The following is a 461,373-nucleotide window of genomic DNA, read 5'->3' as shown; positions in this document are numbered from 1 at the left end:
TCTTCCGGCACTACGCGGACAAGCGCGAGGTGCTGTTCGCCGGCTCCGGTGAGCTGGAGGAACGGTTCGTGCGGGCGGTCGCCGAAGCCCCGGAGCCAGCGGCGCCGATCGACGCGCTGGGGGTGGGTCTGGACGCGGTCTCCGAGCTGTTCGAAGACCGCCGCGAGTTCGCGCGCAAGCGCCAGGCAGTGATCACGGCGAACGCGGAACTCCTGGAGCGCGAGCTGATCAAACTCGCCTCGCTGTCGGCCGCGCTCGCCGACACCCTGCGCCGACGCGGCGTCGCCGAGCCGGCCGCGAGCCTGGCCGCGGAGGCGGGGCTCGCCGTCTTCAAGGTCGGCTTCGAGCGCTGGGTCCTGGGGTCCGAGGAACGCGGGATGTCACAGGTGATGCGCGAATCGCTGGACGAGCTCAAGGCCGTGACCGCGGGCGCCTGAACGGCGCACCGGCGGCCCCGGCGGATTGGAGAGCGAGCGATGAGGTGGTCGGCGAGGGGGCGGGGTCAGACCGTGGACAGGTCGATGGCCCGGTCGATGTCGTCGGGCCGCAGCACCCGCAGGATGCCTTCGAGCAGGTAGTAGTCGGCGTACGGGAGCGAGATCTCGATGCCGTCCTCGCTCGGCCGATTGCGGGTGCAGCGCGCCACGACCGCATCCGCGCGGGTCGACTTCCTGGTCAGACAGGTCTCCGACAGCGCGGTGAGCAGCTTCAGCGCCTCCTCGCGGTAGCGCGGTTCGCCGGTTGCCCGCGACAGGTCGAGCAGGCCGCAGGCCATGACCGCCCCCGCGGAGGCGTCCTTGATGTCGTGGGGCGCTTGCGGCGCGAGATAGTCCCACACCGGCACGTGGTCCGGGCTCAGCGCGCCCAGGGCGAAGTCGGCGAGTTTCCGTGCGGTGGTGAGGAATTCCCGCTGGCCGGTCCGGCGGTAGATCGTGGTGAATCCGTAGATCCCCCATGCCTGCCCGCGTGACCAGCAGGAGGACGGGCTGTAGCCCTGTACGGTGCCCGGGCCGAGGGGAGCGCCGGAGGCCGGGTCGAAGTCGTAGACATGCAGGGTCGACCCGTCCGGGCGGGGGAAGTTCCGCTGGGTGGTTCTCGCGTGCTCGACGGCGATGTCGAGGTACTTGCCGTCCCCGGTCTGGCTGCTCGCGAAGGCCAGCAGATCGAGGTTCATCATCGTGTCCATGATGACCCGGCCCGCGTTCGCCGGATCGTTCAGCGCTCCCCAGGCCCGGATGAAACGGCCCTGCGGGTTGTACCGCCGGATCAGCGAGGAGGCCGCCCGGATCGCGCCCGCCCGCCACGTGTCGTCGCCGGTGAGCCGCCACGCGGTGACCCACGAGGGGGAGAAGAGGAATCCGAGGTCGTGGGTGCCGGTGTCGTTCTGGCGCGGGGCGAGCTTCTCCGCGGAGGCGAGGGCCAGGGTGCGGAACCGCTCCTCGCCGCTGTGGAGCCAGGCCATCCACAGGGTGCCGGGCCAGAACCCGCCGACCCAGTCGCCGTTTTGGGAGTACGTCCACTTCTCGAACTTCGTGCCGACCGGAAAGCCACTCACCCCCGGTGCGACCGCGCGCAGTTTGGCCACCGCGTAGTCCGCCGCCGCGTCGAGCGTGGCGGCATGGCCGGGAGCCTTCCGCGCGGCCTGCGCCGGGGGAGCGATCGAGGTGGCCGCCACCGCCGTACCGGCCGCGGTGGTCAGCAGGGCTCGCCGGGAAACGCTCATCAGTGCCCTTTCACGAAGGGGAATCCGACAACGACATGCGGTCCGTGCGTGTGCTCAGCCGCCTGCGGGGCGCGGGCGAGGTACCCGCGCCCCACAGCCGAACTGGTGGAACTGGTGGAGCTGGTCGAGTGCGTCAGGGAAGCCGGGGGATCAGGGGTACTCGGTCACGTTCGCGACGTTGCTGCCCGCATCCGAGGGGCCTCCCGTGCCATTGATGACATGGTTGATCGTGCCGGTGCCGCCGAGCGAGACGGTGACCATGTCGTGGAACCTCACATCCGGGGTCTGGGGGACCTCGAAGGCGTGCTCGGCGGTGACGGACTTGTTGGTGCTGAAGAAGCAGTAACTGCCCAGGCCCCACGCCTCATGGCGCTTGACCGAGTCGGCCACCTTGTAGGCGGCGTATCCCTTGGTGGAGCCGTTCATCCAGGCGTCCTGGTTCGGCGGGTCGTAGGGCATCTCGTTCTGGTAGAAGTACGTGCGGCCGCCCTCGCCGTTCCAGGTGGTCTGGTGCTTCTGGTAGTGCTCCACGAACAGGCCGTACATGGTCACGTCGTCGCCGTTGACGACGAGCCCCTGGTCGGCCGTGTTGGAGTCCCAGCCGACGCCGTCACCGTGGTCGGCGCGCCAGATCCACGTGTGGTCGCCGATCACGTTCGAGCTGTTGACCACCAGGCTCGTGGACGCCTTGCCCACGCCCGCGCCGCCGACCCGGAAGAACACATCGTGCAGCGAGGTGGGGTTGTCGGCGTGGCTCGCGGACGAGTCCTTGGGGCCGACCTCCATCAGCGTCTCGGAGTTCTCGGTGCCCGCGTCGATGAGCAGGCCCGCGAGCTTGACGCCGTCGACGTCGGCCACCGTCATCGCCGAGACCCCGTTGTCCGGAATCAGCGTGGCCAGCCCCAGGCCCAGCACGACGGTGTCGGGACGGGTCACCTTCAGCGGCGCGTCCAGGTGGTAGACCCCCGGGGTGACGAGCAGGTGCTTGCCCGCATCCAGCGCCGCGTTCATCTCCTCGGCCGTGTCACCCGGCTTGACGATGAAGAAGTCGTCCAGCGGGATCGAGGTGCCCTTCGGCGCGCCGGAGGACCAGGACGTGCCCGTCGAGTCCTTGCGCACGTCCGGCGCGAACACCTTGTACGCGCCGTCGTCGTCGACGTACAGGAACGGCTTCTCACGGGACACGGGTGTCTTGTCGACCCGCGTGTACGGCGGGTTGGGGAAGTCCCCGGCCGGGGCGTTCTGCGCGCCGACGAACACCATGTTCCAGTTGGAGCCGGTCCAGCCGCCCCATTCGGTGTTGCGGGAGAGCCACTGCTGCTGCGAGCCGGACTTCACCTGCCCGTCGACCTTGGTGTCGGCCAGCAGACCGCCGCTGGACCAGCCGCCGTCGTCGAGCTGCAGATCGCCCTTCAGATGCATGCGGCGGTACGGGGCGGCCTGCGATACGGCCCAACGGTCCGCGCCACCGTCCGGGTTGACGGCGAGGTTCTCCGCGTCGCGCCAGAAGTTCTGCGTGGCGTTGCCGTCGAACCAGTCGGCCTCGGCGTGCACCTGGCCGTTGATGGTGGTGTCGTCGGGCGACAGGCCCAGGCCCGCCACCTGGGTGTAGAAGCCGACGTTGGCCTTGACGTCGTAGGAGCCGGGCTTGAACAGCAGGGCGTGCCGGGCCTGGCCGAACTGGTTCTTCTCCTGCTCGCCGAAGACCGAGTCGAGCTTGCCCTGGATGTCCTGGGCGGACATGGACGGGTCGAAGATCTGCACGTTGGGACCGAGGTCCGGTTCGGCGTCCGCGCCGTGCGCCGCCGGTACGGTCAGCGCCGCCGCTGCGGCGCCGGCCAGCGCGGCGAACGCGGCGGTCCAGCCGGCGATGCGGCGGCGTCCGCGACGCCCGCGCCCCGTGGTGTCGTTCGTCATGGTGGTGTGTCTCCCTCAGCCCTGGTACCGGGCGAATATTCCGGTGAACTGCCGGGGCTCCTGGGCGACTCCGGAGCAGGTGTCGTCGTTCGGGTAGGCGCCGGGGCAGGGGCGGTCCCGGTTGACGGACCAGAAGGAGAGCCGCGACAGGTGGTGCTGGGAGGCGTAGTCCAGGATCGTCTCGAAGTCGTCGGTGGAGACGGTCTCGTTGACGTCGGTGATGCCGTTCATCGAGGACAGGCCGCTGTGCCGGTAGGCGTCGTCGTCGCTGTAGCCGTAGGCGCCCTTGACGGCGTTCTTCAGACCGTCGGTGGCCTGCTTGGTCAGCTCGCCCATGTTCTGGCCCGCGCCGCCGAAGTCGAACGGCATGATGGTCCAGCTATCGGCCGCGAAATCGGATTCGGCGGCCCGGCGGATCATGCTGTCGTCGGGGCCGTTCTGATCGCTGGGGAAGGTGACGTAGGTGAGCAGCCCCGGGTTGTCGGCCTTCACCTGCTTCAGGGCGTCGATGGTCTTCTGCTGGACGGCCGGGTCGTTGTAGGCGTCGCCTTCGATGTCGATGTCGATGGCCTTGAGACCGTAGGCGTCGATGACCTTCTGGTAGGCCCCGGCGAGTGCCTTCGCGTCGCCACAGGACTGCTCCAGCTTGGCGCCGCTCGCGCCGCCGAAGGACGGCACGACATCGCCGCCCTTGGCCCGTATGGCCTTCACGGTCTGCTCGTCGGCCCCGCCGGTCAGCGGGCGGCTGCCGTCCCACTGCGGGGAGCAGTTGCCCGAGTCGAGGACGAAGGCGAGGGTGAACCAACTGACGCCGGTGGCGTCCATCACTTCGCCCGGGTCCGGCGGGTTGCCCCATCCGTTGTACAGGTAGGGGGCCACGGCGGCGGGTGCGGCGGATGCCGCGCTGGGAGCTTGACCGGGGCTTTCGGCCCAGGCGGCCGCGGTCGTGCTCGCGACGGCGGCCACGGCGGCCACGGCCAGGGCGGTCCGCCGCCGGCGGCGGTGCGCGCGGTCCTGGGCGGTGAATTCTTCGCGGTGGTTCATGTGGGGGGATGCCTTCCTCAGACGCGGACGGGCCCCGGCAGTGGGCATGTCCGTCGGACAGGCGCCGCCGCAGCCCGCGACATGCGGTTTTCGGCCGGAAGGTCACGGCCGGACTCTCGGCCCATATATTTCGGGAGTTGAACGCGTCCCGTCAATAGGTCCGCACCAATGAAGTGACGTGCCTTCAAGGAGCGAACTCACACGTCGCGTTGCGTCGGCGAATCCCTCAGCTCTCGGCCGAACGCGGGGTGTCCACGGGTGCGGCAATCCGGCTGTGAATGTCGGGAGCCACGGCGGAGTCGCCGTACGCGGAGCACTCGACGCGAGTCTGACGCCGCCGGACCGCACCCCGCTGTGCCCCGTCCACCCTGTGGGAGGGGGCACAGGCGTTCACGGGCAGCGCGGCGCCGCGCACTGACCGGGGAGAACTGACCAGGAGACCAGGGAGAACCGGCCGGGGAGAACTCCCGCCCCCGGTCGGGAGGATGGCGTCTCAGATGGCCGCGCGGATGGCCCGTTCGAAACCCTCGACGTGGTTGCCGGCGAGCTGCGCCGCCTTGTCGGGGTCACCGGCGACGATCGCGTCGATCAGCGGTCCGTGCTCTTCGACATGGCCGGCCACGTCGGACAGGCGGTCGATGAACAGGCACCAGATGCGCGTGGCCAGATTGTCGTGGCGGACGAGGGTGTCCTCCAAGTACGGGTTGTGCGTGGCGGCGTAGATGGCGCGGTGGACCTGAAGGTCCAGGTGCATGAGGTCGGCGGCGGCGTGCCCGCGCGGATCCACGCTCTCCAGCTCCCGCCGTAGGGCCGTCAGCGTGGCACGGTCGGTGGCGGTGGCGCGCCGCGCGGCCCGGGCGGCGGCCAGGGGCTCCAGCTCCTGGCGCACCTCCGAGATATAGGCCAGGTCGGTGATGTTGACCTCGGTGGCGAAGGTGCCGCGCCGGGGGTAGGTGGTGATGAGGCGCTCGTACTGGAGCCGCTTGAGCGCCTCGCGCACCGGCGTCCGCCCGACGCCGAGGGACTGTGCCAACTGGTCCTCGTTGATCGGCGCGCCCGGTCGGATCTCGAGCATGACCAGACGGTCCCGGATGGCGCGGTAGGCGCGCTCGGCGAGGGACAGCTCCTCGCCGTCCCCGGGCTCGGTCGCCACGTTCCGCATGAGGCCCCCTTGACCTGTCCGGCGAGCTCCCATACCTTACCGCACAGGCTGATATATCAGTTGCCGATCAGTGGTCCAGTAGTTCGCCTCCCAGGATGGTGCGCACATGGCAGCGAACCCGCCCACCGAGGTCACCACCCCTCTCTCCCTCCCGCTCAGCGAGCTCGACCCGGAGGTCGCCGCCGCGGTCGACGCCGAGCTGCACCGGCAGCGGTCGACCCTCGAGATGATCGCCTCGGAGAACTTCGCCCCGGCCGCCGTCATGGAGGCCCAGGGCTCGGTCCTGACCAACAAGTACGCCGAGGGCTACCCGGGCCGCCGCTACTACGGCGGCTGTGAACACGTCGACGTCATCGAGCGGTTGGCCATCGCCCGGGTGAAGGAACTCTTCGGCGCCGAGGCCGCGAACGTGCAGCCGCATTCGGGCGCCCAGGCCAACGCCGCCGCGATGTTCGCGCTGCTGCAGCCCGGCGACACGATCCTCGGCCTCGACCTCGCGCACGGCGGGCATCTGACCCACGGCATGCGCATCAACTACTCCGGCAAGCTGTACAACGTCGTGCCGTACCACGTGCGCGAATCCGGTCTGCGCATCGACATGGACGAGGTCGAGCGGCTCGCGCTCGCCCACCGGCCCAAGATGATCGTCGCCGGCTGGTCGGCCTACCCCCGCCGGCTGGACTTCGCCGCGTTCCGGCGGATCGCCGACGAGGTGGGCGCGTATCTGATGGTGGACATGGCGCACTTCGCCGGGCTGGTGGCCGCGGGCCTCCACCCGAGCCCGGTGCCGTACGCCGATGTCGTGACGACCACCACGCACAAGACCCTCGGCGGCCCGCGCGGCGGGGTGATCCTCAGCCGTGCCGACCTGGCCAAGAAGATCAACTCCGCGGTCTTCCCGGGGCAGCAGGGCGGCCCGTTGGAGCATGTCATCGCGGCCAAGGCGGTGGCCTTCAAGGTGGCGGCGGGCGAGGAGTTCGCCGAGCGCCAGCGGCGCACCCTGGACGGCGCCCGCATCCTCGCCGGACGGCTGCTGGCCGACGATGTGGCCGAGGCCGGGATCACGGTGCTGACCGGCGGCACCGAGGTCCATCTGGTCCTGGTCGACCTGCGCGCCTCGGCCCTCGACGGGCAGCAGGCCGAGGACCGGCTGCACCGCGTCGGTATCACCGTCAACCGCAACGCGGTGCCGTTCGACCCCCGTCCGCCGATGGTCTCCTCCGGGCTGCGGATCGGCACCCCGGCCCTGGCCACCCGGGGTTTCGGCACGGCGGAGTTCCGGGAGGTCGCCGACATCATCGCGCAGGCCTTGATGGACGAGCGGCTGGGCGACGAGCGCACCGGTCTGCTGCGTGACCGGGTGGAAAAGCTCGCCACCGCCTTCCCCCTCTATCCCCGGCTGTCTCACCCGACTCACCCGACTCACCAGCCCCGCCCGAACGGAGACGCGGCATGACCGCCACGCCGCTGCCGGAGCACCCGGACTTCCTCTGGCGCACCCCCGAGCCGCGCTCCTCGTACGACGTGGTCATCGTCGGCGCGGGAGGCCACGGCCTGGCCACCGCCTACTACCTCGCCCGGAACCACGGCATCACCAATGTCGCCGTCCTGGAGAAGGGCTGGCTGGCCGGTGGCAACATGGCACGCAACACCACGATCATCCGCTCGAACTACCTGTGGGATGAGAGCGCGGCGATGTACGAGCACGCGCTGGGGCTGTGGGAGCGGCTCCCGGAGGAGCTGGACTACGACTTCCTGTTCAGCCAGCGTGGCGTCCTCAACCTCGCACACACCCTCCAGGACGTCCGCGAGGGCGTGCGCCGCGTCAACGCCAATCGCCTCAACGGAGTCGACGCCCAGTGGCTGGAGCCGGACGAGGTCGCCAAGGTCTGCCCCATCCTCAATGTCTCGCCCCGTACCCGCTATCCGGTCCTCGGCGCCACCTTCCAGCCGCGGGCCGGTATCGCCAAGCACGACCATGTCGCCTGGGCGCTGGCCCGCCGGGCGGACGAGATGGGCGTGGATCTGATCCAGGGGTGCGAGGTCACCGGCTTCCTCAAGGACGGCGACCGGGTGGTGGGCGTCGAGACCAGCCGCGGCCGCATCCTCGCCGGCCGGGTCGGTCTCGCGGCCGCCGGGCACAGCAGCGTGCTGGCCGAGCGGGCAGGCGTGCGGCTGCCGGTGCAGTCCCATCCGCTCCAGGCGCTCGTCTCCGAACTGCACGAACCGGTGCACCCCACCGTGGTGATGTCCAACCATGTGCACGTGTACGTCTCCCAGGCGCACAAGGGCGAGCTGGTGATGGGCGCGGGCGTCGACGCCTACAACGGCTACGGACAGCGCGGCTCCTTCCATGTGATCGAGCGGCAGATGGCCGCCGCCGTCGAGCTGTTCCCCGTCTTCGCCCGTGCGCATGTGCTGCGGACCTGGGGTGGCATCGTCGATGTCACACCGGACGCCTCCCCGATCATCGGCACCACCCCCGTCGAGAACCTCTACGTCAACTGCGGCTGGGGCACCGGCGGGTTCAAGGCCACCCCGGCCGCCGGGTGGACCTTCGCCCACACCATCGCCACCGGCGAGCCGCATCCGCTGAACGCCCCCTTCGCCCTCGAACGCTTTACGACGGGCGCGTTGATCGACGAACACGGCGCCGCGGCCGTGGCCCACTGAGGAGGACATCGTGCTGCTGATCAGTTGCCCATGGTGCGGTCCTCGCGACGAGACCGAGTACCACTACGGGGGACAGGCCCACGTCCCCTACCCCGGAAACCCCGCGGACCTCACCGACGAGGAGTGGGCCGCGTACGTCTTCTACCGCGACAACCCCAAGGGGCCCTTCGCCGAGCGGTGGATGCACGGCACCGGCTGCCGCCGCTGGTTCAACGTCCTGCGCGACACCGTGAGTTACGAGGTGCTGGCCGCCTACCGGCTCGACGAGCCCCGCCCCGAACTGCCCGGCCGGGCGGATGTCCACCAGCCCGCCGAACCGGCCGGAGGCAACCGATGACCGACCAACGATTCCGGCTCCCGCACGGGGGCCGCGTCGACCGCGGCACCGTGCTGCGGTTCACCGTCGACGGCCGGGAGATGACCGGGCACCCCGGAGACACCGTCGCCTCGGCGATGCTGGCGAACGGGCGCGTCGAGGCCGCCCCGTCGATCTACCGCGGCCGACCGCGCGGCATCGTCGCCGCGGGTGTCGAGGAGCCCAGCGCCCTGTTGCAGATCGACGGCCCGTGCTCCGAGGGCATGCTGCCGGCCACGACGGCGGAGCTGTACGACGGGCTGTCCGCCACGACGCTGTCCGGGATGGGGCGGCTCGACCCGAGTCCCGACCCCGCCGGCTATGACAAGAAGTACGTCCACACCGATGTCCTGGTGGTCGGCGCCGGACCGGCCGGGCTCGCGGCCGCCGCCGCTGCCGCGGACTCAGGGGCCCGGGTGATCCTCCTCGACGACCAGCCCGAGCCCGGCGGTTCGCTGCTCTCGGGGCGCACCGAGCGGGTCGGCGGGCAGACCGCCCTGGAGTGGGTCGCCGAAGTGCGCGCGGCCCTCGACACCGCCCCCGAGGTCGTCGTCCTGCGGCGCACCACGGCGTTCGGCAGTTACGACGACAACTACGTACTGGCCCTGGAGCGGCGCACCGACCACCTCGGCGCCGACGCTCCCGAGCCGTCCACAGGCGTCTCGCGGCAGCGGCTGTGGCACATCCGGGCCCGCCAGGTGGTCCTGGCGACCGGCGCCCACGAGCGGCCGCTGGTCTTCGCGGGCAACGACCGGCCCGGGGTGATGCTCGCCGGGGCCGTGCGCTCGTACCTGAACCGGTATGCGGTGGCGCCGGGTTCGCGGGCGGTGGTGAGCACGACGAATGACAGCGCCTATGACACGGTGGCCGATCTCCACGCCGCCGGAATCGACATCGCCGCCGTCGTGGACGCGCGGCCCGAGCTGTCCCGCCGGGCCGCCGAGGTCGCCGTGGCGAGTGGGGTGCGGGTGCTGACGGGCAGTGCGGTGGTCGACACCGCGGGCGGGAACCGGCTCACCGGTGTCACCGTCCAGCCCCTCGACGCCGAGGGTCAACTCACCGGTGAGACAGAGTGGTTCGACTGCGACCTGCTCGCCGTCTCGGGCGGCTGGAGCCCGGTGGTGCACCTGCACAGCCAGCGCCAGGGCACGCTGCGCTGGGACGAGGACCTGGTCGCCTTCGTCTCCGACGGCACCGTACGGGACCAGCGCATCGTCGGCGCGGCCCGGGGGACGTACGACCTCGACGGCTGCCTCGCCGAAGGGGCGCGGGCCGGTGCGGGGGCCGCGACGGACGCCGGGTTCCCGGTGGCCTCGCCCGAACCGCCGTCCGGCGACGCGCGGCCCCGCGCCGCGGCGGGCCCGGTGCGCGCACTGTGGCTGGTGCCCGCACCCGGCACCGGCACCGGCCCCGAGGGAGAACCCGCCATCTGGGACACCCACTTCGTCGACCTGCAGCGCGATGTCACCGTCGCCGACGTGTGGCGGTCCACCGGTGCCGGTATGCGCAGTGTCGAGCACATCAAGCGCTACACCTCGCTCGGCACGGCGGGCGACCAGGGCAAGACCTCCAACGTCAACGCGATCGGCGTGATCGCCGAGGCGCTCGGCGCGGGCGCGTCACCCGGGCAGATCGGCACCACGGGCTACCGGGCGCCGTACACGCCGGTGGCCTTCGCGGCCATCGCCGGGCGTGAGCGCGGCGAGCTGTTCGATCCGGAGCGCACGACCTCCATCCACCCCTGGCACGTCGCCCACGGGGCGGTGTTCGAGGACGTCGGGCAGTGGAAGCGGCCCCGGTACTACCCCCGGCCCGGTGAGGACATGGACACGGCCGTGGCCCGCGAGTGCCGGGCGGCCCGTGAGGGGGTGGCGTTCATGGACGCCTCCACCCTCGGCAAGATCGAGATCTGGGGCGCGGACGCCGGTGAGTTCCTCAACCGCGTCTACACCAACGCCTTCAAGAAGCTGAAGCCCGGTATGGCCCGCTACGGCGTGATGTGCAAGCCCGACGGGATGATCTTCGACGACGGTGTGACGCTGCGTCTCGAGGAGACCCGCTACTTCACGACCACCACGACCGGTGGCGCCGCCGCCGTCCTGGACTGGCTGGAGGAGTGGCTGCAGACCGAATGGCCCGGCCTCGACGTCCACTGCACCTCGGTGACCGAGCAGTGGGCGACGATCGCGGTCGTCGGCCCGCAGTCGCGCGAGGTCGTGGCCCATCTCGCGCCCGAGATCGACCTGTCGAACGAGACCTTCCCGTTCATGGCCTTCCGCGAGACCACCCTGGCCTCCGGCATCCCCGCCCGCATCTGCCGCATCTCCTTCTCCGGCGAACTCGCCTACGAGATCAACGTATCCGCGTGGTACGGCCCGGCGGTCTGGGAGGAGGTGTACGCGATCGGCCGGCCGTACGACATCACCCCGTACGGCACCGAGACCATGCACGTCCTGCGGGCCGAGAAGGGGTACATCATCGTCGGCCAGGACACCGACGGCACCGTCACCCCGCAGGACGCGGGCATGTCCTGGGTGGTCTCCAAGCGCAAGGACTTCATCGGCAACCGCTCGTACTCCCGCGCCGGCACCTCCCGCACCGACCGCAAGCAGTTGGTCGGCCTGCTGCCGAGCGATCAGCGGACCCGGCTGCCCGAGGGCACCCAGCTCATCGCGCCGAACGTGCCCCTCACCCCTGAGGCCGGGCCGGTGCCGATGCTCGGCCACGTCACCTCCAGCTACCACAGCCCGGCCCTCGGCCGCCCCTTCGCCCTCGCGCTCGTCGCCGACGGGCGAGCACGGATCGGCGAGACCCTCCTCGCCCCGGTGGGCGAGGACCTGGTGCCCGTCCTGGTGGCCGACACCGTCCTCTACGACCCCGAAGGGACCAGGCGAGATGGCTGAGCCGACGAATGCCGCAGGCGCAGGCGCAGGCGCAGGCGCAGACGCTGGCGCGGGCCCGGTGGCGCTGCGCACCAGCCCCCTGGCACATCTGACGGAGCGGATGCACACCGCCACCGTCACCGGCCCGCGCGGAGTCACGCTGACCGAGTGGCCGTTCAGCACGATGGTGAACCTGCGCGTCGACCCCGCCTCCGAAGCGGCCGACCGCATCGAGAAGTCCCTGGGGGCGCCACTTCCACGGCAGTGCGGCCACACCACCGCCTCGGCTTCCCACACGGTTCTCTGGCTCGGACCCGACGAGTGGCTCGTGCTCTCTCAGGCTGACGGGACCGCCGTGGTCGCCGAGTTGCGGGCGGCACTCGGAGCGGATCCGGGCTCGGTCGTGGACGTTTCGGCGAACCGCACCACGCTGGAGCTGAGCGGCCCCGCCGCTCGGCAGGTGCTGGAGAAGGGCTGCCCGCTGGACCTGCACCCCCGGGCCTTCGGCCCCGGCCACGCGGTGTCGACCACGGTGGGGCCCGTCGCGGCGCTGCTCTGGCAGGTCGACGGTGCCCCGACGTACCGGCTGTTCCCCCGGTCCTCGTTCGCCGACTATCTGGCGCGCTGGCTCATCGACGCGATGAGCGAGTACCGCGGCCCGGAGCTGCCCTGATGGGGCGCCCGGATGGGGTGGGCCGCGCTCGATGTACGTCCCGTGGTCACCGCGCATCCGGGTGTACGGGCGAGAGCCGGTAGGTGTTCTCGTGGGTGATCACACGGCCGGCGGTGGGCGGCGGGAAGTGGGTGCCGAGCAGGAGCGTGTCCGTACCGGCGAGGGAGCCGAGGAGTTCGCGGCGGGTGGCCTCGGACTGCTCGGGGGCGATGTCGACGCATGAGCCGATGGTGGGATGGGCGAGCTGGACGGGGTGGTGGATGCAGTCGCCGGTGATCAGCGCCGTCTGGTCGCGGCTGGTGAGCTGGAGGGCGATATGGCCGGGGGTGTGGCCGGGCGTGGGGATCAGCCGCAGCCCGGGGGCGACCTCGGTGCCCTCGGCCAGGACGTCGACCAGATCGAGCAGTCCTGCCTCCTCGATCGGGGTCACGGAGTCACGGAACATCTGCGCGCGCGGTTCGTCCATGTCGTAGCCCGCCCAGAAGTCCCGTTCGGCGCGGGAGGTGAGGTAGCGCGCATGGGGGAAGGTGGGCACCCATGCGCCGTCCACCTCGTGGGTGTTCCAGCCGACGTGGTCGGTGTGCAGATGGGTGAGGATCACCAAGTCGATGGATTCCGGGGGGAATCCGGCGGCGGCCAGCCGCTCCGGGTAGTCGGTGTGCAGGTCGTGCCAGGCGGGGTTGGCCCGCGTCTTGCCGTTGCCGATGCCGGTGTCGACGAGCACCTTCAGCCCGCTCACCTCGAAGGCGAAGCTGTGGCTGTCGATGCGCAGGATGCCCTCCTGGTCGGCGAAGTCCGGGCGCAGCCAGTCCTCTCGCGTGACCACGTCCGTGGTGGCGTCGGGCAGCAGCCACGGCCCGGTCTGCGGCGGCAGGAGCACCTCGTCGATGCGGTGGACGGCGATGTCGCCCACGGTCCAGAAGGGGATGTCGATGCTGTGTGCTGTGCGCATGGTCCGTCGTTTCCTTGATCTCTGGCGGGCGGGCTTGATCTCTAGCGGTGGAGGGCGCTGGTGGTCCGGGGCGCGGCGTGGCGCCGTGACGCGGTGAGTGCCGCCACCGCCGCGGCGGCGAGGACGGCGGCGCCGATGGCGTAGGCGTAGGCGGCGGTGCGGAGCCCGTAGTGCTGGGTGGCGGCGCCCGCGGCGATGGCGGGCAGGCTCATCGCCAGATAGCTCAGGACGTAGTAGGCGGCCACGGTGGTGGCCCGGTCCCGCTCGTCGAGCGAGCCGAGCATCATCCGCAGCGCCCCCTGGGAGACGGCGCCGAAGGCGATGCCCGCCAGGGCCGCGCCGCCGAACAGGGCGAGCGGCCCGGCGCCGTGCAGAGCGACCAGGCTCAGGGCGGCGGAGGGGATGACGGCCAGGGATCCGCCGGTGGCGGCGGTGGTCGGCGCCGTACGCCGCAGTGTCCATACGGTGAGCGCGGCGGCGGCGCTGACGGTGAAGAACACCATGCCGCCCGCCGGACGGGGAGTGCCGGGGGCCACGAGGCGTACGAGCGCGGGCCCCAGGGAGGAGTAGAGACCGCCGAGCGCCCAGACGGCGACGACACCCGTGCCGACGGTCAGCAGCGCGCGGCGGGCCGAGGGCGGGACGCCGAGCCGCGGGAGCAGCGACCGCAGCGCGCCGGGGCGCCGCCGCCCGGTCTCCGCGGTGAAGGTGACCGCGGCCGCCTGCGCCACGAACAGCGCGGCCAGCAGCAGGTAGACGGTGACCGTGGGGGCGGGGGAGAGGGGGATGAGGAGGGTCGAGACGAGCACGCCGCCGGCCATGCCGGCCACCGGGGTGATGCTGTTGGTCAGGGCCGATCTGCCGGGGCGCAGCGGGTCGTCGAGGTCGAGGAGCGCCGCGCCCGAGGCGCTGGTGGCCGCGCCGGTGGCCGCACCTTGCAGGACCCGGGCGGCGATCAGCGGTCCGGCGCCGTCCGCCGTGGCCAGCAGCACCATGGACGCGGCCGCCAGGACCAGCGCGCCCACCAGGACGGGGCGCCGTCCCAGGTGGTCGGAGAGGGCTCCGACGGTGAGCAGGGCCAGCAGCAGGGTCAGGGAGTAGGCGCTGAAGACCACCGTGATGGTGAGCGCCGACAGGCCCCACTGGTCCTGGTAGAGCGGGTACAGCGGGGTGGGGGCGCTGGACGCGGCCAGGAGGGTGGTGAGGACCGACGCGTAGAGGACGAGGGGCGCGGTGCGGTTGGCCGTGGTCTCGCGGAGGGGGACGGTGCGGTTGGCCGTGGTCTCGCGGACGAGGGCGACTGTGTAGGGGCACTGCGCGGGGGCGCCGGAGGTGGCGCTGGACATGGGACTCCTTCCCGTTAAAAGCGACGCATTTGCTTTAAGGGACTGTAGGTCCTACAGTCTGCTAACGCAAGCCGTTAGCTTTTGTTCGGGGTTGCCGAGGATCGCCGGGGTCACGCCTCCCGGGGTCGCTCCGCCTCTCCGGCCCATGAGGGAGACACCATGTCCGCTGCTGAACTCACCCCTCCGGAAGCGGCCCGCTGGGCCGCCCGGGCCGGGCTCCCACTGCCGCCCGAGCGCCACGCCGCGGCGGCGGCCACCGCCAATCACATCCACTCGGTCGTCGCCGTCCTGCGCGAACTCGACTTCGGCGACACCCCGCCCGCCCCCGCCTACCGGGCGCGAGAGGAGCAGCACGATGCAGCCGTATGAACTGTCCCTCACCGCGGCCGCCGCCGCGATCCGGGCCGGAGAGCTGTCCCCGGTCGAGCTGGTGGACTCCGTCCTGGAACGCGTCGAGCGGCTGGAACCCCACCTGAACGCCTACGCCACGGTGACCGCCGAGCAGGCGCGCCACGCGGCACGCAAGGCCGCGGACGACCTCGCCGCCGGCCGCTCGCGCGGCCCGCTGCACGGCATCCCCATGGGGCTGAAGGACCTGATCGACGTCGCCGGCGTGGCCACCACCGCCAGCTCCCGGGTCCGCGCCGACCACCGCGCTCAGGCGGACAGCACGGTCGCCGCGCGCCTCGGCGCGGCCGGCGCGGTCCTGGTCGGCAAGACCCACACCCATGAGTTCGCCTACGGGCTGACCACCCCGCAGACCCGCAACGCCTGGGACGCCGGCCGGGTCGCAGGCGGCTCCAGCGGCGGATCCGCCGTGGCCGTCGCCGCGGGCGCCGCGACCTTCGCGCTGGGCACCGACACCGGCGGATCCATCCGCGTCCCCGCCGCGCTCAACGGGGTCGTCGGCCTCAAGCCGACCTATGGCCTCGTCCCCCGCCACGGCGTCACCTCCCTGTCCTGGTCGCTGGACCACGTCGGCCCCCTGACCCGCACCGTCGAGGACCAGGCCCTGGTCCTGGCGGCCCTGGCCGGACACGACCCCCGCGACCCCGCCTCCCTGGCCGCCCCCGCGCAGGACTACCGGCCCGGCGCGGGCGAGGACCTGACCGGACTGCGCGTCGGCGTGCCGCGCAACCACTACTTCGAGCACGTCGATACGGAGGTGGAAGCGGCGGTCCGGCAGGCCGTCGACCGGCTTCAGGCCCTCGGCGCAACGCTGGTCGAGGTCGAGATCCCCATGACCCGCTATATCCAGGCCACTCAGTGGGGCCTGATGGTGCCGGAGGCCACCGCCTACCACGAGCGCACCCTGCGCGCGGTGCCCGAGCTGTACCAGGTGGACGTGCGCACCCTGCTCGAAGCCGGGGAACTGATGCCCGCCGGGGACTATCTGCGCGCCCAGCGCTCCCGGACACTGATGCGCCAGGAGTGGGCGCGCGTGCTGGCCGACGTCGACGTCATCGCCGCCCCGACGGTCCCGGCGACCGCGGCGAAGGCCGACCAGGAGACGATCACCTGGGCGGACGGCACCGTCGAAGCCGTCTCCGACGCCTACGTACGCCTCTCGGCCCCCGCCAACCTCACCGGAGTGCCGTCACTGTCCGTCCCGGTCGGCCACGACGCGGCGGGCCTGCCGATCGGCATGCAGCTGCTGGGGCGGCCCCTCGGGGAGAACATGCTCCTGCGGGTCGGCCACGCCTACGAGCAGTCCCAGCCGGCCCGCGTGCTCGCACCCGCGGCCTGACGACGGCCTGGGGCGCGCGGCCCGGGGCGCACCGCTGTCTAGAAGCAAGGAATTTGCTTTAAGGTGGAGGGATGAGCAGGCAGATGGTGCGCCCCGGCGGGCGCAGCGCCCGGGTCCAGGCATCGGTGCACACCGCCGTACGCGAACTCGAAGCGGAGGTGGGCCGCGACGCCCTGACCGTGCCGCTGGTCGCCCAGCGCGCCGGGGTCACCCCCTCCACGATCTACCGCCGCTGGGGAGACCTCACGGAACTGCTCTCGGACGTGGCGGTCGAGCGGCTGCGGCCCGACACCGCACCCAAGGACCACGGCGCCCTGGCGTCCGACCTGGCGGCCTGGGCCGAGCAGTTCCTCGACGAGATGGCCTCCCCCGCCGGCCGTGCCTACATCCGCGACGCCCTGCTCGGCGACCCCGACGGCACCAACGCCGGCCAGTGCTCGGCCTACGCCGCCGACCAGGTCGACCTCATCCTGGCCCGCGCGACCGAACGCGGGGACGACATCCCCGAGGTCGAGACGGTCATCGACCGTGTCGTCGCCCCGCTGATGTACCGCATTCTCTTCCGCCCCGCCGGACTCGACGCCGCCTACGCCCGCGAACTCGTGGCGGGGCTCCTCGGCCCGGTGGGCCAGGACGACCGTTGACCGGGCGACCGCGCGGGCGGGCGCCCGTCGTGCTGGTCGCAGCCCGCAACACGTAGTGTGACCGGCACGCTCCCAAGAGGCTCTAGTCGGCCGTGCCTTCGGGCGGGAGCTGTGCGGGGTAGGGCTCGCCGAAGTCGGCCGAGCGGCTGACCTGCTCCCAGGCGGTCGCCTCGGCGAGTTGGTGCTGGGAGTAGTCCCGCGCCATGGTCGTCGCGTTCACGCCCAGCGGGAGATGGCTCGGGACCTGGTCGCGGTGGACGGTGCGCACGATGATCTCGGCGGCGCGCCGAGGGTCCCCGGCCGCTCCTGTTGTGCTCTGCCGCACCAGCCGGTTCATCGCCCCGACGGTCTCGTCGTAGGCGTCGGGGATGGGGTGGACCGTCATGGAGGAACCGGCCCAGTCGGTGGCGAAGCCGCTCGGTTCGACGACCATGACGCGCACGCCGAACGGTGCGGTCTCCACGGCGAGGGTCCGGCTGAAGCCGTCGACCGCGAACTTGGCCGCCTGGTAGGAGGCGATGCCCGGCGATCCGCCGACCCGCCCGCCGATCGAGGAGATCTGCACGACGGTGCCGGCTCCCTGTCGGCGCAGAGTGGGGAGCGCGGCCTTGGTGACGTTGTAGACGCCCCAGAAGTTCGTCTCGAACTGGGCGCGGAAGTCGTCGTCGTCCGATGTCTCGATGGGTGACACATTCGCGTATCCCGCGTTGTTCACGAGTACGTCGATGCGGCCGAAGCGGGCGAGCGCCGCCTCGACGGCCTCCTGCGCCGCTTCCGGACGCGTGACGTCCAGCGCGACGGGATGGACGCGGTCGCCGTACTCGCTGAATGCCTCCGCGAGGGCCTTGGGGTCGCGGGCGGTGGCCACGACGTGATCGCCGGCCTCGAGGGCGGCGGTGACCAGGGCGCGGCCGAGGCCGCGGGATGAACCGGTGATGAACCAGACCTGTTGCTTCATGCCGTTAGTACAACACCGTTCTCTTAATAATGCAACGCCGTTGCCTTACGGGTTCCTATGATGTGAGGCATGACGACGCCTGCCTTCCAACGTGCCCGCAGTACCCAGGCCAAGCAGGCGCGGGAAGAGGCGATCCTGGACGCGGCCCGTACGCTCGGCCGCCGGCGCGGGGTCCGGGACGTCACCCTCACCGACATCGCCGCGGCCGTCGGGATGCACAAGTCGGCCCTGCTCCGCTACTTCGAGACGAGGGAGCAGATCTTCCTGCTGCTCACCGCGGAAGGCTGGCGGCAGTGGTCCGCCGACCTGCGCGGCGATCTCGAACGGAGGGCACACGCCACGCCCACGGAGGTCGCCGAGGTGGTCGCCGCCACGCTGGCGGCTCGCCCGATGTTCTGCGACCTGCTGGCACAGGCGCCATTGAACCTTGAGCGCAATGTCTCGATCGACTCGGTGCGCGCCTTCAAGCTGGGGACGTTCAAGGAGATCGAGCTGATCGACGGTGAACTGCGACGACTGCTCGGGCTGACCGAGTCGCAGACCGTCGACCTGATCGCCGCGGCGACCAGCATGGCCGGGGCCCTGTGGCAGATGGCCACCCCCGGCCCGCGCCTGCGGGAGCTCTACGAGACCGACCCCCGGCTCGGCCACGCCGTCGTCGAGGTGGAACCCCGCCTGCGCCGCGTCCTCGCCGCCTTCCTCACCGGACTCGACGCGGGCCCCTCCACGACGGCCTCGGTCGACACCCCGTAGCCAACCTGCGGCTCTCTGCGAGGCGCTCAGGCTCCGGGTCCGAGGGGCCCGTCGCCCCCGCCCCGGCCCCATGCCACCGTCGTGGTGATCCGGGTGACGCTGGGCCTCCGGGGCACCGAACCGAACCCGAAGCGCACCGGGGGTTCGACGGGCGCCGGCGCGCCGAGGTCGGCGCCCTCGAAGACCGCCGACACCGCGTCGATCGGCCTCAGATCCCGCGCGCCGTACCACTCACGGCGACCGCCCCCGGCGCTGCCGCGAGTCCGCACACCGGACAGCAGCAGGCGGGCGGGGAAGTCCAGCAGCGCGCTCCAGGCCGGACGGCGGGCGAGTGCGCCGGGCACGGCACGCAGCAGAAGTCCCAGGGGCCCTCGTCGGCCCATGGTGAAGCGCATGTCCAGTGGCCCGGCCGTGACGGTCCAGGTGTCCGCCTCGACGCGCACGCGGACCGGCACGATGCGCACCGCGTCGAAGGTGTAGGTGAGGGCGATGAAGTCCGCGGTCTCCGGTGTGGGAGCGAGCAGCAGCCGTTCGCCGTCGGCTCGATCGAGCATCACATCGCTGAACGGCCCGAACGGCGACCGCTCCCAGTGACCCAGCACGATGCGCGTCCCGGAGGAGGTGCCGGTGCCCGCGATCCATCCGTCGAAGCGCAGCCGCGTGGGGCTGGTGGCCTTGCCGCGTTCTCGGCTCACACCGGGTGGGTCCCCGCCCATGGCCTGCGGAAACACGCGTCTCACGGACATGCCCCGCAACCGGTGTGGGGCGCGGGGCCGATCCCGGCGGCCCCATGCCCCACACCGTGAAGTGTCGGATACGGCTTCAGCCGCCGTAGTAGGCGTCGAAGTTCTTCGCGAACTCGCCGCCGTTGAAGCTGTCCCAGTTGATCGACCAGGCCATCAGCCCGCGCAGGGCGGGCCAGCTCCCATGGGGCTGGTAGCCGCCGCAGTCGGTCTTCTTCGTCAGGCAGTTCAGGGTCTTGGTCACTTCGCTGGGCTGGGTGTGGCCGTTGCCCGCGTTCGGGCTCGCGGGCAGGCCGATCGCCACTTGGGACGGGTCCAGCGGCGGGAACACGTTGTTGGTGTCGCCCGCGACGGGGAAGCCGGTGAGCAGCATGTCGGTCATCGCGATGTGGAAGTCGGCGCTGCCCATGGTGTGGAACTGGTTGTCGAGCCCCATGATCGGTCCGGAGTTGTAGTCCTGGACGTGCAGCAGGGTGAGGTCGTCCCGCAGTGCGTGAATGACCGGGAGATACGCCCCGGCGCGCGGGTCCTGGCCGCCGAAGGGGCCCGACCCGTAGAACTGGTAGCCGAGCTGCACGAAGAACGTTTCCGGGGCCATGGTGAGGGTGAAGTCGGATCCGTACTTCGCCTTGAGCGACTTCACGGCCGAGATCAGATTGACGATCGCGGGGGTCTTCGGGTTCTTGAAGTCGGTGTCGCCGTCGTCCAGCGACAGCGAGTGGCCCTCGAAGTCGATGTCCAGGCCGTCCAGTCCGTACTTGTCGATGATCGCGCCGACCGACTCGACGAACTTGTCACGGGCGGCGGTGGTGGTGAGCTGCACCTGGCCGTTCTGCCCGCCGATGGATATCAGCACCTTCTTGCCTGCGGCCTGCTTGGCCTTGATGGCGGCCTTGAACTCGTCCTCCGACTCGACGTTCGAGCACTCGGTCTGCGGGCAGAGGCTGAAGCGGATGTCGCCGGAGGTGGTGGAGGTGGGTTCGCCGAAGGCCAGGTCGATGATGTCCCAGCTGTCGGGGACATCGGCCATTCGGGTGTATCCGGAGCCGTTGGCGAAGCTCGAGTGCAGATAGCCCACGAGCGCGTGCTCGGGGAGTGCCGCCTTCGCGGTGGCGGAGGTGGTACCCGCGTCGGCGGTCGTCGCCGTGACCGTGGCGAGCAGTCCGGCCGTGGCGACAGAGACGCACATGCCGGTCAGAACCCTCTTGCTCAAGGGGAAACGGAGGCTCATGGGGACCGCTCCTTGGTGTGGGGGGAAGGCGGAGCCGAACCGAGGTGGGACGGGATGATCGGACGGCGTGGGGGGAGGCTGCGCGCCCACGAGAAAACAGGACTAGACCAGTGAGTGTCAATGGTACGGTCCAATTTCGAGGTCCCGCACCAGGTCGCCGCGGTCGGTTCCCGCCCGCGTGAGGCGCCTGGTTGCTTTTGACTGCCGGGGATCTCACCGATAATTTCGCATCCATGTCTGATACTCCGCGCCTTCCTGGGCTGAAGCTGGCCGATGCGGATGGGTTGGTACAAGCCGCGTTGGCGGTCGGTGCGGAGCGAGGTTTCCCTCCGCTGGCCGTGGCCGTTGTCGACGTTGCCGGAGAGGTGATCGCCCTGCGGCGAGCCGATGGCGGTATGCCGATGACCAGCCGCATTGCCGTGTCCAAGGCGCGTACCGCGTTGCTCGCGCTGAAGTCCTCCGGCCGGATCGACCTCCCCGGGAGCATCGTCGACAGCATCCAGCACCTCTACGGCGGCGACTTCGTCCCGTGGGCCGGCGGTGTTCTGGTCACCGACGGTGAGTTGATTCTCGGTGCCGCGGGCGCGTCCGGTGCCCATGCCGTCGAAGACGAAGAGGCCGTGCACACGGCGGTGCAGCGGTGGCAGGAGAGCCGTTTGGTGGACGGCCAGGACTGATGCCGGGCGCGGTGATGCCAAGCCGCCTTCGCGAGGCACGAGTTGGGCGGCCCGCGGCACACAGGGCCACTCCGGACCGGGGCTACTCCAGACGCCACAGGTGGATCGTCTTGTCCTGGAAGCCGAGGGTGGCCAGCGTGCGGCCGTCGGGGCTGAAGGCGAGTTGGGCGATGGACGTGGCTCCGGGGACGGAGATGGTGGCTCGGCGTTTGCGGGTGGCGGCGTCCCACACGTGCAGGCCCGAGTAGTCGGCGGTGAGGACGCTCTTGCCGTCCGTGGCATAGGCCAGACCGGTGACGGAGCCGACGTGGCTGTCGAGGGGCCCGCCGCGCTCCTTGCCGGTGAGCGGGTCGAAGAAGCGGACGTCGTTGGAGCTGCCTGCGACGGCCAGGGTGGTGCTGTCCGGGCTGAAGGCCATGTGGTTGGAGCCGCCGAAGAAGTCGTTCGGCGGTTTCGGGCGTTGCGTGCGGGTGGCCACATCCCATAGCCGCACGCCGTCCATGCCGGACTCGTCCACGCCGGCGAGGGTCTTCCCGTCCGGGCTGAACACCAGCTTGTCGGCGCCTTTCGACTCCAGGGGCGTGGCCTTCTGCCGATGGGTGGCCGCGTCGTAGAACCGGATCTCCTGGTCGATGAAGCCGCTGGTGGCAAAGATCGTGCCGTCCGGACTGAAGGCGATCGTCTCGAAGGACAGGAAGGGGTCCTCGTGTTTCGCGATCTCCTTGCCGCGCGGGCGCAGGGTGGTGGCGTCCCAGAACTGGGCCCTGCTCTCGTGGCCGGTCGCCACCGTCCGGCCGTCCGGGCTGAAGGCCACGCCCTTGAAGACGACGAGCGAGGAGAGTAGGGCTTTCGCCCGCTGCTTGCGGGTGGCCACGTCCCACAGCCGCAGCACACCGTCGTGGGCTTCGCTGGAGGCGAGGGTCTTCCCATCCGGGCTGAAGCGCAGCGTGCCGATGTCGCCCCGGTGTCCCTTGAGCGTCGCCAGCGGGCGCAGCCCGGGATCGGCGGGGATGGCGACGGGCGGGGGTGTCCGCGCGGGCGTGGGGGACGGGTCGCCGGAGGTGTGCGTGCCGGGCTTGGCGCGGGCGGTGTCCTTCGCGTCGTCCGTGTCGTCGTCGAGGAGCGCGATGGCGGTGGGTACGGCCACGGCGGCCATCACGACGGCCGCGCCCGCGCCGACGAGCAGACGGCGCCGTGAGGGTGGCGGGGCGTCCGCCTCCTGGAGCGGCGCGTCGGGAGTGGCGGGGAAGTGGGGCGGGGGCTCCGGCGGGATCCTCGGTGGGTGCGAGGGCGGTCCGTTCAGCTCGTGGCGGAGGCGTTCGCGTTCGGCCAGCAAATGGTCGCGTTCGGCGCGGAGTTGGCTGAGTTCCTCGGCGTCGGCGTTCGCTTCCGTCGTCCCGTCCGGCCCGGTTCGCCCCGTACTGGATGCGGCGCCGCGTCCGTCCTCCGGCGAGGGTTCTCGCTCGTCCATGCCCGCTACCGCCATTCCCTGTTCCACTCCCTGTGATGTGCTTGCCGCGAGACCGCGAGACCGCGAGACCGCGAGACCGCGAGACCGCGAGACCGGGCGACCGGCGTCTACTCGATCCGCCAGAGCCGGATGCCATGGTCCTCATAGCTGCCGGTGGCCAGGGTCAGACCATCCGCCGTGAAGGCCGTGGGCTGGGACAGGCGGGCGAGCTCCAGGGGCTTCGCGCGTTCCTTGTGCGTGGCCGCGTCCCAGAAACGCAAGGTGAGCCCGCTGTAGAAGCCGAGCGTGACGATGGTTTTGCCGTCCCCGCTGTAGGCCAGCGCGCTGACACCGACGGTGCGGGCGCGCAGCGGCTCGCCGCGCGGGGTGCCGGTGGCCGTGTCCCACAGCCGTACGAGGCCATCGGCGCCCACACTCGCGCTCACCACCAGCGTCGTGCTGTCCGGGCTGAACACCATGGCGCCGACACCACCCTGGTGTCCGGTCAGTGTCTCGCCGCGTCGTCTGTGGGACGCCACGTCCCACAACCGCACGACCCCGTCGCCGACATGGCTGCTCACGGCCAGGGTCGCGCCGTCCGGACTGAACAACAGGCCATCGACACCGCCCTCGTGTCCGGTCAGCACCTTGCCCCGCTGTCTGCGCGACGCCACGTCCCACAGCCACAGGTCCTCGCCGTCCGTGCCACCCGTGGCCAGCGTCCTGCCGTCCGGGCTGAGGGCGACCACCTCGAACGGCCGTAGCGTGTGGTCCGACAGCTCCAGTGACCTGCCGCTTTGGCGGAGGGACGGTAGCTGCCAGAACTGCGCCCTGTCCGCACCGCCGGTGACGAGCGTCCCGCCGTCCGGGCTGATCGCCGCGGACTGGAAGGCGGCGAGGGCCGAGGTCAGCGGCGCGTGGATCCGCCGGTGAGTACGGACGTCCCACAACTGGAGGTTCCCCACGTCGGCCTCGCTGGAGGCCAGAGTCTGCCCGTCCGGGCTGAACCACAACCCGCCGACGGTGCCGGTGTGGCCCCTGAGGGTGGCGATGCGGCGGATCGTGGGGTGGGCGGGAATGCTCGTCACGGGCCGGGGGCGGGCGCGGGGGGAGGAGGAAGAGCCGTCGTCAAGAGCCAGGAGCGCGGCGGTGGTTGTGCCCGCGGCGACCACGGCGGCCCCACCGGCGATGAGCAGGCCGCGGCGGGAAATCCCCGTACCGCGCGGCTGCGCGGAGGGAGGGGCCGAACCCGGAGGGGCGGACGGGGCGTACGGAGCGGCCAGGGTTGGCGGCTGCTGGGGTACGCGGGCGGCGAGTACGCCATCCGCTGCTTTCCCCGCACCCCCGGCCACCGCCTCCTCAGGGGCGGGGCCGGGCAAGTCGGCTCCGGCGGCGGCCCGTTGCTCCTCCACTTGGAGCCTGAGCTGGGCGACCTCCTCCCGGAGGCGATCGCGCTCGGCCCGTAGCCACTCGCCCTCATGCTCCCCGGAGCCGGAGCCGGAGCCGGAGCCGGAGCCGTCGCCGGAGCCCGAACCGGCGCCGGAGGGGACGTTCTCGCCCGGAGGGTGGGCCGTCCGCTCGTCCATGTCGCCACTCTTCCCGTCAAGGCCGTCGGTCGTGCCGACGACCGGTACCGCCGCGGTCGCTGCACGCGCCACCGCTGATCAGCCGAGCCGCTCCTCGATCTTCGAGAGCTGCAGCGTGGGCCACTTCTTCACCATCGCGTCCTCGTCCTCCTTGCTCACCTGGTCGCTCCCGTCCCAGACGATGGCCTCCACGACGACCGTCTCGATCCGGATCGCCAGGACCGTAACGCCCGGGGCCTCGAAGGACCGGCCCGCATCCCCCAGATCGGACGAGTGCTCCTTGGCGGCTGGGATCTTGTCGATCGCGTCGCGGTTGGCAGCCACCAGTCCGTTCCAGGCTGCCTTCGCCGCGTCCTCGTCGTCGTAGGCGAGGACATCGGACTTGACCCGGAAGAACACGTTCTCCGACCGCTCGAGCACGACCATGCCCGCCCCGTGGAGGTGTCGGCACGCCCAGCCGCCCCCTTCCTTGCGCCACTTCCGGCACTGCTTCTCCAGGTCGGCGCCGGCCAGCACGGATCTGCCGTCCTTGTTGCCGGTCGGCACCGACAGGGACCCGGTGAGCCCGTCGTGCGGGATGAACCCGGGCAGGTCACGCTTGGTCGGCAGCACCGCGTCAACGTCGCCGGCGTCAAGAGTGGGGGCGGGCCACAACAGATACGCGCCGAAACCGGCCAGCGCCAGCACCAAGGCCGCCACACCGACCAGCACGCCGCGGCGCGTCATTCGAACCATGCCGCCACCGTAAGGACCCGCGTCGGGACCGGTCCCGACCCCAGCGGTAGGGGACCTCGCCCCCGCCGGACGAGCGGGCGGTACTGCGCTCACGCTCCCGCTTGACCTTCACACTGATGTGAGGGCCTGAGACTCGCAGGGCGCGGCTGGAACGCAGCCGCAGTTCACGTGTTCTGAGGAGGATCAGTCATGGTCTCGATCGATGTCCCCGCCTTCTACCAGGAGTGGGCGATCCGCAGCGGTGGCATCTTCGACGCGGCAGCCGGGAAGGGGCCCGCGGTGGTGGCAGAGTGACCGGACGGCCGGAACCTGTTCTCCTTCCCGGGAAGGCTGGGTGGACCGTCACCGTCCTGGCTCGCTGACGCCGCCTCACGACAGATAGTGGTCCCAAGGTCTGACTCCCGCCTTCGCCCGTGCGCCCCGAGACGTACGCCGTCGCGTTCTCCGGATGGATGTGGCCGTGGGACGGTGCGTGGCAATCTCCGGGGTGTCGGACCAAGCGCGCACACGGGAGCCGCCGTCATGTCCATCAGCCTGTCGCCACCCGCCCCCTCGCACCTCATGACCGCCGCGCCTGTCCCCTCGTGGGCCAGGCGCGTGGCGGCCGCGGCCTTATGGGCATCCGCGCCGTCCGCGCTCTGGCGGCTCGCCGTGGTGCTCGGCGTTCCGCTGGGGCTCGCCGAGTCCGAGTACGACTCGATGCTCATCCCCGGCTGGGGGTATCTCGTCGTGCCGTTGCTGTCCGCCTTCCAGGAAGCCCTGGCCTTTCTGACGCTGGGGCTGGTGCGGCCATGGGGCGAGGTGTGGCCGGGCTGGATCCCGGGTCTGCGAGGCCGCCGTATCCCCGTATACGCCGCAGTCGTGCCCGCGGCGCTGGGGGCACTCGCCTGCACGATCTACGGTGTGCTGTTCATGTGGACCACGCTGCACGCCGACATGGAGATCACGCGGTGGGGGGAGTGGCTGATGAACGTCTGCTACGTGCCGTTGGTGGCGTGGGGGCCGCTGCTGGCCGTCGTCACCGTGCACTACTACCGGCGGCGCACACACGGCTGAGCCGCGTGTGCTCGACCACTTCAGCTCACCCGATCCAGCACCTTGACGATTGCTCCGCAGGGAGTGTCGCCACGCCATAGCCGTCAGCCGTCAGCCGTCAGCCGTCAGCCGTCAGCCGTCAGCCGTCGGGGCGCGGGAGGGATGTTCAGGTGGTTGAGGGCTCTGCGGATGGTGGATGTTCATAGTGACGCGCGCGCCCGACTACTGGCGGCCGAGACCGCCGATTGGGAGTGACCATGGAAGACGCCACACCACCGCCGCATCAGCCCCGCACGGAAGGTATGCCCGTCGCCGCCTGGGTGCCCCGTGAGGAGTGGGTCAAGACTCAGCCCCAGGCACTCATCGCCTCCTGCGTCGTACTTCTCGACCGCCAGGGCGGGGTTCTCCTGTTGCGCTACGGCCCCGGCCAGCCGAATGCCGGAGACTGGTGGCTGCCGGGCGGAATGCTTGAGCACGGCGAAGACCCGTGGACGGCGGCATGGCGGGAGACGCATGAGGAGACCGGCGTCGAACTGAGCCCCATCCCGAGGCTGATCGGCATCGACCACCGAGCGGACGTCGGAGGCACCGGACCGGTCCTCGACTGCTTCTTCTACGGTGGAACCCTCTCAGACGGAACCTCGATCAGCCTGAGTCCTGAGCACGATCGGTACGCCGTCTTCAGCCTGAACGAGCTGGCGGACACGCCACTCGCCGGGCATGCGGGCAGCCTTGAAGCGCTCCACACCGCCGCCGCATCGGGGACAGTCGTCTGCTTCCGCGAAGGACAACCGGTGTAGTGGGTCGGCCGGATCCAAGGGCTCCACCTCACAGTGATCCGCTCTTCTGGGCCTGATCTGCGCGAGTGTGAGTGCGCCATGTGAACCGCGAGTCCCGTACGACGGAAACCGGCAGGCCACGGCAGCCGGCTGGCTGGGAACTCTCAGAAAACTCACAGAAAGCGGCCACCGGCACCCTGCGGAGTCGCTTGCCCTCAACCGCGGTTGAGCCAGCACGCTGATCGCGTCGTCACCGCATTCACTCGGAGCGAGAGATGCGATCGCGCCCCGCACGGGCCACACCGGAATGCCCAGCCGAATCCGTACCCGAATTTCCATCTGCGGCACCCACCGGCGCCCGTCCCCGCGCGGTCCTGGCCATGGCCTGCTCCGGATCGTTTGGCCCCTGGCGGTACGGATCGGAGCCCGCCGCGCCGCCATGCTGTGCTGTGCGCTGGGCGCCGTGGCTTCGCCGGGGTGGCCGCGGGCACGGGTCTGCACGCCTCGTACACGGTCTCGGTTCTGATCCCGGGCGCTGTCTTCGGGTTCGGGACGGCCGCGGCGTTCACACCGATCACGGTGGCGGCCACCGGCGGCCTGCCGCCCGACCGCAGCGGCCTGGCCGCCGGGCTCCTGAACACCGTACGGCAGACCAGCGGGGCACTCGGGCCGGCCGTGCTGAGCACGCTGGCACTGGCCGCCGGTTACACCGCCGCGTTCGCCGTGTCGGCCGGTTGCCTGGCGGCCGCGGCGGCCGCCGCGCCGCTCCTGATCCCGCGCGGGTTCTGACCCTCCACGCGGTCGCCGACCGCACCACCGCTGGAGGCGGCATCGCCCGGCGGGGAGTCCTCGCCGGGCAGGCTGACGAGGGCGCGGAATCCCGGGCAGCGCTCGGGGCCACCCTCTACCGGCAGGCGTGCAGACGGTTCAGATAGTCGAGCGCCTCGTCCAGCTCCGCCCGCCGCCGCTCGCACTCGGCGATCAGCTCGGGCACGGCCTCCCGCCGACCCGGCCCGTCGCCGAGCATCTCGGCGATGTGCTCCACGCCGATCAGCCCGGTCGTACGCCACTGCTTGATCAGCGCCACCCGGTAGAGCTGCTCGGTGTCGTACCACCGCTGCCCCGCCCGCCGGGTCGGCGCGACCAACTCCCGCCGCTCCCAGTAGTGGAGCGTCGAGAGCGGCAGGCCGAAGTGGTCGGCCACGTCACGGATCGGCGTCAGCCCGTCGTTCCCGCTGCCCATGAGACCTCCATCGAACCCGACACGCATCGAAGTCAGGTAACCCTAACCATGTATCCGTGTCCGCTTTCGGGATCGGTCCGCCGAGGGCTCAGTCGCCTGCTGCGGGGCGGCTCTTGGCGCTCCCGTGAGCGTGGCCATGGTCATGGCCGTGTGCATGCGAGTGCCCGTGAGAGTGGCCGTGCCCGGCCCCCTCGGAGGGAGCGGATGGTGTGTCGCCCGCGCGCAGCGGGGCTCCCTCGTATCTGCCTTCGTGAGCGACGATCGGCCGCCGGTCGCCGGCGAGTTCGGGGTACTTGTCCTCCAGCTTCTGCCGGGATTCGGCCGTGCGCCGCAGGTCGGTGACGTAGTCACGGTCGCCGCGATACGTTCCCTTCCAGGTCTGCGGCATCCGCTCCGGCGGCGGTGGCACGGTGGCGGCGCCACCCAGGGCGAAGCTGCTGGGTATCTTGCGGGTGGCGCCGCCGCACTCCGGGCAGCTCGGCAGCGGTGCGGTGTACGACTGGATCACCTCGAAGCGGTGTCCGGTCTCGCAGGCGAGTTCATAGATGGCCATGGGGTCCCTCACATCACCAGAGCGTCAGAGAGCGGTCGAGGATGCCGGCCACGTCGTCCTCGGTGACCGTGCGCGGGGCGGTGGACAGCAGTCGCTGCTGCTTCATGGCGCCTTCCACCAGCGCCGGGATGTCTCCCTCGCCGTAGCCGACACCGCCGATGCCGTTGGGCATGCCGATGTCGCGCATCAACTGCTCGATCGCGGTGGGCAGATACTCGGCGGGGTCGGCGGGGCGTTCCATCCCCGGGGCGAGGAGTTCCGCGGCCCGCAGATGCCGCTCGGGCCGGGCGGAGAAGGTGAAGCGGAACGCCTCCGGCGCGGTGAGCGAGACCGCCATGCCGTGGGGCACCATCGGCTCGTGTGCGGGGTAGCCGGCGGGGTGGAAGTCCTTCACCCGTCCGGCGATCGGGTAGGCGTTGGCGTGGGGGATGTGGACGCCCGCGTTGCCGAATCCGAGGCCGGCGAAGGTTGCCGCCAGCGCCATGTCGGAACGCGCCTGGGGATTGTCGCCGTCGCGGACCGCGGTGCGGAAGGACTGCGCGAGCAGGTGCAGCGCCCGTTCCGACCACGCGTCGGAGATGGGATTGGCGCCGCAGTACGGCACGCGCTGCTCGGGGCGCTTGTGCGGGTAGGTGTCGTACGGGCGGGCCGTGTAGCTCTCCAGCGCGTGGCACAGGATGTCCATGCCGCTGGCGGCGGTCACCCCGGCGGGCTGGGTGAAGGTCAGGTCCGGGTCGATGACCGCGAGCGTGGGCCGCAGGCGGGCGTGGCTGATGCCGGTCTTGACCTTCAGTTCCAGGACGTCGAGCACACAGATGGTGGTGCTCTCCGCGCCGGTTCCGGTGGTGGTGGGAACCGCGACCAGCGGCCCCAGCGGGTTCGCGGGCGCCAGCGCCCTGCCCACCGGCGCGTTGATGTAGTCCATCAGCTCGCCGGGGTTGGTGCTCAGCAGGTTGACGGCCTTGGCGGTGTCGATGCTGGAGCCGCCGCCCACCGCGACGAAGGCGTCCCACGGGCCCGACGCCAGCGCGTGGTCCACGGCCTGCCGCAGGCTGACGTCGGTGGGCTCCACGTGGACGCCGTCGAAGACGTGGGCTTCGATGCCGAACGCGGTCATCCGCTCGGCGATGCGGTGCGGCGCGCCGGTGGCGGCCACCCCCGCGTCGGTGATCACGAGGACCCGGCGGGCCCCGTGCTGGGCGAGGTCGTAGCCGATCTCGTCGGATGCTCCCGGCCCGAACTTCAGCGCCGGGGCGCCGTAGGTGAAAACGGACTCGGGTCCGGCCGGAGCGGTGGTGCTCATACGCGTCCCTCCTGGGGATCGGTTGGGTCCCAGCGGCGCGGCGAACGGTACCGGAGCGCCGGCCGGGACCCGGACGATCAGGCGTAGAAGCCGCTGGGGGCGAGCCGCATCGAGCGCAACTGCTCGGCGTCGTGGCCGAAGACGACGGTGGCGTCCGACTGCTCGGCGATGCCGCGGAGCTTCTCCACCGAGCCGTACCAGGCGGACAGATCGTTGACGATGGCGGCGGGGGTGGCCGGCGGCCCGTAGGAGTCACCCATATAGACGGCGTCCGAGGTGAAGAGCATGGTCCCGGTCTCCGGCAGTTCGACCTTCATCGCCATGGTGCCGGGGGTGTGCCCGGGGGCCTCGATGAGGGTGACGCCGGGCAGGATCTCGGTGTCGCCGCTGACGGTGTCGAAATCACACGCCGCGTAGTCCGCCTTGAGATGGGCACCGTTGAAGGCGCCGTCGAAGCCGAAGGCGAACTCCTTCTCCCTCTCGTGGCACACCAGCTTCGCGCCGGTGCCGGTGAACATGCCGATGTTCCCGGCGTGGTCGAAGTGCAGATGGGACAGGACCAGGTAGTCGATGTCCTGCGGTTGGACGCCGAGCTGGCCGAGCCGCGCGTCGAGATACTCCTCGTCGCTCACCCGGTCGTAGGGGAAGTACTCCTGCAGACCGGTCGGGGCCCAGCGGGTCTCCCAGTCGCGGGGACAGCTTGTGTCCCACAGCAGGGTGCCCCCGGGGGTTTCCACGAGGACGCAGTGGGTGGTGCAGGAGTACCACTCGGGCGGCCGCTGGTGCTCGGTGCGCGTCCGCATCGTACGGCCGGCCTTGAGCAGCAGCCACGTCAGATCGCAGCTCATCGCTCCGCAGCTCAGTACGTGGACTTTGTTGGCGGTCATGGAGCTTCACCTCCGGTCGGGGGACATACGGGTCGGTCGGTGTGAGTTGGGCAGGGCAGTGGGCGGGCGGGGGAGGGGATTCCCCGGCTCAGGTGTCGTGGTGGGGGTGCAGATCGCGGCCCCGGGATTCCCGGACGATCAGCGCGCAGACCAGCCCGATCAGTGCCGCTCCCGCCCAGATGGCGGCGATCGGCCACGAGGCGCCGTCGGCCGCGTTGACGAGTGCGCCCGCCACGAGCGGCACGAACCCGGCCACGACACCGCCGAGTTGATAGCCGATCGACGTACCGGTGTACCGGACGTTCGCGGGGAACAGTTCCGCGTACAGCGCCGCGGTGGGCGCGTACATCCCCGCGTGCGCCACGGCGAGCGCGAGCAGCATGGCCAGCCAGGCGAGCCCCGTCTGCCCGGTCGCCAGCAGCCAGAAGAACGGGAAGGCGAGAACGGCCGTGAACGCGGCGGCGCTCAGGAACACGGGCCGCCGGCCCCATCGGTCCGACAGCGCGCCGAAGCAGGGCACCGTCAGCGCCTCGGCCACCGCCGCGATGAGCATCCCGGTCAGCAGCACACTCCGCGAGAGACCAAGGTGGGATGAGCCGTAGGACAGCACGAAAACCGAGACGATGTAGAAGGGGACACCGGCCGAGACATACATGCCGACGGTGAGGGCGATCGCCTTCCCGTGGTGGCGGAACGCCTCCATGGCCGGCATCTTGCGCGCCCGCCCCGACGCCTTCACCTGGACGAACGTCTGTGTCTCGGTGATGCGCGAACGGAGGAACAGTCCGACCGCGATCAGCACGATGCTGAGCAGGAAGGGGATGCGCCAGCCCCAGGCGAGGAGGTCGTCATCGGGCAGCGTGGAGACCGCCGCGAACACGGTCGACGAGAGCACCAGCCCCAGCGGCACACCCATCTGCGGCAGGCTCCCGTAGAAGCCGCGCCGGTCCCGTGGCGAGGACTCCACGACCATGGTCACCGCGCCGCCCCACTCACCGCCGACCGCGAAGCCCTGGAGGAAGCGCAGCGTGACCAGCAGGATGGGCGCCCAGATGCCGATGGTCTGGAAGCCCGGCAGCAGGCCGACGATGACGGTCGCCGCGCCCATCAGGAACAGCGTGAGCATGAGCGCGTTCTTGCGCCCCACGCGGTCCCCGAAGTGACCGAAGATCACTCCGCCGAGCGGGCGGGCGATGAAGCCGACCGCGAAGGTGGCGAACGCGGCCAGCGTGCCGGCCGCCGGTGAGAAGTCGGGAAAGAACTCCGTGCCGAAGACCAGTGCCGCGGCGAGGCCGTAGATGTAGAAGTCGTACCACTCGATCGTGGTGCCGATCATGCCCGCCAGGGCCGTTCGGCGGATGGCGGAGGCGGCCCGGGGAGCCACGGGGGACTGGCCGGCTCTGGCGTCGGTTGCTGTGTCGGTGACGGGAATATGGCTCATGCGGCTGCGCTGCTCTCGTCTGGGGGAGTCGGGTGAACTTGTCGACCGCGTCAGAGAGTTGGCACCATGCCGCCGTCACACCGCAGGGCACTGCCCGTGACGTACGCGGCCTGGGTGCTGCACAGAAACGCGGCGACGGCGCCGAACTCAGCGGGGTCGCCGTAGCGCCCGGCCGGGATCGTGGCCTTGGACGCGGCCTCGACCTCGTCCAGTGACTGGCCGGTGCGCTGGGCGGCGGCCTCGTCGATCTGCCGGGCGCGCGGGGTGGCGATGCGCCCGGGAAGCAGGGAGTTGACCGTCACGCCGTGGGCGGCGACTTCGGCGGCGAGGGTTTTGAGGTATCCGGCGAGCGCGGCCCGCCCGAGGTTGGACAGCGAAAGGTTCGGCAGGGGCGCCTGCACGCTCGTCGAGCTGATGCTCAGGATGCGGCCCCACCCCTTCTCGACCATGGCGGGCAGGGTGCCCCGCACCAGGATCTGCTGGGGTGTCACCAGCGTGGCGATGGCCTGCTCGACCCCGGCGGTGTCGATGGCGCGGGCGGGTCCGGGCGTTGGCCCCGGCCCGTTCAGTACGAGGATGTCGAGGTCGCCGACGGCCTCGCGGGCCGCCGTGAGGAGCCGCTCCGCGCCGCCGTCCGCGACCAGGTCGCAGCCCACGCCGACCGCGTTGGGCAGCTCGCCCGCCACCTCCTTGGCCCGTTCGCCCGAGCGGCCCGTGACCACGACGGTGACGCCTTCCTCCGCCAGGGCCCGGGCGGTCGCCCGGCCGAGACCGGAGGTGGACGCACAGATGAGGGCGGTTTTGCCTGCCAGACCGAGTTGCATGGCACCTTCCTATGTCTGAAATATAAGACGCTGTCTCATATACAAACCAGATGGTGCCCACGTGTGCGGCGCACGTCAAGGCTTGACGCCCGCCGAAACGACGAGCGAGACTCCGATTTCTCAGACAGCGTCTGATATCTCGTCGTTCGTCGAACGGCCTTCGACACCCGCACACCGAGAGGCATGACAGTGACCGGCACCCAGCCCCAAGCGGCATCCGCAGCCCCCAAGCGGCCTCGTGTGGCGCGGCAGCGACCCCGGTGGACCGAGCTCCGGGAGGTTCTGCAACTGCGCCGGCCGACCCTCAATCCGGTCGAGCGGCGGCTCGGGGCCGCGCTGACCATCGGCGATCTGCGCGCGGTGGCGGTGCGCACGACCCCGCGTGCGGTGTTCGACTACGTCGACGGCGCGGCCGACGCGGAGCTGACCGCGCGGCGCAGCAGGGCGGCGTTCGCGGCGGTCGAACTCGTGCCGGAGTACCTGTCGCCGGTCGACCATCCGGACCTGTCCACGCGGCTGTTCGGCCGCGAGATCGCGATGCCGCTGATCTTCGCGCCGACCGGTTACACCCGGATGATGCACCACGAGGGTGAGGCGGCGGTCGCGCGCGTGGCCGCCCGCCACGGCCTGCCCTACGCCCTGTCCACCGTGGGCACCTCGACCGTCGAGGACGTCGCCGCGGCGGCTCCCGGCGGCGAACACTGGTTCCAGCTCTACCTGACCCGGAACGAGCGCCTCAACGCGGAGCTTCTCGACCGCGCGCTCGCGGCCGGGTTCACCACCGTGGTCCTCACCGTCGACACACCGGTGGCGGGCCGGCACCCGAAGGACATGCGCAACGGCCTCACGATCCCGCCCTCGCTCACCCTGCGGACGCTGTTCGGGATGGCCCGCTACCCCTCCTGGGCGCTGAACAAGCTGACCACAGCCCCGATCACGTTCGCGTCGCTGAGTGGCATGGGTGGCGGTGTGAGTGGCGTGAGCGGCGACACGATCGACGCCGTGCGGGTCGCCGACGTCGTCTTCGAACCGACGCTGAGCTACGAGCACCTGGCATGGCTGCGCGCCCACTGGCCGTACCGGTTGCTGGTCAAGGGGGTCCTCAGCCCGCGCGACGCGCGCCGCGTCGTCGAGGGGGGCGCGGACGGCGTGATCGTGTCCAACCACGGCGGGCGGCAGCTCGACCGCACACCGGCCACCCTCACGGTGCTGCCCGGGATACGCGAGGAGCTCGGCCCTGACGCCACGGTCATCCTCGACAGCGGTGTCACACACGGTCAGGACATCCTCGCCGCGCGGGCACTCGGGGCGGACGCGGTCATGATCGGCCGGGCCTATCTGTACGGCCTGATGGCCGGTGGCGAGCGGGGCGTGGAGCGTGCCGTCACGATCCTGCGCGAGGAGTACGCACGCAGCCTGCAACTGCTCGGCCTGAAGGCGAGCGATGCCATCGCGCGGCATCACCTCCGCATGCCTTGAGCGGTCGTATGCCGTGAACGGTTCGGGTACGGAAGGGGCCCGCCGGGGGAAGCGGGCCCTTTCCCGTGCGCACGGCCCCTTGGCCGCGTGCGCTGCGGCCCGGCCTCAGGAGGCCCGTTGGGGGATCCCGAGCGGGTTGGCGTCGCGCAGGGCGGGCGGCAGCAGGTGCTGCGGCACGCCCTGATAGGCGACCGGCCGCAGGAACCGGGAGATGGCCTCGGTCCCTACCGAAGTCGTACCCGGCGCGGTGGTGGCCGGGTAGGGGCCGCCGTGCTGCTGGGCATAGGTGACCGACACGCCCGTGGGCCACTGGTTCCAGAGCACACGTCCGGCCTTGGCGGCCAGGAGCCTGATCAACTCCGCTGCGATGGTGTCGTCGTCCTCGCCCTGGATGGACGCGGTCAGTTGTCCGTCGATGACCTTCGCCACGTCGAGCAGTTCGCTCTCCTCCGCGTACTCGACGACCAGCGCGGCCGGTCCGAACACCTCGCGTATGAGCGCCTCGGGGTCACCGAGGAGTTCGGCCGAGGTCGTGCACAGCACCGTCGGCGACGGATCGGCGGCGGCGTGGTCGCCACTCACCACGACCCGCACCCCGGCCGTATCGCGCAACTCCCGCACCGCACTCGCATAGGAGGTCCGGATGCGATCGTTGAGCAACGCCAACGCCTCGCCCGGAACCGCGCCGGGAAGCCGGTCCACCAGCTTGGCCGCGGCCGGGACCAGCAGGATGCCGGGCTTGGTGCAGAACTGTCCGGCGCCGAGCGTGAACGAGCCGGCGAACTCCGAGACGATCTCGGGCCCGCGCCGCTCGGCGGCGGCCTCCGTCACGAACACCGGGTTGACGCTGCCGAGTTCGCCGAAGAACGGTATGGGCTCCGGACGGCCCGTGGCGAGGTCGAAAAGCGTCCGGCCCGCCTCGATCGATCCGGTGAACGCGCCCGCCTTCACCCGCGAGTCCACGATGGCGGCCCGGCCCGCCTCCGTACCGAAGACCACGTCGAAGAGCCCATCGGGTGCGCCCGCGGACCGCAGTGCGTGGTGCACCACCTCCGCCGTGGCGGCCGAGAGCCTGGGGTGGCCGGAGTGGGCCTTGACCACGACCGGGCAGCCCGCCGCGAGCGCCGAGGCGGTGTCCCCGCCCGCCACGCTGAACGCGAACGGGAAGTTGCTCGCGGCGAAGACGACCACGGGACCGAGTGGTTCGAGCACCCGGCGCAGATCGGGCCGCGGGCCCATCGGCCACGCGGGGTCGGCGCGGTCGATCGCGGCCCCGAGGTATTCCCCCCGCGTCACCACCTCGGCGAAGAGCCGTAGCTGGAACACCGTACGGACCATTTCGTTCCGCAGCCGGGGCTGCCCGAGGGACGTCTCCTCGTCCGCGATCGTCACGAGCTTCGGCGCGGCCTCTTCGAGTGCGGAGGCGATGGCCTCGAGAAACGGGGCCCGGTCGGCCGACTGGAGGCGGCTCCACTGCTCGAACGCGTCTGCTGCGGCGTCGAGTTTATGCGCCAGGACCTGTGCATTGGTCGCATCGGTCATCAAGCACGCTCCCTCAATTCGTCTTAAATATGAGACGCAGTCTCAATCTCAAGACACAGTTGCATGCGTCGGCGCACTCGTCAACGCGCTTGACGGCGGCTGAGACGGGCTCACATACTCAACCCGCAAGACAACCCGTAAGACGGCGTCTGAAGTTTCGTACACGGTGATCCGTACACAGTGAGGCGTGGCTCAATGAAGGCAGCAGTACTGCACCGGCCCGGTGCGCCGTTGACCGTCGAGGACGTCGATCTCGACGACCCCGGACCGGGCGAGGTCACCCTCCGCGTGCTCGCCGCCGGCGTGTGCCACAGCGATCTGCACTACATGAACGGCGACCTCAACGTCCGCCTGCCCGCGGTGCTCGGGCATGAAGGGACCGGCATCGTCGAGCGGGTGGGGGAGGGGGTGACCCGGGTCCGCCCCGGCGACACCGTCATCACCTTGTGGCGCCCGCGGTGCGGCGACTGCGAGTTCTGTACGACCGGCCGCCCCGCCCTGTGCGCGCTCGGCCGGGTGCAGGCGGCCTCGGGCGGCCTGCTCGACGGGACCCAGCGGCTGAACCTGAACGGCGAGAAGGTCCACCACCTCATGGGGGTCTCCTGCTTCGCCGAGCAATGCGTCGTCTCGGAACGGTCGGTCCTCACGATCGACCCGGACATCCCTCCGGAGATCGCGGCGATCGCCGGATGCGCCGTGGTGACCGGGGCCGGTGCGGCGCTGAACGTCATGAAGGACGCCACCGGAGAGGGCGTCGTGGTCATCGGCGCCGGTGGCGTCGGGCTCAGTGCGGTGATGGGGCTGCGCCTCGTCGGCGCCGATCCGATCGTCGCGGTCGACACGGTGGACGCCAAGCTGGAGAAGGCACTTGAGCTGGGCGCCAGCCATGCGGTCAACGCCCGTACGCACCGCCTCGCAGAGGAACTCACCAGGATCTCGCCGAAACCGATGGCCTGGTCGCTGGACGCGGTCGGCACGCCTCAGACGCTCGCCCAGGCGGTCGAGGTCGTGGGCACCGGCGGCACCGCCGTCGCCGTCGGCCTCGGCAAGGCGGGCGCCACCGCGGCTGTACCGATCAACCCCCTGGTACAGCAGGAGAAGCGGCTGATCGGCAGCCTCTACGGCTCGGCCAACACACCGGTCGACATCCCCAAGCTCGTCGAACTGTTCAAGACCGGCCGCCTGCCCCTCGACAAGCTGCTCGGGGAACAATACGAACTGTCGGCGATCAACGAGGCTTACGCCGCGCTGTCGCAGGGCGCCACCGGCCGTGCTGTGATCATCCCTGGTCACCAGCGCTCGTAGGGAGAGACCGATGAGGAAGAACCTGACCGCGGACCTGGGCCGACGGCTGTGGCAAGCCGGTAACGAGGCCACCGCGGACGACTCCACCGCGGTCGACGCCGCCGCGGCCGATCAGCTCGATGACCTCGAAATGGCCTACGCCGTCGAGAGCGCGACCCGCGAGCTGGCGATCGCGGCCGGTGGTCGGGTGATCGGCTACAAGGTCGGCCTCACGGCACAGCCCGTGCGGGACACCTTCGGCGCCGACGAGCCCGCCGCGGGCCACCTGCTCGCCGACCGGCTGCTGGGGGACGGCGAACCCCTCGCCACGGCCGGGCTGTTCGCTCCCATGGCGGAGGTGGAGATCGCGTTCATCCTGGGCGAGGCGCTGCCCGGCCCGCAGGTCACCGCGGAGGACGTCCGCAACGCCACCGCCGCGGTCGCACCGGCCTTCGAGATCGTCGACAGCAGGTGGCGCGGCGGCGCGCGAACGCTCCCCATGCTCGTGGCCGACAACACCAACGCCGCTCGCGCGCTGCTGGGGTCCCCGGTCGCCCCACCGGCGTCTGCGGACCTGGTGAAAATCACCGCCACGCTGTCGATCGGCTCCCGGACGGTGCCGGGGAGCGCGACCGCCGTCATGGGCGACCCCGCCGAGGCGGTCGCGTGGCTGGCCCAACACCTGCTGCGCGGCGGACGGCGACTGGAAGCCGGGGACATCGTCCTGAGCGGCACTCTGTGCGCCCCGACGGCGATCAGCGCGGGTGACCGCCTGGTCGCCGACCTCGGCGAGCTGGGCCGGATCGCCCTCGACGTCATCTGACCAACACTGCTTGGGCGGATGGCCGGTACGTCCGGGCCGTCATCCGGCCGTCTCCAGGAGGTGTCCGGCGGACCGTGCCGCCTGCGGCGGGCTGTTCTCCTCCCCGCCCCTTCCCGAACCGGGGCTCTGCCCCGGACCCCGGAGCCCCCGGTATCCGGCAGAGGCGTGCGGGCTGCCCGCTTCGCCGCCCCGTCCGGCGGCATTGATATGCGGCTCCGCCGCCGCCCCAGGCTCCGGGGTCGAGGGGCGAGGCCCCTGGCAACGGGTGCGTGCGGGCTGCCCGCTTCCCCGTCGCGTCCGGCGGCACCGATATGCGGCTCCGCCGCGTGGTGGGGCTCTGTCCCAGGCCCCGACGGGGGGCGAAGCCCCTGCTAATGGGTGCGGGCAGGCGGGCTGTTCCCCCCCCGCCCCTCCTCGCCCCTTCCCGCAACTGGGGTTCTGCCCCAGGCCCCGGGTCCGGGGGCGAAGCCTCTGGCTCGTCTCCCCGCGCCTTCTCGCAGCATCGGTGTGCGGCTCCGCTGCGTGGCGAGGCTCTGCCCCAGACCGGGGGCCCAGGGGGAGGCTCCTGGTATCGGGCAGAGGCGGGCAGGTTGCTCTCCTCCCCGCCCTTTCCCGCGGCATCGATTCGCTGCTCCGCCCCTGGACCCCGGGGTCCAGGGGCGGAGCCCCTGGTATCGGGAAGGGGCGGGGTGGGGAAAGATCCGCCGGACACCCCGTAGCACCCTGGAGCCGACCGGTCTGTGCGCTTGCGCGCCGTCGGCGCCCACAGCCGGGGCCAGGGTCAGCGCATCGCGCGGTCGGCAGGGAGGACGCGGGGCGTCTCGGCCAGCAGGGCGCGCAGTTGGTGCGCGGACAGCGGGGTGCCCGGGTCCTTGGGGGGCAGGGTCTGCATCGGGCGGCCCGCCCTGATCTCCTCGCTCATCGTGGCCACGAATTCCTTCAACGCGTCGGTGTCGGCGTAATAAGGCGCCACGTAAGCCGCGGTCTCCGGCTCGAAGCGCCAGCTCTCGGCCAGGGGGCCCGCGTCGACGGTGTCGAAGCCCAGCCGGTCGATGAGGGCGGCGGCGCTCGCCTTCGCCTCCGGGTCGTCGCCGGCGATCGGCAGCGCGGAGCGGTCGGCGGCTCCCGCGGGGCGGGCGAGCGCCGGGATGTGCCCGTCGGCGATGTTGTTGAACGCCTTGACGAGCTTCGCGCCGGTCAGGTGCTTCTGGATGAGTTCGCTCGTGGTGGTCTCGCCCGAGTCGAGCACCTCGAAGTCCCCGTCGCGGAACGGGTAGTAGTTGATCGTGTCGAGCACGACCTTGCCCGCCAGCGCGGCCGCCGGAAGCTGCTGGTAGGGGGTCAGCGGGATGCTCACCACGACCCAGTCGCCCGCTCGGGCCGCCTCCTCGGGCGTCGCGGCCCGGGCGCGCTCCCCGAGCTCCGCGACCGTCTCGGTCAGGGTCTGGGGCCCGCGGGAATTGGACAGGACGACGTCGATCCCCGCCGCGATCGCGAGCCGGGCGATCTTCGTGCCGATGCGACCGCTGCCGATGAAGCCAAGTGTTGCCATGGAAGGAGGTCTCCTCATCTGACGGACCGGTGGTCCGCCGGCGGTTCTGTCTGGGAGCCGGGCTCGGGCGGGAGCAGGCGTGCGGAGGTCTGGGCCTCTCGCGCCACCAAACCGGAGCGAGTGCTCCCCTTGAAGGTAACACAACCGGAGCGAGCGCTCCGCAAAGGCCGCTTGTACGCTGAATGCCGTGACCAGCGCCGACCAGTCCACGCCCACGCAACCCCCGGCAACGCAGCCCCCGGCCAAGCGCGCCCGCCGGGCGGACGCCGAGCGCAACCGCGCCGCGATCATCGAGGCGGCCGGGGTGGTCTTCGCCGAACGGGGCGGCACGGTCGACGTCCGCGAGATCGCCCGGCGCAGCGGCGTCGGCATGGGCACGCTCTACCGCCACTTCCCGACCAAGGACGACCTGCTCGCCACCGTCCTGGAGCGGGAGTTCACCTGCTGGCTCACCGCCGCCCACGAGGCGGCGGAGGCGACCGAAGACCCCTGGGAGGCCCTGACCGGCTTCTTCGAGCAGACCCTCACGCATCAGGCCCGCAACCGCGCCATGGTCGAGAGCTACGCCGCCACCGGCGCCCCCTCGCGCGCGTGTGCCCAGTACCGCGACGCCTTCATCGACGAACTGCGCACCCGCTGCCTGAACGCCGGCCTCCTGCGCGCCGGTGTCACCACCGCCGACCTGGTCCTGCTCAGCGCATCCCTGAGTCAGATCGTCCAGGCGACCGGAGACAGCCACCCCGGCCAGTGGCGCCGCCTGCTCCGTATCTCCCTCGACGGCCTCCGTGCCCGCAACGCCGAGCCACTGCCCGAGCCCGAGTCCGATCCGGCACCCCACGGGGACGCACCCGCGAACGACTGACCGGCCACCTTGTCTCGCACACCTCGGCGTCTGATATTTTGGACGTCGTCTGTTGGTAGGTGTGCTGGGAGGACATCGTGGCGCGACTCACCGCTCCGGCCCTGCGCCGGGGCCTGGACATCCTGGAGCTGCTCGTCGACCAGGACGAGGGGCTGCGGGTTCCGGAAATCACCCAGCACCTCGGCCTGCCCCGTGCCACCACGCACGAGCTCGTCAACACGCTGGCCGACCGGGGCTATGTGACCGTCTCCAAGGAGACCGGACGCGTCGCGATAGGGCTCAACGCCCTGCGGCTCGGCGCCGGTTACGAGCGCGGGCTCGACCTCGCCACGGTGGGCCGGGAGTGTGCCGGCGAGGTGGCGCGGGCATGCGGCGAAACGGTCCAGGTGGTCGTACGGGACGGCAAATATGCGGTGTTCATCGTGCGCATCGACAGCAAGTACTCGGTCCGGTTGGTGTCGCAGGTGGGCAGCCGGCTGCTCGCGTCCTGCACCGCGGGCGGAAAGGCGCTGCTGAGCGCCCTGCCGGCCCGGGAGCTCGATGAGCTGTTCCCGAACGGCAAGGCGCTGCAGCAGATGACGTCGAACAGCATCTCCACGCGGAAGCGGCTGCTGGCCGAGGTCGAAGAGGCCCGCGAGCGCGGCTGGACCGAGGAGTACTGCGAGTCCAATGACCACGCGGCCTGTGTCGCCGCGCCGGTGTACGACCGGCTCGGCAACTGCGTGGCGGCCATGAGCATCTCGGTACCGACCCCGCGGTGGGGCGACGCGGAGAAGGAGCACTACGTCGAGTTGGTCCTCGATGGGGCACGGGCGATGGCCCAACGCCTCGGAGCGAGCGTGCCGTCGTAAATCCCCCCGAGGTGGCGCGGTACCGACTCGTCACCCGGGGCGGTCGCCCGGGTGAGGTCTCAGCGTTCCAGCATCCGCATACCGGCCTCGGTGTGGGTGTCTCCGACGGCCGGGGGCAGGCTGGAGAGCCTGGCCAGGACCTCCGGGGTCAGCCGGAGGCGATCGGCGGCGGTGTTCTCCGCCACGCGGGACACGCGCTTGGTGCCGGGGATGGGCGCGATGTCGTCGCCCTGGGCGAGCAGCCAGGCGAGGGCGACCTGGGCCGGTGTGGCGCCCGCCTCGGCGGCGATGGCCTGGACCTCGTCGGCGAGACGCAGATTGCGCTGGAAGTTCTCGCCGGTGAAGCGGGGGTTGCCGCGCCGGAAGTCGCCTTCCTCGAAGTCGGCCTCGTCGCGGACGGTGCCGGTGAGGAAGCCGTGCCCCAGCGGTGAGAACGGGACCAGGCCGATGCCCAGCTCACGCAGCACCGGCAGGACGCGCTCTTCCAGTCCCCGGGTCCACAGCGAGTACTCGGACTGCACCGCGGTGATGGGGTGGACGGCGTGGGCGCGACGGATCGTGTCCGGCCCCGCCTCGGACAGGCCAATATGCCGCACCTTGCCCTCGGCGACCAGCTCGGCCACGGCCCCGACGGTCTCCTCGATGGGGGTGTCGGGGTCGACCCGGTGCTGGTAGTACAGGTCGATGTGGTCGGTGCCCAGCCGTTTCAGCGACCCTTCGACGGCGGTGCGGATGTTGGCCGGGCTGGAGTCGAGATTCCACGGACCCGCCCCGGAGTGGGCGATCATGCCGAACTTGGTGGCCAGCACCACCTGATCGCGTCGGCCCTTCAGGGCCTGGCCGAGGAGCTCCTCGTTGATGTAGGGGCCGTAGATCTCCGCGGTGTCGATGAGGGTGACGCCCAGCTCCAGCGCCCGGTGGACGGTGCGGATGGACTCCGCGTCGTCCGTTCCGGCGCCGGTGAGGCCGTGGGACATGCCCATCGCTCCCAGACCGATACGGGAAACCTCCAGGTCACCCAGGTTGATGTACTTCATCGGTGGTCACTTCTCCTGATACGTGTCGTCGGATCGGCCGGACGCCCGCGGCCGAGCGTTGTGTCGCGTGGCACCCGCCGGGCGTGGCCGCGCGTCGTGTGGCGCCCGCCGGGCGTGGCCGCGCGTCGTGTGGCGCCCGCCGGGCGTGGCTGCCGCCCTCGGCAGGCGGGCGCCCGCGAGGAGCGCCGGGAGGGTCACGGGCGGATGAGGACCTTCAGGGCCTCGCGGTCGTTCATCGCCCGGTAGCCGTCGGCGACGTCCTCCAGGCTCAGCGTGCGGTCGAAGACCCGGCCGGGCCGGATCGAGCCGTCGAGGATGTGCGGCATCAGCTCCTCGATGTAGGCGCGGGCCGGGGCGACGCCACCGGTGAGGGTGATGTTGCGCATGAAGTCGCCGAACCCGAACGCGACATCGCTGTACTGCGGTGCTCCGACACGGCTGATCGTGCCGCCGTCGCGGACCACGCCGAAGCTCTGCACCAGCGCGTCCCTCAGGCCCACGCATTCCAGGACCTTACGGGTGCCCTCGCCGCCGGTCAGGTCACGCACCCGGGCGATGCCCTCCTCGCCGCGCTCGGCCACCACATCGGTGGCTCCGAAGTCACGGCCCAGATCGGTGCGCCGGGTGTGCCGGCCCATCAGGATGATCTGCTCGGCGCCCCGCAGCCTGGCGGCGATCACGGCCGCCAGGCCCACGGCGCCGTCGCCGACGACGGTGACGCTGTCGCCGCGCTCGACACCGGCGGTACGGGTCGCGTGGTAGCCGGTGCACAGGATGTCGGACAGGGTCAGCAGATCCGGCAGCAGCTCGGAGTCCTCACCGACCGGCAGCTTCACCAGGGTGCCGTCGGCGTACGGGACCCGCGCGATCTCCCCCTGGCCGCCGTCGACACCGTTCACGCCCCACTGCCCGCCGTGCACACAGGAGGTCTGCAAACCGTCGCGGCAGTACCCGCAGGTGTTGTCGGCCCACATGAACGGGGCCACCACCAGGTCACCGGGGACGAGGCCGCGCACCTCGGAGCCGGTCTCCTCGACGACGCCCAGGAACTCATGGCCCATGTGGCGGGGGGTGTCGGTGTGCGGCAGCGACTTGAAGGGCCACAGGTCGCTGCCGCAGATGCAGGACAGCACGATCCGCACGACCGCGTCGGTGGGGTTCTGGATCTTCGGGTCGGCGACGTCCTCGACGCGTACGTCGTCGGCCGCGTACAGCAGGGTGGCGCGCATGGGCGCAGCTCCTCGATATGTGGGCGGGATGGTGGAAGGGAGCCGCCAGTGGCGGCGCCGGACCGCTCGACCGTCTTCCGGGCCCAGGAGGCCGGTCGGCGCGACACCATCGAGCCTGCCGCCTCGCGCCCGCTTCAGGCAGGCCGAGGTATGCGGGGGAGCGGCCAGCGGGGGTGTGACAGGACCCCCCTCACCGGGCGTGTTCCGGTGGAGGCGGGGAGACACTGGCCCTATGGCACCCGAGCAGCACAGCGGCGGCGAGGAACTGGGGCGCTTCCTGCGCGCCCGCCGCACCCAGACCAGCCCCCAGGCCGCCGGCCTCACCCCGGGGCCCGGTATCCGCCGCACCCCCGGCCTGCGCCGCGAGGAGCTGGCCACCCTCGCCGGGGTCAGCATCGACTACTACACCCGTCTGGAACGCGGCAAGGAAACCCGCCCCAGCCCCGCCGTGGTCGATGCCCTCGGGCGCGCCCTGCAGCTCGACGACGCCGAGCACCAGCACCTGCGCGAGCTGGCCGTCCGCGCCGCCCGCTACGCACCCAAGCCCGCCCCGGCCCCCAGCCGCACCGTGCGCCCCCACCTGAAGCTGCTGCTGGAAACGGTGCGCCCGAACCCCGCGTACATCCTCAGCCGCAGTATGGACATCCTCGCCCACAACCCCGGCGGCCTCGCCCTCTACGCCGGCATCGCCGACTGGCCCGTCAAGCAGCGCAACCTCGCCCGCTACCTCTTCCTCCACCCCGCGGCCCATGAGGTCTTCCCCGACTGGGAGAACCAGATCCGCGGCTGCGTCGCCCGCCTGCGCGCCCTGGCCGGCACCGACCCCGACGCCCCTGACCTCACCACGCTCGTCGGCGAACTGCTCCTCAAGAGCCCCGACTTCGCGGGCCTGTGGGAGCGTTACGAGGTCACCGGCCGCAAGCACACCGCCAAGACCTTCCAGCACCCCCACGTCGGCAAGATCACCCTCGTCTTTCAGGGCATGGCACTCGAAGGCACTCCCGGCCACCGCATGGGCGTCTACACGGCCGAACCCGGTACCCCGGACCACGACGCCATGCTCCTGCTCGACATGACCGCCACGCCCGCCGAGCCACGGCCCTCCGCCTCCGAACAGAAGCGCTGACCGGCCGATGCGGATGGCGGCACTGAGGGTGACGCGGTGAGATTCGCCGGCGTTCGCCGGACTTTCCGGCCAGTTCGCTGGCGCATCTGGACGCCTGTACGTTGCTCGACGGCAAGGCGCTGGAGAAGGTGGCCGGGATCGACGCCCGGGAGCCGGACGTCGGATTCGGCCGCTGGGACTGCCAGTGGAAGAGCATCACCAACGAGTTCGAAGTGGACTTGCGCTTCGACCAGGGCGACCTGCCGCGCGACAAGAACGCCCGGTCGACCAAGCTCGGCGACAATCACCAGGCCATCGTTCTGCCGGAGGACGAGGGCCCCGGGAGCTGCCGCGTCGAGGTGGTCCATCGTGACTACACCGGCCTGGACCGGGTGAAGGGGACCGAGCGGGTGGCCCTGGTCATCAAGGGTGCGGGCCCCAAGGGCCGGCCCTGCGAACTGGCCACCGACCTCGCCGGCTCGGCCGCCGCCGCGCTACCGCCCGCCTGAATCGCGACCGTCGACGGCCTGAAGCGTGATCGTCGACAACCGGATCGGTCGCCGTGGACAGCAGGAACGGCCGCTGTGCGTCCGCGACGGGGGTCAGCAGCAGGTGGAGGCCGCCTTGGGGAGACGGGCGCGCCAGGTGAGCGATGTCTTCTCCACCCTCCCGGCCAGCCTCTTCGCGGCCGGATCGGCGCCGGCCGAGCGCTGCGAGTGGGCGATTTTCGCCGCCTGGTCGAGGTGTTCGCGCATGGCCGCGTGGAAGAGCGTGTCGAAGGCGGCGCCCTTGGTGCCCTTGATGGTGCGCAGTTCGTCCTCGGTCACCGTGCCGGGCATGTCGTGCCCCTGGTGCGGATTGGTGTCGGGGACCCCCGCTCGGGCGAGCAGTTTCCGTAGCTGGACGAGTTCGTCGCGGTAGGCGGTGGCCACCGGTTTCGCCCACTTCTGCACCCTGGCGTCGGAAGCGTGGTCCGGGACCAGGTCCAGCAGGAGGGTCGCCTGGTCGTCCATCGCGATCATTAGCTGGATCCAGCCGATATCGGTGGAGTTGAAGGTCCCCGACGTCGCCTGCCCGCTCGGGGACCGCGTGGCGGGGTGCCGCGCGGCCGACGTCGACCGCGGCTCGCGCGGCGGTGTCCCGCTGCCGTCGCCGCATCCAGCGGTGAGCAGCGTGGCGGCGGCGAGCAGGACCGCTACGGACGCCGCGCGCCGTGTGACGGTTGCCGTTGTCATGTCGACTCCCCTCGTCCGACATGGGCGGAGCCCCGGGTGACGGGACTCCGCCCACAGGCACGGCGGTGTCGCCCTGCCGGGCCACGTGGCCTGCCTTCCGCTGCTCCGTCAGGGACGGCCGTCGGCACCGCACTTGACGATCACGTTGATGCAGTCACGCACCCGCCGGGCCATCTCGTCCTCGGGCCAGGCGTTGAAGAAGTCACCGTGCATGGTGTATCCGGCACCCGACGCCAGCGTGAAGCGTGAGGGGTCGCCGCTGACCGGGTAGCGGAGCACCTGGCGCAGCTTCGGCACGGCGACCGGGTGGGTGGCCGGGCACTGGCCGCCGACCGGGTAGGCCATGTGGCTCTTGTGGTCGGGGGAGTCCAAGTCCTTGCCGTTCCAGCACTGGGGGAAGTCGAGGTAGGACTCCAGCATCGAGCCGGCTGGGCAGTTCACGAAGTCCTTGGAGGGATTGACCTCTCCGTGGTGCAGGCAGGACCAGCGTGCGATGGACGTGGGGTCGCCGACCCCGGTTGCCTTTGCGTTGCCCGCCACGATCCGCAGCCCGAGGGGGAGCGGCTTGATGGTGGCGATCACATCGTCGCGCACACCTTCACCGAGGTAATAGAAGGTGGTGCCGGTGGGTTCGACCTCTTTGCCGTTGTCGTAGAGGGTCGGGGTCCAGTACGACGACAGGTCGACGGTCGGACTGCAACTGGTCCTGCCCCTCTGCAGGGCGGCCAGATCGGTGCGCGCGTTGGTCGAGTCGTTCCCGAAGAAGCTATGCATATGGGACGCGCCGGGGAGCCCCGGGAACACGATCGGGTCGTCCGGCAGCCGGTGGGTGAACGGGCACTCGGCGACGAACTCCGCTACGCGCACCGGTGCGTTGGCGCTCCGCGGGCTCGACACCGCGCCCGCCTTGTCGGTGGCGCGCAGATCGGCACGCGCACTGGCCGGGCCGATGGAGAGCAGGGACAGGACGAGACCGAGGGCGGCGAGGACGACGCCCGGACCTCGCCAGCGGCCGAGGACACGCCGTAAGGGCGGGAAGCGCCGGGGGGTAGGGGACATGACTCTCCTTTCCGTGCACGCACGGAAGAGCGAAAAGAGCGGGAGAGAGCCCAGCGGTGTGGTCACACGGGGCTGCCGAGAGAGCGCTCTCTCGGAGCGATGCTGCGGACGCTAGAGGTGGCCCACGTCACTGTCAAGCGTCCGCGGCAAGGAGGGTCAAGAGCCCGCTATTAAGGAGGGTCGTCAAGAGCCTGCGGCAGCGTGGAGACTGCCGCCGTCTTCGGCGTCCGCTCGGTCAGTCCTCGGAGCCCGGATCGGTGCGCTCGGCAGAGGCCGAGGGCAGCAGATGAATGAGCAGCAGAACGATCCCGGAGATCATGAACACGCGCGTGGCGGCCTCCAGGCCATTCCACTTCTCCGACTGCCACATGGCGAACCATTCGCCGCCGATGCCGATGAACCCGGCGCCGAACAGCAGCATCAGCATCAACAGCCCCACGGTGCCGGCCTGACGGGCGCGGCGGACACGGTCTCCGGGCGGACCCGCGAACCACATGGCCGTCGCGGCGAGGAGGACAAGAGCGGCGAGGGTCTCCCAGGCGATGATGGCGACATAGGCGGTGTCCTGGAGCGCGGTGGAGTCGATGGCCCGCCACATCAGGTCTTCGTCCTTGAACGTGGTGTCCATCGCCAGGACATGCCGCACGAACTGCTGGTTGCTGTCGAAGTCGGTGATGTTCCCGAAGGCGACGAGCGTGACGTACAACGCGATCGTCCCGGTGAGCACCCCCGAGGTCATCGAGTAGATACGGGGTGAACGTATTCTGCCGGTTCGCTCTGCCACGATGACCTCTGTCTCCCGTTGGATCCCGCTGACCATGAAGCGTGCGGGAGCCGTAGCGTACAACTGACTGGATCAGGGCGAGTGGTGGACGCCGTACGGCTGCCGAGCCGAGCCGACGGCGGGGAGACGCGGGTCACATGCGTCCATGTCACAGGGGGTCGGGCTACCACGTCTCGGGGGTGTAGCCACTGAACGACCACAGAGGAGCACACCATGGACGCGCGACTGAACTACTCCGCCAGCCAGACCGCCGGGAAGGTCCTGAGGCCCGTCATGGCGGCGGGCAGGGCGGTCAAGGAATCGCCGCTGCCCGCGGCGACGCAGGAGCTGGTGGCGATTCGTGTGAGTCAGATCAACGGCTGCGCCGTCTGCATCGACATGCACACCAAGGAAGCGGCCGCGGCCGGTGAGACCCCGGTGCGGCTGAACCTGGTAGCGGTATGGCGGGAGGCCACCGTCTTCACCGATGCCGAGCGGGCCGCGCTGGCGCTGGCGGAGGAGGGGACCCGGGCCGCGGACGCGGCCCGTGGGGTCGGCGACGAGGTGTGGGCGAATGCCGCCGAACACTATGACGAGGAGCAGCTCACCGCCCTGGTGATCCTGGTCTCCTTCATGAATATGGTGAACCGGCTGAACGTCATCACCCAGCAGCCCGCGGCCGGTGACTACGAGGCCGGGCAGTTCCACTGACCGGCAACGGCAACGGCAACGGCAACGGCAACGGGCCCAGGGGAAAGGGGGAATCGGCGTGAGCAAGGTTGAGGAGTTCGAGGAGCTGCGGCCGCTGCTGTTCTCGATCGCCTATCGGATCCTGGGCAGTGTGAGTGAGGCCGAGGACGCGGTGCAGGAGACCTGGCTGCGCTTCGACGGCTCGGCGACCCGGCCCACGTCGACCAAGGCATATCTGTCGGCCACGGTGACGCGCATCTCGATCGATGTGCTGCGCTCCGCGCGCGTGCGACGTGAGGAGTACGTGGGCCCGTGGTTCCCCGAGCCGCTGCTCAGCGATCCGTATCAGGATCCGGCCCGGGCGGTGGAGCTGGCCGACTCGGTGTCCATGGCCGCGCTGTTGCTGCTGGAGCGGCTCAGCCCGTTGGAGCGGGCGGTGTTCGTGCTGCGGGAGGTGTTCGCCTTCGGGTTCGACGAGGTCGCCACGGCGGTGGGGCGGTCGGAGGCTGCGTGCAGGCAGTTGCTGGTGCGGGCGCGGCGGCACATGCAGGCCGGGCGGCCGCGGTTCGAGGCGGACCGGCAGGAACGGCAGGAGCTGGCCACGCGGTTCTTCGACGCGCTGAAGGACGGCGATGTGGGCGCGTTGCGGAATCTGCTCGCCGCCGATGTGCAACTGGTCGGGGACGGCGGCGGCAAGGCCCCGCGGCTGGCCAAGGCCGTCATGGGCGCGGAGAACGTGGCCCGGCTGCTGGGCACGGTCTTCCCCTGGCTGCTGCGGATCGACGTGACGTTCGAGCTTCATGCGGTCAACGGCCAGCCCGGCGCGGTCTTCCGGGAGCGGGACGGCAAGGTGCTCCAGACCCTGGTCCTCGATGTGCTCGACGGGCAGATTCAGGCCATCCGCGCGGTGATCAATCCCGACAAGCTCGGCCACCTCGGGCCGGTCGGCGACGCCTGGGCCGTCGACCGCGAGGTGCGGCAGGCCCGTCGGCGCTCGAACTGACCTCGATGCGTGGTTTCCCACCCCGTGACCGGTCCGACACCCTGATCGTTCGACCATCTTGATAGTCTCGGGGAGCCAGTCGTGCCACATCCGAGGCCAGGGAATCCGGTGTGAATCCGGAGCTGACGCGCAGCGGTGAGGGGGACGGGCGGGGCATGTGACACCACTGGGAGGAGTCCGCGACGGCCGCGAAGCCGCCGCGGACGAGCACCGGGAAGGGGCCCCGTCCGGACGAGCCCGAGTCCGAAGACCTGCTGGTATCTCCGCGCCCCGTGCGGGGAGTACGTCCGTAGGCCAGGCTCCGCGTTCGAGCCCCGACAACCGAGGCATGCCCGTGCTCTGCTCTGCCCGCCGTACCGCGGCCCTTCTGCTCGCCCCCGCCCTCCTGCTCACCGCGTGCGGTGGCTCGGGCCAGGACGGCGCGGACGCCACAAAGCCTGCCGGTGCGGGCTATCCGCGCACCATCGACAACTGCGGCCACAAGGTCACGGTGAAGTCCGCCCCGAAGCGGGCCCTCTCGCTCAACCAGGGCACCACGGAGATCCTGCTCTCCCTCGGCCTCGCCGACCGCATGGCGGGCACCGCCACCTGGACCGACCCGGTGATGAAGGGCCTGGAGAAGGCGAATGCGACGGTGCCGCGCCTGGCGGACAACGCGCCGTCCTTCGAGAAGGCCCTGGACGCCGAACCCGACCTCGTCACCGCCTCGTTCGTCTCCACCCTCGGCAAGGGCGGCGTGGCCACCCGCGAGCAGTTCGAGAAGCTGGGCGTGCCCACCTACGTCTCGCCGTCCGACTGCTCGGCGGGCCGGGACCCCGACAGCGGTGGCGATGGCTCCCGCAGCAAACCACTCACCCTGGACACCGTCTACGGCGAGATACGCGACCTGGCCCACGCGTTCGGCGTCGACGAGCGCGGCGAGAAGCTCGTCGCGCGGTTGAAGCAGCGCGTGCGTACGGCCACCGAGGGCGTGGACGCCTCCGGCGTCTCCCTCATGTACTGGTTCGCCAACTCCCAGTCGCCCTACCTCGCCGGCTGCTGCGGCGCCCCGGGCGCCATCACCCGGGCCGTCGGAGCGAAGAACGCCTTCTCCGACACCCACGACGAGTGGCCGCAGATCAACTGGGAGACCGTGGCCGACCGCGACCCGGACGTCATCGTCCTCGGCGATCTCACCCGCAAGCAGCAGACCGCGGAGACCGCCAAGGCCAAGATGCGTTTCCTGGAGACCAACGCCGCCACCCGCAATCTCACCGCCGTGAAGAAGAAGCGGTACGTCCTGCTCAGCGGGCAGGCCATGAACCCGTCCATCCGTACGGTCGAAGGGGTCGAGCAGGTCGCCGCCGGGCTGCGCGACTTCGGACTCGCCAAGTGACCACCCGCCTCCTGCTGCTGATCGCGGGAGGGCTGGCCGCGCTGGTCGCGTCGATCGCCGTCGCCGTGACCATCGGCCCCGCCGACATCTCCACGTCCGACGTCTGGGCAGCGGTCACCGCCCATCTCGGCCTGGGCGAGAGCACGTTGCCACCGCTGCGCGACGGCATCGTGTGGAACCTGCGCATGCCCCGCACCCTGCTCGCCGCGGTGTGCGGGGCGGGGCTGGCCCTCTGCGGGGCCGTGATGCAGTCCCTGCTGCGCAATCCGCTGGCCGACCCCTTCGTCCTCGGAGTGTCCTCCGGCGCCTCCACAGGCGCCGTCGCCGTGGTCGTCCTCGGCGTGGGCGGCGGGGCCGTGTCGCTGTCGGCGGGCGCGTTCATCGGCGCGCTGCTCTCCTTCGGCCTGGTCCTGATGCTCAGCCACAGCCTCGGCGGCAGCACCGACCGTGTGGTGCTCTCCGGGGTGGCCGCCATGCAACTGTTCTCCGCGCTGACCTCGTTCACCGTCCTCACCTCCGCGGACGCCGACACCACCCGCGCCGTGCTGTTCTGGCTCCTCGGCTCGCTCACCGGCGCGGGCTGGACCGATGTGCTGCTGTGCGCCGTCGTCCTGGCCGCCGTCCTCCTGGTCTGTCTCGGACACGCCCGCACCCTCGACGCGTTCGCCTTCGGCGAGGAGGCCGCGGCAGCGCTCGGCGTCCGCGTGGCCCGCACTCGCCTCGTCCTGCTGTGCGCGACCGCGCTGCTCACCGCGACCCTGGTCAGCTCCGCCGGGGCCATCGGCTTCGTCGGTCTGGTCCTCCCGCACGCCACCCGCGCCCTCACCGGGTCCGGCCACGCCCGCCTCCTGCCGGTCACCGCACTGGCCGGAGCCATCTTCCTGGTGTGGGCGGACACCGCCGCCCGCACCGTGATCGACCCCCAGGAGGTCCCGGTGGGCGTGGTGACGTCCCTCATCGGCGTGCCGGCCTTCGTCGCCGTGCTCCACCGCGGCCGGAGGAAGACATGAACGACTCCCTTCCACCCGCCACCTCGGATGCGGCACCCGGACTCCGCGCGGACCGCGTCAGCCGCCGCGCCGACGGCCGGCTCATCGTCGACGGCATCACCCTCACCCTGCTCCCCGGCGAGACGCTGGGCCTCCTCGGCCCCAACGGCTCCGGGAAATCCACCCTGCTGCGGCTGCTCGCCGGGATCCTCGCCCCCTCCGCCGGAGTCGTCACCCTGGACGGCCGCGCACTGCCGCGGGTCGGCCGCCGCGCCACGGCCCGCCGTATCGCCACCGTCGAACAGCACGCCCACACCCAGACCGAACTGACCGTCCGCGAGGTCGTGGCCCTTGGCCGCATCCCGCACCGGCGCGCCTGGTCGTCGTCCACCGCCGCGGACACCCGGGCCGTCGACGCGGCCCTGGAGCGCACCGCACTGACCGACCGGGCGGGTCAGTCGTGGCACACCCTCTCCGGTGGCGAGCGCCAGCGCGCCCAGATCGCCCGGGCCCTCGCCCAGGAACCGTACGAGCTGCTGCTCGACGAGCCGACCAACCACCTCGACATCCAGCACCAGCTCGACCTGCTCGACCTCGTCGTCGGTCTGCCGATCGCCACCGTGATCGCCCTCCACGACCTCAACCTCGCGGCGATGTACTGCGACCGCCTGCTCGTCCTCCGCGAGGGACACGTCGTGGCCGAGGGCACCCCCAGCCAGGTGCTGACCCCGTCCTTGATCAAGCAGGTCTACGACGTCCAGGCCGATGTCACCCACGATCCGGGCCACCCGGTCATCCGCTTTCTGCGCCGCACACCGAAGCCGTGAGCCGGTGGACGGTATCCTGCCGAGCGGTTGCATGAACGACGGCGGCTGGACGGTTCTGGCGCGCTTTACCACTAGGCGGCTCTGGAAGGATCCACCACGTGAGCGATGCCGCGGACACACCGCCCCCCGAAGACGCCCCAATCCGGGTGCTGATCGCGGATGACCAGGCGATGGTGCGCACCGGGTTCCGGCTGATTCTCGACTCCCAGCCCGGAATCGAGGTGGTGGGCGAGGCCGCCGATGGCTCCGAATGCGTGGAGCTGGCCCGGCGGCACCGCCCCGATGTGTGCCTGGTCGACATCCGGATGCCGAAACTGGACGGTCTGGAGGCGACCCGGCTGCTGGCCGGGCCCGGAGTGGCGGATCCGCTGCGGGTCGTCGTGGTCACCACCTTCGACCAGGACGATTACGTGCACACCGCGATACGCAACGGCGCCTGTGGCTTCCTGCTCAAGGACGCCGGTCCCGAACTCCTGGTGGAGGCGGTGCGGTCGGCCGCGCGCGGTGGCGCGCTGGTGTCTCCCGCGATCACCGTGCGTCTGCTGCGGCAGTGGGCGAGCCGGCCCGGCGCCGCCACCGGGGCGAACCCCCTGACCGGCAGGGAGCTGGACGTCGCCCGGCTGGTGGCGGTGGGCCGGACCAATCAGGAGATCTGCGCCGAACTGCACCTGTCCCTGTCCACGGTGAAAACCCACCTCAGCAACATCCAGACCAAGCTCGCCGTCCGCAACCGCGTGGAGATCGCGGCCTGGGCCTGGGACACCGGAGCGGTACGCAACCGCTAGTCCCGGCGAACGGCGCGGCCCGAGTCCGGCAGGATGTGTGCCCGACGGGGCGTGTGCCGTTCAGAGTGTGTGCCGTCAGCAGGTCCGCCCGTCATGACGTGTGCCAGTCGGGGTGGCCGGGCATGGCCGGGAGCTTCGTGGAGTACAGCCAGGAGCGCAGGAAGGGCCCCAGATCGCGGCCGGCGACGCGGCTCGCCAGGCGGATGAAGTCCGCGGTCCCCGCCGTGCTGTCGCGGTGCTCCGCCACCCAGGCGCGCTCGATGCGCCGGAACGTGGCCTCGTCGACCTTCTGCCGCAGCGCGTACAACACCAGAGCACCACCCTGGTAGGCGCCCCAGCCGTAGGGAGCCCTGTCCTTGGGTGTGAAGGCGCCGAGGCGGGGATCGGCGACCGGCCCCTGCTTGCGCAGTTGGGCGGTGGCGTCCCGGTACGCGCTCTTCATGGCGTCGGCCGGATCGGTGCCGCGCGCCTCCTGGTTCCACAGGCCCTCGTAGTAGACGGCGTGGCCCTCGTTGAGCCACAGATCGCTCCACCGGCGGGGAGAGACGCTGTTGCCGAAGTACTCGTGAGAGATCTCGTGCGCGACGATCGCGTCCGAGCCGTTGGTCTCCATACCGTCCTTGGTGAGCTCCTCCGTGGCGAGCAGGGTCAGGGACTGCGTCTCGAGTTCACCGCCCATCGGGGTGGCGTAGATGCCGTACGTCCGCAGCGGGAACGGGCCCAGCCGTCGGGTCAGGAAGCGCAGTGCCTTGGGCACGACCGTGTCGAGCTGCGGCATGAGGTCATTGACGTGGCCGGTGGGCAGGGCGTGGCGCAGCTTGATCCCGTCCGGTCCCCGCCGCTCGACCACAGTGAAGTGGCCGACGCCGATCTGGATGAGTTCGGGCGCGAGCTTTTGGCGGCTCTCGAAGCGGCGGACGGTATACGCCCCTTCGCGCCGGGTGGCGGTGAGTTCGCCGTTCGCGATGGCGTTCACCCGCGAGGGTGCGGCGATGGTGATGGTGGTCGGCGCCTTCTGGTCCGGGTGGTCGGCGAACGCCGCGATCCGATGCGCGCCCGAGGGCTGGTTGATGGTCTGGACGACCCCCTTCGCCCGCACCATCCCGATCGCCGTGGTGCCGAGCTTCTGGGCCTCCTCAGGGCCCGCCACGGGCGCGTGCACCGTGACCGCCACCGAGAACCCCCGGCCGCTGGGCACCGGGCCCGCGGGAGTCACGCGCAGCTCCTGGCCGGAGCGGGTCCAGGTCGTCTTGTGGCCGTCGACCGTCACCGAACGGACCGTGGTCCCGGTCAGGTCGAGGTCGAAACGGGACAGGGCGTGGGTGGCCCGGCCGCGCAGTGTGGTGGTCGCGGTGTACGTCTTGAGGTCCTCGGCGAAGCGCAGCGCCAGGTCGGTATGGCGCACCGTGTAGCCCCCGTTGCCGAGCCCGGGGTGCAGCGTGTCCCCGATTCCGGCGGCTCCGGGCGCGGGTGTGGTACGGGTGCCGCTCTGCGCGGACGTCGCGTCGGGGGTACAGCCGGCCGCGCCCGTCAGAGCGGTGGCCAGCGCCGTGACGAGCCACGGCGTGAGGGTCGAGTGTCGTGTGTGACGAGCCATGAGCCGAGGGTCGCCCGCGAGGCAACTGCTCCGGATCCACCGGATAGCGGGTTCATGGCCATCGGCATCGGCCGAAAGAACGACCGGCGCGGAAGACGCTGACACGGCATCGAGAGCTTCGACGAGTACGTCGCCACGTTCCCGTTGGCCTGATCCACGGTGGCGCCGCGGGCGCGCGGAGGGCACCGTACCGCGAGGTAGATTTAGGGTGTGGACATGCTGCACCTGCGCTATTTCGTGGCCGTCGCGGAAGAACTCAACTTCTCGCGGGCGGCGCGCAGGCTCCATATGGCGCCCCCACCGGATTCCCGCTGTCGATGACCAGGGGGACACCGCGCGGTGCCCACCCGGGACGGACTCGCCTGTGTGATGCCGTACAACCCGCGCAACTTCCGGGACTTCTTCGCCGCCGCGGGCCGCCCCGATCTCGCCGAGGACCCGCGGGTGAACGGCGACACCATCCACGACGCCGACATCGACCCGCTGGTGGAACTCATCGAGGAGTGCGCGCCGAGCCTGACCACCGCCGAGTGGGAGCGGGTCTGCGCCAAGCACAGCATCCCCATGGCGGCGGTGCTGGAACTGGACCGGGCCGCCGAGGACCCGTACGTCCGCGAGGGGCATCTGCTCGATGTGGTGGACCACCCCAGCGAGGGTGCGACCCGCTCGATCGGCATCCCGGTGCGCTTCGCCGCCACTCCCGCCTCCGTACGGAGGCTCGCCCCGCTGCCCGGCGAGCACACGGACGAGGTCCTGCGCGAGCTCGCCGACCGGGCCTGAACGCGCCGCGTCGCCCGCCATCGGACACCACGCGCGCACACCCCATCGCGCCCGCGCACCCCATCGCACACCGCACAAGGACATCCACCATGGACAACACCCGTCCCCAGGTGCGGACCGAGAGAATCGGTTCGACCCTGCTCATCACCATCGACCGGCCCACGGCACGCAACGCCGTCAACGCCGCCGTCGCCGCCGGACTCGCCGCCGCCCTCGACACGCTGGAGGACGGGAGCGATCTGCGCGCCGGGGTGCTGACCGGCGCCGAAGGCACCTTCAGCGTCGGAATGGACCTCAAGGCCGGACTGGCCGGTGAGTCGCCCGAGGTGCCGGGGCGTGGCTTCGGCGGGCTGACCCAGGCCGCGACCAGCAAGCCCCTGATCGCCGCCGTGGAGGGCTGGGCGCTGGGCGGTGGCTTCGAGCTCGCGCTCGGCTGCGACCTCATCGTGGCGGCCGAGGACGCCGCCTTCGGCCTGCCGGAGGTCACCCGGGGCCTGGTCGCGGCCGGTGGCGGTGTGATCCGACTGTGCAAGCGGATCCCGTACCACCTGGCCATGGAGCTGCTGCTGACCGGGGAGACCATCTCCGGTGAGCGGGCCGGGGCACTCGGCATCGCCAACCGGGTGGTGCCCGCGGGCACGGCAGTCCACACCGCCGTACAGCTCGCCGAGCGGCTCGCCGCGAACGCCCCGCTCGCGCTCGCCGCCGTCAAGCGCATCACCCGCGCCGCCGACGGTGTCCCCGAGCCGGACGCCTTCCGTGCGCAGGAGTGGGAGATGGCGGCCCTGAAGTCGTCCGCCGATGTGCGGGAGGGCATGACGGCCTTCGCCGAGCGCCGCGCCCCGCGCTGGCAGGGCAAGTAGTAGAGCCCGGAGAGAGGTCATGAACTGGCGCTGGCGTACGCCACCGAGCGCCGCCAGTTCGGGCGGCCGGTCGCCGGCTTCCAACTGGTCCAGGCTCTCCTGGTGAAGAGCCTCAGCAACATCACCGCCTGCTGGGGCACGCTGGTACAGCTCGCCCGCCAGCAGGACGCCGAGATCTTCCGCGATGAACACTCCGCGCTCGCGAAGGCGTTCGTCACCTCACGGATGCGCGAGGTCGTGGCCTGGTGCCGGGAGATCTTCGGTGGCAACGGCATCGTGCTGGACTACGACATCGCGCGGTTCTTCGCCGATGCCGAGGCGATCTACTCCTTCGAGGGAACCCGCGAGTTGACTTCCTCCTCCGCTTAAAGGCGGGGGATTCCAGCGGTCGCCCGCTGGGGTTCCTGCTTCATCGACGACCGCCCCGTCCGGGAGGACTCCCGTTGAGGTCTTACACCGTCTCCACAGGCAGACACCGCCAGCCCGGCGGCCAGGATATTGCGCGCCGCGTTCACATCGCGGTCATGCACAGTGCCGCAGACACACGTCCACTCACGGACGTTCAGCGGCAGCTTCCCGCGGACCGTGCCGCAGGCTCCGCACAGCTTCGAGCTGGGGAACCAGCGGTCGACCGTGACAAGTTCACGCCCGTACCAGGCGCACTTGTACTCCAGCATCATGCGCAGATCCGTCCACGCCGCATCCGAGATGGCGCGCGCCAGGCGGCCGTTCTTCAGCAGGTTACGGACGGTGAGGTCCTCGATCACGACCGTTTGGTTCTCACGGACGAGACGAGTCGACAGCTTGTGCAGGAAGTCGCGGCGCCGGTCGGCGATCCGCGCGTGCACGCGGGCGACCTTCCGGCGGGCCTTTTCCCGGTTCGCGGACCCCTTGGCCTTGCGGGACAGCTCCCGTTGCGCCTTCGCCAGGCGGGCCCGGTCGCGCCGTTCGTGCCGGGGGTTGGCGATCTTCTCCCCGGTGGAGAGGGTCACCAGGGAGGTGACCCCGGCGTCGATACCGACCGCCGTACTCGTGGCGGGGGCCGGGGTGATGGTGTCCTCGACGAGCAGGGAGACGAACCAGCGTCCGGCGGCGTCGCGGGACGCCGTCACCGTCGTGGGCTCGGCAGCCTCCGGGAGGGGACGGGACCAGCGGATGTCCAGCGGCCCGGCCGTCTTCGCCAGGGTCAGGCGCCCGTCACGCCACGTGAAGGCGCTGCGGGTGTACTCGGCCGAGGCCCGGGACGTCTTCCGCGACGTGTAGCGCGGGTACTTGGCCCGCTGGGCGAAGAAGTTCCCGAACGCCGTCTGAAGATGGCGCAGCGCCTGCTGGAGGGGGACCGAGGACACCTCCGCCAGGAAGGCGAGTTCCTCGTTCTTCTTCCACTGCGTCAGCGCGGCGGAGGACTGCACGTAGGAGATGCGGCGCTGCTCGCCGTACCAGGCCCGCGTGCGCTCCTCCAACGCCTTGTTGTACACGAGGCGGACACAGCCGAACGTGCGCGACAGCTCAGCCGCCTGCTCGTCCGAGGGGTAAAAGCGGTACTTGAACGCCCGCTTGACCTGCTGCGCCATACCTCACACTCTATCAGCTCCCGTGTGAGGGATGGGTGTCGGCCGGTGACCGCAGACACCGAATCACCCTGGCGGCGATTCGCCTTTCCTGCCCTGCTCCGCAGGAGCTTGGTTTCCTCCCCGGACTGAAGGCCGGGGTATCCACGAAGGAGTCCCGATGAACACGCTCATCGTCGGCAAGGCCATCACCGGGCAGAGCGCCTTCGTGTGATCCGGGGCCGAGCCCGCGACGAGCCACCGCACGCGCCGGACCTCTCGGCAGGGGCCCGGCGCGGCGCGCTCCCCGCACCAGGCTCCGCCGTCGGCCCGGTCTCGTGTGCTCCGCATCACGGAAACACCCCCTGTGCTGCGGACAGTTCACGGTATGACGCACACTCCCACGGCCGCCCGCCCCCAGCGGGACACGGCGCCGGGCCACCGGGTCACGGGGCTGGCGCAGCGCCTGTGCGGCCACCACGTATCCCGCTCCGGCGGCCGTACGCCGAAGGCCGCCCTCCGGCGCGACATCCAGGGGCTGCGCGGGCTGGCCGTCACCCTGGTCGTGCTCGCGCACGCGGGAGTCCCGTACGCCCCCGGGGGATACGCCGGGGTCGATGTCTTCTTCGTGATCTCCGGATTCCTGATCACAGCGGGCCTGCTCAAGGAGGCCGAGCACACCGGATCGCTCTCCCTGCGGCGCTTCTACGCCCGGCGCGCGGTGCGCATCCTCCCGCTCGCGACCCTGGTCGCGCTGGTCACCATGGCGGGCTGCCGGCTCTTCGCCTCGAAGATCCGCTACACCGAGTTCATGCACGACGCGCTGGCCGGCGCCCTGTACGTCATGAACATCGACCTGGCGGTCTCGGGCGCCGACTATCTGAACGAGGACACCGCGCCGTCGCCCTTCCAGCACTTCTGGTCGCTGTCCGTGGAGGAGCAGTTCTACCTCCTGTGGCCCGTCCTCCTGCTCGCAAGCTGGAAACTCATCCGGCGACCGGCGCTGCGGGCGCTGCCGCTGGGTGCCCTGTGCCTGGTGTCGTACGTCCAGGGTGTCCAGGTGGCCGAGACCTCGCCCTCATGGGCGTACTTCGGCCCGCACACACGGCTGTGGGAACTGGGCGCCGGAAGCCTGCTGGCCTTCGGCGCCGGGGCGCCGGCACGGCTTCCCCGCGGCGTGTCCGCCGCTGGCACCTGGCTGGGGCTGTCCGGCATCGCCGCGTCGGCGGTGCTGTACGACGACGACACCCCGTTCCCCGGACACTTCGCGCTGCTGCCCGTGCTGGGCGCGGCCCTGGTGATCGCGGGCGGGTGCCGCACGTCTCCGTCCGCCGCCTCCCGGCTGCTCGCCGTGCGCCCCGCGGCATGGGTGGGCGACCTGTCGTACGGCTGGTATCTGTGGCACTGGCCGCTGCTGATGATCGGCCCCACGGCGCTGGGACGGCCCGCCGGGACCTGGCTGAACCTCGCGCTGTGCGCCGTTGCCCTGCTGCTGGCACGGGTGAGCCTGCACCTGGTGGAGAACCCGGTCCGGTTCCGTGGCCCGCTGCGCCGAAAGCCCACGGCCGCGGTGGCCTTCGGCCTCTGCCTGTCCGCCACCGTCGTGTCCGCCGCCCTCGTCGCGGCGTCCTTCCCGCCGCCGATCAGCTCCGCCGTCCGCGCTCCCGGGCTGAACGAGGCCCTCACCACCGCACAGGACCCGCGGTACCGGCTCACCGGCCTCATCGCCACGGCCGCCACCGGGCTGCCACGCAACCTGACACCGCCGCTCACCGACATCAAGAAGAAGCGGTCGGCCGTCTACCGCGACGGCTGCCACGTGAACTACACCGCCACCCGGTCGCCCGACTGCGTGTACGGGGACCGGACCTCCGACAAGGTCGTCGTCCTCTATGGGGACTCCCACGCCGCGCAGTGGTTCCCGGCGCTGGAGAAGCTGAGCCGCCGGTACGGCTGGAAGCTGGTGTCGCTGACCAAGTCGTCCTGCAAAACCGCCGACATCACCATCGTCAACGGCCACCGGCCGTACGAGGCGTGCGACACCTGGCGCAAGGAGGCGCTGAAGCGGATCGAGCGGCTGCACCCGATGCTGGTCGTGGCCTCCTCCTCCGAAGCGGGCACATCGGTGCGGCCCCTGCGGGACCCGCTGCGGGAGTGGGCCGCGGGATACGAACGCGTCTACCGGCAACTGGCCCGCGCCGCGGACCATGTGGCCGTACTGCTCGACAACCCATGGCCGAAGGACGATCCCGTCGAGTGCGCGGCGAGCCGACCCCTGCGGCTGCGGGGCTGCGAGCCGGACCAGCGCGACGCCGTCAAGGATCCCACCCGCCGGGAGGCCAACCGGCAGGGCGCCCGCCGCGCCGGTGCCGCCGTGGTCGATCCGAAGCCGTGGCTGTGCCCCCGGTCGGGCGGGTGCCCCGTGGCCGTGGGCGACACCTTCGTCTACCGCGACGAGAGCCACCTGGCCGAGACCTACGTCGAGGCGCTGGCTCCGGTGCTGCGGCAGGAGTTGCGGAAACCGGGGTTGACCGGCGACTAGGTGCCCAGCGTGTCGGCGGAGAGGCGTGGCGCGGCTTGTAGGGTACGTGCCATGCCGGATGCCGCGCCCCGCCCCGAGCCGTTCACCCCGCAGACCGCACCCGCGGCGCTCGAGGACCTCCGGGCGCGGCTGCGCGCGACCCGCTGGCCGGACGCGCCCGAGGACGCCGGGTGGTCGCTGGGGACCGACCTCGACTACCTCCGCGAACTCGTCGCCTACTGGGCGGAGGAGTTCGACTGGCCGGCGCAGGAGGCGGCGCTCGCCCGGCTGCCCCGCTTCCGCGTCCGGCTCGGCGGCCTCGGGATCCACTTCGCCCACGTCCGGGCCGCCGCCCCGGCCGGGCCCGCCCTGCCGCTGGTCCTCAGCCACGGCTGGCCGGACTCGTTCTGGCGCTATGCGAAGGTCATCCCGCTCCTCACCGACCCCGGCGCGCACGGCGCCGACCCCGCCGACGCGTTCGACGTGGTCGTGCCCGACGTGCCGGGCTACGGCTACTCCGACCGGCCCACCGGCCCGCCGCTGAACTCCATCGCCGTCGCCGGGCTGTGGGCGGAGCTGATGGACGTCCTCGGCTATGAGCGGTTCGGCGCGGCGGGCGGGGACATCGGCAGCCATGTGAGCCGCTACCTCGGGCTCGACCACCCCGACCGGGTCGTGGCCGTGCACCGCATGGACGGCGGCCTGCCCGTCTTCACCGGCGACCCGGCGGACCTCACGCCCGAGGAGCGTGCCTGGTTCGAAGAGGTCACCGCCTGGGGCGCGGCCGAGGGCGCCTACGCCGCCATGCACCGCACCAAGCCGCAGACCGCCGCCTTCGGGCTGACCGACTCACCGGTCGGGCTCGCCGCGTGGATCGTCGAGAAGCTCCGTTCGTGGAGCGACTGCGACGGTGACATCGAGCGGTGCTTCACCAAGGACGAGATCCTCACGAACGTCACGCTGTACTGGCTCACGGGCACGATCGGCTCGTCGATGCGCATGTACCACGCCAACGCCGCGATCCCGCCCGAGCAGCACGCCCGCCGGGTCGAGGTGCCGTCCGGTTTCTCGCTCTTCCGCGGCGACATCGTGCGCCCGCCGCGGAAGTGGCTGGAGCGCGTGGCGAACGTCGTGCGGGTGACCGAGCCCGCGCGCGGCGGACACTTCGCGCCGTTCGAGGAGCCCGAGCTCTACGCGGAGGAGCTGCGCGCCTTCTTCCGCCCCTACCGGGCGGTGGCGACGGACTGAGCCCGGATTCCGCCGCCGCGCCCGGCCACACCGCACGTCAGGAAACGGGCGCGGGTGCCGGGGCCGGGGCCGGGGTCCAGCGCAGATGAACGGCCTGGTCGGCGGGGTCGGACCGGAGCAGGGACAGCCGGGGCCGTACGGCGTCGGTGCGCGCGGCCGGGGGCTTGCGGCGGCCCGCGCCGAACGGCACCGGCCACTCGGCGCCCGGGCCCCGGTACTCCTGTTCGGCCGCCGCGTGCAGCGTCCAGTGCGGGTCGTACAGATGGGTGCGCCCCACGGCGCACAGATCGGCGCGGCCCGCCAGCAGCAGGGAGTTGACGTCGTCGTACGAGGCGATCGCGCCGACCGCGATGACGGCGGTGCCGGTCGCGGCGGCGACCTCATGGCGGATGCGGTCGGCGAACGGGGTCTGGTAGGAGCGGCCGAAGGCGGGGCGCTCGTCCTTGGTGACCTGCCCGGAGGACACGTCGATGGCGTCCGCCCCGTGTGCGATGAAAGCGCGGGCGATCTCGACGGCGTCATGCTCGGTGTTGCCGTCCGGCACCCAGTCGGTGGCGGAGATGCGCACGATCACCGGCCGCTCCGCGGGCCACGCCTCCCGCACGGCGTCGAAGACCTCCAGGGGGAAACGCAGCCGGTTCTCCAGCGGGCCGCCGTACGCGTCGGTGCGGTGGTTGGCGACCGGTGAGAGGAAGGAGGACAGCAAGTAGCCGTGGGCGCAGTGCAGTTCGAGCAGGTCGAACCCGGCCTCGGCACCCCGGCGGGCGGCGGCGACGAAGTCCGCGGCGATCCGGTCCATATCCGCGCGGGTGACCTCGCGCGGAACCGCGCAGCCGGGGCCGTACGGCAGCGCGGACGGGCCGACGGTGTCCCAGTTGCCCTCCGGCAGCGGTTCGTCCATGCCCTCCCACATCAGCCGGGTCGAGCCCTTGCGGCCCGAGTGGCCGAGCTGGAGGCCGATGCGGGCGGTGCTCCGCTCATGGACGTAGGACACGATCCGCCGCCAGGAATCGCGCTGCTCGCCGTTCCACAGGCCCGTGCAGCCGGGTGTGATGCGGCCCTCGGGCGAGACGCACACCATCTCGGTCATCACCAGTCCGGCGCCGCCCATGGCCTTGGAGCCGAGGTGGACGAGGTGGAAGTCGCCGGGTACGCCGTCGACCGCGGAGTACATGTCCATCGGCGAGACGATCACCCGGTTCTTCAGCTCCAGCCGCCCCAGCCGGTACGGCTGGAACATCGCCGGTGCCACCGTGTCGAGGCCCTGCGCGGCGGCGAAGGCGGTGTCGACCTGGTCGGCGAAGTCGGGGTCGCGGGTGCGCAGGTTGTCGTAGGTGATGCGGCGGGAGCGGGTCAGCAGGTTGAAGCAGAACTGGGTCGGCTCCTGGCGGGCGTACATCCCGATGTTCTCGAACCACTCCAGCGAGCCCTGCGCCGCCCGCTGGGTGGACTCCACGACCGGGCGCCGCTCGGCCTCATAAGCGGTCAACGCCCGCTCGGCGACCGGGTGTTCGTGCAGACAGGCCGCGAGGGCGAGCGCGTCCTCCATCGCCAGCTTGGTGCCCGAGCCGATGGAGAAGTGCGCGCTGTGGGCGGCGTCCCCGATGAGCACGAGGTTGCCGTGGTGCCAGCGCTCGTTGCGTACGGTCGTGAAGTTCAGCCACTTGGAGTTGTTGGCGAACAGCCGGTGGCCGTCGAGCGCGTCGGCGAAAAGCTCGCGGACGCGCGCGACGGCCCGCTCGTCGGAGGCGCCCGGTGCGCCGTCGGCCCGGTCGGTGGCGTCGAAACCGGCCCGCCGCCAGACGTCCTCGTGCATCTCGACGATGAAGGTGGAGCCGGTGTCGGAGTAGGGGTAGCCGTGCACCTGCACGACCCCCCATTCGGTCTGCTCGACGAAGAACTGGAACGCCTCGAAGACCCGGTCCGTGCCGAGCCACATGTACTTGCTGTGCCGGCGGTCCAGGGTGGGGCGGAAGACGTCCGCGTGGGCCGCCCGCACCGAGGAGTTGACCCCGTCGGCCCCCACCACCAGGTCGTACGACGCGCGCAGCCACTCGGTGTCCGGCGCGACGGTCGAGAAGCGCAGGGTGACGCCGAGGTCACGGCAGCGCTCCTGGAGCAGGCGGAGCAGCTCCTTGCGGCTCATGGCGGCGAAGCCCTGGCCGCCGACGGTGTGGCTCTCGCCCCGGTAGTGGATGTCGATGTCGGTCCAGCGGGCGAAGCGCCGGGCCATGGCCTCGGCGATGGTGGTGTCGGCGTTCTCGATGCCGCCGAGCGTCTCGTCGGAGAACACGACGCCGAAGCCGAACGTGTCGTCGGGGGCGTTGCGTTCCCAGACGGTGATCTCGTGGGCGGGGTCGAGCTGTTTCATCAGGGCCGCGAAGTACAGCCCGCCGGGACCGCCGCCGATGATCGCGATGTTCACGGGGTTCCTCTCAACTCTCGGCGACGGCCTCGGTGGCCCGCTCGTCGTCATGGGCCTGGCGCACCTCGCGCAGCAGCTTGAAACGCTGCAGTTTGCCACTGGTGTTGCGCGGCAGGGCGTCCTGGAACCGCACATCGCTCGGGTACTTGTAGGGCGCCAGGAGCTGCTTGACGTGGTCCTGTATCTCCTTCACCTTGGCCGCGTCGCCGGGCACGCCGTCCCGCAGCACCACGAAGGCGCATACGACCGAGCCGCGCTCCGGGTCGGGGCGGGCCACGACGGCGGATTCCACGACGTCCGGGTGGGTGTCGATGGCGGATTCGACCTCGGGGCCGCCGATGTTGTACCCGGAGGAGACGATCATGCTGTCGCTGCGGGCGTGGTAGTGGAAGTAGCCGTCCTCGTCCCGGTGGAAGATGTCACCGGTGATGTTCCAGCCCTCCAGGACGTAGTCCCGCTGTCGTTCGCCACCCAGGTAGCGGCAGCCGACCGGGCCGATGACACCGAGTCTGCCCGGCTCTCCGGGGCCGAGTTCCGTGCCGTCGGTGCCGAGGATCGCGGCGCGGAAGCCGGGGACCGCCTGTCCCGTGGCGCCGGGCCGGATGGCGTCCCCGGCGGCGGAGATGAAGATGTGCAGCAGCTCGGTGGCGCCGATGCCGTCGACCACCTTCAGGCCGATGCGATCCCGCAGCTCCTCCCAGGTGGTGCGGGGTATGTGCTCGCCCGCCGAAACCCCGATCCGCACCCCGGCGAGCTGCTGTTCCCGCCCCTCGCGCAGGATCGCCCGGTAGGCGGTGGGCGCGGTCGCCAGGACGGTGACGCCGTGCCGCCGCACGATCTCCGCGAGCTGCGGAGGGGTGGCGGACTCCGTCAGCAGGGCGCAGGCACCGGCCCGCAGCGGGAAGACGACCAGCATGCCGAGGCCGAAGGTGAAGGCCAGGGGAGCGGTGCAGGCCACCAGATCGTCCGATACCAGGCCCAGGGTATGGCGGCCGAAGGTGTTGTCGCTGGACAGGATGTCGCGGTGGAAGTGCATGGTGATCTTGGGGGTGCCGGTGGATCCCGAGGTGGGGCCGAGGAGCGCGACATCGTCGGCGGCGGTGTCCACGTTGGTGAACTCGCCGGACTTGCCCGTGGCCCTGGCCACCAGATCCTCCGGGCCGCCACCGCCGTACCCGACCACCGTCAGCCCGGGCAGCACGGTGTCCCGGACCGTGCGGACCTCCTCGGTGAACCGGTGGTCCACCAGGGCGATCGACGGCCGGGTGCGTTCGGCGATCGGGGTGAGCTCCCGGGCGCGCAGGGCGGCCATCGTGGTCACCACGACGCCACCGGCCTTGAGGACGCCGAGCCAGGCCGCGACGGTCCACGGGTTGTTGGGCGAGCGCAGCAGGACGCGCTGCCCCGGCACCAGGCCGAGGTCCTCGGTGAGCACCTGGGCGACCTGATTGGCGCGGGTGCGCAGTTCGCCGTATGTGCACACTCCGCCGGCCGGGGTGCGCAGGGCGGGACGGCCGGGGCCGAACAGCGCGGTGGGGGTGTCGATGAGCTCGGTCGCCGCGTTGAGCCGGTCCGGATAGCGCAGTTCCGGCGTCGTGAACTCGATCGTCGGCCACAGGTGCGCGGGCGGCAGCCGGTCGCGCGTGAAGGTGTCGATGTGTGCGGAGGGTGAGAGGGGGAGCGGAAGAGTCACGGAAGAGTCCTTCCGGGAGCCCGCCGGGAAGCGCGGCGGGTCAGGCGGGGCGGATCAGGCCCTCCTGGACGACGGTTGCCAGGTGGCGGTGATCGCGGGTGAAGAAGCGGCCCGTGCCCAGGCCGCGGCCCGCGTCGGCGGCGACGGCTTCCTGGACGTAGAGCAGCCAGTCGCCCAGCGGCCCCGGACGGTGGAACCACATCGCGTGGTCGAGGCTGGCGGTGACCAGCCCGGGCCTGGCCCAGGGCAGGTCGAGCACGCGCAGCACGGGTTCGAGGATCGTGTAGTCGCAGACGTACGCCAGGGCGGCCAGGTCCCGTTGGGCGTCGGTCAGCCCGTCGACCGGGCGGAGCGGGTCGAAGGGCCTCAGCCAGACCGCCTGGTGCGGCAGGCGTTCTCCCTCGACGGTGAGATAGACCGGGCCGGGGACATGCCGCATGTCGAAGCCGCGACCGCCGGACCAGTACGCCTTGGACTCCTTGGTCATGGACCCGCCGTCGCGCTCCGCGAGGTACTCCGCCGAGCCGGGCAGGGTCTCCGGATCGGGCACATCGTCGGCGAACGCGGTGTGGAAGGCCGCGCCGGCCTCGCCCGCCGCGAAGCCGGCCAGGCACACATACAGCGTTCTACCGTTCTGATAGCCGCGCACCTGCCGGGTGCTGTAGCCGCGCCCGTCGCGCACCACCTCCACCTCGTAGCGCACCTCGGCCCCGATGTCGGCGGGCCGCAGGAAGTAACTGTGCATCGAGTGCAGCGACTTGCCGTCGGTCACCGACCGCATGGCCGCGGCCGCGGCCTGGGCGACCAGATCGCCGCCGTATGCCTTGGGCCAGGGGCAGGGCTGGGTCGTGGCGGTGAAGGCGAGGTCGAAATGCTCGGGCTGGGCGGGCTTCAGGGTGACGGCGGCGGTGAAGACGGCCGAGGTGGGGGGCGTCCCGGACATCAGCGGTCCAGCCAGTCGCGCAGCTCGGCGTCGGCGACGTCGGGCAGATTGACCACGATGTTCTCCGGCGTCCGGGTGGTCATCCAGGTCAGCGGCTTGGTGCGGGAGAGGTTGCACTCCACGTGCGGCAGATACGGCGGCACGAAGACCCAGTCGCCCTCCTCCATGTCGGCATAGTCCTCGAACCGCTCGCCGAAGTAGATGCGGGCCCGGCCGGAGAGGACATAGCCGCCGGTCTCGGCCTCGCCGTGGTGGTGGGTCACCGAGCGGTAGCCGGGTTCATTGCTGACCTTGCCGAACCAGAGGCGGGTGGCCGGGGTGTGCTGGATGCTCACGCCCGAGACGCGGACGGCACCGCCCGAGTCTGCGGTGCTTCCGCTCTCCAGGCCGCCGCGCGTCACCACGGGGGCGACGATGCCACTGGGCAGCCGGTACATCGAATTGTCGCCTTCGAGGCGGTACTTGCTCAGGTCGGGCTCCATGGGGTCGGCTCCGTTCAGTCGGGGACCAGGATCCGATGTCTCGTGTTTCTCACGGTCGTCAATTAAAGTCAATACACCTGGATGGACCTGCCCGACCGTGGGACAGGACGCAACGCAACCGAGCCGGAGGCCCCATGACCCCCGTCCCCATGACCCCCGTCCCCGTGAACCCGACCACCCTGCCGACACCCAGCGGCTACTCGCACGGAACACTCGCCGGAAACACGCTCCACCTGGGGGGACAGACCGCCCTCGACGCCCACATGAAGATCGTTCCGGGCGGCATCGTCGAACAGTTCCGGCAGGCGTTCGGCAACCTGCTCACCACGCTGCGCGAGGTCGGCGGACAGCCCGAAGACCTGGTGAGCGTGACCATCCACCTCACCGACATCCCCGACTACCAGGCGCACGGCAAGGAGATCGGCAAGGTCTGGCGCGAGCTCGCCGGGCCGGTCTACCCGGCCATGGCGGGCATCGGCTGCACGGCGCTGTGGCAGCCCGAGGCCATGATCGAGATCCTTGGTGTGGCCGTGATCCCGGAGGAGCGACTCGTGGCGCCGCACACCGGGGGGTGAGGCGGACCCGTCGCACCAGGGGGTGAGGCGGTCGCGACTGGTACGGCCCCGGCGGGCCGGTCGCGCGGTGCGGCGGCGCACCGGGCCTGGTCCGGGAGCAGGTGATCACTCCGCCGCGCCAGGCGTTAGGGTGCCGGTACATGACCGCGCAGACGACAACGGCCACCACCGCGGCGGGCGAGCGGGAGTCCCGCCACGCCCCGCTCATCCTCACGGTCTTCGGCCTCTACGCCCGGGGCGAGCACAACTGGCTCTCGGTCGCCTCGGTGATCAGCCTCATGGCGGACCTCGGCGTGGAGAGCCGGGCCGTGCGGTCCTCGGTCTCCCGGATGAAACGCCGCGATGTGCTGCGCGGCGAGCGCCACGAGGGTCTCGCCGGCTACTCCCTCGCCGACTCCACCCTGCAGACCCTCGCCGAGGGGGACGTACGCATCTTCCGGCAGGCCAGGGCGTCCCGCGAGGACGGCTGGGTCCTCGTCGTGTTCTCCGTGCCCGAGTCCGAGCGCGAGAAGCGGCACGCACTGCGGACGACCCTGACCCGGCTGGGCTTCGGCACCGCCGCGGCGGGCGTCTGGATCGCCCCCGGGCACCTGGCGGCCGAGACCCGGCGCACCCTGGAACGCCGGGAACTGTCCGCGTACGTCGACATCTTCACCGGTGACCACTTCGCCTTCGGGGGCCTGCGGGAGAAGGTCCGCTCCTGGTGGGACCTGGACGAACTCACCGCCCTGTACGCGGACTTCCTGGATCGGTACCGCCCCGTCCTGGACGCGGTGACACGGCGCGAACCACCGCCGCTGGAGGCGTTCCGCACTTATGCGCCGATGCTGACCCAGTGGCGCCGCATGCCCTACCGCGACCCGGGACTTCCCCTGGAACTCCTTCCGGAGGAGTGGAACGGCGTGGCCGCGGGCGAACTCTTCCACCGGCTCCACGACCTGCTGAGCGCCCGGGCGGCGGCGCACGCCGCGGAGGTCTTCCACGCGGGGTCCTGAGGCGGTGCGCCTCGGGAATTGGACATCGGACCTTTTACCCGCACTTGATGTGGACGCGTCATCCCTTGAGCGGTAGCTTCTGACGAAAGTCCAGACCTGAGTCAAGGCTCCCGAGAGGATTGATCGGATGTCAAGGAGACGGGTCTGCAAGCGGATCCACCTGTTATGCGTCACCGGGGCGCTGGTCGCCGGCCTCGCCCTGAGCGGCGGCTCCGCGGAAGCCGGAACCCGCCGCGACGCGGGCGTCCAGGCCCTGCCCGCCGGGGTCCACTTCCAGGACGAGGGCACCGTCCAAGGGTGGTCCAACTACCCGCAGAAGCCGCAGAAACAAGGCGTCATACGCAACGTCACCACCCCCGCCTACAAGGGCGGCAATGCCATCGAGGCCAAGCAGACCTATATCAACGAGGGCGGCGGCTACCACTCCGAGACCGTGCAGGCGTCCACCCAGGCCGTGGGCCAGGACCGCTATTACGGCCAGGCCGTCCACATCGCCCCCAACTGGCAGTTCCACAACCAGAACGTCACCTTCCAGCAGTGGTCGCCCGAAGATCCCGAGGGCCCCTGGGAGCTGATGTTCATCCAGAACGACGACCTGAGCATCGGCGGATCCGGCGGCTTCAGCGCGAACGTCGCCAAGGTGACCGATCTGCGCGGCACCTGGATCCGGATCGTCACGCGCCTGAAGTTCCACGCGACCAACGGCGCCATCGAGATCTGGGTCAACGGAGTGAAGAAGTACAGCAGGACCGGGATCACCGTGCTGCCCAAGACGTCGAACACGGTGCGCTGGTCGTCCGGGATCTACTGCACCGGCTGGCGCGAGAACCTGCCCGCCGGTCCTCGGGAGCTCTCCGTCTTCCATGACCACGCACGCATCGCGGACTCCTACAGCCTCGCCGAGCCCGCGAACTGGTGACACGAGGCGATCCCGCCGCGTGGGACGGGGCTTCCCGCCGGGCAGGCGGGAAGCCCCATCGGGGTCAGCGGGCGTGGCCGGTGAGGTGGTACGTCCGCCCCGGCGCCGTCCGGAACGAGACGACCCCGTCCCGCGTGGTGGTGGCCACGCGTCGGCCACGGTCGTCGACCACGGTGACCCGGTCGCCGCCCCAGGGGCTGGCCAGTGCGAAGCGGTTGCCCTTCTCGCTGGTCACGTCCAGGGACCGGACGCTGCCGTCCTTTCGCTCGGCGGACAGGGTGAAGGCGCTCTTGGCGCGCAGCCGTACGAACTTCGCATCGCGGTCCTCGGGCCACGCGGGGAACACCCGGGTCACTCCCCGGTAGGTCTGCAGCATCATCGAGTCGACCGTCTCGATGGCACCGGACGTCTCCTGCCCGCCACCGGACTGCCCGACCGTGAGGTTCGGCCGCCACAGCCGCTCGACCACCGTGGTGAACTTGCCGATCAGGTCTTGCGGGTCCCAGCCCGCGCGGGTCGCGATGGTGAAACGTCTCGGGAAACCCGTTGATGGACGAGCCGCGCGAGCCCGGCAGGAACGGGTCCACCCACTGGAGGCGGTTGCGCACCAGCCGCAGCAGCCGCGGGTCGCCGCCGATCGCCAGGTTGTGGCTGGGATGGACGACCCCCTCCAGATTGATGGGCTGGTCGTTCTTGTTGAGCAGCGCGTTGCCCTTGATCGGATTGTTGATCTCGTCGGCGAGCAGGATGACGTCGTCCCCGCCTTCGTTGGCCGGCCAAGCGCTATCGGTCCCCGGCCTCATCCAGCAGAGCGTCGACGGCATCGGTGTCCTGAGCCTGCGCGAGGCGGACGCGGGTGGCCACAGGGCCGGGCCAGCCCGCTCGCAGCCGGTCGGCGGACAACCGCACGGACCGCGGGCCCTTCTTCGCTGCACGCTTGGCCACGGACAACCCCCTGACGTCGGTGAGACCGGTAAGCCTCTGCGGACCGAGCGTGGCGGGAGCCGATATAGCCACACAAGAACCGGGTTTCAGCCGACAGCGGCCGCCCCGGCCACGGCGGCCGCGAAGCTCAGCACCGCCAGGAAAGCCAGTACCCAGCAGCCGGTGCCGATGCGGTCCAGGCGCGAAGAGGCAGATCAGCGGGGCCGCGCGCGACCGGCTGGCCGCATGCCTGAAGCGTCGTTACGACGCTGGCGCCTCCATCCGGGGCTTGCCGAGCTGACCGGGCGCTCCTACGGCTTCGTGCACCGCATGTTGAGCGAGGTCGGCGCCGACATTCGAGGCCGAGGCGGTGCCGCCCAGGGGAACCGGACAACTGATTCGCGGTCCGGCTGATCGGTGGTGCAGGTTATGCGGCCAGGGTGGTGGCGACGCGTTCGCGGAAGTCCCGTACTGCTGGGACGTCTGTTCGTTCGCGCATGCTGGTGGCCAGGTTGCGCAGGGGGCCAGCGGCGCGGTGGGAGCTGATTTCCTCGGTGAGGTCGAGGGCCTGGCGGACACCGGCTCCGTCCTGGAACTGCGCTCGGGGTTCGGCCAGGGCGCGCTGACCGCCCTGGTGCGGATCGAGGGCCGCCCGATGGGCCTGCTGGCCAACAATCCGCCGTCACCTGGGCGGGGCGATCGACCGCGACGCGGCGGACAAGGCGGCCCGTTTCCTCCAGCTCTGCGACGCCTTCGCACTGCCGGTCGTGTCCCTGTGTGACACCCCCGGCTTCATGGTCGGCCCGGACGCGGAACGCACCGCGACCGTCCGGCACTTCTCCCGGCTCTTCGTGACCGGTGCGAACCTGTCCGTGCCCGTGGTCGCCCTGATCCTGCGCAAGGCGCACGGCCTGGGCGCCATGGCCATGCTCGGCGGCAGCACCCACGCTCCGGCCACCGCGGCGTGGCCCAGCGGGGAGCTCGGCGCGATGGGCCTGGAGGGCGCGGTACGGCTGGGCTACCGCAAAGAGCTGGCGGCCATCGCCGACCCGGGCGAGCGTGACCGGGAGTACGAGCGGCTCCTGGCCGAGCTCTATGACCGCGGCAAGGCCGTCAACGCCGCGGCCGCGCCGGAGGTCGACGACGTGATCGACCCGGCCGACTCGCGCCGCTGGATCACCGCGGCCCTCGATGACCGGCATACGGAGCCGATCCCGGCCGGCCCCAAGCGCCGCCCGTTCATCGACACCTGGTAATCGCCATCCGGGGGCCCGCTTCTGCCCACCTCGCCGTCCCGGGACCTCAGTGGAGGCGCGGGAGAGGGAAAGCGACCACGCCTCCACCATGTCGGACGAGGTACGGCGCCGTCTGCCGCGTACGGACGCGGCCCTTGCCGATCCCCGTCCGGCCGCGGCCGCGGACCGGCTGGGCGCGGGCTCGTGAAGGCGGTAGTGGCCGGGGCGGCTGAGCGGGCGCGGGCCGGTGAGATCCCTCCCCATGAGGTGACCGAGCAGGCGGTGGCCGCGCTGCCCGCAACGGCGTCCTCGCTGCGGCCGGTGATCAACGCGACCGGAGGGTAGCTCCACACCAAGGCCTGCGGTCCCGGCGGGGCCGGCCGGGAAGTCCTCGCTGGGGGCCGTGCCGCGCGTGGCCGTGAGCCCGGTGACCGGTGCCGGACTGGACGACCCGCGCACCGCTTTGACCCGGCCGGCCCTCGCGCTGCCCGCATCCACCTGCTCCTTCGTGCGGTGGCGCCTTGCTTCGGTCGGTACGCCGTGGCCATCGGTCCGCACGTTCAGTGGACCGTCAGAAGCCGGCACCCACCGCAGGCGAAGGTGAATCGGACGGCGGATAAGGGGGACTCACGGACTGATCGAGGACGGGAGAAGCCCGATGAGACGTGTCCGAACGGCTGTGATCGGAGCCGCGACGGCGGCCCTGGGGACGGGGATCTGGTGGTGTTGTCGCAGGTCATCGCGGGGGGCCGGGTCCCGTGGCGGCCGATGGCTGACGGTGACCATCTACCGTGCGCCCGGCGAGGTGCAGGTGCCGACGTTGCCGGAACCGCTGGAGCGCTGTGGAGACCGGCTGGAGATCCGGGTTCGTCCCGCGCCGGGCAATCGTGGAACGGAAGTGGCGGCGCGGCCCAAGGAACCGGTTCCGAAGCTCGCCTCCTCGCTGCCGGGCAGGCTGGCCGGTCAGGATCCGCGCCAGGAGGCGCGGACGGCCCTGCGCGAGGCCAAGTCCTTGCTCGAGGCGGGAGAGGTCCTGCTTCCCGACGCTCCGCCGACGACACATGAGTCCCCGGGCGGCAAGGTCATCGGCCTGCTGACCCGGCGGTCCGGTGGGGAGGGAGTGCTGTGAAGGCTCTGTGCTGGGAAGGTGTGAACAAGCTCGCGGTCGAGCGGGTCCCCGACCCCGAGCTGCGGAACGAGCAGGACATCATCGTGCGGCTCATCGCCGGTACCACCTGTGGGTCGGATCTCCATCTGATCGGGGGCTACATCCCCGCGATGCGAGCCGGTGACGTCATCGGCCATGAGTTCCTCGGCGAGGTCGTCGAAAGGGGCCCCAGGGTGCGCCGCCACGCCGTTGGCGATCGTGTGGTGGTCTGCTCGTTCGTCGGCTGCGGCCGCTGCTGGTACTGCGCCAACGACCTGTGGTCCCTGTGCGACAACAGCAACACCAACCCAGGTCTCGGCCAGGCCCTCTTCGGCCACGACACGGGCGGTATCTTCGGCTACTCGCACATCATGGGCGGGCTGCGCGGAAGCCATGCCGAGTACGTACGGGTGCCCTTCGCCGACTACGGGGCCTTTCCGGTCCCCGAGGGGATCGACGACACCAGTGCCCTGTTCGCCTCCGACTCGGCACCGACCGGATGGATGGGAGCTCATCTCGGGGGCGTCGGTCCAGGAGATGTGGTGGCGGTGTGGGGGTCCGGAGCCGTGGGACAGATGGCGGCGCGTGCCGCGATGTTGCTCGGCGCCGAGCGGGTGATCTGCATCGACCGCATCCCCGAGCGGCTCGCCATGACCGAGCGGCACATCGGCTGCGAAACCCTCGACTACACCGCGACGGACATCGGGCCGGAGCTGCGGGAGCGGACCGGCGGACGCGGTCCTGACGTATGCATCGAGGCGGTCGGGATGGAGGCGGACAGCGTCGGCCTTTCCCGGCTGTACGACCGGGCCAAGCAGCAGTTGCGGCTGCAGACGGACCGGCCGACCGCGGTACGGCAGGCCATTCATGCCTGCCGTAAGGGCGGCACGGTGTTCGTGCTCGGCGTATTCGGCGGCCTGGTCGACAAGTTCCCCCTGGGAGCCGCGATGAACAAGGGCCTGACCGTGCGCGGCGCCCAGCAGCACGGACAGCGCTACATCCCGATGCTGCTGAGCCGCATAGCGGCCGGAGAGCTCAAGACCTCCCACCTGGCCACCCACACGGTGACCCTGGACCAGGGGCCGAAGGGTTACGCCATGTTCAAGCACAAGACGGAGGGCTGTGTGCGCGTGGTGATCCGGCCCGGTGAGTGAGCCAACGAGGAGCCTCGTCATATCCTCTGCTGGTGGCCCGGGCTCAGGGGCTGTTCAACCTGGTCGGAACGGGCCACCGGGTGCCGTGTCCTCGGCCCTCTGCTCGCTTATGTATGACGCGGACCACGGTACTGATGTGACCGGTTCGCTGGAAACCTTCCTGAAGCGACGTCGGTCATGGCAGCGGACAGCTGCCGTACTGAACGTCCACAAGCAGACAGTGATGTACCGGAGGCCCGCCCGGACACCGGATCGGTCAGTCCACCGACATCAGGCCACCGGGGCCGGGTAGGTCGGGTACTCCACCCCGGAGACGTACCTACTGGACGACGCGGGTGACCTGGCACTGCCGGTTCGCGCTCGACCGCCTGGGTCTGTGGCCGGTCGGCGCCGCCTACGCCGGCCTCGTGGCTTCGTTCACTTCAAGCGGTTCTGGCTCAACTTCTGTGGTGTGGGCACGCTGAGCGATGACTGCCTACTCGAGATCGCCCCGAGAAGTTACTCGACGAGGCCGTTACGGCACCGACGCGATGCCTCCGTCGACGCGCAGGTTGATGCCGTTGATGTAGCCGGCCAGCGGGCTGACGAGAAACGCGATCGCTGCCGCGATATCTTCCGCAGTGCCGAGCCTGCCCGTCGGGTTCGGGGCGTACTCAGCCACCACCAGCGGTTCCAACTCCGTCCATTGTCCTGGCCAGCCTCGTGCAGCCGCTCCGTCTTCGAACATCTGCCGCATGCCGTCCGTAACGATGACACCGGGGCTCACCGTGTTCGCGGTGATACCGGATCCGGCCAGATGCTGGGCCAGGCTGGTCGTCATGTTGACCACCGCCGCCTTCGCCGCCGAATACTCGACCATGTTCGGCAACGGAGTCGTCGCGGCCCGGCTTCCCACATTGACCACCCGCCCCCACCCGCGCTCACGCATCCGAGGCACCAGGGCCTGGATTATCCGCACGGCGGACACGACGTTCCCGTTGATCGCGTCCAACCATGCCGCCGGCTCCGCCGTTTCCCAGTCATGCTCGGCGAATGGGCCGGCATTGTTGACCAATATCTCCACGCCCCACGCGAGGGCCTGCTCAGCCACCGTGCCGGCGGCATCATCATCAGCAAGGTCCCCCAGCACGACGTCCACTACACCGTCAGCAGCATGAAGCCGTGCTGCGACCCTGCCGACACGCTCAGGGTCGCGACCGTGCACCAAAACGGCGCACCCTTCATCGACCAGCCGCTGGGCCACTGCAGCGCCGATGCCTCCGCTGCTCCCCGTCACCATCGCCCGTCGTCCCACCAGGTCTAGGTTCATACTTCGGGAGGCTAGACCAGGCCTGTGACAGCTGGTGCCGACCAGCGATCCTTTGATGGCCAAGAGGGCGGAAAGCAGTTCCTGCTGGGCGCATGCCGCACTGAGACGAAAGCAGTAACGCAGCGTGCGGCTCGGGTACCGACCATGTCCGCAGTTCCCGGAGTACGGGCTCGACCCCCAGGTGTGGGTGCTCGTCGATGAGCGCTCTTACCTGGGCCGGGTCGGGTCGAGCTGCGCGGCGGGAAAGCCGAGGCTGTCCGCAGGACCTCGTTCGCCCGCTTGAGCTGGGCGTTCTCCTTGCGCAAGGCCACCAGCTCCTCGCGCTCGGCGGTGGTGAGCAGGTCCTCCCGCTCGCCGGCGTCGGCCTCGGCCTGACGGATCCAGTTGCGCAGGGCCTCGTGATGCACGCCGAGTTCCTCGGCGAGGCGGCGGATGACGGGCTTCGGTTCCGACGCGCGGTACATCCGCACCGCACGTTCACGCAACTCCAGCGGGTATTTCCTGGGGGCAGGCATCGTCAGATCTCCTCTCACGCGATCCATCTGACCTGCTGTCACCCCTCCTCGCATCTCGGGGGAACCTCATGCAGGTGACAGGTAGCGCGCCGACCTGGTGACAAGCAGTGTGCTTTGCGCGATCGAAACAGCAGGGGGCTGGTCGGTTGCTATGCCTGGTTCGCTGCCTGCTTGACGGTCCTGATCACTGGCGCCGTTTCGAGGTGTGTGATGGCTGGGAGTGCGGCGACCCGGGTGGTCAGGTACCGGTACAGCTCCCGTTGGTTCGTGCACACCACGCTCGCGTACAGGTTGGTCGGGCCGGTTGTGGCGGCGGCGAACGCGATCTCCGGATGCCCGGCCAGCGCCTGACCGGCCTCCTCCAGGTGTGCGGGGGCGACCGAGAGCCAGAGCAGGGTTCGGGCGTTCACGCCGAACATGCGCCAGTCGACGTCGATGTCGAGATAGAGCAGTCCGTGTTCGCGCAGCTCCGTCATCCTGCGCCGGACTGTCGTCGGCGACCAGCCGGTCGCCGCGGCCAACTGCTCGAACCCGGCCCGGCCGTCGGTGGCGAGCAGGGCGAGGAGCTTGCGGTCACCGTCGTCGAGCCGCACGGGTCCCCGTCGATGCGGCATCGGAGGCGGGCGCAGTCGCTCGATCGCCTCCGCGTCCAGCGACCCGAGTTTTCCGACCAGGTTGTCCGGGCCGCCGTAGAAGGCGTGTAGCACGGAGTGCGCGGTCACGCCCTCCACGCGAGGGGTGCGGGGGAGTTTGGCCAGCAGCAGTGCCTCGCTGTCCGCCTCGCTCTCGGTACGGACCACGCAGGTGATCTCGGTGCCGCCGGAGCTGAGGCTCACCCAGGACGTGTCGGGGCGTCTGGCCAGCGCCTCGGCGACCGGGAACGACGCGGCGGGTGCACATCGCACCCGCAGGAACCACAGGATGGCGCCCAGCACGGTTGGGTCGACCCCGCCCAGCACCCGTACCGCCCCGGCCGATCGCAACCGGGCGTACCGGCGGGCGATGGTGCGATCCGACACGCCGAGAACCTCGGCGATGGTGCTGAACGGGGCACGGCCGTCGATCTGCAGGGCGTGCACAAGCCGACGATCCAGCTCGTCGTAGTCGGATTCCACCGAGTCGAGGTTAGGCGGTGTCAGATACCGACGCAATCGAGCCGGTTTCTGGATCGGGCAGCTCGGCCGGCGGAGCGTTGCTTCTGTCCTGATCGACACAGCCTGAGGAGAGTCCATGGACACCGATGTGCTCATCGTCGGCGCCGGCCCGACCGGAATGACGCTGGCCAACGAGTTGCTGATGGCGGGGGTGTCGACCGTGCTGGTCGACAAGCTGTCGCAGCGCAGCGACCTGTCCAAGGCAGGCGGCGTGCAGTCCCGCACACTGGAGGCGCTCGACCAACGAGGGCTGCTGGAGCCCTTGCTGGCCACCGGAGACCACCCCGTCACCATTGGCCACTTCGCCGGTATCCCACTCCCACTCCACTCCAACCGGGACCGTCTGCCATGGCGGTCCGTGCCCCAGGTGGTGATCGAGGGATTCTTCGAGCAGCACCTCGCCGCACACGGCCTCCACGCCCGGAGGGACCAAGAACTGGTCGGCCTCGCCCAGGACGACAACGGGGTCACCGCGACCTTCGCCCACGGCGCCACCCTCCGCTCCCGTTACCTCGTCGCCGCCGACGGAGCCCACAGCACCGTACGGTCGCTACTGCGGGCCGGGTTCCCCGGTCAGCCCGGCACGTTGACGACCACCGCCGCCGACGTGCGGCTGAGCGGCGTCGATCCGTCCACGTCGCACACCTGGAACGAGGACGGGCACTGGGCGGCACTGTTCCCGCTCGGCACCGATGCGCAGGGCAGGCAGCTGCGCCGACTGGTCCTCGGCGGGCCGGGCCAGTCACTGCCGAGGGAGATCCCGGTCACCGAGGACGAAATCCGTCACGGCCTGAGCACCGTGTTCGGAACGCGTGTGCACCTGCTCGAACTGCGCTACGCCCGCCGCATCACCAACGCGTCACGGCAGGTCGGGCAATACCGGCACGGGCGGGTGTTCCTGGCGGGCGATGCCGCCCATGTCCACCTTCCGCTCGGCGCGCAGGGCATGAACACCGGGATGCAGGACGCGCACAACCTCGGTTGGAAGCTCGGCGCCGCCGTGCACGGCTGGGCACCAAAGAACCTGCTCGACACGTATCACGCGGAACGGCATCCGGCCGGGGCCGCCGTATTGAGCAACGTCCGGGCACAGAGCCTGCTGATGGACTGTGCCGGCACCCGCGATCCGGACGTGCTGGCCGCCCGGGAGATCTTCACGGCCATGGCCCAACTGCCGGACGTCCAGCACTATCTCGCCGACCTGATGTCCGGGATGGCCATCCGCTACCCGATGCCGGGCACCGAAGCCCATGCGCTTGTCGGCCGGCCTGCACCGGACCTGGACCTCGGCTCGGCCCGGGTGCACGAACTGCTGCGGTCCGGGCACGGCATCCTGCTGGACCCGGCCGACACGTTCGCCAAGGTCGCCGACCCCTGGTCGGGCCGGGTGGACCGGGTGGGCCAGGGCGCCGACACCGAGCCGATGCTCATCCGGCCGGACGGCTACGTGTGCTGGGCCGGCGCGGATGACCTGGAACCGGCGCTCGACCGCTGGTTCGGCGAGCCCCGCTGAGCCGACGTTCAGGAAGCCGGCCGTCGTGGAGAGGCTGGTGGTCATCAGTGGGCGCCGAGTGCAGGAGACAACCGGAAAACGGGGTGATCTCGATGACGACGTCCCCCCGCCGTTCGCGCACATACGCCTCGGCCTGGGCCTGCCAGGCCCGGTAGTCGGCGCGGATCCGTGCGGAGGCCGTACGCGGCTCCTCGCGCAGCAGCTGCAGGTAGTCCGGGTGGGCAACTTTGAAGTCGTCGCCCGTGATGTGAGCCGGGCCATCGCGCAGAGTGCGGCGGACCATCCGGGCGGCCCGGGGCTTGCCCGCGCCGGGCTGGCCCACCACATACACAGCGACCGGTTTCTCCTGCGGCGTGATACGCCCCAGGGACGGCACGATCAACTCATCGAAGACGAAGCGGTGTTCCTCCGCCGAGAGCCGGTGATAGTCCACCCCGGGCGGCTCCCGGCGCGGCTGGGCGGTGCGCCGGACCGGCTCGGCCAAGGCGGCGGCGCGCTCGGCGTCGCGGCGCACCGCCAGCGCCCAGTCCTCCGGCAGCCCCGGATCGTTGAGACGCCGGTCGGCCTCGGCGAGCTGACGGCGGAACCGGCCCGTCTCCCTCGCGTCCCACGGGCGCCCCCGCTCGGCGAGCACCGCACCTGCCGCACCAGCCGGGCGGCGCCAGTCCCCATTCCCGGCGGAGTCGAGCTCGTTGTCGTACACGGCCTCCAGCGCCGACCCGGCGGGGCGCCGCACGACAAAGACCCGGTCCGCAGGTGCGCGGCCTCCACCATGGCGAGGGTGTCGAGCAGCGCGGCCGCGCACGTGTCGTGGTTGTCCCAGGAGACGCACCGGGCGCGGCCCTCCTCGGCGAGGCGCAGGTACCGGTCCAGAATGCCGAGCTGGCTCGGGTTTCTGCGCGGACCGCAGTCGGCCGGCACCGCGCTCCACCGGGAGCGGGGCTTCCGCGAGATGCTCGGCGAACTGGGGCACCCGCTGGCGCCGGAGCTGGTACGGCCGGGGGACTTCTCCCACGACACGGCGCGCGCAGCGATGCGCGAACTGCTCGACCGCCCGCATCCCTCCTCCGCCGTCTTCTGCGCCAACGACCTCACCGCCCTCGGCGCCGTCGACGGCGCGATCTCCCTGGGCGTGCGGGTCCCCGAGGACGTCTGGGTGGTCGGGTACGACGACATCGCGATGGCCGCGTGGGAGGCGTACGGCCTGACCACCGTGCGGCAGCCGATCACCGACATGGCGCGGATGGCCGTGCGCATGCTGATCGAGCCGATCGAGGACCGCACACTGCCCGCCCGGCGCCGGGAGTTCCCGGCCGAGCTGGTGGTCCGGCGGTCCACCGCCCATACGCCCGCGTCCTGACGCCGGTTGTTGCCCCCGCTTGGACGCGGTATGCGGACCCCGCTCTCGGACCCCGCTCGCGTACGCCGCTCTCGGACCCCGCTCGCGTACGCCGCTCTCGGACCCCGCTCGCGTACGCCGCTCTCGGACTCCGCTCGCGTACGCCGCCGCCCGGGTGCGTGGTGCTCCCGGGCGGGCGGTCTCCGAGGCGTTCGGCTCGGCGGGCCGTCAGGCGTTTCCACGTGGCGGCCCGTCAGGAGCCGCAGCCCTCCAGGGTGTTCTGCAGGGCGGCGAGGCCGTCCGCGTAGATGCCGTGGAAGAGCGCGACCGCTTCGTCCTCGCTGACGCCGGTGGGGGTGAACGTCCCGGACCACTCGACATGCGAGGCGCCGGACCGGCCGGGGACCTCGCGCACGGTCAGGGTGGACAGGTAGTCGGTCACCGGGAACGGCGCGTCGAGGATGGCGTAGCTGTACGAGCGCGCCGCGTCGTCGAAGGCCACGAGCCGCTCGACGATCACACCGCCGTCCTCGTTGCGCAGATGGCGGACGCGGCCGCCCTCGGCGGGGACGCTCTCGGAGATGTACGGCAGCCAGTCGGGCAGTGAGTCGAAGCCGCCGATGAGCTGCCACACCTGCTCGGGCGGCACGGGCAGGTCGAGGGAGGCGGTGGTGGAGGCCATGGAAATGCTCCTGTCGGGGTGGGAGACGGGAGGGTGGATCAGTCGGTGGGCAGAGGGGCCAGCGGGGAGACCAGTCCGGCGTCGCGCAGCTCGGTCCAGAACGCCGCGGGGACGGTCTCGTCGAGGGCCGCGACGTCCTCGGCGATGCGGCTGGGCCGGGTCGCACCCGGGATCACGGCGGCGGTCGCCGGATGGGCGAGGGCGAACTGCAGGGCAGCCGCCTTGACGCTGATGCCGTGCCGCTCGGCGAGCTCCTTGATGCGCGTGACCTTCTCGACGATGTGCGCGGGCGCGTCCTGGTATTCGAAGTGGGTGCCGCCCGCGAGGATGCCCGAGCTGTACGGGCCGCCGACGACGAGGTCGACGCCCTGGTCGACCGCCGTGGGGAGCAGCCGCTGCAGGGCGCGGTCGTGGTCCAGCAGGGTGTAGCGCCCGGCGAGCAGGAAGGCGTCCGGCTTCGGCTCGTCCAGGTCGAGGGTGAGCTCAATGGGCTCGACGCGGTTGACACCGAGCCCCCATGCCTTGATCACGCCCTCGTCGCGCAGCCGCTGCAGGACGCGGAAGGCGCCGGTGCGGGCGGTCTCGTAGACGGCGAGCCAGTCGTCCCCGTGGAAGTCCTGGGCGATGTCGTGGACCCAGACGATGTCGAGCCGGTCGGTGCGCAGACGCCGCAGGCTGTCCTCGATCGACCGCAGGGTGGCGTCGGCCGTCCACTCGTGCACGATCTTGTTGGGACGGCCGTGTTCGAACAGGCCGCCCTTCTCGCCGAAGTCACGGGCGGCGGGGTCCTCCACCTCGTCGAGGATGACGCGACCCACCTTCGTGCTGAGCACGTACTGGTCGCGGGGGCGCCCGGCGAGCGCGTCGCCGAGACGTATCTCCGCCAGGCCGGCGCCGTAGAAGGGGGCGGTGTCGTAGTAACGGATGCCGTGCTCCCAGGCGGCGTCGACGGTGGCGGCGGCCTCCTCGGTGGAGACGTCGCGGAACATGCTGCCCAGCGGTGCGGTGCCGAAGCCGAGGCGACCGGGGAGCAGGGACTTGATGGTCATGAAGGGTCCTTGCGAAGAGGGGGAGGGGGCGGACTCATGGCTTTCGGCCGGTCCGCCGTTCTTGCGTCTTCGACAGTAGGATCGGTACTTCAGACTGTCCAAGACTCTCTTGGACAGAGTTGAGTCCTCGGAGGTCTTACGTGCTTGACCTGCGCCAACTGCGCTACTTCATCGCCGTGGCCGAGACCGAACACGTCGGCCGCGCCGCCGAGCAACTCCACATCTCGCAGTCTCCTCTCAGCCGGCAGATCGCCCAACTGGAGAAGAACCTCGGCCTCACCCTGTTCGAGCGCAGCCAGCAGCGCATCCGGCTCACCCGCGATGGCGCGACCTTCCTCAGCGAGGCCCGGGCCCTGCTGCGCCACGCCGACCGGCTGGAGAACCTGGGCCGCCGGCTGGGCAGAGGCGAGGAGGGCGGCCTGTGCATCGGCTATGTCGCCGACGCCATGCACACGGGTGTGCTGCCGGGGGCGCTGCGCCGGCTGCAGGAGGAGAGCCCCGGCATCCATGTCGCGCTGTACAGCATGCCCGCGGCCGAGCAGTTCGAGGGACTGCGCCAGCGCAGCCTCGACATCGCCCTGGTGCGGGAGCCACCGGACCGCGACGACCCCGTGCTCCGGGCCGCGCCGCTGCTGGAGGATCCGTTGCTGCTCGTCCTGCCGGCGGGCCACCCGCTGGCCGCTCTCGAGACCATCCCGGCGCCGGAGCTCGACGGTCAGCCGTGGATCGCGGTCGAGGAGCCGGGCGACCCGGTATGGCGGGACACCTTCGTCGCCGCGTGTGTCGCCTCGGGCTTCACGCCCGACATCCGGCTCGACGCAGCGGACCCGCTGACGGCACTCGGCCTGGTGGCCTCCGGCCTCGGGCTGGCGCTGGTGCAGAAGAGCATGGTGCGCGGGGCGACGGACGCCGTGGCCGTGCGCACACTGCCCTGGCACGAGGCGTCCGTTCACCTGTGGGCGGTCTGGCACCACATCGATCTGCGGCCGGTCGTCGCCTCGTTCCGCGAGACGGTGCTGTCGGACGAACGGGAGACGGGCGCGGGGCCACTGGCCGGTGGGCTCGCCCCCGGCGTGTGAGGTCAGCCGGGGAGCCCACACCCCGGAATCCGGAGTGACGAAGCGTCAAGGGGCGATGCCTCCAACGACGCCACGGCCGCGACCAGGGTGGTGAGCCTCGGGTCCCGGCCCGCCAGGTCGAGCGCTTCGCGCAGGGCGCCTTCGTATGTCGGCCGGGCCTGGCGGAGCAGTACCAGACCGGCCTCGGTGACATTGGTGTAAATCCCGCGCCGGTCGGTCGGACACAGGTAGCGGGAGAGGAGTTCGCGGTCCTCGAGCCGGGTGACCAGGCGGGTGGTGGCGCTCTGGCTGAGGGCGACGGCGTCGGCGACCTGCTTCATCTGCAGATGGCCGTTCTCCCCGTCGTGCTGTCGGCTCAGCACGTCCAGCACCGCGTACTCGCGGGCGCTGAGCCCGTGGCGGGTGTGAAGGGCCCCCTCGAGATGCGTCTCGATCCTGCTGTGCAGCAGTGACAGGGCGCACCAGCTCTGGGCGAGGGGAGTGGCGGCGAGGTCCGACGTGGTCATGGGTGCCTCCTTGGTGGAGCGAGGTGGGTCGGGGCCTGGGCCCCGCGGCGGTGACGGTGACGTGATACACAGCCTGAGCAATATAGCGCGCTTGCAATTAGTGTGTATGCAAGTATCGTGGGCGCTCGTTAAGGGCGGTAGCAATCACTTGGAGTGAACTTTCATGCCCATCGCACTGCTGGCCCTCGCCATCGGGGCCTTCGGGATCGGAACCACCGAGTTCGTGATCATGGGGCTGCTGCCCGAGGTCGCCGGGGACTTCGGCGTGTCCATCCCCACCGCCGGCTTCCTGGTGACCGGCTACGCGCTCGGCGTCGTGGCCGGCGCACCGCTGATGACCGCGCTCGGTACGAAGATCTCCCGCAAGCACATGCTGATGCTGCTGATGGGGCTGTTCGTGGTGGGCAATCTGCTCTCCGCGCTCGCCCCCGCCTTCGGCGTGATGGCCGCGGGACGGATCGTCGCCTCCTTCGCGCACGGCGCGTTCTTCGGCATCGGCTCCGTCGTCGCGGCCGACCTGGTCGCGCCCGAGAAGAAGGCCGGTGCCATCTCGATGATGTTCACCGGCCTGACCGTCGCCAACGTCGTCGGCGTGCCGCTGGGCACCTCGATCGGCCAGTCGCTGGGGTGGCGGACCACCTTCTTCCTCGTCGCGGCGCTCGGCGTGGTGGGCCTGGCGGGCATCGCCAAGCTCATTCCCGACATCCCCAAGCCGGAGGGTGTGCACCTGGTCCATGAGCTGGCCGCCTTCCGCAACGCACAGGTGCTGCTGGCCATGGCGATGACCGTGCTCGGCTTCGGCGGTGTCTTCGCCGCGATCACCTACATCGCGCCGATGATGGCCGAGGTCGCCGGCTTCGCGGACTCCTCCGTCACCTGGCTGCTGGTCCTCTTCGGGCTCGGCATGGTCGGCGGCAACCTCCTCGGGGGCCGGTTCGCCGACCGGGCGCTGATGCCGATGCTGTACGTGTCGCTGGGCGCGCTCGCGCTGGTCCTGGCCGCGTTCACCTTCACCGCCCACAACAAGATCGCGGCCGCGATCACCATCGCTCTCGTCGGCGCCCTGGGCTTCGCGACCGTGCCCCCGCTGCAGAAGCGGGTGCTGGACCACGCGGCGGGCGCCCCCACCCTCGCCTCCGCCGTCAACATCGGCGCCTTCAACCTGGGCAACGCGCTCTCGGCCTGGCTCGGCGGCCTGGTGATCTCGGCCGGACTCGGCTACACCGCCCCCAACTGGGTCGGCGCCATCCTCGCCGGATCCGCCCTGGCCCTCGCCGTCCTCTCCGCCGCCCTGGAGCGTCGCGACACCCGCCACGTCCACGACGGCGCCACCACCGAGCCGGCCCGGGTTTCCACCGCCCGGCACTGAGCCACCCCGTCACCCAACAGCACCACCACCATCGAGGAGACCCACCCGCCATGAGCACCACCGAGACCGCCGTCGCCCCGCTCACCACTCAGGACGCCGAGGCCCTCCTCCAGGCCGCCCGCGCCGCCGCCGAGGCGGCCGGGGTGACGGCCGCGATCAGCGTCCTCGACGCCGGTGGCCACCTCCTGGCCTTCCGGCGCGACGACCGGGCCGTACTGATCGCCGGGGAGACCAGCACCCGCAAGGCGTTCACCGCGCTCCAGCTCGACGCCCCCACCGCGGACCTGGTCGACGCGGTCCAGCCCGGAGGCGTCTTCCACACCCTGCCCACCGCCCTCGACCGCCCGCTGCTGTTCCTCGCCGGTGGCGTCCCGGTCCACCGCGACGGCCGGCTGATCGGCGCGATCGGCGTGGGCGGCGGCGCGCCCGAACAGGACCACGGGATCGCCACCACCGCGCTCGCGACGCTCGGCTGACCCCCGAACCACCACACATACCCGCAGGCACAAACCAACCGACGAAGGACACCATGACCTCCATACCCCACCTCACCCTCCACACCGGCCTCGAGATCCCGCAGCTTGGCTTCGGCGTCTTCCAGGTGGAGGACGAGCAGACCACCGGCGCGGTGCTCTCCGCCATCGAGGCCGGCTACCGCAGCATCGACACCGCGGCCATCTACGGCAACGAGGCCGGGGTCGGCCGTGCCCTGGCCACCTCCGGCGTCCCCCGCGAGGAGCTGTTCCTCACCACCAAGCTGTGGAACGCCGACCAGGGATACGACTCCACCCTCGCGGCCTTCGACGCCAGCGTGGCCAAGCTGGGCACCGACTATGTGGACCTCTACCTGATCCACTGGCCCACCCCCGCCCGCGACCGCTACCTGGACACGTGGCGCGCCCTGGAGAAGCTGCTGGCGGACGGCCGCACCCGCGCCATCGGCGTGTCCAACTTCCAGCCCGCCCATCTGCAGCGGCTGCTCGACCACAGCGGTGTGGTCCCGGTCGTCAACCAGGTCGAGCTGCACCCCTACCTCCAGCAGGGACAACTGCGGGACTTCCACGCCCAGCACAAGATCGCCACCGAGGCGTGGAGCCCGCTCGCCCAGGGCGCCCTTCTCCAGGACCCCGCCCTCGCCGCGATAGCGCAGCGGCACGGCAGGACGCCCGCGCAGGTGGTCCTGCGCTGGCATCTGCAGCTCGGGAACGTCGTGATCCCCAAGTCCGTGACCCCCGCCCGCATCCGGGAGAACATCGACGTCTTCGACTTCGCCCTCACCCCCGAGGACATCGAGGCGATCAACGCTCTCGACCGTGGCCGGCGCACCGGGCCCGACCCCGACACCCTCAACTGATCCGCGCCACTCCGCTCGACCGCGCCGCTGTGGCCGTGCTCATCAGCCGGCCGCGGCGGCGCGGCCCGTTCCCGCCCCTGTTCCCCTTCCTCCCCACCCCTGATTCCCCTCTCCTGGAAGCCGTCTTCGCGTCATGTCCACTGCCCTGAGCCGCCTGACACACCCCCACGGCGGACGCCTCACCCTCGGCCTGGCCAGCGGTGACCGTCCCGTTCCTGAGCAGTGAGTGGGAGTGATCGCGCGCACTGGCACGCCCCGAACGGTTTTGGGCGTACTGGTCCCCGGCGTACTCGACCCCGGCGGCGGCGATACGGATGCCGTCCGTGGTCCGGGCCCGGGAGGCCGGCTCCCTGTGCCACCGGTCACCGTCGACGGTCCCGCGGCGGCGTAGCCGTACCTGAGCCGGTGCCCCGCCGTCGGTGCCGGTGCTTGCCAACGGCGGGGAGGCGGTGCGGAGTGCCGAACCCGGCTGCCCCGATGACTCGAATGAAATTCCTTCCTGGGACCGAAGAGGCGGGCATCCGCCACTCCCGCTCCCCCGGCAGCCCGCCGACGGAGAGCTCACCGCCTCTAGCCGGTCACTCCAACACGATGTGGCCGGTCCTACGACACGATGTGCAGGATCGCCGTGCCGTCCTCGCCGGCCGCCATCTGGATCACCACGGCGCCGGGCTGAGCGGCCGGCCGCATGGTGCCCACCCGTCCGCACGAGTTGCTGCTGCCGTGGTCGCGCAGCACGGTGATGCACCCCTGGCCCGGACCGCTCGCCCCGCCCTGGGACCGGCCATTGCCCGACTTCACCGTGTACTCGACCTTGTTCGGTCCGACCTCGGTCACCGTCAGCGTCGCCGGGCCGGCCGGGCTCGTGAACCGGACCGTCACCGGAGCGGACACCGCGATCTCGCAGTTGCCGTCCGCGCAGGCGGCGACATCGCGCCCGTCCGCCGCCGACACGGAGGGCTTCGCCGAGGGGCTTGGAGCGCCGGACGGGCTTTTCGAGGGCGGCGCGGAACGGGACGCCGACGGCTGGTCATCGCGCGAGGGCGCCCCGTCGGTCTCGTCCGAGCCACCGCAGCCGGCCACGGCCACAGCGGTCAGCACCGCCAGCCCAAGACCACATGCCTGCTGACGCGCTCGTAGCCTTCGCGCCGTGCGTACCGTTGTCGTCGCGGCCATGATGTCCCCCGTGTTCCAGTCGGTGCGGGCCAAGGTACCTGCCGCTCGCGCGATCGCCCTGGCAGGACGCCGATCCGGGTCGCGCGCCGCCTCGTATGCCGTAGTCTGCGGACCTGTCCGCCGATCGCTCAGGTGGCCCGCAGCGTGGCGGTGGCGATTTCCAGGAAGTCGCGCAGCACCTTCTCCCGCCGGTCCGCGAGGACGGCCAGGCAGGTCTCGACCGACGGGGCGTCCGTGACGGGGAGGTGGACGAGGTCTGGGCGGGAGTAGGACCGCGCGACGCTCAGCGGGACCAGCGCGATGCCCTGTCCGGAGGCGATGAGCTCGAACTTCTCTTCGAGCGACGACGTCCGTCGCGTCGGCGCGTCGAGCATCCGCTCACCGTCGAGGTCCGCGGAGGTGAGCTCCTGACGGAAGGCCAGCGGATGCGTCGCGGGCATACAGGCGACCCTGGTCTCGTGGCCGATGGGGATGATGCGCAAGTCCGAGTGGTCGAACGGCCGCCGCAGGTAGGCGACTTGGGCCCGGCCGTCCCGGAGCGGCGCGTCCTGTTCCCACCAGCGCACCGGGACGACATCGGTCTCGACGTCCGGGTGGCGAGATGAGAACGCCCGGATCGCCTCCGACACATGCAGCCCGGAGCAGAAGGCCACCACGAGCCGCTGGACGCCCCGATCCACGTCGTGCACGCTCCGCACCGCCGAGGCGACGGTCGCGAGGATCCGCTGCGCCTCCTCGTAGAGCCGCTTCCCGGCATCGGTCAGCTCCACGCTGCGGGTGGACCGGATGAGCAGAGGGCACTCCATCTCCTGCTCGAAGGCCCTGATCTGGCGGCTGAGGACCGGCTGGGCGATGAAGAGCTGTTCCGCCGCCCGGCCGAAGTGCCGTTGCTCGGCCACCGCGACGAAGTAGCGAAGCTTGCGCAGATCGAGATCCATGCCCTGAAGGTATCAATTGCCGGGAAGGGTATTGGACGCCCGCAGGTGGCCGCCCCGAGACTCAAAGCATGATCGTCATCACCACTCCCACCGGCCAGATCGGCGGCCGGCTGCTGGACATCCTGCTCAACGAGGCCCCCGATCGCGGCGAAGAGCTGCGGGTCATCGTGCGCGACCCCGGGAAACTCCCCGACGCGGTCCGCGCCCGCGTCGACGTCGTCACCGGCTCGCACGGCGACGCCGAGGTCGTCGACCGGGCCTTCGCCGGCGCGGACGCCGTCTTCTGGCTGGTCCCGCCGGACCCGCGGGCACCGAGCCTGGACACCGCGTACTCCGGGTTCACCCACGCCGCCGCGAAGGCGATCACGGCCCACGGAATCGGACACGTCGTCGGCGTCTCGGCGCTCGGCCGCGGCACCCCCGTCGCCGGCCGCGCCGGCCATGTGACGGCGTCGCTGGCCATGGACGACCTCATCGCGGGTACCGGCGTGGCCTACCGGGCGCTCGCCTGCCCGTCCTTCATGGACAACCTGCTGCGGCAACTGGCCTCGATCCGCGACGACGGTGTGTACACCGACACCGCCGCCCCCGACCGCACGGCACCGACGGCCGCCACCCGGGACATCGCCGCGGTCGCCGCCGGCCTGCTGCTCGACCGCTCCTGGACGGGGACGGGCGAGGTCCCGGTGCTGGGCCCCGAGGACCTTTCGGCGAACGACATGGCGCGCATCATGTCCGACGTGCTCGGCCGTCCGGTCCGCTACGAGCCCCGGTCGCTGGAGGACTTCCGCGCCGGATTCGCCGGACGCGGCCTCGGGGACGCGCTCGTGGAGGGCTACGTCAATATGGCGTACGCCAAGAACAACGGCCTCGACGACGGCGTGCCGCGCACCCCTCGAATCACTGGGCCGACGACCTTCCGCGAGTGGTGCGAGCAGGTCCTCAGGCCGGAGGTGCAGGCATGAGCGCCAAGACCGCTCTCATCGTCGGGGCGTCCCGCACCCTCGGACTCGCCCTCGCCACCGAGTACGCGCACCGCGGCTGGAACGTCATCGGGACCGTCCGGGGCGATCGGCGCACCGGCCTCCACGACCTGGCCGAGGCGTCCGGCGGGCGGGTCACCGTCGAATCGCTGGACATGACGGCGCCGGAGCAGATCGCCGCGCTGCGCGAGCGCCTCGCGGAGCGCACGCTCGACCTGCTGTTCGTCAACGCCGGCATCACCAGGGGCAACATTCCGATCGGGGACGTGCCGACCGAGATGTTCGTCGAGGTCATGGTCACCAACGCGCTCAGCCCGATGCGTGTGGTCGAGTCCCTCCGCTCGCTGGTCGCGCCGACCGGGACCATCGGCGTCATGTCCTCGCGCCAGGGCAGCGTCGGCTTCAACACCAGGGGCGGTCAGGACGTCTACCGCGCCAGCAAGTCCGCCCTGAACCAGCTCATGCGCAGCTACGCCGCCCGCTACGCCGACGCCGCGCACACGCTGCTGCTCATGTGCCCCGGCCATGTCCGCACCGAACTCGGCGGACCGGAGGCGCCGCTGACCATCGACCAGTCCATCCCGGGCGTGGTGGACACGATCGACCGCCACAGCGGCGAACCGGGCCTGCGGTACCTCAACTACCAGGGTCAGACCGTGCCCTGGTAGTTGAGGCCGGGGCTGGTCAGTGGGCGAGCTGGCGGCTGATGATCAGCCGCTGGATCTGGTTGGTGCCCTCGAAGATCTGCATGATCTTCGCTTCGCGCATATAGCGCTCCACGGGGAAGTCGCGGGTGTATCCATAGCCGCCGAATACCTGGACGGCGTCCGTGGTGACCTTCATGGCGGCGTCGGTCGCCGTCAGCTTGGCGACGCTCGCCTGGCGGGTGTACGGGCGTCCGTGGTCACGGCGGCGGGCGGCGTCCACGTAGGTGGCGCGGGCGGAGTCGACGGCGGCGGCCATGTCGGCCAGCAGGAAGCCGAGCCCCTGGTGGTCGATGATCCTGCGGCCGAAGGTGGTGCGTTCGTGGGCGTAGGCGGTCGCGGCGTCCAGGGCGGCCTGGGCCAGTCCGGTGGCGCAGGCGGCGACGCCCAGCCGGCCGGAATCCAGGGCACTGAAGGCGATCTGGAGCCCCTCGCCCTCGGCGCCGATGAGCCGGTCGGTGGCGAGGAGTGCGTCGTCCCAGAAGGCCGAGGTGGTGGGGATGGCGTGCAGGCCCATCTTGTCCTCGGGCCGGCCGAAGGTGAGACCGTCGGTGTGTCCGGGCGCGAAGAAGCAGGAGATGCCGTCACTGCCCGGACCGGTGCGGGCGAACAGGGCGTAGAAGTCCGCCTTGCCGCCGTGGGTGATCCACGCCTTGGCGCCGGTGATCCGATAGCCGTCGGGGGCCTTGTCGGCGCGGCAGGTCAGGGCCGCCGCGTCGGACCCGGCCTGCGGCTCGGAGAGGCTGTAGCCACCGATGAGACGGCCGCTGAGGATGTCCTCCGCCCAGCGCCCGCGCTGGGCGGAGGTGCCGAACGTCAGGAGGGGGAAGGCGGCGAGGGTGTGGACGCTGGTCGCGATGGCGACGGCGGCCCAGCGTGCGGCCAGCTCTTCGAGGACCTGCAGATAGACCTCGTAGGGCTGGCCGCCTCCGCCGGACTCCTCCGGGTAGGGCAGGCCCAGCAGCCCGGTCTCGCCCAGCAGGCGGAACAGCCCCGCGGGATAGCTCTCGGCGCGCTCGTGCTCCTCGACGCGGGGGGCCAGCTCCTTGTCGGCGATCTCGCGGACGAGGTCGAGCAGATCCTCCGCCTCGCGGGTGGGAAGCAGACGGTCGACAGGCATGAAGGGCGCTCCTGGGGTACGAACGGGGCGAGGTCTTCGGCGTTCATGGGTCCGGGCCTAGGACAGCAACACCCTCCGGCGAGCACAAGTAAGTTGCGGTTGATCGCCAAGAAGACGCAAACTGAAGCGGCGATTGGCCGGGTGGACGAAAAGAATTTGCGCGGATGTGCGGTGCACGCGGGTCGCGGAACGGAGTGGCGATGCCCGAGTTCGACGACGTGGACCGCCAGTTGCTGCGGATGCTGCGCGAGGATGGCCGGCGCACCTTCTCCGAGATGGCACCCGAGGTGGGGCTGTCGGTGGCCGCGGTCAAACGCCGCGTGGACCGGCTCAAGGACAGCGGGGTGATCAAGGGCTTCACCGTGCAGATCGACCACACCAAGCTCGGCTGGGGCATCGAGGCGTTCGTGGAGCTGTCCTACACCGGTACGACACCGGTCGGGGAGATCGTCCGTACCGCCTACACGGTCCCCGAGGTGCAGGCCGTCTTCACCATCGCCGGCGACCCCGACGCCCTGGTGAACGTCCGGGTGCGGGATATCGAGCATCTGCAGCAGGTCATCGATTCCCTGCGCCGCGTCGGACAGGTCACCGGAACCAGGACGCTGATGGTGCTGGGCTCCTGGACACGCAATGACTGACCCTAGGCGTCGGGGGAGCCCTCCTCGCCCGGGGCGAGGTTCTTCTCGACCTTGGAGAGGAGCCTGGCGAAGGCTTCGCGCTCCGCGTCATCCAGCCCGTCCAGGATGTGCTCCTCCAGTTGCCCCCAGACTTCCGCGACCTTGGGCCGCAGGGCGTAGCTCTCCTCCGAGGCCCGGACCAGCATGACGCGCCGGTCATGCGGATCGCGTGCGCGGATGACATACCCGCCCTGCTCCAGTCGCCGCAGCGTCAGGGTCACGGTCGACGGATCCAGGTCGAGCGCCCTCGCCAGCTCCGACTGACGGACCGGTCCGGCATCCCACAGGGCCATCATCAGGAATTCCTGGCCGGAGCAGAGGCCGGTCGGGCGCAGCAGCCTGCCACCGGCGAGGCGGTGCAGGCGGGAAACGCGCGCCAGGGTCTGGCTGACGGTGCCGCCGTATCCGCCCTCCGTCGCCTCGGTGTGCGGGAGCTCTGTGGTCATGGGGGCAAGACTATCGTGGCCGGCCAATCATTGGTCGGCCAACGAATGGATTATGGTGGCTCTCCGGCGGAATCGTTGGTCGACCAATGATCTCGTTGTCTGCCGTCATGTCCATACAACCCGCGGGAGCCGTCGTGACCACACCCTTCGATCCGATCGACCTTGCCGGACTGCGCCTCCGCAACCGCCTGGTCATGCCCGCCATGGGGCGTGCCCGTGCCTTCGGGCCCGGCGGTACGGCCACCGACTCGATGGCGACGTACTACGCGCAGCGCGCCACCGCCGGCCTGATCGTCACGGAGGGGTCGTGGCCGTCGGCGGTCGGCCAGGGCTTCCCCCACACTCCGGGGCTGCACAGTGCCGAGCAGATTGCCGCCTGGCGCCGCGTCACCGACGCGGTGCACGCCGCGGGCGGCACGGTCTTCGCCCAGCTCGCGCACGTCGGCAGGATCGGCGACCCCGATCTTCTGCCCGAGGGACTGATCCATGTCGCCCCGTCGGCCATCGCCGCACCCGGCCAGTTGTTCACCGTCCACGGAATGCAGGACTTCAGCACCCCGCGCGAGCTGACCTCCCAGCAGGTGCGGGAGACGATCGCGGATTTCGCCCGGGCCGCGCGCAACGCCGTGGAGGCAGGGTTCGACGGGGTCGAAGTGCACGCCGCGTACGGCTACTTGATCCACCAGTTCCTGGCTCCCAGCTCCAATCTGCGCACCGATGAGTGGGGCGGCTCGGTCGAAGGCCGGGTCCGGTTCGCGGCGGAGGTGGTCGCGGCCGTGTCAGCGGCCATCGGGGCACAGCGCACGGGGATACGCGTCTCGCCCGGCGTTCGCTACAACGGAATCGAGGAGCCCGACCTCGAGCCCACGTACGCCCATCTCGTCCGCCGGCTGAACGAGACCGGCCCCGCCTATCTGCACCTCGTCGAAACCTCCCGCGATCTGACCGACCTCCTCCGCAAGGAGTTCTCCGGAACCTTCATCCTCAACCCCGCGACAGACGGTTTCACCAGCGCGGCGGACCTGACGCTCATCGAGGACGGCACGGCCGACATGCTGTCCTTCGGCGCGCTCTTCCTCGCCAACCCCGACCTGCCCGCCCGGCTGCGAGCGGGCGGCCCGTACAACACGCCCGATACGACGACCTACTACGGCGGCACCGACGAGGGATTCATCGACTACCCCTCCCTGGACGCCTGAGGGACGGAACGCCGGAATGCCCTGTCCGCACCAGCCATCGGTATGCTCGATGTGGTGTGCGACGCTCCGGACTTCGACCTCGAGCCGTATACCGGATTCGACGCGAACCCGTATGTCGAGCGGACGTTCAGTAGCTGGGACGGCCTGGGCTGGCGGTCGCTGCTGCTGCAGCGGTTCCATCACACCGCGCGCGTGGAGCGGATGGCACTGCCCGCCACCGAGGATCTGCATCTGGTGCTGACGGTCGCGGGCGACGCGTCGATGGAGACCCACATCGGTGGGCGCTGGCAGCGGCGGCATTGGATGCCCGGGCAGGTCGATATGGCCCTTCCGGGCGTGGCGTCGGCGCGCCGCTACCGGTCCGTGGTCCCCTTGCGGACCCTTCAGGTGCACATTCCACACGTCACCGTCGCCCGTACGGTCGAGCAACTGGGCGGGGCGGGCATCGACTATGAGCGGATGGCCGACGCGGTGGCCTCGGGGGATCCGCTCGTCGAACACACCATGCGGTCGTTGGGCGCGGCCGGTGAAGCCGAGAACCTGTACGCGGAGTCCGCGGCGACGTTTCTCGCCGTGCATCTGCTCAGCGGCGGCGTCCGGCCACCGAAGGCGAGCCGGGCGAGCGCCGACGGGCCCTGGGTGCACAAGGCCGTGGCGATGATGCGGGACCGGCTCGGCAGCCCGTTGACGGTGGCGGACTTGGCCTCCGAGGCAGGCTTCAGCGTCTATCACTTCATCCGGGTGTTCAAGGAGGCCACGGGCCAGACACCGCACCGCTATCTCACCCGGCTACGGGTCGAGGAGGCGCAGCGGCTGCTCGCCGCCGGTGGGCTGTCCGTCGCCCAGGTCGCCACGCGGTGCGGATTCGGCAGCCCCGGCTCACTGTCCACGGCGTTCCTGCGGCACACGGGGGTCCGGCCGTCGGCCTACCGCAATCGATGATCCGTGTACGGCAATCGCGCGCATTCCCGTGGCCCTGGGCCGGTTCTAGCGTTCGTGGCGTGTGGACTTACCCCGCGGGCGGAGTGACGCCCGACATCGAACCCTTCGCCATCTCCGTTCCCGACGCCGATCTCGACGATCTGCGCTCCCGGCTGGACCGGGTCCGCCTGCCCGAACCGGAGACCGTGGCGGACGCGTCCCAGGGTGTGCCGCTGGACCACATGCGGGCGCTCCTCGCGGCGTTGCGCGAGGTGGACTGGCGAGCACGCGAGAAGACCTGGAACGCGATCGGTCACTTCCGTACGGTCATCGTCGGCCTGGAGCTGGCCTTCTGGCATGTGCGGTCGCCGGAGCCCGAGGCGCTGCCGCTGTTGCTGACGCACGGCTGGCCGGGGTCGATCCTGGAGTTCGAGCAGGTCATCGGCCCGCTCACCGATCCGGTCGCCCATGGCGGCGACCGGGCCGACGCGTTCGACGTCGTCGTTCCGTCGTTGCCCGGGTTCGGCTTCAGCGGCCGTCCCGCGCGGACAGGGTGGAATCCGGCCCGGACGGCCGATGCCTGGGGGACGCTGATGAGCCGGCTGGGGTACGACCGCTTCGGTGCGCACGGCGGCGACTGGGGCGCGTTCATCAGCACCGAGCTGGCCCGCCGGTTTCCCTCGCGGGTGATCGGCCTGCACTTGACGATGCCGGTGGCCTCACCGCTCCCGCAGGACCGGGACACCGCCACCCCGGCCGAGGCGCGCATGATCGAACGGCGTGATCTGCACCTGGCCGACGGCTACGGCTTCGGGATCCAGATGGGCACCCGGCCCCAGACCCTCGGCTACGCCCTGGTCGACTCGCCCGCCGGGCTGGCCGCCTGGCTGGGCGAGAAGTTCGCCGCCTACGCCGACACCCGGGCCGAGGCCGGGGGAGGAGTGAGCCTCGACCGGCAGGCCGAAGGCATCGCGTTGTACTGGCTCACCGGGACCGGCGCATCCACCTCCCGCTGGTACTGGGAGACGCTGCGCTGGACGCCGCGCAGCGCCGAAGAGGAGAACGCCCGGCCCGTGACCGTGCCGACCGCGTGCTCGCTGTTCCCGGCCGAGCCATGGCCCACGGCCAGGCGCTGGGCCGAGCGGCGCTATACGGATCTGCGCTCCTGGCGCGCATTGGACCGAGGCGGTCATTTTCCGGGGTTGGAGCAGCCCGACGTGCTGGTGGAGGAGGTGCGGAACGCCTTCCGCGGTCTACGGTGACGGACCGCACTCCGATCCCGCCGGCGCAAGGGAGCGACGATGTCCGCTCGAGCTCGTGCCACCCCGTTGCTGTTTCTGCACGGCAATTGGCATGGGGCCTGGTGCTGGACCGAGGTGATCGCCGCTCTGGCGGGGTCCGGCCGCTCGGCTGTCGCGGTGGACATGGCGGGGCATGGGCTGCGCGCACGCCGGCCCGCCTGCCTCACCGGCCGCCCCTTCGACGCCGAGGCACTGGCCACCGAGGTCTCGCCGGTGGCGGACGTGGATCTCGACCAGGCGGGTGACCTCCTGGTTTCGCAGATCAAGCGGGTCGGCCGGGGCGGCCCGGTCACGGTGATCGCCCACAGCATGGGCGGCACCGTGCTGACGCGGGCCGCGGAGCAGGCACCCGAGGCGGTGGCCCACGCGGTGTATCTGAGCGGGCTCATGCCCGCCTCGGACGTTCCGGCCCTCGCCTACCTGCGGATGCCCGAGAACGCGGGCGCCCTCGTCCAGTCCTGCGTCCGGGCCGATCCCGCCGCGATCGGGGCGTTGCGGCTGGATCTGGTCTCGGGCGACGCTGCGTATCGCCGGCAATTGCTGGACGCGTTCTACGGCGATGTCGACCGGGCCGTCGCCGAGGCCGCCTTCGGACTGCTGACGCCCGACGCACCGATCGGCATCGTGCGCGGCACCACCACCCTCACCCGCCGCGGCTGGGGCTCGGTCCCCCGTACGTACGTCACCTGCGCACGGGACATGGCGGTGCGCCCGGCCCTCCAGAACAAGTTCATCAGCGACGCCACGGTGGCCTTCCCGGACAACCCGACCGCGGTCGCGGCGCTCGACTCCTCCCACTCGCCGTTCTTGTCCATGCCCGGGCAGGTGGCGGATCTCATCGCGGAGTTGGGCTGATCCGGTCGGGACCCGGTTTCCGCGGAATGCCCATACGTCCAGTGGTCAGGCCGCGTGCGCCACGGTGCACCGTTCGACGGCGTCCCAGAGGTCGCGCTCGCGCAGCGGGTCGTAGGACTCCTGCGACGACCGTGCCACCCGGGCGCGGTCCACGTAGGAGCCGGTCGGCGCGGCGGTCGTGCCAGGACGACATCGGCGAGGTGGCGGCCCGCGGTGGCCCGGCCGGTGGCGAACGGCGTGAGGGTCATCACCGGCAGGACGCGCCGCATGGCGAACCGGGAGACGGGACCCGCGTTGCGGGCGAGGCCGGTGCCGGGGACGAAGCCCGGGTTGTAGGCGATGGCGTCGATCCCGGCCGGAAGCCGGCGCGCGTACTCGTGCACGAGGTGGATCGCGGCCAGCTTGCTCGTCGAGTACGCGGTGCGGCCACCGGCCGTACCGCCCGGCCCGGGGAAGGCGCCCGGATCGGCGAGGACGTCGGGGGACTGCCAGCCAGGGCCGGGCACCATGCCCAGGTTGTGCTTGAGGTCGCCGAAGTGGGTGTCGCTGACGGTGATCACGATCCGGGCGGGAGCGGCGAAGTGGTCCTGGAGCAGCCGGACGAAGAGGTGGTTGGCGAGCACGTTGATGGCGAAGGTGGCCTCGACCCTCTCGGGGGACTCGGTCAGCGCGTTGGTGTACTGCATGCCCGCGTTGCCCACGAACCCGCCCAGCGGTGGCAGATCACCGCGCTCCGGCCGGTCACGGATCTCGACGGCGGCGGAGCGGACACTCCACAGCGAGGCGAGGTCCGCCGGGACGTGCGAGACCGTGTGCCCGCCCATGGCGAGTTCCTCGGCGAGCCGGGCGCCGGAGGACGCACGGGCCACGAGGACGAGGTGCGCATGGGGCGACCGGCGCATGGTCACCTACACGGCGGCGACCGGAAGCAGCGACGCGGGCAAGCTCGACCGCCTTCGCGTCACCGGCGCCCGCACCACCGTTCCGCGCCCGTGACCCGCGCCTTTGTGGCCGTACGTGTTCAGCGGCCGCAGGCGGTCAGTGGCTGATGACGACCTTGCCGAAGCGTGGCCCCTTCTCGAAGTGGGCGAACGCCTCCGGCGCCTGGTCGAACGGGACGACACGGTCGATGACGGGCCGCAGCCCGTGCCGGCCGATGACCTTGTTCATCCGCTCGAAGTCGCTCCGGCTGCCGACGCTGATCGACCTGAGCGTGGCGGCGCGGCGGAAGAATCGCGTCACATCCATCCCGCTGCCCGACGCGAGATTGCCGACGAGGGCGATCTGCCCGCCGTGGGCGACGGCGTCGATGGACTGAGTGAGCGTTCCGGCGCCGCCGATCTCGACGACGCGGTCGGCGCCGCCGCCGGTGAGCGCCTGTACCCGTGCGCCCCACTCCGGTGTGCTGACGTAGTTGACGACATCGGACGCGCCGAGCGTGCCGAGCCGTCGGGCCTTTTCATCGCTGGATGTCGTGGCGAGCACGCGTGCGCCCGCCAGGCGGGCGAACTGCAACGCGAAGACCGACACCCCGCCCGAGCCCTGGACCAGGAGCGCGTCGCCCGGGCCGACTCCGCTCACCGCCGACCATGCGGTGAGCGCGGCACACGGAAGCGTGGCCGCTTCCTCGAAGGACAGATGGTCCGGCACGGCGACCAGGCTCTGCTCGTCGAGGGCGATGTATTCGGTGAGCCATCCATCGCGCTGCGTCCCGTGCAACTCCCCCCACTCGGGGAACCGACCGTACAGCCAGGTCGGATGGAAGGTGCTCACGACGCGATCCCCCACCCGGAACCGCGAAACCCCGTCCCCGACCGCCTCCACGACCCCCGCGCCGTCGGAGAGCGGGATGCGCCCCGGCGGCACCTCGATGGAATACCGGCCGGAGACGATGAGCAGGTCGCGCGCGTTGATGGAGCTGGCTTTCACGCGGACGAGCACTTCGCCCGCCGACGGAGTCGGCACCGGACGCGTGGCCGGGGCGACCGGGCCGCTGCCCGCCTCTACCTGGAATGTTCTCATTTCCCCTCCTTTGTTCTTGGATCACCTCCACGATAGGGCGGCCCGGCTGGACGATATGTATCCTGGCGTCCACGGTTTGGCGCAGATCGTCCAGGAGGGTGGAGATGGATCCCATTGACGACCTTCTCGCCACGATGAAGATCGAGGACGCGCGGTATGTGCGGGTGGACGCCCATGCGCCGTGGGGCATCTCGTTCCCTCCCCGGGACCTCGCCCGGCTTGTCCTGATCTCCAGTGGTTCGTGCCGGCTCGTCGCGGACACGCTCGCCGGGCCGCAGCGGCTGGAGGCGAACGACTGCTTCCTGGTCCGCGCGGGCGTGAGATTCACCCTTCAGGACACCACGGGCAGCGAGGTCGTCGACTGCGACGGACTGGTCTCCCAGGCTCCCGGCAACGCGGCGCGGGTCGGGGGTGACGGTGAGCTGACGCAGATCGTGTCCAGCCGGTTCGCCTTCGACGCCGTGGCGGCCGAACCGCTCTTCGCGCTGCTGCCGCCGTTGTTCCGGCTGAACCTGGACCACACCGCCGGCCACCTCCTGCGCACCACGTTCGACCTCATCGCGAGGGAGAGCGCGGCAGGCGGGCTCGGTGGTGGCTTCATCATGAGCCGGCTGTCCGACGTGCTCTTCGTCCAGGCACTACGGACCTGTTGCGCCGATGTCGGGGGCGGCACCGTCGGCTGGATCGCCGCACTGCGAGACCCCCGACTGGCCGTCGCCATGCGGGAGTTGCACACGGACCTGGCCCATCCCTGGACGGTCGACGAACTCGCCCGCAAGGCGGGGATGTCACGCTCGGCGTTCGCCGCCTCGTTCAAGGAGAAAACGGGGGACACCCCGCTGGGCTACCTCACCTCATGGCGCATGTACCGGGTGAAGGTGCTGCTCCGGGAGACGCCGCTGAGTGTCCAGGAGATCGCGGTCAGGGTCGGCTACGACACCGGGAGCGCGTTGAGCCGCGCCTTTTCGGCCAGGGAAGGCGTCACGCCCGGGGCCTGGCGGAAGGACGAGGCGCACCGTCGGCGTCCCCTGTCCGGCGCGACAGCCGCCTGACCACGTCCGGCGTCGGGCATTCGGCATTCGGCACCGGGGCCGGAGCGCGACGTGGCACTCCGGCCCCGGCCGGTCGTCCGGGTCAGGACGCGGGCAGCTCGCCGCGGACCGTACGGGCCGCCGCGACCAGGTTCCGCAGTGAGGAGCGGGTCTCGGGCCAGCCGCGGGTCTTCAGGCCGCAGTCGGGGTTGACCCACAGCCGCTCGGCGGGGATGGCCTTCAGGCCGGTGCGCAGCAGCTCGGCCGCCTCCAGCGCGCCGGGCACACGCGGGGAATGGATGTCGTACACACCGGGCCCGGCCTCGCGCGGATAGCCATGGGCGGCGAGCTCGCGGGCCACCTGCATATGGGAGCGGGCCGCCTCCAGGCTGATGACATCGGCGTCGAGGTCGTCGATCGCCTGGACGATGTCGCCGAACTCGGCGTAGCACATATGGGTGTGGATCTGGGTGCCGGGCCGTACGCCACCCGTGGTGAGGCGGAAGGCCTCGGTCGCCCAGGACAGATAGGCGGGCCGGTCCTCGGCGCGCAGCGGAAGGGTCTCGCGCAGGGCGGGTTCGTCCACCTGGATGACCGAGGTCCCGGCCGCCTCCAGGTCGCCCACCTCGTCGCGCAGGGCGAGGGCGACCTGACGGGCGGTGTCGCCGAGGGGCTGGTCGTCGCGGACGAAGGACCAGGCGAGCATGGTGACCGGGCCCGTGAGCATGCCCTTGACCGGGCGGTCGGTGAGGGACTGGGCGTAGGCCGTCCAGCGCACCGTCATCGGCTCGGGGCGCGAGATGTCACCGGCCAGGATCGGCGGGCGGACGTAGCGGGTGCCGTAGGACTGCACCCAGCCGTGCTGCGTGGCGAGATAGCCGGTGAGCTGCTCGGCGAAGTACTGGACCATGTCGTTGCGCTCGGCCTCGCCGTGCACCAGCACATCCAGGCCGGTCTTCTCCTGGAACGAGATCACCTCCTGGATCTCGGCCTTGATGTGCTCCTCGTACCCGGCCGTGTCGATCCGGCCCCCGCGCAGGTCGGCGCGGGCGGCGCGCAGTTCGCCGGTCTGCGGGAAGGAGCCGATGGTGGTGGTCGGCAGCAGCGGCAGGCGGAGGTGGGCGCGCTGGGCCGCGGCGCGCTCGGCGTACGGCTGGGAGCGGCGGGCGTCGGCCTCGGTGACCGCGCCGGTGCGGGCGCGGACGGCCGGGTCGCGGGTGATGGGGGAGTTGGCGCGGGAGGCGAGGGCGGCCCGGTTCGCGGCCAGTTCGGCGGGGATCGTGTCGGTGCCGCGGGCCAGGCCCTTGGCGAGGGTGACGATCTCCGTGGTCTTCTGCCGGGCGAAGGCCAGCCAGCGCAGGATCTGCGGTTCGATGTCCCGCTCGGCCGCCGCGTCGAGGGGGACATGCAGCAGCGAGCAGGAGGCGGCCACATCGACCCGGTCGGCCAGCCCCAGCAGGGTGCCGAGCCTGGCCAGGGACTTCTCCAGATCGTTGACCCAGATGTTGCGGCCGGCCACGACACCGGCGATCAGCCGCTTGCGGGGCAGCCCGCCGACGGCGGCCAGCGCGTCCAGATTCGCGGCGGCGGCCTCCGTGAAGTCCAGCGCCAGCCCCTCGACCGGGGCCTTGGCCAGCACGGGCAGGGCCTCGCCGAGGCGGTCGAAGTACGAGGCGATCAGCAGCTTCGGGCGGTCGGTGAGGGCGCCGAGATCGCGGTAGGCGCGGGTGGCGGCGTTCAGCTCGGCCGGCGTGCGGTCCTGGACCAGGGCGGGCTCATCGAGCTGCACCCACTCGGCACCGGCCGCCCGCAGATCGGCCAGCACCTCGGCGTACACCGGAAGCAGACGGTCCAGGAGGGTGAGCGGCTCGAAGTCCGCGGGTGCGCCCGGGGCGGGCTTGGCGAGCAGGAGGTAGGTGACGGGCCCGACCAGGACCGGCCGCGCCGCCAGACCGAGGCCGAGGGCTTCCGTCAGCTCCGCGACCGGCTTGGCGGAGTCGGCCGCGAACACCGTGTCCGGACCCAGCTCCGGAACCAGGTAGTGGTAGTTGGTGTCGAACCACTTGGTCATCTCCAGCGGCGCGACGTCCTTTGTGCCCCGCGCCATCGCGAAGTAGCCGTCGAGCGGGTCGGCGGCGACGGCGTCCCGGTGGCGGTCGGGGATCGCGCCGACCATGACGGTGGTGTCCAGCACGTGGTCGTAGTACGAGAAGTCACCCGTGGGAACTTCGTCGATACCCGCCCCGGCCAACTGCCGCCAGGTGGTGCTGCGCAGTTCGGCGGCGGTGGCCCTGAGCGCGTCGGCGGTGACGCGGCCCTTCCAGTAGCCCTCGATCGCCTTCTTCAGTTCCCGGTTCGGGCCCTGGCGGGGGTAGCCGTACACGGTGGCCCGTGCTGCCGCGGCTGCGGACTTCGGTGTCACGGAGATCTCCTTCGCGAGATGAATCCCTGAGATCCCGGCGACGGGAGGAGAGCGCGAAGGGTGACGTACCGGGCTTTCGGCCTCGCGCGGCAAAAGCGTGGCGACCTGCCCGGTATGTACGCCGACCCGCCCTCGAGGTCACCGAGATGTCCGCGCACGAGTCGTCCGTACGCGGGCAGATGGCAGGTCTTCGGACTCACGGGCGCGTCCTCCTGGGGGAGGACACCTAGTGGCCGTCGCTTCCCAGGCCCGCTCACCGGACCCAGTGCGTATGACGGCGGTCGTTCCCGCTCACCGCTGCGGGGCAGTCCCGGATTCCCACCGGGTTCCCTCTTACGACGCATCCCGCCTGGCGGACGGGGCGAACCAACTACACCGGCCAGCCTACGGGGCCGTCCGGCGGTGTGCAGGGGGCGGTCCGGAATTCGGGACGGTGAATGGGAACACGCGATGGCCGAGGGTACGGCCGGTGCCGCCCGGGCCGTGCACCGGCCGCACCCCGTCCATCAGCGAGTTCAGGGGGTCAGCACGCGCCGGAGTCCGACCCGCCCGCCAGATTGACCGGCACGGTGACGAAGGAGAACTGGTTGCTGGCGCACACGCCGGGGAAGGCCGTGCTGCTGGAGTTGTTGACGGTGACATCGGGCGCGTCGTCCGCGATGGCGCCGCCCGCGCCGACGGCGAGGGACGCGGCGGTGAGGGCGAGCGTGGACAGGGCGGTCCGGATACGCATGGGAACTCCTTGCTGGGAATCTGCCGCCGGATATGACCGGCTTCGCATGCATGGTGCCCCTTTGGCAGGGCACTCGCGGCCCACCGTCCCCCCAATGGCGGAAGCCGCCCCCGCAGCCGTCCGGCCGGCCCAAGACGCGCGTCCGGTCATCCGCCGCCGCGCCGACCGTCGTCCGCCGGTGCGGAGGGCGGAATCGTCGGTGGGCGGCTGGGGTCGGGGACGCGGTCGGTGAAGCCGCCGGGGACCGAGCGGCACTGCTGCTCGCGGAAGTGGACCGGTGCCGTGCCCACTCGGCGGGCGAACAGTCTGCTGAAGTAGGCCGGATCGTCGTAGCCGACGCGGCGGGCGATGGCGGCCACCGGCAGTTCGGTGCCGACGAGGAGTTCCTTGGCGCGGCCCAGCCGGATTCCGAGGAGGTAGTCCTTGGGGCTGCACCCCGCGCCGCGGCGTACCGCGGTGCGCAGTTCGGCCGGTGTCATGCCGTGCCGGGCGGCGTGTTCGGTCACCGAGAGCGGCTGGAAGGCGTCCCGGGCCAGGGCCTGGAGCACCGGATGCCCGTCGGCGCCGGTGTCGGCGCGGGCGCGGCGGAGGGCGACGAGGAGTTCATGGACGGCGGCTGCGGTCTCGACCTCCAGGAACGGGTTGCCCTGGCGCGCGGCGCGGGCGATCCGGCCGATGGCCGTACGGGCGGTGGCGGTGTCGGTGAGTGCGACCACGGGGCCGTCCGCGTCGAGATAGCCCAGGTCGGCGTAGGCGGCGGTGGCCGGTCCTGTGAAGTCGACGAACGCCTCGTCCCATCCGGTGTCCGGGTCCGGGGCGTAGTGGTGGGTGACACCGGGGGTGAGCCAGAGCAGCGCGGGCGCGGTGACGGTGCGGCGGCGGCCGTCCGCGCCGCGGAACCATCCGCGGCCCGCGCTGATGACCACCGCCACATGGTGGTCCAGGACGCGCGGGCCGACGACGGGCAGGGCGCCGTGCTGGAGGCCGACGCCCAGACACACCAGGCCGAGGCGGTGATGGGCCGGGCTGGGCGTGAAGTACCGCATCCAGGTGTGATACATCCGCGGTCCCCTCCGGTCGGCTGCTCCCATCACTCGCCGATCTTTGTCCACGGACTGCCTGGCCGCCAAGGGGAGGGGGGTCCTGGCGGAGGCTTACCAGAGGTGGGGGTGGCGGAGGGAGCCGGGCTGTGGATGTCTTCGTGCTGCCCCGCTCCCTCCGCCGTGTCAGTCCAGTTCCTCCACGGTGAAGGAGTCGAGTGTGAACTCCGCGGTTCCGCTGTCACCGGTCTTGCGCAGCCCCACCCACATCTCGCCGTCCGCGGGCGCGGTGACGGTGTAGCTGTGGGTGGCCCGCCCGGTGGCGGCGGGCAGGGGGGTGCGCTGAAGCTCGCGCGGTTCGGGTTCGTCCACGGCCGTGATCCAGGCGTACTGACCGGCCGCCTCGTTGGCGTACGTCAGGCTCACCCGGTAGCGCCGCCCCGGGCGGAAGCGGGCGGTGTGCGGCACGGTGCGGTAGACGAGGCCCGCGTTCTCGCCGCGTGACTTGAGGGACTGGCCGCCTTCGAGCACATCGTCGATCACCTTGCCGTTCCATCCGGCCTGGGTGAACGGGGCGTGCCGCTGGGCGATATGGGTGCGGGGGTCGGTCACCCCGCCCGCGTCGCCCTTGACGAACGGGCCCCAGCCCTGTGGCACCCGCTCGAAGTCCTCGTACACCAGGGTGCCCGGCTTCGTCGTGCGCCGGGCCCGCACCACTCGCAGCCGGTCGAAGCGGACCCGGGCGCTGCCCTCGGCCACCGCCAGGGTGAGGGTGACCGGCCCGCCGCCGTCGGGGACGGTGAAGGAGGTGAACATCCGCTGGAAACGGGTGCCGTGTTTGCGGTCGGCGGCCAGGTGGTTGACGGCGGTCGAGGTCTCGGTCCAGTTCTCCGCGGTGACGCCGTCGGCGGTGTGCACCCGCAGCGCGGCCCGCCGCCGCTCACCGGCCTTCGCGCCCACTTCCACCTGTACGGAGGCCACATAGCCGCCGGGGGCCAGCCGGTCGAGTCGCTGGCCGACGGTGGCGGCCGCGCCCTCGCCGAAGACCAGCTCGTAGTCGCCGAGCGTGCTGCGTTCGACGGTGGCCGGGCCGGTGGTCTGCCACCCGCGCAGCGATCCGGAGTGGAAACCGGGGTCGTACAGCGGGGTGCCCTCGCCCCAGCCGGGGGCCTCCTGGGCACGGGCCCGGGAGCGCAGCACCACGTACGGGGCGTCGGGGTCGGCGGTGATGCTGACGTGGCCGTCGCGCACCGGCAGGGTGACCGGCTCGGCGCGCCCCTGGTCGGTGAGGCGGTACAGCACCACGGACCGCTGCCCCGACCAGCCGCGCGGCAGCCGCCAACGGCTGGTGCCACCCGCCGGGTTGTAGTGGTAGAGCTTGGCCGGGTCGGTGGCCTCGCGCGGCTCCCAGGGCAGCAGATAGCCGCCGCCGTCGTAGACCAGCCGCTCGTCGGTGGTGATGCGGCGGACGCCCCCGGTGTCGGTGACCGAGGTGTGGCCGGGCCCCTCGAAGGTGATCTCGTGGTCGTCCCAGGTGCGGATGGGGTGCGCCTGGAGGTATTTGGCGGGCAGGCTGTGGGTCCAGATGAGCCGGTAGAAGGCGGTCCAGTCGGTTTTGCCGGTCCAGCCCTCGAAGTTGCCCATCCGGGGGATGCCCAGCAGGGTGGGCCACTTGTCGGCGAAGACGTCCTTCTGGTGGTTGCGGATGAAGCGGAGGAGCCGGGAGTTGATACCGCGCGAGGTGTCCGGGCCGTAGTCGGTCTCGGTGGCCCAGTGCGACCACAGCGAGGAGCGCTCCAGCCCGTGGCCCCATTCGGTGGTCAGGCGCCAGCCCTGGTCGCGCAGGGCCCGCTGGAGCCGGTCGGAGTTCCAGCCGGACTCGCGGAAGACGTCGATGTAGAGCGCGGCGAGGGCCGGGTCGGTGTCGTTCCGCAGATCCTGGAAGCGCCGGATGATCTCGCCGGAGACCAGGTCGCGGCGGGGGTCGATGCGGTAGGACTGGTCCAGCCAGTCCCACTGCTTGTCGTATCTGTCGACCAGTGTCTCGGAGAAGGCGTTGGCCACCGGATAGGACTCGGTGGCGTTGACGTGCACCGCGAAGTCGCTGTTCCAGTGGCGCCCGGAGCGCAGCAGGGTGTTGAGGTCGGCCAGGCCACCGGCGCGGGTGTTGTAGTTGCCCGCGTAGTCGGGGTGGGCGGAGTCATGGCCTTCCGACTGGTAGCCCTTGAGCAGGGTGTACTGCCGCAGTCCGTCGGTGGCCAGCGCGATCCGCTTGACGTTGTCGAGGGGTGTCGAGGAAGGGGTTGGTGGCCTGGCTGGCGAAGTTGAACGGGATGTGCGGGACGACCCGCAGATGCTGTTCGTCGGCGCCGAGCGGGTTGACCATGATGTCGCGGAAGGCGATGGCGGCGTCCTGCCAGTCGACCACGCCGTCGCCGTTGCGGTCCCGGGTGAGGACCACGGTGGCCCAGGGCAGCGGTTCGGTGGCGCCGACGGCCGCGGTGGCGGCCCGGTGGGTCCACTCACCGCAGGTGAGCCGGGCGGTGATCTGGCCGTCCTCCCGTACGGTCTGCCGCCACAGCCGTCCGTTGTCCCAGGTGGTGCCCGCGGCGGAGGAGGGCTTGTCCCAGACCGTGTTGGTCTCGACGGCGGCCCCGAGCCGGTCGGTGCTGACGACGGCGTAGGCGCAGCCGATGGGTGCGCCGTCGGTGGGGGTGTCGGCCGTGGGCCGGACGGCGGTGTCACCGCTTTTGGCCTGGTCGAGGTCGATCCGGGCGGCCAGCAGGGTGGCGCCCGGCTGGTCGGCGCGGACGCTGAGGAACGCCAGCCCCGGGATGCGCAGGGTGCCCACGCGCAGCGCGTCGGTGTCGGCGATCCGGGTGACCCGCCAGTCGACCTGCCATTCGCTGACCCGGATCCGGATGTCGATCTCGGCGTCCGCACCGGAGGCGGATGCGTTGGCGGTGTCCGTGCCGGGGGTGTCCGCCCCCGAGGTGGCCGTGGTCGCGCCGAAGGCGAGGGTGTAGCTGATGTGGTCCGGGCCGCTGGTGACGGCGGTGGTGCGCGGGGTGCGTTCGACGCCGTCGATGAGCACCGAACGGACCGGCTCCCGCTGTCCGTGCAGCACCGCGCCGGTCTCGCGGTCGAAGTACGCGACGATGCGCGGGAACTCCAGGTCCACCCGGACCTCCAGCCGCTTCGACCGCAGCGTGCGCTCGGTGGCGCGGGCGTGTGCGGCGGCACGGCCGGGTGCCGTGTCACGGGCGTGCGCGGTGCCACCGCCCGTGCCGATGGCCGTTCCGATTCCGGCCAGTGTGGCGGTGGCCACGACCGCTCTGCGGCCGGGCCATCCCTCCCTCGGCCGCCCGTCCTCTGCGTAGGTCAACGCGCCGGCTCCTCCCTAGCTGGTGAGAATGGTGCTCCACCTTGGGACGGCGGCGGGGCGGGCGCCCATGGACAAGTGCGCGGGGGTGTTGGACTAACGGGCCGTTGCGCGGGCGCCCGTCGTCACCACAGGCGGTCGATCTCGCCGAGGTACAGCCCGATCCGGGCGGCGAGGAAGCCGGCGCGGTGGCGCCGGGCCGTGGCGGAGAAGAAATGCGCCATCGTGACCTTGTCGAAGGAGGGCTGGTCGCTCGGGAAGGGGGCGTCCGGGGTGCCTCCGACGAGCACCGTGCCGGGCAGCGGCTGCCATCCCGCGCCCGTGTAGAAGTCCCGCAGCGGCCGGTCGCAGGTGAACAGGCCCAGGTCGAGACCGGAGTCGGCCATCGCCCGGTGGGCGGCGGCGACAAGGCGCGCGCCGTGCCCCCGGCCGCGTACCGCCCGCCGGGTGACCACGGTGCTCAGCCCCCCGGCCCGGTAGGACCGGCCCGCGTGGGTGAGGGTCGTGGTGAGGATGTCCAGGGCGGCCAGCACGGTGCCTTCGCCGTGGCCGTGGCCGTGGCCGTCGTCCACGAGCAGCATCGACACCGGGCGCAGCGCGGGGTCATGGGTGGGCCCGGGTTCGCCAGCGGTGCCGGGATCCGTCGGGGGCCACGCGTCCTGCTGCAACTCCCACACCTGGGCGCGGAGCGGGGCCGGTGTCTCGGCTTCGGGGTAGGACAGGATCCGCACCCGCCCATGGTGGCCGATGCCGTTAAGAGTGTTCTAAGAGCGTGTTCTGCCAGGGTGGGGACTGACCTGTGCCCATCCGAAAGGCCCGTGATGTCCGCTGCCGCGTCCTCCCCGTCCGGCCGGGGAAAGCCCACCGACCCCCGGACGGCGGCCGTGCTGGTGGTGGACGACGATCCGGAGGTCCGCGCCGCCCTGGTGGACGGGCTGGCCGTGGAGGGGTACGAGGTGCGGGTGGCCGGGGACGGGCTGGCGGCTCTCAGCGCGGTCGCCGCCGGACCGCCGGACGCCATCGTGCTGGACCTGGCCATGCCGGTGATGGACGGGCTGGCGGTGTGCCGCCGGCTGCGCGGCCTCGGCGACCGTACGCCCGTCCTGGTGCTCACCGCCCGGGACGAGATCAGCGAGCGGGTGGCGGGGCTGGACGCGGGGGCCGACGACTACCTGGTCAAGCCGTTCGCGCTGGACGAGCTGCTGGCCCGGCTGCGCGCGCTGCTGCGGCGTGCCGCGCCCGTCGAGGCGCTCGACGAGAACGTGTCCGGTGTGCTCTCCTTCGCCGATCTGACCGTCGATCCGGAGAGCCGCACCGGAATGCGCGGCGGACGGCGGATGGAGTTCACCCGCACCGAGTTCGCGCTGCTGGAGGTGTTCCTGCGCCATCCCGGTCAGGTGCTGCCGCGGGAGCTGATCCAGGAGCTGGTGTGGGGCACCGAGTTCGCCTCGGACTCCAACTCGCTGGCGGTGTACATCGGGTATCTGCGCCGCAAACTGGAGGCGGAAGGCGCTCCGCGGCTGGTCCATACGGTGCACGGCATCGGTTACGAACTGGGCGAGCGATGAGCGCCGCCCGTCGGTCTGGAGAAGGCCCAGCGGGCGACCGTCGATCCGGAGAGCGCCGAGCCGGGAGCCGCCTGGCGGGCCGTCTGCCGCTGCGCACCCGGATGGCGCTGATCACCTCGGCCGCGGTGGCGCTGGTCACGGTCGGGGTGTGCGTCGCCGCGTACGTGGTCATCCGCTACGAACTGGTGCGTCAGCTCGACCTCCAGCTCACCCAGCAGGCCACCCTGCTCGCCCAGGAGCGGCGTGACGAGGGCACCGGGACGCTGTACGGCGAATGCCGCTGGCTGGCCGCCCCGGCCTGCGCGCAGGTCGTCACCCCCCGGACGGGCACACCGGGGCACCCGGCGGGCAAGGACCTGCTGATCCCGGTCACCGACGCCACCCGCCAGGTGGCCGCGGGCACCCGCGGCGCGTACTACAGCGTGGTCACCGTGCGCGGACACCGGATGCGCACGCTGACCACCCCGCTGCGGGGCCCTCGCGCGCTCCAGCTCGCCGTGCGTTCCGACACCGTCGAGCAGGGCGAACGCCAGGCCGCGCGGCTGCTCGCCGCCATCGGCGCTGCGGGGGCGCTGCTCGCCGCCGGGCTCGGCTATATCGCCTCCCGTCGCGCGTTGGCGCCGGTCACCCGGCTCACCGCCACCGCCGAACGGATCGCCGCCACCCGCGATCCGGCCCATCGCATCGAGCTGCCGCCGGAGGAGGGGCGGCGCGGGGACGAGATCTCCCGGCTGGCCGGGAGCTTCAACACCATGCTCGGCGAACTGGAGGAGTCGGTGGCCGCCCAGCGCCGTCTGGTGGCCGACGCCTCCCATGAGCTGCGCACCCCGCTGACCGCGCTACGCACCAACGCCGAGTTGCTGGCCCGTGCCGACCGGCTGTCCCCCGCCCAGCGGGACCGGGCCGCGTCGGCGCTCGGCGGCCAGTTGCGCGAGGTGACCGGCCTGGTCAACGACCTGATCGAGCTGGCGCGGGACGAGGAGCCGCTGCCGCTGGTGGAGCCGGTGCGACTGGATCTGCTGGCCGCGCGCTGTGTCGAGGAGGCCCGCTCGCACTGGGCGCACACCGCCTTCACCGCGGAACTGGCCGAGGTCACGGTGGACGGGGTGCCCGCGCGGCTGGCCCGGCTGCTGACCAATCTGCTGGACAACGCCGCGAAGTTCAGCCCGCCCGGCGCCGAGGTGGAGGTCCGGCTCACCTCTGGGGAACCCGCCATCGACCTCACCGTCCGTGACCACGGGCCCGGTATCGCCGCCGAGGACCTGCCGTACGTCTTCGACCGCTTCTACCGCTCCCGGCAGGCACGCGCGCTACCCGGTTCCGGGCTGGGGCTGGCCATGGCCCGGCAGATCGCCCGGGCGCACGGCTCCGCGCTCAGCGCGGAGGCGGCCGACGGTGGAGGTGCGCTCTTCCGGCTGCGCATCCCGCGCCACCGGTCCGGCGCTCCGGGTCCGGAGGCGTAAGCCCTCCGATGCCCCGGTCCTCCGGGCCCACTTCTTAGTGGTCGGTTTGTGAGTTTTTGAGTGGATCTGTTGTCGCCTGATGGTGTGGCGGCAGGCGGATTCTGCCGATCCGCGGTTGCTGATCTGGTGATGTGACTGGGTGAGTGAACGCAAGCCGTACCCGAGTGACTTATCGGACGAGCAGTGGGCTCTGATTGAGCCGGTGATCACCGCATGGAAGGACCGGCACCGCTCGGTCAGCGGTCATCAGGGCGCCTATGACATGCGGGAGATCGTGAACGCGATCCTCTACCAGGGGCGGACCGGTTGCCAGTGGGCCTATCTCCCGCACGACCTGCCGCAGAAGAGCGCGACCTACTACTACTTCGCCGCCTGGCGGGACGACGGAACCGACCAGGTCATCCATGAACTCCTGCGCTGCCAGGTCCGTGAACGCGCCCGACGATTAGAGGACCCGACCCTGGTGGTCCTGGACACCCAGAGTGTCCATGTGGCCGCCGGGGTCCCCGCCGCCACGAGTGGCCACGATCCGGCCAAGCGGGTGCCCGGCCGCAAACGCGGACTGGCCGTGGACGTCCTCGGCCTGGTCATCGCAGTCGTCGTCCTGGCCGCGAACACCCACGACAACGCCGCGGGCGTCCTCCTGCTGGACCAGGTCGCCGAGCACGCCGGCCGAACCGTCCGCAAAGCCCTGGTCGACCAGGGCTTCAAGAACCAGGTCGTCATGCACGGCGCCAGCCTGGGAATTGACGTCGAGATCGTCGCACGCAACCCACAGGACAAGGGGTTCGTGCCGCAGCCGAAGCGGTGGAGGGTCGAGCAGACCTACGGGATCCTGATACTGCACCGGCACCTGGTCCGCGACTACGAGCACCGCCCCTCCTCCTCCGCCTCCCGCGTCTACTGGGCGATGACCCACGTCATGACCCGACGCCTCACCGGGGCGAACGCCCCCACCTGGCGCGCGGCGCAGGCGGTGGCAGCGTGAACATCCGGCCTCTGCTCGACGCCCTGGACCTCCAGGAAGACGCCGCCCGGGCCCTGGCCGACGACCTCCGCGCACAGATCGAGAACCTGCAGACCCGGTTGCGGGAGGCCGAGATGCACCTGGAGCACCTCACGATCACCCGCAAGACCGTCACCGGCCTCGCCGACCGGCTCCCCGCCGTCGCGCCGGACCTGCCCGATCACTCGGACTACCCCCGCATCCTCGCCGCCTTCAACCACGCGACCGGGCCACTACGGGCCAAGGACGTCTGTGAAGCCCTCGGCCACGAACTGCTGTCGAAGAACGTCGAAGGCACCCGCGCCAAGCTGAAACGCCTGGTCAAACTCGGGATCCTCACCGAGGCCGAAACCGGCAACTTCGCCAGGAAGCAATAGCCGACAGAACCTCCACCAGCGTCCTTGCTCCCACCTCAGCCAGAAACGGACATCACCTCACGGACCGCCCACTTAGAGGTCATCTCATTTGGAGTGTTGGATAGGCTCGTGGTGTGGGGATCGTTGAGCGGGCTGGTGCCGGACGAGTTGTGGCAGTTGTTCCAGCGGGTGGTGTCGAAGGCGCCGAGTCGTCCGCAGGGTGGCGGCCGGCGCCGTCACGGTGACCGGGAAGTGCTGGCCGCGATCGTGTTCGTGGCCACGTCGGGCTGCACGTGGCAGCAGCTACCGTCTGCGTCGTTCGGTCCGTCGGGAGCGACCGCCCACCGGCGATTCACCGAGTGGTCGAAGGCGCGGGTATGGGCGAAGCTGCACCGCCTGGTACTCGACGAACTCGGCTCCCGCGGCGAGCTGGACTGGTCGCGCTGCGCGATCGACTCGGTGAACATGCGGGCCCTGAAAACAATGCCGCGTAGTTAAGCCCCGTGCGGGTTCGTCAATGACGTTGGCGCTGGTGGTTGGGGCCGGTCGTGGTGGATCCATGAGGCTGCGAGCGTGTAAGTGCCGTGATCCGGTTTATGGAGGAGACCCTCGCGGGCCCACCGGCTCAACTGGGCGCAAAGGCTATGGAAGTTGGGATATTGAAGGGCGTTGGCGATCTCGCGCACGCGCCAGGTCCGGTGGGGGTCAGTGCGCAAGAGTTGGAGCGTGCGGTCTTTGGTGCCGGTTCTGGCCAGCGCGGCGCTGGGGACCTGCGGAGCCGGGCCCCCGTCTCCGGGTGCGCTGTGGGTGTCGTGGGGGCGGTGGATGTTGATGGCCAGGTGCGTGATGGTCTTGCTGTTCAACGGCCGACTTTCGGTTGGACTGAGTGGGTATCGAGACATCGGGCACTTCACCCTGCGGGCGCTCATGCGTGGGCGGCGCCTGGGGAGCAATGCGGTCAGGACGGCCCGCGCGAGGACGCCGGCGGTGTCGGCAGTCTCGTCAGCGGGGAGCACGCCGACGGCAGTGATCACCTGATCGCGGGCGGCTTGGAGGGCAACAGTGAAGCTTGCGCGGTCCGGGTCCGTGCCCGGGGCAGATTCCGTGGCGTCCACCATGGCCCTGCGCAGGCAGTAGCGGCGCAGCGCGATGTCGAAGGCGGGCAGCGGGCGGCCGAGCTCGGCGAGTGAGAGCCGCAGGGTGAGGACGATCTGCTCGAAGTCGGTGCCGGCCGAGCGGGCGAGGTCGATCCGCACCGGCACCATCCGCTCGCCCGACCAGGTGGGCCGGCCCCATTGGGCGGGACGGTGCCCGGCGTCGGTGAGGGCGGCCCCTGGTAGAGCGTGAGGAGTGCCCAGACCTCCTGTTCGAGTCCGGATGGGTCGCAAGAACGCAGTACTCGGCCGGTCAGAAGGGTGTGGCGTAGCGCGTAGAAGGCCGATTCGACTTCCCAGCGCTCGTGATACAGACGCGCGATGGCCTCAGCCGGGTCGGTGCGGTGGTCGAGCAGGGTGGTGGCCAGCCAGTAGTGGTCACCGATGCGCTGTCCGTCGTTGGTCGTGACGGTGATGCGGGCTTCGATGATGCGGAGCTTGAGTCCGCCGAATCGGGTGAGGAAGGACCCGTCAGGCAAGGTGGCCAGCACGGCTGGACGGCGGCGGGGGTTGAGACGGACCAGCAGTTGGGCGCCGGTGTGGGATACAGAGGCGAGGAACGCGTCGGCATCGAAGCCGCGGTCGGCCAGCAACAGCATCTTGGGCGTCAGCAGCGGCATCAGCCGCGTGGCGTAAGCCATCTCGCCTGTAACAGCAGGGCCGAACACCGCGCCGAGCAGTGCGCTTGCCGAAAATATCATCCGCGCTGGTGGGAGGCGGTGTGCGCGGTGTACGGGGGGTCGACTGGCGTAGTCGCCCGGGCGGGCGCTCTCGCCAGGCTGGCGCTCGCGGCGGCAAGATGATCGACCGTGCTGCTGCGACTGGTCTACTTGGGCGTGACGAATGCGTTCGCCATGCTGCGCCTGCTCCCGATGGGCGATCGAGACAAGGCTGTCGAGATACTCGCCTTGCGCCATCAGATCGTGGTGCTGGAGCGCCAACTCGGTAAGGAGCGGGTGCGGTTCACTCCGAGCGATCGGGCCTTTCTGGCGGCGCTGCTGCACCGGCTTCCCACGGACGTGCTCCGCGGGGTGCGGCTGCTGGTGCGTCCGGACACGGTGCTGCGCTGGCATCGCGACCTTCTCGCACGCCGCCATGCTGCCGCCTCGCGGCCCAGGCGCTCGGGACGGCCTCGGACCGTGCACTCTGTGCGGGCTCTGGTGCTGCGCCTGGCGCGGGAGAATCCTGGCTGAGGGTATCGGCGCCTGCACGGTGAACTGCTCGTCCTGGGCGTGAAGGTGGCCGCTTCCACCGTCTGGGAGATCTTGCAGGAGGCTGGCGTCGATCCGGCACCCGAGCGGTCCTCCAGCACGTGGGCGGACTTTCTGCGCTCCCAGGCCGATGCCCTGCTGGCCTGTGACTTCTTCGAAACGGTCACCCTGTCCGGGGCTCGGATGTACGTGCTTGCCGTCATCGAGCATGCCAGCCGACGGATCCGGGTGCTGGGTGCCACCGCGCACCCCACTTCAGCGTGGGTGGCGCAGGCTGCGAAGAACCTCGCCATGGATCTTGAGGACGTGGGCTGCCGGGCGCGTTACATGATCAGGGACCGGGACGGGAAGTTCCCCGACCTGTTCGATGCCGTCCTGGCGGATGCGGGGATCGAGGTCGTGCTCAGCGGCGTTCGGATGCCGAGAATGAACTCGATCATGGAACTGGGTGCAGACCTGCAGATGGGAACTCCTGGACCGCACCTTGATCTGGAACCACCGGCACCTGCTCCACGCCCTACGAGAGTTCGAGCAGTTCTACAACGGACACCGACCACACCAGGGCATCGCCAACGCCCGCCCACTGCACCCATTACCTGCGCCGATCGACGACCCGGACATATTAGCCCGCCTCGACATACGACGACGTGATCGCCTCGGCGGCCTCCTCCACGAATACCAGCGTGCCGCATGACCTGCACGGATGAAGTTATCGGCAAGCACAGGGTCAGCGATGCCCGGCCAGTGCGCCGGTGCACCCCTTGCAGGCCGGCCTCGCGCATCAGACGGGCCACGCGTCTGCGACCGACCGGCAGGCCGTCGATCTCGCGCAGGTCGGCGCGGATACGCGGGGCACCATAGGTGCCGTGGGACCGCTCATGATGGGCCTTGATCTTCTCGGTCAGTACCGCGTCCTCGGCCTGACGGCGGGAGGGGCCGCGTCTCTTCCACGCGTAGTAGCCCTGCCGCGACACACCCAGCAGCCGGGCCATGAGGGAGACGTCGTGGTGTGCCGTGTTCTCGTCGATCAGCCGGTGGCACGTCACCGGCCGGTCTCCCGGACGAAGAAAACCGTGGCCTTGCGGCGGATCTCCTTCTCCTCCCGCAGCTGCTTGACCTCACGACGCAGCTGGGCGAGTTCCTCCTTCTCGTCGCTGGTCAGGCCGGGGCGCTCTCCGGCGTCCACCCGGTCCTGGCCGGCCCAGGCACGGATGGTCTGCGCGGACGGCTCGAACTCCTTGGCCAGCTCCTCCGGCGTGCGGCCGGCCCTGACCAGCTCCACGATCTGGCGACGAAACTCCGGCGGGTAGGCCGGGCGTGTTCTCGGCACGATGGACTCCTCCTTGCGGGGACCAGTGTCCCCAAACGGATGGTTGTCCACCAAACCGGCGCAACTTCACTCCTGACCTGCGACAGCGCACGAGACGTGGACCGGGGTGCCGCACACGAGGTCGTGCGCGGCACCCCGGTCGGCAGATCAGTGCTGGCTGGTGTACTGCGGGGTTGGGTCCTTGTCCTGGAGGTCTTCGTCCGGTGTTCGGCGGGCGAGCTTTTCGCCTTCGATATCGACGTTGGGCAGGATGCGGTCGATCCAGGCGGGCAGGGTCCAGGCGCGTTCGCCGAGGAGGGCGAGGGCGGCGGGCACGATCGTCATGCGGACGACGAAAGCGTCGAATGCCACGGCGATCGCGAGGCCGAAGCCCAGTGCCTTGATCATGGTTTCGTCGCCACCGACGAAGCCGGCGAAGACGGAGATCATGATGAGGGCGGCAGCCGTGACGACCTTGGCGCTGTGTTTGAAGCCAGTTTCGATCGCGGTGCGGGCGTCGGCGCCGCGGACGTATGCCTCGCGCATGCGTGTCACAAGGAACACCTGGTAGTCCATGGCGAGGCCGAACACGATGCCCACGAGCAGGATCGGCATGAGGCTCATGATCGGGCCGGCCTGTTCGAGGCCGACCAGGTCCTTGAGCCAGCCCCACTGGAAGACCGCGACGAGTGCGCCGAGGGAGGCGAGGACCGACAGGAGGAAGCCGAGTGCGGCCTTGACCGGGACCAGGATGGAGCGGAAGACCAGGATCAGGACGAGGAAAGCCAGTCCCACCACGAGGGCCAGGTAGGGCATGATGGCCGCGCTGAACTTGTCGGAGATGTCGATGTTGAGCGCGGTGGTGCCGGTCACCATGGATCGGGCGCCGGTGGCCGATCCGGTATCGGCAGCAAGCGACCGGATGTCGCCGACGAGTTCCTTGGTGGCGTCGCCGCTCGGCCCGCTCTTGGGGATGACGGTGATGATGGCGGTGTCGCTAGCCTGGTTGAAGGCAGCGGGTGACACGGACGCCACGTCCGGGAGGTCGGCGATGGCTTTGGCCATGTCGGCGGCGGCGGTGCGGGCGGTCTTGGGTGTTTGATCGTCGACGGTCACGGTCAGCGGACCGTTGAATCCGGGGCCGAAGGAGTCGGACAGGGTATCGTACGCCTTGCGCTGCGTGGAGGAGGCGGGTTTGGAACCGTCGTCGGGCAGCCCGAGCTTGAGCTGTGTGGCGGGCACGGCGATGACGCCGAGAGCTACGACTGCGAGCACGAGGACCTTCACCGGCTTGCGCAGTACGTAGGTGATCCATCGCTTGCCGATGGTCGCCTTGGCTGTCTCGGCGTCTGTCGGCGTGTGGGTGGCCTTCTTCCGTGCCTTGCCCAGGACCCGCTCGCTGGCGAATCCCAGCAGTGCGGGCACCAGGGTGACTGCCACGAGCACGGCGACGACGACTGCTCCGGCTGCTGCCAGACCCATGGCGGTGAGCATGGGCAGGTTGACGACGGCCAGGCCGGCGAGGGCGATGACGACAGTCATCCCCGCGAAGACGACAGCTGAGCCGGCGGTGCCGTTGGCTCGTGCTGCGGCCTCTTTCGCGTCATGTCCCTCCGCCCGTTCCGAGCGGTAGCGGGAGACGATGAAGAGCGCGTAGTCGATCCCGACGGCGATGCCAAGCATGGATGCGAGCGCGGACGTGTTGCTGTTGAGATCGAAGGTCGAGCTCAGTGCGGTGATTGCTGCGATGCTCATGCCAACACCGACCACTGCGGTGATCAGTGGAAGGCCCGCGGCGATCAGGGACCCGAAAGTCATGGCCATGATGACGGCGGCGAGAGCGAATCCGATGAGTTCCGCGGAGTGGCTCCCTTCCGGGGGAGCCAGCGCGTCACCGGATGCTTCGACCGTCAGCCCCTGGTCACGGCCCGCGTCCAGCGCGTCGTCGATCCTGGTGTGGTCGGCATCGGTCAGGTCGGCGCCCGCAACGGTGTAGGTGACCTGTGCGTAGGCGGTGGTGCCGTCCGCACTGAGCGTCTTGGTTGCGAAGGGGTCGCTGACCTGGCCGACGTGTGAGGAGGAGTCCTTGAGGTCCTTCAAGGTCGACTGGACCGCGGTGAGGTTGCCAGGGCTGCTGATCTTCTGGCCTTCGGGGGCCCGCAGCACGACACGAGCGCTGGCGCCTTCGGCGTTGGCGGCCGGGAACTTCTCACCGAGGAGGTCGAAAGCGCGCTGGGACTCGGTGCCGGGCAGGGTGAGGCTCGGACTTACCGAGCCCGAGCTGCTGGCTGCGCCGGCGCCGAGGGCGCCGAGGACGACGGCCCACAGGAGAACGACTAGCCAGCGTCGCCGGAAGGCGAATTGGCCGATCCTGTGCAGGAAGGTTGCCATGAGGGTGTGACTCCTCCGTAATGAAGGTGCTTGGTTGAAGGGCGTGCGCGGCTGGACCCTTGCGCGAAAAGAGGCAAAAAAAGGACCCGATGAGGCGAGGCGCGCACTCGCGGAAGGGCCGTCCTGGCCCTCTGTGCTGGCCTAGTGCGGGCTGGGTGACTACTGCGCGTCCTTTGCCCAGGGATCTGTCGTCACCGTGGTGACGCCGCCGTCGACAAGGAGATCGGTGCCTGTGATGAACTGGGCGGCAGGGCTGAGTAAGAAGTCCACCGCGGCGGCAATATCTTCCGGCGTGCCCAGGCGCGGCACGGGGGAGATTTGGCTGGCGGCCCGTATGGCGGCGCCTGACGCGCCGTTGAGTTCGGCCTGGCCCAGGGGAGTGGAGATGAGGTCCGCCTCCAAGCGCTCGGCGGTCGCTTGCAGGATGTACCCGTCGTGGTCGGCGAGCAGCAGGTGCCGCCCGGTTCCGATGCGGCGGGCCACAGCCTGCCCCATGCCGCCGGCGCCTATCACCACGACCACGTCGTCACTCATAGCTCAGCACTTCCGTTCCTGGATCCAAAGTGAGGGGTGCCGCGGCGCCCCGCCGAGTGTGAGCAGCGGGGGCCGCGACGCGTACCGGCCTCCGTCCCCACGGGACGCGGTACGCCGTCCGGCTCCGCCGCTACGTGTGACGGACCCGGACGCTCAGCGGCGCCTTGCGGCCTACCTGATCGGCCCGGCTGCAGCAGCGCCGCTGGCTGTGTGCGCCGTCAGCGCTGACGGCTCGGATACCGGCGGGCAGCCTCGGGGAAGGACCGGCCATCGGTGATTCCATGGTGGTCTGCGAATATGCTGTGCCGTGTCGGCCGTAGGTACCCTTTCGGCACGGGCCTGTCGGCTATTCGGCCGACACGGCAATCCGTATCTGTCCACCTACGCTGGCAAGCGTGGACTTGCACCTTCCGTTTACGCCCGCAGTCAAACGCCTCATTACTGGCTTCGGGCTGCTCGCGCTTGCCCTGACGTGGCTGGCGGACATCGCCCTGCTGACCATGGCACCCGACCCGTGGCACCCCGCCACGAACTGGCTTCCTGTCCTGGTAACCGGCCCGGTCACGATGCTTGCTGTCAGCGACACGCGCTTCTCGCCCCGGTTGTTGCCGCGCGTCTGGGCGATGGTGACTATGTCACTGGTCCTGAGCGGAATCTGTTTCGCGTTGCCCCAAACCGGATCCTCCTGGGGTGCGCTGGAATCTGCCGGATTGATCGTCCTGCTCCTCCGCACCACCGCACAGACCTCGCGCCCCGCGACTGCAGCCGCATCAGCTGCCACCCTGAGCCTCGCCGTCCTGGCACTGCCTGCCCGCACCGGCTCGTGGTCCAACATCGTGGCCGGCGACTACATCCTGACGGTAGTACTCGCCATCATCATCACACTCGGCTGTGCTATCCGCGCCCTGGAAGTCCGCCGCCAGCGGGCCATCACCTACGTCCGCCAGGCTGAACGTCTCGCGCTCGCCCGAGACCTGCACGACCTGATCGCCCATCACATGACGGGAATCATCGTCCAGGCCCATGCAGCGACAGCTATTTACCCCACCGCACCCGACAGGGTTGAACCGATCCTGCGAAACATCGCCCAGGCCGGCACTGAGACACTGGAGTCCATGCGCCGCCTGGTCCGCGTGCTGAGGGAGGACAATCACACCGCGCTACGCCCGGGAGATCTACTGACCGAACTCGCCGAGCTGGCCGCGAGCTACTCGGCGCCTGCGGCCGTGGGCGCCGTGCCCGCCACCGCGCGCCTGGAAGCCACCGTCGCCGCACGCACCGCCCACGTCAGCCCCGAAGTGGAAATCTCCGTCTACCGCGTGGCCCAGGAAGCACTCACCAATGTGCGCCGTCACGCTCCCGGCGCCCAAGCCGACGTTCGCCTCGACGCCGACAGCACCTGGCTACAGATCAGCATCACCAACACCAGAGGAACTAACCGCGCCCCTGTGCCGGCCGGCGGCCAGGGCGGCTTTGGCCTCATCGGACTGCGCGAACGGGTCGAAGCACTCGACGGAGCCTTCCACGCCGGTCCCTTGCCCAACAGTGGGTGGGAAGTGCGAGCCACCTTCCTGCTTCACGCACCAGGCTCTCCTCAGGGTGCCACTGCGCTCGCCAGCCCCCCACCTGTGGCCTGACCAGGAAACTCATCTACCCGGCCGCACCGCCCCGTGCTCCCACGCCCACGCCGCGATCTCCACCCGGTTACGGGCCGCGATCTTGGACTGGACCCGCCCCAGGTATGTCTTAACCGTCGACAACGACAGAAACAGCTCGTCGCAGATCTCCTGGTTGGTGCGGCCTACCGCGATCAACCGCACAATGTCCAGCTCCCGCGCGCTCAGCCCGACCGCTTCCAGACCAGCGGAAACCGCGCCGAGCTCGGCCTGCTCCAGGCGCTTCAGCAGCCGCACCGTCACCGCAGGCGACACCAGAGCACCCCCCCGGGCGGCCGCATGCACCGCCTCCACCAGCAGGGCCGGCGTGGCGTCCTTCAACAAGAACCCGCACGCGCCGTTGCGTAGCGCGGTGCGCACGTAGTTGTCTTGATCGAAGGTCGTAATCACCACGACGTTCAATGGCTCAGCCACCCCCGGGCCAGCCAGCTGCCGGGTCACCTCCAACCCGTCCAGCCGCGGCATACGGATATCGACCAACACCACCTGGGGGCGCAAGCGGCTCGCCAGCTCCACGCACTCGACCCCGTCTGCCGCTTCGCCGACCACCTCAATGCCCGACTGCGCATCCAAGATCATACGGAAACCGGCACGCACCAGTTCCTGGTCGTCGGCAACCACTACCTCAATATTCATTCCAGGCACGCGCCCGTTCCTATCACGGCCACCGCAGCACACAGGGTGCTCCCTGGGTCAGAGGGTGATCAGGTGCCGAGGCGACTGGAGCGCCAGCGGCGTGCGGTGCGGCGGGCGAGCCCGCCGACGACGGGCACTCCGCAGTCGTTCGCGTCGTCAAGCCCGTAACCGCCGCCAGCGCCGCCGCCGGGCTTCACCTGAACCGGCGATACCACCACACCTGTTGCAAATGCAAGCGTTAACGAAACTGGCGCTGAGCTGCATGAAACCCTCCAGCTTGCCTCGCGCCACAGCCGCTCCCCCCCCAGAGAAGAGCTGGTGTGCGGGATCCTGTACGTGCTGCACACCGGTATCCAATGGAAATACCTGCCCAAGGAGTTGGGCTTCGGCTCGGGCATGACCTGCTGGCGGCGACTGCGGGACTGGAACGAGGCGGGCGTGTGGCAGCAACTGCATGAGGTGCTGCTGGCCGAGCGGAATGCGGCTGTGCCGCTCGAAAAGTCATCGCCGCAGGTGAGCGGGGTGTGGTCGGGCCGCTGGGATCATACGTAGGTGATCGTGTCTTTGCTGTACAAGGTAACCCGGAAGCTGCTGACGGTTCCATCGGTGCTCCTCCGGCGTGGGACGGCGAAGGACGCGGAACTGTTGGTGCTGCGGCACGAGAACGCGGTCCTGCGCCGCCAGTTGACCGGACCGGTCCGCTATGAGCGTGCTGACCGGTTCTGGTTCGCAGCCCTGTCCGCACTGATACCCCGACGCCACTGGCTCAAGGTCTTCCCTGTCACGCCCGGCACCCTGCTCGCCTGGCATCGTCGGTTCATCGCCGCGAAGTGGGACTACACCGCGCGCCGACGCACCGGACGCCCACCCACCCCGGCAGCGATCAAGACATTCGTTGTGCGGTTGGCCCGGGAGAATCCGCAGTGGGGGCACAGGCGGATCCAAGGTGAACTGAGCCGACTCGGGTATCGGATCGCAGCTTCGACGGTCTGGGAGATCCTCAACGCGGCCGGCATCGACCCCGCGCCGCGTCGCTCAGGTCCCACCTGGCGCGAGTTCCTGACCGCGCAAGCCGAGGGCATCATCGCGGCAGACTTCTTCCACATCGACACCGCCCTCGGCAGGCGGTTGTACGCATTGGCGTTCCTCGAGCACGGCACCCGGCGGCTGCACATCACCGGGGTCACCGCCCGCCCAACACGGGACTGGGCAGTGCAGCAAGCCAGGAACCTCACATCCGACCTGGGCGTACGCATCGAGAACCTGCGCTTCTTGCTGCGCGACCGCGACGGCAAGTACGGCGAGGCGTTCGACGCCATCTTCCAGTCCGAGGAGATGGAGATCCTCGAAAGTGCGCCACAAGCTCCCCGCACGAACGCGCACTGTGAACGCATCATCGGCAGCATCCGACGCGAAGCCCTCGACCACGTCCTGATCATGAATGAGGCCCACGCGCGCCACGTCCTCGCCGCCTACGAGCGGCACTACAACGAGCACCGACCTCATCAGGCCCGCTGCCAGCTCCCACCCGACGCTCATGAACAACCCGCCGCGGCGTATGACCTCCACATCCATAAAGTCCTGCGCACCCGGATCCTCGGCGGCCTCATCAACGAATACAGACATGCGGCATGACGTGCAGCGATGACTTTTCGAGCGGCACAGGCTTGCTTCTACGAGTAAGCCATCACCGTCGCAGAAATCGTCCAGATAAGAACCTGCTGGGCCGCTACTCCTTCCAGCTCCCCGACCTGCCCGGTGGCCTGCGGCCCCTGCGCTCCACGGACGCGACCGACGACGAATGACCGGGCGCCGAGGCGGTCCGCGGATGGCGGAAATCGTGGCGGGGCGTGTACGGAACTTTGTGTAAGTCCTCGATTTTCACTTGGGGTTGAGCCGGTCCTCGAAGAAGAGTGAGAACTGGTTCAGTGCCTTCTTCCAGTGTGCCGCGACGTGGTTGACATCGCGCGCTCTGGGGGTGACCTGCTCACGGATGGCGAGGTAGAGCACCTTCAACGCGGCCTGCTCGGAGGGGAAGTGTCCGCGGTTGCGGGTGGCTTTCCGCAGCCGCGCGTTGATCGACTCGATCAGGTTCGTCGAGTAGACGACCTTCCTTATCTCCGGCGGGAAGGCGAGGTAGGGGGTGAATTCGCTCCACGCGGCCTGCCAGGTTCGCACGATCGCGGGATAGCGCTGGCCCAGCTCGCCTGCGGTGAAGTCGGCGAGGGCCTGCTCGGCGGCCTGCTCGGTCGGGGCGGTGTAGATGGCCTTCAACTCCGTGACCAGCTTTGCGTGGTGCTGTTTGGAGGCGAATCTCAGCGAGGCACGGATCAAGTGGATCACGCATGTCTGAACGGTGGCTTTGGGCCAGGTCGCAGTGACCGCGTCGGGCAGGCCCTTCAGCCCGTCGCAGGCGACGATGCACACGTCCTCGACCCCGCGGTTACGGAGCTCGGACAGCACGGTCATCCAGGTCGTGGCGCCTTCGCCCTCGTCGCCGGCCCACAGGCCGAGCACGTCCTTGCAGCCGTCCATGTCCACCCCGACGGCCAGGTAGACCGGCCGGGAGGCCACGGATCCGGAGCGGATCTTCACCCACAGCGCGTCGATGTAGATGATCGGCCAGACCGCGTCCAGCGGTCTGTTCCGCCATGCGTCGAGCTCATCGGTGACAGCGTCGGTGACCTTGCTGATCAAGTCCGGTGAGACCTCGACGCCGTACATGCCGGCCAGGTGCGAGCGGATGTCGCGCACCGACATGCCGCGTGCGTACAGCGACAGGACCTGCTCGTTGAAGCCCGCGAGCCGCCTGGCGTGCTTGGGCACCAACTGCGGTTCGAACGACCCGTCACGGTCCCTCGGAACGGCCAGTGTGACCGCCCCCGCATCGGTCAGCACCGTCTTGCGCGATGTGCCGTTGCGGCTGTTGCCCGAGCCGTGGCCCGCGGGATCGTGTTTCTCGTATCCGAGGTGGTCGGTCATCTCCGCGTCCAGGGCCCGCTCCAGCACGGCCCGGGTCACCTCGGTCAGCAGCCCGCCTGCACCCAGCAGGGCAGCACCCGAGGCGTCGGCGCGGTCCATCAACCGCTCGACGACCTCATCCACGAGCTCGTCCTCGACCGGTCCGACGGCCAGGATCTCGTTGTCGTTCATGTCCGTCCGTCCCGGCTGGTCAAAGGCCCAGGTCAGAGCCACGGCCAGCCTGCCACATCACGGACTTACACGATCTTTCAGACACGCTCTCGCTGTCCGGGCTGAAGCCCTCCCTCTCCCTGCCATCTGAGGAACGGCCTTCTCCAGTCAGTCATGCTCGCGGTTCTCTGATGGCGTGTAGCAACGCCGGATGTTCTGTGCGATCCCTCTCAGGAAGGGATTGCTTCGCTGAGCTCAACTGTACCGGCGGCGGTTTTTGGGGCGGTGGCCGAGTAGAAGACGGACCGCTGCTGCTTGGTGCGGTGTGCTTGGCCCTTGGCGACGAGTGACTCCAGGGTGCTGCGCACGACAGTGGCTTTGATCTCCCGGTCTGGAAAAGCCTGAGCGAGGGCGGCGGTGACCTCGATTGCCGAGCGTGGTTCGCCGTGCTGGGCGAGGTCGTCACGGATGAGGGCCCGGAGCGTGGGTACACCCGTTTTTCGTGCCCGCTGAGGGTGGTTCCTGGCCGACTCTGCCTCCTTCCGCTTGCCGGTGGTCGTGCTGGTGTTCTTCTTCGGCTTGCGTCCTGCTGGCAGCGATGCAGACGTTCGTACAGCGGACGAGCCATTCTCAGAGCTGCTGATGTCGGTGTTCTCGGAAACGTCACCGGGGGCTTCGTCACCGAGGGTGTGCCGCATGCTGAGCAGGAGCGTCCGGTTGTTTTCCAGCGCCGACAGTTGCTGCTGCAGTGCTGTGATTTCGGAGCTGAGGCGTTCGTGTTCGGCGGAGTTACGTTCGAGGTCGGCGGTGATCTGTGCCGCATATTGAGACTTCAGATTGGTGTTGCTGGCGGAGGTATCCACCACGAGCTCCCTCGTCTGGGCTGTTTTCATGTTGGTGGTGGATGGTACCTCTGCGCGACGGCTAGGAGGCCATTGGCTTCAGCGGGCAGGTGTGTAGGTGATCCGGGCGCCCTGCCAGCCAGCCGTGAAACCGACGAGAGCGGTCGGTTCGTCCGGGGTTGACGACAGTCCCCAGCGGGATTCCACCGCGGTTCGCTCCTCGATGTGTCGGCAACGGACCTCTGGTCGGAGGGAAGCCACTTGCCGAGCGGTCATCGGGCTCGGGCTGTGGCCGCAGCGGCACAGGAGACGGACGCGCCCTTGGCCTGGGCGGATAAAGTCCTAAGAGATCATCTCAATTGGCAGATGAGCTCATTGGTATAGATGTGCCAGGTCCCCTTCGTTGACGGGGTAAGGACGTTCACGGGGCAAAAGTTGCCGTGCGGCGTCCAGGTCTCCGCCCTGAACATGCGCGTGGATGGTGTGAGCGAGGGACGTGATGTCGGTGATGGAGACGGTCCACTCATCGGCGTAGAGACGGGCGGCCTCGCCAGTAAGGCCGAGCTGGAGCGACCGGTGGGCAAGTGGCTGAAGGTGCAGGTCGCGTTCGGGGTCCCATTGCACCCGGGCCGGAGCCCGCTTCAATTGGCGCTTCCACGTGGCACGGTCGGCGTGGAGGCCATGCTCGTAGTGGGACAGGCAAGCGTGCTCCAGTGCCCACTCGAAGCCTTCCCGGGAGATCTCGGCAGCGAGAACGGTCTCCTGGCCTTCTTTGGTGCCCCACCCGCAGCGGTACATCATCCACAGGAACGACGGCTTGATCCAGGTCATCCGGTCCCGCTGCCACACCGCCGGGTAACGGCCCTCCCGAGCCGCTGGCAGGCCAATCTCCGGGGCGTACGCCTGGTAGACGGTGACCGTGGACTCCGTGTGCAGGGCTCGGATCTGGTATTTGGGTTCTGCCACGGGACCAGGGTGGGCACACTGACTCGCGCGCGCCATCAAATAACCGCGGTGCCAGGCCGCCGAGCCTGCGATAGCAGATGAGGGTGGCGGCGATGCCGACGAAGGCGAGGAAGTGCGCGGCCTTGCGCTCGTAGCGGCGGTGCAGGCGGCGGCATCCGGCAAGCCAGGCCACCGTTCTCTCCACAGTCCAGCGGTGACGGCCCAGCCGCTGGGAGGACTCGACGCCCTTGCGGGCGATGCGCGGCGTGATGTTCCGCGAGCGGAGCCATCGACGCAGGTGGTCGTAGTCATATCCTTTATCGCCGTGTAGCTTGGCTGGCCTTCGCCGACGAGGCCCGCGCCTGGAGCGGATGGGAGGTATGCCCCGCACCAGCGGTTCCAGCCCCTGGCTGTCGTGGGTGTTGGCAGCGGAGATGCCGATCGAGAGGGGCAGACCGGTCCGCTCGGTGATCAAATGGATCTTTGAGCCTTTCTTGCCCCGGTCTACAGGATTCGGGCCCGTCAGATCCCCCCTTTCACTGCGCGCATGCTCACCGAGTCGATTGCGCATCGCGACCAATCCAGTTCCCCGCGTGCGCCGAGCTCGTCCAGGACCAGGCGGTGAAGCTTGCCCCAGACCCGGGCCCTGCTCCACTCGGTGAACCGGCGGTGCGCGGTCGGGCCAGACGGGCCGAAGACCGGCGGCAACTGCTGCCACGTGCACCCCGTTGTGGCTACGAACACGATCGCGGCCAGCACCTCCCGATCGCCGTGACGCCGCCGGCCCCCTCCCTGTGCGCGCACAGGTGCTGGGGGCACCACCCGCTGGAACAACTCCCACAACCCACCCGGAACCAGGCGCTCTACCATCGTCAGCACGACGATGAGACTAACGTCAAGCCAATTGAGATGGTCTCTTAGAAGCCCTCTTATATCGGCTCGCTATCAACGTCCCATGAAACGTAACCACTTCACCTCGCCGCGGGTGATCGCCGCGGTGGCGCTGGCGGGCGCGGTGTCCTGCCTCGCCCTCGCCTCGACCACTCTCGCCTCCACCACCCACTCCGGCACCACCCACTCCGGCACCGCCCGGTCCGGCACCACCCGGTCCGGGGACGCACCCCGGCCGATCGTGGTCGGTGGCCACCGTGTGGAGGTCCCGGTGTCGGGCGGCACCGCCACCGTCGACACCACCTCGCTGCGGGTCACCGCCCGTACGGATCAGGGGACCGTGGAGCTCTCCGCGCCCGCCGCCACCGCTCCCGGGAAACCCGGCTCGGTGACCACCTCCCCGGGCACCGCCCACTGGAGCTATCCGGACACCGGACTGGACGTCACTGCCCGCGCCGGTGACAACGGCCGCCTGGTGCTCTCGGTGAGGGCCGCCGAAAAGGCCACCAGCAAAGCCACCGGAAAGGCCGCAGGCGAGACCGCCCGCACCCTGTCGTGGCCGGTCACCGGCACCGACCGGCGCGCCACCGCCGTACAGCTCCCGCGCGGCGAGGGGCTGTCGCTGCCGGTGGCCGACCGCTTCTGGAACTCCTCCCGGGCCGATCTGGTCGACACCGACATGGCCATGGAGTCGGATCTGTCGATGCCGCTGTGGGGCTACACGCTCGGCGACCGCCAGGGCGTGAGCTATCTCGTGCCCAGCGACATCGGCACATCGCTGCGCGTCACCTCCGACGCGGGCAAGCTGCGCACCGCCGCCACCCACCGGTTCTCGCGCGCCGACGGCACCACGCGGTACACCGTGGCCTTCTCCCTCACCGACGGCTCCCCGGTGGCCGCCGCCCGCGACTACCGCGCCTGGCTCGGCGAGCACGGGCAACTGAAGAGCCTGCGGGAGAAGATCCGGGAGACACCGGCCACCAGGAAGCTGCTCGGCGCGTTCCACGCCTATCTGTGGGGCGACGCCCGCAAGGCCGACTTCATGGGCAGGCTGCGTGGCCTCGGCGTGGACCGCATGTGGCTCGGCTACGACGCCGACGACCGGCCGATGGACGCCGCGGCCACCGTGGCCGCGAAGAAGGCGGGCTATCTCGTCGGCCCGTACGACTCGTTCGCCAACGGCCAGGACCCGGCCACCTCCGACGCGCCGACGTCCGCCTGGCCCGGCACGGTGTACCCGGACTTCTGCGTCCGGGACGGCGACGGCAAGCCCGTCCCCGGTTTCCACGACCGCGGCTGCTACCTCTCCTCCGAGGCGTTCGAGAAGGCCGAGCCGCGCCACCACTACCTTGCCGACCGCACCCGCGAGATGACCAAGGCGGGCGCCGACAGCTACTTCCTCGATGTGGACGCGGCCGGTGAGCTGTTCCGCGACCACAGCCCCGCTCACCCCATGACCAAGGCGCAGGACCGCGCCAACCGGCTGGCCCGGATGACGCGGCTGTCCGACCGCGGGCTGGTGCTGGGCTCGGAGTCCGCCGGGGCCTGGGCCAACCGGGACCTCGCCTTCGACCATGGCTCGGGGACTCCGGTGGCGGGCGGTCTGTGGACGGCGCAGCGCGACAAGGAGACCTGGGGCGGCTACGCCCCCGCCGACGCGCCGGGCGTCTTCTTCAAGCCCGCGGAGCTGCCCGCCGATGTGGCGAAGGCCATGTACGACCCGGTGTACCGCGTGCCGTTGTACGAGACCGTGCTCCATGACTCCGTGGTGAACACCGAGCGCTGGGAGCTGTCGTACGACAAGCTGCCACGGCAGAAGACCGACCGCGCGCTGCTCGGCATGCTGTACAACACCCCGCTCAACTTCGTGCTCACCGGCGACTCGCTGGAGCGGAACGGCCGCGAACTCGCCACCCTGCAGAAGTACTTCGCGCCCCTGCACAAGGCGGCCGGTACCGAGCCGCTGACCGACTTCCGGGCGCTGACCGCCGATCGCACCGTGCAGCGCACCGTCTTCGGCGACGGCACCCTCACCGTCACCGCCAACTTCGGCAGTACACCCCACAAGGGCCTGCCCGGTGGCTGTGTGGACGCCGAGCTCCGCGACGACACCGCGCCGCGCCGACTGTGCCCGGCCACGATGAACGGAACCGCCGGGTAATCGCGCGGCGCCTTCGGTGTGGAAGCCGATGTTGTCGGGTCCGCGGGCAACGGCACGGCGCGGAGGGCCGCCGGACGGCCGGACCTGTACATGGTCTATCGACAATAGAAAATTACATGTCGATGGTCGCGTGTGCTATAACGTAAGCGTCTAAATTCGGAAGACGATTACGTCGATGCCCAGCACACCCTGCCCGCGGGCCGGGCCCCTTTCCCCCGCGGGCCGGGCCCCTTTCCAGAGAACGGGATGCCCCATGACCACCACCTACCCCGCCTTGACCGAGACCGACGCCGCCGCCCTCGTGGCGCGGCTGCGCGAGACCCATCGCAGTGGCCGCACCAAGTCTCTCGCCTGGCGCCGCGAGCAGCTCACCCGGCTGCGCGCGCTGCTGACCGACAACCGCGCGGCCATCGCCGACGCCCTCTGGGCCGACCTGCGCAAGAACCCTGCCGAGGTGGACCGCGCGGAGATCGACATCACGGTCCTCGAGATCGACGACTACCTCGAGCACCTGGAGGAGTGGCTCGCCCCGCAGCCCGCGGAGGTCACCGTCTCCCACCTGCCGGAGGGGACCACGGCCCGCACCGAGCTCGACCCCCTCGGTGTCGCCCTGGTCCTCTCGGCCTGGAACTATCCGATCTATTTGCTGCTGACCCCCGTCGCCGCCGCGCTGGCGGCCGGCAACGCGGTGGTCATCAAGCCCTCCGAGCTCGCCGAGCAGACCTCCGCGCTGCTGGCCCGGCTCCTTCCGGACTACCTCGACACCGAGGCCACCGCCGTGGTCGAGGGCGGCGTCGCCCAGACGACATCGCTGCTGGCCCAGCGCTTCGACCACGTCTTCTACACCGGCAACGGCACCGTGGGCCGGATCGTGATGCGCGCGGCCGCCGAGCATCTGACCCCCGTCACCCTCGAACTCGGCGGCAAGTCGCCGGTCTTCGTCGACCGCGACGCCGACCTCACCGCGGTTGCCGCCCGCATCGCGGCCACCAAGTTCTCCAACGCCGGACAGACCTGCGTCGCCCCCGACTACGTCCTCACCGACCCGGACACCGCCGAGGCGCTGGCGGCCGCCCTGACCCAGGCGATCGAGCAGCAGTACGGCAGCGACCCGCGCGCCGCCGACCACTACGGACGCATCGTCAACGAGCGCCACTTCGACCGTCTGTCCGCGCTGCTCGGCTCCGGCCGCACCGTGACCGGCGGACAGAGCGACCGCGCCGAGAAGTACATCGCGCCGACCGTGCTGGTGGATGTGAAGCCCGACGAGCCGGTGATGCAGGAGGAGATCTTCGGCCCCATCCTGCCGATCCTGACCGTCGCCGACCTCACCGAGGCCATCGCCTTCATCAACGACCGCGACAAGCCACTCGCGCTCTACGCCTTCACCGAGAACGACACCACCCGGGCCCGGCTGATCGCCGAAACCTCCTCGGGTGCCGTCAACTTCGGCTTCCCGATCTTCCATCTGACCGTGCCGACGCTGCCGTTCGGCGGTGTCGGGGAGAGCGGCATGGGCAGCTACCACGGCCGCTACTCGCTGGAGACGTTCAGTCACCGCAAGGCGGTCCTCGACGTCCCGCTGACCTGACCCACCCCCTCATCTACGTTTCGCAAGAGGGCGAGGACATGAGCGAGATCAAGACCCGGTTCCGGCGGATCGACGGACTGTCCATCCGGTACGCCGAGAGCGACGTGCCTTCGTGACCGCGAGGCGCTGCTGCTGAGCCCGTGGCCGGAGAGCCTGTACGCCTACGACGCGACCTGGTCGCGGCTGGCCGCCCATGCTCACCTGGTCGCCGTGGACCTGCCGGGGTTCGGGCAGTCCGAGCTGCGGGAGGACCTGCTGTCCCCCCAGGCGATGGGCGAGTTCATCGTGCGGATCGCCGACGCGTTCAAGGCGGTCACCGGCTGGTGGCGGGCGAACTGACCTTCTTCGGCTAGCTGGCCTTCCCTGTAAGGGAGTTGGCGAGAGGGCCCGGCCCGGTGTCAGCTTCCGGGCCGGGCCTTCTTCCGGGCTCGGTACGCGGCCACGTTGCTCTTGTTGCCGCAGACCTCGTACGAGTGCCAGCGCTGGGTGCGGCTGCGCGTGGTGTCGTAGAACACGTGGCTGCAGTGCTCGTTGGCGCAGATGCGGAGACGGGGCCAGGTGCCGTCGGAGACGAGCTCCGCCACTGCCAGGGTGATGCCACCCACCACGGGGTCGCCGCCCACCTGCCGCAGCCGCACCGCCCCGGACTCCGAGAAATCCTGCCGCAGCGTGACAGCGGACGCCCACTCGGCGAGCTGTGCCCAGCCGGGTGCCGCCCCGGCGCTGTCCGGCGCGGAGGCGATGTCCATCAGGGTCGTGCGCAGCCCGCGGATCTCGGCGATGCGCTGCGGTGATGGCGCCTCCGCCGCGGGCTGGCCGAACGGGCGCAGGACGGCGCTCGCCGTCTCCGGGGTCTGGAGCGTGTCCGGGAAACCGGGACCGTGCGGCCGGGAGTTGAGCAGGTCCACCATCGCCGCCGCGGTCGCGGGAATCCGCCGCGCTGAGTCCGATTCTTCTCTGGCCACCCAGCCATCATAGCACATGGTCTATTGGTAAATGGGGCTTACATCCTGGCGGTCGGGCATGCTATAAGTAAGCGTCTAAAGAAAAACACCCCATTACAAGGTCATCTTGCGAGATCAACCTCGAGGACACAGCTCGTGATTGCCAAGAACGGCTCGGACCTCCGGCCGGAGCGGGGCCAGGGCCCGCCGATCCTGTCCGGCTCCGCCGCTTCGGCCGGACCCGCGCCGTACGCGGCTCCCGCCTCCCATGGCTCGCGGAGCGCGCGCATCAGCCTGCTGGCGATCTCGCTGGGCTCCGCGGGGCTGGGCGGGGCCTGGCAGGCGGCGACCTCCGTCGCCTCGGCGTGGATCCAGATCAGCGATGTGCTGTTCGTGATCAGCGGACTGGTCTGGGTCGTACTCCTGGCCGCATACGTGCGGCACGGCGGAGCCCGGTGGCGCAACCTGCGCGAGGATCTGCGCCACCCGGGCCAGGGGTTCGCCCTCGCGTACGTCCCCATCATCGGCATGCTGATCACCGGTCACTTCTCGCGCTTCGGCGAGGAGGGCGCCCGCTGGGCCTACGCCGTCTTCGTCGTGGCGGCCGCGCTGGTCGCCGCCCGGCTGCTCGCCCACTGGTTCACCGGCGGGCTCGGCGACCTGGTCGCCTTCATGCTTCCGACCCTCCGCGAGCGGTCTTTCCACACCGGGCTGTGGATCTACAGCTTTCCGGTGGCCGCCACCACGAACTTCCTGGTGCGCTGGACATCCGCGGCGGAGGTGCCGGGCCGGGAGACAGTCGTCTGGACGCTGCTGGCGGTGGCGAGTGGTGGCTTCCTCCTCCTGGGCGTCGCGACGCTTGTCCACGGTGGCCGGCACTGGCGCCTGCGGACCGGGAGGCCGGAGCTCGGGTGAATCGAGCGCTACGCCGCAGATGCAAGGGGAAAGCCTCCTTTCACCTCGCATCAGCCGGATCTTGGATCCTTCAGCATGGCATGTGCGTTTGCGTGGGACGGGGGGTCGGGTAACGGTCCTCCAGGAGGTGGTAGCCCGTGAGTGACTCCCTCGTAGCTGCCGGCGCGGCCGCCGGTCCGGTGGCGGAGCTCGCCCTCACCGGCGATGTGACCCGTCCGGCCCGGCTGACGGTGTCCGAACTGCTCTCCTGGCCCCAGCACCGGGCGCAGGTCAGCTTCGACTGCTCCACCAGCGGCATCCAGCAGCACCGCTTCACCGGACCGTACCTGCACGACGTCCTGGTCTCCGCCGGGCCCGCCTTCGACCCCGCCCGGCGCAAGGACCGGCTGCGCTTCCTGATCGCCGTACGCGGCGCGGACGGCCACCGCGCGCTGCTGTCCTGGGCCGAGATCGACCCGGACTTCGGCCGTGCCCCCGTCCTCCTCGCGGTCACCATCGACGACACCCCGCTCGACCGCGCGGGCCCGCAGCTCGTCCTGCCCCAGGACCGCTGCGGCGCCCGTTACATCAGCGGCATCGAGACGATCCGCGTGGACGGCGGATACACCGTCTGGACCTGACGGCGCTGAGCGGAGCGCGGTGGGCCGGGGGCGTCAGACCAGCGGACGGTAGGCGGTGAGCGTGACGGACAGCGTCACGTCACAGGGCTCGGGCAGCAGTGCGACGCGCTCCTTCAGCCGCTCGCCCTGCTGGTGCCAGGCGTTGGGCCCCATCCCCACCAGCCGTGGCACGGCCTGGTGGTCCAGCGTCATGGTGCTCCGCGAACGCTCCCGGGCCACCTCGGTGAAATGCGCCGAGAACCGGTCCGCCAGCCGCTCGTCCTTCTGTTCGTCCACCCGCAGCAGCCCCAGGGCCTCCACCAGCTCCCGTAGATGATCCGGCCGGGGCGTCACCACCAGCAGCACACCCTCAGGGCGCAGCATCCGCCGCAGCTCGGCCGGATTGCGCGGTGCGAAGACGTTGAGGACCACCGACGCGGCCCCATCGGCGAACGGCAGCGCGTCCCAGGCGTCGGCCACCACCGCGCTGGTACGGGGATGCGCCCGCGCGGCCCGGCGGGCGGCGAACTTGGAGATGTCCAGCAGGACGCCCTCGGAACCCGGGAACTCCGACATCACCCGGGCGAGGTGGTAGCCCGTGCCGCCGCCGATGTCCACGACGCAGCCGGGGTCCCCGCCCGTCGGCGCCGGTGCCGTCTCACGCGCCAGCGCGGCCAGTGCCGCGGCGATCGGCGCGAAGTGACCGGCGGCCAGGAAGTCCGCCCGGGCCGCCACCATCTCGGCGGTGTCCGCGCTGAACTTGGCGGCCCCGCGCAGCAGATTCACATACCCCTGCTTCGCCACGTCGAAGCTGTGCCCCTGGGAACACCGCAGCGCGCCGTCGGTCATCGTCAAACCGCCGGAACAGTAGGGGCACCGAAGGTACCGAACCGCCTCTTTCCGCATCGTGTCCCTCGTGCCGCTGTTGTCCTGCGTGCCGCTGTTGTCCTGACAGGAGCTCAGCCTATGCACATCTCGGCGGTGCGGTGCGGCCGGGTCTCAGTCGGCCGGTGACGCCGACAGGTGCTGGTCGGCGGCCCAGGAGGCGAGGATGCGCAGTCCGTCGTGGGTGGACGTGCCGACTTCCGCGGTCCAGATGACCAACTGCTGGTCGGGATCGGTGCTGGCGGTCAGCGTGTCCCAGTCCAGAGCGAGCTCCCCGGCGAGCGGATGGTGGAGGACCTTGGTGCCCACGCTGAGCGTGGCGACCTGGTGGGAAGCCCACCAGGTGCGGAAATCCGCGTCCTGAACGGACAGTTCCCCGACGAGTACGGACAGCCGCGGGTCGTCGGGATATTTCGCGGCCTCCATACGCAACTGGGCGACACAGGTACGGGCGACGGTCTTCCAGTCGGCGTACAGGGTCCGCATGGCGGGGTCCGTGAAGAGAATGCGGACATATTGATCAGAAACTCATGGGGTTCACTCGTCGATGATGTAGCGGACGTGCGGGGCTTTGAAGTAGCCGGTGATGACATGGGGCTGGCGTTGTCGGCGGTGGAAGAACCTGCGGGTTTCGCTGGCGAGTTCGGTCTGGTTCCTGGCCCGGTGGCTGTGGGGAAGGCTGCGCTTGAGGTCGGCGTTGACCAGCTCGTCCGGGTTCAGCTCGGGTGAGTACGAGGGCAGGAAGTGCAGCTCGATCTTCTCCTCGTGGTCGGCGAGCCAGGCCCGGACGGCCTTCGAACGGTGGGCCGAGTGCCGGTCGACGATCAGGTGGACCTTCCGGCCGAAGTGCCCGACGAGCCTGGCGAGGAAGCGGCACATGACCGTCGCGTCGAACGACTCGGTGAAGACCATGAAGTGCATCCGGCCCTTGGTGCTGATCGCGGACATCGCGTTCACGGAGAACCGGTTCCCGGTTCGGCGGACCACCGGAGTCTGCCCCTTGACGCCCCAGGTACGGCCGGTGACCTGGTCCGAGCGGATCCCGACCTGGTCAGCGAACAGGATCTCGCCCCTCTCGGCCTTCGCCCGGGCCCGGATCGCCGGCCAGGTCTCCTCCTGCCAGGTCCGGACCCCTTCCGCATCCTGCTCGATGGCTCGCTTGTCCGGTCGCTGGAAGGTCAGCCCCCAGCGCTTGAGGTACTTGCCCACCCCGGGCTCGGTGAAGCGGACCCCGTACAGTTTGAAGATCAGTCGGCCTATCTGGCCCCGCGTCCACAGCTGACCGGAAAGCCCCAGGCCGGAGGGAGTGTGATCGAGGACAGCCTGCCGCACGGCGGCCTGCTCGGCCTCGGACAGGACCTGATGCTCACCCGCACAACGGCCTCGAGGACGCGACAGCAGCGCGTCCCGTCCGCCGGCCCGCCACCTCGCCCACCAGTTGTCCACCGCCCTGACCGACACCTTGAACAAGGCGGCAACCTCTACCCGGTCCCGGCCCTCCACCAGCGCGGATACCGCCAGCAACCGCACGGCCTCTTGCGCGTCCGGCGACCAGGTCCGCGCGTCCCCCACCAGATCACTCACACACCGTCAACGAGCCCGAACCCAAAGCGTTTCGGATCAATAGTTCCGGTGCTTTTCCGGAACCTGCCCGAAGTCGGTAATGAGTGCGGCGGCGAGGGAATTCCACGCGATGACGTCCATGCGCCGCCCCATGACGACGGCGGGGGTGGCGGTGAGGTCGTCCAGCAGCCGCCGCAATTGCGGCTGGACTTTCTGCCGCGCCCGGCGCCGGGGGCGGGCGATTTCCTTTCCGGCGAGTCCGAAGAGATAGCCGCGCTGGTCGTCGTCGAGGTGCAGGGCCTGGGCGAGGGCCTCCAGCACGGGTGCGGAGGCGTGGATGCGGCCCTGCTCCAAGCGGGTGTAGTAGTCGGGGGAGATGGCCGCGAGCTGGGCGACCTCTTCCCGGCGCAGACCTGCCACCCGACGCGGGCCCGCGCTGTCGGGCAGTCCGACGGTGCGGGGACTGAGCTCGGCCCGGCGGGCCTTGAGGAATTCGCCCAGTTGGTTGAGGTGTGCGTCGGGACTCATGGTTCCCAGTGTGGCACCGGCCGGTGGCCCGCTGAGGGGGAGAGTTTTGTCCCAGGATGTTTCTCTCCCAGGAGGAAACCCTCCTCTGCGCGAGTCTGCGCGCAGGTGCGAGCCTGGAAGCCACGCCACGGAAAAGACACCGAAGCGACACCGAAGAAAGTCACGGGAAGAAGGAAAACCGTTGAAGTTCGTCACGCCCCAGCCCACCACGAAGGCCCCCGCGGACTGGTTCACCGGCGATGTGTGGTTCGACGTCATCTGCATCGGCCAGGATCCCTCCCGGATGCGCGTCAACATGGTGCGCTTCTCTCCGGGCGCGCACACCGCCTGGCACCGCCACGCGGTGGGCCAGACCCTGCACGTGGTGGAGGGCATCGCCCTGATCGGCACCCGCGACGGCACGGTCTTCGAGGCCCACCCCGGCGAGACCGTGACCTGCCCGCCCGACGAGGAGCACTGGCACGGCGCCACGCCGGATCGGTTTATGCAGCACCTGGCGATGTGGGAAGGCACGTTCGACGACACCCCCGAGACCACCTGGCTGGAGAAGGTCAGGGACGAGCAGTACGGCGGCACCCGCACCCGCGGCCACTGACGACCGCCGGTCCTCGATCCTTGATCGCCGAATGAGGGAATGGCGCATAAACGACGAAATGCGCGTCCGCCTGAATTCGGCTAACCGTCCATTAAATTGCGGAATCGTGAACGCGTGATTACGCTCCGCCGCAGCGAGCACCCCCACTCAAGCCGCTCACTGCCGGAAAGGCAGGCCCTCATGGGTATTTCACGCCGCCATCTCATCGGTTCCGCGCTCGGCGCCACGGCGCTCGGTGCCCTGGGCGCCGCCCAGCTGACGACGGGCACCGCCACCGCGGCCAGCCCGCCCGGTGACGTCGTCGGCAAGGTTACCGTCGGCTATCAGGGCTGGTTCGCCTGCGCGGGGGACGGCGCCCCGATCAACGGCTGGTGGCACTGGGCCGCCAACATGTCCCAGCCGCCGTCGCCGGGCAACACGGGCATTCAGAGCTGGCCGGATATGCGCGAGTACACCAAGGGCTACCGGACCAACTACAGCAACCTCAACAACGGCCAGCCGGCCACCTTGTTCTCCTCCTACGACCAGCAGACCGTGGACACCCACTTCCGCTGGATGCAGCAGTACAACATCGACACCGCCGCCCTCCAGCGCTTCAACCCCTTCAGCCCCGAGGGGCCGACGCGCGACGCCATGGCCACCAAGGTCCGCTCGGCGGCGGAGAAGTACGGCCGGAAGTTCTACATCATGTACGACGCCACCGGCTGGCTCGACATGAAGAACCAGATGAAGCAGGACTGGACGGACAAGATGAAGGCCCATACGTCGTCCTCCGCCTACGCCAGACAGAACGGCAAGCCGGTGGTGGGCATCTGGGGGTTCGGCTTCAACGAGGCCAACAAGCCCTGGTCGGCCGCGGACTGCCTGGACGTCATCAACTGGTTCAAGGCCCAGGGCTGTTACGTGATGGGTGGGGTCCCCACCCACTGGCGGTCCGGCAACGAGGACTCACGCCCCGGCTACATCGGCGTCTACCACGCCTTCCACATGCTCTCGCCGTGGATGGTGGGACGCATCGGCAACATCGCCGACACCGACCGTTTCTTCTCCGGCGTCAACACCCCGGACCAGGCCGACTGCAACGCCAACGGGATCGACTACCAGCCCTGTGTGCTCCCCGGGGACACCCAGTCGCGGCAGCGCGCACACGGCGACTTCATGTGGCGGCAGTTCTACAACATGGTGCGGGTGGGCGCGCAAGGCATCTACATCTCCATGTTCGACGAGTACAACGAGGGCAACCAGATAGCCAAGACGGCCGAGAACGCGTCGATGGTCCCTGCCGGTTCCGGGATCTGGGCGCTCGACGAGGACGGCACCGCCTGTTCCTCGGACTACTACCTCCGCCTCACCGGAGACGGGGGCCGGATGCTCAAGAAGCAGATCGCGCTGACCCCCAACCGGCCCACGAAACCCGTCGTCTAGCGCGGTTCGCCGGGACCCCGGCCGGGGCCCCGGCACACCACGCCTCAGCGGCGGCGAGCCGCTTCGAACCGGGCCACCCAGTAGGCGGTGCGGTCGAGATACGCCGTCTCGGCCGCGGCGCCCGTCCTCCCGTACGCCCCGCTGTAGGTCCGGTAGCTCTGCGCGGTGGGCGGGGCGGACGCCGCGGGCTCGATCTGGCTGCCCTCGTGCCACTCGTTGAACGAGGTGATCGAGACCCAGGTGGGCGGGCCCCCGTTGGCCGGGGAGAGGGCGTTGTTCCACTCCAGGTCGTAGGTGGCGCCGTCGGCGCGCTCCAGGGTGGGCGTGGTGTTCCCGGGCACGGCGCGGTCGTCGATGTAGCCGGGGCCGATGGACGGTGCCCAGACCATGCCGTGGTCGCGGCAGTACGCGGCCGGGCCGGCCCACTGCGGGTTGTTGCCGGCGGCGATGGCGTCATAGGTGTACATGCCGCCGAAGTGCGCGACCTTCGACACATCCGTGGTCTGGGCCAGCACGATGGCGCGGTCGGCCACTTGGTCGAGCGGGGCCCAGTCGACGATCCGCAGGGACTCGAAGACGTAGTACGCGCCGCGGTCGCCGTGTGCCGCGTCCCGGTAGAAGGCCGGGTGGCCGCCGTACCGCTGGATGAGATAGCCGATGTCGTCCACCACGGACTGCGCGGTGCGCCCGGCGTAGGGCTCGATGTGCCAGGCCACCTTCAGCCCGCGCGAGGCCGCCGCGTCCAGGAGCAGTGGCACCCGCTGGTCCTCGTAACCGCCCTGCCCCCACCAGCTGGTGACGAGCACACCGGTTCCGGCCTGGGCCAGCCACCCCATATGGCGGTCGACCACGGCGCGGTCGCCGGAGTCGTAGGCCCCGGCCGCCGGGTAGAAGTCGGAGCCGATCCCGTCGGGCGGGGTGAGGCCGCCCTGTGGCCAGTGGCGCCAGGAGCCGTTGACCTCCGGGCTGCCGTACCAGGGGTAGTAGAAGATGTGCACGTTTGGCGAGGGGGCGAGACGGGTCGCGGCGGCGGGTCTGGGGTCGTCGGCGGGTGCGGCGGCCGCCGCCCGGCCTCCCGACACGGCGAGCGCGCCGGCGCCCAGGGCGCCCGCGGCCGCGGCCGTCAGAAAGGTCCGGCGACGGGTGCCGGGGCTGTGTGCCATCTCATGTTCCTTCCGTGGGGGAGGAGCAGTGGGGACCCTCGGCGACGGCGTCAGCGGTACGCCAGCCGTGGGCGGGGGCGAAGCCCAGCAGCCGGGTGCAGCGCGAGGTGTCGTACAGGCCCGCGAAGCGGGACAGCGGCGCCACGATCCTGGCGGTGGGGTGGTAGCGGGCGAGCAGGTCGGCCGTGGGGATGTCCGAGGAGGTGTCGGGGGCCGCCACGTACAGCACATGGCTGCCGCGCGCCTCGGCGCCGAGCGCGGCTCGTACCGCCGCGGCGGCGTCGCGGGTGTCCAGCCACCCCCACAGGTCGCCGGCGTGGTGTCCGGGATCCGCGCGCACGGCGGCGAGCTGGCGCGTCAGCCGTGGGCCGGTGCCGGTGAAGGGGAAGCGCAGACACACGGTGTCGGTGCCCCAGCGCCGGTGGGTGCCCTCGGCGACCTGCTCGAGGACCAGCTTGGAGAGTCCGTACGGGTCCTCGGCGAGCGTGGCGTGTGACTCGTCGACCGGTACATAGCCGGGTGAGCGCCGGTGGGTCGACCACGCCAGCCCCAGCGCGCCGATGCTGGAGGCGGCCACCACACGGCGCACTCCGGCGCGCCCGGCCTCGTCCAGCGTCAGGTAGGCGGTGTGGCAGTTGGCGGTGAACTGGCTTGCCGGATCCCGGGTGTCGGGGTGCGGGATCGCCGCGAGGTGGACGAGCGCCTCCATCCCGCGCAGCGCCTCCCGCACCAGCTCGCGGTCGCGCAGGTCCCCGGCGAGGCTCCGCTCCAGGCGCGGGTCGTGGACGGGCTTCCGGTCGGTCGCGGTCACGCGGTAGCCGTGGTTCAGAAGATCCTCGACCACATGGCGCCCGATGTGGCCCGCGGCGCCGGTCACCAGGACGCGGGTCATCCCTTCACCGCCCCGACGAGCCCGTTCACGAAGTACCGCTGCAGCGCGAGGAAGAGCAGGATCACCGGGATCACCACGATCAGCGCACCGGCCATCAGGCTGTTGTACTGCGGCACGTTCTGCGCGGAGAGCTGCTGGAGATGCGACTGCTTGAACGTCCACATCGTCACGGCCGCGGAACCCGCCCCCGACGCGCTGCCGCAGCCGCTCAAGCCCGAGGCCGACAGTACGGCGGCGAGGCCCAGCGCCGCGAGGCGGGCGCGTCGTGGCGGTGAGAAACGTCCCGAGGGAGGAGAAAGCGGATATCTGGCATGCATACGAGACCCTGCCTCATGCCGATGCGTTCAGAAGACCGAATGACGTTGGAGTAACGGAACATAGGCTTGCCGTGATATAGCGTCAAGACAAGCTGCGTAAGGTGTCGGCAACCGGGGCCAGCGGGGCGCCGGGCCGGGGAGCGGAGGCTGGCGTGGAATCGGTGTCGGGAGCAGCGCGGGTCCGGCGTCACGAGGACGTCAAGTCCGCGGCGCGCGTCCTGGAAGTGCTCGAACTCCTGGGTGCCGAGGGCGCCCGGCTCTCACTCGCCGACATGGCGAGCACCCTGGCCGTGCCCAAGAGCAGCCTGCACGCCGTACTGCGCACCATGGAGTCCCGCCGCTGGGTGGAGACGGACCCGTCGGGAACGCTGTACAGCCTCGGTCTCAAGGCGCTGCTGACCGGGACCGCCTATCTGGAGAGCGACGACCTCGCCGGGATCGCCGGGCCCGTGCTCGACCTGCTCGCCGAGGAGACCGGCGAGGCCGTCCACCTCGGCCGGCTGGACGATACGGACGTCGTCTACCTGGCCAAACGCGAATCCCGCCATGCCCTGCGGATGTACTCGGCGGTCGGTCGCCGGCTGCCCGCGCACGCCACCGCGCTCGGCAAGGCGATCCTGTCCCAGTACGACGCGGCCGAGATCCAGCGCCGGCTCAACTGGCCGTTGCCGGCGCTGACTCCGAGCACCGTCACCGACCCGGACGAGCTGCTCGCCCAGCTCGCCGACGCCCGCAAGCGCGGCTGGGCGGAGGACGAGGGCGAGAGTTCGGTGGACATCCGCTGTGTGGCGGTCCCGCTCGGTACCGGGCACGGCGGCGGCGACGCGATCGGCTGCTCGGCGCCGCGCAGCCGGATGGACGACGCCCGGCTGAGCGAAATCGCCACCCATGTCACCGAGGCGGCCCACTCGTTGCGGACCCTGCTCAAGCGCCTCGGCGAGCACTGAGCCCCGCACACCGCCGCACGCCCCGGACCTGACCGTATCCCGGTACGGTCATTGACACCGCTCCTGAACCCTCTTTACGTTCGAATGGACGATTGCCATTCGGATACCGGAATGGGAGCGCATGTCCGCACCCCATGAGCCGCACCTCCCGCTCGCCCAGGCCCCCTGGGTGGAGGAGCGCGGCGACAAGCTCCGCATCACCGCCGTACGCACGTTCCTGACGGCCCCACAGGGCTGCCCGTACCTCATCGTGCGGATCGAGACCAACGACCCCGGGCTGTACGGCCTCGGATGCGCCAGCGACCCTCAGCGCACCCTGGCCGTCCGCAGCGTGATCGACGACTACCTCGCGCCGCTGCTGCGCGGCCGCGACCCCGGCGACATCGAGGACCTGCACCGCCTGGTCCTCAACAGCGCCTACTGGCGCGGCGGTTCGATCACCGGAAACGCCCTCGGCGGCGTCGACGTCGCCCTGTGGGACCTGAAGGCCAAGCGGCTCGGTGCCCCGCTGTACGCCCTCCTCGGCGGCCGCTTCCGGCACCGCGCCGCCGCCTACACCCACGTGGACGGCCGGGACGCCGAGGAGCTCGCCGACAAGGTCGCCGCCGCGCGCGAACGGGGCTTCGGGCACGTCCGCGTCCAGACCGCCGTCCCCGGCTCCGACACCTACGGCGCCGCGCCCGCCGGCGCCGAGGAGGCGCGGGCCCGCCACTACCGCTCCGGCCGATGGGACAGCGCCGCCTATCTGCGCGCGGTGCCCCCGGTGCTGCGCCGTACCCGCGAACTGGTCGGCGACGGCGTCGAGTTGCTGCACGACGCACACGAGCGCCTCGACCCGCGCCAGGCCGTGGAGTTCCTGCGCCGGGTGGCCGACGCCGGGCTGTACTTCGTGGAGGATGTGCTCGCCCCGGAGGACGCCGCGCACTTCGCGCGGCTGCGCGCCGCGTCCCCGGTCTCCCTCGCGATGGGCGAGCTGTTCAGCGACCTCACCCAGTTCCTGCCACTGCTGGCCGGGCCGGTGATCGACTTCGCGCGGATCCGGATCCCCACGCTCGGCGGCCTCACCCCGGCCCGTAAGCTCGCCGCCGCCTGCGAACTGCACGGCGTCCGGCTCGCTCCGCACGGGCCGGGCGACGTCAGCCCGCTCGCGCAGGCGGCCACCGTCGCCCTCGACATCTCCAGCCCCGCCTTCGGCGTCCAGGAGGCGGCGACCTTCCGCGAGGCGGTTCTGGAGGTCTTCCCCGGGACGATCGTGCCGCGTCTGGGGGCGATGGAGCCCCGGGAGGCCCCGGGGCTCGGAGTCGACTTCGACGAGAGCGCCGCGCGCCGGTATCCGGCGCCCGAGCCCCTGGCCCACGACCGCTGGGCCCTGCTGCGGACCACCGATGGGAGCGTGCAGAGGCCGTGAGACCGAACGCGACGAGCGCCACCCCGCCCGAGGTGCGGGCGCTGACCGAGAGGGGACCGGTGTGGGCGAGCCGCTGAGGATAGGGCTGGTCGGGGCGGCAAAGATCAGCCGGGCCTATCTGGACACGCTGCCGCGCCTGCCGGGACTGCGCCTGACCGCCGTGACCGACGTGAACCGGACCCGTGCCGAGGCCGCCGCGAAGAGCGCCGAGGCCGCTGCCCGTGGCGCCGAGTCCGCCGCCAAGAGCGCCAAGTCCGCCGCCCACAGCGCGCAGTGCGTCGCCGTCGCCACGTCGGCCGATGAGCTGGTGGCGCGCGAGGACGTCGATGCCGTACGGAACCTGACCATCCCGGCGGCGCACGCCGAAGTGGCGCCGGCCGCGCTCGCCGCGGGCAGGCATGTGTACGGCGAGAAGCCGCTGTCCGGCACCCGCGAGGAGGCCGACGCCATCATGGGCGCGGCACAGCGAACCGGACTGCGGGTCGGCTGCGCCCCGGACATGGTGCTCGGCCCGGGCACCCAGACCGCGCGCAAGACCGTGGACGACGGGCTCATCGGCACACCGGTCGCGGCCACCGCCTTCATGACCACCGCCGGGCACGAGGCGTGGCACCCGGACCCGGAGTTCTACTACCGGCCCGGCGGCGGGCCGCTGCTGGACATGGGCCCGTACTATCTGTCCGCCCTGGTGCACCTGCTGGGCCCGGTGGTCCGGGTCACCGGAGCGGCGTCCCGGCCGCGCGGCCAGCGGGAGATCGGCAGCGGGCCACGCGCGGGCGAGCGCTTCGCCGTCGAGGTGGACACCCATATCACCGGCGTCCTGGAGCATCGGGGCGGCGCGCTCACCACCCTGCTGATGAGCTTCGATGTGCACGCGGCCCGGCTGCCGCGCATCGAAGTGCACAGCAGCGAGGGCTCGTTGTCGGTGCCGGATCCCCACACGTTCGACGGTCCGGTGGAGCTCTGGCGCGGTGGCGCCTGGGAGCCGCCGGCGCCGTCGGCCGGATACGCGGGTTCCGCCCGGGGATACGGCCTGGCCGACCTGGCGCCGGCGCTGGAGGCGGGCCGCCCGCACCGGGCCTCCGCCGAGCTCGCCCGGCATGTCCTGGACGTCATGCTCACCCTGCTCGACGCCGCCCGGGAGCGGACCTCGCTCCCGGTCGGCACCACATGTTCCCGTCCCGAGCCCGTGCCCTTCGTGGGCGAGCTGTCCGCGTCGGCGGGCCACGGCTAGGGCGGTGTCGAGTACGGGCACAAGGGTCCCCTCCACCCTGCCGAAGGCCCGTACCGCGGCGCGACGGCGCGCGCCTGTGCTCAGCACTTCCGCGAGTATCCCCACTCCATACGGAGGACCTTCGTGCACAGGAAACGCCACGGACTGCGCAGATCCCTCGCGCTGTTCGCCGGAACACTGCTCACCGGAGCCACTCTGACGCTCACCGCCCCGGCGGCGGACGCGGGGCCCGACCCCGACCGGACGGCCGCCGCCCCCGCCGCCCCCGTGTTCCAGCAGGTCACCCTCGCCAAGGGGGTGGCCGAGACGGGTGAGCCGATGTCGCTGGCCGTGTTGCCCGACCGCTCGGTGCTGCACACCTCGCGTGATGGCACCCTGCGGCTCACCGACGCGGCAGGCACCACCAAGGTCGCCGGCACCCTGCCGGTGTACAGCCATGACGAGGAGGGGCTGCAGGGCGTCGGGGTCGACCCGGGCTTCAGCGCCAACCGCTTCATCTACCTCTACTACGCGCCGCCGCTGAACACCCCGGGCGGTGACGCCCCGGAGAACGGCACGGCCGCGGACTTCACCAAGTTCGACGGCGTCAACCGGCTCTCCCGCTTCGTGCTCAAGACCGACGGCACCCTGGACCGGGCCAGCGAGAAGACCGTGCTGGAGGTCAAGACCTCCCGTGGCATGTGCTGCCACGTCGGCGGCGACATCGACTTCGACGCACAGGGCAATCTGTATCTGTCGACCGGTGACGACTCCAACCCCTTCGCCTCCGACGGCTACACACCCATCGACGAGCGGGCGAGCCGCAACCCGGCCTTCGACGCCCAGCGCAGCGCGGGGAACACCAACGACCTGCGCGGCAAGATCCTGCGCATCAAGGTCAAGGCCGACGGCTCGTACGACATCCCGGCGGGCAACCTCTTCGCCCCCGGCACCGCCAAGGCCCGCCCCGAGATCTACGCGATGGGATTCCGCAACCCGTTCCGGATGAGCGTCGACAAGCCCACCGGCGTGGTCTACGTGGGCGACTACGGGCCCGACGCGGGCAACGCCAGCTCCACCCGCGGTCCGCAGGGCATGGTGGAGTTCGCCCGGGTCACCAAGGCGGGCAACTTCGGCTGGCCCTACTGCGTCGGCAAGAACCAGCCGTACATCGACTACGACTTCGCCACCGGCACCTCCGGCTCGGCCTTCAACTGCGCCGCGCCGAAGAACGCCTCGCCGAACAACACCGGCCTCACCGACCTGCCCCCGGCCCAGGCTGCCTGGATTCCCTACGACGGCGGGTCGGTGCCCGAGTTCGGCTCCGGCTCGGAATCCCCGATGGCCGGACCGGTCTACCGCTATGACGCCAACCTCAACTCGCCGGTGAAGTTCCCGCAGGAGTACGACGGCGACTTCTTCGCGGGGGAGTTCGGCCGCAAGTGGATCAAGCGGATCGACCAGGGCGCGGACGGCACGGTCGGCTCCATCAACGCCTTCCCCTGGACCGGTACCCAGGTGATGGACATGGCCTTCGGCCCGGACGGCGCGCTGTACGTCCTGGACTACGGCACCGGATGGGGCGCGGGCGACGCCAACTCGGCGCTGTACCGCATCGAGAACGTCGTCGGAGGCCGGGCACCGGTCGCCCAGGCGGCGGGCGACAAGACCTCGGGCAAGGCCCCGCTCCAAGTGAAGTTCTCCTCGTCCGGCAGCATCGATCCCGACGGCGACGCCATCAGCTATAGCTGGGACTTCGGCGACGGCGGGAAGTCCACCGAGGCCAACCCGGCGCACACCTACACCGCCAACGGCACCTACACCGCCACCCTGACCGCCCGGGACCCCGGCGGCCTGACCGGCACGGCGAGCGTCCACATCACCGTCGGCAACACCGCGCCGACGGTCACCCTGGAACTGCCGGGCGACGGCCAGTTGTTCACCTTCGGCGACAAGGTGCCCTTCCGTATCAAGGTCAGCGACCCGGAGGACGGCACCATCGACTGCGCCAAGGTGAAGATCACCCACCTGCTCGGGCACGACAGCCACGCCCACCCCATCACCTCGGCCACCGGCTGTGAGGGCACCCTGCAGACGCTGGCGGACGGCGAACACGACGAGAACGCCAATATCTTCGGGGTCTTCGACGCCGAATACACCGACAAGGGAGCGGGCGGCCAGCCCGCGCTGACCACCCACACCCAGCATGTCGCTCAGCCCAAGCACCGCCAGGCCGAGCACTACACCGCGTTCCAGGGCATCGAGCAGGCGAGCCACTCCACCGCACACGGTGGCAAGACGGTCGGCTTCACCGACAACGGCGACTGGATCTCCTTCAAGCCGTACCTCCTGAACAACGCCACCAAGCTGACGGCCCGCGTCTCCTCCGGCGGACCCGGCGGCACCATCGAGGTCCGCGCGGGCAGCCCCACCGGGACGCTGCTGGGAACCGCGACCGTGCCCGCCACCGGCGGCTGGGAGAACTTCCAGGACGTGAGCGCCACGCTCGCCGGCGCCCCCTCCGGGACGACGACGCTCTACTTCGTCTTCAAGGGCGTCACCGGCCAGGGGAACCTCTTCGATCTGGACGACTTCACCTTCACCACCGGCTGAGCCGGGACCGAGCTGGGTCGCGCCGGAGGTCCCGAGGGGAACCGCCGGACGGCCCACGCGGCGGGGAGGAGAACGCCGACTCCTCCCCGCCGCATTTCTGTGCCCGGTGTCAATTCTCTTATCTGACACAGTCGATGCCAGGCCGCTTATTTTCCTCCTGACAGGGCGTCGAATCGCTGCTTTTGCCGGGTAAATCCGCAGGTCAGAGGCGCAGTTCAGGCTAGCGGGACGGTAATTGGGCCGAAGCGTTGACGTGATAACACACATGGTTTTACATAGGCGTCACGCGCACTTTCCCGGGGGCAGGCAGGAGGAAGGGCCGACGATGCACGACGACCGCCACGCCGTGGAAGAGCGCATCGCGAAGTTCATCGCCGAGCGCCTGCGCCCGGCGCTGTACGGCGACCGCGTCCCGCTGGAGGTCGCCGCCTGGCACCTCCCGGGGGAGCCGGTGCCGGTGGCGGACGCGCTGCGCGCCGAGTACCGGCCGTTCGTCACCGGTGGAAGCTGGGGCGGCCCGTGGTCGACCACCTGGTTCCGCGCCACCGCCACGGTCCCCGAACGGTGGGCGGGCCGCCGGGTGGAGGCACTGTTCGACCTCGGCTTCGATCTCTCCCGCGGCCCCGGAGGCCAGGCCGAGGGCCTGGTCCACGACGCCGACGGCACCCCGCTGCAGGGCCTGCACCCCCACAACCGCTCGGTGCCGCTGACCCCCCGCGCCATCGGCGGTGAGAGCGTGTGCCTGCTCGTGGAGGCCGCCGCCAATCCGCCCATCGTCGGCAGCGCGGGCATCGGCACCCACTACGGCCACCGGCTCACCGCGGGCGAGGAGGACCTGTACCAGTTGCGCCGTGCCGACCTCGTGGTCCGCGAGGAGGACGTCTGGCAGCTCATCCACGACATGGAGGTGCTGGACGAGCTGATGCGCGAACTGCCCCTCGGACTGCCGCGCCGCCACGAGATCCTGCGCGCGCTCCAGCGGGCCGTGGACAGCGTGCCCCCGCGCCGCGTCGCCGCGGGCGCCACGGCGGCCCGCGCGATCCTGCGCCCGGTCCTGGACCGGCGCGCCCACGACACCGCGCACACCGTCGCCGCCGTGGGACACGCCCATATCGACTCCGCCTGGCTGTGGCCGCTGCGCGAGACCGTGCGCAAATGCGCCCGGACGTTCTCCACCATGGCCGGGCTGGCCGAGGAGTACCCGGAGCTGGTCTTCGCCTGCTCCTCCGCCCAGAGTTACGCCTGGATGCGTGACCACCAGCCGTACGTCTTCGAGCGGATCAAGAAGGCGGTGGCCGACGGCAACTGGGCGCCGGTCGGCGGCATGTGGGTCGAGGCCGACGGCAATCTGCCCGGCGGAGAGGCCCTGGCGCGCCAGCTCGTCCACGGCCGCCGCTTCTTCGCCCAGGAGCTCGGCGTGGAGACCGACGGCGTCTGGCTGCCCGACTCCTTCGGCTACACCGCCGCCTACCCGCAGCTCGCCGCGCTCGCGGGCGCCCGCTGGTTCCTCACCCAGAAGCTGTCCTGGAACGAGACCAACAAGCTGCCCCACCACACCTTCTGGTGGGAGGGGATCGACGGCACCCGGATCTTCACCCATTTCCCGCCCGTGGACACCTGCAACGCCACGCTGTCCGGCGCCGAGCTGGCCCACGCCGTCGCCACGTACGCCGAGAAGGGCGCGGGCACCCGCTCCCTGGCCCCCTTCGGCTACGGCGACGGCGGGGGCGGGCCGACCCGCGAGATGCTGGAGAAGGCCCGGCGCCTGGCCGATCTCGAAGGCTCCCCGCGGGTCAGCGTCCAGTCGCCGTCGGACTTCTTCCGTGAGGCCCGCGAGGAGTACCCCGACGCGCCCGTGTGGCGCGGCGAGCTGTATCTGGAGACCCACCGCGGCACCTACACCAGCCAGGCCCGCACCAAGCGCGGCAACCGGCGCAGCGAGGCCCTGTTGCGCGAGGCCGAGCTGTGGGCGGCGACTGCCGCCGTGCGCACCGGCGAGCCCTATCCGTACGAGACGCTCGACGCGCTGTGGAAGCAGGTGCTGCTGCACCAGTTCCACGGCATCCTGCCCGGCACCTCCATCTCCTGGGTCCACCAGCAGGCCGAGCAGACCTACCGCGCCGTCCACCGCGGCCTGGAGCGCATCGTGGCCCGCGCCGCGGGCACCCCGGACACCACGGAACCACTCGCCGTCCTCAACGCCGCTCCCCACGCGCGGCGCGAGGTGGTCCGCCTGGATGCGCCGCCCGCCGCCGGCGGCCCGGTGCAGAAGCTGTCCGACGGCCGGTACGCCGTACTCGCCCAGGCCCCCGCGCTCGGCGCCGCCGTCCTCGGCACCGGCACCGCCCACCAGGCGCGGGTCACCGCCCGTCCCGCCGACGCGGGCGGATATGTCCTGGACAACGGCGCGCTGACGGTCCATATCGACGGCGACGGGCTGGTCAGGTCCGCGTACGACCACGACCGCCGCAGGGAGGCCATCGCGCCCGGTGGCGCCGGGAACCTGCTGCAGCTCCACCCCGACGATCCGGTGCGCTGGAGCGCCTGGAACCTGGACGCCCAGTACCGCAACGTCCACCGCGACCTGGACACCGCGACCGCCGTCCGGCTCGACGACGAGGGCCCGCTGCTGGCCTGTGTCCGCGTGGAGCGCACCACCGGCCGGTCCGTCGTCGTGCAGCGCCTCAGCCTGGCCGCGGACAGCCGGATCCTGGAGGTCGACACGGACATCGACTGGCGGGAGGAGGACACCGTCCTCAAGGCCGCCTGGCCGCTGGACGTGCATGCCGAACGCGTCGCGTCCGAGATCCAGTTCGGCCATGTCGAGCGGCCCACCCACGAGAACACGAGCTGGGACGCCGCCCGCTTCGAGGCGTGGGCGCACCGCTGGGTCCACATCGGCGAACACGGCTGGGGCGCGGCCCTGCTCACCGACTCCACCTACGGGCACGACGTCGCCCGCCTCACCCGCGAGGACGGCGGAACGACCACGACCCTCCGGCTCACCCTGCTGCGCGGCCCGCACAGCCCCGACCCCCATGCCGACCGGGGGCGGCACCGCTTCCGCTACGCGCTGTACCCCGGCGCCGACCTCGGCGACGCCGTGGCCGCGGGATACGCCTTCAGCCTCCCGCTGCGCCCCGCCGCGCCGCGGCTCACCGGACCGCCGCTGGTCGCGGTGGGCGATCCGGGCGTCGTGGTGGAGGCGGTCAAGCTCGCCGACGACCGCTCCGGCGACGTCGTGGTCCGGCTCTACGAGTCGCGAGGCGGCCGGGTCCGCACCACCCTGGCCGCCGGATTCGCCGTCGACCGCGTCCAGGTCACCGACCTCCTGGAGCACCCCACGGCCGAACTGGCGCACACTCAGGGCGTGTTGGACCTGACCTTGCGCCCGTTCCAGATCCTGACCCTCCGGCTGGCGCGCGGGGCGTCGTGAACCCGCCGTACCAGGACGCCCCGGGACTGCCCGAGGAGGACCGCAGGCTGCTGCGGCACTGGGTGGCGGAGGGCGGTTCGCGCGCCGTCCGCGCCGCCGTCGTCCTGCTCGCCGCCCAGGGGCTGCGCAACGCCGAGATCGCCCGGCGGCTCGAGGTCTCCCGGCAGACGGTGGGAAATTGGCGGCAGCGCTTCGACGCCTCCGGTGTGGCGGGCCTGCGGGAGCGTCCACGGCCCGGGCGGCCCAGCATCATCGACGAGGCCGAGGTCATCACCCGTACGGTGCTGGCGCCCGACGGCAGCGGGGCCTCCCGCGCGGTCGCCCGCGAACTCGGCTACAGCCACGCGGCCGTCGCCGCGATCCGCCAGCGCTGGCGGGTCACGCCCGGCAACGCCACCGTCCCCGCCGTGCCCACCCGCCCCCCGCTCCCGCAGGCCGAGGTGTGGGTGCTCGGCCTGTATCTGGACACCCACCGGGCGCTGCTGCTCGTCGGCACCCGCCCGGCCGCCCCCGAGCAACACCACGCCGCCTCGCCGGGCGCCTCCCCCGGTGCCGATGTCATCGCCGCGGTCGACGCGGCGGTGGAGGCCGCGCTGAAGGTCCCGCCGTCCCCGGTGCCGGGGGAGCGGCGTGGCCAGGACCGGCCGGCCGGATACCTGGCCGAGGCCCGGCGCCGCCACCCGGGCGCCTCCCTGCACGCCATCACCCTGTGGGACACGGGGGAGGGCGGGCCGTCGGCCCAGCGGTGGGCCCGGGGCGGGGTGGTCCACCACGCCCTTCCGGTGCGCACCACCTGGCGCACCTTCCTGCGGGCCATGGTCGGCCTGGACTGCACCCGGCACCCGGAGTCCTCGCACCGCGTCTACCTCGACCTGGCCGCCGCCCTCACGCGCTACGCGGACCGGCCCGCCACGGCCCGCGAGCGGCAGCCCGTGCGCTGGCTCCGGGAACCCATCGCCACCCACTTCGCCGCGGCCTCCCGGGGCGGTGGCGAGCAGCGCCGGGAGTCCTGGGGCGGCGCGAACCAGATCGACCTCGGCTCCTTCAACGAGTGCGTGGTCATCGAGGCGGTACGGCTGGCCGGGACCATCACCCGCGGCGAGATCTCGCACCGCACCGGCCTCACCCAGCAGTCGGTCTCCCGGATCTCCCGCTCGCTGCTGCACCGCGGCATCCTGGTCGAGGACGACCGGCGGCAGGCCACCTCCGGCAAGCCGCGCACCCCGGTGCGGCTGCGCGGTGACGCCGGGCACGCGCTGGGCATCCATGTCGACCCCGAGGTGCTGACGGCGGTCGTGGTCGACCTCGACGGCGCCATCGTGCGCAGCCGTACGGAACCCGTCGCGCAGACCGCCAGCCCGGACCAGCTCGTCGACCATATCGCCCGGCTGGGCCGCGGGGTCCTGTCCGCCGCCGGCGGCGCGGTGCGGCCCGGGGGATTCCTCGGCATCGGCGTGGCCACCCCCGGCCCCGTCGACGTGGCCTCCGGCACCGTCCTCGACCCGCCGCTGCTGTCGGTGTGGCGGGATGTGCCGCTGCTGTACATGCTCAAGGACCGCTTCCCCTGCCCCATCGTCATGGAGAAGGACTCCTCGGCCGCGGCCATCGGGGAGCGGTGGATCGGGCGCGACCGGCGCGCCCGCGACTTCGTGTATCTGTACCTCGGTACGGGGGTCGGCGCCGGGCTGTTCCTGGGCGGCGACATCCACCGCGGAGTCAGCGCCAACGCGGGGGAGTTCGGCCAGTTGTGCGCCGTCGCCCTGGAACGGGTCGACGCGGACGGCAGACCGGAGATCCTGCCCGAATGCAATCCGCCGGTGTCCATCCCGGAGACGGCCGCCCGGCTCGGCATGGTCCTCGGCCCGCGCGCCGCGCACGACCCGCGAGAGGCCCACCGGGTGGTGAGCGCGGCGGCCGGGGCCGGCGACCCGGTCGCCGAGAAGGCCGTGCGCCAGGTCGCCGGGGCGATCGGCAGGGGCGCCCTGTCCCTGGTGGACCTGCTGGACATCGACCTGGTCGTGCTCGGCGGGCCGTTCTTCACCGACGGGGTCGCCGACCTCTACACGGCCGAGATCTCCCGTATCGTCAACGACTTCCCGACCGCCAGACGGTTGCGCCGGGTCGATGTCGAGCGGTCCGTGCTCAGCCGCGAGGCCGCCGCCGTCGGCGCCGCGTCGACCATCTTCCACGCCACGTTCACACCACGGCTGGCGGGCCGTCCCGCGCCCACGAGGCGGTGACCGGATGGCCGGCCAGAGCTTTTTGTCAACGGGCTTTGCAAAGTGGGGCCGACTCGGTACGGTCCCCTTACGCCCACGGAGGCAGCCCCTCCCCTCACCGAGGCTCGCAGCCGTGTGGCGCCCTGGGCGCGACGGCGCGCGCCTGTGCCCAACCCCCTTTGAGAATCACACTTCTCCCCGGAGGTTCCCCGTGCACAGGAAACGTCCCGATCTGCCCGCCCCCACCCAGCGCCGCACCGTGATCAAGGCCGCGGCCGGTGCCGTGCTGCTCACCGGCGCGGCGACCGCGCCCGCCTGGGCCACGTCCGCCCGCAGGCGGCCGAGGGCGGGCCGGGTGCTGGTGTTCTCCAAGACGGCGGGCTTCCGCCACGACTCCATCCCCGACGGCGTCGCCGCCATCACGAACCTGGGCGCGCAGGGCGGTTTCGCCGTCGACGCCACCGAGGACGCCGCCGCCTTCACCCCCGGCAACCTCGCCCGCTACGCCGCGGTGGTCTTCCTGTCCACCACCGGCGACGTCCTCGACTCAGGTCAACAGACGGCCTTCGAAGGCTATGTCGCGGCGGGCGGCGGTTACGCGGGCGTGCACGCCGCCGCCGACACCGAGTACGACTGGCCGTTCTACGGCGGGCTGTGCGGTGCGTGGTTCCAGTCCCATCCGGCGATCCAGCAGGCCACGGTGAAGGTCGAGGACCACGCCCACCCGGCGACGGGCCACCTCGGGGACACCTGGGTGCGCACCGACGAGTGGTACAACTACCGCACCAATCCGCGCGATACGGCCACCGTGCATGTGCTCGCCGCGCTGGACGAGTCCTCGTACACCGGCGGCACCATGAACGGGGACCACCCCATTAGCTGGTACCAGAAGTACAAGGGCGGCCGGGCCTTCTACACCGGCCTCGGCCACACCAAGGAGTCCTACGCCGAGCCCGCCTTCCGGCAGCACCTCCTCGGTGGCATCACGTACGCCATGGGCGTGGCCACGACCGGTCACGGCCGCTGACCCGGACCCGGACCCGGACCCGGGCCGCGGCAGAGCGGCCCGCCGGGACGGCCGGACGGAGCCCGGGTCGAGGCAGATCCCGGGTCGAGGCAGATCCCGGGTCGAGACAGATCCCGGATCGAGGCAGACCCCCACTCACCCCTTCCTGGAGTCGCAGTGACCCCTGATGTCCCGCGCCGACAGTTCATGGCGCTGGCCGCCACGACCACCACGGGCCTCGCGGCCGCCGGCCTGCCCGCCGGGACGGCCCACGCCGCTGCGCCCGCCGGGCGCGAGAAGGCGGACCGGCCGCTGGCGCTGTGGTATCGCGAGCCCGCCGCCGACTGGCTGAGCGCCCTGCCACTGGGCAACGGGCGGCTCGGCGCGATGGTGTTCGGGGCCACGGAGACCGAGCGGCTGCAGCTCAACGCGGACACCCTCTGGGCGGGCGGGCCGCACAGTTACGACAACCACAAGGGCCTGGCCGCCCTGCCCCGCATCCGGCAGCTCGTCTTCGACGGAAAGTGGCCCGAGGCCGAGACGCTGATCAACTCCGACTTCCTCGGGGTGCCCGGCGGCCAGGCGCAGTACCAGACCGTCGGCAGCCTCCTGCTGAGCCTGCCGACGGGCGGCGCGGTGACCGGCTACCGGCGGGAGCTGGACCTGGACTCGGCGGTGGCCACCACCACGTACACCCGCGACGGCGTGACCTTCACCCGTGAGGCGTTCGCCAGCGCTCCCGACCGCGTCATCGTCGTCCGGCTGTCCGCGTCGAAGAAGGGCGCGCTGTCCTTCGGCGCCACGTTCGAAAGCCCGCTGCGCACCTCCCTGTCCTCGCCCGACCCGCTCACCGCCGCGCTCGACGGAACGGGGGACGCCACGGGCGGGGTGGACGGCGCGGTGGGGTTCCGCGCGCTGGTGCGGGTGCTCGCCGAGGGCGGCACCACCACCAGCGCGGGCGGGACCGTCACCGTCCGGGGAGCCGACGCGGCGACCGTCCTGGTCGCCATCGGCACCACCTATGTGAACTGGGAGAACGCCAACGGTGACGCGGCGGGCCAGGCGGCCGCAGACCTCAACCCGGCGGCGAACCGCCCGTACGGACAACTGCGCAGCCGCCATGTCGACGATCACCGCGCGCTGTTCCGCCGTACCTCGCTGGACGTGGGCAGCGGCGACGCGGCGGCCCTGCCCACCGACGAGCGCGTCTCCCGCTTCGCCTCCGGCGGCGATCCGCAACTGGTCGAACTGCACTTCCAGTACGGCCGCTATCTGCTCATCGCCGCATCCCGCCCCGGCACCCAGCCGGCCACCCTCCAGGGCATCTGGAACGACCTGACGAGCCCGCCCTGGGGCTCGAAGTACACCATCAACATCAATACGGAGATGAACTACTGGCCGGCCGCCCCCGCCAACCTTCTGGAGTGCTGGGAACCGGTCTTCGCCCTGCTCGACGAGCTGGCTGTGGCCGGGCGCTCGACGGCGCGCACCCAGTACGGCGCGGACGGCTGGGTCACCCACCACAACACCGACGTCTGGCGCGGCACGGCCCCCGTCGACGGCGCCTTCTGGGGCATGTGGCCCATGGGCGGTGCCTGGATGTCCATGGCCATCTGGGAGCACTACCGGTACACGCGCGACACGGAGAAACTGCGGGCGCGCTACCCCGTCCTCAAGGGCGCGGCCCAGTTCTTCCTCGACGCGCTGGTGACCGACCCGGCCACGGGCGCGCTGGTCACCTGCCCCTCCGTCTCCCCGGAGAACGCCCACCACAGCGGAGGCGGCGGCTCGCTGTGCGCCGGGCCGACGATGGACATGCAGTTGCTGCGCGACCTGTTCGGCGCCGTGGCCTCGGCCGCCGACACCCTCGGCACCGACGCCGCCCTCCGGGACCAGGTGCTGGCCGCGCGCGGACGGCTCGCCCCCATGAAGATCGGCGCGCAGGGCCGGCTCCAGGAGTGGCAGCAGGACTGGGACGCGGGCGCCCCCGAGCAGGAGCACCGCCATGTCTCCCATCTGTACGGGCTGCATCCGAGCAACCAGATCAGCCGGACAGGCACCCCGGACCTCTTCACCGCGGCGCGCACCACGTTGGTGCGGCGCGGTGACGCGGGCACCGGGTGGTCGCTCGCCTGGAAGGTCAACTTCTGGGCGCGGCTTGAGGAGGGCGACCGTTCGTACAAGCTGCTCGCCGATCTGCTCACCCCCGAACGCACCGCCCCCAACCTCTTCGACCTGCACCCGCCGTTCCAGATCGACGGCAACTTCGGCGCCTGCGCCGGAGTGACCGAATGGCTGCTGCAGAGCCAGCACGACGAGCTGCATCTGCTGCCCGCCCTCCCGTCGCAACTGCCGGACGGGAGCGTACGGGGCCTGCTGGCGAGGGGCGGTTTCGAGGTGGACATGAGCTGGCGGGGCGGCGCGCTGAACGAGGCGCGGCTGACGGCCCGGGCGGGCGGGCCGGCGCGGCTGCGCACGGCGAAGGACGTGCGGGTGACCTCCGGGGACGCGTCCGTCCCCACGACCCGGCCGGAGCCGGGTGTCACGGCCTTCACCGCCGACGCGGGCGCTGTGTACGTGGTACGTGCCGCCTGAGCCGGGGGTCAGTTGTCGGTGGCCGACTTCCAGGCGTCGATGTACGAGGGGAGGTTCTTCTGGATGTCGTTCCAGTCGGGCTGGAAGACCTCCACGCCGTCCATCAGCTTGCTGAGCGCGGTGGCGTTGGCGTCGGTGGCCTTGATGTCCTTACGGGCCGTGAAGCCGCCACCGACCTCGCTGACCTGGTTCTGGGCCGTGCGGCTCAGCATGTAGTCCAGGAGCTTCTTGCCGTTCGCGGTGTGCGGGGCCTTGGTGACCAGACCGGCCGCGTACGGCAGGGCGAAGGTGGTGGGCTTGCCGCTGCGGCGGGCCGGGAACCAGATGCCGAGGTTCGGCATGGACTTCGACTGGGCGTAGTTCATCTGGACGTCGCCGTTGGCGACGAGCAGTTCGCCCTTGTCGACCTTGGGCGCCAGCTTGCCGGTGGAGGCGGCCGGGCCGACGTTGTTCTTCTGGAGCTTGGCCAGGTACTCCATGGCGGGCTTCTCGCCGCCGAAGTCGTGCCTGGCCTTGATGAGCACGGCCGTGCCGTCCCCGGCGACGCCCGGGGTGGAGTACTGGTCGGACTCCAGGATGGCCTTGCCGTAGACGAGCATCGGCAGGGTCGTGACGCCCTTGGCGCCGGTGAAGAGCACGATGCCGAACTCGTTGAGACACAGCACCAGGACCAGGCTGCCGCCCGCCGCGAGGGCGGGCAGCGCCTCGGGCAGGATGATCTGCCGGATGATCCGGGGCGCCCGGGCGCCGAGCGAACTGGCCGCCTCCAGTTGCGCGGTGTCCAGTTGGGAGAACGCGGCGAGCAGCGGACGCATCACGAACGGAGTGAAGTACGTGATCTCGGCGAGCAGTACGCCCCAGGGCGTGGTGAGGAACTGGAAGGGCCCCTCGCCGGCACCGGTGACATCCGTCCACAGACCGTTGGCCATGCCGGTCGAGCCGTAGACGAACAGCAGCGCGAGGGTGATCAGGAAGGACGGGAAGGACAGGAAGACATCGATGAAGCGTGCGGCCACCCGCGCCCCCGGGAAGGGCACGAACGCGATGATCAGCGCCAGCACGAAGCCGAGCACCAGACATCCGGCGGTCGAGGCCGCCGCCAGCCATACGGTGGTCCACAGCGCCTCGCGGAACGCCTCCGAGGCGAAGACGTCGGCGTACGGCTGGACGGAGGTGCCACCGGTGTCGGGCCGGACGGACTGCTGGACGACGAGGGCCAGCGGATAGAGGAAGACCAGGGCGAGGAGGCCGACGGGCGGCAGCGCCCACGCCCAGGCCCAGGCCGCCGCGCGGGGCCGGGCCTTGGCCCCAGTGCTCAGGGTCGCGCTAGCCATGGCCGCTCACCCCGGCGGTCAGCAGCACGGCGTCCTCGGGTGCGAAGTGCACGGTCACGGGGTCGCCATGGGCCGGTGGCTCGCGCAGCTCCCGTACGTCGGCCATCACCCGGTGCCCTGCCACGTCCACGTACAGCCGGTGGGTGGCGCCCCGCCATTGGATCTCCGCCACCGTGCCGGTGAGCCGGTTGGGGCCCGCCCCGATGCCGACCAGATGGGGGCGTACGCACAGGGTGGCGGTCGCGCCCGGTACGGCCCCCGCCGTGTCGACCGCGATCTCGGCGTCGGCGAATGACACGCCCGCGGAACCGACCGTCACCGGCAGCAGATTGGCGTTGCCGACGAAGGAGGCGGTGAACGCGTCGGCCGGAGCCCGGTACAGCTCCCGCGGGGTGCCGCAGGCCTGGAGCCGGGCCTTGTCCATCACCGCGATCCGGTCGGCGAGGGTGAGCGCCTCGACCTGGTCATGGGTGACGTACAGGATCGACACCTCGGGCAACTCCCGGTGCAGCCGGGCGAGTTCGGCCAGCATGCCGGAGCGCAACTGGGCGTCGAGCGCGGACAGCGGCTCGTCGAGGAGGAGGACGTCCGGGCGGATGGCGAGCGCGCGGGCGGTGGCCACGCGCTGCTGCTGGCCACCGGACAGCTCGCGCGGGTGGCGGCGGGCGTACGCGGCCATGCCGGTCATCTCCAGCGCCACGGCGACCCGGGCCCGGATCTCGGCCTTGGGCACCTTGCGGGCCTTGAGGCCGAACGCGACGTTGTCCTCGACCCGCAGATGCGGGAAGAGCGCGTAACTCTGGACGACCATCCCGATGCCCCGCCGGTGCGGCGGCAGATCGGTGACGTCGCGGTCGCCGAGGAAGACCCGCCCGGAGGCGGGCCGTACGAACCCGGCGACCGCCCGCAGCGCGGTGGTCTTGCCGGATCCGGACGGCCCGAGCAGCGCCATGACCTGCCGGGTGCCACCGTGAGGTCGAGGGCGTCCAGGACGACGTTCCCGTCGTAGGCGACGGTGACCGCGTCGAAGCGGATGCCCATCAGCCGACTCCCCGCAGCAGGGCGGGCAGATCGGCGACCGAGTCCAGTACGTGGGTCGCCCCGGCCGCGCGGAACGCCTCGTCGCCGTGGGCCCCGGTGCGCACCCCGGCGACCAGCCCCGCCCCGGCCCTGACGCCGCTGAGCATGTCGTAGGAGGTGTCGCCGACGACGGCCACCTGGGCCACGTCCTCGGCGGCCCTGGTCCGCAGGAACGCCTCCAGCACCATGTCCGGGTACGGCCGCCCGCGCCCGCCCGCGTCGGCGGGACACAGGGTGAGCGGCACCAGGCCGCGCCAGCCGAGCGCGTCCAGGATGGCGTCCTGGGTGACACGGGCGAAGCCGGTGGTGAGGACGACGGTACGGCCGTCGGCGGCCAGCTCCTCGATGGCCTCGCGGGCGCCGGGCACGGGGGCGATCAGACCGCCGTCGACGAGTTCGCCGTACGCCCGCTCGAAGGCGGCGTTGGCGCGCTGCGCAGGCTCCTCGGCGCCGAACAGCCGGCGGAAGACGGAGATCTTGGACTCGCCCATGGTGGCGCGCACATAGGCGAGCTTCTCGGCGTGGTCGGGGGTGCCGGGCCGGGCGCCCAGCTCACCGGAGGCGGCGTCGAAAGCGCGCTCGACCAGACCGCCGTCGGCGACGGTGGTGCCGGCCATGTCGAGGGCCACCAGGCGGATGGTGGTGTCGGTCGGGGTGGTCATGTGCGTCACCAGCCCAGTTCGTTCGCGGTGGTTTCGGCTATCGCGGGCGAGCAGGTCATGCCGCGCCCGCCGGGCCCGGTGACCAGCCAGACGCTTTTCCGCACCCGCTGGCGGTGCACGACCCGGCTGGTGTCGGTGCACTGTGCGTACACCCCTGCCCAGCGGCGCCGGATCTTCGGCAGCGGGCGGCCGAGGAGGGACTCCACGACGCCGGTGAGGTGGTCGTAGGGGTCCTCGAGGGTGTCGAAGGCGAAGGGATGCTCGTACTCGTGGGTGTCGCCGATGGTCAGTCCGCCGTCGGCGCGCTGCACCATCAGAAGCTGCATACGGTGCTCCTCGGCCGTATCGGCCTGCGGCCGGCGCGCGTTCAGCTCCTCCAGGGCGGGGGAGGCGTACGCCGGGTAGTAACGGAAGCTGTCGGCGTCGGCGACCGAGGTGGTCAGCGACTCGCCCAGGGGGTCGGTCTGCATCATCTGGAGCCGGACGCGGCGCACCGGCAGATCGGGACCGGCCAGCTCACGGACCAGGCCGCCGAGCCAGGCGCCGGTGCACAGGACGACGGCGTCACCGGTGTGCACCTCGCCGTGGTCGTCGCGGACGGCGCGCTCGCCGATCACCTCCCGGACCTCGCGGCCGGGCAGGAAGGTGTACCGCGGGGAGTTCAGCAACTCGGCGCGCAGGGCGAGCTGGGCGGTGCGCGGCTCGACGGCCGCGTCCCGCTCGCAGTACAGGGCGGCGTCGAACGCCCCGCGCAGGGCGGGGTTGAGGGCCCGTGCCTCGCCCGCGGTCAGCAGCTTGTAGCCGCGCGCGGCGGCGTCCGTGCGGGCGACCGCGGCCTCGGCGACGGCCAGCTCCAGCTCGCCGCGGACCGGGGTCAGGGAGCCGTTCGGACGGAAGCCCAGCGCCGGAACGCGGCTGCCGATGTCCTCCCACAGCTCCCGGGCCCGCAGCGCGGTGTCCAGCTCCTCGCCGCCCGCTCGGCCGCTCACCCAGATCTGGCCGAAATTGCGTAGCGAGGCGCCGCGAGCCTCCGTCTCGCGCTCGATCTGTACGACCTCATGGCCGCGTTCCACTGCGTGCCAGGCGTGCATGGTGCCCACCACGCCGGCTCCGACGACTATCACTCTCACGTCCGTCACGCTCCATGCGTCTGGGGAACCGGAGGAATCCGGCTGTCAACGAGAGCGTGAACCGGGCATCACATTTGGGCTAGACCCGTTATCTTTTTGTGATGCGACAAGCGGGGGCAAAGGGGCATTTCTCAGCCGCTCAGATGTGTCGTGAAGGAGAACCGGTCACCCCGGTAAAGCGTCCGGACCCGCTCCAGCGGACGGCCCGCGGTGTCCCGCGAAACACGGTGGATGAGCAGCATCGGCAGGGCCGGCGGGGTGCCGATGAGCAGGGCCTCGCGCGGCGTGGCCAGTACGGTCTCGATCCGCTCGTCGGCGTCGCCGAAGACGATGTCCCGGTCGGCGAGGTAGGCGTAGAAGGAGGAGTCCGGATCGAAGGCGGTGTCCAGATCGGGCACGCGGGCCTCGGCCACGTAGGTGCTCTCCAGACCGACCCGCTCGTCATCCGCGAGCAGGACCCGTTCCAGATGCCAGACGGGCTCGCCACGGGTCAGGCCGGTCTCGGCGGCGAGCGCGTCGGGGCAGGGGAAGCGGTCGAGGGTGACCAGCGCACGGCCCGGGGTGCGCCCCTGGCGCCGTACGCCCTCGGTGTAGCTGGCCAGCGACAGCGGCTGTGCCAGCTTGGGCCCCGCGACCACCGTGCCGCGGCCCTGCCGCCGCAGCTTGCCCTCCAGCACCAGCTCGCGCAGCGCCTGGCGCACCGTCTCCCGGGCGACCTCGAACCGCTCGGAGAGGTCACGCTCGGTGGGGATGGGGGAGCCCTCCCCCAACTCGTCGATGAGCCGGTCGATCTGGGCCTTGACGGCGTAGTACTTGGGCACGCGGCCGTGCTCCGGGATGCCGGAGCGGACGGGGGCGCCGGGGGCCTGGTCGTTCGGGTAGTCCACGCAGAGATCGTCGCAGACGGGGTTTCTACCGGGCCTGCGAGGTGCCGGACTCCAGCAGCCGGCCGCCGTCCCAGACCACGCCCACCTGGCGGTAGTACGCGGCGATCGGCTCGTGGACCTCCAGCCGGGCCAGCTCCTCGGTGGGCGCCTCGAACAGCTCCAGCTCGGCATCGCCGACCCATGGCCGCCCGCCCTCGAAGGAGGCGGCGCCGGACTCGACCAGCTCGTCGAGGGCGAGCCCCTTGCCGTTCTCGATCGAGGGCAGCCAGCGGTGGTGGGCCATGGGGTGCCCGTTGACGAAGCCGCCGGTCTCCGACGGCTCGCGCAGGGTCACCACGGCCTGGGCGAGCCGCCGGTCGGCCGCGGCGAGGGTCGCGCCGAACCGGGCTCCCGCCTCGACGCGCGGGGCGGGCCCATACGGATGGGGGCGGGTCTGATGGATGGAGCCGAGCTTCTTCGGATAGCCCTGATGCAGTCCGCGGGCGATCGCGAAGTCCTTGTCGACCCAGATGTAGACACAGCGGGAGTACGTCCGGCCCCGGTAGGCGCAGCGGACGACCGCGAAGGTCTCCTTGTACTGGGAGCGCACCGGGTCCAGCAGCTCCCGGCCGCCGGTCGCACACGACTGCCAGTCGGCCCAGATCAGCGCGACCGCTCCCGGATCCTCGGCGGCCGGCTCCAACGGCTCGGGCAGCAGCTCGCGTACGCGAGCCGGGTCGGTGCGGTACTCGATGGTGAGCAGGTCGCCGGAGTAGTGCCACGGCGGGGAGGGGATGAGGGACGAGGCGCCGGTGGCGGTCTTGGGCGGGAAGTAGCCGTGGACGCTGGTCATGCCGTCACGCTCCTGCTGGTGGATGAGCTGGGGGCAGGGCGGCCGTCAGCCATGCGCGAGCCGCTCCAGGCGGGCGTGGAGCTGGTCGACGTAGCTCTCGGACTCCGGCTTCATCAGCACACTGCGCAGGACGCGCGCACCGTCCGCGTCCCGGATGAGCTTCGGATGGAGGGCCGTCAGGCGATCGGCGCCGAGGCGGAGCGTGCTCACGAAGACGGGGTCGCCGTCCGTCATCCCCTCCTGCAGAATCCGGGCGCTGGACGCGTCGATCTGCGACAGCGTGGCGGCCTCGGTCACCGGGAAGTAGCTGACGATGTCCAGTTCCGGGGCCTGGTACAGCTCCAAGTACTCGGAGTCCTCGATGAGTTCGGCCCAGCGCAGGGCCGCGCGCCGACCCGCCGCGAGCGACTGCCCCAGCCCCTCGCGCGTGGGCGGTATCAACTGGAAGGTGAGCCACAGGGCGGCGGCCGCCGCGCCCGCGCGGGAACACTCCAGGCTGATCTCCCCGAGGTGCAGTCCCTCGGAGGTGAAGTACGTGTACGGCGAATCGTGCAGATAGAACCGGCCGACCGAGGGATCACGGAACAGGACGGCGCCGCAGCCGTACGGCTGGAGGCCGTGTTTATGCGGGTCCACGACGATGGAATCGGCTTCGGCGATGGCCCGCCACGGCTCCTCGGGCAGGCCCTCGGGGCCCTCCGCCCCGGCCAGCAGGGTGAAGAAACCGCCGTAGGCGGCGTCGACGTGGATGCGCACTCCGTAGCGCTCGCGCAGCGCCAGCGCCTCGTGGATCGGCTCGACGGCGCCGAGCCCGGTGGTCCCGGCGGTGAGCACGACGGTGCCGACGGTGCCGGTCCGCAGCAGACTCTCCAGCGCGTCGAGATCGATCCGGCCGAGGTCGTCGACCGGGACCGGGTGGCCCTCCACGCCCAGGACACGGCACATCCGCCCGTGGGTGTAATGAGCCTCGGTGCTGTAGGCGACGCCCTTGCCGGGGTGCAGTTCGCGCGCCACGAAGAGCGCCTCGAGGTTGGCGATGGTGCCGCTGGTGGTCAGATGCCCGAGGTGGGTGTCGTAGCCGAACATCGTGGCGAGCTGCTGGACGGCTTCCCGCTCCATGTCGGCGGTGGCGGGGCCGCCGTCCAGGGCGTGGTTGTTGGGGTTGATCAGCATCGCCGTGAGGTAGCCCACGACCGCCGCCGGATGCGGTGGCTTCAGCATCTGGCCCGCGTAACGCGGGTGGAAGAAGGGGTAGTTGTCCCTGAGCCGGTCGGTGAAGGCCTCGAACGCGGCGGCGAACCGGTCGTCGTCCACCGCCAGCGCCGGATGGGCCTGGTAGGGGCCGAAGGTCTTCGCCCAATCGGCGTTCGACGCCAGGGCCGCGGCGAGCCAGCCGTTCAGATCCATATGGTCCACTCCTTGGTCACGACGCGCTTTTGTTCAGGGCCGCTTGGGCGGGCGGACGCCGCGGAACTCCCAGTCGCCGCCGAGGGCGGTGGACCGGACCTCCTCCGACTCGGTGGGCTGCGCGCCGACGTCGGTGCGGATGGGGGCCGGGCCGGTGACGATGTGGTTGGTGAGCCGGCCCAGGCCCTCCACCTCCACCTCCACGACGTCGCCGGGCTGTACGGGGCGGGAGTTGGCGGGCGTCCCGGAGAGCAGGACGTCGCCAGGGTAGAGCGTGATGGTGCGGGCGATGTCGGCGACGAGGTAGTGCATGTCCCACTTCATCTCGTCGGTGGAGCCGTCCTGCGCCAGCCTGCCGTTGACGTAGGTGCGCAGGTACTTGCCGTGGAAGTCCCAGTCGGTGACCAGCCCCGGACCCAGCGGGCACAGGGTGTCGGACCCCTTGACGCGGAGCATCGAACCGGCGTCGGTGTCCCGGAAGTCGTGCAGGCCGAAGTCATTGGCGATCGTGTAACCGGCGATGTGCTCCGCCGCCTGCTCGGGCGCGATGTTCCGGGTGGTCTTCCCGATGACGATGGCGACCTCGCCCTCGTAGTTGAGCCACTCGCAACCCTCGGGGCGGACGACGGCGCCCTGGTGGGAGTTGAGCGCCGAGGTCGGCTTGTGGAAGTACGTGGGGGCCGCGGGGAGCCGGCTCTGGAACTCGGCCACGCGGCTGAGGTGGTTGAGGTGGACGGCGATCACCTTGGAGGGGACCACGGGCGGCAGATGCCGGGCTTCCCAGGCCGTGACGCGGCGACCGTCGCCGGTCACGAGTGTGTCGCCCTCGCGGACGGTCTCCACCACGGCGCCGTCGAGGAGGATGCGGCGGTATTCGGGCATGTCGGCTCTCCTCAGACGGGGCTGTGCGGGGCGGGCACGGTGGCGGAGGCGGCCGGGCCGGTGCCGGTCCAGCCGTCGGCCGGGCGGTCGAACCAGAGGTGGGCCTGACCGGTGCCGACGGCGTTCTCGTACGCGCCGTACTGGCGGGCCCGGGCGACGCACGCCCGCTCGCCGAGGGCACCGGCCATCATCAGGTAGTGGAAGAACTTCGCCTCGGGCCGGTACGTCCAGAACGTGTCCATGGTGTTCAGCACCTTGTCGTGGCGGCCCTCCTTGAACCAGGCGATGCGCTCCTCGTCCGCCGCCCTCGCCTCGGGGGTGAAGACATGGCGCGGGTCGCTGGACTCGTGGTCCCGGATCTCGCGCAGCGGCCAGAAGGTGTGCGAGAGGGCGCCGGAGGCGATCAGGAGGACGCGGCGGCCGGGTGTGGCGGCGATGCCGTCGGCGAGCGCCCGGCCCAGCCGGAAGTGGTCCTCCATGTCGCCGGTCTGGCAGACCCCGATCGTCATCCACCGCTTGCCGGGCAGGCCCTCGCCCAGGAACTTCCACAGGTTGACGGTGGCGTACTGGATCGGCAGACAGGCGTCGTCGATCGCGGTGATGAAGGTGGCATGTGCGTCGGCGAAGTGCGTGATGGCGTGGGCGAGTTCGGGGTCGCCGGGGAAGTCGTACGGCATCCGGCACATGCCGCGCGGCAGCTCCTCGGAGGTGTACAGCCCGGCACGCCGCGGCTGGGCCGTCACGACGAACTCGACCGTGGTGGCCCAGTGGGAGTCCAGGACGACGACGGTGTCGTAGTCGTCGCGCGCGAAGACGTCCTCGCGGAGCCGGCGGAGGCCGGTGACGAGGGTGATCTCCTTGCCGTCGTTGAGCTCGCGCCGGGTCTCCTCCGGGAGCACGATGGTGGGGACATGGGCGAGCAGACCCGCCCCGACGATCTCACCCATGGTCGTGGAATCCCTTCGGGGCCATCACGCGGTTCTTCAGGTCGCAGTAGAAGTCGAAGCTCCAGGTGCCGCCCTCGCGGCCGACGCCGGAGAGGCGGGAGCCGCCGAAGGGCGCCCGCAGGTCCCGTACGAAGAAGCAGTTGACCCAGACCGTGCCCGCCACCAACTGGTCGGTGACGCGCTCGGCACGCCGGTGGTCGCCGGTGGCGAGGGTGGCGGCCAGCCCGAAGCGGGTGTCATTGGCGAGGTGGACCGCCTCCGCCTCGTCCACGAAGGTCTGCAGGGTCAGGACCGGGCCGAAGACCTCCTCCTGGACGACCTCCGAGTCCTGGGCGACATCGGTGAGGAGCGTGGGCCGGTAGTACAGACCGCCGAGCCGGGCGTGGGAGCCGCCGCCGAAGACCACGCGGGCACCGGACGCGACCGCCCGCCGGACGAAGCCGTCGATCCGCTCGATCTGGCGGGGGTGGATGGTGGGCCCGATGTCGGTGGCCTCCTCGCGCGGATCGCCCTGCCGCAACCGGGAGACCTTCGCCACGAAGCGCTCGGTGAACTCGTCCGCGATCGACTCCTCGACGAGGAGGCGGGTGGCGGCCAGACACACCTGCCCGGCGTTGTCGAACTGCTCCACGGCCAGGTCGACGGCCAGCTCCGGATCCGCGTCCGCGAAGACCAACAGCGGTGATTTGCCGCCGAGTTCCAGGCTCAGCGGGGTCAGGTTCCGTGCGGCCGAGGCGGCGATGCGCCGGGCGGTGGCCACCGAGCCGGTGAAACTGATCCGGCGGACGTCCGGGTGGGAGGTGAGGTCGTCGCCGATCTCGGCCCCGTGGCCCTGGACGACATTGAGCACACCGGGTGGCAGCCCCGCCTCGGCCGCGATGTCCGCGAGCAGCGAGGCGGTCAGCGGGGACCACTCCGCGGGCTTGAGGACCACCGTGTTCCCGGCGGCCAGGGCCGGGGCCACCTTCCACGTGGCCAGCATCAGCGGAGCGTTCCACGGGGTGATCAGCACACAGGGGCCCGCCGGGTCCCGGCTGACGTGGTTGGTGTGGCCGGGCGCGGCGGGGCCGCCGGTGTGCGTGGTGAAGTCCTCATGGCCCAGCGTCAGCAGCCAGTCCGCGAAGAAGCGGAAGTTGTGGGCGACGCGCGGCATCACACCCCGTCGGTGCGAGCGCAGCAGCGCGCCGTTGTCGGTGGTCTCGACGATCGCCAGCTCTTCGAGCCGCTTTTCCACCCCGTCGGCGATGGCGTGGAGGATGCGGGCGCGCTCGGCCCAGGGAGTGGCGGCCCAGCCGGGGAAGGCGGCCTTCGCGGCGGCCACGGCGGCTTCGGCCTCGGCGGGGCCGCCGCGGGCGATGCGGGCGAGGGTGCTGCCGTCGATCGGCGAGACGTCGGGGAAGGTGTCGGCGGACGCCACGCGCCGGCCGCCGATCCAGTGTCGGGTGTCGACGGCGACGCCGGCGATCCGCGCCTCGTGCACAGCGGTGTCCGGCTGTTGGGGCATGTCCCGAACCTCCAGCTTGTTTGGCCCCAAACAAGCTAACTCTGCCACGAGGCCGGGTCAAGGTTGCCGCCTTCGGCGACCCGGGACTGCGCCGGGCCGGGCGTGGTCACTGGCGGGAGCGGCGGCCCGAACGGCGCGGGGCCAGATCCCTTCCGTCGAGGAGCTGCCGTCGGCGCTCTTCGCCGTGCTCCTCCAACTGGGCCACGATGGCGCGCAGCCCGTTGGCGAGTCGCAGGCAGTCCTCGGCGCTGAGCGGGGTGGCGACGAACGCCTCCTCGGCGTTGAAGGAGGGAAAGAGGCGCTCCATGAGTTCCTCGCCCTCGGGGGTCAGCGAGAGCAGGACACGCCGGCCGTCGTCGGGATGGGATGCGCGGGCCACCAGACGGCGTGACTCGAGAGTGCGCGCGATCCCCGTCAGTGTCCCCTTGGAAACGCCCGCCTCCTCCGCGACCGACCAGGTCTCGGCCTCGCCCCAGATCCACAGCACCCACAGCACCACGAAGCCGGTCCAGGTCAGATCGTGCGGGCGCAGCACGGAGTTCTCCAGGTGCTGGCGGACGGCCGCGGCGGCGCGGTGGATATTGGCGACGGCGGCCATCTGTTCGCGCTGCAACTCGAAGCCGCCGAGCCGTTCCTGGACGGCCTGTTCGGTCTCGGTGATGGATCGGCGGCGCCCGGGCACGATGGCATCCTCCTCGGCTGCGGGCGGCAAGGACCGCCGTGTCATTCGTTCGCGATCAAATGTAGCCCCGGGTGCGCCGGTCGCCGGGGCGTTCGCGCCCTGGCCGCATCGTGGCGATCCCTTGTGGACGGCCCGGCCGCCTCGTATCGTGTGGGCCCTCCCGTTTGGCATCAAATAACTTTTGCGGAGCGACCATTGAGCGCCGAGACAGCCGACCGCGTCCGCCAACGGACCGAGGCACTCGCCGCCGAGGGCATCGACGTCGTACGGGTCGCCTATCCCGACATGATGGGCTCCGACCGCAGTCGGGATATCCTGCTGCACCACCTGCCCCATGCGGTCGGCCATGGACTCGCCTTCAGTCGCGCCGTCTATCACACGGGCGCATTGGGCGATCACTCGCACATCCCGGGTGGTCTCGAGGCCGGTATGCCGGACATCCTCGTACGCCCCGACCTCACCACGCTCGTCGCGCTGCCCTGGGAACCGGGTGTGGCCGGGTGCATCGGCGACGTCCGGGACCCGGCCACCGGACTGCCCGTGCCCGAATCGCCACGGGATCTGCTGCGTCAGGTCATCGGCCTGCTGATCGACGAGGACCTGACCGCGGTGGTGGGCCCGGAGCTGGAGTACGTCCTGCTCGACCCCGACCCGGCCTCGCCCGTCGGCTGGCGGCGCTACGCCCCCGCCCCGGGCCACGTCTATACGACCGGCCGCAAGGGCGACCCGGACGGGCACCTTCTGCGGACCGTCCGGGCGCTGCACGCCCTCGGGCTCGACGTCAGTGGCGGCAACCGGGAGTTCGACAGCGGCCAGTTCGAGATCAACCTCAGCCACTGCGAGGCGCTGGACGCCGCCGACCGGGCCTTTCGCTTCAAGGCCGCTGTCAAGGAACTCGCCCATAGGGAGGGCAGGTTGGCCACGTTCATGGCCAAGCCGTTCAACGACGGAGGCGGCTCGGGTTTCCACCTGCACCTCTCCCTCGTCGACGCGGACGGCCGGAACGTGTTCGACGCGCCCCGGGGCGCCTACGGCCTGTCCGCCACGGCTCGCCACGCCATGGCCGGAGTGCTCGCCCACGCCCCCGCGCTCTCCGCGCTCCTCAACCCCACCGTCAACTCGTACAAGCGCTTCGGCCCGGACACGACGGCCCCCTGGCTGATCAACTGGGGCCTGGACAACCGCAACGCCCTGGTGCGCATCCCGCCCGAGCGCGGCGGCGCCACCCGTCTGGAAGTGCGCCTCGGCGATGCCACCGCCAACCCCTACCTCGCCATCGCCGGTGTGCTCGCCGCGGCCCATCTGGGTATCGCCGCCGCCGAGGAGCCCCCGGCGCCGATGACCGGCCAAGGCCACGACCTGGGCACCACCGCCGCGCTGCCGACCGGCCTCGGCCGGGCACTCGACGCGCTCGAAGCCGACGACCGGCTCACCGATGTGCTCGGCAAGCCCTTCGTGGACGCCTTTCTCACCTTCAAGCGCGATGAGCTGGCCAGGTTCCAGCGATACGTCACCGACTGGGAGTTCCGCGAATACGCCCGGATCACCTGAGCCCCCCGGCACAGCCGCGCCGCGATCGGCGTGGCTGTGCCGGGGGCACCATCAGCCGAGGTGCCGGACGAAGAACCGCAGCGCGCCGTCCAGCTCGAAGGCCGGGACGTCCCCGTGCCCGCCCGGGTTGGCGTGCAACGTCTTCTCGGCCGAGGCCAGGGCGTCGAACAGCGCCAAACTCTCGGCCCGCGGCACTCGTTCATCGTCCCACTGCACCAGGAACTCCACCGGGACGGTGATCCGCGCGGCGTCCCCGGCCGAGGCCAAGGCCCCACCCAGCCCCAGCACCGCCGCGCGGACCCGGGGTTCGGCGGAGACGAACGGAACGCCGAGTCCGCACCCCAGTGAGACTCCCCAGTAGCCCACCGGCCCGGCGCCGACGTGTTCGAGTCGCTGGACCGCGTCCAGCACCGCCCGCCATTCCGGGACGGTCCGGCGGGCCACCCGCGCCTGGAACTCGGCGATGAGCGGGGCCAGTTCTTCTCCGGCCGCCACCCGAGCCTGGTTCTCGGCCGCGATCCGGTCGTACTCCTCGACCACCGGACGGTCGCCATGCGCGGGCACGTCGACCGCCACCACCGCGAAACCGCAATCGGCCACATAGCGGCGCGCCCCGGCCAGGATGTCGGGGGCCTTCTTGTGCCGACCGCCACCGTGCCCCATCAGGATCAGGGGACGCGTACCGGCAGCACCTTCCGGTGTCCACAGCACACCGGGAATCTCACCAAGGGTGAAAAGTTGTTCGCGGACACCGTCGGACGATGTCTCAGAGGCGAAGCGCATGGCGTTTCAAGCCTTTCGGGATGCCTTCCGCGGGCACTCCCTGGACCATGCGGGGGAGGGAGGCCCGACCTGTCACAGCGTTGATCGGTCTCACCTCCTCGGTTCGCGGCAGCGCACGGCAGCCCGAAAATATCACGCACCGAAGCCACCTTGTTCCCGGCCGGGACGCAGGTGCGGTGCGGACAGGGCCGGGAGTTCGGGGTGGTCGCGCAGCGCCGCGACCACCGCGTGCACCGCCGCGCGCTGCGTTGTGCCGCGGCGCACCGCGATGGCGATGTTGCGGTGCACCGGTGTGCTGAGCTCCCGGGTGGTGACGGCGTGGTCCGGTGTGATGGCGAGGGCGGGCAGCAGGGTGATCGACCGGCCCGACTCGACGTGTTGCAGCAGCATCAGATAGTTGCTGAACCGGCAGGCCACCCGGGGTTCGAAGCCCGACTCGCGGCACAGCCGTACGGTCAGATCCGCCATATACGACTGCGGCCGGTCACACGCCCATGTCTCCTCCGCGCATGCCGCGAGGCTCACCGTCGTGCGGCCGGTGAGGGGGTGGTCAGGTGGCAGCACCAGCACGATCGGGTCGGTTCCCAGAGGAAGGATCTCGAGGTCCGCGCCCCATGAGAGGCCGACGTAGTCGGTGGTGGTGACGATGACGTCCGCCTCCCCCGAGCGGAGGGCCGGTCCGCTCTCGTGCGGCTCCAGCTCGATCAGCTCCAGGTGCAGCCGCGGGTGGGTGGTGGCCAGGCGGGTCGCCGCCGGGACCGCGAGGGTGTAGATGGCGCTCTGGAACGCCCCGAGCCGTACGGTGCCGATGGGCTCGTCGTTCAGGGCGTGCAACTCGGCCTCGGCCTCGGCCATCTGGTCCAGGATCTCCCGGCCGCGACGGGCCAGCAGCAGACCGGCGGGAGTCAGCCGCACCTTCCGCCCCGTCCGCTCCAGCAGCCGGCACCGGGTCTCGGTCTCGAGGACCGCCAGTTGCTGGGACACCGTCGAGGCGCTCAGATGCAGCGTCTCGGCGACCGCGCGGACGGTACCCAGGGTTTCCAGCAGGCTGAGCAGCCGCAGCCGCCCCGAGTTGAGCATGCGACCGATTGTAGGTTCGGCCGTACGATCTCGCTGTACGGTTCCGCCTGACAGAGCGGTCGGATCTGTGCGATGGACACGCGCAGCGGCGCATCCCTACCGTCGTTCATATGCCTTCCGAGACTGCCGGTGCCGCCCCGGAGCGCCACCTCATCCGCTACAGCGGCCATGCCCCGTTCACCTCCGAGATCATCGCCCGCGCCGCGGGCACATCGGTGTTCACCGAGAGCGGTCGCGAGCTGCTCGATTTCACCTCCGGCCAGATGAGCGCGATCCTCGGCCACTCCCACCCGGCGATCGTCGCGACCGTTCGCGAGCAGGTCGCCCTCCTCGATCATCTGCACAGCGGCATGCTCAGCCGCCCGGTCGTCGACCTCACTCGCCGGCTCGCCGAGACCCTGCCCGAGCCGCTGGAGAAGGTGCTGCTCCTGACCACCGGGGCGGAGGCGAACGAGGCCGCGGTGCGGATGGCGAAACTCGTCACCGGCCGCCATGAGGTCGTCTCGTTCGCCCGCTCCTGGCACGGGATGACCCAGGCGGCCGCGAACGCCACCTACAGCGCCGGGCGCAAGGGCTACGGACCCGCCGCGCCGGGCAACTTCGCGCTGCCGGTCCCGGACCGCTTCCACCCCGACTTCGTGGACGCCGAGGGCGTGCTCGACTGGCGCCGCCAGCTCGACCTGGGGTTCGACCTGATCGACGCCCAGTCGGTCGGCAGCCTCGCCGCCTGCCTGGTCGAACCGATCCTCAGCTCCGGCGGCGTCATCGAACTCCCGCCGGGCTATCTCGCCGCCCTGGCACAAAAGTGCCGGGAGCGGGACATGCTGTTGATCCTCGACGAGGCGCAGACCGGGCTGTGCCGCACCGGCGACTGGTACGCCTTCGAGCACGAGGGTGTCGTCCCGGACATCCTCACGCTGTCCAAGACGCTCGGCGCGGGGCTGCCGCTGGCCGCCGTGGTGACCAGCCCGGAGATCGAGCAGCGGGCGCATGAGCGGGGGTTCTTGTTCTTCACCACCCATGTCAGCGACCCGCTGCCGGCCGCCGTCGGCAACACCGTCCTCGAGGTGCTGGTCCGCGACCGCCTCGATGAGCGTGCGCGCGGGCTGGGCACGGCACTGCGCGGTCATCTCGACGAGCTCGCCACCCGCCACGACGCCGTCGGCGATGTCCGCGGCCGTGGCCTGCTGCTGGGAATGGAACTGGCCGGCGACCAGACCCTGGGCGCCGGTGGCGCCGACCGGCTGGGCGCGGCCGTCACCCGGCGCTGCTTCGAACTCGGGCTGCACATGAACATCGTCCAGTTGCCCGGCATGGGAGGCACCTTCCGGATCGCGCCCCCGCTGACCGCGAGCGACAACGAGATCGCCCACGGCGCCGCCATCCTCGACCAGGCGCTCACCGACGCCGTCAAAGACCTCTGACGGTATCTCCGGTGACGTATCTCCAGGGTTCGCATGACAGATGTCAGATGGACGCATGACAGACCGCACTGCCACCGGGCCCGTCGCGCCGGGAGTCTGGAATGCATGGACACTGTGATCGAAACCGCCGACCTACGGCGGCACTATCGGGGCTTCGAGGCCGTGCGCGGCATCGACCTCACGGTCGCCCGCGGTGAGCTCTTCGCGCTGCTGGGGACCAACGGGGCCGGTAAGACCTCCACCCTCGAGGTCTTGGAGGGGCAGGCCACTCCCACCGCCGGAACCGTCCGGGTGCTCGGCCGCGACCCGTACCGCGAACGCGCCGCCGTCCGCCCCCGTATCGGCGTGATGCTCCAGGAGGGCGGCTTCCCGACGGAGCTGACGGTCACGGAGACCGCGCGCATGTGGGCGGGCTGCACCAGCGGCGCCCGCCCCGTGGCCGAGGCCCTGGAGCTGACCAGGCTCTCCAAGCGGGGCGCGGTGCGGGTCAAGCAGCTCTCCGGTGGCGAGCGCCGGCGCCTCGATCTCGCGCTGGCCCTGCTGGGACGGCCCGAGGTGCTGTTCCTCGACGAGCCGACGACCGGCCTGGACGCGCAGTCCCGCCGCGAGACCTGGGAGCTGATCCGGGAGTTGAAGCAGCAGGGCACGACGGTGCTGCTCACCACCCACTATCTGGAAGAGGCCGAGCAACTGGCCGACCGGCTGGCCATCATGCACGCGGGGCGGATCGCCACTTCGGGGCGGGTTGCCGACGTGGTCGCCGAGCGGCCCTCGCGGATGAGCTTCGAGCTGCCCCGGGACCATTTCCTGGGCGATGTGCCGCCGCTCGCACCGCTGGGGGTGACCAGCTACGAGGAGACCGGGGGGACGGTCCGGCTGGAGACCGCCGATCTGCAGCGCACGGCCACGGCGCTGTTGTTGTGGGCCCGGGACAGGGATGTGGAGTTGCGTGGTCTCGACGTCCGGTCGGCCACGCTGGAGGAGGCGTTCATGGAGATCGCCAAGGGCCTGGACAGCGAGGAGGCACGATGACGACGTCAGCAGCCCGTACGGCACGTACGTCCGTGGCCACGGCCACCCGGCGCACCGCCGCCGACCGCATGACCGCCCTCGGCCGCGCCGAGCTGACGCTGCTGCTGCGCAGCAAGGCGTCCCTGGTCACCGCGGTGATCCTGCCCAGCACGATGGCCTTCGCGATGCGTGGCACGGTCGAGGAGCTGGACCTGGGCGGCACCGGCCTGTCGGTGGCCACCGTCATGCTGCCCGCCGCGCTGGCCATGGCACTGCTCTTCTCCGTCTACACGTATCTGGTCGGTGTGTACGTGGTGCGTCGCGAGGGCCTGGTGCTCAAGCGGCTGCGCAGTGGCGAGGTACGCGACTGGGAGATCCTCGTCGGCAGCGCGCTCCCGGCGTTCCTGCTGGCGGTCGTGCAGTCCCTGCTGCTGGCGGTAGGGATGACCGCGTTCCTCGACGCGGACGCACCGGCCGCGCCGCACCTGGCGGTGCTCGGTCTGCTCGGTGGTGTGGCGATGCTGGTCGCCGGGGCGGCGCTGACGGCGGCGTTCACCCGGACATCGGAGAGTGCTCAGATGACGTTCCTGCCGTTCTTGCTGGTGACCATGGCCGGCTCCGGGGTCTTCGCGCCGCGTGAGGTGATGCCGGACACGATGGCCGACGTCGCCGCCTGGCTGCCGTTCTCGCCGGTGATGGACCTGCTGCGGGGCGGCTGGACGGATGACCTGGCCGCTGTGGATCAGCTCCGGGCGGTGATCCTCGCGCTGGCATGGACGGGCCTGGCGGTGTTTGCTGTGCGTCGGCGGTTCCGCTGGGGACCGCGGAGTTGAGAAGGGCGGGAGCCCGAGGTGGCGGAGCCCGAGGTGATGGAGTCAGAGGTGGCGGAGCCCGAGGTGGCGGAGGCCGTGATGACAGGGCCCGAGGTGGCGCGGCCCGAGGTGTCGCGGCCCGCGGTTACGGGGCCGGGGAGCATGAGCGTGGAGACCTGGGTGGAGCGGCTCGGGGGCCCGGACGGCCCCGAGCGCTACCGCCGCTACACCCTCGGCTCCCTCGCCTTCTTCGCCGCCACCGAGGCCGCGCTGTGGGCGTTCTGGGTCAAGACGTCGGACGCCGGCGCGCTCGGGTCGGCCCTGGTGGCGGCGGTGGGCGCGGCACACGTCGGCGCCCAGCTGCTGCTCTCCCGCGCGGCCCTGCGCCGCTACCTCGGTGCCGGACCCCGTCCGGTCGGGCTGGTCGCGCTGTACGTCGCCGCCACCGCGGCCATGGCCGCGCTGGGCTGCGCGCTGCTGGTGACCGGCCGCATCGGGGACCGGGACCTGGCCCCCTACCTGTTCTGGCTGCTGATGTTCTACGCCGGCCCGCCGATGCTGGCGCTGCCGCGCCGCGCCGGGGTGGCGCTGGTGGGGGCGGTGCCGGTGGCGGCGCTCGGCGCGGCGGTGGTGAGCGGGCTGTCGGGGGAGCCGCTGGCCTTCGCCGTCGGCGCGATCCTGTTCATGGTGCCGTTCATGGCCACGGCGATGCGGGTCACCGGCTGGAGCGTGCGGCTGATCGAGGAGCTCGCCAAGGCGCGGGCGACACAGGCGCGGCTGGCCGTCGCGGAGGAGCGGCTGCGCTTCGGCCGCGACCTGCACGATGTGCTCGGCCGCAACCTCGCGGTGGTGGCGCTGAAGAGCGAGCTCGCGGTGCAACTGGCGCGGCGGGGCCGGGAAGAGGCGGTGGCCCAGATGGAGGAGGTGCAGCACATCGCGCAGGAGTCACAGCGGGAGATCCGCGCGGTGGTCCGCGGCTACCGCACCGCCGACCTGCTCACCGAGCTGGCCGGGGCCCGATCCGTACTGGAGGCGGCCGGGATCGACTGCCGGATCGAGAACGGTCCGGCGGCGCGGCTGCCCGCGCACACGCAGGCGGCGCTCGGCTGGGTGGTCCGCGAGGGCACGACGAACATGCTCCGCCATGCGCAGGGCGCTTCGCGCTGCGAGGTGTCGGTGCGCGCGACGGTCTCGGGCTGGGTGGCGCTCGTGATGGAGAACGACGGTGCAGGTACGGGCCCCCGGCCCGGCACCGGCAGCGGCCTGCCGGGGCTGCGCGAGCGCCTGGTCGAGGTGGACGGCACGCTGACCACCGAACGGCGCTCGGGCGGGATCTTCCGCCTGACCGCGACAATTCCCTGGGAGACGCCCGAATGATCAGGGTTCTGCTCGCGGACGACGAACACCTCATCCGGGGCGCCCTCGCCTCCCTCCTCGCGCTGGAGGACGACATCACCGTGGTGGCGGAGGCCGGAACCGGCGACGAGGCGCTGGCCATGGCCCGGGCACACCGCCCCGACGTGGCCGTCCTGGATCTGCGGATGCCCGGATGCGACGGGGTGTCGGTGGCGGCGACGCTGCGGGAGGTGGTGCCGGAGTGCACGTCGATGATCGTCACCAGCCACGCCCGGGGCGGGGCGCTGAAAGAAGCGCTGGGCGCGGGCGTGCGCGGTTTCGTGCCGAAGACGGTGTCCGCGCGGCGACTGGCGGAGATCATCCGTACGGTGCACACGGACGGCCGCTACGTCGACCACGAGCTGGCGGCGGACGCCATCGCCGCGGGCGAGTCGCCACTCACTCCCCGCGAGGCGGAAATGCTGTCGCTGGCCGAGGACGGGGCACCGGTGGCGGAGATCGCGTCCCGCGCCGCGCTGTCCCCCGGGACGGTGCGCAACTATCTGTCGGCCGCCGCGGCCGAACTCGGCGCGGAAAACCGCCACGTGGCGGCTCGCGTCGCCCGCCGGCACGGCTGGCTGTAGCCGCCCTGGCCAGCAGATGCCGCCCTGGCCAGCAGATGCCGCCCTGCCCAGCGGATGCCGCCCTCCCTGCGCGAAGAACACGACGGCGCGAGCCGGCCTTCGTCAGCGCGACCGCCGACGTCGGCGGCGGCCGAGGACAAGGGCCCCACCGCCCAGCAGAAGGGCCGCCGCGCCCCCGGTCACCCACGCGGCGGCCGTGTCGGCGGGCCGGGACTCCGCCCCGGCGCGGGAGTCGGAAGGCTTGGCGGCGGGCGACGGCCGGGCCGAGCCGGTGGCCGTGGCGGCCTTGATGATGAGGTCGGTGACCTCCTGCGGGTGGGCGATCATGGCCACGTGGGAGGAGTTGATCTCCACGGTGTGGGAGTGGGCGCGCTTGGCCTGGAAGCGCTCCTGCCGGGGGTTGATGGTCTTGTCCTGCTTGGCCACGAGGACCCAGGACGGGATCTGCCGCCACGCGGCCACCTTGGCCTTCTCCGAGAACGCGGCCGTAGTGGCGGGCCGTTGGGTCGCCGCCAGCAGCCTCGCCGTACTGGCCGGGAGGTCCGCGGCGAAGACCCGGTGGAGCTTGTCCCGCTTGAGGTACAGGTCCTTGCCCCGCACGCTGCCACCGGCCCGGTAGGGGACCGTCCTCATGGCGGTGGAGAGCTCGCTGGGGAACCGGGCGCCCAGCGACTGGCCGCTCTCGCCCTTGTCGGGCATCAGGGAGGACACGTACACCAGCGACTTCACCCGGGGGTGGCCCGCCGCGGCCGAGCTGATGACCGCGCCGCCGTAGGAGTGGCCCACCAGCACGATCGGGCCCTTGATGCTGTCCAGGACGGAGGCGATGTAGGTGGAGTCGGTGTACAGACCGCGCAGCGGGTTGGCGGGGGCGATGACGGGGTAGCCGTGGCGCTCCAGGCGCTGGATGACACCGTTCCAGCTCGAGCCGTCCGCGAACGCGCCGTGGATCAGCACCACCGTGGGTTTTCCGCCGGACGTGTCGTCCCGCGCGGCGGCCGGGGCCGCCACGGTCGCGCACACCGCCACGGCGCACCCGGCCGCCGCGACGCGTGCGCGGGCCAGTCCGCGTCCGGGGCCGAGAGCCGGAGTCGCCACCATCATGTTCCCGCTTCCCTTGAGGTGTTCTGAGGGATTCGCCTGAGATCTTCGCATTGGCTTCCCTCTTGAGGGCTATGCCTCCTCAACGTTCGCGGGACCCGTGGCGCCCGGCCGCGCGGCAGGGTCCGACCGGGTGAGAGCGGCAGGGTCCGACCGGGTGAGAGGGGTCTCATCCACCGCGGTGACACCGCGCTGACAACGATGCCCACGACCTGCGCGCGTCGTTCTTGTACTGCCTTTGCCGCGAGTTCGCCGAGCATTGTCCTGAGCTTGTTTGCATGCAGGAATGGACCACATCACCTTCTTGGTGGCGGTCGTCATCGTCACGGCCCTCGCCTTCGACTTCACCAACGGCTTCCACGACACGGCCAACGCGATGGCCACCTCCATCGCCACCGGCGCGCTCACCCCCAGAACCGCGGTTCTGGTGAGCGGGATCCTCAACATCGTCGGCGCCTTCCTCTCCACCGAGGTCGCCAAGACCATCTCCGGTGGCATCGTCGACGACACCTTGGTCACCCCAGGCATGATCTTCGCGGGGCTGGTCGGGGCGATCCTCTGGAATCTGCTGACCTGGCTGGTCGGGCTGCCGTCGAGTTCGTCGCACGCGCTGTTCGGCGGTCTCATCGGGGCCGTGTGGGTCGGTGCGGGCTCGCACGGCGTGCACTTCGACAAGGTCGTCGAGAAGGTGCTGATACCCGCGGTGGCCTCGCCGATCGTGGCCGGTGTCGCCGCGCTGCTGGCCACCTACCTCGCGTACCGGCTCACCGACCGCGCCCGCAAGAAGTCGGTGACCAAGGGCTTCCGGATCGGTCAGATCGCCTCGGCCTCGCTCGTCTCCCTCGCGCACGGCACGAACGATGCGCAGAAGACCATGGGTGTCATCACGCTGACCCTGATCTCGGCGGGCTCTCTCGGCCACGACGCCGGTCCGCCGCTGTGGGTGATCGCCTCCGCGGGGCTCGCCATCGGCCTCGGCACCTACCTGGGCGGCTGGCGGATCATCCGCACCATGGGCAAGGGCCTGACCGAGATCCAGTCGCCGCAGGGCTTCGCCGCGGAGACCGCCTCCACCACCGTCATCCTCACCTCCGCGCACCTGGGCTTCGCCCTGTCCACCACGCAGGTCGCCTCCGGCAGCATCCTGGGTGCCGGGCTCGGCCGACGGCTGGCGGAGGTGCGCTGGGGTGTCGCGGGCCGCATGGTGATCGCCTGGATGGTCACGCTGCCCGCCGCCGCGCTGGTCGGCGGCGTCTCCGCGAGCGTGGTCACCAACGGCGGCAACATCGGCGCGGCGGTCGTCGCCCTGGTCGGTGCGGCCCTCGCCGGGGGCATCGTGCTCCTCTCGCGCCGGAACCCGGTGGACGCGAAGAACGTCAACGACGCCCACGAGGTCACCATCCGCACCGAGCCGCCGGCCAACGTCGGCACGGCCGCGTAAGTCCGCCTGAATCACGGAGAGTTGAAAGCGATGCATCTCGACTGGAGTGCACTCGGCCAGGTCGCCGCGGTGAGCATCGGCGTCACCATTGCCGTGGTCACCGTCTTCGCCCTCGGCGTCCTGGGCCTCGCCCGTATGGAGGCAGCCCGTGAGGAGAACGGCACCGGCTCCACCGTCGGCCTCACCCAGGCCGGCCTGTGCTTTGTGGCGTGCGCCGCGGTGGTGGCGTACGGAATTTATCTGATTGTGCCGCAGTTCCGCTGAGAGCCGAAAGGAAGGACTGGATGACAACGCCGCCCTTGCTGTCCGAGCTGTCCGACCTGCGGGTCGACTACAGCGACCACGACGACCCCGTGCTCATCCGGCCGGACGGAAGCCCGGTCGACACCTGGCGGGAGAACTACCCGTACCCGCAGCGCATGGAGCGCAAGGAGTACGAGTGGCACAAGCGCCTGCAGCAGATAGAACTGCTGAAGCTGCAGAGCTGGATCAAGGAGACCGGACGCCGGCTCGTCATCGTCTTCGAGGGTCGGGACGCGGCAGGCAAGGGCGGAACGATCAAGCGCTTCACCGAACACCTCAACCCGCGCGGCGCACGGGTCGTCGCGCTGGAGAAGCCCACCGAGCGCGAACGTGGCCAGTGGTATTTCCAGCGGTACGTGGAGCATCTGCCGACCGCGGGTGAGATCGTGCTCTTCGACCGGTCCTGGTACAACCGGGCCGGCGTCGAGCGGGTCATGGGCTTCTGCTCGCAGGACGAGTACCAGCGCTTCACCCGGCAGGCGCCGCTGTTCGAGCGGATGCTCGTGGACGACGGCGTCGACCTGGTGAAGTTCTGGTTCTCGGTGTCCCAGAGCGAGCAGCGCACCCGCTTCACCATCCGCCAGGTGGATCCCGTACGGCAGTGGAAGCTCAGCCCGATGGACCTGGCCGCTCTGGACCGCTGGGACGACTACACCGCCGCGAAGGTGGCCATGTTCCGGGAGACGGACACGGAGTACGCGCCGTGGACGGTGGTCAAGAGCAACGACAAGAAGCGGGCCCGCGTCGAGGCCATGCGCAGCGTGCTCGCCCGCTTCGACTACACCGACAAGGACGAGGAGGTCGTCGCCGTCGCCGACCCCCGCATCGTGGGCGCTGCGGCGGGCCTGCTGGAGGCGGGCGAGGCCGACACCAACGACACGAACGACGCCACCAACGCCACCAACGCCACCAACGACACGAACGACGCCACCACCGACGCCACCGACGACAGCGGCGACGTCGGCCGGCGCTGACGCGTACAAAGCGAAACCAGGCAACCCGGGGGTCCGGCACGACGGTGCCGGACCCCCGGGTTGTCCGGTCAAGCCACCCGTTGTCTCCCGCACCGTTCAGACAGCCGTAACCGACGGCGAGGGGCGTGCACACCTGTTCTCCGCAAGGTGGGCGTTATCGCCGGTGCCCTCAGCTCCCCGAGAGGCCCGAATCGCCCCACCGCTCGAAGGACGACCCATGCCTCGCCACCTCCGCCTTCCCCTCGCCGCCGCGCTGCTGCCGCTCGTGCTCACGGCCTGCGGCGCCAGTGCCTCGGACAACGGCTCCACGTCGGAAGGACGGGATCCCGACTCTCTGGTGGTCGCGGCGATCCCGTCCGAGAACTCCACCTCCCTCGCCCAGCAGTACGCCCCGCTCGTCAAGCTGCTGGAGGCCGAGACCGGCAAGAAGGTCCAGATGCAGAAGGCGACCAGCTACGCCGCCGTCATCGAGGCGCAGCGGGCGCACAAGGCGGACGTCGCGCTCTACGGGCCGCTCTCCTACGTCGTCGCCAAGGACAGCGGAGTGGGTGTGAAGCTGGCCGGCGCGCTGGTCACCGCCAAGGGTGCGAAGCCCGGCTACAAGTCGTACGGCATCACCCGCAGCGGCTCCAAGGACATCAACAGCCTCGCCGATTTCAAGGGCCACAAGGTCTGCTTCGTGGACCCGACCTCGACGTCCGGCTATCTCTATCCGCAGGCCGGTCTGCTGAAGGCGGGCGTGCAGGCCGCCGACTACACCAAGGTCATGGCGGGCGGTCACGACGCTTCGGCGCTGTCGGTCGCCTCCGGCGACTGCGACGCGGGTTTCGCCTTCGACACCATGGTGGACAGCGACCTGATCAAGCAGGGCAAGCTCAAGAAGGGCCGGCTCAAGACGGTCTGGAAGTCCTCCGAGATCCCCGGCTCGCCCGCCGCGGTCTCCACCGACCTCACCGCGAGCCTGCAGAAGAAGATCATCGACGCGTTCCTGACCAAGGGCAACGCCGACTACATGGAGTCCAAGGGCTACTGCTCCGGCGACGGCTGCAAGATCGACGACAACTGGGGCTTCGCCGCGGTGAACGACTCCGACTACGACAGCGTCCGCGCGGTCTGCGACGCGACCAAGGACGCGCAGTGCAAGGACCGCTCGTGACGGCCCCGGCCCCCACCGCCACCGCGGCCACTGCCACCGGCTCCCCGGTCACCGCCGGGGAGCCGGTGATCCGGCTGGACGGTCTGACGAAGCGGTTCGGCACCGGCGCCGACTCGCTGCTCGCCGTGGACGATGTGTCGTTCGAGGTGCGGCCCGGCGAGGTCGTGGCGCTGCTGGGGCTCTCCGGCTCCGGCAAGTCGACGTTGCTCTCGCTGCTCGACGGCCTCCAGGCGCCGACCTCCGGTGACGGCACCGTCCTCGGCACCGCGCTGGCCCGGGCCGGCCGGTCCGAGCTGCGTGCGCTGCGCCGCCGGATCGGCTTCGTCTTCCAGCAGTTCCACCTGGTCGGGCGGCTCAGCGTGCTGGAGAACGTGTGCACCGGCGCCCTCGGGTCGCTGCGCGGACCCCGGCTGGGGCTGCTCAGCTACCCGCGTGCGGTGCGGGAACGCGCACTGGACGGGCTGGAACAGGTGGGCCTGGCCGCACACGCCTTCCAGCGGGCGGACACCCTGTCCGGCGGCCAGCAGCAGCGCGTCGCCGTGGCCCGCGCCCTGATGCAGGAACCGGGCCTGCTGCTCGCCGACGAGCCGGTCGCCTCCCTCGACCCCGAGTCCTCGGCGCAGGTCATGCGGCTGCTGGCGCGCGTCGCCCAGGAGCGGGAACTGACCGTGCTGTGCAGCCTGCACCAGGTCGATCTGGCCCTGTCCTGGGCGCACCGGATCATCGGCCTGCGGTCGGGCCGGGTCGTCATGGACGTGGCCACGGAGGGCATCGACCGCGGGACGGTGATGCGGTTGTACGAGGAGGTGGCCGCCGGGAGCGCCGAGGGCGTGGCCGCCGCCGTCGCGGCCGGTTCGGCCGTCCCTCCCCGCCCCGCTGCCCCTCCCGGATCCGTCCCCGCCCCGGTGGCCGCGTCGGCGGCTTTCACGAAGGGGGACTGAGTGTCCGTAGTCGACCATCATCCCCCGACCGCGCCCCCCGCCGCCCCCGGTCCCGGCCCCGGCGCCACGCGCCCGCACCGGCGGACCCTGGCCCGCCCCACCGCGGCCGGGCTCAGCGCGGCCACGGCCCTGCTGCTGTGTGTGATCGGCGGGGTGTGGGCGTTCATCGCGCTCCGGCTCAACATCGCCACGCTCGCCGACAGCGCAGACAACGCGGTGGCCTTCCTGCCGCGGACGTTGCCACTGGACTTCCCGCCGGCCGGTGAACTGTTCTCGCTGATCTGGCAGACGCTGGCCATCGTGGTCTCCGCCACCGTGCTCTCGGTGGTGCTCAGCGTGCCGCTGGCCCTGCTGGCGGCCCGCAACACCACTCCGGGGACAGCCGCCCGTCTCGCCTCGCGCGGCGTGATCGTGCTCTGCCGCGCGGTTCCCGAGGTGGTCTTCGCCATCGCCGCCTTCCGCGTCTTCGGACTGGGCGGGATGACGGGTGTGGTGGCGCTCGGCGTCCACTCCGTCGGCATGGTGGGCAAGCTGTACGCCGACGCCGTCGAGCAGACCGACGAGGGCCCGCGCACCGCACTGCGCGCCACCGGCGCCGGCCGGCTGCAGCAGATCACCGCCGCGGTGCTGCCGCAGGCGCTGCCGTCCCTGGTGGCGACCGCGCTGCACCGCCTGGACATCAACCTGCGCGCCTCGGCCGTGCTCGGCTTCGTCGGCGTCAACGGTCTGGGGTACGCGCTGTCCACGGCGATCACCACCCTCGACTACCAGCGGGCGATGGCCATCGCCCTGGTCCTGCTGCTGCTCTGCTTCGTGGCCGAGTCGATCTCCGGTGCCATCCGGCGCACGCTGCTCCAGGACGTCACCGCCGCGCGGCGGCCCCGGCGCCGGCGGCCGGAGCGCCAGGGGGCGCGCCGCGTCGAGCGGCCGGGCGACACGGCTCCGTCCCGCCCGTCCTCCGGCGCCCCCGCGGCCACCACCGCTATCGCCATCGCGGTGTCCCCGGCAGACGGCGGCACGGCCGTACGCCGCAGCCTGCCGCGCTGGGACGCCCGCCGGATCCGCCGCACCACCTGGCTGGTGCTCACCGTCGCCCTGGTCGTGGCCTCGGCCGTGCGCTCCGGTCTGTCCTGGAACACGTTGCGGCGCGGCGCCGAGTCGTTCTTCCCGACGGTGGGCGACTTCCTGCCGCCCGGCACCGGTGGGATCGGCGACCAGCTCTGGGCCGATCTGTGGGTCACCCTGCAGATCGCGCTCGCGGGCACCCTCATCGGGCTGGTCCTGGCACTGCCGCTGGGCACCCTCGCGGCGCGGAACGTGGTGGGGTCGCCCCGGGCGGCCCGGTTCTTCCGCACGGTCATCCTCCTGGTGCGGGCCATCCCGGAACTCGTCCTGGCGATCGTCTTCGTCGTCGTGACCGGCCTGGGCGCGGTCTCCGGCGCGCTCGCCCTCGGCGTCGGTTCGGTCGGCCTGCTCGGCAAACTGGTGGCCGACTCCCTGGAGGAGACCGCCCCCGGCCCGGCCCGGGCCCTGGTCGCCACCGGTGCCCGCAGGCACCAGGTGTTCTTCGGATCCGTCCTGCCCCGGGCCTGGCCGGCGGTGGTGGGACACCTGCTGTACCAGTTGGACGTGAATCTGCGCTCGGCGACCCTGCTCGGCATCGTCGGCGCCGGTGGCATCGGCTACGACCTGCTGAACGCGGCCCGGGTCCTGCAGTTCCCGGTGGTCACCACCATCGTCCTGATGGTGCTGGCGCTGGTGCTGCTCATCGAGGGGCTGGCCGTCTGGGTACGCAAGGTGTACGCCTGACGCCCGGCACCGGGCGCCCGGCACCGGTACCGCGCACCACCGCTCACGCAAGGCCGCCGCCAACTCTTGCAGGGCGGATCGGGCGGCCGCCCGGCTGACGCCGAAGCGGGCGGCGATCTGGTGCTCGCCGGCGACCCGGAGTCCCGCCCCGACAGCGTCCGGATCATCGTCGAGCTCGAGGGCCCGGTCACCCCCTGACCCGAGCCCGCTTCCGGCGCTGGACATAGAGGCGGTTGCCCTCGGGGCCGGTCCATTCCAGCCGCACGACACCGGGGACGGCGGCGTCGGCGATGCGCGACGGGTGCGACCAGTAGCCGAAGTTCGGGTTGCGGAAGAACGTCGCCCACAGCTGGCCGCCGTGATCCACGAAGAAGTTGTTGTGGCCCGCCCCGACACCCGCGGTCCAGCGCTGGGAGTACGGCCCCTCGAAGGTGTCCGAGACGGCCACGACGGCGTCGTACTGGTACTGCACACGGCCGGGGCCCGGTGGGTCGTAGGCGTAGCGCGTGCTGCCGTCGGAATCGATCGACGTACGGTCCCACGCGGCCTGGACGAGGTAGTACTTGCCCCGGTACTTGAACACGTACGCGCCCTCGAGATACGGCTCGGGGGAGTACGGCATCTGCTGGAACGTGGGGAGCTTGGTCGTCGGGTCGATGTCCTCCATGTCGTTCCGGAACGGCGCGTACAGGTCGTTGTGGAGCACGAGCCACGCGTCGTCGCCCTCGGTGTAGAGGCTGCCGTCGATGTGGTGGTAGGCGCCGGGCTCGATGAAATCCGGCCCTCCGATGAACGATTCCCCGAAGGGCTTGTCGAGGTTGCCCTCGATGAGCCGGTACGGGCCCTCCACCCCGCCCTCGCTCACCAGCAGGAACGAACCCACCTTCCGGGAGTGGTCGCCCATGCACGCGACGAGGTACCAGGTGCCGCGGAAGTAGTGCAGCTCCGGGGCCCAGACCTGGCCGCGCTTGCCGAACCGGTCGTCGTACCAGTACTCCTGCCACGGAGCGACGACCGTGCGCCCGGGCCGGTTCTCGCCGACGAACTCGGGCGACCACACCTTGCCCCGCTCGGCGCCGGGCCGGATGCCGGTCGTGTCCACCAGCCGCCATGGCCCGCGAAGCGATGGGGAGACCCACACGAAGATGCCGTCGTTCCACGGGCCGGCCGCGCTGAGCCCGGGCACGCGGGTGGTGCCGGTGGCCACGTAGATCGGGCGGCCGTCCACGACAAAGCAGTTGACGTAGGTGTCCCGCATCCAGACCAGGCCGCGCTCCCGGTCGCGGGGGCGCCGTTCGAGGGGGAGGACGAAGGAGTTGTCCTGACGCGGCCACAGGTCAGGCCGGGTGTCCGCGAGGCCGTAGGGCTCGAGTTGGGGCCAGTTCGACGGGTGTCGCCGCATCGGCGCGAGCTCCGTGGGTGACGCCTGGGCCGCGGTCGCGGGCAGTCCCGCCGCGACTCCCAGGGACCCGGCGACTCCGGTCAGCAACGTCCGTCTGTCGATGTGCAACCTGTTCTCGGAGTTGGTCGGCATGGAGCACAGCATGCGAACGCCCGCCGATTTTCGTCAAGAGTCAGTACAAAAATGATCCGGAGGGGGCCGGATCGCAAAGAGGCGGCTGCCGACCGCGCATCCGCAGCGCCCGGCCGTCACCCTGGCCGCCGGCGATGGGTGCAGTATGGGGGTAGCTGACGGGAACCCGCTGGGGGGCGCCCGGAGGGCCCGGACGCTCCGCCCCGAAAGGCGGTGGATCTATGGATCTGCCCCGTGCTCGTGCGCACGGCACCGTGACGCAGCGGCTGATCGGCGATCACCTGTTGTCCGGCCGCATGGAGCCGGGGGAGGAGATCGCGCTGCGCGTGGACCAGACGCTGACGCAGGATGCCACCGGCACGCTGGTGATGCAGGAGCTGGAAGCGCTGGCCCTGGACCGGGTCCGGACCGAGGCCAGCGTGCAGTACGTGGACCACAACATCCTGCAGGCCGACGAGCGCAACGCCGAGGACCATCTCTTCCTGCGCTCGGCCGCCCGCCGCTTCGGCCTGTGGTTCTCCAAGCCCGGCAACGGCGTCTCACACCCCACACACATGCACCACTTCGGCGCTCCCGGCAAAACCCTCGCCGGTTCGGACTCGCATACCTGCGCCGGCGGCTCTCTGGGCATGCTGGCGATCGGCACCGGCGGCCTGGAAGTGGCACTCGCCATCGCCGGACGGCCCCTCCACCTCACCATGCCCAAGGTCTGGGGCATTCGGCTGACCGGGGAACTTCCTCCCTGGGTGAGCGCCAAGGACGTGATCCTGGAGCTGCTGCGCCGTCACGGGGTGCAAGGAGGCGTCCAACGTGTCCTGGAGTACCACGGACCCGGTCTGGCCTCCCTCACCGCGATGGACCGGCACGTCATCGCGAACATGGGGGCCGAACTCGGCGCCACCACCACCGTCTTCCCCTCGGACGAGGCGGTGCGCGGCTTCCTCGACGGGGTGGGGCGTGGCGATGACTTCGTCGAGATCACCGCGGAACAGGACGCGTCCTATGACCTCGACGAGGAGATCGACCTGTCGTCCCTGGAGCCGCTCATCGCACGGCCCACGTCTCCGGGAAACGTCGTGCCGGTCAGGGAGGTGGCCGGAGAGCCCATCGCCCAGGTCGTCATCGGCTCCTCCGCCAACCCCGGATTCCGCGACTTCGCCGTCCCGGCCGCCATGGTGGCCCGGCGGCAGGTCCCGGCCGGGGTGAGCTTCGACATCAACCCGACATCCCGCGAGATCCTCCAGGACCTGACGCGCCGCGGCGCGACGTTCGACCTGGTCGCCGCCGGTGCCCGGATCCACCAGTCGGGCTGTCTGGGCTGCATCGGTATGGGACAGGCACCCGCCTCGGGACGCAATTCCCTGCGCACCTTCCCGCGCAACTTCCCCGGCCGCTCCGGCACCGAGGACGACGCGGTGTGGCTGTGCTCACCGGAGACCGCCACGGCCTCCGCGCTGACCGGCGTCATCACGGATCCGCGCGACTGGGCCGACCGCCTCTCGGCGGCTCCTCCCGCGCCGGACCTACCCGACCCGCCCGCGAACAACGACGCCATGCTGGAGCCGCCGCTGCCACCGGACGAGGCCGCGCGCGTATCGCTGGAACGCGGCCCCAACATCTCCGCACTGCCGGAGCTGGATCCGCTGCCGGACAGCCTGCACGGCCCTGTCCTCCTCAAGGCCGGTGACGATGTCTCGACCGACGAGATCTCCCCGGCCGGGGCGGCCGCCCTGCCCTACCGCTCCAACATCCCCAAGCTGGCGGGATTCACCCTCACCCGGCTGGACCCCGACTACCCGCGGCGCGCCGAGGCGGTCCGGGAGGACGGCGGGCATCTCATCGTCGCCGGTGCGAACTACGGACAGGGCTCTTCCCGCGAACACGCCGCCATCACGCCGCGCTACCTCGGGCTGCGAGCCGTCATCGCCAAGTCCTACGCCCGCATCCACTGGCAGAACCTCGCCAACTTCGGTGTGCTGCCACTGGAATTCGAGGATCCCGCCGACTACGAGCGCATCGAGACCGACGACCGGATGCATCTGTCCGGGCTGCGCGAGGCCCTCTCCCCGGCCGGTGCCCCGACACTTCGCGTCCGCAACGCGACCCGGGACGAGGAGTACGCCGTCCGCCACCGTCTCTCCCCCCGGCAGCGGGAAGCGGTTCTCGCCGGTGGCGTCATCCCCGCCATGACACCGCCTTCCGGAGCGGGACCGCCGGCGTCACACCGGCCCGGCGCCTGAGCGGTCGTCGGCGTCGGCGGCCAGGCCGGGCAGCGCACTGCGAGCGCGCCCTGACGTCGCCACTGGACGTACCGGAACACCTACCGGGAAAGCCCCTGGTCGTCGCGTACGGTGAGTGCTGTGACACTGAGTGAGGGAAGCCATCGCCTCGGACCGCCGGGCGGACGACTGCTGATCAAGACCAGCCGTACCGGGCTCGGCCGGAGGGCGGGGCACGATCTGACGATCGAGGCCACCCGATGGTCCGGGGAGGCGACGGTGGTCGACCGTGCCCCCGAGAAGTCGTCGGTGACCGTGACGGTCGAGGCGGACTCGTTGCGCGTCCGGGAGGCGACCGGCGGGCTGAAGCCGCTCTCCGAGGGCGACCGGGCCGAGATCGAACGGACCCTGAAGGGCGAGGGTCTGCTGCACACCGCGGAGTACCCCACGATCACCTTCCGCTCCACCCACATCACCGGAACGCCCGAGTCCTTCGAGATCACGGGCGATCTCACCATCAAGGGCCGGACCCACCCGGTGACGGTGCACGGGAGATGCGATCCCGAGGGGACACTGCGCGGCTGGGCGTCCGTCACCCAATCCACCTGGGGCATCAAGCCGTACAGCGCGTTCCTGGGTGCGTTGAAGCTGTCCGACGAGGTCCGCGTCGAGTTCGAAGTGACCGGGTCGGAACCGGCACCCGGCCCCGGATAGTCGCCGGGGCCGGGTGCCGCGGGCGCCGTTAGGTCTGCGTCCGGGACGCGGCTTGGCAGCTTTCCGCGCCCTTGCACCGCTGGAGGGCGGTGAGGGTGTGGTGCAGGGCGGCCCGTTGTGCGGCCGAGAGCGACGCCGCCCGGTTGGTGAGCTGGTCGGGGTCGGAGCCCAGCGCATAGAACTCGCGCTCCCCATCGGCGTATTCGACGTAGAGGGAGTCGTCGGTCCGCATCGCCGCGTAGGTCGGCGGGTCGCCGCTGTCCTTGGGCGCCGCGTCGGGGTCACCCTCCTTGGACACCGCGTGATGGTGCTCGACCAGGGCGGCCTGGCGCCACTCGTCCTCCGTCCGGCCGTGCATCAGGTCGCTGAGGCTGCGCCCGTCCACGGTCGACGGCGGCTCCACGCCGGCGAGGTCCAGGAAGGTCGGGTTGATGTCGACGTTCTCCGCGAGCTGGGACACCTCCTCACCGGCCGGAACGCCGGGGCCGGTGACCATCATCGGCACCTTGACGTCGGTGTCGTAGGCGGTCTGCTTTCCCGGGCGGAGCCGGTGTTCGCCCATGTGGAAGCCGTTGTCGGAGCCGAACACGAGGTAGGTGTCGTCCGCCAGGCCCTTCTCCTCGAGTGTCTTCTCAAGCTGACCGATCATGGCGTCGACCGCCTGGACGGAGCGCACCCGCTTGGCGAACTTCTGGTCGGTCTCCTCCTTCTCCTTCGCCGTCAGCGGCGACAACGCACGCTGCCACTTCGGCGCGTTGCGGGTCGCCTTGTCGTAGGCGTCGGTCCGGGGCGCCTTGAGCCCGGGGAACTTGTCCTTGTCGCGCGGCGCGGGCGTGGAGGGGCCGTGCGGCGCGAACGTGGCCACCTCCAGCATGAACGGCTTCTTCGCATCCGCCGAGGAGCCGATGAAGGAGGTCGCCTTCTTCGACAGCACGTCCGTCAGATAGTCCTGGGGGGCCTTCCCATAGGGCACGACCTTGCCGTTCTCGTTCAGGTCGTACTTGTACTCCTTGTAGCCGTCCCCGGCGACATCCCACTCGTCCCAGCCGGAGGGGACATACGGCTTGGAGGTGCCGTTCCTGTCGGCCGGCTGGTACCCGTTGAGGTACTTGCCCATGAACCCGGTGCGGTAGCCGGCGCGCTGCAGCGCGGGCCCGAAGGTCTTTTCCTCGTTGCGGTTCTTCATGAACGCGCCGTAGCCGCCGTCGTCGCCGGTATTGGTGAAGACCCCGGTGTTGTGCGCGTACTGACCGGTGAGGAGGGACGTACGCGACGGACAGCACAGCGAGTCCGTGGCGAAGAAGTTCGTGAAGGTGGTGCCCTTCTTCTGCATCTGCCGCATATGCGGCATGTATTCCACGAGGTTCCACGCCAGGTCGTCCGTGAGGACGTACACGATGTTGGGCTTCTTGCCCGAGCTCGAGCTGTCGGCCGCGGGCGAGTCACCTTCGGTGGCCGCGCTCACCACTCTCGCGCACGAGGCCAGCAAGGCGATGGCCAGAGCCGCACACAAGGCGGCGAGGACACGTGGACGGCGACTGCCGAACATGGCGCAACCTCCTACGAGTTGGGCGTCTTCGTCGCTCCGACCGTAGGAGAGGGCCTTGTGTGATTCTTGTGAGGCACGCGCCGGGCCCAGGGGCGGCCCGGCGTGCCTGTCGTGGATATGCGGTCAGTGCTGCGGCGTCGTGGCCGACGGCGCGGCGGCGTGTTCCTTGACGAGTTCGTACGAGCGCAGGCGGGCCGCCAGCGCGTAGACCGGCGTGACCAGCATCAGCTCGTCCGCCCCGGTCGCGTCCGCCACTTCCGCCAGCCGCCGCACGACGGCCGCGGGCGTGCCGTAGGCCTGCTGGGACCGGAAGGCCGCCAGCGCCTGCCGATCCTCCGCGGTGAACGGGTGCACGGACGCCTCTTCGGGCGAGGGGAACGGAACCTCGCTGTGCCCCTTGAGGAGCCCGGCCTTGACCACGTCCATCGGGCCGGACAGCCGCGCCGCCTCCTCTCGGGTCTCGGCGCAGATCGTTTCCACGCACACCAGCACCCGGGGGCTCGCGCACCACGGGGACGGTGCGAAGTGCGCACGGTAGTGACCGAGCGCGGCGAGGGTGTTGTCGGGGCGGATGTGATGGGCGAAGGCGAGCGGCAGGCCGAGCTGCGCGGCGAGCGCGGCACCGGCGGTGCTGGAGGCCAGCAGCCACGGCTCCGGCAGCGGGCCGAGCGCGACCTCCTCGACCAGGAAGCGCAGCGTCGCCGCCACGTCGTCCCGGTACTCGTCGTCCGTCGTCGGCCCGGCGCCGCGCCGCAGCGCCCGGGCCGTGGACTCGTCGAAGGTGCCGGGGCCGCGGCCGATGCCCAGGTCGATCCGGTCGGGGTGCAGCGCGGCGAGGGTGCCGAACTGCTCCGCCAGCATGATGGGGGCGTGGTTGGGGGCGAGTACACCTCCGGAGCCCAGGCGGATGGCCGATGTCGACGCGGCCGCGTGGGCGGTCAGGACCACGGGCGGGAAGGCGCCGATGGCGGGGGAGTGGTGGTGCTCGGCATACCAGAGTCGGTGGTAGCCGAGGGCGTCGAGACGCTGCGCGAAGGCCGTGGTGTCACGCAGCGTGTCCACGGCTCGCGTACCAGTCTGGACCATGGCGACTTCCAGCGCGGAGAGCGGCACATCGATCATGCGGTGAGCATACGGAGTGCCGGTAGCCTCAGGCAGCCGTTCGCCCAACGGCCGGTGACCGGGTCGGCCACGCCGGGGGCGCGGGACCCGGAAGCCGGGCCCCGGCACGTCGGGCGGAACCCGGATCCCGGGCGCGGAGAGGTCACACCGGGCCCACCGCGCCGAGCTGCCGCTCCAAGTCCTCCACCAGCGCGGGTAGTTCGCCGACCCGGTCGGCGAGGCCGAAGAGGTAGAAGTCCGGACGCACCAGCGCCGCCACCGCTCCCAGCCCGGTCAGGTAGGGCAGATACCGGCCCTCCACATCCACCACATCCCGCGGCTCCACGTCACCTGCGGGCGTGTCCGCGGGCACGATACGCACCACCCGGGCCCCGATGCTGTCGAGGAACTTCAGCCGCCGCGTGCCCAGCACCGGCACCACGTCCTGACCACAGAGCAGGGCGAAGCCCGTGCCCACCACGTCGTCGAACAGCCCCGTGCGGTCGTGGTGGCCCACCCGCCACTGCGGTGCGGCCTCCCCGGCGTACGGCGCCGGCCGGCCTTGCCCGTCCCGCCGCAGCACCCCGTCGGCGAGCGGCTTCACCACGGAGCGGCCCGAACCGCTCGGCCCGATGTTCCGCTTCCGCGCCGCCAGCATCGCCGCGTCCCGGTCCGCGGCCGCCTCACGGTCCGTCACACACACCACCCGGCCCAGGCCCACCGACATCTTCACCGCGTGCTGCACATGGTCGCGCCGCTCGGTGGTGTAGGTGTCCAGCAGCGTCGGCGCCGCCTGACCGCCCAGCACCAGGTCCAGCTTCCAGGCCAGGTTCATCGCGTCCCGGAACCCCGAACACATGCCCTGACCGGCGAACGGCGGCATCACATGCGCCGCGTCCCCGGCCAGGAACAACCGCCCCGACCGCCACCGATGCGCCCAGCGAGCCTGGAACGTGTACACCGCGTGCCGGTCCAGGACACTGTTGCCGGGGGTCACGTCGAACAGCTTCAGCAGCTCCCAGGCGTGCTCCTCGGTGCCGAAGCGGTCCGGCCCGTCCGCGGGCACCCGCATGAACTCGTACCGCCGGTGTCCCGGACCGGCCGACACCGCCGTGCGCGGGCGTGCCGGGTCGCAGATCTGCAGGTTGTTCGGCCGGAACTCGCGCTGCTCGTGCAGCCGTACGTCACAGACCAGCCAGTCGTGGGAGAACCCCAGATCGGTCATGGTGGTCCCGGTGCGCTGCCGCACCAGGCTGTTGGCCCCGTCGCAGCCGACCACCCAGCGGCCGGTGAGGGTCGTCCGCACCCCGTCCGGTCCGACCACGGCCAGGCGTACGTGGTCGCCGCCGTCGGTGAGCTCGACGGCCTCGTACCCGCGCAGGATCCGCAGGGCCGGCAGCGTCTCCCCGCGCTCGATCAGCCCCGTCTCCAGAGCGGGCTGGAAGGCCGACAGCGCCTCCGGCCAGGTGCAGTGACCCTGGTCGGCCACCTCGAACTCGATCAGCGTCTCGCCCTTCGCGCTGCGCCAGGCGTAGTCCCGCGACGGCTCGCCGAACTCCCGGAGCTGGTCGCCGATCCCGGCCGAGGCCAGGATGCGCGCGGCCTCGCTGTCGAAACCGACCGCGCGCGGGAGGTTGAACGGCTTCGGCCAGCGCTCCACCACCGTCACCTGCCGGCCGCGCTGCGCCAGCAGCACCGACAGCAGTTGCCCCACCGGCCCGTACCCGACCACAAGCACATCGGCCACCGGCGCATCGCCCTGCCCGGTGTCCGCCTCGTGCGCCACCGCCATGGCCGCCTCCTTCCCGCTCATGCCCCGGCCAGGATCGAATCGACCACGCTCTGGTACTCGTCCGCCTTCACCAGCACCCTGATGCTTTCCACGCCGTCCTCGACGGTCAGATAGCGCTTGCCGATGAGCACCATCTGCCCGCCGTCGGTGGCCCGGCCGCGAAAGGTGGTCCCGGCGAGCACGGAGTCCGCGGCATAGTCGTCCAGGCCGTCCAGCCGCACCAGGTCCCACCCGGCGGGATCCGCCCGTTCGGGCCGGAACCGGTAGACCGGCTGCCAGTCGCCGCCCTTGAGCCGCCGGTCCAGCACCCGGTGGCTGCCACGGCGGGCCACGCGATAGGAGCAGCCGTGCTGATGCTGTTCCTCATCCGACAGGCGCACCGGTTCCAGATACGACGGACCGATGAAGCCGACGTCCACGAGATACGTCCGCCCGTCGAGGACGACCAGGTTGAAGGAGTGCTCGTCCTCCGGGCCGAAGCTGCCGTTCGCCAGCCGGACCGCTGCCGTGACCGTGCGCGCGTCGAAGCCGAGTTCCGTCAGCAGGGCGTGGAACAGCCGGTTGAGCTCGTAGCACACCCCGCCGTTGCCCCTGGTCACCACATGGTCGAAGACCTCGTCCAGGGGGACACCCGCCAGCCGTCGCGAGGCGGGCAGCCGGTCGGCGGCCGTCGCATTGTCATAGGGGACGGCCATCAGATGCCGCTTGTGCAGGGTCCGGAGGGTGTCAAGGGTCGGCGCACTCTTCCCCTCGGCCCCGATGCGCTGCAGGTACGTCGTCGCGTCGAACATGGTCGTGTCACTTCTCCGTACGTGTGGTCGTCGGCCAGAAGAAACCCGTCGTCGTCGCTAGTGATTCTTATGCGGTGAGCACATGGGCCGCTCCCCTAACCAACCCCCTTACCTCCCCTGACCGCGGCCGCCGCCCGGGGAACGGCGGGGCCGTCACAGGAGCACCGCCGGAGCAGGGGGGATGAGGGGGCTGGTTAGGGGAACCGCCGAATGCCACCCGGGCAAGAATCCATGCAGGCCAAGGAAGCGAGGAAGCGATGACGGGCATGGATACGCCGGACGAGCATCAGGCCGAGATCGCGGAGTTTCCGATGCGCAGGGCGGCGGGCTGCCCGTTCGATCCGCCTCCGGACCTACGGGCCATGCAGCGGCAGGGACCACTGACGAAGGTGCGGCTGTGGAACGGCAGCACACCGTGGCTGGTGACCCGGCAGGCCGACCAGCGGGCGCTGCTGCGCGACCGGAGGCTCAGCGCCGACTTCACCAAGCCCGGCTACCCGAGCCCCATCCCGATCGACAAGGACGCCACGTTCATCGCCAGCTTCCCGCTCATGGACGACCCCGAACACGCCCGGCTGCGACGGATGGTGCAGGGGCCGTTCGCCGTCAAGCGGGTGGAGGCCATGCGGCCCGCGGTGCAGCGGATCGTGGACGAGGCGATCGACACCATGCTGGCCGGTCCCAACCCGGTCGACCTGGTGACGGCGTTCGCACTGCCCGTGCCCTCCCTGGTGATCTGCGAGCTGCTCGGCGTGCCGTACGACGACCACGCCTTCTTCGAGACGAACAGCGCGGTCATGATCCGGCAGGACGTGACCCCCGAAGAACGGGCGGGGGCCAGCGAGCGGCTGCTGGAGTATCTGCGGGTGCTGCTGCGCGCGAAGACCGCCGCCCCCGCGAACGACCTGCTCTCCGCGCTGGCCGCCCAGGTCGAAGCGGGTGAGCTGAGCAGCGAGGAGGCGGTCCAGATGAGCGTGCTGGTCCTCTCCGGCGGACACGAGACCACGGCGAACATGATCGCGCTCGGCACGGTCGCCCTCCTCCAACACCCTGACCAGCTCGACCTGTTGCGCGCCACCGACGATCCCGGACTCATCGCCTCGGCGGTGGAGGAACTGCTGCGCTACCTGAACATCTCCCACACCGGAATGCGCCGGGCGGTACTGGCGGACGTCGAGGTCGCCGGGCAGGTCATCCGCGCCGGCGAGGGCGTCATCATGGCCAACGACATCGGCAGCCGGGACCCCGACGCCTTCAGCGGCGACCCCGAGCGGCTGGACCTCCGGCGCGACGCCCGCCGCCACCTGGCCTTCAGCTTCGGAGTGCACCAGTGCCTGGGCCAAACCCTCGCCCGTATGGAGCTCCAGGTCATCTACAGCACCCTCTACCGGCGCATTCCCACACTGAAACTGGCGACCGAACTGGAGAAGGTCCCGTTCAAGCACGACGGGATCGTCTACGGCGTCTACGAGCTTCCCGTGGCCTGGTGATGTCCCTCGGACATGCACGTCCGAGCCGCGGGTGGACCAGACAGAGGATCCATCGATCAGGAAGGCAGTGCCCATGCCCGAGTCCACCCTGCCCGTGCCGGTGCCGGAAGCGGTCGGCAAGCTCTACGACGAGATCCTCCACGAAGAGCTGAGCTACGGCTTCGTCAACCGCCAGCTCCACATCGGCTTCTGGGACGACCCGGAGTCCGACACCCCGTACGAGGAAGCGGCCGTACGGTTCACCGACGTCGTCATCGAGCGCCTCAAGGTGGACGCGAACGCCCATGTCCTGGACCTCGGGTGCGGGGTGGGCGGGCCGGGCCTGCAGATCGTGGAGCGCACCGGCGCCAGGGTCACCGGCATCAGCATCAGCGAGGAGCAGATCAAGGCCGCGAACAAGAACGCCGCCGACGCGGGGTTCGCCGACCGCGCCCTCTTCCGCCACGCCAACGCGATGCAACTCCCGTTCGAGGACGAGAGCTTCGACGCGGTGATGGCGCTGGAGTCGATGGTCCACATGCCCGACCGTGAGCAGGTGCTCAGCGAGGTCTACCGGGTGCTGCGCCCCAGCGGCCGGCTCGTCCTCACCGAGTTCTTCGAGCGTGGCCCGCGCAAGGCCGAGCGCAACCCGGCCATCGACGGCTTCTGCCGGGTCTCCATGGTGACCCTGCCCGACGTCGACGACTACGTGCCGATGATGCACCGCACCGGACTGCGGCTGCGAGAGCTGCTGGACATCACCGAGAACACCATGCAGCGCACCTTCCGGGAAATGTCCAACGCCCTCACCGAGATCGACCGCCCCGTCCGCTTCCAGCTCTCCGACCTGCTCGGGGTGGACGAGTTCGGCTGCCTCCTGGCCGTGGCCGGGCGTCCCTGATCAGTCCTCCCCAGCACGACTGAACCTCACCGGCCGACGCCGAGGCAGGGCGCCCCCGCCTCGGCGTCGGCCGGCGTGTGTTTGTTCGCGGTCGGAGCGGCGGGCAGTTCGGAACCCTGGTGGCCGGGTATGCGTTGGACCGCTTGAACGCTGAGTGAGGAGCGGAACCGCATGGCTGCCACCCTGGACGAGATCACACGCGCTTGGCTTCAGGAACCCAGGTTCTGGCAAGTGGCCACCCTGAACCCGGACGGGTCGCCGCAGTTGACCCCGATGTGGGCCGACCTGGAGGACGGCCTGGTGGTGATCAACACCTCGGCGGGCCGCATCAAGGAGGAGAACCTTCGGCGTGATCCCCGGGTGTCACTGTGCTGTATGGACACCGAGGATCCGTATCACCGGGTGGAGATCCGGGGCCGCGCCGTCCGCTTCGTTGAGGGAGAGCCGGGCGTACACGTCATGGACCGTCTCGCACAGAAGTACCTCGGCACGGAGACGTTCCCCTGGCTGGCCCCCGGCGAGGTGCGCGTGGCGGTGTACATCGAGCCGCACCATGTGCACCGCGTCGTCGGTGTCGAGAAGTTCCGGCCCGGAGTGCTGCCGGACGCCTGAGCACCCCCCCGCGGGGTCGTTCGGGTGCTACAGCCCTTTTCCGCCCCGTGGGAGGCTGGTCGTCAGCGGGTGCGTGTCCGGGCACCGGGGGGAGTGCGGCATGGAGGACGAGCAACGGCGCCACGACGACGGCGAGGACGGTGCGCGGGTGCTGCGAGCGTGGGCCGCCATCGCCGCCCGCCAATCCAGCGAGGTGTTGCGCGGAACGGGGGACGACCCGGGGCGGACCGTCGCGCTGGCCCATCTGATCGAGCATGTTGCCGCCATCGAGCACCTGATGTCCGCGGACGATCCGCTCCGGAATGGTTTCGTCCCCTTGCTGGGCGTGCTGATGGGCGTTCGGATCGTCAGCCGTGAAGCGAGCGACCAGTCCGACGCCGCCTGTCGCGAACGCGCATACGGGCTGCGCCATCTGCGCTGGGCCGACCGCACCAGACCGCTGACCCATCCGCTCGCGGCGAACGCCCGGAGAGCGCTGCTCCGGCTGCTCGTCCCCGCGCACTACGCGCGGGCCGTGCGGGCGGAGCAGCAAGGCCCCCGCCAGGAGCCGCAGCCGTTGACCGCGTCTCTGCGGGACGACTTGACGGAGGCCAGGGAGGTCATCGAGCGCCTGGCCGGTGGCCCGGACGATCCGGAGCTGCGTCGGGTCCTCGGGTTTCTCATGTCGGAGATCGAGCTGACGCTGTCGTCCGCCCCCGGCATATCGGCCCTGTCCGGGGAGAGTTCCCCGGCCGTCGTGGAGGAGTCCGATGTGGCGCCGCCGCAGGAGGAGGGCACGCCGGAGCCGACGGGCACAGCCCCTCTCGCGGAAATCGGGGAAGCCGAGGGGAGCGGGGAAGCCGGGGAACGCGCCGACGACCCGCTGGCCGACGCCGTCCAGACCGTGCTGGGCTGGGCCTCCGACGATCTGGCGCGGTTCTCGGAGCTACTCGCGTGGCTGTGCAGGACCGCGGTCCACCTCACCATCTCCCCCGAGGAGGCCGACGGGGAAGTGGCGGCCCTGGGCCTGGACCGATCGGTCTTCGCGCCACTGCGCGCGCTGCTGATCGGGCTCAGGTCGGGTGAGGGCGACCCCCAAGCGCTGGCCCCGTGTGTCCGTCACGGAGCGAACGTCGCCCGGCGGGCCCTGGGAGAGCTGTCGGCGCACACACCCGAACGTGCCCGTATCGCCAGGCTGCATGCCGTCCTGCTGGTGCACGCCAACCTCCTGGTGCCCGGCACGATGGACTTCGACGAGGTGGACGAGGCCATGTCGGAGCCGGGGCCGGACCCCGACGACCGTCCCGGCGGCCCGGGGTACTTCGGCCTGGAGCAGCAGATGGCCGCTCTGGTCGATGGCGTACGGGTGTCCCAGACCGGCGATCTGGCACACCTGGAGACAAGCGCCGCCCGGCTTCGGGAGATGATGGACATCTCGCCGGGGGACGGTGAGAGGGCCACGGCCGCCCGCCATACCCTGGCCATCGGCCTGGCCGGGAAGCTCCGTGCGGCGGCGGCACTCGGGGGCAGCCTTCGGGCCGCCGACGCCGCCCGGACGATGGCCAGGGAATTGCGCGCCGCTCACGAGCGCGAGGGCTCACCGCCGTCCACGGACACGCTCACCTCGATGGTGTTCGCCGCCCAGAACGAGCTGGCTCTGGCCCGCCGCAGCGGGGATCCCACCGTGCTGCCCCGCCTGGTCGAGGAGCTGACCGGCCTGTACGCCACCCTGCCGCCCGACCAGGAGAACCGCTTCGCGCTCGCCGCCACTCTGGCCGAGGTGCATCAGGAACAGGCCGCCCGCAACCAGGATCCTGAGGAACTCCGCGCCGCGGCCTGGTACATGCGGGAGGTCGTGGGGGCCGACTCACGGCGGATCGCCCCCATGCTCAGACCGTACTTCCCGGCCGTGCGCACCTTCGCGCTGATCCAGCTGATCAGGATCGAGCCCAGCCGGGACGCCGCCGACGCGGCCATCGCGGAGGTCCACCGGATCCTCGACGGACCGCAGCCCACCCCTCACGAGGAACTCCGGCTGCGGTATCAGCTCGGCCGGGCCCTGCTGCACGCGGCCCGCCACCTCGATGACCCGGACCTGCTCGACGTGTGCATCACCGAGCTGTCCCAGGTCCGCGAGATGTTCGCCCGGGGACACGGCTTGCCGCACTCCGCCGACACCCTGACCCAGCTCTCCGAAGCCCACTGGCTGCGCCGTCAGCGCGGCGGTCCGAGCGCCGACGAGGACCGGGAGGCCGCCCTGGCCGCCAGAAGCGAGGCGCTGGTCAGGCTGTCCGCCGACGTTCTCCTCCAACTCGGCTCCGAACACGGCCTGACCGTCGCCCGCTTCGGGTCGGCACAGGCGCTGTGGCTGGCCTACTGGACCACCGTGTGCGGCCGCCCGGCCGATGCGGTGCACGCGCTGGAACTGGGCCGGGCCCTGGTGCTGCGGGCCGCGGCCGCGTCCCGTGGCATTCCCGAACTCCTCGAAGCCCGAGGACACCCGGACCTGGCCCGGCAGTGGCGCGCCGAGGTCGCCGCGGACGCGCCCCGGCCCGACACCGCGGACCCGCTCCGGCCCGGCACCCCGGCCACGCCGAGTGGTCAGTCCACCGGGCCGCAGATCCCGGGCACGCTGCGGCGCAGGGCACTGGAAGCGCTGGGTGCGGGCAGCGGCGCGGACGCCTGGAAACTGCTCGGCCCCCCGGACCTGCCATCACTGACGGCCGGTCTCACCGCCGCCGGCGCCGACGCACTCGTCTACCTCGTCCCCGGGCAGCACCCCGGCATGCCCGGCCTCGCTCTGATCCTCCGCCCCGGCACCGGCGACGCGCGACCCACCGTCCTGAAGCTGCCGCTGCTGACCCCCGGCAGCCCGCCACTGGAGCGCTACCTCGACGCCACCGCCCGGCGCTCCCGGGCAGCCGCCGACGCCCAAGCCGACGCGGGCCCGCGGATGGAGCGGGACGGGCAGTGGGAAGCGGCGCTGCGCGACCTGTGCGACTGGGCCTGGCCCGCCGGGATGGGCCCCGTCCTGGCAGCCGTGGGCCCGCTCCACCAGCCGCCGCGGATCGTGCTGGTGCCCTGCGGGCCACTCGGCGCGGTCGCCTGGCACGCGGCCCGCACCCCGTACGGGACCGACGGGCGCGAGCACCGGTACGCCTGCGAGGACGCGGTGCTCAGCTACGCGCCCTCCGGCGGCGAGTTCCTGCGGGCCGCGACCCGGGACCGGCTGCCCACCACTGCCGGGCAGGTGCTGGTCGCCGACCCCGAACTCAGCCTCGTATGGGCCGAGATCGAGGCGGAGGCGCTGCGCGCGGCCTGCTATCCCGAGGGCCTTCGCTACGGCGAGTTCCCCACGGCCACCGCCATCGACGCACCGGGCACCCCCGAGGACATTCTCGCTGTCCTGCCCGGCGGCGGCTCCCCGGTCGCCGTCCTGCACATCTCCTGCCACGCCCTGGCCGGCCCGGATCCCACGCGTTCGGCACTGTGGCTCGCCGCCCCACCGGCCGGTCCCGAGGACGCCGGACGCCTGACCGTGGCCCGCATCCTGGACGGCGCCGCCACCGGGCAGCCGGCCGCCGCGGGCCCGCTGGTAGTGCTCAGCGCCTGCGAGACGGACCTGAGCACCCGCGACCACGACGAGGCCCTGACCCTGTCCACCGCCCTGATCGCCCGCGGTGCGGCCGATGTCATCGGCTCGCGCTGGGCCGTCCATGACGCCACGACGGCCCTGATGATGGCCGTCTTCCACGACTTCGTCACCAGCCAGGGCCTCGCCCCGGTGGACGCCCTGCGCGCGGCCCAGCTCTGGATGCTCGACCCGCGGCGCGAGCCACCGCCCACCCTCCACGGCGAGCTGTGCGACGAAGCCGCCCGTACCGACCTCGACCGCATCCACCTCTGGGCCGCCTTCACCCACCAGGGCAACCCGGCGGCCCGGCGCGCGGTATGACGCGGATGGCAGGGGGCCACGACGGAGGTCGGCGGCTTACCCGAGGAAGACCGGGAATTTCGCGGCCAGTTCGCCCAGTTCGCCCAGTTCGGCCTGCTCCGCATCGGTTGCGGCTCGTCGGCCGGTGCCGACCAGCAGTGCGTCCGTGTCGGACCACGACGCGGGGAACGCCGCCCCGGCGATCCGCTCCAGCATCACGCGTGCCCCGGCGAGGCTCTCGGCGGGCGGTTCCGCCGCACCCGGCAGGTGTGCGATCAGGTCGAGGTGGTGCAGGGTCCACTCCAGCACGTACACGGAGAGGTAGTCGCCCGCGGTGAACACCTCGTCGCGGGTGCTGACCCACAGGCCCGGGTCGGCGAGCTCGCCCGCGCGCCCGGCGGCGGAGCCGACGTCGTCGAGGTGGAACTTCAGCAGCCACGGCTCCTCGTACGCGGCGGCCATCCGGACGGTCAGCGCGTCGAGCGGGTCGTCGCCGGTCGGCGGCGTTCCGGCAACCTCCCAGTAGGTCACCGCGGTGCGCGTCGGTTCCGTCTCGGCGGGCGTCACGAGGGTGATCAGGACGTCCTGGGCGTCGATGATCAGGTGGCACACCAGGTCCCGTACGAGCCAGCCGGCACAGCCGGACGGCCGGGCGAAGTCCTCGTCCGGGAGCTCGGCGACCGCAGTGCGCAACGCCGTCCACGAGCGTGAGAAGAGATCCACGGCCGCAAGCTAGCAGCGCGCGGCCCGCCCGGCGAGCGAATTTCCCCCCGGCCACGAACGCTGAGTCCGGGCCCGCGAACGGGACATCAGCGGGGCGTCGGTGAGTTCCGCCGGGCGGACTACGGCGGCGGCCTCCCCAGTCCGACACCGGCTCCGGTGGTCCGCCACCAGGTGGTCCGCGGGAGGGGTCGTCGCAGGCGTGGGCTCGCCTTCCGCACCCCGCCGCGCCGCGTCGGGCGATGCGGTGTCGTCGTACTGCGGGGCAGGGGTCATGAGGAGTGCCGCCGGGGAGAGCCAATCCGTACCGGGCTGAACTGCCCCGCCCCGCCCCTGCGGGCGGGGCACCGTCGGTGAACTCGGTGCCCTGGACGGACGGCGGGACCAGCGAGGCGTCGAGCCCGTCAGCCCCCGGCGGTCATGTGTCGTAGTGGCGGACGTCGTCGAGGTATTCGCGGGCCCGTGCCTGGACCAGCGGGGGCAGTTCACCGGCGGCCAGATCCGCGAAGGTGGTCTTCTCCAGGACCTGCCGCAGACTCGCCCGCACCGCGCGCCACACATCCGGGAGCACCGCCGCCGCTCCCGGGTACTCCAGACCGCTGAGGCCCACATCCCGTACGTTGGCCAGCGGGCCGTCCATGGCGCGGATCGCGTCGGCGAGGGTGATCTCCTTCGCCGGGCGCGCCAGGAGATATCCCCCTTCAGGGCCCCGCACACTGCGCACCAGATGGGCCAGGCGCAGCTCCCGCAGGATGCCGAAGAGGAAACGCAGTGGAATGTCCTGCCGGGTCGCCACCTGCTCGGCGGTCAGGGGTGAGCCCTCCGCGGCCGCCAGTTCGGCCATCGCCCGGACGGCATAGTCCGACTTGGCTGTGATCCGCACCTGGGCAAGTTATCACGCACGTCCGTTTCATGGGCCGAGGCACCATACCGCCGGCTTGGGCACCGGCCTCCAGCCAAGGACTCACCGCCGTTCTGCCATCAGTTCACCAAGTTCATTGAATTGGTGCACTTAGCTGGCTACGGTACCGGTTGCGTGAGCGGGGCACCGGTTCTGCTCGGCCGCCGGTTCCCGGGAAGCAGGAGGTATCACATGGCATCGCCAGAGCCGTGTACGACGTCAGGGCCGTGTACGAGGACCGTCGCCATCGTGGGCGCGGGCGCCGCCGGTGCGCTCGTGGCGATCCAGCTCTGCGAGACCGCGGCACGCCGCCGCACCCCGTTCGAACTCCTGCTGATCGACCCGGCCCCGGAGGCCGGGCGCGGCATCGCCTATTCCACTCTTGACCCGCGCCACCGCCTCAATGTGCCGGCGGGCAAGATGAGCTGCTACCCCGACGACCCGGGACACTTCGTGCGGTGGCTGTGCCACCACGGTGAACCGGGCGTGCGCGGCGGCGACTTCGCGGAGCGCTACCGCTACGGCGCCTACCTCGCCGACACCCTCGGGCGAGCGATCATGGCGGCGCAGGGTGTCGTCACCGTCCGCCGGCTGCGCACCCGGGCCACCGGCTGCCGCTGGACCACCCTCCCCGGCGGGGACCCGACGGCCCGGCTGGAGCTCGCCGACGGACGCACCGTCGACGCGCACCGCGTGGTGCTGGCCACCGGGCCGTCCCGCGCCAACGCCGAATGGGCGCCGGAGGCCCTGCGCGGCAACGACCGCTTCATCGCCGACCCTTGGGCGCCGGGCGCCCTGGACGCCGCCCTCGGCCAGGGCGACAAGGAGGATGTCCTCCTCGTCGGCACCGGGCTGACCTCGGTGGACATCGCCATGACGCTCGACCGCCCCGGCCGCACGGTGCACGCCGTCTCCCGTGGCGGAAGGCTGCCGCAGGCGCATGCGGTGGACCCGCTGCCCGCCGCCGCGTGTGCCACACCACTGCGCGGCCTGCCCCTGCCCGCGCTGCGCGCCGCGGTACGTCAGCACATCGGCCGCGTCATGCAAACCCACGGCGACTGGCGGCCCGCGGTGGACGGGCTGCGCCCGGTCACGGCCGAGATCTGGGCATCGATGTCCACCGAGGAGCGAGCCGAGTTCGTGGCACAGTACGGCTCCCTGTGGAACACCCACCGCCACCGGATGCCCCCGGCCACCGCGGAGGCGGTGGGGCGCATGCGCCGCACCCGGCGGATGCGGACGTACCAGGGGCGGCTCGCTTCCACTGCGGCGCGGCCCGACGGCTCCCTGACGGTCTCCCTCACCACCGGAGACGGCCCGCGGACACTGCCCGTGGGCTGGGTGGTGGACTGTACGGGGCCGGGCCTGCGGCTGTCGGACACGGCCGACCCGCTGTGGCGGAGCCTGCTCGACCAGGGCGCCGCGATGCCCGGCCCGCTGAGCATGGGCGTGGCCACCGACGACGGACGGTTGCACGGCGCCGACGGCAGCACCACACGTGCGCTGTGGACCCTCGGCGCTCCCCGCCGTGGCGAGTTGTGGGAGACGACCGCCATCCCGGAGATCCGCGCCCAGGCCGCCACCATCGCCGAGGCGGTCCTCGACCCGTGGACGGCTTCCGCCCTCCCCGCCGGTGGCGGCCCCGCCCGGCGCCGGACACGTCGGCCCACGGACGCATCGGGCTTTCCTCTCAGTACGCACGCGGCCGCCGCCACCGCCTACCGCCTCGGCGTGGACCGGCTGCTGAAGGTCCGGGCCGGGGCCCCGCAGGCGCTCCGCCGCTCCGTGGCGCTCGACCCCGGATTCGCCCTCGCCCACGCCGCGCTCGCACTCATCGGCCATGAGTGCGGGGCCGATGTGGACGTTTCCCGTGCCCTGGCCGATGCCCGGCGCGCGGTGCGCGAGCGGGCCGACGACTACGAGCGCTCCATCGTGGACGTCGTCTCCCGCCGTGTCCTGCACACGCCCGCGGACGGCGACGCCGCCCTCCTGCGCCACCTGGAGGAGTACCCGGGCGATGCGCTGGCGCTCGCCGTCGCGGTGCCCACCATCGCGTTCTCCGGTCTGCGTGATCTCGACGGCACCGCCGCGCTGCGCGTGGTCGAGCGGACCGCCCCGGCGCACGGGGGAAGCTGGTTCCACACGTCCCTGCTCGCCTTCATGCGCCAGGAGGAGGGGCGTTACGACGAGGCCGGAGCCCTGGCCGAGCAGGCGCTGGCCGCCGAGCCCGCCTCCGGACACGCGATGCACGCCCTGGCCCATGTGCACTACGAGCGCGGCGACCACGAGGCGGGCCGTGAGCGACTCGGACGATGGCTGGCCCACCAGGGCCGGGGCGGCACCCACCGCGCCCACTTCTCCTGGCACGCCGCCCTGCATGAACTCGCCCTCGAGGACACGGCGGCGGTCCGCCGCCGGTGGGCGGAGCAACTGTCCCCCGGGAAGGTGGACGGGGTCCGCGCGCTGGTCGACTCCGGTTCGCTGCTGTGGCGAGCCCGGCTGGCGGGCGCGTGGCAGGGGCCGTTCCCGATCGGCGACGTCCTGGACACGGCTCCCGTGGACGTCCTGGAGCGTCCGGCCACCGCGTTCGTCGCCCTGCACGCCGCCATCGCCCTCACCGCCGCCGGCGACCTGCCGGGGCTGCGGCGGCTGCGGGCCCACGCCCTGCGCGCCGATGAGGTGCAGCGGAGTGTCATCGCCCCGCTGTGCGCGGCGTTCGAGGACATCCTCGAGGAGCGCTGGACCGAGGCGGCACGCGGTTTGGAGCGGCTGCTGCCACGGCTCCCCGGTGTCGGTGGCAGCGCGGCGCAGCGCGAGATTGTCGAGGAGGCGCTGTTGTTCGCGCTCGTGTCCGCAGGGCGGTGCGACGCGGCCCGGGGCCGTCTGGAAGAGCGGCTGGACCGCCGATCCTCTCCCCATGACCGGCGACGGCTGACCGCCCTCTCGTCCTGAACTCCCTCGTGTCCTGACCCTCTTCTTGTTCTGACCGCCCTCGCGTCCGGCCGTCGTCGTGTCCTGACCGTCGGGCGCCGCGGCGCGGGCCCGGCTGGTGAGAGCGGTGACGTCGGCGGGGATGACAGTGGACCAGACCACATCTGTCCGATGTCTTGACCGTGAACAGACAGACGGTATGGTCTAGACCTAGTGCGGAGCGGCTTCGTGGCCGCCTTGGCGATCCGTGAAGCGTTCCGTCACAGCCACCCCCCACATCCCCCCACATCCCCACCTTCGGCAAGGGCTTTCCGTCCGGCGTGGGGCCCTCGCCGTGAAGGAGTTGGCATGAACATGAAACGCAAGTTGACCGTTGTGCTCGGTGCGGGGATAGCCCCCCTGATCGCGCTGAGCCTCCCCGCGAGCGAGGCGAGCGCGCACGGCTACATCTCGACCCCGCCGAGCCGCCAGGCCCAGTGTGCGGCCGGGACCGTGCCCTGCGGCGACATCAAGTACGAGCCGCAGAGCGTCGAAGGCCCCAAGGGGCTGAAGAGCTGCAGCGGTGGCAATGGGCAGTTCGCCGAGCTCGACGACGACAACAAGGGCTGGGCCGTCACGCCCGTCCCGTCCAAGGCCAGCTTCACCTGGAAGCTGACGGCGCGTCACTCGACCAGCACCTGGCAGTACTTCGTCGGCGACTCGAAGATCGCGGAGGTCGACGACCACGGGGCGCAGCCGGGCGAGACCGTCACCCATCAGGTCGACTTCGGCGGCCTGAAGGGCAAGCAGAAGGTTCTCGCGGTCTGGAACATCGCGGACACCGCCAACGCCTTCTACGTCTGCATCGATGTGAACGTCGGCGGCTGAACGCGGAGAGCTGAACGCAAGAGGTTCAACGCAGGAGGCTGAACGTCGGGCCGGTCGTCGCCGAGGCGGCCGGCCTTCGCCGTGCGCGCGGCGCAGGCGCGGGGCCGGTGACGGGCGGCTCAGGGGCGCGGCCGGATGGTGGCGTGGGCGTCGGCGAAGTCCCAGACCACCGGCAGCAGTTGCCCGGGCGTCTCGGACTGGGGCATATGGCCGGTGCCGGGCAGCAGCCGGAACTCCGCGTCCGGGACGGCCTGGGCGTACGCGCGTCCGTAGTCGGCGTCCACGACCTGGTCGCTCGCGCCCCATGCCACCAGGGTCGGGTGGGCGACCTTGGTCAGGCGCTCGGCCAGGGTGGGATCGGCCATGGCATGTGGGCTCGAATACACCTGGAGCGTGGCGCGGTTGGTGGCCATGACCGCGCGCTGCGCCTCGGAGAGCGCGCTGGGGTCGAAGCGGAACTTCGAGGGGTCGTGGAAGGAGAGGCGGGACAGCTCGACGGGCGTCAGGCCGAAAGTGTCGGCGATCGGGTGGCCGGGGACGTGGATCCCGACCGCGTCGACGAGGGTGACACTGCTGATCCGGTCGCTGCCCAGCGCCGCCAGTTCGGCGGCGATCCAGCCGCCGATGGAGTTGCCGACGACGGCCACGTCCCGCAGATCGAATGCGTCGAGCAGTTGCGCGTAGACCTGCGCCAGGGTGGTGACGTCGGTCAGCCAGTCGGGGCGGGCGGTGCCGTCGAAGCCGGGGTGGACGGGGGAGAACACCCTGGCCGCGCGCTGCTCGGCGAGGAGGCCGGCGAACGGGGCGACGGTCTGCGGACCGCCGCCTCCGTGCAGGAGCAGGAAGGGGCGCCCCTGCCGGCCGTGGAGGTCGACCGTGACATCGAGGGGGCCCTGGTCGAGTATGAGGGTGTGAATGCTGCGGGTCATGTGGGTGCTCCTCAAGTAGGCTGTGTCCTGGGGGAGTTGGCCGGGCCCGGCCGTCAGGCGAAGTCGGTCGCGGGGACCGTGGCGTAGTGGCTCATGGCCTCGACGGTTGCCTCCGGGGTCAGTTCCCCGCCGTCGGCGATCATGTTCCGCAGGTCGCGGAAGTACTGCACATACAGGTCGGGCGTGAAGGTGTTGAGCACCACCGCCTGGTCGTCGCCATGGTTGGCGAAGGTGTGCGGGGCGCCGGGCGGGATCATCACGAGCGTGCCGGCCGGGGCCACATGGGTCGTCTCTCCGACGGTGAAGTGCACGGTGCCGGAGATGACGTAGAAGCCCTCGTCGTGTTCGGCGTGGCGGTGCTGGGGCGGCCCCTCGGTGTGCGGGGCGATGGTGATCTCGCCGATTCCGAGGCGGTGCCCGGTGGTGCTGCCGTCCTCGAGGATGCGCATTCGCGTGGGGCCGAGCTGGATCGACTCGCCGCCATCCGGGCCGACCACGGAAACCCTGTTCATCGCTGCCTCCATCGTGAGAGCTGACTCTCATGAGGGTAGAGAGGGCAAGCCTCGTTATGCAAGTCCGCTCTCGCGATGAGAGTGTGTTGCTACGATGGAGGCTGGAGCGAACAGGAGAAGGGGTTCTGCGATGACTGCGCAGGCGGGCACCGGCCGCATCAACCAAAAACAGCGCACCCGCGCGGCGATCGTGGCTGCGGCCCGCGAACTCATCGGCACGGGCGCCGAGGTGACCATGCCACTGGTGGCCCGCGCGGCGCTGGTCTCCGAGGCCACCGCCTACCGGTACTTCCCCGACCTCCACTCGCTGATCAGCGAGGCGTTGGCGGGCGTCTGGCCCCCTCCCGCCGAGGCGCTCGCGCCGGTCGCGGACTCCGCCGACCCCGTCGAGCGCACCGCCTTCGCCTGCGAGTTCCTGCTGCGCGGCGTGCTCGCCCGCGAGGGGGCGGTGCGGGCGATGATCGCGGCCACCATCACCAAGCCCGCCACCGCGACCGCGCGGCCCGGAATCCGTTTCGGGCTGATCGACCATGCGCTCCGGCCGCTCGACGGCACCCTCGGGGCGACGGATCCGGAAGCGTTCGCCCAGCTCAAACGGGATCTCGCGGTGGTCGTGAGCGCCGAGGCGCTCTTCACCCTCATGGATCTGTGCGGGCTCGATCCGCAGTCCGCCGTGGCCAGCGCTGTGCGCACCGCGACCACCTTGACGCAGGCCGCGGTGCGCACGGTCGAGTAGCGGTTCGGGGCGCCACCAAGCGCCACCGAGCGGCTACCGGGGTCCGTACGTAAGCCTCCGCAACACCTTCTCGGCGGGCCCCGGAAGCGAGCGCCGCTGCAGGAGATAGGCCCCGGCCACCGTGGCGAGCCAGACCAGGACCGCGCTCAGGCATGCGGTGAGCGTCGGGCTGCCGGTCCGCTCTCCGAGCGCGAGGGCGAAGGGGGAGAGCAGCAGCACCCATGCGAGCGACTGGAACAGATAGCCGCTCAGCGACCGCTGGCCCAGGGCCGCAAGCGCCGCCACGGGAAGCTTCGGCCGCCCGTCGGAGCGGGCCTTCGACAGCCGCAGGGCGAGGAGCCCGAAGAGCGCCACGTATCCGGGGCCGCCGAACTGACCGCTGACTTCGTACAGCGTCAGGAACGCGTCCGCGGTGGCGCCGTCGACATGCACGAACCCCGCGCTGACGAGGCCGATCGGCGCCCCGCCCGCGAAGGCGATGCCGAGTGCGATCACGGCGGTGCGGATCAGCAGGCGCCGGTGCCGGGCCGGGTCCTCCAGTACGCCCCGGCGCGCGGCCCACGCGCCCAGCCAGACGATCACGATGAACGGCAGGACGGTCAGCGTGTGGATCGGCCACTCGCCGAGCCGGTCGGCCACGGACGCGGCGTAGTCGGGGGCCGAGAGCGAATCGACACCGTCCGTCGGCACGGCGGCGGATCCTGATGTGCTGTTCGTGGCGTGGTGCACGGCGATGGCCGCGACAACGGCGACGTAGACCACCATCCAGCCCCACAGCCACAGCACGACGCGCTGTACCCGCTCGCCGCGGCGCAGGAGCAACAGGGTGAAGAGGATGCCGACGATGCCGTAGGCCCCGAGGAAGTCACCGAAGTTGAGCAGCGCGGCGTGGACGAGGCCGAAGGCGACGAGCCACGCGTTGCGCCTCAGCAGCACCGAGCGCGCCGCGCCGGGCCCGGCGCCCTGTGCGTCCTGCCTGCGGGTGAGCTGCACCAGCCCGTAGCCGAACATCACGGCGAACATTGGATAGGCGCGAGCGTGCACGAAGACGAACATGACGAGGTTGAACCCGCGCTCCCAGCCGTGCGGGGACGCCTCGGCGCCGGGCTGGTTGCCGAAGGTGAACACCGCGGAGTTCGCGAGCGCGATGAACAACAGCATGGTGCCCCGGGCCAGGTCGGGCGCCAGGGCCCGTTCGGTCCGGCGCACAGGGCCCCGGGCGGGGCCCGGGGCATGGGACTGCGTTATGGCTGTCACCTGGAACTCTCTCCGTCCTGACATGAGGGCCCATGAGGCAACGGGACATGAGCGAGCCCTCGGCACCGGCTTAGTATAAGCGATAATCTATATGTAGAAAACTAAGTAGCCGTGCGTCATGATGTACCTGGTGAGCAACCGAGGTACGAGAAGGAGAAGCGCCATGTCGGCCGACCAGGAGGAGGCGCCCGCCGAGCTGGCCCGCCTGTGGAGGCTCCCGGTATCGACCTCGGGCCTCGGCCGGCCCGCCGCGCTCGACACCGAGCGCGTGGTGCGTACGGGGGTGGAACTGGCGGACCGCGACGGGCTGGCGGGCGCGACGCTACCGAAGATCGCGAAGGAGCTGGGCGTCTCCCCGATGTCCCTCTACCGCCATGTCGGATCCAAGGACGAGCTCCTCGTCCTCATGCGGGACCTGGCGCTCGGCGCTCCGCCCGAGGTCGAGACCGCTCCCGGCCGCTGGCGTGCGGGGCTACGGCAGTGGGCCGTCGCCCAGCGCCTGGTCAACCACGACCGCCCCTGGCTTCCCCGGCTCCCCATCGCGGGGCCGCCGATGGGACCTCATGAGATCGCCTGGATGGAAGCGGGCCTGAGCGCGCTGAGCGGCACGGAACTCGACTGGGCCGCCAAGGTCGGCGCTCTGACCCTGCTCAGCGGCTATGTGCGCCACGCCTCCCTGCTCGCCCAGGAACACGCACAGGGCAGGAGCGAGACGGGCCTGAGTCAGGAGGAGACCGAACGGGCCTACGGCAGGACCCTGGCGCGGCTCATCACCCCGGACCGCTTTCCGCAGGTGGCGCTGCTTTTCTCCTCGGGCCTGTTCGCGGCGGCGCCCGATGGCGCGTACGACGACCCGGCGACCGACCATGACTTCGTCTTCGGCCTCGAACGCGTCCTCGACGGGATCGCCGTGGCCGTCGACCGTGCGCAGGCGCCGACGGGGGAGGGGGCGGCGACGGGGACGGGGGAGGGGGCGACGCCGTAACGCGGGGGCTTGTGCAGCTCCCCGGCTCGGGCCCGGCGGCCCGGACGGAGCCTCGTCAGGTGGTTTGCGGAGCAGGTCAACTCGGTGTCGGGGCAGCGGCATGCCCCCTCGCCCGCCCTCGCCGGGCGACGATCGCGTTCACGGTCTTGCCGCCCGGCTCCTCGTTGACGGCCGTGGCGGTGGCCATATCGCAGATCATGGCCCAGCCGAATCCGCCGCCCTCTCCGCGGACATCCGGAGTGCGCCGTTGGGGCGGTACGCGGCTGGCGTCACCGACGGCGATGGCGATGGCGTCGGGCTGGGCCGACAGGCGCAGCGAGCAGAACCGGCCGCCCGAGTGCCGTACGGCATTGGTGACCAGCTCCGAGACGACCAGCACCACCGCCTCGGCGGCGCCCTGATCGGGCGCCGGATCCAGGCTTTCCAGGAAGGTGCCGGTGAGATGCCGTGCGTGCGAGGCCGCTTCGGGTCGGCACTCCAGGGTCGCCCGCAGCGCGGACGGCGGGGTAGCCGTCCGCTGGGCCGTGGCGGTGTGCATGACGCTCACCTCGTTTCATCGGGTGTGTTTCGCGTAATTGACGATGCAGACGCGCCTACCCGATGGAACGCTTCCGAAAAGGGGCGTCTTCAGGATCCCTTTCCATAGGTGCGCGGTGCGGAGGTGGACGGCGGCAGATCGCCGTTGAAGCGGGTGTCCACGTAATCGGCGAACTGGAAGCGGCGCGGGGTGAGCTTCAGCTTCGCGAAGGTATCCGCGATCTCCTGCTCCGAGGCGACGGCGGGCTTGTCGACCGCGACGTACACCCGGGTGCCGTTGGTCCGCTTCACGGAGTCCAGCGCCACCTGGTACGGCAGCCCGGTCTCCTTGCCCCACACCTTGGCCCACTCCTCGGGGTGCTGGTAGACCCAGTCCTGGGCCCGGCGCAGCCGCCCAAGATAGTCCTTGATGACCTTCGCCTTCTTCGCGTCCTCGAGGGAGGAGGGGTTGGCGACCTGGAAATTGAGGCCGTTGACCACCCCCTTGCCCGTGGTGAGGACCCGCCCGTCCGACTGGCGCAGCGCCTGGGAGGTGTACGGGTCCCAGACGGCCCAGGCGTCCACCTTGCCGCGGGTGAAGGCGGCCAGGGCGTCGGCGGGCTGCAGGAACTTGACCTGCACGTCCTTGATCGAGAGCCCGGCCTTGGCGAGCGATGCCACCAGTTGGTAGTGGGCCGAGCTGCCCTGCGCGACCGCGACCGACTTGCCCTTGAGGTCGGTGGCCCTCTTCAGCGGCGAACCCTTCTTGACCAGGATCGCCTCACCGTCGGCCGTGCCGTGCTTGGCGGCTACGACCTTGATGTCCGACTTGGCTGCCGCGGCGAAGACGGGCGGGGTGTTGCCGACCCCGCCGATGTCCACGGCCTTGGCGCTCACGGCCTCCAGGATCGGCGGGCCGGAGGTGAACGTGGACCACTTGATCTTGTAGGGGAGGTTGTCGAGCTGCCCGGCGGCGCGCAGCACCGCCTCGTCGTTGCCCTTCTGGTCCCCGACATTGAGGGTCATATCGCCCTTGCCGTCGGTGTTGCCGGAGGAGCCGGAGCCGTTGTGCGGCGACGAGCTGACGCATGCGGACAGCAGCAGGGCGAGGGGGAGGGACAGGGCGGGGAGGATGCGCCGTCTCATGTCAGCGGGGTCCGTTCGGGAAGGTCGGGAAGTGCGGGTAGGACGAGAAATTCGGGGAGATCGCGAGAGGGCGCGATCGGTTGAAGACGTGCGGGCCAGTACGGGAGGAACCGAGCAGCCCTCAGGCGACCTTGTGGACGGCCGGTTCGGGCGCCTGCACACCCAGCCGGTCCAGAAGCTCGGTGCGCAGCGCGGCGAGGAGCGGATCGGCGATATCGCGCGGCCGGTCCCGGTCCACCCGGACCTGATGCGCGATGACGCCCCCGTCCATCACCAGGACGCGATCGGCGAGCAGCAGCGCCTCCTCCACGTCATGCGTGACCAGCAGCACCGCGCAGCCGCGTCGCTGCCACAACTCGGCGACCAACTGCTGGGCCGTGATCCGGGTGAGCGCGTCCAGCGCGCCGAACGGCTCGTCCAGCAGCAGCAGATCGGGCTCGCGCACCAGGGCTCGGGCGAGCGAGGCGCGCTGGGCCTCACCGCCGGAGAGTGTCTTGGGCCAGGCGTCGAGGCGGTGGCCGAGACCGACCTCCGTCAGCGCCTGCTCGGCCACGGCCCGCCCCGGGCGGCCGGGCAGCCCGAGCAGCACATTGCGCCAGACCCGTTTCCAGGGCATCAGCCGTGGCGCCTGGAAGGCGACGGCCTTGCGGCGTGGCACCAGCACCTCGCCCTCGATCTCCCGGTCGAGCCCGGCGAGCACCCGTAGCAGCGTGGACTTGCCGCAGCCGCTGCGGCCGAGCAGCGCCACGAACTCGCCCGGTTTGACGTCGAGTTGGAGGTCGTCGATGACCGGGCGGCCGTCGAACGAGCGGGTCAGCGAGCGAACCCGCACCGCCACCTCGCCGCTCTCGCCCCCGGCCTTCCCCTTCTCCAACTCCCCCGCCAGGGAGTTCACTTGCCGGTGAAGTTCGGTCGCCATTGCAGCAGCAGCCTCTCCAGAGTGCGGACGATGAAATCGGCGAGCAGGCCGAGGGCGGCGTAGACGATCAGGCAGACCACGATCACGTCGGTCTGGAAGAACTCCCGCGCGCGGTTGAGCAGAAAGCCGATCCCGTCATCGGCGTTGATGGTCTCGCCGAAGACCAGCGCCAGCCAGGCGGTGGCGAGCGAGTAGCGCAGCCCGGTCATCGCGCCGGGGAGCGCCCCGGGCAGCACCACATGGCGGATCAGCCCCCAGCGGCCGAGCCCCAGGGCGGTTCCGGCCTCGATGAGCTGGGCGTCCACGCCGCGGATGCCCGCGTAGACGTTCAGATAGAGATGGAAGGTGACGCCCAGTGCGATGAGCGCGATCTTCGGGGCCTCGCCGATGCCCATCCAGATGATGAACAGCGGGATCATGCCGACCCAGGGGATGCTGCGCAGCATCTGCACACTCGCGTCGACGAGGTCCTCGCCGAGCCGGGAGAGTCCGGAGATCAGCGCGAGCGCGACACCGACCACCCCGCCGATCACCAGCCCGATCAGCACCCGCTGCACCGACACCAGCATGGCGTGCGGGAGGGTGCCGTCCTTGAGCAGGTCGGAGGCGGTACCGGCGATGGTGCCGGGCGAGGCCAGGATGTCGGAGGGCAACACACCGGTGGCGCTGGAGACTTGCCAGAGCACCAGCAGCAGCAGGGGTCCGGTCGTGCGGCGCAGCCAGCGCGGCACGGGGCGGCGGCGCGCGGAGAGCGGCACGACCGGTTCGAGAACCGGGGACATGGGGGCTCCACAAAAGGGGTACGCCTCGATGCCCGTACGCCACGACGGTCAGCGTGGGACGGCGGAACGGGACAGAGGCGAGCGGGAGGAGTGGGGAGGGAGAAGAAAGGTCAGCGGAGGCCGGGACACGCGGCGGACGCCACCCGCAGCAGGTCGATATGACCGCGCGTGGTGAGCAGGGCTGACGTAGACATGCCCTTGAAGTTAGCGACGGGTCCGGAACTGGTCAACGGTGTCTTGCCCCTCGGACCTTTGTTGCGGGAGTTTTACGCGGTGGCGTACCAGGATGGTGCCATGAGCACATTCCGTACCCACACCATCAACGTCACCACCGGCTCCACCGAGACCGTCGCCGACCTCACCGCCGACTGCGAGGCGTATCTACGGGAGGTGGCGGGCGGCGGCGACGGCCTGCTCAACATCTTCGTCCCGCATGCCACGGCCGGGATCGCGATCCTGGAGACGGGCGCCGGCAGCGACACCGATCTGCTCCTCGCACTGCGCGATCTGCTCCCCGCCGACGACCGCTGGCGCCACCGCCACGGCAGCCCCGGCCACGGCCGCGACCACGTCCTCCCCGCCCTCGTACCCCCACACGCCACCCTCCCGGTCATCGGCGGCGGGCTGGCGCTGGGCACCTGGCAGTCGGTGTGCCTGGTCGACACGAACGTCGACAACCCGGACCGCCAGGTCCGGCTGAGCTTCCTGGGCTAGGCGGCCCCGTCCGGATGCCGCCTCGGCGGGATGAAGGGGCCCGCGGATGACCGGGATAGTGTGGGCCCGTCAGCGAAGATCGCACATAGGCGGAGCACATGACAGACATCATGGAGACGGCGGCGCGCAAGGTGTTCGAGCGCTACGACCTCGACGGGGACGGTCTGGTCACCGCGGACGAATACCGGAAGGTCGTGGCGGAGCTGGAGGGCTCGGAGATCTCCGCTTCGGAGGCCCAGGCGCTGATCGACTCGCTCGACACCAACGGCGACCGCCAGATGTCCTTCGAGGAGTTCTGGACGGCCATGAACCGCTGACACTGCTGCCTCCGGCACGTGTGAGCGTGCCGGAGGCAACGGGGGTCGGGCAGCGACCCGAGCGGTACGCCCCGTAGGGCCCGGGGCTACGGCTCCGTAGGGGCCGGGGCTACGCCCAGCAGCCGTTGACCGTGGCGGCGAGGCCGTCCAGGGTGTCCTTGGTGGCGGCCGGGTCGGCGGAGGACTGGTTCTCGATGAAGGAGAAGACCTTCCACCGGCCGTCCGCCGCCTTCGTCAGGCCGCTCAGCGCGATGGCGCCGGTCAGGGTGCCCGTCTTGGCCTTGACCTGGCCGACGGCGCACTGGGAGTCCGCGGTGTCGAAGCGGCCCCACTCGGGCCCCAGGGTGCTGCCCGCCTCGCCCGCCACCGGCAGGCCCTCGTCGATGGAGCGCAGCCGGCCGCTGTAGCGCGGGTCGGTGAGCAGATCGAGGATGTCCGCGACGGTGCGGGCCGGGATGCGGTCCGCGCGGGAGAGCCCGCTGCCGTCGTAGATCTCGAAGTTCTCCATCGAGACGCCGTAGTGCCGGCTGAGGACGTCCCGCACCACGGCCGTGCCGTCCTCGAAGGTGGCGGGCTTGCCGGCGGCGATCGCGGTCATGCGCAGCATCGTTTCGGCGATCTCGTTGTCGCTCGTCTTGAGCATCTTCTTGACCGTCTCGGCCAGCGTCGGGGACAGATGCTGTCCCACCGGCACGTCCGTGGCCGACGCCGCGCCACGGGTGACTTCACCGTCGACGGTGACACCCTGGTCGGCGAGCTGCTTGGCGAAGACCTTCCCCGCGTCGATGGAGGTGTCCGCGGACAGCTTTCCGTCCACCACCAGGGAGCGCACCGGCGAGACCTGGTCGTCGTAGTACGAGTCGTTCCAGCCGTTGGCCAGGGACGGCTCGGCGAAGAGGCTGTCGTCGATACGGATCTTCACCGGGCCCAGGCCCGCGCTCTTGACCCCGGCGGCGGCGGACTTGGCGAGCTCGGTGACGTCGGCGGTGGTCAGCAGCCGGTCACCGCCGCCTATGAGGGTGAGCGTGCCATCGCCGTAGACCACCTTGGTGGTGAACCGGTGCTCGGGGCCGAGCACCGTCAGCGCCGCTGTGGCGGTGGCCAGCTTGGCGTTGGACGCGGGCATCAGCGCGGTGTCGGCGTCATGCCCCCAGATCACCTTGTCGGACGCGGAGTCCAGCACGATGCCGCTGAAGGTGTCGCCGAGGTTCGGGCTCTGGGCGCGGGTGTTGAGGTTGTCCGCGATCTTCTGCTCGGCGGGGTCGAGCCCGTTATCGGCCACGGACTGGGCGGTCGTCGCGGTGGTGGGCTTGGTGCTCTTGTCGGCGGCGAGCGCCGAGGGAGCGGACAGCAACGCACCGGTGACCGGGACGGCGGCGATGATGAACGCGCGGCGGACCGCGAGGCTCATGGGCTTGGCTTTGCGATGACGCCCACTGGACGAGTTCGCGCTGGACATGTGGGGGGCTCCGCGGGCGCGTAGAAGGAGTAACGGGGGTACAGCGAAGTAAACACTTTAACCGCAACTGATCAGCTTCCTGCCGCCGGGCGGTGGACATGTGGTGAAGCCACTAGGGAGATCCGTCGGTACACCGACTCCTCCGGCTATTTACGAGATGTTGCGACCACCGTTGAGAACGATCGCCTCGCTGTCCGTATCCATCGGCGTCGCGCTGTGCCCTCCGCCCCCGGGACGGGGGTGATGGGGGGCGCGGCCCGATGTGGCCGAGGGCAAGACGTCCCCGGCGTATGAAGACTGCCGATGAGGGGCGAAGGATGAGGAACAAGAAGAGACACAAGCGATCCAGGGTCATCGGGCTGACCGTGGTCGGAGTGACCGCACTGGCCGTGGGCGGCGGGGCGCTCCTGATGACCGACAACGACGCTTCCGCCGCCCGCCGATCGGCCGGGCAGCAGGCGCCGGCGCGGGCGGCGATGACCGTCAAGTGTCCTGATGCCGCGACCCGGCTGTCGAGCGTGCCGCAGCAGGCGCGGCCCACCGTGGACAAGGAACTGGCGACCATGGACAGCCAGGTCGCCGACGCCTACCAGCAGTTGGCCGCGCGCGGCGCGAGCGCCGACCAGGACTGGGTGCGCACCCGGGTGCTGGAGCCGCTGAGCGCCCAGCGGCGTGGCGCGCTGAACCGCATCGGGAACGAGATCGGCCGCGTGGCGAGCCGCCCGTCCGGCCTGGACACGCTGGCGTCCTGCACCGTGCAGCAAGCGGCCCCGGCCGCCGCACCGGCAGGCGCCACCGCCGCACCGGCAGGCGCCACCTCCGCACCGGCGGGCGCCACCCCCGCCGCGGGAACGGCCGCCCCCGCCGCTCCGCAGGCGGGTGGCCAGGCACAGTCCGGCCCGGTGAAGGCGGACTTCGTGGACATCCGCAGGGTGCGGCCGAACGTCAAGAACCCCCGTACGCGGGGCAACGCCTCCCGAGGCACCTTCTCATCGCGCTGCGGCCGCAATGAGAACAAGCACTTCAACTCGGACAACGTGATCGTCGCCCCCGGTGTGAGCAACGGCGCCCACCATATGCACGACTACGTCGGCAACCGCGACACCGACGCCTTCTCCACCAACGACGGCCTCGCCGCCGCCGGGACCACCTGCACCAACGGTGACCGCTCCACCCACTACTGGCCGGTCCTGCGGCAGCAGGACGGGACGAAGGAGGCCGACGCCGACCAGCCCGGCGGCGGCACCGAGGGCAATGTGGGCCGGATTCTGCGCCCGGAGACCGCGTCGATCAGCTTCCGTGGCAGCGCGGTGTCCAAGGTCGTCGAGATGCCCAAGTTCCTGCGCATCATCACCGGTGACGCCAAGGCGTTCACCAACGGCACGGCCAATGCCAACGCCTCGTGGAGCTGCACCGGATTCGAGAACCGGCAGCTCAAGGACAAGTACCCGCTGTGCCCGAAGGGCAGCAAGGTGGTCCGTACCTTCAAGTTCCAGAGCTGCTGGGACGGCAAGAACGCCGACAGCGCGAACCACCGCACCCATGTGGCCTTCGCGGACGCCAAGGGCGCGTGTGCCAAGGGGTTCAAGGCCATCCCGCAGCTGATCCAGCGGATCACCTACAAGGTGGCGCCCGGCTCGCTCTTCGCGGTCGACAGCTTCCCCGAGCAACTGCACAAGCCGGTGACCGACCACGGCGACTTCATCAACGTGATGTCCAACTCGCTGATGAAGAAGGCCGTGAAGTGCATCAACACCGGGCGTAAGTGCGGCTGACCGTCGCCCTACGGCCCGGTGCCCCGGCCGGATGGCCATCCGGCCGGGGCACCGCCCGCGTGGAAAGCGGGCCGTGGATCACTCTTGCGATCTGTCCTGGAATCAGTCCTGCGATCAGTCCTGCGGTGTGCCCTTGGGTAGCTGGCGCCAGGTCACCTTGGTGTGGGACCGGAAGGCCCAGTCGAGCATCTTCTTCGCGTCCGGGTAGCGCTTGGGGGCGTTGAGGATCACGCCCACGACGGTGCGTCCGTCACGCTTCGCGGCGAAGACGAGACACCTGCCGGGCGCGGTGCCGGTGCCCGTCTTGATGCCGATCGCGCCGCTGTACGAGCCCAGCAGTCTGTTGGTGTTGTTCCAGTAGTACGTCCTGGTCCTGCCGTTGGCGGCCGGGGCCTTCTGGATGGTGTCGACCGACTTGACGACCGTGCCGAGGGTGGAGTTGCCCAGCGCGTGCCTGGCCAGCTTGGCCATGTCGCGGGGCGTGGTGTAGTTCTGTCCGCCCTCCGAGATGCCGTCGAAGGTGTCGTAGTGGGATTTGGTCATCCCCAGCGCGGACGCCTTCTTGTTCATCTGCGCGATGAAAGACTTGGTGCGCTTGGCGGTGGTGTCACCGGTGCCGAACGTGTCCGCGAGCGCCATGGCCGCGTCGCAGCCGGACGGCAGCAGCAGGCCGTACAGCAACTGCTTGACGGTGAGCTTGTCCCCCTTCTGCAGGTCCGCCTTGCTACCGCCGACGCGGGCGGTGTAGTCGATGTACGACTGCTTGACGGTGACCTTCTTGCCGAGTTCGAGCCCCCGGGTGTCCAGCACCACGACCGCCGTCATGAGCTTGGTGGTGCTCGCCATCGGCCGCTTGGTGTCGGCCGCCTTGGCCCACAGCTCCTTGTTGGTGTTGTTGTCCAGCAGATACGCGCCCTTGGCACTGACCTCCGTCGGGCCGCTCCTGGCCTCGGTGGCCTGGGCCGCGTTCGCCGGTACGGCGACCGTCAAGGCCGCCGCCGAGGCGATGACCGCCGTCCCCCAACGGCGGATCGCCATACCCCCACGTCTTTCCATACGCCCTCCGTCTCTCCTACGACATGCCCATGAATATCCGGGCATGCGACGCATGGTCTCACGGCCTCAACCGTGGGCCGCGACCCACTCGTAGGCCCGCTCGGCGTCGAACTCCGGCTGCCCGCCCCGGAAGAGCAGCCCGGCGGAGGCGAACGGCTCACCGTCCGGCGACGGCCCGGCCACGTACGGAACGGCGATACAGCCCATCCCGGCCCGCCGTGCCGCCTCCACCCCGGGGCCGGCGTCCTCGACCACCACACACCGCCCCGGATCGACGGACAGCAGTCGCGCGGCAGCCAGAAACACATCCGGCTCCGGCTTACCGCGGCCCACATCCTCCGCGGACACATAGACGGGCAGCAGCGCGTCCAGCCCCGTGGCCTTGAGCGCGGTCTCGATCGCCGAACGGGACGAACCGGAGGCCACGACCAACGGATGCCCGGCGGCCCTCAGCCGCTCCACGAACGCGCGCATCGCGGGAAACGCCTCGGTCGCCGCGGCCAGCTCCAGATAGTGCCGGCTCTTGACGGCGAGCAGCTCCTCCACGGGCGCCTCGATGCGATACCGGTCGCGCAGCGTCTCCAAGGTCTCCCTGGTGCCGATCCCGATGAACTGCGCGTGCTCCTCCCAGCCGAAGCCGCTGATCCCATACCGCTCGAGGGTCCGCCGCCCCGCCTCGTAGTAGAGGGGCTCGCTGTCCACGAGAGTGCCGTCCAGGTCGAAGATCACGGCGGGCATGGTGTTCATGGGGACAGCATGCCAAGAGTCCGGCCCGCGGTGCTCGCGGGGGAGCCTCCGGGGCCCGGCGCGAGCGAGAGATGACGGCGTGTTGGTCTAGACCGCTCTGTTACCGTCGGCGCCGAGCGGGTAACGGAACCGGAGTCGGCGGAAGGGTAGTGCGGTGGGCGTGAGTGGGAACGGGCTGCGGGCGTATATCGGGTCCTTCACTGTGGCGGGCGGTGCCGGGGTCACCGTCGCGGATGTCGACGACGAGACGGGTGCGCTGCGGATCCGGAGCTCCACGGATGCGGTCGTCAACCCGTCCTATCTGGTGCTCGCCCCCGGCGGGCGCGTGCTGTACGCCGTGAGCGAGACCGAGGAGGGGGCGGCCGCCGCGCTGGATGTCACGCAGGATCCGCCCGCGCTGCTCGGTGAGCCCGTGCCGGTGCGGGGCGCGGGGCCCACCCATCTCGCGCTCGCCGGCGGGCGGCTGCTGACGGCCAACTACGGTTCCGGCAGCGTCAGCGCGCTGCCGGTGCTGGAGGACGGCCGGCTCGGGGAGCCGGTGGCCGTGTTGCGGCACGAGGGCAGTGGACCGCATCCGGAGCGGCAGGAGGGACCGCATGCCCATGCGGTGGCGCCCGATCCGTCGGGTGGCTGGCTGCTCGCCGTCGACCTGGGGATCGACGCGGTCCAGGTGTACGCGCTGCCCGGGCCGAGTCCGCATCACGAGGTCCGGCTGCGCCCGGGGAGCGGTCCGCGCCATCTGGCGTTCCATCCGCGTGGCGACCGCGTGTATGTCATCAACGAGCTCGATCCGACGATCACGGCCTGCCGCTGGGACGCGGCGTCCGGCGTTCTCGAACCGCTGGGCGAGACCCGGCTGGTCCCCGACGGTACGGACGTCGAGACCTACCCCGCCGAGCTCGTGGTCTCCGGTGACGGCCGCTTCGTATGGGCCGTCAACCGCGGTCACGACAGCATCGCGACGCTCGCCCTCGACGCGCCCGGCGACCGCATGGAGCTGGTCACCACCACTCCCTGTGGCGGCCACTGGCCCCGCGATCTGACGCTCGACCCGTCGGGACGCCGGCTCTATGTGTCCAATGAGCGCTCGGGCGATGTCACCTGGTTCGACATCGACCCCTCGACGAGGGTGCCGCGTCGAGGCGGTTCGGTCCCGGCCCCGGCGGCGTCCTGCGTGGTCTTCGGCTGACGTTCGCCGGGCGGACAGGACACGAGCGGGGCGGTGACCTTGACGGTCACCGCCCCCGCTTTCTCGTGCCTTGCTCCGTAGTGCCTTGCTCCGTCGTGCGTTGGTTCGTCGTGCGTTGTGTCAGCGCATCGCCGGTGACGCCTGCTGCAGCGTGATGCCCAGCGCCGCCGCGTACTTCGCCATCACCAGCTTGCCCACGGCCGGGTAGTCGCCCAGCGCCTCGGCCGCCGCGCAGCCCGCCTCCTCGGCGGCCGCCGAGATCAGCTCGGCGGAGACCTCCGGGCCGATGAGGTACGGCGCGAGGGCGAGCCGGGCGGAGCCGGCCGAGCGCAGCTGCTCGGCGACGCGGAGGACGGCCCCGTCCACGTCCAGCGCGGCCGCCATCACCGGCACCGCGAGGCGCGCGGAGAGCAGCATGCCGGTGATGCCACCGGCCTGGGCCGCCTCCTCGCCGCCGACCGTGGCGAGGATGATGCCGTCCGCGGCGGTCGCGACCGTGAAGAGACGGGCGCGGTCGGCGCGGGCCAGGCCCGCCTCCGACAGACGCACGTGCAGGGCCTCGGCGAGCAGCGGATGGGGGCCGAGGACGTCGGTGAGTTCGGCCGCCGAGCCGCTGCTCATCACGGCCTGGCGTATCCGGCGCAGCTGTGCGCTGTCCGGGCCCGCGAGCAACGGGACCACGACGGCCGCCGGACCGTCCGTAGGGACCCTGGGGACGGGCGGGACCTCGTCGACGACCTCGCCCGCGGCCTCGGCCGCGGCGATCGCCTCCGCCGCCTCGTCGGCGAGGGCCTTGGCGGCCTCGGCCGCCTGTCGCAGACGCTCGGGGTTCTCCTGGGCAGCGCGGGTGAGCACGGGCTCGAGCTGCGGGTACTCCTGTCCGTCCCCGTCCAGGAAACCGATCTGAGCGTCGAGCCCCGGCATCTCGGAGCGGGCGATGCTCACCAGGTCCTCGGCAAGGCGTCGGGCACCGTCACTCGGGGCACCCGGGATGGCCAGCACCAGCGGAGGCGCGCCGAGAGGCGCGGCGGCGGCCTCCGGTCGGCGGTGCCGTCCGGACTGGCGGGGACGCGGCATTCGTACAGGCAGGCCGGACGCGGGCCCTGTGGGGGAACTCATGGCGCCGCATGTTAGTCGCTCGATGGGTTCGGCTGTTCGGGAGGGTGTGACTGGGAGTATCTGTCCCACTTTGTCGACTGGTGTTGTGTGGTGATGTGCGCTCAGCGGCCATACTTGCTCGAAGAATCGACCATGTGTCCGGAATTGCCGGTCATGGAATCCCATACCGGGCGCCCCTGCTGAGCGCCCATATGGGACACCCGTGGCTACGGGTTGGGGCCCTGCATCGGAGGCCCTGCGTCGTGCCTGCCCGGGGCGTCGCTCAGACGATGCTGAGCAGCGCCGGGTCCCGGGGCAGCCGCAGTCGGTCCGCCGCCAGCGCCGCCGCGACGCACAGCGCCCCGTCCAGCGGATCCCCGGCCGCCTCCGTGACCCGGACCCGGGGCAGCCGCGCCGCCAGCTCCTCGCGCACGGGCGTCAGCAGCGGCGCCCCCATGCGGAACAGCCCGCCGGTGAGCGCCACCTCGCTCGACTCCAGCCGGGGGCAGACCGCCTCCGCGGCCTCGGCGATATGGCGGGCGGCCGCCCGCAGAATCGCCTCCGCGACCGGATCCTCACCGGCGCACCGGCCCACCTCGGGGGCGAACGAGGCCAGGACGGCGGGGCGGTCCGGGCGCGGGTACAGCCGTCCCGGCAGCCCGGTCGCGGGGCCGAACACGGCTTCCAGGCGGGCCAGCAGCGGCTTCGAGCCGCCCTCGCGTCCGTCGTACGCGCGCATGGCCGCCTCCAGGCCCGCCCGGCCGATCCACGCACCGCCGCCGCAGTCTCCCAGCAGATGACCCCAGCCGTCGGCGCGCCGCCAGCCGCCGGTGGCCCGGCGGGTGTCGCCGTCCGTGGCCGTGGCGTCCGTGGCCGTGGCGTCCGTACCGGATACGCCGTACGCATCGCGCAGGCCGCCCGTACGGGACACGCCGTCCGCGGCAGACTCGCCGTCCGTACCGCCCAGCCCACCGACGAAGCCCTCGGGCACCGCGCCCAGCGCGATCAGGCCCGTCCCCGCCGCGACCACCGCGCCGGGACGCTGTCCCAAGGCCCCGGCGTACGCGGTCACCGCGTCGGCCGCCAGGGCGAGTCGCCGTACGCCGAAGACGTCGGCCAGCGCGTCCGGAAGCCTGGCGCGCAGATCGTCGCCGAGTGTGGCCATGCCCGCCGCGCCGACACAGACCGCGCCGAGGCGCCGGGCCCCGGCCTCGCGCAGCAGCTCCCGGGCGGCGGGCAGGACCCGCGCCAGCAGGCTCTCCGCGTCGATGCCCCGGTCGCCGACGGCGGCGGGCGTGGACGAGGACCAGGTCAGTGGTGAAAACCAAGCCGGTGGCGAGGACCAGGCCGGTGGCTGCTCCGCGGAGCCGCCGGGAGCGTCTGCGCGGGCCCCCGCACCCCGTACGCCGGGAGCGTCCGCGCGTGCCACCGCCACCCGTACGCCGGAACCGCCCGAATCGATCCCGAGCACATGCGTCACCGCATCGTCGGGCACCGTGTCGCCCACCGGCTCAGCCCAATCCGCGCGAGTCCTGCTTGAGCGCGGTGTCCACGGTCAGGGCCGTGGCGATCACCAGGCTCAGCAGCGGATCGGGGAGCTGGCGGTGGATCTGCAGTACGTAGTTGTCCGCCGTCGTGAACATCGTCTTCGCCAGGCCCTCGAAGGTCTTGGTGATCCGGGCGACCTCGCTGTCCGTGTGGTCGACGATGGCGAAGTTCCAGGCCCGCCAGTTCTCCGCCTTGATGGCCCCGACCTGCTGGCCGTTGACCAGCATGCCGAAGTTGATCTTGCCGATGACGTTCTGCTGGACGATCTCGCCGACCGGCTGCCCGTCCGGGCGGGTCACCACCACTTTGGACTTGATGAACTTCGCGGGCCGGGTGAGCACCAGATGCGGCTGCCCGTTGGCGTCGCGGATCTCCAGCTTGTGCGTCATGAACTGGTCGAGGCTCGAGACGAACCGCGCGACCTTCTTCAGCGTGCTCTGGCCGACCTGGACCACCGAACCGAGAGTGCGCCCCTGCTGGTCGAAGACGCTGTACTCATTGGTGAGCTCGATCAGCTTGGCCTTCTGGTTCACCACCAGCACCGGTTCGGTGAACAGCGTGCCGCTGCCGCCCATCGTGGGCCCCACATGCGCCTGCCGCTGCACCTGGTGCTGGACCCTGGCGGGGTTGGGGTTGGGCGGGGCGGCCTGCGTCGGAGGGGCCTGGCCGGGCTGGCCCTGGTGCGTATGCGCGGTCCACTGGGCACCGTCCCACCAGCGGAGCTGGTTCGGGGTGCCCTGGGGGTCCGCGTACCAGCCCGCAGGGGTGTTCGGATGTGATGTCATGGCGGGCAGACTACCCCTCGCCCACCTGGAACGATGGGGTCAGGGAAGGCGCCAGTCCACGGGTTGGGCCCCCTGCTGTACGAGCAGGTCGTTGGCGCGGCTGAACGGACGTGAGCCGAAAAACCCCCGGTCGGCGGACATGGGGGAGGGGTGCGCGGACTCGACCGCCGGAAGGGCGCCCAGCAGCGGCCGTACGTTGCGGGCGTCGCGGCCCCACAGGATGGAGACCAGGGGGCGGCCGCGCCCGGCCAGCGCCCGGATGGCCTGCTCGGTGACGTCCTCCCAGCCCTTGCCGCGGTGGGCGGCGGGCCGGCGCGGAGCCGTGGTGAGCGCCTTGTTGAGCAGCAGGACGCCCTGCTGGGTCCAGGGCGTCAGATCGCCGTTGGACGGGCGCGGCAGGCCGAGGTCGGTGTGCAGCTCGCGGTAGATGTTCTCCAGGCTGCCGGGAAGCGGCCGGACCTCGGGCGCCACCGAGAAGCTGAGGCCCACCGCGTGTCCGGGTGTCGGATACGGGTCCTGACCCACGATCAGCACCTTCACCTCGTCGAAGGGCTGCTGGAAGGCGCGCAGCACATTCGGCCCGGCGGGCAGATAGGTACGGCCTGCCGCGATCTCGGCCCGCAGGAAGTCGCCCATCGCCGCGATGCGTTCCTCGACGGGCTCAAGTGCCTTGGCCCAGCCCGCTTCCACAATTTCATTCAAGGGTCGTGCTGCCACACCGCGTCACTCTAGTGGCTCAGCGCGTGGCCGTGTGCCGCCTCGCGATCACTCTCAGCCGATCCCGCTCGCGATCACTCTCAGCCGATCCCGCTCGCGATCGCTCTCAGCCGATCACGGCGGCCCGGACGCACAGCACATCGGGGAGATGGCGGGCGATCTGCCGCCAGCTCTCGCCCTCGTCGGCGCTCGCGTACACCTCGCCGTTGCGATTGCCGAGGTAGACCCCGACCGGGTCGGCGTCATCGGTGCGCAGCGCGTCCCTCAGCACCACCCCGTAGTGCAGCTCGTCCGGCATCCCGGCGGAGCGCTCCTCCCAGGTGGCGCCCGCGTCCTCGGTGCGGAACACCCGGCAGCGGTAGCCCGGGGGATAGCGGTCCGAGCCGTCGCTGACCGGGAAGACGTACGCGACGCCGCTGCGGCGCGGATGGACGGCGACCGCGAAGCCGAAGTCCGCCGGGAGGTCCTTGCCGATCTCGGCCCAGTGCGCCCCGCCGTCGTCGCTGCGGTACACCCCGCCGTGGTTCTGCAGATAGAGCCGGTCGAGGTCGACCGGGTCCCGGGCGACCTTGTGGACGCACTGGCCGAACTCCGGGTACTGATCCGGCAGGAAATCCGCCTTGAGTCCGCTGTTGGACGGTGCCCAGCTCTCCCCGCCGTCCGCGGAGCGGTACACCCCGCCGGAGGACACGGCGACCATGAGCGCCCGCGGGTCCCTCGGATCGGGGACGACCGTATGCACGGCCTGCCCGCCGAACCCCTCGCCCCACTCCGGCCGCTGCGGGTGGTCCCACAAACCGCGCACGAACGCGAAGGTCTCCCCGCCGTCCTCGGAGCGGAACAGCGCGCCCGGCTGGGTGCCCGCGTAGACCACCCCCGGCTCGTCGGGCCCGGCGGGCTGGAGCTGCCACACCCGCTCCAGCGAGGTGTCGGTGCCCTCGGGGAACTTCACCGCGGGCTTGGCGGGCTCGTGCCAGCTACCCCCGAGGTCGTCGGAGCGGAAGACCGAGGGGCCCCAGTGCGAGCTGTCCGCACCGGCCAGCAGCCGGGGGCGGTCGCCCCGGGTGTCGATGCCGACGGAGTACACCGCCTGCATGGGGAAGTGGGGGCCGGTGAAATCCCAGCCCCCTTGGCCGCCGGGGCGGCCGAGGAAGAGACCCTTGCGGGTGCCGACGGCGAGCAGGACATCGTTCATGACGGCTCACTCCTTGGACTGCGGGTGCGGGTGCGGGTGGGGGTGCGGGTGCGGGTGCGGGGAGGACGGCGGAACGAACGGCGAAGGAATCGGGGAGCGGATCAGAAGGAAGCGGCGAGCGGATCAGTGGAGGGGAAGGCGATGTGTCCGGCATCACAGAGTCTGCACCCGACCACTGACAACCGGAGGGAGCGCGTCCGCATTTATCTGAGGGCGTCCGCGTCGCCGCAGGTCATGGGTGTGCGTGCCGCCGGAGTCAGGGGTGCTCGTACGAGGGGCTTCGTAATTTGACGATCGTCGTACTACGGTGGTTACCGTACTACCGCGCGGTCCGGCCGGGCCCCGCGAGGAGAAACGGAGACGTTGATGAGTGCCCTCTTCGAGCCCTTCACCCTGCGGTCGCTGACCATCCCCAACCGCCTCTGGATGTCGCCCATGTGCCAGTACAGCGCGGATGGGGACGAGGGCGCCGGGGTGCCGCACGACTGGCACTTCGTCCACTACGGCGCCCGCGCCACCGGTGGCACCGGGCTGATTCTGGTCGAGGCGACGGCCGTCTCCCCCGAGGGCCGCATCACCCCCGGAGACCTCGGCATCTGGAACGACACGCAGGTCGAGGCGTTCCGCAAGCTCGTCGGCTTCCTCAAGGGACAGGGCACCGTCCCGGGCATCCAGCTCGCCCATGCCGGCCGTAAGGCGTCCACCGACGCCCCCTGGAGGGGCGGTGCGCCGCTCGATGCCGACCAGGGGAGCTGGCGGACGCTGGCGCCGAGCCCGATTCCGTTCGACGAGGGTCACCCGGTGCCGGACGAGCTGTCCGTGGAGCGGATCGGCGAGATCATCCGCCAGTTCGCGGACGCCGCCCGGCGCGCGCTCGCGGCCGGTTTCGAGGTGGCCGAGGTCCATGGCGCCCATGGCTACCTCATCGGCGAGTTCCTCTCCCCGCACAGCAACCACCGCACCGACGGCTATGGCGGCTCCTTCGAGAACCGCGTCCGCTTCGCCCTGGAGGTCGTCGACGCGGTCCGCGCGGTCTGGCCGGAGGACCTGCCGCTGTTCTTCCGTATCTCGGCCACCGACTGGCTGGAGGAGAACGGCTGGACCCCGGAGGACACCGTCCGGCTCGCCGCCCTGCTGAAGGACCATGGAGTGGACCTTCTCGACGTCTCCAGCGGTGGCAACGCCGCCGGTGTGCGCATTCCGACGGGGCCGGGCTACCAGGTGCGGTTCGCCGAGCGGGTGCGCCGGGAGACCGGGCTGCCGGTGGCCGCGGTCGGGCTGATCACCGAGGCGGAGCAGGCCGAGAAGATCGTCACCAACGGTGAGGCGGACGCCGTCCTGCTGGGCCGCGAGCTGCTCCGGGACCCCTACTTCGCCCGCCGCGCGGCGACCGAACTGGGCGGTCAGGTGCGCAACCCGGACCAGTACCACCGCGCGGTCCGGTAGAGCCGGATCGCCCCCGTTCCTGTTGGCCTGGAGTAGTACGGCGATCGTCAAACTACACTGGGGTCACGGAACGAGGCGATGAGGAGCAGCCGTGCAGACGCAGACCACGTCGACCGGGCCCCAGCCACAGGCGACGGGGCGCTCGCTGGAGCACCCACGGCGCGAGGCGATCCGCCTCGAGGATGTGCTGCACGCGCTCTCCGACCCCATGCGGATGCGGGTGGTGCGGACGCTCGCCGAGGAGTCCGCCGAGCTGACCTGCTCGGTCATCGACCTGCCGGTCAGCAAGTCCACCACCACCCACCACTTCCGGGTGCTGCGCGAATCCGGGGTGATCCACCAGATCTACCGGGGCACCGCCAAGATGAACGCGCTGCGCCGGGAGGACCTAGACGCGCTGTTCCCTGGTCTGCTCGACAGCGTCCTCGCCGCCGCGGCCCTCCAGGAGGGGCGCCTCGGCGGCGACCGGGGCTGAAGCCCGCCCGCCCGGCAGGTGGTTGAAGAGCAGATTGAGCGCGATCGCGGTGACGCACCCGGCGCTGATCCCGCTGTCCATCACCGTCTGGAACCAGTTCGGGAACTCCTTGTAGATCCCCGGTACGCCGACCGGCAGCAGCCCCACGGCGACCGACACCGCGACCATGGTGAGGTTGTGGTTGTCCCGGAAGTCCACCCCGGCCAGCGTGCGCAGCCCGCTCGCCGCGACCGTACCGAACATCACCAGACCCGCCCCGCCCAGCACCGGGGCCGGGATCGCGGCCACCACCGCGCCCAGCTTCGGGGCCAGCCCGAGCAGCACCAGCATGCCGCCCGCGGCCGCCACCACCCAGCGGCTGCGCACCCGGGTCATCCCCACCAGGCCGACGTTCTGTGCGAAGGCGGTGTACGGGAAGGTGTTGAAGACCCCGCCGAGCACGGTCGCGGTGCCGTCCGCGCGCAGTCCGTCCGCCAGCCGCCGCCGGTCGACCGGGCGCCCGGTCATCTCGCCCACCGCGATGAAGTCGCCCGTGGTCTCGGCCATCGTCACCAGCGCGACGACCAGCATGGACGCAACGGCGGGCGTCTCGAACGTGGGGGAGCCGAAATGGAACGGGGTGGAGACGCCGACCCAGTCGGCATCGCCCACCCCGGAGAAGTCGGTGAAGCCCAGCGGTATCGCGGCCGCCGTCCCGGCCACGATCCCCACCAGCACCGCGACCCGGCTCAGGAAGCCGGGCGCGAAGCGCTGGACGGCCAGGACCACGACCAGCACCCCGGCGGCCAGGCCCAGGTTCTTCGGCGCGCCGAAGTCCGCCGCGCCCTGGCCGCCCGCCGCCCAGTTGCCCGCGACCGGCAGCAGCGACAGGCCGATGATCAGTATCACCGTGCCGGTCACCAGCGGCGGGAAGAACCGCAGCAGCCGCCCGAAGACCGGCGCCAGCAGGATCATCGCCACCCCGGCCACGATCACCGAACCGTAGATCGCGCGCAGCCCGCCGCCCTCGGTGCCGATCAGCACCATCGGGGTGACCGCCGCGAAGGTGCAGCCCTGCATGATCGGCAGCCGGACGCCGAACCGCCACAGCCCCACGCACTGCAGGACCGTGGCGATACCGCACAGCAGCAGATCGGCGTTGATGAGATACGCCAGATCGGCGGGGGACAGCTTCATCGTGCCACCGACGATCAGCGGCACGGCCACCGCGCCCGCGTACATGGCCAGCACATGCTGCAGTCCGAAGGCGGCGAGCCGGCCGGGCGGCGGCACCTCGTCCACGGGATGGCGTATGGACACGGGAGGACGTACGGACGTCATGGCGGCTCCTCGCGCGGCGACAGGATGAGCGACGGGATGGGCGTCGGATCAAGGTGACGCAACCGTAGAAGGCTTCAACAATCTGTTGATTTCAGGGGCGTTGCCGCCGTGTGTCAACCCCTCTGACAGCGCCGACCCGGGGACCGCAGGCAGGGCCCGACCAGCACCCCGCCCGGTTCACTCCTGCTCGCGCGCCGCGCCCAGCAGCCCCATCCAGTCCGGAATCTTCACCTTCGTACGCCCCAGCGCCGCCCCGAGCGCCTCCTCGGCCGCCTCGATCCGCAGCCAGCCGGTCCACTCCACCGGCTCCACCCCCGCCTCGCGCAGCGCCCGCAGCGGATCCGCCGCCACCGGGCGGGCCGCGAGCGCCTCCGCGTCGGCCAGCAGCGAGGCCACGGTCTCCTTCGCACACGGCCGGTTGGTGCCGATCACTCCGGTCGGCCCGCGCTTGATCCACCCCGCCACGTACTCCCCGGACGAGGGCTCGCCGCCGCGCAGCACCCGCCCCGCCGCGTTGGGGACCGTGCCGCGCTCCTCGTCGAACGGCAGCCCCGGCAGCGGCACACCCCGATAGCCCACCGACCGCAGCACCAGCGGCGCCTCGATGTCCTCGAAAACCCCGGTGCCCGCCACCCCGCCGCGCCCGTCCGGCGCGGTCCGCTCGAAGCGCACCGCACGCACCGCGCCCTCGCCAAGCAGCGCCACCGGCCGCAGGAAGAACCGCAGATGGATCCGGCGCGGCCGGCCCACGGGCGGGCGCCGCGCCCAGTCGCGCAGCACCTCGACATTGCGCCGGTTGACCGCCGGCAGCCCCGAGGGGTCCTCGTACCCCGGGTCCAGCGCCAGCTCCTCGGGGCGCACCAGCACCTCCGCGCCGGTCAGCGAGCCCAGTTCACGCAGCTCCTTGGTGGTGAACTTCGCCTGCGACGGCCCGCGCCTGCCGACCATATGGATGTCCGAGACCCGGCTCTCGGACAGCGCGCCGAGGGCGGCGTGCGGCACATCGGTGGGCCGCAGCTCCTCCGCTCCGCGGGCCAGGATGCGCGCCACGTCCACCGCGACATTGCCCACCCCGACGACGACGGCGGAGTCCGCCCCGAGTGCGAAGGCGTCGCCGGTCGCGTCGGGATGGGCGCTGTACCAGGAGACGAAGTCGGTCGCGGAGAAGCTGCCCGCCATCTCCTCGCCGGGAACGCCGAGCCGCCGGTCGGTCGCCGCCCCCACGCAGTAGACCACCGCGTGGTAGAGCTCCAGCAGCCGCTCGGGCACCAGCGGGGGCGGGCCCACATGCACATGGCCGAGAAAGCTGACCCGCGGATGCTCCAGGACCGCGCGCAGCGTGTGCTGCAGCGACTTGATCTTCTCGTGGTCGGGCGCGACACCGTAGCGCACCAGCCCGTACGGACAGGGCAGCCGGTCCAGCACATGCACCGACACCTCGGGGACAGCCTGCTGCTGGACGAGCGCTTGGGCGGCGTACACCCCACTCGGCCCGGATCCGACGACCGCGACGCGAAGCACGAAGGAGCCCCTTCCGCAGGATGTCTCCAGCATCCCACCCGGCGGGGCGCCGTGTCCGGTACTACGCGCCGGGGGACCGGCCCGGATGACGCCTCCCGGCCACCGGTCCACGGGCCCGCGACCGCGCCGCGAGCCCGGCTCGACGAGACCCGGCCCGACGGCCCCGTACGCCCCTGTACGTCCCTTTACATCCCTGTACGGGAGCCGCCTACGAATATCTGCCTACTGCTATCCGCCTACGACATCTGCAGCATCCGCCGGATCTCGCTGCTCTGCTGCGCGATCACATCGCCCGCCATCTCCTCCACCCGGATGTTGTTCCCCTGGGCCAGCACATCCGTGGCCATGGAGACCGCGCCCCGGTGATGGGCGATCATCAGCTTGAGGAAGAGCGCGTCGAAGTCGGCGCCCTCGGCGTCGCGCAGCCGCTCGAGCTCGGCAGCGGTGGCCATTCCCGGCATCTTCGCGTCATGGCCCTCATGGGCGCTGTCGTCGCCCTTCGGAGCGCCGCCGTTGGTCTTCTGCCAGCCGCGCATCGCCTCGATCTCCGGCTTCTGCCCGGCCGCGATGCGCTCCGCGAGCCGCTTGACCTTCGCCGACCCGGCCCGGTCGGTGGCGAGGTCGGTCATCACCAGGGCCTGCGCATGGTGCTCGATCATCATGCGGACGTAGGAGCGGTCGGCCGTGTTGGGGGAGTCGTCGTCCCCCGCCTTCGCCGCCTCCTCGGCCGACAGCTTCTTCGCCGCCTCGCCGGGCTTGCCCGGCGCGATCACCGCGGGCTTCCCGTCCTGGCCCTTTCCGGCGTCGGCCCCGCCGCCGCTCTGCGCGTCACAGCCGGTCAGGACGAGTGCCAGGGCCGCCGCCACGGCGGCCGCGAGGGATGCGGTGTGAAGCGTCGTACGGCGGTTCAACACCGTGGCCTCCTGGGGCGATTGGGATCCGCAGACCGTCTTAGCACGTCAGCGGCGGGACCGATCCGGGTGCGTTGGGAAATTCTCTTTACGAACATGTTGCTACCTGTTGTGGCGTACATGGATAGAGCGATACTTCCCCCGGTCCGTCAACCGTTCAACTCCGAACGGGGGCGGCGACAAAGGGAGGACGCAGTGAAGCCGTGGGAAAGACCTCCGCAGCGGCGCAGATATCTCGGCGCGGCCGCGGCCGCCTTCGGTCTGGTGGCCACCTTGCTGGCCGCGGGCCCGGCGGCCGCGACGCCCGACCCCGGTGACGCCCCGCACAAGGAGCGGGTGACGCAGGGTCAGCAGTCGGAAGCCAGGGCCGCAATCGAGAACGGCGACATCCCCGGCGTGGACCAGGTGGTCCACAGCGACAATGTCAGCCACCTCATCAACATCCCCAAGCAGGACCTCAAGGGCATCAACACCGACCTGGCCTTCCAGGGCAAGTACGCCTTCGCGGGCAACTACGACGGCTTTGTCATCTACGACATCAGCCGGCCGAAGAGCCCGAAGATGGTGAGCCAGGTGCTCTGCCCGGGCTCGCAGAACGATGTGTCGGTCTCAGGAGACCTGCTCTTCCTCTCCACCGACTCCTCGCGCAGCGACAACTCCTGCACCAGCACCACCCAGCCCGCGACCGAGAAGTCCTCCTGGGAGGGCATGAAGGTCTTCGACATCAGCGACAAGCGGAACCCGCAGTACGTCGCCGCCGTCGAGACCTCCTGTGGGTCGCACACCCACACCCTGGTGCCCGAGCGCAAGGACGTGTACATCTACGTCTCCTCGTACGCGCCCAGCGCCACCTTCCCGGACTGCCAGCCCCCGCATGACGGCATCTCCGTCATCAAGGTGCCCCGTAAGGCGCCCGAGAAGGCCGCGGTCATCGACTTCCCCGTGCTCTTCCCGGACGGCGGAAACCCCGGCGGGCCTGCCAACCCCGGCGTCTCGCAGACCACCGGCTGCCATGACCTCACCACGTTCCCCAAGCTGAAGCTGGCGGCGGGCGCGTGCATGGGCGACGGCGTCCTGCTCGACATTGCCGACCCCGCGAAGCCGAGGGTCATCGACCGGGTCGAGGACAACGTCAACTTCGCCTTCTGGCACTCGGCGACCTTCAACGAGCGCGGTACCAAGGTCGTGTTCACCGATGAGCTGGGCGGCGGCGTCGCCGCGACCTGCAACACCGAGGTGGGCCAGGACCGCGGCGCCGACGGCATCTACGACATCGTCGGCAAGGGCGACAAGCGCAAGCTGGTCTTCCGGAGCTACTACAAGATCCCGCGCCACCAGGCCGACACCGAGAACTGCGTCGCCCACAACGGCTCGCTGATCCCGGCCAAGGGCCGCGACATCATGGTCCAGGCGTGGTACCAGGGCGGCGTCTCCGTCTGGGACTTCACCGACTCCGACAGGCCCAAGGAGATCGGCTACTTCGAGCGCGGGCCGCTCTCCAGCGACACGCTCGTCACCGGCGGCTCCTGGTCCGCGTACTACTACAACGGCTACATCTACTCCAACGACATCGAGAAGGGCTTCGATGTCCTGAAGATCCAGGACCGGCGCACCGACAGCGCCGCGTCGGTCCGGCTGCGCGAGCTGAACACGCAGACGCAGCCCGACTACCGCTGAGTGCCCGTCCGTTCACTCCAGCGTGCTCATCCGGCTCCCGTCGGGCGGCTCCTCGCCCGGCGGGAGCCCGAGCTCCCAGTCCAGTCCGTAGCGGTGGAACAGCTCCGCCCGCAGCCGCTCGGGCGGCATCGGCGCGCCCGGCAGCAGCACCGCGACCACCGCGCCCATCAGCAGGGCGCGCAGCAGCCGGTAGTCGGTCTCGGGGTCCTCGGAGCCGTACCGCGTGACGGTGTCCCGCAGCAGACCGGCCAGCCGCTGCTGCTCGGGGCACTGGATGAAGCCCTCGGCCGTGAGGATCCCGGCCATATGCGTCCGCATCAGCCGCGGCCGGTCCCGGGCCAGCCCCAGGATCGCGTCGATCGCCCGCGCCATCACCTCCCGCCCGGTCTCCTCGCCCTCCGGACGCGGCTCCCGCTCGAGCCCCCGGGCCAGCTCCATGTGCATCAGCCGGTGGACGGCCGTCTGCAGTAGCTGCCGCTTGCCCGGGAAGTAGTACGAGATCAGACCGCGGGCCGCTCCGGCCCGGTCGGCGATATGAGCGAGGGTGGTCGCCTCGTAGCCGTGCTCGTCGATCAGCTCGACCGTCGCTTGTAGCAGACGGGCTCGGGATCGGCGGCGCAACTCCTCATTGACCGACGGACTTCGGGGAACCATGCTGAAACTCCTGCGTTGGCTGGCTGTCAGCCAATATACTCAGGCGACGTTCGGTTGTCCGCCGATCCTTCGAGGGCGGCCGTATGTCTCCGCCGGTTCGGGCGGCATGGGGGGATCGCCCGAACCGGTGGGTTCGCCCGGTGGGATCCCTTTCGGGCTTCGTCCCGCGGGGACTAGGGGGCCGTGGCGGCGTCCGGCAGCAGGCCGAGAACCGCGCGCAGGGCGTCCGGACGCCGGTCCACCGGGAGATGGTCCACCAGGTGGACCCGGCAGCCCAGGGCCGCCGCTCCCGCGTCCGCCCGGCGGTCGTCGCCCACCATCACCGCGTCGCCCGGGGCCACGCCCAGCGCGTCGCACGCGGCCTGGAACAGCCTCGGGTCCGGCTTCTGCACCCCGTGCTCGTACGAGAGCGCGTAGGCGTCCACCAGCGGGTCCAGGCCGTGGGCGCGGAAGACCGGGCGCAGGTCCCAGCCGATGTTGCTGACCACCGCGATCCGCACCCCGCGCCGGCGCAGCTCGCCCAGCACCTCGGGGGCGTCGAGGTAGGGCCGCCAGGCCGCGGGCTCCATATGGCGGTCATAGAGGGCGTCGTAGAGCTCGGGGCGGGGCAGCGGCACCTCGCGGGCCATACCGGTGAAGGCGGCCCGATGCAGCTCGGCGCCGCGGTCCCGGACAGCCCACACCTCCTCCAGGTGCGGCGGCACCGCTCGCGGCGGGGCGCCGCCGGGCAGCGCACCGGCCTCCTCCAGGCTCCGCGCGTACCGTACGACCTCCTCGTCCGGGACCGCGGTCGCGCTCCGCTCCAGCACGGTACGGAGCCAGGACTCGGCGGACTCGATTCGGAACAGCGTCCCGGAGAAGTCGAACAACGCGCCCTTGACGGTCATAGCTCACGCTCCCTCGTCTCTGATGCGGCCAGGAGTCAGGACTTCCGGCATCGTATGCCGCGGGTGCGGCCCCGGGGTCGGTCCATGGCGCACCCGTTTCGGCCGTTTTGCAGGCAGATAAATCCCGGCCAAATCACGGCGAAGAGTTTAGGGGAATCATGGGGTGGCGGCCGTTTATGGTCGCGCTGTCGCGGTGATCATATAGGGGTCAATCCCCGTATCTCCGCGAGGAGTCGGGGCAGACATTATCTGCTGAGGGGCGAGGAGGTTGCCGGGAATGGTACGCGACATGATTTTGAGGCAACCGGGGGATGGCCGCAGGTGGGGCACTTGCCGCTCCGGAGCCCGCTGGGACGGGCGCGGAGCGGCGACCGGCCGGGGCGGCTGCTGGTAAACCACCAGCTTTGCGCAGGGGTAGGAATACCGCCGGGTCCATAACCGGTTCAGAGTCTGAGGTGCATTCGCGTCGGCATGCCGCACATCGCCTTTCTCCCGCGCGTCGGCACCGGCGGCGTCCCGCCCTTCTCGGGGTGCGTGGACGAGGCCGCCCGCTCAGTCAGGCACGTTCGCACGGGGGTCGGAAACCGTGCTCATCATGATCGGTGGAAGGTTTCGCTCCGGTTGTGACTCTGCTTGTATGAACGTCAAGAACATGGGCTCCCACCGGAGGTGATCCAGATCAGGGAATCAGCCGCCGTCGGCGCAGCGGTCATCTGTCTCGTCAGAGAAGCCTTCTTCCGCAGGGTGGGATGACTGCGGAGATCAACTCATCGCTCAGACGCACACCCCCACAGCGAGGACTGATGAGTATGGGACTGACAGATCATCAATTCGAGCTTCGCGACGTCCTCGACACGGCAGCGCGGGGCAACGGCGGGCTTCTCCAAGTGACCGGCGGGCCCGGTGTCGGAAAGACCTCCTTATTGGGAAGTCTGAAGGAACAGGCGGCCGAGTCGGGTGCGGTCTGCCTTATGGCGTCCGGATTCGCGGACGACACCGCCGTCCCGTTCAACATAGTGGAACAGCTTATCTGGTCGTCCGCGTTCACGGGTGAATTGGACGTCGTGGCGCGCTGGAGGTCTGCCGGAGAGCGGTATTCGGAAGCCGAACCCGGCATGCTGAGAAGCCTGGTCCGTGAAATATCCGATGTGCTGCACCGTATCGCGGGCGGCAAGCAACTGATCATCGCGGTTGACGATGCCGAGCATGCCGACTACCCCTCCCTCATGTGCCTTCTGCATATCGCCAGGCATGCCTCCCGCACCCGCACGCTCGTCGTGATGACCAGCGGGCAGACGCATCAGTTGTGTGCCGGGACGCACAGCTTCCCCGAGCTCTACAAGATCAAGATCGATCCACTTCCGGAATCCGGGGTCGGGCACCTGCTGGAGCGGCACAGCGACGCCGACCTGGCCGACCGGATCCGCGCCTCCTGCCACGCCGTCAGCGGTGGCAATCCACGGCTGGTCAAGGCCCTGCTGTGGGACCATCTCCAAGCCGCTCCGGGCGGGTCGGAGACAACTGTCACCGTCGCCGCGGAGTTCCAGGAGACCTATCGCGGGTGCCTGTTATCCCATCCGGCGTTGCTCCAGGTGGCACAGGCCCTCGCGGTGCTGGACCGGTACGGCAGCCCGTGGCGGGTGGCCCATCTGCTCGCATGCGGCCAGGAACGCGCGGCCCGGGCCATCACCGTCATGAACTCCGCGGGACTGCTGGAGGACGGACGTTTCCGGCACCCCGCGGCGCGGTACGTCACGCTGGAGACGCTGCGGGCGGAGGACCGGGCCCGCCTCAGCGCGAAAGCGGCCGAACTTCTGTATGCCGACGGGGCCGACCCGATCGCGGTGGCGGAACTCCTGGTCATCGCCGATAAAACGCCCGACCAAAAAGGCGTCACCGTGCTCTGGCACGCGGCCCAGAAGAATCTCGACCACGGCCGTACGGAGGAAGCGATCGCCGGCCTGCGGCTCGCCGCCCGTGCGGACCTCGGCCGGCGGGAGCACCTGGACATTCTCATGGCGCTGGTCGGCGCGTTATGGTCCAGCAACCCGGCGACCGCCGAACCCGAACTCGACCGCCTGATGGACGCGATACGGGAGGAATTCCCCGCGGACATCCCCGAGCAATATCTGTGCTTCCTGCTCTTCATGGTGCTCTGGTTCGGCCGGTTCAGCGACGGGGAAGAAGCCTTCAAGTGGCTGTCGGGCGGTGGTGACACCGATAATGCGTCCAGCATGGCCGCTCTGCGGGTGACCCGACAGTGGGCCACCTTCCTCAAACCCACCTTGATTCATGACTTCCCCGACCAGGCTCCCTCGGACGGGGAAGTCGATGGACTGTGGGCGGCCAACCTGGAGCACGGTCTGCAGCTCTCCGTCGGCGAACTGGGCATGGAAATCGGGCATTTCCAGGATCCCCGGCAGGTGGCGGACTTCTCTCCCGATGCCATGCATCTGTTGTCGCCTTCCAACCACTTCTGGTTCGCGTACGCATACGCCTGCCGGATGGTCTGGGCACTGGCCGCACGAGGAGAAGCGGAAACGGCGGACCGGCTGTGCGGCGCGCTTTTCACCGCGGCCGACAAGCTGAACATGAAGACGCCCGGCGCCGTCGCCCTCTCCATGCGCGCCTACATCAGATGCCGCCATGGGGACTTCACCTCGGCCATCGAACTCGCCGGCACCGCGCTGAAGTCCATCCCCCCGCGCGGCTGGGGCGTCGCCATCGGATTACCGCTCTCCGTTCTGGTGGCGGCCCACACCGCCATCGGAAAACTCGATGAGGCCCAGCGATATCTGCATTACTGGGTGCCGAAGGAAATGTTCGACAGCGTTGTGGGATTGGAGTACCTCCGGGCTCGCGGACAGTACTGCCTGGCCACCAACCGCCCCTACGCCGCACTGAACGATTTCATGGTGAGCGGGATGCTGATGGACCAGTGGCCCGTCGACTTCGGCGACCTGGCGCCCTGGCGCATCGACGCCGCCGAGGCGTATCTGCATGTCCAGGAGCCGGCGGAGGCCAAAAGACTCGCCCTGGAAGAACTCAAGCTCTCGCCCGACCGCCCCTTGAGCACCCGTGGCCGAGCGCTGCGCGTTCTGGCCATGGCCGAGGACCCGGACAAGCGCAGGCTGCTCCTCTACCAGTCCGCCAAGTGTCTGCGCCAGCACGGCGACCGTTTCGAACTCGCCCGTACGCTCGCCGAGCTCAGCCAGGACTTCCTCAGCACCGGGGAAACCCAACAGGCGCGCGGCACCTGGCATGAGGTGCAGAAGCTGATGGACGAGTGCGGGATCAGCGCCCAGCACGAGAGCCGCAGGGACCTCGTCGTGGACGGCGCCGAGAGCCCCGCGGACGCTCGGCAGTCGGAAGCTGCCCGGGACGCCGGGGAGCCCGAGGAGCGAGACCCCGGCGCATCGGCCGAAGGGGCGGAGCAGCCCGTTCTCTCGGAGGCAGAGTGGCGCGTGGCGACACTGGCCGCGTCGGGGATGTCGAACCGGCAGATCGCCAAGAGCCTCTACATCACGGTCAGCACCGTGGAGCAGCATCTGACCCGCATCTACCGCAAGCTCTCCGTCGGAAATCGGCAGGAGCTGTCGCGTCGCCTGTGGCAGCTCATCGGAGCCACCGGATCGTCCTCCTGCTGAGCGTCCTGCCGCCGAGGCGCGGGGGATACCTGCCCCCAAGCCAAGGGGGCATAGGGGAGTGGTTAGGGGAGTGGGGACCCGGTGCGCGGACCAGACTTGTCCATCCGTAGGGCGGCGCAGTGGTGGCGACGAAGCGACTGACGGGACGGACAGGCATGGACGAGATACGCGACTACCCCGAATTGCGGGCTGCTGCATGCCCGTTCTCACCCCCGCCGGGATACGAGGAGCTGCGCGAGCGGTCCGCCGTCACGCGGGTGCGGATGTGGGACGGCAGCACCCCGTTTCTCGTCACCGGCTATCACGAGGCGCGGGCCGCGCTCGGCGACAGCAGGTTCAGCGCCGACGGCACGCACAAGGCGATGCCCCGCTTCGTGAAGTTCGAGGTGCCGGCCGAGGTGTTCAACCTCGGGAGGATGGACGATCCGGAGCACGCCCGGATCCGCCGCATGCTCACCGCGAACTTCACCATCCGGCGCACCGAGGCGATGCGGCCGATGATCCAGGGCATCGTCGACGGCCTCCTGGACCGGCTGATCGCCCAGGGCCCGCCGGCCGATCTGGTGGCCGACTTCGCCTTCCCCCTGCCGTCCCAGGTGATCGGCGTGATGCTGGGGGTCTCGGACGCCGACTTCGCGGAGTTCCAGCAGGCGTCGCAGGGCGTCATGGACTTCACCGCGTCGGCCGAGGAGATGGGCACCGCGCTCGGCGTCATGGTGGACTACGTCAGCCGGATGTGCGCGGCCAAGCGCGCCGACCCGGGAGACGACCTCCTCAGCCGGCTCATCGTCGACCAGGAGCCGACGGGCGGGCTCACCCAGCAGCAGGTGGTCGCCACCGCCCTGGTGCTGCTGCTGGCCGGACACGAGACCACCGCCAACATGATCGCCCTGTCCACCGTCCTGTTGCTGAGCCACCCCGACCAGCTCGCCCGGCTGCGGGCGGATGCCGGGCTGATGGGCAACGCGGTGGACGAACTGCTCCGGTACATCACGATCGTCCAGGAAGGCACCGGACGGGTGGCCGTCGAGGACGTCGAGGTCGGCGGCGTGCTCATCCCGGCCGGTGAAGGGGTGATCATCAATCTGCCCAGCGCCAACCGCGACCCCCACTTCGCGGACGCCCACGAACTGGACCTGAGCCGGTCCAACGCCCGCGAGCATGTCGCGTTCGGCTTTGGCGTGCACCAGTGCCTGGGGCAGACCCTCGCCCGGGTCGAGCTCCAGATCGCTCTGGAGACCCTGCTGCGCCGACTGCCCACGCTGCGCCTGGAGGCCCCGTTCGACGACCTGGCGTTTCTGTACGAGTCGATGAACTTCGGCGTCGCCCGTGTGCCCGTCGCCTGGTGACCGCGGAACGGATGACAGAAGGATGATGAGGGGAACACGATGGTGAAGGTCTCGGTGGATCAGGGGAAGTGCTGCGCGGCCGGGCATTGCGCGCTGGCGGCGCCGGAGGTTTTCGACCAGCGGGAGGAGGACGGGACCGTGGTCCTGCTGGATGCGCGGCCGCCACTCGCGCTGCGCGACAGCGTCGCCGAAGCGTCGTTCCTGTGCCCCGCCGCCGCGATCGCGGTCGAGGACTGAAAGGGCTCCGCACCCGATTCCGGCCCCGGCGAGACGGGTTCTCGCCGGGGCCGCGTCAGCGATGGGAAGGCAGTCTTGACCACGTCGACTTCCACTCCGGCCGCCCACTCCGCTTCCCCTGCCCGGCAGGTCACCGTCGGGCTGGCCGACCGCTCCTACACCGTTCACATCGGCCACGGTGTGCAGCGGCTGCTCCCACAGGTGGTGGCCGCCCTCGGCGCGCGCAGGGCGGTGGTGGTCACCGCGCGGCCCGCCGAGCAGACCCCCGACCCAGGAGTGCCCTCGCTCGTCGTACCCGCCCGCGACGGGGAGGAGGCCAAGGACCTGGCCGCCGTGACGGACCTGTGCCGCCGGTTCGTCGGATTCCGACTGACCCGCTCGGATGTGGTGGTGTCCTGCGGCGGCGGCACCACGACCGACACGGTGGGCCTGGCCGCCGCCCTCTACCACCGCGGCACACCGGTCGTACACGTGCCGACCTCGCTGCTCGCCCAGGTGGACGCGAGCGTCGGCGGAAAGACCGCGGTGAATCTGCCCGAGGGCAAGAACCTGGTCGGCGCCTACTGGCAACCCGCGGCCGTGCTCTGCGACCTCGAGCACCTGAAAACCCTGCCCGAACGGGAGTGGCGCAACGGCCTCGGTGAGATCGCCCGCTGCCACTTCATCGGCGCGCCCGATCTCGACGGGCTGCCGCTGCTCGACCAGATCTCGGCCAGTGTGACGCTCAAGGCGGGCATCGTCGCCGCGGACGAACGCGACTCGGGCCTGCGCCACCTCCTCAACTACGGACACACCTTGGGGCATGCGCTGGAACGTGCCACCGGGTTCGCGCTGCGGCACGGCGAGGGCGTGGCCATCGGCACGGTCTTCGCCGGCCGGCTCGCGGGCGCGCTGGGGCGCATCGGCCCGGAACGGGCCGCCGAGCACCATGACGTCGTCGCCCGCTACGGCCTGCCGACCGGACTGCCCCCGGATGTCTGCGTGTCCGAGCTGGTGGAGCTGATGCGCCTGGACAAGAAGGCCACCGACGGGCTGACGTTCGTCCTGGACGGCCCCGAGGGGCCCGGACTGGCACGCGGGATACCCGAGGACACCGTCAGCGCCACCCTCGCGGCGATGCCCCGCAAGCCCGCGTGGTGATACGCCACGGTATCCGAGCCACCGGGACGTTTCAGATGTTTCTCCGCATACGTTTTAGGGGCGCACGGAGTCGATAGGGGGTTGACCGTGCGGCGCCCGCCACGGATAACTGAACGGCGCGAAGAAGAGAACGAGATGTGGTGGGGCGGGTTAGGGGGCGGAGGTTCCGGTAGGGGTTGAGGCCGGCAGGGGCGTGCTGATGGAATCGTGTCCCGATCAACAATTTGGTCTGACTCAAGGGCCGCGAGTCCGCATTCCGTCGACCTCGATCGGGGACCATCACCATGCCCTACAGCTATGCCATGCCGGTGAATAGCGAGCCGAATTCCCGTCCGCTGGGCGGGGTATTGAATACCGCGGTGCACCTCGGACATCCATTCGGTGACTCTTTGGTGCGGCCCGGGCAGGCTCTTCTCGTGGACGGACCGCTGGCATGCGGGAAGACGACCCTGCTCCGGTCGTTCGCCGAGCGAGCCTCGGAGGCCGGCTATCTCGCCGTCACGGCGACGTGTTCCCCCAGCGAGCGGGACCTTCCCTTCGGCGTCGTCTCGCAATTGGCCCGCGGCGCCTGGAAGTCACCGGGCGGGCCGCCCGAGGTACCGGGGCTGCCGGACATCCTCCACGGGGCCGGCGATCCGGTGGACCAGGCCGAGATCGCCCGGCTGTGCCACCGGCTGTGCACCTCGCTGATCGACCACGCGGAACACACGCCGCTGCTCCTCGCCGTGGACGACGTGCGGCACAGCGACCCGGCCTCCGCCCACTTCCTCCTGCAACTGGTACGGCGCCTGGACTCGACGCGCATCGCGGCCGTATTCACCGACGATTTGAGCCTGCCCTCGTCCCTGCCGCTCCGCTACGAACTGCTGCGCGCCCAGCACCTGCGCCGCATCGGCCTGGGCCCGCTTGCCCCCGGCCAGGTGGCCGAAGTGGTCGTGGCGGAGCTGGGGGAGACCGCGCGCCGCCACGTCGGCGACATCTGCGCCGCCACCGGTGGCAACCGGCTGCTGCTGCACACTCTGCTGTCCGACTACCGCGAGCACGGCGAGGCCCGCCAGACCGGCTACGGCCAGTCCTTCCTGAGCTGCCTGCACCGCAATGAGCCGATCTTCCTGGACGTGGTGCGCGCGCTGGCCGTGGTGGGCTCCGCCCTGCCCGCCGCCGACCTCGCCTGGATGACCGGACACGAGCCCGAGCCCATCAGCCAGGTGCTTGCGGCGCTGACCGGCGCCGGGCTGATGGACGAGGGCGAGTTCCGGCAGGAGGCGGCCCGGTTGAGCGTGCTCAACGACATGCCGGCGCAGGCGCGCAGGACCCTGCACCAGCGGGCCGCGCGGCTGCTGCACGACCAGGGCAGGCCAGCCACCACGATCGCCCGTCATCTGGTGCGGGCCGGGCAGATCCCCGACTCGTGGTCGGCGGAGGTGCTTCTGGAGGTGGCCGAGCAGGTGGCGGTGGGCGAAGAGGCGTCCATCGCCGTCGACTTACTGGAGCAGTCCTTCGAGCAATGCCCGCACGAAGAGCGCCGCGCCGTCTTGCAGGCGAAGCTCGCCGAGGCGGAATGGAAGATCAATCCGTCCACCGCCACTCGGCACCACGCACCGCTGTACGGCGCCGTCCGCGCCGGCCGGCTCGGCCTCCCCGACAGCGTCACCCTGCTCATGCAGCTCCTGTGGAAGGGAGGGCTGAGCGAGGTGGAGGGGCTGCTCGCCCACCTGCGCGAGGACCCCGCGGCCACGGACCAGCTCCATGCCATCGAGGCGGCACTCACCTGCACTTATCCCTGGCTGGCGGAGCGGCGGGTGGCCCCGGCCCACCACGGTGGCTCCGCGGCGACACGGGCGGCGGTGTGGCCCCGGGCCGGCACGGTTCTGGCCGACGTGCTCACCGGCGGGCAGAGCCATCACACCGTCCGCCGGGCCGAGGAGGTGCTGCGCGAACTGCAGCTCGGACACGACCCGGCATGCCACGAACAGGCGGGGCTGTTCGCCCTGCTCGCCCTGGTCTACGGCGGCCGGAACGACCTGGCGTCCGCCTGGTGCGAGGGTGCGCTCGGCGAGACCGGTGGGGGACCGCACGTCCCGATGCGGCAGGCGGTGCTGTCGGCGGCCAGGTCGGAGATCGCGCTGCGCCGCGGTGACCTCGCCGAGGCCGCGGAGCAGTCCCGCGCCGCCCTCACCCACGCCTCCCCCGGGGCTTGGGGCGTCGCGATCGGGCTGCCGCTCGGCGCCCTCATCCTGGCGTGTACGCGGATGGGGCGGCACGAGGAGGCGGGGTTCCATGTCGCGCAGACCGTACCCAACGCCATGTTCAAAAGCTCCTACGGGCTCCACTACCTGTACGCGCGCGGCCACTACTTCCTGGCGGCGGGCCGGCACCAGGCCGCGCTCGCGGACTTCCTGCTGTGCGGCGAACTGCTCACCGACTGGGGGCTGAGCAGCGGCTGCGACCCGGTGCCGTGGCGGATCGGGGCGGCGGAGGCATGGCTCGCGCAGGGCAACCACGACCAGGCCCGGATCCTGGTGTATCAGCAGCTCAGCCGTCCGCACACGGACGGCGCCCGGGCCCGCGGGCAGTCGTTGCGTCTTCTGGCGGCCACCAGTTCGGCGAAGCGGCGGCCGCAGTTGCTCAACGAGGCGGTGGGCCTGTTCACCGAGCAGGAGGACAAGTACGAGCTGGCCCGCACGCTGTGGGACCTCAGCCAGGCGTACCACGCGCTCGGCGAGAAGAAGCAGGCCCGCCGGACCATGCGCCGGGCCTGGCATGTGGCGAAGATGTGCGACGCGGCGTCGCTGTACGAGGAGTGGCTGCCGGCCGACAACCAGCACGATGCCACCGCACCAACGCCGAAGTCGGACACCGCGATCGAGCGGCTGACGCACTCCGAACGGCGTGTCGCGTCGCTGGCCGCCATGGGCTACACCAACCGGGAGATCGCCGGGAAGCTGTACGTCACGGCCAGCACGGTGGAGCAGCATCTGACCCGGGTGTTCCGCAAGCTGGACATCAAGCACCGGGAGCAACTGCCCACCGAACTGTACGTCGACCGGATGGAGTTGGCGTGACGGCGGCGCCGCGCGCCTGACAGCGGAGCCGCGCGCGGACGGCCATGTCCCGGGAGGGCCCCGGAACATGGCCGTCAGACGTTCAGACGTTCAGCCGCGCAGACCCTCAGACGTTCAGCCGCTCAGTCGCGGAGTCAGCGCTTGACCGCGAGCGTGATGCCGTCTCCCACGGTGAGCATGCTGATCTCGACGCGGCCATCCTCCCGGAGCAGCTTGTTGACCTCGCGCAGGGCGGCCGTGTCGGCGTCCTGCGCGGCGGGGTCGGTCACCCGGCCGAAGAAGAGGGTGTTGTCCAGGACGATGAGCCCGCCACGCCGGAGCATCGCCAGCGACTCCTCGTAATAGTGCGCATAACCGGTCTTGTCCGCGTCGATGAAGACCAGGTCGAACTCCCGGCCCTCCCGCCGCAGTCCGGCCAGTGTCTCCTTCGCGTCACCGATGCGCACGTCGATGCGGTCCGCCACGTCGGCGCGCTCCCAGAACGGGCGGCCGAGCCCCGGCCACTTCGCCGTGATGTCGCAGGTCACCAGCGTGCCGTCGGCCGGCAGGGCCCGCGCCATGCACAGCGTGCTGTAACCGGTGAAGGTGCCGATCTCCAACACCGAACGGGCGCCGACGAGCCTCACCAGCAGCCCGAGGAGCTGGCCCTCCTCGGGCATCACCTGCATGGCCTGGGCGGCGGGCAGACCCGCGGTCTCCGCCCGCAGCCCGGCCAGAATCTCGTCATCGCGCAGGGACAGTTCCCGGACATATCCGAGAATTTCTTCGGTCACGTCGACTTGCTGAGCCATCGGATTTCCGCACCCCGCAAAGCTGAAAAGGGAAGGTTCAGGGAAAGGCAATGCGGCCCATGCTAAGAATCCGTCGACGCGCCGCGCAATGGCGTCTTTCAGAATGCTGGTACTCATATTCCGGCTGAGGGGGGTATAGGGGGGATCCTTAGGGGATTTGTGTGACCGCCCGGAGAATACCGTGAACGCGGAAGCGCGTGTCATGGTCGGCACGTTGTTCACAACGCGCTGCGGAGGCGATTGATGAGCGGAGATGCGGAAGCGCCGCGGCTCACGGTGCTGGGCGCAGGAACGATGGGACTGGGAATCACCTCTCTCGCCGTCGGGCATGGAATCCCGGTGACGGTCGTCGAGGTGGACGAGGCCAAGGCCGGCCGAACACGGGCCGCGGTCACCGAACGGCTCCGCATGGCCCAGCTCATGGGAGCCCTGCCGGCCGGCCGCCCGCAGGGCGAGCTGACGGTCACCGCGTCCCTGGCCGACGGCCGGAACGCCACCGCCGTGGTGGAGGCCGTCACCGAGGACACCCCCACCAAGGCCAAGGTGCTCGAAGCGGTCGCCGGGCTCACCGGAGCGCGGGTGCCGCTGATCTCGAACACCTCCTCCATCCCGATCGACGAACTGGCCGGTCATATCGCCGATCCGGCACGGCTGGTCGGCACCCACTTCATGAACCCGCCGTATCTGATCCCCACGGTGGAGGTGATCCGCGGCCCCCGTACCGGGGAAGCGGTGATGACCGCCGTGACGGATCTGCTGCGTGCGCTGGAGCGCAAGCCGGTCGTCGTCGGCGACGGGCCGGGGTTCGTCACCAGCCGGGTGCTGCACCCGATGATCAACGACGCGATCCGGGTGGTGCAGGAGGGCACGGCGACGGTGGAGGCCGTGGACGTACTCATGCGGGACTGTCTGGGCCACCGCACCGGGCCGCTGCGCACCGCGGACCTGATCGGCCTGGACAACCTCGCCGACTCGCTGCGCGTGCTGCAGATACGCACCGGCGACTCGCGGTGCGCGCCATGCGAACTGCTGCTGAAGAAGGTCCGCGACGGCCACCTGGGCCGCAAGTCGGGCCGCGGGTTCTACGCATACGGGAAGGAACTGGCGTGACCATCTCATCCGAGCCGGGCAGCCACACCGCCGAGACGGTGGCGCAGGAGGTGCAGCAGTTCCTCGAACAGCGCACCAAGCAGACCTGGGACCCGGACACCGACCTGTTCAGCACCGGCGCCGTGTCCTCGATGTTCGCCATGGAGCTGGTCGTGCACCTGGAGTCGACCTTCGACGTGGTGATCACCGGCCCCGACCTGGCGCTGGACAACTTCCGCACGGTCAACGCGATGACCGCGATGGTCCTGCGACTGCGCGGGGCACAGCCGTGACCGACGCCGCCACCAGCCATACGGAGCTGGTCAGCGGGTTGATCGGGGACCGGGCCGACGCCTGGGACCTGGCCGGGGAGCTGCCCCGCGACCTCCTGGTCAAACTCGGCGCCTCCGGTGTGCTGTGCGCACAGGTCGGCGCCGAGCACGGCGGCACCGGACTGGACAGCCGTGCCAACGGGGAGCTCACCGCGGCGGTCGGCGCCCGCTGCAGCTCGCTGCGCAGCGTGATGACGTCCCAGGGCATGGCGGCATGGACCGTACGGCGGCTGGGCGGCGCGGAGCAGTGGGGCACCTTTCTGCCCCGGCTGACCTCCGGTGACCTGGCGGCGGTCGGATTCAGCGAGCCCGGGGCGGGCAGCGACCTGGCGGCGATGGAGACCGAGATCGCCGACGACGGCACACACGTGGTCGTCACCGGGCGCAAGGTGTGGATCACCGCCGCGCACTACGCCGATCTGCTGGTGGTGTTCGGGAAGTACCGTGGCGGCGCCGCGGCCGTGGTCGTGCCCGCCCAGGCCCCCGGAGTCAGCGTCACGCGGGTGCCGGACCCGCTGGGCTGCCGCGCCGCCGGCCACGCGGACATCACCCTGAACGCGGTCCGCGTACCCGCCGGCCACGTACTCGGTGGCACCGGACTGCCGCTGCCCCTGGCGACCACCGCGGCGCTCACCTACGGGCGCATGTCCGTGGCGTGGGGGTGCGTCGGCATCCTGCGCGCCTGCCTGGACGCCGCCGCCACGCACACCGCCACCCGGGAACAGTCCGGCCGCAGACTCGCCGAGCACCAGCTCGTGGCCCGGCACCTGGCCGAGCTGTACGTCGCGGAGCGGCACGCCACCCGGGCCTGCGAACACGCCAGCGCCTCCTGGGACACCGGCTCGCCCGACATGGCGGTCGACGCGGTGCACGCGAAGTACGTCGCGTCCCGCGAGGCGGCCGAGGGCGCGGCACGCGCCGTACAGCTCCTGGCGTCGGCCGCGGCCTCCGACGGCCATGTGGTGGCCCGGGCCTACCGCGACGCGAAGCTGATGGAAGTCATCGAGGGCACCAGCGAGATCTGCCAGCTCGTCCTCGCCCAGCACATGCGGAAGAAGGCGCAAGCATGACGGAGGGGAAGCCCGTGAGCGAGCCGCCGACGGCCGTCAAATGTCTCGTCTGGGACCTGGACAACACACTGTGGCGCGGCACCCTGCTCGAAGACGGCGAGGTGCTGCCGTTCGAGTGGGTGCGCGATGTCATCACCACCCTCGACGAACGCGGCATTCTCCAGTCGATCGCCAGCAAGAACGACCACGACCACGCCTGGGGGCGCCTGGAGGCGCTGGGCCTCGCCGAGTACTTCGTACTGCCGCACATCGGCTGGGGCCCCAAGTCCGCATCGGTACGCGCCATCGCCGATCGGCTGAACTTCGCCGACCGCGCCATGGCGTTCGTCGACGACCAGCCCGCCGAACGGGCCGAGGTCACCTACCGGCTCCCCGAGGTGCGCTGCTACGCGGCCGAGGACCTGGCCGGGCTCACCGGGCTGCCCGAGTTCAGCCCCGCCGTGGTCACCGTGGACTCGCGGCAGCGCCGGAACATGTACCAGTCCGGGTTCCGCCGTGACGCCGAGCGGGCCGAGTTCAGCGGCCCCGACGAGGACTTCCTGCGCACCCTGGACATACGGATGGGCATCTCCCGCGCCACGGAGCGGGAGCTGTCCCGGGTCGAGGAACTGACCCTGCGCACCAGCCAGATGAACGCCACCGGTGTGCACTACGCCGACTCCGTACTGCGCGGACTGCTCACCGACCCCTCACACGAGGTGCTGGTCATCACGATGGCCGACCGGTTCGGCCCGCACGGCGCCGTCGGCATCGTGCTGCTGGAACGGCACCCCGCGGTGTGGCATCTGAAACTGCTCGCCACCTCCTGCCGGGTGGTCTCCTACGGCGCCGGGTCCACCCTGCTGAACTGGCTGGCCGATCAGGCGGCGCGGGCCGGGGTGCACCTGGCCGCCGATTTCCGGCGGACCGATCGCAACCGGATGATGGAGGTCGCCTACCGCTTCGCCGGGTTCGCCGACACCACCTGCGCGTGCACCGCCGCCCTCGCGGTCCCCGACGAGGAGGGGGTCGAACGCCTCCACCTCATCCCCACGTTCCAGCCGGCCCCGACGACGCTGCGGCTGACGGCGCCTGAGCTCGCCGACGCGGCGCTGCCGCGCTCCCGGTGACCGGCGGGCGTCTTCCGCCCCGCATCCTCGCGTTCGCCTCCGACTGGTTTGGGTGATCACTGTGCTTGTGCTCGGGCTCAACGGCAACTTCTCCGCCGCGGACACCGATGTGGTGCCGCAGCTCGGCGAGGTGTTCTTTCACGACTCGGCGGCTTCTTTGATCCGCGACGGCGAACTCGTGGCCGCCGTGGAGGAGGAGCGGCTCAACCGGATCAAGAAGACAACCAAATTTCCCCTCAACGCGGTGCGTGAGTGCCTGGCGCTGGCCGGTGCGCGGCCCGAGGACGTCGACGCGGTGGGCTACTACTTTCCCGAGAACCACATCGACACCGTCCTCAACCACCTCTACACCGAATATCCGCGGGCACCCCTGCGCTACTCCCGGGAGCTGATCCGGCAGCGGCTGAAGGAGGGCCTGGGCTGGGACCTGCCGGACGAGAAGCTGGTGTACGTGCCGCACCACGAGGCGCACGCGTACTCCTCGTATCTGCACTCCGGCATGGACTCCGCACTGGTCCTGGTGCTGGACGGCCGTGGCGAACTGCACTCCGGCACCGTCTACCACGCCGAGGGCACGCAATTGGAGAAGCTGGCCGACTACCCGGTCCCCAAGTCGCTCGGCGGGCTCTACCTGAACGCCACCTATCTGCTCGGCTACGGCTTCGGCGACGAGTACAAGGTGATGGGCCTGGCCCCCTGGGGCAACCCGGAGACCTACCGCGACACCTTCGCCAAGCTCTACACCCTCCAGGACAACGGCGAGTACGAGCTGCACGGCAACATCATGGTGCCGAACCTGGTCAGCCCGCTGTTCTACGCCGAGGGCTTCCGGCCGCGCCGCAAGGGCGAGCCGTTCACCCAAGCGCACCGCGACTTCGCCGCCGCGCTCCAGGAGACGGTCGAGAAGATCGTGCTGCACATCCTCGAATACTGGGCGAAGACCAGCGGCCACTCCCGCCTGTGCTTCGGCGGTGGCGTCGCCCACAACTCCAGCCTCAACGGGCTGATCCTGGGGTCCGGGCTCTTCGACGAGGTGTTCGTGCACCCCGCCTCGCACGACGCGGGCGCGGGCGAGGGCGCCGCCTACGCCGCGGCGGCCAGCCTTGGCACGCTGGAGCGGCCGAGGAAGCGGCTGCTCAGCGCGAGCCTCGGCCCGGCAATGGGCGGCCGGGAGCAGATCAGGGCACGGCTGGCCGACTGGGCGCCACTGATCGATGTGAAGTTCCCGGACGACGCCGTGGAGACCGCGGCCGGACTCCTCGCCGAGGGACAGGTGCTCGGCTGGGCGTACGGCCGCTCCGAGTTCGGCCCCCGTGCCCTGGGCCACCGCAGCATCGTCGCGGACGCACGCCCCGAGGAGAACCGGACCCGCATCAACGCGATGGTGAAGAAGCGCGAGGGCTTCCGGCCGTTCGCCCCGGTGGTCACCGCCGAAGCCGCCCGCGACTACTTCGACCTCGCCGGCGCGGACGGCAACCACGAGTTCATGTCCTTCGTGGTGCCGGTGCTGCCGGAGCGGCGCACGGAACTCGGCGCGGTCACCCACGTGGACGGCACCGCCCGGGTACAGGTCGTCTCCACCGAGTCGGGCGAGCGGTTCCACCGCCTGGTGCGGCGGTTCGGCGAACTGACCGGCACCCCCGTGCTTCTCAACACCTCCTTCAACAACAACGCCGAACCCATCGTGCAGAGCCTCGACGACGTGGTCACCAGCTTCCTGACCACCGACCTGGACGTTCTGGTGGTGGAGGACTGCCTGGTACGCGGCAAACCCTCACCCGACCTGGGCGTTCTGGTGCCGCGCTTCCGCCCGGTGACCCGGCTGGTCGAGCGCAGGACGGCCGGTCCGGACGCCTCGGCGGGAGCGAAGACCCACGAGATCCACCTCGACTACGACGGCGGCCCGTCCGCGAAGGTCTCGCCCGAGCTGTACGAACTGCTCGGCGCGGTCGACGGCACCACCACCCTCGGCGATCTGGCCAAGACCGTGGGCGGGCTGTCGGAGGCACTGGCCACCGAGGTGTTCGCCCTGTGGGAGCAGCGGTTCCTCACTCTGGCCCCGGCCGGGGACCTCCCGACGGGCCACGGGCCCGCGGACGACGGTGCGCGGGGGCGTTGACCCGATGGCGGCGGAGCCGAGGGTGGCCGGCCCGATGGTGGGGGCCCCGACAGCGGTGGACCCGACAGCGGTGAACCCGACGGTGGCTGATCCGATCAGCGAAGCGCATCGGGAGATCACCCGGCTGCTGACGGAGCTGGGCCGGGCCGGCGGGCGGCCGGACGCCCTCGTGGAGGCGTGCGTCGCCTGCCTGGAGGCCGCACAGTCCACCTCGGCCGCCGCCACCGGACAGGAACAGCCGGACACCGCGGCCCAGGAGGCGCTGCACGCGGTCAACGCGGCGGCACTGGCCATCAGGTACGCCCTGATCAAGGCGGGCGACGAGCGCCGCCGCGCGGCCCGGACCGGGGAGAGCGTCACCTCGGACACGTAACGAGCGACGGCCGCCGGGCCGTAAAGCCGGTCAATGCAACTGGTCCCTTCTCCCAAAGAAAGCGGGGGAAGGGACCAGTCATGTTGCACGGCGTACGGTGGCGGCCTGGTGAGGAGGGCGGGGGAGCGCACTGCGGCCGCGTCCCCGGCCGCCACGGCGGCCGGGGACGTTCGTTGTCCGTCTCAGGCGGCGTGGTTCCGCGCGAGCTGTTCCTGGAGGTGCTCGGCGGCCATCGCCGGGGTGGGGTGGTCGAACAGCAACGCCGCCGGGAGCTGCAGGCCCGTGGCCGCGTTGAGGCGGTTGCGCAGTTCCACCGCGGTCAGGGAGTCGAACCCGATCTCGAAGAGCGGATCGTCCGGCCCCACCGCGTCCGGAGTGGCGTGTCCGAGGACGGCCGCGGCTTCGGCCCGGACGAATGCGGTGAGGTGCTGGAGTCGCTGGCCCGGGTCGAGGGAGGCGAGTTGTTCGGGGAGGGGCGGGGCGGTGGCGGTCCGGGGGGTGGTGTGGGCGGTGGGGCGGTGGTGGCTTTGCGCCAGGGTGCGCAGCAGGGGCGGGAGGGTGTGGGGAGCGGCGTTGTTCTGGAGGGCGGTGCGATCGAGCTTGAGGGGGATGAGGTGGGGCTGGTGGGTGGCGAGCGCGGTGTCGAGGAGGCGCATGCCCTCGGCGTCGGTCAGGGGGATGACGCCGCTGTGGCGGGTGCGCTGCTGATGGGTGGTGGACATCCCGGCAGTGAGGGCGCTGGTGGTTTCCCATAGGCCCCAGGCGAGGGAGGTGGCGGGGAGCCCGGCGGCGTGGCGCTGCTGGGCGAGCGCGTCGGCGTAGGTGTTGGCGGCGGCGTAGTTGGCCTGACCGGGGGTGCCGAGCGCGCCGGTGGCGGAGGAGTAGACGACGAAGGCCGCGAGGTCGTGGTCGCGGGTGAGGTCGTGGAGATGGGTGAGGGCGTCGACCTTGGGGCGGAAGACGGTGCCCAGGCGTTCCGGGGTGAGGTCGGTGAGCAGGGCGTCGTCGAGGGCGCCGGCGGTGTGGATGACGGCGGTGAGGGGCTGGTCGGCAGGGATGTCGGCGAGGAGGGCGGCGAGTTGGTCGCGGTCGGCGACGTCGCAGGAGGCGATGCGGATGTGGGCGCCGAGCTGGGTCAGCTCCTCGCCGAGCCGGGCCGCGCCGGGGCCGTCGGGTCCCTGGCGGCTGACCAGAAGGAGGTTGCGTGCCTTGTGGTGGGTGACGAGGTGGCGGGCGGTGAGGGTGCCGAGGGTGCCGGTGCCGCCGGTGATGAGGACGGTTCCCTCGGGGGCGAGGGTGAGGGGCTCGGGTGTCGGGGTGGGCGCGGGGGTCAGGTGGGGGGTGTAGGCGGTGGCGTCGCGGAGGGCGAGTTGCGGTTGGTCGGTGGCATTGAGGGCCGTGGGCAGGGTGCGGTGGGAGTGCTCGTCGATGTCGATGAGCTGGATCCGGCCGGGGTGTTCGGACTGGGCCGAGCGGACGAGGCCCCAGACCGCGGCGGCGGCCGGATCCGTGACCTCGGCGGTGTCGTGGACCGCCATGGCACCGCGGGTGAGAATCACCAGTCGGGTGTCCGTCAGCTCGGGCCGGTCCACCCATTGCCGCAGCAGATCGAGAACCTGGGCACAGAGCGCGTGGGTGCGGTCGATGGGCGACCCGGTGTTTTCGGGAGCCCAGGCGGACACGTCGGCGACGAGTGCCGTGGGCGGCGCTCCCGTCTCCACGACCTGGGAAACATCGGCATAGTGCGGCGGGGAATCCGGGAGTTGATTCTCTCCGAGTGTGGCCCACTGTGTTTCCGTCGTGCCGTCGAGCCCGCATTCGGCCCATTCGACCGCCCACAGGCCATTGCCACCTGAGGCGGCGGAGAGGGACTGCAACTGCTCGGGCGTGGTCTCCCGGAGCTGGAGCGAGCCGATGGTGGCGACCGGCAGTCCGTGCGGATCGGTGATCTGCACGCACAGCCCGTCCGCGCCGGACGCCGTCGCCCGCACCCGTACAGCGGTGGCGCCCACGGCGTGGAGCCGCACATCGGTCCAGGCGAACGGCAGCATCGTGGGCCGGTCGCCGCCGGACTCGAAGCAGAAGTTCCCGGCGTGCAGAGTGGCGTCCAGCAACGCCGGATGGATGCCGAACCGGCCGGCGACCGCGGTCTGGTCCTCCGGCACGGCCACCTCGGCGAACACCTCGTCGTCCCGCTTCCACACCGCGCTCAGGCCGCGGAACGCCGGGCCGTACTCGTACCCCGCCTCGGCCAGTTGCCCGTAGAACCCATCGAGGTCGACCGGTTCCGCCCCCTCGGGCGGCCACGGATGCGCTGCCGTGGCCGCTGGGGTGGCGGTTCCCCCGGTCAGCAGTGTGCCGGTGGCGTGTTCGGTCCACTGCCGTGTGCCCTCGGGGCGGGAGTAGACGCCGACCTTGCGGCGCCCGCCTTCCTCGCCACCGACCAGTACCTGGACGTGCAGTGTTCCCTCGTCCGGCACCGCCATCGGCCGACTGATGACCAACTCCTCCAGTACGCGGGCCTCCGCCTCGTCTCCGGCCCGCACCGCCAGCTCCACCATCGCCGTACCGGGAAGCAAGACGGTGCCGGAGACGGCATGGTCGGCCAGCCAGGGGTGGGTGCGCAGGGAGAGCCGTCCGGTGAGCAGCACACCGTCGGTGTCGGGCACGCTCACCACGGCCCCGACCAGTGGATGGCCGGTGTCCTCCAGGCCGACGGCACGGACATCGCCCGGGCCGTTGCGGTCCAGCCAGAACGTCTCCTGCTGGAAGGGGTAGGTGGGGAGGGGGACGCGGGTGGGTTGGGTGCCCGTGAAGAGGGTGGTCCAGTCCAGGGGTGTTCCCCTGGTGGATAGTTCGGCGAGGTTGGTGAGGAAGCGGGTGGGGGTGTCGTCGTCGCGGCGGAGGGTGCCGGTGATGGTGGTGTTGGGGGTGTTGGTGTTTTCGAGGGTTTCTTGGATGGCGGTGGTGAGGACGGGGTGGGGGCTGATTTCGATGTAGGTGCGGTAGCCCTGGTCGGCGAGGGTGGTGATGGCGGTGTGGAACTGCACGGTCTGGCGGAGGTTGCGGTACCAGTAGCCGCTGTCGATCGTGTTGGGTTCGATCCACTCCCCGTCGACGGTGGAGAGCCAGGGGATGGTGCCGGGCTCGGTGGTGGTGTGGGCCAGGGTCTGGTGGAGTTCGTTCTTGATGGTGTCGACGTGTCCGGTGTGGGAGGCGTAGTCGACGGGGATGATGCGGGCTCTGATGCCTTGGTCGGTGTAGTGGGTGTGGAGTTCGTGGAGGGCGTCGGTGTCGCCTGCGATGACGGTGGCGTTGGGGCTGTTGTGTGCGGCGATCCAGAGTTTGCCGTGCCAGTTGGTGAGGTCGAGGGTGTCGGCGGGGGTGGCGAGGGACATCATGCCGCCGTGTCCGGCGAGGTGGTGGGCGATGGTCTGGCTGCGGAGGGCGACGATTTTGGCGGCGTTGGTGAGGGTGAGGTGTCCGGCGGCGCAGGCGGCGGCGATTTCGCCTTGGGAGTGGCCGATGACGGCGTCGGGGTGGATGCCGGTGGATTGCCAGAGTGTGGCGAGGGAGACGACGACGGCGAAGGTGGCGGGCTGTACGACGTCGACGCGGTCGAGCGAAGGGGCGTCGGGCGCACCGGTGATGACATCGATCAGCGACCAGTCGGTATACGGGGCCAGGGCATCAGCGCACTCGCGCAGGCGAGCCGCGAAGACTGGGGAAGTGTTGAGGAGCCGTGCCCCCATCCCCACCCACTGCGACCCCTGCCCCGGGAAAACGAACACGGTCTTGCCCTGGGTGGTGGCGTGGCCGGTGGTGAGGCGGGGATGCGGTTGTCCGGTCGCGAGGGCGGTGAGGGCGGACGTAGCCTCACCGCCCTCGGCGCTGGTGCCGGTGAGGATGATGGCGCGGTGGTCGTGGAGGGTGCGGGTGGTGGCCAGGGACCAGCCGATGTCGAGGGGGCGGCCGTTCACCCCGGATTCGAGGTGGTCCAGAAGCCGTTGGGCCTGAGCCCGCAGGGCCGTGGGGGTCTTGGCCGACAGGACCCAGGGCGCGATCCCGCCGGTGGCGACCAGACCAGGGGTGTCGCTGGCCTCGTCCACCTGCGGTGCGGCGCCTTCCGTAGCCTGCTCCAGGATCACGTGTGCGTTCGTCCCGCTGACGCCGAAGGAGGAGATCCCGGCGCGGCGTAGATGTCCTGTCTCCGGCCAGGGCCGCGCCTCGGTCAGCAGGGACACCGCGCCCGACGTCCAGTCCACCTGCGTGGTGGGGTCGTCGGCGTGCAGGGACCGGGGAAGCGTGCCCTGCCGCATCGCCAGCACCATCTTGATGACGCTGGATATGCCTGCGGCTGCTTGGGTGTGGCCGATGTTGGACTTCAGCGAACCGAGCCACACGGGCTCGTCCCCCGGCCGGTCCTGACCGTAGGTGGCCAGGAGTGCCTGGGCCTCGATGGGGTCGCCGAGGGCGGTGCCGGTGCCGTGTGCCTCGACCGCGTCCACATCGGCCGCCGTCAGCCCGGCGTTCACCAGCGCCTGCCGTATCACCCGCTGCTGGGACGGCCCGTTCGGCGCGGTGAGGCCGTTGCTCGCCCCGTCCTGGTTCACCGCCGTGCCCCGGATCACGGCCAGTACCTCGTGGCCGTTGCGGCGGGCGTCGGAGAGCCGTTCCAGCAGCACAAGACCCGCACCTTCGGACCAGTTGGTGCCATCTGCGCCCTCACCGAAGGACTTGCAGCGGCCGTCGGACGCGAGACCGCGCTGGCGCGAGAACTCGACGAAGGCACCAGGCTGGCCCATGACGGCGACACCGCCGGCGAGTGCCATCGTGCATTCGCCGGAGCGCAGGGCTTGTGCGGCGAGGTGGAGGGCCACCAGCGAGGAGGAGCACGCCGTGTCCACCGTGACCGCCGGACCGGTCAGGCCGAAGGTGTACGACACCCGGCCCGACGCCACGCTCGTCGCACCCCCTACCCCGAGATAGCCCTCCAAGCCTTCCGGCGCCGCGCCCGGACCGGTGCCGTACCCCTGGCCGCTGGCCCCGACGAAGACCCCGACCTCCTGTCCGCGCAGTGACGTGGGAACGATCCCGGAGCGTTCCAGGGTCTCCCACGCGGTCTCCAGCAGAACGCGCTGTTGCGGGTCCATCGACAGGGCCTCGCGCGGGGAGATGCCGAAGAAGGTGGCGTCGAAGCCGCCGGCGTCGGTGAGGAATCCGCCCTCGCGTACGTAGGACTTGCCCTGGGCGTCCGGGTCGGAGTCGAACAGCCCGGCCAGATCCCAGCCCCGGTCCTGCGGGAACGGGCCGATCGCGTCTGTTCCGGCGGCGACCAGCCGCCACAGGTCCTCGGGGGTGCGGACGTCGCCGGGCAGGCGGCAGCCCATGCCGACCACGACGACCGGATCCTCGGCCCCGTCCGGAGCGGACCGGTCGCGCCGGGCCGGGCCGGGCGTGGCCTCGACCGCGCGCCCGCCCAGTTGATCGCGCAGGAACTCGGCGATGGCCAAGGGGGTCGGGTGATCGAAGACCAGCGTCGCGGGCAGCCGTAGCCCGGTGGCCGTGTTGAGGCGGTTGCGCAGCTCCACCGCGGTCAGCGAGTCGAACCCCATGTCGCGGAACGCCTGCTCCGGCCCGATCGGGTCGACGGTCGGGAACCCGAGCACCGAAGCGGCCTCTTCGCGGATCAACTCGGTGAGTAGACGCTCCTGTTCGGACGCCGACAGCCCGGCCAGCCGTTCGGCGAGGCCGCCCTCACCGGCCTTCGGCACCGGCCGGGCCGTACGCCGGGTTGGCCGGACCAGACCCCGCAGCAGCGGCGGCGGTTCCGCGGCCTCCGCACCGAGGGCGGCGAGGTCGAACCGCAACGGCACCAGCAGGGACAGCCCGGACGCCACCGACCGGTCGAACAGGTCCAGCGCCTCCGCCGTGGACAGCCCGACGATGCCGCCACGCCGCACCCGGTGCAGATCGCCGGAGCCGAGCCCGGCCGTCATGCCACTGGTCTGCGCCCACATGCCCCACGCCAGCGAGGTGGCGGGGAGCCCGTGCGCACGCCGCCACTGTGCGAGGCCGTCCAGATAGGCGTTGGCGGCGGAGTAGTTGCCCTGGCCGGGCCCGCCGAGGACTCCCGCGGCCGACGAGTACACCACGAACGCCGCCAGGTCCTGGTGGCGGGTGAGGTCGTGGAGGTGGGTGACGGCGTCGACCTTGGGGCGGAAGACGGTGTCGAGTCGGTCCGGGGTGAGTGCGGTGAGGATGCCGTCGTCGAGCGTCCCGGCCGTGTGGACCACGGCGGTGAGCGGATGGTCGGCCGGGATGTCGGCGAGGACGGTGGCGAGTTGGTCGCGGTCGGCGGTGTCGCAGGCGATGATGCGAACGGTGGCGCCGAGTTCGGTGAGTTCGGTGGTGAGGTCTGTGGCGCCGGGCGCGTCCGGTCCCCGTCGGCCGACCAGCAGCAGATGGCGTGCGTCGTGCTGGGTGACGAGGTGGCGGGCGGCGGTGGCGCCGAGGGTGCCCGTGCCACCGGTGACCAGGACGGTGCCGGCCGGATCCAGGGCGCGGGGGAGGGTGAGCACGATCTTGCCGGTGTGCCGCCCCTGGCTCATCCAGCGGAACGCCTCGGGGGCGCGGGTGATGTCCCACTGCCGCACCGGCAGCGGCTCGATCCGGCCCGCCTCGAACAGCTCCACCAACTGGTGCAGCAACTCCCGCACCCGCTTCGCGGGGGCCTCCCCGCCGAGGTCGAACGCCCGGTAGGTGACCTCCGGATGCCGCGCCCCGACCTCGCCGGGCTCCCGCAGGTCGGTCTTGCCCATCTCCAGGAACCGGCCGCCGGGGTTGAGAAGTCCGAGAGAGGCGTCGATGTGCTCCCCGGTGAGGGAGTTGAGGACGACGTCGGCGGTGGGGAAGGTGTCGGCGTAGCCGAGGTCGCGGCTGGAGGCGAGCCGTTCGGCGGGCACGCCCAGCCGGTGGAGTGCGTGGTGCTTGGAGGGGTGGGCGGTGCCCAGGACGGTGGCGCCGAAGTGCTGTGCGAGCTGGACGGCGGCCATGCCCACACCGCCCGCGGCGGCGTGCACCAGGACCGTCTCGCCCGGCTGGACCCTCCCGAGGTCCTGCAACGCGTACAGCGCCGTCAGATAGGCCACCGGCACCCCGGCCGCCGTGCCGAACGACCAGCCCTCCGGCATCCGGACCACCGTATGCGCGTCGGCGGTGGCCAGCGGCCCGAACGAGCCGGAGAACAGCCCCATCACCCGGTCGCCCACAACCAGGCCCGCGACGCCCGGACCGACCTCGGTCACCACACCGGCGCCCTCCGTGCCGATCACCGACCGGCCCGGATACATGCCGAGAGCCACCAGGACATCCCGGAAGTTGAGCCCGGCGGCGCGGACCTCGATCCGCACCTGACCGGCCTCCAGCGGTGCGGGCTCGGCCTCGTCGGGCAGCAGCGCCAGATGCTCCAGGGTGCCGTACTCGGCCGAGTCCAGATGCCACGACGGCTGCGCGGGCACGCGCAGCCCGGGCTCGACCCGGGCCAGGCGTGGCACCCACACGGCGCCACCGCGCACCGCCAGTTGGGGCTCGTCCCCGGACCACACCCCGGCGGGCAGCTCCTCGCAGGCACCGTCGGCATCCACCAGGGCCACCCGCCCCGGGTGTTCGGCCTGGGCCGAGCGGACCAGGCCCCAGACCGCGGTGGCGGCCGGGTCGGTGACCTCGGCGTCGTCGTGCACCGCGACCGCGCCGCGCGTGACCACGGCCAGCCGCGTCCCCGCCATCGCGTCGTCCGCGACCCACCGCTGGATCTCCGCCAGCAGGCGGCCGGTGAGCTCCCGGGCCCGCGCGGGTCGCGGCCCGGTGAGGTCTTCGGCCCAGGCGCGCGTATCGGCCACGAGGACGTCGGGAAGCGCGCCCCCTGCGCCTCCGATGTCCCCTGCGCCTCCGGTATCCCTCATGGCCCCGGCGCCACCGGGGGCCGGATCGCCGAGCGGGGCCCAGGAGACCGCGTCGTCCGGCAGGGAGGTCTCGCTCCAGCGGACCGTCCACAGCGCGTCATCGGCCGTGCCGATCTCAAGGTGGGCCGGGTCCACCGCCCGCAGGGTGAGCGAGTCCACGGAGGCCACCGTCTGGCCCGAGCCGTCGGTCAGACGTACCGAGAAGGCGTCGTCGCCGACCGGGCGGACATGCACCCGGACCGCGGACGCGCCGCCCGCGTGCAGACGCACGTTGTTCCAGGCGAACGGCAGCAGGGTCACCTGCCGCGCCGGGTCGGAGGGGAGACAGAAGCTGCCCGCGTGCAGCGCGGCGTCCAGCAGCGCCGGGTGGATGCCGAACCGTTCGGCCTCCGCCACGGACGCCTCCGGCAGCGCCACATCGCCGAAGATCTCACCGTCCCGGCGCCACGCGGCGACGAGCCCGCGGAACGCCGGTCCGTACGCGTAACCGGCGTCGACGAGCGAGCGGTAGAAGTCCTCCACCGGGATCGGCTCGGCTTCCGCGGGCGGCCACTCGACGCCGACCCCGTCCGCTGACACGTCCGCGGCCCTGTCCAGCGGTGCCGGGCCCTGGGCCGCGAGGGTGCCGGTGGCGTGTTCGGTCCAGTCGGTGCCCCCGGCGGTACGGGAGTAGATCCGGACCGTACGCCGCCCGCCCTCGTCCGTGCCCACGACGACCTGGACGCTCAGGGCGGTGTCGCCGGGCAGCACCATCGGCTGCCCGATCACCAGTTCCTCCAGCGCCGGGGTGCCGGTCTCGTCCCCGGCGCGGACGGCCAGTTCCACCATGGCCGTGCCGGGCACCAGCACCGCCCCGGAGATGACGTGTTCGCCCAGCCAGGGCTGGGACCGTACCGACAGCCGCCCGCTGAGCTGCACACCGCCCGTCTCCGGGAGCTGCACCACCGCGCCCAGCAGCGGATGGCCCGCCTCCCCGAGCCCCACCGCGCCCACGTCGCCGGATCCGGCGGCCCGCTCCAGCCAGTAGTGCTCGTGCTGGAAGGCGTACGTGGGAAGGGCGACGGGCCGGGCGCCGGACCCGGCGAACATCGCGTCCCAGTCCACCCGCACACCCCGTACGTACAGGCCGGCGAGCCCGGCCAGCACCGCGTGGGGCTCCTGGACGCCCGGACGCAGGGACGGCACGAACGCCGCGTCCGCCTCGGGCAGACAGTCCTGCCCCATCGCGGTCAGCACCCCGTCCGGGCCGAGTTCCAGATGGGTGCGCACGCCCTCGTCGGCCAGTGTGCGGACACCGTCGAGGAACCGCACCGCGCCACGCGCATGCCGTACCCAGTACTCGGGGGAACACAGCTCCTCGGGATCGGCCACCGCGCCGGTGAGGTTCGACACCACGGGCATCCGGGGCGGCGCGTAGGCCAGCCGGGACGCCACCTCGCGGAACGCGTCCAGCATCCCGTCCATGTGGGGGGAGTGGAAGGCGTGCGAAACCACGAGCCGCTTGGTCTTGCGGCCCTGCCGCGCCAGCGTCTCCGCCACCGCCGTGACCACGTCCTCGTCACCGGAGACGACCACGGAGGCCGGGCCGTTGACCGCGGCGATGGAGACCTGGTGCTCCTTCCCCGCGAGCAGCGGCGCCACCTCGTCCTCGGCCGCCTCCACTGCGACCATCGCCCCGGTCGCGGTGAGTTGCTGCATCAGCCGCCCGCGCGCCCGTACCAATGTGCAGGCGTCCGGCAGGGACAGGACCCCGGCCACATGGGCCGCGGCCACTTCGCCGATCGAGTGGCCCAGCACATACGCGGGCCGCACTCCCCACGACTCCACGAGCCGGAACAGCGCCACCTCCAGCGCGAACAGCGCGGGCTGGGTGAACTCGGTCCGGTCCAGCAGCGCTGCCGTCGCCGACCCCTCCTCGGCGAAGACCACCTCGGCGAGCGAGACCTTGTCGTCCCCGTCGCGCAGATCGCCGAACTGGGCGCACACGGCGTCGAAGGCCCGCGTGAACACCGGGTAGTCGCCGTGCAGTTCGCGGCCCATTCCGGCTCGCTGACTGCCCTGCCCGGTGAACAGCACCGCCACCTTTGCGGAGGCCACGGACCCGGTGACCGCCGACCGGGCGGACGTGCCCGAGGCCACCGCCGCCAGCCCCGCGACGGCCTGCTCGGCATCGGCGCACAGCACGACCGCGCGGTGGTCCAGCCGGGTCCGGGTGGTGGCCAGTGACCAGCCCACGTCCCGCAGGTTGTCGGCGGGCGTCTCCCGCACCTGGGTCAGCAGCCGGGCGGCCTGGGCACGCAGCGCCTCCTGTGTATGGCCCGAGAGCAGCCACGGCACCACGTGGCCGGTGGCGACCGGACCGGGGCCGGCGGACTCCGCCGAGCGTACGGGCGGTTCCTGATCGCCGGTGTTCTCCCCGGTCGCCTCGGCTTCCTCAGGGGCCTGTTCCAGGATGACGTGGGCGTTCGTCCCGCTGACTCCGAAGGAGGAGATCCCGGCGCGGCGGGCGTGTCCGGTCTCCGGCCACGCCCGCGCCTCGGTGAGCAGGGACACCGCGCCCGCGGTCCAGTTCACCTGGGAGGTGGGCTGTTCGGCGTGGAGGGTCTTCGGCAGCCGGCCGTGGCGTAAGGCCATGACGGTCTTGATGACACTGGCGATGCCGGCGGCGGCCTGTGCGTGGCCGATGTTGGACTTGAGGGAGCCGAGCCACAGCGGCCGGTCCTCCGGGCGGTTCCGGCCGTAGGTGGCGAGAACGGCCTGGGCTTCGATGGGGTCGCCGAGGGCGGTGCCGGTGCCGTGTGCCTCGACCGCGTCCACGTCGGCCACCGTCAGCCCGGCGTTGGACAGGGCCTGGCGGATCACCCGCTCCTGGGAGGGGCCGTTGGGCGCGGTGAGTCCGTTGGAGGCGCCGTCCTGGTTGACCGCGGTGCCACGGATCACGGCCAGCACTTCGTGGCCGTTGCGGCGGGCGTCCGACAGCCGCTCCAGCAGTACGAGCCCGACACCTTCGGACCAGGTGGTGCCGTCGGCGCCCTCGCCGAAGGACTTGCAGCGCCCGTCGGGCGCCAGGCCACGCTGCCGGGAGAACTCGACGAAGGCGGTGGGCCGGCCCATCACGGCGACACCACCGGCCAGCGCCATGGAACATTCGCCGGACCGCAGCGCCTGCACGGCGAGATGGGCGGCCACCAGCGAGGACGAGCAGGCGGTGTCCACGGTCACGGCGGGCCCGGTCAGCCCGAGCGTGTACGACACGCGCCCGGAGATGACACTGCCGGACGCGCCGACCCCCAGATAGCCCTCCAGGCCCTTGGGCGCGTCACCCGGACCGCCGCCGTACCCCTGGCCGCTGCCCCCGGCGAACACCGCGATGTCCCGGCCCTCCACCGACCGCGGATCCATCCCCGCCCGCTCGAAGGTCTCCCACGCGGTCTCCAGCAGCAGCCGCTGCTGCGGGTCCAGCGACAGGGCCTCGCGCGGCGAGATGCCGAAGAACGCGGCGTCGAACCCGCCCGCCCCCTCCAGGAATCCCGCCTCGCGTACGTAGGACTTGCCCACGGCGTCCGGATCGGCGTCGAACAGCGTCTCCAGGTCCCAGCCGCGGTCCGTGGGGAACGGCCCTATCGCGTCCCGCCCCTCGTCCACCAGCTCCCACAGCGACTCCGGGTCGGTCACCCCACCCGGCAGCCGGCACGCCATCGCCACGATCGCCACCGGTTCGGTGGACTCGGCGATCAGCCGGTCGTTCTCCCGCTTCAGCCGCTCGGCGTCCATCAGCGAGGTACGCAGCGCCTTGACCAGGTCTTCCCGGGACGCAGCCATGTGTACTCCTCTCCGCAACCGCGGCGTCAGTCGTTTCCGAAGGTCGTGCCGCGCATCGCCCGGCTCACCAGCTCGTCGGCATCCAGCTCCGCGAGCGCGGAGGTCTCCGCCTCCGTGCCGGTGCCCAGAGCGCTCAGGTCGCTCAGACCGCGCAGGTCGTCGGCCGCGGAGTCCGCGAGGCGCACCAGCGCGTCCAGCACCCCCAGTTCGTGGAAGCGGCGCAGCGGCACCGAAGCCAGCACCCGCCGGATCTCCCGCTCGCGGCCCTCCGCGCCGGCGGCCCCGGCGTCCGCGGTCCCGTCCACGCCCCCGTTCGCGTCCCCGTCCCCGTTCACGGCGGGGACCAACTCCGTACGCAGCCTCCTCGCCAGTGTGGTCGGCTTCGGATAGTCGAACACCACCGTGGCGGAGAGCTGTAGCCCGGTGGCCGCGTTGATCCGGTTGCGCAGCTCCACGGCGGTCAACGAGTCGAACCCGGTGTCCTTGAACGCACGCTCCGGCTCCACCGCGTCCCCGTCGGCATGCCCGAGCACGGCCGCCGCCTCACGCCGCACCAGGTCGGTCAGGAACATCTCCTGCTCCGGGCCGGTCAGCCCGGCCAGGCTGCCCAGAAGCACCTCCCGCTGCGATGCGCCCCCGCCCTGCGTGTCCGCCGCCAGGATCTCGGCGACCTCGGGCAACTGCCGCAGCAGCGGCCGCTCCCGGGCCATGGTGTAGCCCGGTACGAACCGCGCCCAGTCGACGTCCGCGACGATCACACTCGGCAGACCACCGCCCACGGCCCGCGCCATCGCACGCAGTGCGGGCGCCGGATCCATCGGCAGGATGCCGATACGGCGCCACTGGTCGCCGCCGTCGGCGTCGATCATGCCGAGCCCGCCGCCCCAGCCGCCCCACGCCACCGACGTGGCCGCCAGCCCGCGCGCCCGCCGCCGGGCCGCCAGCCCGTCCAGGAGGGCATTGCCCGCCGAGTACGGGGCCTGCCCGCCGCTGCCCCAGACACCGGCGCCGGAGGAGAACAGCACGAACGCGTCGAGTTCCCGGTCGCCGACGAGCTCGTCCAGCACCAGCGCGCCGCGCACCTTCGCCCCCGTCACGGCGGCGAACTCCTCGGCGGTCACCTCGGTGACCGGAGCCGAGGGCAGCCCGGCACCGGCGGTGTGCACCACCGCGGTCAGCGGATGGGTTCGCTCCGCCTCCGCCAGCACCGCGGCCACGGCGTCCCGGTCGGTCACATCGCACGCGGCGAGCGTGACCTCCACCCCCGCCAGGTCCGCCACCAGTTCCGCCGCGCCCGGCGCGTCACCACCCTGCCTGCTGAGCAGCACCACATGGTCCGCCCCGCTCGTGGCGAGCCAGCGCGCCACATGCGAACCGAGCCCGCCGGTGCCGCCCGTGACCAGCACGGTGCCGCGCGGCTTCCAGGGACTGCCGGAGCCGTCCCGGTCGCGCACCATCCGGCGTGCGAACAGCCCGTCGGCGCGCACCGCGAGCTGGTCCTCCCCCTCCGGGGACGACAGCGCCGCGAACAGCCCGTCCGGCAACGCCTCCTCGTCACCCTCCCCTTCGGCCGGCAGGTCGATCAGGCCGCCGAAGGTGTCCGGGTGGTCGAGCCCGAGCACGGCGCCGAAGCCCCACACCGCCGACTGCACCGGGTCGGCCGCCTCACCGGCCACCGCGACCCCGCCACTGGTGACGCACCACAGCGGGGCGGTGACGCCGTGGTCCCGCAACGCCTGCGCCGCCGCGAGCGTCGCCGCGGTGCCCGTGGACACGGTGCCGTACTCGGTGTCGGCGCGGTCGTCCCACGAGAGCAGGGACACCACTCCGGCACCGCCGTCCGCCGACTTGACCTGGTCGCCCAGCGCCTCCCGGCCGGATTCGGAGACCTCGGCGGCCACCACCTCGGCGCCCCGCGCGGCCAGCCCGTCCAGCACCGCACGGACCCGCGCCGAGCCCGCCCGCACGGCCGGGACCAGCACCAGCCACCGGCCCGACAACTGCGGATCGGCCGCGGCCACCCGGGTCCAGCCGATCCGGTACCGCCATGCGTCCGTGAGGGAATCCTCCCGGCTGCGCCGACGCCAGGAGGCCAGCGCGGGCAGCACCGTGCCGAGGGCCGCCGCGTCCACCTCGAGATCCCGCGCGAGGGTCTGCGTGTCTCCGTCCTCGATGGCCGCCCACAGGGAGCCGTCGGCCGTCTCGGCCCGCGTCGGTGTCCTGGCGGGCTCCAGCCAGTAGTGCCGGTGCTGGAAGGCGTACGTGGGCAGCGGCACCCGGCGGGCCCCGGTACCGGCGAACAGAGCGCCCCAGTCCACCGGCACCCCGGCCGCGAACAGCCCTCCCAGCCCCGTGAGGACGCGGTCGGGGCCGCCGTCGTCGCGGCGGAGGGTGCCGGTGATGATGGTGGGTGTGTCGGGGATGGTCTCGGTGGTGTCCTGGATGGCGGTGGTCAGGACGGGGTGGGTGCTGACTTCGATGAAGACGCGGTGGCCCTGTGCGAGGAGGGCTCGGGTGGCTTCTTCGAAGCGGACGGTGTCGCGGAGGTTGCGGTACCAGTAGTGGGGGTCGATGTGTGTGGGGTCGGCCCAGTCGGCGTCGACGGTGGACATCCAGGCGGTGTGGCCCAGGGAGGCGGTGACGCCGTCGAGCACCTGGTGTAGTTGGTTTTTGATGGTGTTGACGTGTCCGGAGTGTCCGGCGAAGTCGACGCCGGGCAACTGCCAGCGGTGGACCTTGGCTTTGGAGAGGGTGATGCCGAATGCGGCGAGGGCGTCGGGGTCTCCGGATACGGATACGGAGGCGGGGCCGTTGACGGCGGCGATCCATAGGTGTCCGTGCCAGGGGGCGAGTGCTTTTTGGACCCAGGTGTGGGGGGCGAGGACGGACATCATGGCGCCGTGTCCGGTGAGGTGGTGGGCGATGGTCTGGCTGCGGAGGGTGACGATTTTGGCGGCGTTGGTGAGGGTGAGGTGTCCGGCGATGTGGGCGGCGGCGATTTCGCCTTGGGAGTGGCCGATGACGGCGTCGGGGTGGATGCCGTTGGCCTGCCAGAGGGCGGCGAGGGAGATCATGATGGCGAAGGTGGTGGGCTGCAGGACGTCGACGCGGTCGAGCGAAGGGGCGTGGGGTGCGCCGGTGATGACGTCGATCAGTGACCAGTCGGTGTAGGGGGCCAGGGCGTCGGCGCATTCGTGGAGGCGGGTGGCGAAGACGGGGCTGGTGTCGAGGAGTTGGGCTCCCATGCCTGTCCATTGGGCGCCCTGGCCGGGGAAGACGAAGACCGTCTTGCCGTCGCTGCCGGTCTCCCCGGTGACCAGGCTGGGGTGCGGTTGCCCTTCGCTGAGGGCGGTGAGGGCGGCGGTCGCCTGGTCGAGATCGGTGGCGAGGACGACCGCGCGGTGTTCCAGGGCGGTGCGGCTGGTGGCCAGTGACCAGCCCAGGTCCACCGGGTCGGTCTCGGGGTGGGCGTGAAGGTGGGTGATCAGGCGTTCGGCCTGCGCCCGCAGCGCCGTGGGGCTCTTGGCGGACAGCACCCACGGCACCGCGCCGCCCGTGGCCACCAGCCCGGGAGCCTCCGGTTCCGTGATTTCTGGTGGGGCGGCCGTGTCTTCCGGGGCCTGTTCGAGGATGAGGTGGGCGTTGGTGCCGCTGACGCCGAAGGAGGAGATTCCGGCGCGGCGTGGGTGGCCGGTCTCCGGCCAGGGGCGGGCCTCGGTCAGCAGGGAGACCGCGCCCGACGTCCAGTCCACCTTGCTGGTGGGCTCGTCGGCGTGGAGTGTCCTGGGCAGCATGCCGTGCCGCATGGCCTGGATCATCTTGATGACACCCGCGATGCCCGCGGCGGCCTGGGTGTGGCCGATGTTGGACTTCAGCGAGCCCAGCCAGAGGGGCTGGTCGGCGGGGCGGTCCTGGCCGTAGGTGGCCAGGAGGGCCTGGGCTTCGATGGGGTCGCCGAGGGCGGTGCCGGTGCCGTGGGCTTCGACGGCGTCGATGTCGGTGGCCGACAGTCCGGCGTTCGCCAGTGCCTGCCGGATCACGCGCTGCTGGGAGGGGCCGTTGGGGGCGGTGAGGCCGTTGCTGGCGCCGTCCTGGTTGACCGCCGTACCGCGGATGACGGCCAGCACCTCGTGGCCGTTGCGGCGGGCGTCCGAGAGCCGTTCCAGCAGCAGTACCCCGACGCCCTCGCTGAAGGTGGTGCCGTCGGCGCCCTCGCCGAAGGACTTGCTGCGGCCGTCGGGGGCGAGACCGCGCTGGTGCGAGAAGCTCACGAACCCGTCCGGGGTCGACATCACCGTCACACCCCCGGCCAGGGCCATCGAGCACTCGCCCTCACGCACCGCCTTGGCCGCCCAGTGGATGGCCACCAGCGAGGAGGAGCACGCCGTGTCGACCGTCACCGCGGGACCGGTCAGGCCCAGTGCGTAGGCCACCCGTCCGGACACCACGCTCCCCGATTTGCCCGTGCTCAGATAGGTCTCGGAGCCCTCGGGCAGCTCACCGGCGTTCGTCCCGTAGTCGTGGTAGATGGCCCCGGCGAACACACCGGTGTCACTGCCCTGCACCGACCGCGGGGCGATACCGGCCTGCTCGAAGGTCTCCCACGCGGTCTCCAGCAGCAGCCGTTGCTGCGGGTCCATCGCCACGGCCTCACGCGGGGAGATGCCGAAGAAGTCCGCGTCGAACTCGGTGGCACCCGCCACGAACCCGCCCTCGCGGACGTAGGTCGCGCCCACCCGGTCCGGGTCCGGGTCGAACAGCGTGTCCAGATCCCAACCGCGGTCGGTGGGAAACGCCCCGATGCCGTCCTCCCCGTCGGCCACCAGCCGCCACAACCCGTCCGGGTCGGTCACCCGTCCGGGGAGCCGGCAGGCCATGCCGACGACGACCACGGGGTCGTCCGCGTCGGCCCCCGGCCCGGTGACGGCGGCCGGGGCCGCCTCCGTCGAGCCGAACAGCTCGTCCCGCAGATACCCGGCGGTGATCGCCGAGGTCGGGTAGTCGAACACCACGGTCGCGGGGAGCCGCAGTCCCGTGGCCGTATTGAGGCGGTTGCGCAGTTCCACCGCCGTGAGGGAGTCGAACCCGACGTCACGGAAGGGCTGGTCCGGTCCGATGCTGTCGATCGTCGTGTGTCCGAGCACGGCGGCCGCCTCGGTGCGGACGAGCTCGGTGAGGTGCCGTAGCCGTTCGCCCTGGTCGAGGGCGGTGAGCCGTTGGGTGAGCGACAGGGTGTCGGCGGGGGCCGGTGTGTGGGCCGTGCGGCGCGTGGGGCGCCGTACGAGGTGGCGGAGGAGCGGGGGAACGGGCTGCGCCGTGTCATCGGCCCGAAGGGAGGCCGGGCTGATCTTGATCGGGACGAGGTGGGGGTGGTGGGTGGCGGTGAGGGCCGTGTCGAGGAGGGCGAGCCCCTCGTCGTCGGTGAGGGGGGCGACACCGCCGCGGTGGGTGCGCCGGTGGTCCTCGGTGTTCATGGTGGCGGTGAGGGCGCTGGTGGTTTCCCATAGGCCCCAGGCGAGGGAGGTGGCGGGAAGCCCGGCGGCGTGGCGTTGGTGGACGAGGGCGTCGGCGTAGGTGTTGGCGGCGGCGTAGTTGGCCTGACCGGGGGTGCCGAGAGTGCCGGTGGCGGAGGAGTAGACGACGAAGGCGGCCAGGTCGTGGTCGCGGGTGAGGTCGTGGAGGTGGGTGAGGGCGTCGACCTTGGGGCGGAAGACGGTGTCGAGGCGGTGCGGGGTGAGTGCGGTGAGGGTGCCGTCGTCGAGGGTTCCGGCGGTGTGGATGACGGCGGTGAGGGGGTGGTCGGCCGGGATGTCGGCGAGGGTGGTGGTGAGTTGGTCGCGGTCGGCGGTGTCGCAGGCGGTGATGCGGACGTGTGCGCCGAGTTCGGTGAGTTCGGTGGTGAGTTCGGTGGCGCCGGGGGCCTCGGGACCCTGGCGGCTGGTGAGCAGCAGGTGCCGGGCGCCGTGGTGGGTGATGAGGTGGCGGGCGGTGAGGGCGCCGAGGGTGCCGGTGCCGCCGGTGATGAGAACGGTGCCCTCGGGATTGAGGGGGAGTGGCTGGGCGGGTGTGCCGACGGGTGCTGCGGCGGTGAGCCGCGGTGCCCAGAGGGTGTTGTCGCGGAGGGCAAGCTGGGGCTGGTCGGGGGTGAGTGCGGTGGGCAGTGCGCTGCGCAGTGCGTGGTCCGAGCGGCCATCGGTGTCGATGAGATGGACGCGGCCGGGGTGTTCGGACTGGGCCGAGCGGACCAGACCCCAGATCGCCGCCGCGGCGGGATCGGTGACGTCGGCCGAGTCGTGTACGGCCATCGCACCGCGCGTGAGGACCGCCAGCCGTGTTTCCGACAGCTCAGGCAGCGTCACCCACCGCTGCAACAGGTCCAGCGCCCGCGTGGCCAGCTCGCGCGCCCGCGTGCCGGGGTCGGCGTCCCGCGACTCCCACGCGGTGGTGTCGGCGACGATCAGCGCGGGCCGGTCCTCGGCCCCGGTGATCTCCGTGACTATCTCGGTGGCGGGCGCCGTGGCGATCTCTGTGACATCGGCGAAGGCCGGGGCTTCGGCGGCGGCGAGGACGGGTGAGACGTCCCCGACGGTGCCCCACCGGATCTCGTCCGTGGTGGCGGTGTGTTCCGTCCAAGTGACCGTCCAGAGTGCGTCGTTCACCGACGTGGAGGTCAGCGCTTCGAGCTGCGCCGCGTCGACCTCCCGCAGAACCAGCGAACCGATCGACGCGACCAGCCCTCGGGCCGCGTCGACCAGGACCACGGAGAGCCCGCCGTCCTCGGTGTAACGGGCGTGCACGCGCACCGACGTGGCACCGGTGGCGTGCAGGCGTATGTCGTTCCACGCGAACGGCAGCAGCATGCGGCTGCCGGGCTCCCCGGGCAGGCAGTAGTTGCTCGCGTGCAACGCGGCGTCCAGCAGCGCCGGGTGGATACCGAACCGGCCGGCGGCCTCCGTCTGCTCCTCCGGCAGCGCGGCCTCCGCGAACACCTCGCCCACTTCGCCGTCGCGGGTCCATACCGCCTTCAGGCCCTGGAACGTCGGCCCGTAGTCGTAGCCCCCCTCGGCCATCTGCTCGTACAGGCCCTCTACCGCCACCGGATCGGCGCCCGCGGGTGGCCATTCGGCCGTGGCGGGCGCACGAGGAGCCGTGGTGTCCTGGGCCAGCGTGCCGGTGGCGTGCTCCGTCCACTGCGCCGATTCTTCTTCGGCGCGGGAGTAGATACGTACGTCCCGACGCCCGGACTCGTCAGGGCCGCCCACGACCACCCGGATGTCCACGAAGCCACTGTCCGGCAGCGCCAGTGGCTGCTCGATGACCAGCTCTTCCAGGGTGGGGGTGTCGGTCTCGTCTCCGGCGCGGATGGCGAGTTCTGCCATCGCGGCGCCGGGGAGGAGGACGGCGCCGGACACGGTGTGGTCGGCCAGCCAGGGGTGGGTGGTCAGGGAGAGCCGCCCGGTGAGAACCGTGCCACCGGTGTCGGGGAGGTGGACGGCGGCGGTGAGCAGCGGGTGCCCGGGGTCGTGGAGACCGGCCGAGGCGATGTCGCCTGCGTTGGTGTTGCGGGGGAGCCAGTAGTGGTGGTGTTGGAAGGGGTAGGTGGGGAGGGGGATGCGGGTGGGGTGGGTGCCTGTGAAGAGGGTGGTCCAGTTGACTGGTGTTGCGTTGGTGGTGAGGTGGGCGAGGTTGGTGAGGAAGCGGGTGGGGGTGTCGTCGTCGCGGCGGAGGGTGCCGGTGACGATGGCGTTGGGGGTGTTGGTGTTTTCGAGGGTTTCTTGGATGGCGGTGGTGAGGACGGGTGGGGGCTGATTTCTATGAAGGTGCGGTAGCCCTGGTCGGCGAGGGTGGTGATGGTGGTGTGGAACTGCACGGTCTGGCGGAGGTTGCGGTACCAGTAGCCGCTGTCGACGGTGTCGGGTTCGATCCACTGTCCGGTGACGGTGGAGAGCCAGGGGGTGGTGCCGGGCTCGAAGGTGAGGTCGTCGAGTGCGTGTTGTAGCTGGTCTTTGATGGTGTCGACGTGTCCGGTGTGGGAGGCGTAGTCGACGGGGATGATGCGGGTCCTGATGCCTTGGTCGGTGTAGTGGGTGTGGAGTTCGTGGAGGGCGTCGGTGTCGCCTGCGATGACGGTGGCGTTGGGGCTGTTGTGTGCGGCGATCCAGAGTTTGCCCTGCCACGGGGTGAGGGCTTCCTCGACCTGTTCCCGCGAGGTGAGGACGGACATCATGCCGCCGTGTCCGGCGAGGTGGTGGGCGATGGTCTGGCTGCGGAGGGCGACGATTTTGGCGGCGTTGGTGAGGGTGAGGTGTCCGGCGGCGCAGGCGGCGGCGATTTCGCCTTGGGAGTGGCCGATGACGGCGTCGGGGTGGATGCCGGTGGATTGCCAGAGTGTGGCGAGGGAGACGACGACGGCGAAGGTGGCGGGCTGTACGACGTCGACGCGGTCGAGCGAAGGGGCGTCGGGAGCGCCGGTGATGACGTCCATCAGCGACCAGTCGGTATACGGAGCCAGGGCATCAGCGCACTCGCGCAGGCGAGCCGCGAAGACGGGTGAGGTGTCGAGGAGCCGTGCCCCCATGCCTACCCACTGGGCTCCCTGGCCGGGGAAGACGAAGACGGTTTTGCCGTCCGTCCCGGTCTGCCCGGTGACCAGGAGCGGGTCAGGTCGTCCCGCTGCCAGAGCCTGGGCGGTGGCGATGCCGTCTTCGGTGTCGGTGGCGAGGATGACCGCGCGGTGATCGAGGGCGGCCCGGGTGGTGGCCAGCGTCCAGCCCACGTCCACCGCACGCGGAGCGTCCCCCGATTGCAGGTGGCTGACCAGACGTTCCGCCTGAGCGCGCAGTGCCGCAGGAGTCTTGGCGGACAGCACCCACGGCACCACGCTGCCCGTGGCCACGAGCCCAGGGGCGCCCGCCTCGCCTGCCTCTGCTTCGGGCACAGCCGCGTCCGGCGGTGCTTGCTCCAGGACCACGTGGGCGTTCGTCCCACTGACGCCGAAGGAGGAGATTCCGGCGCGGCGGGGGTGTCCCGTCTCCGGCCAGGGCCGGGCCTCGGACAGCAGCGACACCGCACCCGACGTCCAGTCGACCTTGCTGGTGGGCTCGTCGGCGTGGAGCGTTTTGGGCAGCACGCCGTGCCGCATGGCCTGGACCATCTTGATGACGCCCGCGACACCCGCGGCGGCCTGGGTATGGCCGATGTTGGACTTGATGGAGCCCAGCCACAGCGGCTGATCCTCCGGGCGATGCTGACCGTAGGTGGCCAGCAGCGCCTGGGCCTCAATGGGGTCGCCGAGGCTCGTTCCCGTGCCGTGGGCCTCCACCGCGTCCACATCGGCCAGCGACAGCCCGGCGTTCGCCAGTGCCTGCCGGATCACCCGTTCCTGGGAGGGGCCGTTGGGCGCGGTGATGCCGTTGGAGGCGCCGTCCTGGTTGACGGCGGTGCCACGGACGACGGCAAGCACCTCATGCCCATTGCGGCGGGCGTCGGACAGCCGCTCCAGCAGCACAAGGCCGACGCCCTCGGACCAGTTGGTGCCGTCCGCGCCCTCACCGAAGGACTTGCAGCGCCCGTCGCGCGCCAGCCCCCGTTGCCGGGAGAATCCGACGAAGCCGCCGGGGGTGGCCATCACCATCACCCCACCGGCGACCGCCATGGAGCACTCCCCGGACCGGAGGGCGTAACTGGCCAAGTGCATCGCCACGAGGGACGAGGAGCACCCGGTGTCCAGAGTGACCGCCGGGCCGAGCAGACCGAGCGAGTACGAGATACGGCCGGACGCGATGCTGCCCGCGCCACCAAGGCCCAGATACCCCTCGAACCCTTCCGGCACCCGGTCCACGGTCAGCGCGTAGTCGCCGTTGGCCAGGCCGGTGAACACGCCGACGTCGCTGTCCTCCAGCGAACTCGGGTCGATTCCCGCGTGCTCGAGGGTCTCCCACGCGGTCTCCAGCAGCAGCCGCTGTTGTGGGTCGGTGGCCAGCGCCTCACGCGGGGAGATGCCGAAGAACTCGGCGTCGAACTTCGCCGCGTCGGTGAGGAAACCGCCCTCGCGCACATAGGAGGTGCCGACGGAGTCAGGGTCGGCGTCGAAGAGGTTCTCCAGGTTCCAGCCGCGGTCCTCCGGAAATCCGGAGATCGCGTCCCGGCCGTCGGCCACCAGGTCCCACAGCCCGTCCGGGGTGGTCACGCCGCCCGGGAAGCGGCACCCCATGCCGACGATGGCGATCGGCTCCTCCGTCGCCGCCTCGGCCTTGCGCAACCGTTCCCGCGTCTGGTGCAGATCGGCGGTAACCCGCTTGAGGTAGTTGAGGAGCTTTTCGTCATTCGCCATCTGGACCTCGCCAAGAGCCTCGTGGGTGAAATCGGTGAGCGGAGACGAGACGGGGAATCAGTCCACGCCGAACTCCTGGTCGATGAAGGCGAACACGTCGTCGGCGTCCGCCGTGTCGAGTCGTTCGGTGACGGTTTCGCCGCCCGCGCCGACGGCCTCGATCTCGGCGACCTTGGTGGTCATCCGCTGTAGCCGCGAGGTGATCCGGGCGCGTTCGATCTTCTCCTTCGGCAGCGTCGCCAAATGTGCTTCCAGCCGCTCCAGCTCGGCCAGCACCGAGTCCACCGACGAGGTGTCGGTCTGGCCGAGTTCGGTGCGGATACGGCGTGCCAGCGCACTGGGCCGTGGGTGGTCGAACACCATCGTCGCGGGCAGCCTCAGTCCCGTGGTGGCATTGAGGCGGTTGCGCAGCTCCACCGCCGTCAGCGAGTCGAATCCGATCTCGCTGAACGGACGGTCCCCGGTGGCGTCGGCGCTCACGTGTCCGAGTACGGCCGCGGCCTCGGCCTGCACCAGCTCGGTGAGCAGCCGCTCCTGATCCTCGGGGCTCAGCCCCGCCAGCCGCGCGATCAGCTCCGTCTGTCCCGCGCCGTCCTCGTGTGTGTCCTCGGCCAGCAGGTCGATGACATCGGGCAGTCCCCGCAGCAGGGGCCGGAACCGGGCCATGGTGTAACCGGGAGCGAACCGTTCCCAGTCGATGTCGGCCACCACACCGTGGACGGTGCCACTGCCCACAGTGTGTGCCATCGCCAGCGCCGCCAACCGCGGGGCCATGGTCATCAGACCCGTACGGCGCCACTGCGCGCCCATCATCTCGTCGATCGTGCCAAGGCCACCGCCCCAGGCGCCCCACGCCACCGACGTGGCCGCCAGCCCCCGTGCACGGCGGCGCTGCGCCAGCCCGTCGAGGTAGGCGTTGCCGGCGGCGTAGGCGCTCTGGCCGCCGCTGCCCCAGGCCGCCGCTCCGGACGAGAACAGGACGAAGGCGTCCAACTCCCGTTCCCCCAACAGGTCGTCGAGGTGCCGTGCACCGGCGATCTTCGCCCGGCCGATGTCGGCGAACTCGGCGAGCGTCATCTTCGACAGCGGCTTCTCCGGCAGCGCCAGCCCCGCGGCGTGGACCACGGCCGACAGCGGCGCGTCATCAGGGATCTCCGCCAGCACGGCGGTGAGCTGGTCCCGGTCGGTCACATCACACGCCGCGATGGTCACGTCCGCGCCCAGTGCTGTCAGCTCGGCCTCCAGCTCCGCCGCGCCCGGCGCCTGCGCACCCTGCCGGCTGAGCAGCACCACATGCCGGGCGCCGTGGCCCGCGGCCCAACGGCCTACGTACGAACCGAGCCCGCCGGTGCCGCCGGTGATCAGCACCGTGTCCCGTGGCTGCCACACCGGTGCGGACGTCACCGATTCGCGCCGCATCCGCCGGGCGAACACCCCCGACGCGCGCACCGCGACCTGATCCTCTCCGTCCACTCCGGCAAGCACCGAGCACAACCGGGCAAGGGTCGTCTCGTCCGGCGTCTGCGGCAGATCCACGATCCCGCCCCAGGTGGACGGCTGATCCAGCCCCTGCACCACGCCCATTCCCCAGGCCAGCGGCTGGAACTCGCTGGTCACCTCGGAGGGTTCACGCACGGCGACCGCGCCACGCGTCAGGCACCACAGGGGAGCGGCGAGCCCGATCTCCTCCACGGCCTGCATCAGCGCCACCGTGGCCGCCACGCCCCGGGAGAAGGTGCCGGGTTCGTAGCTCCGCTCATCCCACGCCAGCAGGGACACCACTCCGGCGTACTCGTCATCGGAACTGGAGATCCGCTCCCGCAGGCGCGCGGTCACCTCCGCCTGTTCCACCGTGGCCACCTCGACCACCACGGGATCGGCGCCGTGCTCGGCCAGTGCGGCGACCACGTCCGTCACTGCGGCGTCGCTCGCCTGCGGTGAGGCCACGGCCACCAGCCAGGCTCCTGGCAGTACGGGCGGCTCGCCGGTCGCCACCGGATCCCAGGCGATGCGATACGACCAGGTGTCCACGGTGGACTGGTCCTGGTTGCGGCGCCGCCACGAGGTCAACCCCGGCAGCACGGGCTCCAGCGCCTTCTCCTCGACGCCGAGTGAATCGGCCAGGGAGGACAGGTCACCCCGCTCCACGGCATCCCAGAACACGCCGTCGGCCACCGCCTCCGGCACCTCGGAGGGTGTGAGCCAGTAGTGGTGGTGTTGGAAGGCGTAGGTGGGGAGGGGGATGCGGGTGGGGTGGGTGCCTGTGAAGAGGGTGGTCCAGTTGACTGGTGTTGCGTTGGTGGTGAGGTGGGCGAGGTTGGTGAGGAAGCGGGTGGGGGTGTCGTCGTCGCGGCGGAGGGTGCCGGTGATGGTGGTGTTGGGGGTGTTGGTGTTTTCGAGGGTTTCTTGGATGGCGGTGGTGAGGACGGGGTGGGGGCTGATTTCGATGTAGGTGCGGTAGCCCTGGTCGGCGAGGGTGGTGATGGTGGTGTGGAACTGCACGGTCTGGCGGAGGTTGCGGTACCAGTAGCCGCTGTCGATCGTGTTGGGTTCGATCCACTTCCCGTCGACTGTGGAGAGCCAGGGGATGGTGCCGGGCTCGGTCGTGATGTCGGCCAGGGTCTGGTGGAGTTCGTTCTTGATGGTGTCGACGTGTCCGGTGTGGGAGGCGTAGTCGACGGGGATGATGCGGGCTCTGATGCCTTGGTCGGTGTAGTGGGTGTGGAGTTCGTGGAGGGCGTCGGTGTCGCCTGCGATGACGGTGGCGTTGGGGCTGTTGTGTGCGGCGATCCAGAGTTTGCCCTGCCACGGGGTGAGGGCTTCCTCGACCTGTTCCCGCGAGGTGAGGACGGACATCATGCCGCCGTGTCCGGCGAGGTGGTGGGCGATGGTCTGGCTGCGGAGGGCGACGATTTTGGCGGCGTTGGTGAGGGTGAGGTGTCCGGCGGCGCAGGCGGCGGCGATTTCGCCTTGGGAGTGGCCGATGACGGCGTCGGGGTGGATGCCGGTGGATTGCCAGAGTGTGGCGAGGGAGACGACGACGGCGAAGGTGGCGGGCTGTACGACGTCGACGCGGTCGAGCGAAGGGGCGTCGGGCGCACCGGTGATGACATCGATCAGCGACCAGTCGGTATACGGGGCCAGGGCATCAGCGCACTCGCGCAGGCGAGCCGCGAAGACTGGGGAAGTGTTGAGGAGTTGTGCTCCCATGCCTACCCACTGGGCTCCCTGGCCGGGGAAGACGAAGACGGTTTTGCCGTCCGTCCCGGTCTGCCCGGTGACCAGGAGCGGGTCAGGTCGTCCCGCTGCCAGGGCGCGGGCGGTGGCGATGCCGTCTTCGGTGTCGGTGGCGAGGATGACCGCGCGGTGATCGAGGGCGGCCCGGGTGGTGGCCAGCGTCCAGCCCACGTCCACCGCACGCGGAGCGTCCCCGGATTCCAGGTGGCTGACCAGACGCTCGGCTTGAGCGCGCAGTGCCGCAGGGCTCTTGGCGGACAGCACCCACGGCACCACGCCGCCCGTGGCCACCAACCCAGGAGCACCCGCGCCGCCCGCCTCCGTTGCGGGCACAGCCACCTCCGGCCCCTGCTCCAGGATCACGTGTGCGTTCGTCCCGCTGATGCCGAAGGAGGAGATTCCGGCGCGGCGGGGGTGTCCCGTCTCCGGCCAGGGCCGGGCCTCGGACAGCAGGGACACCGCGCCCGACGTCCAGTCGACCTTGGTGGTGGGTTCGCCGGCGTGCAGGGACCGCGGAAGCGTGCCATGCCGCATCGCCAGCACCATCTTGATGAGGCCCGCGATGCCCGCCGCGGCCTGGGTGTGACCGAGGTTGGACTTCAGCGAACCGAGCCACAGCGGCTCGTCCCCCGGCCGGTCCTGACCGTACGTGGCCAGGAGCGCCTGGGCCTCGATGGGGTCGCCGAGGGCGGTGCCGGTGCCGTGTGCCTCGACCGCGTCCACATCGGCCGCCGTCAGCCCGGCGTTCACCAGCGCCTGCCGTATCACCCGCTGCTGAGACGGCCCGTTCGGCGCGGTGAGGCCGTTGCTCGCCCCGTCCTGGTTCACCGCCGTGCCACGGATCACGGCCAGTACCTCGTGGCCGTTGCGGCGGGCGTCGGAGAGCCGTTCCAGCAACACCAGACCGATGCCCTCGCTGAAGGTGGTGCCGTCGGCGCCCTCGCTGAAGGACTTGCTGCGGCCATCGGGCGCGAGCCCGCGCTGGCGGGAGAAGCTGATGAAACCGCCGGGCTTGGCGATCACCGTCACACCACCGGTGATGGCCATCGAGCACTCGCCCGCCCGCAGCGCCTGTACGGCCAGATGCAGCGCCACCAGCGACGACGAGCACGCCGTGTCCACCGTCACCGCGGGACCTTCGAGGCCCAGCAGGTAGGCCACTCGACCGGAGGCCACACTCGTGGTGCTGCCGGTCATCAGGTACCCCTCCAACTCCGGCGGAGGTGCCTCGGAGTGGGCGATGTACCCCTGGTCGATGACCCCGGCGAACACCCCGATGGCCTGTCCGCGCACGGACATCGGGTCGATGCCCGCCTGCTCGAACAGCTCCCATGAGGTCTCGGCGAGCAGTCGCTGCTGCGGATCCATCGCCAGCGCCTCGCGCGGCGAGATGCCGAAGAACTCGGCGTCGAAGTCACCGGCGCCGGTGAGGAAACCGCCCTCGCGGACGTAGGACTTGCCCACCGCGTCCGGATCGAGGTCGAACAGCGTCTCCACGTCCCAGCCGCGGTCCGTGGGGAACGGGCCGATCGCGTCCCGGCCCTGGGACACCAGATCCCACAGCTCCCCGGGGCCGGTGACCTTGCCGGGCAGCCGGCAGTTCATCGACACGATGGCCACCGGGTCGTCCGCCGGGGCCACCGCCGAAGCGGGCGCCACCGGCGACGTCGAGGGGGAGGCAGCGGCGGCCGTGTCTCCGGCCACCACGGTCCGCAGATGCCCGGCCATCGCCTCCGGTGTCGCGTAGTCGAACACGACCGTCGCGGGCAGGCGCAGTCCGGTCGCGCCGGCGAGCCGGTTGCGCAGTTCCACCGCGATGAGCGAGTCGACCCCGATCTCGCTGAACGCGCGCCTGGCGTCCACGGCGTCCTTCCCGGCGTGCCCGAGCACGGTCGCCGTATGGTCCCGTACCAGGTCCAGCAGCAGCCGGTGCCGGTCGGCCTCGGACAGCGCCGCCACCCGGGCCGTGAGACCGCCTTCGCCGGATTGGCCCGCCGTGGCCCGCAGGGTGCGCCGGGCCGGCCGGACGAGGCCGGTGAGCAGCGGCGACACAGCTCCCGCGGCGGACTCGTGCGCGCCCGGGTCCAGCTTCGCCGGTACCACCAGGGACAGCCCCAGGCCGAGGGCGCTGTCGAAGAGGCTCAGGGCGTGCTCGGTGCTCATCGGGCGGACGACACCGTGTTGGGTGCGATCCCGGTTGGCCGTGATCAGCGCGGCCGACAGGTCGCTGGTCTCCGCCCACAGGCCCCAGGCCAGTGACAGCCCGGCCAGCCCCGCCGCGCGCCGCTGCTGTACGAAGGCGTCGAGGAAGGTGTTGGCGGCGGCGTAGTTGGCCTGGCCCGCGTTCCCGAGGATTCCGGCGGCGGAGGAGTACACGGCGAAGAGGGCCAGGTCCTGGTCGCGGGTGAGGTCGTGCAGGTGGGTGACCGCGTCCGCCTTGGGGCGGAAGACGGTGTCGATGCGGTCGGGGTCGAGTGTGGTGAGGGTGCCGTCGGCGAGGGCGCCGGCGGTGTGCACGATGCCGGTGAGGGGGTGGTCGGACGGGATGTCGGCGAGGAGCGCGGCGAGTTGGCCGCGGTCGGCGATATCGCAGGCGGTGATCCGTACCTGCGCGCCCAGGGCGGTCAGTTCGTCGTGGAGGTCGGCCGCACCGGGGGCGTTCGGCCCCTGGCGGCTGGCGAGGACCAGGTTGCGTACGCCGTGGTGGGTGACGAGGTGGCGGGTGATGGCGGTGCCGAGGGTGCCGGTGCCACCGGTGATCAGCACGGTGCCCTCGGGGTCGGGGGTGCGGGGGAGGGTGAGCACGATCTTGCCGGTGTGGCGGCCCTGGCTCATCCAGCGGAACGCGTCGGGGGCGCGGGTGATCTCCCACGGCCGGGTGGGCAGCGGAGGGATCAGACCCTGCTCGAACAGGTCCACCAGCTCGACCAGCAGCTCCTGAATGCGATCCGGCCCCGCGTCCGCGCCCAGGTCGAACGCGCGATACGTCCGGTCCGGATGGGACGCGCGCACCTCGTTCACGTCCCGAATGTCGGTGCGTCCCATCTCGATGAACCGGCCGCCGGGGGCCAGCAGCCTGAGGGAAGCGTCGATGTGTTCGCCCGTGAGGGAGTTGAGGACGATGTCGGCGGTCGGGAAGGTGCGGGCGTAGGCGATGTCGCGGCTGGAGGCGCGTCGTTCCGTGGGCACCCCGAGCTGTTCCAGGCTGTGGTGTTTGGCCGGGTGGGCGGTGGCGAGGACGGTGGCGCCGAAGTGGTGGGCGAGGTGTACGGCGGCCATGCCGACACCACCGGCGGCGGCGTGCACCAGCACCGTCTCACCCGGCTGGACGTCGCCCAGGTCCCGCAACGCGTACAGCGCGGTCAGATAGGCCACCGGCACCCCGGCAGCCGCCGTGAACGACCAGCCGCGCGGTATCCGCACCACCGTCCGCCGGTCCGCCACCACCAGCGGCCCGAACGAACCGGGCAACATGCCCATCACGCGGTCGCCCACGGCCAGATCCGCGACACCTGGGCCGACCTCGGTCACCACGCCCGCACCCTCGGTGCCGATCTCCGCCTCGTACATGCCGAGGGCGATCAGCACATCGCGGAAGTTCTGGCCGGCGGCGCGCACCGCGATCCGCACCTGGCCCGCCTCCAGTGGCGCCTCCGCCCGAGGGCGCGACACCAGGGCGAGGTTCTCCAGCGTGCCGTGTTCGGTGACGTCCAGATGCCATGCCGGGGCCGCCGGGACCGCCAGCCCCGGGCGCGCTCGCACCAGGCGGGGCACCCACGCTGTTCCGCCACGCAGCGCGAGTTGGGGGTCCTCCGTGGCCAGCGCGGCGGGCAGGGCCTCGGCCGACCGGTCGTCGGTGTCGATCACGCACACCCGGCCCGGGTGCTCGGCCTGCGCGGCGCGCACCAGGCCCCACACCGCGGCGGCGGCCGGGTCGGTGACCTCGGTGTCGTCATGCACCGCCATGCCACCCCGGGTGAGCAGCACCAGGCGGCTGTCGGCAAGTCCGTCGTCGCTGATCAGACGCTGTATCGCGGCCAGTGCCCGGCCGGTCAGCGCACGGGCGCGCTCCGGCAGTCCGCCGTTCTCCGCGGCGTATGTCTGGGTGTCGGCGACGACCACCGGCGGCCACGTATCGTCGTCGTGCACGGCGTCCAGCGCCGCCCACGCCACCTCGTGCCGGGCCAGGGGATGTTCGGTCCACTCCACGGTGAACTGGGAGTCCGCGGTGGACGAGGCCGATGTGGTGCGGAGCTGCTCCGCGTTGGTCTCCCTGAGCACCAGCGACCCGACGGTCACCACGGGCACCCCGTGCGGATCGGTCGCGTGCAGGGACAGATTGTCCGGCCCGGTGGAGGTGACCCGCACCCGCAGGGCGGTGGCGCCGTCGGCGTGCAACTGCACGCCGTTCCAGGAGAACGGCAGATACGTCCCGCCGCCGGGCGCGTTGTCCGGGCAGAAGTTGCTCGCGTGCAGCGCCGCGTCCAGCAACGCCGGATGGATGCCGAAGCGGCCCGCGAGGTCGTGCTGCTCCTCGCCGAGGGTGATCTCGGCGAACACATCACCGTCGCGCGTCCACGCTGCGGTGAGCCCGCGGAACACCGGACCGTACTCGTAGCCTGCCTGGGCCAGGCGGTCGTAGAAGCCCTCCAGGACAACGGGCTCCGCCCCGGCAGGCGGCCACTGCCGCTCCACCTCCACAGGAGCGACTGCTTGCGCGGACAGGATGCCGGAGGCGTGCTCGGCCCAGGGCTCGGACTCGTCGCCGCGGGAGTAGACCCGCACCGCACGGCGCTCATCGTCCTCGGCCGCGCCGACCAGGACCTGCACCTGAAGCGAGCCGTCCTCGGGGAGAAGCATCGGCTGGCCGAGGACCAGCTCCTCCAGCACCGGGGTACCGGTCTCGTCCCCGGCCCGTACGGCCAGTTCCACGATCGCCGTACCCGGCACCAGGGCCACGCCGGACAGCATGTGGTCGGCCAGCCAGGACTGCGCCGACGGTGCCAGCCGCCCGGTGAGCAGCACCCCTCCGGTGTCCGGCACGCTGACCACGGCCCCCAGCAGCGGGTGCGCCGCGTCGCGCAGTCCCACGGAGCCGACATCCGCGTGGTGGCCGGTGGCGGCCAGCCAGTAGTGCTGGTGCTGGAAGGGGTACGTGGGCAGGGGGACTTGGGAGGGTGTGGTTCCGGCGTACGCGGTGGGCCAGTGGACCGGAATTCCGGCGGTGGAGAGCTCCGCGAGGCTCGTGAGGACGCGGTCGGGGCCGCCGTCGTCGCGGCGGAGGGTGCCGGTGATGATGGTGGGTGTGTCGGGGATGGTCTCGGTGGTGTCCTGGATGGCGGTGGTCAGGATGGGGTGGGTGCTGACTTCGATGAAGGTGCGGTGGCCGTGGGTGAGGAGGGCTCGGGTGGCTTCTTCGAAGCGGACGGTGTCGCGGAGGTTGCGGTACCAGTAGTGGGGGTCGATGTGTGTGGGGTCGGCCCAGTCGGCGTCGACGGTGGACATCCAGGCGATGTGGCCCAGGGAGGCGGTGACGCCGTCGAGCACCTGGTGTAGTTGGTCTTTGATGGTGTTGACGTGTCCGGAGTGTCCGGCGAAGTCGACGCCGGGCAACTGCCAGCGGTGGACCTTGGCTTTGGAGAGGGTGATGCCGAATTCGGCGAGGGCGTCGGGGTCTCCGGATACGGATACGGAGGCGGGGCCGTTGACGGCTGCGATCCATAGGTGTCCGTGCCAGGGGGCGAGTGCTTTTTGGACCCAGGTGTGGGGGGCGAGGACGGACATCATGGCGCCGTGTCCGGTGAGGTGGTGGGCGATGGTCTGGCTGCGGAGGGTGACGATTTTGGCGGCGTTGGTGAGGGTGAGGTGTCCGGCGATGTGGGCGGCGGCGATTTCGCCTTGGGAGTGGCCGATGACGGCGTCGGGGTGGATGCCGTTGGCCTGCCAGAGGGCGGCGAGGGAGATCATGATGGCGAAGGTGGTGGGCTGCAGGACGTCGACGCGGTCGAGGCTGGGTGCGTGGGGTGCGCCGGTGATGACGTCGATCAGTGACCAGTCGGTGTAGGGGGCCAGGGCGTCGGCGCATTCGTGGAGGCGGGTGGCGAAGACGGGGCTGGTGTCGAGGAGTTGGGCTCCCATGCCTGTCCATTGGGCGCCCTGGCCGGGGAAGACGAAGACCGTCTTGCCATGGGTGGTGGCGTGACCGGTGGTGAGGCGGGGGTGTGGCTGTCCGGTGGCGAGGGCGGTGAGGGCGGCTGTGGCGTCACCGCCCTCGGTGTCGGTGAGGATGACGGCGCGGTGGTCGTGGAGAGTGCGGGTGGTGGCCAGGGACCAGCCGATGTCGAGGGGGCGATCGTTCACCCCGGATTCCAGGTGGTCCAGGAGCCGTTGAGCCTGAGCCCGTAGGGCTGTGGCGCTCTTGGCGGACAGCACCCAGGGCACGCTCCCGCCGGTCGCCACGAGCCCTGGGGTGGCCATGCCGTCGTCCGCCTTCGGCGCGGCTTCGGGCTCGGGCTCGGGCGCGGTCTCGGGCTGAGGTGCCTGCTCCAGGATGAGGTGGGCGTTGGTGCCGCTGATACCGAAGGAGGAGATCCCGGCGCGCCGTGGGCGGCTGGTCTCCGGCCAGGGCCGCGCCTCGGTGAGCAGGGACACCGCGCCCTGGGACCAATCCACTTCCGGCGTGGGCTCGTCGGCGTACAGGGAGCGCGGAAGCGTGCCGTTGCGCATCGCCAGCACCATCTTGATGACGCTGGACACGCCTGCCGCGGCCAGCGTGTGCCCGGTGTTCGACTTCAGCGAGCCGAGCCATACGGGCTCGTCCCCCGGCCGGTCCTGGCCGTAGGTGGCCAGGAGGGCCTGGGCTTCGATGGGGTCGCCGAGGGCGGTGCCGGTGCCGTGGGCTTCGACGGCGTCGATGTCGGTGGCCGACAGCCCGGCGTTCGCCAGTGCCTGCCGGATCACGCGCTGCTGGGAGGGGCCGTTGGGGGCGGTGAGGCCGTTGCTGGCGCCGTCCTGGTTGACCGCCGTACCGCGGATCACGGCCAGCACCTCGTGGCCGTTGCGGCGGGCGTCCGAGAGCCGTTCCAGCAGCAGCACCCCGACGCCCTCGCTGAAGGTGGTGCCGTCCGCACCCGCGCCGAACGCCTTGCACAGGCCGTCCGGCGCCAGGCCGCGCTGGCGCGAGAACTCCACGAACGCCGACGGCCGCCCCATCACCGTGGCGCCCCCGGCCAGCGCCATCGAGCACTCGCCCTGTCGCAGCGCCTGTACGGCCCAGTGCATGGCCACCAGTGAGGAGGAGCACGCCGTGTCCACCGTGACCGCCGGGCCCTCCAGACCCAGCACATAGGCCACCCGCCCGGAGGCGACACTCGTCGCCGAGCCGGTGAGCATATAGCCCTCGAGGTCCTCGGGAGCGGGCCCGCTCCGCACGCCGTAGTCCTGGTTGATGACGCCGGCGAACACGCCGATGTCGCCGCCTCCCACCGTCGTCGGGTCCATGCCCGCCCGCTCGAACACCTCCCAGCAGGCTTCCAGGAACAGCCGTTGCTGCGGGTCCATCGCCAGCGCCTCACGTGGCGAGATGCCGAAGAAGTCCGCGTCGAAACCGGCCGCGTCCTCGAGGAATCCGCCGCGCAGCACATAGGAGGTGCCACTCCGGTCCGGGTCGGCGTCGAACAGCGCCTCCAGATCCCAGCCCCGGTCGCGGGGAAAGTCGGTGATGCCGTCGCGCTCTCCGAGCAGCAGGTTCCACAGCCCGTCCGGGTCGGTCACCCCGCCCGGTAGACGGCAGCTCATCGCCACCACGGCGATCGGCTCGTCAGCCGCGGCGCGCACGGTCACCGGGGCCGCCGCGGCGGGCGCCGGGCCACCGCCCAGCTCGGTGTGGAACAGCTCGGCGAGAAGAGCCGGAGTCGGGTGGTCGAAGAGCAACGTGGCGGGGAGCCGCAGCCCGGTCGCCGCATTCAGCCGGTTGCGCAGTTCGACCGCCGTCAGCGAGTCGAAACCCATCTCCTTGAACGCCACGGTCGGCTCGATCGCCTCAGGACCGGTGTGGCCGAGGACCACCGCGGCCTCCGCCCGCACCAGGTTGAGCAGGAACTCCTGCTGCCCGGCGGCGGACAGCCCGGCCAACTGCCCCGACAGACCACCGGCCGCCGGGGCCGCGGTGCGCGCGGTGCGGCGCGCCGGACGGGCAAGACCGCGCAGCAGCGGCGACAACTCGGCGTCCGGTGCGCGCAGGGCGGTGAGGTCGATCTTCGCGGCCATCAGCGCGGGCCGCCCGGACCGCAGGCCGGTGTCGAACACCCGCAGCGCCTCGGCGTTGTCCATGCCCAGCACCCCCGCCCGCCGTGTGCGGCGTACGTCGGTGGCGTCCATCGTCGCGGTGAGCGTGCTGGTGTCGCTCCACAGCCCCCACGCCAGCGAGGTGGCGGGCCGGTGGCGGGCGTGCCGCCACTGGGCGAAGGCGTCGAGGAAGGCGTTGGCGGCGGCGTAGTTGGCCTGGCCCGCGTTGCCGAGCGTTCCGGCGGCGGACGAGTAGATGACGAACGCCGCCAGGTCGTGGTCGCGGGTGAGGTCGTGGAGGTGGGTGACGGCGTCGACCTTGGGGCGGAAGACGGTGACGAGTCGGTCCGGAGTGAGCGCGGTCAGGACACCGTCGTCCAGGGCTCCGGCGGTGTGGACGACGGCGGTGAGGGGGTGGTCGGCCGGGATGTCGGCGAGGGTGGTGGCGAGTTGGTCGCGGTCGGCGGTGTCGCAGGCGGTGATGCGGACATGTGCGCCGAGTTCGGTGAGTTCGGTGGTGAGACCGGTGGCGCCGGGGGCCTCGGGACCCTGGCGGCTGATGAGGAGCAGGCGGCGTGCGCCGTGGTGGGTGACGAGGTGGCGGGCGATGGTGGCGCCGAGGGTGCCCGTGCCACCGGTGACCAGGACGGTGCCGTCCGGGCTCAGGACACGGGGGAGGGTGAGCACGATCTTGCCGGTGTGCCGCCCCTGGCTCATCCACCGGAAGGCCGTCGGCGCCTGGGTGACGTCCCAGTGCCGTATCGGAAGCGGCTCGATCCGGCCCGCCTCGAACAGTGCCACCAGCTCCGCGAGCAACTCCCGGATCCGGTCCGGCCCCGCGTCACCTCCCAGGTCGAACGCCTGATAGCCCACACCGGGATGTGCTGCGGCGACCGAGGCGGGATCGCGGATGTCGTTCTTGCCCATCTCCACGAACCGGCCACCCGTGCCGAGCAGCCCCAGCGAGGCGTCCACATACTCGCCGGTGAGGGAGTTCAGCACCACGTCCAGCGCGGGAAACGCCGAGGCGAAACCGAGGTCGCGGCTGGACGCCAGATGCCCCTCCGGCACCCCCAACGCGGTCAGCACATGGTGCTTCGACGGGTGGGCGGTGGCATACACGGTGGCGCCGAAGTGCTGCGCCAACTGGACGGCGGCCATGCCCACACCACCCGCGGCGGCGTGCACCAACACCGTCTCACCCGGCTGTACGGCGCCCAGGTCCCGCAGCCCGTACAGCGCCGTCAGATAGGCCACCGGCACCCCGGCGGCCGTGGCGTACGACCACCCCTCGGGGATCGGCGCGACCGTGCGCGCATCCGCGGTGGCCAGCGGCCCGAACGAGCGCGGGAACAGGCCCATCACCCGGTCACCCACGGCCAGCCCCTCGACCCCGGGCCCGACTTCGGTCACCACACCGGCACCCTCGCCGCCAAGACCCTCCTGACCCGCCACGCCGCCGAGCGCGACGAGCACGTCCCGGAAGTTCTGACCGGCGGCGCGGACCTCGATCCGGACCTGACCGGTGGCCAGCGGCGCGGTGGCCTCCGGATCCGGCCGCAGCACCAGGTTCTCCAGGCTGCCCTTCTCCGAGACGTCGAGGTACCAGTGCTCGTGCGCGGGTACGGCGAGACCCTGCGGCGACCGCACCAGACGCGGCACCCACAGCAGCCCACGGCGCAGCGCCACCTGCGGTTCGCCGGACGCCACCGCCTCGGGCAGCGCCTCTCGCGACACGTGGTCGGTGTCCACCAGGGCGATCCGGCCGGGGTGTTCGGACTGGGCGGAGCGGACCAGGCCCCAGATCGCGGCGGCGGCCGGATCGGTGACCTCGGCGGTGTCGTGCACGGACACCGCCCCACGGGTGAGCAACACCAGCCGGACGTCGGCGAGTTCGGGCCGGGCGACCCACCGCTGCACCAGGTCCAGCGCGCGGGTGGCCAGGTCCCGGGCTCGCGCGGGCAGTTCGGTGTCCCCGGCGGCCCAGGCCGCGGTGTCGGCGACCACGGCCCCGGGGCGGTCCTCTTCCGCGATGAGCGCGTCCACGTGGGCGTCCACGTCGGTGGGGGCGTCGGCGTGGGTGGGGGCGTCGGCGTGGGTGTCGCCGAGGGTGGTCCAGGAGACCTCGGTCCCCAGGGCGGTGGGGTGCTCGGTCCAGTCCAGCGTGAACAGTGCATCAGCGGACCGATCGGCGTTGCCGGAAGCGGCGGCGAGCTGTTCGGGACTGATCGACCGGAGCACCAGGGAGTCCACCGAGGCAACGGGGGAGCCGGTGCTGTCGTACAGGCTGATGGCGAACGAATCCGGGCCGGTGGCGCGGGCGCGCACACGGACGGCCGTCGCTCCCGCCGCCAGCAGCCGTACGTCGTTCCACACAAAGGGGAGCAGCGTCTGGCCCGGGGCCGGGGGCACACAGAAGTTGCTCGCGTGCAACGCGGCGTCCAGCAACGCCGGGTGAATACCGAACCGGCCGGCGACCTCCGTCTGCTCCTCCGGCAGCGCGGCCTCCGCGAACACCTCGCCATCGCGCTTCCAGACCGCCTTCAGTCCGCGGAACGCGGGGCCGTACTCGTACCCGGCCTGGGCGAGCTCGTCATAGAAGTCATCCAGAGCGATCGGTTCGGCACCGGGCGGCGGCCATTCGGCAAGGCCGTCTTCCATGCCGCCCTCGGCCGAACCGTCCGGCTGCGTGGCGAGCGTGCCCGAGGCGTGCTCCAGCCATTCCTGTTCCTGGGCCGCGTCGGGGCGGGAGTAGATGCGCACCCCTCGGCGCCCGTCCTCCTCGCCGCCGACCAGCACCTGGACATGCAGCGCACCGTCTTCGGGCAGTGTCATCGGCTGGCCGATGACCAGCTCTTCCAGGGTGGGGGTATCGGTCTCGTCTCCGGCGCGGATGGCGAGTTCGGCCATCGCGGTGCCCGGCAGCAGCACCGTTCCGGAGACGGCGTGGTCGGCCAGCCAGGGGTGGGTGGCCACCGACAACTGCCCGGTGAGCAGCACACCGCCGGTGTCCGGCACGCTCACCACGGCCCCGACCAGCGGGTGGCCCGTGCCCTGGAGGCCCACGGCACTCACATCGCCTGCGTTGGTGTTGCGGGGGAGCCAGTAGTGGTGGTGTTGGAAGGGGTAGGTGGGGAGGGGGATGCGGGTGGGGTGGGTGCCTGTGAAGAGGGTGGTCCAGTTGACTGGTGTTGCGTTGGTGGTGAGGTGGGCGAGGTTGGTGAGGAAGCGGGTGGGGGTGTCGTCGTCGCGGCGGAGGGTGCCGGTGACGATGGCGTTGGGGGTGTTGGTGTTTTCGAGGGTTTCTTGGATGGCGGTGGTGAGGACGGGGTGGGGGCTGATTTCTATGAAGGTGCGGTAGCCCTGGTCGGCGAGGGTGGTGATGGTGGTGTGGAACTGCACGGTCTGGCGGAGGTTGCGGTACCAGTAGCCGCTGTCGACGGTGTCGGGTTCGATCCACTGTCCGGTGACGGTGGAGAGCCAGGGGGTGGTGCCGGGCTCGAAGGTGAGGTCGTCGAGTGCGTGTTGTAGCTGGTCTTTGATGGTGTCGACGTGTCCGGTGTGGGAGGCGTAGTCGACGGGGATGATGCGGGTCCTGATGCCTTGGTCGGTGTAGTGGGTGTGGAGTTCGTGGAGGGCGTCGGTGTCGCCTGCGATGACGGTGGCGTTGGGGCTGTTGTGTGCGGCGATCCAGAGTTTGCCGTGCCAGTTGGTGAGGTCGATGGTGTCGGCGGGGGTGGCGAGGGACATCATGCCGCCGTGTCCGGCGAGGTGGTGGGCGATGGTCTGGCTGCGGAGGGCGACGATTTTGGCGGCGTTGGTGAGGGTGAGGTGTCCGGCGGCGCAGGCGGCGGCGATTTCGCCTTGGGAGTGGCCGATGACGGCGTCGGGGTGGATGCCGGTGGATTGCCAGAGTGTGGCGAGGGAGACGACGACGGCGAAGGTGGCGGGCTGTACGACGTCGACGCGGTCGAGCGAAGGGGCGTCGGGCGCGCCGGTGATGACATCGATCAGCGACCAGTCGGTATACGGGGCCAGGGCATCAGCGCACTCGCGCAGGCGAGCCGCGAAGACTGGGGAAGTGTCGAGGAGTTGTGCTCCCATGCCTACCCACTGGGCTCCCTGGCCGGGGAAGACGAAGACGGTTTTGCCGTCCGTCCCGGTCTGCCCGGTGACCAGGAGCGGGTCAGGACGTCCCTCCGCCAGAGCCTGGGCGGTGGCGATGCCGTCTTCGGTGTCGGTGGCGAGGATGACCGCGCGGTGATCGAGGGCGGCCCGGGTGGTGGCCAGTGACCAGCCCACGTCCACCGCACGCGGAGCGTCCCCCGATTGCAGGTGGCTGACCAGACGTTCCGCCTGAGCGCGCAGTGCCGCAGGAGTCTTGGCGGACAGCACCCACGGCACCACGCCGCCCGTGGCCACGAGCCCAGGAGCGCCCGCCTCGCCTGCCTCTGCTTCGGGCACAGCCGCGTCCGGCGGCGCCTGCTCCAGGACCACATGCGCATTCGTCCCACTGACGCCGAAGGAAGAGATTCCGGCGCGGCGGGGGTGTCCCGTCTCCGGCCAGGGCCGGGCCTCGGACAGCAGCGACACCGCACCCTGCGACCAGTCCACCTGTGTAGTGGGCCGCTCCACGTGCAGCGATTTCGGCAGCGTGTTGTGCCGCATGGCCAGCACCATCTTGATGACACCGGCCACGCCTGCCGCCGCCTGCGCATGCCCGATGTTCGACTTCAACGACCCCAGCCACAGCGGCTTTTCGGACGACCGCTCCTGCCCGTAGGTGGCCAGGAGTGCCTGGGCCTCGATCGGGTCGCCGAGGCTCGTCCCGGTGCCGTGTGCCTCGACCGCGTCCACATCGGACACCGTCAGCCCGGCGTTCGCCAGTGCCTGCCGGATCACCCGTTCCTGGGAGGGGCCGTTGGGCGCGGTCAGGCCGTTGCTGGCGCCGTCCTGGTTCACGGCGGTGCCACGGACGATGGCGAGCACCTCATGCCCATTGCGGCGGGCATCGGACAGCCGCTCCAGCAACACCAACCCGACGCCCTCGGACCAGTTGGTGCCGTCGGCGCCCTCCGCGAAGGACTTGCAGCGGCCGTCGGGGGCGAGGCCACGCTGGCGGGAGAACTCGATGAACGACGTCGGCCTGCTCATCACCGCGACACCTCCGGCGAGCGCCAACGAGCACTCGCCCGTGCGCACCGCCTGAACCGCCAGGTGCAGCGCCACCAGGGAGGACGAGCAGGCGGTGTCCACGGTCACCGCGGGCCCGGTCAGGCCCAGCGCGTAGGCCACGCGCCCGGAGACGACGCTCCCCGCGCTGCCCACGCCGAGATGCCCCTCCAGGCCCTCCGCCGCCGCCCCGGCGTCGGCCCCGTAATCGTGGTACATCACTCCGCTGAACACGCCGACGTCGGTGCCGTGCAGCGAACCCGGGTCGATTCCGGCGTTCTCGAAGGTCTCCCACGCGGTCTCCAGCAGCAGCCGCTGCTGCGGGTCCATCGCCAGCGCCTCACGGGGCGAGATGCCGAAGAAGGCGGCGTCGAATCCACCCGCGCCGGTGAGGAAACCGCCCTCGCGCACATAGGACTTGCCCACGGCGTCCGGGTCGGAGTCGAAGAGCCCGGCCAGGTCCCAGCCCCGGTCTTCCGGGAACCCGGCGATCGCGTCCCGCCCGTCGGCCACCAGCCGCCACAGGTCCTCGGGCGTCGCGACCTCGCCCGGGAGGTGGCAGCCCATCGCCACGATCGCCACCGGCTCGTCGGACACCCCGCGCGCCAGTACCGGCGCCTGCACGCTTCGCCTTCCGGTGATCTCCCGCACCAGATGCCGCGCCAGCCCGGCGGGGGTCGGATGGTCGAAGACCACCGTGGCGGCGAGCCGTGCCCCGGTGGCCGCGTTCAGCCGGTTCCTCAGCGCGACCGCGGTCAGTGAGGTGAAGCCGAACGCGCTGAACGCCTGACCGGCCTCGACCGGGTCGGCCGAGGCCAGCCCCAGCGCCGCCGCGGCGTGCTCGCGCACCAGCGCCAGCGCCATGCGCTGTCGGCCGGACTCGCTCTCGGCGGCCAGCCGCCGCCGGAACTCCGCGGCGGCGGGTTCGTCCGACGCCGGTACGCCGGACGGCGCGTCCACCAGGTGACGCAGCACCGCGGGCACCGGCTCGCCACCCGCCGGCCCCGAGGTGCTCGGCTTGAGCAGCACCAGCGGTCCCTGACCGGCAGTCAGCGCCGCGTCGAACAGCGCCAGCGCCTCGGGCAGGGGTACGGCACCGGCCACCGGCGCCGTACCATGCTCGCCCGGCAGCGGGCCCCAAGCCAGAGCCAGCCCGCCAAGGCCGAGCGCCCGGCGCCGCCGCACCAGGGCTTCGCCGAACTGGTCGGCGGCCGCCCGGTCCGGGCGGCCCGGCGAGCCCAGCACCCCGGCGGCGGAGGTGACGACGACGAACAGCGCCGGGTCGGCCGTCCGCGTCCGTTCCTCCAGGTGTGTCATGCCGCGCAGCGACGTGTCGAGCGACCGTTCCGGGCCCGGCTCCTCGATGTGTACGGCAGCGGTCACCGGCCGGTCCTGTGCGTCCAGCACCGAGTGCAGGGCCGTCCGGTCGGCCGGGTCGCATACGGCCATCGAGACCTGGGCCCCGTCCCGCGCCAACTCGGCCCGCAACGCGGCCGCCGCCTCTTCCGGCAGGCCGTTCGCGCTGAGCAGCAGCAGGTTACGGGCGCCGTACGCGGTCGCAAGATGGCGGGCCAGCGCGGTGCCGCGGGTGGTGTCGCCACCGGTGATCACGACCAGTCCGTCCGGGTCCAGGGCCGGGGCGGGCTCCGGCTCCGCCGGGACCGAGATCCGCGTCAGGCGCGGGACCAGCAGTACTCCGCCACGGATCGCCCCCTGGTCGTGCCCGCCCTGGACGGCCCGCAACAGGGCGGCCTCCCGACCGTCCTCCCCGTCCCCGTCCCCAGCGCCGTCCACGTCCACCAGCGTCAGGCGGCCGGGGTAGGCGGCCTGCAGCGAGCGCACCACACCCCACAGCGCGGCCGACAGCGGCTCCGGCGCGTCCTCCTCGGCGCCGGTGGCCACCGAGCCCGTGGTGGCCACCACGAACGCCGTCCCGGCCAGCCGGTCGTCGGCCAGGCAGGCGCCAAGGCGGGCCGCCAGCCGGTCGGCGCCCTCGCCGGCCGTGACCCCGGCCTCATCGAGGACCCCCGCTTCATCGGGGAGGCCCGCCACCGTAGGCGCCACCACGACCACATCCGGGACCGCACCGTCATCTCCGGCGAGACCGGCCACGAGATCGGCCACGGAGCCTGCCGCAAGACCGGCCACGGAGTCGGCCACCGGCTCGTCCACCACCCGCGCGTCCACTCCGGCCGCCCGCAGCCCCACCGCGAGCCCGAGCACGTCGGCGTCCGCCAGCGCCCAGGTACCGGCCCCGGCCGGGGCGTCCGGCAGCGCGGACTGCGGCACCCAATCCAGCCGCAGCAGCGAGTCGTACTGGCCGGCCCCGGCGGCCCGCAGCCGTGCGGGCCGCTCCAGCAGTACGTGCCGGGTGATCTTCCCCGAGGCGGTGCGCGGCACCCGCGCGATCTCGTAGATCTCCTCCGGGACCTTGAAGTACGACAGCCGCTCGCGACACGTGGCCAGCAGCGCCGACGGGTCGAAGCCGTCCGGGCCGGGCACCACGAAGGCCACCGGGACCTCGCCGAGCACCGCGTGCGGCTTGCCCACTACGGCCGCGTCCGCCACACCGGGCACGGTGCGCAGCACGGCCTCGACCTCACCGGGGTGGATGTTCTCGCCGGCCCGGATGACGAGTTCCTTGATCCGGCCGGTTACCGTGCAGAATCCGGCCTCGTCGCGGCGGCCGAGGTCCCCGGTGCGGTACCACCCGTCGCGCAGCGCCGCGCCCGTCGCCTCCGGCTGATTGTGATACCCGGCCATGATGTTCGGCCCGGACACCCAGAACTCGCCTTCCCGCCCGGCCGGAACGTCGACACCGGTGTCCGGGTCGACCAGCCGCACCGTCAGCCCCGGCACCGGCAGCCCGCACGACCCCTCGACGCGCGGGCCGGTGGGCCAGTTCACCGCGATGGCGCCACAGGTTTCGGTGGAGCCGTAGGCGTCGACGAGCGGCACTCCGAAGGTGGACTCGAACGACCTGACCAGGTCCGCCGTGGCCACCGCCCCGCCCACGAGCGCGATCCGCAGCTCGGGCGTGGCGAAGTCGCGTTCGCGGGCCGCCTCGATCAGGTGGTGGTAGAGCGTCGGCACTCCGGCGATGAAGGTCGACCGCTCCTCGCGCAGCGCGTCCAGCACATCGGCCGTCGACACTCCGTCCACGATCCGGGTGCTGGCCCCGACGGCGGTGGCCGCCAGCAGACACACGATGTGCGAAAGGCTGTGGAACAGCGGCAGCGGCCACAGCACGCGGTCCTCGGCCGTCAGCCCCGTCACGGGTACGTAGCAGGCGGCCAGGGACCACAGGCAGTTCCGCTGTGTGGACAGCACGCCTTTCGGCAGGCCCGTGGTGCCCGAGGTATAGAGCATCCAGGCGATTTCGTCCAGACCCAGGTCGTCGCGGGCTGCCAGCTCCGGCTCCGTGTCCGGCAGCGGCTCGAACGCGATGAAACCCTTCGGCAGCGGGCCGTCCCCGCTGACCACCACCCTCAGCTCCGGGAACTGTTCCCGCAGCCGGTCGAACTGGTCGGCGTGGGCGACATCGGTGAGCACCAGCCGGGCGCCGCTGTCGGCGAGCAGATAGGAGAGTTCCGCATCGGTCGAACGCGGGTTGACCGGCACCGCCACGCCGTTCGCCCGCAGGACGCCGAAGTAACTCTCCACCATCTCGACGCGGTTGCCCAGGCAGATCATGGCGCGGTCGCCGGGATGCAGCCGCAGCCCGGCGAGATGACCGGCCAGCCGCCGGGTACGGCGTTCGAGTTCGGCATGGCTGACCGTGCGGTGTCCGTCGGAACAGGCCGGCTTGTCACCGAAGCGATCCGCGTTGGCCCGGAGCAGTTCGGGCACCGGCCGGATCAGGTCAGTCCGTAGCATGCCGCCACACCTCTCGGTTCGAAGCAGGGCGCGCGGGAGGAGCGACCGACCCGCGCGGGATCGCCCCTTGCGCGGGACAGCCGCGCTCCGGTTGCGCGGCCCAGGGGAAAGAAGGCCCGGGAGAGAAAGCTCGAACGAGCTTGAGGAAGCTCGCTGCTGTTGTTGTGATTCTTGTTCCGGCGGCGAGCGGGCCGTCCCCTAAACATCCCCCTCATTCCCCCTGACCACGGCGGCGGCAGCGGCTGACAGGCGGGAATGAGGGGTCTTCGGCCGCTCCGGCCGCCCGATGGCGTGCGGCGGCCGTGCCGTCCCGTCCGGCGGACTTACGGTGGATCGGGCGCACGATCTCGGTGTAGGGCGACCCGCTCGCACCGGCACGGGAACCGGCGCTGTACATGGCCGGTGCGGCGAGACCGGCCGCGACCGAGGGAAGCACGCATGCCGGATCTGGACTTGCGTATCGGCACGTTCCGGTACGACACGACCCAGGCGCTGTTCGACGGGACCGCCGAGATTCCCGGGGTCTCGAATGTGGAGATGGCGACGGGGGCGACGCTGCCGGAGGTGTTCCGGCTCCTCCTCGACGGCGAGGTGGATATCGCGGAGTTCGGCATGACCTTCTATCTGCGCGCGCTGGAGCGCGAGGCCGACGTCATCGCTCTCCCGGTGTTCCCCAACCGGGTGTTCAGGCATTCGTGCGTCTTCGTGAACCGGGACAGTGGCATCAGCGGCCCGGCCGATCTGGTGGGCAGGACAATCGGCGAGTTCGGTGTCTACGGTCAGGACTCGGGGGTGTGGGCCAAGGGCATCCTGATGGACGAATACGGCTTCCGCCCCGAGGAGAACCGCTGGGTCATCGGCGGTCTCGACACACCTGCGCCACCGTTCGACTTCGTCCCGCAGGTGTGGCCGGACGGCATCGACATCAGCGCGGCACCGGAGGGCAGGGCGCTGGGCCCGATGCTCGACTCGGGGGAGCTCGACGTCCTGTTCACCGCGAATGTGCCGCAGACCGTACTCGATGGATCGCCCCACATCACACGGCTGTTCCCGGACTTCGAAACCCGCGAGCGGGACTACTACCGGCGCACCGGGATCTTCCCGATGATGCACACCGTCGTCGTCAGGCGGGACCTGCTCACGCGGCATCCCGGGGTGGCCCGCGCCGTCTACGAGGGCTTCCTGGCGGCGAAGGAGGCAGGAGCCCGGCGGTACCGGCAGGGACGGCGACTGTACGAGGCGACGTTCATGGTGCCCTGGCTGAACGCGCTGTACGAGGAGAACGCGGAGCTGATGACCGAGGACTGGTGGCCCTACGGCGTGGCCGCCAACCGCGTGGCCCTCGACACACTGCTGCGCTACCACCACGAACAGGGCCTGACCGCACACCGCTGGACGATTGAAGAGATCTTCACCCCCGACCTGCTGGAGACATGACCGGCCGGGGTCGGCTCACCCCTGGCCGTTGCCCAACTGCCCTCCATGAGTCCCCCGGTGCGCACCCGGGAGCACCTACTCTCCCTACTCCATGGGCGGCCCCTACGACGGGGATTTCCGCCGGGGCCCGGACGGCTGGCTCCTGGTCCGCCAACGGCTCGGCGTCTGGTGGACCGACGGCGAGGACACTCTGAGGGCCTTCGCGTAGACGTCCTCCTTGTCACCCGGCTCAGCGCACACTCGCGAGGTCGCCGGTGAGCGCGGCCGGCAGGGTGTCGCCGCAGGCGGCGGAGGTGTCCGTAGCCCAGCAGACATAGCCGTCGGGACGGATGAGCAGGGCGGCGGCGCCCATATCGTCGGCGCATGTGGCGCGGACGAGGTCGACTCGTGGCGGGAGCGGGAGGTCGGCCGGGACGGCTCCGGCCAGGTCGAGCAGGACGGCGTGCCCGGAGCCGAACAGCGTCGACAGCCGGGTGGTGCCCGTTTCGGTCACCAGGTCGGCGTCCGGCATGCGCTGTCCGGTGAGCGGGTGATCCCCGGGCAGGTCGTAGCGCAGCGAGAGGCCGGACATCAGCCCCGCGAGATGGCGGTTGGTGTCGGGCAGGCGCAGCAGGTCGGTGAAGATGTCGCGCAGGGCGGCCACGTCCTCGCTCGGGTTCGGAATCGCCAGGACGCGCTGCGCCGACGTGTGATGCAGGACCTGTGCCGCGACCGGATGCCGTTCGGCGTGGTAACTGTCCAGCAAGCCGCTCGGCGCCCGGTCCTGGAGGACCGCGGCCAGTTTCCACCCGAGGTTCAGCGCGTCCTGTACGCCGAGGTTGAGGCCCTGGGCGCCCAGTGGGGGGTGGATATGCGCGGCGTCCCCGGCGAACAGGACACGGCCCGTGCGATAGTGCTCCAGTTGTCGCGTGGCGTCGGAGAACCGCGAGGAGTTGTCCACGGCGCCGAGGGTGGTCTCAGGGCCGTACACGGCCTCCAGCGCGGTCGCGATCTCCTCGTGGGTGACGGAGGTGTCGCGGGCGGTGTCCGCCTGGTCCATGTGCCCGAAGGTGAACCGGTACCGGTCGCCGCCGAGCGGGACCAGCATGGACCAGTAGCCGCGCGCATGGCGGGTCAGGGTGCTCATCAGTCCCATCTGCCGCGGCACCAGCGAGGAAACGGCGGACAGACGGATATCGGCCAGCACCGCCGGATGCGTTCCGGCCCTGCCGGGAAACGGCAGCCCGAGCAGTTTGCGCACCGTACTGTGGCCGCCGTCGCACGCCACCAGGTAGTGAGCCCGCGCCCGCAGGCCGTCCGCCGTGACGACCACACCGGCGTCGTCCTGTGCGACCCCTGAGACGGCGGTGCCGCGCAGCACCCGCGCGCCGGCGGCGGTCGCCCGCTCTTCGAGCACCTCCTCGATCTCCCACTGAGGGACCCCGATCGGGAAGGGGTGCTCGGTCCGCCACGGGGCGCAGTCCAAGGGCACGGGCAGGGCCCCGAAACTGCCGCCCACCGGATCGCGCGCAATGGCCCGCCGCAGCAGCGGCTCCAGCAGGCCGCGGGACTCCAGCAGCTCGGCGGTGCGGGGCTGAATCGAGCCGCCCTTCACCTGCTCGATCCGCTGGGGCAGCTTCTCCAGCACCAGGGTCTCGACCCCGGCCAGCGCCAGTTCGTAGGCCAGCATCAGTCCGGTCGGGCCCGCGCCCGCGACAACGACCTCGGTCGTGTTCTCCGTCAACACCGTCAACTCCATCTCATCTCACCGCTCCCGCTCAGCTCACTCGGAGTAAATATATACCAAGTGCAGAAATTCACCAGGGGCAGTTTTCTGTTAGGGTGGACCTCGTGGACGGCAAGCCAGGGCTACGGGAGCGAAAGAAGCAGCGGACCCACGCGGCGATCTCCGACGCGGCGATCACGCTGTTTCTCGAACACGGCTTCAACCAGGTCTCGGTGGCCCAGGTGGCCGAGGCGGCCGAGGTGTCCAAGCGGACCCTCTTCGCCTACTTCCCGACGAAGGAAGACCTCGTGGTGCACCGCCTGGCCGACCACGAGACCGAATCCGCACGCGTCGTACGGGCCCGCCCGCCCGGCACCGCCCCGCTGACCGCACTGCGCGAGCACTTCCTCAAGGGGCTGCGCGACCGGGATCCGATCACCGGGCTCAACGACCATCCCGCGGCGCGCAGGCTCCACCGCATGATCCTCGACGCGCCCTCGCTGGTAGCCCGGATGGCACGGTTCAAGACCGGCGCCGAGCACGCACTGACCGAGGCACTGCGGGAAACGGCGGACACTCCGGAAGTCACCGCGCGGCTCGCCGCCGTCCAAATCGTCGCGGTCCACTGGGCGTTGGCGCAGGACAACGCCGAGCGCCTGGCGTACGGGGAGCCGGCCGACGAGCGCTACGCGGGTGCGGTGGCCGACACGGAACACGCCTTCGCCCTGCTGGAGAACGGACTGCGGCACCTGCCCCCGCAACAGTGAACCTGCCCCCGCAGCAGTGACTCTCCAGGCCCCGGGCGCTGAGGGCGAGTCAGACGCCGCGTGTGCCGACGGTGCTGTATGCGGCGCGCCACGCGGCGGGGGGCACGCCGGTCTGGCGCCGGAAGAACGTGGTGAAGTTGCCGACGTCCCGGAAGCCGAGGCGTCGGGCGCAGCCGCTCACCGGCAGGTCGGTGTGGGCGAGGAGCCGTTTCGCCTCCAGCAGGATGCGCTGGTCGAGGAAGGTCTTGGCGCCCGTGCCAGTGGCGGCACGCGTTGTCCGGGTGAGGGTGCGTACGTCGTAGCCCAATGCCCGCGCGTAGTCGGCCACATGGTGCCAGTCGGTGAAGCGCTCTTCGACAGCGGCCCGATAGGCACGGAACACTTCGGCAGGTCGGCTGCCGGGGCTTGCCGCGCCGGCTGAGGGCGGTGTGTCGGGGAGCGCGCGCAGGATCAGCGCCGCCAGCAGGTGGGACAGCAGGGCGGGGGATGCCAGGCGTGGTGTGTGCACTGCCGTGCTGTGCTCGTGGCCGAGATGTTCGGCCGCGAGCAGGGCGAGGGACAGACGCTGCTGGTCCAGGTGCCAGCACGCCGGCGCCGTGGCCTCCGACGCTGTGAAGCCGGAAAGGAAACCGGGCCGGAAGAGGATCAGCGGGCCGTCACAGGCGTCGATATCGCTCCAGCGGTGCACCATGCCCGGCCGGATCCACACGGCGCTGCCTTCCCCCAGCCGGTAGTTGTGGAAGTCCGCTTCATGGCTGCCGGTTCCGGAGCCGACCAGAGCGAACACATGGAAGTCGGGGCGTTGCGGCTGGGTACGACGGCGCTGGGTGTCCATCGAACGCAGCGCCGCGAAATCGAGGACCTCCACCCCGTACGCCGATCCCACGGCAGGCAGGTAGCGCAGTTGCCGCACCGCACTGTGTCCGTTTTCCACAATGAACGTGTTCCTTTCCGCCAAGGAGTGGACACCTCCTCGCCTACGGTCGACTCCGAGCCTGATCGGCAGGTCAGGTTACTGGTTCAGAGCTGCGGCAGGACGACGGAGTCGCCTTCCGTGGCCGACAGGAAAGGCGCGAAGATGATGGAAATGACAATGAGAGTTCCCGTGGCGGGCGGGTCGCTCGATGTGCGAGTCGGGGGCGATGCCGGTCCGGCGCTGGTGTTCGCCCACTACTGGGGCGGCTCCGCCGACACCTGGAACGGTGTGATCGGCCACCTGCCGCCCGGGCAGGCTACGGTCCGCTTCGACCAGCGCGGCTGGGGCACCTCGCGGGCGCTGCCCGGCCCTTATCACCTCGACCAGCTCGCCGAAGATCTCGTCCGTGTGATCGAGGCGCGCGTGTCGGGGCCGTTCGTCCTCGTCGGCCACTCGATGGGCGGCAAGGCGAGCCAGCTCGTCGCGGCCCGCCGACCGGCCGGCCTGGCCGGTCTGGTGCTCGTCGCGCCCGCGCCGCCCCAGCCGCCGGCCATGCTGACCGAGGAGTACCGGCAGGGCCTGTCACACGCCTACGACTCGGCCGAGACGGTGGCGCACGCACTCGACCATGTCCTGACCGCCACACCGCTGCCCGAGACGGTGCGGGCCACCGCGGAGCGCGACAGCCTCGCCTCCGGTACCGAGGCCCGGCAGGAGTGGCCCCTGCACGGCATCGCGCGGGACATCACCGATGCCGCACGGCGTATCGAGGTCCGGGTGACGGTGCTGGCCGCGGAGAACGACGTGGTCGAGCCGCCGCACATCCTGCGCGAACACCTCCTGCCTCACATCCCGCACGCGACCCTGACGACCGTCCCGGACGCCGGCCACCTGCTCCCCGCGGAAGCCCCCGGCGCCGTCGCGCGAGCCCTCGGCGACTTCCTCACGGCCATTCAGCGCTGACCGGGGCCCGAGTGGGCCGTGGAAGCCGGGCCGCTCGATGTTCTTCGGTGATGTTCTTCGCCGCCCAGCCCGTCCGCCGCACCGCGCCCGGCCCGCCCGGGCGCGGTGCCTATTGTGGAGCGATCTTGTGAGACTCGGACGCGTTCGTGAACCTCACCTGCCTCCGGCTCGTCATCCAGGGTCGGAGCACCCGGATGTCTTCGCAACGGAGCGCAGGCACCGCGTGTCCAACTGCCCCACGAACGAATGGACAAGCCCACCATGGGTCGACACCGACGAATAACCCAGCCTTCCCGTAGCACCCTGGCGACAAAAGCGGCGCTGGCCGCCGGGGTGCTCGTGCCGACGATCGCCTCGGTGGGGTCGGCTCACGCGGCCACCCCGCAGGCGGCGATCTGCACCTCGGACCGGCCGGAACTCGCCGACAAGCTCTCCGAGGACATCAACTCGGCACTGGACGGCTCCGCCGCCACCACGGCGATCAGCCTCCACGACCGCACCACGAACACCACCTGCACTCTGGATGCGGACCGGCACTTCGACTCCGCGAGCACGGTCAAGGTGACCGTGCTCAGCACCCTGCTGTGGGACGCGCAGAAGGACGATCGCGCCCTGACGCAGGAGGAGAAGGATCACGCCACCGCCATGATCACGGAGTCCGACAACGACGCCACCACCGCGCTGTGGAAGCAGCTCGGGGCCGACAAGATCAACGGGTTCCTGCAGGCCGCGGGAATGGCCAACACCACCCTCGACAGCGAGGGTCACTGGGGGCTCACCCAGATCACCGCGAACGACGAGGAAAAGCTCCTCCAACTGGTGACCCACACCAACCCGGTGCTCAGCGATGACTCCCGTGCCTACATCCTGAAGCTGACGGGCGAGGTCATCCCCTCGCAGCGCTGGGGCACCCCGGCCGGCGCGCCGAGCGACGCCCAGGTGCATGTGAAGAACGGCTGGCTGGAGCGGGCCACGAACGGCTGGCGGGTGCACAGCCTCGGCGCCTTCACCGGCGGCGACCACGACTACACGATCACGGTGCTCTCGCAGGACAACGCCACGATGGACGATGGCATCGCCAACATCGAGGGCATTGCCCGCGCGGTCCACGAGAACCTCAACGCGCCCGCGTCCAGCGCTCGGTCGTAAGCAGCTTCGTTCGGGTCATCGTCACTAGCCGGACCCGCCTCGAAGGTCGTCCGATTCACCGGCCGGGGCCCCTTTTTACGGGTCCCGGCCGCGTGCTGGTGAGGGACTCCGAACTCCCCACTCGTCGACCACCTCGCGCACACCCGCGGGCCTGTCCGATGCTGTACGTCGGCACACCCGCACCCAGGGACGCGTTGTGGAGGTCACGCATGCAGCTGCGCCAACTGGAGTACCTGGTCGCCCTCGCCCGCGAGCGCCACTTCGTCCGCGCGGCGGCCGCCTGCTATGTCTCCCAGCCGTCGCTGTCCGCCGCCATCCGCCGCCTTGAACACGAACTGGGTGTACCGATCGTGCGCAGGGGACGACGGTACGAGGGGCTCACCCCGGAGGGCGAGGTGGTGCTGGCGTGGGCACACCGCATCCTCGCCGAACGGGACGGGCTGCGGCAGGAACTCTCTGCGCTGGGCGACGGCCTGACCGGGACGCTCCGCCTGGGAGTGATCCCTACCGCGATGCCCGCCGCCTCCCTCCTCACCAGCCCCTTCTGCGAGAGCCACCCGAGGGCCCGGGCGAGCATCGAGTCACTGTCCTCGGTCGACATCACGCATGGGCTGGCCGAGTTCGAACTGGACGCGGCGATGACCTACCTCGACGACGACTCCCTGGGCGGCCTGCGCCGGCTCCCGCTGTACGAGGAGCGGTACGTCCTCCTCACACCCGTCGACGGCTTGCTCGCCACCGCGGCCACGGCCCGCTGGGCGCAGGCGGCCGACCTTCCCCTGTGCCTGCTCGGCCCGCGGATGCGCAACCGCCGCATCATGGACGAGTGCTTCGCCGCCGACGGCGCCACCGTCACGCCCGCCATCGAGTCGGACAGCGTCGCCGGGCTGTACGCCCACCTGCCCGGCGGCCGCTGGTCCAGCGTGATCTCGCATGCGTGGCTGCACCTGTTCGGCGTACCGGAGGGCATGCGGGTGGTGCCCCTGGAGGGGCCCGTACACGGGCCGCGAGTCGGGCTGGTCACCGGCCCCGACGACCCGCCCTCCGTCCTCGCCGGGGCGCTGCTGACGGTGGCCCGGGAGGCCGACGTACGGCAGGCGCTGGACGAGCGCCTGCACACCTACCTCAACGGACACGAGCGATAGCCGCCGACTATACGAGCATAGCGAGATTCGCTTTGACCAGGGCGTTCGGCCACGAGGATCGTGAACCGCACCTGCCCACACCGCAGTTGAGGAGCCGCGACATGGCCAAGGTGCTCTGCGTCCTGTACGACGACCCCACCGACGGAAACCCCACCACGTACGCTCGCGACGACCTTCCGACGATCGACCACTACCCCGGGGGCCAGACCACCCCGACCCCCGAAGCCGTCGACTTCGCACCGGGCCGGTTGCTCGGCAGCGTCTCCGGCGAACTCGGCCTGCGCGGCTTCCTGGAGAAGGCCGGGCACACCCTCGTCGTCACCTCCGACAAGGACGGCGACGGCTCTGTGTTCGACCGCGAGCTGCCCGATGCGGACGTCGTCATCTCGCAGCCGTTCTGGCCGGCGTACCTGACGCCCGAGCGCATCGCCGTCGCCGAGAACCTGAAGCTCGCGATCACCGCGGGAATCGGCTCCGACCACGTCGACCTCGACGCGGCGATCGCGCACGGGGTGACGGTCGCCGAGGTGACGTACTCCAACAGCATCAGCGTCGCCGAGCACGTGGTGATGATGACCCTGTCCCTGGTGCGGAACTACCTGCCCTCCCACCAGGTGGTCCTGGACGGCGGGTGGAACATCGCGGACTGCGTGGCCCGTTCGTACGACCTGGAAGGCATGCACGTCGGCACGGTCGCCGCCGGCCGCATCGGGCTGGCCGTACTGCGCCGCCTCGCCCCCTTCGACGTCAGGTTGCACTACACCGACCGGCGGCGGCTGCCCCGGGAGATCGAGGAGGAGCTGGGCCTGACCTTTCACAAGAGCGCGGCCGACATGGCACCGCACTGCGACGTCGTCACCATCAACGCGCCGCTGCACCCCGAGACGGAGGGCCTGTTCGGGGACGAACTGCTCGCCACGATGAAGCGCGGCGCCTACCTGATCAACACGGCCCGGGCCCGCATCGTGGACCGGGACGCCGTCGACCGTGCCCTGCGCAGCGGCCAACTGGCGGGCTACGCGGGCGACGTCTGGTACCCGCAGCCGGCCCCCGCCGACCACCCCTGGCGCACCATGCCGCACCATGGCATGACCCCGCACATCTCCGGCTCCACCCTGTCCGCGCAGGCCCGTTACGCGGCCGGCACCCGCGAGATCCTGGAGTCCTGGCTCGCGGGACGGCCCATCCGCGACGAATACCTGATCGTCGACGGGGGAGCACTCGCCGGAACCGGCGCGCACTCCTACTCCGTGACCAAGTAAAGGAGGGGCCACTGTCCGCAGGTGCCTGAGGCTGGAGCGGACGTTCCGCCATCTGCTTGGATGTCCCCTGGACGGAGCGATTCAGGAGGTGGCGGACACGTGGTGTCCACGGAGAGTGTTCTCACGTTCGCGGCGATGTCGCTCTTGGTGATCGTGATCCCGGGGCCGAGTGTGCTGTTCGTGGTCGGCAGGGCCCTCGCACACGGCCGCCGCACGGCGCTCGCGACGGTCCTCGGCAATGTGATCGGCTGCTACGCCCTGGTGATCGCCGTCGCGTGGGGCCTCGGCGCGCTGGTGGAGAGCTCGGTGGCGCTGTTCATGGGCGTGAAGCTGGCAGGAGCGGCGTATCTCGTCTACCTGGGTGTGCAGGCGTTCCGGCACCGCAGGGAGATGCGGGCGGCGAACATGGACGCTCCGGCCCATGAGCGGCGTGGTGATCTGCGTTCGATTCTGGACGGCATTTTGGTGGGCGTCACCAACCCGAAGGGCATCGTCTTCTTCGCGGCGGTGCTACCGCAGTTCGTCGACCACTCGGTGGGTCATGTTCCCGTTCAGATGATGGTGCTGGGCCTGGTCCCGATCACCATTGGCCTGGTCACGGACACCCTGTGGGGTCTGGGCGCCTCGGCGGCCCGCTCCTGGTTCGCCCGCTCGGACCGCCGCCTCTCGATGATCGGCGGGGCGGGCGGCCTCGCGATGATCGGCCTGGGCCTGACGGTGGCGGCGACCGGCCGCGCCGACTGAGGACCGCCCAATTCGGTTGCCGGGAAACGATCTGGCAGCCTAGCGTCGGGCCCATGGCAGACGACGAACCCACGCGCGCGGAACGGCTGCTGGATGCCCAGGCGAAGGCCGTACGGCTCTTCGCGGAGATCGAGGGGCGCGGGCTGGTGGCGCCGGGCGAGGGGGAGCGGGCGGTCAGCGACCGGATCCGGGACCTGGCGAACGAGATGTTCGGGACGACCCGGCACTGGCACAAGCGGATCGTGCGCTCGGGGCCGAACACGCTCCTGCCGTACCGGGAGAATCCGCCGGACCGTGTGATCGGCACGGACGACATCGTGTTCGCCGACCTCGGGCCGATCTTCGAAGAGTACGAGGCCGACTTCGGCCGGACCTTCGTCCTCGGCGAGGACCCGGTCAAGCGGCGGCTGCGGGACGATCTGCCCAAGGTCTTCGACGCGGGCAAGCGGTTCTTCGAGAGCGACCCGGAGATCACCGGGCAGCGGTTGCACGCCGAGGTGGAGCGGCTGGCCGCCGAGGCCGGCTGGGAGCTGGGCGGCTGGCACGCCGGCCACCTGGTCGGGGAGTTCCCGCACGAGACGATCGACGGCGCGCGCGTGGAGTCGTACATCACGCCCGACAACGACACCCCGCTGCGGCGCACCGACAAGGCCGGACGACGCTGCCACTGGATCCTGGAGATCCACCTCGTCGACCGGGAACGGGAGTTCGGCGGCTTCTACGAGGAACTGCTCACCCTGGGCTGAGTCGGGCGGCGGGGCAGCAGTGTCACCGCGAGGGCCGGTACGGCGGCGAGGACGAGCCAGGGGGCGGCGGGCGGGAGGCCCAGGTCGAGCAGGGAGCCGGTGGCCGAGCTGCCGATGAGGACGATCAGGCCGGAGACGGAGGACAGCGCGCCGGTGTAGAGGCCGAGCCGCCCGCTCTCGGCGAGGTCGGGCACCCAGGCGCGGGCGGCCGGGACGACCAGCATCTGGCCGAGGGTGAGCAGCACGACGTAGCCCGCGGCGGGCAGCAGTCCGACCGTGCCCGTCCAGGCGGCGGGGCGCGCGGCGGCCACGACCGCGAAACCGGCGGCGATGAGGAGCAGCCCGATGGTCATCGAGCGGCGCAGATCGAGCCGGTTGCCCGCCCAGTGGGTGACCGGGAGCTGGGCGAAGACGACCAGCAGCGAGGACAGGGCGAACAGCCACGACAGCGGCACCTGGGAGCCCGCCGCCCGCTCCACTTCGGCCGGCAGGGCCAGGTAGAGCTGGTTGTAGGCGAGCAGATAGGTGCCGTATGCGCAGCACAGGGCGAGGAATCGCCGGTTGCGCACCATCGCGCGGACGCCACCCCGCTCCCGGTTACGGACCCGGCCGGGGATGTGCTGCGGCATCAGCCAGGCGTGCCCGGCGAGGACGAAGACGAAGACCCCGGCTCCGGCGAGGCACGCGGCGCGGAAGTCCACGCCGAGCAGCAGTCCGCCGAGGAGCGGGCCGACGAAGGTACCGGCCTGGCCGGAGACGGTGAACAGGGCCAGGACCCGGGTGCGCGAACCGCGGCCTTCCTCCTCCCAGGCCACCGCCTGCCGGGCCACTTCGGATTCCACCGCGGGGGAGAACAGCGCGGCGGCGAAGCCGATCAGCAGCACCGCGCCGATCACCGCCCAGGTCCGCTCCGCGTACCCGAGCCAGACGAAGCCCGCGATCCGCGCGACACAGCCGGTCAGGACCACCGGGCGCACGCCGTAACGGTCCACCAGCCAGCCGCCGACCACGAACAGGCCCTGCTGGCTGAAGGTCCTGAGACCGAGGACGAATCCGACCATCCATCCCGCCATGCCGATCGCGGTGCCCAGGTGCTCGGCGAGGAAGGGCAGGACCGCGAAGAAGCCGATATTGAAGGCGAGTTGGGTCAGGATCAGCAGCCGCAGAAGCGGAGACAGGTGCTTCCAGATGCGCTCGCGCGGGGACTTCGCGGTCGGCGTGCCCCGAGTGGCTCGGGCGGTCAGGGCGCGGCGGATCAGGTCCGTCATGGGGTGTCGTCCGGGAGGGAGCCAAGACCGGTGCGCATCTCATGCATCAGCACATCGTATGCAAGAAGCATTGAGCACTTGCCGTGGCTCTTCGATGGACGGACCCGCGTCACCGGCCGGGCGCGCCCGGGAACAGGCCTGCCTCGTCCGCCGTGACCGCCGTCCCGGCCCGTACGCCGTGGAGGACGTGGGCCAGTACCTCCGCTCCGCGCACCACGCGGGGGCCGGGGCGGTTGAAGTAGGCGGGCCCGTCCAGCACCCAGACCCGCCCGTCCCGTACGGCGGGCAGGTCCGTCCAGCCCGGGAGGCGGGTGAGGAGTTCCGTTTCCCGCAGGGTCCGTTCGGGTGGGAAGCCGCACGGCAGGACGAGCACCACCTCCGGCCGGGCGGCGCGCACCGCTTCCCAGGTCATCGGCTTGGTGTGCTCGCCGGACGTGGCGAGCAGCGGTTCGCCGCCGGCGGCGGTGATCTGGTCGGGGACCCAGTGCCCGGCGGGCCACAGTGGGTCGAGCCATTCGATCGCCACGACCCGGGGCCGGGCGCGGCCCGTGACCGACCGGCGGATCCGTTCGAGGCGGTCGCGCAGGTCGGCCCGGCGCTGCTCGGCGCGCTCGCGCACGCCGAGCAGCTCACCGACGGTGACCAGGCAGTCCAGTACGTCGTCGAGTGTGCGTGGCTCCAGGCTGAGGACGCGGGTGTCGGCGTCGAGCAGCCGGACGGCCCGGCTGACCTTCTCGTACGAGACGGCGCACACCTCGCACAGGTCCTGGGTGAGCACCACGTCGGGGCTCAGGGCCGCGAGTGCTTCGGTGTCGAGGGTGTAGAGGGACGACCCGGAGTGTGTGGATCCGCCGACCGCGTCGGAGATCTCCCGGCTGGTGCGGGTGTTCTGGTCGAGGTCGGCTCCGGTGACCACAGGAACGGATGCCACCTCTTCCGGTGGCCAGTCGCATTCGTGTGTCCGGCCGACCAGGTGCTCGGCGAGTCCGAGTTCGGCGACGATGTCGGTCGCGGCGGGCAGCAGGGAGACGATGCGCATGCCGCGACCTTAGGGCCTGCCCGGGGGCACGCCCCGGCTCCCGCACCGTCCTCAGGCACCCCAGTGCAGCGTCTCGCCTGGTGGGCGGTCTTGGCCATGAACCCGACACGCGGTACGGTCGGTGCGATATCGACGACGGTAAGACGGAAGCCGGTGGGAAACCGGCACGGTCGCGCCACTGTGAACGAGGGGTCCCGGACGGGATGTCTTGTGAGTCAGACCCGTAACCGTCGTCCTGTGCTCCACCGAGATGGGACGCGAACTCCCTTAAGGAGGCCTGGCCATGGCGCAGCACGTCGCGCAGCCCACAGCCACCACCCCCGAACTGCCCGCCACGCTGCCGCTGAAGGCGATAGCTCCGTGGGCGGTTTTCTTCGGCATTCTGATGCTGGTCCTGCTGTACTTCGTCGGCGCCGAGCAGGGCGCCACCGCCGTTGTTTCCGGTGAGAACGTCCATGAGTGGGTGCATGACGCCCGTCATCTGCTCGGCTTCCCCTGCCACTGACGCGAGGGGCGCCGCACAGTCATGAACTCCGCAATGGTGAGAAATCTGCTCGTCCGGGGCATGCTGGCCGGTCTGGGGGCCGGTGTGCTGGCCCTGGTCGCCGCCTACTTCCTCGGTGAGCCGAGCGTCGATCGCGCGATCAGTTTCGAGGGGGCCCACGCTCCCGCGCATGAGCACGAGGTCGAGCTGGTCTCGCGTGGTGTGCAGTCCACGGCCGGGCTGGCCACCGGTGTCCTGGTCTACGGGATCGCCTTCGGCGGTATCGCGGCCCTCGCGTACTGCGTCGCCCTGGGCCGTGTCGGCCGTTTCACCCCGCGGGCGACCGCGCTGCTGCTGTCGGGGGGTGCGCTGCTGGCGGTCTATGTGGTGCCGTTTCTGAAGTACCCGGCCAATCCGCCGGCGGTCGGCAACGGCGACACGATCGGCAAGCGCACGACGCTGTATTTCCTGATGATGCTGCTCAGTGTGCTTCTCGCGGTCGCCGCGACCATTCTGGGCAAGCGGTTGGCTCCGAGGCTGGGCACCTGGTACGCGACCGTGGCGGCGGTGGCTGCTTTTGCCGTGGTGATCGGGCTGGCGTATGCCTTCCTTCCTGTGGTCAACGAGGTGCCGGGGGACTTCCCCGCCACTGTGCTGTGGCGGTTCCGGCTGTCCGCGCTGGCCATGCAGGTCATCTTGTGGGGCGGTTTCGGTCTACTCTTCGGTGAGCTTGCCGAGCGGTTGCTGAATCCCAAGCCTACGACGGCCGATGAGGGCCGGTCGGTGGCGACCGCCACGCACTGACGATGCCTCAGGCGTACGAGGGCCCACGGAACCATCCGGGGGCCCTCTCGCGTTCCAGGACATCCGACGGCGGCGCAGCCGGCAGGTGTACAGGCTGGTCGGCGTCTCCGCGATGAGGCAGGGCCGGCGGCCGGCGAGCGCGAACATGCGCCTGAGCTCGACGCCGCTGCCGAGCACGCCCGGCTGCCGTCCCGCGGCGCGGCACCTTCGTCAAGCCGACGGACCTCGGCGACCTCCAGGACACCTACCGCCTGCGACGGCTCCTCGAACCGGAAGCGGCCGTCCTCGCCTCGCGGCGGACCAGCGCCGAAGATCTGGACCGGCTGGACGCCTCCGCTGGCGCCCTCGTGGTATCCGGACCTCGGTGCCACCCTGGTCAACGCCCTCTGCGCCGTGGGGGTGTGGCTCGTGCTGTGGCGGTGGGGCTGGCTGCGTGTCTCCGCGGTGGCTGTACTCGGCCGTCCACGACGCTGGTGGCTCCGCCCCAGTCCCAGCCCCAGCCCCAGTCCCAGCCCTGACGAGCGTCCCGACGGGCGTGGGCCTGAAATCCGTTCGCCACTGCTCGCCTCGCCCGGTACGGTCCCCAGAGTCCGCACTGCGGGGAGCCTCTGAGATCCGCGCGCGGCCACCCCGGCAGTTCCCGCGCTGAGAGTAGGTTTCGTCGATGGCATGTCGTATCAGTGAACTCGTGCTCGGTTGCCGCGACCCCGAGGTGCTGGCGCGGTTCTGGTGCGAGGTCCTGGACTTCGTGGTGCTCGATCGCGAGGACGACGGAACCCTGGAGATCGGGCCGCGCGAAGGGTTCGGCGGTCCGCAGCCGACGATCATCCTCAGCCGCAGAGACGAGCCGGAGCCCGGGAAATCCCGGCTGCACATCGACGTCAACGCCACCGACCGCGATCAGGACGCCGAGCTCGAACGCCTCCTGAAGCTCGGTGCGCGCCGGGCCGACATCGGCCAGACCGGGGAGGAGCAGTGGCACGTCCTCGCCGATCCCGAAGGCAATGAGTTCTGCCTGCTCAAGGCCCGTCTCGCGGCACTCTGACGGGGAGCCTGGCCCTTCCATCTGCGGGCGGCGCGCGGCCTGCGACACTCGGCGGCGACCATGGACACCCTGGTGTCACTGGGTGTCGCGGCCTCCTTCGCCTGGTCCTCCTACGCGCTGTTCTTCGGCGGGGCCGGGGATCCCGGCATGCGGATGCCCTTCAGCCTGGTGCCCACCGCCTCGGACGGCGTCGCCCATATCTATCTGGAAGCCGCCGTCGGCGTACCGCTGTTCGTCCTCGCCGGCCGCTTCCTGGAAACACGGGCCCGGCGGGGGACCGGCGCGGCACTGCGCGCCCTGGCCCGGCTGGCCGCGAAAGAGGTGTCGGTACGCGACGGCGAGGGCGAGCGCCTGATCCCGATCCAGGAACTGCGGGTCGGCCAGGTCTTCGTCGCCCGGCCCGGGGAGCGCATGGCCACCGACGGCACGGTGGTGGAGGGCAGCTCGGCCGTCGATCTCTCCCTGGTCACCGGGGAGAGCGAGCCGGTGGAAGTCGGCCCCGGCACGCCCGTGATCGGCGGTGCCATCAACGCGGGGGGCCTGCTCCTGGTGCGGGCCACCGCGGTGGGCGCCGATACCCAACTGTCCCGGATCACCCGGCTGGTGACCGATGCCCAGGCGGGCAAGGCACGGGCGCAGCGGCTCGCCGACAAGGCCGCGGGCGTCTTCGTCCCGGTCGTGCTCACCCTGGCCGTCACGGTCCTCGGATTCTGGCTCGGGGCCGGTGCCGAGCCGCAGGCCGCGATCACCGCGAGCGTGGCCGTCCTGGTCGTGGCGTGCCCCTGCGCGCTGGGCCTGGCGACCCCCACCGCGCTGATGGCGGCGACCGGCCGGGGCGCCCAACTGGGCGTCCTGGTCAGCGGACCGCAGGCGCTGGAGGGGCTGCGGCACCTCGACGCCGTCGTGCTGGACAAGACCGGCACCCTCACCTCCGGGCATATGAGTGTCGCCCGGGTCACCGCCGTGCCGGGCGGACTCGGCGAGAAGGAACTGGTCCGGCTGGCGGGCGCGGTCGAACAGGGATCGGAACACCCGCTGGGGCGTGCCCTCACCGCCCACGCCCGGCGCACCGATCCCGGAGAGTCCCTCCCGGCCGTCGCCGACTTCATCGCGCTGCCGGGCAAGGGCGTGCGCGGGCGGGTGGCGGGCCGACTGATCGAAGTCCTGGCCCCGGACGACGAGTTGCCCCCGACACTGGCTCAAGCACTGTCGGCCTCCGAGACCGCCGCCCGTACACCGGTCGTGGTCCGCGTCGACGGCGCGACCGAGGCACTGATCGAGGTCGGAGATGTGCTGCGACCGGGAAGCTACCGGGCCGTGGAGCGGCTCCGCCGCCTGGGCGTGCGCCCGGTACTCGCCACCGGCGACCGCGAGGCGCCCGCCCGCGCCGTCGCCGCCGATCTCCGTATCGAGGAGGTGCACGCCCGTTGCACCCCGGAGGACAAGGCCGCCCTCGTCCGCGAGCTGCGGGAGCAGGGCTACCGGGTCGCCGTCGTCGGTGACGGGGTCAACGACGCGGCCGCGCTGGCCGGCGCCGACCTCGGCATCGCCATGGGCACGGGCACGGATGTGGCGATCGGGGCGGCCGACGTGACGCTGGTACGCGGTGACATCGAGACCTTGGCGGACGCGGTCCGCCTCGCCCGCAGTGCGCTCGGCACGATCCGCGTCAATCTGCTCTGGGCGTTCGGCTACAACGTCGTGACCGTACCGCTGGCCATGGTCGGCCTGCTCAACCCCATGCTCGCCGCGGCCGCGATGTCGGTCAGCTCGCTGCTCGTGGTCGGCAACAGCCTGCGGCTGCGCGCCTGGCAACCGTCGCCGACCGGCCCACGCCCCTCCCGGCCCGCCGCGCCTGCCGCCCGGAAGCCCCTGTGACGCCCATGTACGCCGCCGCTGGTGGCCTGCCCGCCCGCAGCGGCGACCCGACACCGAGGTGGAGACCCGCTCGATGACGACCCCCTCCTGGACGCCCACCCGCCGTCGCCTCACGGACTCCCTGCTGGCCGCGGCCGCTCCGTTCTGGGCCTGTGTCCTCGCACTGGGCGGCCTCGCCACATGGACCGCCTCGGGCAACGCGGGCAGGCCCCCACGTATCGGTATCACCGACGCACAGCTCTTCCTCCCCGCCCCGGGAGTGCCCCGGACCGCCGCGTTCTTCCGCATCACCAACACAGGCGGCGGGCAGGACCGGTTGGTCGAGGTGACCTCCTCCGCCGTCGCGGAGGGGATCTCGCTCAGCCGCCACCGGATGACCGGGCGGGGCGCCGCCTCCCGGCAGGTCGCGGACTCCCTGCCGGTTCCGGCGGGTGGCACGCTCGACATGTCACCGTTCACCAGCGATGTGACCGTCCCGGCCACGGCCCGCTGGCGGGCCGGAGACCTGGTGCCCTTCACTCTCCGCTTCGAACACAGTGGACGTGTCGAGACCATCGCCGTCGTCGTGCGCCCCGGCGACAGGTGATCACGCCCGGGCGGCACCCGGCTCGGCACGTGTGAGCTCGACGGCCGGCTGCACTGGGCGTCGACCGAGGCGGCGAGCGGGCACGCCGGACACATCGAAGGCGCCCTCGCCGCCGCGGAACGCGCGGCCCACGACGTCCTGGCCGCGACGCCGGGCACCACCGGCCGCCGCAGCGCGAGCGCTACGAGCTGACCGGGGTGCGGAACCCGCGGAACGTCACCGGCTTACGGGTCTCGAAGCCCAGCCGTTCGTAGAGCGCGATGGCAGCCGTGTTGGTGTCGGCCACGTGCAGGAAGGGACGCTCGTTCCGGGCCACGATGCGCGCGGCGAGCGCGCTGACCAGGCGGGCGGCGTAGCCTCGCCCGCGGGCTTCGGGGGCGGTGCAGACCGCGCTGATCTCGGTCCATCCCGGGGGCCGCAGCCGTTCCCCCGCCATCGCCACCAGCGTGCCGTTGTCGCGGATGCCGAGGTAGGTGCCGAGTTCGAGGGTGCGCGCCCAGAACGGCCCCGGCTGGGTCCGCCCGGCCAGGTCGAGCATCCCGGGCACATCGTCCGGGCCCAGTTCGACCATGCCAGTGCCGGCCTCGGCCTGGGAAGGGACCCCCGAGCCGGGGCCCGGCCAGATCATCTGGCGCCCTTCGAGAACGAAGACAGATTCCCAGTGCGACGGCGGGATCGACGGGCAGTCGAACATGTCCGCGAACTCGCCTTGCCCCAGCAGCCGGGTGAGATCGGCCCACTCCGCCGCTCCCGGCTCGGCGGGCACCGCGGAGAAGGTCGCGACTCCCGGCAGGTAGGTGACGGCCCGGCCGCGTCCGCGAGCGAGGTGCGCGTGGTGGCCACGGAGTGACGCGCCCACCGGATCGTCGAGTACGACAGCGTTGCCGCCCGCCATGGTGCAGTGCCCTTCGTGTTGAACGTGAGGTGGCGCCCTGCCGTGCGCTGCGACCTCCGGGTGTCGCGGCCGGTGCGACGGAGCCTCGCCGATCACCTGTCCGCGATCGGACTCTAGTAGGGCCGGGCAGCACGCCTGGAATCTGGGGTCGGCCTTCGGACGACAGCGCCGGGTCGACGTGGCGGACGGCGGGTCACCCGCGTATCAGCGATTCGAGGATGTCGATCGCGACCGCACCTTCAGGTGGCCCGGGGTCTCGACTACTCGCCGGGGTGAGCGAGTTCGATGTCGTGGCCGTCGTAGCCACTGCCCTGCACGGTGAGGTGCGTGGCCACCGGCGGGTAGCCGGTCGCTATCACCGTGTATTCGCCGCCGTCCAGGTCGGTGAAGGCGTACGCGCCGTCGTCACCGGTGGTCGAGGTCGCGACCATGTTGCCCGCGGCGTCGATCAGCGTGACCCGGGCGTCGTTCAACGCCTTGCCCGAGGCCCGTACGGTGCCCTGCACCTGGGAGCCGGAGTTCAGCTCGATCTCGACGCGGGTGACACCCGTGCCGCCGACCTCGACCGGCAGCGCCACCGGACGGTGTCCGGCCGTGTTCACCGCGACGGTCACCGGACCGGGCACCAGCTCGGCGAACATGAACTCGCCCTCCTCGCCGGAGAGCCCGGTGGCGAGCACGTCACCGCGCACGTCCGTCACGATCACCATGGCACCGACGACGGGCGCCTTGTTCTCGGCGGCCTTCACCACACCGCTGAGGCCACTGGTGCCGCTGAGCAGGATGTCGTACGTGACCGGGCCCTCGCCGACGACCACCGTGGAGGCCTGCGGCTGGTAGCCGTCGGCCGAGGCGATCAGGACGTAGGAGCCGGCGCCGGGGGCGTCGACACCGTACGAGCCGTCGCCCTGGGCGACCGCGCGGCCCAACTGCCGTCCCCCGAGGGAGATCAGCGTGACCGCGGCCCGGGCGACCGGGGCGGACTCGGCGCCGCGCACGAAACCGCGCAGCGGGCTCCCGCCACCGGCGGACCGCGGCCTGTCAGCACCGGCGACCGACGCGACGGCCGTCAGACGCCGGGTCTGGTTGTCGCCGACCGGCTGGCCCATGCCCACCAGGCTCGGCACTTTCTCCGTCTCGACGACGGGAGCGGCGGGAGCGGGGACCGTGACGGCCGCGGACTCGGCCGAAGCCATGTCCGGGACCTGCCGCGCCGCCCGACCCCGGTGGAGCAGGAGGGCGATGACCGCACCGGCGCCGAAGAGGCCCGCCGACCACCAGAACGCGGTGGTATAGCTCTCGATCGTGGCCTGCGCCTGAGTCGGCTGGTTCGCCGGGCTGTGGTCCGCGAGGTAGTCGGTCGCGGCGCTGGCGGCGAGGGTGCTGAGCAGCGCGGTGCCGATCGAACCGCCCACCTGCTGCATGGTGTTGACGGTGGCGGAGGCCACGCCCGCGTCCTCGGCGGCGATCCCGCTGGTGGCCAGAGACATGGCGGGCGGCATCACGGCGCCCAGGCCCGCGCCGATGAGCAGTAGCTGCGGCAGCACGTCGCTGGAGAAGCTGGAATCAAGGCCGATCTCGGTCAGCCAGGCCATGCCGACGGCGGCGACGGCGAACCCGGCGGGGATGACGATCTTCGGTCCGATCCGCGGTACAAGGATGGTCGTGGAGATCTGCGCCATGACCATCAGGGTGGCCATCATCGGCAGGAACGCGACGCCGGTCCTGGTGGGGCTGAAGCCGAGGTTGAGCTGCAGGTAGTACGTGAGGAACAGGAACACGCCGAACATGCCCGCGCCGGTGATCAGCACGCTGATGAAGGACGCGGCGCGGTCACGGTCGAGCAGCACGCGCATCGGCAGCAGCGGGTGCTTGGCCCGTACCTGCCAGGCGACGAACAGCACCAGCAGCACCCCACCAGCGGCGAGGAAGCCCCAGGTCTGCGGGGAGTCCCAGTCGTGTGTCTCGGCGTTGGAGAACCCGTAGACGAGCGAGAACAGACCGGCCGAGACCAGGAGCGTGCCGGGCAGGTCGAGCTTGGCGCCCGCGGCGTCGCGCTGGTTGCCGAGCAGCGCCCAGCCGCCGATGAAGGCGATGACGGCGAAGACGACGTTCACGTACAGCGTCCAGCGCCAATCGAACGCGTCGGTCAGGACACCCCCGAGCAGCAGCCCGACCGCGCCGCCCGCACCCGCGATGGCACCGTAGACGCTGAACGCCTTCGCACGCTGCTTGGCGTCGGTGAACGTGGTGTTGAGCAGCGACAGGGCGGCCGGTGCGAGCAGCGCGCCGAGCACACCCTGCAGGGCGCGGGCCACCACCAGCATCGTGAAGCCGTTGGACGCGCCGCCCAGGACCGAGGCGCCCGCGAAGCCGGCGACACCGATGAGGAATGCCGGCTTTCGCCCGAAGAGGTCGGCAATGCGTCCGCCGAGCAGGAGCAGGGAGGCGAAGGCCAGCGCGTAGGCGGTGACGATCCACTGGCGGTTGTCGTCGGAGAAGCCCAGGTCCTGCTGGGCGGAGGGCAGCGCGATGTTCACGATGGTGGCGTCGAGCACGACCATTAGCTGGGCGATGCCGATGATGCCGAGGATCCACCAGCGCTTACTGGAGGCGTGGCGCGCCTCCCGGGCGGGCGGGGCCGTGGAACTGGCACCCTCGGCCATCGAGGTCTGAGACATGAAACCAATCCAGGGGGGTGGCTGACACAGGCAAACGAAACCGTTTCGTTTCGATACTTGAATGAGCGTAAGGCCTGTGAAGCGAAACGGCAACGTTTCGCAATTGGAGTGGTCGAGGGCGCGGTGCCGGAACGCGTCGGCGCCCAGCGCTCAAGTCAGCTCACTCGCGCACCCCGACGGATGGGCGCTGATCGGGGGAGGTGATGATCCCGCCGGCGCCGTGGAACACCAGATTGTTGCCGGTGACACCGGGGCGGGCCAGGAGCTGGGCGAGGGAGGCGGTGAGCAGTTCGCTGACGTCGTCGCAGTCGAGCAGGGTCTCGGACAGCGCGCCGTGCGCCAGCCACAGGGGGTGGTACTCCTTGCGGGTGTCCAGGTCGAAGTCCCGGTTGAAGTCGGTGCCCGCGGTGTCTCTTCTGGTGTCTGACCAAAGCTGCCCGCAGATGACGAAACATGCGACTCATGCAGGACGCTCACGGTGCTTCCGAGCGTGTTCGCATTCGTGCAATAGGCAAGCCGGGCGGATCGGGTGCGCCGATGGCCGCCCCGCCCCCAGCTTCGGCCGCTCGCCCGGCTGTGCTCGGCCTACTCCCTGAATGGACAGTTCAGCGCACTCGACCCCGGGGTTTCAGCGGCACAGGAGGCAGCTCCGGAGCGTCCAGTCGGTCTCCGTCGTACCCCTTCACTTCCCCAAATCTCGGCCCGGCCATCCAATCCTCACGGGCTTGAGCGATATCGTCCTGCGACCTGCCGATGAAGTTCCACCACATCACGATCTTCTCCTCGAAGGGCTCCCCGCCCAGCAGCATGAACGCGCTGTCCACATCGGCGCGCAGCGGCAGTTCGGTGCGCCCGCAGCCGAGGTAGAGGAGGGAGCCGGGGGCGAGGCGGACCCCGTCGACCTCGGCCTCGCCGGACATGGTGAGCGCCGCGTACTCGAAGTCGGGGCGCACCGGCAGCCGGGTGTCGGTGCCGGCCGCGAGGGCGATGTCCGCGCCCATCAGCGGGGTGAACGTGGTGCCGGGCGAGGCCGCGCCGTCCAGTTCGCCGAGGATGACCGTGGCCCGCAGCCCTCCGCCGCCGGTCACCCGGGGCGGCTCGGCGTGGTGCTCCCACATGGGGGCGATATGGCGGTCGCCGTCGGGCAGCGCGACCCAGAGCTGGGCCCCGTGCAGCAGGCGGGCGTGCTCGCGCGGGGACTCCTCGGAGTGCGCGATGGCCCGGCCCGAGGTCATCAGCCCCAACTCGCCGGGGCGCACCGTCTGCAGACTGCCGACGCTGTCGCGGTGCAGCACCTCGCCGTCGTGCAGCCAACTGACCGTCTGCAGCCCCATATGCGGATGCGGAGGGACCTGCATGCCCGGCTCCTGGGCGATGTCGTCCGGGCCGTAGTGGTCGATGAAGCACCAGGCGCCGACCATGCGCCGCCCGAGGCTGGGCAGCAGCCGGCGCACCACCGTGGATTCGCCCAGCGGGACCTGCTTGGCGGCCAGCAGCTCGCGCACCGGCTGGGCGGTGACGTCATCGCGGCCGCCGCATACGGTCGCCGAGGGCCTCACATCGAGATTGCTCATGACCGCACTCTCCCATCAGGGGACGACTCGTGCTCACTCGTATGGCTCTGGGCGTAGCCGTACGCGGTGATCGCCCCGTACACCAGCGCCGCGCCCAGCAGCCAGCCGCCCAGCACATCGCTGGGCCAGTGGACGCCCAGATACAGGCGGGTGAAGCCGACGCCCAGCACGGACACGGCAGCGACGGCGGCCATGAGCCGCAGCCACTTCGCCGGGGCGCCGTGCAGGGTCATCAGCCACAGCAGCAGCCCGAAGGCGACGGTCACGGTCAGGGCGTGGCCGGAGGGGAACGCCGCGTAGTGTGCCGAGTCCACTGGATCCGGCCACCGGGGGCGCTCCCGGTCGACGGCGGCCTTCACCGCCTGTTGCAGCGCCGTGCCCGCCGCCGCCGTGCCGACGACCCAGAGCGCGAGCCGCCGCTCCCGCCGCCACAGCAGCCACCCCACGGCCACGGCCAGCAGCGCACGCATCGCCCAGGGATCCCAGATCCAGTCCGTGAGCACTCTGTTGGTCCGGGTCCAGCCGTGGTGCTCCACGGCGGAGCGGTGCAGGGCGACGACGATCTCCCGGTCGACGCTCCCCAGGGGCCCCCAATGGGCGGCCACCAGGGCGAGTAGCACCAGGAAGAGCGCGGTGAGCACGGCCGCGGTGCGGGCGGCTCGGCGGTGGAGGGTTGCCGGCTGCATGGGTCGATGATCGCCCACGGGCGGGTCTCGGAGCCAGGAGGCCCCGGTGGCGGCTCCGGGGCCAGGAGGCTCTTGTGACGGCTCCGGGTCAGGAGGCCCGCGGCACGGCGGGAGGCAAGAGGCCCTTTTGACCGCCGGAGCCAGGAGCCGTGTGCCGCGAACGGCTACCCCAGCACCCGCAGCGCCGGGACGAGGGTGACCAGGAGCGGGACGGCCGGGACGAGTGCCGCGGTGGCCGTAAGGCGCCAGCGGCGCCCCACCGAGAGGCGGGAGGCCGGGGCCAGTAGCCGGTCCACCCGCTGCGGGACCTGGGCGAGCGCGCTGGGGCCGGGGCCGAACACCCCGCGGTCCTCGTTGAGTTCGACCAGCGCGAGCGCGGTGGTCGTCCGCCCGAAGCGCCGGGACGCGGAGTCGTCGGCGGCCAGCTCGACCAGCCGGTGCACCTCGTCGCGGAACGCCGCGAACATGGTCACCTGCGGAAAGCCGGTGGCCAGCGCGCCCGAGCAGTGCAGCAGCCAGTGGTGGCGGGCGCGGGCGTGGCCCTGCTCATGGGCGATGACGGCGTCCAGCCGACGGCCCTTGAGGCGGCGCAGCGCCGCCGTGGTGATGACGAGCTGGGGCGTGGTGCCCGGCAGCAACCAGGCGTCCGGCTTGTCGCCCTCCAGGACGACCAGACGCTCCCCGCTGGGCTCCTCACCGGGCAAGACGGGGGAGCGGACGAGGAGTTCGGCCCGGTGCTGCCTGCGCCAGGCGCGGGCGCGGCCGATCTCGCGGGTGAGCATCACCGCGCTCCAGACGGCCCCGAGGGCGAGCACGAGAGCGATGGGCGCGGCCAGCGGCCCGTAGCCGGAGAGCGCGTACGCCTCCACCACGCCCTTGGGCGCGGGGGCGAAGACATTGCCGCGCACGGCCTCCCAGGCGGCCGCGGCGGTGAGCGCCATGGTCAGCGCGCAGCACAACAGCACCCCGACGACCACGCACTGCCACACCCACAGGGCGAGGACAGGTTCGCGGTCGATCCAGTCGGAGCGGGACAGCAGGCGCGGCGCCATTGCCGCCGCCAGTGCGCCGAGGCCCATCAGCGCGAACGGGACCAACATGGCGGTCACCCTATGATCGCGAAGCTCGGACCGGGTACGTTCACGACGGGGAAGTGACGCATACCACGGTGCGGCTACGGGCGCGGCTACGGCCCGGCCCGCCGCCCGGTCACACGGTCAGAAGCATGGCGCACATCCCTATCCCCATCGACAGCCGGCAGGCATGCCGCAGCTCGGGCCGCCGTGACCAGCCGATACGGGGCGGGCCTGCCGCCGCGCCGAGCCCGGCACCGGCCCCCGCATCGTCCACGGTTCCGGCCCCGGCGCCGTCCAGCGCGCCGTCCGTCATCGGTACGAGCCGCAGCCCGGACCGTACGACGTAGACCGCGAAGTACACGAGCAGCACCCCGGTCAGCAGCGGCACCCCGCCCGCCATCCGGCCCGGTGCCATCTGGCCGGTGTGATGGTGGCCGCCCGTGGTGCCCGTCGTCATCGCGAGCGCCATATAGACCATCGCGAGCGCCCCGATGGCGTGATGCAGCCGGTGCCCGGGAAGCCCCGCGCCGCGCACCATCGGCAGCAGAGCCCTTACGGCGGCCACGGCGAAGACCGCCGCGAACGCGGGCGGACCCCATGGCCGCGTGTCCAGCACGGTGGGGGGCACCGCCATCGCCGCCATCCCCCACCCCATCAGTGCCTCGGCGCCCGCTGTTCGCCGCCCCGGCCCGGGCGGCTCACCGCGCATCTGAAGCAGACAGTAGGCACCCGTGGCCGCGCACAGCGCGACCAGCAGCCAGCCGACGAGCGGAGCTCCGTGCACGGCACACCTCCCGAAGGGGGACGTAATACCAGGAGACATCCCCTGCCGCGGCGCCACACATGGGAGCGCATGGACGCAGTGGGGGAGCGCGCGGCGCGCGGAGTCGCAAGGGGCGCGAGGCGCGGTATGGCACCGTGAGAGGTGCGGCCCGTGGATCAAGCAGCCCTCCGCCGCACCACGGGACGTGAACAGCCGTTCTACGAGGAGGAGAGCCCGTGTCGAATCCACCGCTTCCCGAGGCCGCGGTCGCCATGCTCAAGAAGCCCAACCCGGCCGTGATCGCGACGATCCGGTCCGACGGCCAGCCGGTGTCCACCGCCACCTGGTACCTCTGGGACGACGGCCGGGTCCTGGTCAACATGGACGAGGGCCGCAAGCGGCTCAGCCATATCCGCAACGACCCCAGGGTCTCGCTCACCGTGCTCGACGAGGCGAACTGGTACAACCACATCAGCCTCATCGGCCGGGTCGTCGAGCTCCAGGATGACGAGGACCTGTCCGGAATCGATCGGCTGTCCCGGCAATACCTCGGCAAGGACTACCCGCAACGGGACCGCCGCCGGGTCAGCGCCTGGATCGAGATCGACCGCTGGCACGGCTGGGGCGAGCAGAAGGAGAACAGCCAGCCCGGCTGATTTCCCGGAACCGCCCGCCGTCTGCCCCACCCCGCCCGGCCACCGCGAGCCGGGGCGGGCGGGCGGACGGCGCCGGGGCGGCCGAGCGGCGGCAGGGCGTCCGGCCGCTGTCGGGCGATGTGTACGTAAAGACTCCAGGAACGGGTCAGGAAGGCGTCAGGGCCGGTAGCGCATCGATGGTCCTCGGGGACCGCCACGACCGCGATACGCACGCCGACCGGATCCGCGATCCGCTGCTAGATCCCTGGCCGGTAGCGAATCGGATGATCCTCTGGCACCTCGACGATAACGATTTTGAGTCCGTCCGGATCCGCGATCCACATCTCCACCAGCCCCCACGGCTCCTTCTGCGGCGGGCGCAGCACCTCGACGCCCTGCGCGGTGAGCTCCTTGTGCGCTGCCGCCGCGTCCGCGACCTGGAGCCAGAGCTGGGGGCCCGGGGCGGGCGGGGTGTCGGAGCGGCCGGAGACCTCCAGGAAGCCCCCGCCGAGGAAGTAGACCGTGCCCCGCTCGGGGCCCGTCCCGAACTCCCGGAAGACCGCGAGACCCAGCGCCTCGCCGTAGAACGCCCGGGAGCGCTCGGGGTCCGTCGGCCGCAGCAGAATGCGGCTGCTCAGTACGTGAACCATGCCGCGACCTTACGCAACCCGACCCGCTTGGGGCAGGTTAAGGTCACTTTGCCGCCACCACCGCCGACCGCCCTCCGCCCCCCCGACCCCACTTCCGCCTCCGAAGGGACCCTTCCGACGCCATGGACACCGCGGACGCCACCGTGCGAGCCACCGCCCCACTCGCCTTCCGCCCGGCCACCGAGGCCGATGTGGAGGCGCTGGTGCCCCTGATCGAGTCGGCCTACCGCGGGGACGCCAGCCGCGCCGGATGGACCACGGAGGCGGATCTCCTGGCCGGGCGGCGCACCGACCCGGAGGGCGTCGCGACCGTCGTTCGGGACGAGAACAGCCGCATGGTGATCGTCGAGCGCGGCGGTGAGCTGATCGCCTGCTGCCAGCTCGAGCACCGCGGCGATCACGCCTACTTCGGCATGTTCGCGGTCCGGCCCGCGCTGCAGGGCGAGGGCCTGGGCAAGGCGATCCTCGCCGAGGCCGAGCGGTTCGCGCGGGCGGAGTGGGGTGCGACGGAGATGCATATGACGGTGATCACCGCCCGTGAGGAGCTGATCGCCTGGTACGAGCGGCGCGGCTACGCCCGTACCGGCGAGCGGACCCCGTTCCCGTACGGCAATGAGCGGGTCGGCGTGCCGCGCCGCACCGACCTCGAGTTCGAGCTGCTGGTCAAGCCCCTCGACTGAGCGCCGCTTACGCCGTACGGGTGAAGGTGGCCCGCGAGGGCGTCACGCCGTGAAGCGGGCCGCCCGCCGGATCTCCGGGAAGTCGGTGGTGGCGCCGTCCAGGCGGAGGCCGCGGACCAGCTTCAGTTGGTCGGGGGTGTTCACGGTCCAGCCGATCACCCTGAGGCCGGCGGCGTGCGCCCGCTCCACCAGTTCCAGGGTCACCCTGCGGATGTTGAGCACCAGCATCCCGGCGTCGACGGCGTGCGCCCGGTCGATCACATCGAGGCCGTAGCGGCTGGCCACGAGGGCGGTGCGGGCGGTCGGAAGCAGGGTGCGGATCTCGGCGAGCGCCTCGTCGTGGAAGGACAGGACGTCCACCCGGTCCAGCAGATCGCGGCCGGCCAGCACCTCCGCCAGCGCCCGGGCGGCCGCCGTGTCCTTGATCTCGGCCTGGAGCGGCGCCTTGACGGCGTCCACGACCTCCTCGAAGACCGGGATCCGCTCACCCTCCCCGGCGTCCAGCTCACGCAGCTCCGCGAGGGTGAAGTCGCTGATCGGGCCCTTCCCGTCGGTGGTGCGGTCGACGTCCGCGTCGTGCATCACCACGAGCGCGCCGTCCTTGCTGAGGTGCAGGTCCAGTTCGATGACGTCCATGCCCTCGTGCTCGGCGCGGACAAAGGATCGGAGGGTGTTCTCCGGCTCGACGCCCATCACTCCGCGGTGTCCGATGGTGAGAAAAGTCAACGCTGTCTCGCTCTTCTGACGGCCCTTGACGGCCGTCGTCGGGTCGTCTCGTCGGGTCGGGGGGAGGCAGTGGGGAGGCAGATTCGTCGGCTCTCGGCGGGCGGGCCGCCGGACCGGCGCACACCATACCGGCCGCTCATGACAGGACTGCTCAAGCGGGGCCGTGGCATGAGCCGGGCCCATGGGGGCAGGAAAAACTGCGGTGGTACGGGGGTGGCGCAGGACGATTTCCCGTACCGTCGCTTGAGCGAAGGAGTGTCCGATGGATACGGTGGACGTACGCAAGTTTCTCCGGTGAAGGAGTCGTCATGACGGAAATTCTTTCGTCCCCGATAGCTGAAGGTGGCGTTCTGTCAGCAGAGCGTGTGGTCGAACATCCGGCCTGGCCGACCCTCAAGGACGCTGTCGAAACGTTTCGCCCGTGGCAGTCCAAGGACGGCTCCATCGACTTCGACGCCGAGGGCGCACCCACCCGCGAGACCGCCGCGGCGACCATCGCCCGGGTGATCGAGGCCATCGAGAAGCTCGCCCCGCTGCTGCCGCACGACGCCGACTACCACCGGGCACTCGTCGCGGATCTGCGCCGCTGGGCCGAGGGCGGCTTCGGCGTCCCGGACTTCCTCGACTCGCTGCTCGCCTTCCAGCCCGCCCGCACGCGCGCCGACGGCCTCCAGCACCTCGTGGTCTTCCCCATGTACACGCAGAACGGCAACCCGGACCGCAATCTGGAAGCCGTGGTGCTGCGCATGGTCTGGCCGGACTGGCTGGCCGAGCTGGAGCGCACCCGCTATGACAACTCGCTCTACTGCGGCCTGGCCTTCGAGGACTTCACCTCCGGCTACGACACCAACTCCGCGGTGCTCTTCCCGGAGACCATCGCCGTCCGCGAGGCCCCCGAGCGGTTCACCTGGGGCGGCATCTTCTGCGACCGTGAGGCGGCCCGCTTCCGCCGGGTCAGCGATGCCGCCGTCCGGACGCTCGGGCTCGAACTCCCCGAGGACATCCGGGACATGCTCGCCGACCAGCGCCGCTGCCAGGAGGCATTCGCCCTGTGGGACATGGTCCACGACCGCACCCACAGCCATGGCGACCTGCCGTTCGACCCCTTCATGATCAAGCAGCGGCAGCCGTTCTGGATGTACGGGCTGGAGGAGCTGCGCTGCGACCTCACGGCCTTCAAGGAGGCCGTGAAGCTGGAGGCCGAGGGGGTCGCCCAGGGCCGCGACGTCCAGTACGCCGTGATCTTCGACCGGATGTTCCGGTTCCCCGTCACCGGCGCGCGGGTCCGCAACTACGACGGGCTCGGCGGCCAGTTGCTCTTCGCCTTCCTCCACCAGCACGACGTCGTACGCTGGACGGACAACACCCTGCATATCGACTGGTCCCGCGCCTCGCAGGTCACCAACCAGCTCTGCGGCGAGATCGAGAAGCTCTACCGCGACGGCATCGACCGCCCCAAACTGGTCCACTGGTTCAAGGCGTACGAGCTGGTGTCGACGTATCTCGCACCTCACCCCGGCTCGGTCTGGGCCAAGGGCCCGGAAGCCCTGGACCTGACCCAGCCGCCGCGCAAGCTCGTCGATGACGTGCTCCCCGACGAGTTTCCGCTGAGCATGTTCTACGAGGCGCTTGCGAAGAAGCTGCGTGACGTGGTCGTCTCCACCAAGGGGATCACGGCCGGCAGCGACCTACCGGCGGCGGCATGAGCCCCGCGACGGCGGACAGCCGCCGAGCGGGGAAGGACGAGGAGGCAGCGAGCATGACCACACCGACGTCGAGCCCCAGCCCGAACGAACCGGGCGAGCGGCCGCTGGACGGTGCGGTGGTGGCGGTGGCCGGCGCGGCCGGCCCCGCGGGCCGGGCCACGCTGCTCCGCCTCGCCGAGGCCGGCGCCACCGTCGTCGCCTCCGACTCCGACCCGGCGCGGCTGGCCGAGGCCGTGGACGCGGCGCGCTACGCCCACGGCGGCGCCAGCGTCACCGGCGAGACGGTCGACCTGCTCGACCTCGACGCCGCCCGCGCGTGGGCCGACCGCACCGAGAAGGAGTTCGGCCGGGTCGACGGGCTGATCCACCTGGTCGGCGGCTGGCGCGGCAGCAAGACCTTCGCCGACGCCCCGCTCGCCGACTGGGACACCCTGCACAATCTGCTGATCCGGACCGCCCAGCACACCTCCCTCGCCTTCCACGACGCCCTGCTGCGCAGCGGCAAGGGACGCTTTGTGCTGATCAGCGCGGGGGGCGCGGCCAAGCCCACCGCGGGCAACGCCGCGTACGCCGCCGCCAAGGCCGCCGCCGAGGCATGGACGCTCGCGCTCGCCGACTCCTTCCGCAAACTGGGGGGCGAGGGCGACCCCTCGGCGGCCGCTGCCATCCTGGTGGTCAAGGCGCTGGTGCACGACGCCATGCGGGCGGAGCGCCCCAACGCGAAGTTCGCGGGCTTCACGGACGTCAAGGAGCTGGCCGAGGCCATCACCGGACTCTGGGACCAGCCCGCCCAGGAAGTGAACGGAACCCGCCTGTGGCTGACCCCCAAGCCGTGAGGACCGACGCCCGTCGCCACCACGACCCCGAGGTGAGCGGCTTCGCCAGCGACAACTACGCCGGCGCCCACCCGGAGATCCTCGCCGCCCTCGCGCTCGCCAACGGAGGCCATCAGGTCTCCTACGGCGAGGACGACTACACCGCGCATCTGCAGTTCGTCATGCGCAGCCACTTCGGCCCGCACGCACAGGCGTTCCCGGTCTTCAACGGAACCGGCGCCAATGTCGTCGCCCTGCAGGCGCTCACCGACCGATGGGGCGCGGTCATCTGCGCCGACACCGCCCATATCAACGTCGACGAGTGCGGGGCGCCCGAGCGCGTCGGAGGGCTCAAGCTGCTCACCGTCCCCACCGAGGACGGCAAACTCACCCCCGAGCTCATCGACCGCCAGGCATGGGGCTGGGACGATGAGCACCGGGCGATGCCGCAGGTCGTCTCGATCGCCCAGAACACCGAGCTCGGCACCGTCTACACGGTGGACGAGATCCGCGCCATCTGTGATCACGCCCACGAGCGCGGGATGAAGGTCCACCTCGACGGCGCCCGGATAGCCAACGCGGCCGCGTCCCTGGACGTGCCGATGCGCTCGTTCACCAATGCGGCGGGCGTCGACATCCTGTCCTTCGGCGGCACCAAGAACGGGATGCTCTTCGGCGAGGCCGTCGTCGTCCTCGACCCGGACGCGATGGGTGCCATGAAGCATCTGCGCAAGCTGTCCATGCAACTGGCGTCCAAGATGCGGTTCATCTCCGTCCAGCTCGAGGCCCTGCTCGCCCGCGACCTGTGGCTGCGCAACGCCCGTCACGCCAACACCATGGCCCAGCGGCTGGCCGACGGGGTGCGCGCGGTGGACGGAGTGAAGATCCTCCACCCGGTCCAGGCCAACGCGGTCTTCGCCCGCCTCCCGCACGAGGTGAGCGAGCGCCTCCAGAAGCGCTACCGCTTCTACTTCTGGGACGAGGCCGCGGGCGATGTGCGCTGGATGTGCTCCTTCGACACCACGGAGGAGGACGTGGACGGCTTCATCACCGCCGTCAAGGAGGAAATGGGCCGCTAGGGTCTGTCGTTTGGATCAGGCCGGGCTCGCGGGGTCTGGCACGCGCATCTGCGGCGTTGTCGTCACTCGCCGACGCTCCGCGTCGACTCCCTCCTCCGCCTTGCAGCTGCACGCACCAGACCCCGCTCCCTGATCCGGCCTGATCCAAACGACAGACCCTAGGGCCCGGTGCGGTACGGGCCCAGGACCCGGGTGCGGTACGGGCGGGCCGCCGGGGCCCGCCCGCGCAGGTTTTCGTCACCGGCTCCGGTCCAGGGCCAGCGCCTCGGCCGGGGTGGGTGCGGTGCCGCCCAGATGGGCCGGGACCCACCAGGTGTCGTCCGGGCCCTTGGGCCGCACCGGATACGCCCGCTGCGCCGCCTCCAGCAGCTCCTGCACCCGGCCGCGCAGCCGCTCCGTCAGGGTGTCCGAGGGCTCGGTCGGGTCGGCCTCCATCGGCTCGCCGACCCGCATCGTGATCGGGAAGTGGTGGCGGCCCAGCGCCCGCTTCTGCCCCTTGGTCCACAGCCGCTGCGTGCCCCACAGCGCCATCGGCAGCAGCGGGACGCCCGCCTCCTGCGCCAGCCGGGCCGCGCCGGACTTGAAGTTCTTGAGGGCGAACGACCGAGAGATCGTCGCCTCCGGGAAGACCCCGATGATCTCGCCGGAGCGCAGCGCCTTCAGCGCGTGCTTGTACGCGTCCATGCCCGCCGCGCGGTCCACCGGAATGTGCTTCATCGCGCGCATCAACGGCCCGGAGACCTTGTGCCGGAAGACCGACTCCTTGGCCATGAACCGCACCAGCCGCTTCGCCGGAAGGGCGGTCAGCCCGCAGAAGACGAAGTCGAGATAGCCGATATGGTTGCTCACCAGAACCGCGCCGCCCGCCTGCGGGACATTCTCCGTGCCCTTGATGTCGAAGCGCAGATCGAGCGCCTTGAACATGGTGCGGGCCATGCCGATCACCGGCGGGTAGACGAGCTCTGCCATTGAGGACCCTTCGTCGTATGCCCTGGGAGGGTTCTCCCGGCGGAAGTTACGCGGCCGTAGGTTTCCGGCTTCTGGGAGATGGTGCCCGATGTCGTCTCGATGTGCTACCGGACGGCGCCGCCCGGCCGGGAGATCCTCATCACGTCGGCGGCCTCCGGGGAATCTCCGGGCCGCTCGTAACGCTGCACGGGGGAGGTCCGATCGGGAGGAGACAGGTGCGAGACGGCGACGGAGGCCGGCGGCTGGGCGCCGCCGAGCTGGGCGCGGAGCTGGGGGAGCGGGCGACGCTGCTCCAGTTCTCCAGCGCTTTCTGCCAGCCCTGCCGGGCCACCCGGCGGACGCTGTCCGAGGTGGTCGCGATGGTCGACGGGGTGGCGCACATCGAGATCGATGCCGAGGCGCGGCTGGAGCTCGTCAGGGCCTTGGGCATCGCCCGTACCCCCACCGTGCTGGTGCTCGACGCGGCCGGGCGGATCGTGCGGCGGGCCTCCGGGCAGCCGCGCCGGGCCGATGTCATCGCCGCTCTGGGTGATGCCGTGTGAGCCACCGCGCCCCGGACCCACTTGACGGTCCGCACCCGACGTGGCCAGGGTGAACATCATGTGGCCTGGACTCCTTCTCTGCGGACGTCGGCACGAGAACCCGGTGCGGACCGCCGGCGCACGGTGTCCGGGCGGGTGAGCGAACGACGACAAGCACCGCCCCCCGCCCGTACCTCCGGCAGAAGGACAACTCCATGACGGCAACGCACGACCTCGGTACGTCCTCGCTCGCGACGTCCGACCTCTTCCGCTCCGTCTTCCGCCGGCACGCCTCCGGCGTCGCCGTGATCACCGCCCAGGACACCCGCCCCGTCGGCTTCACCGCCACCTCCCTGGCCTCCGTCGCCGCCGAGCCGCCGCTGCTCTCCTTCGGCGTGGGCAGCGGCTCCTCGAGCTGGCCGGTGCTCTCCGAGGCCGAGCACGTCGGTGTCCACATCCTGGGCGAGCACCAACGGGAGCTGGCCGCGACCTTCGCGCGCAGCGGTGCCGACCGCTTCGGACCGGCCACCGACTGGCGCTCGGGACCCGAGGGCGTACCAGTGCTCGACGGGGTGCTGGCGTGGCTGGTGTGCCGGGTGGTGGCCCGCATACCCGCCGGGGACCACCGGGTGGTGATCGGCGAGGTGACCACGGGCACCGCGGCAGGGGCAGGCCGTCCGCTGCTGTACCACCAGGGGCGCTTCAACGCGCTGCGCGACTGAGCCGCGCCCTCCCGCCGGCGTGCGCTCCTTCCGCTGATCGCGGCGTTGGCAAGGTCACAGTTCACGCGGCTTGCATCCGGGGAATGAGCTGGGTGTACTGACGAGTAATATTTTGCTGCGGTGCATGGGCCGCCCCGGCAGGAAACCGCCCGCGGTACCGCCCGGGTCCCGCCCCCGAAGGCGCCTATGCTGCCAGCAACAAGGCAGCTCGGTAGAGACGATGCAGTAGGAGAGCCGGCGTGAGCTTGAGGATCGTTGTCTGTGTGAAGTACGTGCCCGACGCCACCGGCGACCGGCACTTCGCCGAGGACCTGACCGTCGATCGCGACGACGTGGACGGCCTGCTGTCGGAGCTGGACGAGTACGCCGTTGAGCAGGCCCTCCAGATCGCCGGCGAAGCCGATGACGCCGAGATCACCGTGATGACGGTCGGTCCGGAGGATGCCAAGGACGCGCTGCGCAAGGCGCTGTCGATGGGGGCGGACAAGGCCGTGCATGTCGAGGACGACGATCTGCACGGCACGGACGCGCTGGGTACCTCGCTGGTGCTGGCCAAGGCTGTGGAGAAGGCCGGCTATGACCTGGTGGTCTGTGGCATGGCCTCCACCGACGGCACGATGGGTGTGCTTCCGGCGATGCTGGCGGAGCGGCTGGGTGTGCCGCAGGTGTCGCTGTTGTCGGAGGTGTCGGTCGAGGACGGCACAGTGAAGGGGCGCCGGGATGGTGACACCGCGACGGAGTTGCTGGAGGCGCGGCTTCCGGCGGTGGTGTCGGTGACGGACCAGTCGGGTGAGGCGCGTTACCCGTCGTTCAAGGGCATCATGGCGGCGAAGAAGAAGCCGGTGGAGTCCTGGGACCTGGAGGACCTGGAGATCGAGTCGGACGAGGTCGGTCTCGAGGGTGCCTGGACCGCGGTGGACGGTGCCACGGAGCGTCCGGCCCGTACCGCGGGCACGATCGTCAAGGACGAGGGCGAGGGCGGCAAGCAGCTCGCCGAGTTCCTCGCGGGTCAGAAGTTCATCTGAGGCCGCCTCGCGGGTCAGAAGTTCATCTGACTGGTTCCGCCGCCCTTACCGTCCATTTCTTTCGCATGTCGCAGGAGAGCGATTCCCATGGCTGAAGTCCTTGTCTACGTCGACCACGTGGACGGTGCCGTCCGCAAGCCCACTCTGGAGCTGCTGACCCTGGCCCGCCGTATCGGCGAGCCCGTCGCCGTCGCCCTGGGCGCGGGTGCCGGGGACACGGCGTCCGCCCTTGCCGAGCATGGTGCGGTGAAGGTGCTGACCGCTGACGCGCCCGAGTTCGCCGACTACCTCGTGGTCCCGAAGGTCGACGCGCTCCAGGCCGCGTATGAGGCGGTGTCCCCGGCCGCCGTGCTGTTCCCCTCCTCCGCGGAGGGCAAGGAGATCGCGGCCCGTCTCGCGGTCCGCGTCGGGTCGGGGATCATCACCGACGCGGTGGACCTGGAGGCCGGTGAGGAGGGTCCGGTGGCCACGCAGTCGGTGTTCGCCGCCGCGTTCACGACCAAGTCCCGTGTGTCCAAGGGCACGCCGGTGATCACGGTGAAGCCGAATTCGGCGGCTGTGGAGGCCGCTCCGGCCGCGGGTGCGGTCGAGGCGCTGTCGGTGTCGTTCTCGGAGCAGGCGACGGGGACGAAGGTGGTCTCGCGTACGCCGCGTGAGTCGACGGGGCGTCCGGAGCTGACCGAGGCGGCGATCGTGGTCTCCGGTGGCCGTGGTGTGGGCGGTGCGGAGAACTTCCCCGTCGTCGAGGCGCTGGCCGACTCCCTGGGTGCGGCTGTCGGCGCCTCTCGTGCGGCGGTGGACGCGGGCTGGTATCCGCACACCAATCAGGTCGGTCAGACCGGTAAGACGGTCTCGCCGCAGCTGTACGTGGCGGCGGGTATCTCGGGTGCGATCCAGCACCGGGCCGGTATGCAGACCTCGAAGACGATCGTGGCGGTCAACAAGGACGCCGAGGCTCCGATCTTCGATCTGGTCGACTACGGCGTGGTCGGTGACCTCTTCGAGGTCGTCCCGCAGCTGACCGAAGAGGTCAAGACCCGCAAGGGCTGATCCTCCGCGATCCCCGCAGGACGTTCCGTGAGGCCTCGTACGCGATGCGCGTACGAGGCCTCAGGTCTGCCGAAGGGGGTGTTGACCAGCCGTCGAGCGCCCGGATAACTTCGCGCTACGGATCATCGTTTCCGTAACGTGGAAACAAGCTGGATGCGGCGGGAAGGACGGAGGAGCGGACATGAAGCCTCAGGAGACCGTGCCGACCAGCCTGCCCGGTGCCGTAAGGGCGTCCATCGCCGACTCACTCGCCACCGTCGACGCCGAACTCGCCCGCCGCTACCCCGGCGACCCGGGCACCCGCCAGCCCGTTCACACCGTCTACGTGCCCGGCGACCTCCTCACCGCCACCACCGCGCGCGACTGGGGCGACCAGGCGCTGGCGGCCCTCGACCAGCACGCCCCCGACGCCGACTCCTTCGCCGCCGTCCTCGGCCTCCCCGAGGACCTCGCCGAACCCGTCCACACCCGGGTGCGGGCCAAGCTGGAGCGCGAGCCCGTGGAGGATCTGCGCATCGACTTCGAGGACGGCTACGGCCCGCGCCCCGACGCCGAGGAGGACGCCGCGGCCGCCCGCGCCGCCTCGCTTCTCGCGGCCGCCTGCGCCGAGGGCGGCGCGCCGCCCTGTGCGGGCATCCGCATGAAGTGCATGGAGGCCGCCGTACGCGACCGGGGCATCCGCACCCTCGACATCTTCCTTACCGGGCTCATGGCGGCCGGCGGACTGCCGGACGGCCTGGTGCTCACTCTGCCCAAGGTGACGTACGCGGAGCAGGTCACCGCGATGGTCCGGCTGTGCGAGGAGTTCGAGAAGGCGCGCGGGCTCGCCCCGGGCCGCATCGGCTTCGAGATCCAGATCGAGACCACCCAGGCCATCCTCGGCTCCGACGGCCGGGCCACCGTCGCCCGAATGATCGACGCCGCGGAGGGGCGCGCCACCGGACTGCACTACGGCACCTTCGACTACAGCGCCTCCTGCGGGGTCGGCGCCGCCCACCAGTCCATGGACCACCCCGTCGCCGACCACGCCAAGGCGGTGATGCAGGTCGCCGCCGCCGGTACCGGAGTACGGCTCTCGGACGGCTCGACCAACGTCCTGCCCATCGGCCCCACCGAGCGGGTCCACGACGCCTGGCGGCTCCACCACGGCCTGGTCCGGCGGTCATTGGCGCGCGCGTACTACCAGGGCTGGGACATGCACCCCGGCCACCTCCCCACCCGCTACGCCGCCGTCTACGCGTTCTACCGCGAGGGCCTGGAGGCCGCGGCGGAGCGGCTCGCCGCGTATGTGGACCGTACGGCCCAAGGCACCGGCATCGCCGACGAACCGGCCACCGCCAAGGCGCTCAGCGGCCATCTGGTGCGCGGGCTGGACTGCCGGGCCCTCGACGGCGCCGAGGTCGAGCGGCTGACCGGCCTGGGCCGCGCCGAACTCGACGCGCTGGCGGGGCGGGCCCCGGCCGTCTCCTGACCTCGGCAGTCGGCGGGTCCGCCGGGGCCTGCTGATCGGCGGGAGCCTGCTGATCTGCCGGAGCCTGCGGGTCTGTTGGAGCCCGCGGATCGGTGGGCACTTGTCGACTCGCAGGAGCCCATGGGCCCGACTGAGCCCGCCCGTCCGCTGGAGACCGTCGCGCCGGAGCCCACAGTTGCACCCGGGCCGCCGGGCCCGCTGATCCGCTTGGCCATATCCGCTCACCCGCACGTGTCACCCGGGATGCGGCCCCGCCGGGGAAGGCGGGAGATGGGTTCATGGCCAGAAGCGCCGTGTCGGCCCTGCTGATCCTGCTCGGTTGCCTGCTCGTACCGGTGTCCGTGCTGACGGTGTGGGTCCACGACATCGTCCTGGACACCGACCGCTACGTGGCGACGGTCGCCCCGTTGGCGAAGGACCCGGCGATCCAGGACACCGCCGTGGACCAGGTCAGCGAGGCCGTCGACATCCGCCACAACAGCCGCGAGGTCACCGCCGACATCGCTTCCTGGCTGCGCGCCCACGGCCTCCCGGAACAGGCCGCCGACACCATCGAAGGGCTGGCCCCGCAGTTGGACTCGGCCCTGGACCAGGCGGTGCGGAAGGTGGCGGCCCATATCGTGCGCAGTGAGCAGTTCCCCGCCGTGTGGACCGGCGCCAACCGGGCCGCCCACACCGCCGTCGTGGGCGCCCTCACCGGCAAGGGCGGCGGGCCGGTCGGCGTCGAGGGGCACACCGTCACCCTCAACGTCGGCGCCGCCGTGGAGCGGGTCAGACAGCAACTGGTGGACGCCGGGCTCCCCGCGGTGACCGGCATCCCCGACATCCACCAGCGGCTCGTCCTCTTCCACTCCGACCGGCTCGACACCATCAGACGGTCGGCGCGCTTCCTCGACCTGGCGGGCAACTGGCTGCCCGCGCTGACGGTGACCCTCGGCGGCACCGGAGTGCTGCTCGCCCACCGGCGCCGCCGGGCGCTCGCCCGCGCGGCCCTGGGCACCGCGCTCGCCTCCCTCGCCCTGGCGCTGGCCCTCGCGGTGGGCCGGGGCTACTACCTCGACCATGTGCCGGTGAGCGTGCTGTCCAGGGAGGCCGCCTCGGTCCTCTTCGACACGGTGGTGCGCTTTCTGCGGGTCACCGTGCTCACCGTGCTGGTGCTCGGCGTCGTGGTCGCGCTCGGCGCCTATCTGGTCGGCCCGGGGCGGCTGCCGAGCACGGTACGCGGCACGGCGGAGGTCCTCGCCGACAGCGCGGCCCGCTGGGGCGCGTCCCACGGGATGCGTACCGGCCAGGCCGGTATCTGGACCGCGGACCACCGGCGGGGACTGACGACGGCGGCCCTGCTGGTGCCGGTCGCGGTGTTCGCCCTGTGGAACCACCCCACCGTGCTGACGGTGCTCTTCCTGGTGCTGATCCTGCTGGCCGCCCTCGCGGTGATCGCCCTCCTGGCCGCCATGGGCCGCACGGGGGCGCACGGCAGGAGCCGTTAGGGGCCTCAGGCCGCCAAGGGGGCAGAGGGCCAGGCCGTCAGGGGGTCAGGATGAGCACGATGAAGATCAGGCATGCGGCGGCATTGACCACCCAGCTATGGGTGGCGAGCCACTCCCGGAGCCGGGGCATCGCGCGCCGCGCCCGGTCGCCGAGGAGGAGGTAGCCCAGCAGCGGCAGCGCCGCGATCAGTACGGTGGCGGCGATGAACGGCAGCGCCGCCGCCAACCCCGCCCGGTGCTGCTCCAGATTGGCTCCTACGGTCAGCATGACCACGATGTCGGACGGCATGAGCAGGATGATCAGCAAGCCGGTCGTGAGCGCCTTACGGGGACCGGCTTCCATCAGCGCGCCCAGCCACTTCGGCGGCTCGACCGTCCGCCGCTTCACCACGTTCTTGACAGCGACCAGTGCCAACAGCCCCACCAGCACGAGCTGTACGACCGACGCGGCCGATCCCCGGTCGGCCGGGCTGCCCGGCGAGACCACCTGCCCCAGCAGCCCGCACAGCCCCCGGGCGAGGGCGACCCCCGCCGCGGTCGCGACCGCCACCCCGAGCAGAAACGCCAGGGACACCCGCACCGGACGCGCGGTGGTCACCAGGATGACCGCGGCCACGATCTGAGGGCCGGCCATCATGGTGACGGCCAAGGGAAGAATCTGGAGATCCACGACCGCCTGCCCTTCCAGCCCTCGTCGCCCGATCACCCTCCCGACTCCCCTTTCTACGCACCGCCCGCCGCCACGGCATCCGGCGCTGCGCCGACCGTGGCGCCGTAAGCTGAAGGAGTGGGGCCCGGCGGGGTGCTCACGGCCGCGCCGGGCGTGGCCGACGGGAGGCTGACGATGGACTACCCACTGCTGAATGTTTTCCTGACCACGATGTGGGTCTTTCTCTGGATCCTCTGGCTGGCGCTTCTGTTCCGTGTCTTCACCGACCTCTTCCGTGACGACTCGCTGAGCGGCTGGGCCAAGGCGGGCTGGACCGTCTTCGCCCTCCTGCTGCCCTTCCTCGGCGTCATCGTGTACCTGGTGGCACGGGGGCGGGGGATGGGCATGCGCGAGATGAAGCGTGCGGAGCAGGCGGAGAAGGACTTCCGGGAGTTCGTGCGCACGACCGGTACCACCGGCCGGGCGGAGGAGCTCGAGCACCTCGTGGAGCTCAAGAACCACGGCGACCTCACGCCCGAGGAGTACGAACGGGCCAAGGCCAAGGTCCTGGCCGCTTGAACGAACCATCGGCACCGCGGTGATCAGTACCGCACCGCGGTGCCCACCTGCGCCGTGATGTGGCCGGTGAGCTTGCGGTGGCTGTGGGCCGTGGCCTTGGTGGGCTGGTGCGGGGGCACCTTGGACAGGTGCAGGACGACGGCGTCGACCAAGTCCCCGTCCGCGTCGCGGAAGTTGACCTCAATGGCGTAGTTGGCCGTGTGCTTGCCCCGGTTGGTCACGGTCAGCGGTGCCACGGACCGTCCCGCGCCGTCGCGGGACACCCGGCCGGCCTTCACCTCGCGCTTGGCCTGGGAGCCGCCCTTGATCTTGCCCAGCTCGGCCTGGGCCGACGACCTCGCGGAGGCGATGGCGGCGGAGGCCCGGGACACTTCGGACGACGGGGTGCCCCCGCCGTCCGAACAGCCGACGGCGGCCGGCGCCAGCACGGCCATGAGGCTCACCGCGCAGATCGTCCGCGTTCGGCGCCTGCTCATCGCGTCTCCCTCGTTCCGCCGGCCGGGGTCCCGGGCCGTCCGCATCCACCCTCGGGGCGGTGGGGGGCCGGGGCAACCGGAGCGGGGCCGTTCAGGCGTTCGGGGGAAACGCGCCGTTCGGGGAACGGCCCAGCCGCTGGGGTCAGGGTGTGGACGTCGCGGGCGGGGGCAGTTCGCCGGAGCCGCGCGGGATCAGCCGGGTCGGCAGCACGACCCGCTGGGGGTCCCCACTCGCGCCGTCGAGGCGACGGAAGAGCAGATCGGCGGCGGTGCGGCCGAGCTGGGCCGAGTCCTGGGCTATGACGGTGATCCCGGGGGAGAGCAGATCGGCGAGCTCGAAGTCGTCGAAGCCGACGAGGGCCACCGGCGCGGCGGGCGCGGGGCGCTCGGCCAGGACCCGTACGACCGTGACCGTGACCCGGTTGTTGCCCGCGAAGAGCGCGGTGACCGGCTCGGTGGCGTTCAGCATCGCGGTGGCCGCGGCCCGGACCCGCTCCGGATCGGTGGGGCCGGGCGAGACCCAGGCGTCATGGACCGGCAGTCCGGCGTCGCTCATCGCCGCGTGGTAGCCGCGCAGCCGCTCGGCGGCGGTGTGGATGCCCGGCAGGTCGCCGAGGAACCCGATCCGGCGGTGGCCGTGGGCGATCAGATGGGCGACGGCGTCGCGGGAACCGCCGAAGCTGTCGGAGAGGACGGCGTCGGCGTCGACACGGCCCGCGGGGCGGTCGACGAAGACGGTGGCGACCCCGGCCGCCATCTCGGGGGCCAGATAGCGGTGGTCACGGCCGGCCGGGATGATGACGAGGCCGTCGACCCGGCGCGCGCACAGGGCGAGCACCAGCTCCTGCTCGCGCTCGGGGTCCTCCGCGCTGGATCCGTTGATCAGCAGTGCGCCATGGGCCCGGGCGATCTCCTCGACGGCGCGGCTCAGCGGACCGTAGAAGGGGTCGGCCAGATCCTCCAGGACCAGTCCGATGCTCGCCGTACGGCCCTTGCGCAGAATGCGGGCGCTGTCGTTGCGGCGGAAGCCGAGTGCGGTGATGGCCTCCTGGACGCGGCGCTCGGTGTCGGGGGTGACGCCCGGTTCGCCGTTGACCACTCTGGAGACGGTTTTGAGGCCGACTCCGGCCCGTGCGGCGACGTCCTTCATAGTGGGCCGGGTGCCGTAACGGCGTGTGGCGGTGCTCGGGGCGGTGTCGGTCACAGTGCGCTCGTCCCGTCGCTGGTCGTCGTGGGGGAGGGAGTGACGAGCATAGCCCCTGGACAACGTTGTCAGCGGCGGGAAGACTGTTGTCGCACACCGAACACGTCCATGCCCACCAGCATGCCCACCAGGAGAGTCGACACCTATGCCACGTGACCTCATCGCCGCACTGGACATCGGCGGGACCAAGATCGCGGGCGCTCTGGTGGACGGGAGCGGAAAACTGGTCGCACGGGCCCGCCGCGCCACCCGTGCCCAGGAAGACGGCGCGACGGTCATGCGGCAGGTCACCGCCGTGCTCAAGGAGCTCGCGGCCACCGCGCACTGGTCGCGGGTCGCCGCCGTCGGCATCGGCAGCGCGGGCCCGGTGGACGCCTCCGTGGGCACCGTCAGCCCCGTCAACATCCCCGGCTGGCGTGACTTCCCGCTGGTCGCCGGGGTCCGGGAGACCACCGGCGCACTGCCGCTGACGCTGGTCGGCGACGGGCCGGCGATGACGGCCGCCGAGCACTGGCAGGGCGCGGCGCGCGGCCGTAAGAGCGCGCTGTGCATGGTGGTCTCCACCGGCGTGGGCGGCGGGCTGGTCCTGGGCGGCCTGCTGCACCCGGGCCCGACCGGCAATGCCGGGCACATCGGCCACATCAGCGTGCACCTGAACGGGGACCTGTGCCCCTGTGGCGGACGCGGCTGCGTGGAGCGGATCGCCAGCGGTCCCAACATCGCCCGCCGCGCTCTGGACGGGGGCTGGCGCCCGGGTCCGGACGGCGACACCAGCGCCCAGGCCGTCGCCGCCTCGGCGCGGGACGGCGACCCGGTGGCGCGGGCCTCCTTCGAACGGGCGGCCCAGGCCCTGGCCGCCGGAATCGCCGCGACCGCCGCGCTCGTCGAGATCGAGGTGGCGGTCATCGGCGGCGGGGTGGCGGGCGCCGGGGACGTGCTCTTCACGCCCCTGCGGCGCGCCCTGCGCGACTACGCGACCCTGTCGTTCGTCCAGGGACTGGAGGTCGTCCCGGCACAGATGGGCACCGACGCGGGGCTGGTGGGCGCGGCCGCCGCGGCGGCGCAGGAGGCGCGGCTGGAGGGGTTCGGCCCGGCGGCGGGGCATCCGACCGGCGATTGAGTCCCGCTGTCACCCTCTCCCCCTAAGCTGTTCGCCCTCAGCCCGAAGCCCTGAAGCCCGGCAGCGGCCAGGCGGGGCCGAGGAGAGCGCGAGGGGGAGCGGAGCGGTGGCACCGGTGGACATGGGCGGCGATCTGTCCGGCAGGCTCCTGGGCGGGCGGTACCGGGTGACGGGCCGGCTCGGCCGGGGCGGCATGGGCGTGGTCTGCAGGGCCGTGGACGCGGTGCTCGGTCGGGAGGTCGCGGTCAAGGTGCTGCGCGCCCATACCGACGCGTCCAGTGCCGAACTGGCCGATCTGCGCACCCGGATGCAGCGGGAGGCGCGGGCGGCGGCCCGGATCCGGCACCCCGGGGTGATCACGGTCCACGATGTGGCCGAGGAGGACGGGCTGCCGCTCATCGTCATGGAGCTGATCGACGGGCCCTCGCTCGACGATGTGATCGACGAACGCGGCACCATCGACCCCCGGGAGGCCGCGGGGCTCGGCGCCGAGGTCGCGGACGCGCTCGGCGCGGCCCATGACGCCGGGGTGCTGCACCGGGATGTGAAGCCCGGCAATGTGCTGCTGGACCGCGCGGGCCGTGTCGTCCTTACGGACTTCGGCATCGCCAGCCTGGAGGCGCCCGAGGACGGCGCGACCACCAAGCTGCCCGCAGCGGCGAGCTGATCGGCTCCCTGGACTATCTCGCACCGGAGCGCGCCCAGGGGCAGGACCCGAGCCCGGCCTCGGACATCTGGGCGCTGGGGATGACGCTGTACGCGGCGGTGGAGGGCTCGTCGCCGTTCCGCCGCACCTCCGTATGGTCGACCCTCACCGCGATCGTCACCGAACCGCTGCCCGAGCCGCGGCTGGCCGGGCCGCTGGCGCCCGTGTTGCACGCGCTGATGGACAAGGATCCGCGGGGGCGGCCGTCCGCCGCCGAGGCGCGCCGGATGCTGGCGGACGTGGCCGCCGGGCGGACGCCGCAGGGCCTGCGGCCCCCGTCCGCACCGGACGCTGCGGCCGTCCCGCCGCCGGGCCTCGGCCCGCCGCCCGCGCCGCCGAGCGCTCATCGCGGCCGCCGCCGCCACCGTCGTGCTCATCGCCGGCGGGGTGACGTACGCGCTGGTCGCAGGCGATGACCACAGCACGGCGTCGGGGCCGACGAAGGATTCGGCGTCGGAGCGGACCAAGGACGCGCCGAGCGAGCCGGCGGGGCCTGGGGAGACCGCCTCACCGGGCGGCGGAGGGGCGAGCGGCACGGCCGGGCAGGATGGCGCCGAGCCGGGTGACACGGCCTCACCGTCCGCGTCCCGCACCCCGGACGGCGGCAATGGCGACCAAGGCGGCCCGGCGGGCTCATCGGCCCCGCCCTCGGGGGCCGCGCCCGTCTGCCACGGCAGCGGCGGCGGTCGGTACGACTGCGAGGTGTGGCGGGACGCCACCTCGTACACCCAGGGTGGTGAGCCGGTCGGCACCCTCAAGCATGGCGTGAACTACTTCTTCTGCCAGGAGAGCCTGGGCCGCCGGGAGACCTACGGCACGTGGTCGAACGTGTGGTGGGCCAGGACCGACGACGACAACGGTCATCGCGATGTCTATGTGAGCGTCGTCTACGTCAAGGGCGGGAACAACGACGAGCCCCTCCCCGGGCTGCCCGAGTGCTGAGCCCGGGCGGCCGCGGGAAGGGGCGGATCTCCGTGAGGTGGAGAGTCAGCGTGGGGTGGAGAGGTCTCAGCAGGTGAAGGACGCGTCGGCCCAGTCCCCGTGGTCGCTGGTGACCCCGTCCCCGCCGTCGGTGACGACGAGCCTGACCGTGTTCGCCTTGCCGATGGCGGCGTCAAGGGCGGTGGCCGGATCGGCGTTGGTCAGTGTCTTGGACGACGCCACCTTGGTGTCGTCCGCCCAGACCTCGAAGGCGACCGATCCCTCGGTGCCCTCCTCGTCGTCCACGCCGACCTGCGCGGTGAAGCGCGAGCACCGGCCCCCGGTGTAGTAGGTGACCTCGCTGGGGGCGTGCACGCCCAGGCCCTTGTCGTACGTGGTGCCGCCGAGGGTGAGCGGGTGGCCGTCACCCGCCCCGCTCTCGCCGACGCTGGTGTTCTTCTCCACCGGGCCCCAGCCGTTGAGCGCGCTCAGCCAGGACAGATCGCTCGCGTACGAGCTGCCCGAGGGCGGTGCGACCACCACATGGACCGCCGAGACCAGCCGCGCGGCGGCCTTGGCGCCCTTCGGTGAGCGGTAGTCGGCGGCGACCGTCAGATCGTACGCACCGGGTGCGGACCCGGCGGGCGCGGTGACCTGCCAGCGCGTGGCCAGCTTCGAGCCGGTGGGCAGCGAGGCGGCCCGGGTCGGGGAGGTGGCCTTGATCCGCCAGCCGTCGGGGCCGGTGAGGCGGACCGAGACCTGATGGGCCGGGGTGCGGCCGAGGTCGGTGAGGGTGGTGACGACCTGGGCGGTGTCCCCGGCCTCGGTCAGCGCGGTGCCGTCGATGCCGAGTTCGGCGAGGGGCGGGTAGGAGGCCCAGCGCGCGTCGGCCGAGGCCCGGTAGAGCACGGTGCCATGGGCCGGGACGGTAGCCGAAATGGCTCCGGCGGTGTTGTAGTCCTTGTGCGACCACAGGTCGCGCAGCCGGTACGCGGTCGCCTTCGGCAGCCCGACCCCGGTCGCCGTGGTGGCGATGTGCTGCGGCCGGTCGGTTTCGTTGAACAGGGCGACGGCGCGGCTGCCGTCTGCCATCTCCTTGGCGATGACCCAGCGACCGCCCTCGGAGGAGACCACGGTGCCCTGCTTGCCGAGCGGGTCCTGATCGACGCCGATGACCTCGCGATTGCCGAGGATCTCATAGGTCTCGTCGGTGGCCTTGCGCAGATCGGTGCCGATCAGCAGGGGTGCGGCCATGATCGACCACAGCGAGAAGTGGCTGCGGTACTCGGTGTCCGTCATCCCGCCGTTGCCGACCTCCAGCATGTCGGGGTCGTTCCAGTGGCCGGGTCCGGCGTACTGCGCGAGCGGCAGGTTCTGCTTGGCGATCGACAGCATGCTGCCCCAGCTGTCGCTGATGTCGCCCGTCGTCCGCCACAGTTGGCCGAATTCACCGGCCCACTCCCATGGCTTGTTCTCGCCCCATTCGCAGATGCTGTAGACGATGGGGTGGCCGGTGGACTCGGACGCCGCCTTCAGCGCGTCGCGCATGGCGCGGTAGCGCTGCTTGGCGTCGACACCCTGGTTATTGCAGTTGTCGTACTTGAGGTAGTCGATGCCCCAGTCGGCGAACTGCTGGGCGTCGGACTTCTCATGGCCGAGGGCCCCGGGGAAGCCGGCGGTATTGCAGGTCTTGGTGCCCGCGCTGGTGTAGATGCCGATCTTCAGTCCCTTGGAGTGGGCATAGTCGGCGACGGCCTTGATGCCGTTCGGAAAGCGGACCGGGTCGGGGACCAGCTTGCCGTCCGCGTCGCGCTGCGGCAGCGCCCAGCAGTCGTCGAGGTTGACGTATTGGTATCCGGCGTCCTTCAGCCCCTTCGCCACGAAGATATCGGCGATGCCCTTGACCATCGCCTCGTTGAACTCGGCGCGGCAATGGGTGGAGTTCCAGTTGTTGAAGCCCATCGGAGGGGTGAGGGCGAGCCCGTCACCGGGCGCGGCGCTCGGCGCGGAGGCCGGTGTGGTGACCTCGGCGGGGTGCGACGGCTGGGCGACGGCCGGGAGGGCCAGGCCGGCCGTTGCCAGCAGGCCGGCGCTCAATGCTCCGATGACTCTTCGCTTCGAGGGGCGAAAACAGCGGTGGCGCACGATGCGGGTCCTCCGTTCCCAACGGGGGTGACGCAGTGTCATGGCTGCGCCACATGCGAGCGTTTACGGTAGACCCTGTTGGAGTCTGTTGGAAGAGATGCGATAACAGTTGTTCGATACCTCGTCAAAACCCTTGACGTTTTGCCTGGGCGCCGGGTGAGATCCCCTCACTCGCGTTCGATTGTGTTTGATTGGACCTCTGTGGAGGGGCACATGGCACCGTCATTGTCAGGACATCGGATCTCCCGCCGTGCGCTGCTACGAGGTACCGCGGCCGGAGCCGGCGCGGTCGCCCTCCCGACGCTGCTGACCGCCTGCGGTGGTCCGGGCAACGAAGTGAAGATCGGCTCCAACGCCTCCGACGCAGTGCCCCGGAAGGCGTTCGCCGAGGTGTTCGACGCGTACGAGAAGAAGTCGGACAAGAAGGTCAAGGTCAACACCGTCAACCACGAAGCCTTTCAGGAAGGCATCAACCGCTACCTGAAGGGCACCCCCGACGACGTCTTCATGTGGTTCGCCGGGTACCGCATGCAGTTCTTCGCCGAACAGGGCCAGCTCGCCGAGATCAGTGATCTGTGGAAGGGCTTCGACGGCTTCTCCGACGCGCTCAAGGCACAGTCCACCGGCAAGGACGGCAAGCAGTACCTCGTGCCGTACTACTACTACCCCTGGGCGGTCTTCTACCGGAAGAGCGTCTTCGCCCAGCGCGGCTATGAGATCCCGAAGACCTTCGACGAGTTCCGGGCCCTCGCCAAGCGCATGGACAAGGACGGTCTCGACGCCATCGCCTTCGGTGACAAGGACGGCTGGCCCGCCATGGGGACCTTCGACTATCTCAATATGCGGGCCAACGGCTACGACTTCCATATCTCCCTGATGGGCGGCAAGGAGTCCTGGACCGATCCCCGGGTCAAGAAGGTCTTCGACCTGTGGCGCGGGCTGATGCCGTATCACCAGAAGGGCGGCAACGGACGGACCTGGCAGGAGGCCGCCCAGAGCCTGGCGCAGAAGAAGTCCGGTATGGCGGTCTTCGGACTGCCCCACCCCGGCCAGCAGTTCTCCGCCGCCGACCGCGACGATCTGGACTTCTTCGCCTTCCCCGAGATCGACTCCGCCTATGGCCAGGACGCGGTCGAGGCGCCGATCGACGGCTTTCTGCTGGCGAAGAAGTCCAAGCGGCAGAAGGAGGGCAAGGAGCTGCTGAAGTACCTCGCCACACCTGCCGCCGAGGAGATCTACCTGAAGCGGGACCCGAACAACATCGCGGTCAACGACGGCGCGTCCACCTCCTCGTACAACGCGCTGCAGAAGAAGGCCGCCGAACTCATCTCGAACGCCAAGCAGATATCCCAGTTCATGGACCGCGACACCCGGCCGGACTTCGCGTCCCAGGTGATGATCCGGGCCATTCAGCAGTTCATCAACAAGCCGGACGACATCGACTCCCTGACCAAGGACATCGAATCCCAGAAGAAGACCATCTTCGCCGGCAACTAGGAGATTCGCGCCGTGCCGCTCATCAACGCGCGGCGTGCCAAACGGCGGGGCCCCCGGAGGTTCACCTCCCGCGACCTCGCCGTTATCGGCGTGCTGCTGGGTATACCCATTCTGCTCGACCTGGCCCTGATCTGGGGCCCGACCCTCGCCTCCATCGGTCTGTCCTTCACCAACTGGGACGGGATCGGCGATATCCATTGGGTCGGCATCGACAACTACAAGACCCTCTTCACCGACTATCCGCCGTTCTGGCCCGCCGTCCGCAACAATCTGCTCTGGGTGGCCTTCCTCGGCCTTGTCGCGACCCCCTTCGGGCTGCTGCTGGCCGTACTGCTGGACAAGGGCGTCCGGTTCAGCCGGTTCTACCAGTCCACCCTCTATATGCCGGTGGTGCTCTCCCTCGCCATCGTCGGCTTCATCGCGCAGCTGATCTTCTCCCGTGACCAGGGTGCGCTGAACGCGATTCTGGCCAACAAGGACAATCCGGTGGACTGGCTGGGAGACCCGGAGCTCAATATCTGGATGGTGCTGCTGGCAGCCGCCTGGCGGCACACCGGGTATGTGATGATCCTCTATCTGGCCGGGCTGAAATCGGTCGATCCCTCGCTCAAGGAAGCGGCCGCGATCGACGGCGCCAGCGAGACCCAGGCCTTCTTCCGGGTCGTGCTGCCCACTCTGCGGCCGGTCAATGTCATCGTCGGTGTCATCACCGTGATCGAGGCATTGCGCGCGTTCGACATCGTCTACGCCATCAACCATGGCCGTAACGGGCTCGAACTGCTCTCGGTGCTGGTCACCGACAACATCATCGGCGAGGCCAGCCGGATCGGCTTCGGCTCCGCGATCGCCGTCGTCCTGCTGGCCGTGTCCATGGGATTCATCGTGACCTATCTGGTGCAGGAGCTACGAGGGGGGAAGAAGGGATGACCATCACCCGGACCGCCCCCGTACGGACCGTGACGCCGGTGACCGGCACCGGCAAGCGCCGGGTGAGCCGCGGACGGCTCGGGCTGCACGCGTTTTTGATGACCGTGTCGCTCGCCTTTCTCGCCCCGCTGCTGCTCGCCATCTACGCCTCGCTGCGGCCCTACGAGGAGACCGCCCAATACGGCTATTTCTCGCTGCCGCGCCATCTGTCGTTCGACTACTACGCGCAGGCGTTCAACGACTCCGGAATGGGCAAGTACTTCATCAACTCGCTCATCATCGCGGTTCCCGGAGTGCTGTTGACGCTGTTTCTCGCCTCTTTCGTCGCCTTCTGTGTGACCCGGCTGAGAATGCGCGGCGGACTCGTGCTGCTGATGGTGTTCACGGCGGGCAATCTGCTGCCGCAGCAGGTCATCGTCACCCCGCTGTATGTGCTCTTCACCAAGATCAATCTGCCCTATTGGATGTCGGACTCGATGACGATGTACGACTCCTACTGGGCCGTGCTCGCCGTCCAGGTCGCCTTCCAGGTGGGTTTCTGCGTCTTCGTCCTCGCCAACTTCATGCGCACCCTTCCCGAGGAGATCACGGAAGCGGCGCGGGTGGATGGCGCGGGGGTGTGGACGCAGTACTGGAACATCACGCTTCCGCTGTGCCGGCCGGCGCTCGCCGCGCTCGCCACATTGCAATTCACCTGGATGTACAACGACTTCCTGTGGGCGCTCGTCTTCATCTCCGACGGCGACAAGCTGCCCATCACCTCCGCGCTCAACAATCTGCGCGGCCAGTTCTTCACCGACTACAACCTGCTCGCGGCGGGCTCGGTGATCGTGGCGCTGCCCACGGTGCTGGTCTTCCTGCTGTTGCAGCGCCACTTCATCGCCGGACTCACCCTCGGCGCCAGCAAGGGGTGATGCGACAGGGGTCACCGTGATCCATGTGGCCGCGGTGACCCCTGTGGCACAAGGGCCCCACGACCCCCTACTCCGCCCCACCGCACCGCCCCGCGTCATGCGCCCATCCGGTCCGGAGCGGCGCGATCCGTCACTCGGTCGTCTTCGGGCGTTTCCGTGGCAGGGTGATGCGGGCAACTGTCAGGAGGCGATGGAATAGGGGGAAATGTGATCGTCTGGCTGAACGGTGCGTTCGGTGCGGGTAAAACCGCCACGGCCCGTGAATTGGTGGACTTCATGCCCGGCAGCACGTTCTACGACCCGGAGCTGGTCGGTAACGGTCTGCGGATGATGCTTCCGCGTAAACGTCTTGAACAGGTGTCCGACTACCAGGATCTGCCTTCCTGGCGTCGGCTGGTCGTGGACACCGGAGCGGCACTGATCGCGGAGGTCGGCGGTCCGCTCGTGGTGGCGATGACGGTCCTCAGACAGGAGTACCGGGATGAGATCTTCGGTCATTTCGCGGCCCGTCGCATCCCCGTGCGGCATGTTCTGCTCCACACCGATGAAACGATCCTTCGCGAGCGGATAGCCGGGCGCGAGGAGATACCCGGGGACCCGGAGGCGAACGAGTCCGTACGCCAGTGGTGCCTGGCCCATCTCGCCCCCTACCGGGCGGCCCTGCCCTGGCTGACCGCCGATGCCCATGTCGTGGACACCACCGGCATCACCCCGCGCCAGACCGCCCAGCACATCGCCGACGCGGTCCGCGAGGGCGCCGGGAGCTGCGACATCGTGCAGACGCCGGAGCCGACGGCGGAGACGCTGGCCGCCGGGGTGCTGCTCTTCGACGAGGAGGACCGCGTGCTGCTCGTCGACCCCACCTACAAACCCGGCTGGGAGTTCCCCGGCGGCGTCGTCGAACCGGGCGAACCCCCGATGTGCGCCGGGGTGCGCGAGGTCACCGAGGAGCTGGGCGTACGGCTCGACGAACCGCTGCGGCTGCTGGTCGCCGACTGGGAACGCCCCCAGCCGCCTGGCTACGGGGGCCTGCGGCTGCTCTTCGACGGCGGCAAGCTCTCCAGCGCGGCTGCCCGGGAAGTACTGCTGCCCGGCTCCGAACTGCGCGGCTGGCGCTTCGTCACCGAGAGCGAGGCGGCCGCGCTGCTGCCACCGGTGCGGCTGAGCCGACTGCGCTGGGCGCTGCGCGCCCGCGAGCAGGGCCGCCCGCTCTACCTCGAAGCGGGCGTCCCGACCGGCTGACCCACCGGCCCGCTCGTACCTCGTCCGCCCACCCGTGCCCCACCGGCCTGCCGCGTCCCCCAGCGGGACGAGGCCGTCGCCCCACGGTCCGGAACCGGCCGCGGGGCGACGGCAGGAGAGGGAAGCTCAGCCCTTGCCCTCCGCGTACATCCCCAGGAACAGCGCCTCGGTCAGCGAGAGCTTCTCCAACTCCTGCGGCGAGACGCTCTCGTTGACCGCGTGGATCTGTGCCTCCGGCTCGCTCAGCCCGATCAGCAGGATCTCCGCCTCCGGGTAGAGCGAGGCCAGCGTGTTGCACAGCGGGATCGAGCCGCCCTGCCCGGCGATCGCCATCTCCTGGCCGTCGTACGCCAGGCGCATCGCCTCCCGCATCGCCGCGTACGCCGGGCTCGTGGTGTCCGCGCGGAACGGCTGGCCCTGGCCGACCTGCTCCAGCGAGAGCCGCGCGCCCCACGGCACCGAGGAGCGGAGGTGCTCCGCGAGCAGCCGGTTGGCCTCGCCCGCGTCCACGCCCGGCGGCACCCGCAGGCTGATCAGCGCCCGCGCGCTCGACTGGACGGACGGAGTGGCGCCGACCACCGGCGGGCAGTCGATGCCGATCACGGTGACCGCGGGGCGCGCCCAGATGCGGTCGGCGACCGTACCGGAGCCGACCAGCCCGACCCCGTCGAGCACCTTGGCGTCCTTGCGGAACGCCTCCTCCGGATACTGCAGCCCGTCCCACTCCGCGTCCGCCTCGAGGCCCTTGACGGTGGTCGAGCCGTCCTCGGCGCGCAGCGAGTCCAGGACGCGGATCAGCGCGGCGAGCGCGTCCGGGGCCGCCCCGCCGAACTGGCCCGAGTGCAGATTGCCCTCCAGGGTCTCCACCGAGACCCGCAGCAGCGTCATACCGCGCAGCGTGGCCGTGACCGTCGGCAGCCCGACCCGGAAGTTGCCCGCGTCGCCGATCACGATCGTGTCGGCGGTCAGCAGCTCCGGATGGGCCTCGGCATAGCGCTCCAGGCCGCCCGTGCCCTGCTCCTCCGAACCCTCCACGATCATCTTGACGTTGACCGGGACCCCGCCCCGCTCCTTGAGCGCACGCAGGGCGGTGAGATGCATGATCAAGCCACCCTTGCAGTCCGCGGCGCCCCGCCCGTACCAGCGGCCGTCGCGCTCGGTCAGCTCGAAGGGCGGGGTGTGCCAGGCGGCCTCGTCCAACGGGGGCTGCACGTCGTAATGCGCGTAGAGCAGCACGGTCGGGGCGCCGGCCGGACCGGGCAGAAAGCCGTAGACGGACTGGGTGCCGTCGGGGGTGTCCAGCAGCGCCACGTCCTCGAACCCCTCGGCGCGCAGGGCGTCGGCTACCCACCGGGCGGCCGCCTCGCATTCGTCGCGCGGGAACTGCGCCGGGTCCGCGACCGATTTGAAGGCCACCAGCTCGGCCAGCTCGGCCCTCGCGCGCGGCTGCAGGGCGGCTACGGTGGCGGCGAGAGGTGCCTTCTCCATGGGGGTCACTCCTGGGGTGCGACGGACAGGCGGCGGGATGCGCTGCCATGGGCACGTATGTACGGCTTGATGCCGCGTGGCCGATCATCCCACAGCGGGGTCATCCGTCGGGGAGCCGTAGGATGCCGGGAAGGCGCATCAGGTCGGTCGATTGGGAGCGGATCCACACGTGAGCAGCGACAACGCAGCCCCGGACAATGAGACGGTATGGGACGTCGTCGTGGTGGGCGCGGGCCCCGCGGGTGCCTCCGCGGCCCATGCCGCCGCCTGCGCCGGACGCCGGGTGCTGATGTTGGAGAAGGCCGAACTGCCGCGCTACAAGACGTGCGGCGGCGGCATCATCGGTCCCTCGCGCGACGCGCTCCCGCCGGGCTTCGAACTGCCGCTGCGGGAGCGGGTGCACGCGGTGACCTTCTCGCTCAACGGCAAGCTGGCCCGCACCCGCCGCTCCAAGCACGCGCTCTTCGGGCTGATCAACCGGCCGGAGTTCGACGCGGCCCTGGTCGAGGCCGCCAAGGACGCGGGCGCCGAGGTCCGTACGGGCGTCGCGGTCACCCGCGTCGAACAGCACGGCCCGGCCGTGCCCGACCGGCGCACGGTCGCCGTGGTGCTCGCCGACGGTGAGACGGTGCTGGCGCGGGCCGTGGTCGGCGCGGACGGCAGCGCGAGCCGCATAGGCGCGCATGTCGGCGTGAAGCTGGACCAGGTGGATCTCGGCCTGGAGGCGGAAATTCCCGTTCCGGAGACCGTCGCGGAGGACTGGGCGGGCCGGGTGCTCATCGACTGGGGCCCGATGCCGGGGAGTTACGGCTGGGTCTTCCCCAAGGGCGACACCCTGACCGTCGGCGTCATCTCGGCGCGCGGCGAGGGCGCCGGGACCAAGCGCTATCTGGAGGACTTCATCGCCCGGCTCGGCCTCGCCGGATTCGAGCCGAGCATCTCCTCCGGCCATCTGACCCGCTGCCGCGCCGACGACTCGCCGCTGTCGCGCGGCCGGGTCCTGGTCTGCGGGGACGCGGCCGGGCTGCTGGAGCCGTGGACGCGCGAGGGCATCTCCTACGCGCTGCGCTCGGGCCGGCTCGCGGGGGAGTGGGCGGTGCGCGTCGCCGAGGCGCACGACGCGGTGGACGCCCGCCGCCAGGCCCTCAACTACGCCTTCGCGATCAAGGCGGGGCTCGGTGTGGAGATGGGCGTCGGCCGCCGTCTGTACACGATCTTCGCCCGCCGCCCCGGGATGTTCCACGCGGCGCTCACCGGCTTCCGCCCGGCGTGGCGCACCTTTACGAAGATCACCCGTGGCACCACCAGCCTGGGCGACCTCATCCGCACCCACCCGGCCGCCCGCCGGGCCCTGGCGGCGATGGACCGGGGTTAGCCGCCTTCGCTCGGGCGCCGCGCGGCTTCGCTCGGGCGCCGCGCGGCGGTGATGCGTCATACGACGGTGATGTGTCGCGCGGCGGCCCCGCGGCCTCGCCAGTGACGCGGAAGACCGGGCGCATCCCGGCGATCCGGGCTCGGCCGGTGCGGCGTACTCCGCCGGGAGTACGTGCGGGCACCGCGCAAGGGGGACGCCGGGCCCGCCCGGCCGGTTTAGCGTTGCCGTATGCACGGATTCACGGGGGAGCCCGGCCCCTGGTACCGGCCGGGCGGACGCCGGCGCGAGATGCCCTTCGGCCCACCGCGCTCGGCCGTACCCTGGCCCTCCTCGCTCGCCATCGCCGTCGTCCAGCTCATGGGCACCGGGTTCGCCGCGCATGACCAGCCCGCCCGGGTCGGCCTCGGGCCCGGGGCCGGTGCGCTGCTGCTCGCCGGGCCCGCGCTGCTGCTCCTGCGCCATCGCCACCCCGGGACCGTCGTGGTCGGCACGGCGGCGGTGACGGTGGTCTACATCGCCGCCGGATATCCGTACGGGCCCGTCTTCCTCAGCGTCGTCGTCGCGTGTGTGGCGGCCGTCGCCGCCGGGCGGCGGATCGCCGCGTGGAGCGCGCTCGGGCTGCTGTGGGGCAGCCATCTGCTCATCGGCCACTGGCTCTACCGCTGGCTGCCGCCGGGCGGTGACGGGCCCGTCGGATGGGGGCAGGAACTGGGGATCACCGCCTGGGCGCTGGCGATCGTCGCCGCGTCCGAGCTCGTTCGCGTACGGCGTGAGCGGTGGGTCCGCGAACGGGCCGAACGGGAGGCGGCAGCGCGGCGCCGGGCCGATGAGGAGCGGCTGCGGATCGCCCGCGAACTGCATGACGTCCTGGCCCACAGCATCTCGGTCATCAACGTCCAGGCGGGCGTCGGCCTCGCCCTCCTCGACCAGGACCCCGAGCAGGCCCGCACCGCGCTGACCACCATCAAGGCGGCCAGCAAGGAGGCGCTGGGCGAGGTCCGGCAGGTCCTCGACACCCTGCGGACCTCCGGCTCGTCCGGCGCCGCGCCGCGCTCGCCCGCCCCCGGCCTGGACCGCCTTGAGGAGCTGACCGGGCAGGCGGCGGACGCGGGGCTCGCGGTGCGGGTGGAGGTGGAGGGCGTACGGACGGCCCTGCCGCCCGGCGCCGACCTCGCGGCGTTCCGTATCGTGCAGGAGGCCCTGACCAACATCGTCCGCCACTCCGGCTCCCGGAACGCCCATGTCCTGTTGTGCTACGCCCCCGGTGAGTTGGAGCTGCGGGTGGACGACGACGGTCCGGCGGCCGGGGGCGAGGTGACGGGCGGCGGCAACGGCCTGGTGGGCATGCGCGAGCGGGCCGCCGCGCTCGGCGGCACGGTGGCGGCGGGCCCCCGCCCGGACGGCGGCTTCCGCGTCCGGGCCCGGATCCCGTTCAGGGGCGGGAGGGAGACACCATGAGTGAGGGGGACGGGGATGACGCCGTGATCCGTGTCGCGCTCGCCGATGACCAGATCCTCGTCCGCGCGGGCTTCCGCGCCCTGCTGGCCGCGCAGCCGGATATCGAGGTGGTCGGCGAGGCGGCCGACGGGGAGCAGGCGCTGGCGCTCGTGCGGGAGCAACACCCCGATGTCGTCCTCATGGACATCCGCATGCCGGTGCTCGACGGCCTCGCCGCCACCCGCCGGATCACCGGGGACCCGGCCCTCGGCGAGGTGAAGGTGGTCATGCTGACCACCTTCGAACTCGACGAGTACGTCTTCGAGGCGATCCGCTCCGGCGCCTCCGGCTTCCTGGTCAAGGACACCGAACCGGAAGAGCTGCTGCGGGCGGTGCGCGCGGTCGTCGGCGGCGACGCGCTGCTGTCGCCAGGGGTGACCCGCCGCCTCATCGCCGAGTTCGCGGCCCGTTCCAGGGAACCCGCGCCCGCGGCGGCGCTGGCGGAGTTGACCGAGCGGGAGCGGGAGGTGATGGCCCTGGTCGGCATGGGGCTGTCGAACCAGGAGATCGCCCGGCGGCTGGTGGTCAGCCCGCTCACCGCCAAGACTCATGTGAGCCGCACGATGGTCAAACTGGGCGTCCGGGACCGCGCCCAACTCGTCGTGCTCGCCTACGAGTCGGGCCTGGTCCGGCCCGGCTGGCTGGGCTGAGGAAGGTCCTGGGCTCGGGGAGAGGTGGCGAGGGTGCCAGGTGCTCAGGGTGTTCTCGGAATCCTTCGTTCAGAACAGCCCCTCCGGGGCCTCCGCTTCCCGCTCCCGCGCCGCCACCGGCGCCGTCGTCGGGGCGTCCGCCGCGGCCGCCGCCGGCGGCCAGCCCGCCAGTTGGCGGGTGTCCAGCAGCAGGATCCGGCCGTCCGTCGTGGTCAGGTGGATGTCCGGGCCCGCCACGGCGTCGATCCGACCGGCGACAGTGGCCTCGGGGACGAGCTGGATCAGCCCCAGCGCGGGGCGCACCCGATCCAGATGGAACGCCGCGTCATGGTGCACCGGCTCGAACGGCGCCAGAGCCAGCGACTCCGGCAGACCGGCCAGGTCGCGCGCCCGCTGGTGGAGCGCGGCGAGGTCGGCGGCCCGCCGCTCCGGGGGCGGCGCGGTCTCGCGGGCGGTGCGCTTGGCGGCGTAGGGGAAGCGGTCCGGGACGCCGAGCGCTGTGCCCAGCACGGCCTCGGCGCGGCGCGCGGCCATCAGCGGGCCACGGCCCAGCAGGCAGTACGAGAGCGCGGCCTGCTCCAGCAGCCGTGCCCCCTCCCGTTCGGCCGCGGTGATTCCGACCTTGATCAGATCCGGACCGAACCAGGCGAGATAGACGTCGTAAGGCCGCGGGTCGTCCGTACGGGTGTCGGCGGCCACGGAGTACGAGCGGTCCAGCCGGGCGCAGTCCGGGCACTGCGCCGATACGGCGGCGGCCGGGACCTCGGCCCCGGTCGGACACGGGGTGTGCCGGGCGCCCCTGCGGACGCCGACGCAGTCGCGCCGCGGCCCGGTGGTGAAGGAGAGCGGGCGGTCCGGCGTCAGCGGGGAGAGCCGTTCCCCATGGGCCGGATGGCGCCAGACGAGCGCGGGCCCGCGGTGGCCCCAGCGCGATCCCGCGCACTGCCACCGTGCCGGCCGCGGGCCCTGGTCCATCAGCGCCGCTGCCGGGAGAAGAGCCACAGCGCCCGCACCAGGCGGACGGCGAATCCGACGGTGGCCACCACGAAGGCGACGCCCTTCCAGGCCGTCTCCCGGGCCCGGCCCAGATCGCCGAAGAGCGCGGGGCTCGCGACCGCGACATAGAGCACCGCCGCCAGCAGACTGGCCGTGACCAGGGCGAACACGATCTCGACGGTGAGCGTGTCGCGCTCGTCCTGGGGACGGGGTCCGGTCATCTCGAATCAGCCTTCCGTCTGCTGTCCGGTGGCTGCCGCCGAGTCGGTCCTCCCCGGCTCGCGCTGTCCGTCACGCTGCTTGCGGCGCACATGGAGCTGCTTGCGTACGCGTGCCACGACCGTACCGTCCGCGGCGACCACATCGTTCTCGAACCACGGCAGCGCCTTGCCGCCGTCCGCCGTGGCCTCGCGGATCTCCTCCAGCCGCTCCTCGGTGAGCTTGAAGTCGGCGAACACGTCCCCGCGGCCGGGCGAGAGGAAGTCGATCTCGCCGGCCTTGTCCCAGACGATGTAGTCCCGGCCGAGACGGTTCATCACCAGCAGCATCCAGAACGGGTCGCTCATCGCGAACAGCGAACCGCCGAAATGGGTCCCCACGTAGTTGGAGTTGAAGCGGTGCAGCCGCAGCCTGACCCGGACACTGCTCCAGTCCTCCGCGAGGTGGACCACCCGCACCCCGGCGAAGAGATAGGGCGGCCACCAGTTCATCGCGCGGCGCAGGCGGCGCGCGGACATCGATCGACGTGACATGTCAGGAAGTTAGCATGTGATATTACTCGCCGGTAACCCAATGGTTCGGTGGATCAGATGCCCGAGTGCTCCCGCCACAGCTCGGCCAGCTTCTCGTCCCCCTCCGTATGCAGCGCGGTGATCGGCAGCCGGTTCCAGAGCGCGAGATAGAGGTCGCCGGCCGGGCCGCTCAGCTCGCAGTCGGCCGCCCCCTCGCCGTCGCGCACGGTCCGCGGAACGTCCTGTGACAGGTGTATCGTCCACACCGCGTCATGGTCCGTGGCCCTCACCCGGAGCGTGCGCGGGGCGTCTGTGCGCACCCGGGACCGGTCCAGGCCGTGGAAACCGACCACCAGCTCATCGACCCCGTCGGCCGCGAACTCCGGGGTGAACGGGGAGAGGGCCCCGCCCCGCGCCGACTCCGCGTCGACCCGGTGGATGGCCGTCTCATGAGCCTGGCGCCGGGCCCAGAAGCCCAGCGGGTACTCCGTGGGCAGGAAGGTGAAGCACTTCAGCTCGGGGTCGGCATCGGTGAGGGTGCCGACCATCCGTCCATGGACCTCGCGGTACCAGGACAGCAGCTCGGCGTCGGCCGGCGCCGGCTGGAGCGTCGGCCGGACCGGGTCCGTCAGGCCCTCGCCGACGATCCGGGCGGCCCAGCCGTGCACCTGGCCGATGTGGGACAACAGGTCACGGACGCGCCAGTCGGGGCAGGTGGGCACCGGGGCGTCCACTCCGGCCTCGGCCGCGGCGTCGGCCAGCAACTGGCCCTCGCGGTTCGCTATTTCGATCAACTCGGCAGTATCCATGGCGGAATCATGCCAGCCGCCTCCGACATCCGCCGGGGCCGGAACGGCGAGGGCGTCAGTTTCCGGCCGGGCGCACGGCGTTCCGTGTGCCGTACGCGACCACCGCCGCCACGGCCGCCAGCGCCGCGACCGTGGTGAGCGCGATCGGCAGCGAGTACCAGTCGGCGAGGAAGCCGATCGTGGGCGGGCCCAGCAGCATGCCGCCGTAGCCGAGCGTGGAGGCTGCGGCGACCCCGCCCGGCCCCGTCAGCGCGCCCGCCCGCGCGATGGCGACGGGGAAGAGGTTGGCCAGCCCCAGCCCGGTGACCGCGAAGCCCAGGAGTGCGAGCCAGACCGTGGGCGCGAGCGAGCCCAGCAGCATTCCGGCCGCGGCCGTGGCGCCGCCCGCGATCAACGTCCTGGTCTGGCCGAGCCGTTCGAGCAGCGCGGTGCCGCTCAGCCGGCCGACGGCCATCATCAGCGCGAAGACGGAGTAGCCCGCGGCGGCGAGTCCGGCGGACGCGTCGAGGTCCTGGTGCAGATGGAGGGCTGCCCAGTCGGCCATCGCGCCCTCGCCGTACGCCGTGCAGAGCGCGATCAGGCCGAAGACGCCGACGAGCCACCGGGCGCGGCCCGGCCGCTCCGTGCCGGGGGACGGCTCGGGGGCGGCGGCCTTCTCGGAATCGGCCACGGGCCCGGCGCCGTCCCGCGGCGCGGGCACCGGCAGCGAGATCAGCGTCCGGCCGGCGGCCGCTGCGAGCAGCAGCCCGAAGACCGCGAGCAGCGACAGATGGCGGGTGGGGGAGAGGTGGTCGGCGATCAGCCCGCCCAGCCCGGCCCCGGCCATCCCGCCCAGACTGAAGGCGGCGTGGAAACCCGGCATGACCGGGCGGCGCAGGGCGGCGATGAGGTCGACCGCCGCGCTGTTCATGGCCACGTTGAGCGCACCGAACCCGGTGCCGAAGACCAGCAGCACCAGGCCGAGGGCGAGCGCGGAGTGGGTCAGCGGCGGCAGCGCGACGGAGCCCGCGAACAGCACACCGGCGGCCACCGTCGTCGGGTGGTTGCCGAAGCGGCGGCACAGCCGTCCGGTGGCCATCATCGTGGCCGTCCCGCCAGCGGACACGCCGAGCAGGGCCAGCCCCAGCGCGCCCTCCGAGGCGCTCGTCCGGTCCTTGATCGCGGGGATCCGGGCGACCCATCCGGCGAACACGAAGCCGTCGAGGAAGAAGAACGCGGTGATGGCGGCGCGGAGTCGGGCGAGGTCGCGATCCGCGGTGACGGAGCGGCGCGCGCCCAGGATGGCCGTCCGTGTTTTGTTTGGAGTCGGCACAAAGTGAGAATAGAGGCGTGACCCAGACACGGACAAGGCTCGAGCGCGGCCGAAGCGCTCTTGGCCCGGCACTGGCACTCGTCCACACCGGCCGCGCGCCCACCCGCGCCGTGCTCACGGCCGAGCTCGGGGTGACCCGCGCGACCGCGGGCGCCGTCGCCGCCGAGCTGGAGGCGCTCGGCCTGATCCAGGTCGACTCGCGGCCGCTCGGGGCCGCCGGGGCGCAGGGCCGTCCCTCGCACCGGCTGTCGATCGCCCCCCGAGGGCCGGTCGCGCTCGCCGCCCAGGTGCACGCCGACGGGTTCCGCGCGGCGCTCGTCGGGCTCGGCGGCCGGACCGTGGCCACCGCCCCGGGCTGTATGACCGTGCCCGCGGACCCGGCGCATGTCATCGACGCGGTCGTGGAGGCCGGTGCCCGGCTGCTACGGGAGACCGGCCGCCGCTGTGTCGGCGCGGGGCTCGCCGTCCCGTCCGCGGTCGCCGAACCGGAGGGCACCGCCCTGAACCCGCTGCACGTCGCCTGGCCCGCGGGCGCTCCGGTGCGCGAGCTGTTCAACCGCAGCCTGGCCGCGGCCGGTATCCGGGGCGACGACGGGGAGCCGGTCACCGGCTTCGCGGGCAATGACGTCAACCTGGCCGCGCTCGCCGAGCACCGCCATGGCGCGGGCGGCGGCGCCCAGCATCTGCTCTGTGTCGCCACCGGGCACCGGGGCGTCGGTGGCGCGCTGGTGCTCGACGGAAGGCTGCACACGGGCAGCGCGGGGCTCGCCCTCGAGGTGGGCCATCTGACCGTCAACCCCGAGGGCCCGCCCTGCCACTGCGGCAGCCGCGGCTGTCTGGACATCGAGGCCGATCCGCTCGCCTTCCTCACGGCGGCCGGGCGCGACCCGGGCCCGGAGGTGTCCCTGCTGCAGCAGGCCCGCGATCTGCTCCGCGAGGAGTACGCCACGGAGCCGTCCGTACGGGCTGCCACCTGCCAGCTCATCGACCGCCTCGGCCTCGGGCTCGCCGGTCTGGTCAACATCCTCAACCCGGACCGCATCATCCTCGGCGGGCTGCACCGCGAACTCCTGGAGGCCGACCCGGAGCGGCTGCGCGCGGTGGTGGCGGAGCGGAGCCTATGGGGCCGGAGCGGGGGCGTGCCGATTCTGCCGTGCACGCTGGACCACAACAGCCTGGTGGGTGCGGCGGAGTTGGCGTGGCAGCCGGTGCTGGACGACCCCTTGGCGGCCCTGGGCGTGGGCTGACCATCGCGCGCTCCTTACGGCGGTCACCACTGGCGGCCCCGGGGGAGCGCGGCCAGGTCCGGGGTCGACAGATGGAGCACCTGGTAGCGGTCGCCGGGCTCCCAGGGCGGTGCGGAGTCCTCCCAGAGCGTGAAGTGGATCAGCTCCCAGCCGCGCGGGTCGATGCCGAGGGCCGTCGTGTGGACGCCGTCCGTACGGGCGCGCTCGGCCAGCCGCGCCAGTGCGTCCTCGACAACGGAGGCGGGATCGACGGCGGCCGGGACCGGCGCGGCGTGGCGGGTGGCGGCGCGCGGCACGGCGCCCGCGGCCGGGCCGCGTTCGAAGGCGAGCCCCTGCCAGTGCTCGACCGCGGGCCTGCCGAAGTCCCGGACGATGCCCTGGAATCCGGGGCCCCACAGAAAGCGGTTCATGGCCTCGGGCGCGGTCCACAGATAGAACGGGGCGTACTGATGGACCGGCGAGCCGTCCACCCCCCGCTCCCGGATGCCGTACGCCTTGAGGCCCAGCCCGGAGAAGTCGTCGAGCAGCGGCCCCTTCGTCGCCACCCGGTCCCGGATGATCCTCATGTCGTAGTCGGCGGGCAGGGTGATCCGGTACTGCGTGACGAGCATCGGTGAACTCCTGTCGGCGGGGCGTGCGTTCGTGTCCGTTCGCTGCTTCGATTCGATCGTACACACTAGTAGGTACAGAGCGGGTCGCCCCGGCGCGCGTACTCCCCAGGAGGTACCGGGAGTGTCGTCGGCCGTACGACGACCGGGGCACCGTAAGGGAGTGATCCTCGAAGTGGCCATGAGGAAGGGCCATGAAAGTGGCCATGAGAAGTGGCCATGGGACCACCACTCCCGAGGAGCGCGATCATCATGAACACCCTGGCGCACGGCTTCGCCGACGGCGACGGCCCCGGACCGTGGATTCTGCTCTTCCCGCTGATGTCGGCGCTGGTCGTCGGCGGCGCGGTCTTCCTGCTGAGGCGTGCCGGGTGGCGCGGACGCGCCCCCTGGCGGCAGGGGCCCGTGGACTTCGGCGAGCGATCGCCGATCGCGGTGCTGGGCCGTCGCTTCGCGGCCGGTGAGATCGACGAGGACGAGTACTGGCGCCGACTGTCCGTCCTGGACGAGCAGTTCGGACGCCATGTGAAGGGCGGTGCCCTCTGACCGCTGACGGTGTGGGGGCGCTGACGCGGGGCGCTCAGGCCGTCCGGGCCGTCAGGGTGGTTGGGGCTGCCCCGACTGTCGGGGCGGTCGCGGCTGCCGGGGCGGTCGGGCTGTCCGGACCGTCCCGCCTCGGGAGGCGGGACGCCTGCGTGCTCAGCGGGAGGCTGCCGACCGGGCGGCCGCGGGAGCCCGCTCGCGCACCGCAGGCGCCGGGGCTGCGGCAGCGGCCGGTGCCGGGGCCGCGGCGACGGGTGCGGGGGTCGGAGCCGGGGCGACGGGTGCGGGGGTGGGCGCCGGTGCGACGGGCGCCGGTGCCGGGGCGACCGGTGTCGGGGCGGTGGCGGGTCCGGGGGTGGGCGCGGGGCCGGTGATGGGCGTGGTGGGCACCGGAGCCGGGCGGGAGGCGTCCGTGCGATGGGGCGGTGCGGTACGGCCCGCTCCATGCGCCGTGAGCGGCGACTTGGCGGAGGCGGTGGCCCGCGGCACGGCCAGCGTGAACCAGACGACCTTCCCGCTGCCGTCGTCCCGCGCGTGCATCCCCCAGCTCTGGCTGACGGCCGCGACCAGTGCGAGCCCCCTGCCATGCGTGGCGACGGGATCGCAGGCCCGAAGGCGGGGCAGTCGCGGATCCTGGTCGCGGACCGAAACGGTCAACCGGTCCAGCATGAGAACGATCTCCACCGTGCACTGCTTGTCCGGCTCGGCGTGCCGATGCACATTGGTGAGCAGTTCGGTGACGCCGAGCGCCGCCGGGTCGATGAGCGGATCCAGATGCCAGTAGCGCAACTGCGCCGACACGATTCTGCGGACCTGTCCGATCCGCGACGGCAGGGCCTGCAGCTCCACCGTGCACTGCCTGCTAGGACGACTGATCACGGCTGCGACTCCCTGAAGAAGTTGGGGCTAGCCTGATTCAGATGCGGGCGACGAACACGTTCAGCAGTGGTGGCTGCTGGGCGCGACCGGTGGGACGGTTCTCAGCGTCACCGCTTGTTGACCCTCAGTGATACTGATACTCGTCCAGGGTCGGTCCCACCGCGCGCATGCGCAACTCGGCCACTTCACCGCTTCTGGGAGCGCCCCCGAGCGGACCGGACGGCGTCGAGGAAGCGGCCGGCGGCCCCCGAGCCGGACTTGGCCGAGGTGGACTTGGTGTCCTGCGAGCCGAGGGTGAGACGGTAACGGGTGCCGTTCACGGTGGCCATGGCCTGGTCCCCGTCGACGAACCAGGGCTTGCTGGCGCGCACCGACTGCACCGGCGCGCTGTCGATCTCGCGACCGTAGCTGGTGAGCAACTCCAGCCTGCCGTCCTTGATCAAGACCTGTCCGGCGCGGGTGACCGAGCGCAGGAACCGCTCGATCCGCACTCCCCTGGCGTTGAACTCGTTATCGGCCATCACAACCGCCTCCCCGATGGCTCCGACTGGCGCTTCTGCCGCCGTCTCTCATTTTCCCTGCTGCGCAGTGTGCCCGGGACCGGCCCCGGGCACCAGGGCGCACTGGGGGACAATGAGGATCGAAACGGCACGAGTATGCCACTTGGGCTGGGCATGGGCACGAGCAGGAGGAGTGGGCGTTGGACGGCACGGCGCGCGGGATCATCAAGACGATCGACGTGGACCGCAGCGACCACGGCTATCGCGGGTGGCTGAAGGAGGCCGTCCGAAAGGTGCAGGCGGACGCCCAGCGGTCCGCGGACACCCATCTGCTGAGCTTCCCGCTGCCCGAGCGCTGGGGGATCGACCTTTACCTCAAGGACGAGTCCACCCACCCCACAGGGAGTCTCAAGCACCGTCTGGCGCGCTCGCTGTTCCTCTATGGGCTGTGCAACGGCTGGATCCGGCCGGGCAAGCCCGTGATCGAGGCGTCCAGCGGCTCGACCGCCGTATCCGAGGCGTACTTCGCCAAGCTGATCGGGGTGCCCTTCATCGCGGTGATGCCCCGCACGACCAGCCGGGAGAAGTGCCGCCTGATCGAATTCCATGGCGGCCAGTGCCATTTCGTGGACGACCCGCGGACCATGTACGCGGAGTCCGCCGCCCTCGCGGCGGAGTCCGGGGGTCACTACATGGACCAGTTCACCTACGCCGAGCGGGCCACGGACTGGCGCGGCAACAACAACATCGCCGAGTCGATCTATCAGCAGATGCGTCTGGAGCGCTATCCCGAACCGGCATGGGTCGTCGCCACGGCGGGCACCGGAGGCACCTCGGCGACCCTCGCCCGCTATGTCCACTACATGCAGTACGACACCCGCGTGTGCGTCGCCGACCCGGAGAACTCCTGCTTCTTCGACGGCTGGGTCCACCATGACGACGACGCCTCCAGCGACCACGGTTCACGCATCGAGGGCATCGGCCGCCCCCGGATGGAGCCCAGCTTCGTACCGGGCGCGATCGACCGGATGATGAAGGTCCCGGACGCGGCGAGCATCGCGGCCGTGCGCGCCCTGGAGCGGGCCATCGGCCGTAAGGCGGGCGGCTCCACCGGGACGGGGCTGTGGAGCGCGCTGCGGATCGTCGCGGAGATGGTCGCCGCGGGGCGGACCGGGAGCGTGGTGACGCTGCTGTGCGATCCGGGGGAGCGGTATCTGGACAAGTACTACTCGGACGCGTGGCTCGAGGAGCAGGGGCTGGACATCGACCCGTATGTGAAGACGCTCGACATCTTCCTCACCACGGGCAACTGGACCGACTGACGGCGCTCACGGCCGGACCGGCCGGCCTCCGTTCGTACGGCCCTCAGGCCGCCGCCACCATCCGGTCCAGGTTCCGCACCGCCTGGTGGAACGCGCGCCGTAGCCCCGGCCGCATCGCCCGCACGACAGCGCGCAGCAGTACCGTGCCGTCCACCGCGAACACATAGCGCACCACGGTCCCGCCGCCGTCCGTGGGCCGCAGCGTCCACTCCTCCAACAGCGCCCGCAGCCCCGGGGCGTTGGTCTCGTCGACGCGGTAGGCATAGCGCTCGTGCGGATCGACCGCCATGACCGTCTCGCGGAAGCGGCCGCCGCCCACGAGGCGGATCGCCCTGCCCTTGCCGCCGTCCGTGGAGCGGGCTTCCTTCACCGACGTGAACCACCGCGGCCAGCCCTCGACATCGGTGAACGCCTCGAACACCGCCTCGGGAGAGGCCGAGATCTCGGCGACGAAGACGAGCCGCAACGGTGCGGTCTCGACGTACTCCAGTCCGACGGCACGCAACCGGTGTGTCATGGACACACGATAACTGCCGGGGTGTCAGATGTCTGCGGTGCGGGACGGCTCGCCCGCCACCACCAGCTCCGGCAGATACTCGGAGATCTCCGCCCGCGCCTCCTCCGGCAGCCCCGGGTCCGTGACCAGCGCGTTCACCTGGTCCAGCGAGGCGAAGGAACTCAGCCCCACCGTGCCCCACTTGGTGTGGTCCGCGACCACCACGACCCGCCGCGCGGCCCTGACGAAGTGGCGGTTGGTCTCCGCCTCCGCGAGATTCGGCGTCGACAGACCCGCCTCCACCGATATGCCGTGCACTCCGAGGAAGAGCACATCGAAATGGAGCGAGCGCACCGCCGCGTCCGCGACCGGCCCCACCAAAGTGTCCGACGGCGTGCGCACCCCGCCGGTGAGCACGACGGTGGCCGCCCCCGGGCGCGGGCCCACCCCGCCGAGCGCCGCCGACCGCTGGGCGTTGTAGAACACATCGGCCACCCGGACCGAGTTCGTCACCACGGTCAGATCCGGCACCTCCAGCAACTGCTGGGCCAGCGCGAAGGCCGTGGTGCCCCCGGCCAGACCGATCGCGGTGCCCGGCGTGGCCATCGCGGCCGCCGCCTTCGCGATGTCCTCCTTGGCGCTCAGCTCGAGGCCCGATTTGGCCTCGAACCCGGGCTCGTACGTGCTCGCCTCGGCCACCGGCACGGCCCCGCCGTGCACTTTCTCCACCACGCCCAGCCGGGCCAGCGCGTCCAGATCGCGACGAACCGTCATGTCCGAGACATTGAGCTTGCGCGTCAGCTCGTTGACCCGCACCCCGCCGCGCCGCCTGACCTCGTCGAGGATCAGGGCGCGCCGCTGCTCCGCGAGGAGGTTCTGGTTGTCGCTCACCCTGCCTCGTCTCCCTCCGGTCGGCCCTCGTCGCCCGCGCGTTCATCTTCGCATGAGGCGAGGACAGCCGGTCGCCGCAGCACCCGGGGTTACGATTTCGCCACGCCCGCCCTGTCAGGGTCGGGGAAGGTGGCCGATGGGCACAATCCTGGAGCAGAACGACCGCACCACACCGGAATCGGGGGACACGGTGCCAGCGACCATGCCTACGGACACGCCGGCCGACGGGGCGCAACGGGCGACGGCAGCCCGTAAGGGCGGAGCGCCGCCGCCCGATCTCGAACTCCTCGTCCACGGAGTGGGCGGCACCACTCCCGAGGAGATGCTCCGCGATCCGCGCACCTGCCGGGTCACCGGCGACGAGACCGCGGCGGTCTACCGCAGGGCGGACGAGGTCGACGCCGAGCAGCGCCCGCCGGAGGACCGGGAGGGTCCGGACCGTGAGGGCCCGATCCGCGAGGCGTATGTATGGTGCAACCTCACCTCGGGCAACAGCTCACGCGCCCTGTGGCTGCTCTTACTGCCGTTCATGGTCGCCAACCTCGCCCACTGGATGCGGCCCCCGGCCGACCGGCGCGAGCGGACCGTGCGCACCTATGGCCTGTTCGTCCGGCTCGTCGCGCTCACCTTGACCGTGCTGCTGATCGCCGGGGCCTGCGAGGTGGCCCTGGACCTGATCGCCTGGCAGTGTGCCGGTTCGGCCGACTGCGCCGGGGGCAAGTCCTGGCTCGGCTTCCTGTCCCCGGAGAACCACGGCTGGTGGAGCCAGCCCGGCCGCAGGCTCGCGCTCGCCGCCGTGCTGCCCGGCGCGCTCACCGGACTGCTGTGGTACCTGTCCAACCGCACCTGGAGCGCGTACGAGTCCTCCCCGCCGCTGGAGCGCCCGGTCGACGAGTCCGCCCCCGAGGCGGGCAACCGCCCCGCGCTGTGCCTGCCCGGCTTCTGGTACGGCCGCAGGATCGTCGCCCGGCTGCGCGCCGCGCACACCGCCGCCGGCTTCCTCACCATCGCGGCGGGCCTGACCCTGCCCACCACCACCTATGACCGCAGTGGCGGCGGGTTGCAGGACGCCGCGGGCTGGGCGCTGCTGACGCTGCTCGTCGTGGGCGCGGTCGCGGTGGTGGCCGTGGTGTGCTACCGCGGCCGCAGCGAGACCAAGGTCGACGGGGAGCTGGACCGCATCACCATCACCGCGCTGCCCGGCGCGGCCCTCGCGGTGCTGGCGCTCTCCGTGCTGTATGCCGGGTGGTCCCGCCCCGGCTGGGCCTCCACCGGCAAGCTGCCGGGCAACCAGGCGTTCTGCGCCATCGCCATAGGGGAGGGCGCGCTGATCGTGACCATGGCGGTGTGCGCCCTGGTCCTGCACCGCTCCGCTCCCGGCCGCACCCCGCTGTACGGGCTCGCCGGGCCCGCCGTCGCCGTGCTCGCCTGCGGGCTCGGCGCGGTGCTCGCGGGCGGTATCGCCCAGCGCTTCGCCGACTGGCTGGACGGCGGCGCCACCCCCGGTGAGGGGCCGGGCATCGCCCCGCCGGTGCTGCTGACCTGGCTGGCCACGGCCATCCCCGCGCTGCTGCTCGCCCTGGTCGTACTGCTGCTGATCTTCACCGTAAGAGTGTGGCGGGTGCGCAACCAGTTGCTGCCGAGCATCATGGACGGCTATCCGGGGGAGCGGCCCGATCCGGTGCGCACCCGGCGGATCGCGCGCACGATCGCCCGCGCCGGCCTGACCGACTCCGCCCCGTGGATCGTCGGCCCCGTAGCGCTGCTGACCCTGCTGTTCGGCGCCGCCGCCCTCACCGGGGCCTGGGTCACGGACCAGGTGCCGGGGCGGGCCGCCGACGACGCGCCCGGGGCCGTGGACGCCGCCGCCCAGACCGCGCAGGCGCTGGGCTCCTGGCTGATGGGGCTGGCCTTCCTGATGCTGGTCACCTGGGCCCGCCGCGCCTACCGCAGCCCCTCCGCCCGCCGCACCATCGGCATCCTGTGGGACGTGGGCACCTTCTGGCCGCGCGCCGCCCACCCCTTCGCGCCCCCGTGCTACGCCGAGCGGGCGGTGCCCGATCTGACCTGGCGGATGGAGACCTGGACCCGCCGGTACGGCGGCCGGCTGGTCATCTCCGGCCACTCCCAGGGCAGTGTGCTGGCCGCCGCGTCGGTCTGGCAGCTCGACCACCGCACCCGCGGCCAGGTCGCGCTGCTCACCTACGGCTCACCGCTGGAGCGGCTCTACGGGCGCTGGTTCCCCGCCTACTTCGGCCCCACGCAGCTCCTCTCGCTCCACGGCGAGGTGCGCTACTGGCGCAATCTGTGGCGCTACACCGACCCGATCGGCGGCCCCATCAGGCTGCCCGACGGCAGCGGGCCCGAGGTCGACTGCGACGCGCTCAAGGACCCGCTGGTCTATGGCCGTACGCCCGAACACCCGCTGCCCGCGCCGATCCTGGGGCATGGGGACTACCAGGCCGACCCCGTCTTCGACCGGGAGCGGGCCGGGCTGCTGGCCCGGCTCCCGGAGCAGACGCCGCCGCCTCCGCAGGAGGGGGCCGCCGGTCAGATGAGCTCCGGCAGATCCCCGGGATAGAGCAGCGTGAGGTCGTCCGTGGTCGGGTCGCTCAGCTGGGCGACCCGGCCCGCATGCCGCTCCACCATCGCCTCGAAGGTCTGCCGGGCGGTGCGCCCGTTGCCGAACGCCGGGCCCTTGGGAAGCACCGTGAAGTACTTCAGCAGCGCCTCCGCCGCCCCCTCGCCGATCCGGTATTCATGCTCCTCGGCCTGCTGCTCCACGATCCGCAGCAGCTCCTCCGGGGCGTAGTCGCCGAAGGTGATGGTGCGCGAGAAGCGGGAGGCCACACCGGGGTTGACGGACAGAAAGCGCTCCATCTCGGCGGTGTATCCCGCGACGATGACCACGACCGCTTCCCGGTGGTCCTCCATCAGCTTGACCAGGGTGTCTATCGCCTCCCGGCCGAAGTCCCGGCCGGAGTCCTCCGGCGAGAGGGCGTACGCCTCGTCGATGAACAGCACCCCGCCGCGCGCCCGGTCGAACGCCTCCTGAGTGCGTATGGCCGTGGAGCCGATGTGCTCACCCACCAGGTCCACCCGGGAGACCTCCACCAGATGGCCGCGCTCCAGCACCCCGAGGGAGGCCAGGATCTCCCCGTAGAGCCGGGCGACCGTCGTCTTACCGGTGCCCGGGGAGCCGGTGAAGACCAGATGGCGGCGGACGGAGGCGGCCTTGAGCCCGGCCTCCTGACGCCGTCGGCCCACCTCGATCATGTCGGTAAGAGCGCGCACCTCGCGCTTGACGCTCTCCAGCCCGACCAGTGTGTCGAGTTCGCCCAGCACCGCCGAGGACGGCCGGACGGAAACCGGGGGCTCGACGGCGGGCGCGGAGGCCTGGACGGACCGCTGCGACGGGACGCCGCCCAGCAGCCCGCCCGTCGAGGCGGCGGTCTCCACGGCGGGCGCGGTGAGCGGCGGCCGGCCGGGCGTGGTCGGGGAGCCCAGCGCCGTGGTGGCGCTCTCGTCGCTGGTGCAGTCCTCGACGAGCGGCCCCGCCTCGGAGAACTCGTACCCGCCGCGCGCACACCGCTCCGTACGGCACCGGGTCAAGGTGGAGCGGCAGCCGTCGATGATGTGGAAGCCGTAGCCCCCGCTGCCGGTCACCCGGCAACCCGTGAACGTGCCCCGGCCCTCGGCGGACACATAGAACCCGGCCTCCGTCGGTCCGGAGACCGTGGTGCGCTCGACCGTCGGATCGGCGCCCTTGGTGACGATCACTCCGGTGGCGGCCCCGTCTATCGTGCAGTTGGCGAGCGTGCCGCCGCTGCCGTGGTCGCGGAACCACGCCCCGGTGGCCGCCTCCCGGATGCGGCAGTCGTCGAGCTGGACGATGGCCCCGTCGCTGACCGAGACCGCGGTGGAGCGCACCTGCGACAGATCGCTGTCGACCACGTCGACCCGCGACCCGCGGTCCAGGACGAACAGCGCGTCCGGCACCTCGCGCACCCGGCACGAGTCGAGCACGGCGGTCGCCCCGTCGCTCACCCACACCGCCGGATAGTCGCCGGTGCTCTCGTGCAGCTCGCACTGGTTGGCGTCCACCCGGGTGCCCGGGTCCCACACCGACAGGCCGTTGCGCCCGAACCGGCGCACCGTGGAGCGGGTCAGCGTCAGCACCGAACGCGACCTCAGGTCGATCGCGTTCTCCGGGATGTCGTGGATCTCGCAGTCGGCGAGCGTGAGCACCGCGTCCGTGTCCAGGTTGACCCCGTCGGACGTCGTACGGTGCACCCGGCAGTCGGTGAGATGCCCGGTCGCGCGCCCGGAGACCTGCACCCCGGCGCCCCTGATCTCGTACACCTCGCAGCCGACGGCCTCCAGCGAGGAGCCCTCGCCGGTCAGCGAGAACCCCGCCCCGGACGCATGGTGGACCCGGCAGCGGTCCAGGCGCGGACGGGCGCCGCCGCGCACCGCCACTCCGGACTGCCCGGCGGCCACCACCTCGCACTCCTCGAACACCCCGCCCGCGCCGTCCAGCACGCTGAGCCCGACGCCCGCGGGATTGTCCACGGTGCAGCGCCGCACGGTCGGACGGGCGCCGCCGCGCACCTCGATGCCGACCGCCGAGCGCGTGGCGACCCGTACGTCCGACACCTCCGGGGTGGCGTCCTCGATCAGCAGCGCGGGGGCGGCCGAGTCCTGACCCTCGACATGCAGATCCTGCACCACGGCGGAGGCACGTATCGTCAGCGCGACTCCGTCCACCGGCGCGATGCGCACCGAACCGCGTGCCGAGCCCTCGGGGCCGCGCAGTGTGACGGCCCGGCCCACCACCAGATTCTCGCGGTAGGTGCCGGGCGAGATGGAGAGCACATCACCGTCCCCGGCGGCCTCCAGGGCCGCCATGAGGGAGGCGTACTCTCCGGTGCGGCGCCGCCACCGCGACGTGCCGCTGTGCGTCACCTGGACGACCGAGCCCTGTGCCATGGTGCTGCTGTGCCCCCACCTCGTGCGTTGCCGGTGTGCGCGCCCGACTGCCGCTGCCGACTGCCGCTGCGCATATGGAATGCCCCACCGTAGCGTGCGCACGGCGCCATGAGATGACCTGCCTGTGGAGCACGGGCGGAGTTGGCGTTCATATGACAACTCCCGCCCGTGCACTGCCCACTCGCAGGGGCCAACGGCCCACTCGAAGGGGCTAGCTGTCGGCGTCCGCCCGGCCCCAGTCCTGGCCGGCTCGCTCCCAGGCGATGTCCCACTGTGTATAGCGCCGTCGCATGAGCCGCCATACGACCAGCCGCCGGGCGCCGTCCACCAGGACCGCCGTCGCCCCGGCCGCGCCGATCCCGGCCAGCACGGCGTGGGTGGCGGCCGTCGCGGTGTCCAACGGCCGGCCCACCGGGCGGCCGTGGTCGTCGGTCCAGATCCGGAACCGCTCACCGGGGTCGGCGCCGGGGTGGGCCCCGAGCGTGCCCTGGTGTCTGCTGCCGTCCGGCCCCGTCCAGCGCGCGAGGACGCGGCGGTGCGCGTCTCTCGCGGAAGCGGTCTCGGGATCGGAGTCGATGGGCGGATGCGGCAGCACCTTCAGCACGGTGGCCGAGAGCGGATGGCGCTCGGCCCGCTGTTCGTGCGCGGCCCTCACCAGCGCCCCGTGCGCCAAGGACCCCGATGCCCAGCCGGCGGCGGGGGCGACGAGCAGGATGAGCGCCGCGGCGATCATCGCCGCGCACGCCTCCACGATGTCGGTCTTACGGCGCAGCGGATTACGCCGCCAGCGCCACAGCCCCCAGATCATTCGCATGGATCACATACCCCCTTCCCCACTCGTGGGTACCGCATGGCGGGCCGGATATGCGCGGATTCGGTGAAGAGAGAGCAATATCACGGGGCCAGCCCTTTCGCCGTTCCGGCGGGCCGTCGGCGGTTCAGAGGGACACACCAGACCAGCCGGGTGCCGCCCGCCTCGGGCGCCTCGATGTCCAATGTGCCGCCCAGGAGTTGGGCCCTTGACCGCATGTTGACCAGCCCCCCGCTGGGGGCGGCGCCCCCGATGCCCACCCCGTTGTCCGCGACCACCAAGGTGATGTCGGCGCCGACGGTCAGCCGCACCTCCACCCGCTGGGCATGGGCGTGCCGCACGGTGTTGCTGAGCGCCTCGGCGAGCACCGCCAGCACATGGTCGCCGGTCGTGTCCGGCACATCGGTGTCCACCGGGCCGTCCATCAGCAGCGACGGTGCGAAGCCCAGGGTGTCGGAGGCCGACCGGACGGCCTTGACCAGCCGGCGCCGCAGCGTGGCGGGTTCGCCGCCGTCGTCCCCGACCGTGCGCAGGGCGAAGATGGTGGAACGGATGATCTTGATGGTCTCGTCCAGGTCGTCCACAGCCCGCCCCACCCGTTCGGCCGCCTCCGGGCGTTCGATCAGCCGGCCCGCGCTCTGCAGGGTGAGACCGGTCGCGAAGAGCCGCTGAATGGCCAGATCATGGAGGTCCCGGGCGATCCGGTCACGGTCCTGGAGCAGCGCCATGTGCTCGGACTCGGCGCGGTGCCGGGCCAGTTCCAGCGCGAGCGCCGCCTGCGCCGCGAACCCCGAGAGCAGCTCCACCTCATGGTCGTCGAAGGGCTGCCGCCCGGCGAGCCGGCACAGCCGCAGCGCACCGGACGCCCGCGCGCCCGCGACCAGCGGGACGGCCACCACCGGCCCGAACTCGCTCTCCGGAGCCGACAGCGGCCAGGACCGTGCCCGGGAGTCCACCCGTACGTCCGATGCCACCGCGGGGCGTCCGGTGCGGGCGGCGAGCCCGGCCAGCGAGCCGTCGGACGGCACCATGAGCCCGCCGATGGCCTCCGCGTCATGCCCCTCGGCCACCTCGACCATCAGGGAGTCGGTGCCCGTGGCCGGGAGCAGGATCGCCGCCGAGTCGGCGAGGGCCACCTGCAGGGCGAGCCGGGCGATCAGGCTCAGCGCCTCGCCCGCCGCGGTGCCCGCCAGCAGCGTACGGGTGATGACGCCGAGCGCCTCCAGCCACTGCTCGCGGCGCCGGCTCTCGTGGTACAGCCGGGCGTTGTCGATGGCCACCCCGGCGGCGACCGACAGGGTGGTCAGCACCGCCTCGTCATCGGCGTCGAACTGGGCGCCGCCGCGCTTCTCGGTCAGATAGAGATTTCCGAAGACCTCGTCACGGACCCGGATCGGCACGCCAAGGAACGAGCGCATCGGCGGATGGTGCTCGGGGAAGCCGTAGCTCGCCGGATGCTCCGACAGATCGGTGAGCCGCAGCGACTGGGGGTGGCGGATCAGCTCGCCGAGCAGTCCGTGACCACTGGGCAACGGGCCGATGCGGTGCGCCCGTTCCTCGGATATGCCCACCGGCAGGAACTGCGAGAGCCGATGCCGGTCGATCACGCCCAGCGCGCCGTATTCCGCGTCGGCCAGCACCACCGCGGACTCCACGATCCGGCGCAGCACCTGCTCCAGATCCAGCTCGCGGCCCACGCTGAGCACGGCCTCCAGGAGGTTGTGCATCCGGTCCTGGGTGGACCGGGCGGCGTCCAGCCGCGCCTGGAGCTCATCGAGAAGCTGGTCGAGCCGGAGTTGGGGGAGGGCCGGATGGCGTCCCTGATCCGCACTGCCCGACACCTGGCCACCGCCCCCCATGAGCCTCTCACCAGCAGGGTAGCCGGGGCGGGGGCCGGTGGTGGCGGGGATGGAAGGAACTCGGCCAGGGTCAGGAGCCGCTGAGGGACGGGAGCCTAGGAAACCGGCACCACGGCCACCGGGCACTTGGCGTGATGCAGTACGGCGTGGTTGACAAGCCCGAGCTGCATGCCGAAATGCCCCTGCCGCCGCCGGGCCCCCACCACCAGCAGATCGGCGTGGGCGGAGGCGTCCAGCAGCGCCTTGCGCGCCGAGCCCTCGACCGGGCGGTGCGCCACCGGCACCGGCGGCAGTCCGGCCGCCGTGGCGCCGCCCAGCGTCTCGTCCAGGAGCTCGGCGGCGCGCCGCGCGTGATCCTCGCGCGCTCCGTGGTTCTCGTGTCCTCCGTGGTTCTCGCGTGTCCTGTGGTTCTCGTGTGCTCCATGGGTCTCGCGCGTTCCGTGGTCATCGGGGCCCGCGCAGCGCCATGCGTGCACCGCCTCCAGTTCCCCGCCGCGCAGCCGCGCCTCGCGCAGCGCGAACGCGACGGCGGCCGACGGCGGCGCGGGCTCCCGCTCGCTCGGGCGCTCGCGCTCGGCGATCCCCACCACCACCCGGTTCATCCCGCCGTGCACGTTCTCCGGGCGGCCGCGCACCACGACCACCGGGCACTGGGCGCGGGCCGCGATGCCCAGTCCGACCGAGCCGAGCAGCAGGGAGGCGAACTCACCGCGGCCGCGCGAGCCGACCACCAGCGCCTCGGCGCTCTGCCCGGCGCGCAGCAGGGCGGTGACCGCGTCGTCGGCCGCCAGGTCGGTCATCACCTTCAGGGCGGGCACCCGCCGCCCGGCCCGCTCGGCCGCGGTGGCCAGCACCGCCTCGCTGTGGAGCCGCTCGGCGGGGCGGTCGGCGGCCGTTCCGGCGACGTAGCCCTCGTACCGCTCCCACAGAGAGGCATGGACGACGCGCAGCGGCAGCCCGCGGCGCCCGGCCAGCTCGGCCGCCCAGTCCAGGGCATCCGAGGCGGCGTCCGAACCGTCGACCCCGACGACCACGGGAAGCTTCACCGTGCCCACCGCCTCTCCTGCCGGCACATGGGTGTGACCCCTCCTATTGTCCCGCCGAAGCGGTCGCCGAGGGAGTCCGGCGGCTCACTCAGCGCAGCCGCATGGTCAGCGTCACCACGGCGCCCACCGCCCCCGCGCTGATCACCAGCCGGTCGGTGACCAGCTGGGTGAGCCACAGCCCGCGGCCGCTGGTGGCGCCGTCCAGCCCCGGCAGGATCCGGGGGATGACGTCCTCGGAGAAGCCGGGCCCGGAGTCGCTGATCCGGCACTCCAACTCGTCGCCGACCCGCCGCAGCAGCAGGGAGCCGGTGCCGCCCGCATGCTCGATGGCGTTGTTGGCGATCTCGTCCACGGCCAGCACGAAGTCCCCGCGGCGGGCCTCGCAGAGCCCGGCCCAGGCCGCGCACTCCTCGATCTGCACCCGCAGCCGGGGCAGCTCGTCGGCGGTGAAATGGCGGTGGAGCAGGTGTTCTCCGGCTCGATCGGCGGACCGACGAGGGTCGGCTAGCACCAGTGCCTCCCGTTTGGTGACGAGTACGAGCGACATCGCAGGGTCGGTGAAACAGCCGAGGGTACGGGGAGTGGGGCCTCATCGGTCATCACGACCACGAATGACGTGTCATATCGGAAACGTGACCGGAAATGGGTAAGGGTTAAGCGATACCCGATCGTCGGCGTATCGCTTTGGATCGCTGCCTCTCGTCGTCTCGTGAGCACAGTGACCGCCGAGGGGCGAGGGGGAGAGGAAACGGCAGAGTGAGGTCATGATGGGACTTCTGAGCGCGCTGAAGACCGAACATCGTGAGCGGGTGATGGCGCTTGCCCACGATGTGTCCTTCCCCGCGGGTGGCCGCATCTTCGAGGAGGGCCGTAAGGCCGATCGCTTCTGGATCATCCGCACCGGCGCGGTCACCCTCGATCTGCATGTCCCGGGGCGGCGGCCCGCGGTGATCGAGACCCTCGGCCCCGGAGAGCTCATCGGCTGGTCCTGGCTCTTCCCGCCGGACACCTGGCATCTGGGCGCGGAGGCGCTCAGCCCGGTGCGCGCACACGAGTTCAACGCGGAGGCGGTGCGCCGGCTGTGCGACGAGGACCCGGAGCTCGGCTATGCCCTCGCGCTGGCCTGCGCCCAGGTGATCGGGGGCCGGCTGCAGAGCGCCCGCACCCGGCTGCTGGATCTGTACGGGCCGTACGCGGGCGGGATCTCGCCATGATCGGGCCGGAGGGCGCGGAGAGCGGCCCGGGGGCCGAATGGCCCCTTACGCCGCCCTGCGGCAGAACGTAAAGCTGGGCAGCCGGATCGCGACCGGCGACCCGTGCGCCATGGATGGAGAGGCCGTGCCCCAGACAGCCGACCCCGACGGCCCCATCAGGGTCTTTCTGCTCGACGACCACGAGGTGGTGCGGCGCGGACTGCGTGACCTGCTCGACGCCGAATCCGACCTGAAGGTGGTCGGCGAGGCGGCCAACGCCCGCGAGGCCATCGCCCGCGCCCCCGCCGTACGGCCACGGGTCGCGGTGCTCGACGTACGGCTCGGCTCCTCGGGCGACGGCGGGGACCACGAAGGGATCGAGGTCTGCCGGGAGTTGCGGGCCCGGCTTCCCGACCTCGCCTGTCTGATGCTGACGTCCTTCGACGACGACGAGGCGCTGTTCGACGCCATCATGGCCGGGGCCGCGGGCTATGTGCTCAAGCAGATCAACGGGTCCGACCTGGTGTCGGCGGTGCGTACCGTGGCCGGCGGCCGCTCCATGCTCGACCCCGGCGCCACCGCCCGGGTGATGGCCCGGCTGCGCGGTCCCGCGCCCAGCGGGCCCGTGGAGCTGGAGAACCTGTCACCGCGGGAGCGGGAGATCCTCCAGCTCATCGGCGACGGGCTGACCAACCGGCAGATCGCCGAGCGGCTGTTCCTGGCCGAGAAGACCGTCAAGAACCGCATCTCCGCGATCCTGTCCAAGCTGGGTGTGGGGCGGCGCATTCAGGCCGCGGTGATCGCCGAGCGGATCAAGGAGCGCGAAACGGGTCAGTGAGCCCGTGAGCGGTACGGCCAGGAGCCGATGACGTCCTTACGGTGGTCCTGGTGACGTCCTTACGGTGGGCCGGATGACGTCCTTACGGTGGCCGGGCGCGCGTTTCGCATGGAGCGCGAGACCGGCTCCCCTGCCGGCCCCGCGCCCCACACCGAACGAGGCGGACCGGCCGAGATGCCCTTCACCGCAGTGGAGTGAGAGCCCGGTCCGCCCCCGTGATGGAGATGGCTCGCGGAATTGCTCGGTCCAGCATCGCGACGCGTTCCGCCGCCGGGGAGGGGCCGAACGGCCCCCTCGAGAGACAGGACCGTCCCGGCCCCCGGAAATCCAGAGGCCGGACGGCCCGCGCAAAAATCAGGGGCCGGACGGGGATGCCCCATCCGGCCCGATCCTTCCCGCGACCGGGCGCCGGCCCGGTCGCATCACCTCCCGACGCGTGTCAGTAGCCGCCTCCCGGCTGCGGCGACCGGCCGCCCGGGTACTGCTGACGCCCGTAAGGGTCCTCGTAGGGAGACGGCGCGGGGGCCGCCGGACGCGGCGCGGCCGGACGCGTCATGGCCGGGCGCATCGCCTCGTACCCCATCGGCGCGGCCGGGCCGGGGCGCTGCATCTGCGGCTGCTGAGCGCCCGGGTAGCCCCGCGGGCCGGTCGGCTGCGGCGGGATGTAGGGCGCGTGCGCCTGCTGCAGCCCGGTGGGCTGCGGCTGCTGCTGGTAGCCCTGGTACATGGGCTGCGGCGAGGGCGCGGCCGGCAGTGCGGGAAGCGCTGAGGGCAGGGCCGGAAGATGACTTCCGGTGTCGTAGGCGGACGGCACCCTGATGGGTGCGATCTGTGGTGTGCCCCGCTCGGCGACAAGGCTGTCGTAGATGGGGGTGTCCGGGAAGGACGGCGAGGAGTAGTAGCCGCCACCGTAAGTGCTGCGGGGGGAGGTCATAGACCATAAGTTAAGCCCACCATGTGCTGATTGGGGAGTCCGGTAGGAGGGTTGTTTTGAGTGTTCGGAGTGGCCGTGGATCCCCAATCCGAGCGAACCCGGGAAAATCGGTCGTCAAGGTACGTTGAGATCGTGTAAAGAGCGCGTTTTCAGCAGGTAGCCACCGGTGGTCCGCGGTATGTGGCGGCCGAGCGGCCCGGTGACCGAGCGAACAGAGAGGCAGGGGGACGGAAATGGCGATGCGCAAGGGCGGTAACACGCCAGTACCGGCAAGCGCGGTGCGGATCGAGCTCGGCTGGCGCGCCGGACCGGGGGCACCGGACGTGGACGCCTCGGCGTTGCTGCTGATGTCCGGAAAGGTCAGGTCCGACGGGGACTTCGTGTTCTACAACCAGGCGGCGCACTCCTCCGGCGCGGTGCGCCACGAGGGGAAGCGGACCACGGGTGACACCGTGACCGACACCCTTTCGGTGGACCTCGCCCGCGTGGAGCCCACCATCGACACCGTGGTCCTCGTGGCCTCGGCCGATGGCGGAACGTTCGGTCAGGTCCCCGGTCTGCACATCCGGGTGCTGGACGTGGCGGGCGGCGCGGAGATCGCCCGCTTCGACAGCGAGGACGCCACCGTCGAGACCGCCTTCGTCCTCGGCGAGCTGTACCGCAGGCAGGGCGCCTGGAAGTTCCGCGCGGTGGGCCAGGGGTACGGGAGCGGGCTGGCGGGGCTCGCCGCGGACTTCGGTATCAGCGTCGACGAACCGCAGCAGACGCCGGCTCAGCCCGCCGCCCCCGTTCCCGCCCCCGCCGCCCCGCCGAACGCCGGGCAGGACCCGTACGCGGCGCAGACCCCGCACGCGGCCGCGCAGAACCCGTACGCCGCCCCCGCGCCGCCGTCCGGCCCTCCGGCCGGGGCGTACCCGCCTCCGCCGCCCACCGTCGCCTCCACGCCCCTTCCGCCGCCCCCGCCCACCGCACCGGCCACCCCGGCCCCCGCGCCCGCCACGGCGCCGGTGAGCCTCAGCAAGGTCACCCTGACCAAGGAGGCGCCCGCGGTCTCGCTCACCAAGCAGGGCGGCACCTCCGGCACCATGCGGGTCAACCTCAACTGGCAGGTGCACAAGCAGTTCTCGGGGTGGGCCTCCAAGCTGGGCAAGGCCATGGCCATGCACAACGAGCTCGATCTCGACCTGGGGGCGCTGTTCGAACTCTCCGACGGCAGCAAGGGCGTGGTCCAGGCGCTCGGCAACTCGTTCGGCTCGCTGCACCAGCCGCCCTTCATCCACCTGGACGCCGACGACCGGACCGGTGCCCGCGCGGCCGGTGAGAACCTCACCGTCAACCTCGACCACCTGCGGTCGTTCCGCCGGATCCTGGTCTTCGTGACCATCTACGAGGGCGCCCGCAGCTTCGCCAATCTCCACGCGACGGTCACCCTGCAGCCGCAGTTCGGCGCCCCGATCGACTTCTCGCTCGACGAGTGCACCGTCCCCTCCCCGGTCTGCGCGCTCGCGCTCATCACCAACACCGGCAGCGATCTCGTCGTACAGCGCGAGGCCCGCTATCTGGTGCCGCAGCGCGGCGTCAGCCCGCAGCGCACCCTCGACCACGCCTACGGCTGGGGCATGAACTGGACCCCCGGCCGCAAGTGAAGACCCGGTGCACGGGGCGCGGCCGTCAGGGCGCGGCGCTGGGGCGGGCGTAGGTGCGCCCCTTCCAGGCCGCGCCCTGTCCGAGGTGGTGCCGCACCGCCGAGTCCACGGTCATCAGGAGGTAGAGAAGGGCCGTCAGGGGCAGCAGCGGCGCCAGCCACAGGGTCTGCCGGTAGTAGCGCAGCATCGGGATGTAGCTGCCCGTCATCAGGGCCCAGGCGGCGGCGCCCAGCGACAGTAGCGCGGGAAGCTCCGTCAGCACCCCGGCGACCACGGCCGCGGGCGGCACGAGATACACCACCGCCAGCCCCGCGACCGTCATCAGCAACAGCACCGGATTGTGTCGGAGCTGGGTGTACGCGCTGCGCGAGACCATCCGCCACAGCTCGCCCAGCCGCGGATACGGCCGCACGCTGTCGACCCGGTCGGCCAGCCCCAGCCAGATCCGCCCGCCGGACCGTTTCACCGTGCGGGCCAGCGCCACGTCGTCGATGACCGACTGCCGGATCGTCTCCGGGATCCCGGCCCGCTCGGCCGCCTCCCGGCGCAGCAGCACACAGCCGCCCGCGGCCGCCGCGGTGCGCCCCCGGGGCCGGTTGACCCACCGAAAGGGGTACAGCTGGGCGAAGAAGTAGACGAAGGCGGGCACGATCAGCCGCTCCCAGCAGGTCGCCACCCGCAGCCGCGCCATCTGGGAGACCAGATCCAGTCCGTTCGCCTCGGCCGCGCGCACCAACTCCCGCAGGGAGTCCGGTTCATGCGCGATATCCGCGTCCGTCAGCAGCAGGTAGTCGACGCCGACGTCGTCCTTACGGTCGCCCTCGTCCTTACGGTCGCCGTCGCCCTCACGGTCCGCGGCGATACGGGTCGTCGCAAGCGCCATGCCGTGCCGCACCGCCCACAGCTTGCCGGTCCAGCCGGGGCCGGGTTCGCCGGGGGAGTCGACGGTCAGCGGCAGCCCGCCGTACTCCTCGGCCAGTTCACGGGCGAGCTTTCCGGTGCCGTCCGAGCTGCCGTCGTCGATCAGGAAGATCTCCGCCGGCCCCGGATAGTCCTGGGCGAGCAGCGAGGGCAGGCTGGCCGGAAGCACGGCGGACTCGTCCCGGGCGGGCACCACGACGGCCACCGAGGGCCATGCCGCGGGCTCCGGAGGCCCGGAGCCGTCCTGACCCCTCCGGGGCAGCCGGACGTCCGTACGCCAGAAGAAGCCCTGGCCCAGCAGCAGCCACAGCCATGCGGCCAACGACCCGGCGGCGATCCACATCAGCGCGCTCACCCGCCGAAGTCTGCCCGAAGGTGTGCCCGGCCGTCGGGCGCACCGGACCGATCCATTAAAGTGACCGGGTGAAGATCGCGCTTATGGACTCCGGAATCGGGCTCTTGCCCACCGCCGCCGCGATGCGCCGACTGCGGCCGGACGCCGATCTCCTTCTCTCCTCCGACCCCGCCACCATGCCGTGGGGTCCGCGCACTCCCGAGGATGTCACCGAGCTCGCCCTGGGCTGCGCCCGGGCCGCCGCCGCGCACCGCCCCGACGCGCTGATCGTCGCGTGCAACACCGCCTCCGTCCACGCCCTGCCCGCGCTGCGGGCCGAGCTGGAGCCCGTGCTGCCGGTCGTCGGGACCGTGCCCGCCATCAAGCCCGCGGCGGCCGGGGGAGGGCCGATCGCGATCTGGGCCACCCCGGCCACCACCGGCAGCCCGTACCAGCGCGGACTGATCCGCGACTTCGCGGACGGCGTCGAGGTGACCGAGGTGCCGTGCCCGGGGCTCGCGGACGCGGTGCAGCACGCCGACGACGAGGGGATCGACGCCGCGGTGGCCGCCGCGGCGGCCCGCACTCCGCGCGAGGTAACGACCGTCGTCCTGGGCTGCACCCATTACGAACTGGTCGCCGACCGCATCCGGGCCGCCGTGCAGCAGCCGGCCGCGCCGCCGATCGCCCTCCATGGCTCGGCCGGGGCCGTCGCCGCCCAGGCCCTGCGCCGGATCGGCGCCGACCCCTTCCCGCCGGACGGCCTGGTCGCCCCCGGGGGGCTGACCGTCATCCTCAGCGGGCACGAGGCCCTCTTGCCGGAGGTCGCCCTGACCTATGCCGAAGGAGTGCTGCTGGCACCCGTCGCCCCGGTGCGCGGTTGACAGCGGCGCCTCGTGTGGTGAGCTGACCGCAACGCTCTTCACCAGCGGAATCACTCTCCCCGCTGCCGTGTGGCCGGAACCTGAGTACGCTGCCAACCATGAGGCACCACGACCACGGAACGCCGAGCGCCCCCGGGCAGCCGCCCGCGGTCTGGACCGGACGAGCCCACAACCGTGTGCAGTGGGTGCTGGCCGTGGCGGGCGCCGCGTGCCTGGCGCTCGGTGTCGACCTCGCCGTCGACTCACCATGGGGCTCGGGCCTCGCCCCGCTGCTGATGTCCGTCATCGGCTGTGTCACCGCCGGGCTGCTGATGCTCTTCGGCACCCTCGCCTTCGTCCATGTGGCGGTGCGGGTCGACGACGAGGCGCTGGAGATCCGCTGCGGCCATATGGGGCTCCCGCGCCGCCGCATCCCGCTCAGCGACGTGGTCCACGCCGATGTGGCCCGCAAGGTCACCCCCTGCCAGTGGGGCGGCTGGGGCTACCGCTGGCGCCCCGACAAGGGCACGGCGGTGGTGGTGCGCCGAGGCGAGGGCGTGGTGGTCCGCCTCGGGGACGGGCGCGTCTTCACGGTCACGGTGGACGACGCGGAGGCGGCGGTCCGGGTCATCCGCGACCGGCTGCGGCTGATCGCGGCGCGCACCTCCCAGGTCTAGCCGAGCCCCGTCCCCCTCTTTCGGGGGACGTGGATGTCTTTCGGGGGACGCGTTGTCCGCCGCGGCCATCAGGGGCCCGCATTCTCTGCCGTCGGACGCCTCTGAGGGCGCGTTCTCTCCCGCCGTGCCGGGTCTCATGGCACCGCTCCCGGGTCGTCGTTCAGGCGGGCGGTCGCCAGCCCGGCGAGGAGGCCCGCTCCCGCGGTGATCTGGGAGAAGCTCAGAGCGTTGCCCAGACAGGACACGACGGCCAGGGCCGTGAGCGTCGCGGCCGCCGTAAGGACCACCGGAGTCGGGCGCGGGGAGCGCCACAGGGCGTGGAGCATCCAGGCGAAGGCGGCGCCCAGCAGGACCACCCCCGGCAGCCCCTGACCGGCCGCCTGCTGCAGCGGCGCCGAATGGGGCTTGGCCTCCGGGCCCTGTGGCTGGGCCGCCGCGGGGCTCAGCTCGCCGAAGCGGTCCGGGCCCGCACCGCGCAGCGGGTCCGTCTCCCCGATGCGGGCCGCGTCCTGCCACAGCCGGATCCGGTGCTCGGTGAGATGGGCACGCAGGGCGGGCGGGAGCCCGCCCGGGACCGCGTCCTTGGCCACCGCCCAGGTGCCGCCGACCGCGACCGCCGCGATCAGCGCGCACGCGGCGAGCGCCGGCAGCCGGTGCCGGTGCCGGGCGGCGGTGAGCGAGCACACCAGGACGGCGCCGCTGGCGACCGAGCCCGCCGTCGAGCCGGCCACCAAGGCCGTCAGCGTGATCGCCGTCGACAGCAGCCACAGCGCCGGGCGGAGGGCCCGCGGGGCGGCCCAGGCCGCACAGCAGACCGCGCCCGTGGCCAGGGTGAGCTGGCCCGCGCCCGCCCCCTCATGGCCGGTGAGCCCGTACGGCGAGGCGCAGGCCAGGCCGAACCCCGCGAGCCCGGCGGCCGCCGTCGCGGCGACCGGCAGCAGCGATCCGGCGATCCGGCCGCAGGCGTAACCGGCGGCCACCGCCAGCACCGCCAGCAGCACCCCCTCGGGGCGGGCCGGCCGCCCCATGGCCGCGATCAGGGCCCAGACGGCGCAGCCGGCCAGGATCAGGACCCCCGCGAAATCGGACGCGCCGGCGCATCCGTCGGCCGGTCTGCCGTGGTCCTGCACGACAGGCTCCACCACTGATGACGTCATCCCGTCGACCCCCCGTCGTGACGGGCACCGCACCGACACGCCTTACGGCCGTCGTGCGAGCCATGACACCCGAAACCGTAGCGCTTGTCGTAAGGAATGTGTATATGGTGCGCAGAAACGATGAGTCGGTCGTGAAACGTCCGCCGCGGAGGGCGCCGTTCGGCCGCCGTGCGCGCCCCCTTTTCCGCCCGATACCCTCGGCCCATGCCGACCCCCGACTTCATCCGTGACCTCAGGGCCTCCATCGGCCACCAACTGCTCTATCTGCCGGGCGTGAGCGCCGTGGTCTTCGACGACCAGGGGCGGGTGCTGCTGGGCCGCCGGGCCGACAACGGCCGCTGGACGATCATCTGCGGCATCCCCGAACCCGGTGAGCAGCCGGCCACGGCCGTGGTCCGCGAGGTGGAGGAGGAGACCGCGGTGCGCTGTGTCCCCGAACGCATCGTGCTTGTACGGACCCTGGCGCCGGTGACCTACCCCAACGACGACCGGTGCCAGTTCGTGGACGTCTGCTTCCGGTGCCGCGCGGTGGGCGGCGAGGCGCGGGTGAACGACGACGAGTCGCTGGACGTCGCCTGGTTCCCGCTCGACGCGCTGCCCGAGATGGAGGACTTCTCCCTGTCCCGGATCAAGCAGGCGCTCGAGGACGGCCCGACATGGTTCGAGCCCACCGTCGCGGAGTGAAGTATGTGCCGCCCCCACATCGGACCGGGCGCGGCGGCTGCCTAATGTGCCCCTCATGAGCGCGTCCACCACACCAGGCCCGGGCCCCCGGCTGTCCGACGGCCTCGATCTGTCCCGCCGTACCGCACTCGTCACGGGCGCCGCCGGGGGCATCGGCCGGGCCTGTACGCTGCGGCTGGCCGCCGCCGGGGCGCGGGTGCGGGCCGTCGATCTGGACGCCGAGGGCCTCACCGACCTGGTCGCGGCGGCCTGCGGACTGCCCGGCCCGGTCGAGGCCCACCCCCTCGACCTCACCGACCTGGACGCCGCGGAACGGGCCGCCGCCGGCATCGACATCCTGGTCAACAACGCCGGGCTCCAACTTGTCCGGCCCATCGAGGACTTTCCGCCCGAGGTCTTCTCCCGGGTGCTCACCGTGATGCTCGAGGCCCCGTTCCGGCTGGTGCGCGGCGCGCTGCCGCATATGTATGCGCAGGGCTGGGGCCGGATCGTCAACATCTCCTCGGTGCACGGGCTGCGCGCCTCCCCGTACAAGTCGGCCTATGTGGCCGCCAAACACGGTCTGGAGGGGCTCTCCAAGGTCGCCGCCCTGGAGGGCGCGGCGCACGGGGTGACCTCCAACTGCGTCAACCCCGGATATGTGCGCACCCCGCTCGTCGAACGGCAGATCGCCGACCAGGCCGAGGCCCACGGGATCTCGCCGGAGCGGGTCGTCGCCGAGGTGATGCTGGCCGATACCGCGGTCAAGCGACTGGTCGAACCCGAAGAGGTCGCCGAGGCCGTCGCCTATCTCTGCGGTCCGCACACGTCCTTCGTCACCGGTGCCTCGCTCAGCATGGACGGCGGATGGACCGCGCACTGAGCGGCTCATCGGATCGGTCACCGGGCGACGAAGGCCGATTGGCTCAGCCACCGGGCCACGAAAACGGATTGGCTCAGCCACTGGCGGACGGTGGCCCATTGGCTCAGCCATCGGCGGACGGTGGCCCATTGGCTCAGCCACTGGACCGCGTATTGCCCGGCCGCCCCGTCGAAGGGGTACCGGGCCGCCTTACGGCTGGCGCCGCCGGGCCCGGCGGGAGTATGCCTGTGCCCATGTCCGACGACCGGCCGGAGGCCCCCTACCTGGAACTGCTCGTACGCGGCGCGCCCACCGAGGCGTACGAGCGCCCGGTGCTGCGCGCCCGCGCCGACAAGGCCCCGGCCGACCGGCTGGCGGCCCTGGAGCGCGCCAAGCTGCTCGCCCTGCGGGTGCGCGGCGAACTGGAGGGGCGACGGCGGCGCGAGGCCGAGCTGTCCGCCCTCTACGAGACCGCCCACGACCTGGCGGGGCTGCGCGATCTGGACGCGGTGCTCCAGGCCATCGTGCAGCGCGCCCGCTCCCTGCTGGGCACCGAGGTCGCCTATCTGACGCTGAACGATCCGACGGCCGGTGACACCTATATGAGGGTCACCGACGGTTCGGTCTCGGCCCGTTTCCAGCAGCTTCGGCTCGGCATGGGAGAGGGGCTCGGCGGTCTGGTGGCCCAGACCGCCCGCCCCTATGTGACCGAGGACTACTTCCACGATCCGCGGTTCCAGCACACCCACACCATCGACGCGGGCGTCAGGGACGAGGGACTGGTCGCCATCCTCGGAGTGCCGCTGCTGCTCGGCAGCGGTGTCATCGGCGTGCTGTTCGCGGCCGACCGCCGGGCCCGGGTGTTCGAACGCGAGCAGACAGCCCTGCTCGGTTCGTTCGCCGCCCACGCGGCCGTGGCCATCGACACCGCCCATCTGCTCGCCGAGACCCGTACGGCGCTCGCCGAGCTGGAGGCCGCCAACGAGATCATCCGGGACCGCAGCCGGGTCATCGAGCGCGCCTCCGAGGTCCACGACCGGCTCACCGAGCTGGTGCTGCGCGGTGGCGGGGTGCACGATGTGGCCGACGCCGTGGCCGAGGTGCTCAGTGGTTCCGTGGAGTTCCTCGAGGTCGACGAGGCGCCCGCGGCGGCCGTCGACCGGTCCCGGGCGGACGGCCACGCGGTGCGCGACGGCGAGGAGGACTGGGTCGCCGCCGTCTCGGCGGGTGGCGAGCTGCTCGGCGCGCTCGTGCTGCGCGGCCACCCCCGGCTCGACCCCATGGACCAGCGCACCCTGGAGCGTGCCGCGATGGTCACCTCCCTGCTGCAGCTCGCCCGCCGCTCGGCGGGTGAGGCCGAACAGCGGGTGCGCGGTGAGCTCCTGGACGACCTCCTCGACGCCCCCGACCGCGAGCCCCGGCTGCTGCGCGAGCGCGCCGCGCGGCTGCGGGCGGCGGACCTGGACACGCCCCATGTGGTGCTCGCCGCGGGCATCGAGGCCCCGCACACCGGCACCCCCGCCGCCGGTCCCGGAGGCGTACCCGGAAGCGGCCCCGGCGGCACACCCGGAAGCAGATCAGGCAGCACACACGGCAGCACACACGGCGGCGCACCCGGCGGCGGTCCCGGTGGCGCGCCCGCCGAGGACGCCGAGGGCCGTCGGCGGCTATGGTCCGCCGCGTCCCATCTGGCGGTCACCCGGCACGGTCTGGCCGCCGCCCGCGACGGCGGCACGGTTCTGCTGCTGCCGCTGGCCGACGGCGACACCGCCGACGCCCTGGCCCGTCGCACCGCCCGGCAGCTGGGCACCGCCGTACACGCCGCGGTCACCGTGGGCGCCTCCGCACCCGTCCCCGCGCCCGCAGCACGGCCCGGGGAGGTCGCCGCGGGCTATGCCGAGGCGCGGCGCTGTCTGGCCGCCCTGCGGGTGCTGGGCCGGGCCGGACAGGGCGCGGCCGCCGAGGACTTCGGCTTTCTCGGTCTGCTGCTGGCCGGCACCCGCGAGGGCGCCCCGGACGGCACCGGCGTGCAGGACTTCGTGACGCGCACCGTGGGCGCGGTCGTCGACTACGACGAGCGGCGCGGCACCGAACTGATCCGCACCCTCGACGCGTACTTCGCGGGCGGGATGAGCCCGGCCCGTACGAAGGACGCCCTCCACGTGCACGTCAACACGGTGGCGCAGCGGCTGGAGCGGGTCGGGCGGCTGCTCGGCCCCGACTGGCAGTCGCCCGCCCGCTCCCTGGAGATCCAGCTCGCCCTGCGGCTGCACCGCCTGGCCTCGGCCGTGGGCTACTGAGCCGAGGCCGAACGGGCCGTGCGCTCCGCCGCGTCCGATGCCGGCCGCGGGGACGGGGCCGAGGTCGGTTCGATGGCGGCCAGATCGCGGTCCCGGGTCTCCTTGGCGACGCCCACGGCCACCAGGGTGAGCAGGGCCGCCGCGATCACATAGAGCGCGATCGGGGTGGCGCTGTCGTAGTCGGCCAGGAGCGCGGTGGCGATCAGCGGGGCGGGCGCACCGGCCGCGACGGATGAGAACTGCGCGCCGATCGACGCCCCCGAATACCGCATCCGGGTCGCGAACATCTCGGAGAAGAAGGCCGCCTGGGGCGCGTACATCGCCCCGTGGAAGATCAGCCCGACCGTCACGGCGAGCAGCAGCGCCGGGAAGCCCTTGGTGTCGATGAGGAGGAAGAAGGGGAAGGCCCACGCGCCCACGCCGACCGCGCCCAGGAGATACACCGGGCGGCGGCCGATCCGGTCCGACAGCGCGCCCCATGCCGGGATGACCGCGAAGTGCACGGCCGAGGCGATCAGTACGGCGTTGAGCGCGGTCTGCTTGCCGAGGTCCACATGGTCGGAGGTCGCGTAGACCAGGACGAAGGCGGTGATGACGTAGTAGCTGATGTTCTCGGCCATCCGCGCGCCCATGGCGATCAGCACATCCCGCCAGTGGTGGCGCAGGACCGCCACCAGAGGCATCTTCTCGGTGGTTGCCTCGCCCGCGGCCGCCTTACGGGCCTCGGCCCGGGCCTGCGCCGCCTTGAACACCGGCGATTCATCGACAGAGAGACGAATCCACAAGCCCACCAGTACCAGCACCCCCGAGAGCAGGAACGGCACCCGCCACCCCCACGCCTCGAAGGCGTTGTCGGAGAGCAGGGCGGTGAGCGCGGAGAGCACGCCCGTGGCCAGCAACTGCCCGGCGGGGGCGCCGGTCTGCGGCCAGGACGCCCAGAACCCGCGCCGCCGCGGGTCCCCGTGCTCCGACACCAGCAGCACCGCTCCGCCCCATTCGCCGCCGAGGGCGAACCCCTGGATCAGACGCAGCGCGGTGAGCAGTACGGGGGCCGCCGAACCGACCGTGGCGTGGGTGGGCAGCAGCCCGATCGCGCAGGTCGCGCCGCCCATCAGCAGCAGACTCAGGATCAGCAGCTTCTTACGGCCGAGCCGGTCGCCGTAGTGGCCGAAGACCAGGGCGCCGACCGGCCGGGCGGCGAAGCCGACCGCGTAGGTCAGGAACGACAGCAGCGTGCCGACGAGCGGATCGGAGTCCGGGAAGAAGAGCTTGTTGAAGACGAGCGCGGCGGCCGAGCCGTAGAGGAAGAAGTCGTACCACTCGATGGTGGTGCCGATAAGGCTCGCGGCGACGATGCGGCGCAGCGAGCCGGGTGGGGCCGGGGGAGCGGAGGCCGGAGAATCCGGGGTGGTCATGGGTCACCACTTCCGAGCGGGGTGCGGGGACGATTTTGTGTTGCCACACCGTAGAAATGCGCAGTTCGGCTCGGATATGTAGGCGGGCGACACACTTCGCCCGGCCACTGTGGTGACGCGCCCCGCCCAGGACGCCCCGAGCCGGCGCGGCCCCGTCCAACATGCCCCGGGTCGGCGCCTCCCGCCCCGAATGCCCCCTAGTCGGCCCGCCCCGTACGCGGCCGTCGCACCTTGCCGAGCTGGAGCATGGCGGCGCCGAGCTGGTCGCCGGTGAGTGAGGGGGCCGGGAGCGGGTGGGACCCCTCGGGGCGCAGTCCGTCGAGCAGCAGGGCCAGATAGCGGCGCCAGGCCATCGGTGCGGCGACGGTCGAGCCCGGGACCGCGCGGCCGAGCGCGGCCAGCAGGAACAGCAGGTCCTCCGCCGTGGTGTCCTTCCGGGCCGCGCCCTGTTCCTGGGCGCGGCTCAGAAGGACGTGGAGCGTCTTGTGGTTTTCCTTACGGAGCGCGTCGAGCGAGGGGACGCCCTGGATGCCGGTGGTCATCAGGTCGTTGGTGCCCCGGTCGGCGGCGAGCAGTCCGAATATGCGCTCCAGATAGGCTGTCAGGCCGACCCAGGCGTCCGGCGCCGAGCGGGCTTCTTCGGCGGCCCGCAGGATTTCCCGCAGGGAATCGCCGAATACCGCCTCGATGAGTTCCGCCCGGCCGGCGAACCGCCGGTAGAGAGTGGCGCTGCCGACTCCGGCCCGACGGGCGATGTCGTCGAGCGGGGCGTCCACACCCTGATCCGTGTAGATCTCCCGGGCGGCAGTTATCAGCATCTCGCGGTTGCGCCGTGCGTCTCGGCGCAACGGTGTCTCTTTCTCCACACGGCTGCCCATGGCCCGCAACCCTAACACTAACCGGGGGAATCTCTCCGGTTAGGTGTTCAGATCATCGAAGAAACGGGGAACTGTCCCCTATTCGACTGCGCCGGCCGCCGGTACGATTCACCCCACTCCTGACACCTGAATCACGGGGCCCGAGAGCCAGGACGTTCAGCGCGGTTCCGGAATCATGCGCAGCGGACCGGCGGTGAGGCTCATCTGCGGCCTCGGCCGGATCTTCGTCCCCGGAATCGGGCGCATCCGCCAGCGGCCCGCGATCGCGGCCAGGGCCAGCGTCGCCTCCGTCATGCCGAAGACATCGCCGATGCACTTCCGGCTGCCACCGCCGAACGGCAGATAAGCGCCGCGCGCCACGTCCTTGGCCCGCTCGGGGAGCCAGCGGTCGGGGTCGAAGGACTCCGGGTCGGGGAAGAGGGCCGGATCGCGGTGCAGCACATACGGGCTGATCAGCACGTCCGACGCCGGGGGCAGCCGCCGCCCGCCGAGCTCGGTGGCCTCGGTGGTGGTCCGGGTGAACAGCCACGCGGGCGGGAAGAGCCGCAGCGCCTCGCTGAACACCCGCTGGGTGTAGGCGAGCCGGGGGACATCGGCGTAGCGCGGGGCCCGTCCGCCCAGCACCTCGTCGACCTCGGCGTGCAGCGCGGCCTCGGCCCGGGGATTGCGGCCGAGCAGGAACCAGGCCCAGGTCAGCGCGGAGGCGGTGGTCTCGATCCCGGCCAGCAGCAGGGTCATGACCTGGTCGTGGATCTCCTGGTCCGACATCGTGCCGCCGGTCTCGTCGTCCTGCGCGGCGAAGAGGGCGGACAGCACATCGCCGCGGTCGCCGTCGTCCGCCGCCTTGTAGTCGTCGATCATGCGGTCGATGAGCTGGTTGAGCCGGGTGAGCGCGTCGTCGAAGCGCCGGTTCGCCGCGAGCGGGAGCTTGGCCAGCAGCCCGGTGGGGTCGATCGCCTGCCGGTAGGCGCCCTCCACGACGATGGGCAGACAGTGCTGGATCTCGGCCACGGCATGCGGCGCCATATCGGTCGAGAAGAGCGCACGGGCCGTCACCCGCGCGGTGAGCGCGAGCATCTCATGGCTGACGTCGATGGGTCTGCGGGCCGTCCACGCCGTCGACTCGGCCTCGCACTCCCGCTCCATCACCTCGGCGTACGTGGCGATCCGGGCGGCCTGGAAGGCGGGCTGCACCAGCCGGCGCTGCCGTCTGTGGTCCGCCCAGTCGGAGGTGATCAGGCCGTTGCCCAGGATGGGCTTCGCCTTCTCCTTGACCGGTCCGCCGGTGTCGTAGATCCGCGCGTTCACCAGCACCTGCTGGACCAGCTCCGGATGACAGGGCAGAAAGACGGGCCGAGGCCCCAGCCGGAGCTCGACCAGATCGCCGTAGGCGGGCAGGGAGGCCAGGAACTGAAGCGGCTTGCGGCCCATCAGCAGGGCATGGCCGGCCAGCGGAAGCCCGCCGGGGGCGAGGGCGTGCCGCCAGTGGCGCGTCGCCGGTTGCTGCGCGGTCCTCATGCGGAAGATGTCCTTCGCTCGCGAGGTGGGGTATGGAAGGTACGGGGCGTCCGGTCCGGGCGGACCCCGGACCGGACGTCGTCAGCGCGGCTCGCACACCATCGGCAGCGGGCCGGGTTCGAGCGTCGCCTTCGGCTCGGGGCGCAACGTCGTCCCGGGCACCGGGCGAAGACGCCACCGGCTCGCGATCGTCGCCACGATGAGGGCGGTCTCGGTCAGCGCCAGGACGTCCCCGATGCACTTGTGGCTGCCCGCGCCGAACGGGAGCAGCGCCCCGCGCGGCACGTCCTTGGCACGGTCGGGGAACCAGCGCTCCGGGTCGAACCGCTCGGGGTCGGGGAACAGTCCGGGGTTGTGGTGCAGTGCCTGGGCGCTGTACAGGATCATCGTGCCCGCCGGGATGGTGCGGCCACCGAGGTCCGTCTCGGCCGCCGTGACCCGCATCGCCATCCAGGACGGCGGATACAGCCGCAGCGACTCGGTGATGACCCCCCGGGTGTACTCCAGGGACGGCAGGTCCTCGAAGGTGGGCGAACGGCCCTTCAGGGCCTCGTCGATCTCGGCGTGCACCCGCTTCTCCACCTCCGGGTGCGCGCCCAGGAGATGGAAGACGAAGGCGAGCGTCGAGGCGGTGGTCTCGCTCCCGGCGACCAGGAAGGTGACCACCTGGTCGAGGACCTCGCCGTCGTCCAGCCCCTCGCCGGTCTCGGGGTGTTCTGCGCGCAGCAGCGTGGAGAGCAGATCGCCGTGGTCGGCGCCGGAGCGCCGGCGGTCGCGGATCATCTCGTCCACGATCTGCCGCAGCCGGGCGTTGGCCCGGTCATAGCGGCGGTTGCCCGGGGTGGGGAGCTTCTCCATGATCCCCAAAGGCGCCATGGTGCGTTTGTAGATGCCGTGCGAGACGATGCGCAGACAGTGGCGCGCCTCGTCGATCGTCGCCTCGTCGATCCCGGTGGAGAACAGCGTCCGCGCGGCGACCCGCATCAGCAGGGCGTGCATGGTGTCGCTGAGGTCCAGGGTCCGCCCCGGCTCCCAGGAGCCGATCGCGGCGCGGGTGTCGTCGGCGACCGCGGCGGTGTAGTCGGCGATCTTCGGGGTGTGGAACGCGGGCTGGATCATCCGCCGCTGAGTGCGGTGATCCTCGCCCCGGGAGACCGAGAGGCTGTTCCCGAGTAGCTGCCGCGCCTTGTCGAAGACCCCGCCCTTGTCGAACACACGGGGATTGAGCAGCACCTGGCGGACCAGTTCGGGATGGCAGGCCAGATAGGCGCGGCTGGGCCCCAGCCTGACCTCCACCAGATCGCCGTGGGCGGGCAGGGAGGCCAGGAACTGCAGCGGACGGCGCCAGAGCGCCAGCGTGTGCCCCAGCAGCGGCACCGAGCCGGGCGCCGTGCCGGTGGTCCAGGAGCGCTCCGGCTGTGCGGAGCTCTTCGTGGAAGTCACGGTTCCCCGTTCCCTTACTGAATGCGAGAGTTGACGTCGTTGACGGCCGTCTTGTAGCGCTTGTTGCTGATGGTCCAGACGAAGTTGCCGTAGATCAGATCGAGGAAGACGTCCTGCGTCAGCCGGTCGAACACCTTGATGCACTCGATGTCCTCGATCATGTCATCGAGCCGGGCCTGGAAGAACTCCTTGAACGTTGTCTCATCACTCACATCGCAGAGCCGGAAACAGTTGGTGATCTGGCCCAGCGAGACCTCGCGGTCATAGGAGTAGAAGTCGTTGACGATGGTGAGTCCGCGGGTGGTCATCCGTGCGGCCAGGCTTGTCCTGGCGTGTTCGGTGAACTCCGGATGCCGGTAGATCGGGTACGACATCTTCATCCAGAAGTCGACGCCGATGTCCGTGACCCGGAAACGGAAATACTGCTCCGGGGACGTGGTGCACAGCGCCGCCTTGATGGGAGAGTTGCGGAACATGTGATCGCTGGTGACGAAGGCGCGCGCGGCCTCGTACGCGACCTCCGCGTCCTCGGGACTGTAGTACTTCTCGCAGATCGCGCGCAGCCGCGGCAGGAAGAGATCGAAGTCGTGCAGTGCGGGATCCATGTCGTCCCACACGAACGTCACGCAGTTCAGGACGCAGACGGCCTTGAACGCCTCCATGTCCTTGATATGGCGGGGGCTCTGGGACCAGAGCACCACCCCCATATAGGAGATCCAGCGCTCATCGGAAACCGATTTTCCGAGGGGGGACACCGCGGCGTTGCAGTCGTCTATGACCTCGCGCAGTTCGGCGTCGGTCAATTCGACCTTGGTGGGCCGGGTGACGACATAGCGGTCGAACATCTCCTGGAAGCGGCCGGTGCACTCCTCCAGGTACGGACGGACGCTGCTCCGGCTGATGTCCTGGGCCCCGGCCGTGGAAAGTCCTGTCGTCATGAGTTCCTCACAGTGGCCATGCGGGCGATCAGCTTCAGCGCGTTGACCGCGTCCGCGGTGAATGGGGCGTCGTCGAGGGCCCGCAGGGCCTGTGTCCGGCGGTCGTCGATCATCCGCTCGACGGCCTCCCGGGCGGTGGTCGCGGCGAAGATCTCCTGGATGGTCACGGCGTCCGACTCGTCGAGCAGCGGATTGCCGATGAGGCTGCGCAACCGCGCGGCCTGGGCGCTGTCGGAGCCGCGCAGGGCGAGCGCGATCAGGGTGGTGTTCTTCCCGGCCCGCAGATCGTCCAACTGGGACTTGCCGGTGGACTCCGGATCGCCGTACACGCCCAGCAGATCGTCGCGGAGCTGGAACGCCTCGCCGAGCGGCAGGGCGTAGGCGGTGAACGCCTCCATGGCCTCCGGGGCGGCGCCCGCGATGGCGGCTCCGACGTGCAGCGGACGTTCGATGGTGTACTTGGCGGTCTTGTACCGGTTGACGGTGAGGGTGGCCTCGACGTCGTCCGTCAGCTCCCCGGTGGCCTGCAGATCGAGGTACTGGCCCAGCATCACCTCGGTGCGCATCTCCGACAGCAGCGGCAGCACGGCGTCGAACTGGGCGGGGGTGAGGCCGGCCGAGTGCAGCAGCTCGTCCGACCAGGTGAGCGCGAGGTCGCCGAGCAGCACCGCCCCGCTGACCCCGAACCGCTCGATCTGATCCGGCCTGCGGTCGGCGGCGCACAGCGCGGCCAGGGTGCGGTGGATGGTCGGCCGGCCCCGGCGGGTGTCGCTGTCGTCCATGACGTCGTCGTGGATCAGCGCGAAGGCGTGGAACATCTCCAGGCAGGCGGCCACCCGGAACACCGCGTCGGTGTCCTCACCGCCGCCGACGGCCTGCCAGCCGGTGACACACAACAGGGGCCGTATGCGCTTTCCGCCGGACAGGAAATCCTTGAGCAGTCCGGAGAGATACGGCAGATGGTGTTGCGGAGTGGTGCGGGCCTTGGCCGTCAGAAAGTCTTCGAGTACGACGTCCACCGACTCGCGGACGGTATCCGCATCCAAGCGGCCGGGGCTGAGCGTGGGTGTGGTCATGCGACTGACTCCTCCACGTCGAAATGTCGAAATCCGTTGATTAAGGAGAAGAAAACAGGCACGCGGAAACCCTTGCTTCTCTGGGAATATGGATTGCCGTGTGCGCTGTGTACGGCACCATGAAGGCAGAAGCGGGATGTGACCGCTGCCCCATGGTCGATAGGTCGAACGCGCCGGTCCATGGGTCGAACGCGCCGCGACGGGCGCGAAGATCAGACGCTCAGGGGACTATGAGATCGGCGCGGTCGGGTCATTTCCGCGCGTGGAATCCAAGCCAGCCCGCAATGGGGCCCCGGCCGGTGCGACACCCGCGTCGGCATCATCGGTTCGATGGATGCCAGGTGTGCGCGGGCACACTCAATCACGCCCATTTATTCCCCCTGAGTGCCGCCGGTCCCCCCACTCGGACATCAGCAGTCTAGACGCAAGATCGACGGATTCGGAAGCCCGTTCTGGTATCGCGCCTATCACTTGACGGCCGGGGGTCGGGGAGGTCTCGTCGCGCCGGGTGCCGTCCGAAACGGGCAACTCGCCCCGTACGCGGCGAGTATCAGGGGAATAGGTGGCGCGCAATATTGCGACGGCGGGCTCGTTGAAGATTGAACGGGGCCCCGCCTCCCCGGGCGGAGCCCCGTTCAATAGCCTTGCGGTGTCCGATCTTGCGGTGTCCGATCTTGTGGTGCCGGACCTCGCGGTGTCAGACCTTGCGGTAGTCGTACGCCTCCGAGGCCGCCTGGAGCACCCCGTCCACATCCGCCCCGGTGGAGGCGGTGACGAGCGCGGCGACCGCCCCCTCCACGAGCGGCGCGTCCACCAATCGGGTGCCCTCCGGCAGCTCATCGCCCTCGGCCAGCAGCGCCTTGACGGCCAGGACCGCGCTGCCCAGGTCCACCAGGACCGCCACTCCGGCGCCCCGGTCGACCTCGTGGGCCGCCTCCGCTATGAGCTCCGGACTGGTGCCGAACCCGCCGTCCGCGGTGCCGCCCGCCGCGCGGACCGGTGCCGCGCCACCGCCGGACAGCCCCTTCGCCATCTCGGCCACCGAGTCCGCCACCGCCGCACTGTGCGACACCAGCACTATGCCGACCAGCTTCTTCTCGCCCTCGTCGGTCATCGGGCCGCCTCCGCCAGTGCCGCGATGAGCAGCGCCGACGAGGTGGCGCCCGGGTCCTGGTGGCCGATGCTGCGCTCACCCAGATAGCTGGCCCTGCCCTTGCGGGCCAGCATGGGCACGGTGGCCAGCGCGCCCTTCTCGGCGGCCTCGCCCGCGGCCGCGAACGACCCGGTGGCCCCGCCCAGCGCCTCGACCGCCGGGAGCAGCGCGTCCAGCATCGTCTTGTCGCCGGGCGCGGCGCCGCCGAGCTGCGCCACCGCGTCCACCCCGGCCCGCAGCGCGTCCGCAAGTTGCTGCGGGGTGATCTGCTCGGCGTCGCCGAGCGCCTTGCCGGCCCGCCGCAGCAGCGTTCCGTACAGCGGTCCGGAGGCGCCGCCCACCTTGGAGATCAGCTGGCGCCCGGCCAGGATGAGCGTGGCCCCGGGCGAGCCCGGCGGCTCCTTCTCCAGCGCCTCGGCCACGGCGGCGAAGCCGCGCTGCATATTGGTGCCGTGGTCGGCGTCGCCGATCGCGGAGTCCAGGTCGGTGAGACGGGCCGCCTCATGGCTCACGGATGTGGCCGCGGCGGTGAGCCATCGGAGGAAGAAAGGGGTGTCGAGCGTGTTATCGACGGCGGGTTCACTGCTGGACACAGGTGCCTCCTCGGTCGTAGCCAACGGCGACAGCGTACGTATCGGGGGCCGGCCGGCCTCAGGCACCCCAGCGCAGCCCGGCGGTCCGCACGGGCGCGTCCCACAGCCGCAGGAGGTCCTCGTCGACCTGGCACAGCGTGATCGAAGCGCCCGCCATGTCGAGTGACGTGACGTAGTTGCCGACGAGCGTACGCGCCACCGCCACCTGCCGCTCGCCGAGCGCCCGGTGCACCTCGGCGGCGAAGCCGTACAGCTCGAGCTGCGGGGTCGCCCCCATGCCGTTGACCAGGAGCAGCACCGGGCTCTCCGGGCGCAGGTCCTCGACCACCACCTGCACGGCGTAGTCGGCGATCTCGCGGGAGGTCATCATCGCCCGCCGCTCACGCCCCGGCTCGCCGTGGATGCCCACGCCCAACTCCAGCTCCCCGGCGGGCAGTTCGAAGGTGGGGCCGCCCTTGGACGGGGTGGAACAGGGGCTGAGCGCGACGCCGAAGCTCCGCGAGAGCTCGTTCACCCGCCGGGCGATCGACTCCACCCGCTCCAGTGGCGCGCCCTCGGCGGCCGCCGCACCCGCGATCTTCTCCACGAACAGAGTGGCCCCGGTGCCGCGACGGCCCGCCGTGTAGAGGCTGTCGGTCACCGCCACATCGTCGTTGACCAGGACCTTCGCGACCTGGATGCCCTCGTCCTCGGCGAGCTCGGCGGCCATGTCGAAGTTGAGCACATCGCCCGTGTAGTTCTTGATGATGAACAGCACGCCCTGGCCGCTGTCCACCGCCGCCGCGGCGCGCACCATCTGATCGGGCACGGGGGAGGTGAACACCTCGCCGGGGCAGGCGGCGTCGAGCATGCCGCTCCCCACGAAACCGCCGTGCAGCGGCTCGTGTCCGGATCCGCCGCCGGAGACCAGCCCCACCTTGCCCTCGACCGGCGCGTCCCGCCGGACGATCACCCGGTTCTCGACGTCGACGATCAGTTCGGGGTGGCAGGCGGCCATTCCGCGCAGCGCGTCGGCGACCACCGTCTCGGGGACGTTGATGAGCATCTTCATGGTGTGTCCGTCCTCCGCCGGATGGGGGCTGTGCACCGCTGCAACAGCCTACGGATCCGTCGCGTCCATGGCACCCCTTGGACACTGAGCCGGATGGCCTAATAGGACGAAAAAGGTACATAGACATCATATGGTGCGCGCATGGAGAATACTGCCGCACCGGCGGCCGCCGTCCTGCCCCCGCGCCCCCAGCCACGCCAGCCGCGGCGGTACCGTCGCCCGGCCCCCTGGCTCGGGCTGGTGGCCATCGGATACGCCGTTGTCCAGCTCGCCATGGTGATCCCGCACACCGGCCACGCGCTGGGCTGGGACGAGTCCGTGTACGTCTCCCAGGTCGATCCGCGCACCCCGCCCGCGTACTTCAGCGCACCCCGCTCGCGCGGCGTCAGTCTCCTGGTCGCGCCCCTCGTCGCCGCGACCGACTCGATTCCGGCGCTGCGGATCCTGCTCATGCTGGTCTCCGCGGGCGCGCTCTACGGCGCCTTCCGGGTCTGGACCCGGCTGCTGCCCCCGGCCCAGGTCGCCCTGGCCGCGCTGCTCTTCTCCGGACTGTGGATCACCCAGATCAGCGGACCCGCGGTGATGCCCAACCTCTGGGTGGCGATCGGCGCCGTCGCCGCCGTCGGCTGGTTCCTCCGCGCGCCGCACGAGACCAACGCCCGCTGGTGGCTGGCCGCCGTCCTCGCGGGCGTCACCCTGGTGCGCACCCCCGACGGGGGATGGCTCGCCCTGCCGCTGCTGATCGGCGCGATCGGCGTGCGCACCTGGCGGCCCGCCCTGCCCGCGCTGATCGGCGGACCGCTGCTCGGCGCCGCCCAGTGGATCGGCGAGGCGTACGACCGCTTCGGCGGCATCGGCGAGCGGCTGAACGTCTCCAGCGACGTCGAGGGCGGCATGGGCCTCCACTTCAGCGTGGGGGCCGCGCTGCGCAGCCTCAACGGACCTCAGCTATGCCGCCCCTGTGAGGTGCCGCTGCGCCACCCGGAGCTGACCGTATGGTGGCTGGCGCTGCCCGTGCTGACCCTCCTGTGCGTACACGCCGCGCTGCGCGACCGCCAAGAGCTGCGCCGGGTGCGGGTGGGGCTGGGCAGACCGGCCGCCCGGCTCCCCGCCGTACCGCTGACCGTGCTGCCCATCGCCTGCGCGGCCACCCTCGCCCTGCCCTATCTGCTGCTCATCGGCTACTCCGCACCGCGCTTCCTGATGCCCTCCTACGCGCTGCTGGCGCTGCCGATCGCCGGGCTGGTGTTCCGTGCCGTACGGGCCGCGCGCTCACCGCAGCACCTGGCGGTCGCCCTTGGGGTGGTCATCACCCTCCATCTGGCCAGCCAGTTCGTCATCCTCAACCATGCCGCCGAGCAGTCCGACCACACCACGGGGCGCTATCGCACCGCCGCGCAGGGGCTGCAGCGGCTGGGGCTGCGGCCGCCCTGTCTGGTGACCGGCGACCGGGCCCTGCCCGTCGCCTACCACGCGGGCTGCTCCTCCGCGCAGACCAGCGGCAACAACCGGTCCACCACCCTGCCCACGCTGCTGCGCCGCGCCGCCCGTGAACCCACCGCGCTGCTGCTGCGGCGCGGCCGGACCCGGCCGCCGTCCTACGCCCGGACCTGGGTCGGCTATCCGCTGCCGGGCACCGAGTGGAACGCGTATCTGCCACCGGACCAGGCGCGGGAGTCGGAAGCCGGGAAATCCCGACAGGAGACGTCCGGAAACGGCCCGAGCATGGGCGCCATGACGATGACCTACCCGACCACCAGCTGGGCCGGATTCGCGGCGGCCGAACCCGCCTTCGCCGACTACGCCCAGGACCGCTTCGACCGCTACCGCCACCATGTGCTGGCCACCCTGCGCCAGGACGGCTCCCCGCGGGTGACCCCGCTCGAAGTCAACTTCCTCTCCGGCGAGTTGTGGCTGGGCATGATGCCCGACTCGCGCAAGGCGCTGGACCTGCGCCGCGATCCGCGGTTCTCGGTACAGGCCAACCCGGGCCCCGGCGAGGGGCTGACCGAGGGCGATGTCCGGGTGAGCGGCCGGGCGGTCGAGGTGACCGACCCCGAAACCGTCGCCCGTTTCGCCCAGGAGGCCAGGCCGCCCGAGCCCTTCCACCTCTACCGCGCCGAGCTGACCGAGGTGGTGCACACCGCCCTGGAGAACGGGCAGATGGTGCTGCGCACCTGGCGCCCTGGCCAGCCGGTTCAGGTCGTACGGCGCGGCGGCGACGACAGCCCGCCCCGGGTGGAGGGCTGAGGCCCGGGCCGTGGACCGGGTCGACGGGCCCGGTCCACGGCCCTTCCGTATTGTTGGAACACGTTCTACCGTGCCCCTCGATCCCAGGACGCTCCCAGACCGCCGTCACGGCGCACGCGAGACTCCAGGAGGGGCCGTGGACCTCGAATACACCCCTGATCAGCGGCGGTTGCGCGATGAGCTGCGCGCGTACTTCGCCCAACTGGTCCCCGACGACGCCTACGCCCGCTACGCCGACTCCACCGGGCAGAAGCGGTTCTACCGCGAGACCATCCGCCGGCTCGGCACCGACGGCTGGCTGGGGGTCGGCTGGCCCCACGAGTACGGCGGGCGCGGGCTCGGCCCGGCCGAGCAGTTCATCTTCTTCGACGAGGCGGCCCAGGCCGGCGTGCCGCTGCCGCTGATGGCGCTCAACACGGTCGGGCCCACGATCATGCGGTTCGGCACCGAGGAGCAGAAGGCGTACTTCCTGCCCAAGGTCCTCTCCGGCGAGATCGACTTCGCGATCGGCTACAGCGAGCCCGACGCCGGTACCGACCTCGCCTCCCTCAAGACCCGCGCGGTGCGCGACGGCGACGAGTACATCGTGAACGGCCAGAAGACCTGGACGACCAACGGCGACACCGCCGACTGGGTCTGGCTCGCGGTCCGCACCGACCCCGACGCCAAACCCCACAAGGGCATCAGCATCCTGCTGGTCCCGACCGACGACCCCGGCTACTCCGCCACCCTCATCAAGACCCTCGCCTCCCACGACACCACCGCCAGCTACTACGAGAACATCCGCGTCCCGGCCACCCGCCGCGTCGGCCCCGAGAACGAGGGCTGGCGCATGATCACCACGCAGCTCAACTACGAACGGGTCACCCTCGCCGCCCACGGCACCATGGCCATCCGCGCCCTGCGCGGCGTCCGCCAGTGGGCCGCCGACACCAAGCTCCCCGACGGCCGCCGGGTGATCGACCTCGCCTGGGTGCGCGGCCGGCTGGCCCGTACGCACGCCCGGCTGGACGCCATGAAGCTGCTCAACTGGCAGATGGTGGACGCCCTCCGGCGCGACACCCTCACCCCGCAGGACGCCTCCGCCGTCAAGGTGTACGGCTCCGAGGCGCGCCGCGACGCCTACGCCTGGCTGATGGAGATCGTCGGCGCCGCCGGTCCACTCAAGGAGGGCTCGGCGGGCGAGGTCCTCCACGGAGAGCTGGAGCGCGGCTACCGCAGCAGCGTCGTCTTCACCTTCGGCGGCGGCAACAACGAGATCCAGCGGGAGATCATCTCCTGGATCGGCCTGGGGATGCCACGGGTGCGCCGCTGAGCCGCTGTCCTTAACTTCCCTGGTGGGACCTCGTGTCGCAGACACACCGCACCCACCCCGCGCCCGCTCAGCGCCCGTCCCAGCCCCTGGCTGAGTACGGGATGCCTGGGCGTGCGCATGGACGTCTGGACACCGCGCCCGAGGAGACGGCCAAGGGGGCCTGACCGGACGCCGTCCGTCACGGCCCCGCCCCGGTGGCCCCGGGAAGACCCGGGGTGCGCCAGACCTCACCCGTCGCGGTGATCCCCAGAGCCTCGTGGCCGTCGAGCGCCTCGACCCAGTCACGGGCCCCGGCGCCCATGGCGAGCGCGGCCGTGGCGTAGGCGTCGGTCCTGGTGAGGTGACGACCGGTCAGGGTGAGCGAGAGCAGGGCGATCGCGGGCCGGCCGGTGTGCGGGTCCAGTACATGCGCGCCGCGCTCGGCCGTCCCCGAGGTGGCGATGGCCAGATCACGTCCGGTGACCACGGCGGCCAGCTCCCCGGGGCGGGCGGGGTGGGCGATGCCGATGCGCCAGGGCGTGCCGGGGGCGGCTTCGCCACGCAACTGGATGTCGCCGCCGCCATTGACGCAGGTATTGTGCCCGCCCACCGCGTACAGCATCTGCGAGACCCGTTCAACCGCCCAGCCCTTGACCATCCCGGAGGGGTCGAGTCGGCCGCCGGGGGTGTGGCTGAACCAGCCGCCGGTGGTGTGCGCCGCTTCCTCGCACAGCGCGAACACCTCGGCCACCTCTGGCCCGTACCGCTCCGGGACCGGCTCGCCTCGGCCCAGGCGGCTGATCACGCTGCCGGGGCGGTAGGTCGAGAAGACCTCGTCCACATGGTGCAACCAGGCCACGGCCTCCTCCAGCGCCCGGTGGACGGGCCGGGTGACCGGGTCACGGAGGTCAAAGGAGAACACCGTGCCCATGGCATGCTCGACGCGACGCAGCCCGCGCGCGGGGGTGGACACATCAGACACCGGCTTTGTCCAGTGCGCTCTGCAGGGACCGCGTGTACCCCTCGCTGGTATAGGTGGCGCCGGAGACCGCGTCGATGTGGGCGCTCTGGGCGTTCAGCGCCTCCTGGGTCAGTCGCGGTACGGCGTAGGAGGCGATCTGCTGGGAGCGGGGGCGGTCGGACGGTGTCCGGAGCGCCTTGACGGCGGTGATCCTGCCGTGCGAGAGCGTGACGGCCACCTGGACCGGTCCATACGCGGTGTCGCTCACGTCGCCGGTGTACGAGCCGGTGGCGCCGCCTGAGGACGTGTGCCCGGTCGGTGCGGGGGACGAGGCTCCCGACGGGCCGGTGCCGGGCGACGGAGACGACGCTTCGGATGCCCCGGAGGGCGGCGGCGTCTCCATGGCCGTGGCGGCGTCCCGGTGCGGTTTGAGCGAGAGCAGCAGGACGATGCCCGCCACGGTCGAGACGGCGGTGACGGCGGCCTTGCGCACGGGTGGGTCTCCTTCGGGTGCGGCGAGGATCGGACTCAGAACGTGAACGACTCGTGGTGGACGCGGCGGCGCGGCACCCCCGCGTCGTGCAGGGCACGCAGCGCGGCCTCCGTCATGCCCGGCGGGCCGCACAGGTAGACGTCGCGTTCGGCGAGGTCGGGCACCAGGCCGCGCAGTGCCCGGGCGGTCAGAGGAGAGGAGTAGGCGGCCGGCTCGCCGACGACGTAGTGGACGATCGCCCCGCGCGCGGCGGCCACACCGTCCAGCTCGGTGCGGAGTGCCAGGTCCTCGGGGCGTCGGGCCCGGTAGATGAGGATCACCTCGCCGGGCAGCGTCTCGAAGAGGGTCCGCAGCGGGGTGATCCCGACGCCGCCGCCCAGAAGGAGGGTCTTACGGCTGCGGCGGCGGCGCGCGGTGAGGGCGCCGTACGGGCCTTCGGCGAGCACCCGGGTGCCGGGTTGGAGATGGGCGAGGGCCGCGCTGTGGCCGCCGGACGCCTTGACGGTGATCCGCAGGTACGCGGGGTGCGGAGCGGCTGACAGGGAGTAGGGGTTGGCGGCCCACCACAGGCCACGGGTCAGGAACCGCCACCGGAAGAACTGGCCCGGCTCGGCGCGCAGCTCCTCCAGCCTGCTGCCCGACAGGTACACCGATACGACGCCCGGAGCCTCGGGCCGGACCTCCGCGACGTACAGCCGGTGGCGCAGCACCCGGAGTACCGGGACGGCGAACCGGTACCAGGCCAGCAGGGCCGCCGCTCCGATGTAGAGGGTGTACCAGGCCAGCCGGGCGGGGCGGTCGCCGACGAAGTCGGCCCCGTCGGAGAGCTGGTGCCCGAAGGCCAGGAAGACCGCGAGATAGGTCGCGAAGTGCAGAAAGTGCCAGGTCTCGTACGGCATGCGGCGGCGCACGGCGCGCGCGGACACGATTGCGGTGAGGAGGAACAGCAGGAAGCCGATCGTGCCCTTGAGCAGGTCCGGGTAGTGGAGGACCAGGGTGGCGGTCTGGCCCACCACGCCGGTGTGCGACTCCAGCGAGTATCCCCAGATGATCAGCAGGACATGAGCACAGGCCAGCGAGATCGTGTAACGGCCGCCCATGGCGTGCCAGCGGGCCAGTCGGTCGGTGCCGACGGCACGGTCCAGCAGCGGTACGCGCGCCATCAGCAGCAGGAGGCTCGCGCATGCGTAACCGGCGAGCAGCCCGGTGATCCGCCCCGCGCCGGTCAGCCAGCCGACGGGGCCGACGACCGAGGGGGTGTCGCTCCACCACAGCGCCAGGACGGCGGCGGCCCCGCCCCAGATCGTCAGGTGCGCGAGCACCGGGACGGGGCTGAGCCGGCGCGGTGCGGACCGGGACCGGCGGGTCATGGCCGGGGCCGGTGGCATCGTGCTGGGCATGGGGGTCCTCTCGGTGATGTGCCCGGTCAGCGTCACCGGTGAAGCTCTGAGGACCCTCTGAACCCGGGCGGAAACGTTCGGACTCAGAGGAAACTCAGAGAAAGGGCGGGCCTCGGCACGGCACACCGCGAGGGATGCTGGACGCATCATGGATACGCACACCACCAGCCGTTTTCTGCAGAGGCCCGACGGTGCCCGGGTCCGCGTCCTCGTCGTCGACGACGAGCCCGATCTGACCGAGGTGCTGTCGGGGGCGCTGCGTTACGAGGGCTGGGAGGTCCGCACCGCCGCCGACGGTGCGTCCGCGCTGGACGTCGCGCGGGCGTTCCGTCCGGACGCGGTGGTGCTCGACTGGATGCTGCCGGACACCGACGGGCTCGCGGTGCTGCGCGCAGTGCGGGCCGAGCTGCCGGATGTGTGCGTGCTCTTTCTCACCGCGCGCGACGCGGTGGAGGACCGGATCGCAGGGCTAACCGCGGGCGGCGACGACTACGTGACCAAGCCGTTCAGCCTGGAGGAGGTGCTGGCCCGGCTGCGCGGGCTGCTGCGCCGGGCCGGGATGGCGCGGGAGCCGGGCGATGACCGGCTGGTGGTCGCGGATCTGGTGATGGACGAGCAGGCGCGGGAGGTGACCCGCGGGGGTGTGGCCGTGGAGCTGTCCCGCACCGAGTTCGAACTGCTGCGGTTCCTGATGCGCAACCCCCGACGGGTGCTGTCCAAGGCGCAGATCCTGGACCGGGTGTGGAGCTACGACTTCGGCGGCCAGGCCCATGTGGTCGAGCTGTACATCAGCTATCTGCGCAAGAAGATCGATGCGGGGAGGGCGCCACTGATCCACACGGTGCGCGGGGTCGGCTACGTGCTGAAGGCGGAGGCTTCATGAGGCGCCGGCTGCCCGGGGGGCTGCCCCGCACGCTGCGTGCCCGGCTGACCGCCGGGCTGGTGGTGCTGCTGGCGGTGGCGAGTCTGGCGGTGGGGCTGACCACGGTGTTCGCGCTGGAGGGGTTCCTGGTGCGCCGACTGGACCAGCAGCTGACGGCGGCCGGAGGCCGGTTCCCGGCCAGCCTGGAACACGGCGAACGGCGCCCGGACGCCGACAACCGGCCCGACACCCGCGGCCAGTCGGACCGCACGTTCGGCGCCCGGCTGCTGCGGGATACGACAACCGACGCGGCGGTGGTGCGCGACCAGACGGACGCCGCCGTACCGCTGACCGGCGCCGACCGGCGGGTCCTGGCGGGGCTGCCGGTGGACGGCGACGGCCACAGCATGCGTCTGTCCGCGCTCGGCGACTACCGCGTGGTCGCCGTCCACGGGGACGACGGCGATGTCCTGGTCACCGGGCTGCCGCTGCGTCCGGTGGGGGAGACCGTGCACCGGCTGGAGATCGTGGAGAGCGTGGTCTTCGGCAGCGCACTGCTGGTCACTGGGGTGGCCGGGGCACTGTGGGTACGTCTGTCGCTGCGGCCGCTCCGGCGGGTGACCACGACCGCCGCCGGGGTGGCCGAGCTGCCGCTGGCCAGCGGTGAGGTGGCCATGCCGCCGCCGGTGCCGGACACCGATCCGCGCACCGAGGTGGGCCAGGTGGGCATCGCCCTCAACCGGATGCTCGGCCACGTCGGGGACGCGCTGGCCCGCCGGCAGGCGAGCGAGGAGCGGCTGCGGCACTTCGCCGCCGACGCCAGCCATGAACTGCGCACCCCGGTGGCTTCCGTCCGCGGCCACGCCGAGCTGGCGCTGCGCCATCCGGGCCCGGTGCCGGATGAGGTGCGGCACGCGCTGGGGCGTATCCAGGCCGAGTCGGAGCGGATGTCCACGCTCGTGGACGATCTGCTGCTGCTCGCCCGACTCGACGCGGGCCGGCCGCTGGCCCGCCGACCAGTCGATCTGACCCGGCTGGTGCTGGACGCGACGGGCGACGCACGCGCCGCGGGGCCGGGCCACCGCTGGACGCTGGAGCTGGCCGAGGAGCCGGTGACGGTGCTCGGCGACGAGCACCGTCTCCAACAGGTTGTGGGCAACCTGCTGGCCAACGCCCGTACCCACACCCCGCCCGGCACCCGGGTCACGGTCAGGCTGGCATCGGTCGGCGGGGACTGGGTGGAGTTCAGCGTGGCGGACGACGGGCCGGGGGTTCCCGAGGCGCTCCAGGACGAGGTGTTCGAGCGGTTCGCCCGCGCCGACCCGGGGCGGGCCCGGACCGCCGGCGGCTCCGGGCTGGGGCTGGCGATCGTCCGGGCCGTCATCGCGGCGCACGGCGGCACGGTCACGCTGGCCAGCGTGCCGGGTGACACCGCGTTCCACACCCGGCTTCCCCTCCGTACCGCGGCGCCCGATCCAGGCTGACCCGACGCCGCGAAAACTTCCTGCTTCAGGCCGCAGACGACGAGAAGTGGTTGGCATCTGTGCAGGTCAGGAACTGGGGTCAGGGCCGCGTAGACGGTGGCCGGGATGCCGTGGACGTGCAGGACGCGGGCGAGCGTGAGCCCGCCGAGTCCGGCACCGATGATCGTGACGTGAGTGGGCCTGCTGATTCCTCGCCTGTCGCACGCCTGCCGGTTGGGGCACCCGGGCTCTCCGGCAGGGCTCCGGCCCTCCGCCGACCAAGCATCGGCATCGGACCGACAGCCCCGGAATATCACCGACGCCGCGGCTCCGGCGGCCCTCGTGGCACGCGCCGGCCACCTCGGTCAGGCGCCGACGTACTCCGCGAGGTGTTCGCCGGTGAGGGTGGAGCGCTCGGCGACGAGGTCGGCGGGGGTGCCCTCGAAGACGATGCGGCCACCGTCGTGACCGGCACCCGGACCGAGGTCGATGATCCAGTCGGCGTGTGCCATGACCGCCTGGTGGTGCTCGATGACGATGACCGACTTGCCGGAGTCGACGAGCCGGTCGAGCAGGCCGAGCAGTTGCTCGACGTCGGCGAGGTGCAGACCGGTGGTCGGCTCGTCGAGGACGTAGACGCCGCCCTTGTCGGCCATGTGGACGGCCAGCTTGAGCCGCTGCCGCTCACCGCCGGAGAGCGTGGTGAGCGGCTGGCCGAGGGTGAGGTAGCCGAGTCCGACGTCCGACATCCGCTGGAGGATCTTGTGGGCCGCCGGTGTGCGCGCCTCGCCGCTGCCGAAGAACTCCTCGGCCTCGGCCACCGACATCGCGAGCACCTCGCTGATGTCACGGCCGCCGAGGTGGTACTCCAGCACCGATGCCTCGAACCGCTTCCCCTCGCACTCCTCGCAGGTGGTGGCAACGCTCTGCATGATCGCCAGGTCGGTGTAGAGCACGCCGGCGCCGTTGCAGGTCGGGCAGGCGCCCTCGGAGTTGGCGCTGAACATCGCCGGCTTGACGCCGTTGACCTTCGCGAACGCCTTGCGGATCGGGTCGAGCAGTCCGGTGTACGTCGCCGGGTTGCTCCGGCGCGAGCCGCGGATCGGGGTCTGGTCCACCGAGACCACACCCTCCGGGGCCGGAAGGGAACCGTGGAGGAGCGAGCTCTTGCCGGAGCCGGCGACACCGGTGACGACGCAGAGCACGCCGAGCGGGACGTCGACGTCGACGTCCCGCAGGTTGTTCGCCGTCGCGCCACGGATCTCCAGGGCGCCGTTGGCCTTGCGGACCGTCTCCTTGAGCCCGGCCCGGTCGTCGAGATGGCGGCCGGTGACGGTCTCGCTCGCCCGCAGCCCCTCGACGGTGCCCTCGAAGCAGACGGTGCCGCCCGCCGTGCCGGCGCCGGGGCCGAGGTCCACGACATGGTCGGCGATGGCGATCGTCTCCGGCTTGTGCTCCACCACGAGCACCGTGTTGCCCTTGTCCCGCAGCCGCAGCAGCAGGTCGTTCATCCGCTGGATGTCGTGCGGGTGGAGGCCGATGGTGGGCTCGTCGAAGACGTAGGTGACATCGGTGAGCGAGGAGCCGAGGTGGCGGATCATCTTGATGCGCTGCGCCTCGCCGCCGGAGAGCGTGCCCGAGGCGCGGTCGAGCGAGAGGTAGCCGAGGCCGATCTCCACGAACGAGTCGAGGGTGTGTCGCAACTTGGCGAGCAGCGGGGCCACCGACGGCTCGTCCAGTCGGCGGGCCCATTCGGCCAGGTCGCGGATCTCCATCGCACATGCGTCGGCGATGTTGACCTTGCCGATCCGGGAGGAGCGGGCCAGCTCGCTGAGCCTGCTGCCGCCGCATTCGGAACACTCGGCGAAGGTGACCGCCCGGTCCACGAACGCCCGGATATGCGGCTGCATCGACTCGCGGTCCTTGGCGAGGAACGACTTCTGGATCTTCGGGATCAGCCCCTCGTAGGTGAGGTTGACGCCGTTGATCTTCACCTTGGTGGACTCGCGGTAGAGGAAGTCGTGCCGCTCCTTCTTGGTGTACTCCCGGATCGGCTTGTCCTTGTCGAAGAAGCCCGACTCGGTGATGACCCGCACGACCCAGCCGCCACCGGTGTAGGTGGGGATGGTGAACGGGTCCTCGGCGAGCGACTTGGAGTCGTCGTACAGCTGGGTGAGATCGATGTCCGAGACCGAGCCCCGGCCCTCGCAGTGCGTGCACATGCCGCCGGTGCGGCTGAAGCTCACCTTCTCGGTCCTGCTCTTCTCGGCACCGCGATCGACCGTGAACCCACCGCTCGCCGAGACCGAGGCGACGTTGAAGGAGTACGCGCCGGGCGGGCCGATATGCGGCTCGCCGAGCCGGCTGAAGAGGATGCGCAGCATCGCGTTGGCGTCGGTGGCGGTGCCGACGGTGGAGCGGGGGTCGGATCCCATCCGCTGCTGGTCGACGATGATCGCGCTGGTCAGCCCGTCGAGTACGTCGACCTCGGGCCGCGCCGGCGTCGGCATGAAGCCCTGTACGAAGGTGCTGTAGGTCTCGTTGATCAGCCGCTGCGACTCCGCGGCGATCGTGGTGAACACCAGCGAGCTCTTGCCCGAGCCCGAGACGCCGGTGAACACCGTCAGCCGGCGCTTCGGGATCTCGATGCTGACGTCCTTGAGGTTGTTCTCGCGCGCGCCGTGGACCCGGATCAGATCGTGGCTGTCGGCGGCGTGGGGCACAGGCGACCGCTGGTCCGTGTCCGGGGCCATGCTCATCGTGTCTCCATCTGTTCGGGCGGGGCCGCCTTCGCGGTATCCAGCGGGGTCGCCTGGCTCGATCCGACCAGGTTCGAACAATACGTCCGGTTCGCAGGCCGTGGCTGCCGGGGCCGGACGGCTCAGCGCAGCTCGTTGATGCGGATCATGTTGCCCGCGGGATCGCGGAAGGCGCAGTCGCGGATCCCGTACGGCTGCTCGGTCGGCTCCTGGACGACCTCGGCGCCGCTGGTCCGCACCCGTGCGAAGACGCCGTCGAGGTCGGCGGTGGCCAGGGTGATGCGGGCGTAGCTGCCCTTGGCCATCATCTCGACGACGGTGCGGCGCTCGTCGTCGGTGATGCCGGGGCCGAGGGCCGGGGGCTCCAGGACGATGGAGGTTCCGGGCTGCCCGGCGGGGCCGACCGTGATCCAGCGCATCCCGTCGTATCCGACGTCCTTGCGGATCTCGAAGCCGAGGGTGTCGCGGTAGAAGGCCAGGGAGGCGTCCGGGTCGTCATGCGGGAGGAAGGTCCAGTGAATGGTGAGGTCCATGGCGATGACGCTAGCCGCGCCCGCGTGACCGGGGCTTCTCCATTCCTGACCGGTCCGGCCGGCCGTTTCTCCCGGCCGGCCGTTTCCGGTCGTTCCTCATCCCCAGCCCCCGGTGCTGTGGGAAACTGAGCCGGTGAAACGGCAGGATCTCGATGACCTCGTCCGGCTGCGGCGGGCCCGCGACCGGATGGACCGCGACTACGCCGAGCCGCTCGACGTCCCGGCGCTGGCGCATGGCGCCCTGATGTCGCCGGGCCATTTCTCCCGCAGCTTTCGCGCCGCCTTCGGCGAGACGCCGTACAGCTACCTGATGACCCGCCGCATCGAGCGGGCCAAGGCGCTGCTGCGGCGCGGCGACCTCACGGTGACCGAGGTCTGCATCGCGGTCGGCTGTACGTCGCTCGGGTCGTTCAGCTCGCGCTTCACACGGCTGGTCGGCGAGAGCCCGAGCAGCTACCGGGCCCGGAGCCATGACCACGGCGCCACCATCCCGGCCTGCATGGCCAAGATCCACACGCGACCGGTCAGGAACGGAGAAGCGAGCCCCGCCGCCCGGCCGTAGCGTGAGCCTCATGGACATCACACTTTCCAGTTGCTTCATCGCCGTCGACGACCACGACAAGGCGCTCACCTTCTACCGCGATGCCCTCGGCCTCGAGGTCCGCAATGATGTCGGGTTCGAGGGAATGCGCTGGGTGACCGTCGGGGCGCCCTCGCAGCCGGACGTGAACATCGTCCTGGAACCGCCGCTCGCCGACCCCAATGCCTCGCCCGACGACAGACAGGTCATGGCGGAGCTGATGGCCAAGGGCCTGTTGCGCGGTGTCATCTTCGCGACGGACGACTGCGACGCCACCTTCGAGCGCGTCAGCGCCGCGGGCGGCGAGGTGCTGCAGGAGCCCATGGAGCAGCCTTACGGCGTCCGCGACTGCGCGTTCCGCGACCCCTCCGGCAACATGTTGCGCTTCACCCAGCCTCTGAAGAAGTGAGCCCTTCGCGGGTCCCGCCCAGGGGTCCGGCGCCGCCTAGGCTGGCCGTCGGGAGGTGGTGGCCATGGCGGCGGCCATACGGCAGGGCGGATCGGACGCCGACCCGGGGCTCTACGGCCCCAGGTCGGTCACCTGGCAGCTGCACGGCGACCCGGTGATGTGGATCGCTGGGGTGCGCGCCCTGTACCTGCAAGCCCTGCATCCGCTCGCGGTGCGCGGCGTCACCCAGAACTCCGACTTCCGCAAGGACGCCTGGGGGAGGCTGCTGCGCACCGCGCGGTTCGTCGCCACCATCACCTACGGCACCACCGAGGCCGCCGAGCGGGCGGGCGCCAAGGTCCGGGGCATCCACCGCAGGCTCTCCCTCACCGACCCCGTCACCGGCGTCCGGCACGGTGTCGACGAGCCCGAGCTGCTGCTGTGGGTGCACTGCGCCGAGATCGACTCGTACCTCCATGTGATGCGGCGCTCGGGCTATCCGCTCACCGACGCCCAGGCGGACGCCTATGTCGCCGAGAACGTGGTGTCCGCCCGGCTGGTCGGCCTCGACCCCGCCGACATACCGGCCGATACGGCGGCGCTCGCCGCGTACTTCGCCAAGGTGCGCCCCCAACTCGCCAACACCCCCGAGGCCCGCGAGGTGGACGCCTTTCTGCGGCGGCCTCCGGTCCATGCCCTGCTCGTCCCGGCGCGTGAGGCGCTCTGGGGGCGCTTCGCCGCGCTCGCCTACGGGTCCCTGCCCCCGTACGCCCACGAACTGTACGGCCGCCCCGCACCCCCGCCCCCCGTGGTCACCCGTCGATTGCGGGCGATGGGCAGGGCGCTGCGCTGCATCCCGCCCACGGTCCGCTGGCAGCTTCCGCCGAAGCACATCATGCGGGCGGTCGAGCGACTCGGACCGGGCAGCCGCCCCTCGCCCTACAAACTGCGCAAAAACGCGGCCATACTGGACAGCGGGGATGCGACGGGGGTTCGGCCGCATGCGGCCGGTCTCCACGGGGGCGGCGGGAGCTGACTTCCGCCAAGGCAGGGGGAGCATGGCGGACATCAGGCTGATCCAGGGCCGGTACCGGCTGCTGGACCGGATCGGGCGCGGGGGAATGGGCGAGGTATGGCGGGCGCGCGACGAGTCGCTCGGCCGGCGCGTCGCCGTCAAATGCCTCAAACCGCTGGGGTCGCGCCACGACCCCTCGTTCACCGGTGTGGTGCGGGAGCGCTTCCGCCGGGAGGCGCGGGTGGCCGCCGCGCTGCAGCACCGCGGGGTCACGGTGGTGCATGACTTCGGCGAGTACGAGGGCGCGCTGTACCTGGTCATGGAGCTGCTGGAGGGCCGTAACCTCAGCCAGTTGCTCAAGGACAACGAGCGCCGCCCGCTGCCGGTCCCCGAGGTGCTGGACATCGCGGAGCAGGTCGCCGCGGCCCTCGCCTACACCCATGACCAGGGCGTGGTGCACCGCGATCTGAAGCCGGCCAACATCATGCGGCTCACCGACGGCACCGTGAAGCTCTGCGACTTCGGCATCGCCCGCCTCGGCCATGACGTCGGCTTCACCTCCCGGCTCACCGGCACCGGCGTCGCCATGGGCACCCCGCACTACATGTCGCCCGAGCAGATCGCGGGCGGCCCGGTCGACCACCGCAGCGATCTGTACTCCCTGGGCTGTGTGCTCTACGAACTGGCCACGGGGGCGCCGCCGTTCGCCCTCGACGACGCCTGGGCGGTCCTCGTCGGCCACCGCCACACCCCGCCCGCCCCGCCGCGCGGCCACCGGCCCGAACTCCCCGAGCGGTTCGAGCGCGCCGTCCTCGATCTGCTGGCCAAGACCCCGGAGGGCCGTCCACACGACGCCGCCGAGCTCGCCCGGCGGATCGGCCCGGCCCGCGCGTCCCGGTGGCCGACGGCTCCGCCGCTCCCCGCTCCGCCGCTCCCCGCTCCGCCGCTCCCCGCTCCGCCGCTCCCCGCTCCGCCGCTCCCCGCTCCGCCGCTCCCCGCTCCGCGCGGCGCACTTCCGGCCGCTGGACCACAGGCTCCCCGACTTCCGGCCTGGGCCCGCGGCATGGCCACCGGGTCCAAGGCGCACACCGGCGGCGTGGGACTGCTGTCCGCGACCCCGCCCGACGCGACGGCCGCGCTCACCGGTGCCTGGACCGGACGCCACGTCAGCGCGCAGCCCACACCGCCGCCCCCGCCCGGGGTCCGCGCCCGGCTCGCCGACCGGCACCGCGCCGCGCTGGACCTGGGGCGGCTGGGCCGCTGGGAGGAGGCCGTGGCCACACATCGCGCGGTGGCCACCGAGCGCGAGCGCGCGCTGGGTGCCGACCACCCCGACACCCTCGCCAGCCGCTACGAGACGGCCTTCGCCCTCGGGATCCTGGGCCGCCCCGGCGACGCGCTGCGCGAGTACGAGCGGGTCGCGGCGGGCCGCGGGCGCGTCCTGGGCCCCGACCACGCGGAGACCCTCGCCGCCCGCCAGGAGACCGCGTTCACCCTGGGCCGCCTCGGCCGCTTCACCGAGGCCCAGCACGTCTACACGGCCGTACTCGCCGCCCGCGAGCGCACCACGGGCGCCGACCACCCCGACACCCTGCGCTGCCGCCACAACCTCGCCTTCAACCTGGGCTGTCTGGGGCGCCTGGAGGAGGCGTACCGCATGGCGGAAGGGGTGGCCGCCGACCGCGCCCGGGTGCTCGGCCCCGACCACCCCGACACGCTGGTCACCCGCTACGAGGTGGCGTACGCCCTCGGCCGCCTCGACCGCTGGCGGGAGGCCCTGGGCATCTTCCGCGAGGTGGCCACCGACCGCGCCCGCACCCTCGGCCCCGACCATCCCGACACCCTCGCCGCCCGCTATGAGATCGGCGTCGGCCTGGGACGGCTGGACCGGGGCGCGGAGGCCCTCACGGTCTACCGTTCCCTCGTCGAGGACCGCACCCGCGCGCACGGCCCGGCCGATCCGGAGACCCTGCGCGCCCGGCACGGCCTCGGCGTCAGCCTCGGCCGGCTGGGCCGCTGGGAGGAGGCGCTCGCCGAGGCGCGGGAGGTCTGCGACCTCCGCGAGCGCGCCCTGGGCCCCGACCATCCGGACACCCTGGTCAGCCGCCGTGAGGTGGCCGTCGCCCTGGGCTGGCTCGGCCGCTGGGCCGACGCGCTGGACGGCTACCGCCGGGTGACCCGCGCCCGCGCCCGTGTCCTGGGTCCCGGCCACCCCGACACCCTCGTCAGCCGCGGCGACGAGGCCCACTGCCTGGAGCGGCTGGGCAGGCGAGCCGAGACGGCCGAGGAGGCTTAGGCGGCCGAGCGGGCTTAGGCGGCCGAGCGGGCTTAGGCGGCCAAGAGGGCCTAGGCGGCCAAGAGGGCCTAGGCGGCCGAGAGGGCCTAAACCCGGCCTAGAGGCGGCGGCCACGGCCCAGGCGTCGGGGCGGTGGGCGCGGCGCGGATGACCTGCGGCGCCCTGGCCCCGGCGATCAGCGCGTGCTAACCAGAGGGCATGTCTCACAGCGATGCGTACGACGTCGTCATCGTCGGCGGCGGTCACAACGGTCTGGTCGCCGCCGCGTATCTCGCCCGCGCCGGGCGGAGCGTGCTGGTGCTCGAGCGCCTCGGCCACACCGGTGGCGCCGCCGTGTCCACCCGGCCCTATCCCGGCGTGGACGCACGGCTCTCGCGCTACTCCTACCTGGTCAGCCTGTTGCCGCGGCGGATTGTCGACGACCTCGGACTGCGCTTCGCGGTGCGCAAGCGCGCGGTGTCCTCGTACACGCCCGAGGTCCGCGGCGGGCGCCACACCGGGCTGCTGGTGGACGCTGGTGCCTCCGCCCGGACGCGCGCCGCGTTCGCGCGGCTGACCGGCTCGGAGCGGGAGTACGAGTCCTGGCAGCGCTTCTACGGCATGACCCAGCGCGTCGCCGAGCGCGTCTTCCCCACGCTGACCGAGCCGCTGCCCACCCGGGAGGAGCTGCGGACGCGGATCGGGGACGACGCGGCGTGGCAGGCGCTGTTCGAGCGGCCGCTGGGGGAGGCGGTCGAGGCGGCGTTCGACGACGACCTCATCCGGGGCGTGGTCCTCACCGACGCGCTCATCGGCACCTTCGCCCGGGCCCACGACCCGTCGCTGCGCCAGAACCGCTGCTTCCTCTACCACGTGATCGGCGGCGGCACCGGCGACTGGGACGTCCCCGTAGGCGGCATGGGCGCCCTCACCGATGCCCTGGCCGACGCCGCCCGCGCGGCGGGCGCCCGGATCGCGACCGAGTGCGAGGTCACCGCGATCGCCACCGACGGCACCTCGGCCGAGGTGCGGTACGAGGGCGAGGCGGGGGAGTCCACCGTGGCCGCCCGGTATGTGCTCGTCGGGGCCGCGCCGCGCGAGCTGGCCCGGCTGCTGGGCGAGGAGCCGCCCGCCCCGCCCGCGGAAGGTGCGCAGCTCAAGGTGAACATGCTGCTGCGCAGGCTGCCCGCGCTGCGCGACCGCGAGGTCGACCCGCGCGAGGCGTTCTCCGGGACGTTCCACATCGCCGAGGGGTACGGCGCCCTGGAGGACGCGTACCGTCAGGCGGACGCGGGGGAGCTGCCGCACCGGCCGCCGTCGGAGATCTACTGCCATTCGCTGACCGATCCGTCGATCCTCGGCCCGGAGCTGGCACGCGAGGGCTATCAGACCCTGACCCTGTTCGGACTGCACACCCCCGCCCGGCTGTTCACCGAGGACAACGACGCGGCGCGTACCGCGCTGCTGCGCGCCACCCTCGCGGAGCTGGACGCGCATCTCGCCGAGCCGGTCACCGACTGTCTCGCCCATGACGCCGACGGCCGGCCGTGCATCGAGGCCAAGACCCCGCTGGACCTGGACGCCGAGCTGCGGCTGCCCGGCGGCAACATCTTCCACCGGGACCTGGCCTTCCCGTACGCCCAGGAGGGCACCGGCCGCTGGGGCGTGGAGACGCGCCACGCCAATGTGCTGCTGTGCGGCGCGGGGGCGGTACGCGGCGGCGGGGTGAGCGGAATCCCGGGGCACAACGCGGCCATGGCGGTGCTGGGGGAGTGACGCCCGAAAGCCTTCGGAGAGTCCGGCGGGCGGCCCGGGGAGCGTTTTTCTTCCCTTGGATCTGACGTAGCGTCAGAAAAACTCTTCCCTCGTCCGCCGCCCTGCGGCATCCTGCCGACCATGCAGACGGAGCTGAGCACAAGGCTGGGTGTCGAGCACGCCGTCTTCGGCTTCACGCCGTTCCCCGCCGTGGCCGCGGCGATCACCCGGGCCGGCGGCTTCGGCGTGCTCGGCGCGGTCCGCTACGGCGCGGGCGAGGAGCTGGCCCGCGACCTCGACTGGATGGAGGAGCACGCCGACGGCAAGCCCTACGGCCTGGACGTCGTGATGCCCGCGAAGAAGGTGGAGGGGGTCACCGAGGCCGATATCGAGGCGATGATCCCCGAAGGCCACCGCGCGTTCGTCCGGGACACTCTCGCCAAGCACGGCGTACCCGAGCTCGCCGAGGGCGAGGCGTCCGGCTGGCGGATCACCGGCTGGCTCGAGGAGGTGGCCCGCAGCCAGCTCGACGTCGCCTTCGACTACCCCGTGAAACTCCTGGCCAACGCCCTGGGCTCACCCCCGGCCGATGTCGTCGCCCGCGCCCATGACCACGGCATCCTCGTGGCCGCCCTCGCGGGCAGCGCCCGCCACGCCCTTCACCACAAGGAGGCGGGGCTCGATGTCGTCGTCGCCCAGGGGTACGAGGCGGGCGGCCACACCGGCGAGATCGCCTCCATGGTGCTCACTCCCGAGGTGGTGCGGGCCGTGGACCCGCTGCCCGTGCTCGCCGCGGGCGGCATCGGCAGCGGTGAGCAGATCGCCGCCGGGCTGGCGCTGGGCGCCCAGGGCGTCTGGATCGGCTCCCTCTGGCTCACCACCGAGGAGGCCGAACTGCATTCGGCGGCCCTCATCCGCAAGCTGCTGGCGGCCGGATCCGGGGACACCGTGCGCTCGCGCGCCCTGACCGGCAAACCCGCCCGCCAGCTACGCACCGAGTGGACCGACGCCTGGGAGGACCCGGACGGCCCGGACCCGCTGCCCATGCCGCTCCAGGGGCTGCTGGTCGCCGAGGCCGTCTCCCGCATCCAGAGGCACGAGGTGGAACCGCTGCTCGGCACGCCGGTCGGCCAGATCGTCGGCCGGATGGACGAGGTCCGTCCGGTCCAGGCCGTCTTCGACGATCTGACCCGGGGCTTCGAGCGCGCCATCGACCGCGTCATCCGCATCGCCAAGGGCGCCTGACCGCGCCCGCCGAACCCGCCTGACCTCGCCTGAACCCCCGCGCCACCTCGCCTGAACCCCCGCGCCACCTCGTCTGATCTCGTCACACACCGCCTGACACCGCCGTCAGAAGGAGGACCGGACCGCCATGTCCCCTACACCCAACGGCTTCTGGGCCCAGGCCGTGCTCGAGCCCGACCGCACCGTGTTCATCGCCCCGGACGGTGAGGAGTGGACCGCCGGGCGGCTGCACAGTGCGTGCAATCGGCTCGTCGCCGGGCTGCGCGCCGCCGGGCTGCGACGCGGCGACGCCCTGGCGGTCGTCCTGCCCAATGGGGTGGAGTTCTTCGTCGCCGCCCTCGCCGCCACCCAGGCCGGGCTCTATCTGGTGCCGGTCAACCACCATCTGGTCGGCCCCGAGATCGCCTGGATCGTCTCCGACTCCGGCGCCAAGGTGCTGATCGCGCATGAGCGCTACGGCGGGCAGGCGGCCGCGGCCGCCGACGAGGCGGGGCTGCCCGCGACCCACCGCTATGCGGTCGGCGCCCTCGACGGCTTCCGCCCGTACGCCGAACTCGTCGAGGGGCAGCCGGAGGAGCCGCCCGCCGACCGCGAGCTGGGCTGGGTGATGAACTACACCTCCGGCACCACGGGCCGTCCGCGCGGCATCCGCCGTGCGCTGACCGGGAAGCTCCCCGAGGAGAGCCACCTCGGCGGCTTTCTGCGCTTCTTCGGCATCACACCGCGCTCCGAGGAGCCCGACCACGTCCATCTGGTGTGCTCACCCCTCTACCACACCGCCGTACTGCAGTTCGCGAGCTCGTCGCTGCACATCGGCCATCCCCTGGTGCTCATGGACAAGTGGACGCCCCAGGAGATGCTGCGCCTCATCGACACCTACCGCTGTACGCACACCCATATGGTGCCGACCCAGTTCCACCGGCTGCTCGCCCTCCCCGACGAGGTCAAGCGGTCCTACGACGTCTCCTCGATGCGCCATGCCATCCATGGCGCCGCACCCTGCCCCGACCATGTCAAACGCGCGATGATCGAGTGGTGGGGCGGCTGTGTCGAGGAGTACTACGCGGCCAGCGAGGGCGGCGGCGCCTTCGCCACGGCAGAGGACTGGCTGAAGAAGCCGGGGACCGTCGGCCGCCCCTGGCCCATCAGCGAGCTGGCCATCTTCGATGACGAGGGCACCCGGCTCCCGGCCGGTGAACTCGGCACCGTCTACATGAAGATGAGCACCGGGGGCTTCGCCTACCACAAGGACAAGAGCAAGACCGAGAAGAACCGCATCGGCGACTTCTTCACCGTCGGCGACCTCGGCCTTCTGGACGACGACGGCTATCTCTACCTCCGCGACCGCAAGATCGACCTGATCATCTCGGGCGGGGTCAACATCTACCCCGCCGAGATCGAGGCCGCGCTGCTCACCCATCCGGCCGTCGCCGACGCCGCAGCCTTCGGGATCCCCCACGAGGACTGGGGCGAGCAGGTCATCGCGGTCGTGGAACCGGCCGAGGGGCATGCGCCGGGCCTCGGCCTGGCCGCCGAGATCCTCGCCCACTGCACCACCCGGCTGGCGGGCTACAAATGCCCCAAGTCGGTGGACTTCATTGTGGAGATGCCGCGCGACCCCAACGGCAAGCTCTACAAGCGGCGGCTGCGGGCGCCGTACTGGGAGGGTGCGGGATCGCAGTGAGCCTGTGGCCGGGACGGCCCGTTGAATGCGAGTAGTGCCAAGTAGCGCCAGTGCCGCCTGATCCGGCCATCGCGCCACGGGGCCGGTCCCGCTTCCCGTGGGACCGGCCCCGTGGCGTGCCGAGGGTGCGGCGTCCTATCGTTCCTGAACCCGTCGGGCGCCTCGGGTCAACGGGGCGACGCCTCGGGCCGCCCGTCCCGCCGAGAGAGGAACCCCCCCATGCGACCGCATCTGTCCCCGCGTCATGCGCTGATCGCCGCGCTGGCCACCGCCGCGCTGGCCACGGGGGCCACCGCCGCCTTCGCCGCTCCGGCGGGTCCGGCACCTGTCCACGGCACCCTGCGGCCGCTGGTCGAGCTGTCCGCGCAGCGGGTCCTGGTGGCCGATGAGGTCGCCGCCGCGAAGTGGGGCACGGACAGCCCGATCGACGACCCCGCGCGGGAGCGGGAGGTGCTGGACGCGGTGGCGCGGCAGGCCGAGGAGCTGGGCGCCGACCCCGTGGCGACGTCCAGGATCTTCCGCGACCAGATCGAGGCCAGCAAGGTCGTCCAGCGCGGCCTCTACCGGCGCTGGGACGCCGACCCCGCACAGGCGCCCACCGAACGCCCCGACCTCGGGCGGATCCGGTTGGAGATCAACCGGATCAACGGGGAGCTCGTGCGCGCCATCGCGGACTCGGCGGCCGTGCGGGAGGCTCCCTCCTGCGTGGGACGGCTCACGGTGGGGGCCGCGGCGGTGATCCATGGGCGGCACCTGGACGCGCTGCACGGTGTGGCGCTGGGCCGGTCGCTGCCCTCGGTGTGCGATCGGGCGGCGCGGTAAGCCTGTGGTGCGGGTCGGGCGCTCGGTCAGCCTTGCGGGGTGTCCGGCGGATCTTTCGCCTACCCGCCCCTGCCCGCAGCATCGATATGCGGCTCCGCCGCGTGGGGGGCCCGGCCCCTGCCCCCCGGCCGGGGCTCCGCCCCAGGACCCCGCTCCTCGGAGCCTGTTCCTGATGCGGCCATGCCATGACGGCATCGGTGGATCCTGGGTTCGTTGCGCGGGGTCCGTCAGTCGTGCTTGGCTCGCCCGATGAACTTTCTGTTGACGGCGAGTGGCCTGCGCAACGAGACGCTGCGGGATGCGCTGCGGGACATGCTGGGAAAGCCGTTCGGGTCGGCCAACGTCGTGTACGTTCCCACGGCGTCCGTTGCCGAGCCCGGGGACCACGGGTGGTTCGTCGCGGACATGAACCTGCTGCACGGCCTCGGCTGGCGGGAGTTCGACGTCCTGGAGCTGAACGGCCTGCCCCGGCAGATGGTGCTCGACCGGCTGCTTCACGCCGACGTCATCTATGTCGAGGGCGGCAGCCACTACCACCTCGCGCGCAGCATCACCGGCAACGGCCTGGCCGACGGCTTCCTTCAGGCGCTGGAGAACCGGGTCTACGTGGGGGTGAGCGCCGGATCAATGATCTTCAGCCGGAATCTCACCGGACACTCCGCCGACGTCATCGGGGACGCCACGGACCTCCACGTGCTCGGCGCGACGACCGTGGAGCCGCCGTTCGGCCTCTTCGACTGGTATCTCAAGCCCCACCTGTACTCGCCGGATTTCCCCGAGCGGGACGACGCCTGGGCTGATCGCATCGCTGCGCGGGCGGACTTCCCGATCTACTTCATCGACGACGAGACGGCCGTTCGCGTCAGGGACGGCAAGGTGGATGTCATTTCCGAAGGCCGGTGGCGGTTCCATCCGTGACTCAACGCGTGGTGGGGAGCCCCGGACAGGGCAGTGCCGCACCCAGGGGCGCGCTGATGCGGAGCTGCCGGGGTGAGCACCTGCGTCAGGCGGCTTGTGCGAGGTAGTACGGGCTGACGTCGCGCCGTTCGGCAGGCCGGGTCGTGCGGCGGGTCAGACGCCGCCCAGGCCACGGGTCCAGATGACGGGCGGCCGGCTACGTTCGGCGCACATAACGGGCACTCGGGCGCCGGAGGGGCTGGATTGGCTCCCCGCCCCTTCCCGTGACCAGGGGCTTCGCCCCTGGACACCGGGGTTTGGGGCGAAGCGCCGGTTTCGGGAAGGCGCACCCTGGACCCCGGGGCCTGGTGCGAGCCTCGGTTTCGGGAAGGCCCGTTGGGCCCTGGGGTGTGGGGCGGAGCCCCACCACGCGGCGGAGCCGCATATCGAGGCTGCGGGAAGGGGCGGGGTGGGGAGCAGCCCGCCGCAGGCGTCACCATCCGTCGGACAGGCCCTGGCCGCCGTGCGCAACGGTTCAGCCGCCGTGCGGGGTGTCCCGGTCCGCCTCCTGCGCGACCGCTCGCGCCCAGCGGTAGTCCGCCTTGCCGCTGGGGGAGCGCTGGATGCGGTCGGTGAAGACGACCGTACGTGGGATCTTGTAGCCCGCGAGCCGCTCCCGGCAGTGGTCGCGGATCGCGTCGGCGGTGAGCCCGGACGTCTGTGTCCGGGGCTGGACGACGGCCGCGACGCGATGGCCCCAGCGGGGGTCGGGGACGCCCGCCACCAGCGCGTCGTATACGTCCGGATGGGCCTTCAGGGCCTGTTCGACCTCTTCGGGATAGACCTTCTCGCCGCCGGTGTTGATGCACTGCGAACCGCGCCCGAGAACGGTGATCACGCCCTGCTCGTCGACGGTGGCCATGTCGCCGAGCAGCACCCAGCGCTCCCCGTCCGCCTCGAAGAACGTCTCGGCGGTCTTCTTCGCGTCGTTGTAGTAGCCGAGCGGCACATGTCCGCGCTGGGCGATCCGGCCGGGCTCGCCGGGCGCCACGGGGGCGAGGGTCGCCGGGTCCACCACCGTCGTACGGGCGTTGACGCGCAGCCGGAAGCCCTTCTCGGGGCCGGAGTCGTCGGTGGCCGTGCCGTTGAACCCGGACTCCGAGGAGCCGAAGTTGTTCAGCAGCAGGGTGTGCGGGGCGAGTTCGGCGAACTGGGCGCGTACGGTCTCCGACAGGATCGCGCCCGAGCTGCTGACGCTGAGCAGCGAGGAGAGGTCGGTGCCCTTGAGGGGGCCGGTCAGGGCGTCCACCAGGGGTCGCAGCATCGCGTCGCCGACCAGCGAGACGGTGGTGACCTTCTCCTTCTCGACCGTCCTCAGCACATCCTGGGGCACGAACTTTCGGTGCAGCACCACCTTCTGACCGAAGTTGAACCCGATGAAGGCGGTAAGGGTGGAGGTGCCGTGCATCAGCGGCGGGGTGGGGAAGAAGACCAGCCCCTCGCCGCCCGCGGCCACCCGCTCGGCCAGCTCCTCCGGGCGCCCGACGGGCCGGCCGGTCGGAGCGCCGCCGCCCAGTCCGGAGAAGAAGAGGTCCTCCTGCCGCCACATCACGCCTTTGGGCATACCGGTGGTGCCGCCGGTGTAGATGATGAAGCGGTCGTCGGCGGACCGCGCCGGGAAGCCGCGCTCGGGCGACCCGGACGCCTCGGCGTCGGTGAACGCCACGGACGTACGGGGGCCGTCCCCGGTGCCGACCCGCACCAGATGGCGCAGGCTGTCGGTGTGCGGCAGCGCGGCGGCCACCCGCTCGCCGAACTCGGCGTCGTAGACCAGCGCGGCCAGGTCCGCGTCGCGGTAGAGATAGACCAACTCCTCTTCCACGTAGCGGTAGTTGACGTTCACCGGCACCGCCCGGATCTTCACGCAGGCCAGGGCGGTCTGGAGGTACTCGACACCGTTGCACAGATGCAGCCCGACATGCTCGCCCGGGGCGATGCCGCTGTCCCGCAGATGGTGGGCGAGCCGGTTGGCGGCGGCGTCGAGCTGGGCGTAGGTGAGCCGCCGCTCGGCTCCGGTGCCGGGGTGGTCCAGGTACACCAGCGCCTCTCTGCCTGGCACCGTGTCGACGATCGACTCGAACAGGTCGGCAAGGTTGTACTCCATGGCTCCTCCTGACCCCTCGATCCGGCGGCTCGGCGCTCATTAGAGCCGCGCGGGGATGAGGTGGGAAGGCCCCCGGTCGAAGAAATCTGACTGAGCATCAGATTTCTCTTGAAGTCGGCCTTCCCCTGCTGCAACCTGTTCTAGGTCTCGAGACGGGAGGACGTCGTGACAAGCGGGACCGAACACCTCATCGTCGAGCGCGTCGGCGCGACCCTGGTGCTCACCTTGAACCGGCCAGAGGCCAGGAACGCGCTGTCGCTGCCGATGCTGGTCGGGCTGTACGACGGCTGGGCCGAGGCCGACGAGGACGATGCCGTGCGCTCCGTGGTGCTCACCGGCGCCGGCGGGGCCTTCTGCGCGGGAATGGACCTCAAGGCGCTCGCGGGCGGCGGCCGGATGGACGGACAGCACGTCCGCGACCGCCTCGCGGCCGACCCCGATCTGCACTGGAAGGCGATGCTCCGCCACCATCGGCCGCGCAAGCCGGTGATCGCCGCCGTGGAGGGCCCCTGTGTCGCGGGCGGCACCGAGATCCTGCAGGGCACCGACATCCGGGTCGCGGGCCGCGGCGCCACCTTCGGGCTCTTCGAGGTCCGGCGCGGGCTGTTCCCCATCGGCGGCTCCACCGTACGGCTGGCCCGCCAACTGCCCCGCACCCATGCCCTGGAGATGCTGCTGACCGGGCGCCCCTACCCGGCCGAGGAGGCGGCGCGGATCGGGCTGATCGGCCATGTCGTCCCGGACGGCACGGCGCTGGGGAAGGCCCTGGAGATCGCCGAACTCATCAACGCCAACGGTCCGCTCGCCGTCGAGGCGGTCAAGGCGTCCGTCTACGAGACCGCCGAGATGACCGAATCCGACGGCCTGAAGTCCGAACTCGAACGCGGCTGGCCGGTCTTCGACACCGCCGACGCCAAGGAGGGTTCGAAAGCCTTCACGGAGAAGCGGCCGCCGGTCTACCGCCGGGCGTGATCCCCCAACACCTCAGGCCGCCGCCCCACGCCGGCCGCGCGGAAGGAGACGCACCCCCCATGACCCCGGCTCCCTCACCCGAGGTGCTCCAGGCGCCTTTGGTCGTCGAGTTCCCCTTCACCCGCTCCCTCGGACCGGTGCAGAGCGCCTTCCTCACCGGACTGCGCGAACGCACCGTGCTCGGCGTACGCACCACCGACGGCCGGGTGCTGATGCCGCCCGTCGAATACGACCCGGTCACCGCCGACGAGCTGTCCGACCTGGTCGAGGTCGCCCCCACCGGCACCGTCACCACCTGGGCCTGGAACCCCGCGCCGCGCCGCGGCCAGCCCCTGGACACCCCCTTCGCCTGGGTGCTGGTGCGGCTGGACGGCGCGGACACCGCCCTCCTCCACGCCGTCGACGCACCCGGCCCCGACGCGGTGCGCACCGGTATGCGGGTGCGGATCCGCTGGGCCGGGGAGCGCGTGGGCGCCATCACCGACATCGCCTGCTTCGAGCCGTACGACGGCGCCGAGGGCGGCGAAGCCGTGCCGCACAACGGGGAGTTCACCGACCCCGTCACCGGCATCGTGGCCCCCGCCCGCCTCGACTACACCTACGCACCCGGCCGCGCCCAGTCGCGCTATCTGAAGGCCCTCGCCGGCCGCACCACCCAAGGGGAGCGCTGCCCGTCCTGCCGCAAGGTGTACGTCCCGCCCCGGGGCGCCTGCCCCACCTGCGGGGTCGCCACCGACGAGCAGGTGGAGGTCGGCCCGCGCGGCACGGTCACCACCTTCTGCATCGTGAACATCAAGGCCCGCAACCTCGATATCGAAGTGCCGTACGTCTACGCCCATATCGCCCTGGACGGCGCCGGTCTGGCCCTCCACGGGCGCGTCGGCGGCATCCCCTACGACCAGGTGCGCATGGGGCTGCGCGTGGAGCCCGTATGGAGCGAGGCCAGCCGCTACCCCGACCACTACCGCCCCACCGGCGAACCCGACGCCGACTACGACACCTACAAGGAGCTGTTGTAGATGCGAGAGGTTGCCATCGTCGCCTTCGGCCAGAGCGATCACCGACGCGACAGCGCGGAGGTCTCCGAGGTCGAGATGCTGATGCCCGTCCTCCATGAGGTGCTCGACGCGGTCGGACTCCAGGCGGGCGAGATCGACTTCACCTGCTCCGGCTCCTCCGACTATCTGGCGGGCCGGGCCTTCTCCTTCACCATGGCCCTCGACGGCGTCGGCGCCTGGCCGCCGATCTCGGAGTCCCATGTGGAGATGGACGGCGCCTGGGCGCTGTACGAGGCATGGACGAGGCTGCTGACGGGGGAGGCGGAGACCGCGCTCGTCTACTCCTACGGCAAGTCCTCACCCGGTGATCTCCGGGAGGTCCTGACCCGCCAGCTCGACCCGTACTACGTGGCGCCCCTGTGGCCGGACTCGGTCTCCCTCGCCGCCCTCCAGGCCCGGGCGCTGCTCGACGCGGAGGACAGCGGCGCCGACGAGCGGGCGCTGGCCGCGGTCGCCGCGCGCAGCCGGACCGCGGCCGAGGACAATCCGCATGCGCAGGTGACCGGTTCACCGCCGCCCGAGGCTCTCCTGGACGACCCGTATCTGGTGCGGCCGCTGCGCCGCCACGACTGCCCGCCGGTCGGCGACGGCGCGGCCGCCGTCGTGCTCGCCGCCGGGGACACCGCGCGCCGGCTCTGCCACCGCCCGGCCTGGATCCGCGGCATGGACCACCGGACCGAGGCGCACAGCCTCGGCGTACGGGACCTCACCCGCTCCCCGTCCACCCGGCTCGCCGCCGAGCGCGCGGGCGCCTTCGAGGCTCCCGCCGACCTGGCCGAGCTGCATGCGCCGTTCACCTCGCAGGAGCTGATCCTCCGCCGCGAGCTGGGGCCGGGGCTGGGGGAGGGCGTACGCGTCAATCCGTCCGGCGGAGCGCTGGCCGCCAACCCCATGATGGCCGCCGGGCTGATCCGCCTCGGCGAGGCCGCCGCCGCCATCCACCGCGGCGCCGCCGACCGGGCCCTCGCCCATGCCACCTCGGGCCCGTGTCTGCAGCAGAACCTGGTGGCGGTCCTGGAAGGGGATGTCCTGTGACCAAGGAGCCGGTGGCCGTCGTCGGGATCGGCCAGACCAAGCACACCGCCGCACGCCGGGACGTCTCCCTCGCCGGGCTGGTCCGGGAGGCCGCCGTACGGGCCCTGGAGGACGCCGAGCTGACCTGGGCGGACATCGACGCCGTCGTCATCGGCAAGGCGCCCGATTTCTTCGAGGGCGTCATGATGCCCGAGCTGTACCTCGCCGACGCGCTCGGCGCGGTGGGCAAGCCGATGCTGCGCGTGCACACCGCCGGCTCGGTCGGCGGCTCCACCGCGCTGGTGGCCTCGGGCCTGATCGCGGCCCGTGTCCACCGGACCGTGCTCACCCTCGCCTTCGAGAAGCAGTCGGAGTCGAACGCCATGTGGGGGCTGTCCCTGCCCATCCCCTTCCAGCAGCCGCTGCTGGCCGGGGCGGGCGGCTTCTTCGCCCCGCACGTACGGGCGTACATGCGGCGCACCGGCGCGCCCTCCGGTATCGGCGCCCTCGTGGCCTACAAGGATCGCCGCAACGCCCTGCGCAACCCCTACGCGCATCTGCATGAGCACGATCTGACGCTGGAGAAGGTGCGGTCGTCCCCGATGCTGTGGGACCCCATCCGCTACTCGGAGACCTGCCCCTCCTCGGACGGCGCCTGCGCCATGGTGCTCACCGACCGGGCCGGCGCGGACCGCGCCCCGTATCCGCCCGCCTGGATGCACGGCGGCGCGATGCGCAGCGAGCCGACGCTCTTCGCGGGGAAGGACTGCGTCTCGCCGAGAGCGGGCCGGGACTGCGCGGCCGACGTCTACCGCCAGGCCGGGATCACCGATCCGCGCCGGGAGATCGACGCGGTGGAGATGTATGTGCCCTTCAGCTGGTACGAACCCATGTGGCTGGAGAACCTGGGCTTCGCGGGCGAGGGCGAGGGCTGGAAGCTCACCGAGTCGGGGGTGACCGAGATCGACGGCGAGCTTCCGGTCAACCCCTCGGGCGGGGTGCTGTCCACCAACCCCATCGGCGCGTCCGGGATGCTGCGGTTCGCCGAGGCCGCGCTCCAGGTGCGCGGACGGGCGGGCGAACACCAGGTCGACGGAGCCCGTAAGGCGCTCGGCCACGCCTATGGCGGGGGCTCGCAGTTCTTCTCGATGTGGGTGGTCGCGGACACGCCGCCCGCCGATTGAGTCTCCTCCTTAGTCCTTCTTTCGTGGCCTGTGCGGCACCGGTCACGATCGCTAGGGTGGGGCGCGGACGACGATCCGGGAGGATGAGCTGACGTGGCCGACACCACCACCACCGCACAGCCACTGACAGGAAGCGCAGAGAAGCCCGATCTCGATCTCTCGGGCGCCCAGTGGCAGTCGAGTAGCCAGGGTGTGGGCGATGTGGAGATCGCCTTCGTCGAGGGCTTCATCGCGATGCGCCACGGCCGTCGTCCCGAGGGCCCGGCGCTGGTCTTCACCCCGGCCGAGTGGCGTGCGTTCGTCCTGGGCGCGCGTGAGGGCGAGTTCGACCTCACCTGAACCGGGATCGCCGATCAGCGGCGGGCAGGTCCGGCCGGACCCGCCCGCCCCTGGCATGTCGCCCCTCGGAGGAGCACGCCGTGGCCCCGGCCCCGCGGCGCCCGGCCCACGGCGGTGCGTGCGTTATCGGCCAGAATCAGGACGCGGAACGCCCGGGTGGATCCGCGCGTCGCCGGACACGCCGACGGAGTCTGATTTCCCAAGCGTTCATCGAAGGTTCACGACCTCATCACTTTCCGTGTGGAAACGTGAGGGTGACTCACGGTAACACCGGCAGGTCGCACCAGGCCTCCGCGGGCGGGAACAGAATCGTCCACCGCTCTATGCAGCCCCGGCCCCGGCCGGTAGTTTTCCCTCCCACTTCCCCGTTGCGCGGGGCGGCAAGTCGGCCGAAAACAGGGGGTGTCGTGCGCGAATTCAGTCTCCCTCACACGGTGGAACCGCTGCGCGCGGGCGGGCTCGCGGACTCGGTCTACGAACTGGCGGACCGCGAACCGGACAGGGCCCAGCTCGCCCGGCGCGACGCCGCCGACCGCGGCCGGTGGACTCCGGTGACCGCCGGGACCTTCCGGGACGAGGTCCTGGCGCTGGCGAAGGGCCTGCTGGCCGAGGGCGTGCGGTTCGGGGACCGGGTGGCACTGATGGCGCGGACGCGGTACGAATGGACGCTGTTCAGCTATGCCCTGTGGTCGGTCGGCGCCCAGGTGGTGACCGTCTACCCCACCTCCTCGGCGGAACAGGTGCGCTGGATCCTGGCCCAGACGCGGGCCGTGGCCGTGGTGGTCGAGGGCGAGGACCATGCCATGACGGTCGGCGCCGTCTGCGACGCCCTCCCCTGGCTGCGCTCCATCTGGCAGATGGACCAGGGGTGCGTGGCGGAGCTGTGGCGGCGGGGCGCCGACGTCCACGAGGAACTGGTCACCGAGCGGCGGTGGCTCGTGGAACCGCGCTGCACGGCGGTCATCTGCTACACCTCGGGCACCACCGGACAGCCCCTGGGATGCCTGATCACCCACGCCAATCTCGCCGCCGAATGCGACACCCTGTTCGCGGGCTGGAGCGGGCTGTTCGCCGAGCCCGGGGTGCAGCCCGCCATCCTCGCCTTCCTCCCGCTGGCGCATATCTACGGACTGATGGTCCAGGTGCTCTGTGTGCGGGGCGGCATCCTCATGGGGCATGAACCCGAGCTCACCCCGTCCGCCCTGCTGCCGTCCTTCCAGAGCTTCCGCCCGACCTGCGTCTTCGCGGTGCCCTACATCTTCGAGAAGATCCTGGGAGCCGCGCGGACCGCCGCCCAGGACGCGGGCCGGGGCGTGGTCTTCCACAAGGCCATGGCCACGGCGGTGCGTTACGCCGCGGCCGTCGAGCAGCAGTCACAGGGTGGCGGGAAGGGACCGGGCCCGGGGCGCAGGGCCACGCACGCCGTCTTCGACCGGACGGTCTACCGGCGCTTGAGAGCCGTCCTGGGCGGCCGGGTGCGCTACGCGGTCACCGGTGGCTCACCGTTCAGCCGGGAGCTGGGGCTGACGTTCGCCGGCGCCGGGATCACCGTCTACAACGGCTACGGCCTCACCGAGACCACGGCGGCGATCACCGCACAGCCGCCCGGCCGTCCCCGGCACGGCACGGTGGGCCGCCCGATGCCGGGCACGACGGTGCGCATCGCCCCGGACGGCGAGATATGGGTGCGCGGCGGCACCGTCTTCGGGGGCTATCTGGACGATCCAAAGGCCACCGGGGCCGCGCTGCGCGACGGCTGGCTGCACACCGGAGACCTCGGCTTCCTCGACGGCGAGGGCTATCTCACCATCACCGGCCGTAAGAAGGACATCATCATCACCAGCGGTGGTAAGAGCGTCTCCCCCCTGCCCCTGGAGGAGCGGCTGCGGGCGCATCCGCTGATCTCGCAGTGCGTCCTGGTGGGCGACAACCGGCCCTTCGTGGGGGCGCTGATCACCCTGGACGCCGAGATGCTGGCACGCTGGCACCAGGTCGTCGGCGCGCGGCTTCCGGTCGGCCGGGAGCACGCGTCGGCGAACAAGGCGCTGCACGCGGAGATCCAGCAGGCGGTCTCCACGGCGAACCTCTCGGTGTCCAGGGCGGAGTCGATCAGGGCCTTCCGTATCCTCCCGAAGGAATTCACCGTGGAGGACGGGCTGTTGACGCCCTCGCTCAAACTGCGGCGCGACGCGATCTACAAGATGTGCGCCGCGCAGATCGAGCAGCTCTACGCGAGCTGAGCGCTCCATACGAGGTGGGCGCCCCGCCCGAGCTGAGCGCCCCACGCGAGCTGAGAGCGCTCCGAACGCGTCGGCTTCCGCGCACCGGTCACCGGGAGCCCGAGCCGCTGCCCAGCGGTGGCAGCGGCGCGCCCCGCCCCGCGCGGATCAGCTCCTCCGCGCCGGTCAACTGGGCCCAGGGCCGCTGCCGTCCCCCGCTGACCGCCTCGGTGCCCCGCTCGTCGTAGCGTGCCGTCCGCACCGACCAGCCCAGATTGCCGGTCATCACATGCCGCATGCCGTCCACATAGCGCCCCACGGCGTGGTGGGTGCCCGGGTCCGCCCCCGCCTCGGTGAGCAGCGCCGGCAGCCTGGCCGCGGTCTCCTCGAACCAGCGGTAGCGTGCGTTGGCGAGGTCGGCGATATGGCGTACCGCGTCCTCCAGTTCACCACCCGCGCGCTCCCACTGGACGATGACGCTGTTGTGGACATCGCCCACGGCCAGTTCCTTGTCCAGGGAAGCGATGTCATTGGTGAAGACCACCACATCGTCCGTAGCCTCCCGCATCCGCGCCATCGGGAAGCCGCCGTGCAGCGCGGGCGGCAGGGTGTAGCCGCCGAACGGCTCGTTCAGGTCGAGACAGGGCTGTACGCCTATCGAGTGACGCCGCAGCGCCAGCACGGCCTCCACCGAGCGCGGTGCGTCCCCGCCGGCTCCGGGCAGGGCGCCGGTCCGCTCCAGGGCCTCGCGGTGGTAGGAGTGCAGGTACTCCAGCCAGTGGTGGCGGAAGCGGTCCCGCCACACCTGCGGCCGCCCGGAGCTGATCCGGCGCCACAGGTCGCGGAAGCTCTCCAGGAGCGGCCCTTCGCCGTCCTGTGCCCTGCCGTGGGCCGTGTCCTCCTCGGTGATCCGGATGACGTCCGCCACCAGCCGGGCCACGGCCTCCGGACGGGAGCCCAGCTCCCCGTCGAACTGATCGTCGAAGACGAAGTACCAGCCCACGAGGTCACTGCCCAGGTTCAGGTCGGCGCCGGTCGCCCGGGGGTAGAACAGGCCCGCCAGCACGTCGAAGCGGAGCGCGTCGTACTCCGCGACGGACTCATGGCCCTCGAAGACGCCGAACCGCGAAAGCCATTGGATGGTGTGGTGCCTGGCCGCCTCGGTGCCGGGACTGAGGTCGGCGGAGGCCGGAAAGTCGAACAGGGCCGCCCGTCGCAGCAGTGTCGTCTGCCGGGCCTGTGGTCGCGAAGCGTGCGCGTGCATCGTCGTGTCCGCCCCCTTCGTTGGTCGGGCGGCCGAGCCCGCTTTACCACAGGCTTGCGCGGCGTCTGGCCAACCCGGTGAATCCGGTCATCCTCGCGTGCGGAACGTGGCATCGATAGAGGAGGCAGTGAATTGGCGTGTGCCACTGGCAATACCCGGCGGAAATACCCCCATTGAGGGGCTACGGAGCGTGCCATCCGCGCTACGCTCGGCGTCACCTGCCGGAGGGGAAGAACGTGGCGGAGGACATGAGCCAACAGGACCGGACGCGCCGGACACTGCTGGAGCGGGATCGGGAGCTGCGCGCGCTGGACGCTGCGCTGACCGAGCTGTGCGGGACGGAACCCGCCGATCGGGCCGAGACCGGCGGCGGCGCAGTGATCGCCTTCGAGGGCCCCGGCGGCGTCGGCAAGACCGCGCTGCTCGGCGAGGCGCGCCGGAGGGCCGGCGCACGCGGCTGCACCGTGCTCCGGGCCCGTGGCGGTGAACATGAACAGGGCGCGGCCTTCCATGTGGTGCGTCAGCTCTTCCAGCCGGTGCTCGCGGCGACCGGCGAGGACGAGCACCGCAGGATCCTCGGCGCCTGGTACGACATCGTCGCGCCCGCGGTCGGCCTGGTGGTCTCGGGCAACGGCGGCGCACCCGATCCGCAGGGCGTCCGCGACGGCCTCGACTGGCTGGTGACCCGCTTCGCCGTGGAACACGCCCCGGTCGTCATGATCCTCGACGATGTCCACTGGGCCGACCCCGAATCGCTGGACTGGCTGACCCGGTTCGCCTCCCGCACCGCGGACCTGCCCCTGCTGCTCGCCGTCGGCTACCGCCCGGAGGGCCTGACCGCCGACGTCGCCGTGATACGGGCGCTTGTCGAGCGCCAGGGATCACGTCCCCATGTGCTGGCTCCGCTGACCCCGAGCGGAGTCGGGCGGATCGTCCGGGAGGTCCTCGGGGACCACGCCGACGAGGCGTTCTGCCGCGAGTGCTGGGCGATGACCGGCGGCAACCCCTGGGAGATCACCGAGCTCACCGCCAAGATCCGCGACCGCCGGCTGAAACCGCAGTCGGAGAACCTGCCCGCGCTGCGCGAACTGGTCTCCTCGGCCAAGGACAGCGGGCTCAACGACCGGCTGACCCGCCTCGGCACCGCCGCCGTCCGCCTCGCCTGGGCCGTCGCCGTCCTCGGCATCGAGGCCACCCCGGCGCTGACCGCCAATGTCGCCGGGCTCAGCGAGACCGAGGCCGCCGATGTGGTGGCGCGGCTCGTCGACGCGCGGATCCTGGCCCCGCCGCGCCCCGGAAACGCCACCCGGCCCCTCGAATACCTCCACCCGCTCATCGCCACCGCCGTCTACCAGGCCATCCCCGGCGCCCTGCGGGTGGCCATGCACGGCCAGGCCGCCACCGTGGTGCTCGGCGCGGGCCTGGGCTCCGCGGCCGCCGGCCGGCATCTGCTGGAAATGCACCCCGAAGGTGATCCCTGGGTGGTGCACCATCTGCGGGCCGCCGCCCGGGAGTATCTGCGCGCCGGAGCCCCCGACGCCGGGCGCCGCTGTCTGGCCCGGGCGCTGCGCGAACCACCCGCCCTGGAGGAGCGCCCCGCCGTGCTGTACGAGCTGGGCTGCGCCGCCCAGCTCACCGAGCCCGACGTCACCGTCAACCATCTGCGGGCCGCGCTCGAGGAGCCCGCGCTCGGCCCCGACCTGCGCGAGGCGATCACCTACCGGCTCGCCCAGGCATACGGCCACAGCGGCCATATGGAGGAGGCCGCCCAGGTCGTCGCCGCCGAGATCGGGCGGGCCACCAGCGCCCGCACCCGGCTGCGGATGCAGACCGAGCAGCTGATGTGGAACATGTTCCGCGCCGACGAGAAGGAGTCGCCCGCCCGTTCCCGGCGGCTCGCCCGGCTCGCGGACCATCTCACCGGCCGCGGCATGGCCGAGCGCTATCTGCTGGGACTGCGCGCCTGGGACGCGATGACGCGCGGAGAGCCGGTCGCCACCGCACTGCACTACGCGGAGGAGGCCCTCGGCGACGGCCTCAGCTGGACCGATGACGACTGGGGCTTCGAGGTGCCGATCCTGGTCGCCCTGGTCTTCCTCCACTGCGACCAGCCCGGGCGCGCCGAGGAGCTGTTCAACAAGGGCATCGCCGAATGCGAGCGCAAGGGCTGGCGCGGCTCCCATCTGGCGTTCGGCTTCACTCTTCTCGGCTACGCCCGTCTGCGCCGCGGCGCGCTCGGCGAGGCGGAGGAACTGGCCCGGGAGGGGATGCGGATCGCCGATCTGGTGGGCTCCTCGACCCCCGCGCACTGGACCGCGGTCGGCACCCTCATCGGAACGCTGATCTGCCAGGGCCGGGTCCGCGAGGCGCAGGAGTTCGCGGCCGGGCACCGTGGCGAGACCCTTCCGCAGGCCACGCTCTGCCCCGACGTACCGGCGGTCCGCGGTGAGCTGCTGCTGGCCGCCAATCTCCACCGCGAGGCCCGGCACCAGCTCACCGAGGTCGGCCGCCGCATGGACGGGCGCGGGATGCGCAACCCCGCCTGGTGCCCCTGGCAGCCCCACCTCGCCCAGGCCCTCGCGCTGACCGATCCCCCGCAGGCCGTCGAGGTCGCCGACGACGCGGTGCGCCGCGCCCGTCAGTTCGGCACCCACTCCGCGATCGGTAAGTCGCTGCACACCGCGGCCACCGTGACCCAGGGCCCGGACCGGATCAAACTGCTGGCCGAGGCCGTCAGCCATCTGATGCGGTCACCGGCCGCCTACGACCTGGCCGTGGCGCTGGTCGACCACGGCGCCGCGCTGCGCCGTATCGGCCTGCCCCAGGAGGCCGGCGACCGGCTCTACCGCGGTCTGGAGGGGGCGGTGCGCTGCGGGGCCGACGCGCTCGCGGCCCGGGCCCGCGACGAGCTGTCCGCGGCCGGACTGCGCCCCATGCAACTGCGGGTCGCTCACACCAGCCCGCTGACCTCGCAGGAGCAGGCCGTCGCCGAGCGGGCCGCCGAGGGCTGGCCGGACGCCCGGATCGGCGAGGCGACGGGGCTGGAGGAGCGTGAGGTGGCCCGGCTGCTCTCCGATGTCTACCGTAAGGTCGGCACCGACCGGGCCGGGCTGGCGAAGCGGCTGATCACCCCCACCGTCGGCCTTCCCCAGCGCCCGGCGCCCGACCCCGGATGAGGGGTGCGGCCCGCCCGCTCCCCGGCACGGTAACCGGCACGCGGCCACGTACCATGTCCGCATGTCCTTCCTCCGCCGCCGCAGCGCCGCCACGCCCACCGGGCCGGACTTCGATGTCCTCGCCATGGACCCGGGCGACTGGCCCGGCGACCTCGGGGCGGGGCTGCTGCCCGCTCCGGACGGCACCTGCCAGGGCGTCTTCCTGCGCTACGACCTGTTCGGCGGCCGCGGCCCGGCGATGATCATCGGCAATCTGCCCGAGGGATCCCCGGCCCGGGAGGTCGCGGAGGGCCAGCCGCCGTTCGAAGTCACCCAGCTTCTGGCGGCCCTCGGGAACGACGAGCCGGTGCATGTGGTGGACACCGAGGACAGCCCGGTCATGCATGAGGACAACCTCCTCATCGTCCGCCGGATCAAGCTCTCCGAGGGCCGGATCTCCTGCGCCCAGTTCGACCGCAGCGACGGTGTGCTCGTCACCATCGCCAGTTGGGACCGGCCGATCACCGACGATCTGTACCGGCTGCTCAAGCCGCTGCCCGCGGAGATGTTCCAGCAGCGCTGAGGAGTCCCGCCGAGGGGCCGTGACCCGCCCGTACGGCACACGGCCGACACGGTCGCTCACGGCCCCCGGATGGCCCCTCTACCACTCTCCCGCTGCGGACTGACGGCCCGCCAGGCTCACTTCCCCGAGCGCCGGACCGTCACATCGGCGGCCCGGACGAACGCCACCCGGTGCCCGAACTGGATCTGGTAGTACACGTCCTGGCCGCGCACCACCTTGTGACCGGCCGGATCGAAGGTGGGCGCCCACAGATACTCGCCCCGCGTCCGCAGCCCCAGCGGATAGGACTGCCCGGCGAGCAGCTTGTACGGCAGCGGCGAAACCGCCTGCACCGGCACACCCTCCGGATACGCCCCCTCCTCCGGATAGGCGCGGCCGTACACCGGAACCTCCTTCGCCCCGGCCTTGGGCGTCACCACAAGCCCCTTGGCGCTCACCGCCGTCGGCCGCCGCTCGGGGTCCTGGAACCAGGCCCGCTGGCCGAGGTACCAGATCGCCGTCCAGTCGCCCTCACGGCCCGCGACCGCGAACTGCTGCCCGGTGGTGGCGCGGGCGCCGGTGTCATTGACCCCGGTCGTCGAGTCGGAGCCGTCGGGACGCAGCCCGATGTCCTTGACCAGCGGGGCGTCCGCACGCGGCGCGGTGTGCAGCCGCACCGCGGCCGAGCCGTGCGGGGCACACGCCTGGCCCGCCGTCTCACAGCCGGTGTAGACGGGCCGGTTGGTGTCGTAGTCGGGGCGGATGGTGACCAGGCCGCCGGAGGAGCCCGCGGTGCGCCGGAAGGGCGCGCCGAGCAGGGTGAAGTAGTGCGCCCAGTCCCAGTAGGGGCCGGGGTCGGTGTGCATGCCCGCGATGGTGGCGGTGGTGGTGCCGGGCACATTGTCATGGCCCAGGATGTGCTGGCGGTCCAGCGGAATGTCGAACCGCTTGGCGAGATAGCGCACCAGCCGCGCCGAGGAGCGGTACATCGCCTCCGTGTACCAGGCGTCCGGAGCGGTCAGGAATCCCTCGTGCTCCAGGCCGATGGACTTGGCGTTGACGTACCAGTTGCCCGCGTGCCAGGCCACGTCCTTGAGCGGCACATGCTGGGCGATGTGCCCGTCGGAGGAGCGCAGGGTGTACTGCCAGGACACATAGGTGGGGTCCTGGACCAGCTTGATGGTGGTGTCCCAGGAGCCCTCGGTGTCATGGATGACGATGTAGTCGATGGACTGCGAGGTGGGACGGTCGCCCAGGTCGTGGTTGCCGTAGTCGTTCTCCCCGAACTCCTCGTAGGGCGCCGGGATCCACTCGCAGGACACATCCTTGGGGGCCTCGACATGCGGATCCCGGGCACGGGACGGCAGACCGAGCGTCCGCAACTGCCGGGTGTCCGGCGCGAGAGCGGGCGCCGCGTCGAGGGAGACCCGCTCACCGTCGGCGGTCGTCCGTGTGGCACCGCCGCGGATCACCTTGTACACCTCGTCGGCGAAGGCGGCCGCGGCCGTGGCGTCATCGGCGCCGGAGTAGGCCGCCACCGCCGCGTACCAGCCGGCCGGGTCCTCGCTCGGCGGCAGCCCCAGCCGCTTCTGCGTGGCGGCCAGCAGGGCCGCGCCACCGCGCACATTGGCGCTCTCATCGCCGCGCAGCGCCTCCGCGGACAGCCCGGTGAGCTCCGCGGCCCGGCCGAGGGTGCGCAGCCGGGCGGGTAGCTGCCGGGGCTCGGGAACGGTGGCCTTGGGGACCCTCAGGGGCCGGGCGAGATCGCCGCGCGCGTCCTCGGTGCCCTGGCTGTGGTGCGGGGCGGTGAGCAGGGCGGTGTGGGCGTCGGTGAGATGCATGGGCCCGTAGCCGCCGGTGACGCTGGGCGCGCCTCGGTGGCCGTCCCAGCGCGACTGGAGATACGAGACGCCGAGGAGCACGCTGAGCGGAACGCCGTATTCGGCGGCCGCGGCAGTGAAGGCGCGCTGCAGGGCGCCGCCGTCGGCAGGAGGACCGTCGGCCCGTGGCTGGTCGGCATGGGCGGCGGGTGTCGCCGAGACCAGCGGGAGCAGAAGGGCGGCGGACGCCGCGGCTCCCGCGGTCCGCAGTGTGGTTCTCCGGGTGGGGCCGGACGGGGTTCTGTTCGCGTCGTGGGCGCTGTCCTGTGCGGATTCTGGCATTGCAGCCTCCTCAAGCGGGCCGGGCCGAGCCACTTAGAGATATGCGCTGCCAGGCGTGACGTCAATCGCCGTCACCCAGACGCGTGTTCGCATGTCAGCCCGACTGCGGCGCGTCACCGGTCCAGACCGGTGACGCGCCCCTGCCGCCATCCGCCTCCGCTCAGCGGGTGCCGACCGCCGCCCGCACCGCGCGCCGAGCCAGCGCGCAGTCGTCATGCAGCCGGCGCAGCAACAGCCGCTGCTCCTCACCGGCCGGGACCGCGCCCGGCACCACGGGGGCGGGATCGTGCATGGTGCGCTGCACCGCGGTCTCGTACTGGCGGATCTCCCGCGTCAGCACCAGCATCAGATTCACCAGGAAGGAGTCCCGCGCGGCCGGGCCCGCCGCCTGCGCCAACTGGCTGATCTGGCGGCGGGTGACAGGGGCGTCGCCCAGCACCGTCCACAGCGTGGCCAGGTCATAGCCGGGCAGATACCAGCCCGCGTGGTCCCAGTCGAGGAGCACCGGGCCCGCGGGGGACAGCAGGACATTGTTCAACAGGGCGTCGCCATGGCAGAACTGTGCCGGGGTCTGCCGCCCCCAGGCGTGCGAGACGCCGCGCAGCAGCTTCTGCAGATCGCCCATGTCCCGGTCGGTGAGCAGCCCGAGCTCGTGATAGCGGGTCAGCCGGGCGGCGTAGTCGATGGGGGCGTCGAACAGATTGGCGGGCGGCCGCCACTGGTTGACCCTGCGGATCGCGCCCAGCACCGCCCCCAGATCGGCGCGCGGCGGGGGCTCGGTGGGGTGGCGCTGCGCGGCCGCGATCCGCCCGGGCATCCGCTCGATGACCAGCGCGCAGTTGTCCGGGTCGGCGGCGATCAGCCGGGGCACCCGCACCGGCGGACGCTGGCGGACGAACGTGCGGTACATCGCTATTTCCCGGCGGAACCGCTCGGCCCACGCGGGGGAGTGGTCCAGCAGGCACTTGGCCACCGCGGTGCTGCGCCCGGTCGCCCCGATCAGGAGCACGGACCGTCCGCTGCGCCGCAGCACCTGCACCGGGTTGAACTCCGGACAGATGCGATGGACCGAGGTGATCGCGGTGCGGAGCTGCGCACCCTGTGGACCGGACAAGTCGAGTCTCCCGCGAGGCGGCACCGTGCCGGGGGCGGCGGTCCGCCGGGCCCGGCCGCCGTGGGCGGGATCGAGGTACGGCCCAGAGCCGGGCAGCGGGCGCCGGTACGGCCGGGGCGGGGCGGACACGGAGGACGACGCTGCGTACATGGGCGATACAGATCCCTTCGTGTGCCGACGAGTTGCGTACGCACCCGGCCCCCAGGCGGGGCCGCACCCTGGGGAATGCGGTCGGTTCAGCTCGATCCGCCACGGGGCCGGGTAACGCACTCCTACATCACACCCCTGTGCGGGTGGCACACCATCTGGCGGACCCTGGCGAACCCTGGCGAATAGTCGCACGGCTCGTGACGGGACCGTTACTGTCAAGTCAGCCGAGGAACCTGGGGGCTTGACGTGACGAGGGAACCCAACACCCGTCTTGCGGACCTGTTCGGCCTCGCCGGATGGTCCAAGGGGGAGCTCGCGAGGCTCGTGAACCGGAAGGCGGCGGCCATGGGCCATCCGCAACTGGCGACCGACACCTCGCGGGTGCGGCGTTGGATCGACACCGGCGAGACGCCGCGCGATCCCGTGCCCAAGGTGCTGGCGGCCCTGTTCACCGAGCGTCTCGGTCGAGTCGTGACCACTGAGGACCTCGGGTTCGGACGAGGGGGGCGCTCGGGAAAGGGACAGCCCGCCGACGGGCTGCTCTGGCCGCCCGAGTCCACGGCCGCGGTCCTCACCGAATTCACGGGAATGGACCTTATGTTCAACCGACGCGGCTTGGTGGGTGCGGGCGCCGCGCTCGCCGCAGGATCCGCCATCACCGGAGCCATGAGCGAGTTTCTGCTCTCCGACCCCACCCTCGCCACCGACGCGCCCCGTACCGACAATCCCCTGTCCCTCGACCCCGTGGGCTTCGACCGCTATGAGGCCGCCCCCGTGGGCTCCCAGGAGATCGACGCCCTGGAGACCTCGGTCGAGGTCTTCCGCGCCTGGGACGCGGCCCGCGGCGGCGGGCTCCAGCGCAAGGCCGTGGTCGGCCAGCTCAACGAGGTGGGCGGGATGCTCGCCTATCGCCACCCCGAGCATCTGCAGCGCAGGCTGTGGGGGGTGGCGGCCAATCTGGCGGTGCTCGCCGGCTGGATGTCCCATGACGTCGGCCTGGAGCCCACCGCCCAGAAGTACTTCGTCATCGCCGCCCACGCGGCCCGCGAGGGCGGCGACCGCCCCCGGGCCGGCGAGGCACTCTCCCGGGCCGCCCGGCAGATGGTCCACCTGGGCCGCCCGGACGACGCCCTGGATCTGATGAAGCTGGCCAAGACCGGTGCGGGCGAGGCGGCGCTGCCGTGCACCCGGGCCATGTTCTGCACCATCGAGGCATGGGCGCAGGCGTCCAAGGGCCACGGCCAGGCGGTGCGCCGCGCCCTGGGCGAGGCGGAGGAGCTGTTCATCTCGGACCGGGACGAAGGACCGGCGCCGAGCTGGATGCAGCTCTTCAACGAGGCGGATCTGTACGGGATGCAGGGGCTGGTCTACCGCACCCTCGCCGAGCACGAGCCGGGGGCGGCGGGCATCGCCGAGAGCCATGCCAAGAAGGCGCTGCGGATGCGGGAGGGCGGGCGCCAGCGGTCCCAGATCTTCGACCACATCTCCATCGCCTCGGCCTGTTTCATCGGCGACGATCCCGAGCAGGCCGAGCGCTATGCCCGGCTGGCCCTGCTGACGATCGAGCAGAACTCCTCGCATCGCACCTGGGACCGGCTGCGCGAGATGTACCGGCTCACCGGGCGGTACAGCACGACACCGGCCATCCGGGAGCTGCGTGAGGAGATCCAGCAGGTGATGCCGAAGAGTGGCGCGGGGAAGGGCGGCGCGGGGCTGAAAGGATCCGGCTCCATCGCCAGGAGCGCGGCCGTCTAGCGGCCGGGCCACGGCTCATAGGCCCTGACGAGCCCCACAAGGGGCCCGACGAGGGGCAACGCCTTACGACGAGTCAACTGTCACGAAACAAGTCACCCGTACGGGAAGCCAACGCCTTACGAGGGTCGATCACCGCGCCACGCCGACGCGTGAAGCCGCGTCATGCGCGGGCACCGGTGACCCTGGCGATCAGCACACAGGCGTCGTTCTCGCGCGGCTCGTCGCCGAACGTCTCGGCCACGGTCCGTACGCACTCCTGTGCGCCATGGGCGGCGGTCAGCCGTGGCGCGAGTGCGAGCAGCCGCTCGGTGGCGCCCTCGGCGTCCCGGGCGAGCCGTCCGGTGTGCAGCACCAGCAGATCGCCCGGCTCCAGCCGCTCCTCGGACTGGGTATACGCGGCGCCCGTCGTGGCGCCGAGCAGCACGCCGTCGCAAGAGCGCAGCGGGCGCCCCGTCCCGTCGCGGAAGAGCAGCGGGGCGGGGTGTCCGGCCTGCGCCCACACCAGGGTGCGGGTGCGCGGGTCGTACTGCCCGCAGGCGGCGCCGACCAGCGCGGGCTGGGAGGAGACGGCGAGCAACTGGTTGAGCCGCCCCATCAGCGGGCCCGGCTCGATCCCGGCCACCGCCATGCCGCGCACCGCGCCGAGCAGCATGGCCATGCCGCAGGTCGCGGTCACACCATGGCCGGTGAGGCCGCCGACGCTCAGCAGGGTCCGTCCGTCCGGCAGTTCGAGCGCGTCGTACCAGTCGCCGCCGATCTGGGCGCTGGACTCGGAGGGGAGGTAGTGGGCGGCGAGGTCGAGGGCGGCGCCGTCGGCCACCGGTCCGGCGCCCGGAAGGCCGTCGCCGGCCGGAAGCCGGAGGGAGCCGCGCCACGGCGGCAGCACGGCCTCCTGCACCTCCACCGCCAGCCGGCGCTCGGTCCGCGCGATCCGCCGCTGGTGGCTGAGGGTGTCCCGGCTTTCGCGCACCGCCCGTTCGCTACGCCGCAGCTCGCTCACGTCCCGGAGCACGGCCCACATGGAGGCGGTGCTGCCGTCGGTGTCGAGCACCGGCTCGCCCGCCATATGGATGGTGCGCACCACCTCGTCCGCGCGCACGACGCGGAACTCGCCGTCGATCGGCTTTCCGTCCACCAGGCAGTCCGTGACCATCGCGGTCAGGATCGGCTGGTCCTCGGAGAAGACCCAGGAGGGCAGCTCGTCGAGGGTGAGCCCGCCGTCACCGGGGTCGCGGCCGAAGATCCGGCACAGCTCGTCGGACCAGGTGACCCCGTCGGAGAGGAGGTTCCACTCGGCGCTGCCGACCCGGCTCAGCAGCGAACCGCGGCCGGTGGCAGCGCTCCCGGCCGGGGCCTCGGCCGTCCCCGTCGGGTCGGCTTCCGTCCCCCCGGCCGTCCCCGTCGGGTCGGCTTCCGTCCCCCCGTCCGTCCCCGTCGCGTCGGCTTCGGTCCCCTCGTCCGTCCTGGGGGGATCGGCGAGCAGTCCCTCGCGCAGCTCGCCCAGATGCCGGCCCAGATCGTCCAGCTGGTGGACGGCGAGCTCGCACAGTGCTCGCTGCCAGCGCACCTGCGCGTCGTCCGTACCGCCCAGATCCGCGACGGTGTCGCGGCGGACGGCGTCGAGCCCGCCGCGGAGCCGCTGGGTCTGCGAGATGAGGGCGTCGACCGTGTCACGCTGGGGAGGTGGAACGGCGGGATGGTCCGCGGAGCGGGGGGACGGCATGACGTTCTCCGATACGGGCGCGGCGCGGCCGGGTCTTGAGGGGGGAGGGACCGGTAACGACTCTTGCACAGGCTGCGACATCCCGTAAGCGGTTTGGCAATACCCGATCCGGTGGTGCTTGCGGCATATGCCGATGGCCTTCCGGGGGCATATCGGGCGGGAATCGGCGGAGGGCGCGATTCCGGGTAGGCTGCGGCGCTCGGGAGTCCCTCAGTCCCACGCCGTTCATCAGGCATACGGCGCCAGGACATCGGCAAGAATGCCGATCGACGGAAATCCCGTTGCCAGCGAACCTCCCGCACCGGATGCTGACCTCATGTTCGATCCAGACATAGCGCCCAGCGGCACCCTGCTCGGCCTCCTTCAGCGAGGCCGCGGCGACGGGACCCTGCATGCCCTCGCCGCGCCGCGGGCCGAGGCGCTCGCGGCACTGCACCACTGTGTGCTGCGCGACCCCCGCCGTGACTGGCAGGTCGAGAACCGCTCGCTCTATTACGCCAGGCTCTGCCTGGACCTCGACGCCGAGCTCGACGAAATCGAACAGCATCTGTTCCACCCCGACGACCTGGTCAACGACGACGAGGCGCGCACCGGGCTCGCCCTCTCCGTCCTCGGCCACCTCGCCGCCTACGGCAGGGCGGACGCCCTGCGGCTGCTGCGCCGCTACACCGCGGCCGGCAGCAATTGGCAATGGGCCCTCGACGAGCTGGCCCTGCGCGACGACGACCCCGGGCTGCGCGGCCTGGCCCCCGCGGTCCTCGCCCGCTTCCCCGAGACCTCCGAGGGCGACGCCGAGCTGGCCGCCGTCGTACGCGGCGCCTACGAGCCCCGGCCCTGGCGGCTGTGGGCCGGCGACCCGCACCACGGACCGCGGGTGCGCGCGGCGGCGGAGCAGGGCGCCTTCGACCGGTGGCAGCGCCAGATGCGGCCCTCGGGACCGCGCCCCGGATGGAGCGTCCACGACATCCTGCTGTGGGCCCAGCGGGAGCACGATCTGAAGCCGGACGCCCGCCGCCCCGACGCGGCGGCCCGCTGCCTGGCCGCCGTCGCCGGACCCGAGGACCGGCCCGAACTCCTCGCCGCCGCCGCGTCGGCCCCCGACGCCGCCCGCACCGCCGCGCTGCGGCATCTCGCGGAGATCGGCGACCCCGAGGTGCTCGACCTGATCGAGGCGGCCGTGACCGAGCCGGACGCCTCGGAGCTGGTCTCCCAGGCGGCCCTTTCCGCCTTCGAACGCATGCGCAGCATCTCCGCCCTCGACCGGGCCCGCGTCTGGGCCCACCGCCCCGACGCCCTCGGCGACGCGGCGGCCGCGATGCTCTCCTGCCGCGGCGGACAGTACGACACCCCGCTCGTGCTCGCCGCCCTCCGCCGCACGGTCCGGGCCGAGGGCCCGGACGCCCAGATCCTGTGGACGCTCGTCGACGGCGCCGGGCGCCTGACGATCACCTGCGCCGCGCCCGTACTGCGCCATGTCTACCGCGAGACGGCCTCCTCGCACCTGCGCGGCCGCGCCGCCCGCGCGCTGGCCGCCACCGATCCGTCCTTCGCGGCGGGCTTCGCCGTCGAATGCCTCTGGGACTGCGAGGAGAGCACCCGCGAACTCGCCGCCCGGCACGCCGCCACCGCCGACACCCGCGTCGTCGAACAGCTCCGCCGGCTGGCCGCCGACCCGGCGGAGGAGGCCGAGGTCCAGACGGCCGTCCGCAGCCGCATCGGGCCCGAAACCCCGGACTTCTGATCCGGCCGGCCGCCCCGCAGCGCGATCTCGCGCCGGGGCGCGCAACCTCGGAGGCGGCAGAGGCGTCTTCCCCGGGAGGGTGAAGGGATCGTCACCCTCCGTACCTCCGCGTCACCCGAACAGGGTGTTCACCCGGGCGACAGTTTCGCGCCGAGTGACCGGTCGGCCATTGAGGCGGGTTTATGCGGGTTTGATGTGATCTCGCCGGGGTGCTGAGGAGGACCCGGGGAGCGCGAAGGCCAACGCTCATGGGACGTTCTACGGCGCGAAACGTGCACGATGCCGGAGCCACCCTTCGTACGCCGACAACACCGGTATGCGTGTCGCCATCGTGACTGAATCCTTCCCACCCGACATCAACGGCGTCGCTCACTGCACGCTGCAGACGGCCGACCATCTCCACCGCCGTGGTCATCACCCCTTGGTCATCGCACCGGCGGGTCCCCCCGGAGGCCCACCGCCCGCCACGGCCGGCGGGCCACCCGAGAGCCAAGGGGAGCTCGACCGGTCGCATCCGTACCCCGTCGTCCGTATCCCCTCCCTGCCCCTGCCCGGCTATCCGCAGGTCCGGGTCGCACTGCCCAGCCGTAAGCTCGCCGCCGCCATCACCTCCCACCACAGCGACGTCGTCCACCTCGCCAGCCCCTTCGTGCTGGGCGCGCGCGGGATGACCGCCGCGCTCCGGCTGCGGATACCGGCGCTGGCCGTTTACCAGACCGACCTCGGCTCCTACGCCCGCACCTACCTCGGCGCGGGCGAGAACGCGGCCTGGCGGCGCATCCGCGCCGTGCACACCGCCGCCGACCGCACCCTGGCTCCTTCCACCGCCTCCGCCCGCGACCTCGAGGAGCACGGGGTGCCGCGGATCCGGCTGTGGCCGCGCGGGGTCGACACCGAGCGCTTCCACCCCTCGCGCCGCGACCCGGAGCTGCGCCGCTCCCTCGCCCCCGGCGGTGAGCTGATCGTCGGATACATCGGCCGCCTCGCCCCGGAGAAGAACGTCGAGCTGCTCGCGCCGCTGAGCCAGCTTCCCGGCGTCCAGGTGGTCGTGGTCGGGGACGGGCCGAGCGAGCCCGCGCTGCGGGCGGCCATGCCGAGGGCCCGCTTCCTCGGCCGCCGCACCGGCAACGACCTGGCCCGCGTCTTCGCCTCCCTGGACGTCTTCGCCCACACAGGGCCCCAGGAGACCTTCTGCCAGACCGTGCAGGAGGCCCAGGCCAGCGGCGTCCCGGTGGTTGCCCCCGCGGCGGGCGGCCCGCTCGACCTCATCGACCACGGGCGTACGGGACTGCTGGTGCCGCCCGGGGACGCGACCGAGGTGACCGACGCCGTATCGCTGCTCTCGGCCGACGCGAAGCTGCGCGCGGCACTGGGGCACGCCGGCCGGGAGGCGGTCGAGGGCCGCACCTGGGCGGCGATCGGCGACCAGCTGATCGACCACTACACCGAGGTGCTTGCGGCCCGTACGGCGGTGGCGGCATGAGCGTCGTACGCGCGGCCGCCGGGCCGCAGGTGGTCGCGATGCCCGCGCTTCTGCGCCGCGTGGGCGGAGAAGCGAATGAAAGGCACACAGCGTGAGTTCCATGGGAGGAGAGAGCAGCATGAGCGACGGCAAGGGCCTGCGCATCGTCCGGCTGGCCAACTTCGTCACCCCCGCCTCCGGCGGCCTCCGCACCGCGCTGCGCGAGCTCGGGGCCGGTTATCAGGCGGCCGGGCACGAGGCCGTCCTGGTGGTGCCGGGCGAGCGGGTCTCGGACGAGCAGACCCGGCAGGGGCGGGTGATCACGCTGCCCGGGCCGACCATCCCCGGCACCGGCGGCTATCGCGTCCTGACCGACCGGCGCCGGCTGACCCGGCTGCTCGACTGCCTGGCACCGGATCGGCTCGAGGTGTCGGACCGCACCACCCTCCGCTGGACGGGGGAGTGGGCGCGGCGCGTCCGCGTACCGGCCGTGATGGTCTCCCACGAGAGCGCGGACGCCGTGCTGCGCACCTGGGGTGTGCCGGACGGGTTCGCCCAGGGCGCCGCGGACCGGCTCAACCTCCGTACCGCGCGGGCGTACTCGCGGATCGTCTGTACCACCGAGTGGGCGGCGCGCGAGTTTGTACGGATCGGCGCGCGGAATGTCGTACGCGCCCCTCTGGGCGTGGATCTCGGCCACTTCCACCCCTCCCACCACGACGCCGCGCTGCGGGATCACCACCGCGGCGAGGCGGCCGTTCTCCTCGCCATGTGCTCGCGGCTCTCGCCCGAGAAGCGGCCGGGCCGGGCGCTCGACGCGCTCGCCGAGCTGCGGCGGCGGGGCGTCTCCGCGGCGCTCGTGGTCGCCGGGGACGGGCCGCTGCGGCCGCGCCTGGAGGCCCGCGCCCACGCCGAGGGGCTTCCGGCCGTCTTCCTCGGCCATGTGGCGGAGCGGGCGGGGCTCGCCGCCATCCAGGCGAGCGCCGATGTCGTGCTGGCGCCGGGCCCGGCGGAGACCTTCGGCCTCGCGGCGCTGGAGGCGCTGGCGTGCGGTTCGCCCGTCGTCGTCAGCGCGCTCTCCGCGCTGCCCGACATCGTCGGCGCCGCGGGCGACACCGCCGCGGACAACGGAACGGCCTTCGCGGACGCCGTGGAGCGCGTTCTGGCCCGTTCGGAGCCCCTCCGCCGGGCGGCGGCCCGGGCACGCGCCGAGCGCTACGGCTGGCCCGCCGCGGTCGCCTCCTTCCTGACCGCCCACGAGGCGTCCACCGAGGGCGTCCGGTGCGCCGACGGCGGCCGGGTCCCGGCCGCAGCGCTTCCGGCCGCCACGGCGGTCTCCGAGCACCGGGCAATCGGCGGTGTGCGGTGAGCGCAGCCGGCGCTCACACGGGGGACCGCGCTGGTACGGAACCGTCTCGTACGGAGAACGTCCTTACGGAGGCCGTCGTCAGGGACACCGTCCTTACGGAGGCCGGCCTCAGGAAGACGGAGACGGAGGGTGCGGGGCAGGGTTCCACCACTGCCCCGCACTCGGCGGCCGGGCGGACGCCCGGCCCCACGCCGGGCCCGGGCGACGGCGCGGAGCCGCGCAGGCTGCGGTTCGCCGCCCTCGGCGACTCGCTCACCGAGGGGCTCGGCGACCCGGCGCCCGGCGGCGGATGGCGTGGCTGGGCCGCGCTGCTGGCGGCCGCCACCGGGCCGCACCCCGACGAGCCCGTGGAGTTCGTCAATGTGTCCCGCAGCGGGGCACTGGCCGCCGATGTCGCCGATGAACAACTGGTCGAAGCCCGCCGCGCCCGCCCGCATCTGGCCTCGGTCGTGGTCGGCGGGAACGACACGCTGCGCGACTCGTTCGACATCCACCGGGTCGCCGAGGCCCTCGACCGCACGATCGGCGCGCTGCGCGCCGACGGCGCCGTGGTGCTCACCGCCTGCCTGCCCGACCCCGGGCGGATGCTGGGGCTGCCCTCCGCGCTCGCGCGCCCGCTGGGGCGCCGGATGCGCGCGGTGAACACCGTGGTGCACGCGCTGTCCCAGCGGTACGAGGCGGTCCATGTGGAGCTCGGCGACCATAGCTGGGTGGCCGAGCGGCGGGCGTGGAGCGTGGACCGGCTGCATCCGAGCGAGCTCGGGCACCGGCTGCTGGCCAGGGAGTTCCACAGCGCCCTGGGCGCCCGGTCCGTCGCGACCGGCGCCCCGCCGTCCCTGGAGCTCGATGGCATCGCGCCCTCGCGCGCCGCCTCCGCGTGGTGGATGGCGACCCGCGGCACCCGGTGGATCGCGGACCGCTGCACCGACCTTCTGCCCGGCCTGGTCGCGCTGGCGGCCCTGGAGTGGAGGCACCGCCTCCGGGGCACCGCACATCTGCTGGAGGAGCGCGACCGGCGGGCGACTCTCGCCGCGCTCACCGCGGTGACCAGCGGCCCGGCGCCCGCCCTGCTCCCTCACCCGCCCGCCGGCTCCCTCACCGAGCGGCCCACGCCCTCGTCCGCCGACCCGCTCGCCCAGCAGCCCGCACCCGCGCCCGCCGCCCCGCTGTCCCACCCGCCCGCCGATCCGCTCATCGCCGACACACCGCCGCCCGCTGCGACAATGGCGGGGTGACGGGTCGCTGGGAATTCTGGATCGACCGGGGCGGAACCTTCACGGACGTCGTCGGCAAGCGTCCGGACGGCCGCCTGGTCACCCGCAAGCTGCTCTCCCACCACCCCGAGCGCTATACCGACGCCGCTGTCGCCGGGATCCGGCAGACGCTGGGGCTCGGCCCCGGTGAACCGGTCCCGGCCGACATGATCGACGTCGTCAAGATGGGCACCACGGTCGCCACCAACGCCCTGCTGGAGCGCAAGGGCGAGCCGACCGTCCTCGTCGTCACCGAAGGCTTCCGGGACGCGCTGCGCATCGCGTACCAGAACCGCCCCCGCCTCTTCGACCGCCGGATCCTGCTCCCCGAGGCGCTGTACGACCGGGTGGTGGAGATCCCCGAGCGGGTGGACGCCCACGGCGAGGTCGTCCGCTCCCTGGACCTCGACGCCGCCGCCGAGGCGTTGCGCACCGCCCACCGCGACGGCTTCCGCAGCGCCGCCGTCGTCCTGCTGCACGGCTATCGGCACGCCGCCCACGAACAGGCCCTCGCCGCGGTGGCGCGGGACCTCGGCTTTGCGCAGGTGAGCTGCTCCCATGAGGTCAGCCCGCTGATGAAACTGGTGTCACGCGGCGACACCACCGTGGTCGACGCGTATCTCTCGCCCATCCTGCGCCGCTATGTGGAGGACGTGGCCGTCGAACTGCGCGGTATCCGGCTGATGTTCATGCAGTCCAACGGAGGGTTGCGGGAGGCCGCGCACTTCCGGGGCAAGGACGCGGTGCTGTCCGGACCGGCGGGCGGTGTGGTGGGCATGGCGCGCTCCTCCGGCGAGGCCGGACACGACCGCGTCATCGGCTTCGACATGGGCGGCACCTCGACCGATGTCTCGCACTACGCGGGCGAGTTCGAGCGCGTTTTCGGCACCGAGGTCGCCGGGGTGCGGATGCGCGCCCCGATGATGAACATCCACACCGTGGCGGCGGGCGGCGGTTCGGTGCTCCACTTCGACGGCCGGCGCTACCGGGTGGGGCCGGACTCGGCCGGGGCCGTCCCCGGCCCCGCCTGCTACCGGCGCGGCGGCCCGCTGACCGTGACCGACGCGAATGTGATGCTCGGCCGGATCCAGCCGGACCACTTCCCGGCGGTCTTCGGCCCGCACGCCGATCAGCCGCTGGACGCGGGAGCGGTCGGGGAGCGCTTCGGCGCGCTCGCCGAGGAGATCGCGGAGGCGACCGGCGACCGGCGCGGACCGGAGGAGGCCGCGGTGGGCTTCCTGGACATCGCGGTGCTCAACATGGCCAACGCGGTCAAGAAGATCTCCGTGCAGCGCGGCCGTGACGTGACCCGCTACGCGCTCACCAGCTTCGGCGGCGCGGGCGGCCAGCACGCCTGCGCGGTCGCCGACGCGCTCGGCATCGGCACGGTGATCGTGCCGCCGCTCGCGGGGGTGCTCTCCGCGTACGGCATCGGGGTGGCCGACGCCACCGCCATGCGCGAGCAGGCCGTCGAGGCGGAGCTGGGCGAGCAGACGCTGCCGCGCGTGCGCGAGCTGTGTGCGCGGCTGGCCGGCCAGACCCGGGACGAACTGCTCGCGGACGGTGTCCCCGAGGACACCCTGGACACCGTCGTTCGCGTCCATCTGCGGTACGCGGGCACCGACTCCAGCATCCCCGTCCCGCTGGGCTCTGTCACCGCGATGACCGAGGAGTTCGTCCGGGCACACCGCGCGCGCTACGCGTTCACCATGGACAAGCCACTGGTCGTGGAGGCGGTGTCGGTCGAGGCGGTCGGCGCGTCCGGGCCCACCGGCGGCCATGCCGTTCAGCGGCCGCCCAGGGAGGGCGAACTGGCGCCCGTGACGACCGTAAGGATGTTCGCGGAAGGGCGATGGCAGCGGACCGTTCTGCATGAACGCGACCGTATGCGCCCGTCGGACCGGGTCACCGGGCCCGCGATCATCGCCGAGGAGGACGCCACCACTGTGGTCGACCCCGGCTGGCAGGCCACCGCGGGCGAAGGCGGCCATCTGCTGCTCACCCGGGTCCGGCCGCGGCCGAGCACCACCGCGGTCGGCACCGAGGTGGACCCCGTGATGCTGGAGGTCTTCAACAGCCTCTTCATGGCCATCGCCGAACAGATGGGCGTGCGCCTGGAGCACACCGCCCACTCCGTCAACATCAAGGAGCGGCTCGACTTCTCCTGCGCCCTCTTCGACGCCGAGGGCAATCTCATCGCCAACGCCCCCCACATCCCGGTGCACTTGGGCTCCATGGGCGAGTCCATCAAGGAGGTGCTGCGGCGCAACGGGGACACGATGCGGCCCGGCGATGTGTACGCGATCAACGACCCGTACCACGGAGGCACCCACCTGCCGGATGTCACCGTGGTCAGCCCGGTCTTCGACGAGGCGGGAGACGAACTGCTCTTCCTCGTCGCCTCGCGCGGCCACCACGCCGAGATCGGCGGCATCACCCCCGGTTCCATGCCCGCCTTCAGCCGCACCATCCAGGAGGAGGGCGTCCTCTTCGACAACTGGCTGCTGGTACGGGACGGGGCGCTGCGCGAGCGGGAGACCCGTGAACTGCTGACCGGCGGGCCGTATCCGTCCCGCGCCCCGGACGCCAACCTCGCCGATCTGCGCGCCCAGATCGCCGCCAACGAGAAGGGCATCCAGGAACTGCGCCGGATGATCGGGCAGTTCGGCCTCGATGTCGTGCACGCCTATATGGGGCACGTCCAGGACAACGCCGAGGAGTCGGTGCGCCGCCTCGTGACCGGCCTCGGCGACGGCTCGTACCGCTACGAGACCGACAGCGGGGCCGTCATCCACGTCACCCTTACGGTGGACCGCACGGCGCGCGGCGCCCTTCTGGACTTCACCGGCACCTCGCCTCAGCGGCCGGGCAATGACAACGCGCCCAGTTCGGTGGTCATGGCGGCCGTGCTCTATGTCTTCCGGACGCTGGTCGCCGAGGACATCCCGCTCAACAGCGGCTGCCTCAAGCCCATCGAGGTCCGCATCCCCGAGGGCTCGATGCTGGCGCCCGTCTTCCCGGCCGCCACGGTCGCCGGGAACGTCGAGACCTCCCAGGCCGTCACGGGCGCCCTGTACGCGGCCCTGGGCGTCCAGGCCGAGGGTTCCGGCACGATGAACAACGTCACCTTCGGCAATGACCGCGTCCAGTACTACGAGACGGTCGCCAGCGGCTCGGGTGCGGGAGACGGCTTCGACGGCGCGGACGCCGTACAGACCCATATGACCAACTCCCGGCTGACCGACCCCGAGGTGCTGGAGTGGCGCTATCCGGTGCGGGTGGAGAGCTTCGCGATCCGCCGGGACAGCGGCGGCCGCGGCCACTGGCGCGGCGGCCACGGCGTCACCCGCCGCATCCGCTTCCTGGAGCCGATGACCATCGCCCTCCTCACCGGCCACCGCCGGGTGCCCCCGTACGGCATGGGCGGTGGCGAACCGGGCGCGCTGGGCGCGAATCTGATCGAGCGCGCCAACGGTTCGGTGGACCGCCTGGCGGGCCGCGACGCGGCGGACGTCGGGGTGGGGGACATCCTCGTCGTCCACACGCCGGGCGGCGGCGGTTACGGCCCGGCGGAGGAGGCCGGGGACTGATCGCCGGTGGCCGGTGGCCGGTGGCTGATGCCGGATTGGACGCATGACCGCTCACCGTCGCGTGGCGGGGCTGACGCCCCCGGGGACGGGCCGAGGCCGTCCCGGCGCTCACCGAGGAAGTCCGGTGTGAGCCATGGCGCGTTTGGATCCGTTTGCCGCCGCCACGATCGGAAACCCGACCCTTATCGAAGCCCGCTAGGACGCGCCCGCATGATTCCCGGGCGGCGCCCGCTCGCGAACCATGCGTGTGAGTCCGACGGCGGGCGCTTACAGCACCGTCGTTCACGGAAGGGGCAGCCATGGCCTGGTGGCAGAAGGCCGAATGCACGCACAAGGACCCGGAGCTGTTCTTCCCGGTGGGAGTGGCGGGCCCGGCCGCCCAGCAGCAGGAGGCGCGGGCCAAGGAGGTCTGCCACCGCTGTCCGGTGATCCAGGAATGCCTGGAGTACGCGCTGGAGACCGGGATGACCCACGGGGTCTGGGGCGGCGTCGGTGAGGAGGAGCGCCGCTCCCTGCGCCGCAAGGCACAGCGCAGGGAGCGGGTCGGCGCACGGCGGGCCCGCTAGGGGCTGCCGGGGCTGGGTCCTGTCCGGGCCAGGGCGGGTTACGGGGTGTCCGACGGACCACGCGGCGGGGCCGCATATCGACGCTTTCCCCTCCCCGCCCCTTCCCGCAGCATCGATATGCGGCTCCGCCGCGTGGGGCCCGGCCCCCGGCCGCCGCCGGGGCTCCGCCCCAGGACCCCGCTCCTCGGACGCCGGAGGGGCTGGATCGCATCGATATGCGGCTCCGCCGCGTGGCAGCGGCTCCGCCCTGGACCCCGGGGCCTGGGGCGGAGCCCCAGTTGAGGGAAGGGGCGGGGCGGGGAGCGGCCCGCCGCAGGCGTCAAGATCCGTCGGACACCTGCTGGCGCAAGGGCCTGTTAATAGCCGAGCCCGTCCGCGACGTTGCGCCGCGCAGGCGGTCCCCAGGAGGCCCGGCCCAGCGGGGTGAAGCGCACCGGGGTGCCGGGGACGGCCTGCGCGGCGGCGGCCAGATACGGCTCCGGCACGACGCCCACGACCGGGTAGCCGCCGGTCGTCGGATGGTCGGCGAGGAAGAGCACCGGCCGTCCGTCCGGCGGGACTTGGAGCGCGCCGAGCGCCATCCCCTCACTGGCCAGCTCACCGTCCTTCGCCCGTTCCAGCGAGGGGCCCTCGGTCCGCAGGCCGATCCGGTTGCTCGCGGCCGAGACCCGGAACTCCCCGGTGGTGAGGGTGCGCAGCCCCGCCGGGGTGAACCAGTCGTCGCGCGGGCCGAGCACCACGGGAAGCACCAGCTCCGGTGCGACGCCCCGATGCGGTACCCCGTCCACACCGGGCGCGGGCCCGCCCGGTGGCCCGAGCCGCAGCACCGCGCCGTCCACGAGCGGCGCCGGGCCCAGCCCGGAGAGCACATCCGTGGCCCGGCTGCCGAGCACCGGCTCGGCCTCGACACCACCGTCGAACGCCACATAGCTGCGCACCCCGTGGGCGGCGGCCCCGGCCTCCAGGAGCGCGCCCGCCGGCACCCGTACGGCCGCTCCCCACGCGGCGGGCCGGCCGTCGACCGTGACCGGGCAGGGCGCGCCGGTGACCGCGACCGTGGCCGGGCGGCGCAGCCGCACCGCACAGCCGGTCAGCGCGGTCTCCAGGGTGGCGGCCCCTTCGGCGTTGCCCACCAGGCGGTTGGCGAGCCGGTGGGCGGGCTGGTCGAGCGCACCCGAGCGGGGCACCCCGAGATGGGCATGGCCGACGCGGCCCAGGTCCTGGACGGTGGTCAGGGCTCCCGGGCGTACGACGACGAAGGCGCTGTCGGTCATGGCGCCGTCCCTCCCGGGGTGGGGTCCGGCGCCGGGTCCGCCGTAGCCCGTACCGGGATGAAACGGACGCGGGTGCCGGGAGTGAAGAGCGCCGCCGGTTTCCGCGCGGTGTCCCACAGCACGGCGTCCGTGGTGCCGATGAGCTGCCAGCCGCCGGGGGACGAGCGCGGATAGACGCCCGTGTACCCGCCCGCGAGGGCCACCGAGCCGACCGGCACCCGGGTCCTGGGCGTCGCGTGGCGCGGCACATGGAACCGCTCGGGCAGCCCCGTCAGATAGCCGAAGCCGGGCGCGAAGCCGCAGAAGGCAATCCGGAACTCGGTCCCGGAGTGGATCCTTACGGCTTCCTCGGGCGTCACCCCCCACCGCTTCGCGACCTCGGCCAGATCGGGCCCGTCGTAGCGCACGGACACCTCGACGATCTCGCTGTCGCCGCGGTCCAGCGGCGGTATCCGCCAGCCGGGCAGCTCGGCGGCGAGCCGCCCGGGGTCGGCGAGCCCGTCGAGGAACACGGTGCGGGCGGCGGGCACGATCTCGCGTACGGCCGGGAGCTCCCGCGCGGCGGCGCGGCGCAGCAGCTCGGCGTGGAGCGCCTCGGCCGCCTCGCCGCTGTCGACCTCGATGAGCAGCCCGTGCTCGCCGACGGGCAGGGACCGCAGGGTCATATGAACGCCGCCACGCGCACTCCGGCGGCCGTCAGCTCGCCCCGCACCCGGCGGGCGAGGTCGGCGGCGCCGGGGGTGTCCCCGTGAACGCACAGCGAGCGCACGTCCACCTCGATGCGCTCTCCGTCGATCGAGGTCACCGCGCGGTCCCGGGCGAAGCCGAGGGCGCGCTTGACCACCGTGTCCGGGTCGGAGACCACGGCGCCGGGCTCGCCGCGCGGTACGAGGGTCCCGGCGGCGGTGTAGGCGCGGTCGGCGAACGCCTCGGCGATCACCGGCAGCCCGGTCGCGCGGGCCGCCTCGTGCAGCCGGGATCCGGGCAGCCCCAGCACCGGCAGCGGACCGCCGGCCGCCAGTCGGACGCCCTCGACCACGGCGGCGGCCTGCGCCTCGTCGTGCACGCTGCGGTTGTAGAGCGCGCCATGCGGCTTGACGTAGTGCACCCGCGCCCCGGCGGCGCGGGCGAAGATCTCCAGTGCGCCGATCTGATAGGCGATCTCGTCGGTCAGCTCCCGTGGCGGGACGTCCATGCTGCGCCGGCCGAAACCGGCCAGGTCACGGTAGGAGACCTGGGCCCCGATGCGCACCCCGTGCTCGGCGGCCAGCTCGCACACCCGGCGCATGGTCGAGGGGTCCCCGGCGTGGAAGCCACAGGCGACATTGGCGCTGGTGACGATGGACAGCAGGGCCTCGTCGTCGGTGAGCTCCCAGCGGCCGAACCCCTCGCCGAGGTCGGCGTTGAGGTCGATGGACAGGTTCGCCAAGGATGCGGTCATATCCGTCCGTTCGGGGCGTGGGGGATACGTGAGGGGCTGTGGATGGCACCACAAGGTAAGCGATCGTTGAACGATCCGACAAGATGGTTGTTGTCCGGTGACGGTTTCTGGGCTTGACTTCTCGCTATACGGGACGAACGAGACATCGAACTGGGGCTGATGTGGCGAACGGGACAAAAGGCGTAAATCGCCGGTCCGGCGAGTCGTCGGAGGAATCGTCGGACGAGTCGCCGGAGATGCCGGAGGCGGCGGAGGCGGCCGGGTACCCCCAGGTCTCCGGTCTCGCCGCCGGGCTCGAGGCCGACCGGGCCCTGCTGGGGCGCACCAGCACGGCGGAGCGCGTCGCCGACATCCTGCGCGACCGCATCGCCGAGGGGTTCTTCCCGCCCGGCACCCGGCTGTCCGAGGACAGCGTGGGCGGCGCGCTCGGCGTCTCGCGCAACACCCTCCGTGAGGCGTTCCGCCTGCTGACCCATGAGCGGCTGCTGGTGCACGAGCTGAACCGCGGGGTGTTCGTCCGCGTCGTCACGGTGGACGACCTCAATGACATCTACCGCGTGCGCCGGCTCGTCGAATGCGCGACGGTGCGCGGTCTGGGCGAGCCGCCCTACGCGGTCCAGGCGGTCGAGGCGGCGGTCCTGGCGGGCGAGCGCGCCGCGCGGGACCGGGCCTGGGAGGAGCTGTCCACCGCCAATATCCGCTTCCATCAGGCGATCGTCTCCCTCGCCGGAAGTCCCCGCGCGGACGAACTCATGCGCGGGGTGCTGGCCGAGCTCCGGCTGGTCTTCCACGTCATGGCCGACCCCCGCCGCTTTTACGCCCCCTATCTGGTGCGCAACCGCCAGATCCTCGAGGTGCTGCAGAGCGGCGACGCGGTGGAGGCGGAGCGGCTGCTCGCCTCCTATCTGGACGATTCCCAGGGGCAGTTGGCTGATGCCTACGGGCGGAAGATGTCCCGGCGATAGAGGTTTCCCAGCGGTAAACGATCCGACGGAGCCGGAACAAGTTCGTTTCAGGCTCTTGTCGGATCGTTGAACGAACGCCTAGCCTCCGGTGCACTCTCCTCACGCCCCCGTGAGGTCCTTCTGCGCGGAAGGCTGGACGCATGATCGTTCTCCTTGGCGTCCTCGTGGTGATCCTCGGATTCGCCACACGACGCAACCCGTTGCTGGTGGTGGGGGTCGCCGGCATCGCCACCGGACTGCTGGCCAAGCTCTCGCCCCAGGAGATCCTGGCGGCCTTCGGCGACGGCTTCGCCTCCAGCCGCTCGGTGACGATCTTCGTCATCACCCTGCCCGTGATCGGCCTCCTGGAGCGCAACGGCCTCCAGGAGCAGGCCCGGACCCTCATCGGGCGGCTCGGCAAGCTCACCACCGGCCGGTTCCTCGCCCTCTACCTGGCGCTGCGCCAGCTCACCGCCGCGCTCGGCCTCACCAGCATCGGCGGCCCCGCCCAGAGCGTGCGGCCCATGGTCGCGCCGATGGCCGAGGGCGCCGCGGAACGCCGCCACGGCCCGCTGCCCGAGCGGGTCCGCGAGCGCGTCCGTTCGTACTCCGCCAGCGCCGACACGGTCGGGCTGTTCTTCGGCGAGGACTGCTTCCTGGCCATCGGCTCGATCCTGCTGATCACCGGATTCGTCAACACCACGTACCACACCCATCTGGAGCCGCTGCAGCTTGCGCTGTGGGCCATCCCCACCGCCGTCTGCGCGTTCCTCATCCATGGCTTCCGGCTGCTGCGCCTGGACCGCTCCCTGGACCACGACCTCGCCGCCGCCGGCGGCCGATCCGCTGCCAAGGGCAGCCGCACCGCGGAGGAAGCCAAGTGATCAAGGCGGAGTGGTTCTACTGGCTCGTCGGCGCCGTCTTCCTCGCCATGGCCGCCCAGATGGCCGTCGACCGCAGCAACCCCAAGCGCCTTGGCTCGGCCGCCTTCTGGGGGCTGCTCGGCGGCTGCTTCTTCTACAGCAGCTGGGTGGTGGAGAAGAAGGCCCCGGCCGAACCGCTGGGCGTCGCCGTCCTCGCCATGGTCTGCCTCGGCGGCTTCCAGCTCACCGGGCGCGGCGTGCCGAACACCACCACCCCCGAGCAGCGCACCGCCACGGCCGCCCGGCTCGGCAGCAAACTGTTCGTCCCGGCGCTCACCATCCCGCTGGTCGCCGTCGTCTGCGCCTCGGCCGTCAAGCACTGGCACATCGGTGGCGAACCCGTCCTGGAGGAGGGCAGCGAGACCATCCTCGGCCTCGGCTTCGGCGCGATCGCCGGGCTGCTGGTCGCCATGGTCGTGGTGCGCGAGCGGCGGCCCTCGGTGCCCCTGCACGCCGGCCGGAGCCTGCTGGAGTCCATGGGCTGGGCGCTGCTGCTGCCCCAACTGCTCGCCGTGCTCGGCTCCATCTTCCAGGTGGCCGGGGTCGGCACCCAGGTCGGCAAGATCACCGAGCAGTTGCTGCCGGACGGCCAGAAGTACATCGCCGTGGCCGTCTACTGCATCGGAATGGCCCTGTTCACCATCATCATGGGCAACGCCTTCGCCGCCTTCCCGGTGATGACCGCCGCCATCGGCTGGCCCGTGCTCATCCAGCAGATGCACGGGGATCCGCCCGTCGTCCTCGCCGTCGGCATGCTGGCCGGTTTCTGCGGCACGCTCGTGACCCCCATGGCCGCCAACTTCAACCTGGTGCCCGCCGCGCTGCTGGAACTCAAGGACCAGTACGGGCCCATCAAGGCGCAGATCCCCACCGCCGGGGCGCTGCTGGTCTGCAACATCGCCATCATCTCGCTCTTCGCCTTCTGAGGGGGCCGCTGTGACCCGAGTTCTTCTCACCGGCTTCGAGCCCTTCGCGGGCTCGGACGTCAACCCGTCGTGGCAGGCCGTCTCCCTCGTCGCCGCCGCTCCGCCGCCCGGGACCGAGGTCACGGCCGTACAGCTCGCATGCGTCTTCGGCACCGCGCTCGAGGAGCTGGCCGCAGCCGTGGAGGAGGCCGACCCCGACCTGGTGCTGTGCGTGGGCCAGGCCGGCGGCCGTCCCGGTGTCACCGTCGAGCGGGTCGCGATCAACGTGGACGACGCCCGCATACCCGACAACGCCGGACGGCGGCCCATCGACGAACCGGTTGTCGAGGGCGGCCCTGCCGCCTACTTCGCCTCCCTGCCCGTCAAGGCGTGTGTCGCGGCCGTCCGCGAGGCCGGGATTCCGGCCGCCGTCTCGCAGACGGCCGGAACCTTCGTGTGCAACCACGTCTTCTACGGCCTGGCCCATCTCATCGCCACCGAGCGGCCCGCGCTGCGCGGCGGCTTCGTCCACCTCCCGTACGCGCCGGAACAGGTCGTGGACCGCGCCGAACCCGCCCTGCCCGCCGCGATGTCCGCCGACGCGCTGCGGGCGATCATCGGGGCGGCCGTGCGCACCCGGACCGACCTGCGCATCGCCGAGGGAGCAACGCATTGAACGAGCCGCACGAGCCGCACGAGCCGCACGAGCCGCACGAGCCGCACGAGCCGCACGAGCCGAACGAGCCGAACGAGTCCAACGAATTCGACGGGCCGGACGAGAGGGGGAGCGAACTCGGCCGGTACGCGGCCCGGTTCGCCGCCCTCGCCACCGCCAACGTCACCCGGGCCTACCCCAACGCCCCGGCGCATCTGCTGCGCGGACCCGAGGACTTGGTGGAGCCGCGCCGGCACCACCCCGCCTTCTACGGCTCCTACGACTGGCACTCCGCGGTCCATATGCACTGGCTGCTGGTCCGGCTGCTGCGCCGCTGCCCGGACCTCATCCGCGCCGACGAGGTCACCGCCGTACTGGACGGGCACCTTACGGTCGATGCCCTGGCCGCCGAGGCGGGCTATCTCCGTGCCCATCCCTCCTTCGAGCGCCCTTACGGATGGGCCTGGCTGCTCGCGCTGACCGCCGAGTGCCGAAGCCTCCCGGGACCCGCGGGCGAGCGCTGGGCGAAGGCCCTGGAACCGGCCGCCGACGCCGTCAGCGCACTGCTGAGCGGATGGCTGGCACGCGCCACCTACCCGGTGCGGCACGGCGTCCACACCAACAGCGCCTTCGCCCTCGGCCTGGTCCTGGACAGCGCGGCCGCCGCCGGTGTCGAGACGATCGTCGAACCGGTCACCGAGGCCGTCCTCGGCTGGTTCGCCGACGACCACGACGCCCCCGTCCACTGGGAGCCCTCCGGGCAGGACTTCCTCTCGCCCGCGCTCACCGAGGCCGAGGCGATGAGCCGGGTGCTGAAGGAAGAGGGGTTCGCGCGCTGGCTGGAACGCTTCCTGCCCGGCGTCGAATGGGGTGAGCCCGTCACCGTGCTCACCCCGCCCGTCGTCTCCGACCCGGCCGATCCGCAGATCGGTCATCTCCTCGGCCTCATCCTCAGCCGGGCCGCCGCGCTCCGCCGCCTGGCCGCCGCCCTGCCGCACGGCGATCCGCGGGCGGATGTGCTGCGGACGGCGGCCCGTGACCATCTGGCCGCCGGGCTCCCGGCCACCGACTCCGGGGACTTCACCGGCGACCACTGGCTGGCCACCTTCGCGGTGCTCGCCCTGGACGGACCACCGGCCGGTGAGCCGTAGACTGACGGATCGGTGAGGTGCGGGGGACGCGCCGGTGTACACGCGTCCACGCCAGGGGGATCTGGTGCCTCATACCGGGATCTCCGTGCCGTTTCGTACGTTGTCGGTGCGACCGCCTACTCTGTGCGACGTGACATCTCCACCCCCGGGGGCCGCCGCGCCCCAGCTCAACACCGCTGAAGGGGCTGCCCGGCCGGCCCCGGGCCCGGCCGCCGACGAGGGCCTGGCCCGGCGGCTGCGCGCGCTTGCCTGCACCGCGCCGCTGCACGACCTCGACGCGCGCAAGGCCAACCTGGCGGGGGAGTACGGGGTGTACGCGATGGCGGAGGTCGCCCTCGCGGCCATCGACCTCGTCACGCTCCACATGGACTTCGACACCGGCGCCGACCACGAGCAGATAGTGGCCAGGCTGCTGCCCCGCGTCGCGGCCCAGGCCCCCGGGCGCCCCGCCGCCGAGCACGACCGGGTCGCCCGCTGGGTGCTGGAGAACCTGATCAACGTCGGCAGTGTGGACCGCGGCTTCCGCGCCGTTTACGGCACCTTCGGGCCCGATGGGGTGTATGTCCGCAGGGACTATGACTTCAAGCTGATCGAAGAGGTGCCCGGCCCCGGCGGCAGCGTCTATCTCCGCGCCACCGACGAGGCGGTCAACGTCCTGGTCGGCGCCCTCGACACGGATGTCACCAGCGCCCAGATCGCCGCCGAGGTCAAGCTGGAGGTCCTCATCAGCCGGGGCCGGCTCGCCGACGCCCAACTCGCCGCCGAGCAGGCCCGCTACCGCACCGTGCAGTACTCGGAGACGCTGCGCCGCACCCTCGACGCCACCCGGCGCAACGTCCGAGCCGTCGACTGGCTGAGCACCGTCCCCGAGCTGATCAGCGAGGCGCTCGACCACGTCGCCGACCGCTACCGCCATGAGAACGCGATCCTCACCAACATCCGTAAGGCGCGCGACGAGGCGGAGAGCGCCGAGCACAAGCGGCGCGCCGCCGAGCTCGTCGACATCGTCAAGGACTGCATCCGGCGCCACACCCAGCTCCAGTCCCGGCTGCTGGAGGCCGGTCCGCTGTTCCGCGCCGAGCAGGACCGCCAAGCCTTCGCACCCCCCGCCCCACGCTCCGGATACGACCTGTACGGACAGCTACTGGCCCCGGTCCTCCCGCTCCCCCTCGACCGCGCGGGCCGGGTCACCGACGCGTTCTTCGCCCGCGGCACCGGCCTGCGCACCCCGACCTCGGTGCGCATGGGCGACCTGGTCGAGATGCTGCTCACCCCGCCCGTGGAGCGCGAGCACCTCGGCGCCGAGATGCCCGAGCCGGACCTCATCGTCACCCCCGACGACAGCCGCTTCAGCGAGGAGCAGCTCGCGGTGGCCATGGAGCTGCTCGAGCTGCCCGCCGACGCCCCCCGCCGGCTGTCCGGGCTGCTCGCCGACGCCCGCCGCCGCGACCCCGAACTGCCGTATCTGATCGCCCTCCTCGCCGTCCACGCCGCCAGCCCCCCGGTCGGCACCGCCTACCGCCAGGGCGAGCAGCGGCTGCTGTTCGCCGTGGACGACGGCACCGAGCTGGACGATCCCGAGTTCGGCGGCGCCGACCTGATAGTAGGTACCGCCCTGCTGGACGCGGCCGGTATGGCGGCCGACCGGGCGGAGGTGGCCTGATGGCCGCTATGACCAGCGAATACGCCCCGCGCGAGGAGGTTCAGCCGTGACCGAGTACGACATCGACGACATGACACCGCCGGACGCGGCACCCGCCCCGGCGGCGCCCGGGATCACGCCCGCCGACGCGGCCGACGCCGCACGGCTGGTGGCCTTCGGACTCCAGCCCAAGCTGCTGCCCGCACGGGACGTCGAATACGCTGAGCTGCTGCGCCGCCACCGCGACGAACCGGCGTTCGCGCGCCTCGCCGACGCCGTCGCCGCCGGGCTCGGGCTCATCGTGCTGGAGGTCTCGACCCGCGCCGGAATGGCCGTGACCGCCGCCGAGGACTCCGTCTTCGCCGTCCGCATGGGCGACTACGCCCGCCGGGCCGCCACCGACTCCGCCGACCGCTTTCTGCACGGCCTCGCCCATCTCGCCGTCGCCGCCCTGGCGTTCCCCCGCCCCGAGGACCTCGCCGACGACGGCTATATCGGCCGGGTCACCGTCAACGGCGTCGACGCCTTCGTCCGCCAGGCGTGCCGGCGACTGGAGGAGCGCGCCGAGGAGCAGGGGGAGAACACCGACCCCGCCACCGGTGCGCCCGGGCTGGAATCCGCCTGGCGGGTGTACGCCCGGCGCAGCGCGACCGGCGCCACCAAGGACGCGCGCAGGCTCGCCGGTTCCACCACCGGCATTGTCGGCAAGGCCCTCGCCTTCCTTGTCGACTCCGGCTTTCTGCAGCGCACCGGGGACGAGTCCGGTGGCACCTACCGCACAACCGCCCGCTATCAGCTCCAGGTGCGCGACATGGCGGCCACCGCCGCCATGGCCGAGCTGCTGGAGCTCGGTGTCGTCCCCGTCAGCGACGGCAGCGCGACCCTGCTGCCCCCCGACGAGGGCGACGACCTCGATCTGGTGGCCGACGCCGGTCTCCCCTTCCACTCCTGAACCCTGCCCCTGCCCCGTCGTCGCCCGCCCGATATCACCACCCCTTCCGACAACGAGAGTCCGCCGCCATGTACGAGCTGTCCCGGATCCGCCTCTACTCCATCGGACCGGCCGGTGCGCGTTACGCCGACACCGTGCTGGACCTGCGCGGAGTCGGCGAGCCGGTGCCCAGCCCCGCGCCCACCCAGGCGGAGTTCTTCGAGGAGGAGCCGGTCGGCCCGCCGCGCCGCCCCGCCCCCGCCGGTGTGCTCTTCCTGGAGAACGGCGGCGGCAAGTCCGTCCTGCTCAAGCTGATCTTCTCGGTGATGCTGCCCGGCCATCGCAACACCCTGGGCGGCGCCAGCTCCGGTGTGCTGCGCAAGTTCCTGCTCGCAGACGACTGCGGCCATGTCGCGCTGGAGTGGCAGCACACCGTCACCGGTGAGACCGTCGTCGTCGGCAAGGTCAGCGAATGGCGCGGCCGCCAGGTCTCCAACGACCCGCGGAAGTTCGCCGAGGCGTGGTACTCCTTCCGGCCCGGCCCCGGGATGAGCCTGGACTCGCTGCCGGTCGCCGAATCCGCGGCGGTGCGGCCCGCCGTCGAGGGCGCCTCCACCGCACGCGGCCGCCGCCGCACCATGAAGGGCTTCCGTGACGCCCTAACGGAGGCCGCCAAGGCGTATCCGCATCTCGACGTGGTCTGGGTGGAGATCCACGAGCGCTGGAACGAACACCTCGGCGAGCTCGGCCTCGACCCCGAACTCTTCCGCTACCAGCGGGAGATGAACGCCGACGAGGGTGAGGCCGCCGGGCTCTTCGCGGTCAAGAACGACTCCGACTTCACCGATCTCCTGCTGCGCGCGGTCACCGACACCCGCGACACCGACGGGCTCGCCGACCTCGTCCACGGCTTCGCCCACAAGCTGGGCCGCCGCGCCGAGCTGACCGCCGAGCGCGACTTCACCGCCGGTTCGCTCGATCTGCTCCAGCGCATCGCGGAGGCCGCGGAGCGGCGCGAGCAGGCCCGCGGCGTGCACGCGGGCGCCGAGCGCCGCACCCGTAGGCTCGCCCGGCGGCTGTCCGCACGCGGCGCGGAGGAACGGGCGCGCGCCGCCGAACTCGCCGAGCGTGTCGGCTCCGCCGCCCAGGCCGTCACCGACGCCGAGGCAGCGCGCAGCCGCAGCGACCTCGTCGCCGCCGAACTCGCCTACCGCCACGCCTCCTTGGCGCTGGCCGCCGCCGAGAAGGGCGCCGCGGCGCAGCGCCGCGAGCTCAACGACGCCCGCACTCTGCACTCCGCATGGCAGGCCGCCGAGACCGTGCTGCGCCACCGGGCCGCCGCCGACCGCTCCGTGCGCGTGGCCGCCGCCATCCGCGAGGCCGAGCGGGACGCCGCCCCCGCGCTCGCCGCCCGAGCCAAGGCCGCCGGCGACCTCGTTCGCACCCTGCACGCGGCGGCTGCCGACGGAGAGCGGGTCGCGGGCGAGGAGGAGGAGCGCTCCGCCGCCCTCCAGGAGGCCGGCGAGGCCGCCCACCGCGACGCCACCTCCGCCGCCACGGCGGCCCAGCGCGCCCGCAGCGACGCCGAGCATCTGCGCCAGCGGCTCGCCGAGGTCGAGCAGGAGACCGCCGAGGCCGTCCGCGCAGGCTGGCTCGACGACTCCGCCCCAGACGCCGACCCGGCCCGCGCCGCCCTCGCCGCGAGCGACGCCGAGAAGACCACGGTCGCCGCCTTCGACGAGGCCCGCGAGACCGCTCGGCGCACCGCCGACCACGCGAAGTCGGCCGCCGCCGAGGAGGCCCGCGCCGACCTGGCCGCGGCGCGAGCGGTGGACGCGGCGCGGGCCGCGGAGTCCGCGTACGACGCGGAGCGGCGCGCCGCGGAGGCGCTGGGCGCGGAGCAGCGCCTGGTCGAACTGCTGGGCCTGCCGCAGCCTTCCGTCCCCGCCCCGCGCGGTAGCGCCGCCCGCCCCTCGGCCGCGGACGCGCGCGCGGCGGGCGGGGTGACGGTGCGCATTCCGGACGCGGGCGCCGTGCGTCGGCGGGGCGCCCGCGCCCTGCCGACCGACTCCGACCGGGCCGGGTGGATCACGGTCCGCGTGGACGAGGAGGACGCGGACGACATCGGCCTCTCCCAACTCCCGGCCGCCTTCCGCGCCTCCACCCGCACCATCCCCCTGGACGACGAGCCCGCACCCGCCGACCACGCCTACGCCTTTGAGGAGCCACCCGGCGGCACCCGCGAACATCTCCCGGGCGAGGAGGGCTACGAGCCGGGTGCCTACCCGGCGTACGCCACGGACGAGTTGACCGCCACCCCGGAGAACGAGGCCGCCGCTCTGGGCTCGGCCGCGACCGGCCCGGCGGCCCGGTGGACGGACGGCGTCGCGGGCGCGGCGGACGCTGCCGCAGGCGTCGAGTATGGACAGCCGCCCGTCGGCCCGGCGCACGAGGCGCGCCCGGGTATGAGCGCGAAAGACGCCCCCGCCTCAGGGAGCGACGGGCTCTCGGGCACCGGCCCGGTGGGCGAGGCAGGCCCGGCCGAGCGCATGGGCGATGCCGCTTCCGTGGGCGACCGGCCGGCGGGTGGCGACCCGGCGCGCGGAGATGGCTTTTCCGGCCCGCGTACGGTCGGTGAGCCGCGCCATTGGGGCCAGGTGACGAGTGGCGTTGAAGAGGCGGGGGGCTCCCCCGCCGCCACGGGCGACGGGCTCTCGGGCACCGGCCGGGTGGGCGAGGCAGGCACCGCCCAGCACATGGCCGGCGATGCTGCTTCCGTTGGCGGCCGGCTACCGGACGCCGGACCGGTGGGTGAGGCGGAGGAGACGCGCTCCGCTTGGCAGGGAGCGGCTCCTCCCGAGGACGCGGAGGCGGGGCCGGGGCAGGCCCATCGGCGTCGTCCGCTCGCGGCGGAGTCGCGGCCCGCGGGGCGGGTGACGGTGCGGATCGACCAGAAGGAGGACGCCCTGCTGGGCGACGGCGGCCCATGCCAGGATGGCCCGCGCGACGGCGCCCGGGCCGTGGCGGCCGACTCCCGGCCGCCCGGGGAGGTATCGGCTCGAGTCGGGGACGGCGACGAGGGCCGGGCCGAGTCGCGGGCTGCCGCCGATGCCGACCATGGCGGTCGGGCCGGGACGGAGGCTGCTGCTGATGCCGCCCGGGGTGCTCGGGCCGGGACGGAGGCTGCTGCCGATGCCGCCCACAGCGGTCGGGCCGAGTCGGAGGCTGCCCCCGACGTCGTCCACGCCAACGTCACCCACGCCGACACCGACACCGACACCGGCCCCGACGACGCCGACGACCCCGACGCCACCAACACCGACCCCACCGACCCCACCGACCTCACCGACCCCACCGACCTCACCGACGACTCCGATTGCTGGACCCCCGAGCCCGGTGGTGCACCCGGCCGGGACCGCAGCGACCGCGCCCGCCCCGCCCAGCGGCCCCTCGGTGACGGGCCGCTGACCGCCGAGGAGTTGGACCGCAACGCCGAGGCGCTGCGTGAGCTCCTCGAGGAGAGCGTGGCCTCCGCCGAGCGGCAGCTCTTCGAGCTGCGGACCGCCGCCGCCGAGGACGCGCGGATCCTGGGCGCGCTCGGTGACGGGGGGCTGCTGCCGCCCAGCCCCGATGTGCTGGCGGCCGTCGAATACCTCGGCGAGCACGGCATCCCCGCCCTCCCCGGCTGGCGTTACCTCGCCCAGGCCGTGGACCCCGTCGACCACGCCGCCGTGCTCGCGGCCCGCCCCGAGCTGGTGGACGGCGTCGTCATCACCGACCCCGACACCCACGCCCGCGCCCGTGCGGTGCTCGCGCAGGCGTCGCTGCTGCCGCGGTCCGCCGTGGCCGTCGGGACGTCCGCCGCGCTGCTCGCGCCGACGCCCGCACCCGGTACCGAGGACAGCGGGGTCTTCCTCGTGCCGCCGAACCCGGCGATGCACGACGAGCGCGCCGCCGACGACGAGCGGCGCGAGCTGCGGGCCCGCGCCACCGAGCGGGACGCGGAGATCAGGGCGCTCGCCGCCCGGCTGGCCGGGGACCGGGCGCTGTCCGCGCGGCTCGCCTCCTTTCGCACCGGCTGCCCGCCCGGGCGGCTCGCGGAGCTCGCGGCGGCGGCGGAGACCGGCCGGGAGACCGCCGACACCGCGCAGCGCGAGTTGGTGGAGGCGCGTACGGCACGGGCGGAGGCCGACGAGGCCGCCACCGAGGCCGCCCGCGTCCGGGACGAGCGCCAGGAGACGGCGCAGCGGGCCCGACGGGTGGCGGACGCGCTGGCCGGTCTGGCGTACCGGCTGCGGGAGCGCGCCACCTGGCAGACCCGGCTGCGCGAACTGGCCGAGGAGGCCGCCGAGTACGAGGAGCGCGCCGCGGGCTGCGTGGACCGGGCCCGCTCCGCCGACGAGGACCGGCGCGCCGCCCAGCGCGCGGCCGACGACGCGCACCGTACCGCCCGCGCCCTGCGCGCCGAGCGCGCGGAGATCGCGGGCGCCCCCGACGACCTCGGCGAGGACACCGAGCCGCCCAGCACCTCGCTGCCCGCGCTCCGCGAGGCGTACCGCGCCGCCTCCCAGGTCTACGAGAAGGTCGGCGTCGGCGCCGATCTGCGCGCCGAACAGGCCCGCGCCGAAAGCGACGAGAGCGCCGCGCTCGCCTCCCTCGACCGGCTCACCAACAAGGTCCGCACCCGCGCCGCCCAGCTTCTGGAGGGCACCGACGGCGCCGACGGACCCTCCCGGCAGGCCGCCGCCGCCCGCGCCGAATCGCTGGTCCAGATGCTGGAGGGCCGTGCGTCGGCGGCGAGCGAGCAGCTCGGGCGGCTGCGTGGCGAGGCCGAGCGGCTCGCCCCCGCCGACGGCGACGCCCACACGGAGCTGCCGGAGGAGACGGTCCCGGCCGACGCCGAGCAGGCGAAGGAGCTGCTGCGCACCGCCAATGGCGAACTGGCCGCCCGTACGGACGCCCTGGACACCGCCCGTACCGCCCACGCCGACCTGGTGCGCGCCCACCGCTCCGCCGAGGACGGGGCGGGCGGCTTCGACGAGACCGCCGCCCTGCTGCGGGATCTGCTGCGCGAGGGCCCCGGCGCGGAGGACGACGGCGAGCGGCCCGAGCCGTACGCCGGAGGTCTCGCCGAGGCCCGTCAGGCCGCCGCCGAGACCCGCCGCTCACTGCGCGGCTGCGCCGCCGATCTGTCGGGGGCCGAGTCGGCGGTGCGGGAGGCCGGCGATGTGCTGGTGCGGCACGCCAACTCCACCCGCTACGAGCAGGTGCGCACCCCCGCCCGCCAGCAGATCCGCGAACTCCCGGCGGCCGCGCTGCCCGAGCACGCCGCCGCCTGGGCCGACGCGTTCGCGCCCCGGCTGCGCGTGCTCACCGACGAGCTGGAGCAGCTCGAGCGCAACCGCGACTCCATCGTGGACCGGCTGCGCGGCCTGGTCGAGTCCTGCCTGGCCACCCTGCGCTCGGCGCAGCGGCTCTCCCGGCTCCCGGAGGGGCTCGGCGAGTGGTCGGGGCAGGAGTTCCTGCGGATCCGCTTCGAGGACCCCGACCAGGCCACGCTCGCCGAGCGGCTCGGCGAGGTCATCGACGAGGCCACCCGCTCCGCCGTCCGGAAGAACTCCGATCTGCGGCGGGACGGCATGTCGCTGCTGCTGCGCGGGGTCCAGGCCGCGCTCCAGCCGCGCGGGGTGGCCGTCGAGATCCTCAAACCGGACGCGGTGCTGCGGGCCGAGCGGGTGCCGGTGGGACAGATGGGCGATGTGTTCTCCGGCGGCCAGTTGCTCACCGCCGCCATCGCGCTGTACTGCACGATGGCGGCCCTGCGCAGCAACGACCGGGGCCGCGACAAGCACCGCCACGCGGGCACCCTCTTCCTCGACAACCCCATCGGCCGCGCCAACGCCACCTATCTGCTGGAGCTTCAGCGGGCGGTCGCGGACGCGCTCGGGGTCCAGCTCCTTTATACGACGGGGCTGTTCGACACCACGGCTCTGGCCGAGTTCCCGCTGGTGATCCGGTTGCGCAATGACGCGGATCTGCGGGCCGGGCTGAAGTACATCAGTGTCGAGGAGCATCTGCGGCCCGGCCTGCCGGTCCGGGAGCCGGCGGAGGAGCAGCAGGTCCACGGCCAGATCACCGCGACACGGATGTACCGCCGCCCCGA

The 461,373-nt window shown here is 71.5% G+C and carries 359 protein-coding genes, 21 pseudogenes and 3 riboswitches (2 of these 383 only partly in view); of the genes and pseudogenes, 205 read left to right on the top strand and 175 right to left on the bottom strand.

Annotated elements, in window-relative coordinates; translation table 11 throughout:
• Positions 1-437 carry the 3' portion of a TetR/AcrR family transcriptional regulator gene (locus tag STRVI_RS28420; protein WP_014059078.1) on the top strand. Its footprint begins 130 nt before the window's first position, so the window shows 437 of its 567 coding nt (coding positions 131-567); its start codon lies beyond the left edge, outside the window; its stop codon occupies positions 435-437.
• A gap of 65 nt (positions 438-502) precedes the next feature.
• Here the strand turns inward: STRVI_RS28420 and STRVI_RS28415 are convergent, their stop codons facing one another.
• The 4 genes from STRVI_RS28415 to STRVI_RS28400 all read right to left on the bottom strand — a co-directional run bounded on the left by STRVI_RS28415 (position 503) and on the right by STRVI_RS28400 (position 5,846).
• On the bottom strand, positions 503-1,723 hold the full coding sequence (locus STRVI_RS28415) for a glycoside hydrolase family 88 protein (protein WP_014059077.1): 1,221 nt from the start codon (positions 1,721-1,723) through the stop codon (positions 503-505).
• A gap of 150 nt (positions 1,724-1,873) precedes the next feature.
• Positions 1,874-3,640, bottom strand: a complete 1,767-nt coding sequence (locus tag STRVI_RS28410; protein WP_014059076.1) for a hypothetical protein — start codon at positions 3,638-3,640, stop codon at positions 1,874-1,876.
• 15 nt (positions 3,641-3,655) lie between these two features.
• Positions 3,656-4,684 carry a chitinase gene (locus STRVI_RS28405; RefSeq protein ID WP_014059075.1) on the bottom strand — a complete coding sequence of 343 codons (1,029 nt, stop codon included), beginning with the start codon at positions 4,682-4,684 and terminating at the stop codon, positions 3,656-3,658.
• A 493-nt stretch (positions 4,685-5,177) separates the two neighbouring features.
• The gene (locus STRVI_RS28400; RefSeq protein WP_014059074.1) at positions 5,178-5,846 is read right to left on the bottom strand and encodes a GntR family transcriptional regulator; all 669 of its coding nucleotides are present in this window, start codon (positions 5,844-5,846) and stop codon (positions 5,178-5,180) included.
• Between the two features lie 106 nt (positions 5,847-5,952).
• Between STRVI_RS28400 and glyA the strand changes: the two genes are divergently transcribed.
• From glyA to STRVI_RS28375, 5 genes are read left to right on the top strand one after another with little or no spacing between them, the layout of a single operon-like run.
• Complete coding sequence (gene glyA / locus STRVI_RS28395) at positions 5,953-7,302, top strand: serine hydroxymethyltransferase (protein WP_014059073.1); 1,350 nt, start codon at positions 5,953-5,955, stop codon at positions 7,300-7,302.
• Positions 7,299-8,519 (top strand): sarcosine oxidase subunit beta family protein, encoded by a 1,221-nt coding sequence (locus STRVI_RS28390; protein ID WP_014059072.1) that lies wholly within the window; start codon positions 7,299-7,301, stop codon positions 8,517-8,519. Before glyA ends, STRVI_RS28390 begins: the two co-directional genes overlap by 4 nt.
• 10 nt (positions 8,520-8,529) lie before the next feature.
• Positions 8,530-8,856: a sarcosine oxidase subunit delta gene (locus tag STRVI_RS28385; RefSeq protein ID WP_014059071.1), complete on the top strand. Its 327-nt coding sequence runs from the start codon at positions 8,530-8,532 to the stop codon at positions 8,854-8,856.
• Entirely contained in the window at positions 8,853-11,777 is a 2,925-nt protein-coding gene (locus STRVI_RS28380; RefSeq protein WP_014059070.1) for a sarcosine oxidase subunit alpha family protein, read from the top strand. Before STRVI_RS28385 ends, STRVI_RS28380 begins: the two co-directional genes overlap by 4 nt.
• Positions 11,770-12,429, top strand: a complete 660-nt coding sequence (locus STRVI_RS28375) for a sarcosine oxidase subunit gamma (RefSeq protein ID WP_014059069.1) — start codon at positions 11,770-11,772, stop codon at positions 12,427-12,429. The genes STRVI_RS28380 and STRVI_RS28375 overlap by 8 nt, the downstream gene beginning before the upstream one ends.
• Before the next feature lie 46 nt (positions 12,430-12,475).
• On the opposite strand, the gene STRVI_RS28370 is transcribed toward STRVI_RS28375, so the two are convergent.
• Complete coding sequence (locus tag STRVI_RS28370; RefSeq protein WP_014059068.1) at positions 12,476-13,381, bottom strand: MBL fold metallo-hydrolase; 906 nt, start codon at positions 13,379-13,381, stop codon at positions 12,476-12,478.
• A gap of 41 nt (positions 13,382-13,422) precedes the next feature.
• The gene (locus tag STRVI_RS28365; protein ID WP_014059067.1) at positions 13,423-14,727 is read right to left on the bottom strand and encodes an MFS transporter; all 1,305 of its coding nucleotides are present in this window, start codon (positions 14,725-14,727) and stop codon (positions 13,423-13,425) included.
• Positions 14,728-14,886: 159 nt separating this feature from the next.
• On the opposite strand from STRVI_RS28365, the gene STRVI_RS28360 reads away from it, so the two are divergent.
• From STRVI_RS28360 to STRVI_RS28350, 3 genes are all read left to right on the top strand, one after another.
• The gene (locus STRVI_RS28360) at positions 14,887-15,096 is read left to right on the top strand and encodes a hypothetical protein (RefSeq protein ID WP_014059066.1); all 210 of its coding nucleotides are present in this window, start codon (positions 14,887-14,889) and stop codon (positions 15,094-15,096) included.
• Positions 15,083-16,474, top strand: coding sequence for an Asp-tRNA(Asn)/Glu-tRNA(Gln) amidotransferase GatCAB subunit A (locus tag STRVI_RS28355; RefSeq protein ID WP_014059065.1), 1,392 nt, complete (start codon positions 15,083-15,085; stop codon positions 16,472-16,474). Before STRVI_RS28360 ends, STRVI_RS28355 begins: the two co-directional genes overlap by 14 nt.
• A 71-nt stretch (positions 16,475-16,545) precedes the next feature.
• The gene (locus STRVI_RS28350) at positions 16,546-17,118 is read left to right on the top strand and encodes a TetR/AcrR family transcriptional regulator (protein ID WP_014059064.1); all 573 of its coding nucleotides are present in this window, start codon (positions 16,546-16,548) and stop codon (positions 17,116-17,118) included.
• Positions 17,119-17,200: 82 nt separating this feature from the next.
• On the opposite strand, the gene STRVI_RS28345 is transcribed toward STRVI_RS28350, so the two are convergent.
• Positions 17,201-18,076, bottom strand: a complete 876-nt coding sequence (locus STRVI_RS28345) for an SDR family NAD(P)-dependent oxidoreductase (RefSeq protein ID WP_014059063.1) — start codon at positions 18,074-18,076, stop codon at positions 17,201-17,203.
• Between the two features lie 69 nt (positions 18,077-18,145).
• On the opposite strand from STRVI_RS28345, the gene STRVI_RS28340 reads away from it, so the two are divergent.
• On the top strand, positions 18,146-18,829 hold the full coding sequence (locus STRVI_RS28340) for a TetR/AcrR family transcriptional regulator (RefSeq protein ID WP_014059062.1): 684 nt from the start codon (positions 18,146-18,148) through the stop codon (positions 18,827-18,829).
• Between the two features lie 26 nt (positions 18,830-18,855).
• On the opposite strand, the gene STRVI_RS28335 is transcribed toward STRVI_RS28340, so the two are convergent.
• On the bottom strand, positions 18,856-19,545 hold the full coding sequence (locus STRVI_RS28335) for a hypothetical protein (protein ID WP_050993770.1): 690 nt from the start codon (positions 19,543-19,545) through the stop codon (positions 18,856-18,858).
• Positions 19,546-19,651: 106 nt separating this feature from the next.
• Positions 19,652-20,728, bottom strand: a pseudogene (locus tag STRVI_RS28330) (chitinase); the annotation flags it as partial.
• A gap of 266 nt (positions 20,729-20,994) precedes the next feature.
• Between STRVI_RS28330 and STRVI_RS28325 the strand changes: the two are divergent.
• Complete coding sequence (locus tag STRVI_RS28325; protein WP_208949179.1) at positions 20,995-21,480, top strand: GlcG/HbpS family heme-binding protein; 486 nt, start codon at positions 20,995-20,997, stop codon at positions 21,478-21,480.
• A gap of 82 nt (positions 21,481-21,562) precedes the next feature.
• Here STRVI_RS28325 and STRVI_RS28320 read toward each other — a convergent pair whose 3' ends face one another.
• From STRVI_RS28320 to STRVI_RS28310, 3 genes are all read right to left on the bottom strand, one after another.
• Positions 21,563-22,951 carry a WD40 repeat domain-containing protein gene (locus STRVI_RS28320; RefSeq protein WP_167543228.1) on the bottom strand — a complete coding sequence of 463 codons (1,389 nt, stop codon included), beginning with the start codon at positions 22,949-22,951 and terminating at the stop codon, positions 21,563-21,565.
• Between the two features lie 107 nt (positions 22,952-23,058).
• The gene (locus tag STRVI_RS46590; protein ID WP_014059057.1) at positions 23,059-24,516 is read right to left on the bottom strand and encodes a WD40 repeat domain-containing protein; all 1,458 of its coding nucleotides are present in this window, start codon (positions 24,514-24,516) and stop codon (positions 23,059-23,061) included.
• Positions 24,517-24,594: 78 nt separating this feature from the next.
• On the bottom strand, positions 24,595-25,251 hold the full coding sequence (locus tag STRVI_RS28310; RefSeq protein ID WP_014059056.1) for a hypothetical protein: 657 nt from the start codon (positions 25,249-25,251) through the stop codon (positions 24,595-24,597).
• A gap of 522 nt (positions 25,252-25,773) precedes the next feature.
• Here STRVI_RS28310 and STRVI_RS28305 point away from each other — a divergent pair.
• The 3 genes from STRVI_RS28305 to STRVI_RS28295 all read left to right on the top strand — a co-directional run bounded on the left by STRVI_RS28305 (position 25,774) and on the right by STRVI_RS28295 (position 27,854).
• The gene (locus tag STRVI_RS28305) at positions 25,774-26,307 is read left to right on the top strand and encodes a hypothetical protein (RefSeq protein WP_014059054.1); all 534 of its coding nucleotides are present in this window, start codon (positions 25,774-25,776) and stop codon (positions 26,305-26,307) included.
• 236 nt (positions 26,308-26,543) lie between these two features.
• Complete coding sequence (locus STRVI_RS28300) at positions 26,544-27,086, top strand: NUDIX hydrolase (RefSeq protein ID WP_014059053.1); 543 nt, start codon at positions 26,544-26,546, stop codon at positions 27,084-27,086.
• A gap of 456 nt (positions 27,087-27,542) precedes the next feature.
• A complete protein-coding gene (locus tag STRVI_RS28295; protein ID WP_208949178.1) occupies positions 27,543-27,854 on the top strand; it encodes a hypothetical protein in 312 nt (103 codons plus the stop codon).
• Positions 27,855-27,969: 115 nt separating this feature from the next.
• Here the strand turns inward: STRVI_RS28295 and STRVI_RS53735 are convergent, their stop codons facing one another.
• The 6 genes from STRVI_RS53735 to STRVI_RS28265 form a co-directional block, all read right to left on the bottom strand.
• Positions 27,970-28,308, bottom strand: a complete 339-nt coding sequence (locus STRVI_RS53735; RefSeq protein WP_014059052.1) for a MerR family transcriptional regulator — start codon at positions 28,306-28,308, stop codon at positions 27,970-27,972.
• 88 nt (positions 28,309-28,396) lie between these two features.
• A complete protein-coding gene (locus STRVI_RS28285) occupies positions 28,397-28,861 on the bottom strand; it encodes an FmdB family zinc ribbon protein (RefSeq protein ID WP_014059051.1) in 465 nt (154 codons plus the stop codon).
• A 13-nt stretch (positions 28,862-28,874) separates the two neighbouring features.
• Positions 28,875-30,164: a hydroxyacid-oxoacid transhydrogenase gene (locus tag STRVI_RS28280; protein ID WP_014059050.1), complete on the bottom strand. Its 1,290-nt coding sequence runs from the start codon at positions 30,162-30,164 to the stop codon at positions 28,875-28,877.
• A 77-nt stretch (positions 30,165-30,241) separates the two neighbouring features.
• On the bottom strand, positions 30,242-31,051 hold the full coding sequence (locus STRVI_RS28275; protein WP_014059049.1) for an N-acyl homoserine lactonase family protein: 810 nt from the start codon (positions 31,049-31,051) through the stop codon (positions 30,242-30,244).
• Positions 31,052-31,139: 88 nt separating this feature from the next.
• Positions 31,140-32,492, bottom strand: a complete 1,353-nt coding sequence (locus tag STRVI_RS28270) for an MFS transporter (RefSeq protein ID WP_014059048.1) — start codon at positions 32,490-32,492, stop codon at positions 31,140-31,142.
• Positions 32,493-32,542: 50 nt separating this feature from the next.
• Positions 32,543-33,316 carry an SDR family oxidoreductase gene (locus tag STRVI_RS28265; protein WP_014059047.1) on the bottom strand — a complete coding sequence of 258 codons (774 nt, stop codon included), beginning with the start codon at positions 33,314-33,316 and terminating at the stop codon, positions 32,543-32,545.
• Positions 33,317-33,499: 183 nt separating this feature from the next.
• On the opposite strand from STRVI_RS28265, the gene STRVI_RS28260 reads away from it, so the two are divergent.
• Positions 33,500-34,795: an alpha-hydroxy acid oxidase gene (locus STRVI_RS28260; protein WP_050993768.1), complete on the top strand. Its 1,296-nt coding sequence runs from the start codon at positions 33,500-33,502 to the stop codon at positions 34,793-34,795.
• Positions 34,796-34,900: 105 nt separating this feature from the next.
• On the opposite strand, the gene STRVI_RS28255 is transcribed toward STRVI_RS28260, so the two are convergent.
• Positions 34,901-36,337 (bottom strand): aldehyde dehydrogenase (NADP(+)), encoded by a 1,437-nt coding sequence (locus STRVI_RS28255; protein ID WP_014059045.1) that lies wholly within the window; start codon positions 36,335-36,337, stop codon positions 34,901-34,903.
• A 195-nt stretch (positions 36,338-36,532) separates the two neighbouring features.
• Here STRVI_RS28255 and STRVI_RS28250 point away from each other — a divergent pair, with 195 nt between their 5' ends.
• Together STRVI_RS28250 and STRVI_RS28245 are read left to right on the top strand one after the other, a co-directional pair.
• Positions 36,533-37,642 carry a zinc-binding dehydrogenase gene (locus STRVI_RS28250; RefSeq protein ID WP_014059044.1) on the top strand — a complete coding sequence of 370 codons (1,110 nt, stop codon included), beginning with the start codon at positions 36,533-36,535 and terminating at the stop codon, positions 37,640-37,642.
• Between the two features lie 10 nt (positions 37,643-37,652).
• Positions 37,653-38,444, top strand: coding sequence for a 2-keto-4-pentenoate hydratase (locus STRVI_RS28245; protein ID WP_014059043.1), 792 nt, complete (start codon positions 37,653-37,655; stop codon positions 38,442-38,444).
• A 781-nt stretch (positions 38,445-39,225) separates the two neighbouring features.
• Here the strand turns inward: STRVI_RS28245 and STRVI_RS28240 are convergent.
• Positions 39,226-39,996, bottom strand: coding sequence for an NADPH-dependent F420 reductase (locus STRVI_RS28240; protein ID WP_014059042.1), 771 nt, complete (start codon positions 39,994-39,996; stop codon positions 39,226-39,228).
• 187 nt (positions 39,997-40,183) lie between these two features.
• Here STRVI_RS28240 and STRVI_RS28235 point away from each other — a divergent pair, with 187 nt between their 5' ends.
• A complete protein-coding gene (locus tag STRVI_RS28235) occupies positions 40,184-40,858 on the top strand; it encodes a TetR/AcrR family transcriptional regulator (RefSeq protein WP_014059041.1) in 675 nt (224 codons plus the stop codon).
• A 77-nt stretch (positions 40,859-40,935) separates the two neighbouring features.
• Positions 40,936-41,709, top strand: coding sequence for an IclR family transcriptional regulator (locus tag STRVI_RS28230; RefSeq protein ID WP_014059040.1), 774 nt, complete (start codon positions 40,936-40,938; stop codon positions 41,707-41,709).
• A gap of 59 nt (positions 41,710-41,768) precedes the next feature.
• Here the strand turns inward: STRVI_RS28230 and STRVI_RS28225 are convergent, their stop codons facing one another.
• The gene (locus STRVI_RS28225) at positions 41,769-42,746 is read right to left on the bottom strand and encodes an aldo/keto reductase (protein ID WP_014059039.1); all 978 of its coding nucleotides are present in this window, start codon (positions 42,744-42,746) and stop codon (positions 41,769-41,771) included.
• A 194-nt stretch (positions 42,747-42,940) separates the two neighbouring features.
• A complete protein-coding gene (locus tag STRVI_RS28220; protein ID WP_014059038.1) occupies positions 42,941-43,975 on the bottom strand; it encodes a zinc-binding dehydrogenase in 1,035 nt (344 codons plus the stop codon).
• 232 nt (positions 43,976-44,207) lie between these two features.
• On the opposite strand from STRVI_RS28220, the gene STRVI_RS28215 reads away from it, so the two are divergent.
• Positions 44,208-45,101, top strand: a complete 894-nt coding sequence (locus STRVI_RS28215; protein WP_014059037.1) for a helix-turn-helix transcriptional regulator — start codon at positions 44,208-44,210, stop codon at positions 45,099-45,101.
• Positions 45,102-45,202: 101 nt separating this feature from the next.
• Positions 45,203-45,589 carry a hypothetical protein gene (locus tag STRVI_RS28210; RefSeq protein WP_014059036.1) on the top strand — a complete coding sequence of 129 codons (387 nt, stop codon included), beginning with the start codon at positions 45,203-45,205 and terminating at the stop codon, positions 45,587-45,589.
• A 93-nt stretch (positions 45,590-45,682) separates the two neighbouring features.
• Here STRVI_RS28210 and STRVI_RS28205 read toward each other — a convergent pair whose 3' ends face one another.
• The 3 genes from STRVI_RS28205 to STRVI_RS28195 all read right to left on the bottom strand — a co-directional run bounded on the left by STRVI_RS28205 (position 45,683) and on the right by STRVI_RS28195 (position 48,113).
• Positions 45,683-46,315, bottom strand: coding sequence for a DUF305 domain-containing protein (locus tag STRVI_RS28205; RefSeq protein WP_014059035.1), 633 nt, complete (start codon positions 46,313-46,315; stop codon positions 45,683-45,685).
• Between the two features lie 108 nt (positions 46,316-46,423).
• On the bottom strand, positions 46,424-47,374 hold the full coding sequence (locus STRVI_RS28200) for a DUF1996 domain-containing protein (protein WP_014059034.1): 951 nt from the start codon (positions 47,372-47,374) through the stop codon (positions 46,424-46,426).
• 235 nt (positions 47,375-47,609) lie between these two features.
• Positions 47,610-48,113 carry a DUF2165 domain-containing protein gene (locus STRVI_RS28195; protein ID WP_063644301.1) on the bottom strand — a complete coding sequence of 168 codons (504 nt, stop codon included), beginning with the start codon at positions 48,111-48,113 and terminating at the stop codon, positions 47,610-47,612.
• A gap of 258 nt (positions 48,114-48,371) precedes the next feature.
• Here STRVI_RS28195 and STRVI_RS28190 point away from each other — a divergent pair, with 258 nt between their 5' ends.
• From STRVI_RS28190 to STRVI_RS28165, 6 genes are all read left to right on the top strand, one after another.
• Entirely contained in the window at positions 48,372-48,848 is a 477-nt protein-coding gene (locus STRVI_RS28190) for a carboxymuconolactone decarboxylase family protein (protein WP_014059032.1), read from the top strand.
• 58 nt (positions 48,849-48,906) lie between these two features.
• Positions 48,907-49,830, top strand: coding sequence for an RNA polymerase sigma-70 factor (locus tag STRVI_RS28185; RefSeq protein WP_014059031.1), 924 nt, complete (start codon positions 48,907-48,909; stop codon positions 49,828-49,830).
• Between the two features lie 45 nt (positions 49,831-49,875).
• Positions 49,876-50,103, top strand: a riboswitch (cobalamin riboswitch).
• 55 nt (positions 50,104-50,158) lie between these two features.
• On the top strand, positions 50,159-51,205 hold the full coding sequence (locus STRVI_RS28180; protein ID WP_208949177.1) for an ABC transporter substrate-binding protein: 1,047 nt from the start codon (positions 50,159-50,161) through the stop codon (positions 51,203-51,205).
• Complete coding sequence (locus STRVI_RS28175; protein WP_014059029.1) at positions 51,202-52,215, top strand: FecCD family ABC transporter permease; 1,014 nt, start codon at positions 51,202-51,204, stop codon at positions 52,213-52,215. Before STRVI_RS28180 ends, STRVI_RS28175 begins: the two co-directional genes overlap by 4 nt.
• Complete coding sequence (locus STRVI_RS28170; RefSeq protein ID WP_014059028.1) at positions 52,212-53,021, top strand: ABC transporter ATP-binding protein; 810 nt, start codon at positions 52,212-52,214, stop codon at positions 53,019-53,021. The genes STRVI_RS28175 and STRVI_RS28170 overlap by 4 nt, the downstream gene beginning before the upstream one ends.
• 98 nt (positions 53,022-53,119) lie before the next feature.
• Positions 53,120-53,806: a response regulator gene (locus tag STRVI_RS28165; RefSeq protein ID WP_014059027.1), complete on the top strand. Its 687-nt coding sequence runs from the start codon at positions 53,120-53,122 to the stop codon at positions 53,804-53,806.
• Positions 53,807-53,897: 91 nt separating this feature from the next.
• Here STRVI_RS28165 and STRVI_RS52940 read toward each other — a convergent pair whose 3' ends face one another.
• Positions 53,898-55,403: a M1 family metallopeptidase gene (locus tag STRVI_RS52940; protein ID WP_014059026.1), complete on the bottom strand. Its 1,506-nt coding sequence runs from the start codon at positions 55,401-55,403 to the stop codon at positions 53,898-53,900.
• 210 nt (positions 55,404-55,613) lie between these two features.
• On the opposite strand from STRVI_RS52940, the pseudogene STRVI_RS48770 reads away from it, so the two are divergent.
• From STRVI_RS48770 to STRVI_RS28145, 4 genes and pseudogenes are all read left to right on the top strand, one after another.
• A pseudogene (locus tag STRVI_RS48770) lies at positions 55,614-55,715 on the top strand (LysR family transcriptional regulator); the annotation flags it as partial.
• 27 nt (positions 55,716-55,742) lie between these two features.
• A complete protein-coding gene (locus STRVI_RS28155; RefSeq protein WP_353477048.1) occupies positions 55,743-56,183 on the top strand; it encodes a CoA transferase in 441 nt (146 codons plus the stop codon).
• An 89-nt stretch (positions 56,184-56,272) separates the two neighbouring features.
• On the top strand, positions 56,273-57,046 hold the full coding sequence (locus STRVI_RS28150; RefSeq protein WP_014059025.1) for a crotonase/enoyl-CoA hydratase family protein: 774 nt from the start codon (positions 56,273-56,275) through the stop codon (positions 57,044-57,046).
• A gap of 18 nt (positions 57,047-57,064) precedes the next feature.
• A pseudogene (locus STRVI_RS28145) lies at positions 57,065-57,415 on the top strand (acyl-CoA dehydrogenase family protein); the annotation flags it as partial.
• Here the strand turns inward: STRVI_RS28145 and STRVI_RS28140 are convergent.
• Entirely contained in the window at positions 57,412-58,620 is a 1,209-nt protein-coding gene (locus STRVI_RS28140) for an RNA-guided endonuclease InsQ/TnpB family protein (protein ID WP_014059024.1), read from the bottom strand. The pseudogene STRVI_RS28145 and the gene STRVI_RS28140 overlap by 4 nt on opposite strands.
• Positions 58,621-58,984: 364 nt before the next feature.
• Here STRVI_RS28140 and STRVI_RS28135 point away from each other — a divergent pair, with 364 nt between their 5' ends.
• Together STRVI_RS28135 and STRVI_RS28130 are read left to right on the top strand one after the other, a co-directional pair.
• Entirely contained in the window at positions 58,985-61,138 is a 2,154-nt protein-coding gene (locus tag STRVI_RS28135; RefSeq protein ID WP_014059023.1) for an acyltransferase family protein, read from the top strand.
• A gap of 51 nt (positions 61,139-61,189) precedes the next feature.
• Entirely contained in the window at positions 61,190-62,365 is a 1,176-nt protein-coding gene (locus STRVI_RS28130) for an epoxide hydrolase family protein (protein WP_014059022.1), read from the top strand.
• Between the two features lie 37 nt (positions 62,366-62,402).
• On the opposite strand, the gene STRVI_RS28125 is transcribed toward STRVI_RS28130, so the two are convergent.
• The 4 genes from STRVI_RS28125 to STRVI_RS28110 are packed head-to-tail and all read right to left on the bottom strand — an operon-like array spanning position 62,403 to position 67,908.
• Positions 62,403-64,790, bottom strand: a complete 2,388-nt coding sequence (locus STRVI_RS28125; RefSeq protein WP_014059021.1) for a bifunctional salicylyl-CoA 5-hydroxylase/oxidoreductase — start codon at positions 64,788-64,790, stop codon at positions 62,403-62,405.
• Positions 64,791-64,800: 10 nt separating this feature from the next.
• On the bottom strand, positions 64,801-66,483 hold the full coding sequence (locus tag STRVI_RS28120; protein ID WP_014059020.1) for an AMP-binding protein: 1,683 nt from the start codon (positions 66,481-66,483) through the stop codon (positions 64,801-64,803).
• A 40-nt stretch (positions 66,484-66,523) separates the two neighbouring features.
• On the bottom strand, positions 66,524-67,426 hold the full coding sequence (locus STRVI_RS28115) for an acyl-CoA thioesterase (protein ID WP_014059019.1): 903 nt from the start codon (positions 67,424-67,426) through the stop codon (positions 66,524-66,526).
• Entirely contained in the window at positions 67,426-67,908 is a 483-nt protein-coding gene (locus STRVI_RS28110) for a cupin domain-containing protein (protein ID WP_014059018.1), read from the bottom strand. Before STRVI_RS28110 ends, STRVI_RS28115 begins: the two co-directional genes overlap by 1 nt.
• A gap of 149 nt (positions 67,909-68,057) precedes the next feature.
• Between STRVI_RS28110 and STRVI_RS28105 the strand changes: the two genes are divergently transcribed.
• From STRVI_RS28105 to STRVI_RS28095, 3 genes are all read left to right on the top strand, one after another.
• On the top strand, positions 68,058-68,483 hold the full coding sequence (locus tag STRVI_RS28105) for a RidA family protein (protein ID WP_043240016.1): 426 nt from the start codon (positions 68,058-68,060) through the stop codon (positions 68,481-68,483).
• A gap of 140 nt (positions 68,484-68,623) precedes the next feature.
• On the top strand, positions 68,624-69,478 hold the full coding sequence (locus STRVI_RS28100; RefSeq protein ID WP_014059016.1) for a PaaX family transcriptional regulator: 855 nt from the start codon (positions 68,624-68,626) through the stop codon (positions 69,476-69,478).
• A gap of 127 nt (positions 69,479-69,605) precedes the next feature.
• Positions 69,606-70,397, top strand: a complete 792-nt coding sequence (locus STRVI_RS28095) for a heparin lyase I family protein (RefSeq protein WP_014059015.1) — start codon at positions 69,606-69,608, stop codon at positions 70,395-70,397.
• Positions 70,398-70,461: 64 nt separating this feature from the next.
• Here the strand turns inward: STRVI_RS28095 and STRVI_RS28090 are convergent, their stop codons facing one another.
• Positions 70,462-70,866 (bottom strand): glycoside hydrolase family 95-like protein, encoded by a 405-nt coding sequence (locus STRVI_RS28090; protein WP_043236644.1) that lies wholly within the window; start codon positions 70,864-70,866, stop codon positions 70,462-70,464.
• A 314-nt stretch (positions 70,867-71,180) separates the two neighbouring features.
• Positions 71,181-71,342 (bottom strand): hypothetical protein, encoded by a 162-nt coding sequence (locus STRVI_RS52935; protein WP_167543227.1) that lies wholly within the window; start codon positions 71,340-71,342, stop codon positions 71,181-71,183.
• Between the two features lie 193 nt (positions 71,343-71,535).
• On the opposite strand from STRVI_RS52935, the pseudogene STRVI_RS28085 reads away from it, so the two are divergent.
• From STRVI_RS28085 to STRVI_RS56090, 7 genes and pseudogenes are all read left to right on the top strand, one after another.
• Positions 71,536-71,735: pseudogene (locus STRVI_RS28085) on the top strand (helix-turn-helix domain-containing protein).
• Positions 71,692-72,102 (top strand): carboxyl transferase domain-containing protein, encoded by a 411-nt coding sequence (locus STRVI_RS56095; RefSeq protein ID WP_353477047.1) that lies wholly within the window; start codon positions 71,692-71,694, stop codon positions 72,100-72,102. The pseudogene STRVI_RS28085 and the gene STRVI_RS56095 overlap by 44 nt, the downstream one beginning before the upstream one ends.
• A complete protein-coding gene (locus tag STRVI_RS54905; protein ID WP_353477081.1) occupies positions 71,996-72,577 on the top strand; it encodes a carboxyl transferase domain-containing protein in 582 nt (193 codons plus the stop codon). Before STRVI_RS56095 ends, STRVI_RS54905 begins: the two co-directional genes overlap by 107 nt.
• A gap of 183 nt (positions 72,578-72,760) precedes the next feature.
• Positions 72,761-72,901 carry a hypothetical protein gene (locus STRVI_RS52930; protein WP_167543226.1) on the top strand — a complete coding sequence of 47 codons (141 nt, stop codon included), beginning with the start codon at positions 72,761-72,763 and terminating at the stop codon, positions 72,899-72,901.
• A 433-nt stretch (positions 72,902-73,334) separates the two neighbouring features.
• Entirely contained in the window at positions 73,335-73,685 is a 351-nt protein-coding gene (locus STRVI_RS28075; RefSeq protein WP_251982753.1) for a hypothetical protein, read from the top strand.
• Entirely contained in the window at positions 73,682-74,857 is a 1,176-nt protein-coding gene (locus tag STRVI_RS28070) for a zinc-dependent alcohol dehydrogenase (RefSeq protein ID WP_014059011.1), read from the top strand. The genes STRVI_RS28075 and STRVI_RS28070 overlap by 4 nt, the downstream gene beginning before the upstream one ends.
• 109 nt (positions 74,858-74,966) lie before the next feature.
• Positions 74,967-75,149, top strand: a complete 183-nt coding sequence (locus STRVI_RS56090) for a helix-turn-helix domain-containing protein (RefSeq protein ID WP_150112926.1) — start codon at positions 74,967-74,969, stop codon at positions 75,147-75,149.
• Between the two features lie 222 nt (positions 75,150-75,371).
• Here STRVI_RS56090 and STRVI_RS28065 read toward each other — a convergent pair whose 3' ends face one another.
• From STRVI_RS28065 to STRVI_RS28060, 3 genes are all read right to left on the bottom strand, one after another.
• Positions 75,372-76,166, bottom strand: a complete 795-nt coding sequence (locus STRVI_RS28065; protein ID WP_014059010.1) for an SDR family NAD(P)-dependent oxidoreductase — start codon at positions 76,164-76,166, stop codon at positions 75,372-75,374.
• An 11-nt stretch (positions 76,167-76,177) separates the two neighbouring features.
• On the bottom strand, positions 76,178-76,681 hold the full coding sequence (locus STRVI_RS48760; RefSeq protein ID WP_014059009.1) for a transposase: 504 nt from the start codon (positions 76,679-76,681) through the stop codon (positions 76,178-76,180).
• Positions 76,682-76,830: 149 nt separating this feature from the next.
• On the bottom strand, positions 76,831-77,796 hold the full coding sequence (locus STRVI_RS28060; protein WP_043236640.1) for an Lrp/AsnC family transcriptional regulator: 966 nt from the start codon (positions 77,794-77,796) through the stop codon (positions 76,831-76,833).
• A 115-nt stretch (positions 77,797-77,911) separates the two neighbouring features.
• Between STRVI_RS28060 and STRVI_RS28055 the strand changes: the two genes are divergently transcribed.
• Positions 77,912-79,348: an FAD-dependent monooxygenase gene (locus STRVI_RS28055; RefSeq protein ID WP_014059007.1), complete on the top strand. Its 1,437-nt coding sequence runs from the start codon at positions 77,912-77,914 to the stop codon at positions 79,346-79,348.
• Here the strand turns inward: STRVI_RS28055 and STRVI_RS28050 are convergent.
• Positions 79,263-80,084, bottom strand: coding sequence for a zeta toxin family protein (locus STRVI_RS28050; protein WP_251982751.1), 822 nt, complete (start codon positions 80,082-80,084; stop codon positions 79,263-79,265). The two genes, STRVI_RS28055 and STRVI_RS28050, sit on opposite strands and share 86 nt — an antisense overlap.
• Before the next feature lie 138 nt (positions 80,085-80,222).
• Between STRVI_RS28050 and STRVI_RS28045 the strand changes: the two genes are divergently transcribed.
• On the top strand, positions 80,223-80,708 hold the full coding sequence (locus tag STRVI_RS28045; RefSeq protein WP_050993766.1) for a substrate-binding domain-containing protein: 486 nt from the start codon (positions 80,223-80,225) through the stop codon (positions 80,706-80,708).
• A gap of 232 nt (positions 80,709-80,940) precedes the next feature.
• Here the strand turns inward: STRVI_RS28045 and STRVI_RS28040 are convergent, their stop codons facing one another.
• Positions 80,941-81,369 carry an SRPBCC family protein gene (locus tag STRVI_RS28040; protein ID WP_014059006.1) on the bottom strand — a complete coding sequence of 143 codons (429 nt, stop codon included), beginning with the start codon at positions 81,367-81,369 and terminating at the stop codon, positions 80,941-80,943.
• A gap of 38 nt (positions 81,370-81,407) precedes the next feature.
• The gene (locus STRVI_RS28035) at positions 81,408-82,418 is read right to left on the bottom strand and encodes an aldo/keto reductase (RefSeq protein WP_014059005.1); all 1,011 of its coding nucleotides are present in this window, start codon (positions 82,416-82,418) and stop codon (positions 81,408-81,410) included.
• 140 nt (positions 82,419-82,558) lie between these two features.
• Between STRVI_RS28035 and STRVI_RS28030 the strand changes: the two genes are divergently transcribed.
• Positions 82,559-83,497 (top strand): LysR substrate-binding domain-containing protein, encoded by a 939-nt coding sequence (locus tag STRVI_RS28030; RefSeq protein ID WP_014059004.1) that lies wholly within the window; start codon positions 82,559-82,561, stop codon positions 83,495-83,497.
• Between the two features lie 2 nt (positions 83,498-83,499).
• Here STRVI_RS28030 and STRVI_RS28025 read toward each other — a convergent pair whose 3' ends face one another.
• Positions 83,500-84,003, bottom strand: coding sequence for a MarR family winged helix-turn-helix transcriptional regulator (locus tag STRVI_RS28025; RefSeq protein WP_014059003.1), 504 nt, complete (start codon positions 84,001-84,003; stop codon positions 83,500-83,502).
• Positions 84,004-84,166: 163 nt separating this feature from the next.
• On the opposite strand from STRVI_RS28025, the gene STRVI_RS28020 reads away from it, so the two are divergent.
• Genes STRVI_RS28020 through STRVI_RS28010 form a run of 3 tightly spaced genes read left to right on the top strand, consistent with a single transcriptional unit; the run spans position 84,167 to position 86,726 of the window.
• Positions 84,167-85,372, top strand: a complete 1,206-nt coding sequence (locus STRVI_RS28020; RefSeq protein ID WP_014059002.1) for an MFS transporter — start codon at positions 84,167-84,169, stop codon at positions 85,370-85,372.
• Positions 85,373-85,422: 50 nt separating this feature from the next.
• Complete coding sequence (locus tag STRVI_RS28015) at positions 85,423-85,848, top strand: GlcG/HbpS family heme-binding protein (RefSeq protein ID WP_014059001.1); 426 nt, start codon at positions 85,423-85,425, stop codon at positions 85,846-85,848.
• Positions 85,849-85,901: 53 nt separating this feature from the next.
• Entirely contained in the window at positions 85,902-86,726 is an 825-nt protein-coding gene (locus STRVI_RS28010; protein WP_014059000.1) for an aldo/keto reductase, read from the top strand.
• A gap of 603 nt (positions 86,727-87,329) precedes the next feature.
• On the opposite strand, the gene STRVI_RS28005 is transcribed toward STRVI_RS28010, so the two are convergent.
• Together STRVI_RS28005 and STRVI_RS28000 are read right to left on the bottom strand one after the other, a co-directional pair.
• Complete coding sequence (locus STRVI_RS28005) at positions 87,330-87,902, bottom strand: hypothetical protein (protein ID WP_150112925.1); 573 nt, start codon at positions 87,900-87,902, stop codon at positions 87,330-87,332.
• Between the two features lie 128 nt (positions 87,903-88,030).
• Positions 88,031-88,840, bottom strand: coding sequence for a LysR family transcriptional regulator (locus tag STRVI_RS28000; RefSeq protein ID WP_014058998.1), 810 nt, complete (start codon positions 88,838-88,840; stop codon positions 88,031-88,033).
• Positions 88,841-88,908: 68 nt separating this feature from the next.
• Here STRVI_RS28000 and STRVI_RS27995 point away from each other — a divergent pair, with 68 nt between their 5' ends.
• Together STRVI_RS27995 and STRVI_RS27990 are read left to right on the top strand one after the other, a co-directional pair.
• Positions 88,909-89,805 (top strand): NAD(P)H-binding protein, encoded by an 897-nt coding sequence (locus tag STRVI_RS27995; RefSeq protein WP_014058997.1) that lies wholly within the window; start codon positions 88,909-88,911, stop codon positions 89,803-89,805.
• Entirely contained in the window at positions 89,802-90,491 is a 690-nt protein-coding gene (locus STRVI_RS27990; RefSeq protein ID WP_014058996.1) for an SDR family NAD(P)-dependent oxidoreductase, read from the top strand. The genes STRVI_RS27995 and STRVI_RS27990 overlap by 4 nt, the downstream gene beginning before the upstream one ends.
• 16 nt (positions 90,492-90,507) lie before the next feature.
• On the opposite strand, the gene STRVI_RS27985 is transcribed toward STRVI_RS27990, so the two are convergent.
• Positions 90,508-91,647, bottom strand: a complete 1,140-nt coding sequence (locus tag STRVI_RS27985) for an acyl-CoA dehydrogenase family protein (protein WP_014058995.1) — start codon at positions 91,645-91,647, stop codon at positions 90,508-90,510.
• 200 nt (positions 91,648-91,847) lie between these two features.
• Here STRVI_RS27985 and STRVI_RS27980 point away from each other — a divergent pair, with 200 nt between their 5' ends.
• Positions 91,848-92,288 carry an Lrp/AsnC family transcriptional regulator gene (locus STRVI_RS27980; protein WP_014058994.1) on the top strand — a complete coding sequence of 147 codons (441 nt, stop codon included), beginning with the start codon at positions 91,848-91,850 and terminating at the stop codon, positions 92,286-92,288.
• A 2-nt stretch (positions 92,289-92,290) separates the two neighbouring features.
• Here the strand turns inward: STRVI_RS27980 and STRVI_RS27975 are convergent, their stop codons facing one another.
• The gene (locus STRVI_RS27975; RefSeq protein ID WP_014058993.1) at positions 92,291-92,773 is read right to left on the bottom strand and encodes a MarR family winged helix-turn-helix transcriptional regulator; all 483 of its coding nucleotides are present in this window, start codon (positions 92,771-92,773) and stop codon (positions 92,291-92,293) included.
• A gap of 134 nt (positions 92,774-92,907) precedes the next feature.
• Here STRVI_RS27975 and STRVI_RS27970 point away from each other — a divergent pair, with 134 nt between their 5' ends.
• From STRVI_RS27970 to STRVI_RS53730, 5 genes are all read left to right on the top strand, one after another.
• On the top strand, positions 92,908-93,972 hold the full coding sequence (locus STRVI_RS27970) for an alkene reductase (protein WP_014058992.1): 1,065 nt from the start codon (positions 92,908-92,910) through the stop codon (positions 93,970-93,972).
• A 54-nt stretch (positions 93,973-94,026) separates the two neighbouring features.
• A complete protein-coding gene (locus tag STRVI_RS27965) occupies positions 94,027-94,914 on the top strand; it encodes an AraC family transcriptional regulator (RefSeq protein WP_208949175.1) in 888 nt (295 codons plus the stop codon).
• Positions 94,911-96,155, top strand: coding sequence for an epoxide hydrolase family protein (locus STRVI_RS27960; RefSeq protein ID WP_014058990.1), 1,245 nt, complete (start codon positions 94,911-94,913; stop codon positions 96,153-96,155). Before STRVI_RS27965 ends, STRVI_RS27960 begins: the two co-directional genes overlap by 4 nt.
• Before the next feature lie 39 nt (positions 96,156-96,194).
• Positions 96,195-97,049 (top strand): alpha/beta fold hydrolase, encoded by an 855-nt coding sequence (locus STRVI_RS27955; protein ID WP_014058989.1) that lies wholly within the window; start codon positions 96,195-96,197, stop codon positions 97,047-97,049.
• An 822-nt stretch (positions 97,050-97,871) separates the two neighbouring features.
• On the top strand, positions 97,872-98,045 hold the full coding sequence (locus tag STRVI_RS53730; protein WP_208949174.1) for a hypothetical protein: 174 nt from the start codon (positions 97,872-97,874) through the stop codon (positions 98,043-98,045).
• Between the two features lie 42 nt (positions 98,046-98,087).
• Here the strand turns inward: STRVI_RS53730 and STRVI_RS27945 are convergent, their stop codons facing one another.
• Positions 98,088-99,071, bottom strand: coding sequence for a zinc-dependent alcohol dehydrogenase family protein (locus STRVI_RS27945; RefSeq protein ID WP_014058987.1), 984 nt, complete (start codon positions 99,069-99,071; stop codon positions 98,088-98,090).
• Positions 99,072-99,175: 104 nt separating this feature from the next.
• On the opposite strand from STRVI_RS27945, the gene STRVI_RS27940 reads away from it, so the two are divergent.
• Entirely contained in the window at positions 99,176-100,123 is a 948-nt protein-coding gene (locus STRVI_RS27940) for an AraC family transcriptional regulator (protein WP_014058986.1), read from the top strand.
• An 82-nt stretch (positions 100,124-100,205) separates the two neighbouring features.
• On the opposite strand, the gene metE is transcribed toward STRVI_RS27940, so the two are convergent.
• The 5 genes and pseudogenes from metE to STRVI_RS27915 form a co-directional block, all read right to left on the bottom strand.
• Entirely contained in the window at positions 100,206-102,524 is a 2,319-nt protein-coding gene (metE, locus tag STRVI_RS27935) for a 5-methyltetrahydropteroyltriglutamate--homocysteine S-methyltransferase (RefSeq protein ID WP_014058985.1), read from the bottom strand.
• A gap of 164 nt (positions 102,525-102,688) precedes the next feature.
• Positions 102,689-102,910, bottom strand: a riboswitch (cobalamin riboswitch).
• 137 nt (positions 102,911-103,047) lie between these two features.
• Positions 103,048-103,257 (bottom strand): hypothetical protein, encoded by a 210-nt coding sequence (locus tag STRVI_RS27930; RefSeq protein ID WP_014058984.1) that lies wholly within the window; start codon positions 103,255-103,257, stop codon positions 103,048-103,050.
• 146 nt (positions 103,258-103,403) lie between these two features.
• Positions 103,404-104,318, bottom strand: coding sequence for a helix-turn-helix domain-containing protein (locus tag STRVI_RS27925; RefSeq protein ID WP_014058983.1), 915 nt, complete (start codon positions 104,316-104,318; stop codon positions 103,404-103,406).
• A gap of 165 nt (positions 104,319-104,483) precedes the next feature.
• Positions 104,484-107,625: pseudogene (locus STRVI_RS27920) on the bottom strand (endo-alpha-N-acetylgalactosaminidase family protein).
• Between the two features lie 179 nt (positions 107,626-107,804).
• On the bottom strand, positions 107,805-108,410 hold the full coding sequence (locus STRVI_RS27915; RefSeq protein ID WP_014058982.1) for a GNAT family N-acetyltransferase: 606 nt from the start codon (positions 108,408-108,410) through the stop codon (positions 107,805-107,807).
• A 90-nt stretch (positions 108,411-108,500) separates the two neighbouring features.
• Between STRVI_RS27915 and STRVI_RS27910 the strand changes: the two genes are divergently transcribed.
• From STRVI_RS27910 to STRVI_RS27890, 5 genes and pseudogenes are all read left to right on the top strand, one after another.
• On the top strand, positions 108,501-109,247 hold the full coding sequence (locus STRVI_RS27910) for a response regulator transcription factor (protein ID WP_014058981.1): 747 nt from the start codon (positions 108,501-108,503) through the stop codon (positions 109,245-109,247).
• A 101-nt stretch (positions 109,248-109,348) separates the two neighbouring features.
• Entirely contained in the window at positions 109,349-110,710 is a 1,362-nt protein-coding gene (locus STRVI_RS27905; protein ID WP_251982749.1) for a sensor histidine kinase, read from the top strand.
• 139 nt (positions 110,711-110,849) lie between these two features.
• Positions 110,850-111,698 (top strand): IS5 family transposase, encoded by an 849-nt coding sequence (locus STRVI_RS27900; RefSeq protein ID WP_014058979.1) that lies wholly within the window; start codon positions 110,850-110,852, stop codon positions 111,696-111,698.
• Positions 111,695-112,093 carry a hypothetical protein gene (locus STRVI_RS27895; RefSeq protein ID WP_014058978.1) on the top strand — a complete coding sequence of 133 codons (399 nt, stop codon included), beginning with the start codon at positions 111,695-111,697 and terminating at the stop codon, positions 112,091-112,093. The genes STRVI_RS27900 and STRVI_RS27895 overlap by 4 nt, the downstream gene beginning before the upstream one ends.
• Positions 112,094-112,201: 108 nt before the next feature.
• A pseudogene (locus STRVI_RS27890) lies at positions 112,202-112,552 on the top strand (transposase); the annotation flags it as partial.
• Between the two features lie 620 nt (positions 112,553-113,172).
• Here STRVI_RS27890 and STRVI_RS54895 read toward each other — a convergent pair.
• Positions 113,173-113,909, bottom strand: a pseudogene (locus STRVI_RS54895) (transposase); the annotation flags it as partial.
• Positions 113,910-114,035: 126 nt separating this feature from the next.
• Here STRVI_RS54895 and STRVI_RS48745 point away from each other — a divergent pair.
• Positions 114,036-115,131, top strand: a pseudogene (locus tag STRVI_RS48745) (integrase core domain-containing protein).
• Positions 115,132-115,195: 64 nt separating this feature from the next.
• On the opposite strand, the pseudogene STRVI_RS56080 reads toward STRVI_RS48745, so the two are convergent.
• From STRVI_RS56080 to STRVI_RS55665, 4 genes and pseudogenes are all read right to left on the bottom strand, one after another.
• Positions 115,196-115,429: pseudogene (locus STRVI_RS56080) on the bottom strand (IS3 family transposase); the annotation flags it as partial.
• Between the two features lie 50 nt (positions 115,430-115,479).
• Positions 115,480-115,767, bottom strand: a complete 288-nt coding sequence (locus STRVI_RS27870; RefSeq protein WP_014058975.1) for an IS3 family transposase — start codon at positions 115,765-115,767, stop codon at positions 115,480-115,482.
• A 147-nt stretch (positions 115,768-115,914) separates the two neighbouring features.
• Positions 115,915-118,137 (bottom strand): MMPL family transporter, encoded by a 2,223-nt coding sequence (locus tag STRVI_RS27865; RefSeq protein WP_014058974.1) that lies wholly within the window; start codon positions 118,135-118,137, stop codon positions 115,915-115,917.
• A gap of 159 nt (positions 118,138-118,296) precedes the next feature.
• Positions 118,297-118,671, bottom strand: coding sequence for an SDR family oxidoreductase (locus STRVI_RS55665; RefSeq protein ID WP_014058973.1), 375 nt, complete (start codon positions 118,669-118,671; stop codon positions 118,297-118,299).
• Between the two features lie 395 nt (positions 118,672-119,066).
• Here STRVI_RS55665 and STRVI_RS27855 point away from each other — a divergent pair, with 395 nt between their 5' ends.
• The gene (locus STRVI_RS27855) at positions 119,067-120,308 is read left to right on the top strand and encodes a sensor histidine kinase (protein WP_014058972.1); all 1,242 of its coding nucleotides are present in this window, start codon (positions 119,067-119,069) and stop codon (positions 120,306-120,308) included.
• Between the two features lie 9 nt (positions 120,309-120,317).
• On the opposite strand, the gene STRVI_RS27850 is transcribed toward STRVI_RS27855, so the two are convergent.
• Complete coding sequence (locus tag STRVI_RS27850; RefSeq protein WP_043236631.1) at positions 120,318-120,983, bottom strand: response regulator; 666 nt, start codon at positions 120,981-120,983, stop codon at positions 120,318-120,320.
• A 324-nt stretch (positions 120,984-121,307) separates the two neighbouring features.
• Here STRVI_RS27850 and STRVI_RS51030 point away from each other — a divergent pair.
• Positions 121,308-121,487 (top strand): annotated as a pseudogene (locus STRVI_RS51030) (transposase); the annotation flags it as partial.
• Between the two features lie 48 nt (positions 121,488-121,535).
• Positions 121,536-122,618: an integrase core domain-containing protein gene (locus tag STRVI_RS27840; RefSeq protein ID WP_014058970.1), complete on the top strand. Its 1,083-nt coding sequence runs from the start codon at positions 121,536-121,538 to the stop codon at positions 122,616-122,618.
• A gap of 246 nt (positions 122,619-122,864) precedes the next feature.
• Here the strand turns inward: STRVI_RS27840 and STRVI_RS27835 are convergent, their stop codons facing one another.
• The 4 genes and pseudogenes from STRVI_RS27835 to STRVI_RS50160 form a co-directional block, all read right to left on the bottom strand.
• Positions 122,865-124,136 carry an IS256 family transposase gene (locus tag STRVI_RS27835; protein ID WP_014058968.1) on the bottom strand — a complete coding sequence of 424 codons (1,272 nt, stop codon included), beginning with the start codon at positions 124,134-124,136 and terminating at the stop codon, positions 122,865-122,867.
• A 209-nt stretch (positions 124,137-124,345) separates the two neighbouring features.
• Positions 124,346-124,978, bottom strand: a complete 633-nt coding sequence (locus tag STRVI_RS27830) for a hypothetical protein (RefSeq protein WP_251982748.1) — start codon at positions 124,976-124,978, stop codon at positions 124,346-124,348.
• A gap of 351 nt (positions 124,979-125,329) precedes the next feature.
• The gene (locus STRVI_RS50165; protein WP_014058966.1) at positions 125,330-125,959 is read right to left on the bottom strand and encodes a DUF4291 domain-containing protein; all 630 of its coding nucleotides are present in this window, start codon (positions 125,957-125,959) and stop codon (positions 125,330-125,332) included.
• A 25-nt stretch (positions 125,960-125,984) separates the two neighbouring features.
• Positions 125,985-126,772: pseudogene (locus STRVI_RS50160) on the bottom strand (IS5 family transposase); the annotation flags it as partial.
• Between the two features lie 85 nt (positions 126,773-126,857).
• Here STRVI_RS50160 and STRVI_RS27815 point away from each other — a divergent pair.
• The 3 genes from STRVI_RS27815 to STRVI_RS55660 all read left to right on the top strand — a co-directional run bounded on the left by STRVI_RS27815 (position 126,858) and on the right by STRVI_RS55660 (position 130,884).
• Positions 126,858-128,954 carry a glycoside hydrolase gene (locus STRVI_RS27815; protein WP_014058965.1) on the top strand — a complete coding sequence of 699 codons (2,097 nt, stop codon included), beginning with the start codon at positions 126,858-126,860 and terminating at the stop codon, positions 128,952-128,954.
• A gap of 253 nt (positions 128,955-129,207) precedes the next feature.
• Complete coding sequence (locus STRVI_RS27810) at positions 129,208-130,545, top strand: aldehyde dehydrogenase family protein (RefSeq protein WP_014058964.1); 1,338 nt, start codon at positions 129,208-129,210, stop codon at positions 130,543-130,545.
• 210 nt (positions 130,546-130,755) lie between these two features.
• Positions 130,756-130,884, top strand: coding sequence for a hypothetical protein (locus STRVI_RS55660; protein WP_014058963.1), 129 nt, complete (start codon positions 130,756-130,758; stop codon positions 130,882-130,884).
• Positions 130,885-130,943: 59 nt separating this feature from the next.
• Here the strand turns inward: STRVI_RS55660 and STRVI_RS46580 are convergent, their stop codons facing one another.
• A complete protein-coding gene (locus tag STRVI_RS46580; protein WP_150112924.1) occupies positions 130,944-131,510 on the bottom strand; it encodes a CGNR zinc finger domain-containing protein in 567 nt (188 codons plus the stop codon).
• 135 nt (positions 131,511-131,645) lie between these two features.
• On the opposite strand from STRVI_RS46580, the gene STRVI_RS27800 reads away from it, so the two are divergent.
• Together STRVI_RS27800 and STRVI_RS27795 are read left to right on the top strand one after the other, a co-directional pair.
• Positions 131,646-132,404: a C4-dicarboxylate transporter/malic acid transporter gene (locus STRVI_RS27800; protein WP_014058961.1), complete on the top strand. Its 759-nt coding sequence runs from the start codon at positions 131,646-131,648 to the stop codon at positions 132,402-132,404.
• 137 nt (positions 132,405-132,541) lie between these two features.
• Positions 132,542-133,024 (top strand): molybdopterin-dependent oxidoreductase, encoded by a 483-nt coding sequence (locus STRVI_RS27795; protein WP_014058960.1) that lies wholly within the window; start codon positions 132,542-132,544, stop codon positions 133,022-133,024.
• A 33-nt stretch (positions 133,025-133,057) separates the two neighbouring features.
• Here the strand turns inward: STRVI_RS27795 and STRVI_RS27790 are convergent, their stop codons facing one another.
• From STRVI_RS27790 to STRVI_RS56490, 4 genes and pseudogenes are all read right to left on the bottom strand, one after another.
• Positions 133,058-133,909: a putative RNA methyltransferase gene (locus STRVI_RS27790; RefSeq protein WP_014058959.1), complete on the bottom strand. Its 852-nt coding sequence runs from the start codon at positions 133,907-133,909 to the stop codon at positions 133,058-133,060.
• A gap of 93 nt (positions 133,910-134,002) precedes the next feature.
• Positions 134,003-134,404 (bottom strand): annotated as a pseudogene (locus STRVI_RS27785) (transcriptional regulator); the annotation flags it as partial.
• A gap of 21 nt (positions 134,405-134,425) precedes the next feature.
• Positions 134,426-135,472, bottom strand: coding sequence for an IS630 family transposase (locus STRVI_RS27780; protein ID WP_167543197.1), 1,047 nt, complete (start codon positions 135,470-135,472; stop codon positions 134,426-134,428).
• A 39-nt stretch (positions 135,473-135,511) separates the two neighbouring features.
• Positions 135,512-135,979 (bottom strand): annotated as a pseudogene (locus STRVI_RS56490) (helix-turn-helix domain-containing protein); the annotation flags it as partial.
• 181 nt (positions 135,980-136,160) lie between these two features.
• Between STRVI_RS56490 and STRVI_RS27770 the strand changes: the two are divergent.
• Entirely contained in the window at positions 136,161-136,574 is a 414-nt protein-coding gene (locus STRVI_RS27770) for a (R)-mandelonitrile lyase (protein ID WP_014058958.1), read from the top strand.
• 180 nt (positions 136,575-136,754) lie between these two features.
• Positions 136,755-137,996: pseudogene (locus STRVI_RS27765) on the top strand (glycoside hydrolase family 71/99-like protein); the annotation flags it as partial.
• A gap of 47 nt (positions 137,997-138,043) precedes the next feature.
• On the opposite strand, the gene STRVI_RS27760 reads toward STRVI_RS27765, so the two are convergent.
• Genes STRVI_RS27760 through STRVI_RS48730 form a run of 3 tightly spaced genes read right to left on the bottom strand, consistent with a single transcriptional unit; the run spans position 138,044 to position 140,224 of the window.
• Positions 138,044-139,162 (bottom strand): glycoside hydrolase family 99 protein, encoded by a 1,119-nt coding sequence (locus STRVI_RS27760; RefSeq protein ID WP_014058956.1) that lies wholly within the window; start codon positions 139,160-139,162, stop codon positions 138,044-138,046.
• Position 139,163: 1 nt separating this feature from the next.
• Complete coding sequence (locus STRVI_RS27755; protein WP_014058955.1) at positions 139,164-140,054, bottom strand: NAD-dependent epimerase/dehydratase family protein; 891 nt, start codon at positions 140,052-140,054, stop codon at positions 139,164-139,166.
• Entirely contained in the window at positions 140,051-140,224 is a 174-nt protein-coding gene (locus STRVI_RS48730; RefSeq protein WP_251982747.1) for a hypothetical protein, read from the bottom strand. The genes STRVI_RS27755 and STRVI_RS48730 overlap by 4 nt, the downstream gene beginning before the upstream one ends.
• 299 nt (positions 140,225-140,523) lie before the next feature.
• Between STRVI_RS48730 and STRVI_RS27750 the strand changes: the two genes are divergently transcribed.
• The 8 genes and pseudogenes from STRVI_RS27750 (at position 140,524) to STRVI_RS27710 (ending at position 155,808) form a co-directional block, all read left to right on the top strand.
• The gene (locus STRVI_RS27750) at positions 140,524-141,318 is read left to right on the top strand and encodes an IclR family transcriptional regulator (RefSeq protein WP_014058953.1); all 795 of its coding nucleotides are present in this window, start codon (positions 140,524-140,526) and stop codon (positions 141,316-141,318) included.
• Positions 141,319-141,439: 121 nt separating this feature from the next.
• Positions 141,440-142,726, top strand: a complete 1,287-nt coding sequence (locus STRVI_RS55655) for an enolase C-terminal domain-like protein (protein ID WP_014058952.1) — start codon at positions 141,440-141,442, stop codon at positions 142,724-142,726.
• Between the two features lie 61 nt (positions 142,727-142,787).
• The gene (locus STRVI_RS27740; RefSeq protein WP_014058951.1) at positions 142,788-143,960 is read left to right on the top strand and encodes a Gfo/Idh/MocA family protein; all 1,173 of its coding nucleotides are present in this window, start codon (positions 142,788-142,790) and stop codon (positions 143,958-143,960) included.
• 123 nt (positions 143,961-144,083) lie between these two features.
• Positions 144,084-146,552, top strand: a complete 2,469-nt coding sequence (locus STRVI_RS27735) for a PQQ-dependent sugar dehydrogenase (RefSeq protein WP_014058950.1) — start codon at positions 144,084-144,086, stop codon at positions 146,550-146,552.
• A gap of 325 nt (positions 146,553-146,877) precedes the next feature.
• Positions 146,878-149,988 carry an alpha-mannosidase gene (locus STRVI_RS27725; RefSeq protein ID WP_014058949.1) on the top strand — a complete coding sequence of 1,037 codons (3,111 nt, stop codon included), beginning with the start codon at positions 146,878-146,880 and terminating at the stop codon, positions 149,986-149,988.
• On the top strand, positions 149,985-152,228 hold the full coding sequence (locus STRVI_RS27720; protein ID WP_014058948.1) for an ROK family protein: 2,244 nt from the start codon (positions 149,985-149,987) through the stop codon (positions 152,226-152,228). The genes STRVI_RS27725 and STRVI_RS27720 overlap by 4 nt, the downstream gene beginning before the upstream one ends.
• A 211-nt stretch (positions 152,229-152,439) precedes the next feature.
• Positions 152,440-153,207, top strand: a pseudogene (locus STRVI_RS27715) (ThuA domain-containing protein); the annotation flags it as partial.
• Between the two features lie 213 nt (positions 153,208-153,420).
• A complete protein-coding gene (locus STRVI_RS27710) occupies positions 153,421-155,808 on the top strand; it encodes a glycoside hydrolase family 95 protein (protein ID WP_043239955.1) in 2,388 nt (795 codons plus the stop codon).
• A gap of 8 nt (positions 155,809-155,816) precedes the next feature.
• Here the strand turns inward: STRVI_RS27710 and STRVI_RS54880 are convergent, their stop codons facing one another.
• The 11 genes and pseudogenes from STRVI_RS54880 to STRVI_RS27655 all read right to left on the bottom strand — a co-directional run bounded on the left by STRVI_RS54880 (position 155,817) and on the right by STRVI_RS27655 (position 167,155).
• The gene (locus tag STRVI_RS54880; RefSeq protein ID WP_014058945.1) at positions 155,817-157,142 is read right to left on the bottom strand and encodes a 2-aminoethylphosphonate ABC transporter permease subunit; all 1,326 of its coding nucleotides are present in this window, start codon (positions 157,140-157,142) and stop codon (positions 155,817-155,819) included.
• A pseudogene (locus STRVI_RS27700) lies at positions 157,135-158,183 on the bottom strand (ABC transporter ATP-binding protein). The gene STRVI_RS54880 and the pseudogene STRVI_RS27700 overlap by 8 nt, the downstream one beginning before the upstream one ends.
• The gene (locus STRVI_RS27695; protein WP_014058944.1) at positions 158,183-158,884 is read right to left on the bottom strand and encodes an HAD family hydrolase; all 702 of its coding nucleotides are present in this window, start codon (positions 158,882-158,884) and stop codon (positions 158,183-158,185) included. The pseudogene STRVI_RS27700 and the gene STRVI_RS27695 overlap by 1 nt, the downstream one beginning before the upstream one ends.
• Positions 158,885-158,889: 5 nt before the next feature.
• Positions 158,890-160,014 carry a TIGR03364 family FAD-dependent oxidoreductase gene (locus STRVI_RS27690; protein ID WP_014058943.1) on the bottom strand — a complete coding sequence of 375 codons (1,125 nt, stop codon included), beginning with the start codon at positions 160,012-160,014 and terminating at the stop codon, positions 158,890-158,892.
• Between the two features lie 131 nt (positions 160,015-160,145).
• A complete protein-coding gene (locus STRVI_RS27685; protein ID WP_014058942.1) occupies positions 160,146-160,901 on the bottom strand; it encodes a GntR family transcriptional regulator in 756 nt (251 codons plus the stop codon).
• A gap of 25 nt (positions 160,902-160,926) precedes the next feature.
• Positions 160,927-161,733: an acetoacetate decarboxylase family protein gene (locus STRVI_RS27680; RefSeq protein ID WP_014058941.1), complete on the bottom strand. Its 807-nt coding sequence runs from the start codon at positions 161,731-161,733 to the stop codon at positions 160,927-160,929.
• A 45-nt stretch (positions 161,734-161,778) separates the two neighbouring features.
• Positions 161,779-163,140, bottom strand: a complete 1,362-nt coding sequence (locus STRVI_RS27675; protein ID WP_014058940.1) for a pyridoxal phosphate-dependent decarboxylase family protein — start codon at positions 163,138-163,140, stop codon at positions 161,779-161,781.
• A 33-nt stretch (positions 163,141-163,173) separates the two neighbouring features.
• Positions 163,174-164,022: a fumarylacetoacetate hydrolase family protein gene (locus STRVI_RS27670; protein ID WP_014058939.1), complete on the bottom strand. Its 849-nt coding sequence runs from the start codon at positions 164,020-164,022 to the stop codon at positions 163,174-163,176.
• A gap of 11 nt (positions 164,023-164,033) precedes the next feature.
• Complete coding sequence (locus tag STRVI_RS27665) at positions 164,034-164,969, bottom strand: 3,4-dihydroxyphenylacetate 2,3-dioxygenase (RefSeq protein WP_014058938.1); 936 nt, start codon at positions 164,967-164,969, stop codon at positions 164,034-164,036.
• A complete protein-coding gene (locus STRVI_RS27660; protein ID WP_014058937.1) occupies positions 164,962-166,473 on the bottom strand; it encodes an aldehyde dehydrogenase in 1,512 nt (503 codons plus the stop codon). The genes STRVI_RS27665 and STRVI_RS27660 overlap by 8 nt, the downstream gene beginning before the upstream one ends.
• A 106-nt stretch (positions 166,474-166,579) precedes the next feature.
• Positions 166,580-167,155 carry a MarR family winged helix-turn-helix transcriptional regulator gene (locus tag STRVI_RS27655; protein ID WP_014058936.1) on the bottom strand — a complete coding sequence of 192 codons (576 nt, stop codon included), beginning with the start codon at positions 167,153-167,155 and terminating at the stop codon, positions 166,580-166,582.
• 195 nt (positions 167,156-167,350) lie between these two features.
• Here STRVI_RS27655 and STRVI_RS27650 point away from each other — a divergent pair, with 195 nt between their 5' ends.
• A complete protein-coding gene (locus tag STRVI_RS27650) occupies positions 167,351-168,706 on the top strand; it encodes a glutamine synthetase family protein (RefSeq protein ID WP_014058935.1) in 1,356 nt (451 codons plus the stop codon).
• 51 nt (positions 168,707-168,757) lie between these two features.
• Here STRVI_RS27650 and STRVI_RS27645 read toward each other — a convergent pair whose 3' ends face one another.
• On the bottom strand, positions 168,758-169,489 hold the full coding sequence (locus STRVI_RS27645) for a dienelactone hydrolase family protein (protein ID WP_014058934.1): 732 nt from the start codon (positions 169,487-169,489) through the stop codon (positions 168,758-168,760).
• A 132-nt stretch (positions 169,490-169,621) separates the two neighbouring features.
• Positions 169,622-170,569: a LysR substrate-binding domain-containing protein gene (locus STRVI_RS27640; protein ID WP_014058933.1), complete on the bottom strand. Its 948-nt coding sequence runs from the start codon at positions 170,567-170,569 to the stop codon at positions 169,622-169,624.
• A 110-nt stretch (positions 170,570-170,679) separates the two neighbouring features.
• Between STRVI_RS27640 and STRVI_RS27635 the strand changes: the two genes are divergently transcribed.
• The 5 genes from STRVI_RS27635 (at position 170,680) to STRVI_RS27615 (ending at position 175,795) form a co-directional block, all read left to right on the top strand.
• Entirely contained in the window at positions 170,680-171,993 is a 1,314-nt protein-coding gene (locus STRVI_RS27635; RefSeq protein WP_014058932.1) for an aspartate aminotransferase family protein, read from the top strand.
• Between the two features lie 105 nt (positions 171,994-172,098).
• On the top strand, positions 172,099-173,025 hold the full coding sequence (locus STRVI_RS27630; protein WP_014058931.1) for an ABC transporter ATP-binding protein: 927 nt from the start codon (positions 172,099-172,101) through the stop codon (positions 173,023-173,025).
• Entirely contained in the window at positions 173,022-173,837 is an 816-nt protein-coding gene (locus STRVI_RS27625) for an ABC transporter permease (protein WP_014058930.1), read from the top strand. Before STRVI_RS27630 ends, STRVI_RS27625 begins: the two co-directional genes overlap by 4 nt.
• Before the next feature lie 18 nt (positions 173,838-173,855).
• Complete coding sequence (locus tag STRVI_RS27620) at positions 173,856-175,193, top strand: sensor histidine kinase (protein WP_014058929.1); 1,338 nt, start codon at positions 173,856-173,858, stop codon at positions 175,191-175,193.
• Positions 175,190-175,795 carry a response regulator transcription factor gene (locus STRVI_RS27615; RefSeq protein WP_014058928.1) on the top strand — a complete coding sequence of 202 codons (606 nt, stop codon included), beginning with the start codon at positions 175,190-175,192 and terminating at the stop codon, positions 175,793-175,795. Before STRVI_RS27620 ends, STRVI_RS27615 begins: the two co-directional genes overlap by 4 nt.
• A gap of 102 nt (positions 175,796-175,897) precedes the next feature.
• On the opposite strand, the gene STRVI_RS27610 is transcribed toward STRVI_RS27615, so the two are convergent.
• Positions 175,898-176,899, bottom strand: a complete 1,002-nt coding sequence (locus STRVI_RS27610) for an alpha/beta fold hydrolase (RefSeq protein ID WP_014058927.1) — start codon at positions 176,897-176,899, stop codon at positions 175,898-175,900.
• Positions 176,900-177,182: 283 nt separating this feature from the next.
• Here STRVI_RS27610 and STRVI_RS27605 point away from each other — a divergent pair, with 283 nt between their 5' ends.
• The 7 genes from STRVI_RS27605 (at position 177,183) to STRVI_RS55650 (ending at position 183,718) form a co-directional block, all read left to right on the top strand.
• The gene (locus STRVI_RS27605) at positions 177,183-178,337 is read left to right on the top strand and encodes an inorganic phosphate transporter (protein WP_014058926.1); all 1,155 of its coding nucleotides are present in this window, start codon (positions 177,183-177,185) and stop codon (positions 178,335-178,337) included.
• A 30-nt stretch (positions 178,338-178,367) separates the two neighbouring features.
• Positions 178,368-178,601 (top strand): hypothetical protein, encoded by a 234-nt coding sequence (locus STRVI_RS27600; RefSeq protein ID WP_014058925.1) that lies wholly within the window; start codon positions 178,368-178,370, stop codon positions 178,599-178,601.
• 20 nt (positions 178,602-178,621) lie between these two features.
• On the top strand, positions 178,622-179,614 hold the full coding sequence (gene ppk2 / locus STRVI_RS27595) for a polyphosphate kinase 2 (RefSeq protein ID WP_014058924.1): 993 nt from the start codon (positions 178,622-178,624) through the stop codon (positions 179,612-179,614).
• A gap of 217 nt (positions 179,615-179,831) precedes the next feature.
• Positions 179,832-180,770 carry a phosphate/phosphite/phosphonate ABC transporter substrate-binding protein gene (locus tag STRVI_RS27590; protein ID WP_014058923.1) on the top strand — a complete coding sequence of 313 codons (939 nt, stop codon included), beginning with the start codon at positions 179,832-179,834 and terminating at the stop codon, positions 180,768-180,770.
• Positions 180,767-181,711, top strand: a complete 945-nt coding sequence (phnC, locus tag STRVI_RS27585) for a phosphonate ABC transporter ATP-binding protein (protein WP_014058922.1) — start codon at positions 180,767-180,769, stop codon at positions 181,709-181,711. The genes STRVI_RS27590 and phnC overlap by 4 nt, the downstream gene beginning before the upstream one ends.
• A complete protein-coding gene (gene phnE, locus STRVI_RS27580; protein WP_014058921.1) occupies positions 181,712-183,520 on the top strand; it encodes a phosphonate ABC transporter, permease protein PhnE in 1,809 nt (602 codons plus the stop codon). It abuts the gene before it with no gap.
• A 66-nt stretch (positions 183,521-183,586) separates the two neighbouring features.
• Positions 183,587-183,718 carry a hypothetical protein gene (locus STRVI_RS55650; RefSeq protein WP_286012062.1) on the top strand — a complete coding sequence of 44 codons (132 nt, stop codon included), beginning with the start codon at positions 183,587-183,589 and terminating at the stop codon, positions 183,716-183,718.
• On the opposite strand, the gene STRVI_RS27575 is transcribed toward STRVI_RS55650, so the two are convergent.
• A complete protein-coding gene (locus STRVI_RS27575) occupies positions 183,708-185,054 on the bottom strand; it encodes a family 43 glycosylhydrolase (RefSeq protein WP_043239937.1) in 1,347 nt (448 codons plus the stop codon). The two genes, STRVI_RS55650 and STRVI_RS27575, sit on opposite strands and share 11 nt — an antisense overlap.
• 221 nt (positions 185,055-185,275) lie before the next feature.
• Between STRVI_RS27575 and STRVI_RS27570 the strand changes: the two genes are divergently transcribed.
• The gene (locus tag STRVI_RS27570) at positions 185,276-187,294 is read left to right on the top strand and encodes an aconitate hydratase (RefSeq protein WP_014058919.1); all 2,019 of its coding nucleotides are present in this window, start codon (positions 185,276-185,278) and stop codon (positions 187,292-187,294) included.
• A 120-nt stretch (positions 187,295-187,414) separates the two neighbouring features.
• Positions 187,415-187,987, top strand: coding sequence for a YceI family protein (locus tag STRVI_RS27565; protein ID WP_014058918.1), 573 nt, complete (start codon positions 187,415-187,417; stop codon positions 187,985-187,987).
• Between the two features lie 28 nt (positions 187,988-188,015).
• Here STRVI_RS27565 and STRVI_RS27560 read toward each other — a convergent pair whose 3' ends face one another.
• The 4 genes from STRVI_RS27560 to STRVI_RS27545 all read right to left on the bottom strand — a co-directional run bounded on the left by STRVI_RS27560 (position 188,016) and on the right by STRVI_RS27545 (position 193,220).
• A complete protein-coding gene (locus tag STRVI_RS27560; protein WP_014058917.1) occupies positions 188,016-189,536 on the bottom strand; it encodes a sulfatase family protein in 1,521 nt (506 codons plus the stop codon).
• A gap of 123 nt (positions 189,537-189,659) precedes the next feature.
• Positions 189,660-190,658, bottom strand: coding sequence for an MsnO8 family LLM class oxidoreductase (locus STRVI_RS27555; RefSeq protein ID WP_014058916.1), 999 nt, complete (start codon positions 190,656-190,658; stop codon positions 189,660-189,662).
• A gap of 142 nt (positions 190,659-190,800) precedes the next feature.
• The gene (locus tag STRVI_RS27550) at positions 190,801-192,429 is read right to left on the bottom strand and encodes a bifunctional 3-(3-hydroxy-phenyl)propionate/3-hydroxycinnamic acid hydroxylase (RefSeq protein WP_014058915.1); all 1,629 of its coding nucleotides are present in this window, start codon (positions 192,427-192,429) and stop codon (positions 190,801-190,803) included.
• Between the two features lie 17 nt (positions 192,430-192,446).
• A complete protein-coding gene (locus STRVI_RS27545) occupies positions 192,447-193,220 on the bottom strand; it encodes an arylamine N-acetyltransferase family protein (RefSeq protein WP_014058914.1) in 774 nt (257 codons plus the stop codon).
• A gap of 257 nt (positions 193,221-193,477) precedes the next feature.
• Between STRVI_RS27545 and STRVI_RS27540 the strand changes: the two genes are divergently transcribed.
• The 4 genes from STRVI_RS27540 (at position 193,478) to STRVI_RS27525 (ending at position 200,136) form a co-directional block, all read left to right on the top strand.
• Positions 193,478-194,710 carry a cytochrome P450 gene (locus STRVI_RS27540; protein ID WP_014058913.1) on the top strand — a complete coding sequence of 411 codons (1,233 nt, stop codon included), beginning with the start codon at positions 193,478-193,480 and terminating at the stop codon, positions 194,708-194,710.
• 73 nt (positions 194,711-194,783) lie between these two features.
• Positions 194,784-195,590 carry a methyltransferase domain-containing protein gene (locus STRVI_RS27535; protein WP_014058912.1) on the top strand — a complete coding sequence of 269 codons (807 nt, stop codon included), beginning with the start codon at positions 194,784-194,786 and terminating at the stop codon, positions 195,588-195,590.
• A 171-nt stretch (positions 195,591-195,761) separates the two neighbouring features.
• Positions 195,762-196,202, top strand: a complete 441-nt coding sequence (locus STRVI_RS27530; protein WP_014058911.1) for a PPOX class F420-dependent oxidoreductase — start codon at positions 195,762-195,764, stop codon at positions 196,200-196,202.
• Between the two features lie 100 nt (positions 196,203-196,302).
• Positions 196,303-200,136 (top strand): CHAT domain-containing protein, encoded by a 3,834-nt coding sequence (locus tag STRVI_RS27525; protein ID WP_014058910.1) that lies wholly within the window; start codon positions 196,303-196,305, stop codon positions 200,134-200,136.
• A 36-nt stretch (positions 200,137-200,172) separates the two neighbouring features.
• On the opposite strand, the gene STRVI_RS27520 is transcribed toward STRVI_RS27525, so the two are convergent.
• Complete coding sequence (locus STRVI_RS27520) at positions 200,173-200,838, bottom strand: maleylpyruvate isomerase N-terminal domain-containing protein (protein WP_014058909.1); 666 nt, start codon at positions 200,836-200,838, stop codon at positions 200,173-200,175.
• A 415-nt stretch (positions 200,839-201,253) separates the two neighbouring features.
• Positions 201,254-201,718 carry an RrF2 family transcriptional regulator gene (locus STRVI_RS27515; protein ID WP_014058908.1) on the bottom strand — a complete coding sequence of 155 codons (465 nt, stop codon included), beginning with the start codon at positions 201,716-201,718 and terminating at the stop codon, positions 201,254-201,256.
• Positions 201,719-201,928: 210 nt separating this feature from the next.
• Here STRVI_RS27515 and STRVI_RS27510 point away from each other — a divergent pair, with 210 nt between their 5' ends.
• Together STRVI_RS27510 and STRVI_RS27505 are read left to right on the top strand one after the other, a co-directional pair.
• Positions 201,929-204,688 carry an FAD/NAD(P)-binding protein gene (locus STRVI_RS27510; RefSeq protein WP_014058907.1) on the top strand — a complete coding sequence of 920 codons (2,760 nt, stop codon included), beginning with the start codon at positions 201,929-201,931 and terminating at the stop codon, positions 204,686-204,688.
• Between the two features lie 327 nt (positions 204,689-205,015).
• On the top strand, positions 205,016-205,534 hold the full coding sequence (locus STRVI_RS27505; RefSeq protein WP_014058906.1) for a lytic polysaccharide monooxygenase auxiliary activity family 9 protein: 519 nt from the start codon (positions 205,016-205,018) through the stop codon (positions 205,532-205,534).
• A gap of 119 nt (positions 205,535-205,653) precedes the next feature.
• Here the strand turns inward: STRVI_RS27505 and STRVI_RS27500 are convergent, their stop codons facing one another.
• Positions 205,654-206,463: an alpha/beta fold hydrolase gene (locus tag STRVI_RS27500; RefSeq protein WP_014058905.1), complete on the bottom strand. Its 810-nt coding sequence runs from the start codon at positions 206,461-206,463 to the stop codon at positions 205,654-205,656.
• A 53-nt stretch (positions 206,464-206,516) separates the two neighbouring features.
• Positions 206,517-206,975, bottom strand: coding sequence for a cupin domain-containing protein (locus STRVI_RS27495; RefSeq protein ID WP_014058904.1), 459 nt, complete (start codon positions 206,973-206,975; stop codon positions 206,517-206,519).
• Between the two features lie 130 nt (positions 206,976-207,105).
• Between STRVI_RS27495 and STRVI_RS27490 the strand changes: the two genes are divergently transcribed.
• Entirely contained in the window at positions 207,106-207,711 is a 606-nt protein-coding gene (locus tag STRVI_RS27490; RefSeq protein ID WP_014058903.1) for a TetR/AcrR family transcriptional regulator, read from the top strand.
• A 33-nt stretch (positions 207,712-207,744) separates the two neighbouring features.
• Here the strand turns inward: STRVI_RS27490 and STRVI_RS27485 are convergent, their stop codons facing one another.
• Entirely contained in the window at positions 207,745-208,968 is a 1,224-nt protein-coding gene (locus STRVI_RS27485; protein ID WP_014058902.1) for a DUF418 domain-containing protein, read from the bottom strand.
• A 163-nt stretch (positions 208,969-209,131) separates the two neighbouring features.
• Between STRVI_RS27485 and STRVI_RS27480 the strand changes: the two genes are divergently transcribed.
• On the top strand, positions 209,132-209,953 hold the full coding sequence (locus STRVI_RS27480; protein WP_014058901.1) for a TetR/AcrR family transcriptional regulator: 822 nt from the start codon (positions 209,132-209,134) through the stop codon (positions 209,951-209,953).
• Positions 209,954-210,029: 76 nt separating this feature from the next.
• Here STRVI_RS27480 and STRVI_RS27475 read toward each other — a convergent pair whose 3' ends face one another.
• The 5 genes from STRVI_RS27475 to STRVI_RS56075 all read right to left on the bottom strand — a co-directional run bounded on the left by STRVI_RS27475 (position 210,030) and on the right by STRVI_RS56075 (position 213,510).
• Entirely contained in the window at positions 210,030-210,491 is a 462-nt protein-coding gene (locus STRVI_RS27475) for an ATP-binding protein (RefSeq protein ID WP_014058900.1), read from the bottom strand.
• Between the two features lie 89 nt (positions 210,492-210,580).
• Entirely contained in the window at positions 210,581-211,615 is a 1,035-nt protein-coding gene (locus STRVI_RS27470; protein ID WP_014058899.1) for an ABC transporter substrate-binding protein, read from the bottom strand.
• A gap of 121 nt (positions 211,616-211,736) precedes the next feature.
• Positions 211,737-212,534, bottom strand: a complete 798-nt coding sequence (locus STRVI_RS27465; protein WP_014058898.1) for an ABC transporter ATP-binding protein — start codon at positions 212,532-212,534, stop codon at positions 211,737-211,739.
• Positions 212,507-213,316, bottom strand: a complete 810-nt coding sequence (locus tag STRVI_RS27460; RefSeq protein ID WP_014058897.1) for an ABC transporter permease — start codon at positions 213,314-213,316, stop codon at positions 212,507-212,509. Before STRVI_RS27460 ends, STRVI_RS27465 begins: the two co-directional genes overlap by 28 nt.
• A gap of 110 nt (positions 213,317-213,426) precedes the next feature.
• Positions 213,427-213,510 carry a putative leader peptide gene (locus STRVI_RS56075; protein WP_350203233.1) on the bottom strand — a complete coding sequence of 28 codons (84 nt, stop codon included), beginning with the start codon at positions 213,508-213,510 and terminating at the stop codon, positions 213,427-213,429.
• Between the two features lie 100 nt (positions 213,511-213,610).
• Here STRVI_RS56075 and STRVI_RS27455 point away from each other — a divergent pair, with 100 nt between their 5' ends.
• Both STRVI_RS27455 and STRVI_RS27450 read left to right on the top strand, forming a co-directional pair.
• On the top strand, positions 213,611-214,030 hold the full coding sequence (locus STRVI_RS27455; RefSeq protein WP_043236620.1) for a YjbQ family protein: 420 nt from the start codon (positions 213,611-213,613) through the stop codon (positions 214,028-214,030).
• Between the two features lie 98 nt (positions 214,031-214,128).
• Positions 214,129-214,347 (top strand): EF-hand domain-containing protein, encoded by a 219-nt coding sequence (locus STRVI_RS27450; protein WP_014058895.1) that lies wholly within the window; start codon positions 214,129-214,131, stop codon positions 214,345-214,347.
• 109 nt (positions 214,348-214,456) lie between these two features.
• Here the strand turns inward: STRVI_RS27450 and dacB are convergent, their stop codons facing one another.
• Complete coding sequence (dacB, locus tag STRVI_RS27445; RefSeq protein WP_014058894.1) at positions 214,457-215,806, bottom strand: D-alanyl-D-alanine carboxypeptidase/D-alanyl-D-alanine endopeptidase; 1,350 nt, start codon at positions 215,804-215,806, stop codon at positions 214,457-214,459.
• A 317-nt stretch (positions 215,807-216,123) separates the two neighbouring features.
• Here dacB and STRVI_RS27440 point away from each other — a divergent pair, with 317 nt between their 5' ends.
• Entirely contained in the window at positions 216,124-217,581 is a 1,458-nt protein-coding gene (locus tag STRVI_RS27440; protein WP_014058893.1) for a DUF1996 domain-containing protein, read from the top strand.
• Between the two features lie 114 nt (positions 217,582-217,695).
• On the opposite strand, the gene STRVI_RS27435 is transcribed toward STRVI_RS27440, so the two are convergent.
• Both STRVI_RS27435 and STRVI_RS27430 read right to left on the bottom strand, forming a co-directional pair.
• Positions 217,696-218,637 carry a D-alanyl-D-alanine carboxypeptidase family protein gene (locus tag STRVI_RS27435; RefSeq protein WP_014058892.1) on the bottom strand — a complete coding sequence of 314 codons (942 nt, stop codon included), beginning with the start codon at positions 218,635-218,637 and terminating at the stop codon, positions 217,696-217,698.
• A 66-nt stretch (positions 218,638-218,703) separates the two neighbouring features.
• Positions 218,704-219,384: an HAD family hydrolase gene (locus tag STRVI_RS27430; RefSeq protein ID WP_014058891.1), complete on the bottom strand. Its 681-nt coding sequence runs from the start codon at positions 219,382-219,384 to the stop codon at positions 218,704-218,706.
• Positions 219,385-219,538: 154 nt separating this feature from the next.
• Between STRVI_RS27430 and STRVI_RS27425 the strand changes: the two genes are divergently transcribed.
• The gene (locus STRVI_RS27425; RefSeq protein WP_014058890.1) at positions 219,539-220,573 is read left to right on the top strand and encodes a lactonase family protein; all 1,035 of its coding nucleotides are present in this window, start codon (positions 219,539-219,541) and stop codon (positions 220,571-220,573) included.
• A 120-nt stretch (positions 220,574-220,693) separates the two neighbouring features.
• Here the strand turns inward: STRVI_RS27425 and STRVI_RS27420 are convergent, their stop codons facing one another.
• The 5 genes from STRVI_RS27420 to STRVI_RS27400 form a co-directional block, all read right to left on the bottom strand.
• Positions 220,694-221,692, bottom strand: coding sequence for a hypothetical protein (locus tag STRVI_RS27420; protein ID WP_014058889.1), 999 nt, complete (start codon positions 221,690-221,692; stop codon positions 220,694-220,696).
• A 262-nt stretch (positions 221,693-221,954) separates the two neighbouring features.
• Positions 221,955-223,178 carry an N-acetylglucosamine kinase gene (locus STRVI_RS27415; RefSeq protein WP_251982746.1) on the bottom strand — a complete coding sequence of 408 codons (1,224 nt, stop codon included), beginning with the start codon at positions 223,176-223,178 and terminating at the stop codon, positions 221,955-221,957.
• Positions 223,179-223,182: 4 nt separating this feature from the next.
• A complete protein-coding gene (locus tag STRVI_RS27410) occupies positions 223,183-224,004 on the bottom strand; it encodes a phospholipid scramblase-related protein (protein WP_014058887.1) in 822 nt (273 codons plus the stop codon).
• Positions 224,005-224,043: 39 nt separating this feature from the next.
• Complete coding sequence (locus STRVI_RS27405) at positions 224,044-224,721, bottom strand: uracil-DNA glycosylase (protein WP_014058886.1); 678 nt, start codon at positions 224,719-224,721, stop codon at positions 224,044-224,046.
• A 106-nt stretch (positions 224,722-224,827) separates the two neighbouring features.
• Positions 224,828-225,916, bottom strand: a complete 1,089-nt coding sequence (locus STRVI_RS27400) for a WD40/YVTN/BNR-like repeat-containing protein (protein WP_014058885.1) — start codon at positions 225,914-225,916, stop codon at positions 224,828-224,830.
• A gap of 366 nt (positions 225,917-226,282) precedes the next feature.
• Here STRVI_RS27400 and STRVI_RS27395 point away from each other — a divergent pair, with 366 nt between their 5' ends.
• Both STRVI_RS27395 and STRVI_RS27390 read left to right on the top strand, forming a co-directional pair.
• Entirely contained in the window at positions 226,283-227,362 is a 1,080-nt protein-coding gene (locus tag STRVI_RS27395) for an NADH:flavin oxidoreductase/NADH oxidase (RefSeq protein ID WP_014058884.1), read from the top strand.
• Between the two features lie 91 nt (positions 227,363-227,453).
• Positions 227,454-227,837, top strand: coding sequence for an ArsR/SmtB family transcription factor (locus STRVI_RS27390; RefSeq protein ID WP_014058883.1), 384 nt, complete (start codon positions 227,454-227,456; stop codon positions 227,835-227,837).
• Here the strand turns inward: STRVI_RS27390 and STRVI_RS27385 are convergent.
• From STRVI_RS27385 to STRVI_RS27375, 3 genes are all read right to left on the bottom strand, one after another.
• Positions 227,751-229,157 (bottom strand): nucleobase:cation symporter-2 family protein, encoded by a 1,407-nt coding sequence (locus STRVI_RS27385; protein WP_014058882.1) that lies wholly within the window; start codon positions 229,155-229,157, stop codon positions 227,751-227,753. The genes STRVI_RS27390 and STRVI_RS27385 overlap by 87 nt on opposite strands.
• A 177-nt stretch (positions 229,158-229,334) precedes the next feature.
• Positions 229,335-230,678 (bottom strand): FAD-dependent oxidoreductase, encoded by a 1,344-nt coding sequence (locus tag STRVI_RS27380; protein WP_043239911.1) that lies wholly within the window; start codon positions 230,676-230,678, stop codon positions 229,335-229,337.
• Positions 230,679-230,914: 236 nt separating this feature from the next.
• Entirely contained in the window at positions 230,915-231,592 is a 678-nt protein-coding gene (locus STRVI_RS27375) for a DUF305 domain-containing protein (protein WP_014058880.1), read from the bottom strand.
• Positions 231,593-231,784: 192 nt separating this feature from the next.
• Here STRVI_RS27375 and STRVI_RS27370 point away from each other — a divergent pair, with 192 nt between their 5' ends.
• On the top strand, positions 231,785-233,266 hold the full coding sequence (locus tag STRVI_RS27370; protein WP_014058879.1) for an LVIVD repeat-containing protein: 1,482 nt from the start codon (positions 231,785-231,787) through the stop codon (positions 233,264-233,266).
• 12 nt (positions 233,267-233,278) lie between these two features.
• On the opposite strand, the gene STRVI_RS27365 is transcribed toward STRVI_RS27370, so the two are convergent.
• Both STRVI_RS27365 and STRVI_RS27360 read right to left on the bottom strand, forming a co-directional pair.
• On the bottom strand, positions 233,279-233,920 hold the full coding sequence (locus STRVI_RS27365) for a TetR/AcrR family transcriptional regulator (RefSeq protein ID WP_014058878.1): 642 nt from the start codon (positions 233,918-233,920) through the stop codon (positions 233,279-233,281).
• A 173-nt stretch (positions 233,921-234,093) separates the two neighbouring features.
• Entirely contained in the window at positions 234,094-234,807 is a 714-nt protein-coding gene (locus STRVI_RS27360; RefSeq protein WP_014058877.1) for an HAD family hydrolase, read from the bottom strand.
• Between the two features lie 809 nt (positions 234,808-235,616).
• Between STRVI_RS27360 and STRVI_RS27355 the strand changes: the two genes are divergently transcribed.
• From STRVI_RS27355 to STRVI_RS27335, 5 genes are all read left to right on the top strand, one after another.
• Positions 235,617-238,454 carry a helix-turn-helix transcriptional regulator gene (locus STRVI_RS27355; RefSeq protein WP_014058876.1) on the top strand — a complete coding sequence of 946 codons (2,838 nt, stop codon included), beginning with the start codon at positions 235,617-235,619 and terminating at the stop codon, positions 238,452-238,454.
• A 155-nt stretch (positions 238,455-238,609) separates the two neighbouring features.
• Positions 238,610-239,803 carry a cytochrome P450 gene (locus STRVI_RS27350; protein ID WP_014058875.1) on the top strand — a complete coding sequence of 398 codons (1,194 nt, stop codon included), beginning with the start codon at positions 238,610-238,612 and terminating at the stop codon, positions 239,801-239,803.
• Between the two features lie 42 nt (positions 239,804-239,845).
• The gene (locus STRVI_RS27345; protein ID WP_043239908.1) at positions 239,846-240,040 is read left to right on the top strand and encodes a ferredoxin; all 195 of its coding nucleotides are present in this window, start codon (positions 239,846-239,848) and stop codon (positions 240,038-240,040) included.
• 75 nt (positions 240,041-240,115) lie between these two features.
• The gene (locus tag STRVI_RS27340) at positions 240,116-241,180 is read left to right on the top strand and encodes a 3-dehydroquinate synthase family protein (protein ID WP_014058873.1); all 1,065 of its coding nucleotides are present in this window, start codon (positions 240,116-240,118) and stop codon (positions 241,178-241,180) included.
• A gap of 284 nt (positions 241,181-241,464) precedes the next feature.
• Positions 241,465-244,245, top strand: a complete 2,781-nt coding sequence (locus STRVI_RS27335) for a helix-turn-helix transcriptional regulator (RefSeq protein WP_014058872.1) — start codon at positions 241,465-241,467, stop codon at positions 244,243-244,245.
• 134 nt (positions 244,246-244,379) lie between these two features.
• Here STRVI_RS27335 and STRVI_RS27330 read toward each other — a convergent pair whose 3' ends face one another.
• Positions 244,380-245,036, bottom strand: coding sequence for an O-methyltransferase (locus STRVI_RS27330; protein WP_014058871.1), 657 nt, complete (start codon positions 245,034-245,036; stop codon positions 244,380-244,382).
• 243 nt (positions 245,037-245,279) lie between these two features.
• On the opposite strand from STRVI_RS27330, the gene STRVI_RS27325 reads away from it, so the two are divergent.
• The 6 genes from STRVI_RS27325 to STRVI_RS27300 all read left to right on the top strand — a co-directional run bounded on the left by STRVI_RS27325 (position 245,280) and on the right by STRVI_RS27300 (position 251,128).
• Positions 245,280-246,146 (top strand): 3-hydroxyacyl-CoA dehydrogenase family protein, encoded by an 867-nt coding sequence (locus tag STRVI_RS27325; protein ID WP_014058870.1) that lies wholly within the window; start codon positions 245,280-245,282, stop codon positions 246,144-246,146.
• Positions 246,143-246,418 carry an acyl carrier protein gene (locus STRVI_RS27320; RefSeq protein ID WP_014058869.1) on the top strand — a complete coding sequence of 92 codons (276 nt, stop codon included), beginning with the start codon at positions 246,143-246,145 and terminating at the stop codon, positions 246,416-246,418. The genes STRVI_RS27325 and STRVI_RS27320 overlap by 4 nt, the downstream gene beginning before the upstream one ends.
• Positions 246,415-247,527 carry an acyl-CoA dehydrogenase family protein gene (locus STRVI_RS27315; protein ID WP_014058868.1) on the top strand — a complete coding sequence of 371 codons (1,113 nt, stop codon included), beginning with the start codon at positions 246,415-246,417 and terminating at the stop codon, positions 247,525-247,527. Before STRVI_RS27320 ends, STRVI_RS27315 begins: the two co-directional genes overlap by 4 nt.
• The gene (locus STRVI_RS27310) at positions 247,524-248,636 is read left to right on the top strand and encodes an HAD-IIIC family phosphatase (protein ID WP_014058867.1); all 1,113 of its coding nucleotides are present in this window, start codon (positions 247,524-247,526) and stop codon (positions 248,634-248,636) included. The genes STRVI_RS27315 and STRVI_RS27310 overlap by 4 nt, the downstream gene beginning before the upstream one ends.
• 52 nt (positions 248,637-248,688) lie before the next feature.
• Positions 248,689-250,755, top strand: coding sequence for a carbamoyltransferase family protein (locus tag STRVI_RS27305; RefSeq protein ID WP_014058866.1), 2,067 nt, complete (start codon positions 248,689-248,691; stop codon positions 250,753-250,755).
• 82 nt (positions 250,756-250,837) lie between these two features.
• Entirely contained in the window at positions 250,838-251,128 is a 291-nt protein-coding gene (locus tag STRVI_RS27300; protein ID WP_208949173.1) for an O-linked N-acetylglucosamine transferase, read from the top strand.
• 203 nt (positions 251,129-251,331) lie between these two features.
• On the opposite strand, the pseudogene STRVI_RS27295 reads toward STRVI_RS27300, so the two are convergent.
• The 5 genes and pseudogenes from STRVI_RS27295 to STRVI_RS55645 all read right to left on the bottom strand — a co-directional run.
• Positions 251,332-262,767 (bottom strand): annotated as a pseudogene (locus tag STRVI_RS27295) (SDR family NAD(P)-dependent oxidoreductase); the annotation flags it as partial.
• A 173-nt stretch (positions 262,768-262,940) separates the two neighbouring features.
• Entirely contained in the window at positions 262,941-270,176 is a 7,236-nt protein-coding gene (locus STRVI_RS53715) for a type I polyketide synthase (protein ID WP_435532627.1), read from the bottom strand.
• Between the two features lie 9 nt (positions 270,177-270,185).
• A pseudogene (locus tag STRVI_RS56485) lies at positions 270,186-270,422 on the bottom strand (hypothetical protein); the annotation flags it as partial.
• A complete protein-coding gene (locus tag STRVI_RS56480; RefSeq protein WP_014058862.1) occupies positions 270,356-273,247 on the bottom strand; it encodes a type I polyketide synthase in 2,892 nt (963 codons plus the stop codon). The gene STRVI_RS56480 and the pseudogene STRVI_RS56485, both read right to left, overlap by 67 nt.
• A gap of 57 nt (positions 273,248-273,304) precedes the next feature.
• Positions 273,305-293,818 (bottom strand): type I polyketide synthase, encoded by a 20,514-nt coding sequence (locus STRVI_RS55645; RefSeq protein ID WP_014058861.1) that lies wholly within the window; start codon positions 293,816-293,818, stop codon positions 273,305-273,307.
• Between the two features lie 438 nt (positions 293,819-294,256).
• Between STRVI_RS55645 and STRVI_RS27280 the strand changes: the two genes are divergently transcribed.
• On the top strand, positions 294,257-295,255 hold the full coding sequence (locus tag STRVI_RS27280; RefSeq protein WP_014058860.1) for a PhnD/SsuA/transferrin family substrate-binding protein: 999 nt from the start codon (positions 294,257-294,259) through the stop codon (positions 295,253-295,255).
• A 229-nt stretch (positions 295,256-295,484) separates the two neighbouring features.
• On the opposite strand, the gene STRVI_RS27270 is transcribed toward STRVI_RS27280, so the two are convergent.
• A complete protein-coding gene (locus STRVI_RS27270) occupies positions 295,485-296,993 on the bottom strand; it encodes an FAD-dependent monooxygenase (RefSeq protein WP_014058859.1) in 1,509 nt (502 codons plus the stop codon).
• 92 nt (positions 296,994-297,085) lie between these two features.
• Between STRVI_RS27270 and STRVI_RS27265 the strand changes: the two genes are divergently transcribed.
• A complete protein-coding gene (locus STRVI_RS27265) occupies positions 297,086-297,727 on the top strand; it encodes a TetR/AcrR family transcriptional regulator (protein WP_014058858.1) in 642 nt (213 codons plus the stop codon).
• 49 nt (positions 297,728-297,776) lie between these two features.
• Here the strand turns inward: STRVI_RS27265 and STRVI_RS27260 are convergent, their stop codons facing one another.
• Positions 297,777-298,661, bottom strand: a complete 885-nt coding sequence (locus STRVI_RS27260) for a helix-turn-helix domain-containing protein (protein ID WP_050993762.1) — start codon at positions 298,659-298,661, stop codon at positions 297,777-297,779.
• Between the two features lie 159 nt (positions 298,662-298,820).
• On the opposite strand from STRVI_RS27260, the gene STRVI_RS27255 reads away from it, so the two are divergent.
• The 6 genes from STRVI_RS27255 (at position 298,821) to STRVI_RS27230 (ending at position 304,652) form a co-directional block, all read left to right on the top strand.
• The gene (locus STRVI_RS27255) at positions 298,821-299,606 is read left to right on the top strand and encodes an alpha/beta fold hydrolase (RefSeq protein ID WP_208949172.1); all 786 of its coding nucleotides are present in this window, start codon (positions 298,821-298,823) and stop codon (positions 299,604-299,606) included.
• A gap of 261 nt (positions 299,607-299,867) precedes the next feature.
• Positions 299,868-300,755 (top strand): serine hydrolase, encoded by an 888-nt coding sequence (locus STRVI_RS27250; protein ID WP_014058855.1) that lies wholly within the window; start codon positions 299,868-299,870, stop codon positions 300,753-300,755.
• A gap of 209 nt (positions 300,756-300,964) precedes the next feature.
• A complete protein-coding gene (locus tag STRVI_RS27245) occupies positions 300,965-301,900 on the top strand; it encodes a LysR family transcriptional regulator (RefSeq protein ID WP_014058854.1) in 936 nt (311 codons plus the stop codon).
• 101 nt (positions 301,901-302,001) lie between these two features.
• The gene (locus STRVI_RS27240) at positions 302,002-303,162 is read left to right on the top strand and encodes an NAD-dependent formate dehydrogenase (RefSeq protein ID WP_014058853.1); all 1,161 of its coding nucleotides are present in this window, start codon (positions 302,002-302,004) and stop codon (positions 303,160-303,162) included.
• A 99-nt stretch (positions 303,163-303,261) separates the two neighbouring features.
• The gene (locus STRVI_RS27235; protein ID WP_014058852.1) at positions 303,262-303,906 is read left to right on the top strand and encodes a LysE family translocator; all 645 of its coding nucleotides are present in this window, start codon (positions 303,262-303,264) and stop codon (positions 303,904-303,906) included.
• A 53-nt stretch (positions 303,907-303,959) separates the two neighbouring features.
• The gene (locus STRVI_RS27230; RefSeq protein WP_014058851.1) at positions 303,960-304,652 is read left to right on the top strand and encodes a M24 family metallopeptidase; all 693 of its coding nucleotides are present in this window, start codon (positions 303,960-303,962) and stop codon (positions 304,650-304,652) included.
• Here the strand turns inward: STRVI_RS27230 and STRVI_RS27225 are convergent.
• The gene (locus STRVI_RS27225; RefSeq protein ID WP_014058850.1) at positions 304,625-305,920 is read right to left on the bottom strand and encodes an MDR family MFS transporter; all 1,296 of its coding nucleotides are present in this window, start codon (positions 305,918-305,920) and stop codon (positions 304,625-304,627) included. The two genes, STRVI_RS27230 and STRVI_RS27225, sit on opposite strands and share 28 nt — an antisense overlap.
• A 109-nt stretch (positions 305,921-306,029) precedes the next feature.
• Positions 306,030-306,959, bottom strand: a complete 930-nt coding sequence (locus STRVI_RS27220) for a cobalamin-binding protein (protein WP_014058849.1) — start codon at positions 306,957-306,959, stop codon at positions 306,030-306,032.
• A 98-nt stretch (positions 306,960-307,057) separates the two neighbouring features.
• Positions 307,058-307,206: riboswitch (cobalamin riboswitch) on the top strand.
• Positions 307,207-307,242: 36 nt separating this feature from the next.
• Between STRVI_RS27220 and STRVI_RS27215 the strand changes: the two genes are divergently transcribed.
• From STRVI_RS27215 to STRVI_RS27195, 5 genes are all read left to right on the top strand, one after another.
• Positions 307,243-307,464 carry a CbtB domain-containing protein gene (locus tag STRVI_RS27215; RefSeq protein WP_014058848.1) on the top strand — a complete coding sequence of 74 codons (222 nt, stop codon included), beginning with the start codon at positions 307,243-307,245 and terminating at the stop codon, positions 307,462-307,464.
• Positions 307,465-307,485: 21 nt separating this feature from the next.
• Complete coding sequence (locus STRVI_RS27210) at positions 307,486-308,247, top strand: CbtA family protein (RefSeq protein WP_014058847.1); 762 nt, start codon at positions 307,486-307,488, stop codon at positions 308,245-308,247.
• Positions 308,248-308,911: 664 nt separating this feature from the next.
• A complete protein-coding gene (locus tag STRVI_RS27205; protein ID WP_014058846.1) occupies positions 308,912-309,292 on the top strand; it encodes a VOC family protein in 381 nt (126 codons plus the stop codon).
• A 60-nt stretch (positions 309,293-309,352) separates the two neighbouring features.
• Positions 309,353-311,170, top strand: coding sequence for a heavy metal translocating P-type ATPase (locus STRVI_RS27200; protein ID WP_251982745.1), 1,818 nt, complete (start codon positions 309,353-309,355; stop codon positions 311,168-311,170).
• Between the two features lie 73 nt (positions 311,171-311,243).
• A complete protein-coding gene (locus STRVI_RS27195) occupies positions 311,244-311,756 on the top strand; it encodes a copper chaperone PCu(A)C (RefSeq protein WP_014058845.1) in 513 nt (170 codons plus the stop codon).
• Positions 311,757-311,937: 181 nt separating this feature from the next.
• Here the strand turns inward: STRVI_RS27195 and STRVI_RS27190 are convergent, their stop codons facing one another.
• The 6 genes from STRVI_RS27190 to STRVI_RS27160 all read right to left on the bottom strand — a co-directional run bounded on the left by STRVI_RS27190 (position 311,938) and on the right by STRVI_RS27160 (position 319,452).
• Positions 311,938-312,651 carry a GNAT family N-acetyltransferase gene (locus tag STRVI_RS27190; protein ID WP_014058844.1) on the bottom strand — a complete coding sequence of 238 codons (714 nt, stop codon included), beginning with the start codon at positions 312,649-312,651 and terminating at the stop codon, positions 311,938-311,940.
• Positions 312,652-312,911: 260 nt separating this feature from the next.
• Complete coding sequence (locus STRVI_RS56475; protein WP_014058843.1) at positions 312,912-315,332, bottom strand: MFS transporter; 2,421 nt, start codon at positions 315,330-315,332, stop codon at positions 312,912-312,914.
• Between the two features lie 605 nt (positions 315,333-315,937).
• The gene (locus tag STRVI_RS27175; RefSeq protein ID WP_014058842.1) at positions 315,938-316,906 is read right to left on the bottom strand and encodes a pirin family protein; all 969 of its coding nucleotides are present in this window, start codon (positions 316,904-316,906) and stop codon (positions 315,938-315,940) included.
• Positions 316,903-317,592 carry a phosphatase PAP2 family protein gene (locus STRVI_RS27170; protein ID WP_014058841.1) on the bottom strand — a complete coding sequence of 230 codons (690 nt, stop codon included), beginning with the start codon at positions 317,590-317,592 and terminating at the stop codon, positions 316,903-316,905. Before STRVI_RS27170 ends, STRVI_RS27175 begins: the two co-directional genes overlap by 4 nt.
• 164 nt (positions 317,593-317,756) lie before the next feature.
• The gene (locus STRVI_RS27165) at positions 317,757-318,692 is read right to left on the bottom strand and encodes a M56 family metallopeptidase (protein ID WP_014058840.1); all 936 of its coding nucleotides are present in this window, start codon (positions 318,690-318,692) and stop codon (positions 317,757-317,759) included.
• A 109-nt stretch (positions 318,693-318,801) separates the two neighbouring features.
• The gene (locus STRVI_RS27160) at positions 318,802-319,452 is read right to left on the bottom strand and encodes a DUF5134 domain-containing protein (RefSeq protein ID WP_014058839.1); all 651 of its coding nucleotides are present in this window, start codon (positions 319,450-319,452) and stop codon (positions 318,802-318,804) included.
• 215 nt (positions 319,453-319,667) lie between these two features.
• Here STRVI_RS27160 and STRVI_RS27155 point away from each other — a divergent pair, with 215 nt between their 5' ends.
• On the top strand, positions 319,668-320,087 hold the full coding sequence (locus STRVI_RS27155; protein ID WP_014058838.1) for a PPOX class F420-dependent oxidoreductase: 420 nt from the start codon (positions 319,668-319,670) through the stop codon (positions 320,085-320,087).
• Positions 320,088-320,323: 236 nt separating this feature from the next.
• Here STRVI_RS27155 and STRVI_RS27150 read toward each other — a convergent pair whose 3' ends face one another.
• Positions 320,324-320,716, bottom strand: coding sequence for a VOC family protein (locus STRVI_RS27150; RefSeq protein ID WP_014058837.1), 393 nt, complete (start codon positions 320,714-320,716; stop codon positions 320,324-320,326).
• 122 nt (positions 320,717-320,838) lie between these two features.
• Between STRVI_RS27150 and STRVI_RS27145 the strand changes: the two genes are divergently transcribed.
• Entirely contained in the window at positions 320,839-321,396 is a 558-nt protein-coding gene (locus tag STRVI_RS27145; protein WP_014058836.1) for a GNAT family N-acetyltransferase, read from the top strand.
• A gap of 42 nt (positions 321,397-321,438) precedes the next feature.
• On the opposite strand, the gene STRVI_RS27140 is transcribed toward STRVI_RS27145, so the two are convergent.
• Positions 321,439-322,122, bottom strand: coding sequence for a glycerophosphodiester phosphodiesterase (locus STRVI_RS27140; protein WP_043236604.1), 684 nt, complete (start codon positions 322,120-322,122; stop codon positions 321,439-321,441).
• A 308-nt stretch (positions 322,123-322,430) separates the two neighbouring features.
• On the opposite strand from STRVI_RS27140, the gene STRVI_RS27135 reads away from it, so the two are divergent.
• The 3 genes from STRVI_RS27135 to STRVI_RS27125 are packed head-to-tail and all read left to right on the top strand — an operon-like array spanning position 322,431 to position 325,722.
• On the top strand, positions 322,431-323,828 hold the full coding sequence (locus STRVI_RS27135; protein ID WP_014058834.1) for a DUF6421 family protein: 1,398 nt from the start codon (positions 322,431-322,433) through the stop codon (positions 323,826-323,828).
• Between the two features lie 53 nt (positions 323,829-323,881).
• Positions 323,882-324,664, top strand: a complete 783-nt coding sequence (locus tag STRVI_RS27130) for an SDR family NAD(P)-dependent oxidoreductase (protein WP_014058833.1) — start codon at positions 323,882-323,884, stop codon at positions 324,662-324,664.
• Positions 324,661-325,722: a threonine aldolase family protein gene (locus STRVI_RS27125; RefSeq protein WP_014058832.1), complete on the top strand. Its 1,062-nt coding sequence runs from the start codon at positions 324,661-324,663 to the stop codon at positions 325,720-325,722. The genes STRVI_RS27130 and STRVI_RS27125 overlap by 4 nt, the downstream gene beginning before the upstream one ends.
• Positions 325,723-325,959: 237 nt before the next feature.
• Here the strand turns inward: STRVI_RS27125 and STRVI_RS27120 are convergent, their stop codons facing one another.
• Complete coding sequence (locus STRVI_RS27120) at positions 325,960-326,691, bottom strand: lysophospholipid acyltransferase family protein (RefSeq protein ID WP_014058831.1); 732 nt, start codon at positions 326,689-326,691, stop codon at positions 325,960-325,962.
• Positions 326,692-326,873: 182 nt separating this feature from the next.
• Here STRVI_RS27120 and STRVI_RS27115 point away from each other — a divergent pair, with 182 nt between their 5' ends.
• The 6 genes from STRVI_RS27115 (at position 326,874) to STRVI_RS27090 (ending at position 332,970) form a co-directional block, all read left to right on the top strand.
• Positions 326,874-327,233, top strand: a complete 360-nt coding sequence (locus tag STRVI_RS27115) for a thioredoxin family protein (RefSeq protein WP_086019701.1) — start codon at positions 326,874-326,876, stop codon at positions 327,231-327,233.
• A gap of 194 nt (positions 327,234-327,427) precedes the next feature.
• The gene (locus STRVI_RS27110; RefSeq protein ID WP_014058829.1) at positions 327,428-327,934 is read left to right on the top strand and encodes a flavin reductase family protein; all 507 of its coding nucleotides are present in this window, start codon (positions 327,428-327,430) and stop codon (positions 327,932-327,934) included.
• Positions 327,935-328,173: 239 nt separating this feature from the next.
• Positions 328,174-328,959, top strand: coding sequence for an electron transfer flavoprotein subunit beta/FixA family protein (locus tag STRVI_RS27105; protein WP_014058828.1), 786 nt, complete (start codon positions 328,174-328,176; stop codon positions 328,957-328,959).
• An 87-nt stretch (positions 328,960-329,046) separates the two neighbouring features.
• On the top strand, positions 329,047-330,009 hold the full coding sequence (locus STRVI_RS27100) for an electron transfer flavoprotein subunit alpha/FixB family protein (RefSeq protein WP_014058827.1): 963 nt from the start codon (positions 329,047-329,049) through the stop codon (positions 330,007-330,009).
• Between the two features lie 181 nt (positions 330,010-330,190).
• Positions 330,191-331,480, top strand: a complete 1,290-nt coding sequence (locus STRVI_RS27095; protein ID WP_014058826.1) for a DUF6986 family protein — start codon at positions 330,191-330,193, stop codon at positions 331,478-331,480.
• Between the two features lie 278 nt (positions 331,481-331,758).
• Positions 331,759-332,970, top strand: coding sequence for a hypothetical protein (locus STRVI_RS27090; RefSeq protein ID WP_014058825.1), 1,212 nt, complete (start codon positions 331,759-331,761; stop codon positions 332,968-332,970).
• Between the two features lie 37 nt (positions 332,971-333,007).
• On the opposite strand, the gene STRVI_RS27085 is transcribed toward STRVI_RS27090, so the two are convergent.
• Positions 333,008-333,676: a GAP family protein gene (locus tag STRVI_RS27085; RefSeq protein WP_014058824.1), complete on the bottom strand. Its 669-nt coding sequence runs from the start codon at positions 333,674-333,676 to the stop codon at positions 333,008-333,010.
• A gap of 138 nt (positions 333,677-333,814) precedes the next feature.
• On the opposite strand from STRVI_RS27085, the gene STRVI_RS27080 reads away from it, so the two are divergent.
• The gene (locus tag STRVI_RS27080; protein WP_014058823.1) at positions 333,815-334,198 is read left to right on the top strand and encodes an SHOCT domain-containing protein; all 384 of its coding nucleotides are present in this window, start codon (positions 333,815-333,817) and stop codon (positions 334,196-334,198) included.
• A gap of 23 nt (positions 334,199-334,221) precedes the next feature.
• On the opposite strand, the gene STRVI_RS27075 is transcribed toward STRVI_RS27080, so the two are convergent.
• Positions 334,222-334,674, bottom strand: coding sequence for a hypothetical protein (locus STRVI_RS27075; protein WP_150112923.1), 453 nt, complete (start codon positions 334,672-334,674; stop codon positions 334,222-334,224).
• Positions 334,675-334,816: 142 nt separating this feature from the next.
• The gene (locus STRVI_RS27070; protein ID WP_014058821.1) at positions 334,817-335,878 is read right to left on the bottom strand and encodes a LacI family DNA-binding transcriptional regulator; all 1,062 of its coding nucleotides are present in this window, start codon (positions 335,876-335,878) and stop codon (positions 334,817-334,819) included.
• Positions 335,879-336,023: 145 nt separating this feature from the next.
• Between STRVI_RS27070 and STRVI_RS27065 the strand changes: the two genes are divergently transcribed.
• The gene (locus STRVI_RS27065; RefSeq protein WP_014058820.1) at positions 336,024-336,998 is read left to right on the top strand and encodes an ROK family protein; all 975 of its coding nucleotides are present in this window, start codon (positions 336,024-336,026) and stop codon (positions 336,996-336,998) included.
• 121 nt (positions 336,999-337,119) lie between these two features.
• Positions 337,120-338,646: pseudogene (locus STRVI_RS27060) on the top strand (serine/threonine-protein kinase).
• Positions 338,647-338,712: 66 nt separating this feature from the next.
• Here the strand turns inward: STRVI_RS27060 and STRVI_RS27055 are convergent.
• Positions 338,713-340,770, bottom strand: coding sequence for an NPCBM/NEW2 domain-containing protein (locus STRVI_RS27055; RefSeq protein ID WP_014058818.1), 2,058 nt, complete (start codon positions 340,768-340,770; stop codon positions 338,713-338,715).
• A gap of 213 nt (positions 340,771-340,983) precedes the next feature.
• On the opposite strand from STRVI_RS27055, the gene STRVI_RS27050 reads away from it, so the two are divergent.
• The 4 genes from STRVI_RS27050 (at position 340,984) to STRVI_RS27035 (ending at position 345,350) form a co-directional block, all read left to right on the top strand.
• Complete coding sequence (locus STRVI_RS27050; protein WP_014058817.1) at positions 340,984-342,267, top strand: ABC transporter substrate-binding protein; 1,284 nt, start codon at positions 340,984-340,986, stop codon at positions 342,265-342,267.
• A 12-nt stretch (positions 342,268-342,279) separates the two neighbouring features.
• Complete coding sequence (locus STRVI_RS27045; protein WP_014058816.1) at positions 342,280-343,194, top strand: carbohydrate ABC transporter permease; 915 nt, start codon at positions 342,280-342,282, stop codon at positions 343,192-343,194.
• Entirely contained in the window at positions 343,191-344,108 is a 918-nt protein-coding gene (locus STRVI_RS27040) for a carbohydrate ABC transporter permease (protein ID WP_014058815.1), read from the top strand. The genes STRVI_RS27045 and STRVI_RS27040 overlap by 4 nt, the downstream gene beginning before the upstream one ends.
• A gap of 207 nt (positions 344,109-344,315) precedes the next feature.
• Entirely contained in the window at positions 344,316-345,350 is a 1,035-nt protein-coding gene (locus tag STRVI_RS27035) for an NUDIX hydrolase (protein ID WP_014058814.1), read from the top strand.
• A gap of 126 nt (positions 345,351-345,476) precedes the next feature.
• Here the strand turns inward: STRVI_RS27035 and STRVI_RS27030 are convergent, their stop codons facing one another.
• Complete coding sequence (locus STRVI_RS27030) at positions 345,477-346,838, bottom strand: dipeptidase (RefSeq protein ID WP_014058813.1); 1,362 nt, start codon at positions 346,836-346,838, stop codon at positions 345,477-345,479.
• Between the two features lie 169 nt (positions 346,839-347,007).
• Here STRVI_RS27030 and STRVI_RS27025 point away from each other — a divergent pair, with 169 nt between their 5' ends.
• From STRVI_RS27025 to STRVI_RS27015, 3 genes are all read left to right on the top strand, one after another.
• Entirely contained in the window at positions 347,008-348,213 is a 1,206-nt protein-coding gene (locus STRVI_RS27025) for a geranylgeranyl reductase family protein (RefSeq protein ID WP_014058812.1), read from the top strand.
• A 228-nt stretch (positions 348,214-348,441) separates the two neighbouring features.
• Positions 348,442-349,671, top strand: a complete 1,230-nt coding sequence (locus STRVI_RS27020) for a sensor histidine kinase (protein ID WP_014058811.1) — start codon at positions 348,442-348,444, stop codon at positions 349,669-349,671.
• 23 nt (positions 349,672-349,694) lie between these two features.
• Positions 349,695-350,360 carry a response regulator transcription factor gene (locus STRVI_RS27015; protein ID WP_043239878.1) on the top strand — a complete coding sequence of 222 codons (666 nt, stop codon included), beginning with the start codon at positions 349,695-349,697 and terminating at the stop codon, positions 350,358-350,360.
• A 69-nt stretch (positions 350,361-350,429) separates the two neighbouring features.
• Here STRVI_RS27015 and STRVI_RS27010 read toward each other — a convergent pair whose 3' ends face one another.
• The 5 genes from STRVI_RS27010 to STRVI_RS26990 are packed head-to-tail and all read right to left on the bottom strand — an operon-like array spanning position 350,430 to position 354,208.
• Positions 350,430-351,335: a DUF2797 domain-containing protein gene (locus STRVI_RS27010; protein ID WP_014058809.1), complete on the bottom strand. Its 906-nt coding sequence runs from the start codon at positions 351,333-351,335 to the stop codon at positions 350,430-350,432.
• Positions 351,335-351,577, bottom strand: a complete 243-nt coding sequence (locus STRVI_RS27005) for a DUF6332 family protein (protein WP_014058808.1) — start codon at positions 351,575-351,577, stop codon at positions 351,335-351,337. The genes STRVI_RS27010 and STRVI_RS27005 overlap by 1 nt, the downstream gene beginning before the upstream one ends.
• 6 nt (positions 351,578-351,583) lie before the next feature.
• Positions 351,584-352,108, bottom strand: coding sequence for a DUF4442 domain-containing protein (locus tag STRVI_RS27000; protein WP_208949171.1), 525 nt, complete (start codon positions 352,106-352,108; stop codon positions 351,584-351,586).
• A 53-nt stretch (positions 352,109-352,161) separates the two neighbouring features.
• Complete coding sequence (locus tag STRVI_RS26995; protein WP_014058806.1) at positions 352,162-352,896, bottom strand: maleylpyruvate isomerase family mycothiol-dependent enzyme; 735 nt, start codon at positions 352,894-352,896, stop codon at positions 352,162-352,164.
• Between the two features lie 55 nt (positions 352,897-352,951).
• Entirely contained in the window at positions 352,952-354,208 is a 1,257-nt protein-coding gene (locus STRVI_RS26990; protein WP_014058805.1) for an MFS transporter, read from the bottom strand.
• A gap of 17 nt (positions 354,209-354,225) precedes the next feature.
• On the opposite strand from STRVI_RS26990, the gene STRVI_RS26985 reads away from it, so the two are divergent.
• Positions 354,226-355,455 (top strand): ROK family protein, encoded by a 1,230-nt coding sequence (locus tag STRVI_RS26985; protein WP_014058804.1) that lies wholly within the window; start codon positions 354,226-354,228, stop codon positions 355,453-355,455.
• Between the two features lie 23 nt (positions 355,456-355,478).
• Here the strand turns inward: STRVI_RS26985 and STRVI_RS26980 are convergent, their stop codons facing one another.
• On the bottom strand, positions 355,479-356,066 hold the full coding sequence (locus tag STRVI_RS26980) for a DUF4865 family protein (protein ID WP_014058803.1): 588 nt from the start codon (positions 356,064-356,066) through the stop codon (positions 355,479-355,481).
• Positions 356,067-356,315: 249 nt separating this feature from the next.
• Here STRVI_RS26980 and STRVI_RS26975 point away from each other — a divergent pair, with 249 nt between their 5' ends.
• The gene (locus STRVI_RS26975; RefSeq protein WP_014058802.1) at positions 356,316-356,609 is read left to right on the top strand and encodes an SHOCT domain-containing protein; all 294 of its coding nucleotides are present in this window, start codon (positions 356,316-356,318) and stop codon (positions 356,607-356,609) included.
• A gap of 420 nt (positions 356,610-357,029) precedes the next feature.
• Here STRVI_RS26975 and STRVI_RS54855 read toward each other — a convergent pair.
• Positions 357,030-357,485, bottom strand: a pseudogene (locus tag STRVI_RS54855) (ATP-binding protein); the annotation flags it as partial.
• Between the two features lie 185 nt (positions 357,486-357,670).
• Positions 357,671-358,006 (bottom strand): hypothetical protein, encoded by a 336-nt coding sequence (locus STRVI_RS26965; protein ID WP_014058800.1) that lies wholly within the window; start codon positions 358,004-358,006, stop codon positions 357,671-357,673.
• Positions 358,007-358,185: 179 nt separating this feature from the next.
• Here STRVI_RS26965 and STRVI_RS26960 point away from each other — a divergent pair, with 179 nt between their 5' ends.
• Complete coding sequence (locus STRVI_RS26960; protein WP_014058799.1) at positions 358,186-359,307, top strand: PLP-dependent cysteine synthase family protein; 1,122 nt, start codon at positions 358,186-358,188, stop codon at positions 359,305-359,307.
• A gap of 43 nt (positions 359,308-359,350) precedes the next feature.
• Here the strand turns inward: STRVI_RS26960 and STRVI_RS26955 are convergent, their stop codons facing one another.
• On the bottom strand, positions 359,351-359,824 hold the full coding sequence (locus tag STRVI_RS26955; protein WP_014058798.1) for an SRPBCC family protein: 474 nt from the start codon (positions 359,822-359,824) through the stop codon (positions 359,351-359,353).
• 24 nt (positions 359,825-359,848) lie between these two features.
• The gene (locus STRVI_RS26950) at positions 359,849-360,694 is read right to left on the bottom strand and encodes a DeoR/GlpR family DNA-binding transcription regulator (RefSeq protein ID WP_014058797.1); all 846 of its coding nucleotides are present in this window, start codon (positions 360,692-360,694) and stop codon (positions 359,849-359,851) included.
• 136 nt (positions 360,695-360,830) lie between these two features.
• Between STRVI_RS26950 and STRVI_RS26945 the strand changes: the two genes are divergently transcribed.
• Entirely contained in the window at positions 360,831-363,275 is a 2,445-nt protein-coding gene (locus STRVI_RS26945; RefSeq protein WP_014058796.1) for a hypothetical protein, read from the top strand.
• On the opposite strand, the gene STRVI_RS26940 is transcribed toward STRVI_RS26945, so the two are convergent.
• The 5 genes from STRVI_RS26940 to STRVI_RS26920 all read right to left on the bottom strand — a co-directional run bounded on the left by STRVI_RS26940 (position 363,245) and on the right by STRVI_RS26920 (position 369,946).
• Positions 363,245-365,683: a right-handed parallel beta-helix repeat-containing protein gene (locus tag STRVI_RS26940; RefSeq protein ID WP_014058795.1), complete on the bottom strand. Its 2,439-nt coding sequence runs from the start codon at positions 365,681-365,683 to the stop codon at positions 363,245-363,247. The genes STRVI_RS26945 and STRVI_RS26940 overlap by 31 nt on opposite strands.
• A 211-nt stretch (positions 365,684-365,894) precedes the next feature.
• The gene (locus STRVI_RS26935; RefSeq protein WP_014058794.1) at positions 365,895-366,497 is read right to left on the bottom strand and encodes an Rv1733c family protein; all 603 of its coding nucleotides are present in this window, start codon (positions 366,495-366,497) and stop codon (positions 365,895-365,897) included.
• Between the two features lie 80 nt (positions 366,498-366,577).
• The gene (locus tag STRVI_RS26930; protein ID WP_014058793.1) at positions 366,578-368,353 is read right to left on the bottom strand and encodes a GAF domain-containing sensor histidine kinase; all 1,776 of its coding nucleotides are present in this window, start codon (positions 368,351-368,353) and stop codon (positions 366,578-366,580) included.
• Between the two features lie 95 nt (positions 368,354-368,448).
• Positions 368,449-369,408, bottom strand: a complete 960-nt coding sequence (locus STRVI_RS26925; protein ID WP_014058792.1) for a universal stress protein — start codon at positions 369,406-369,408, stop codon at positions 368,449-368,451.
• A 79-nt stretch (positions 369,409-369,487) separates the two neighbouring features.
• A complete protein-coding gene (locus tag STRVI_RS26920; RefSeq protein WP_014058791.1) occupies positions 369,488-369,946 on the bottom strand; it encodes an ATP-binding protein in 459 nt (152 codons plus the stop codon).
• Positions 369,947-370,163: 217 nt separating this feature from the next.
• On the opposite strand from STRVI_RS26920, the gene STRVI_RS26915 reads away from it, so the two are divergent.
• The gene (locus STRVI_RS26915; protein WP_043236595.1) at positions 370,164-370,613 is read left to right on the top strand and encodes a cyclic nucleotide-binding domain-containing protein; all 450 of its coding nucleotides are present in this window, start codon (positions 370,164-370,166) and stop codon (positions 370,611-370,613) included.
• 109 nt (positions 370,614-370,722) lie between these two features.
• Positions 370,723-371,430 carry a response regulator transcription factor gene (locus tag STRVI_RS26910; RefSeq protein WP_043239862.1) on the top strand — a complete coding sequence of 236 codons (708 nt, stop codon included), beginning with the start codon at positions 370,723-370,725 and terminating at the stop codon, positions 371,428-371,430.
• Positions 371,431-371,869: 439 nt separating this feature from the next.
• Here the strand turns inward: STRVI_RS26910 and STRVI_RS26905 are convergent, their stop codons facing one another.
• The gene (locus STRVI_RS26905; protein ID WP_014058788.1) at positions 371,870-372,364 is read right to left on the bottom strand and encodes a DUF6643 family protein; all 495 of its coding nucleotides are present in this window, start codon (positions 372,362-372,364) and stop codon (positions 371,870-371,872) included.
• 239 nt (positions 372,365-372,603) lie between these two features.
• Between STRVI_RS26905 and STRVI_RS26900 the strand changes: the two genes are divergently transcribed.
• Positions 372,604-374,010 carry a TerD family protein gene (locus STRVI_RS26900; protein WP_043236593.1) on the top strand — a complete coding sequence of 469 codons (1,407 nt, stop codon included), beginning with the start codon at positions 372,604-372,606 and terminating at the stop codon, positions 374,008-374,010.
• A gap of 25 nt (positions 374,011-374,035) precedes the next feature.
• Here STRVI_RS26900 and STRVI_RS26895 read toward each other — a convergent pair whose 3' ends face one another.
• Complete coding sequence (locus tag STRVI_RS26895) at positions 374,036-375,274, bottom strand: glycosyltransferase (protein ID WP_014058786.1); 1,239 nt, start codon at positions 375,272-375,274, stop codon at positions 374,036-374,038.
• An 80-nt stretch (positions 375,275-375,354) separates the two neighbouring features.
• Here STRVI_RS26895 and STRVI_RS26890 point away from each other — a divergent pair, with 80 nt between their 5' ends.
• Both STRVI_RS26890 and STRVI_RS26885 read left to right on the top strand, forming a co-directional pair.
• The gene (locus STRVI_RS26890; RefSeq protein WP_043236589.1) at positions 375,355-376,149 is read left to right on the top strand and encodes a glutamate racemase; all 795 of its coding nucleotides are present in this window, start codon (positions 375,355-375,357) and stop codon (positions 376,147-376,149) included.
• A 98-nt stretch (positions 376,150-376,247) separates the two neighbouring features.
• Entirely contained in the window at positions 376,248-376,805 is a 558-nt protein-coding gene (locus STRVI_RS26885; protein WP_014058784.1) for a hypothetical protein, read from the top strand.
• Positions 376,806-376,939: 134 nt separating this feature from the next.
• Here the strand turns inward: STRVI_RS26885 and STRVI_RS26880 are convergent, their stop codons facing one another.
• Complete coding sequence (locus STRVI_RS26880) at positions 376,940-377,935, bottom strand: O-antigen ligase family protein (protein ID WP_014058783.1); 996 nt, start codon at positions 377,933-377,935, stop codon at positions 376,940-376,942.
• A 231-nt stretch (positions 377,936-378,166) separates the two neighbouring features.
• Between STRVI_RS26880 and STRVI_RS26875 the strand changes: the two genes are divergently transcribed.
• The 3 genes from STRVI_RS26875 to STRVI_RS26865 all read left to right on the top strand — a co-directional run bounded on the left by STRVI_RS26875 (position 378,167) and on the right by STRVI_RS26865 (position 381,787).
• Positions 378,167-378,646: an NUDIX hydrolase gene (locus tag STRVI_RS26875; protein WP_014058782.1), complete on the top strand. Its 480-nt coding sequence runs from the start codon at positions 378,167-378,169 to the stop codon at positions 378,644-378,646.
• A gap of 55 nt (positions 378,647-378,701) precedes the next feature.
• Complete coding sequence (locus tag STRVI_RS26870; RefSeq protein WP_014058781.1) at positions 378,702-379,508, top strand: 3-hydroxybutyrate dehydrogenase; 807 nt, start codon at positions 378,702-378,704, stop codon at positions 379,506-379,508.
• A gap of 221 nt (positions 379,509-379,729) precedes the next feature.
• The gene (locus STRVI_RS26865; protein ID WP_014058780.1) at positions 379,730-381,787 is read left to right on the top strand and encodes a GAF domain-containing protein; all 2,058 of its coding nucleotides are present in this window, start codon (positions 379,730-379,732) and stop codon (positions 381,785-381,787) included.
• Here the strand turns inward: STRVI_RS26865 and STRVI_RS26860 are convergent.
• From STRVI_RS26860 to dhaK, 9 genes are all read right to left on the bottom strand, one after another.
• Positions 381,781-383,202 (bottom strand): MFS transporter, encoded by a 1,422-nt coding sequence (locus STRVI_RS26860; protein WP_014058779.1) that lies wholly within the window; start codon positions 383,200-383,202, stop codon positions 381,781-381,783. The two genes, STRVI_RS26865 and STRVI_RS26860, sit on opposite strands and share 7 nt — an antisense overlap.
• A 197-nt stretch (positions 383,203-383,399) precedes the next feature.
• Positions 383,400-384,080, bottom strand: a complete 681-nt coding sequence (locus tag STRVI_RS26855) for a TetR/AcrR family transcriptional regulator (protein WP_014058778.1) — start codon at positions 384,078-384,080, stop codon at positions 383,400-383,402.
• Between the two features lie 156 nt (positions 384,081-384,236).
• Positions 384,237-385,598: a cytochrome P450 gene (locus tag STRVI_RS26850; protein ID WP_014058777.1), complete on the bottom strand. Its 1,362-nt coding sequence runs from the start codon at positions 385,596-385,598 to the stop codon at positions 384,237-384,239.
• A gap of 81 nt (positions 385,599-385,679) precedes the next feature.
• Positions 385,680-387,041 (bottom strand): cytochrome P450, encoded by a 1,362-nt coding sequence (locus tag STRVI_RS26845; RefSeq protein WP_014058776.1) that lies wholly within the window; start codon positions 387,039-387,041, stop codon positions 385,680-385,682.
• Positions 387,042-387,055: 14 nt separating this feature from the next.
• Positions 387,056-387,979 (bottom strand): terpene synthase family protein, encoded by a 924-nt coding sequence (locus STRVI_RS26840; RefSeq protein WP_014058775.1) that lies wholly within the window; start codon positions 387,977-387,979, stop codon positions 387,056-387,058.
• Positions 387,976-389,055 (bottom strand): polyprenyl synthetase family protein, encoded by a 1,080-nt coding sequence (locus tag STRVI_RS26835; protein ID WP_014058774.1) that lies wholly within the window; start codon positions 389,053-389,055, stop codon positions 387,976-387,978. The genes STRVI_RS26840 and STRVI_RS26835 overlap by 4 nt, the downstream gene beginning before the upstream one ends.
• A 697-nt stretch (positions 389,056-389,752) precedes the next feature.
• Positions 389,753-390,169: a PTS-dependent dihydroxyacetone kinase phosphotransferase subunit DhaM gene (locus STRVI_RS26830; protein ID WP_014058773.1), complete on the bottom strand. Its 417-nt coding sequence runs from the start codon at positions 390,167-390,169 to the stop codon at positions 389,753-389,755.
• Positions 390,166-390,801 carry a dihydroxyacetone kinase subunit DhaL gene (dhaL, locus tag STRVI_RS26825; protein ID WP_014058772.1) on the bottom strand — a complete coding sequence of 212 codons (636 nt, stop codon included), beginning with the start codon at positions 390,799-390,801 and terminating at the stop codon, positions 390,166-390,168. The genes STRVI_RS26830 and dhaL overlap by 4 nt, the downstream gene beginning before the upstream one ends.
• Positions 390,802-390,859: 58 nt before the next feature.
• Complete coding sequence (gene dhaK, locus STRVI_RS26820; RefSeq protein WP_014058771.1) at positions 390,860-391,852, bottom strand: dihydroxyacetone kinase subunit DhaK; 993 nt, start codon at positions 391,850-391,852, stop codon at positions 390,860-390,862.
• A gap of 141 nt (positions 391,853-391,993) precedes the next feature.
• On the opposite strand from dhaK, the gene STRVI_RS26815 reads away from it, so the two are divergent.
• A complete protein-coding gene (locus tag STRVI_RS26815; RefSeq protein WP_014058770.1) occupies positions 391,994-394,102 on the top strand; it encodes a pyridoxamine 5'-phosphate oxidase family protein in 2,109 nt (702 codons plus the stop codon).
• 136 nt (positions 394,103-394,238) lie between these two features.
• Positions 394,239-395,417, top strand: a complete 1,179-nt coding sequence (locus tag STRVI_RS26810; protein WP_014058769.1) for an acyl-CoA dehydrogenase family protein — start codon at positions 394,239-394,241, stop codon at positions 395,415-395,417.
• A gap of 178 nt (positions 395,418-395,595) precedes the next feature.
• Here the strand turns inward: STRVI_RS26810 and STRVI_RS26805 are convergent, their stop codons facing one another.
• Genes STRVI_RS26805 through STRVI_RS26795 form a run of 3 tightly spaced genes read right to left on the bottom strand, consistent with a single transcriptional unit; the run spans position 395,596 to position 398,250 of the window.
• Positions 395,596-396,327: an FAD:protein FMN transferase gene (locus tag STRVI_RS26805; RefSeq protein WP_014058768.1), complete on the bottom strand. Its 732-nt coding sequence runs from the start codon at positions 396,325-396,327 to the stop codon at positions 395,596-395,598.
• A 43-nt stretch (positions 396,328-396,370) separates the two neighbouring features.
• Positions 396,371-396,850 carry an FMN-binding protein gene (locus STRVI_RS26800; protein WP_014058767.1) on the bottom strand — a complete coding sequence of 160 codons (480 nt, stop codon included), beginning with the start codon at positions 396,848-396,850 and terminating at the stop codon, positions 396,371-396,373.
• A gap of 35 nt (positions 396,851-396,885) precedes the next feature.
• Positions 396,886-398,250, bottom strand: a complete 1,365-nt coding sequence (locus STRVI_RS26795) for a ferredoxin reductase family protein (RefSeq protein ID WP_014058766.1) — start codon at positions 398,248-398,250, stop codon at positions 396,886-396,888.
• A 148-nt stretch (positions 398,251-398,398) separates the two neighbouring features.
• Here STRVI_RS26795 and STRVI_RS26790 point away from each other — a divergent pair, with 148 nt between their 5' ends.
• Both STRVI_RS26790 and STRVI_RS26785 read left to right on the top strand, forming a co-directional pair.
• A complete protein-coding gene (locus tag STRVI_RS26790; RefSeq protein WP_014058765.1) occupies positions 398,399-399,133 on the top strand; it encodes a response regulator transcription factor in 735 nt (244 codons plus the stop codon).
• Positions 399,130-400,596 carry a sensor histidine kinase gene (locus STRVI_RS26785; protein ID WP_014058764.1) on the top strand — a complete coding sequence of 489 codons (1,467 nt, stop codon included), beginning with the start codon at positions 399,130-399,132 and terminating at the stop codon, positions 400,594-400,596. Before STRVI_RS26790 ends, STRVI_RS26785 begins: the two co-directional genes overlap by 4 nt.
• 83 nt (positions 400,597-400,679) lie before the next feature.
• On the opposite strand, the pseudogene STRVI_RS54850 reads toward STRVI_RS26785, so the two are convergent.
• From STRVI_RS54850 to STRVI_RS26775, 3 genes and pseudogenes are all read right to left on the bottom strand, one after another.
• A pseudogene (locus STRVI_RS54850) lies at positions 400,680-400,784 on the bottom strand (FAD-dependent monooxygenase); the annotation flags it as partial.
• A 156-nt stretch (positions 400,785-400,940) separates the two neighbouring features.
• The gene (locus STRVI_RS26780; protein ID WP_014058763.1) at positions 400,941-403,334 is read right to left on the bottom strand and encodes an ATP-binding cassette domain-containing protein; all 2,394 of its coding nucleotides are present in this window, start codon (positions 403,332-403,334) and stop codon (positions 400,941-400,943) included.
• Between the two features lie 122 nt (positions 403,335-403,456).
• A complete protein-coding gene (locus STRVI_RS26775; RefSeq protein ID WP_014058762.1) occupies positions 403,457-403,867 on the bottom strand; it encodes a VOC family protein in 411 nt (136 codons plus the stop codon).
• Between the two features lie 133 nt (positions 403,868-404,000).
• Here STRVI_RS26775 and STRVI_RS26770 point away from each other — a divergent pair, with 133 nt between their 5' ends.
• From STRVI_RS26770 to STRVI_RS26730, 9 genes are all read left to right on the top strand, one after another.
• The gene (locus tag STRVI_RS26770) at positions 404,001-404,429 is read left to right on the top strand and encodes a helix-turn-helix transcriptional regulator (RefSeq protein ID WP_014058761.1); all 429 of its coding nucleotides are present in this window, start codon (positions 404,001-404,003) and stop codon (positions 404,427-404,429) included.
• Between the two features lie 10 nt (positions 404,430-404,439).
• Positions 404,440-404,856: a VOC family protein gene (locus STRVI_RS26765; protein ID WP_014058760.1), complete on the top strand. Its 417-nt coding sequence runs from the start codon at positions 404,440-404,442 to the stop codon at positions 404,854-404,856.
• Positions 404,857-404,920: 64 nt separating this feature from the next.
• Entirely contained in the window at positions 404,921-405,871 is a 951-nt protein-coding gene (locus STRVI_RS26760) for an oxygenase MpaB family protein (protein ID WP_014058759.1), read from the top strand.
• A gap of 22 nt (positions 405,872-405,893) precedes the next feature.
• Positions 405,894-408,146, top strand: a complete 2,253-nt coding sequence (locus STRVI_RS26755) for a serine/threonine-protein kinase (RefSeq protein WP_014058758.1) — start codon at positions 405,894-405,896, stop codon at positions 408,144-408,146.
• 198 nt (positions 408,147-408,344) lie between these two features.
• On the top strand, positions 408,345-409,901 hold the full coding sequence (locus STRVI_RS26750; protein ID WP_014058757.1) for a phytoene desaturase family protein: 1,557 nt from the start codon (positions 408,345-408,347) through the stop codon (positions 409,899-409,901).
• A 120-nt stretch (positions 409,902-410,021) separates the two neighbouring features.
• Positions 410,022-411,125, top strand: coding sequence for an NAD(P)H-dependent flavin oxidoreductase (locus tag STRVI_RS26745; RefSeq protein ID WP_014058756.1), 1,104 nt, complete (start codon positions 410,022-410,024; stop codon positions 411,123-411,125).
• 127 nt (positions 411,126-411,252) lie between these two features.
• Positions 411,253-412,809 (top strand): acyl-CoA synthetase, encoded by a 1,557-nt coding sequence (locus STRVI_RS26740; protein WP_014058755.1) that lies wholly within the window; start codon positions 411,253-411,255, stop codon positions 412,807-412,809.
• Positions 412,810-413,028: 219 nt separating this feature from the next.
• Positions 413,029-413,631 (top strand): chorismate mutase, encoded by a 603-nt coding sequence (locus STRVI_RS26735; protein WP_014058754.1) that lies wholly within the window; start codon positions 413,029-413,031, stop codon positions 413,629-413,631.
• A 249-nt stretch (positions 413,632-413,880) separates the two neighbouring features.
• Positions 413,881-414,549: a Type 1 glutamine amidotransferase-like domain-containing protein gene (locus tag STRVI_RS26730; RefSeq protein WP_014058753.1), complete on the top strand. Its 669-nt coding sequence runs from the start codon at positions 413,881-413,883 to the stop codon at positions 414,547-414,549.
• A gap of 514 nt (positions 414,550-415,063) precedes the next feature.
• Here the strand turns inward: STRVI_RS26730 and STRVI_RS26725 are convergent.
• A complete protein-coding gene (locus STRVI_RS26725; protein ID WP_014058752.1) occupies positions 415,064-416,692 on the bottom strand; it encodes an acyl-CoA synthetase in 1,629 nt (542 codons plus the stop codon).
• 165 nt (positions 416,693-416,857) lie between these two features.
• Here STRVI_RS26725 and STRVI_RS26720 point away from each other — a divergent pair, with 165 nt between their 5' ends.
• From STRVI_RS26720 to STRVI_RS26695, 6 genes are all read left to right on the top strand, one after another.
• Entirely contained in the window at positions 416,858-417,664 is an 807-nt protein-coding gene (locus STRVI_RS26720) for a crotonase/enoyl-CoA hydratase family protein (protein WP_014058751.1), read from the top strand.
• A gap of 59 nt (positions 417,665-417,723) precedes the next feature.
• Positions 417,724-418,683 (top strand): Zn-ribbon domain-containing OB-fold protein, encoded by a 960-nt coding sequence (locus tag STRVI_RS26715; RefSeq protein ID WP_014058750.1) that lies wholly within the window; start codon positions 417,724-417,726, stop codon positions 418,681-418,683.
• Positions 418,684-419,757, top strand: coding sequence for a thiolase domain-containing protein (locus tag STRVI_RS26710; RefSeq protein ID WP_014058749.1), 1,074 nt, complete (start codon positions 418,684-418,686; stop codon positions 419,755-419,757).
• Complete coding sequence (locus STRVI_RS26705) at positions 419,754-420,920, top strand: thiolase domain-containing protein (protein ID WP_014058748.1); 1,167 nt, start codon at positions 419,754-419,756, stop codon at positions 420,918-420,920. The genes STRVI_RS26710 and STRVI_RS26705 overlap by 4 nt, the downstream gene beginning before the upstream one ends.
• A 93-nt stretch (positions 420,921-421,013) precedes the next feature.
• Positions 421,014-421,259, top strand: a complete 246-nt coding sequence (locus STRVI_RS26700; protein WP_014058747.1) for a DUF397 domain-containing protein — start codon at positions 421,014-421,016, stop codon at positions 421,257-421,259.
• A gap of 407 nt (positions 421,260-421,666) precedes the next feature.
• Positions 421,667-423,499: an AMP-dependent synthetase/ligase gene (locus tag STRVI_RS26695; RefSeq protein WP_014058746.1), complete on the top strand. Its 1,833-nt coding sequence runs from the start codon at positions 421,667-421,669 to the stop codon at positions 423,497-423,499.
• An 88-nt stretch (positions 423,500-423,587) separates the two neighbouring features.
• Here STRVI_RS26695 and STRVI_RS26690 read toward each other — a convergent pair whose 3' ends face one another.
• Positions 423,588-424,742 carry an isoafricanol synthase gene (locus STRVI_RS26690; RefSeq protein WP_014058745.1) on the bottom strand — a complete coding sequence of 385 codons (1,155 nt, stop codon included), beginning with the start codon at positions 424,740-424,742 and terminating at the stop codon, positions 423,588-423,590.
• A gap of 248 nt (positions 424,743-424,990) precedes the next feature.
• Between STRVI_RS26690 and STRVI_RS26685 the strand changes: the two genes are divergently transcribed.
• Complete coding sequence (locus STRVI_RS26685) at positions 424,991-427,918, top strand: ATP-binding protein (protein WP_043239843.1); 2,928 nt, start codon at positions 424,991-424,993, stop codon at positions 427,916-427,918.
• A 61-nt stretch (positions 427,919-427,979) separates the two neighbouring features.
• Positions 427,980-428,480: a hypothetical protein gene (locus STRVI_RS26680; RefSeq protein WP_014058743.1), complete on the top strand. Its 501-nt coding sequence runs from the start codon at positions 427,980-427,982 to the stop codon at positions 428,478-428,480.
• 116 nt (positions 428,481-428,596) lie between these two features.
• On the opposite strand, the gene STRVI_RS26675 is transcribed toward STRVI_RS26680, so the two are convergent.
• Positions 428,597-430,621: an N-acetylmuramoyl-L-alanine amidase gene (locus STRVI_RS26675; protein ID WP_014058742.1), complete on the bottom strand. Its 2,025-nt coding sequence runs from the start codon at positions 430,619-430,621 to the stop codon at positions 428,597-428,599.
• A 160-nt stretch (positions 430,622-430,781) separates the two neighbouring features.
• The gene (locus tag STRVI_RS26670; protein WP_014058741.1) at positions 430,782-431,885 is read right to left on the bottom strand and encodes an aminoglycoside phosphotransferase family protein; all 1,104 of its coding nucleotides are present in this window, start codon (positions 431,883-431,885) and stop codon (positions 430,782-430,784) included.
• Positions 431,886-432,131: 246 nt separating this feature from the next.
• Between STRVI_RS26670 and STRVI_RS26665 the strand changes: the two genes are divergently transcribed.
• Positions 432,132-433,640 carry a DNA-binding protein NsdB gene (locus STRVI_RS26665; protein WP_014058740.1) on the top strand — a complete coding sequence of 503 codons (1,509 nt, stop codon included), beginning with the start codon at positions 432,132-432,134 and terminating at the stop codon, positions 433,638-433,640.
• A gap of 160 nt (positions 433,641-433,800) precedes the next feature.
• Here the strand turns inward: STRVI_RS26665 and STRVI_RS26660 are convergent, their stop codons facing one another.
• Positions 433,801-435,363 carry a PP2C family protein-serine/threonine phosphatase gene (locus STRVI_RS26660; RefSeq protein ID WP_014058739.1) on the bottom strand — a complete coding sequence of 521 codons (1,563 nt, stop codon included), beginning with the start codon at positions 435,361-435,363 and terminating at the stop codon, positions 433,801-433,803.
• 316 nt (positions 435,364-435,679) lie between these two features.
• Here STRVI_RS26660 and STRVI_RS26655 point away from each other — a divergent pair, with 316 nt between their 5' ends.
• From STRVI_RS26655 to STRVI_RS26630, 6 genes are all read left to right on the top strand, one after another.
• Positions 435,680-437,104 (top strand): hypothetical protein, encoded by a 1,425-nt coding sequence (locus STRVI_RS26655; protein WP_014058738.1) that lies wholly within the window; start codon positions 435,680-435,682, stop codon positions 437,102-437,104.
• A gap of 316 nt (positions 437,105-437,420) precedes the next feature.
• Positions 437,421-438,587, top strand: coding sequence for a glycosyltransferase family 4 protein (locus STRVI_RS26650; protein ID WP_014058737.1), 1,167 nt, complete (start codon positions 437,421-437,423; stop codon positions 438,585-438,587).
• Positions 438,588-438,705: 118 nt separating this feature from the next.
• Positions 438,706-439,935, top strand: a complete 1,230-nt coding sequence (locus tag STRVI_RS26645; RefSeq protein WP_014058736.1) for a glycosyltransferase — start codon at positions 438,706-438,708, stop codon at positions 439,933-439,935.
• A complete protein-coding gene (locus STRVI_RS26640; protein ID WP_014058735.1) occupies positions 439,932-441,170 on the top strand; it encodes an SGNH/GDSL hydrolase family protein in 1,239 nt (412 codons plus the stop codon). Before STRVI_RS26645 ends, STRVI_RS26640 begins: the two co-directional genes overlap by 4 nt.
• The gene (locus tag STRVI_RS26635; RefSeq protein ID WP_014058734.1) at positions 441,167-444,778 is read left to right on the top strand and encodes a hydantoinase B/oxoprolinase family protein; all 3,612 of its coding nucleotides are present in this window, start codon (positions 441,167-441,169) and stop codon (positions 444,776-444,778) included. Before STRVI_RS26640 ends, STRVI_RS26635 begins: the two co-directional genes overlap by 4 nt.
• Positions 444,779-445,077: 299 nt before the next feature.
• On the top strand, positions 445,078-445,344 hold the full coding sequence (locus tag STRVI_RS26630; RefSeq protein WP_014058733.1) for a WhiB family transcriptional regulator: 267 nt from the start codon (positions 445,078-445,080) through the stop codon (positions 445,342-445,344).
• A 356-nt stretch (positions 445,345-445,700) separates the two neighbouring features.
• Here the strand turns inward: STRVI_RS26630 and STRVI_RS26625 are convergent, their stop codons facing one another.
• From STRVI_RS26625 to STRVI_RS26615, 3 genes are read right to left on the bottom strand one after another with little or no spacing between them, the layout of a single operon-like run.
• Positions 445,701-446,618 (bottom strand): biotin-dependent carboxyltransferase family protein, encoded by a 918-nt coding sequence (locus STRVI_RS26625; RefSeq protein ID WP_014058732.1) that lies wholly within the window; start codon positions 446,616-446,618, stop codon positions 445,701-445,703.
• On the bottom strand, positions 446,615-447,283 hold the full coding sequence (locus STRVI_RS26620; RefSeq protein ID WP_014058731.1) for a 5-oxoprolinase subunit B family protein: 669 nt from the start codon (positions 447,281-447,283) through the stop codon (positions 446,615-446,617). The genes STRVI_RS26625 and STRVI_RS26620 overlap by 4 nt, the downstream gene beginning before the upstream one ends.
• Positions 447,280-448,059 (bottom strand): LamB/YcsF family protein, encoded by a 780-nt coding sequence (locus STRVI_RS26615; RefSeq protein WP_014058730.1) that lies wholly within the window; start codon positions 448,057-448,059, stop codon positions 447,280-447,282. Before STRVI_RS26615 ends, STRVI_RS26620 begins: the two co-directional genes overlap by 4 nt.
• Before the next feature lie 236 nt (positions 448,060-448,295).
• Here STRVI_RS26615 and STRVI_RS26610 point away from each other — a divergent pair, with 236 nt between their 5' ends.
• The 8 genes from STRVI_RS26610 to STRVI_RS26575 all read left to right on the top strand — a co-directional run.
• Positions 448,296-449,024, top strand: coding sequence for a GntR family transcriptional regulator (locus tag STRVI_RS26610; protein WP_014058729.1), 729 nt, complete (start codon positions 448,296-448,298; stop codon positions 449,022-449,024).
• A gap of 140 nt (positions 449,025-449,164) precedes the next feature.
• Entirely contained in the window at positions 449,165-449,887 is a 723-nt protein-coding gene (locus STRVI_RS26605) for a DUF969 domain-containing protein (RefSeq protein WP_014058728.1), read from the top strand.
• A complete protein-coding gene (locus STRVI_RS26600; protein WP_014058727.1) occupies positions 449,884-450,852 on the top strand; it encodes a DUF979 domain-containing protein in 969 nt (322 codons plus the stop codon). The genes STRVI_RS26605 and STRVI_RS26600 overlap by 4 nt, the downstream gene beginning before the upstream one ends.
• A 10-nt stretch (positions 450,853-450,862) precedes the next feature.
• Entirely contained in the window at positions 450,863-451,507 is a 645-nt protein-coding gene (gene pcp, locus STRVI_RS26595; protein WP_014058726.1) for a pyroglutamyl-peptidase I, read from the top strand.
• A complete protein-coding gene (locus STRVI_RS26590) occupies positions 451,504-452,637 on the top strand; it encodes a DUF2891 domain-containing protein (RefSeq protein WP_014058725.1) in 1,134 nt (377 codons plus the stop codon). Before pcp ends, STRVI_RS26590 begins: the two co-directional genes overlap by 4 nt.
• A gap of 130 nt (positions 452,638-452,767) precedes the next feature.
• On the top strand, positions 452,768-454,300 hold the full coding sequence (locus tag STRVI_RS26585) for a hypothetical protein (protein ID WP_043236586.1): 1,533 nt from the start codon (positions 452,768-452,770) through the stop codon (positions 454,298-454,300).
• 70 nt (positions 454,301-454,370) lie between these two features.
• Positions 454,371-455,231, top strand: coding sequence for a hypothetical protein (locus STRVI_RS26580; protein ID WP_106685963.1), 861 nt, complete (start codon positions 454,371-454,373; stop codon positions 455,229-455,231).
• 68 nt (positions 455,232-455,299) lie between these two features.
• On the top strand, positions 455,300-461,373 hold the 5' portion of the coding sequence (locus STRVI_RS26575) for a hypothetical protein (RefSeq protein WP_014058722.1). 43 nt of this gene lie beyond the right edge of the window; only the first 6,074 of its 6,117 coding nucleotides appear in the window; its start codon is at positions 455,300-455,302; its stop codon lies beyond the right edge, outside the window.

The organism is Streptomyces violaceusniger Tu 4113 (assembly GCF_000147815.2).
Classification (GTDB): domain Bacteria; phylum Actinomycetota; class Actinomycetes; order Streptomycetales; family Streptomycetaceae; genus Streptomyces; species Streptomyces violaceusniger_A.
This window is presented reverse-complemented; position numbering and strand designations above follow the sequence as displayed.

Coding starts and splice junctions, on each gene's coding strand:
- STRVI_RS56090 (WP_150112926.1), top strand. CDS start 74,967: ATGTATGACGCGGACCACGGTACTGATGTGACCGGTTCGCTGGAAACC.
- STRVI_RS28260 (WP_050993768.1), top strand. CDS start 33,500: ATGACAGTGACCGGCACCCAGCCCCAAGCGGCATCCGCAGCCCCCAAG.
- STRVI_RS27755 (WP_014058955.1), bottom strand. CDS start 140,054: ATGACCCGCGTCCTGGTGACCGGCGCCGCGGGCCACATCGGGCGCCAT.
- STRVI_RS48760 (WP_014059009.1), bottom strand. CDS start 76,681: ATGCCTGCCCCCAGGAAATACCCGCTGGAGTTGCGTGAACGTGCGGTG.
- STRVI_RS26625 (WP_014058732.1), bottom strand. CDS start 446,618: ATGACCGACAGCGCCTTCGTCGTCGTACGCCCGGGAGCCCTGACCACC.
- STRVI_RS27835 (WP_014058968.1), bottom strand. CDS start 124,136: ATGAACGACAACGAGATCCTGGCCGTCGGACCGGTCGAGGACGAGCTC.
- STRVI_RS27270 (WP_014058859.1), bottom strand. CDS start 296,993: ATGGAGTTGACGGTGTTGACGGAGAACACGACCGAGGTCGTTGTCGCG.
- STRVI_RS26830 (WP_014058773.1), bottom strand. CDS start 390,169: ATGACCGACGAGGGCGAGAAGAAGCTGGTCGGCATAGTGCTGGTGTCG.
- STRVI_RS52940 (WP_014059026.1), bottom strand. CDS start 55,403: ATGGCTCGTCACACACGACACTCGACCCTCACGCCGTGGCTCGTCACG.
- STRVI_RS56075 (WP_350203233.1), bottom strand. CDS start 213,510: ATGTCTACGTCAGCCCTGCTCACCACGCGCGGTCATATCGACCTGCTG.
- STRVI_RS56480 (WP_014058862.1), bottom strand. CDS start 273,247: ATGGCGAATGACGAAAAGCTCCTCAACTACCTCAAGCGGGTTACCGCC.
- STRVI_RS28250 (WP_014059044.1), top strand. CDS start 36,533: ATGAAGGCAGCAGTACTGCACCGGCCCGGTGCGCCGTTGACCGTCGAG.
- STRVI_RS27395 (WP_014058884.1), top strand. CDS start 226,283: ATGAGTGCCCTCTTCGAGCCCTTCACCCTGCGGTCGCTGACCATCCCC.
- STRVI_RS27435 (WP_014058892.1), bottom strand. CDS start 218,637: ATGGAAAGACGTGGGGGTATGGCGATCCGCCGTTGGGGGACGGCGGTC.
- STRVI_RS26740 (WP_014058755.1), top strand. CDS start 411,253: ATGTCCCCTACACCCAACGGCTTCTGGGCCCAGGCCGTGCTCGAGCCC.
- dhaK (WP_014058771.1), bottom strand. CDS start 391,852: ATGAAGATGCTCATCAACGTCCCCGAGACGGTGGTCGCCGACGCGCTG.
- STRVI_RS26895 (WP_014058786.1), bottom strand. CDS start 375,274: ATGTGGATCGCCGCCGGGTCGTTGGCCGCATGGCTGTGGCTGCTGCTG.
- STRVI_RS28095 (WP_014059015.1), top strand. CDS start 69,606: ATGTCAAGGAGACGGGTCTGCAAGCGGATCCACCTGTTATGCGTCACC.
- STRVI_RS27675 (WP_014058940.1), bottom strand. CDS start 163,140: ATGGATCTGAACGGCTGGCTCGCCGCGGCCCTGGCGTCGAACGCCGAT.
- STRVI_RS27040 (WP_014058815.1), top strand. CDS start 343,191: ATGACCATCACCCGGACCGCCCCCGTACGGACCGTGACGCCGGTGACC.
- STRVI_RS27625 (WP_014058930.1), top strand. CDS start 173,022: ATGACGACGTCAGCAGCCCGTACGGCACGTACGTCCGTGGCCACGGCC.
- STRVI_RS27810 (WP_014058964.1), top strand. CDS start 129,208: ATGACCACCACCTACCCCGCCTTGACCGAGACCGACGCCGCCGCCCTC.
- STRVI_RS26900 (WP_043236593.1), top strand. CDS start 372,604: ATGCGCAAGGGCGGTAACACGCCAGTACCGGCAAGCGCGGTGCGGATC.
- STRVI_RS27510 (WP_014058907.1), top strand. CDS start 201,929: ATGGCATCGCCAGAGCCGTGTACGACGTCAGGGCCGTGTACGAGGACC.
- STRVI_RS28245 (WP_014059043.1), top strand. CDS start 37,653: ATGAGGAAGAACCTGACCGCGGACCTGGGCCGACGGCTGTGGCAAGCC.
- STRVI_RS28410 (WP_014059076.1), bottom strand. CDS start 3,640: ATGACGAACGACACCACGGGGCGCGGGCGTCGCGGACGCCGCCGCATC.
- STRVI_RS27385 (WP_014058882.1), bottom strand. CDS start 229,157: ATGACGTCCGTACGTCCTCCCGTGTCCATACGCCATCCCGTGGACGAG.
- STRVI_RS26930 (WP_014058793.1), bottom strand. CDS start 368,353: ATGGGGGGCGGTGGCCAGGTGTCGGGCAGTGCGGATCAGGGACGCCAT.
- STRVI_RS27130 (WP_014058833.1), top strand. CDS start 323,882: ATGACCACACCGACGTCGAGCCCCAGCCCGAACGAACCGGGCGAGCGG.
- STRVI_RS27545 (WP_014058914.1), bottom strand. CDS start 193,220: ATGTTCGACGCGACGACGTACCTGCAGCGCATCGGGGCCGAGGGGAAG.
- ppk2 (WP_014058924.1), top strand. CDS start 178,622: ATGACAACGCCGCCCTTGCTGTCCGAGCTGTCCGACCTGCGGGTCGAC.
- STRVI_RS27550 (WP_014058915.1), bottom strand. CDS start 192,429: ATGGCGGTGGCGCACGAGGCGGACACCGGGCAGGGCGATGCGCCGGTG.
- dacB (WP_014058894.1), bottom strand. CDS start 215,806: ATGTCCAGCGCGAACTCGTCCAGTGGGCGTCATCGCAAAGCCAAGCCC.
- STRVI_RS26910 (WP_043239862.1), top strand. CDS start 370,723: ATGGATGGAGAGGCCGTGCCCCAGACAGCCGACCCCGACGGCCCCATC.
- STRVI_RS26955 (WP_014058798.1), bottom strand. CDS start 359,824: ATGACACACCGGTTGCGTGCCGTCGGACTGGAGTACGTCGAGACCGCA.
- STRVI_RS27610 (WP_014058927.1), bottom strand. CDS start 176,899: ATGATGGTGGCGACTCCGGCTCTCGGCCCCGGACGCGGACTGGCCCGC.
- STRVI_RS26750 (WP_014058757.1), top strand. CDS start 408,345: ATGTCTCACAGCGATGCGTACGACGTCGTCATCGTCGGCGGCGGTCAC.
- STRVI_RS27995 (WP_014058997.1), top strand. CDS start 88,909: ATGATCGTCATCACCACTCCCACCGGCCAGATCGGCGGCCGGCTGCTG.
- STRVI_RS27570 (WP_014058919.1), top strand. CDS start 185,276: ATGGATCTGCCCCGTGCTCGTGCGCACGGCACCGTGACGCAGCGGCTG.
- STRVI_RS26795 (WP_014058766.1), bottom strand. CDS start 398,250: ATGCCCAGCACGATGCCACCGGCCCCGGCCATGACCCGCCGGTCCCGG.
- STRVI_RS27190 (WP_014058844.1), bottom strand. CDS start 312,651: ATGGCGGGCGGCAACGCTGTCGTACTCGACGATCCGGTGGGCGCGTCA.
- STRVI_RS26760 (WP_014058759.1), top strand. CDS start 404,921: ATGGCGGCGGCCATACGGCAGGGCGGATCGGACGCCGACCCGGGGCTC.
- STRVI_RS27480 (WP_014058901.1), top strand. CDS start 209,132: ATGTCGGCCGACCAGGAGGAGGCGCCCGCCGAGCTGGCCCGCCTGTGG.
- STRVI_RS28255 (WP_014059045.1), bottom strand. CDS start 36,337: ATGACCGATGCGACCAATGCACAGGTCCTGGCGCATAAACTCGACGCC.
- STRVI_RS26905 (WP_014058788.1), bottom strand. CDS start 372,364: ATGACCTCCCCCCGCAGCACTTACGGTGGCGGCTACTACTCCTCGCCG.
- STRVI_RS26915 (WP_043236595.1), top strand. CDS start 370,164: ATGATGGGACTTCTGAGCGCGCTGAAGACCGAACATCGTGAGCGGGTG.
- STRVI_RS27325 (WP_014058870.1), top strand. CDS start 245,280: ATGAGCGGAGATGCGGAAGCGCCGCGGCTCACGGTGCTGGGCGCAGGA.
- STRVI_RS50165 (WP_014058966.1), bottom strand. CDS start 125,959: ATGGCGCGCGCGAGTCAGTGTGCCCACCCTGGTCCCGTGGCAGAACCC.
- STRVI_RS28065 (WP_014059010.1), bottom strand. CDS start 76,166: ATGAACCTAGACCTGGTGGGACGACGGGCGATGGTGACGGGGAGCAGC.
- STRVI_RS26620 (WP_014058731.1), bottom strand. CDS start 447,283: ATGACCCTGCGGTCCCTGCCCGTCGGCGAGCACGGGCTGCTCATCGAG.
- STRVI_RS28405 (WP_014059075.1), bottom strand. CDS start 4,684: ATGAACCACCGCGAAGAATTCACCGCCCAGGACCGCGCGCACCGCCGC.
- STRVI_RS28340 (WP_014059062.1), top strand. CDS start 18,146: ATGACGACGCCTGCCTTCCAACGTGCCCGCAGTACCCAGGCCAAGCAG.
- STRVI_RS28240 (WP_014059042.1), bottom strand. CDS start 39,996: ATGGCAACACTTGGCTTCATCGGCAGCGGTCGCATCGGCACGAAGATC.
- STRVI_RS28310 (WP_014059056.1), bottom strand. CDS start 25,251: ATGGTTCGAATGACGCGCCGCGGCGTGCTGGTCGGTGTGGCGGCCTTG.
- STRVI_RS27210 (WP_014058847.1), top strand. CDS start 307,486: ATGAACTCCGCAATGGTGAGAAATCTGCTCGTCCGGGGCATGCTGGCC.
- STRVI_RS27615 (WP_014058928.1), top strand. CDS start 175,190: ATGATCAGGGTTCTGCTCGCGGACGACGAACACCTCATCCGGGGCGCC.
- STRVI_RS26630 (WP_014058733.1), top strand. CDS start 445,078: ATGGCCTGGTGGCAGAAGGCCGAATGCACGCACAAGGACCCGGAGCTG.
- STRVI_RS27910 (WP_014058981.1), top strand. CDS start 108,501: ATGTCCGCTGCCGCGTCCTCCCCGTCCGGCCGGGGAAAGCCCACCGAC.
- STRVI_RS27985 (WP_014058995.1), bottom strand. CDS start 91,647: ATGCCTGTCGACCGTCTGCTTCCCACCCGCGAGGCGGAGGATCTGCTC.
- STRVI_RS27280 (WP_014058860.1), top strand. CDS start 294,257: ATGCCGGATCTGGACTTGCGTATCGGCACGTTCCGGTACGACACGACC.
- STRVI_RS26805 (WP_014058768.1), bottom strand. CDS start 396,327: ATGGGCACGGTGTTCTCCTTTGACCTCCGTGACCCGGTCACCCGGCCC.
- STRVI_RS27005 (WP_014058808.1), bottom strand. CDS start 351,577: ATGACCGGACCCCGTCCCCAGGACGAGCGCGACACGCTCACCGTCGAG.
- STRVI_RS28000 (WP_014058998.1), bottom strand. CDS start 88,840: ATGGATCTCGATCTGCGCAAGCTTCGCTACTTCGTCGCGGTGGCCGAG.
- STRVI_RS27310 (WP_014058867.1), top strand. CDS start 247,524: ATGACGGAGGGGAAGCCCGTGAGCGAGCCGCCGACGGCCGTCAAATGT.
- STRVI_RS27945 (WP_014058987.1), bottom strand. CDS start 99,071: ATGAGAACATTCCAGGTAGAGGCGGGCAGCGGCCCGGTCGCCCCGGCC.
- STRVI_RS28225 (WP_014059039.1), bottom strand. CDS start 42,746: ATGAAGTACATCAACCTGGGTGACCTGGAGGTTTCCCGTATCGGTCTG.
- STRVI_RS54880 (WP_014058945.1), bottom strand. CDS start 157,142: ATGGCTAGCGCGACCCTGAGCACTGGGGCCAAGGCCCGGCCCCGCGCG.
- STRVI_RS27695 (WP_014058944.1), bottom strand. CDS start 158,884: ATGACCACCCCGACCGACACCACCATCCGCCTGGTGGCCCTCGACATG.
- STRVI_RS27925 (WP_014058983.1), bottom strand. CDS start 104,318: ATGTATCACACCTGGATGCGGTACTTCACGCCCAGCCCGGCCCATCAC.
- STRVI_RS27865 (WP_014058974.1), bottom strand. CDS start 118,137: ATGGCAACCTTCCTGCACAGGATCGGCCAATTCGCCTTCCGGCGACGC.
- STRVI_RS46590 (WP_014059057.1), bottom strand. CDS start 24,516: ATGGACGAGCGGACGGCCCACCCTCCGGGCGAGAACGTCCCCTCCGGC.
- STRVI_RS26920 (WP_014058791.1), bottom strand. CDS start 369,946: ATGTCGCTCGTACTCGTCACCAAACGGGAGGCACTGGTGCTAGCCGAC.
- STRVI_RS27955 (WP_014058989.1), top strand. CDS start 96,195: ATGTCCGCTCGAGCTCGTGCCACCCCGTTGCTGTTTCTGCACGGCAAT.
- STRVI_RS27240 (WP_014058853.1), top strand. CDS start 302,002: ATGGCCAAGGTGCTCTGCGTCCTGTACGACGACCCCACCGACGGAAAC.
- STRVI_RS56475 (WP_014058843.1), bottom strand. CDS start 315,332: ATGTCTCAGACCTCGATGGCCGAGGGTGCCAGTTCCACGGCCCCGCCC.
- STRVI_RS28350 (WP_014059064.1), top strand. CDS start 16,546: ATGAGCAGGCAGATGGTGCGCCCCGGCGGGCGCAGCGCCCGGGTCCAG.
- STRVI_RS26850 (WP_014058777.1), bottom strand. CDS start 385,598: ATGAGGACCGCGCAGCAACCGGCGACGCGCCACTGGCGGCACGCCCTC.
- STRVI_RS55645 (WP_014058861.1), bottom strand. CDS start 293,818: ATGCTACGGACTGACCTGATCCGGCCGGTGCCCGAACTGCTCCGGGCC.
- STRVI_RS28135 (WP_014059023.1), top strand. CDS start 58,985: ATGACGCACACTCCCACGGCCGCCCGCCCCCAGCGGGACACGGCGCCG.
- STRVI_RS26690 (WP_014058745.1), bottom strand. CDS start 424,742: ATGCACGCGCACGCTTCGCGACCACAGGCCCGGCAGACGACACTGCTG.
- STRVI_RS27455 (WP_043236620.1), top strand. CDS start 213,611: ATGAGCACATTCCGTACCCACACCATCAACGTCACCACCGGCTCCACC.
- STRVI_RS27600 (WP_014058925.1), top strand. CDS start 178,368: ATGCATCTCGACTGGAGTGCACTCGGCCAGGTCGCCGCGGTGAGCATC.
- STRVI_RS26715 (WP_014058750.1), top strand. CDS start 417,724: ATGACCCCGGCTCCCTCACCCGAGGTGCTCCAGGCGCCTTTGGTCGTC.
- STRVI_RS26945 (WP_014058796.1), top strand. CDS start 360,831: ATGGGCACAATCCTGGAGCAGAACGACCGCACCACACCGGAATCGGGG.
- STRVI_RS28115 (WP_014059019.1), bottom strand. CDS start 67,426: ATGTCCGGGACGCCCCCCACCTCGGCCGTCTTCACCGCCGCCGTCACC.
- STRVI_RS27640 (WP_014058933.1), bottom strand. CDS start 170,569: ATGCTCAACTCGGGGCGGCTGCGGCTGCTCAGCCTGCTGGAAACCCTG.
- STRVI_RS27080 (WP_014058823.1), top strand. CDS start 333,815: ATGGACTACCCACTGCTGAATGTTTTCCTGACCACGATGTGGGTCTTT.
- STRVI_RS26725 (WP_014058752.1), bottom strand. CDS start 416,692: ATGGAGTACAACCTTGCCGACCTGTTCGAGTCGATCGTCGACACGGTG.
- STRVI_RS28170 (WP_014059028.1), top strand. CDS start 52,212: ATGAACGACTCCCTTCCACCCGCCACCTCGGATGCGGCACCCGGACTC.
- STRVI_RS28040 (WP_014059006.1), bottom strand. CDS start 81,369: ATGGCCTCCACCACCGCCTCCCTCGACCTGCCCGTGCCGCCCGAGCAG.
- STRVI_RS28220 (WP_014059038.1), bottom strand. CDS start 43,975: ATGCGCGCCACCCTGCTGTACGCGGCCGACGACGTACGCGTCGAGGAC.
- STRVI_RS27215 (WP_014058848.1), top strand. CDS start 307,243: ATGGCGCAGCACGTCGCGCAGCCCACAGCCACCACCCCCGAACTGCCC.
- STRVI_RS28400 (WP_014059074.1), bottom strand. CDS start 5,846: ATGCGGAACGTGGCGACCGAGCCCGGGGACGGCGAGGAGCTGTCCCTC.
- STRVI_RS27205 (WP_014058846.1), top strand. CDS start 308,912: ATGGCATGTCGTATCAGTGAACTCGTGCTCGGTTGCCGCGACCCCGAG.
- STRVI_RS26680 (WP_014058743.1), top strand. CDS start 427,980: ATGTCCTTCCTCCGCCGCCGCAGCGCCGCCACGCCCACCGGGCCGGAC.
- STRVI_RS27000 (WP_208949171.1), bottom strand. CDS start 352,108: ATGTCACGTCGATCGATGTCCGCGCGCCGCCTGCGCCGCGCGATGAAC.
- STRVI_RS26580 (WP_106685963.1), top strand. CDS start 454,371: ATGACACCGCCGGACGCGGCACCCGCCCCGGCGGCGCCCGGGATCACG.
- STRVI_RS26710 (WP_014058749.1), top strand. CDS start 418,684: ATGCGAGAGGTTGCCATCGTCGCCTTCGGCCAGAGCGATCACCGACGC.
- STRVI_RS27200 (WP_251982745.1), top strand. CDS start 309,353: ATGGACACCCTGGTGTCACTGGGTGTCGCGGCCTCCTTCGCCTGGTCC.
- STRVI_RS26765 (WP_014058760.1), top strand. CDS start 404,440: ATGGACATCACACTTTCCAGTTGCTTCATCGCCGTCGACGACCACGAC.
- STRVI_RS27850 (WP_043236631.1), bottom strand. CDS start 120,983: ATGAATATTGAGGTAGTGGTTGCCGACGACCAGGAACTGGTGCGTGCC.
- STRVI_RS27535 (WP_014058912.1), top strand. CDS start 194,784: ATGCCCGAGTCCACCCTGCCCGTGCCGGTGCCGGAAGCGGTCGGCAAG.
- STRVI_RS26755 (WP_014058758.1), top strand. CDS start 405,894: ATGGCGGACATCAGGCTGATCCAGGGCCGGTACCGGCTGCTGGACCGG.
- STRVI_RS27095 (WP_014058826.1), top strand. CDS start 330,191: ATGAAGCCTCAGGAGACCGTGCCGACCAGCCTGCCCGGTGCCGTAAGG.
- STRVI_RS26870 (WP_014058781.1), top strand. CDS start 378,702: ATGAGCGCGTCCACCACACCAGGCCCGGGCCCCCGGCTGTCCGACGGC.
- STRVI_RS28415 (WP_014059077.1), bottom strand. CDS start 1,723: ATGAGCGTTTCCCGGCGAGCCCTGCTGACCACCGCGGCCGGTACGGCG.
- STRVI_RS26815 (WP_014058770.1), top strand. CDS start 391,994: ATGGAGAATACTGCCGCACCGGCGGCCGCCGTCCTGCCCCCGCGCCCC.
- STRVI_RS27670 (WP_014058939.1), bottom strand. CDS start 164,022: ATGCCCGAATACCGCCGCATCCTCCTCGACGGCGCCGTGGTGGAGACC.
- STRVI_RS27440 (WP_014058893.1), top strand. CDS start 216,124: ATGAGGAACAAGAAGAGACACAAGCGATCCAGGGTCATCGGGCTGACC.
- STRVI_RS27940 (WP_014058986.1), top strand. CDS start 99,176: ATGGATCCCATTGACGACCTTCTCGCCACGATGAAGATCGAGGACGCG.
- STRVI_RS27605 (WP_014058926.1), top strand. CDS start 177,183: ATGGACCACATCACCTTCTTGGTGGCGGTCGTCATCGTCACGGCCCTC.
- STRVI_RS26860 (WP_014058779.1), bottom strand. CDS start 383,202: ATGACCACCCCGGATTCTCCGGCCTCCGCTCCCCCGGCCCCACCCGGC.
- STRVI_RS27175 (WP_014058842.1), bottom strand. CDS start 316,906: ATGAGCAATCTCGATGTGAGGCCCTCGGCGACCGTATGCGGCGGCCGC.
- STRVI_RS26615 (WP_014058730.1), bottom strand. CDS start 448,059: ATGACCGCATCCTTGGCGAACCTGTCCATCGACCTCAACGCCGACCTC.
- STRVI_RS26885 (WP_014058784.1), top strand. CDS start 376,248: ATGAGGCACCACGACCACGGAACGCCGAGCGCCCCCGGGCAGCCGCCC.
- STRVI_RS27975 (WP_014058993.1), bottom strand. CDS start 92,773: ATGACCACAGAGCTCCCGCACACCGAGGCGACGGAGGGCGGATACGGC.
- STRVI_RS27065 (WP_014058820.1), top strand. CDS start 336,024: ATGCCACGTGACCTCATCGCCGCACTGGACATCGGCGGGACCAAGATC.
- STRVI_RS27505 (WP_014058906.1), top strand. CDS start 205,016: ATGAACATGAAACGCAAGTTGACCGTTGTGCTCGGTGCGGGGATAGCC.
- STRVI_RS27815 (WP_014058965.1), top strand. CDS start 126,858: ATGAAACGTAACCACTTCACCTCGCCGCGGGTGATCGCCGCGGTGGCG.
- STRVI_RS28360 (WP_014059066.1), top strand. CDS start 14,887: ATGTCCGCTGCTGAACTCACCCCTCCGGAAGCGGCCCGCTGGGCCGCC.
- glyA (WP_014059073.1), top strand. CDS start 5,953: ATGGCAGCGAACCCGCCCACCGAGGTCACCACCCCTCTCTCCCTCCCG.
- STRVI_RS27725 (WP_014058949.1), top strand. CDS start 146,878: ATGCACGACGACCGCCACGCCGTGGAAGAGCGCATCGCGAAGTTCATC.
- STRVI_RS26995 (WP_014058806.1), bottom strand. CDS start 352,896: ATGGATACTGCCGAGTTGATCGAAATAGCGAACCGCGAGGGCCAGTTG.
- STRVI_RS26975 (WP_014058802.1), top strand. CDS start 356,316: ATGAACACCCTGGCGCACGGCTTCGCCGACGGCGACGGCCCCGGACCG.
- STRVI_RS27170 (WP_014058841.1), bottom strand. CDS start 317,592: ATGCAGCCGGCAACCCTCCACCGCCGAGCCGCCCGCACCGCGGCCGTG.
- STRVI_RS28215 (WP_014059037.1), top strand. CDS start 44,208: ATGGCACCCGAGCAGCACAGCGGCGGCGAGGAACTGGGGCGCTTCCTG.
- STRVI_RS28285 (WP_014059051.1), bottom strand. CDS start 28,861: ATGGCCATCTATGAACTCGCCTGCGAGACCGGACACCGCTTCGAGGTG.
- STRVI_RS27100 (WP_014058827.1), top strand. CDS start 329,047: ATGGCTGAAGTCCTTGTCTACGTCGACCACGTGGACGGTGCCGTCCGC.
- STRVI_RS28110 (WP_014059018.1), bottom strand. CDS start 67,908: ATGGAGCCCGACCTGAGCAAGTACCGCCTCGAAGGCGACAATTCGATG.
- STRVI_RS26935 (WP_014058794.1), bottom strand. CDS start 366,497: ATGCGAATGATCTGGGGGCTGTGGCGCTGGCGGCGTAATCCGCTGCGC.
- STRVI_RS26730 (WP_014058753.1), top strand. CDS start 413,881: ATGAACTTTCTGTTGACGGCGAGTGGCCTGCGCAACGAGACGCTGCGG.
- STRVI_RS28345 (WP_014059063.1), bottom strand. CDS start 18,076: ATGAAGCAACAGGTCTGGTTCATCACCGGTTCATCCCGCGGCCTCGGC.
- STRVI_RS28180 (WP_208949177.1), top strand. CDS start 50,159: ATGCCCGTGCTCTGCTCTGCCCGCCGTACCGCGGCCCTTCTGCTCGCC.
- STRVI_RS26790 (WP_014058765.1), top strand. CDS start 398,399: ATGGATACGCACACCACCAGCCGTTTTCTGCAGAGGCCCGACGGTGCC.
- STRVI_RS27555 (WP_014058916.1), bottom strand. CDS start 190,658: ATGATCGATGTGCCGCTCTCCGCGCTGGAAGTCGCCATGGTCCAGACT.
- STRVI_RS28365 (WP_014059067.1), bottom strand. CDS start 14,727: ATGTCCAGCGCCACCTCCGGCGCCCCCGCGCAGTGCCCCTACACAGTC.
- STRVI_RS27120 (WP_014058831.1), bottom strand. CDS start 326,691: ATGGCAGAGCTCGTCTACCCGCCGGTGATCGGCATGGCCCGCACCATG.
- STRVI_RS28305 (WP_014059054.1), top strand. CDS start 25,774: ATGTCCATCAGCCTGTCGCCACCCGCCCCCTCGCACCTCATGACCGCC.
- STRVI_RS27525 (WP_014058910.1), top strand. CDS start 196,303: ATGGAGGACGAGCAACGGCGCCACGACGACGGCGAGGACGGTGCGCGG.
- STRVI_RS28005 (WP_150112925.1), bottom strand. CDS start 87,902: ATGGCCGCGACGACAACGGTACGCACGGCGCGAAGGCTACGAGCGCGT.
- STRVI_RS27020 (WP_014058811.1), top strand. CDS start 348,442: ATGCACGGATTCACGGGGGAGCCCGGCCCCTGGTACCGGCCGGGCGGA.
- STRVI_RS26650 (WP_014058737.1), top strand. CDS start 437,421: ATGCGTGTCGCCATCGTGACTGAATCCTTCCCACCCGACATCAACGGC.
- STRVI_RS27465 (WP_014058898.1), bottom strand. CDS start 212,534: ATGGCGACCGAACTTCACCGGCAAGTGAACTCCCTGGCGGGGGAGTTG.
- STRVI_RS27245 (WP_014058854.1), top strand. CDS start 300,965: ATGCAGCTGCGCCAACTGGAGTACCTGGTCGCCCTCGCCCGCGAGCGC.
- STRVI_RS27420 (WP_014058889.1), bottom strand. CDS start 221,692: ATGAGTTCCCCCACAGGGCCCGCGTCCGGCCTGCCTGTACGAATGCCG.
- STRVI_RS28190 (WP_014059032.1), top strand. CDS start 48,372: ATGGACGCGCGACTGAACTACTCCGCCAGCCAGACCGCCGGGAAGGTC.
- STRVI_RS26965 (WP_014058800.1), bottom strand. CDS start 358,006: ATGGCCGATAACGAGTTCAACGCCAGGGGAGTGCGGATCGAGCGGTTC.
- STRVI_RS27460 (WP_014058897.1), bottom strand. CDS start 213,316: ATGTCCCCGGTTCTCGAACCGGTCGTGCCGCTCTCCGCGCGCCGCCGC.
- STRVI_RS27990 (WP_014058996.1), top strand. CDS start 89,802: ATGAGCGCCAAGACCGCTCTCATCGTCGGGGCGTCCCGCACCCTCGGA.
- STRVI_RS27930 (WP_014058984.1), bottom strand. CDS start 103,257: ATGCGTATCCGGACCGCCCTGTCCACGCTCGCCCTCACCGCCGCGTCC.
- STRVI_RS27255 (WP_208949172.1), top strand. CDS start 298,821: ATGAGAGTTCCCGTGGCGGGCGGGTCGCTCGATGTGCGAGTCGGGGGC.
- STRVI_RS27400 (WP_014058885.1), bottom strand. CDS start 225,916: ATGAACGATGTCCTGCTCGCCGTCGGCACCCGCAAGGGTCTCTTCCTC.
- STRVI_RS28270 (WP_014059048.1), bottom strand. CDS start 32,492: ATGAGCCATATTCCCGTCACCGACACAGCAACCGACGCCAGAGCCGGC.
- STRVI_RS28205 (WP_014059035.1), bottom strand. CDS start 46,315: ATGACAACGGCAACCGTCACACGGCGCGCGGCGTCCGTAGCGGTCCTG.
- STRVI_RS27645 (WP_014058934.1), bottom strand. CDS start 169,489: ATGCGCTTCGCCTCTGAGACATCGTCCGACGGTGTCCGCGAACAACTT.
- STRVI_RS26645 (WP_014058736.1), top strand. CDS start 438,706: ATGAGCGACGGCAAGGGCCTGCGCATCGTCCGGCTGGCCAACTTCGTC.
- STRVI_RS27220 (WP_014058849.1), bottom strand. CDS start 306,959: ATGCGCATCGTCTCCCTGCTGCCCGCCGCGACCGACATCGTCGCCGAA.
- STRVI_RS26675 (WP_014058742.1), bottom strand. CDS start 430,621: ATGCCAGAATCCGCACAGGACAGCGCCCACGACGCGAACAGAACCCCG.
- STRVI_RS26735 (WP_014058754.1), top strand. CDS start 413,029: ATGCGACCGCATCTGTCCCCGCGTCATGCGCTGATCGCCGCGCTGGCC.
- STRVI_RS53730 (WP_208949174.1), top strand. CDS start 97,872: ATGGCGAGTTCCTCGGCGAGCCGGGCGCCGGAGGACGCACGGGCCACG.
- STRVI_RS26940 (WP_014058795.1), bottom strand. CDS start 365,683: ATGGCACAGGGCTCGGTCGTCCAGGTGACGCACAGCGGCACGTCGCGG.
- STRVI_RS26980 (WP_014058803.1), bottom strand. CDS start 356,066: ATGCTCGTCACGCAGTACCGGATCACCCTGCCCGCCGACTACGACATG.
- STRVI_RS28025 (WP_014059003.1), bottom strand. CDS start 84,003: ATGACCACGTCGGACCTCGCCGCCACTCCCCTCGCCCAGAGCTGGTGC.
- STRVI_RS27135 (WP_014058834.1), top strand. CDS start 322,431: ATGACGGAAATTCTTTCGTCCCCGATAGCTGAAGGTGGCGTTCTGTCA.
- STRVI_RS27680 (WP_014058941.1), bottom strand. CDS start 161,733: ATGACCAGCGTCCACGGCTACTTCCCGCCCAAGACCGCCACCGGCGCC.
- STRVI_RS27530 (WP_014058911.1), top strand. CDS start 195,762: ATGGCTGCCACCCTGGACGAGATCACACGCGCTTGGCTTCAGGAACCC.
- STRVI_RS26865 (WP_014058780.1), top strand. CDS start 379,730: ATGCCTGTGCCCATGTCCGACGACCGGCCGGAGGCCCCCTACCTGGAA.
- STRVI_RS28380 (WP_014059070.1), top strand. CDS start 8,853: ATGACCGACCAACGATTCCGGCTCCCGCACGGGGGCCGCGTCGACCGC.
- STRVI_RS27495 (WP_014058904.1), bottom strand. CDS start 206,975: ATGAACAGGGTTTCCGTGGTCGGCCCGGATGGCGGCGAGTCGATCCAG.
- STRVI_RS28355 (WP_014059065.1), top strand. CDS start 15,083: ATGCAGCCGTATGAACTGTCCCTCACCGCGGCCGCCGCCGCGATCCGG.
- STRVI_RS28035 (WP_014059005.1), bottom strand. CDS start 82,418: ATGACCATCAAGTCCCTGCTCCCCGGTCGCCTCGGCTTCGGCACCGCA.
- STRVI_RS27090 (WP_014058825.1), top strand. CDS start 331,759: ATGGCCAGAAGCGCCGTGTCGGCCCTGCTGATCCTGCTCGGTTGCCTG.
- STRVI_RS26855 (WP_014058778.1), bottom strand. CDS start 384,080: ATGGGCAGCCGTGTGGAGAAAGAGACACCGTTGCGCCGAGACGCACGG.
- STRVI_RS28265 (WP_014059047.1), bottom strand. CDS start 33,316: ATGCAACTCGGTCTGGCAGGCAAAACCGCCCTCATCTGTGCGTCCACC.
- STRVI_RS27145 (WP_014058836.1), top strand. CDS start 320,839: ATGGACACCGCGGACGCCACCGTGCGAGCCACCGCCCCACTCGCCTTC.
- STRVI_RS28100 (WP_014059016.1), top strand. CDS start 68,624: ATGACCGCGCAGACGACAACGGCCACCACCGCGGCGGGCGAGCGGGAG.
- STRVI_RS27355 (WP_014058876.1), top strand. CDS start 235,617: ATGGGACTGACAGATCATCAATTCGAGCTTCGCGACGTCCTCGACACG.
- STRVI_RS27790 (WP_014058959.1), bottom strand. CDS start 133,909: ATGCGGAAAGAGGCGGTTCGGTACCTTCGGTGCCCCTACTGTTCCGGC.
- STRVI_RS27490 (WP_014058903.1), top strand. CDS start 207,106: ATGACTGCGCAGGCGGGCACCGGCCGCATCAACCAAAAACAGCGCACC.
- STRVI_RS27760 (WP_014058956.1), bottom strand. CDS start 139,162: ATGGCACACAGCCCCGGCACCCGTCGCCGGACCTTTCTGACGGCCGCG.
- STRVI_RS27150 (WP_014058837.1), bottom strand. CDS start 320,716: ATGGTTCACGTACTGAGCAGCCGCATTCTGCTGCGGCCGACGGACCCC.
- STRVI_RS26780 (WP_014058763.1), bottom strand. CDS start 403,334: ATGAGCATGGCCCCGGACACGGACCAGCGGTCGCCTGTGCCCCACGCC.
- STRVI_RS28195 (WP_063644301.1), bottom strand. CDS start 48,113: ATGACCTCGGGGGTGCTCACCGGGACGATCGCGTTGTACGTCACGCTC.
- STRVI_RS28130 (WP_014059022.1), top strand. CDS start 61,190: ATGCCGGATGCCGCGCCCCGCCCCGAGCCGTTCACCCCGCAGACCGCA.
- STRVI_RS28010 (WP_014059000.1), top strand. CDS start 85,902: ATGACCTCCATACCCCACCTCACCCTCCACACCGGCCTCGAGATCCCG.
- STRVI_RS27010 (WP_014058809.1), bottom strand. CDS start 351,335: ATGGACCAGGGCCCGCGGCCGGCACGGTGGCAGTGCGCGGGATCGCGC.
- STRVI_RS28370 (WP_014059068.1), bottom strand. CDS start 13,381: ATGCGCACAGCACACAGCATCGACATCCCCTTCTGGACCGTGGGCGAC.
- STRVI_RS27500 (WP_014058905.1), bottom strand. CDS start 206,463: ATGACCCGCAGCATTCACACCCTCATACTCGACCAGGGCCCCCTCGAT.
- STRVI_RS28375 (WP_014059069.1), top strand. CDS start 11,770: ATGGCTGAGCCGACGAATGCCGCAGGCGCAGGCGCAGGCGCAGGCGCA.
- STRVI_RS27450 (WP_014058895.1), top strand. CDS start 214,129: ATGACAGACATCATGGAGACGGCGGCGCGCAAGGTGTTCGAGCGCTAC.
- STRVI_RS28335 (WP_050993770.1), bottom strand. CDS start 19,545: ATGGGCGGGGACCCACCCGGTGTGAGCCGAGAACGCGGCAAGGCCACC.
- STRVI_RS27540 (WP_014058913.1), top strand. CDS start 193,478: ATGACGGGCATGGATACGCCGGACGAGCATCAGGCCGAGATCGCGGAG.
- STRVI_RS27635 (WP_014058932.1), top strand. CDS start 170,680: ATGCCTTCCGAGACTGCCGGTGCCGCCCCGGAGCGCCACCTCATCCGC.
- STRVI_RS28015 (WP_014059001.1), top strand. CDS start 85,423: ATGAGCACCACCGAGACCGCCGTCGCCCCGCTCACCACTCAGGACGCC.
- STRVI_RS27470 (WP_014058899.1), bottom strand. CDS start 211,615: ATGAGACGGCGCATCCTCCCCGCCCTGTCCCTCCCCCTCGCCCTGCTG.
- STRVI_RS55665 (WP_014058973.1), bottom strand. CDS start 118,671: ATGAGTGACGACGTGGTCGTGGTGATAGGCGCCGGCGGCATGGGGCAG.
- STRVI_RS28280 (WP_014059050.1), bottom strand. CDS start 30,164: ATGAGCACCACCGCTCCGGCCGGACCCGAGTCCGTTTTCACCTACGGC.
- STRVI_RS55655 (WP_014058952.1), top strand. CDS start 141,440: ATGTCCGCACCCCATGAGCCGCACCTCCCGCTCGCCCAGGCCCCCTGG.
- STRVI_RS27710 (WP_043239955.1), top strand. CDS start 153,421: ATGGCGCTGGCCGCCACGACCACCACGGGCCTCGCGGCCGCCGGCCTG.
- STRVI_RS26685 (WP_043239843.1), top strand. CDS start 424,991: ATGAGCCAACAGGACCGGACGCGCCGGACACTGCTGGAGCGGGATCGG.
- STRVI_RS26875 (WP_014058782.1), top strand. CDS start 378,167: ATGCCGACCCCCGACTTCATCCGTGACCTCAGGGCCTCCATCGGCCAC.
- STRVI_RS26785 (WP_014058764.1), top strand. CDS start 399,130: ATGAGGCGCCGGCTGCCCGGGGGGCTGCCCCGCACGCTGCGTGCCCGG.
- STRVI_RS27195 (WP_014058845.1), top strand. CDS start 311,244: ATGACGACCCCCTCCTGGACGCCCACCCGCCGTCGCCTCACGGACTCC.
- STRVI_RS26655 (WP_014058738.1), top strand. CDS start 435,680: ATGTTCGATCCAGACATAGCGCCCAGCGGCACCCTGCTCGGCCTCCTT.
- STRVI_RS27030 (WP_014058813.1), bottom strand. CDS start 346,838: ATGGAGAAGGCACCTCTCGCCGCCACCGTAGCCGCCCTGCAGCCGCGC.
- STRVI_RS27560 (WP_014058917.1), bottom strand. CDS start 189,536: ATGTTCGGCAGTCGCCGTCCACGTGTCCTCGCCGCCTTGTGTGCGGCT.
- STRVI_RS26670 (WP_014058741.1), bottom strand. CDS start 431,885: ATGTACGCAGCGTCGTCCTCCGTGTCCGCCCCGCCCCGGCCGTACCGG.
- STRVI_RS27360 (WP_014058877.1), bottom strand. CDS start 234,807: ATGACCGTCAAGGGCGCGTTGTTCGACTTCTCCGGGACGCTGTTCCGA.
- STRVI_RS28200 (WP_014059034.1), bottom strand. CDS start 47,374: ATGTCCCCTACCCCCCGGCGCTTCCCGCCCTTACGGCGTGTCCTCGGC.
- STRVI_RS27330 (WP_014058871.1), bottom strand. CDS start 245,036: ATGGCTCAGCAAGTCGACGTGACCGAAGAAATTCTCGGATATGTCCGG.
- STRVI_RS28300 (WP_014059053.1), top strand. CDS start 26,544: ATGGAAGACGCCACACCACCGCCGCATCAGCCCCGCACGGAAGGTATG.
- STRVI_RS53735 (WP_014059052.1), bottom strand. CDS start 28,308: ATGGGCAGCGGGAACGACGGGCTGACGCCGATCCGTGACGTGGCCGAC.
- STRVI_RS28045 (WP_050993766.1), top strand. CDS start 80,223: ATGCCGAGCTGGCTCGGGTTTCTGCGCGGACCGCAGTCGGCCGGCACC.
- STRVI_RS27365 (WP_014058878.1), bottom strand. CDS start 233,920: ATGGTTCCCCGAAGTCCGTCGGTCAATGAGGAGTTGCGCCGCCGATCC.
- STRVI_RS28275 (WP_014059049.1), bottom strand. CDS start 31,051: ATGACCGCCAACAAAGTCCACGTACTGAGCTGCGGAGCGATGAGCTGC.
- STRVI_RS26775 (WP_014058762.1), bottom strand. CDS start 403,867: ATGGACCTCACCATTCACTGGACCTTCCTCCCGCATGACGACCCGGAC.
- STRVI_RS27050 (WP_014058817.1), top strand. CDS start 340,984: ATGGCACCGTCATTGTCAGGACATCGGATCTCCCGCCGTGCGCTGCTA.
- STRVI_RS26660 (WP_014058739.1), bottom strand. CDS start 435,363: ATGCCGTCCCCCCGCTCCGCGGACCATCCCGCCGTTCCACCTCCCCAG.
- STRVI_RS27230 (WP_014058851.1), top strand. CDS start 303,960: ATGGCAGACGACGAACCCACGCGCGCGGAACGGCTGCTGGATGCCCAG.
- STRVI_RS27225 (WP_014058850.1), bottom strand. CDS start 305,920: ATGACGGACCTGATCCGCCGCGCCCTGACCGCCCGAGCCACTCGGGGC.
- STRVI_RS26605 (WP_014058728.1), top strand. CDS start 449,165: ATGATCGTTCTCCTTGGCGTCCTCGTGGTGATCCTCGGATTCGCCACA.
- STRVI_RS27075 (WP_150112923.1), bottom strand. CDS start 334,674: ATGAGCAGGCGCCGAACGCGGACGATCTGCGCGGTGAGCCTCATGGCC.
- STRVI_RS27475 (WP_014058900.1), bottom strand. CDS start 210,491: ATGCACACCGCCACGGCCCAGCGGACGGCTACCCCGCCGTCCGCGCTG.
- STRVI_RS27960 (WP_014058990.1), top strand. CDS start 94,911: ATGATCCGTGTACGGCAATCGCGCGCATTCCCGTGGCCCTGGGCCGGT.
- STRVI_RS26840 (WP_014058775.1), bottom strand. CDS start 387,979: ATGACGACAGGACTTTCCACGGCCGGGGCCCAGGACATCAGCCGGAGC.
- STRVI_RS27980 (WP_014058994.1), top strand. CDS start 91,848: ATGCCCGAGTTCGACGACGTGGACCGCCAGTTGCTGCGGATGCTGCGC.
- STRVI_RS28390 (WP_014059072.1), top strand. CDS start 7,299: ATGACCGCCACGCCGCTGCCGGAGCACCCGGACTTCCTCTGGCGCACC.
- STRVI_RS28105 (WP_043240016.1), top strand. CDS start 68,058: ATGACCCCCGTCCCCGTGAACCCGACCACCCTGCCGACACCCAGCGGC.
- STRVI_RS28320 (WP_167543228.1), bottom strand. CDS start 22,951: ATGGACGAGCGAGAACCCTCGCCGGAGGACGGACGCGGCGCCGCATCC.
- STRVI_RS26745 (WP_014058756.1), top strand. CDS start 410,022: ATGCAGACGGAGCTGAGCACAAGGCTGGGTGTCGAGCACGCCGTCTTC.
- STRVI_RS28055 (WP_014059007.1), top strand. CDS start 77,912: ATGGACACCGATGTGCTCATCGTCGGCGCCGGCCCGACCGGAATGACG.
- STRVI_RS27665 (WP_014058938.1), bottom strand. CDS start 164,969: ATGGGTGAGATCGTCGGGGCGGGTCTGCTCGCCCATGTCCCCACCATC.
- STRVI_RS27165 (WP_014058840.1), bottom strand. CDS start 318,692: ATGTTGGTCCCGTTCGCGCTGATGGGCCTCGGCGCACTGGCGGCGGCA.
- STRVI_RS27905 (WP_251982749.1), top strand. CDS start 109,349: ATGGCGCTGATCACCTCGGCCGCGGTGGCGCTGGTCACGGTCGGGGTG.
- STRVI_RS28020 (WP_014059002.1), top strand. CDS start 84,167: ATGCCCATCGCACTGCTGGCCCTCGCCATCGGGGCCTTCGGGATCGGA.
- STRVI_RS27590 (WP_014058923.1), top strand. CDS start 179,832: ATGCCTCGCCACCTCCGCCTTCCCCTCGCCGCCGCGCTGCTGCCGCTC.
- STRVI_RS27335 (WP_014058872.1), top strand. CDS start 241,465: ATGCCCTACAGCTATGCCATGCCGGTGAATAGCGAGCCGAATTCCCGT.
- STRVI_RS27660 (WP_014058937.1), bottom strand. CDS start 166,473: ATGCCCCAACAGCCGGACACCGCTGTGCACGAGGCGCGGATCGCCGGC.
- STRVI_RS27410 (WP_014058887.1), bottom strand. CDS start 224,004: ATGACATCACATCCGAACACCCCTGCGGGCTGGTACGCGGACCCCCAG.
- STRVI_RS28150 (WP_014059025.1), top strand. CDS start 56,273: ATGGACAACACCCGTCCCCAGGTGCGGACCGAGAGAATCGGTTCGACC.
- STRVI_RS28140 (WP_014059024.1), bottom strand. CDS start 58,620: ATGGCGCAGCAGGTCAAGCGGGCGTTCAAGTACCGCTTTTACCCCTCG.
- STRVI_RS27350 (WP_014058875.1), top strand. CDS start 238,610: ATGGACGAGATACGCGACTACCCCGAATTGCGGGCTGCTGCATGCCCG.
- STRVI_RS27110 (WP_014058829.1), top strand. CDS start 327,428: ATGACGGCAACGCACGACCTCGGTACGTCCTCGCTCGCGACGTCCGAC.
- STRVI_RS26610 (WP_014058729.1), top strand. CDS start 448,296: ATGCCGGAGGCGGCGGAGGCGGCCGGGTACCCCCAGGTCTCCGGTCTC.
- STRVI_RS27575 (WP_043239937.1), bottom strand. CDS start 185,054: ATGCCGACCAACTCCGAGAACAGGTTGCACATCGACAGACGGACGTTG.
- STRVI_RS27250 (WP_014058855.1), top strand. CDS start 299,868: ATGGGTCGACACCGACGAATAACCCAGCCTTCCCGTAGCACCCTGGCG.
- STRVI_RS27630 (WP_014058931.1), top strand. CDS start 172,099: ATGGACACTGTGATCGAAACCGCCGACCTACGGCGGCACTATCGGGGC.
- STRVI_RS27430 (WP_014058891.1), bottom strand. CDS start 219,384: ATGAACACCATGCCCGCCGTGATCTTCGACCTGGACGGCACTCTCGTG.
- STRVI_RS26835 (WP_014058774.1), bottom strand. CDS start 389,055: ATGACCACACCCACGCTCAGCCCCGGCCGCTTGGATGCGGATACCGTC.